The following is a 451,376-nucleotide window of genomic DNA, read 5'->3' on the forward strand; positions in this document are numbered from 1 at the left end:
GCCGTGAGACGGTCGGATTACGTGCCTTGCTCCAGACGAAGTTCGGCTTTGGCGTTCCTAGGATGCATGCGAAATTGAGCCTGGCTACTTCGGGACTGTAAAGTCGGCGAGCACTGCACCTGTTTTCTCCTTCAGCACAGCCGGCACGATCTCGAAGATGTGGTGCGGGGTGCCGGCGGCGGCCCAGACCGTCGGGTATGTCAGGATGTCGGGGTCGAGAAAGGTGCGCGGCGGTGTGAGGTGGCCGAGGGGGCTGACACCGCCGATGGCGAAGCCGGTGACGCGACGGATGCTGGCTGCATCTGCCTTTTCGAGAGCATGACCGGCGGTTTGCGCGGCTTTGTTCAAGTCCACCATGTTGTTGCCCGCGGTCAGGAACAGGATGTGCTCATCGCTATTCGGGTTGCGGAGAATGATGGATTTGACGATCTGGCCGGGCGTGGTGCCGGCGGCGGCCGCGGCGGCATCTGCCGTCAGCGTACCCTCGTCCAGACGCAGCGGCTCGAGGGAGAGGCCCTTCGCCTCGGCGTCAGCAAGGACACGTTTGAGGGATTTGCTCATGGGAAAGTGTGCCGGGTGTGGAGAGTGGTGGGTTGAACCCCACCGTGCGGGGCCGCACGTAAAAGTGCGCGGCCCCGGGGTTTGCGATCAGCGATCCTCGACGTTGATGTAATCGCGATGAGCGGCGCCGGTGTAGAGCTGGCGTGGGCGGCCGATGCGCGATGTCGGATCCGCGATCATTTCCTTCCACTGGGAGATCCAGCCTGCCGTCCGCGCCAGCGCGAAGATCGGCGTGAACATCGAGGTAGGGAAGCCCATGGCGTCAAGGATGATGCCGGAATAGAAATCGACGTTCGGATAGAGTTTCTTGGAGACGAAATAGTCGTCCTTGAGGGCAATCGCCTCCAGCTCCTTGGCGACCTGCAGCGTCGGGTTGTTCTCGATCCCGAGCAGACCCAGCACCTCGTCGGCGCTTTCCTTCATCACCTTGGCACGCGGGTCGAAGTTCTTGTAGACGCGGTGACCAAAGCCCATCAGGCGGAAGGGGTCGTCCTTGTCCTTCGCGCGGGCGATGTATTCGGGGATGCGGTCCACGCTGCCGATTTCCCGCAGCATTTCGAGGCAGGCCTGGTTGGCACCACCGTGGGCGGGGCCCCAGAGGCAGGCAACGCCGGCGGCGATGCACGCAAACGGATTGGCCTGCGAGGAGCCAGCGAGACGTACGGTGGAGGTGGAGGCATTCTGCTCATGATCCGCGTGGAGCGTGAAGATACGGTCCATCGCGCGGGTGAGGATCGGGTCGACCTCATACTCCTCCGACGGGACGGCAAAGCACATGTGCAGGAAGTTCGACGAATAATCGAGATCGTTGCGCGGATAGATGAAGGGCTGGCCGATGGCGTATTTGTAGGCCCAGGCGACGATCGTCGGCATCTTGGCGATCAGGCGGATGGTAGCGACTTCGCGCTGCCACGGATCGTAGATATCGGTGCTGTCGTGGTAGAAGGCCGACATCGCGCCGACGACGCCGCAAACAACGGCCATCGGGTGCGCATCGCGGCGGAATCCGCGGAAAAAGTTGACCATCTGCTCGTGCAGCATGGTGTGACGGGTGACGCGGCCCTCGAAATCCTCAAGCTGCTCCGCGCTGGGAAGTTCGCCGTAGATCAACAGGTAGCAAACTTCGAGGAAGTGGGATTTTTCGGCCAGCTGGTCGATGGGGTAGCCGCGGTAAAGCAGCTCGCCCTTGTCGCCGTCAATGTAGGTGATGGCGCTCTCGCAGGAGGCGGTGGAGGTGAAACCCGGGTCGTAGGTGAAGATGTCGCTGGTGGCGTAAAGCTTGCCGATGTCGATGACGTCCGGCCCCAGTGTCGGGCTTTTCATCGGGAACTCGTATGAATTGCCGTCGAAACTGATTGTGCCGGTGCGTTCCACGTCTTTTGCCATGTTGGGCCCTCTCTGCGGCGGCCGGAAAGGCCGCGAATTGGGAAGGCCGCCGGGGCCTTCGGAATGTTGGGCCCGTTTGCCGGGCCTTTTCGTCAGTGCGGGACTGCTTCGCCGGTGGCGGCATCCTCCAGCCGTGCGAGGCTCTCTTCCTGTCCGAGTATCTCCATCATATCGAATACGGAGGGAGATATGGTGCGGCCGGTCAGCGCGGCGCGCATTGGTTGAGCGACCTTGCCGAGCTTGAGTTCCTCCTCGTCCGCGAAGTGCTTAACCGCCTCCTGGATATTCTCTGCTGTCCAATCTACATTTTGCAAGCGCGAAGTCAATTGTTTCAGCATACCACGGGATACCGTATCGAGTTGCCTGGCGGCTTTCTCATCCGGTTCGAACGGGCGTGATCCTAGAATAAAGTGCGCCATTTCAAGCAATTCCGGGATAGTCTTCGCCCTATCGCGCAGCCCGGGCGCTGCTGCACGCAGTGCCATAACCTGCGACGTTGTAAAGCCCGGACCGTTTTGCGCCGCAACAAATTTGCTCAGTTCAGACAGGATTTCCTCCGCTTCCATACTGCGGATGTGTTGCCCGGAAATGCTTTCCAGTTTCTTAAAGTCAAATCTTGCCGGAGATTTGCCAATCGTGTCGAGCGTGAACCAGTCGATCGCCTGCTCCGTCGTAAAAAATTCATCGTCGCCGTGGCTCCAGCCGAGACGTGCAAGGTAGTTGCGCATCGCCGCCGCCGGGTAACCCATGTCGCGGTAGGCCTCGACACCAAGGGCGCCATGGCGTTTCGACAGCTTGGCGCCATCCGGACCATGGATCAGCGGAATGTGGGCGAAGACAGGCAGATCCCAGCCGTTGGCTTTGTAGATCAGCGACTGGCGGGCCGCATTCGTCAGGTGATCATCGCCGCGGATCACGTGGGTTACGCCCATATCATGATCATCGACGACAACGGCTAGCATGTAGGTGGGTGAGCCGTCAGACCGCAGCAGGATAAGATCATCGAGCGTTTCGTTCTTCCAGGTGACGCTGCCCTGCACCGCATCTTCAACCGCCGTCTCTCCGGTTTGCGGGGCCTTGAGCCTGACGACGTAGGGCAGGTCGGTTTCCTCGACGCTGTTGCGCCACGGTGAACGGAACAGCGGCGGCCTGCCGGCGGCTTTCGCGGCCTCGCGATAGGTGTCGATCTCTTCCTTGGTGGCGTAGCATTTATAAGCTGTGCCGTTGGCCAACATCTGATGGGCGACTTCCGTGTGGCGTGGCGCCCGTTCAGCCTGGCTGACAGGTTCATCGTCCCAGTCAAGGCCGAGCCAGCGCAGGCCGGCATAGATCGCCTCGGTCGCCTCGGGCGTGGAACGGGCCTTGTCGGTATCTTCGATCCGCAGCAGGAACTTGCCCTGGTGATGGCGGGCAAAGAGCCAGTTGAAGAGGGCCGTGCGGGCGCCGCCGATATGCAGGTAGCCTGTGGGCGAGGGGGCGAAGCGGGTGACGACGGGGGTGGCGCTCATGCGGGGAGACCTCTCGTTTGCCCTGCGGGGGCGTTAACTTGTTGGCAACCATGATGCCGGTAGCCTTTGGCGCGAGTTTTAGGCGAAGTGGCATGGGAAGAACAAGGGCGCGGCTGGCTGCGGCGCTGCGCGATCTCGCCGAAGCGCAGCGGGGCACTGGATTTTTGTGGTCGCCGGTGGCGCTGGGAACGGGCATCGTCGTGTATTTCTCGCTGCTGGAGGAACCGGGAGCGGGTGTGCTGGCCTGTCTTTGCGGGATATCGGCAGCCTGCTGCTGGCTGGCGCGGCGGTGGCATTTCACGCCCATCATGCTGATGGGGCTGGTGGCGGCAGGCGTTGTACTGGCGGCCTTGCAGACGGAGCGCGTGCGGGCGCCGGTGCTGGCGGGCGATTATCGCGGACCGGTAACGGGGCGGTTGATCGGGCTTGACCGCTCTGCCGCCAACCATGTGCGGGTGACGCTGGACCGTGTGGTGCTGCCCGGCCGGACGGAGGTGCCGGAGCGGGTGCGCGTCTCGCTGGCGGGCTTCATTGCGCCGGGAGCGCTGGAACCGGGGGCGACAATCATGATGCAGGCATGGATCGCGCCGCCGAATGCGCCGGTTGAGCCGGGCGGATTCGATTTTCGCCGCCATGCGTGGTTTCAGAAGATCGGCGCGGTCGGCTATACCCGCGATCCGGTGATGGTGGCCGAACCGCCGGGGCGCCAGGGACCGGCATTGAAGATATTCGCGCTGCGGATGACGATGGCGGACTGGTTGCGGCTGCGGATGGACGCGGAAGCGGGGCCGTTCGCCGCTGCGATTCTGACCGGCGACCGCTCCGCCATCGACCCGTCGCAGATGCAGGACCTGCGGGTTTCCAACCTGGCGCATTTGCTGGCGATCTCGGGGCTGCATATGGGTTTGCTGACCGGGTTCGTCTTTGCTGTCGTACGGCTGGCGCTGGCGTTGCCGCCTGGATTGGCGCTGTGGCTGCCGGCGAAGAAACTGGCTGCGGCCGCGGCGCTGGCCTTCGGATTGTTCTACTTGGCGCTGTCGGGCGCGAGTGTGGCGACCCAGCGGGCGTTTGTCATGGCGGCGGTGGCGCTGTTGGCGGTGCTTCTGGACCGGCCGGTGCTGACCCTGCGGGCAGTGGCGATTGCGGCGCTGATCGTGCTGTTGCTCGACCCGGTGAGCATTACGGGACCGGGATTTCAGATGTCGTTCGCGGCGACGACGGCGCTGGTGGCCGCTTTCGCGGCGCTGCGGCCGACGCGTGCGTGGCAGGCGCTTGGGCGCGGGCGGTTGCGGTATCTGAAGTGGTTCGTGGTGCTGGCGATCACGTCTTTCGTTGCCGGAGCGGCGACGGCGCCCTTTTCCGCGTATCATTTCAACGCACTGGGGAAATACGGCTATTTAGCCAACCTTACGGCCGTGCCGGCCATGGGCCTGCTGGTGGTTCCATCGGCAATGGCGGCGCTGCTGCTGGCGCCGATCGGGCTGGCGGAGGTGCCGTTGGCGGTGATGAGTGCGGGCATCCACCACATCCTGCGGGTCGCCCATTGGGCGGCAACGCGGGAAGATGCGCTGTTGCACATTGCCACCGGGCCGTCATCCGTTTTGCCCCTGATTACGCTGGGCGCGCTGATGCTGTTTCTGTTGCGGGGACGGATGCGGCTGGCCGGACTGGGGCCGGCGGTGCTGGCGCTGTTGGTGTGGCAAAGCCCGGAACGGCCACTGCTGCTGGTGGCGGAAAACGGGCGGATGATGGGGCTGCTGATGCGGGAGGGGCGGGTGCTGAGCGCGGGACGCGGCAACGGGTTCGCCGCCGGGATCTGGCTGGAAAACGACGGCAGCGGCGCCGATCCGGCGGCGGCGTTCGCGCGTGAAGGTTTGCGGCGGGATGACGACGGCAACATCCTGGGCGATTTGCCGGGAGTGGGAGCTGTGCTCTGGACCGGCCGCGAAACCGTGGCGGGATGCGGGAAGGCGATGGTGATCGTGGGGCCGAAACTCTCGGGTTCGGACGCTGGGGGATGCTTGCTGGTCGGAAAGGAGGCGCTGGCGGCAGGCGGCGCGCATGCGTTGGTGATGCGCGGCGGCGAGCTGAAACTGGAGACGGTCGCCGACCGCAGCGGCGTGCGCCCGTGGACTGTCGGAAGGATCGGCGGCGGCCGCAAGCCGTGAGCGGAGTTTCTGCCCCGTAAATTTTGAACGGCGGGCGAAGCTGTCGCGAAGTGCGGGAAGCGCCCACCGTACCGTGATTATCAGCACCGGTGTGGCAAGGCGGCTACCTCCGGACACCGGCGGGTGCCTCTCCGGGCATATGGCCGCGAAGCCGAGAGTGGCGGACGCCAGGGAGCGCCGGCTTGCACAGTGACCGGGGTTTTGCGGGTCGGGTCCGCTGCCGCACTCAGTAGGAGCGGATCAGGCCGACGAGTTTGCCTTGCACATCCACCTGATCGGCGCCGTAGAGGCGGGTCTCGTAGGCCGGGTTGGCAGCCTCCAGCGCGATGGCGCTGCCACGGCGGCGCAGGCGCTTGAGTGTCGCCTCCTGCCCGTCGACGAGAGCGACAACGATATCACCGTTGTTGGCGGTGTTCTGTTCGCGGATGACGACGATGTCGCCGTTGTTGATGCCCGCGTTGATCATCGAGTCGCCCTTCACTTCCAGAGCGAAGTGACGGGCCTGGCCGGAAACCATGTCCGACGGGATCGAGACATGGCGGGCGACCTGCTCTATGGCGGCAATCGGTGTGCCGGCGGCGATCTGGCCCATGACCGCGAGGGTCACGACCTCTCCACCCATCGGGAAATCGGGTTCCGCGTCAGTGTTGCGGGCCGGCTTCCGGTGAAGCTGCGTGACATTGCCGCCGTCAATCGCATCTGGCAGTTTCACGATTTCGAGGGCGCGGGCCCGGTGCGGCAGGCGGCGGATGAATCCGCGTTCCTCCAGTGCCGTGATCAGCCTGTGGATCCCGGACTTGGAGCGCAGGTCCAGCGCCTCCTTCATCTCGTCGAACGATGGCGGCACACCGTCACGCTGCACCCGTTTGTGGATGAATTCCAGAAGATCCATCTGTTTTTTCGTCAACATGTCCGGCCCCGTTCCTTGTCTGCTCGAAAGACGTATCGTCAGGCTTTTGGTTTCAGTCGTCGTGCCAATGCGGCCCTTTGCGCGGACCTTTCAGCAACAATTCTCGTTTCGTTCTTTTCGGTTCTAGAAGTGTTCCTGTTTTGTGTCAAGAAATTCCGTGTCTTGGCCGCGATCAGAGCGCGAGGCACCGGATGTCCTGGCCAGCGGGGGCCGCCTTCGCGTGAGGAGGGCGGATGGCGAGGGTATCTGACGCGTGGAGGACGGAGAGAAGCGAACTGTCCTGGCAATCGAACACCGTGACGGAGCCGTCAGGTTCGCGGCGGGCGCGCATATAGTGCTCTCGCGGGCCGTTGGCGGGCAATGCATGGGCAAGCGGCGCGGTGAAGGCGCGGTCGGGCGCCGGCAGGCCGAGGAAGGCGTGAATTGCCGGTTCGATGAACAATGTGCCGCAGACCATCGCCGACACCGGATTGCCTGGCAGACCAAGCATCGGGGTGCCGCCGAGGCGGCCGGCCATCAGCGGTTTGCCGGGACGCATGGCGATCTTGTAGAAGCTGAGATCGAGGCCTTCATCGGCGGCGGTGGATTGCACGAGGTCGTGGTCGCCGACCGATGCACCGCCGAGGGTGATGATCAGGTCAGCGTCGCGCGCAGAGGCGAAGGCCGCGCGGAGGCTGTCGGGAGTGTCGCGGGCTATCGGTAGCAGGCGCGGCTGGCCACCGGCGCGGGCGATTAGGGCCGCGAGGCCGAAATTGTTGGAACTGACAATCTGATCCGGGCCGGGGACTTCTCCCGGCATAACAAGTTCGTCGCCGGTGGGGATCAGGGCGATGACCGGGCGACGGCGCACCGTGAGCTTCGGGCAGTTCATGGCGGCAGCGAGCGCGATGTCGCGCGGTGAGAGGCGGCGGGGCGAGGGAATCTCGGCGCCGGTGAAGAAGTCGCCGCCGGCCGGGCGGATATGGGCACCGGGGCGGGCGGCCTCACGCACCGTGATCCTGTCGCCGCTGCGGTCGGCATCTTCCTGGATGAGGATCGTGTCGGCACTGTCGGGCACCGGTGCGCCGGTGAAGATGCGGACGGCCTCGCCCATTCCGACCTTGCCGGTAAAGGCGCGGCCGGCGGCAGCCTCACCGATTACCCGCAGGTTGGCTCCGGCCGGCGCCTCGTCGGCGCGGAGGGCGTAGCCATCCATGGCTGAGGCGGCAAAGGGTGGTTGGGTGCGGGTGGCGACAATCGGGGCGGCGAGGGCGCGGGTGTCGGCTGCGTCCAGCGGTACGTCTTCGGTGCCGGTCGGCGAAATCAGGGCGAGCACCTGCGCCAGAGCCTCGGCAACGGGGATCATCACCCGGCCTCGTAGCGGCCGGATTTGCCGCCATCCTTGAAGGTGAGACGGATATCCCCGATGCACATTGCGCGATCTACGGCCTTGAGCATGTCATAGACAGTCAGCGCGGCGGTGGAGACGGCGGTCAGCGCCTCCATTTCCACGCCGGTCTGGCCGGTGGTGCGGACCGTGGCGGTGATCTCGACGCGGGGCGGTTCTGACTCCGTTGTGAGATCCAGCGTCACCTTCGACAGCGCCAACGGATGACACAATGGGATGAGATCGGCGGTTTTCTTGGCGCCCATGATGCCGGCTAGTCGGGCTACAGCGAGGACGTCGCCCTTGCGGGCGCGACCATCCTGCACCATCGCCAGCGTTTCCGGCTCCATCGATACGGTGCCGCGCGCGGTGGCGGTGCGCGTTGTCACGGCCTTGTCGGAGACATCGACCATGTGGGCCGCGCCGGCTTCGTCAAAATGGGTGAGGCGACGTTCGCTCATGGTGCCGGCGGCCGGTAGGGGTTGGCCAGTAGGGCGCGGGTGGCCTCGGTGACATTGTCCTGCCGCATCAGCGACTCGCCGATGAGGAAGCTGCGGACGCCATACTGGGCGAGTTCGGAAAGATCGTCCGGCGTGGAAAGACCGGACTCGGAGACGATGATCTTCCCCTCCGGAACATCGCGGATCAGTTGCTTGGTCGTTTCGATACTGGTTTCGAACGTGCGCAGATTGCGGTTGTTGATGCCGAACAGCCGGGCCTTCAGCTTGCAGGCGCGTTCAAGTTCGGGCAGGTCGTGCACCTCGACCAGCACATCCATGTCCCAGTCGGCGGCGGCGGCCTCCAGCTCCGTCGCCTGTTCGTCGGTGACCGTGGCCATGATGATCAGGATGCAATCGGCCCCAAGGGCCCGCGCCTCTGCGACCTGGTAGGGATCGTAGAGGAAATCCTTGCGCAGCACCGGCAGATCGACGGCGGCGCGGGCCTCGGTCAGGTATTCATCCTTTCCCTGAAAGCTGGGGCCGTCTGTGAGGACGGACAGACAGGCTGCGCCGGCCTCGGCATAGGCTTCGGCGAGGGCAGGTGGGTCGAACGCCTCGCGGATCAACCCCTTGGACGGGCTGGCCTTCTTGATTTCCGCAATGAGGCCGTAGCCCTCGACGCTGGCCGAGAGCAGGCGGTCGGCGAAATCACGGGTGGCGGGCGCATCCTTTGCGTCGGCCTCGACTTCCGCGAGGGGGCGTTCGGCCTTGCGGGCGGCAATTTCTTCGAGCTTGTAGGCTTTGATCTTCTCAAGAATGTCGGTCATGTGTCCTTCGGACCCAATCTCTGGGTCAGTTCGGCGAGGGCTTTCACCTTCGCGGCGGCCTTGCCGCTGTCGATGCTCTCGCGAGCCTGTTCGACGGCGGAAGGCAGGTTGGCCGCCGAACCGGCAATGACAAGTGCGGCGGCGGCGTTGTAGACCACGGCATCGCGGTAGGGCGAGGCCTGGCCTTCGAGAAGGGCGCGGAGGGCGATGGCGTTCTCGGCCGGTGTACCGCCGAGCAAAGCCTCGAACGGATAGGTGGGCAGGCCCGCTTCCTCCGGATGGATTTCGCGTTCGGTGACCCTGCCGTCATCGAGTTCGGCGATGTGCGAGATGCCACAGATAGAGAGTTCGTCGGTGCCGTCGCCGCCATGGACGAGCCAGGCGCGATCCGACCCGAGGGCGGCGAGCGTCTCGGCCATCGGGCGCAGGAGATCGCGGGAATAAGCGCCGGTAAGCTGGCAGCGGACGCCGGCGGGATTGGTAAGCGGTCCCAGAATGTTGAACAGGGTGCGGGTGCCGAGCTCAGAACGGGCGGGCATGATGTGGCGCATTGCCGGGTGGTGCATCGGTGCCATCATGAAGGCGATGCCGACCTGTTCCAGCCCGGCTTCGACCACATCGGGACCAACCATGACGTTGAGCCCCAGTTCCGTCAGGGCATCGGCGGCGCCGGATTTCGACGAAAGGTTGCGGTTGCCATGCTTGGCCACGGTTACCCCGGCACCGGCAACGACGAAGGCCGTGGCGGTGGAGATGTTCAGCGTGCCCTTGCCGTCGCCGCCCGTGCCGACGATGTCCATCGCACCGGCCGGGGCCCTGACCCTACGGCACTTGGCGCGCATGACGGCGGCTGCGGCGGCGATCTCGTCGACCGTCTCACCGCGCACGCGCAGGGCCATGAGGAAGCCGCCCATCTGCGCCGGGGTCGCATTGCCCTCCATCAGGATGTCGAAGGCGGTTTCCGCCTCGGACCGGGAAAGCGGGCGATCGGCGGCGGCGGCGATGAGGGTCTTGAAATCGGGCGTGCTCATGCCGGCACTTTGGCGAGGTCGAGAAAGTTCTGCAACATGGCGTGGCCATGTTCGGATCGGATGCTTTCCGGGTGGAACTGGATACCGTGTATTGGCAGGGTGCTGTGGCTGAGGCCCATGATGGTGCCGTCCTCGAGTTCGGCGGTGACGGTCAACGCATCCGGCAGCGTTTCCCGCTCCACGACAAGGCTGTGGTAACGGGTTGCAGAGAGCGGTGAGGGCAGGCCGCGGAACAGGGTTTCGCCCTTGTGGTGCATGGTACCGGCCTTGCCGTGAACGATCTCCGAGTGGCGTTTGACGGTGCCACCGAAGACCTGCCCGATCGTCTGGTGGCCGAGGCAGACGCCGAGAAGCGGAATGCGGGTTTCGGCGGCAGCCTCGGTGAGGGCGAGGCAGATCCCTGCCTCGTTCGGGGTGCAGGGACCGGGGGACAGGACGATGGCCGAAGGGTTGAGGCCCATGGCGTCCTGAACGGTCAGGGCATCATTGCGATGCACGTCCACTTCTGCCCCCAAATCGCCCAAATAATGCACAAGGTTGTAGGTGAAGCTGTCGTAATTGTCGATCAGGAGCAGCATGGGAAGCCTTCCGCATTGTTACCGATGGGGACGCCTTTCGGACTGGCGAAGCCCGGCGGATCGACGCTATACATGCGGCGTGTCGCTTGGAAGGGTCAAGCGAAACCGGCAAAAAAACGCGGTGCTTCCGGTGTGAAGTACCTAATTGTTGAGGAGTAACCGGAGCAATGGGCGGATTCATTCGAGGGCTGATCCTGGGGCTTGTGGTCAGCGCCGTGGCCTTTGTCGTGACGGCGATCATGGTGCCACTGGAGCCACGTGAGGCAACGCCGGAGGCTGGCCCAGTGGTGGCGCTGCCGCCGCCGACGGAACAGGCGGCTGTGCCTGCGCCCGCGCCGGAAGCCGTGGAACCGCCGGTGGAGGAAATCACGATCATCGAGACGGAGCCTGAGCCGCAACCGGAGCCTGCGCCCGAGCCGGTGGTGGCCGAGCCCGAACCTGCGCCGCAGCCGGAACCGGAACCCGTGGCGGAGCCGGCACCCGAACCGGCCCCGGCGCCGCAGGGTGCTGATGTGGCCATGACAGCCCCGACACCGCAGGCCGACCCGCTGGCGATGCCTTCTCCGGGGGCGCCGGGCGGCGACGGCATTGACGGGCTGTCCGGTTTCGGTGGCGCGGCGCTGGACGCCCCGGCAGCGGAGAGCGCCAATATCGGCCTGAGTTCTGGCAGCGACAGCGCGCCGACGCGGTCCACCGGGGGCCCGCAGTTCGCGACCGCCGAGCCAATCAGCAGCCAGCCGAGTGTCGATACCGCCTCGCTGGAAGCGCCGGACGTGGCGGATGGCAGCGACGAGGAGGTCGGCGCGGCTGACAACACGGATGCCGAGATCATCGAACTTGCCTCCGAGCCGCTGAGCGCGGGCACGGCACTATCCGACAACGCCGTGTCGTTCTCCGACACCGGAGATCGGCCGCTGATGGCGATCATCCTTCAGGATGACGGTTCGGCCGAGGCTCTGCGGCAGGGGTTGCTCGCACTATCGGCACCGATCACCTTTGGCGTGACGGCCAACCTTTCCGGGGCGACCCGCATTGCCGAAGACTACAACAGCAAAGGCTATGAGGTCGTGGCCGTGATGCCTAACCAGGGGCAAGTGGTGGAACGTGGCAGCGATCCGTCTGCTTTCCGGGAGCTGATCGGCGGCGTGTTGAACGCCGTGCCGCCTTCGACCGGTTTGATGGACCGGATCGATGGACCACTGCCGCGGGACCGTGCGCTGGTGCAGGCGGCACTCGATTCGCTGACCGTGACCGGCCACGGGTTGCTGACGCATCGCGGCACTGGCCTCAACCAGGTGAACCAGCAGGCTGATGCCGCAGGTGTGGCCAGTGCGGTTGTCTATCGTGTGATCGATGAGGACAAGGACCCGCAGGCGATTGCACAGTCTCTCGACCGGGCGGTGCTGGAGGCCAGCAAGACCGGCAGCGTGATCGTGGTGGGCCGTGTGCAGCCTGAGACGGTGACGACACTCTATTCGTGGCTGTTCGGGCCCGGTGCCAAGAGCGTAACGATCGCCCCGGTTTCGGCGATCCTGCAAAACCGAGACTGAATCAGACAGGATATTCGCGGAGGGGTAGGCGGCGACCATGCGTGTCGCCGTCACGCTGACTGTCGCAAGAGGACAGGGCGCCCCGAAAGCGAAGAGTTGTCTGTGTCAGTTGCCGGAACGGTCCGAAGCGAAGCGGGCGGCCTCTATGGCGGCCTGTCTGAGTGCTTTTGACTTGTTTACCGTTTCTTCATATTCGGCCTCTGGGTCGCTGTCATAGACCACACCGCCACCGGCCTGGACGTAGAGGGTGCCGTCCTTGACAAGACCGGTGCGCAGGGCGATGCAGATATCCATATCGCCGCTGGCTGAAAAATAGCCGACACCGCCACCGTAGACGCCACGTTTCTCGGTCTCAAGTTCGTCGATGATTTCCATCGCGCGGACCTTGGGGGCGCCGGAAACCGTACCGGCGGGCAGGCCGGCGAGCAGGGCGGAGAGGGCGTCCTGATCATCGCGCAATTCACCGATGACATTGGAAACGATGTGCATGACGTGGCTGTAGCGCTCCACCACGAACTGTTCGTTGGGATCGACGGTGCCGATCTTGGCGACACGGCCGACATCGTTGCGGCCGAGATCGAGCAGCATCAGATGCTCGGCGCATTCCTTCGGATCGGCCAGCAAGTCCTTCTCCATGTCCAGATCCTCGGCCGGCGTGCTGCCGCGCGGACGGGTGCCGGCTATGGGGCGTATGGTGACCTTGCGACCCTCCACCTGCACAAGGATCTCCGGGCTGGCACCGATGACCTGATAGCCGCCGAAGTTGAAGAAGAACATGTAGGGCGACGGGTTGGTGCGCCGCAGGGCGCGGTAGAGCGCAAACGGTGGCAGCGGGAACGGAACTGACCAGCGTTGGGATGGCACAACCTGAAAGATGTCGCCTGCGCGAATGTACTCCTTGGCCCGCTCCACGATTTCCAAATAGCGCTCGCGGGTGGTGTTCGACACGGGTTCCGGCTGCTCGGTCTCCTCGGCCAACTGGGAATCGCCGGCGGCCATGCGTTCGAGGTCGCGGACAGCATCCATAACCCGTTCTGCCGCCTGGGCATAGGCGGCACGGGGCGAGAGGCCGGAGGAGGCCCAGACCGGGCTGGCGATCATGACTTCGCCTTTCACGCCATCCATCACGGCAACGATGGTCGGGCGCATCATCAGGGCATCCGGCAGGCCGAGGGGATCGGGGTTGACGTTTGGCAGATGCTCCACCAACCGGATCATGTCGTAGCCGAGAAAGCCGTAGAGACCGGCTGAGATCGGCGGCAGTTCGGGCGGCAGTTCGATACGGCTCTCAGCAATCAGGGACCGCAGGGAGGAAAGAGGGTCTGCCGTTTCGGGCACGAAGGCATCCGGGTCAAAGCGGGCAGAGCGATTGACCTCCGCCTTTTCGCCGCGACAGCGCCAGATGAGATCGGGCTTCATGCCGATGGCGGAGTAACGCCCACGGATTTCACCGCCGGTGACGCTTTCCAGCATGAAGCTGTCCTTGCGAGCCTGCGCGAGCTTGAGCATCAGCGAAACGGGCGTGTCGAGATCGGCGACGAGCTTCGTCCAGATGATCTGGTTCTCGCCGCGCGCGAAGCCGGCCTCGAAGGCGTCGAAGGCAGGGAGGAGTGCCATCAGGGCAGCTGGGACAGTGTCTGGTCGAGGAGCGTCTCATTGACGCTGGCACCGGTTTCGTCCTGTGTTGCCTGGGCGAAGCCGCCGAACAGATCGAAGGCGATGGCGTTGGAGATCTGAGCCTTGACCGCGTCCGCCTCGCCGCTGGCGGTCTCATCCTCCGGATCGAAGGGCACGACCTGATCGACGCGGAAGAGATAGGTGCCGGAAAGCTCCTCGAAGATGTCGCTGGCGCCTTCCTCCAGCGCGAAAGCGGGTTCGAGAATGGCGGGCGGCAGGCCTTCCGGTGCATCGTTGCGGCGTAGCGGCTCCGATGTCGTGACACCGAGACCGGCATCCTGTGCGACGGAATCGAAGGTTTCGCCTTCGCCGATCCGGGCCAAGAGGCTGGTGGCGTAATCGTGCAGCGCTGTCTGCTGCGCGACCACACGCCAGTCGGCCGGGATGCCAGCGGCGACGTCTTCGTAGGGTCGCAGCGTCGGCGGCACGATCTCCTCGACCCGCAGGGCGGCAATGCCGCCGCCGGCGATGTCGATCAGGTCACGTTCCCCGCCCGGATCCGCCGCCATTGCCTCGGCCCGGAAGTCCGGATCGGCGGCCAGACCTTCGCCCAGCCGTTCATTTATGCGGGCTGTGCCCTGTGTCAGCGGAGTCTCGGCGGCGATCTCCTCGAAGCTTGCACCGCCGGCCAGCAGATCCTGCACATCGTTTATCCAGTCACCAATAGCCGCTGAAGCCTCGGCCTCAGCCAGTTCGCGGCGCAGTGCCGGTGCGGCTTCCTCGAACGGGGTACTGCGGGCGGCAACGATGGCGTTGATGCGGAAGAGCGCAGGGCCGAGGTCGGTGGTGACGGGGCCGACAATGCTGGGGCCTTCCGCGGCAAAGATCGCGTCTGCCTCCGCGCGTGTGAGACTGGAGGCGGTGCGACCGCCCAGTTCGATATCCGTGGGTGCGAGACCGCGCTCTTCCGCCAGGCCGGCGAAGTCGATCTCGCCGGCATCGAGGCGCGTACGGGCCTCTTCGGCCTGTTCGGATGTGCCGAAGACGATCCGGTCGATCAGGCGGCGTTCTTCGGAATTGAAGCGGGCGGTCTGATTGTCGAAGGCCTCGCGGACAGCTTCATCAGGGATTTCCATTGTTGCGGCCATGTCTTCCGGCGTCAGCGCGACATAGGACACGACGCGGGTTTCGGGCACGGTATAGGCCTCGGGGTTCTCATCGTAGAAGGTACGCAATTGCTCTTCCGTCGGATCGCCGACTGGTTCCGGGAGGCTGTTGGCGGAGAGAATGGCGTAGGACAGCACGCGCTGTTCGCCCTGATAGGCCAGAAGCGTGTCGGCCAGAATGTCGGGTGCCAGTACGCCGCCGCTGATGCCGGCCTCAAGGATCGAGCGGGCGAGATCGCGGCGGACCTTCTCCTCGTACTCTGGCGCGGAGAGCCCGGTCCGCTGAAGGACGAAGCTGTAGGTTTCCGGCTCAAATCTACCGGCGGGGCCGGTGAATTCCGGCTTAGCGAGAATTTCCTCGCGCACGGCATCGTCGCCGGCGGAGATGCCGAGATCTGCCGCCTCGCCTTCGAGCGCGGCCTGGGTGATCAACTGTGCCAGAACCTGCCGATCAATGCCGAAGGCGCGGGCTTGCTGGTTGTTGATGGGGATATTGAGCTGGCGTTGCAGGTTGTTGATCGCCGCCTGATAGGCGGTGAGGTAGTCCTGCCGGGAGATCTTCTGATCACCGACGCTGGCGACGTTAGTGGTGGCGAGTCCGGAAGCGGCGCCGACGAGACTGTAGCCGGCGAGGCCGAAGGCGAGCAATGCCATGACGACCCAGAGCAGGACCTGCGATGTCTTGCCTTTTCCAGAAGTGCGGAAGCTGCCCAGCATGTCTGTTATCCCTGTCTGCGCCCCTTGGTGAAATGGGCCGTTCATCGCCCGTCCGGAGCTTTGCAGCGTTCTATTGCGCGCGCCGGGCGGGTGCAAGAGCGGGGTGAGGTGAATTCGCCCATCATGCTTGACCTTCCCGTGCCGCGCGGCGATAGGTGCGGCATGGCACAGCCCCCCATTCTGACCCTTTCCGACATTGGCCTGACATTCGGCGGCAATCCGTTGTTCGATGGCTTGTCCCTCGCCATTCATCCGGGCGACCGCATCGCGCTGGTCGGGCGCAACGGCTCTGGCAAATCGACGCTGATGAAGATCATGGCCGGACTGGTGGAGCCGGACAGCGGGGCACGGTTCCTACGGCCGGGCGAAAGCGTGGCCTACATGGAGCAGGACCCTGATTTCAGCGGCTATGCCACACTCGGCGATTATGCTTCGGCCAGCATCGACCCCGCGGAAGCCTACAAGGTGGAGATCGCGCTGGAAGGTGTGGGTCTGGACGGCGCGCTGTCGCCCGAGGCGGCCAGTGGTGGAGAGCGGCGACGGGCGGCATTGGCTAAACTGCTGGCCGAAGACCCGGACCTGATGCTGATCGACGAACCGACGAACCACCTCGATATCCGGCTGATCGACTGGCTGGAGAAACATCTGGCGGAGCGGCGCAAGGCCTTCGTGCTGATCAGCCATGACCGCGCTTTCCTCCGCTCTCTGACCCGGCAGACCCTGTGGGTTGACCGGGGCGAGGTTCGGCGGCTGGATCGCGGCTTCGAGGCCTTTGAGGAGTGGCGTGACAAGATTTATGATGAAGAAGATCAGGAACGGCACAAGCTGAACAGGCTGATCAAGGCTGAGGCCCGCTGGGCCGTCGAGGGTATCTCGGCGCGGCGGAAGCGAAACATGGGGCGGGTCCGACGGCTGGGCGACTTGCGGCAACAGCGCTCCGACCAGATATCGCGGGCCGGACCGGCGAAGATGGAATTGTCCTCCGGTCAGAAGAGCGGCAAGCTGGTGGCGGAAGCTATTGGCATCACCAAAGGCTACGGTACGCGGGAGGTGCTGAAACCCTTCGATTTGCGGGTGCAACGGGGTGAACGGGTGGCATTGATCGGGCCAAACGGCGCAGGCAAAACGACTTTGTTGAAGCTGCTGACCGGGCAGATCGAGCCGGACGAGGGGCGAGTGCGCCTTGGCACCGGGCTGGAGATCGCGGTCTTCGACCAAAATCGTGAGATGGCGGACGAGAACACCAGTCTTTGGGATGCTTTGACGCTGGATCCGGGGCTTGGTGTATCCGGCCGCTCCGACCAGGTGATGGTGCGTGGCGCACCGCGGCACGTGATGGGGTACTTGAAAGACTTCCTGTTCACCGAAGCGCAGGCCCGTGGCCCCGTCTCGGCGCTGTCTGGTGGGGAACGGGCACGGCTGCTGCTGGCGCGGATCATGGCGCGGGAAAGCAACCTTCTGGTGCTCGATGAGCCGACCAACGACCTCGACGTGGAAACGCTCGACCTGTTGCAGGAGTTGCTGGATGATTACGACGGCACGGTGCTGCTGGTGAGCCACGACCGAGACTTCATCGACCGCGTGGCAACCACGACCATCGCGATGGAGGGCGACGGGAGGGCGACTGTCTATGCCGGCGGATACAGCGATTACCGGGTGCAGCGGGGCGACAGCGCAGACGTTACCGAGACCGAGGTTAAGCGCAAGCCCGCAGCGCAGCCTGGGGAACGCAGGAAGCCGGCGACGACCGGACTGAGCTTCACCCAGAGCCATCGGCTGGAGGAATTACCAAGCGTGATCGAGAAGCTGGAGGTGGAGATCGGCAAGCTGGAGGGTCTGCTGGCCGACCCGGAGCTGTTCACGCGGGAACCGGGCAAGTTCGCCAAGGCAAGCGATGCACTGGTAGCCCGGCAAACCGCGCTGGCGGCTGCGGAAGAGGAATGGCTGGAACTGGAGGCGCTGCGCGAGGCGTCGGGTTGAGGGGAATGATATGGCACTGGCAAAACCGGAGATGCGGCACCCGCTGATCCTGCCGGACGGCACGGCGCACAAGGGCAACGTGTTCCTGCGGCAGGTGATCGACCATCCCAATATCGAAATTGGCGATTATACCTATGCCCACGACGACCGGCAGCCGGAAGACTGGGCAACGACCCTGGCGCCGTACCTCTTTCCCGGAGCGCCAGAGCGGTTGAAGATTGGCCGGTTCTGCCAGCTTGCACAGGGCGTGCAGATCGTTACGTCGAGCGCCAACCACGACATGCGCGGGCTGTCGACCTATCCGTTCCCCATCTTTGATCCGGAGAGGTTCTTGAGCTATATCAGCAGCCTGCCGGAGGGTCGTGATACGGTTATCGGCAACGATTGCTGGCTAGGGCGGGAGGCGATGATCCTGCCGGGCGCGCGCCTGGGCAACGGCGTGATCGTCGGAGCGCGGGCGGTGGTATCCGGCGAAGTGCCCGATTACGCCATCGTTGCAGGCAACCCCGGCAAGGTTGTGCGTATGCGGCTGTCGGATGCGGACATTGCCCGGATGCTGGAACTGGCATGGTGGGACTGGCCGATCGAGGCAATCGAGGCTGCGATCCCCGCGTTGGAAAAGGGCGATCTCGCTGCGCTGGAGGCGCTCTCGCCAAATTGACGGGGAAGTGAGTTTGCTCGACCGTTCGCCGTGGCTAGGCTGCGACGGACAGTTGAAAGGCCCCCCGAATGCGAATGATTGCTCTTGTGTTGTTGCTGGCGACGGCATTGCCCGCCACCGGAGATGAGCGCTGCGTCGGTGAGATTCCGTGCCCGCTTGGTGAGCGTTCCTACCACGTGAAGGAGCCGGACGGCTGGGATGGCGTCACGCCGCTGCCGGTGCTGATGCATTTCCACGGCTGGCAGCGGCAGGGGACGCTGATCGTCAAACATGGGCGGATATCGGGAGCGACGCGTCGGGCAGGGGTGTTGTTGCTGGCACCGAATGGGCGCGGCAGGACATGGACGTTCCGCGATGCCGGCAGCGAAGATATCGCGTTCGGCAGGGCCGTGCTGGCGGATGCGGCGAAGCGCTATCCCATCGACCGGGACCGCATTTATGTCTCGGGGTATTCCTACGGTTCCGCAATGGCCTGGCGGTTTGCCTGCGCGGCCGGAGCGGACGTGACGGCATTGCTGGCGATTTCCGGCACACTGCGGCAGAACGAAGAGTGCCCGGCGCCGGTGGATGTGCGCCACGTCCACGGGTTGAGCGATACCGTTATGGATTTTCCGATGGGGCCGGGCGGTGATGAACTGTTTCCGGTGGCGCTGTGGCGGCGGGTCAACGGCTGCGCCGGTGCACCGGTGGGGCCACGACACTGGGCGGTTACGCAGCACGATGCCTTTCGCCGTTTCGTCTGGAGCGATTGCGCGAGCGGCAAGCCTGTGAGGCTGGATCTGCATGACCGGGGACACTTCATTCCGCGGGGTTGGATCGCGCAGCAACTGGAGGAACTGCTGGCGCAGGGTAGCTTATTTTTGCCGCAATCGCGTATCGCGTGAAACCTGCAGCCGCTTTCGTGCGTTGGGTGCGTGAAACGGAGTTCACCGATGCTGAAGCGATACCTGCCTGTCCTGCTGCTGCCCCTGCTTGCTGCCTGCTACGATTCCGAGCCTGCACCAGCGGATGGCACGACGACGCGACCGATGGACGAAGTGCCGGATCAGGAATTACTTGAGAATGGCCAGCGACAATTCGGTTTCGACAACGGGTGCGAGATTGTGCTGGAAGCTGAACGCGCAGTCGTCGTCCGCGAAAAAGAGGTTTGCGAGCTGTATCAGCGAGATATCGCGCTGCTTTACGCAGCCGGTGATTGAGGTCCCTGCGAGTGTCCGTCGGAGTACGCGTGCCTGACCGTACCTCCTGCCTCCGGACGCTTGTAGAACTGGGGTGAGGCGCGACACGCCTCACCCCCTTTTTTTGTCAGAAGATCTCGATATTGCCGAACATATCGCTGGCATCGAGGCCGTTGAGCTGGATTCTCTGGCCGGCGTCGAATTCGAAGACATAGTTGCCATTCACGACGGAGCCGTAGTCGCGCATCACCTGCCAAGCCTGCAGATCCTCGCCGCCCCAGAGCGCGTCGTCGAGGCGCAGGAGGTCTTCGCCGCTGCCGAAGTCGAAGATCACGTCGCGGCCGAAGCTGCCGCGGAAGACAAAGCTGTCGTCTCCGGAACCGCCCGACATCCTGTCGTTGCCGCCCTGACCCTCGAGGATGTCGTCCTCCGTGTTGCCGAACATCCGGTCATCGCCGGCACCGCCCTGCAACCAGTCGTTGCCCTGATTGCCACGCAGGATGTCGGCACCGTTTTCGCCGCGCATGACATCGTTGCCGAACTGACCGTTGAGCCTGTCGTTGCCACTGCCGCCCCAGAGGAAATCCTGTCCGGCGCGACCGAAGATGGTGTCGTTGCCGTCATCACCCTCGATCTGTTCGCCGCGCATGCCGCCGGTGAGATGGTCGTTGCCGCCTTCGCCGTCCAGCCGCGTGCCGTTGTCATCGCCGACCATGGTGTCGTCGAAATTCGTGCCGCGCACTCGGTCGAGGCCGGAAACCGTGTCGGTATCGCCGAAACCGTCGATGATGGTGCCGGCCAAGAGGTCTACGGTGATCCCGGAATCGCCGCCCCATTCTGTATCTCTGCGGTGGTCGACCACGTCGTAGCCGTCGGCGGAGCCGTTGATCGTGTCGTTGCCGGCGTAACCCCGGTAGACGATATACTCGATGCTGTCCGACCCGGTGAAGACATCATCTTCCGAGGTGCCATAGACACGCTCCACGCTCTCGAAGTTGTCCCATGCGCCAAAAGTATCGCGGGCGACGCCGGTATCGAAGTTGACAGTGATGCCGCGCTCGGTACCGTGGATATTCTGTTCCCAGGCGTAGTCGAGGATGTCGTCCCCGCTGGCACCGCCGTTGAAATAGTCGCGGCCGCGACCGCCGACGAAGGAATCTTCGCCCGATCCGCCGTAGAGCATGTCGTTGCCGTTGCCGCCTTCGAGCGCATCGTGGCCGGCATCGCCATAGAGCGTGTCGTGCCCGTTCTGTCCGACGAGCAGGTCGTTGCCCGCGCCGCCATGGTACGTGTCGTTGCCGTCGTCACCTGCGGCGACATCATTGCCGCTGCCGAAGTTGAACGTGTCGGCACCGGGCGTCCCGAGCGCGTAGTCGTCCTCGGACGTCGTGCCGGGGAACGCCGAAACGGGGATGTTCACGTTCGGACGGAACGGACCGCTGTTGATCGGGCCGAGTGAGGTGATCGAGGACTCGAAGTTCTCGAAGTCCTGGATGGAGTTGAACTGGGGCAGGGCGTCGCCGCCGAGGTAGCCCACGTATTCAAAAGGCGTTTCGAGGAACGAGACCACGACAACATCGGTGACGTTGCCGTTGCCCCACTGAACCCGCAGCATGCTGACTTCACTGGGATGGTGCGCGCCCGGGAAGTCGTTGCTTTCGAGCGCCACGAAAATCGGTTGCGGCTGAGTGAACTCGGAAATCGGCTCTCCGTCATCGAAGGCGACGTTGGTATAACGCAGATTGTTTGCATTCTGGGAGAACGCTATGACCAATTCGCCCCGGCCGATGCCGAGAATGTCTCCGTTGCCCTCGGGAAATTGAATCCCGTAGCCTTCCATCGTGATAGTCGTCATGAAGTCGTCCCCTTGTAATGCATTACCAACGGCAGAAGCCATTGCAGGGCCTTAAAAAAGGGTGAACGTGGCGAGATTTGGGACGATTGTAGGTGAAAGTTGACGAAAACCGTTGGCAGGGTCAGTCGCTCAGTCTGTCAGGCTCAGTCCCGTCTCCGCGTGGAGCCATTCCAGAGCTTCCGCGCCCTCCAAAGCCGCTATAGCAGCCGATCGGCCCGGGCTGCGGCTCTCCTCGTCGCGGCGGCTGGCGTGTTGCGCATAGTAGGCGAAGACATGGCCGGGAAGTTGGTTTTCCCGGCAGCCGGCAAGGATCAGCGCGAGATACCAGTCAAAGGGCACGAGACCTTGCTGCGGTTCAGGTGCCTCGTAGGTGAAGGCGGCAAGGATGCGGCCTTCCGTGGTGTGTACCGGCACGGTTTCGCGCTTGTCGTAGCCGCGGCCCAGGCCCTCGGCGGCATCGAGAGCCGCGACTTGCGCCGGGGGTATGTCGAACAGAACGCCCGTTGTCTCGGCCGTGGGGTCGGGAAAGATCGTGGCCTTGCCACTGCCGTCCATCCCGAGCTTTGCGAAGGCACAGCGGTGCCCGGTGACCTTGGCCAGTCCCCGCGGCACGGCCCCCGGGCACCGCGCTTGCAAGCGCGGTGTCAGCATGTTGGAACCGTAGGCGAAGTAGAGCATCAGAAGGGGGCGGGATACTTCTTGTGCAACGCCGCGATGCCGTCCAGGACCTCGTCGCTCAGATCCGTCTCGTGGGCGCTGATGGCGATCTTCAACTGTTCTATCGAGGTGGCGCCGATGATCGCCGATGTCATGAATGGACGGGTGAGGCAGAAGGCGATGGCCATCGCGCAGGGATCAAGGCCGTGGTTGCGGGCGAGGGCGGCGTACTCATCCGCTGCCTGCGTCGATGTCTCGTTGCGACGGCCCATCGGCTCCCGGTCGCCGCGCGAACCCTTGGGGATGGCGCCGTTGGAGTACTTCGCGGACAGGATGCCGGAGGCCAGCGGGGAGTAGGCGAGGAGACCCACATCCTCGTGATGGGCCAGTTCCGCGAGATCGAGATCGAAGGTGCGATAGAGCAGCGAGTATTCGTTCTGGATGCTGGCCACGCGGGGTAGACCCTGCTCCTCCGCGATCTTCAGGAACTGGGCGGTGCCCCAGGCGCTGTCATTGGAGAGGCCGATGGCGCGGATCTTTCCGGCCTCCACCTGCCTGCCGAGTTCGCCGAGGATGTCTGCCGTATCCTGTGCCACGTCCCGCGCCTGTTGCGATGGGTCGAAGGACCACTGGCGACGGAAGTGATAGTGGCCGCGGTTTGGCCAGTGCAATTGGTAGAGGTCGATGTAATCGGTCTGGAGGCGTTTCAGCGAGCCTTCGATAGATTTCGCGATCTTGGTAGAGGAAATAGCCGCGCCGTCCTGAATCCAGCCCACGCCGATGCCTGCGACCTTGCTGGCAAGGATGACATCGTCGCGCCGACCACGGCTTTTGAACCAGCTGCCGATGTATTCCTCGGTTGCGCCCTGTGTCTCCGCGCTGATGGGGACTGCCGGGTAGACTTCCGCCGTATCCCAGAAGGAAACCCCTTCGCCGAGCGCGTAGTCCATCTGTTCATGCGCCTCTGCCTCGGTATTCTGGTTGCCCCATGTCATGGTACCAAGACAGATTTCGGACACAGTAATGCCTGTGCGGCCAAGCGGATTCATTTTCATGTGGGAAAAGCCTTTCGGAGCGCGTCTTTTGCTGAGCGCCGGATTGTAACGTCTGAGGCGGGAATGGCCAGCCCGATCAGAGCCTTGCGCGCAGAAGTTCGGCGATGCGCTCTGGTCCGAGTATCGGTGGCAGGGCGGACTGCACCTTGCCCGAACTATCGGTGATGTAGACAAAACTGCCGTGTGCATAGACCGGTTCGCCGTAGGGAGTTTCGAACAGTTTCTCCCGTTCCACCTGGAACTGCGCGCGGACGGCAGCAAGGCTTTCCTCGGACCCTGTCAGGCCAATGAAATCGGGGTGATAGTCGGGCAATGCCTTTGCCATCTGCTCCGGCGTATCATTGGCCGGATCGATGGTGACGAGGATCGGGCTAAGCCGCGTGGCATCCGGCCCCAGCAGGTCGAGTGCCTCTGCGATCGAGGGCAGCGCGACGGAGCAGATGCTTTCACACTTGGTGTAGCCGAAGAAGATCAGCATTGGTTTGCCGGCGAAATCCTCATCCGACCGGATCTGCCCGCGCTGGTCCGTCAGTTCGAAATCCGGCGTGATGTCGAGAAAGAACGGCTCCGCCGCCGCAGGGGATGTGAGAGCCAGCAACAGGGCGGCGGTGCGTATCATTCGAACCAGTCCGCGATGAACGCGTCATCAACCGCCTGGCCGAGCCCGAGGTAGCCATGCTCGGCAATGAGGGCATTGACCTGCGGGTCGTTGCGGAACCAGGGACCATCGGCTTTGGCCGCATCCGGATTGGCGGCGGCCCATTCCTTTGTCCAGTTGTTGGCAGCGGTCCAATCCCCGTTGCCCAAGGCGCGGATTCGCTGGATCTGGTAGAACTTGGAGGTGCCAAGCCCTTCCGGATCACCCACGAGATTGCCATCGACCTCCACCATCTGGCCGCAGAAAGGGTAGAGTTCGCGGGCGGCCCCGGTGAAAAGCGGCTGGCTGTTCTTGGCGGCGAGGATCAGCTGGCCGTCGGCCTCACGCAGGATGCCTAGCTGGCGTCCGCCGTTGCCGCAGTTTTCCGGACAGTCACCCGTCAGGTCGCAGATGATGTCGACGACCTCGCCGGTGAAGCGGGCCGGTTCTTCGCCGATGACATGCCAGGGCTTCGCCTCGGAACCTTCCGAAAACTCGCCTTCTGCCAACGCCGGTGCGGCAAGGAGCAGAAGCGCGGGAAGGGTGCGGAGGGCGATCATTGTGCCGGCTCCGGCAGTGCGAAGCCCGGTATCACGCCCCATTCGTCATGCGTGTTGGTGATCTCGCCCTTCTCAGTGACCTCGGCGACCAACAGGTACTTGATGCCGTCGCGCTCATGCATCTCGCCATTGACCGTCATCGTGTAGGATTGTGTGTCGAGGATGGCGCGTGACCCTGTTGCCGTATCCTCGCCCTCCCATTTCAGGACCATGTAGACTGTTCCGTCCTCGGCTCGCAGCCCGACGGGAATGCCGCCTGCGGCGCACCACATGGCGCAGGTGTGGTGTGCGGAGCCCACGACCGCCTCCGGCGGGCCCATGACGGACGAGAAGTAGCACCATGTATCGATCACCTCGCCGGTCACACTCACATTCTCGGCGGCGAGGGCAGGGATCGGCAGGGCGAGGAGGCTGGCGAGGATGGCTGAGCGCATGGTGATCTCCCTTGTGATGGCCTCACGCTAGCATGGCTTGCACGCTGACACGCTCAGAAATTCGTGAGGCAGGCGTGTAGGCAAGCGGGTGGCTGGCACTACCGGAACGTATTGCGGAACGTTTCTGCGAGTTCGACCTTGCCGTAGCGCTCCGTCTCCACGAGGTTCAGGCGGGTAACCTGTGGCGGGCCTTCGATCACGTTCCAGCGGGCCTCGAAGACGCTTACTCCGAAGAGGCAGGGTTCGCCCGTCGTCACTTCCTGTGCACAATCCCAGTTGGCCTGCTGGGTCAGCGTGAATTCGGCTATTTCTTCGCCGCCGATGGTGATCGACGCCGTAGGTTCCGCCGAAGCACGCTCGCCGACGCGGATCTGGAAGCTTTCGCCGAACAGACCGCCCGAGACGACCACGTAGAGGTAGCGGCGATCAGCATTGGCGTTGATGGCGGTGTCCAGATGCCAGTCCTGGCGCTTCTCCTCCGGCGTCTTGTCCAGTTGCCGGTACAGGTCTTCCAATTTGCCCTCGACATCGGTCTGGCGGGAGAGTGTGACGGCGGTTGAGGTGATATCGACGTCCGCCGAGTTGAAGCTGGCGGAGACGCTCGCCGTGCCTTTGGGCAGCCTGGCCGACAGCGAGGCGCCTTCCAGCCGCGATGTGCGCCGGTTGCCGACTGGTGTCACTTGTGGTGGCGAGCCGGCGAAGGCGGACCGCTCAACAATTTCCAGCTGCCGCTCTGACCGGTCCCACAAATAGAGGCTGCCGGTGGGCAGGGTGGTGTTGAGGAAGGCATTGAAATCCGAGGCGTAGCTGTAGTTGAGTTTGGCAGTGACGGTGCCGTCCTTGTCCGGACAGGCGGCGAGGAGGACCGGGCAACAGGCGATCAGGCTATTGCGCAGAAAGGTTGCGAGGGTGGTGCGCGATTGGCCGGAGGCACGTTCGGGCGTCGCATGCCAGTTGGCGGCCCCGTTCTGGTCGGAAAATGCGTTCGAGAGCTTCATGGCGGAACCTCATGACATTTGGACCACCACCGCGCGGGGCGGTGATGGGGAAGGGTTGGCGCCGGATGGCGGTTCACATCAGGTGGGCGAGATCCGGTGTCGCAGTCGGCACGCCGGCCATCAACGGGGTTGTGCCGAAGTGGCCGGCAACGCCGGTGACGTAGGCCTTGGCGAGAGCTTCGATGCCGGTGTCCATCGCCAACCTTGCTTCGGCCGCGTTGTCGCCGAAAAACGGCTCGACGAGAACGGCGGGCGCACGGCCGGATATGAGCGAAAGCCCTCCGCGCATTCCGGGCCTGTAGGGCTTGAGGCCGCGGTCTTCGGAAACGGTTCTGTCATAGAGGTCCAGAAGTTCCATATGGATGGACGTTGCCGCCTGCAGCGACGCCTGCGAGGGGCCGCACAGCGTTTCAGTGCCGCGCACGGTGCCGTTGAAGGCGTTGAAGTGCAATTCGACGGAAAGATCGGCGCCCCAGTCATCGGAGCGGCCATAGACTTCCTCGATCTCCGCCCGCGTCGATGTGCGGTTGCGGCGGCGGAAGATCTTGGCGTCGATCCCGTAGAGCGTCGCCTCCGCGTCCATTATTTCGGCGACTTCAGAGTTGAAATTGAATTCGGACTGGGAGATCGGCGCGGTGCCGTTGGCACCCTGACGGACACTGTTATGGCCAATGATAATTGCGAGTTTCATGAAAATTCCCCACTGTTTAAACCAGAATTCAGTCAATTAAAGTGGGTGGATACTATCACGAATCGCGATATCTATTAAGTGAGCCGTGTCACACGTCGATCAATTCAACAAATTTCGCATTCTCCTGGATGTAATCGAAACGCGCTTCCGGCTTCTTGCCCATCAGACGCTCAACGAGATCGGCGGTTTCGCCCGGCTGGAACTCATCGACATCGACGCGGATCAGCTTGCGCGTCTTCGGGTCCATCGTCGTCTCCTTCAGATCCTTGGCGTTCATCTCGCCAAGGCCCTTGAAGCGGCTGGTCTCGATCTTGCCGCGCGCGCCAAGGCCAGTTTCCAGCAGGCGGTCACGCTCCGCGTCGTCCATTGCATAGGCGGACTTCGCGCCCTGCGTCAGGCGAAACAGCGGTGGGCAGGCGAGGTAGAGATGGCCGTTGTCGATCAAAGGGCGCATCTGGGTAAAAAAGAAGGTCATCAGCAGGGCGGCGATATGGGCACCGTCGACGTCCGCATCGGTCATGATGATGATCTTGTCGTAGCGCAGATCTTCCACGTTGAAGCGCGTGCCCATACCAGTGCCGAGTGCTTGGCAGAGGTCGTTGAGTTCGGTGTTCTGGCTGAGCTTTGACGAGGCCGCGCCGAGCACGTTGAGGATTTTGCCGCGCAAGGGCAGAAGCGCCTGTGTGTTGCGGTCCCGCGCCATTTTGGCGGAGCCGCCGGCGCTGTCGCCCTCCACAAGAAACAACTCGGTGCCGCCGCGCGCGGCGGTGGAGCAATCCACCAGCTTTCCGGGCAGGCGCAGTTTCTTTGTGGCGGTCTTGCGGGCGGTTTCTTTCTCCTGACGGCGGCGCAGGCGTTCTTCGGCCCGGAGGATCAGGTAATCGAGAATGGCACCGGCAGATTTGGTGTCGGCGGCAAGCCATGTGTCGAAGCGATCGCGGACGGAATTCTCCACCAGGCGCGCGGCCTCCTGCGTGCTGAGGCGGTCCTTTGTCTGGCCGACGAATGCGGGATCCGCGATGAAGACGGAGATCAATGCGGAGCCGCCATACTGCACGTCTTCGCGGGTGATCTGCTGGGCCTTCTTCAAGCCTGTCAGTTCACCGTAAGCCTTGATACCCTTGAGGATCGCGGCCCAGAACCCTGTTTCGTGGGTGCCACCCTCGGGCGTTGGGATCGTGTTGCAGTAGCTGGAGACGAAGGCGTCGCGCATCGGTGTCCAGTTGACGGCCCATTCGACGTAGCCCTTGGTGCCAGGATACTTGTCGGCGAAGGTCACCTTGCCTGCGAAAGGCTTCTCGGCGTAGGTGGCCGCGCCCTCCAGCCGTTCGGTCAGGTATTCCGAGAGGCCGCCGGGGAAGTGGAAAACCGCCTCCGAGGGCGTTTCATCCTTGATCGCTTCCGGCGCGGCCTTCCAGCGAATCTCGACACCGGAATAGAGGTAGGCCTTGGAGCGGGCCATCTGGATCAGCTTCGCCGCTTTCAAATGGGCGCCCGCGCCGAAGATCTGCGGGTCTGGATGGAAGGTGACGGTGGTGCCCCGCCTGTTCGGGGCTGCGCCGATTTCGGCCAGCTTGGCCAGCGGCTTCCCGCGGGAGAATTCCTGGGCGTAGAGCTTGCGGTCGCGGGCGACTTCGACGCGAACGCTGTCCGACAGGGCGTTGACGACGGAGATGCCAACCCCGTGCAGGCCGCCGGATGTCTCATAGGCCTTGCCGGAAAACTTGCCGCCGGCATGGAGTTCGCAAAGGATCACTTCCAGCGTCGAACGATCCGGAAATTTCGGAAAGGGATCGACGGGAATGCCACGGCCGTTATCGCGGACCGTGACGGAATTATCGGCGTGCAGTTCGAGTTCGATGCGGCTGGCGTGGCCGGCGACGGCTTCGTCCATCGCATTGTCGAACACTTCCGCTACGAGGTGATGGAGCGCCCGCTCATCGGTGCCGCCGATATACATTCCGGGGCGCAGACGGACGGCCTCCAGTCCCTCGAGATGCTCGATGGAACTGGCATCATAGACGTCTTCACGTGCCGCATCGTCGCCTGCGAACATATCATCGGCCATTCTATGGGCCTCCATTATTGAGGACTGCTCTTTTCCCATCCTTATGGCACAGTTCGGGATCATGGAACAAGATATTGTGGCCGCGACGCTTTCCGGACAGCGGTTTGCTTTTTTATATTTATGAGTTTTCAACGCCGGATGCTAAGCTGGCCAGGCGGTAGAGCCGCGAAACAAAAAACAGAATGTGGGGGACAAGTTATGGAAACGATAATTCCGCTGATTGTTCAGGCAATTTCCGGCGCTGTAGGTGGCGGGGTCGTCGGCAACCTCGTGAAACAGATTTCGATGAACATGCTGCCGAAGCTGCTTTCCGGTGCTATTGGCGGCGTGGCTGGCGGCACGGCTCTGGCAGGGATGATGGGCGGAGGAGATGCCACGGCCGGGCTCGACATCGGCAGCCTGATTGCCCAGATCGGCGGCGGGGCCGTCGGCGGTGGCGCACTGACGGGCATCGTCGGCATGGTGATGAAAAATATGAACAAAGGCTGAAAGTTTCGCGCCGCGAAGGGTTCTCCTACGCGGCGTGAAACGCTAGAGCGGAGGTATCTGCAACCGGGAACCCCGCTCATGAAGATCAGGACTGCCGTCGCGACGATTTGCGCGACACTAGGAGCCGCTCCGGCATTGGCTGGACCGCTCTACGACACCACATTCCAGTATTACGCCAGAGACAACGTCGGTGGGACCGACAACGACATCATCCGCAACACGACAGGCCTGACCTTTGGCGACGACGGCTACGGCTCCCGCTTTGCGCTGTCACTCGGAGTGCGCAACAGCTTTTTCGATGGAGATTTTCCTGTTGAGGCGCAGTTCGAGGCGCTGCGCTTCCGGCAGTGGCGATCCTCTACTGTCGGATTTGGCGGGCGTATCGGCGGCTACGACGGGGGCGACATGACAGCCGAAGGCATGGTTTATGGTCTGCGCGAATGGGGCAAGGTGTCTGCGCGCGGGCTGGTAGGCCTCCAGGCGGTTTCGGGTGAGGGCGGCTTTGCCGACAACCGCGATGTCGGGGCTTTCGCGCTGGCCGAATTTTCCTACTACCCCGTGGATGAACTGGCTTTCCGGTTCGGTCTCGCAGCAGATGACATCGATGTTCTGGGGTCGGTAGGGATGGAGTTCGCAGCCAATGAATTGCCCTTAAGTTTTTTTGCCGAATGGACGCTGGCGCTGAACCGTTACCGGACAGACGAATACTATAATGACTTTACGTTCGGCTTTCGGATATCGAGCCCCTTCTCCACACTGCAGGAACGGGATCGGAAAAGCCAGCGACGGGCGCTTTACAGGCCCGTCGATCCGCAATAGCGGCGGTAGGTAGCTTATATCACGCCAGCCGGGTTGCGGCTGGCGTGATTAGGGCAGTAATTACTGCACGACGTCTTCGGAAGGTACTTCACCATCCGTACCGATCACCGAACGGTCAAATTCAGGTGCGGCTTCGAGCTGTTCACGTGTCACGGAAGCAACAAGCTGACGCTCTTGGTTTTCGTTCACGCGCCATTCCAGTTTGTCCATGGACACGGCGACATCTTTTTCACCGATACCGAGGAAACCACCGACACCGACGATCACGGCTGCAACGCGGCCATCCTGAGTAAGAACGATATCGTTCACGTCACCGATGCTGGACGCGTTGTCATCAGCGGACGGGTAGATCATCGCATTGATGAAGTTGTTGGCCGTCAGCATCGAGTTGTCAGCTTCATAGAAGCCTGTTTCAGGCGTTTCGACACCCATTGCATCGTCGCGCGCGAAGATACCGGTATCGTCTGCCATCGTATCGGTCGGCTCGGTCACGTCACCTTCGGCAACGGTCGGATCTTCGATATCAGCGGCGGGTGCGTCGCTTTCGGCAACCGCCGGGTCATTCATATCCGCGGCGGGTGCGTCACCTTCGGCAACAGCCGGGTCTTCGACATCAGCGTCGGGGGTTTCGGTTTCCACCACTGTGGAGCCTTCAGCTTCGATTTCCGCCGGAGCTTCGGATTCCATGGTTGTGGATGCCTCAGCTTCGATTTCGGTCGAGTCCATGTCGGTGGACTGCGCCATGGCGCCGGAGGCCAGGCCGAGGCTGGCGATCGCGGTGGTAGCATAGATGAGCGTTTTCATTGTAGGCTCCTCCTGTGGATGTTTCATTCACACGCCCGTCCCGATGAAGTCTGCAAACGTTTCGGGACGGGCACCCTCAAAACGCGGCATCCGCGAGAAGGTTCCTTGGCGCCTCAAGAAAAGGTGAGGGGGCTCAGGCTGGGGCCAGGCTCGTACGGATCGCGACCTCGCCCTCAAGAGTGCGATGCACAGGACATTTGTTGGCGATTTCCAGTAGGCGGGCGCGTTGGTCGTCACTTAGCGGGCCCGAAAGGGTTATGCGACGCTCGAACGCGTCGATCATGCCGTCCGTGCTCTGACAATGTTCACAATCGCTGGCGTGAATGCTGTTGTGGACAACATCGACCTGAATGTCCTCCAACGGCCAGTTCTTTCGGCGGGCATACATCCGGATCGTCATAGAGGTGCAGGCGCCGAGACCCGCGGACAGGAACTGGTAGGGGGACATCCCTGCATCATTGCCTCCGAACGCCTTTGGCTCATCCGCACGGGTGAAATGGCGCGGGCCGGCAGAGATGTTCTGCTGGAAAGCGTTGGGAGAGACCTCCGACACCCGCACCACGCCCTCCGGCGCGCCGATCGGTGCTGCCGGTGGCGTGATTCGCAAATAGCGGCGAACCCAGGCGGAAATCACCTCGGCCGCGTAATCGGCGTCACGGGGGCTGGTGAGCAGGTGGTCGGCGTTATCGAGGGTAACGAAACTCTTGGGATGCCGCGCCGCCATGAAGATTTCCGATGCGTTCTCGATGCCAACCGTATCATCCACCGGCGAATGGAGGACGAGCAGCGCCTTGCGCAAATCCCGGATCGCGGGGGTGAGTTCCGAGCGGGCGATATCGTCGAGAAAGCTCTTCCGGATGGTAAAGGGCCGGCCGGCAAGCGCGACTTCAGCTTCGCCGGCCTCGACAATATCTGGCAGGGCATCGCCGAAATTGTGCGTGACATGGGAGGGATCGGCCGGAGCGCCGATGGTGACGACGGCCTTGACCGAAGGCAGGTTCGCCGCCGCCTTCAGAACGGCCGCACCGCCAAGGGAATGGCCGATGAGTATCGCAGGCGCCTGGCCACGGTCCTTCAGGGCAGCGGCCGCCTGCAGAAGATCCTCGACATTGGACGAGAAGTGGGTATTGGCGAACTCTCCGCCGGAATGGCCGAGACCGGTGAAGTCGAAGCGCAACACCGCGACGCCCATTGCGGCCAGGCGCTTGGCGATCCGGCGCGATGCAGGGATGTCCTTGGAACAGGTGAAGCAATGGGCAAAGATCGCCGTAGCTACCGGCGTGCCTTCCGGCAGGTCGAGCCTCGCGGCGAGATCGTGGCCTGAATGGCCGGCAAAGGTGAAGCTTTCAGTGGCCATGGGGGAGCCTTCCGGTTTCTGTGCCGCTTTCATATGGAGGCGGAGGGTCCGGCGCTGCAATGGGTCAGACCCGTTCGTCGCAGAGTCGTGAGACTCATGTCACCGCTCAGGCCGCGAACTCGACCGTCATGCCAACGACCTCGCGCACAGCGCCGAGGCCGCGCAATTCGGCGGGCGGGCCGATGCATGTCGTTTCCGGAGCCTCGGTCGCGATGACCCGCAGAGCCTCTTCCAGTTCGATGCGGGCGAGCGCCTCGCCGAGGCATCGGTGAGGGCCGGCTCCGAAAATCGGGTGAAGGCGCGGATGGTCTCTGCGAGTGATGTCCATCGTATCGGGGTCGGCATAGATCTCCGGATCGCGTAGTGCCGTCAGGCTGAGCGGACCGACGATCGTACCCGCTGGCAGATGGTAGCCCTCCAATTCCAGTTGCCGGGTGGTGACACGGGCGTAGGAACCGATAACTGGCTCCAGCCTCAACCCCTCGGCGACAGCGCCCTGCAGGTGCCTGTCCGGATCATCCTTCAGCAGGCTCCACTGATCTGGCGTATGAAGCAACCGCGACAGAATGGCCGTCAGGGCCGCACGGGTCGTATCCGATCCGGCGAGGATCAGCGTGACGATCTGGGCACGAACTTCGGCTTCACTGAGCGGGCTTTCGGCGGTGCGGGCGACATACTGGGAAAGAAAGTCGTCTTGCGGCGTCCGGCGTCTGTCCGCCAGCAGTTCGGCAACATAGGCCAGAAGGTGGCGGGTATCCTCGGTTGTCGCGGCGATGTTTTCGGACCGCTGGATGGAGAGCCCACGGATGGCGCTGTAGACGCGGCGGGTGAAGGCCGGAATGTCCGCGTCCGGCAGGCCGAGTATCCCGGCGACGATGCGGGCCGGGAACGGTCCGGCGACGGCTTCCAGAAATGGCGTTGGTCCCTTTCCTATCAACGGTCGGATAAGGGCCTGCGCCTCCTGCCGGACCGCGGGCCGGAGAGCGTCCATCAGTGGGAAAGCGAAAGCGCGGGCGAGCGGCGTGCGTCGGCGCCTGTGGACCTCACCGTTGGAAAAGAGCAGGGAATGGTCGATGAACTCGTGCAGCGGGCCGGCGGTGATCTCCTGCATCTGCAGGATATCGAGTTCAAGTTGCCGGGTGGCATCATCGGTCAGGAAATACTGCAAATGCGCGTGACTGAAGGCGAAGACGAGGCCGAAACTGTTGGCGACAAAGGGATGGCCCAAGGCCTGAAGCTGGCGCACGAAGGTCAAATCGTCCGTGCCGCTGGCTCGGCGCGGGGCCGTGGGTATGGCCTTGCCCGGCATGGTTGACACTCCCTGCGGAACGGTGGCCGGAGTATAACCCGATTTTCCGCGCCGCACCACCGCCGGCGCGGTCGGACTTGCCTTGCCCGCCGCGCTCTGCTTGATGGAAGCCGTGGTTGCCCACCGGAACAGGGACGCGGAACCATGAGGCAGGGGGCAGGGGCAGGGATGATCACCGGGTTGAGGCGTTTGGCGTTGTTGCTCGCCATTGGCGGGACGTGCGCCGTGCTGGCCGGTATGGGCGGATGGTTGCATCCGGCCGGAGATTCGCTTGCCGCTTTCCGGGTGCAATTGTTGATGGGCCTTGTTGCCTTGTCGGGGATCGGGGTGCTCCTGCGGGCCCGTGCGGCGGTGGCGGTGGCCATGGCGGCCGCGCTGGTCGCCGTTGCCGCAAGCTGGGTCACCTGGTGGCCGATGGAAGTGCCGCAATCCGTCGACCTGCGTCTCTACAGCCAGAACCTTCGCTTTACCAACGCCGAGGCTGCGGCGGTGGTCGGTGGCGTGCGGGCCTTCGATGCCGATGTCGTAATCCTGCAGGAGGTGTCGGAAACGACACTGCCGGTTTTTGAAATGCTGTCGTCCGGTTATGACGTTGCCGAACTCTGCGCTTTCGGAACGGTCGGGGGTGTCGCGGTCCTTTCCCGGCTGCCACTGGCGGGGCCAGCCTTGTGCGAGCGGGGGCAGGGGTTCCTGTTGGTGCCGCTGCAAACTTCGGCCGGCCCATTCAGTTTTGGCAGTGCGCATCTGCCTTGGCCCTGGCCGCACCAGCAGGCACGACAGGCGGCGAAGGTCGCTGGTGTTGTGGCCGGGCAAGAGGGCCGGATGATCATCGCTGGCGATTTCAACATGGTACCGTGGGGCGCAAGCGTGCAGAGGATCGCCCGTGCCAGCCGGACGCGGGTGGTACCGGGGCTGCGGCTGAGTTTTCGCCGGCCTGACCTCTGGCCTGGCTTGCCGCTGGATCACGTGCTGGTGCCCGAGGGTGTCCGGGCGCGTTCGCAGCTGCTGGGTGCGTTTGGCTCGGATCATCTGGCGGTGGGAACCGAGTTGGAATTGCGATGATGACGTGCCTGTGCTTCGGTACCGTTGGTCTGTCAGCACGGAGAATGGGTCAATGACCGAGGCCGCCATCGAACCGCCGGGCAAGGCGCTGGCACTCGTTTCCTATGCGCGGGCAATGTCTCTGGGCGAGGACGTGGACACGGCGTCGCTACGGGCGCTGGTGAATGAAGTCTGCACGTCGCGCCGGGAACGGCAGATCCTGCTGTCACGTATCGCCGAGGCGAACACGCGGGAGATCGGTTACGCGGTGGCGGACCTGCTGGCCGAGAGAGTGGCGCGTTTGCGAGAGGCGGAGGGGCTGGAGCGGGATATCGACGATATCTATGGCAAATGGGGGCAGCGGGTTTCCGGCGGAGCGCTGCTTGCAGGCGCCGGCGCCGCGATCGGTGGCGTCGTTACGGGCGGCGGTGTCATCCTGGCCATCGCGCTACCGTTGGCGATGGGTGCGGTCGTGACGGCCGGGCGGCTGAAGGGCAGCAAACGCTACCGGCGCTTCGCGCGTGAACGGGAGGATACCGAGAGCTTGCTGGAGTTGACTAAGACAGCCACCGCCGATTTACGGATTTGAAAGACTTCGGCTGGAAAGATGGCGGCGGATGCCCTATATTAAGGATCAGAAGAGGAGCCGAACATGATTGAAGCCTTCAGCGGATCTCAGGGTACCATTCTGCTGGTGATTGCTGCGACAAGCGCCTTCGCCGGTTTCGGCGGCTTGTTGATGCTGCGCGGACCCAGACGACAGGAAGTACGGGTGGATGTGGACGCATTCGTCCGGAAGGCACCCTACCACCGGCTGCACAATGTTGTGCCGATGAAGAAGAAACTCTGACGAGAGATGCCTGGCGAGGTGTCTCGCCAATACAAATCTCCCAACATCTCTGTAGCCTGGCCAGTGCGCCGGGCTTTTTCATGCCGGCTAGGCGCATGTGAGTTGGCAGTTTCGCGAGCAAGAGAGATAATTTTTTCGGTTTAATCTCAATAGGTTAAAATCTCAAGTTTGAGTGAAGGTCGCATTGATCGGTTCGCGCATGAAAAAAGGCCGCCATCGCTGGCGGCCTCCGGTTCTTCGGCCCTTTCGGACCTGTCAACGCTGATTCAGCAGCTGTAGTACATCTGGAACTCGATGGGGTGCGGCGTGTGCTCGTAGGCATACACCTCTTCCCATTTCAGTTCCATGTAACCCTCGATCTGGTCTTTGGAGAAGACATCGCCGGCGAGCAGGAACTCGTGATCGGCTTCCAGTTCCGTCAAGGCTTCGCGCAGCGACGCGCAAACGGTCGGGATTTCGGCCAGTTCTTCCGGCGGGAGATCGTAGAGATCCTTGTCGTTGGCCGGACCTGGGTCGATCTTGTTCTTGATGCCATCGAGACCAGCCATCAGCAGGGCTGCGAAGCAGAGATAGGGGTTGGAGGACGGGTCCGGGAAGCGGGCTTCCACGCGCTTCGCCTTCGGAGACTCGGCCCACGGGATACGCACGCAGCCGGAGCGGTTGCGGGCGGAATACGCGCGCAGAACCGGGGCTTCAAAGCCCGGGATCAGGCGTTTGTAGGAGTTCGTGGACGGGTTGGTGAAGGCGTTCAGTGCTTTCGCGTGCTTCAGGATACCGCCGATGAACCAAAGGGCCTCGTCAGAAAGGTCGGCATATTTGTCGCCGGCAAACAGCGGCTTGCCGTCTTTCCAGATCGACATGTTCACGTGCATGCCCGTGCCGTTATCGCCTGCGATCGGTTTCGGCATGAAGGTCGCGGACTTGCCGTAGGCATGCGCGACGTTGTGGATGACGTACTTGTATTTCTGAAGTTCGTCCGCCTGTTTGGTCAGCGATCCGAAGATCAGGCCGAGTTCGTGCTGGCAGGAGGCCACTTCGTGGTGGTGCTTGTCGACCTTCATGCCCATGCGTTTCATAGTCGAAAGCATTTCGGAGCGGAGATCGACGGCGGCATCCGTCGGGTTCACGGGGAAGTAGCCACCCTTGACACCAGGGCGGTGACCCATGTTGCCCATCTCGTAGTCGGTGCCGGTGTTCCAGGATGCATCGGCGGCGTCAACTTCGTATCCCACCTTGTTGATGGAATTGGAGAATTTGACGTCATCGAACAGGAAGAATTCCGCTTCCGGGCCGAAATATGAAGTATCACCAATGCCGGAGGAGATAAGGTAGGCTTCCGCGCGCTCGGCGGTCGAGCGGGGATCGCGACCGTAGTCTTCGCCCGTGTCCGGCTCGACAATGGAGCAATGCAGGCAGAGCGTTTTCTCCGCGTAGAAAGGATCGAGATAGGCGCTGTCAGCATCCGGCATCAGTTTCATGTCGGATTCGTTGATCGCTTTCCAGCCGGCGATGGACGAACCATCGAACATGAAGCCTTCTTCGAGGAAGTCCTCATCGACCTCGTCTGCAATCACTGTGACGTGCTGCAGCTTGCCACGGGGATCGGTGAAGCGGATATCGACGTACTCGATCTCCTCATCCTTGATCATGGCTACAACGGATTTGTTATCGCTCATATGTCTGTCCCTATTGTTGTGGTTGGGGTTCTTGGCGGGGCAGGGCGCGCACCACACCGCGCCGTGACCCGATTGCTGGAATGGCGTCAGAGCGCGTCGGCGCCGTCTTCCCCTGTGCGGATGCGGATCGCCTGCGAGATGTCTGAAACGAAGATCTTGCCGTCACCGATCTTGCCGGTCTTGGCGGCGTCAACGATGGCGGAAATGGCGGAGTCCACGAGTTCGTCGGAAATCACGACCTCGATCTTCACCTTGGGCAGGAAGTCGACGACATATTCGGCGCCGCGGTAAAGTTCGGTATGGCCCTTCTGGCGGCCGAAACCCTTCGCTTCGATGACGGAGAGGCCCTGCACGCCGATTTCCTGCAGCGCTTCTTTGACCTCATCCAGTTTGAAGGGTTTGATGATGGCTTCGATCTTCTTCATTCTTCGCTTCCCCCAGGGTGATGCCTTTGTGGCCTGCGCCAAAACTGATGTTTTCGCGAGAAAACACCTCGTGCGAGGTGAGTCCAATGGCTAGTCTAGCCAGAAGTTGGGGGTGAAGGGAAATTTCGGATATGTGCCTAATTTTTGTGCATTGTGACCGGGAACTGGGCGGGGTGAGAAGCGACGCATGACGGAACTTCTGACGGCGGCGCAGATGCGCGGCATCGAGCGGGCAGCGATCGAGAGCGGTGCCGTGACGGGGCTGGAGCTGATGGAGCGGGCCGGGCGCGGCGTGGTGGAGGCGGTGCTGGAATGGCGGCCGGAGCTTACCACGGCGCCGCACCGCGCCGTGGTGCTGTGCGGTCCGGGCAACAACGGCGGCGACGGGTTCGTGGTGGCGCGGCTGCTGAAGGAGCGCGGCTGGGACGTGGATGTGTTTCTTTACGGCGATGAGCCAAAGCTGCCGCCGGATGCCGCGACCAATTGCCGGCGGTGGCGGGAGATGGGGGAGATTTCTCCAATCCAAGACGAGTTTCTGGAGGATTATGTAAAGCGAAATCCTGATACAAAAATCGTGGTGGATGCTCTGTTCGGCTCCGGCCTCGCAAGGCCATTTACGACCCTTGGCGGTACCCAGAACGAACTCAACTTCTTTCAAGCTGCGTCCCGTCGAGACAGTTCCGTGGCTCCCTCGATCATCAGCATCGACGTGCCGAGCGGGATGCATTCTGACACCGGGATGTATCCCGGTTACGAGCAGGAAAATCCGCTGGACAGCTGCATACAGGCGAATCTGACCGTGACCTTCCATGTGCCATTCGTTGGCCATTTGTGTGGGGTTGGTCCACGCGCCTGTGGTCATCTCTTCACCAAGAGCATTGGCCTTGAAGGGCGTCCGGCAGAGAGCCGGACCGTCCATCTGGTGTCTGCAAGCTCAGTCAAGGACAATCATGTTCCTGCCCTGTTGCGGAGCGCGTGGAAGCAAGATTCATCGCACAAGTATGCGTTCGGTCACGCTCTGGTGTTTTCCGGACCATCGGGCCAAGGCGGTGCGGCCCGTCTTGCTGCGCGCGGGGCGGTGCGGATCGGGGCGGGACTGGTAACTGTTTGTGTTCGTCCGGATGCAGTTCAGGAGCACGCGGCACAGCTCAATGCCATCATGATACGCGAGATCGTAAATGCGGCGGCGCTGACGAAGGTGCTGGAGGACAAGCGGATAAACGCGCTCTGTCTCGGGCCCGGTATGGGCGTGAATTGCGATACGCGCGATCTTGTCCATGCAGCGTTAGCGGCGGGGCGGAATACTGTGCTGGATGCGGATGCGCTCACCGTATTATCGCAGGAGGAAGACCCGTTCGCGGTAATGCATGAGAAGTGTGTGCTGACACCACATGGCGGCGAGTTTGCGCGGCTCTTTCCCGATATCGCGGAGAAACTCGGGATGCCTGCCACCGACGGACCGGCCTATTCCAAGGTGGATGCCTGCAGGCAGGCCGCGGCGCGGGCGGGATGCGTGGTGCTATTTAAGGGGGCGGACACAGTAATCGCGTCGCCGGATGGGCGCTGTGCCCTGAACTCGGCGCATTACGAGCGGGCGGCACCGTGGTTGGCGACTGCCGGCTCCGGTGACGTGCTGGCCGGATTCATCACCGGTCTGTTGGCACGTGGCTTCGACCCGCAGGAGGCCGCGGAGGCCGCCGCATGGCTGCATGTTGAATGCGCCCTTCATTTCGGGCCGGGCCTCATCGCCGAAGACCTGCCGGAGCAGCTGCCGGCGGTGTTGCGGTGCCTCGGGAGGTGAGGTTCGCCGATAGCGATGTGGATAAGCCAGGCTTTCAAGGATGAGGTTACCATCGGGCGCGGGCGTCGGCCCAGCGCCCGATCATTCAGGCCGTGCGCTTGTCGGTTGCGACACCCTGTTGGACCAACGCGCCCTCCGCACTGATCATCGCGGCATTGCCCATGTAGGGGCGCAGCACGTCGGGGATCAGGATTGAGCCGTCTTCCTGCTGATAGTTCTCCACCACCGCGATCAGGCAACGGCCAACGGCCAGGCCCGAGCCGTTCAGCGTATGGACGAACTCCGGCTTTGCATCTGGTGTCGGCCGGTAGCGTGCGTTCATCCGCCGCGCCTGAAAATCACCGCAGACGGAGCAGGAAGAAATCTCGCGATACGTGTTCTGGCCGGGCAACCATGCCTCGATGTCATGGGTGCGCCGGGCGCCGAATCCCATGTCGCCGGTGCACAGCACGATGGTGCGGTAGGGGATTTCGAGCGCCTCCAGTATGCCCTCCGCGCATTTCGTCATCCGGTCGAGTTCCACGCGGCTGTCCTCGGGTTTCGTGATGGAAACCATTTCCACCTTTTCGAACTGGTGCTGGCGCAGCATTCCGGCGGTGTCCTTGCCTGCGCTTCCAGCCTCGGAACGGAAGCATTGACTGTGGGCTGTCATCCGCAGTGGCAACTGGCTGGCGGCGAGAATTTCACCGGCAACCGTGTTTGTCAGCGTCACCTCCGATGTCGGGATCAGCCACCAGCCGTTGGTGGTGCGATAGCTGTCTTCCTCGAATTTCGGCAACTGACCGGTTCCGAGCATGGCCTCGTCACGCACGAGCACAGGCGTCCATGTTTCCGTCAGGCCGTTGCGGTCAACGTGGGTGTCGAGCATGAACTGGGCCAGCGCCCGGTGCAGGCGCACCATGGCACCGCGCAGCACCACGAAGCGGGAGCCGGAGAGCTTCGCCGCAGTTTCGAAGTCGAGTCCGCTGACCGCGCCAGGTACTTCGTAATGTTCCCTCGGCGTGAAGGAGAAACTGCGCGGGTTTCCCCAGCGGTGCAGCTCCACATTGTCATTTTCGTCTGCGCCATCAGGTACATCGTCCATCGGCAGATTAGGCAGAGTCATCAGGATCTGCTCCATCTGCGCTTCTTCGATCCGGGCTTTCTCCTCCCGCTCCGCCTTTTCCTGCTTCTTCTCTGCCACGAAGGCGCGCAGGCGCTCGAACTCCGCATCGTCGCCGCGACCCTTGGCCGCGCCAGCTTCCTTGGATGCCTTGTTTGCTTCGGCCTGCGCTTCCTCGGCGATCTGGATCGCCTCCCTCCGATGTCGGTCGATCATCAGCAGGTCGTCGGCCCAGCCTTCCTCTCCCCGGCGCGCCAGCGCTGCGTCGAAGGCCTTTGGGTTCTCTCGTATGGATTTGATGTCGTGCATGGCGCGTGTCTCTGAGATTCGGATTAAGAGGTGGTGTAGGCCACCCGCTTTGTCGGGGCAGGGTATACCGATAAACGCATCCGGTTAACAGTGTCGACTGACCTGCCCCTTTTCGTCCGACTAAATCGTGCCTAGGTGAGCGAAGAACACGGACCGAAAACCTGCCTTGCGGGGGGGCATTGGCTCAAGTAGGGTCCGCCAAACTTCGGGCCGGGTAAGACTCGCGGCCCGGCACGCAGGCTGTTTGAAGAGGACGTAAAGATGTTTGCAAGCCCCGCCTACGCACAGGCCGCCGGAGGTTCCGCCGCTGGTGGCATCGCCGGGTTCATACCCATCATCCTGATCTTTGCGATCATGTATTTCCTGATGATCCGACCTCAGCAGAAGAAGATGAAGGAACATACGGCCATGGTGAAAGCGCTGCGGCGCGGCGACCAGGTCGTCACCCAGGGCGGTGTGATCGGCAAGGTCACCAAGGTGAAGGATGACAGCGAGGTCGAGGTCGAGATCGCTCCCGAGGTCAAGGTGCGCATCGTCCGCTCCACCATCGTTCAGGTTATGAACAAGACAGAACCTGCCGAGGCCGTGAAGAAATAATGGCCGAGATCGCCACCTGGAAGAAGATCCTGATCGGGCTTGTCTGTCTCGGAGGGATAGTGCTGGCCGCGCCGAACGTCTTCTATGCGACAGTGGAAAAGGCCAACGACGCCCGGACGGATGCGGCCAACGGCGCGGTGCTGACACCTGAAGAAGAACAGGCACTTGCCGGTTGGCCATCCTGGGCGCCCAGCCAGGTTGTCAACCTGGGGCTGGATTTGCGCGGAGGTGCTCATCTGCTGGTGGAGGTGGCTGTCGAAGACGTCTATGCCGACAGGCTGGAGGGATTCTGGCCTGAAATCCGCGACGGACTGCGCGACGTCCGCGATGACGTCGGCACCGTTCGCCGGGTAAGCCTCGAAAATGGCGAGCTGCGGGTACGGATTGGTGAGGAAGCCGGGATGCCGGTCGCACTTGAAAAGGTGCGCAGCCTGACCCAGCCGGTCATCTCGCTGACGGGCGCTGGAGCGCGCGATTTCGCGGTGACGGTCGATGGGGACCAGCTTGTGGTCACGTTGTCGGAGGCCGAGAAGATCGCGACCGACAACCGGACGATGGAGCAGAGCCTCGAAATCATCCGCCGCCGTGTCGATGAAAGCGGCACGCGCGAACCGACGATCCAGCGGCAGGGTGAAGACCGGATCCTGATTCAGGTTCCGGGCATCGGAAGTGCCGAGGAATTGCTGGCGCTTCTGGGTACAACCGCGAAGCTGGACTTTCATCACGTCGTCGGCCGGGCTGCCGATGGTGGTGCGAATCCGGGCACGGGCAATGTCGTTTATCCCAGCGTCGACGAACCGGGTGTGTTCTACATCGTTGAACGCCGCGCCGTGGTGTCCGGGGAAGATCTGGTAGATGCGCAGCCCGCGTTCGACCAGAACGGCCGGCCTGCCGTCAGCTTCCGCTTCAATCCTTCCGGCGGGCGTGCGTTTGGCAACTACACCGCCGAAAACATCGGCAACCCGTTCGCCATCGTGCTGGATGAGGAAGTCATTTCCGCACCGGTGATCCAGAGCCATATCCCCGGCGGCACCGGAATCATCACAGGCAATTTCGATGTCGAGGAGTCGACGCGCTTGGCGATCCTCCTCCGGGCCGGTGCACTTCCGGCGGAATTGTCGGTACTGGAGCAGCGAACTGTCGGGCCCGAACTGGGGCAGGACAGTATCGATGCCGGACGCATCGCCTGCATGGTCGCCTTCGCCGCCGTTCTGATCTTCATGGTGTTGAGTTATGGCCTGTTCGGCCTGTTTGCCAACATTGCCCTCATCATCAACATAACGCTGATTCTCGCCTTGCTGTCCGTCATCGGTGCCACTCTGACACTGCCCGGCATCGCTGGTATTGTTCTGACGATCGGCATGGCGGTCGACGCCAACGTCTTGGTGTTTGAGCGGATACGCGAGGAATTGCGCTCCGCCAAGCGGCCGGGCAGGGCGATTGAACTGGGCTACGAGAAGGCGTTGTCGGCTATCATCGATGCCAACATCACGACCCTGATAGCGGCCGTGATCCTGTTCAGCCTCGGCTCCGGGCCGGTGCGCGGCTTTTCCGTGACGTTGGGGCTAGGTATCATCACGTCGGTGTTCACCGCAATTTACGTGACGCGGGTGCTGATCGTGCTGTGGCTCGATACGCGCAAACCGAAAACGGTGGAGATCTGACATGCGCTTGCGACTTGTCCCGGAAGAGACGCATTTCGACTTCATGAAGTTCGGCCCGATTGGCGTTGCCATTTCCGGCTTTTTCATCGTCGCCTCCATCGTCGTGTTCTTCATGATGGGGCTGAATTTCGGCATCGATTTCCGCGGTGGTTCCATGATCACCGCGGCAACAGAGGAGCCTGCGGATCTCTCTACCTATCGCTCGACGCTGGAGGCGCTCGATATCGGCGACTTCACTGTGACGGAGATATCTGATCCCGCCGGGGAACTGACCGGTGCGGTGCCCAACCAGGTGACCATGCGGATCGAGCAGGCGGACGGTGACGAGACCATCCAGCAGGACGTGATTGCCCAGGTAAAAGGCGCGCTGACCGAGACATTTCCGGGGATCGTCTATCTCCAGACCGATAGCGTTGGTGCCAAGGTCTCCGGCGAACTCGTTCAGGCCGGCGTGCTGGCTGTGCTGCTCGCCATCGGCGCGGTACTTGTCTACATCTGGCTAAGGTTCGAATGGCAGTTCTCCGTCGGCGCCGTGGCCGCGCTGGTCCATGACGTGATCCTGACAATCGGGGTGTTCTCGCTGACGCAAATCGAATTCAACCTGTCGATCATCGCCGCGATTCTGACGATCGTCGGCTATTCGCTGAACGACACCGTCGTCGTATTCGACCGCGTGAGGGAGAATCTTCGCCGCTTCAAGCAAACCCCGCTGGCTGAGGTGCTCAACCTTTCCATCAACGAAACGCTGAGCCGGACCCTTATGACATCACTGACAACCCTGATCGCTCTCGTGGCACTTTACGTCCTCGGTGGCGAGGTGATCCGAGGGTTCTCGTTCGCCATGATCTGGGGCATCGTTGTCGGCACCTACTCGTCGATCTTCATCGCTTCGCCGATCCTGTTGAAGCTGGATGTGAAGCGCGACTGGAGCAAGCCTGAAGATGGTGGCGGCGCTGGCACCCAGTTCGCCAACATCGACGCCTGACAGCCGGGCCGCACAAGGGGGCGGAACATGTACCAGAGCCGGTTCGACAAGTTCATCGGCATGCTGGAACGCTCCGCCCATGCGCTGCGCATGGGGCTGGTGCTGGCGGGGGTCACTGTCGGCAGTGCGGCGCTGTTTCTGGCGTTCAACGGCCCGAAGCCGGAGCGGGCGCAGGCCATGGCCACGCGGATGGCCGAAGAGGGCCGCATCGCGGTGAAGGCGTTTGCCCCCGAAGGCTGGAGCGTTGTCTGCCTGGGAGATCCGGGGCAGGACGTGCGGGAGCTGATCAGGGCTGAGACGGGGCAGCGGGCCAATGCCTGCAGCGGTTTCAATCAGAGCTTTTTCTTTTATGATGGTTTCGCGGCCATAGGTTTTGCCGACCCGTTGGGTTGCGACATCATCCCTGTGCCGGTGGAGCTGTTCTCGCCGTCGGGCGGGAAACCACGATGCGTGGAAAACGATGGGCTGATGATGATGTCGCTGAAGGACCGGGCGGCGGACTCACCGGTGCTGGTCGTGGAACGGAGGTAGACCATGCGGATGAACGAGGTCGTGTTCGAGACCGGGCAGCCGGTAGACGGCTACGGTGCCGGCTTTTTCCGCCTTGGCGGAGAAGAACGGCATGGCCCACTGGCGGTGATGCCGGGCGGCCCGCTGTCTTGGCGGGGCTGGCCGGATGTGCAACCCTTTCTCGACCGTGCGGATGATATCGATGTACTGTTGGTTGGAATGGGCTCCGACATCGCACCGCTCGATACCGCGATCCATCAGGCACTGGAAGCCGCGGGCATAGGTGTTGAATTGATGTCCAGCCCATCTGCCTGCCGGACATACAATATCCTGCTTTCTGAGGGGCGCAGGATTGGACTGGCGGCACTTCCGGTGTAGCAGGGGGCGGGAGAGATATGTCAAAAGACAATTGGCGCTTTTCCTCCCAGATCCGGAACCTATACTCCGACCAAGCGTTCCGCTCTGAGAATCTCGCCTCAACAGGAGACTGACAATGGCTTTCGAACTTCCCGATCTTCCCTATGCCCACGACGCGCTTGCTTCGGCCGGTATGTCAAAGGAGACGCTGGAATATCACCATGACATTCACCACAAGGCCTATGTCGACAACGGCAACAAGCTGCTCGACGGTTCCGGCCATGAAGGCAAGTCTCTGGAAGAGATCGTTAAAGCCACATATCAACCGGATGCGGTCGCCCAGTCTGGCCTTTTCAACAACATCAGCCAACTCTGGAATCACAACCAGTTCTGGGAAATGATGGGGCCTGACGGCAACGCCATGCCGTCGGAACTGGAGAGCCGCATCACCGATGCCTTCGGCTCCGTCGCCGACTTCAAAAAAGAGTTTGCCGCAGCCGGCGCAGGCCAGTTCGGGTCCGGCTGGGCCTGGCTGGTGGTCGACACGGACGGCACACTGAAGGTGACGAAAACCGAGAACGGCGTAAACCCGCTGTGCTTCAACCAGACGGCGCTTCTGGGCTGCGATGTGTGGGAGCATTCCTACTACATCGACTTCCGCAACAAGCGCCCGGCCTACCTCGACAATTTCCTCGAGAAACTGGTGAACTGGGAAAATGTGGCGGAGCGTCTGGCCAGCGCCTGATCAGAGGTTTCCGACCGATGCGAAAGGGCGCCTGTGGGCGCCCTTTTTATATTCGGGCGCAGAAATCCACGCCGAACCTTTTCTGAAGGAAATCCCTTTGGGGAGCGGCAAACTCCTCTATCAGGGAAATGGTTTCGGGGGCGACCTCCACCTTGCCGGTGTGGCTGTTGCGCTTGCGATCGAGGTCCGCGTATCCGTCGAAGGCTTCAAGGCCGATGAAGTCTTCGATCCGGCGGATGGTTTCGCGCGGGTTCGAACCGATGTCGCCGAAGGGAATGTAGAGGACGTTGTCGCCGAACACATCATCCCAAATCGGCACGTTGCTCAGGTAGTCGCCCCTGCTTTGGAAGAGATCGGCCTTCACACGGTGCTTCTGCGAAAGATCCGGCTTCATTCCGATACCCATCGACAGGGCGGATACCATCCGCGCAACCGGCTCGCGCACGAAGATGATCACCTTCGCCGCGGGTGCCAAGCGTTTGATTTCCTTCACCACTTCCTCACCGAGGAAGAAATAGTCCGGTGTGAATTCGCCGATCCTGCGATCCTTTGGCAGCACGTCGAAGACTTGCCGATACCAGTTCGTGTCAGGCGTGGCAGCACCCTTCGCGATGGCACGATAGGCCAGTGCGGAACGGAAATTGAGTTTGCGCAACTGCCGGTATGCCCGCCTGTTCGCCTTCAATGCGTTCTTGCGGATGGCGTTCGGATACGTGATGCCCCGGTAGATGTTGTTGAAGAAATTGACTTCCTTGGTCATCGGCATCGCGGTTCCCGGGTGCTGTTTCAGCATCGCGTGCAGCCATGTCGTCCCCGCCTTGTGGACGCCGGGGCACAGGTAATCGAACAACTCGTTCGTTGGGCGAAGGGGGGGCGTCGATGCCATAAGGTCTCTACCGATTGCTCTCTTTCTGCGCGTAGGCAATGGGCTAATGAATGCGCTTCTGCAAGGCTGCCATCAAATCCGGCACGCTGCCTACTACCTGCAGGAGATCGCGGAACGACGGGTCGGCAAAGCCATTGTCCGTGATGTTGTCCAGCAGTGCCAGTAGCGGATCCCAGTATCCACGGGTGTTAAGCAAATAGACCGGCTTCGTGTGCAGGCTGAGTTGTGCCCATGTCAGTACCTCGAACAACTCGTCCAGCGATCCGGGGCCGCCGGGCAGGGTAACGATGGCATCGGCGTTCATGAACATCACCTTCTTGCGCTCATGCATCGTTTCCGTGACGACGAAGCTGGTAAGGTCGCGCTTGCCGACTTCCGCCCGCATCAGGTGAACCGGAATGACACCGAAGGTCTCGGCTCCGGCAAGCTGTGCCGCCCGCGCGACCGCGCCCATCAAGCCGACATCGCCAGCGCCATAGACGAGCCGCAGGCTGTTCTGCGCGAGGCTCTGGCCGAGTTCGGTCGCCGCCTCCATGAAGGCCGGGTCGTTTCCGGGTCGCGAGCCGCAGAATACGCAGACGGAAAATTGCGTTGCTTGAGGCACTGCCTGTATCCTCTTGTCTTGTAAAGGTTTCGTATTTCGCGCATTTTGGCTGGCAATTGCCGGGAACGCGAGTGGTTTCCGCATGCCTGGACAGAAAGGCACCGGAATGGGAGTTCGGGAGTAGGGATGACTGGGGCCGAAAGTGACAGCGCCACCTCGGGCGTGAAACGGGCCGGGACCGGCAAGATCATTGCCGTGGTCCTGCTGTTGTTTGGCGTCATCGGCTATGTGGCCGACCCGCTTGGCTGGCGCACGATGCCCGACGATGCCTCCCCTGAAACCGCTCAAGGTACAGAAACACCTGTTCAGGCCGCCACGGTGGCGTCCGATGGGGCAGCGGCTGATGGGACGGCCGCAGCGACGGGTTCGGAGAGTGACGCGCCCGCAATTGCCGGATCGGAAGACGCGGCAGAAACTGTGTCGGCCGAAGAGACCACGACGGCCCGACCTTCTACAACGGATGAAACCGGAGAACAGCCCACGGCTGTGCCCGCAGTCGAGGATATAGTGGGGGAAACGCCATCACCTGACGCGGCACAATCGCCAGGCGAAGGTGAGGAGGTTGCTGTGGCAACCACCGAGCCGGGATCGGATGCGAATGCTTCCGCTGAAGACGAGGCAGCAGAGGCCACGGCGCCAGTGGCGACAAGCGATATCGGTGAGGAGATCGCCGCCACCACACCGGCGGACAGCAATGACGTTGTCATCGAGCCGGGGGACGACCCGGAGGTCGACGAGAGCGAGCCGTCAGCGGCGGCCCGCCCCCTCACACCGGACAATGAAGCGCCGGGCCTGCCCGAATTCGATCTCGTGCGTGTCGACGAGCGCGGCGGCGGTGTCGTTGCCGGTCGTGCGGAACCCGGCACCGTTGTCCGCGTGATGGCCGGCGGATCCGAAATCGCCACGGCCGAGGCGGATTCCCGCGGAGAATTCGTCGCCTTTATCCAGACACCTGCCTCCAACGAAGGCCTGATCCTGTCATTGCTGGCAGAAAATCAGGCCGGTGAACTGGCGGAAGGCGTCAAGACCGTGTTGCTGCTGCCCGTAAGTGCCGAGGACGGCACCGAGGCGGCGCCGGCCGTATTGCGCAAGGACGGCCCCGGCGAGGTGGTTCGGGTTACGGCCCCTGGCGGGCTTGGAAAAGTCTCAAGCGTGACGCTGGATGCGATCACCTATGATAGCGCCGGTGCGGTGGTTCTCTCGGGCCGCAGCCCGCGGGAACAGACCATCCGCATCTATGTCGACGGTGCGGCCGTGAAGGATGTTGCCAGTCGTGCGGACGGCACTTGGGATGCAAAACTAGATGAGGTCGAGGAAGGCCGCTACATACTGCGCGTCGATGCGCTTGCGGCGGATGGCAGTGTCGATAGCCGGGTCGAGAGCCCGTTCCAGCGGGTTTTTCCGGAACTGGCGGCACAGGCATCGCTGTCGGAGATCACCGTGCAACCGGGAAACACGCTCTGGGTGATGGCAGAGGAACGCTATGGTAACGGTTTCAGCTATACCCAGATTTTCGCCGCCAACCGCAACCTTATCCGTGATCCCGACCTGATCTATCCCGGCCAGATTTTCAGCCTGCCGGATGCGCCGCAGGAGTAGGACAGCGTCGGTGGACAATTTCCGGGGTACTGCCTAAATACAACGGGCACTGCCGGAAAGAGCCATATGACAGACACATCCGAAGCCACGGCTGCCCCCGACGCGGCCGAAGCGAGACCGAATGCGACCACCGAAGGCAGGAGCGCCATGCGCACTGTCCGCAAGGTCGGCCCCTATCTCTGGCCGGAAGGTCGGACGGACGTAAAGATCCGGGTTGTGCTGGCAATGATCGCGCTGGTGCTGGGCAAGGTGGTGACTGTGGCGATCCCGGCCTTTTTCGGCGCGGCGGTGGATTCGCTGGCGCCGGAGAACGGTGACACGGCCTTTCTGCTGATCTCCTCCAGTGTCGGTTTGGTGCTGGCCTACGGTGCCATGCGGCTGGCCTCCGTCGGTTTCAATCAGTTGCGCGATGCGGTCTTTGCCCGTGTCGGGCAGGGGGCACTGCGCCAACTGGCGCTGGAAACCTTCCGGCATATCCACGCGCTGAGTCTGCGCTATCACATCACCCGCAAGACAGGCGGACTTTCGCGGATCATCGAGCGCGGAGTGAAGGGCGTAGAGTTCCTGCTGCGCTTCCTGCTGTTCTCAATGGGCCCTCTGGCGCTGGAATTGCTGTTTGTCTGCGGCATCTTCTTCTTCGCATTCGGTGTCAGCTATCTTCTCGTCGTCGCGCTGACCATCGCACTCTATGTCTGGTTTACGTTTGCGGTCACGGAATGGCGGGTGAAGATCCGCAAGGAGATGAACGACCAGGACACCAATGCCAATCAGAAGGCCATCGACAGCCTGCTGAACTTCGAGACCGTCAAATATTTCGGGGCCGAGGGCCGCGAGGCGGAACGCTATGACCAGTCGATGGCCGGTTACGAAACCGCGGCAGTCAAGACTCTAAAATCGCTTGCTTTTCTCAACTTCGGCCAATCGGTTCTGATCACAGGCGGGCTGGTTGCGGTTATGCTGATGGGCGCACTCGCCGTGGGCCGGGGGGATCTCACTGTCGGCCAGTTCGTCATGATCAATGCCTACATGGTGCAGATCACGATGCCGTTGAATTTTCTCGGTACCGTCTACCGCGAGATCAGGCAGGCGCTGGTCGATATGGGTGACATGTTCGACCTTCTGGAACAGCCGGCCGAGATATCCGACAAGCCGGGCGCACCGGCGCTGGCGGTTTCCGGAGGGCGCATTACCTTCGACGGCGTGCGCTTCGGCTACAACGGCAATCGCACGATCCTGCACAAGCTGGACCTGGACGTGCAACCGGGCCAGACTGTTGCGGTCGTCGGTCCCTCCGGTTCCGGCAAATCGACCATCGGACGGCTTCTGTTCCGCTTCTACGATGTCGAGGCCGGGGCTCTGCGCATCGATGGCCAGGATGTGCGCGATGTAACACAGGAAAGCCTGCGCTCTCAGATCGGCGTTGTGCCTCAGGATACGGTGCTGTTCAACGACACCATCGGCTACAACATCGCCTACGGCCGCCCGGAGGCGGGACAGGATGCCGTGGAGGCCGCGGCCCGTTCCGCACAAATTCACGACTTCATCATGAGCCTGCCGGAAGGTTACGATACTACGGTTGGCGAACGGGGTCTGAAACTGTCAGGCGGCGAGAAGCAGCGCGTGGGGATCGCGCGGACGCTGCTGAAGAACCCGCCCATCCTGTTGCTGGACGAGGCGACCTCCGCCCTCGATACGGAAACCGAGCGGGATATTCAGGACAGCCTTCGCGCCATGGGTGAGGGCCGCAGTGTCATCACCATCGCCCATCGCCTTTCCACCGTCGTTCATGCCGACAAGATCGTGGTGCTTGAACAGGGGCATGTGGTCGAGGAAGGCACGCACGAGAGCCTGCTGGCCCGTGGGGGTCGCTATGCCCGCATGTGGGCAACCCAGCAGTCCGAGGAAAGCGACGCCGCCTGACGAGGCCGCAGAGAGCCGCAGGCCAGCCGGACTGATTTGGAATGGGGCGGCCTTCGCCCGCTGCCCGGCCGGAAGGCTTCCAGCGGGCAGCCGTTGTTATTCAGCGGCGCGTGGCTTGCCCATGAAGATCGGACGTTCCAGACGGATCACCGGTTCTTCCTCGACCCAGTCGATTGCCTGGCCGCGTGTCTTGCGACTGTCGCGGTTCAACCGTCTGTCACGCGAGATACGGGCATCGCGGCCACGCAGTGTGGCAAGCGCCAGCATCATCGCCCCGTAGGCACCTTTCGAGGCCCATACGCGCACAGCCAGCAGGGCCGGGGTGACGATCAGCGTCAGAATCGTGGCGAGGCCGAGGCCGAAGACGACCGCCGTCGCCAACTGTTTCCACCAGAGCGAGGTCGGTGCATCGATATCATAGCCACCGTTGACGAAATCCACTGACAGGCCGATGACCATCGGCGTCAGTCCGGCTATGGTGGTAATCGTGGTCAGCAGCACCGGACGGATACGAGCCTCTGCGGTGCGGGTGATCGCCTCCAGTCGCGGCATGTACTGGCTGAATTCCTGATAGGTGTCGATCAACACGATATTGTTGTTCACCACGATGCCGGCCAGCGCGACGATGCCGGTGCCTGTCATGATCACCGAGAAGGGTTGGCCCATGACCAGCATGCCGATCAGGCAGCCGGTGACCGACATCACCACGGCGAGCAGTACGAGCACGGAGTTGTAGACCGAGTTGAACTGCGTCAGCAGGATCACGAACATCAGCCCTAGCGCACCTGTGAAGGCGGACCCAAGGAACTCCTGGCTTTCCTTCTCGTCCTCCTGATCCCCTGTCCACTCGTAGGTGACGGCAGCAGGCAATGTACCAGCGCTGAGCCAATCGGTGATCAGCTCGATGCGGTCACCGGGCGTCACGGGCCTGATGGCGATCTCTTCGCCGCCATCGAGAACGGCCTGCAGGTCGGCCGCGCTGGCCCCATTCTCCGCCGAGATGATGTTGAAATAGGCCTTGTCGGTCAGAAACGGAAACAGCGCATACATGGGCCCCTGTTTCGTCTGAACGAGATCATAACCGTCGGCCGGGTCTTCAACAGTGCTCAGCAGCCCGAGGCTCTCGGAAGTGGTGGTGACGGTGCCGTCCTCCGCTTCCTCGCTGTGCAGGCGGACAAGGGCGGAATAACCCGCCTCGACATCGGCCTTCACGTCGAAATAGCGGCTGCCGTCAATGCGGTCGATCTTGCCAAGTTTCTCTACCGGCTCGCGGGAAATGAAGTTGGACAGCGGCACCAGCCCATCAGCCGTGCGCACGCGCAACGTATCGAGCGTTGATAGACGGCGATCGGCCTCCGGCAATCTGACCCGGATGTCGATCTCCTCGTCGGAACTGTCGACCCGCATGGTGTCGAGCGTCAGTCCTCGGGTGACGAGTTGGACCATGGCGCCAACGGTGGCGACATCCGCGCCGAAGCGCCCGGCCTTTTCCACGTCGACATTGATCTGCCAGTCGATGCCGGGCAGGGGGCGGGTATCCTCGATGTCCCGAAGGCCGGGAACCGTTTGGAAATGTTCCCGTGCCGCGGCCGTCGCAGCCTGCAACTCTTCCCAGTCATTGGATTTCAGGCGCAGGTGGACCGGCTTGCCAGAGGCCGGGCCCATGGCCGCGTCCTTGATCTCGGCGGCAATGCCCGGGATCTGCGACAAGCGGTCGTTAATCTCCGACAAAATAGCATGGCCGCGCAACTCCGGCCCGCCGGCATAGCGTTCCTGCCACGGATCGAGTTCGATCTGGACCTGGCCAACGGCGTCGATGGGGGCCTGCTCGCCGCCGGTGTTCTGGTTCAGACCGCCGGAGCCGGCGAAGGCAAACATAGATTTGACGCCGGGAACATCGGCGATATGGCCCTCGACTTCCCGGACAAACGCGTCCTTTTCCTCCAGGCTCAGGTTGCCGCGTGCACGCACATAGGCGATTGCCCGTTCCGGCTCGCTCTCCACGAAAAATTCGACACCGTTGTTGTTCTCGCCGAAGTAGCTGAATACGCCGATGATGAAGATCGCCACGGCGGCGATGGACACGAAAGGCATGACCGGATTGCCGGCGATGAAATGGATGAAATGGCCAAACGCCGTGCGCCGGTAACCTGCCTTCTCCACCTTGTCTCTCTGCGCCGGCATCAGCGACCCGCCGATGGTGGAAAGAGCCATCCAGGCGAGTGCGAAGAGGACAAGACCGGGCACAAGCTGACCGCCCAGCATCATCGTGAAGGCAACATACAGCACGGCAATCGGCACAAAGGTCAGCAAGGCGCGCACGAGCCAAGGCAAGCTGCGGCGCAGGGAGTTGGCGCCACGGTTGATGGAGCGAGAAAGCCGTCCGGCAATACCGCCGACCACCGGCAGATAGACCAGTGCCACGATCAGCGAGGCTGACAGCACGAAGATCAGAGTGACAGGCAGATTGCCCATGAACTCTCCCGCCACACCGGGCCAGAACAGCATCGGCAGGAACGCGCAGAGCGTCGTGGCGGTAGATGAGATGATCGGCCAGAACATGCGTTTTGCGGCGGCGGCATAAGCCCGCATTGGCCCCATGCCCTTCTGGATCTCCTTATCCGCGTATTCGACAACGACGATGGCTCCGTCGACCAGCATTCCGACAGCCAGAATCAGACCGAACATGACAATGTTGGAAATCGAGATGCCGAAGACGTTCAACAACGCGAAGCACAGCATGAACGACGTCGGGATCGCGAATCCGACCAGCAGGGCCGAGCGGACGCCGAGCGCGCCCAGCACCACGATCATCACCAGTGCTATGGCTGTCAGCACCGAAGCTTCAAGCTGGCTGACCATACTGGCCACTTCCTTGGAGGTATCCATGGAAAACTCGACGCGGATCGCTTCGCGCAATTCCTCTGGCCATTCGGCGACTGAGGCGGACACCGTTTCCCGCACCGTGCTGGCCGTTTCGATGACATTGAAGCCCTTGCGCTTGACGATCTGCAGCGCGACCGTCTTTTCACCGTTGTAGCGGGCGGTGCCCTCGGCATCCTCGAAGGTCAGGCGGATGTCGGCCAGATCGCCAAGGGTGATCACACGGTCGCCGTTGACCTTCACTGGCAGGCCATAGACGTCCGAGACATCATCGAAGGCAGACGGAATCTTGACGGAGAAAGCACCGGATGCGCTTTCCACTTCACCGGCGGCGATCAACTGGTTGTTGTTGACGACGACGTTCAGCAGTTCACCGGCCGTCACGTTATAGGCTTCGAGTTTCAGCGGGTCGATCAGAACCTCGACCATCTCGTCCCGGTGGCCGGCCAGCCCCGCCTCCAGCACCGATGGCAGGCTCTCGACATCATCCTGAAGGTCTTTCAGAACACGCAGCAATGTCCGCTCCGGCACCGCCCCGGAAAGCGAGACGACGAGGATCGGGAATTCCGAGAAGTTGATCTCGTTGATGGAGTACTGCTCCGCCCCGTCGGGAAAATCGGCTTCGGCGTTGCTGACCTTGTCGCGCACATCTGCCAATGTCGCGGACTTGTCCCAGCCGAACTCGAACTCCAGCGCCACGCCGGCATAACCTTCGGACGCAGTGGCCGTGATGTTCTTCAGCCCGTCGAGATCTCGCAGGTTCGTTTCAAGAGGCTTCACCAGCAGCTTTTCCGAATCCTCGGCGGAGATGCCGGGGAAGGGCACGGAGACGAAAAGGACCGGCACCTCGATATCCGGCTCGCCTTCTTTCGGCAGGCCAATATAGGAGTAGATGCCGGCCGTGATCGACAAGATCACGAAGGCTATGATCATACGGGCTCGGCCGCTGGCCCAATCGACGATACCGGTCATTGCGTCGGCTCCTCGGCGCTGCGGTAGCTTGGCGTGATCGCCCGGCCGTCAACAACGAAATCCTGGCCAACGACGATGACTTCGGCCCGGTCCGGCAGCCCCGCCAGCCACATCCCTTCGGCCGAGTCGCGGAGGATCGTCACCGGCGCGAAACGGGCGACCCCATTGTCGTTAAGACGCACACCCAGGGCACCGTCGTCATTGAGCGTCAGGGCGGATTGCGGCAACAGGTGGCCTTGGCCTGCCTCCAAGCCGATCAGGATATCGACGCTGATGCCATCGCGGATGCTGCCATCCGAGTTCGGCACATCGACCTCCACCTGAAATGTCCGCGTCAGCGGATCGGCGGAGCGGGAGACAAAGCTGACGGTTCCCGTCACATCCCGACCGGTCGAGAGACGGCCACCGGCTTGCGCGCCGAGCTTGAGTTTCTCGACTTCCGTTTCCGGAACGTAGCCAACCAGCTTGATCGGGTCGAGCGCGATCAGTGTCCCGCAGGAAGCGCCCGGTTGAAGAAGTGCGCCAAGCTCCGCCGTGTCGCTTTCGAGTATTCCGTTGAAGGGCGCGCGGATCTCCAGCCGCTCGATTTCCTTCTCGGCCTGGCTGACCATGGCCATGGCACTTTCAAGACCGGCCTTTGCGGCGATGGCGGATGTTTCGGATTGGAAACCGCGTTCCGACAGTTTCGTGGCAGTCTCGAAATTCGTCTCCGCCTCGATCTGGCGTGCCCGTGCCTCTGCCAGCGAAGCTTCCCGCGTTCCGGCATCCAGTTTGCACATAAGCTCGCCGGCCTGAACGGTCGCACCCTTTTGCAGCGGTTCCGACACAACGAGACCAGCCGTCTCCGCTTTCACCTCGACCTTGCGGGCCGCCTCCGTCCGGCCGGCGAGTACGAGGCCGCTCTGCACCGGTTCTGCCTCCGACACCTGCACGACCACGCGCACAGGACCACCGGCGACGGCACCCGTCACCTGATCGGCGCTTGCCTCTCCGCTGGTGTCTGCCTGCGCCAGCTCCACCTCATCAGTGTTACCGGCAAGAGCGCGCAGGGCGTCGCGCTCCATGATCACGGCATAGAGAAACAATGCCACAAGGCACGCAGTGAGAAATGACAATATCCGCATCAAACGATCTTTCAGTCTAAATGCCGGTCCGGCGCACCTCAGGACCAATCGGAAACCAGTCGTTACGACAGACCTTTTTACGTAAGTATCCCCCGATCGGATCGCACGTCATGTCCGAAACCGTTCTCGCGCTATGTAAGCGGTTCTTACTTGGCGATCAAGCGTGCCGCAGAGGATTGCGCGATGATGGTGAAAAAACGCACAGTCTTCTGCGGATATGCGCAGCCGTTTCCGGGTTGGCATCGCCTCGGGCGACGGTTTATGGTCCGCCAACGCAAGTGGAGGAGATTTTACGTGTCCGAGACCGATTCCTTTCTCGAAGAAGTGACCGAAGAGGTCCGCCGGGACAAGATGATCAAGACGATGCGGCGAAACGCGCCTTTTCTCATCGGCGCGGTGGTTCTGCTCATCGGCGGGATAGGCGTGAACGAGTATCTCAAGGCATCTGCCCGCGCCGAGGCGGAAGCCACGGGCGATGCGATGATGGCGGCTCTCACCGCCGAAGACGCCGCGGACCGTGCCGCAGGGCTGCAGGCGCTGGTGGCGGAAGGTGGCGACGCCGAGGTTCTTGCCCGGATGCAACTGGCCGCAGTCCAGGCGCGCGAAGGCGACCGTGAGGCCGCGATCGACACATTGCGGGCAGTGCAGGGCGGCAGTGGCGTCGATACCCGCTATGCCGATATCGCCGCGATGAAGATCGCCATGCTGCTGCAAGGACAGGACACGGTGGCGGAGCGCCGGGCGCTGTTGGAAAACCTGTCGCTGGCCGGGCATCCCCTTCAGGATCTGGCACTGGAGCAGATGGCGGCTCTGGCGCTGGAACAAGGTGATACCGAAGCTGCCCTCGCCGATCTGACACGAATTGTCGAGTCGCCGACGGCCTCGTCCTCCGGCCGCAGTCGCGCCACGCAACTGATCATCGCTCTCGGCGGCGAATTGCCGGAGCAGGAAACCGGCGCGGACCTGCTGCCAACGGACGGATAAGCCAGCATGCACTTCACGATCATGACCCCGGGCCGCCTGTTGGCCTTGCTGTTGCCCCTTCTGGCCGCCTGTTCGGAACCGGAGGTGATCCTGCCGGGAGAGCGCGAGTCGATCCGCCCCGGCGTAAGCGAAATTCTGGATCTGGCAGAGGAAGCCGGGCCCGCACAGCCGGTGCCGCTCTCGATTCCGGCAGCCCGCGCCAATGCCGACTGGACGCATGTGCGGGGTAACTCCGTGCACATTCCCGGACATCTCGCCCTCTCGGCTACGCCACAGCGCATCTGGTCCACTTCCGTGGGTGCCGGAGACGGCCGCCGCGTCCGCATACTGGCCAGCCCGATGGTGGCCGAAGGGCGCATCTACACGCTTGATTCCAACGCGCGGGCAACCGCGGTCAGCACTGCCGGCCGTATCTTGTGGCAGACGGCTCTGACACCCGAGGGTGAGCGTGCCGGCGAAGGTTTCGGCGGCGGTTTCGCCTATGAAGGCGGTGCATTGGTGGTGACTACCGGGTTCGGTGAGGTGCTGCGCCTCGACCCGTCAACAGGGGACATCCTCTGGCGCCGCCTTCTCGACGGTGCCATCCGCGCCGCACCGGCCGTTTCCGGCGACCGCGTGGTCGCGATTTCACGCCATGACGTTGCTTACGGCATCGATCTTGCGACCGGCGAACTCGAATGGCAGCTTTCCGGCGCCAGCCAGGGCGCAGGCCTGCTCGGCGGCGCCAGCCCGGCAATCCGGGGGCCGGTGGCGATCCTGCCGTTCCAGTCCGGCGAGGTCACGGCAGCGCTGGTCGACACGGGCCGTGGCGTCTGGTCCGCGGCGGTGTCTGGTGGGCGGCGAGAATTCGTACGGAGCCGGATCGGTGATATTTCCGGTGATCCGGTGATCGACATCGACATTGTCTATGCCGCCAGCCAGGCAGGACGTCTCGTCGCGCTGGATCGCCGCTCGGGCGAACGGTTGTGGACGATGCAGGACGGTGCATATGGCCCCGTGCTACCAGTCGGCGGCGACATCTTCATGGTCTCTGACATCGGTGAGCTTTTGCGGCTGCGGGCCGACACCGGCAAGTTGGTGTGGAAATCGCCTTTGCCGGAGTGGAAACGCCCGGAGATACGCAAGAACGCCGTGCCGCACTTCGGCCCACTGCTCGCAGGCGGCAGACTGATTGTGGCATCCGGCGACGGCCTGCTGCGCAGCTACAATCCCCTGTCCGGGGCCTATCTCGGATCGGTCGAAATTCCCGCCGGTGCGGGGGCTGCTCCCGCAATTGCCGGCGGTGTGCTCTATGTCGTCACGACGGATGGCGTTCTCGTCGCCTACCAGTAACGGGCTTTCCAAAGCCCGCAAAACCGGATAGTTGGCGGGCTCGGCGGGTGTGACCTGCCAGAGCCCGCAGGAATGTCATGACCTTCAAACTCGCCATAGTCGGCCGCCCCAACGTGGGAAAATCCACGCTTTTCAATCGGTTGGTTGGAAAGCGCCTGGCGCTGGTTGATGATCAGCCGGGCGTTACGCGTGACTTGCGTGAGGGCGCGGCGCGACTGGGAGACCTTCGTTTCACCGTTATCGACACTGCCGGTCTGGAAGAAGCGACGGATGAGAGCCTTCAGGGCCGCATGCGACGCCTGACGGAGCGCGCGGTCGACGAGGCCGATATCTGCCTGTTCATCATCGATGCAAGGGAAGGTATCGTCGGCGGTGACCAGTTCTTCGCCGAAATCCTGCGCAAACGTGCCCGTCACGTGATCCTCGCTGCCAACAAGGCCGAAGGCAGGGCCGGGGAGGGCGGCTTCTACGATGCCTACTCACTCGGACTGGGAGAGCCGGTTCAGCTTTCCGCCGAGCATGGCGAAGGCATGGAAGACCTCTATCGTCGCCTGCAGGAACTGCGCCCGGAAGTTGAGCGTGCGGATGAAGAGGCGGGCATGCTGCCCCGGATTGACGACAGTGTCGACGAGGACGGCAATGCTGCTCCGATCCCGGAGGGCCGCCCCATTCAGATTGCCGTCGTCGGCCGCCCCAACGCGGGCAAATCGACGCTGATCAACCGGATCATCGGCGAGGACAGATTGCTGACCGGCCCCGAAGCCGGCATCACCCGCGATGCGATCTCCGTGAATACCATCTGGGACGGACAGCCCTATCGTATTTTCGATACGGCCGGGATGCGCAAACGCGCCAAGGTGCAGGAAAAGCTCGAAAAACTCTCCGTATCCGATGGACTTAGGGCCGTAAAGTTCGCCGAGGTCGTGGTTATCCTTCTGGATGTACAGATACCGTTCGAGCAACAGGACCTGCGCATTGCCGATCTAGCGGAGCGTGAGGGCCGGGCAGTGGTGATTGCGATCAACAAGTGGGATCTGGAGGACGAAAAGTCCGAGAAGGCGAAGGCCCTGCGCGAGGCGGCGACACGGCTGCTGCCGCAGCTCAAGGGGGCACCTGTCGTCTGGGTTTCAGCAGCCACCGGTCGGGGCCTCGACAAACTCCAACAGGCGATCCGCGACGCTCACGCCACGTGGAACAGCCGCATTTCAACCGCACGTCTGAACCGCTGGCTTGCCGACGAGATTTCCGCGCATCCGCCCCCTGCACCCGGCGGACGACGCATACGCCTGCGCTACATGACGCAGATAAAGACCCGGCCGCCCACCTTCGTGCTGTTCTGCTCGGTGCCGGACGCGTTGCCCGACAGCTACAAACGTTTTCTTGTCAATGGCTTACGACGAGACTTTGATATGCCGGGCACGCCGATCCGGCTGTTCCTGCGGGCGGGTGAGAACCCTTACAAGGACAAGAAGAAGCGCCAGCCGAACACGCTCGACAAGCACAGGTAGTTATTCGGCAGCGGTCAGGACGATCACCGGTTCCATTTCCGCGAAGATCTCATCGGACAAGTGGCATTTCACCTGGTGGCCGCTGGCAAGCTGGCGCATCGGCGGCACTTCGTCTTCGCACAGCGTGCCCGGCACAAGCTGCTTGCGCGGACATCGTGTCTGGAACGGGCAGCCCGAGGGTGGGTCCATTGCGGAGGGGATATCACCTTCGAGGACGACGTGCTTCTTCCTGACGCTCGTGTCCGCGATCGGCACGGCCGAAAGCAATGCCTCGGTGTAGGGATGATAGGGTGGCGCGAAAACCTGTTCGGTGGTGCCCATCTCCACCACATGACCGAGATACATCACCATCACACGGTCGGCGAGGTAGCGCACGATGGACAGATCGTGGCTGATGAACAGCATGGTGGTCCGGCTCTCACGCTGAATTTCCATCAGAAGATCCGTCACGGCGGCCTGCACGGAGACATCCAGGGCCGAGACGGGTTCGTCCGCCACCACGACCTTCGGGCCGCCGGCAAAGGCGCGGGCAATGCCGATGCGCTGTTTCTGGCCGCCGGAAAGCTGCCGCGGCTTGCGGGTGGCGAACTCGCGGGGAAGTTTCACAAGATCAAGTAGTTGCAGCATTTTCTCCTGCCGCTCGGCGACGGAATTGCCGACTTTGAACTTTTCGAGCACTCGAACGATCTGGCTGCCTACGCTGTGGGAAGGGTTGAGCGTGTCGAACGGGTTCTGGAACACCATCTGCACGTCGGCGACGGTTCGTGTGTCGCGCTTCTCGATCTCGGTGTCACCGATCTCCCTGTTTTCAAGGAGAACCTTGCCATCCGTTGCCGTCTCCAGTCCGAGCAGGACCTTGGCGAGGGTGGATTTGCCGCAACCGGATTCACCGACGATGGCCAGGGTCTCGGCCTCACGGGCCTCGAAGCTGAGCGTTTCGTTGGCCTTGACGACCCTCTTCTCGCCACCGGAAAATAGCGCGGAAGCAGCGACTTCATAGTATTTCTTCAACTCGTCGACACGCAGGACGACATCTCCGGCGGCGGTGGTTTCCCCGCCGATCGAAACATCGGGCTTGGCCGCCCAGTCGATATTCTGAAACCGGACGCAGCGGGATTCGTGGCGATCATCACCTGGCACGTCGAACATCCGGATTTCGCGCTTATCGCATTGGCCGGCAACGAAATAATTGCACCGCGGCCCAAAATTGCAGCCCCTTGGGCGTTCGTGCGGCAAGGGGAAGTTGCCGGGAATGGCAATGAGGGGGCGGCTGTTCTTGTCGGCGCCGGGCAGGGGGATCGAGCGGAAGAGGCCCTGCGTGTACGGGTGGCGCATCTTGTCGAACACGTCGCCGATGGAGCCGGTTTCAACCGCCTCTCCGGAATACATCACACAGAGCCTGTCGCAGGTCTCCAGCACGAGGCCGAGATTGTGCGATATGAAGAGCATCGAGGTGCCGAACTTCTTGCCCAAGTCCTTGACAAGATCGACAATTCCGGCTTCCACCGTCACGTCGAGCGCGGTGGTCGGCTCATCCAGAATGAGCAGTGACGGCTTGGACATCAGGGCCATCGCGATGACGATGCGCTGCTGCTGACCGCCGGAAAGCTGGTGTGGAAAACTGTTCAGCATTCGCGCGGGGTCAGGCAGGCGGACAGCCTCCACGACCTCCAGTGCCAGCTTGTAAGCGTCTGATTTTCCCATGTTTTCATGGATCATCGGCACTTCCATAAGCTGCTTGCCGATCTTCATCGCCGGATTGAGGCTGGCCATTGGTTCCTGATAGATCATCGCAATTTCGGAGCCGCGCAGATCGCGCAGTTGCGCCTGGCTCATCTCGTTGAGGTTGCGCCCCTTGAACTTGATTGAGCCGCCGACGATTTTCCCATTCTTGCCAAGGTCTTGCATCACGCCCAGCGCGACCGTGCTCTTGCCGCACCCGCTTTCGCCGACCAGCCCCATCGCCTCGCCGGGTTGCACGGTGCAGGAGAAATCCATCACCGCGGGGATCTCTCCGGCACGGGTGAAGAAGGAAATCGAGAGATTTTCGATTTCGAGGATCGGGCCGTCATAGTCCCATTTGGTCATGCCGCTACCCCTCTGGCGAAAGCTGGATTCAGTATGGTTTCGGTATGGATTTGGTATGGCAAACCATCGGCACTCACAGACAGGAAATCTGGAGACGCACACCGCGCTGTAAAGAGAGCAGGGTGCGTGCCTGCAGCCCCGTGGCATAGATCGAATAGCCGCGTGGGCTGCAGATGTCGGCGGCGCGGTACTGGCAGCCCTCGGTGGTCTGCATGCAGGAAATTTCCCATCCCCGCTGCCCGTTGCCTAGCGTGATCTGCTGCGCGCGGGTCACCTCCACCCCGTGTGGGGTTTCGTAGGCGATCGGTCCTTCCGCCTTCGGGTCGGCGCAGGCGGCAAGGGAGAGGAGGACGGCGAGTGCCGTGGCAGGGACTATGCGGATCTTCATGACTCAATCTTTCAAGCTCTGTTCACGCAGGCCGTCGGCCAGCAGGTTTAGGCCGAGCACCAGCGACATCAGCGCCAGCGCGGGCGGCAGGGCGGGATGCGGGAAAATGGAGAGGAGCTTGCGGCCCTCGTTGATGGTCATTCCCCAGTCGGAACTTTCAGGGTCAACGCCCAGGCCGAAGAAGCCGAGCGTGCCGAGAAGGATCGTAGTGTAGCCGATCCGGAGGCAGAAATCCACGATCAGCGGCCCGCGCGCATTGGGCAGGATCTCCCACAGCATGATGTACCACGGGCTTTCGCCGCGCGTCTGGGCGGCCGCGACATAGTCGCGTGTCTTGATGTCCATCGTCAGCCCGCGCACGATACGGAAGACGGTGGGCGAGTTCACGAACACAACCGAGACGAAGATGTTCAGAAGGTTCGGATCCATCGAGAAAACGCCGAGCGGATCGCGGTTGAAGGCGAGGCCGGAGTAGGCCCAGAAGCCGATGACGAGCGTGACGGCGAGGTAGATCCAGAGCACGTCCGGCCGTGTCGAGAACCGCGTCTGGAACAGGATCACGAAAAACAGGATCGGGATGAGGAAGAGCACCGCCGCCAGGTAAGTCGGGATGCCGGTCTCGCGGATCTCGGGCGTGACGAGCAGGAAGAACAGCAGGATCACCGGGAAGGCCAGCACGAGGTTGGCGAGGAATGTGAGGATCGTGTCCACCCTGCCGGAGAAGTAGCCGGCAGGCAGGCCGAGGGTGATGCCGACGATGAAGGCGAGCAGAGTGGCCGGCGGTGCGATCTGCAGCACGGTGCGCGAGCCATAGACCATGCGGGAAAAGACGTCGCGGGCGAGATTGTCACCGCCGAAGATGTACCAGGCTTCCTCGACCCCCGGCACGGGCGTACCGGGCACCTTGTTCTTCAGGCCGGAGATCTGGGCACGTGGATCGTACATCGCGATCATGTCGGCAAAGATCGCGGTGAAAACCCAGAAGAGGACAATGGCGAGGCCGATCATGCCGATCCAGCTATCGAAGAGCCGCCCATACAGCGACAGCTTCTCCTTGAACACAATCGACAATCCGAACACGGCGACGAGGGCGATCCAGACCGGCAGAAACTGCCAGAGGGCGATGGCGATGATCTGACCCCAGCTTAACAAATCCATATGCTTACCTTACGCGGATGCGGGGGTTGAGATAGACGTAACCGATATCGGAGATCAGCTGCGTCACCAGCACGACGAAGACGGCGACGACGGAGCAGGCGAGCAGCAACTCGATGTCATTCGTCTGCGCGGCCTCGACCATCATCCAGCCAAAGCCCTTGAAGTTGAACAGCGTCTCCACGATCACCACGCCTGTCAGCAGCCACGGGAACTGCAGCATGATCACGGTGAACGGCGCAATCAGCGCATTGCGCAGCGCGTGCTTGATGACGATGTTGCGAAAAGAAACGCCCTTGAGCCGGGCGGTGCGGATATATTGCGCAGTCATCACTTCGGCCATGCTCGCCCGTGTCATCCGGGCAATGTAGCCCATGCCATAAATCGCCATGGTCATCACCGGCAGGGCGAAGTTTTCGAAAGTTATGTTCTCGGTTGCCGTCGTGGCGCTGGCCTTCATCCATTTCAGCCCGACGGCGGAGGAGGCGAATATGATCGCGAAGATCACACCTGATACGTATTCCGGCGTCGCCGTGGTGGCGATGGAGGCGGTGGAAAGCGTTCGGTCCGTCACCGAACCTTCGCGCATCCCGGCGAGCACCCCGATCAGCAATGCCCCCGGAACCATGGTGATCATCACCCAGAACATCAGTTTGCCGGTGTGGCCCAGTCGCTCGGCGACCATCGGGGCAACGGGTTGGTCGAACCTTGTCGAACGGCCTAGGTCGCCGGTGGCGACACCGGCCAGCCACTCGCCGTAGCGCACCAGCAGCGGTCGGCGGTAGCCGTTCCGCTCCAGCCAGGTTTCCACCTGCTCGTCCGTCATCCGGTTGTTGGCCTGTTCCTTGGCCAGTTTCTCCAGGTTGGGTTCAAGGTTGGTGAGATAGAAAACGATGAACGTCAGGCAGAGTGCTGTCAGCAGCATCACACCGGTACGTTGCAGAATGAATGAAAGCATGGCTGGCCCCCGTTGACGGCTGGCTCAGGAAGGGGAGGGGGCAAGGCCGCCCCCTCCGGCCCCGATCAGGCCGAGATTGACCAGAGATCGTGGTGATGCTCGTAGGTTGGGTGCTGTTCGGCACCCTGTACCTTGTCGGTCGTATGGCGGAAGAGCGAACGCCAGTAGGGCTGGATGATGACGCCCGAATCCTGAAGGATCTGCTCGATGTCGGTCATGATCTCGCGGCGCTTGTCCGCGTCGGCGATGGCCAGCGCCTCGGTCAGCTTGGCGTCGAACTCTGGGTTCGAGTAGGCTGCCTCGTTCCACGCCTCGCCGGAGCGGTAGGCGAGCGCCAGGATCTGCACGCCGAGCGGGCGCATGTTCCAGTTGGTGGTGGAGAAGGGATACTTCGTCCAGTCGTTCCAGAACGTGGCGCCGGGCAGGATCGTCCGTTTCACGTTGATGCCCGCGTCGCGCATCTGCGCGGCGATGGCGTCGGTGGTGGCGCGGCGGTAATCATCATCGATGGAGATGAGATCGTGCTCGTAGTCGGCCATCCCGGCTTCTTCGAGCAATTCCAAGGCTCTGGCGGGATCACGCTCGGGCATGCCAATGTCGGCGTACTCCGGGTGCATCGGGCCGACATGGTGGTTTTCGGCCGTCTGGCCGAGACCGTTGATGCCGAGCTCCAGCACGACCGAGTTGTCCACCGCAAGCTGGATGGCGTTGCGCACCCGCTGGTCGGCATAGGGTTTCACGCCGTCGACCTCTGCCTCGACGTTCATGCGGCAGACGACGGTGGTGGCCGTGACGGCTTCGGATTTGACGAGGCCGAGGCTGTCGAGAATGTCGACATATTCACCGTTGGATTCGTAGTTGGCGTCGATCTCCTCCGCCTCGAAGGCAGCGATGAAGGCCGAGGGATCGGTGCCGTAGTCGATGTATTCGATCCGGTCGAGTGCGACGTCGCCGCCCCACCATTCGCCGCGCTTGGCAAGCGTTGCCTTCACGCCGACCTCCATCTCCTCCAGCAGGTAGGGTCCGGTGCCGATAGGGTTGGCGCCAAGGTCCGCGCCTGTCTCGTCGAACGTCGGGTGGACCAGCAGGCCCGGGTAGTCGGCGAAGCCCGCGATCAGTGTGATGTCCGCGGCCAGCAGGTTCAGCTTGATGGTGAAATCATCGACCTTCTCGATCACGCCATCGGCAACCGTGCCCGCTTCCTCGTCGATCAGGGAAGTCATGCGGCTGGCCATGGAGTTGCCCTCCGCCGCCTTGTCGCACCAGCGGGTGAGGTTGTAGATCACGTCGTCGGCAGTGAACGCATCGCCGTTGTTCCACGTGACGCCCTGACGGACATTCAGCGTATAGGTCATGGCATCGTCGGAGACTTCCCAGCCCTCCAGCAGCCATGGCTCGAAGGTGAAATCCTTGGTGTAGCGAACGAGGTTTTCACAGACACCGCGGCCGACGTTGCCCATCTCGGACCAGTCGAAGATACGCGGGTCCTGCACGCGCTTGATCAGCATCTGCATCCGCAATGTGCCACCGGCGTCCTGCGCGCGCGCCGGTGCCGGCGCGGCGAGGCCGAGCAGCCCGTAGGCGGCGGCGGTCGTCACGCCGAGGGAACTGACAGTGGCGAGGAACTCGCGCCGGTCCATGCGGCCCGCGATCGCGTCTTCGGTATACATTTTCACCGCCGGATGCAGCGGCTTGCCATTGATTGTATCTTGGGTCATCGAAAACTCCCTGTCAGACCTGTTGCCCACTGGCGCGCGGGGACGCGCCGGGAATATGTTGAGGCGGTGCTTTGTGGCGGCACCTTGGGCGCCATTGCACGCCATGCAGCCGGGAAGGTCAACCGGGCAGCGACCGTTTTGGGAACCATTCGCGACCTTTCGGCGCCGGAAACAGACATCCCGCCCGCCGCGGAAGCTGCGTGTCATCCGGGCGGGCGGCGGATCGACGGGAGGAGTTGCGCGGCGATTTCCTGAATGCCGTCGGCGTTTTCAACGTCTGCACCGGCCCGCGCGGCGGCGGCGATAGCCCTTTGCCAGTGTACGGTTGCCGCCGACATGCCACTGGGAAGCCCGAGATCCGCGAGGGTCTTTGCCACCTCCTCCATTTCGGCGGCCCGACGCTCGCCGTGGGCCATCGATCGCTCGAAGTTATAGGCGGCGGCTGCAGCCACATCCATGTGCGGATGCCCGTGCAGCAGCGAGGGTAGAACCTCATCCTCCACCCCTGCGGCGACGGCTGCCAGCACGCACTCGGCCGTCAGAGCCTCCAGCCCCTTGACCATGACAGAGCGGATCATCTTGATCGCCGAGGCCCGCCCGACAGCACCGGTGACGACGCGGGGAGCCATTGGCAGAGAGGTGAGAACAGGGCACGCAGCCGCGGCGTGCGGGCCGGAGATCAGCAGCGGCACCATGTTGCGCTTCGGCCAGACAGGCGCCATCACCGCGACATCCACGTAGCGCGCGCCAACACCGGCGATGATCGCCTCCGCCCGCCGTTTCGAGGACGGTGCGCAGGAGTTGAGGTCGCAAAAGAAAGCGTCCCGTGGCAGGTGCGCCGCCGCCTGCGTCGCTGCCACGACGGCCTGATCGGCGGTGACGGTGGAGAAGACAAGCTCCGCCCCGGCCAGTGCCTCCGCCAGAGTGGCACAACAGATCACGCCATGCTCGGCACATCGCGCCCGGATGTCGACGACTGTCGCCTGCGCCTCTGTCTTGATGTCATAGGCGGCAACCGAATGTCTGTCCGGTTCCCAGCCGGAAGCGATGGCCGATCCGGCCTCGCCGAAGCCGATGAACGCGATCTGCAATGCCCTGATTCCCGTAGTCGTTTGCGCGACCATAGAAGGGCCAGGCAGTGGCGGCAAAGCCCCCAATGCTTACGGCTGCGTCTCACCTGATGGTCTCGGCCGCCGCGCCGATGGTTCGGATCAGGTCAAGCAGACGTGCCTGTGCCGGTGTTGGTCGCCACGCCCGCCGGCAGGTGATGCCGATGGGCCGGGCAGCATCCGCCAGGGCGACGGGCAGCACCTTGACCACGTCACGTTCGATTTCCGGCCGTGCCTGCAGCCGCGAAATGCAGGCGAGGTGGCGACCGTCCTGCACCATCTCCCGCATCAGGTTGACGGATCCGGTTTCGACCAAGGTTTCGGGCAGGCAGAGCGCGGCGCCATGGAAGACGGCCTCGAACTGCTCGCGGGTCGGCGTTCCGAGCTGCGGCACCAGCCATGGATAATCCGTCATTTCCGCCAGCGTCACCGCTGCCGCCGACAGCAGGGGATGGCCATTGCCGCAAAAAATGACAAGCCGGTCGTCGAACAGCCGTTCCTGCACGATGTCGTCGATCGGCACAGGGCTACGCAGGGCGCCGACCAGAAAGTCGATCTCGCCCGTGCGGACGCCGCCTAACAATTGCTCATAGCTGCCGTCCAGTACCGTGATCGGCAGCCTGCGCCCCTCATTGCGGAAGGCGGACAGGGCGCGTGGCAGAACGTGGGATCGCGACAGCGGCGTTGCGGCAACCGTAATGCGGCCCACTTCCCGCCCGGTCATGTCTCCGATTTCGGCATCGGCCTGCGCCAGTTCGGCAAAGGCCAGTTGCGCCGCCTGCGCCAGCGCGAGTGCGGCCCGTCCGGGCAGGATGCCGGATGCGCTGCGCCGGAACAACGCTCGCCCCGCTGCCCGTTCCAACTGGCTGACGGCGCGGTGGACCGTCGGTTGCGCCCGGCCGAGGTGACGGGCCGCGAGGGTGAAGTTGCCCGCCGCACAGGCAGCGATGAGTGTTTCAAGTTGCGTGCGCGTGGTGGTCGCTGGCAGGCGGGGTGCGATGTCGATCAGGGCTTTGTCCAGCAGCGCCAGCGCCCGCACCACCCGCGCGCGCAGCACGTTGCCCGCGGGGGTCAGGTACAGGCCATGGGCACGACGTTCGAACAGGGATGCCGTTGCCAGCCGTTCCAGCTTGGCGATGGATTGGCTGACAGCGGGCTGGGTCACGAGGTTGCGGGCCGCCGCCTCGCTGACGGAACCGGTGTCTGCCACCACCAGAAACACGCGAAGATGGCGGAGGTTGCCGCCGATCATCGGGGCCGCATCAACGTGTAGTAGGGCAGGGGAGAAGCACAAGTCATGGACAAGCTATAGCATGAATTTATACCCCAGGAACCGCAACTGAATTGCATCGCACCGCCGATTGGCCGTTCACTTGGAACAATCGGAGCGGGAGGACAGGTTGGCGGACGTCAGAACAGCACTGATCATCAGCGCCCATGCGGCGGATTTCGTCTGGCGCTGTGGCGGCGCCATCGCGCTTCATGCCGAAATGGGGTGCGAGGTGACGGTCGCCTGCCTGTCCTTCGGTGAGCGCGGCGAGAGCGCCCGGCTCTGGAAGGATGGCAAAAGCCTGCAGGAGGTGAAGGACATTCGTCGCGGAGAGGCCGAGGCGGCGGCGACAGTGCTTGGCGCGCATCGGCTGGAATGCTTCGATCTGGGCGATTACCCGCTGCATCTGGAAAAAGAGGACAAGTTCCGGCTGGTCGACCTGATCCGCGCGGTGCAGCCCAGCTTCATGATGAGTCACAGCCAATATGACCCGTACAACACGGACCACATGTACATGACTCAAATCGCGCTGGAGGCCCGGATGATCGCGCAGGCCTGGGGGCATAACCCCGGCGAAAATGTGCTGGGTGCGCCGCAACTCTACCTGTTCGAGCCGCATCAGACGGAGCAGATGGGTTGGAAGCCGGATGTGTTTCTCGACATCACGCCGGTGTGGGACAAGAAGCGGAAGGCGATGGAATGCATGAACGGTCAGGTGCATCTGTGGGAATATTATACCCGCGTCGCCCAGCAGCGGGCCAACCATTTCAAGCGAAACTCCGGCGGCATGTCCGGAGGGCGCGATTGCAAGTTTGCCGAAGGCTTCCAGTCGGTCTTCCCGCGAACGGTGGATATGTTGTGAGCGTCGGCGAAACCGGCCAGACATGGGGTTCTGCGAATGGTCACCGGATAACGGGGCAGGGGGAGGACATATGACCGGCGATATCGCCCATCTTGGCCATGTGGAGATGCTGACGGACCGTTTCGACGACAGCCTCGACTTTTTCACGCGAATCTACGGGCTGAAACTCTCGTCGCAGGATGAGGACAGTGCCTATCTGCGGGCGTGGGACGATTATGAGACCTGCACGCTGAAACTTACACGGGCGGCGACGACGGGGGTTGGCCATATCGGTTACCGCGCCGCTTCGCCCGATGCACTGGCCGGGCGGGTCGCGGCCATCAAGGCCAGTGGGCACAAGGTGCTGGGCTGGAACGAAGGTGACGCCAGCCACGGACCGGCCTTCGCCTTCGAAGACCCGTTCGGGCACGTGTTCGAAATCTACTACGAGACGAACTGGTACGCGCCGCACGACGAGACAGAGATTGCCGCGCTCAAGAATACCGCCTCCGCCTTCACGGGGGCCGCGCCACGCCGGATCGACCACGTCAACCTGCTCAGCAGCGATGTCGGCGCATTCCGCGACTTCATGGAAATCTGCCTCGGCTCCCGCGTGACCGAGTACATCCAACTCGACAACGGCCGTGTCGGCGGCTGCTGGTTTACCGTCAACAACAAGACCTATGATCTGGCGTGCACCGAGGAACATGGCGGCGGTGATGGCCGTCTCCACCACGTCACCTATGCCACCGACCAGCGCGAGGATATCCTGCGGGCCGCCGATATCTTTCTGCAGAACGGCGTCCATATCGAAACGGGGCCGCACAAGCACGCCATTCAGGGCACGTTCTTCCTCTATGTCTGGGAACCGGCGGGCAACCGGGTGGAACTGGCCAACGCCGGTGCCCGGCTGATCCTTGCCCCGGATTGGCAGCCCGTTTGCTGGACGGAGGCTGACAGGAAGAAAGGGCAGGCCTGGGGGCTGAAGACCATCGAGAGTTTTCACACCCGCGGCACGCCGCCGACGAAGACATAAGGGGGAAGCACATGGGTGTGGTCGTTCAGAACATCGAGAGGGCCGGGCAGGACATTGTCGATGCGCTCGGACGGGCCGGGGTGCCGAACGTGCACGAGGCACAGGGACGCAGCGGTTGCATGCATTCCTACCTTCGGCCCGTATGGCGCGGTGCCCGCATTGCCGGGTCCGCCGTCACCATTTCCGCGCCACCGGGCGACAACTGGATGCTGCACGTCGCCATCGAACAGGTGAAGGAAGGCGACATCCTCGTTTTCGCGCCGACCTCGCCCTGCGACAACGGCTATTTCGGCGATCTTCTGGCCACCTCCGCCAAGGCCCGCGGTTGTCGGGGCCTGATCATCGACGCCGGCTGCCGAGATATTGCCGAACTGGAGGAGATGGGCTTTCCCGTCTGGTCGAAGGCCGTCAGTGCCCAGGGCACGGTGAAAGAAACGATTGGCTCGGTCAATGTCCCGGTTTCCTGTGCCGGGCAGATCGTGCAGCCCGGTGACATCATCTGCGCCGACGATGACGGTGTCTGTGTTGTCCGCCGCGCCGAGGCCGCGGCAGTGCTGACCAAAGCCGAGGCGCGGATCGCCGCCGAGATCGGCAAGCGCGAACGTCTCGCCGCCGGCGGACTGGGATTGGATATCTACGACATGCGCGGGCGACTGGCCGAGAAAGGCCTGAAATACGTATGAGGACACGGGTATGAGCGGCACAGCGGGGCAGGGCATCCCGTGCCTGTGGATGCGCGGCGGAACCTCCAAGGGGGCCTATTTTTTGGCTCGGGACTTGCCGCAGGACGCGGCCGAGCGCGACGCGCTGCTGCTGCGGATCATGGGCTCGCCCGATACCCACCAGATCGACGGTATTGGCGGGGCCGACCCGCTGACTTCCAAGGTCGCGATCCTGTCACCGGCGAGCCGGGAGGATGCCGACGTCGACTATCTGTTCCTGCAAGTTTCGGTCGACCAGCCGCAGGTGTCGGCTGCGCAGGGCTGCGGCAACATTCTCGCCGGCGTCGGTCCGGCTGCCATAGAGCGCGGCCTTGTCCCGGCGTCAGAGGGGCGCACGCTGGTGCGTATCCACATGTGTAACACCGGCGAAATCGCAACTGCGGAGATCAGGACCCCCGGGGGCGTCGTATCCTACACCGGCGATACCGTGATCGACGGCGTGCCCGGCCGCCACGCGGCCGTGCCGTTGTACTTCGAGAAAACCGCTGGTTCCATCTGTGGCAGCCTGCTGCCCACCGGCAACCCGATGGACCGGGTGCTGGAGACGGATTTGACCTGCATCGACAACGGCATGCCCGTCGTGCTGCTGCGCGCCGCGGATTTCGGGCTGACGGGGCAGGAGGGGCGAACTGCACTCGACGCGGACACGGCCCTGAAGCAACGGCTGGAGGCGCTCCGTCTCACGGCCGGCCCCTTGATGAACCTCGGCGATGTCCGCGACAAGACCGTCCCGAAGATGATCCTCATATCGCCACCGGTGGCAGGCGGCGTGATCGCCACCCGCAGCTTCATCCCGCATCGCTGCCATGCGAGCATCGGCGTCTTTGCGGCCGTATCCGTTGCTACCGCCTGCGCTGTGCCCGGCACGGTGGCTGAAACGCTGGCCCGCTTGCCCACCGACAACCGTTATCGCGTGGAGCATCCGACCGGAGCGGCGGAGGTTCTGCTGGAGGGCGATGTTGCCGGCGGAACGGCGCAGGCGGGCATAATGCGCACGGCAAGAAAGCTGTTCGACGGTTTGGTGTTCGCGGATTGAGGCGGGGCGTTCAAATACCGGGATAATCCGGATAAACATTAATCCGATAATCAATATTATGTAACTTAAATGGATGGTCGTCAGTCGAGATAATACAACGTATGTAGTAGCTTACGGATATCTGCTAAACATCAATATCCACCAGCGCACCGCGCTTGCGGATCACCTGACCCGCCAAGGCACATCCAGCCAATGCTGCCGCCATGGGGTCGGCTCCGGCCAGATGCGCCGCCAGGAATCCGGCGTTGAAGCTGTCTCCCGCCGCCGTCGTGTCCACAGCATCACTGACGGTGTTCGGTGCATAACTCTGCGTTGTTTCGCCGGTTTGGATCAGCCCGCCGTCGGCGCCGTTCTTGACGACGACCATGCCGGCGCCGGCCTCGGCATAGCGCTGTGCCGTCGTCGCGATGTCGGCGTCACCGAAATGGCTGGCCTCGTCATCGAAAGACGGCAGCACGATGTCTGAATGACGTGCCGCTGCCATCACCGCTGCGCACATCTCTTCGCCGCTGGTCCAGAGCCGTGGGCGCAGGTTGGAGTCGAACGCGATCGTCGCGCCGCCAGCGCGGGCCTCGGCAACGGCTGCCAGCAGCGTTTCTCGCGCTGTTGCCGACAGTATCGCCAGCGTGATGCCTGAAAAGTAAACCAGCCCGGCATCGGCCAGCGCCGCGGTCAGCCTGCGCGGATCGTCGGCCAGCGTCCGCGCCGCGCTCCGGTCCCGCCAATAGGAAAAATGCCTTTCGGCGCCTTCCAGCTCGATCAGGTAAAGCCCGGCGTTGCGTTCCGGATGCCGCCAAACGTGGGTGGTGTCTATGCCGGAGGCCTGCATGAATGACTGCATCCTGTCGGAGGCAGTATCGCTGCCGATTGCAGTGACATAGGCCACCGTATCGCTTTGCGGCAGCGCCTTGCGCATGTACCAGGCGGTGTTGAAAGTGTCGCCGGCGAACTTGAGGCTGTAGGCCCCCTCCTCCGCTCTCGGTGCGATTTCGAGCATGCATTCGCCGATGGCGACAGTTCTTGTCATTAGTCTTCCTCGGCGAACCAGCTGTGATTTTCCTCGCGCAGATGCGCAATGATGGATTCGATACGGCCCAGATGCTCGCGCACGGCAGCCTCGGCCTTCATCTCGTCCTTTGCACAGATAGCATCGAAGATCGCGTGATGGTCATCAAGAGCTGTTTGCGAGGCAAAGGCGAGTGAGAGGAAGCGGACACGGTCGGTATGGGCCTTCTTCTCGCGGATCACGTCCCAGCAGAACCCGAAGCCCAGTTGCTCGCAGATCAGTTGGTGGAACTCATCGTCCAGCGCGTGAAACCGGCTGCGATCGCCGGCATCCACGGCCTGCTTCTGTTTCTCAAGAAGTACCTGCAACGCGTTGAGATCGCTTTGGGAAAGGTCACGACAGGCGCGCCTTGCCGTCTCCACTTCCAGCGCCGTACGGACGAAGCGGGCGCGGAAGATGTCGCGGGCGGAAATCAGGCTGACCGTGGTCGCCTTCTGCGGCCGGATCACCAGAAAACCCAGTTGCGAGAGCCGGAAGAATGCATCGCGCACCGGCTGCCGCGAAACACCCAGATGACGGGCGATTTCGGCTTCGGAGATCTTGGTGCCCGGCGGCATCTCCACCGACAGAACCTGTTCATAGATGGTATCGAACACCTGGTCCGCCACGGAAGGCCGGACAATGGGATCGAGCGATTTGAATTGGAGACTGTCCGCCACGCCTTCGCCTTTCTTCTTTGCCTTATGTGTCGATTGACAGGGCCGGTATGCTAACATATTAGTTGGCTAGTTACCGGATGTCATCCACTTTGTGATTTCCGTAAAAATAAAAACAAAACAACACGGTAGGGAGACGTATTGTATGCCTCGACTCGATGACGATCGCCTTTTTCCGCTGGAGTCGCGCAGCCGCGATCTGGCCCGGGCGCTCTATTCCGAGGTGCGTGACCTGCCGATCATCAGTCCCCATGGCCATACGGATCCGCGCTGGTATGCGGAGAACAAGGCTTTTGCCGACCCGGCGCAACTGTTCGTGACGCCAGACCATTACGTCTTCCGTATGATGTTCTCGCAGGGCGTTTCGCTCGACAGTCTCGGCGTGCCGCGCGCTGACGGCACGGCGGCGGAAACCGATGGCCGCAAGATCTGGCGGGTGTTTGCGGAGAATTATCACCTGCTGCGAGCCACGCCGTCGCGCATGTGGATCGACCATGCATTTCAGGATGTCTTTGGCATCGAGGAGGATCTGGGTCCCGATACGGCAGATGCGATCTATGACCATATCGATGACTGCCTTGCGCGGGAAGAATTCCGCCCCCGCGCCCTGTTCGAGCGGTTCAACATCGAGGCGATCTCGACCACAGAAAGCGCGCTCGATCCCCTGCCGTGGCACCGGATGATGCGGGATTCTGGCTGGACCGGCAAGGTCGTCACAGCCTATCGCCCCGATGCGGTGGTGGACCCCGATTTCGAGGGCTTCGCGGCCAATGTCGCGCAACTGGGAGAGATCACCGGCGAGGATACCGCGACATGGGCCGGTTACCTGGCCGCGCATCGCAACCGCCGCGAATACTTCAAGACTTTCGGCGCCACCTCGTCCGATCATGGCCACCCGACGGCGCGGACGGAAAACCTTTCCGACGCCGAGACCGAAGCGCTGTTCGGCAAGGTGATGGCGGGTTCGGCCAGCGCGGATGAGCGTGATGCCTTCCGCGGCCAGATGCTGACCGAGATGGCGAAGATGAGCCGCGATGACGGGCTGGTATTGCAGATCCATCCGGGCGCCTTCCGCAACCATTCGCCGACAATGATGGCGCAATATGGTCGTGACAAGGGGTTCGACATCCCCTCGCCCACCGAATTCGTCCGCAACCTCCGGCCGCTGCTCGATGCCGCCGGCACGGACCCGAACCTGACGATCATCGTCTTCATGCTCGACGAGACGACATTGTCGCGTGAACTGGCGCCGCTGGCCGGTGTCTATCCGGCGCTGAAGCTCGGCCCGCCATGGTGGTTCTTTGACAGTCCCGAAGGCATGATGCGCTTCCGCCAGCTGACCACCGAGACGGCAGGCTTCTACAACACCGTCGGCTTCAACGACGATACCCGCGCGTTCTGTTCCATTCCCGCCCGGCACGATGTCGCGCGGCGGGTGGATTGTTCGTATCTCGCAAATCTCGTCGCAACAGGGCGACTGGCGGAGCGGGATGCATTCGAGGTCGCCCACGACCTCGCGTACCGGCTTGCAAAGCAAGCTTACCGGCTCTGAGAGCCATTCCAGGGAGGAAAAAAACATGAAACTTCTGAAAACCACCTTCGCGGCGCTGATGGTCACATCCGCGGCCGTCACGGCGGCGGCGGCGTGTGAAACCACGCTGCGCTCTTCCGATACCCATCCCGATGGCTACCCGACGGTCGAGGCCGTGAAGTACATCGGCGAGCAGCTGAAAGAGCAGACGGGCGACCGGCTGTGCATCGAGGTGTTCCACTCCGCCCAGCTCGGCGAGGAAAAGGATACGATCGAACAGACGCAGTTCGGCGTGATCGACATGAACCGCGTCTCGCTTGGCCCGTTCAACAACATCATCGAAGAGACGCAGATCCCGTCCCTGCCCTACATCTTCCGCTCGGTCGAGCACATGCACACGGTGATGGACGGCGAAATCGGCCAGCAGATCCTCGACGCCTTCTCCGACCATGATCTTGTCGGCCTGGCCTTCTACGATGGCGGCTCGCGCAGCTTCTACAACTCCGAGAAGCCGATCAAATCCATGGACGATCTCGCAGGCATGAAGTTCCGCGTCATGCAGTCCGACATGTTCGTGGACATGGTCTCTGCCCTCGGTGCCAACGCAACGCCAATGCCTTACGGTGAGGTCTATTCCTCGATCCAGACCGGCGTGATCGACGGTGCGGAAAACAACTGGCCGTCCTACGACAGCTCGGGCCATTTCGAGGTTGCCAAGTACTACACGCTCGATCAGCACCTGATCGTGCCGGAAGTTCTGGTGATGGCGAAATCCTCCTTCGAGAAACTCTCGGCGGAAGATCAGGAACTGATCAAGCAGATCGCCAAGGACTCCGTGCCCGTGATGCGTGAGCTCTGGGAAGCGCGTGAGAAGGAATCCGAAGCGCGCGTGCGCGAGGCGGGTGTCGAGATCGTGACCGACATCGACAAGACACCGTTTATCGAGGCGATGGCCCCGGTTTACGAGAAGTACGTCACATCCGACAAGCTGAAGGCCATGGTGGAAGCTATTCAGGCGACGGAATAATCCACCATCGCGGCCCGCGTGTCTCCTCTCGCGGGCCGCACTTTTTCCAAGGGAGCACGTAAGTGCAGAACACCATGAAATCCATCGCGGTAGGCATGTCGCTGACCGCGCGCATTGCGCTTTGGGCCGCGGGCACCGGGCTTGTGCTGATGACGGCGCTGATCGCGGCGCAGGTCTTCTGGCGCTACGTTCTGAATGACAGCATATCGTGGACGGAGCCGGCCTCCGTCATGGTCATGGGCTGGTTCATCTTTCTGGGCGCTGCCGTCGGCATCCGCGAAGGCTATCATCTGTCATTCGACGTTTTGCTCTACGTGCTGCCGCACAAGGCCAAGATGGTACTCTACACGATCTCGGATGGTGTGGTGACCGCGTTTGGCTGCGGCATGATCTGGTTCGGCTGGCAACTGGCAGAGAAGACCTCCTCCAACGTTCTCCCATCACTTGGCATCTCCGGCGCGTTCGACTTCATCCCGCTCGTCGCCGGTGGATTTCTCATTGTAATCTTCTCGCTCGAACGTATCGCCCGCCGGCTTGCCGGCCTGCCGACTGCCCGTTTTGGCGACGATCCGGTCGAGGATTGAAATGGAACTCTACGTCCTCTTCGGAACCTTTGTCTTCCTGCTGCTGATCGGAACGCCGGTGGCCTTCTGCCTCGGCGTCTCCAGCTTCGCCACCATCCTCTACCTCGGCCTGCCGCCGGTGGTGGTGTTCCAGCGCCTGAACTCCGGCGTGTCGGTGTTCGCGCTGATGGCGATCCCTTTCTTCATCTACGCCGGTGACCTGATGGTCAGGGGCGATATCGCCCGCAGACTCGTGGCCCTCGCCGGGGCGATGGTCGGGCACATGCGCGGCGGCCTCGGGCAGGTCAACATCCTTGCATCCGTCATGTTCGGCGGCGTCTCCGGATCCGCTGCCGCCGATGCCTCCGCCGTCGGCGGCCTGATGGTGCCGCAGATGAAAGAGCGCGGCTACGGTGTGGACTACGCCGTCAACATCACTGTCGTCTCGTCGATCATCGCGCTGATGCTGCCACCCTCCCATAACATGATCATCTACTCGATCTCCGCGGGCGGGCGCATCTCCATCGCCGATCTGTTCACCGCCGGCATCATCCCCGGTTTCCTGCTCGCCGTCTCACTGATGGTCGCCGCGTGGTTCGTGGCCAAGAAGCGTGGTTACCCGACCGAGAAGTTCCCCGGCCTTCAGGCCATGGGCGCCCTGTTCGTCAGCGCGGTGCCGGGCATCATCCTTGTCGCCATCATCTTCGGCGGCGTCCGCTCCGGCATCTTCACCGCCTCGGAATCGTCCAACATCGCTGTCGTCTACGCGCTGCTCGTCACCTTCCTCGTCTATCGCTCGCTTTCATGGCACGATTTCGTGGAGGCGACTTTTGCGGCCGTGCGCACCACGGCGATGGTGCTGATGGTCATCGGCTGCGCTGCCGCCTTCGGCTGGCTTCTGGCCTACACCAAGGTTCCGGCCTCGATGGTGGCGCTCTTGCAGGGTGTGTCGGATAACCCGATTGTCATCCTCCTGCTGCTGAATGTCGTGCTGCTGATCCTCGGCACCTTCATGGACATGTCGCCGCTGATCGTCATCACCACGCCGATCTTCCTGCCGGTGGCGCAGGCCTTCGGCGTCGATCCGGTTCATTTCGGCGTCATCCTGATCCTCAACCTCGGCATCGGTCTCTGCACGCCGCCGGTGGGCGCCGTGCTGTTCGTCGGCTGTGCCGTCGGCCGCATTCCCATATGGGAAGCGGTGCGCTCGATCTGGCCGTTCTACGGCGCCGCCTTCGCCACCCTGATGCTCGTCACCTATGTCCCGGCCCTTTCACTCTGGCTGCCATCCCTGTTTCGCTGAGGTAACACCATGACAACATTCCCCGCCGTACCCGCCGACCCCGGCGTCACCCGCCAGGTGCTGGCCGACAGCCCCGAACTGATGGTCGTGGCCTTCACCTTCGAGGCCGGCGCCGAGGGCAAGCTGCACAACCACGTCCACGTGCAGTCCACATACGTGGAGGCCGGGCGCTTCGTCTTCACCGTCGCCGGCGAGGAGCGCGAGGTCGGGCCGGGTGACAGTTTCGTCATCCCGTCCGATGCCATCCACGGCTGCCGCTGCCTGGAGCCGGGCAAACTGATCGACTGCTTCACGCCGCGCCGTGACGACTTTCTCTGAGAGGACCTGACATGTTGAAATCCGAAACCCGTTACGCCATCGACCCGGCCACCGCCAAGACGCTGGGCACTGACGATCTGCGCAAGCATTTCCATGTCGGCGATCTGTTTGCCGAGGGCGAGATCCGGCTGGTCTACAGCCATTACGACCGCCTGATCCTCGGCTCCGCCGTCCCCGGCAATGGCACCCTGACACTGAGCGAAATGCCAGAGACCGGCACGAAGACCTTTCTCGAGCGCCGCGAAATGGCGATCCTGAACATCGGCGAGACCGGCACGGCCAAGGTGGACGGCACGTCTTATGAGCTTGCCAAGGGCGAGGTGCTCTACATCGGCATGGGCGGCGGTGCGGTCGAATTCTCCGGCCCGGGCCGCTTCTACCTCCTCTCCGCTCCGGCCCACCAGACCTATCCCACCACGCATATCCGCGAAGCGGACGCGCGCCGCGTCGAACTTGGTTCGCGCGATCAGGCGAACGAGCGGGTGATCATTCAGGTGTTGCACCCGGAAGTCTGCAAAAGCTGCCAGTTGCTGATGGGCTATACCCAGTTCCAGCCGGGTTCGCTGTGGAACACGATGCCCGCGCACCTGCACGACCGCCGGATGGAGGCCTACCTCTATTTCGACGTCGATGAAGGCCAGCGCGTCTTCCACTTCATGGGCGAGCCGTCCGAGACGCGGCACATCGTCATGGGCAACGAAGAGGCCGTGATTTCGCCGCCCTGGTCGATCCATTGCGGGGCGGGCACCGGCTCCTACACGTTCTGCTGGGCCATGGCCGGCGACAACGTCGATTTCACCGATATGGACATGGTGGCGATGGAGGATTTGCGGTGAACCCCTTCTCGCTCGCAGGTCAGACGGCGTTGGTGACCGGCGCGAATACCGGCATCGGACAGGCGATCGCGCTCGCCATGGGGCGTGCAGGGGCGGAGGTAATCTGCGCCGGGCGGTCTTCCTGTGCCGAGACTGTGGCCGGGTTGGAAAACGGGCGCGAACTGACGCTCGATTTCTCCGATCCGATGGCGGCGAAAGACGTTTTCGCCGCCGAAAAAGTCGATATTCTGGTCAATAACGCCGGCATCATCCGCCGCGAGGACAGCGTCGATTTTTCCGAAGCCGATTGGGACGCGGTGATGGACGTGAACCTCAAGGCGGTGTTCTTCACCTGCCAGGCCTTCGCCAAGGCCGCGCTGCCGCGCGGCACCGGCAAGATCGTCAATATCGCGTCGCTGCTGTCGTTCCAGGGCGGCATTCGCGTGCCGTCCTACACCGCATCGAAACACGGCGTTGCCGGTCTGACGAAGATTTTCGCCAATGAATGGGCGGCACAGGGCATCAACGTCAACGCCATCGCCCCCGGCTACATTGCCACCAACAACACCGAGGCGCTGCGCAACGACCCCGACCGCAACAAGGCCATCCTCGAACGCATTCCGGCGGGTCGCTGGGGCAAGGCCGACGACATCGCCGAGACGGCAGTGTTCCTGTCCTCACCTGCTGCCAATTACATTCACGGCGCCGTCCTCAACGTTGATGGAGGCTGGCTTGCCCGCTGAACTCCCCCGCCTGTCCCGCACCGCACCCCGCGCGGCGACGGGCATTGTCCATCTCGGCCTCGGCGCGTTCTTCCGCGCCCACGGTGCCGTCTATCTCGACGAGATCATGGCGGCACAGGGCGGAGACTGGGGCATCGTCGGCGTCAGTCTGAAAAGCCCGGGAACACGGGACAGGCTGGCGCCGCAGAATTGCGCCTACACCGCGCTTGAACTCGGGCCGGAGGGCCGCACCCCCCGTGTGATCGATTCCGTGGTCGAAGTGCTGGTCGCCCCCGAGGATCCCCAAGCGGTGCTGGACGTGATGGCCGCCGAGGGCACTCGGATCGTCACCCTGACGGTCACGGAAAAGGGCTATTGCCACAACCCGAGTTCCGGTTCGCTCAACCTCGAGCATCCCGATATCCGCCACGACCTGTCTGCCGCCCTGCCCGTTTCTGCGCCCGGCTACATCGTCCGAGCGCTGGAACTTCGTCGCGCCGCCGGCCTGCGCCCGTTCACGGTGATGACCTGCGACAACCTGCCGAACAACGGTCGCGTCCTGCGTGGTGTCGTGCTCGAACTTGCACGGCAGATTGACCCGGCACTGGGTGACTGGATTGCCGCCGAAGCCCGTTTCCCCTCCACCATGGTCGACAGGATCGTGCCCGCCACCAAGCCCGAGGATATCGCGGCGCTGGCGGAACTCACCGGTACGAACGATCAGGCTCCGGTGATGCATGAGCCGTTCCGCCAGTGGGTGGTCGAGGATGAATTCGTCGATGACAATCGCCCCGATCTCGCGGCCGTCGGCGTGCAGATGGTCGCGGATGTCACGGCCTTTGAGCATATGAAACTGCGGATGCTGAACGGCACCCATTCATCCCTTGCCTACCTCGGTTACCTCGCCGGCCACGAGACGATCGCCGACACCGCCGCCGATCCGGTGTTTGCCGATTTCGTCAAGCATCTCTGGGCCGCGGAAATCATCCCGGTCCTCACCCCACCGCCGGGCGAGGACCTGAATGCCTATGCCGACGCGCTGTTTCAGCGCTATGCCAACCCGGCGATCCGCCACCTGACATGGCAGATCGCGATGGACGGCAGCCAGAAACTGCCGCAGCGCATCCTCGGCACGCTCGCTGAAGCCCATGCCGCCGGCCGCGAAGCTCCGGGCCTGACGCTCGCCGTCGCCGGCTGGATGCGCTATGTCGGCGGCACCGATGAGAAGGGTGGAACCATCGACGTCCGTGATCCGCTCGCAGACCGCCTGCACAGCCTGTCCAGTGCCGCTGCCACCCCGGCAGAGAAGGTCGCGGCGCTGCTGTCAGTACGCGAAATCTTCAGCGCCGAAATGGCCGAAGCGTTGCAACCGTCGCTTACACGGTCCTATGAAACCCTGGTGCAGAAGGGCGCCCGCGCAGCCGCCGCCGAGGTGACACCGTGATCGAGAGTTGGCGCTGGTACGGCGCATTCGACAAGATTTCCCTGCCCGAGATAGCCCAGACAGGTGCCAGCGGCATCGTCACCGCCCTCCACGAAATCCCTTATGGTGAAATCTGGAGCAGGCAGGCAATCGCTGCTCACAACTCTGCAATCCACACGGCCGGTTTCACCTGGAACGTGGTCGAAAGTCTGCCGATCCACGAAGACATCAAACGCGGCAGCGGCAACCTGGCAACGCTGTTCGCCAACTATCGCCAGTCGATGGCCAATCTCGCCGCCGAAGGTGTTCACACCATCTGCTACAATTTCATGCCGCTGCTGGACTGGACACGCACCGACCTGCAAAGCCCGGTCAAGGGCGGCGGCACCTGCCTGCGGTTTTCCGCGCCGCGCATGGCGGCATTCGAACTGTTCATGCTTGGCCGTGAAGCGGCCGAGGCCGATTACCCGGCAGAAGTGCGTCAGGCGGCCGCGATCTGGTTCCAGCAATCGAGCGAAGCGGACCGCGATGGTCTGCTGACATCAATCATGGCCGGCCTGCCGGGCGCCTATGCCCGCTACACCGTCGAAGGCCTGAAGACGGCGCTTGCAGGCTACGAAGGTCTGGGTCGTTCGGACTTGCGCGCCAGCTACCGGCAATTTTTGCAGGAGGTCGTGCCGGCGGCTGAAGATCTGAATATCCGCCTCTGCGTCCACCCCGACGATCCGCCCCGCGATATTCTCGGCCTGCCGCGCATCGTCTCCGATGCGGACGACATTGGCTGGATACTCGATGCCGTCGACAGCCCCGCCAACGGCCTGACGCTTTGCTCGGGATCGCTCGGTGCCAACCCCGCCAACGATGTGGCGGCCATCGCCCGCCGCTTCGCCGATCGCATCCACTTTGCCCATCTGCGCAACGTGGCCAAGGATGCCGATGGCTCCTTCGAGGAAGCGGCACATCTCGATGGCGATACCGACATGGTCGATCTCGTCGCCGCCTTGCTGGACGAAGAAGCCCGCCGCCGGGCCGAAGGCCGTGCGGACCACGCAATTCCGTTCCGCCCGGACCACGGCCACGAGCTGCTGTCTGACGCTACCAGGGATACCCACCCCGGCTATCCGCTGATCGGGCGTCTGCGCGGGCTGGCGGAACTGCGGGGCGTCATCCGTGCGCTGTCCCGGCCTGTCGCCGCGCAGTAGTCGCCTCAGTATGGCAGGCCGACGTAGTTTTCGGCCATTGCCCGCTGCGCGGCCTCGCTGGACGCCAGAAATTCGAGTTCGGCCATCTGCATCCGATGGTCGAACGCGGACTGGTCCGCGGTTCGATGCATCAGTGACGAGAACCACCAGCTGAACCGCTCCACCTTCCAGACCCGCGCCAGCGCCTTCGCCGAATAACCATCTATGCCGCGCTCGTCGCCACTGGCATAGAAATCCTTCAGCGCGTGATACAGGTAATGCACGTCAGAGGCCGCCGAGTTCAGGCCCTTGGCCCCTGTCGGCGGAACGATATGCGCGGCATCGCCGCACAGGAACAACCGTCCCCAACGCATCGGTTCGGTAACGAAGGAGCGCAGCGGTGCGATGCTCTTCTCGATCGACGGCCCGGTGACGAGCTTGTCGGCGAACTGCTGCGGGATCCGTCGCTTCAACTCCTCCCAGAACGCGGCGTCCGACCAGTCCTCGACCTTCTCGTCCAGCGAGCATTGCAGGTAATAGCGCGACAGGTTCTCGTTGCGCATCGAACACAGGGCGAAGCCGCGCTCCGAGTTGGAATACAGCAACTCGTGGTCGACCGGCGGTGTTTCGCTCAAGACGCCCAGCCAGCCGTAGGGATAGACCTTCTCATATTCCCGCCGCACGTCTTCCGGAATGGATTTGCGGCTGACCCCGTGAAAACCGTCGCAACCGGCGAGGAAATCACAATCCAGCCGCCGCTCCTGCCCATGCACGGCATAGGTCACACAGGGCGCATCGCCGTCAGCATCGTGGATGGTGACGTTCTCGACCTCGTATTCGATCTTGCCATCCATCTGTTCCCGCGCCGCATAAAGGTCGCGCGTCACCTCCGTCTGGCCGTAGACCATCACCGGCGTGCCCGTGAGCGCCGCGAAATCGACCCGGAAGGCCGTCTCCCCAAAGGCAATCTGCGTGCCCTCGTGCGGAAATCCGTCGCGCTCCATCCGGTCCGCGCAGCCAGCCTCCTTCATCAGCGAAACGAACCCCTGCTCCAGCACCCCTGCCCGGATGCGGCCCAGCACATAGTCCTTGGTCTTGCGTTCCAGCACCACGGTATCGACCCCGGCCCGGTGCAGCAGTTGGGAAAGCAGCAGTCCTGATGGCCCGCCGCCGATGATCGCGACCTGTGTTTTCATGAACTACTCCCCTGTCCCGCGCGGTGTTCACTGGTTATACGGACGCAGTGCCGGAGTGGAACACAAAAGAATGCAGAAACAATGCGTGTCGCCACTTTGCCGACAGCCGCGCAGTTGCTAAACGCCGAGGGATGACATCCGCCCTGCCCCGTCCGATCCTGATCGCCGGCCCCACGGCCTCCGGTAAATCCGCGCTGGCCCTGCGCATGGCCGAGGCGTTGAATGGCATCATCGTCAACACCGACGCACTTCAGGTCTATGATTGCTGGCAGGTGCTGACGGCCCGCCCCCCGGCGGAAGATCTGGCGCGGGCGCCTCACCGTCTCTACGGTCACGTCGGCTACGCGCAGCCCTATTCCGTCGGCAATTGGCTGCGGGAGGTGGAAAGATTGCTTGCCTCCGACCGTCCCCTGATATTCGTCGGTGGCACCGGCCTCTATTTTCAGGCTCTCACTCAGGGACTGGCCGAGATACCAGCGACACCCGCACCGGTGCGGGCCGAAGGCGATGCGTTGCTGGCCGCCGAAGGTCTGGATGTTTTTCGCCACTACCTCGCGCAGCACGACCCTGACCTATTTGCCCGCATGGACACGCAGAACCCGGCCCGCTTGCAACGCGCATGGGAAGTTCACCGCGCCACGGGCCGGGCGCTGTCGGCATGGCAGGCCGAAACCGGTCCGCCACTGGTGGCCGAGGACGCGGCGTTGACCCTTTCGCTTGTCTCCGATCCAGATTGGCTCGGCCAGCGCATCGACAGGCGTCTGGGTATGATGCTGGAGGAAGGCGCACTGGAAGAATGCCGCGCGATCCTGCCCCGCTGGCAACCGTCTCTTCCGGCCAGCCGTGCCCTTGGTGCGGCGGAATTCACTGCCGCCTTGCGCGGCGAGCTGACGCTGGATGACGCGCTGGCCCGCGCAAGAACCGCGACGCGGCAATACGCCAAGCGCCAGCGCACCTGGTTCCGCTCCAAGATGCGGTCGTGGCATCAGGTGGAAAGTGAAAGTCTTACCCGAAAAGGGCGAATTGAGGACATTATATCAATGGCTTGAGCGTATCTGTTCAAACCGTGCACGATCCTTCGCAGTCCAGCTCACCTGCAGGTGATAGCCGTCCTCGTCCTGTTGCTCATCCGTCACCAGGTTGTGAGAGAACAGCCACGCCCGGTCGCGGCCCTCTTCGAAACCGAGATCGAGCGTCAGGTTCTCCACCGGCTCGCTGGTGCGGGCCTCGATCACCTCGAACAGCGTTTCCATGCCCTGCCCCGTCAGCGCCGACAGCGCAATCCGGCGCGGGTCGCGCTCGGCGTTGCGTTCCAGCGCGTCCGCCCGTTCAGGCGACAACAGGTCAACCTTGTTGAGCACTTCGACCATGTTTTCCTGTTGCGCCTCGTCGATCCCGAGACTTTCGAGGATCTCGGCCACGTCTGCCGCTTGCTCCGCAGTCTCCGGATGTGAGATATCGCGCACGTGCAGGATCAGATCGGCGTCGAGTACTTCCTCCAGCGTCGCGCGAAACGCGGCGACAAGCTGCGTTGGCAGGTCGGATATGAAGCCCACCGTGTCCGACAGGATCACCTGCTTGCCCGTGGGCAGGGTGATCGCCCGCATCGTCGGATCGAGCGTGGCGAACAGCATGTCCTTGGCCATCACCGAGGCACCAGTCATCCGGTTGAAAATACTGGATTTTCCGGCGTTGGTGTAGCCCACCAGCGCCACGATCGGATAGGGTATCTTCTTGCGTGCCTCTCGGTGCAGCTTGCGCGTCTTCACCACTTTCGCAAGCTGGCGGCGAATGCGGGTGATCTGCTCGGACAGCATCCGCCTGTCCGCCTCGATCTGCGTCTCGCCAGGGCCGCCAACGAACGACAGCCCGCCGCGTTGCCGCTCCAGGTGGGTCCAGCTGCGGACGAGGCGCGTTTTCTGATAGCTCAGATGCGCCAGGTCCACCTGCAGCACACCTTCTCGCGTCTGCGCCCGTTCGCCGAAAATTTCGAGAATCAGGCCCGTGCGGTCTAGCAGCTTTATGTCCCATGCCCGTTCGAGGTTACGCTGCTGCACCGGCGAAACCGGCCCGTCGACGACGACGAGATCGATCTCCTCCGCCTCGCAAATCGCCTTGATCTCATCGACCTTGCCGGTGCCGAACAATGTCCCGGCCCGCGCCTTGGGCACGGGTACCACCATCTGCCGGATCACTTCGAGATCGGCCAGGGCCTCCGTCAGGCCCACGGCCTCTTCCAGCGCAAGCTCGGGAGACCTCCGCGTATCGCTTCGGTTCAGGTCCGGATGCAGTACGAGAGTTCGCAATTAAGCGCTGTCCTCGCCGTCATACAGGTTCACGGGCTGCGACGGCATGATCGTCGAAATCGCGTGTTTGTAGACAAGCTGGGATTGACCGTCGCGGCGCAGGAGCACACAAAAGTTGTCAAACCACGTGATAACGCCCTGCAATTTCACACCGTTGACGAGGAAGATCGTCACCGGAATTTTTGCCTTGCGGACATTGTTGAGGAAAGCATCCTGGAGGTTTTGTTTATCGGCAGCCATTCTATCAGCCTTAAGTTTTATGTGCGGGCAGAGCCTGCGTTATCTTTCTTATGATAGTGTTATGGGGCCATCGTGACGCAATTTCCAGATGGCGCCATCATTTTTTGTGTGCATGTGCGAAAAAGAAGCTGATCAGGCCCGCCAGAAGTTGGGATTGAACAGCGCAATCACCACCAGCGCCTCCAGCCGTCCGAAAATCATTGCCGCCGAGAGGATCGCATAGGTGACATCGCTCATCTGTGCGAAAATGACAGTATCTGTCAGCACGAAGGAGGCGGGGCCGGTGTTGGTCAGCATCGCGATCGACAGAGCCATCGCCGCCTCGAAGTCCTGCCCGGCTGCCGTCAGCGCCAACAGCGTGAAAGCAATGCCGATCAGGAACAGCATCAGGAACAGCCATGCAATCGCCGCGCCCTCGCGCCTGATACGACGCGCCGTTATGCCGGAGCCGCCCACCGAATTTGGGTGGATCAGCCGCCCCATCTCACGCGCACCATGTTTGTAAAGCGCATAGACCCGCAACAGTTTCACCCCGCCAGCCGTGGTGGCGATGCCCCCGCCCATCACACACAGACCCAGCAAAACGAATCCGGGCGTGCTGAGGCCAGACCAGTTGCGGGCCGCCTCCCAATCCTGGCTCTCGTAGCCGGTGGTCGTCAGGAACGAGAGCACGCCGAAGCCCGTTCCCCAGATCGCCCGCATCGCGCTCTGCCAGTTCTGCTGGTCCTCGACATCCACGGCTCCAAGGAAATGGCGCAGGAACAACAGCCCGGTAACCAGGGAAATGCAAACGAGCGCCAGTTTCACCTCCGGATCCAGCCCGCCTACCGCCAGAATGTCGCGGCGGAACAGTCGCGTCATGCTCTTCTGGGTGACGGCCGCGAAGAAGAAGATGAACACCAGCACCTCGCCGGGATGGCCACTGCCGGCATGTGCGTAACTCTGAAGCGGCGTGATCCCGGATGTGGCCAGCGTGCCCATTGCATGCATGACCGCCACGAGGCTGCGGTCGCCCGCCAGCACCAGCCCCAGCGTCAACGCCGCCGTCAGCACCGCATATGGCACGATCACCAGTTGTGCATAGCGCAGGATCCGCTCGTTGGATTGCAATGAACCGGACCGCACCTTGCGGTTCGGCGCCGCCGACGCCCCGATGGTGGCCTGCAACTCGAACCCCCCCAGCTTCAGCGGCTCAAGGATGGCAAGCGCGGCAACGAGGAACATGAACCCGCCCAGCCAGCCGACGATCCCCCGCCACAGGTGCAGCGGTTCCGCCAGATCCCACGCCGGGTCGAAAACCGTCGCCCCGGTCGTCGTCAGGCTCGACAACATCTCGAAATAGCCCTGCACCCAGGTGATAGAGGGCACCACATGCGTGAATGGCAGCGCCAGCACCGCCGGCAGGATCAGATAGGCCAGCAGCAGCGAAACCAACTGGTTCTCGCGCAGCGATTTCGGCACCGTGCCGTCCCCGCTGCTACCGCTTCCCGGTCGCTCCGCGCGTTGGGTGCCGATGCTTGCCCTGCCCTCAAGGCCGATGGCCAGCATCACGGCAAGGATGACGACGAACATGCCGTGATAGAGAAACGTCCGCGCGATCAGCCAGTCGCCAAGCCGCGCCGCATGCATCGCCGGCGCCATCATCAGCAGCGCCGAAGCCAGCATCAGCAGGATGAAGGGAGGTTGGTGGCGGATGAAGCGGAGCATCGCGCGGCTCAGAAGAAGTTGATGGAGACCTGAAAGAGATCCTCCACCGCCGCCACGTCCTGTCGCAGGGAAAAGACGGTGACGACATCGCCTTCCTCGATCTTGGTGTCGCCGCGCGGCAGCACGATCTGTCCGCGCTTGCGGATCACGCCGACAAGCGCGCCCTCCGGCCATTCGATATCGCGCAGCCGCTTGCCCGCCACCGCCGATGTCCCCAGTACCTGCGCCTCCAGCACCTCCGCCTCGGCATCACCGATGGAATACACCGCCTGTATGCGGCCGTGGCGGATATGGCGCAGGATCGAGGAGACGGTCGTTGCCCGCGGGTTGATAAAGGCGTCGATCCCCAACGGTTCCATCAGCGAAGACAGGGCGGGGTCGTTGACCAGCGCAATCACCAGCGGCGCCCCTTCGGACTTCGCGCGTGCGCAGGTCAGCAGGTTGGTCTTGTCGTCATCGGTCAGTGCCAGAACCGCATCGGCCTTGGAGAGGTTGGCCTCTTCCAGCAGGTTGCGGTCCAGCCCGTCGCCATGAAGCACGATCGTCCGTTCAAGGTTGTCGGCCGCGTGTTCCGCCACCGCGCGGTTCAATTCGATCAGCTTCACCCGCGTCTTGTCCTTGCGGGCTTCAAGTTGCTGCGCGACGGAAAGTCCGACATTGCCGCCGCCGATGATGATCACCCGCGCCGACTTGCGGTTGACCTTGCCGAAAATCTCCATTGTCCGGTGCACATCCGGGGTAGCGGCGAAGACATACACCTGGTCGCCGGGATAGATCTGGTCACCCGGTTCCGGCGCGAACAGCCGGCTCTCCCGCCGGATGCCGACCACCACAGCCTTCAGGGTCGAAAACAACTCCGTCAGCTGCCTCAGCGGCGTGTTGATCACGGCGCAGTCCTCGTCGATGGCGAGGCCCACCAGTTGCGCATCGCCGTCGAGAAAATTTTCGGTGTCGAACGCCGCCGGCGCCGCCAGCCGTTGCAGCGCCGCATCCGCCACTTCCTTCTCCGGCGAGATCACCACGTCGATCGGCAGGTGATCACGGCGGTAGAGGTCCGAGTAGATGGCGTCGAGGTAGGACCGGGCCCGCAACCGCGCCACCTTGCGCGGAATGTTGAACACCGAGTGCGCCACCTGGCAGGTGACCATGTTCACCTCATCGGACTGGGTGGCGGCGATGATCATGTCGGCATCACGCGCCCCTGCCCTGTCCAGCACATCGGGATGGGAGGCAAAGCCGGTGATCCCGCTCACGTCAAGTGAATCGGTGATGCGGCGGATCAGCTCACCGTTCTGATCCAGCACCGTTACGTCGTTGCCTTCGGACGAAAGATGCCGGGCGAGCTGGCCGCCCACCTGACCCGCGCCGCAAATGATGACCTTCATGCGCTCTCGTCAAGCTCCGTGGGTTCCGCCACCCGCGCACCACCGCGCGCCGTGGTGATGACGTTCAGGGATTTCAGCTTCCGGTGCAAGGCCGAACGTTCCATGCCCACGAAAGTCGCCGTCCTGGAAATGTTGCCGCCGAACCGGTTGATCTGGGCGATCAGATACTCGCGCTCGAACATCTCCCGCGCCTCGCGCAGCGGCATCCCGGCATAGGTGGCGGAGATCAGTGAAACCACCGTTTCCGGTGTCGGCGCCATGATCTCGGAGGGGAACTCGGACGCTTCGACCTGGCCACTGTCCGGGCCGAGGATCAGGCACCGTTCCAGCGTGTTCTTGAGCTGACGGATATTGCCTGGCCAGTTCATCGTCTGCAGATGCGCCTCCGCATCCCTGCTCAGCATCCGCAGCGGCAGGCCCTGCACGCCATTGAGATCCTTTATGAAATGTTCGGCCAACTCCGGAATGTCCTCGCGCCGCGAATCCAGCGGCGGCACGGCTATCGGCACCACGTTCAGCCGGTGATACAATTCCTCGCGGAAGGTGCCGGCGTCGATTTCGGTCTTCAGGTCGCGGTTGGTGGCCGACAGGACGCGCACATCCACCCGCACGGTGTCGGAGCCGCCGGCCCGCTGGAAGCTCTGCTCCACCAGCACCCGCAGGATTTTCGACTGGGTGCCCAGTGGCATATCCGCCACCTCATCGAAGAACAGGATGCCGCCATGCGCCTGCTCGAACAGCCCCGGTTCCTGCCCGCGCTCCGCCGAGTAACGGCCGAACAGCACCTCCTCCATCCGGTCCGGCTCTATCGACGCGGCCGAGACGGTGACGAACGGGCCGCTGGCACGGTCGCTCTCGCTGTGCAGGTAGCGTGCAGCCACTTCCTTGCCGCTGCCCGCCGGCCCCGTCAGCATCACCCGGCCGTTGCCGCGCGCCACCTTTTCCAGTTGCGATTTCATCGCCTTGAACGCGGCGGAAGAGCCGATCATCTCGTGGTTGGTCACCTCCCGCACCCGCAGGCTGGCGTTTTCCCGCCGCAACCGCGAGGTTTCCAGCGCGCGCGTGATCACCACCATAAGCTGGTCGATATTGAACGGCTTTTCGATGAAGTCGTAGGCACCCTGCTTCACCGCAGCCACCGCGATCTCGATATTGCCGTGGCCGGAGATGATGACCACCGGGATAGCTGGGTTGTTGCGCTTCACCAGTTTCAGGATGTCGATGCCGTCGAGCTTGCTGTCCTTCAGCCAGATATCGAGGATGATCAGGTCCGGCGCCTCGCCGTTGATCTCGGCCATCGCGGTGTCGCTGTCGCCCGCCAGCCGCACGGCATGGCCCTCGTCGCGCAGAATGTCACCCACCAGTTCGCGGATGTCCCTCTCATCGTCCACTATCAGAATGTCGCCCATATCTACCCTCTTTTTTTTATGCCGTAGCTCGGTTTTCTTCGGGTTCCGTCAGGTACCCCGTTTCACTGACCGGCAGCAGGATGCGGGCTTCGGCGCCCTGATGCCCGCCGTCCTCGAACGGCGGTGCATCCATCAGTTCCAGCTTTCCGGCGTGTTCCTCGATGATCTTCTTGACGATGGACAGTCCCAGCCCTGTGCCCTTCTCGCGATTGGTCACGTAGGGTTCGAACAGCCGCTGGCGGCTTTCCTGCGGCAGGCCAATGCCGTTGTCCTGTATCTGGATCAGCAACGCCCCTTCGACATGGCTGACGATCACCCGGATTTCGCCCTGATAGCCATCGCGGTCCTTGGTTTCGTCGGTGGCCTCGGCGGCGTTCTTCATCAGGTTGGTAAGTGCCTGCCCTATCATTGTCTCGTCGATCATCGCCAGCACCGTCGTCTCCGGCAGGTCCAGCGAATAGCGAATGTCCGGGCGGCCACTCTCCTGCAGGTGAACCGTGTCGCGGATCAGGCGCAGGATGTCCGATGCCCTTCTCTCCGGCGCCGGCATCCGCGCGAACTTGGAAAATTCGTCGACGATCCGCCGCAGGTCACCCGTCTGCCGGATGATCACGTCGGAATATTGCGCCAGCGCGGCCGCATCCTCTTCACCGACCAGCGGCGTGAACTTCCGCCGCAGCCGCTCCGCCGAAAGCTGGATTGGCGTGAGCGGGTTCTTGATCTCGTGCGCGATCCTTCGGGCCACGTCACCCCACGCCGCCGTGCGCTGCGCCTGCACGAGGTCCGAAACGTCGTCGAAGGTCACAACGTAGCCCTCCAGCGCACCAGAGGCCCCGGCCCGTTGCGCCATTCGCACCAGCAGCGTTTCCTCACGGCCGCTGCGGATGATCCGCACCTCGCCCTGACTGACGCCCTGTATGCTGCTCTCCAGCCGCGAAAACAGCGCCCCGAACTCCGGCACCGCCTGCTCGATGTGAACTTCGCTCGGCAACAGGTTGTCGAGGCTCAGCAAATCGGCACCGGCCCGGTTCATCATCTCGATCCGTCCTTCGGCATCGAGGCCGATCACCCCGGCGGTAACGCTCGACAGGATGGAATCGAACAGACGCCGCCGCCGCTCGGTTTCCTCATGCGCCTCTATCAGCGCATCACGTTGCGATTTAACTTCGCGCGTCATCGTATTGAATCCGCGTGATAAAGTCGCAAACTCATCATCGCCCGGCGCCTCGGCCACCTTGAAGTCGAGATCGCCCTTCGCCACCCGTTCCGCTGCTCCGACAAGCTGTGCCAGCGGCCGGGACAACCGCTCCGCGAACCACAAACCGAACCAGATTGCCGCCAGTATGACGATCAGCGCAAAGCCGAGGTAGACCAGCGCGAACTCGAACAACAGCCGCCCACGCTCCCGCTCCAACTGCTCGTACAGCCCCACCGTCTCCTTGGTCTGGTCCAGCAGGCTCAGGATTTCGCCATCGACATCGCGTGTCACGTAAAGAAAACGGTCCGCGAAATTGCGTAACTGGATCAGTGCCCGGAACTCGTTGTTGTCCCAGTCCTCGATGATCACCGCCCGCCCGGCCCGCGCCTCGCCGATCTCCTCGACACTTGGTGCCTCATAGTCGAAAAGGTAGCTGCGTTCGCCCCGCGCCCGCAGCTTGGCCTCGCCATCGATGATATAGGCTTCCGGCAGTTCCCGCTGCATCTGCACCTGTCCCCGGTTCAACAGGTCGCGCAGCTGCCCGGCGGAGATCAGTGGAAAGCGGTCCTTCTGTGCGTCGAGGAATTCGGCGAGGATGCGGGCATCCGACGTCAGGTTGAACCGGTGCTCCGCTTCATAGGCCTGCGCCGCCTCCAGGCTGTTGCCGACCACGTTGCGCACCCGGTCGGAAAACCAGCCCTCCAGCCCGAAATTCACCGTCAAGGTGGCAAAGACCGCCACAAGGACGGTCGGGATAAGGGCGATGATTGCGAACATGCCGGTTAGCCGCAGATGCATTTGCGATCCGGCGGATTGTCTTCGGCGCGCGATGATTTGCGCCGAGATCGAGCGCAGGATCAGCCCCGCGATAACGGCGACATAGACGAAATCCGCCAGCAGTACGACCCGCAGCGATGCATTGCTTGCACCCTCGCGCGAATTGACTTCGAAGGCCGTCCAGATCGCCAGAACCGGACCAAGAGCCACGAAGACAAGCGCGAGTGCGGACTGCACCCGTTTTTCTCTCAGTCCCCGCCCAACGGAGGACCAGAGCTGAACCGCCGATTGTTGCACGCTCGAAACACGCCTGTTATTTTTATCACTGTGGCGAGTTTACATCATTTTTTTGCCACGTGTTACAGAAATGTCGAGCTCCTGGATCTTTTTTCGCAACGTATTCCGGTTGATCCCGAGCAGGTCGGCGGTTTTCACCTGATTGCCCCGCGTCGCCGACAGCGACAGCGCGATCAGCGGCAGTTCCACCTCCTTCAGGATTCGCTCGTACAGGCCCGATGGCGGCAGGCTGTCGCCATGCAGGTCGAAGTAGCGTTTCAGATGCACCTCGATCGCCTGCCCCAGTCGCTGCCCCTGATCGGGCTGAGGCGCACCGGACGAACTGGGCCGCGCCTTGATCTCCTGCTCCACCACCGTGGCGGAGATGATCTCGTCCGGGCACAACACCGCCAGCCTCCGCATCAGGTTTTCAAGTTCCCGCACGTTGCCGGGCCATTGTTCCTTGCGCAGGATTTCCAGCGCCTCCTTGGAGATCAGGTGCCGCGGCAGCCCTTCCGCCTCCGCCTGGCGCAGGAAATGCCGGGCGAGATCGGGAATGTCGTCGAGCCGGTCGCGCAGCGGCGGCAAACGCACGGGCACGATGTTCAGCCGGTAGAACAGGTCTTCCCGAAACTTGCCCTCGTTCACCAGCGCCCGCAGGTCCTGATGCGTCGCCGCGATGATCCGGGCATCCGCCGTCAGCGTTTCCCGGCCCCCGACGCGCGTGAACTTGCCGTCCTGCAGCACCCGCAACAGCCGCGTCTGTGCATCCAGCGGCATGTCGCCGACCTCGTCGAGAAACAGCGTGCCGCCCCCCGCCTGCTCGAACTTGCCCGCCCCGTCCGGCCCCGGCGTCGCGGCCGTGCCGAACAGTTCCGTCTCGATCATGTCCGGCGGGATCGACGCCATGTTGATCGCCACGAACTGCCCGCCCTTGCGCTGGCCGAAATTGTGCAGGGCCCGCGCCACCAGTTCCTTGCCGGTGCCGCTTTCGCCCGCGATCATCACCCCCAGGTCGGTGATCATCAGCCGCGCCATGATGCGGTAGACTTCCTGCATCGCCGGGCTGCGCCCGATCAGCGGCAGTTTCTGGCTGTCCTCCGCCCGTGCGGCGGCGGCGGCCTCCTCTTCCTGCGGCTGGTACAGGCGGCGCTGGCGGTTCAGGGCCTTGTTCACCTGGCTCAGCACTTCCCGCAGGTCGAACGGTTTCGGCACATATTCGTAGGCGCCGACTTCCGTGGCACGAATGGCCGTCATCACCGTGTTCTGCGCGCTCATCACGATCACCGGCAGGTCCGGCCGCTTGCGCTTGATCGCCGGCAAAATATCCAGCGCATCGCCGTCGGGCATCATCACGTCGGTGACGACGCAGTCGCCTTCGCCTTCCTCGATCCATCGCCACAGCGTTGAAACCGTGCCGGTGGAGCGCACCCGCGCTCCCGCCCGCGTCAGTGCCTGGCTCAAAACCGTCCGGATCGTGCGGTCATCATCCGCAACAATTACTGTACCTTCCATCAGGCGCTCCGCTGCTCAAGTATTTCTTTTGATTTGTTTTCCGACGATGCCGACTGAATCGGCAGCCGCACCCGGAACTCCGTCCGCCCCGGAACGCTCTCGCATTCAATGACGCCGCCGTGGTCCGTCAGAACCTTGGAAACAAGGGACAGGCCCAGCCCCGACCCGTGCGACTTGGAGCTGACAAACGGGTCGAACACGTCACGGATCAGGTTCTCGGGGATGCCGGTGCCGTTGTCGATGACGCTGACGACCAGCGGCAGTTTCTCACTGCGGCCATTGGGAAGCGACAGTTTCACCCCCGGCTGGTAGCCAGTGCGCAGCGTGATCAGCCCACCGACCTCCGGCACCGCCTCGGCGGCGTTCTTCAGAAGGTTCTGGAACACCTGCATCAACTGGTCGGAATCACCGATCGTCGGCGGCAAGGATGGGTCGTATTGCTCACGAAACCGGACATGCCGGGCGAAACCGGCCTGCGCCGCCCGCTTGGCCCTGTCCAGCACATCATGGATGTTCACCTCTTCCCGGTTCAGGGGCCGCAACTCTCCGAACTGCTCCACCCGCTCCACCAATGTCGAGATTCGGGCAGTTTCCTGCTGGATCAAATCCGTCAGTTCCTGATCGTCTTCGCCCACGGACATGGAAAGCAACTGCGCCGCCCCCGATATGCCCGCCAGCGGATTCTTGATCTCATGCGCCAACATCGCCGCCATGCCTGTAACGGACCGGGCCGCCGATCGGTTCGAAAGCGAGCGGTCCATCTGGTCCGCCATGCCCCGCGGGTGCAGCAACAGCAGCAGGCGCCCGAACTCGTCCTGCAACTGGCTCACCCGCAGAGTGAAGGTCTGCACAGGCCGATCACCCCAGCCGATCTCCAGATTGTAGAGCACCACCGAGACGGATCCGCGCCGCGCCTGCGACAACCCCTCCATCACCGGGCTTTCATCGCCCACATATTTACCCAGGGGCTTGCCGAGGATCTGGCGATGCGACATCGCGCAGAACGCCTCCGCCTCCGAATTGCAGGCGATCACCGTATCGTCCCCGTCGACCACGAAGGCCGGGTACGGTATCGCCCCCCATATTTGTTCCAGCGTCAACGCACTCATGCCGCACTCCTCACACACATCAGCGGCACCTTCTGCAGGGCCGCAATTGTTTCCCGCGGGCCCGGCGCGGTCAGAACGACGGTGCGCAGGGCCTTCGGGCAGTCCAGTTCGTCGAGATACCAGCCCAGATGCTTGCGCGCGTTCCTGCACCCAAGTTCCGTGCCGTAGAAAGTCAGCATCGCCTCGTAATGGCCGAGGATCATGTCCAGCAGGTCCCCACCCTGCGGGCGCACCGCTGCCCGGCCGCCGCCCAGCCCCGCAAGGATCTCCGCCAGTGCCCACGGACGCCCCTGCGCCCCGCGCCCGACCATTACGCCATCGGCACCGGAAAGCCGCAGCGCCTCGCGCGCCGTCTCCGTGTCGGTGATGTCGCCATTGGCCACCACCGGTATGCGTACCGCTTCCTTGACGGCACCGATCGCCGCCCAGTCCGCCCGGCCTTTGTAGAACTGGCACCGGGTGCGACCATGGATCGTGATCATCGCGATCCCGGCCGCCTCGGCCCGTGCCGCGATCTCAGGCGCGTTCAGGCAATCGTCGTCCCAGCCCAGCCGGGTTTTCAGCGTCACCGGCACATCCACAGCCGCGACCACCGCCTCGATCAGCCGCAGCGCGTGATCCGGCTGGCGCATAAGCGCCGAACCGGAGTAGCCGTTCGTGACCTTCTTCGCCGGGCAACCCATGTTGATGTCGATGATGGCGGCCCCCTGCCCGGCGCACAGCTTGGCGCATTCCGCCATCCAGTAGGCTTCGCGCCCGGCGATCTGCACCGAAGTACGTCCCTCACCGAAGGCCAGCTCTGCCCGCGCACGCGTCGAGGGCTTGGCCTGAACCATTTCCTGGCTGGCAACCATCTCCGAGACCACAAGGCTGGCGCCGAACCCCTGCACGAGAGTGCGGAATGGCAAATCGGTGATACCTGCCAGCGGGGCAAGCATCACCGGGGGCGTGCGGAATAAATCAACAGGGCTCATGGATTACATGCTTAATATCTGGGCAGGTATCCCAGCAATACCCAAAACGAGGCACAGGGGCAAATTTCTTTAAATTCCGGTTAATTCCTGCCATAGACGTCGCGAAGCAGACACAGGCCCCGCATGACCATCGCCGCCCTCATCGTCGCCGCCGGGCGTGGAACCCGCGCTGGTGGTGAAATTCCCAAACAATACATGGACATCGGCGGCAAACCGGTGCTGGCCCGCACGCTGGAGGCCGTGCTCGCCATTCCGGGTATAGACAGGGTTCAGGTGGTTATCCACCCTGACGACCAGCCCCGTTACGACAAAGCGACGCAGGCGCTGGCCGACCGGCGTATCGCCCCTGCCGTTCCCGGCGGCAAGGACCGGCAGGCTTCCGTTTGCGCCGGGCTGGAGGCTCTGGCTCACCCGTCCGCGCCGACGCAAGTGCTGATTCACGATGCCGCCCGTCCGTTCCTGTCGCCCGATCTGGCTGCCCGCGTGCTGGTGGCTCTGGCCGATGCCCCGGCGGTGCTGCCGGCCCTGCCCATCGTCGATGCCCTCTGGCGGTCCGAGGGTGACATGGCGGCAGTGGCGGTCGACCGGCAGGATCTGTGGCGGGCACAGACGCCGCAGGGTTTCGACTTCGCCACCATTCTCGATCTGCACCGCAATGCCGCGCCCGGCGCCCCGGACGATGTTACCCTCGCCCGCGCCGCCGGCCTGCCGGTTGCCATCGCCCTTGGCGACGGCAATAACTTCAAGATCACCCTGCCGGAGGATTTCGCCCGCGCCGAAACCCTGCTGGCGGCCAAAAGGAGCACGCGCATGGATGTTCGCACCGGCATCGGCTATGACGTTCACGCCTTCGGGCCGGGCGACGCCGTCACCCTCAACGGCGTCACCGTTCCCCATGGCCGTGGCCTCAAGGGCCATTCCGATGCCGACGTGGCGATGCACGCGATCACCGATGCCATCTTCGGGGCGCTCGCCGAAGGCGACATCGGCCAGTGGTTCCCACCATCTGACCCGCAGTGGAAAGGTGCCGCCTCCGACATCTTCCTCGCCAAGGCCGCCGAACGCACAGCCGCCCGTGGCTTCCGCATCAGCCATATCGATTGCACGATCATCTGCGAGCAGCCGAAGATCGGCCCGCACGCCACCGCCATGCGCCGGCGGCTGGCCGAAATTCTGGCCCTTGAGGAGGGGCGCATCTCGGTCAAGGCCACAACCTCCGAACGCCTCGGCTTTACCGGCCGCGAGGAAGGCATCGCCGCCACCGCCACCGCCACGCTGGTGCAGCCATGATGCGCGCCATCGCCACCTTCGCCTATGTCGGCCTCATCCCGGTCGCGCCCGGAACCTTCGGGTCGCTCGCTGCCATCCCTGTTGCCTGGGGACTGCACTGGCTCGGCGGCTTCCCCCTTGTCGTCGCCGCCACTCTGGCGGTTTTCTGGGTAGGCCTCGTCGCCACCCGCGCCGTCACCGCCGGCGCGGCGGAGCATGATCCGGGTTCCATCGTCATCGACGAGGTTGCGGGCCAGTTCATCGCCCTCTGGCCCCTTTCCGCCGGTCTCTGGTTCGCGTCCGTCGCCCCGCATGTCTTTCCCTGGCCGGGCTGGGTGGGCGCCTTCCTGCTCTTCCGCCTGTTCGACATCTGGAAGCCCTGGCCGGTCAGTTGGGCCGACGGCATGCACACGCCGCTCGGCGTCATGCTCGACGACGTCATCGCCGGCCTGATGGCCGCTGTCTGCGTCGCCATCGCTGCCGGTATTTCCCACGGGCTGATGGGCACGTGAGCGCGGAGGCCGTTCTCGCTGCAGCGCGTACGCGCGGCTGGCGGATCGTCGCCGCCGAAAGCTGCACCGGAGGTGGCCTGATGGCCGCCCTCACCGACATTCCCGGCTCGTCCGATGTGGTTGACCGCGGTTTTGTCACCTATTCGAACGCTGCGAAAATGCAAATGCTGGGCGTCCGCGAAGACACGCTCTCGTCGCACGGCGCAGTGTCGGAGGAAACGGCCCGCGAAATGGCCAGCGGCGCCCTCGCCCGTTCCGAAGCGGAGATCGCGGTTTCGATCACCGGCATCGCCGGCCCCGGCGGCTCTGACCACAAGCCGGAAGGCATGGTCTGCTTCGGCCTGGCAACCGCCCAGCAGGTCGTGGCAGAGACATGCCAATTCGGCGCCATCGGTCGGGCGGCGGTGCGCCGGGCGTCGGTGGACCATGCCCTGACCATGCTGCTCGCCCGGCTTTAAGGCAGGGACGCCGGCGCCGAACGGTTTGGCACGGCCTCCAGGCCCGTCACCCCGCGCCGTTCCCGAAGTCAGGCACGCGGATGCAGCCCCGGTCTTTGCCTTTTGCGGATATCAGTCGAACAACTCGTGGCAAAGTTCCAGCGCCTCGACCAGCACATCGACTTCCGCGCGCGTGTTGTAGAGCCCGAAACTGGCGCGACAGGTCGCGGTGACACCGAGATGTTCCATCAGTGGCTGCGCGCAGTGATGGCCGGCCCGGACAGCCACGCCCTTGCGGTCGACGACCGTGGAGATGTCGTGGGCATGGGCCGCGCCCTGCATGGTAAACGAGAAGATCGCCCCCTTGTCCTGCGTCTTGCCCTGCACGTTCAGCCAGTTGAGGCTGCCAAGCCGTGCGACGGCATAGTCGCGCAGGTCGGCTTCGTGGGCGGCAATCGCCTGCATCCCCAGCCCCTGCATGTACTCCAGCGCCGCCCCCAGCCCGATCTGCTGGACGATGCCCGGCGTGCCGGCCTCGAACTTGTGCGGCGGGTCGTTGTAGCTGACGGCGTCGCGGCCCACCTCCCGGATCATGTCGCCGCCCCCCATGAAGGGTCGCATCTCCGCCATCCGCTCACGCCGGATGTAGACCGCGCCGGAGGCAGAGGGGCCATAAAGCTTGTGGCCGGTGATCGCGTAGAAATCGCAACCGAGATCCTGAAGATCGACAGGCATGTGAACCGCCGCCTGGCTGCCATCGACCGCCACCGGAATGCCCCGCTCTGCCGCCTCGGCGCAAATCGTTTTGATGTCGACTACGGTGCCCAGCACGTTGGACATGTGCGTCAGCGTGATCAATTTCGTTCTCGGCGTTATCGCGTCGATCACCGCCTGCGGGTCAAGCGAGCCATCAGCGGCGGTCTCAACCCATTTCAGCACCACGCCCTGCCGTTCCCGCAGAAAGTGCCATGGCACGATGTTCGCGTGATGCTCCATGACCGACAGGATGATCTCGTCTCCCGCCTCCAGCCGCGGCGCCGCCCAGCCGTAGGAGATCAGGTTGAACGCCTCGGTGGTCCCGGTGGTGAAGAGAATTTCATCGGTCGACGGCGCATTGAGAAAACCGCGAATGATTTCCCGTACCGCCTCGTATTTCTCGGTCGCGAGGTTGGAAAGGAAGTGCAAGCCCCTGTGAACATTGGCATATTCTTCGGAATAGGCACGGGTTACCGCGTCGATTACCGCCTGCGGTTTCTGCGCCGAAGCGCCATTGTCCAGATAGACCAGCGGCCGTCCGTGCACCTCGCGCGACAGGATCGGAAAGTCCCTTCGCACCTCTTCGACATCATACATCAGTTCACAGTCCCCGCTGGTGGCAGTCCCGCCATCACAAACACCAAATTGAGCAGGAAAGACAAGGCAAAGAGCCCCGCAAATATCCCGCCAAACACCCGCCAGCCGTTCACGAAGCCGTGCAGTTCGGCGGTGAAGGCCGTCAGCGCCCAAAAGAACCAGATGATCAGGAAAATTCCCACCAGCATCGCCAGCGGTGGCAGCAGGATCGAAGTGACGGAGAAGAACAACTGGATTGCGATCGAGACGATGTTGAACCAGGCGACCAGCGCGATTGCACCCCGAAAATCGCCCCGCCCCCCGAACATCCGTCCGCCGGCCGTCATCAGCACCGCCAGAAGCACCGCGCCGCCAAACTGCAAAAGCGCCAGCAGCAACGGCTGGCCCAGCAGCACGGTGATGATCGTGCGCGGCAGATCATCCGCCGGCTGAAAGGTCAGTGTCGAGACGATGGTGGACACCGCCGCCGTCAGCGCGGCTAGTTGCATGTAGGTGCCGGTTGCAAACGGCCAGCCAAGCACCGCCCGTCCGGCCTCGCGCGGCTTCAAAAGGCTGTCCTTCAACAGCCCCTTCCAATCAATCATCGTCCTCGTACGCCCCCGTGGGGCCGCGCCTGCGGCCGGTTACGCCATTAGGAACGCGGCCGTCAGGCCCGCGATCCCAAGAATGGTGAGGACGATAAAGGAAATGACATTGGACTTGAAGCGCTGCGCTTCCGCCAGGCCCTGGCTGACGATCCACATGAACGGGATCACCCCGATCCAGTACGGCAGCATCGTCACCCATTGGTTGCCAAACACAGGGAAGGAAGGCTTCAGCCACTCCATGCCCACCGTCAGCAGTGCCATCAGGAAGCCGACAGGCGCGGCAACCAGCGCTCCCCAGAAGACGCCGATGCGGGTGTCGCGCCACGTGCCCTGCCCGCCGAAAGCCTTGCTGGCAATGTTCAGGAAGAACGAGAAGACATACATGCAGGTCGTTCGCAACAGCAGTGCCCCGATCAGAACCAGCCCGATGCCCAGCGGAATTTCCTCTTTCATCGCTTCCGGCGGTGCCACCACCGTCTGCATGGCACTGGCGAGGAAGAAGATGATGTCGGACAGCAGCACGAAGAACAGCAGGCGTTGCTCGCTCGGCTGTTCCTCGATCAGGCGGCGCGTCGCCGCCCGCATGTCGCGGAAGCTGGACCAGATGCGCGGCCCGAGGCCAATCCGGTTCTCGGCCTGTTCCGCCAGTTCAAGCTCAAGTTCCTCCAGCGCGGTCAGGCGGCGCTCACCCCCATCCATCACCAAATCGGACATCCCAGTCGCTCCTTCGCTCGGCCTGTGGCGTCGGCCGAATGCTGCTCGCCGCGTCCACGCCTCAACTTCGTTTATTACTCTTTTACTGATTATTGCCCACGCAAACTGCCCGCAAGAATGGGTCGCAATTGTGGCCAAAGAATTAAATTGCTGTGATATCCCCCGAAGTTCAGGATAACACGGCCAGCGCCAGAAAGAAGAGAGAAGGCACAAGAAACGCGAAGATTACTTTCGCGCGATGCCTGAAGTTCTCGGCAACCAGAACGGTTCCGGACAGCAGCCACAGGAAGCCGAGGTAGAGTATTCCGTTCAGCAGCCACAGGTGCACACCAGCCAGCCACGGCCCGGCCAGCGCTCCGAGAATGCCGAGTGGCAGCGCCAGCAGTACCCCCCAGAAAACCGCGTGCCGGGTGCCCGGGCCGGTGCCCGTACCGCCGAACATCCGGGAAATCACCCGAACAAGTGCCGCCAACCCGTAGAGAAACAACGGGAAAATGAAAACAGCGCCAAAAAACGCGGCAATCAGGTAGGCCGAAACCTCGCCCTCACCCGTCTCCGCAATACCGGCACGCGCCTCCGCCAGTGTTCCGGGCAAACCGGAGACAAATCCGGCCAGTCCCGCAACGAAGGCATAGACCAGCAACCGCGGTTCGCCCGGCGGATGCGCGCTGCGCCGGGCGAAATCACCCGGCACATCGCGATAGGCCTCGACGATGGTCTGCACTCAAGCGGTCCGGTGGCGCTCGATCCAGTCGGCAAGCCGTTTGCGGATCATGTTGCCGAGTGCCTCATCCTCAATCTCCTGAATCGACTCGTCGAGGAAGGCCAGCACCAGCATGCCTTCCGCCGCTTCCCGCGGCACACCGCGCGACGTCAGGTAAAACAGCGCATCCTCATCGACAGACCCGACGGTGGAGCCGTGCGAACAGGCGACATCATCGGCATAGATCTCCAGTTCCGGCTTGGCCAGGAACTGGCTGTCGTCGTCCAGCATCAGCCCTTGGCTGATCTGGTAGCCATCGGTCTTCTGGGCATCCGCCTTCACCAGGATCTTGCCCTGAAATACGCCCACGGCCCCGTTGCGGAGCACTTTCTTGAACACCTGCCGGCTCTCGCAGTTCACGGCGTCGTGCGTGACGAACACCGTGTCATCATGGTGGAACGCGCCATCGCCGGCCGCGGCCCCGGCAACATGCGCGGCCGCGTCATCGCCGGTGAATTCCACCACGGCCTCGTTCCGCGTCATCACGCCGTTGACCGACAGGGTGAAGGATTTCAGCGTGCTTTGCGTGCCCAGCCGCGCAAACAGATGCGTCACAACCTTGCGCTCGTGGTCCCGCCCCTGCGAACGCACATGGTGGAAAGCCGCGCCATCGGCAACCTCGGCCTCGATGCAGCCGTTGAACCGCGCCGCACCGGCTCCGGATTCCAGCAGCGTGAACGCTGCCCCCTGCTCCACCTTGATCGCGTGATGAACAACGGCATCGGAATGCGGGTTGGCGTGAACATAACGAATGGAGACCGGGCGCGTCGCCTGACCGGACACCCGGATCGCCACACCCGCTGCCGCCACGGCAGTGTTCAGCGCCGCCAGCGGACGTGGCACAGGGGTCTGGCCACGGGTCTCCAGCACGCCGAACACCTCCTTCGCCCAGTGAATATCCGTCGCCAGCGCCTCGCCCAGCGGCTCGATCTCGACACCGTCCAGCGCCATCACATCGGATTGTTCAGGGTCGAAGACACCATCGACGAACGTGAGCCGCAGGGCATCGACATCCTCGAACACCGGCGACTCCTGCGTGTCGAGCACAGGTGTCTCGGGCTTGTTGGCATCGGTCAGCAGCACCGGGTTGGTGAACTTCCAGTACTCATCGCGGCGCACCGGTGCGCCCATGTTGCGCAGCCGCGCCGCCGCGGCGCTGCGCGCCTCGTCAGCCCATTTCGCCCCGGCCAGCGGGGCCGCGTGACGAGCCAGCAGGTCTTCGGCCCCATCGGTTTTTGCTTGCGGCAAAGCCATCAGGCCACCTCCGCCAGGATGTCCGTGTAACCGTTCTGCTCGACTTCCAGCGCCAGTTCCGGCCCGCCGGATTTGACGATCCGGCCATCGGCCATGATATGCACGACATCGGGTTTAATATGGTCCAGCAGCCGCTGGTAGTGGGTGATCACCAGGAAACCGCGCCCGGCGTCACGCAGCGCATTCACGCCATCGGCCACCAGTTTCATCGCATCCACGTCCAGGCCGCTGTCCGTTTCGTCCATGATGCACATCTTGGGCTGCAGCATCGCCATCTGCAGAATCTCGTTGCGCTTCTTCTCGCCGCCGGAGAAGCCGACGTTCACCGGCCGCTTCAGCATGTCGTCGCTGATCTTCAGGCTCTTGGCCGTCTCGCGCACCAGTTTCAGGAACTCGGCCGCGTTCAGTTCCGCCTCGCCGCGGGCCTTGCGCTGGCCGTTCAGCGCCGTGCGCAGGAAGGTCATGTTGCCGACACCGGGGATCTCCACCGGGTACTGGAACGCGAGGAACAGGCCGAGCGCCGCGCGTTCCTCCGGTTCCAGTTCCAGCAGATCCTCACCGCCCAGCGTCGCCGTGCCATCCGTCACCTCGTAGCCGCCCTTGCCCGACAGCACGTAGGAAAGCGTCGATTTACCAGAGCCGTTGGGGCCCATGATCGCATGCACCTTGCCGGCCTCGACCGTCAGGTCGACACCCTTGAGGATCACCTTGTCCTCTTCTTCCAGCTTCACGTGCAGGTTCTTGATTTCCAACATCTTATTCCGTTCCTTCATTCGTGATCTGCGGCATGCGTGCCGCCATGTTCTCGTCCGTACCCAAGCCCGCCGTGCCGGTTGCCGCCACATCCGCGGGCGCGGCTATACCTTCAGGCAGGGGCAGCAGCGCAAGCCCCATGTCGCGCAACTGTCGTAATTCGTCCCGCTCCCCTACCAGCCTTGCTAGGTTGGGTTCAAGGTCAGGGAAACTCTCCCGCAATTCAGGGGCCTGCGCCAGCATCTGCTGCCCGAAAGGCACCCATGCCAGCGCCCCCAGAACGATGCCGATCAGTGCCGTGCTCCGCAGCAGGATGTAGACGGAGGCGAAGACCAGCAACAACAGAAGCAACCCCGAAACCATGCGCGGAAAGGCATACTGGCCGTGGCGCAACCGCTGGAACTCCTCGCTGATTGCCTGCCATCCGGCGGCAGCCACCTCCGGCCGGTCCAGCAGTACCGCTCCGGCGAAAACGCCGACAACCACGCCCAGCATCAGCATGAACAGCTTGCCGATCAAACCGGGAATGCCACTGCCCCTGCGCTCGATCCGCTCCAAGGGTCAGACCTCCTCACCGCGCGGCGCGGCGGGCATCGCGGTTTCGCGCGCCTGGTCCAGCGCCGGCGTCTTGTCGAACCGGTGTTTGGCCTCCGGGTTGTCCAGTCTGTACCAGCCGAACAGCTTCGCAACCCAATTGTGCAGGTAGTGAAACAGGGTGGAGAAGACGGCCGTCTTGATCAGCGCCTCCAGCAACGCGCCAAAAGTTGTCTGGTTCGGCCCGTCCAGCAGCAGGCTGGACAGGAAGTTGAGGATGAAGAACAGCAGTCCAGCAATGATTGAAGCACCCAGAAACGGCATCACAGACCCTCCACGGCCACGGCGGTTCCCGAGGCGGAAACCATCATCATAGTGTTGATCACGTCGTAGTCGAAATCGACCCCGACAATCGCGTTGGCAGTCTTGGAAACAGCGCGTGTCTCCATCTCATCCAGCGCGATCTGGCGGGCTTTACGAACCTCCCGCTCATAGGCGCGCGAACGACCGCCAAAGAGAAATCTGATCAGGGCAAACAGATCGCGCAAGACGTTCGCGCCGACGATCGCCTCGCCCGCCACTATCCCGTGATAGGCCGAAATCCGGTGCCCCTCCACCGATGGTGTCGTCGTCACGATCATGTTGCGTCTCCCGTCATTCGCCGCCCCGTCCCCGACCGAAACCCGAGAACCGGCCATCGGCCTTTGCCTCTTCCATCTGGCGGGCTCGTTCCCGCGCCTCGATCTCGCGCATCTCCGCCGCCCGCATCGCCTCGCGCCGCTCCAGCCGCGCCTGCAACCGCCGTGTCATCCATGCCGCCAGGGTGCACACCAGCACCAGCCACAACACGACGAGCCAAAGCGGGTTGACACCGGGCAGTGCCGCCAGCAGCAGCCAGCAGAGGATGCTTGCCACCACCAACCCGAACATCACGCCGAAACGTGCCGGATCGAAATGGCTGGGGTTGCCAAGCTGCATCAGCAGCCCTTCCTCGGAGGCGTTACCGCTCATCGCCGCCCTCCCCGTCCGCCGGCCCGAAGCGCCGCCTTACCAGCCACGGCAACAGCAAAAACAGCACCACGCCGGGCAGCATCAGGCCAATCTGCACCAGCATCGAGGACAGCAGCACAGGGTTCATGTACCCGATCAGAACGAAGCCGAGCACATACAGCACGACCCCAAGCCACAATGCCTCCCGTCGCCCCGTCCACGCGCTCCGCTGTGGCGCAAGACGAGTCATTTCGGTCTCGGTCAGATTGCTGTTGCGCTCCACGAAAACGTTAGTCCCTCCAAAGACAACCAGAACAGCATTCTGGCGCTCCTGTCATTTGAGCCTCACATACTTGGCGAGCTTCATGCCTGCCCGAATTTGCGGTCCGAGTTGACGGTCGAGCGCCAACTCGGAAATCTTGTTGATCGACAGGCCGTCCAGACGGTCCGCAAACTCGATCCCGAATAGATGAATGGCGAGCATCTTGTCCCGTTCCGGCGCAGCGTCGTACCGCTCGCGCAGGACCTCAGCGGCCTGATGCTCGGCCCAATCAGTCACCCCACACTACCTTCCAGCGAGATCGCAACCAGCTTCTGTGCTTCCATCGCAAACTCCATCGGCAACGCCTGCAGCACTTCCTTGCAGAACCCGTTGACCACCAGCGCCACGGCCTCCTCCTCATCCATGCCGCGCTGGCGGCAATAGAAGAGCTGGTCGTCATCCACCTTCGATGTCGTCGCCTCATGCTCAACGCGACTCGAATTGTTGCGGCACTCGATATAGGGCACCGTGTGCGCCCCGCATTTGTCGCCGATCAGCAGGCTGTCACACTGCGTGTAGTTCCGGCTCTCCTTGGCCTTGGGGTGCATCGACACCAGCCCGCGATAGGTGTTCTGCGCGCGGCCCGCGGAAATCCCCTTGGAGACGATCCGGCTTTTCGTGCGCTTGCCCAGATGCACCATCTTCGTGCCCGTATCGGCCTGCTGCATGTTGTTGGCGATGGCGATGGAGTAGAACTCGCCCTGGCTGTCATCGCCCCGCAGGATGCAGGAGGGGTATTTCCACGTCACGGCGGAGCCGGTTTCCACCTGCGTCCACATCACCTTCGCGCGGTCCTCGCGGCAATCGGCCCGCTTGGTGACAAAGTTGTAGATCCCGCCCTTGCCGTTCTCGTCGCCCGGATACCAGTTCTGCACGGTGGAATACTTCACCTCCGCATCTTCCAGAATCACGATCTCCACCACCGCGGCATGAAGCTGGTTCTCGTCGCGCATCGGCGCCGTGCAGCCTTCAAGGTAGGACACATAAGAGCCCTTGTCGGCGATGATCAGCGTCCGCTCGAACTGGCCGGTGTTTTCCGCGTTGATGCGGAAATAGGTCGAAAGCTCCATCGGGCAGCGCACGCCCGGCGGCACGTAGACGAAGGAGCCGTCCGAGAACACGGCCGAGTTCAGCGTCGCGTAGAAATTGTCGCTCTGCGGCACGACGGAGCCGAGGTATTTCTTCACCAGTTCAGGGTGTTCCTGAATGGCCTCGGAAATCGAGCAGAAGATCACCCCCGCCCTGGCAAGCTCGTCCTTGAAGGTCGTGCCCACTGAAACACTGTCGAACACGGCATCGACGGCAACCTTGCGGCCCTCGGCAGGCGCTTCATCCGCGCCTTCCACACCCGCAAGGATCATCTGCTCCTTGAGGGGAATGCCGAGCTTCGCGTAGGTCGCCAGAAGCTCCGGGTCCACCTCGTCGAGGCTTTTCGGCTTTTCGCGCATGCTCACCGGCTTGGCGTAATAGTACTGATCCTGAAAGTCGATCTTGGGGTAGTGCACCATCGCCCATGTCGGCTCTTCCATCTGCAACCAGCGCTGATAGGCCTGCAGCCGCCACTCCGTCATCCACTCCGGTTCGCCGTTCTTGTCCGAGATCAGCCGGACGATATCCTCGTTCAGCCCTTTCGGGGCGTAATCCATCTCGATGTCGGAGGACCAGCCATACTTGTAGCGCTCGCCAACGGATTTGACGGCATCCACCGTTTCCTGGTCGACACCCTCTTTCACCTGTACATTCGTCTGCGCGTCCAAAGCCGCCATGTCAGTCTCCTCTCGGGCATTTTCGCCCCGTTGTTCTCTTGCGGGCCGGGCCCGCGATCGGTTCGCTCAGGTCAGGCCGCCCGCGCCTTGAAGCGGCGGTAGGCGGTCGTCCATGCCTGCACGAACCCGAGTATTTCTTCTTTCGTCGTCGCGGGCCCCAGCGAGACGCGAATGGCCGAAGACGCCACCTCGCCGTCGAACCCCATCGCCCGCAAGACCCGGCTTTCCTTCACCTTGCCGCTGGAACAGGCCGAGCCCGCCGAGACGGCATAACCCGCCAGGTCCATCTGCATCACCTGCGTCTCGCCCTTCCATCCCGGGATCGCGAAACACGATGTGTTGGCCAGGCGCGGCACGCCCCTGCCAAAGATAATAAGGTCTTCCGCCGCGGCTTCCAGAGCCTCTTCCAGAATATTCCTGAGCGCCGCCACCCGCTCCCAGACGCCATCCGCCAGATCGCGCCGCGCCGCCTCCGCCGCCGCCCCGAAGCCCGCGATGCCGATCACGTTCTCGGTGCCCGAGCGGCGGCCCATCTCCTGCCCGCCGCCACGAAGCCTCTGGCCGATCTCGCGCCCCGCGCCAACGACCAGCGCACCAACCCCCTTTGCCGCGCCGAACTTGTGCCCCGACACCAGCGCGAACTCCGGCAACAATGCCGGATAGCGGCTCGGCATCTTGCCCAGTTCCTGCACGATATCCATCAGCACCGTCGTGCCCCGCTTGGTTTCCCGAATGGCCGCAATCACGGGCACCAGATCGTGGACGACCCCCGTCTCGCTGTTTGCCGACTGCACGGCGACCATGTCGTCCCACATGCCATCGGCGAAGCTCTGCGAAGGCTTGCCGGGGCTGGAGATCGTGGGACGGATGGCGCCATCCGGCCCGACATCGATTACACACGCCCCGCCGAGGGAGTTGTTCCAGACGAAAACGCAGTCATGCTCCACGGCCGAGGTCGATACCGTCGCGAGATCCGGCTGCGCCATCGCCGCCGCCTCCGTCGCCCCGCTGGTGAACACGATCTCGGAAGCCTCACAGCCCACCAGATCCGCCACCTGCCCGCGGGCCGTCTCGATCAACCCCTTGGCCGCACGCCCCTCGGCATGCACACTCGAAGGATTGCCGAGAACATCCATCGCCGCGATCATCGCCGCCCGCGCCTCTGGCCGCAGCGGCGCCGTCGCGTTCCAGTCGAGATAGACCCGGCTCAACCCTGCCCCCCTTCGCGCGTCACGCCAGACGGGCGTCCGCCATCCCTGGCCGGACCCCGTCCCTCATCTTTCCCCAAATATCCCCGCCGGAGGCATCCGGCGTCCAACACATGCACCGCCGCCGGTCTATTCATCGACCAGCTCCACAAAGGCCGGCACCGCCGGGCACGGCGCCATCGCGTCGCCGACGATATCGGCCAGCCGGGTCTGGTGCAGGAACACGTAGACATGCGCCGAAAGCTGCTCCCACAGCTTGTCGGTCAGCACCGTCGCTTCGGTGGCGTTGATGGCGCCCGAGGCGCCCGCGCCCCGGCTCAGCGCGTCCATCGTCTCGTCGACCGCGCCCAGCACCTCGGAGATGCGGATCTTTTCGGGCGCGCGTGCAAGCCGGTAGCCGCCGCCGGGCCCGCGCACGCTCTCCACGATCTCGGCGCGGCGAAGCTTGACGAACAACTGTTCGAGATAGGCCAGCGAAATGTCCTGCCGCTCGGAGATCTCCGACAGGGCCACCAGCCTGCCGCTGCCTTCCCTGGCCAGATCGGTCAGCGCGATCATGGCGTAACGGCCCTTTGTGCTCAGTTTCATGTCCGCCCCGCCACCCTTATCCAGTTGACGCATCGCGCCACACGTCTTACCTAACCCGGACGTTCAGGGGTGATACGTCCCGGAAATTAGAATGGTTCTAGGTTACCCGAGCGATTCCGTCAAGGAAGCCCCGGCGTGCCGCAGCGAGAGGCCAAAGATGCCCGAAGTGATTTTCCCCGGCCCCGAAGGCCGACTGGAAGGCCGATACCACCCGCAGAAGAACAAGGATGCCCCCGTCGCAATCATCCTGCATCCGCATCCGCAGTTCGGCGGCACGATGAACAACAAGGTCGTCTACAACCTTCACTACGCCTTTCATGAAATGGGCTTTACCGTCCTGCGCTTCAACTTCCGCGGCGTCGGCCGCAGCCAGGGCGAGTATGATCAGGGTGTCGGCGAACTGTCCGATGCCGCCTCAGCGCTCGATTACCTGCAGGCCCTGAACCCCAATGCCAAGGGCTGCTGGGTCGCCGGCTTCTCCTTCGGCGCATGGATCGGCATGCAGCTCCTGATGCGGCGGCCGGAAATCCAGGGCTTCATCTCCGTCGCCCCGCCGGCCAACATGTACGACTTTTCCTTCCTCGCCCCCTGCCCCTCCTCCGGCCTGATCATCAACGGCTCGGGTGACCGGGTGGTCCCGCCAGCGGATATCGTCTCCCTGTCGGACAAGCTGAAGCAGCAGAAGGGCATCACCATCACCCACGAGGTGATCGAGGGCGCCGGCCACTTCTTCGACCCCGGCATGGAGGAAATGATCGGCCACGTCGACGCTTACGTCCGCCGCCGGATGACCGAAACCAGCCGCTGAAGCGCAAGTGGCCGCCGTCTCGCACGGCGGTCCGCGCCGGTGTCCCGCATCGCGTCCATCCTTCCCCGTTCCCACTGGCGCAGCCCGGGTCGTGGCGTCCTGTTGAACAGACCTTCCGGTTTCGCCGCCGCGCCCGCTGCTTGATTGCACGCGCCCCGGTTGCCATTCTCTCCGCCCACCCGCATAAATCCGGAAAAGCAAGAGCAGCCCATGGCCCGTGCCACCCTCACGATTGATCTCGATGCCATCGCCGCCAACTGGCGCGCGCTCGATGCGCTCTCGGCAGCGTCCGTCGAAACCGGCGCGGTCGTCAAGGCGGATGCCTACGGCCTCGGCATCGCCCGTGTCGCCCCCGCGCTGGCAGCCGCAGGTGCCCGCAGCTTCTTCGTGGCGCTGGCGGAGGAAGGTGCCGAACTGCGGCGGATCCTCGGCGCGGGCCCGTCCATCCATATCTTTTCCGGCCACATGCCGGGCGATGCTCCGCTGCTCGCGGCCCACGACCTCATCCCGCTGCTCAACTCCGTCCGACAGGTGAAGCGGCATCGCCAGGCCCTTCCCGGCCGTGCCTACGGGCTGCAACTCAACTCCGGCATGAACCGTCTCGGCATCGAGCCCGGTGCCGTGCCGCCAGGCCTCGCACCCGTGCTCACCATCTCTCACCTCGCCTGTGCCGACACGCCCCATCACCCCGAAAACGCCCGCCAGCGCGCCGCCTTCGCGCCGGAGGGCCGCGCCTCTCTCGCCGCCACTGGCGGCACCCTGCTCGGCGCGGAGTTTCATTGCGATCTCACCCGCCCCGGCATCGGCCTCTATGGCGGATATCCGTTCACCGCGGCGCGACCGGTCGTTGCCCTCGATCTGCCGGTCATCCAGACACGCACCATCGCGGCAGGAGAGACGGTCGGCTATGGTGCCACCTGGCGCGCCACCCGCCCCAGCCGCATCGCAACCGTCTCAGCCGGCTACGCAGACGGCCTGATCCGCGCCATGGGCAACCGTGCCTGCCTCTTCCACGGCACCACCGCCTGCCCGCTTGTCGGCCGCGTGTCGATGGATGTCATCACCGTCGATATTACCGATACGGCGGACCGGCCCGAGAGCCTTTCGATCCTTGGCCCGCAGCAGCGCATCGACACCCTCGCCGAGGCCGCCGGCACGATCGGCTATGAAATCCTGACAAGTCTTGGAACCCGCTACAATCGCGTCTACAAGGGCGGTTGAACAAGGAACTCCCATGCCGATCGCAAACGTATTTCAAGACTTTCTGGCCTCCATCGGGCGGTCCGTACTGGCACTCTGCACTGCCATCGGCCGGCTGGTGCTCTTCGTGGCCGAAACGCTGTCCCACCTCGTCCGCCCGCCGTTCTATCCGCTGGAACTCGGCCAGCAGATCATGCGCATCGGTTACTTCTCGCTGCCCGTGGTCGGCCTCACCGCGCTGTTCACCGGCGCCGCCCTTGCCCTGCAGATCTATGAGGGCGGCTCGCGCTTCAACGCCGTTTCGGTCGTGCCCTCGATCGTCGCCATCGGCATGGTCCGCGAACTCGGCCCCGTGCTCGGCGGGCTGATGGTCGCCGCCCGCGTCTCGTCCTCCGTGGCCGCCGAACTCGGCACCATGAGGGTGACGGAACAAATCGACGCGCTGACGACCCTCTCCACCAACCCGATGAAATACCTCGTCGTTCCCCGCGTCCTCGCCGCCACGCTCACCCTGCCGGTGCTGGTACTGGTCGGCGACATCATTGGCATCATGGGCGGCTTTCTCGTCGGCACCTCGCGGCTGAACCTCAACGCCGCCGCCTACATCCAGAACACGTGGGAGTTTCTGGAGACGGGTGACATCGTCTCCGGCCTCGTCAAGGCTGCCTTCTTCGGCTTCATCGTTGCGATGATGGGCTGCTATCACGGTTACAATTCCGGCCGTGGCGCCCAGGGCGTCGGCCAGGCGACGACCAACGCCGTCGTCTCCGCCGCTATCCTGATCTTCGCCTCCAACTATCTGCTTACGGAGATCTTCTTCGCCTCATGACGACTCCCAAGATCGAACTGAAGAACGTCCACAAGGCCTTCGGGCCGAAAAAGGTGCTGCAAGGCGTCGATCTCGCCGTCGACAAGGGCGAGAGCATGGTCATCATCGGCGGGTCGGGCACCGGCAAATCGGTGACGATCAAATCCGTGCTCGGCATCATCACGCCCGACAGCGGCGAGATCCTGATCGACGGCAAACCGCAGGGTCGCGACCGCGACGCGTTCCTTGCCCAGTTCGGCATGCTGTTTCAGGGCGGTGCGCTGTTTGACAGCCTTACAGTCTGGCAGAACGTCGCCTTCCGGTTGCTGCGCGGTTCACTGAAAAAGCCGAAGGCGGAGGCACGGGAGATCGCCATCGAGAAACTGCGCCGCGTCGGCCTGAAACCCGATGTCGCCGATCTCTTTCCTGCGGAGCTTTCGGGCGGCATGCAAAAGCGCGTCGGCCTCGCCCGCGCCATCGCCGCCGAACCCGACATCATCTTTTTCGACGAACCGACAACGGGGCTCGACCCGATCATGTCTGGCGTCATCAACGAGCTTATCCGCGAAATCGTGGTGGAGATGGGCGCCACGGCCATGACCATCACCCACGATATGAGCTCCGTCCGCGCCATCGCCGACAAGGTCGCGATGATTCACGAAGGTGTCGTGCAGTGGTCCGGCCCGATCAGCCAGCTTGAAACCTCCGGCGATCCCTACCTCGACCAGTTCCTTCACGGCCGCGCCGAAGGCCCGATCGAAGCGGTGCGCTGACTGGCGCGATGCACTGCCGTCGTGCGATGTTCAATCACCGGCTCAGACAGGCTGCGAGTGTCCGCGCAGAAGCGGTCTCCGGACTTCGTATTGAACTTGTCCTCCCGTGCTGAAATCCTGCGCAACGAATGAAGGGGGACAAGTCTTGCATTTCATCAGATCATTCGGGCCCGCTGTCCCCCGCGTTTCGCTGAGCGAAGCATTCCGGGCTGGCGTTGGCGCTCTCACTGGGCTGGGCGTCAGCGGCGTCTTCCTGCTGTCGCCCGAAATCGACGTCAACACCGGCCTGTATCTCGTCGCCCCTTTCGGTGCCAGCGCGGTCCTGTTGTTTGCCGTGCCCAACAGCCCTCTTGCACAACCGTGGTCTGCAATCGTCGGCAATACCGTGGCGGCGGTAATCGGCATTGCCCTGTCCATTGTCATCGCCGATCCCGTTCTGCGGATCCCGCTGGCCGTGGGCCTCTCCATCATGGCGATGATACTCTGCCGTGCCGTCCATCCCCCTGCGGGCGCCGTTGCCATGACCGCTGCCATGAGCCCCGAAGCCGTCGACCATCTGGGTTTCTGGTTCGCGCTGACGCCGGTTGCGACGGGCACCGCAATGCTCGTCGCGCTGGCGATGGTCTACGCAAGGCTGACGCAACGCACTTACCCTTTTCGCCAGTTCGAAGCGGCCGGACAATCGGGGCGCGAGGATCGCAAACCCGTTGAACGCCTTGGTCTGTCCGAAGGCGAATTGACCGAATTGCTGGAACGCTACCGGCAAGCGTTCAACCTTGGCGTCGAGGATCTCGCCCGGTTGATCGGCGCGGCCGAATTGCAGGCGGCCTCTCACGGCATGGGGCCAATGGTCGCCGAGGATTTCATGTCCCGCGATCTGATCACGGTCCGCCCCGACACCCGCTTGGCCGAGGTCGCAGACCTGTTCAGAAACCACAGGTTCAAATCGCTGCCCGTTGTCGGGCCCGATGCAAAGTTCCTCGGCGTCATTTTCCAGATCCACCTGATCAGCGAGGCGAGAAACGACGCCCTGCGGCTGGAACGCGGATTCCTGTCAGCCTTCAAGCGCCTGCTGGACCGCCATCGTGAAAAACCGATCCGCGCAGGCGACATCATGAGTGTCGCCGGGCCAAGAGCGACAACCCAAACGCCGATCGCCGCCTTCATTTCCCTGATGGCGGATGGCACCGTCGACGCCATCCCCGTCCTGAAATCCGGTCAGGTCGTAGGGATCGTCACACAAACGGATATCGTCGCGGCCATGGCGCGGCAAATCGTGCGAACGGAATAACGCCCGCGTGGCCCAGCCGGTCACGCAAACCGGCTGGGCAACGGCCGTTGAAAGGTCAGATCTGTTCCGGCTCGCCCTGTGCCAGCACGTCGCCTGTAGGCAGCCCGGTCGGGGAACCGCCCGGCGGCTCGTCGGAGATGGCGAAGTGGAAGCCCTCGTCGCGCACGTTCAGTGTCGACGGCAGGTCAAAGACAAAGGCCTCGCCCTCCGGCAACACGCCGACGGAGACGGGCGCACCCTGCCCCTCGGCGGCCCACAACTGCAAAGCCCTGCCCGGCACCGGCTCGCCTTCACGCAGGCGCACCGTGATATTGCCCGAGGCGGCGTCATACGTCACCAGCACCCGCAACTCCCCGTCGGCAGAGGCGATCTCGCTCAGGTATCTCGGCGTTTCCGCTGGTTGCAGCAGCAGCAACCCGGCCACAACAGCAGCCAGTCCCGCGGTTGCACCCTGCCAGAGCCAGAGCCGGCTCAGGAACCCGCCACTTGACGCAGGCGCGCCGAACAGGCGCTCTTCCAGCCGGCGCTTGACGGATGCCGCCACCGCTTCCGGCGCGACCTCCTCGGCCAGCACCGCCAGGCGTTCCTGCCATTCGGCCACGTCGGCGCGAAAGCCGGGCATGGCGCGATAGCGCCGCTCCGCCTCGATCAGCTCGTCGCCGTCGAGCAAGCCAAGCGCATACTCCGCCGCCAGTGCCTCGTCGCCTTCGATTTCGTCCTCGATACTCACCTACTCATGCACTCCCGCAAACTGATCAGGCCGCGCCGCAGCCACGTCCGCACCGTGTTGACCGGCATGTCGAACGAACTCGCAAGTTCGGCATAGCTCCAGCCATTCAGGTAGACGGCCTTCACCGCCTCCGCCCGCTGCTCCTCCAGCTCGCCAAGACAGCCGTTCAGGCGCTTGGCATCGGATGCGGCAATCGCCGCGCCTTCCGGCGTCACGCCCGGCGCCGGAAGCACCTCGGCATAATCCGACAGGTCGGCATCCGGTTTCGTCCGCCGCAACCGGTCGATTGCGGTATTGCGCGCGATCGTGATCAGCCACGTCATCGGCGACAGGCCGTTGACCTGGTAGCGGTCGGCGTTCTTCCAGACTTTGACGAATGTATCCTGCATCGCATCCTCGGCGAGTGAGCGTTCCTTCAAGATACGGAGGCACACACCGAATAGTTTCGCAGATGTCGCATCATAAAGCTCGGAAAACGCCGCTCTGTCATGCAGGGCGATCCGCGCGATCAGTTCAGAGATCCTGTCAGGGTTGTTCACGATAGTAGATCCGTCCGTTCTCCGCGGGGTCAGGCCCTTGCGCCGCAGTGGTCGCGGCCTTCCCGACCGTTTGGCAAACGCCCCCACTCGATCGCATCTATTGAATACTTCACCTCGCACAGGCGTGAAACCCCTTAAAATCAAAGGTTAAAAAAATTAACTATTTTTTGGCATCGGGTGAAACTTCCCGCACAGCCGCTGCGTGTATGGTCCATGGGCGGCAGTTGCCGTGCCCCTGAAGACACCGGAGCCAGCATGAAGATCCCCCTTCTGACGATCGCCGTTTCCCTGCTTGCAGGCGTATCTCCCGCGATTACTGCTGACACCGCTGCGCTTCATCCGTCGGGCACACGACTTCAGTCGCCCGGATTTGTTCAGGTCACGAAGATGTCCCGGGGGGGAATGAATCTTCGTGCGTCGGCTCACGCCGGCGGGACGGGAAGTTCCGGCTCTTATACACGGCCGAATCCCGACAGCCTGGGCGAATCCAATCAGGTGGGTATCCCGGGCGAAGTGTGACCCCAAGTAACAGGTTCGCGTTTAACGGGAAACCACCAGGCCCCGCTCGCTCCATCGGGCGGGGCCACATTCCACTCTCTGCATTCAAATTAAGCAAAAGAGCCTGAAAATTAACAATTTTCTGTAAATGCGGTTGAACTTTTGCCGCAATTGCGGGATACGAATCCCGAAATGTAAGCCTAACCAGTGCACCGTAGTGCCTTTACCGAGTGAGAGCGTAGCGAATGCCCAACAGATATATGACGATTGATGGTTCTGGTTCGCAGGACTATTTCACGACGTTCATCGACAACACCTCCGATGACATCTTCCTCACCATCACCGAAGGCGCAGCAGCGCTCGAGCCGGCAGAGCCCGAGAATTACTCCATCGTGGGTGATTTCTTCGATGGCGGCGCCGTAGACACGTTCAACGTCTCCCTGCCCGAGGGCTGGTCGATGGTGAACACCTACACCAACATGATCAGCGAAGGCATCGGCAACTACTATTTCGATGTTCTCGATCAGTATGGCTCCACACTCTTCACGATGAAGATCAGCGGTTCCATGGGCAGCGTCACCAACGTCTGCTTCACCCGCGGTGCGATGGTCGCGACGCCGAAAGGCCCCGTCGCCATCGAGGCACTCGAAGCCGGTGACATGGTCCTCACACGCGACAACGGCGCCCAGCCCATCCGCTGGATCGGGTCGTCCCGCGTCAGCAAGGAAACGCTTGCCCAGTTCCCGGATCTGCGTCCCGTCCGCATCGCCGCCGGTGCGCTTGGCGACAATGCCGAAACCCGCGTTTCGCCGCAGCACCGGATGCTCGTATCCGGCTGGCGCGCTGAAGCCCTGTTCGGAGAGCCCGAAATGCTGGCCACCGCCCGCAGCCTGATCAACGACAGCTCCATCATGGTCGATGGCGAGATCGCGGAAGTCGAGTACTTCCACATCCTCTTCGACAAACATGAGATCATCTCCGCCGATGGCGCATGGTCCGAGAGCTTCCACCCCGCGGCCCTTGGTCTCGGCACTGCTTCCGAAGCGACGCGCGATGAAGTTCTCGTGCTCTTCCCGGAACTGGAAAACGCCGAATCGCATCCCAAGGCTGCACGTCCGACACTGACGGACAACGACGTCGCCGTTCTGGCCGGCTGAAGCCTGTTGATAGCGTCACGCGCCGTTACTGGCGCGTGACGCCCTACTCTTTCGCGATATCCTTGCGCAGTTCCGCCAGATCTACGCCGAACAGCCTTTCCGCGATCAACCCCATCATCGCCCCAAGCGCCACCTCCGTCGCCGCCAGCGTCATCCGCAGGCTTGCCAGATCCTCGGCCACGCCGAACGGATAGGCCAGCAACGTGTAGATGATGAAGCCGACGAAACAGGCGGGCACCAGCAGTACAATCGCCGCGAAGGCACCATTGCTCTTCGCCCGGCTTTTCCGCCGGCTCTCCGAATCCAGTACATGGCGCAGCGCCGCCAGTGCGAACAGCCCGGTCAGTGGCGACAGGATCAGTGCCAGTTCCAGCTTCTCCGCCGCTGTTCCCAGATAGGCGTGCATCCGGGTGAAGATCAGCCCCATCGCGATCAGGTGCCCGAAGATCAGGATCATCGCCACCGCATCGCGTACCACCTGCTTGCGCATCATTCCGCTCCCGCTGCCTGTGCGATCCGGGTGGCCAGCAACCGTTGCCAGTCCAGCATCCGGCTGCCGTCCTCGGTCAGTGCCGGCCCGAATGGCCCGCTGTTGATCAGATCCCGCGATGCGTCGCCCCAACTGATTGCCGTCGCACCGTCCTCGTACATCCGCATCACACTGCCGGAACGGATCAACCCTTCAGGTATCTCGTCCATGCTCTCCGGCCCCCTGATTTCCACCACGTCATTCAGCGTGATCGTGATCGTTTCGAACAGGTTGGCGTTGAATCCCATTTGCAGCCCGATGCTCAGGGTAATGTCAGCCTGATACCAGAAGCCCTTGCCCAGCGTGATGCCCATGTCCGGACCGTACCCCAGCACCGACAGCGCAAAGATATGCCCCGGCCCCTCAATCCGCAGCCCGCTCATCCGCACTGTGTCGGCGAACACCTGCTGCCGCAGCATCCTGTCCAGCCGCTGCGCCAGGGCGCGCGAGTCCGGATTTGCCGGGTCAAGGAACGTACCCAACGGAAACTCGCCCACCAACATCGGCCCCGTCCCGGCGCCGACGGCATCCCAGCCGGCACATATACTGCCGCCAAGCGCATTGATCTCCTGCACTGCTGCCAACTCCATTCCCGGCCCGACATCCAGCAGCGCGCCGCAATCCGAGTTACAGTTCAGCAGGCCTTCGGGGCCCTCCACATAGTCTCCCCAGCCATTCTGCCAGCGCCTTTCGGTCACCAGCCCCACCAGCCGGGTGGCATCCTTTTTGTCGTAGCGGACGTAAACGCCCCCACTCACCATCGTGCTTTCGCCGTTGCCGAACCTGCACTGCGGATAACGCGCATCGTAGAACATCGTGCCGTCGAACGTCCCCTCCGCCACCACGCGGTCTCCCTCCAGCAGATCCACCTCCGCTTGCGTCAGGCGCAAATGCCCGATCTTCATCAGATCCAGCCGCACCTGCCAGCTACGTCCGCCGTCGCTCGGAAAGGAAAATTCGAACGGCGCATCGCCGGAAAAACCCGCCTTGCCCGCTTCCGTCCGCAAGGTCTTCGTCTTGCAGTTGATGTCCATGCTGAAAACCCGGTCCGGATCACCCTCACCAAGACCGGGCAGGAACCCGTAGATCGTGTCATATTCATCGTCGTGCGGACAGAAACTCTCGGCCCAACCGCTGCCCGGCAGCAGCAGTCCCAGCGTCACGGTCATTGCGGCCCAAACCGCCCCGGTCATGTGCATCGGCCATCCCCCTCTGGCTTCGCTCACTCACGGGAAGTCTGGCCCGGCTCCGGCAATCGGGCAACCCCGCGGTTCTGGCCGCCCGTGCGCATCGTCACGCCACCGGCCAACAAATTTTGATCAGATGATCAAAAAGGTCGGGCAACATTCCGATCCACCTCTGAAATGCGGTTTTCCGTTGCAACCACCCATACCAAACCCATACCAAACCCATACCAAATCCATATTCGCAGAGAGCCCATGCAGCTCACCCTCAAGCTCGCCAACCTCGCCCTTCTGATCGCCTTTCCGGTCAGCTGGTTTCTGCCGCTCACCAAGGCCGGTTTGCTGCCCTATTTCGACCTCGACTCCATCTCCATCGTCACGGGCATCCAAGTCCTGTGGGAGGAAGACAAGGCGCTGGCCCTCTTGACAGCCCTGTTCGCAATGGTTGCCCCGATCATGAAAACGGCAATGTTATCAATGGTTCAGTTTAACCTCTTGAAGCGACGCGCCATGCCACTGATCGAGGTTACCGGCAAACTGGCAATGGCCGATGTCTTCCTCATCGCCCTCTATATCGTCATCGTCAAAGGCGTTGGCGTCGGCCGGGTAGAAACCGCTTGGGGTCTCTATGTCTTCACCGCATTGGTCCTGTTGTCCATGCTGATAGCTTATCTCAGTAAACCAAGATGAACCCGTTCCTCCTCCTTGCCGGCATCGTGGTAGGCGCAGGCGTTTTCGCCGCAACCCTTTGGTCTGCAACACAAATCTATCGGGAAACCGGTGCGTTGCGTCAGGCTCACGCCGCCTGTTTCCTCCTCACGCTCCTCGCGATGGCCGCTCTCCAGTTCCTCTGGCAAACCCCCTCCCGCATCCTTGGCGGCCTGCTGATCGCTGCCGCTCTCTGGGCCTTCTGGAGTGAAGCAGGTTGGAACCGATTGCTGCCTGTGTTCCACATCCTCTTCGGTGCCGCCCTCGTTGCATCGCTACCGTTCAGCGGCTAAAGGACTGAAATGGCAAAGAATTCCCAATTCGTCTGTAATGCCTGCGGTGCCGTGCATTCCAAATGGTCGGGCCGCTGCGACGCCTGCGGGGCATGGAACACCATCACCGAGGAAACGGTGTCCACTGGCCCGAAGGGCAAGAGCCTCGGGCCGGCCAAGGGGCGTTCCATCCCCCTGTCGAACCTCTCCACGCAGGACGCCCCCCTCCAACGCACCCACTCAGGCCTCGAAGAACTGGATCGCGTCCTCGGTGGCGGCCTCGTCCCTTCCTCCGCCATTCTTGTCGGCGGCGATCCCGGGATCGGCAAGTCCACTTTGCTGTTACAGGCCGCCGCCGCCTTTGCCCGCAGGGGCGCTAAGGCGCTCTACGTCACTGGAGAGGAAGCGGCGGCACAGGTGCGAATGCGCGGCCAAAGACTTGGCCTTGCCGACGCTCCACTGCTTCTGGCGGCCGAGACCAACCTGCGCAACATACTGACAACACTGGACAATGAGCGGCCGACCGTCGCGATTATCGATTCCATTCAAACCATGTGGTCCGATCACGTGGAAAGTGCACCCGGCTCCGTCAGCCAAGTCCGCGCCTGTGCGCACGAACTCACCAGCTTCGCCAAGCGCAAGGGCATTTCAGTGGTGCTCGTCGGCCACGTCACCAAGGAGGGTCAGATCGCCGGCCCCCGCGTTGTCGAGCATATGGTCGACACCGTGCTCTATTTTGAAGGTGAGCGTGGCCACCATTTCCGCATACTCCGCGCGGTCAAGAATCGCTTTGGCCCGGCCGACGAGATCGGTGTCTTCGAGATGACCGGCAGCGGCCTGAAGGAAGTTGCCAATCCCTCAGCCCTCTTCCTGTCCGAACGGGATCATCCGGCCCCCGGTTCGGTGGTTTTCGCTGGCATCGAAGGGACGCGCCCATTACTGATGGAAATTCAAGCGCTTGTCGCACCTTCTTCCCTCGCCTCCCCCCGCCGCACGGTCGTCGGCTGGGACAGCGCCCGCCTGTCAATGATCCTCGCAGTGCTGGAGGCCCGCGCCGGCCTCGGGTTTGGCGCAATGGATGTCTACCTGAACATCGCCGGTGGCCTGCGCATTTCGGAACCTGCCGCGGATCTGGCCGTTGCTGCCGCCATCCTGTCTTCCCGCCAGGATCATGCCATCGCCCCCGATACCGTGGTTTTCGGCGAGATCAGCCTCTCCGGCGCCCTCCGTCCCGTCACACAGGCAGATGCACGCCTGCGTGAGGCGGCAAAGCTTGGCTTTTCTGCGGCTTTCGGGCCACAGGGCTTGAAAACCTTGGAGCAGAATTCTCTGCAACTGCATACGTTTATGGACTTAAATGCCTTTATTCAGTCCGTATTTGGTGCCATAGAGACGTGAAAAGTGACTTGGAGCGAGGTCGATGGAAGGTTTTACGGTAATTGATGGCGGCGCCCTGTTCGTGCTCGTGGTGTCGGCGTTGCTGGCCTATTCTCGCGGATTCGTGCGCGAGGTCCTGTCGATCATCGGGTGGGTAGCGGCGGCCGTCGTTGCCTTTATTTTCGCTCCCGACGTCGTACCCCTTGTCTACGAGATCCCGTATCTCGACCAGATCATCGAGACGTCCTGCGTTCTCGCGACAATGGCGGCATTCGGTATCGTTTTTGTCGGCGCCTTGATCGTCGTATCGATCTTTACGCCCTTGATTTCCGGTGCAATTCAAAATTCGGCCATCGGCCCACTCGATCAGGGGCTCGGCTTCTTGTTTGGCCTTGCACGCGGCGCCCTTCTCATCATCCTGGTTCTTATTCTCTATGATCAGTTCATTGCCGGCAGCGGCGAAGTGCCAATGATTGAAAACAGCAAGACACGCGAAATTCTTGCCGATGCGCAGGCTAATATTGCCAACCAGCTACCGGAGGATGCTCGCGGCTGGATCAATGATCGCTATGCCCAGCTCACTGGCGATTGCGAACCGCCGCAGCAGCCTGTCGAAGCGGAAACTCCTGCTGAAATTCCCGCCGATGGTGAAGACACGACCGGCAATTGATCGGTGACAAGCGCGTGACACTGCCCGCTCACTTCCTTATATGGGGGGTGAGCCCTCCTCCCCATTCGCGCCCTGATCAGGATTCTAAGCCATGACCGAAACACCCAGGTTTCTGAGTGATCCCTTCGACGATGACAAGTTGAAGGAGGAATGCGGAATCTTCGGGATCACCGGTGTCGCGGAAGCCGCCAACTTTGTTGCGCTCGGTCTTCACGCGCTCCAGCATCGCGGTCAGGAGGCTGGCGGCATAGTTTCATATGACCCGGAGGCAGGTTTCCAGTCCGCCCGCCGCTTCGGCTATGTTCGGGACAATTTCACCAAAGCTAGCCTGATGGAAACCCTGCCCGGTGCGCTCTCTATTGGGCACGTTCGCTACTCGACGTCCGGAAGCAAGGGCAATACCGCCATCCGCGATGTTCAGCCGCTCTTCGCCGAGTTTGCCATGGGTGGGTGCGCGATTGCCCATAATGGCAACCTGACCAATGCGGAGCAGTTGAAGGCGGAACTGATCGAGCGTGGATCCATCTTCCAGTCGTCTTCCGACACCGAATGCATCATCCACCTCATGGCAAGGTCGATCCAGAGCAACATTCCGGAGCGGATCAAGGACGCCCTCCGCCGGGTTGAAGGCGCTTTCTCACTTGTTGCCATGACCCGTTCCAAGCTGATCGGCGTTCGCGATCCACGCGGCGTGCGCCCGTTGATGCTGGCGAAGATCGGCGATGGCTATGCCCTGGCGTCCGAAACGTGCGCCTTCGACATTATCGGGGCCGAATTCATGCGTGAGATCGAACCGGGAGAGATGGTTATCATCACGCCTGACGGGATCGAGAGTTTTTATCCGTTCGAAAAGACCCAGTCCCGCTTCTGTATCTTCGAACATGTCTATTTCTCACGACCCGACAGCGTTATATCGGGCCGTTCAGTGTACGAGACGCGTCGACAGATCGGTATGGAATTGGCGCGCGAAGCCCCGGTGGATGCGGATCTCGTGTGTCCGGTCCCAGACAGTGGAACACCCGCGGCAATCGGCTTCAGCCAGGAGTCGGGCATCCCCTATGCAATGGGCATCATTCGCAACTCCTACATGGGCCGCACATTCATCGAACCGACGGAGCACATCCGCAACATGGGCGTGCGCCTGAAGCTCAACGTCAATCGCGCGATCATCAAGGACAAACGTGTGATCCTAGTCGATGACAGCGTCGTCAGGGGCACCACAAGCCGGAAAATCAAGGAGATGATCCTCGACGCAGGTGCGAAGGAAGTTCACTTCCGGATAGCATCACCGCCGACAATGTGGCCCTGTTTTTATGGCGTCGACACGCCGGCACGAGAGCAGTTGTTGGCTTCGACGATGAGCGAAGAAGAAATGCGGGTTCATCTCGGAGTAGCAAGTCTGAAATTTGTATCTCTGGACGGTCTCTACCGGGCGTGTGGTGAGGATAACGGGCGTAACGTTCTCGACCCGCAATATTGCGATGCTTGCTTTTCTGGTGAATACCCCGTCCGGCCGTCCGATATGATCGAACGCGGCTTCCAGATGCGGAAATCGGCCTGAACCATGACTGAACTGCAAGGCAGAATCGCGCTTGTCACGGGCGCGTCACGAGGGCTTGGTTACGCCACCGCGATGGAACTGGCTCGAGGTGGCGCTCATATCATCGCCGTTGCCCGCACTGTCGGCGGGTTGGAGGATCTGGCCGACTCGGTCGATTCCGCAGGTGGTTCTTCCACTTTGGTTCCGCTGGACATTACTGACGATGGAGGTGTGCAAAGAATGTGCCTGGCCATTCACGAGCGCTGGGGCGGCTGCGACTTTTGGGTTCACACTGCAATACAGGACAGCCCGCTTTCATCGGCGGCCTCAATTGCACCCAAGGATCTGGACAAGGCAGTTGCAGCCAATGTTACCGCTGCATCGCGACTGATCCGAATGGTCACCCCACTGCTGGTCGCAAAAGGTGGGACGGCGGTCTACTGCCGCGACGATAATGCCGTGGGCAAATTTTCGGGCTCCTACGGGGCAACGAAAGCCGCGCAGACATCGCTGTTCGAGAGTTGGTCCGCTGAAACAAGCCAGACCGGACCACGTGTTGTCAGCTTCAGTCCGAACCCGATGCCAACTGCGCTGAGAGCCCGATTTTATCCAGGAGAGAACCCCGCATTACTGTCACCGGCATCCGACGAAGCAAAAAGGCTCCTCGCGACCGTTATGGTCTGAGAGGAGCCCTTCGCAGTTCAGGCAGTCACCGTCGAGACGAGGACCGTCAGCGTTCAGGTGCGGGCAGAACCGACAAGCTTCCACACCATCGGGAAGATCAGTGCGGCGATGCCGAGCTTGATCGCATCACCGATCAGATAAGGTGTCACACCCCAAGCCATCGTCTGCGCCCAATGGGAAGAATAGGCTGTCTGATCGAACAGACCTTCAGTGGCGATAAATCCGTGAAGCCACGGCACTCCGATCAGGTAGACGATAACGTTGCCAATCAGCATCGCTCCAGCCATGCGAAGCACCGAACGATCCCAGCCGGCGCGTGCCGCAAGGCCAAGCGCGAGCGTGGCAACAGCGTAGCCGATAAGGTAGCCGCCAGAACCGGCCATTATGTACTCCAGGCCGTTGAATTCCGCTGTAGAACTGGCGAAGACGTTGAAACCAAGGGCACCGATGGCAAGATAGCTCAGGATCGTTGCCAAGCCGAGGCGCGGGCCATAGGCAGCGCCTAGGCTGAGAACCGATAGTGTCGCCAGAGAGATAGGTACCGGCGAGGGATACACTGGCACGGTGATCTTGGCTGTGGTGGCGAGAATGATGACACCAGCCACGAGCAGCGTTACTCGTTTGACCCAGAGCATCGCGCCCTCGGAAGGTCCGAAGGCTTCTTGTAGAACCATGTCCTTGGCGTATGTCATTTCTGCTTCCCCGAAAAATTCTGTTACCAATTTTCTGACACGAAACGCAGTGCCCTTCAAGGTCGACAATACTCACTCGATATCGTGTAGCTCTTTCGTGGGCCACAGACGCAATATCCGACGCTCCAGCGCGGCCAGTCGCTGAAACGATAGGCAACGTGGTAGCGGTCGGGAGAACAGTCATGGCGTGCGATGGGTGCCACCCAAGAGAACTCATGGAAGGGCCGACCATCGTCGAAACTGACCGCTACGCCGTTCGGACGAGCGTCGAAGAGGTATTGCCGGCTTGCCTGGAACTGTCCGCCCGAATGGCTGAGAGTGCCCGTTTCCCGGTAGAGCCAGTTGGCGCCAGCTCTAGTAAACGTGGCGCTACCTTCGAAAGTCGCGTGTTGACCAGCGAATGCGTCGCGAACGCGTCGGCGCAACCGCCATGACCCGTGGAGGTCCGTGATGCTTGTAACCTTCATGTCGCTCGCTTATCAGACCGGGGCAAACCTGTTCCAGCCCGAAGGATGCCGCATGATCCCCCGTTATTCACGCCCCGAGATGGTTTCGATTTGGTCGCCCGAGACGAAATTCCGCATCTGGTATGAAATCGAGGCGCATGCCTGCGACGCCCAGGCGGAACTGGGCGTGATCCCGAAAGAAAGCGCGGAGGCTGTCTGGAAGGCGAAGGATGCCACGTTCGACGTGGCGCGGATCGACGAAATCGAGGCTGTGACCAAGCATGATGTCATCGCCTTTCTCACGCATCTGGGAGAAATCATTGGGCCGGAGGAAGCCCGTTTCGTCCATCAGGGCATGACATCTTCGGACGTGCTGGACACATGCTTCAATGTCCAGTTGGTACGGGCCGCTGATCTGTTGCTTGCCGACATGGACGCTTTGCTGGAGGCGTTGAAGACACGTGCATTCGAGCACAAGGAAACCGTCTGCATCGGCCGCAGCCACGGCATCCACGCCGAGCCAGTGACCTTCGGGCTGAAGATGGCGCAGGCCTACGCAGAGATGGATCGCAACCGCAATCGATTGCTGGCGGCTCGAGAGGAGATCGCTACCTGTGCGATCTCCGGTGCCGTTGGCACTTTTGCCAACATTGACCCCGCCGTTGAAGTGCATGTCGCCGCCAAACTTGGGCTGAAACCGGAACCCGTATCCACACAAGTGATTCCGCGTGACCGGCACGCGATGTTTTTCGCCGTTCTGGGCGTCATTGCCTCTTCGATAGAGCGTATCGCAGTTGAGATACGACACCTTCAGCGAACGGAAGTTCTGGAGGTCGAGGAATACTTCTCACCTGGCCAGAAAGGCTCTTCGGCCATGCCGCACAAACGCAATCCCGTGCTGACGGAAAACCTGACAGGGCTGGCAAGACTGGTGCGCATGGCTGTCGTTCCGGCAATGGAGAATGTGGCGCTGTGGCATGAGCGGGACATTTCCCACTCATCCGTGGAACGCAATATTGGTCCGGATGCCACTGTGACATTGGATTTCGCTTTGGCACGATTGACCTCGGTCATCGCAAAGCTTGTTGTCTATCCCGACAACATGATGCGCAATCTCGATCAGTTTAAAGGGCTGGTGCACTCCCAGCGAGTGTTGCTGGCGTTGACCCAGAAAGGCGTAAGTCGAGAGGATGCCTACCGGTTGGTCCAGCGGAACGCTATGAAGGTTTGGGAACATGGGGCCGACTTCATGGAAGAACTGAAGACCGACACGGAGGTGATGGCCGTGATGACTGAAGCGGAAATCGACGAAAAATTTGACCTCGGCTACCACACGAAGAATGTCGACGCGATTTTTCAGCGTGTGTTTGGCAAATCGTAAGCGGGATCGTTCACCAATCGGTATATCTCCAAAGCGGCGGTTACCGGCACGCCGGAATGTGGAACGGCCAAGTGCAGCGGTTCCCATTCGGGGCGGAACATTTCTTTGAATCGCCACAGCCCCTTGAGGCCGTTGCGATCAGAAAGTTGTCGCCAGCAGATAGCAATGATACGTTCGGCTAAGGAGTTGGGTGGTTGGTTGTTTGCGAATTGAACGGAACACAGCGAAAACCGGTATGCCCCATGTTCCTTCGCGTGATTGATCGCAAACACGATCATCTGCTGCATTGTGCCGCTTGGGGCCCCCCGCCCCGTCTGCATCAGATCAATCGACCACTCCTTGCCGTCGCCGGACTGCCACAGGGATAAAAAGCCTATGACGCGTCCCTCGTCTCGTGCGATGACCAACGGGAAATTTTCGATATAGTCAGGTGCAAAGCGGCCCAGAGAAAAACCCTTCACTGGTGCTTGCTTGGCTGCCTGCCACATAGCATTGATGTGCGATAGTTCATCAAAGGGGGCTCCACCGGCAGGGCAGAACTCCACTGTCACACCGGCCTTCTCTGCCTGACGAACCTTGCGGCGTAATTCGCGCATTCGTGAACCATCAAGCGAAAATGTGCCGGGATCGACAACGGCTTCCTGGCCTGTGACATGTATGCGGCAGCCTGCCCGGCGAAACTTCTGTGCGGCCCCCGCAGATAGCTTGTAGGCCGCGGGCATGCGCATTTCGCTTCGGGCACCATGCAGGAACTCCTGAATCACTCTCGGCCATGCTGCGGCCTCGCCAAAAGGATCGGACAGGGCTACGCGGGCATTGCCGCTATCGCGATAGAGAATTGCAGCAGTGCCACACGTGGAACGGAATACCTGTTTATCGCCCTGATGATAAAGGTTGGCATCGGCACGGACGCTCTCTGCCAACAAATCGATAACAGTCATTTGACGGGTTGCCCGCAGACGATCCGGCCGCACGCTCACGCTTGTCTCGTGATCGGCAAGAAAAGCCAAACCGAAAACGAAGGGAATTCCGTAGAAGATAACGCGATACAGGATCAATGCGGCGATAATATTTTCTGCGGGGACATCCGGCCACGCGACAAGGCAGGCAAACTCCAGCACGCCCAGCCCACCCGGAGTGTTGGAGATCAGGGCAAGGGCCAGAGCGACGGCGTATATCGGTAGAAGATGCCAGAAATCAGGAGACACATCTGCCGGAAGCAGAATCCAGAGCGCCGCGGCCGCCGGAATGACGTCTAGCAGTGCGAGGACAGTGAGACGAACCAGCGGTTGGAAACGCGGCAATGCTACCCGACGTCCCGCGATACGGAGTGTCGGTTGAAGATAGCTGAGTGCAAAAACCAGCAACCCAACAGAGAACACTCCCGCGCAGAGAAACTTTATATTGGTGTCCGTCAACCCGGTCATTTCGGTGAAGTCGGTACCGCCGAACAGTAAGCTCGCGGAGGTGACCATCAGCAACGTGAAGAAAAATGCGGCCGAAACGACGGCGGTGATCATTCCTGCTGTGGCAGCAGAATAACCTTCGTGGCGATAGAAGCGCCAGCGAACGGCGCTGCCAATGATGACACCAAAGCCCATCGTCTGGCCCAAAGATGTGGCAACAAATCCTGCACGCCACGTGGTGGGTTCAGGAATCTTAAGGGCGAGGGTCCGCACGGCGACGACGTCATATCTTGCCATGGCCAGATAGCTCATCGCTGTGAGAGCCAAGGCCGCAAGCACGTAGGAGGACGGAACGGCTTCCACGGCAAGGCGGACAGCGTTCCAATCTAGTTCGCGAAGGTCTTCTGCAAGCGCGGTATAGATGAACGCGGCGATAGCGGCGAGCAGCAGACCACGCGGTAGAAAACGCACAAAATTTGGCAAGCGTCTGGCGGTCAAAGACCACTGCGCATTAGTCAACCAGCGTCCAATCGAAACTTCACTCACAGCACTTACCCATCTTGTGTCACCCGGGGATCGGGTTAGGGGGCAATGCTTCTCAAATGGTAAATTCGAACTGCTAGCTTTTGGTGCTTTGGATTGATTTATGCATATTTCACACGTGAAAACAGTCTGTTCGAGACTATCTAATTTTAACTCTGGTTAACTCAACACCAACAAAAAACCCGCCGCAAGCGGCGGGCCTTGTGGTCATGATCAATCGGCGGTGAATTCAGGATTCAGATACGAGCTGTGCCTTGGCTTCAGCGAGTAGCGAAACCATCATGGTACGGATTTCCTTTTCCGATGCCTTGTCGCCAAGATCGCCGCTCAGCTTGCGATACACGTCCTCGTCGCCTGCTTCCTGAAAGTCCGATTTGATGACCTCTCGAGCATAGTCATCTGCATCCGCCCCTGTCTTGCCAAGCAGTTCGGCAGCCCAAAGTCCCAGAAGCTTGTTGCGGCGCGCCTCGGCTTTGAATTGCATCTCTGCATCATGTGCATACTTGCTTTCGAAAGCTCTTTCCCGATCGTCGAAGCCTGACATGTTATCTCCCGTTCGTTGGTTGTTCCAATCGGATATAATCACTTGGCAGTTGCCCGGCTAGGCCGGTTGTTGCGGCATTTCGGGAGTTGCGTCGAAATTTCCGCTTTTTCTACGCTCAGGTCGCCAATCCAGCTTTTGTAGCGAGAGGCGGAGGCGTACCATCCGCCCTTGCTCCCGTACCTGCCTTTCCTTATAGGACAAGGCCTGAACAGCGTGATCGGAGGATCGCATGGCACGTCGCCGCATGATTTACGAAGGTAAGGCAAAAATCCTTTATGAAGGACCGGAGCCAGATACGCTTATCCAATATTTCAAGGACGATGCGACCGCCTTCAACGCTCAGAAACATGCGGTCATTGAGGGTAAGGGCGTTCTGAACAACCGCCTGTCGGAACATTTCATGTCCGGTTTGAACGCGATCGGCGTGCCGACGCACTTCATCCGCCGTCTGAACATGCGTGAACAGTTGGTTCGGATGGTGGAGATCATTCCGCTGGAGGTGGTTGTACGCAACTTTGCTGCCGGCTCCATGGCCAAACGGCTTGGAATTGACGAGGGCACCGCCCTGCCCCGACCGATCATCGAATTCTACCTCAAAGATGACGCGCTCGGTGATCCGCTTGTGACCGAAGAGCATGTGATTGCATTTGGCTGGGCCAGTCAGCAGGATGTCGATGACATGGTGGCGCTGGCTTTACGGGTCAACGATTTCGTGTCGGGCGTAATGTATGGTGTCGGTATCCGGCTGGTGGATTTCAAGATCGAGATTGGCCGAGTTTTCGAGGGCGATTTCCAGCGACTGATCGTGGCCGACGAGATCAGCCCCGACAGTTGCCGTTTATGGGACATCGAGACGAACCAGAAACTGGACAAGGATGTTTTCCGCCACGACATCGGAAGCCTGACCGACGCCTATACCGAAGTGGCCACCCGTCTGGGTGTGATGCCGCGTAACGGTAACAAGGTTTCAGGACCGAAGCTGGTTCAATAAGAGGGAAGCGCGGAGATGAAGGCACGTGTAACGGTCACCTTGCGCCAGGGTGTTCTTGATCCGCAGGGTCAGGCAATCAAGCACGCGTTGGGAACACTGGGATTTGATGGTGTTAACGGAGTTCGGCAAGGAAAGCTGATAGAACTTGACCTTGATGATACATCGGAGTCCGAGGCCGAACAGAAGGTCACGGCGATGTGCGAACAGTTGCTCGCCAACACTGTCATTGAAAGCTACTCCATCGAGATGGTCGCCTGATGCGGTCGGCCGTCATCGTCTTTCCAGGGTCAAATTGCGATCGGGACATGGCGGTCGCCCTGAGCAATGCCGGCGGTCGCCCGGCGCAGATGGTCTGGCACAAGGAAACCAAATTGCCGGACAATCTTGATGTAGTGGCAATTCCCGGCGGATTTTCCTTTGGGGATTTTCTTCGCTGTGGTGCCATTGCGGCTCGTGCGCCGATTATGCAGGCCGTCGCCGATTTCGCGCTTCGCGGTGGTTACGTGCTGGGGGTCTGCAACGGCTTCCAAGTGATGATCGAAGCGAAGATTCTGCCGGGAGCGTTGATGCGTAACCGTTCCCTGAAGTTCATTTGCAAACCGGTGCCTCTGTTGGTCGAAACCACGCAGAGTTTCTTCACTCAAGGTTATTCACGTGGCCAGGAAATCATGCTGCCTGTGGCCCACCATGACGGTAACTACATTGCGCCCGACGACACGTTGGCTCTCCTTGCAAAAGAAGACAGGATAGCTTTCCGTTATGCGGAGAATCCCAACGGGTCGCTCAATGACATCGCTGGAATTCTCTCTGAAAATCGCCGGTGTCTTGGTATGATGCCGCATCCGGAACGGGCAGTGGAGCCGGTTCACGGACTGACAGGCGGGAAGAAGCTCTTTGAGGGCCTCCTTCATGGTATGGCAACGGCGGTTTGACGCCGATGCCAATCCCGAAGGCTTGAGCGTCTCCGGTCAAAAGCCTAGCGTGTCGCGATGCAGAATGACGGTCGCAAACAACGTCTGATCAAGAAGAAAGCCGCCGGGTCGCCCTGGCGAGTGCGTCTGCTTGTCATCGTTCTTTTCATTGCCGGCGCTGCGACCATCATCTTCAGCAATTCGTTCCTGACGCAACGCTTCACCGATACGTTGAGCAAACAGAGCCAGCTCACGGCAGCGCTGTATTCCGGGAACATGATCAGTATGCTGGAGCGGCAGGCGCTGTTGCCTCTCGTACTTGCCCGGGACCCGGTGTTCATATCGGCGCTCCGCTCACAGGATTACACGAATACATCACGGCGCCTTATTGAATTTACAGCGGAAATTTCCGCGTCTTCGATCGACCTACTTGATCTTGACGGTCGAGTGGTGGCATCGAGCGACAGGCGGCAGATCGGAAAATCCCTAGCTGACCAACCCTACTATGTGACATCGCTGCGAGAGGCTGGTACCGGCTTTACTGTCACGCAAAGTGCCGACAACGATCGACTGCTAAATTTTCAATATTCGCGACGAATCCAGGACCAGCAAGCGCCGCTCGGCATAATTGTCGTCCGGGTTGATCTGAGCCAGTTGGAGGAAAGCTGGAAGCGGCGCGGTGACACCGTCGTCGTGACGGATAGTGAAGACAATATCGTACTTGCGTCTTACCCGTTCTGGCGGAGCAACACGCTCAGCAGCGTGCTGGCAGCAGCGCCAACTGGCAACACCGTATTTACCGCCTTTCATACCCCCCGGAACTCTGCGGAAGAAAATCCTTACATCTTTCTGAATGACAACTTGCTACTTCGCAGCGAGATCAAGACAGGGTTTCGTGGCTGGCGTCTGACGTACTTTGCCCGAATCGACTCCGTTCGCTCGCGCGTGAATGGCATTCTCGCACTCGAGATTATGGCACTTGCCCTCCTGATGGCGGCTGGCCTCTATCTCGGGAATACTCGCCTCAAACGACAATCCCGAAAGATCGCCGCGGAATCGGAGCAGTTGCGCCGTTTGAATGCACGTTTGTCTGAGGAGATCGAAGAAAGGCAGCGTGTCGAGCGCAATCTCGAAGTGGCGGAGCAGAGCCTGGAACAGGCGTCGAAACTGGCGGCTCTTGGCCAGATGTCAGCTGCAGTCAGCCATGAACTTAACCAGCCACTCGCCGCAATGAAGACGTACCTTGCCGGTGCTCGGCTGCTTCTGAAACAGGACCGGGCCGATGAAACCATCTCCAGCTTTCACCGGATCGACGATTTGATCGAGCGCATGGGTGCGATTACCCGGCAATTGAAGTCCTTCGCTCGCAAAGGATCCGACGAGCCCATCGAGGTAGACTTGCGAGATGCCGTCGATGGAAGCCTTGCAATGATGTCACCGCAGTTGCGCGGCTCTCGGGTCGAGATTAAGAAAATACTCCCCCCGCATCCGGTGATGGTTAGTGCCGATCCGGTGCGGTTGGACCAAATCATCGTCAACCTGTTGCGGAATGCAATTGAGGCGGTGGATGGCGAGCCGGAACCCTGGATCGAAATCCTCGTAACAAAGGGGCATATGACCCGTTTGACAGTCCGGGACAACGGAACCGGTCTGGAGGACCCAGACGCGCTTTTTGAGCCGTTCTACACCACCAAACGCCCCGGTGAGGGGGTCGGCCTCGGCCTTGCGATTTCTGCCGGCATCGCCAGTGAACTCGGAGGCCGCCTGACCGCCCGCAACGCCGAACCCAAAGGGGCAATCTTCGAACTGCAGATGCCCAGTAGATCCAGTATAGCGACCAAAGCCGCGGAGTAGAGCTGATGTCCGAGAAAACACTTGTATCAATTGTTGATGATGAAGCCGATATGCGGAACTCGATCGCACAGTGGCTCAGCTTGTCGGGTTGCCAGACGGAAACGTATGGCTCGGCCGAAGATTTGCTGAAGGTGGTCAGGGCCGACTATCCCGGTGTGATCATCAGCGATATCCGGATGCCTGGCATGGATGGGATGGCCCTTTTGCGCAGGCTCCAGAGCCTCGATCCCGCGCTTCCCGTAATAATGATTACCGGCCACGGCGATGTGGCCCTGGCTGTGGAGGCGATGCGGATCGGTGCCTACGACTTCATCGAAAAGCCGTTTGATCCGGAAAGACTTTCCGATTTGGTAAAGCGCGCGGCATCTACGCGCAGGCTAGCAATCGACAACCGGAACCTGCGGCGTGAAATGAGCGACGGAACGATGCTGCTGCGCAAACTCGCCGGCAGTTCACAGGTCATCGAGCGGCTGCGAGAAAACATTCTCGATATTGCGCAAGCGGACGGTCACGTTCTCATTTCTGGCGAAACAGGTACCGGCAAGAGTCTGATTGCACATGCTCTGCACGCCTGCGGTCCGCGAAAAGGCAAGGCTTTCATCTATGTCAACTGCTCTGCCCATAACGAGGAGGATCTTGAGAAGCTCCTGTTCGGACCGTCCGACCGGGTGGGTGAACTTCCGGCAATCGAGCGTAGCAACGAAGGCACGTTGTGTCTTGAAAACTTCGAGGTGATCAATCCGGCGCTGCAGGCACGCCTGGCCTCCGAACTCGAACGGGCCAACGGTGCCGATACCACGGTGGCCCCCCGCAACCTGCGTCTCATTTCTGTCTCGACACAGGTGAACTCAACTGCAGATGTCCCAGAGGGCATGCGTGAGGATCTGTTCTTCCGGTTGACAGCCTTGCAAATTACCACGCCGCCCTTGCGCGAGCGCGGGGAGGACATCCTGATGCTGTTCAACCGCTTTTGCTCACGTTTTGCCGAGGATTATGGTTGCGAGGCACCGGAACTCTCGGCGGAAGAGGCTGCCCAACTGATTCACTCTCGTTGGCCCGGCAACATTCGACAGTTGATGAATGTGGCCGAGCGGGCTGTCCTGCAGAAGCGCCGAGGTGAGGAAGGTATCAGCAACCTGCTTCAGGATGATGACGCCCCTGCGATCCTGCCGGAAATTACAGTTGAGAAGCCCCTAAGGGAACATGTCGAAGCGTTTGAAAAAATGCTGATCGATAACGCTCTGCGGCGCAACCGCGGGGCGGTCTCGTCGGTGATGTCGGAACTCGCACTCCCGCGACGTACGTTGAACGAGAAAATGGCCAAGTATGGTTTGGTGCGTGCCGAATACCTTTAGGCAATGGCAGCAAGGGCACGCGCAAGATCGCCGTAACCGGTGAAGCGCCGCTCGTAGGCAAGTCCAAGCCGCCGCGCTGCGACCTCTGCCTTGGCATCTAGTTCGGGGTCGTCGGTCTGCGCGAGGTAGATAAGGGTCGTGTAGTTACCAAAAAGCATGTCCCGAAGTTCCGGATGCCTGTCGAGACCCATTGGTCGCCATACAAAGGCATCGAACTGCCTTACAAGGAAATCCGTGAGGAAGAACGCCGTAAACTCGCTTTCTTGGGCGTTAGCGAAAGCCTCGTTTCCGTCGAAAAAACTGTAACAATGCGGACCGGCAATCATTTCCACGCCGAGTTTCCGACATCTGGCTTCCAGCAATCCACCGGTGCCGCAATCGGCGTAGACCACCAAAATTGTCGCGAACTCAGCCCGCTTCGAATTTACAGCGGCTTCGACCGCATCCGGTATCTTTTCCGGGGTCAGATGCAACTGCGCAGGCAGACAGTGCAGGACCATATGCTGCCAGCCATTCGCGCGGATCAGCGCCTGAATTTCCCGGGCCAACGCACCGCATGCAAGCAGAAGAACTTTGTCCTCAGAGGCTTTTTCGACATGAACACTCATTTGCTGCAAGCACTCCAAGTTGGCTTTAACAAAGGCAAAAACTCGGCTAGAGCTTTGGCCAAAAGGGATGTGAGGTGAGCATGGACATTCAACAGAAAGTCCGCAAGGCCATCAAGTGGGGGCCATGGGGCTACCGTTTCTGGCGGGAAGCTATTCGTATGCCCTATGAAGCGGCCTTCAAGACGCCAGCGGTCGTTGACGTGGCGGAGCATTTCCCCGCAGCAAAGGTTCTCACTGATCGATACCCCGAATTTCGGCGTGAAGCGCTGGCCATAACTACCGGCCGCGAATTGCCGGCCAACCATGAGATTATGCCGCATCAAAAGACCTTTTTTGAACATGACCACATCCCTTGGAAAATGGTCACTTTGCGGGCTTACGGCTACGACTATCCTGAAAACCAGAAACAAATGCCGCTGATGGAAGATTTCCTGAAGCAGCACCCCGATGTGGTTTCAGCGACGATCAGCGTTTTCCCACCGGGCAAACACCTCCGCCCTCACCGCGGGCCGTTCAAAGGGGTGTGGCGTTATCATCTGGCATATCTCGTGGAAGAACTGGAAAACGGCGTTACTGCCGCGGAACTGGTGATCGACGGCGAAACCTATCACCTGAAGGAGGGCGATGACCTGCTTTGGGACGACACCTTTATGCATGAAGCGATCAACCGTTCCGAAAACCCGCGAATTGTTTTGTTGCTGGATGTCTTTCGTGGCGATCATCCATGGTGGCTCGGCTGGTTGTCCCGTTACATCCTCTTTCTCGCCAGCATGGGCCAGCGTTTCAAGGGAATGCGGAAGCGGGCGACTGTCGGAGGCTAATCAGCCTGCGGCGGCCTGGTTGTGTTTGCGTGCGACCAGTTCCTTCGCAGTTTCCACAGCAACCGCTGCATCACGGCAATAGGCATCCGCTCCGATTGCTTTGCCGAACTCCTCGTTCAATGGCGCTCCTCCGACTAGAACGATGTAATCATCGCGCATGCCTTTCTCGATCATAGTGTCTATGACGACCTTCATGTAAGGCATCGTGGTGGTCAGCAATGCCGACATGCCGAGGATGTCGGGCTTTTCTTCCTCAATGGCATCCAGGTAGCTCTCGACCGGATTGTTTATGCCAAGGTCCCGGACCTCGAAACCTGCACCTTCCATCATCATCGAAACGAGATTTTTGCCGATATCGTGGATATCACCCTTTACAGTACCGATCACCATCTTGCCGAGACGCGGCGCGCCGGTCTCCACCAACAAAGGTTTCAGAATGGCCATTCCGCCCTTCATGGCATTCGCGGCCAGTAGGACTTCAGGAACGAACAGGATACCATCACGGAAATCGATGCCCACGATCCGCATGCCTTCGACAAGTGCCTTAGTAAGAATGTCGTAAGGCGTCCATTCACGCTTCAGCAGGATATTGACGGCTTCCTCGATTTCTTCGCGTAGGCCGTCATAAAGATCGTCGTGCATCTGGAGGACAAGCTCATCATCCGGAAGGTCGTCGAGGATCAGATCGTCATCATTGGCCATTTCTGATAATCCCGCATTAGATAAGAGTTTCGGTCAAAGTGAATCCTAGCCACCAAACCGTCTGATATGCCAGCGACCTGCAACGCGACGTTACCGACCTAGCCTCTGCGCCGACGGCGTTGCCGTACTGGAACCGGAGCGTCGCCGGAGCCGTCGTCTCCGGATGAAAACGGCCCAAGTTTTGCCTCTATGGTTGCCAGTTCCGGTACAACACCCGGCACATGTGAAAGCAGCCGACGTTTCATTTCAGCAAGGTGCACACCACGGGTGCCACAGCAACCGCCAATAATACTGACGCCGCAATCTCGCGCGAGCGTCGCATAATCCCCCATCAGTTCCGGGGTGCCGTCGTAATGCACATGTCCATCGACAAACTTTGGAATGCCGGCGTTGCCCTTCGCGATGATGGGAATCTCTGCCCCGGCCTTCGTAAAGCCAAGAACAGTGCGCAACAGGTCCGATGCCCCGGTTCCACAGTTGGCACCAAAGGCCAGCGGTCGGTTGGGCATTGCCTCTACCAGCGCCACCATGTCGGCCGCGGTGACGCCCATCATCGTGCGACCAGCAGTGTCAAAGCTCATCGTACCGCACCACGGCGCATTGTGACGGGCTGCCGCGGCTGCAGCGGCGCGGTATTCTTCGGCGGATGAAATTGTCTCCAGCCAGATCACGTCGACGCCGCCGGAAAGCAATCCTTCAATCTGATCGGCAAAGAGTTCTGTTGCCTCCTCTTCGGTCAGAGTTCCGACAGGAAACAAGAGTTCACCCGTCGGTCCAACAGAGCCGGCAACGATCACGGGCCTGTCAGCGGCATCTGCCGCTTGACGCGCAATCTTCGCTGCCTTCTCATTCAGTTCCTTCACCCGATCCTGCGCATCGTGCAACTTCAGGCGCGCACTCGTACCCCCGAAACTGTTGGTAAGGACGATGTCCGAGCCGGCAGCAATTGCTGCCTCGTTCACGGCCCGAACTTTTTCCGGTGCGGTCACGTTCCACAGTTCCGGCGCTTCCCCCGCTTCCAGTCCCATATCAAAAAGGTTGGTGCCCGTAGCACCATCCGCCATCAACCAATCCCTGGCTTCCAGTAGTTCGGCGAAAATATTCATGCCGTCTGTCCTTCCACTGCCGTGGCAATACTGCGGATCCGCTTGATCATCGCGTGTAGGCCATTGGACCTTTGCGCCGAGAGATGGCCAGTCAGGCCCAAGCGTTCAAACGCTTCCAACGGTCTTTCCGCGAGGATCGCCTTGGCGCTTTTGTCGTCGAAGATCGTCAAGAGAATTGCAATGAGTCCCTTTACGATCATTGCATCACTGTCACCTGAAAATCGAAGGATTGCGTCACGGCCCTGCCCCTCAATCTCTGGCACGATCCAGACCTGACTGGCACATCCGTTCACCTTCGTGCCCTCCACCTTCCGATCTTCCGGCATGGGAGGCAAGGATTTGCCCAGCTCGATGACATAACGGTATCGGTCCTCCCACTCATCGAGGAATTCGAAATCGGAAGCTATGTCCTCAAAACTTGTGTCGGCCATTTTCTCCATGCCTTTCAGCGTCTGCTTGACATATGCGCTTCTCTCAGGAAGGTCCAGATGGGGTTTTGTTTGTCGACTGTCTTCTTTATCAAAGTCTTACAGGTTGTCAGGGAGTTGAATGATGCGTGCGGTCATTACTGGTAGTATCTTGCTGGCGCTTGCCGCATGTGGCAACGGATCGGGTTCAAATCCCTTGGGCTCCTTAGGCTCCAACCCGTTCAGTCGTGGCGGAAATCCTGATCCCGTCGTGGTGTCTGCGGAAGGTCGCACGATCGTGCCGGAAGGCTCTATACTGGTACCCGCGCCCGTTGAAGTACGACCGGAAGCGGCTTTGCGTGGCATGATACTGCGGGCAACCGCTACGGCGCCTACCCAAGGCTATTATGGCGCAGTTCTGATACCGGAACGGCGCGGCGCGCCCGATGAAGACGGGATCGTTACATACCAGTTTCGGGTGTTTCCGCCTGTTGAAGACAGTCCGACAGGGCCGGTGCGAACGCGTCAACTTACAGCGGCAGCCTTTGTGCCGGACAAGGCAATCGCCGGAGTTAGCGGTTTTCGGATAGTCAGTCAGACAGGCGGTGTCAGCATCGGGCGCTGACGCTCACAGTTCGACGATGGTCACGCTCGCACCGTTGGATGAAAGGGCAATTTCGCCTTGGCACAGGCGCAGTGCATCAGCACCGAAAACCGTCCTGCGCCACCCCTTGAATGCGGGGACATTTGCATCGACAGATGCCGCTATTTCTTCAAGATCCGCGGCTGAGGCGATCAGCTTTTGCGCAACGCCGGTTTCTTCCGCCCGCGCTTTCAGCAACACACGCAGCAAATCGGCCAGCCCCTCGCCTCCCGGCTTTCGCTTTCGAGGTTCGGGTGCCTTGGGCAGCTCTTCTGCAGGCATTTCAGCGGCCTGTCTGATAGCGGAGAGGATGGCGTCCGCAGTGTCCCCTTTTCGACTGTCGCGGTTGAGAAGGCGGCTTTTACCAAGATCGTCGAGGCTTTTCGGTCGGGTTGCCGCTAGTTCGACGATCACATCATCCTTGAAAATTCGCCCGCGTGGTACATTGCGCCGAATAGCCTCTCGTTCTCGGTACTCAGCCAATTTTTGCACTGCACCAAGAAATCGCGGTGCGTTTGAACGCGTCTTGATACGCCGCCAAGCCTCACTGGGTTCGGTGACATAGGTCTCTGGCGACATGAGGACGTCAACTTCCTCCGACACCCAGGCATGCCGCTCTGTTTCTGCCAGCTTTGCAGAAAGAAAACGATAGATGTCGCGGAGATGCGTGACATCCGCGACAGCATACTCCATCTGCTTCGTGGAAAGCGGCCGCCTGCTCCAGTCGGTGAAACGAGAGGACTTGTCCAAGCCTGTTTTGCAAATAGTGCGTACGAGCGTTTCATAGCCTACCTGCTCGCCAAAACCGCAGACCATCGCTGCAATCTGCGTGTCGAACAATGGTGCCGGGATGACGCCGCCATCAACGTAAAAAATTTCGAGATCCTGCCTTGCGGCATGGAAGACTTTCACCACCCTGGGGTCGGTAAAAAGATCATAGAGTGGCTGCAGATCCAGTCCATCGGCAAGAACATCGACAAGCGCTGAATCATCGGCACCATCTCCATCGAATGCCAGTTGAACAAGGCACAACTGCGCAAAATAGGTGCGCTCTCGCAAGAACTCAGTATCGACAGTGACGAACGGTTTTTCTTTGGCACGATCACAAAATTCGGCCAACTCAGTTGTTTTAGCTATCGTTTTCATAGTTTGAGATGTGCACCGTGGATTTACTCGTGAACGGCCGGGGAAACTCTATTTCCGGTCTGGGAATCACACCTAAGCAATACGTTTAGGAAAGGTAAAGGTACTATACCCCCGATGTTGGTGGCGACTGTCCATTTCTGGGTAGAAAGACGGTAATCATTGTGCCTCTGCCCGCCATTGCGCGGCCGGCCAAGACTTTCCCGCCTAGTTTCTCCACAGCCCGCAGCACGAAATTGAGGCCAAGACCGGACCCTTCAACCTCATCACGTGGTTGAAGGGTTTGAAAAGGAGTAAATGCTGACGAAAGCAGGTCATCAGGTATGCCGGGGCCGTTGTCAGACACGGCTATCGATACGTCGCTCTTCAAGAAAGTGATGCAAATCCTGATGAATCCGTCAAATCTGTCATGATGCTTGACGGCGTTCGAGATGAGTTCGAAAAACACCTCATCGAACAGGATGGCATCGGTTTGGAGGACTTCACAGTTCCCGATGATCTCGAAGTGCCATGGTCCCTCCGGAAGGATCAGATCAGCCAATTCACCTAACCTCCTGGCTGGCTGCACTTCGGAAAAAAAATGCTTGTGAAATTCCAACCTCTGATAACGGACCCAACCTTCGATCAGGCTCTCCAACCTTCGACTTTGGCATCGTATCGAAACGAGATGTTCGAGAACCGTGCCGGGCAATTCGGTGCCGCACTCGCTACTATCATCTTCAATCCAGTCGGGAAGATGCTTCAATGCCCTTACCGGGGCCATCAAATCATGATGGGCGCGCGAGATCTCTTGAAGTTTACACTCGGAATCTGAAGGTTGCGTGATTTCCAGGCCGGTAGCCTGCCTACCCTCCCAATCTTCCAAATTTCTGACCGCATGTTCGCTCACGCGCCACTTCTCTTCAGAAACAGCGCGCATGTATCGTTCATCGCTGCCAGCGTTTCCTCCAGGAGATCGATCTGCGCCAGTGTCGCCAAGCTGTTGCCGGACTGCACATCAACCCTCAGGCCCCTGATCTGCCGCATGAGTTTCTTCTGATGGGGATGAAGGTTGGATATCAGGTCGGAGCAACTTGCTGCAGGTGGAGTTTTCGGCCCGTAGGCTCTCCTTACGGCGCTGACAGAAATGCGATAGCCGTTTGCAAAATCAGAGAACGACCGGGATACAGTTCGCTTTAAGGTATCTTCGGAGAGATCCCATTTGCTCATATAGCCCATGCAACCGGCGTCGAATGCATCGGCAACCGTTTTCTCGCAACCATGGCCGGTCATAAGGATAAGCGGTACGCCAATGCCGAGTTTGCCGCTGAGAATTTCTCTAGCAAACTCAAGGCCCGTACCATCCGGCAGGTTTTGGTCTGCAATGACGAGATCAATTGGTTCAGTCTGAATCAATGCACGGGCGGATTGCAGATTGCTAAGCTCAAGGAACTTGAGTCCCAGTCCAGCAGAACGTGCCAGCCGCTTTATGATCTGCCTGTCATAGCGGGAATCATCAATGAGCAGACAGGTTTGCAATGGCAGAGGTTCCGCATTGTTAGCGTCGGAGTCCGCATACACCATCGATTCTTGACCAAGCACTTCACACCTCGACAATGACTTGGTGAGAATTTGCTCGGCAATTCTTAAGGTTACGTTATCGTACGCTCGCCCTCATTTTGGTTTTTGCCAAAACTAAGCGGAAGAACAGACTCATGATATTTGCAGACAGGGAGGCTAAGCGCATCCCGCATTTCCGAGGTGCATTTAGTGATGTGGCTCCGGCGGTAGGATTCGAACCTACGACCTGCGGATTAACAGTCCGATGCTCTACCGCTGAGCTACGCCGGAATGGAGCCTGTGGCACTGGCGGATGCTATATCAATGGCGGATTCCGACGTCCAGCAGAAAGCGCAGAATTTTCTTCAGATTTCAGGCAGAAATAAAAGCTCGTCAATTTTCTGGCCACCCGCAAAGCGAACCTTGCCGCAGTCTACCAGATTAAGCAGATGAGCCAGAACATTTCTGGCGGCCGCACCGTGAAGATGTGCTGGAACGTCGGCATAGACCGTCTTGGTCAATGCCTTCAACGGCTGAGGAGAAAGCACCAACGCGCGCAGAATAGCCGCTTCGCGCGTACGCCGATGTGACGCCAGTTCGTCGATCCGGGCGTGACCATTCGAAATCGCGTTGCCATGACCGGGCAGGAAATACTCTTCAGAGAACTTCGAGAGCTTTTCAAGCGAACGCATATAGTCGCCCATATCACCGTCCGGCGGCGATATGATCGAGGTTGACCACGCCATGACGTGGTCTCCGGTAAAGGCTATGCCCGCTTCCGGCCAGCGAAGGCAGATATGATCATGCAGATGGCCTGGCGTATGAACCACTTGCAGTTGTCGTCCTTCCACGTTCAAAACCTGACAATCGGTCAGTGATCCATCGGGCCTGAATTGCCCATCCACACCTTCGCCACCGCCGACGGTGCGAATATCAAATCCTTCAAAACCACGCACTGGCTGTCGTTCGCCTGTCCAAGCATGAACCGGCGCGCCGGTCTTGTCCGACAGGCGTCTGGCCAGACTGGTGTGATCAACATGTGAATGCGTGACAATGATCTTTTCGACGGTGCCATCTGATGGCAAAATATTCAGTATTCGTCGAAGATGGGTCTCGTTGTTGGGGCCGGGATCGATGATGATCACATCCTTGCTACCGACAATGTAGGTATTGGTGCCGTCACCAGTCATCGGTCCCGGATTTGGCGCCGTGATGCAGGCGAGGTCGGGGCGCACCCATCTTACTGGTTCCTTTTGCGTCAATTCCTGACTTGCCTCCTACCTTCTGCCTGCGTAACGCTTTGGCATCATGGCGATCATTGACCCTAAACGCTACATGCCGCGCTCTCTTTTCAGCCGTGCGGCACTGATCGTCATCCTTCCGCTGATTATTCTCCAGGTTCTGGTTTCCATTGTTTTTGTGCAGCGGCATTTCGAAGGCGTGACTCGCCAGATGTCACGCTCGATTGCCCGGGAAATGGCGGTGGCCCAACAGGTAATAAATACGTCGCCGACGGCCGAGATTGCTCAACTTCGCCTGATCAATCTCGCACGACCGCTGGCGATGCCGATGGATTTGGCAGAGACCGTTTCAGATGTCGGGCAAAGTCGGCGAAGGTGGTTCGACCTTTCTGGACGCGCCCTGGTAGAGGAATTGCGCTCACTGCTCGGGGGAGAAGTTTCCGTCGACCTGGTGGACGACCCACGAATGGTTTCCGTGCGTCTGGCAACGGAGAAAGGTGTTCTAAGCGCCCTGATTCCGCGAGTGCGGGTTACCGCTACCAACCCACACCAATTGCTGGTGGTGATGGCCTTGGCATCCGTCATCCTGATCGTTATCGCAACGCTTTTTCTGCGCAACCAGATCCGCCCTATTCTGGACCTTGCCAATGTTTCCGAAGCTTTTGGCAAGGGTCGTTCCCTGCCCTACCGACCATCGGGCGCAGAGGAGATTCGACGCGCGGGGTCAACATTCCTTTCGATGCGCAGTCGTCTGGAACGACAGATTGAGCAGCGCACCCAGATGCTGACAGGCGTAAGCCACGATCTGCGCACGCCGCTGACACGCATGAAACTTTCCTTAGAACTCATGGAAGACGAACCCGAGGCCAAGGCAATGATGCGGGACGTGAATGACATGGAAGCCATGCTCGATGCGTTCCTGGATTTCGCCAAGGGCGATCATGGCGAGGAGCCCATTTTTGCAGACACGGTTGCACTTGCCCGTGACGTTGCGGACAGGTCACGACGCGGCGGTGCGGAAATCGATCTGAGACTGCCAGATCACCGGCCTGCCGACGCATCGGTCATGCTTCGTTACAACGCAACTTGCCGCGCCCTTCAGAACTTGGTTGGCAACTCACTGAATTATGGAAGCGAGGTAAGATTGTCTCTGCGATTGCTACCGAAGACCTGCGAATTCATCGTCGAGGACGACGGCCCCGGAATTCCCGAAGACAAACGAGACGAAGTGAAAAAGCCGTTCTTGCGGCTGGACAACTCCCGAAATCTCAACAAGGGCGGCGGCGTCGGGCTCGGTCTTTCTATCGCGCAAGACGTAGCGCACGCACACGGTGGCACCCTGGAACTGGGCGACAGCAGTGATTTGGGCGGGCTGAAAGCGACACTCAGACTGCCGCGTTGAGCCTTTCTAGCGCTGTACGGGCAAAAAGTGGCACGTACGTGCCCAAACGCAGGGCTTTTTCGCGATTTGAGGCGTTGCCATCCAATGCCCGTTTTTTCACGCCCTGAAGAATTGCGGCCATTCGAAAGAAGCTGAAAGCCACAGGAAAATCGAGGTCGGGGGTGTCGCTTAGTCCGGCATTGCGGGCGTAAAGTTCGACATACTCATCATCAGTGTGGATGCCCAGTTGTGCTCGGTCCACACCAGCCAAACCACGACCATCTTCACCGGTCGGCATCGCCCACTGCATCAATTGCGATGCAAGGTCAGCCAATGGGTGCCCAAGCGTCGACAGTTCCCAGTCGACTACGGCGTTCACCGTGCCCTTTCGTGCATCGATCAGCAGATTGTCCAGCCGCCAATCACCGTGGACGAGCGTTTCACGCTCGGTTTCCGGTGGCGTCGCTGCCGCTAACCAAGCGCGAAGTTCCTCCATCTCGGCGATTACTTCAGTTTCTGTGGCCCGATATTGCTGTGTCCAGCGTGAGAATTGCCGCGCAAAATAGTTGCCTGCACGTCCGAAATCTCCGAGTCCGACGGCATCCACATCGATCGAGTGCAATGACGCAAGCATGGCATTCATGTTGGCATAGATCGTACGAGTGAGTTCGGGGCTCTGTTCCGTGCACCGCGGATCGTTCAATGTCAGCCCATCAACCCACTCCATGATCAGAAAGGATGTGCCGATGATCGTCTCGTCCTCACAGAAATGAATCATTTGCGGAACGTTTACTGATGTGTCCGCAAGTGCGTGCATAACTCGATATTCGCGCTCGATCGCATGGGCTGCTGGCAGAAGGGGACCATCAGGCTTTTTTCGGAGCACATATTTCCCGGCGGAGCTTTGAAGAATGAAGGTTGGGTTGCTCTGGCCCGAGTTTGTCTTTGACAATGAAATTGGTTTTCCAATTTCGGAGACGTGGCGCGAAAGATAGCGATCAAGACGCGCTACCTGATCAGATGAAAGTCCGTGCATGAGTCCGCTCTCTGGCTGCCAAGTGCGGGCAGGCATTGAATTCTGCAAGTCTCAGTGAGGAGCATTCATATCTGAGACGGTGGATGCTGGAATTGTGAATGTTGAGAATTAGTTCCGCACATTTGCGCACCGTCAGCCCCAGAAGCTCTCTCAACGCCACTCCAATCACGCCGCCGGAAGTGACGATCAGTGTGGTCTGATCCGGCACCAATGCCGCCCTCATTGCATTCTCGACCCGTTCGGCAAAAACATTGAATGTTTCGTGCTCGAAATCCACTTGCCGCTCTGCCCAGTGTTCAAAAATCAATGGGAAATGATGGAGAAACTCCTCGCGGTTCCGCGGGGCCGCATGACCCTCCGCAACAAGGTAGGCGTCTTGTATCAGATCATAGTTCAACTCATTGAACCTCGCATCCACTCTGGGTTCCGGTAGGGGACAGCGAGAGGCGATGCCCTCAAAAGTCTCCCGATGTCGGAGGAGATCGCCACGGAAAACGGTATCGAAACGCATATCATGGTCAGCAAAATAGCTGCCCAGCCATTCTGACTGTTCGTGCCCCAGCGGTGACAGCTTGTCATAATCCGCTGCACCGAAGGATGCTTGGCCGTGCCGAACGAGGATGATCTCTCCCATACTTACATTTTTTCGTTCGTGTAGCGGCGCAGTTCCGCCCTTGCGACCTGACGACGATGGACAGCGTCCGGCCCGTCTGCCAAACGCAGGGTTCGCAGATGCGTCCATGAAGCAGCCAGTGGTGTGTCTTGGCTTATGCCCTGCGCTCCGAACATCTGTGCTGCCTCATCGACCACCTTCAATGCTACACGCGGTGCGACCACTTTGATCTGACTGATCCAAGGGGCGGCGGCTCTTGCGTCGCCCTGGTCCATCATCCAGGCGGCCTTCAGGCACAGCAATCGGGCCTGCTCAATTTCCATCCGACATTCCGCAATAATGTCGAAATTCGCACCCAGTTGTGCAATTGGTTTGCCGAACGCCTCCCGAGCGAGGGACCGTTTGCACATGAGGGAGAGAGCAGCCTCGGCGTGGCCGATGGCTCGCATGCAGTGGTGGATTCGCCCTGGTCCGAGCCGCCCCTGTGCGATCTCGAACCCCCTGCCTTCGCCAAGCAGCAAGTTTGCCGCCGGCACGCGCACTTCGGAAAAGCAGATATGCATATGTCCGTGCGGCGCGTCGTCGTGACCGTAGACCTGCATCGGACGTATCTTTTCTAGTCCAGGGGTGTCAGCATCCACAAGGAACATTGAGTGGCGCTTATGTTTCGGTTCCTCATCCGAACCTGTGCGCCCCATTACGATGTAGAGCTTGCAGCGCGGGTCGCCTGCCCCGGTTGCCCACCATTTCTCGCCGTTGAGGACATAGTCGCCACCGTCCTTCCTGCATTCCAGCTTGATATTGGTCGCGTCGGATGAGGCCACATCTGGCTCCGTCATTAGGTAGGCGGACCGTAATTTGCCTTCGAGAAGAGGGCCCAGCCACCGCTCCTTGTGGTCTGCGGAGCCATAGCGCTCGAGCACTTCCATGTTGCCAGTATCGGGGGCATTACAATTGAAAACTTCGGCACCGAGTCTGGTTTTACCCATCTCCTCCGCCAGATAAGCGTACTCTACCGTAGTCAGGCCATAGCCTTTCGTACTGTCTGTAAGCCAGAAATTCCAAAGACCTCGTTCCTTCGCACGGGCTTTGAGGCCTTCAAGTATTTCTGTCATTCTTTCTGTGTAGACGAACCTGTCCCCGGCCTTGCCCACCTCCGCGTGAAATTCTTCATCGAGCGGCTTGATCTCATGCTCAACCATGTTCCGCACGGCTTCCAATAGTGGCCGTACCTTGTCCGTCATGCCGAGATCCATTCTCACCTCCTGTTGCCGCGCCGTTCTCCCGGGCGCTTCCAGCGTTTTGCTAACATGGTCAACAGGAGTGGCGCCAGTCGCATGATTGGACGATGGCACGGTCACAAGTTTGAATAGCGGCCATAAAAAAAGGGCACGCAACCTTTGCATGCCCTTTCGCGATTTTCGGAGAATACAGGTTCAGCGCTTCGAGAACTGGAAGCTCCGACGAGCTTTCCGTTTACCGTATTTCTTCCGCTCGACCACACGGCTGTCGCGTGTCAGGAAGCCAGCGGCCTTCAAGGCTGGGCGCAACGACGGCTCATAAAGTGTGAGGGCCTTGGAAATACCGTGCTTCACGGCACCAGCCTGACCGGAGAGACCTCCGCCCTTGACGGTTGCCATGACATCGAACTCGCCTGCCACGCCAGCGACCGAAAATGCCTGGCCGATAACCATCTGCAAAACGGGCCGCGCAAAATAGTCGTTCATCGGCTTGCCGTTGACCGTAACCTTGCCAGAGCCCGGCTTGATCCAGACACGGGCAACGGCATCTTTCCGTTTTCCGGTTGCGTAGGAGCGGCCGAGCTCATCGCGAACCGGCTCACGGTTGACGGCTTCGGAAACGACCGCTGCAACGTCTGCATCTTCGGAAACTGCGTCTTTCAGACCATCGAGTGTCTTGATGTCTTCGCTCATCTTCATGCGCTCCGTGTATTTTTGGCGTTCATGGATTTTACATCCAGAACTTCAGGCGACTGGGCCTCGTGATTGTGCTCGGTTCCGGCATAAACGCGGAGGTTGGACATCTGCTTGCGGCTCAGCGGCCCTCCGGGGAGCATACGCTCCACGGCTTTCTGGATCACGCGCTCGGGAAAACGACCTTCCAAAAGTTGTCCGGCCGTGCGGGATTTGATCCCACCCGGATGGCCAGTGTGCCAATAGTAGTTCTTGTCGGCCCGCTTGTTGCCGGTCAATTGAACCTTGTCAGCATTGACGACGATCACGTTGTCGCCCATGTCCATGTGAGGCGTGAAGGACGCCTTGTGCTTGCCGCGCAATCGCATGGCGATGATGGAGGCAAGGCGGCCGAGAACGACGCCCTCGGCGTCGATCAGGATCCATTTCTTTTCGATGTCTGCCGGTTTGGCGGTGTAGGTTTTCATTTTGTCGTCCTGAATGTTGAAGGCGCAATTGCGCCGTCCGGATCGGATGCCGGACTTCTAAAGAGTTTCACGGTAACTTCAAGGGCAAATTACACTGAAAAACACATCAAAAACAGGCGTTTATAAATATGGTATTAATATACCTCAACTCCTCGCGCGGGGGATGGAGTAAGTTAGGTTCGCGTGGGCCACTGGTCTGTCGTCCTCCGCTCCGAATATCATGACATCACCGACGGCGAGCGTTCGCCCCAACTTCAGTAGCCGTCCCTCTGCTCTCAGATCATCAGCAGGTGGCTTTCGGAAAAAGTCGATGGAGCAGGAAGTAGTTACTGTCAGCGCTTCCGGACCGATGTGTGCGAGGATAGCCATATAGAAGGTGCAGTCCGCCAAGGTGAACATGGCAGGTCCGGAAACCGTCCCGCCTGGGCGCAAGTTTTCCTCGTCGATCAACATCACCGTGTGGATGCCGCCCGAAAAGAGCTTTGTCGCCCGTATACGACTTCCAATTTGGGGAAACACGTCCAGCAAAAACCGGTGCAACTCTTCGCTCGTCATCTTGATGTCCATTTGTCCCCCTGTACCCACTCCCGTTTTTCTGAGAGGGTTTACTTGTCAGTTCTTGCTTAAGGTTCGCGTTATGGAAAAGCCATTGGTTGTTTGTGACTACGCACCTCCCATTGCCAAACTTACATTGAATTCTCCCGACAATTTCAATGCCTTATCGGAGGCAATGGTTGACAGCCTTACAAAAGTCCTCGGTGAGATAGGTGATCGTAGAGATATCAAAGCAGTGCTCTTGACCGGTGCAGGAAAGGGATTTTGCGCCGGTCACGATCTTCGGGAACTGGACGCCGCGCGTCGGGATCATGAGGACGGTGGACGTGAGTTCTTCGTTCAACTGTTCAACAAGAGCGCCGAAATGATGATTCGTATCATGAAATTGCCGCAACCGGTGATCGCCCTGCCCCACGGCGTTGCTGCGGCTGCTGGATGTCAACTCGTCGCTACCTGCGACCTGGCCGTTGCGGCGTCAGACACGCAGTTCGGCGTAAACGGTGTCAATATAGGACTTTTTTGCTCGACCCCTATGGTGGCGATGAGCAGAACAATGCAACGCAAACCCCTTATGGAGATGCTGCTTACCGGCGAATTTATCGACGGGGAACGCGCCCGCGAAGTCGGCTTGATCAATCGAGTGGTTCCTGCCGACAGGTTGTCGGCCGAGGGGCTTGAACTCGCCACACTGATTGCAAGCAAATCCGATAGTGTCATCTCTGTCGGCAAAGAGGCGTTTTATGCACAAGCCGAGTTACCCTTGGCGGCCGCTTATGAATACACGGCGGAGATCATGGCTGAGAATATGATGCTCCAGGAAACCTCGGCTTCCATTCATGCATTTGCGGCGAAGCCGAAAAACTGAAAGGTCTATGATCTCGCGATCTTCTGGTCCGGCGGGTAGGAGGCCACGAAACGGGCTCGAATGATCGTGACAAACACAGCGACGCCGACGAGTTGATGCAAAAGGCCGAGATACCATGGCGCCGCCATCAATACAGTTGCGATTCCAAACAGAACCTGAAATGCGAGGCCATGCAGGATTGCTCCGTAAGCCTTCCGGATCGCTGTCTGGCCTGACCGGCGCGAAACACGCCAGACCAGAACCGCGAGGACGAGGAAAAGGTAACCCCACATGCGGTGCATGAACTGGACCAAACCGGAATTCTCAAACAAATTCCGCCAGATGGGCTCAAGGTCCCATGCGGTTGCAGGGAAAAACCTGCCGCCCATCAGCGGCCAATCGGTGAAACTGCGGCCTGCGTCTATGCCTGCGACCAGTGCCCCGAGGAGGATCTGGACAAAGCAGACGGCAAGCAGCAGCAGCCCAGAATTCGACAATCGCCTGTCCGAGCGTCGTCTAGCTTGCAGCAGTTCAGCCTCCGTCCGTCTGAGGCGGAGGATGTACCAGGAAATCAGGCCGAGGATTATGAAGGCGAGGCCGAGATGGGTGGCAAGCCGATACGAGGCCACGTCGGTGCGGGCGCCGACCAGACCGGAGGCGACCATCCACCATCCGACGGCACCCTGAAGGCCGCCGAGGCCGCCGAGCAGCAGCAGTCGGCCTGTCCATCCTCTGGGAATCCTGCGGGTAAGCAGGAAGAATAGGAACCCCGCGGCCCACACGAGGCCAATTACCCTGCCCAACTGCCGATGCCCCCACTCCCACCAGTAAATGCGTTTGAAATCTGACAGTTGCATGCCCTGGTTCTGGATCTGGTACTCAGGACTGGCCTGATATTTCTCGAATTCGGATGTCCAGTCGGCTTCGCTTGTCGGAGGGAATGCACCGGTGACTGGGCGCCATTCGGTAATTGACAGGCCACTGTCGGTGAGGCGAGTCAGGCCGCCGACTGCCACCATAAGGACGACGAGGGCGAAAAGAATGAACAGCCATTTGACAACGGCCCCGCGATTGTTTCGCGGATCCTGTTTCGGGCCCTTGGGCGACGCGAATGCGTGGTTTTCACTGACGTCTTCAAAAATGCTTCGGCCGGAGGTCATCTGATCACCTGTGCTTTTGAGCAGGAGCTAGGGCCTTCCCTTTGGCTCGACAAGATGTCATTTTCTCGCAGGGCTTCCGTCGGCCAAGCTGTTGAAAATGCCGTGTAAAGTGCGCACGTCGGCATCCGTCAATTCCAGACGGGATATCAGGTTGCGCAGGTTCTCCCGTTTACTCGCGACTTTTTGATCCGGCCAGAAGTAGCCGGCGGCTTCCAGCCGTGTGTCCAGCTTTTGCAACAGCATCGCGACTTCGTGGGCCTTTGCCGGGGGGGCTTTGCTGTCGGGGTGCGGCAGTGCCGCCTGCGAACTGCGGGACCATTCATAGGCCATCAGTAGAACGCATTGAGCGAGATTAAGGCTGGCAAATGAAGGGTTTACGGGAACGGAGATCAAGGCGCTGGCGGGGACGACGTCTGCATTTTCGAGCCCTGCCCGTTCTGGACCGAACAGAACTCCCACGCGTTCTCCGCGGGCGATCCGGGCGTGGGCATCGGCCATCGCATCCTGCGGCGTAAATACCTTCTTCGTCAGATCACGACTGCGCGCAGTGGTGGCGTAGATGTAGTTGAGATCCGCAATCGCTTCGTCGGTGGTCTCATAAACATTTACGTTATCAATGACTTGCGCAGCGCCCGAAGACATTGCCACGGCGCGCGGGTTGGGCCAGCCATCGCGCGGGTTGGTCAGACGCAGACGGTCGAGACCGAAGTTCCACATGCCGCGGGCTGCCGCACCGATGTTTTCACCCATTTGTGGGCGAACGAGGACGAAGACGGGCCCGGGGCCCTGCCAGCCATCGGCGGCGTTGTGATTGGTTCCGGACATTGTGAGGCGCTTTTCGAAGTATGGATTTGGTATGGTTTCGGTATGGATTTGGTATGGCTTCCTGTTTGCAGAAAATAGCGAGGATTGCAAAGGGCGCGATCATGCGCCGGCATACTATTGAGTACAAACATTCCGGTATTTGCAAGTTGCCCGCAAAAGGCCATGTTGGTAGCAAATAGGTATCGCAATGTGCTCATACGGCGAGTGCAGTACTTCGTTTGGCGCGCGTACTCGTCGCCTCATTTCTGGTAATCACTGCTGAAAAATGGAACAAGAATAATGTCTGGGAAGAAAATCACCCGCCGATCCTTCGTTAGCAAATCTTCCGGCACGTTTGTTGCTGCCACCGGTATTTTTGCGCCGAACATCCTGAGGGCTCAACCGAGGGTGCTTTCAATGTCTTCGTGGCTGCCGCCGACAAGCATCATGGTGCCATTCCTCTTCCAGACCTGGGCCGACGAGGTGCAGCGCGTGACCGAAGGCCGTGTTGAAGTCCAGTTGCTCGACAAGCCGCTTGGCCCTCCGCCGGCACACTTCGATCTGGTAAAATCAGGCAAAGCTGACATCGGCTATGCACTGCACGGCTATTCGGGCGACGACGCATTCGTGCGGGCGCAGATCGGACAGTTGTCTTTCCTCGGTGACGCCTACACGGCCTCACATTCGTTTTCCAAGGTTTACCGCGGTTTCCTCGGTGCGGAGGAAGAGCATGAAGGCGTCAAGCTTCTCGGGGTCTACCAGCACGGTCCGGGTATGTTGATGCTGCGGAACAAGGAAGTGCGCGCGCCGGAGGATTTCGAGGGCCTGCGCATCCGGACTTCGGGCGGCTATATTTCCCAGCTCATGTCTTCTGTCGGCGCGGAAAACGTACCGATGTCACCTCTGCAGGTGAAGGAAGCACTTCTGAATGGCACCATCGACGGGGTGATGTTCCCCTACGAGGGCGGGGACGCCTTCCAGATTACTGAACAGATCACCTCCATTACCGAAGTGCCGGGCGGATTCTACAACGCTTCTTGGTTCCTTGCCATGAGTGAGAACGTGTGGGAAAGCCTGCCGGAGCGGGACCAGGTGCTGATCGACGATCTGTCGCGCGAGATCTGCCACGTGCTGGCGGCCAAAGCCTTCTACATCGCCGATGACGTCGGCATAAAGAAATTCAAGGCGCTGGGAACGGTCGTCAACGAGGCTGACGAGGAACTTCTGGGCTATTTGCGAGGCAAGGCGGATCTGTTCGACGCAGCCTGGGTACAGCGGGTCTCTGAAATGGGCTACGACGGCAAGGAAGCACTGCGGGTCATGCGCGACGCCGTCTGACATCAGGCGGCGTTTACGGTTCGAAAACCAAGCTGGTAGATGAAATAATAGGCCAAATGGCCGGCACGGAGGCGATTTCCCGGCATACATTCGTATGCCGTCTTCTCTCCGTCACCTCTATTGCTTATACCGGGCCTGAAACACGCAACCGAGAGGACAGTGTTCATGACGAAGATCAAGGTGGACAACCCCGTCGTCGATATCGACGGGGATGAAATGACCCGGATCATCTGGCAGATCATCAAGGACAAGCTGATCCTTCCATACCTGGACATTGATCTTGAGTACTACGACCTCGGGATGGAGGAACGAGACCGGACGGACGACCAGATCACGATTGATGCCGCCGAAGCGATCCGCAAACACGGTGTCGGCGTCAAATGTGCCACGATCACGCCGGATGAGGCGCGGGTGGAAGAATTTGGCCTGAAGAAGATGTGGCGCAGCCCGAATGGCACGATCCGCAACATCCTTGGAGGCGTGATCTTCCGTGCGCCGATCGTGTGCCGCAACGTGCCGCGGCTGGTGCCCGGATGGACTGATCCGATCGTTGTCGGCCGCCATGCCTTCGGCGACCAGTATCGCGCCACCGATTTCCTGTTTCCCGAGGAAGGTACGCTGACTTTGAAGTTCGTCGGCAAGTCTGGCGAGGTGATCGAACGCGAGGTCTTCCAGGCGCCCTCCGCCGGTGTGGCGATGGGTATGTATAACCTCGACGACTCGATCTACGATTTCGCGCGTGCATCGCTGAATTACGGGCTGAATATCGGCTGGCCGGTATATCTCTCGACCAAGAACACCATCCTGAAAGCCTATGATGGCCGATTCAAGGACATCTTCCAGAAGGTCTATGAGGAAGAGTTCGAGGAACAGTTCAAGAAACTGGGCATCTGGTATGAACACAGGCTGATCGACGATATGGTGGCCGCCTGCATGAAGTGGAGTGGCAAGTTCGTGTGGGCCTGCAAGAACTACGATGGCGACGTGCAATCCGACACGGTTGCGCAAGGTTTCGGATCACTTGGCCTGATGACCAGCCAGTTGATGACGCCGGACGGCAAGATCGTGGAGGCCGAGGCCGCACACGGGACGGTGACGCGCCACTACCGCCAGCACCAGAAAGGCGAGGCGACCTCCACCAATTCCATTGCATCGATCTATGCATGGACGGGCGGGTTGAAACACCGCGCCAAGCTGGACGGAAACGCGAAACTGAAGGAATTCGCCGAGACGCTTGAACGTGTGGTTGTCGATACCGTTGAGAGCGGCTTCATGACCAAAGACCTGGCGCTGCTGGTCGGACCGGAGCAGAAATGGCTGACGACTGAGGGATTCCTCGACAAGATCGACAGCAACCTGAACAAGGCGCTTGCCGGCTGACAGCCGGACGGTGGTTGTCGGTTTGTTAAAGCTTGATAGCGATAAGTTGCCTGGCAGCGAAAAGCGGGCATCGGATGGTATCGAGCGACGGCAGTCAGGCGAGGCTGAGACAGAAGCATAGCGGCAGGGCGCCGTTTCTGAACGATTACTACGCTTTGCTGGTGGCCAGCCAGACGGCGGACGGAATGGTCGTGTGCGACCGTGACGAAAGGATTGTCTGGAATAATCCATCTTTCGCGCGCCTGATGCAGGCGGATGTGGACGGCGTTGTCGCCAGCCAGATCGGCAGCCTTCTGGGCCGGGAACGACTTGGCGAGGATATGCTCTCCGGTGAGCCGGTAGCTGTGCCTTTGGGTGGTGCATTCCTGGAAATGCGGTGGATGGCGCTGAAGACCACCGCGGATGACACGCCCCTGCACCTCGGCACGTTTCGCCCGTGCCCTCCGCCGGCGAGCGACACGAAGGCCACCGACCGTGAGCAGATTTCGCGGGAAGAAAGGAAATTGCTCAGCCAGACAAGCGGATGGTTCTATGCCGCGAAATCACTGGACGAGTTACTGAAGATTGTCAGCAAATGCATGAAAACGCTGTTTCCGGAAGCCTACGGGCAACTGTACATCTATGCCGATTCCCGCGACGTGCTGGAATTGGCTGGCCACTGGGGGGTTGGGTTCCTCACCGATCATATCGAGCCCGATGATTGCTGGTCGCTCCGACGAGGGCGGGCCTATGCCTATGGCAATAACGACATAGACTTTGCCTGCGTTCACAAAGATGGGGACGACTGCCCTTCCTTCTGCCTGCCGGTGGTGGCGCATGGCGATACGATCGGCATGCTTCATCTGGCATTTCCGGACATCCGCTTGCATAATATAACTCGGGCGGAACTGGCACGCCTGATGGACCCGCGCTGGGACCTCGCCCTGATTTGCGCGGAACAGATCAGCCTCGCGGTCGCGAACGTGCGGCTGCGGCAGGAATTGCAGAACCAATCGGTTCGCGACCAGTTGACCGGGCTGTGGAACCGGCGCTGGTTTCTCGAAACAGCGCAAAAGGAGCTCAACCGGACGATGGCGCGGCGTGGCTCACTTTCGCTTGTCGCGCTCGATGTCGATCACTTCAAGAAATACAATGACAGCCACGGGCATGACGCCGGGGACGCGGTGCTGAAAAGCTTGGGCGCGCTGATGCGCGAACATTTCACCGGTGACGCCTTTGCCTGCCGGGTGGGCGGCGAGGAGTTTTCGATCATCGCGCCGAGCACGGACGCGGAAGCTGCCTTCGACATGGCGGACAGGTTCCGGCGCGAAGTGGCGCGGATGAAGATCCGCAGTGCCGGACGGGAAATGCCCGATGTCACCGTATCCTGCGGTGTCGCCACCGTGCCGGATTGCGGGGATGACCTGGAGACGCTGATGAAAACGGCTGACCTCGCGCTCTACCGGGCCAAGGAGGCGGGGCGCAACTGCGTCGTCAGCCATTCGCAGAGCGAACAGAAGGCATGAGAGTGATTCCTCAGAGGCCTTCAACGATTGTATATTCCCGCTCCGAGGCCGGGAGGCCTAGAGCGAGGGCGGCAGCGTAATCGGAAGAGGCGTAGAACTCTTCCGCCGTTGCCATGTCCGGCCACTGGATGATGACGTTGCGCGAACGCCCCTGCCCTTCTTTCTGCACAGACTTGCCGCCACGGGCGAGGAACACGCCTCCGAACCGAGCTACGGCCGGGCCGGCCAATTCTGCGTATTTCGCGTAGGCGTCGGCGTCATGAACGTCGGCGTGGACGATGGAATAGGCAGCCATTCAAGCCTCCAGTAGTTTTTCGACGGCCCGCACGGCCGCCTCTGCATTTTCGGCGCTTTCGCCGCCGGCCTGGGCCATATCCGGCCGTCCGCCGCCGCCCTTGCCGCCGAGTTCGGCGGCAGCGGTCTTGACGATGTCGACGGCGGAGATCCGACCGGTAAGGTCATCAGTCACGCCGGCGGCAACCGCCGCCTTGCCGCCGGTGTCGGCGATCAGAAGGATGGCACCGGAGCCGAGGCGGCTCTTGTGTTCGTCTATGAGGCCACGAAGGTCCTTGCCGGAAACGCCGGAAAGCGATTGAGCCAGAAACGGCACGCCCCCTACCGTCTTCGCCTCGGCGGCGGGCTTGTCACCACCGCCGGACATCGCAAGTTGACGTCGCAGGTCGCCGAGTTCGTTCTGAAGCGCCTTGCGCTCCTCCAGCAGTGACGAGACGCGGGTGAGAACGTCATCACCCCGAGCCTTCAACGTCTCCTCAATAGACGCCAGTGTCAGATCGCGGCGACGCAGATCGGCGAGCGCGGCCTGACCCGTCATCGCCTCGATCCTGCGGACGCCGGCAGACGAGGCACTTTCCGATGTCAGGGCGAAGAGGCCAATATCGCCGGTGCGGGCGACATGAGTGCCGCCGCAGAGCTCCAGCGAGTAGGTCTGCTTGTCCAAACCCTTTTCGGATCCAGCCATTTTCCCCATGGAAACCACACGGACTTCGTCTCCGTACTTCTCTCCGAACAGGGCCTGCGCACCGATTGCGCGGGCGTCGTCGGGTGTCATGATGCGGGTTGAAACGGCGTCGTTCTGGCGGATGAAGTCGTTGACCTCCTGCTCCACCTGCGCGATCTGGGCCGGTGTCAACGCCTTTGTGTGGCTGAAATCGAAACGCAGACGATCCGGCGCATTGAGGCTGCCGCGCTGAGCCACGTGATCGCCGAGAGCGCGGCGCAGCGCCTCGTGCAAAAGATGTGTGGCCGAGTGGTTCGCTCGAATGGCGCTGCGGCGTTCGTGTTCGACAGTGAGTTGGGCGGCGTCGCCGGTATGAATTTCGCCTTCGACGACTTTGCCGACATGCACGAACAGACCTGCCTTCTTGCGGCAATCACTGACTTCAACCTTGCCTGTGTCCGTGACCAACGTGCCTGTGTCGCCGACCTGACCACCGCTTTCTGCATAGAATGGTGTCTGGTTGAGGGTGATCTCGACCTCTGCGCCGGCAACGACCTTTTTGACCTCCGCGCCACCGGTGACAATACCGGTGATCTGGCCTTCGGCGGTCTCGGTGTCATAACCGAGGAATTCCGTAGGCTCGGTGCGTTCTGCAATGGCGAACCAGATGGCATCGTCGGCGGCGTCTCCGGAGCCGGACCATGCGGCCCGGGCCTTGGCCTTCTGCTCGGCCATGGCGGCATCAAAACCCTCGGTATCGACCTCACGTCCCCTTTCCCGCAAGGCATCCTGCGTGAGGTCTAGGGGAAAGCCGTAGGTGTCATAGAGACGGAAGGCGGTTTCGCCGGGCAACGGCTGGCCCTCGCCCAGTTCCTCCAGTTCAGCGTCGAGCAGCGACAGCCCGCGATCCAGCGTTGCCTTGAAGCGCGTTTCTTCCGAGAGCAGCGTCTCTTCCACCAATGCCTGGGCGTGGCCGAGTTCGGGATAAGCCTGACCCATCTGGCGGACGAGGGTCGGCACGAGGCGGTACATCACCGGATCCTTTGCGCCGAGCAGATGGGCATGACGCATGGCTCGGCGCATGATCCGGCGCAGCACATAGCCGCGACCATCGTTCGAGGGCATCACGCCGTCAGCGATAAGGAAGGAGGTCGAGCGCAAGTGATCGGCGATGACGCGGTGATGCACATTCTGATCGCCGAAAGGATCTACGCCCGTGGCCTGTGCCGAAGCTTCGATCAGGTCGCGCATGACATCGGTATCGTAATTGTCATGGCTGCCCATGAGGGTGGCACCGATACGTTCCAGCCCCATGCCGGTGTCGATCGACGGTTTCGGCAGTGGCTGACGGCTGCCGTCCTCGAACTGCTCGTACTGCATGAAGACGAGGTTCCAGATCTCGATGAACCGGTCTCCGTCTTCCTCCGGGCTGCCGGGAGGACCGCCCCAGATGTGCTCGCCGTGATCGTAGAAGATTTCGGATGAGGGGCCGCAGGGGCCGGTGGGGCCCATCATCCAGAAATTGTCATCGGTGGCGATGCGGATGATACGGCTCTCCGGCACGCCGATCTTCTTCCAGATGGCAGCAGCTTCATCATCGGTATGGTAGACGGTGACGTAGAGTTTGTCCGACGGGATGGCGAGATCCCTGGTAATCAACTCCCACGCCAGCGGGATGGCCGTTTCCTTGAAATAATCGCCAAAGGAAAAGTTGCCGAGCATCTCAAAGAACGTGTGATGACGGGCAGTATAGCCGACGTTGTCGAGATCATTGTGTTTGCCGCCGGCACGCACGCACTTCTGGTTGGATGTGGCGCGGGTGTAGGGGCGGGATTCAAGGCCGGTGAAAACATTCTTGAACGGCACCATACCGGAGTTGACGAACATCAGCGTCGGATCGTTTCGAGGTACGAGCGGCGCGCTTTCGACGATCTCGTGGCCGTTGCGGGCAAAGAAATCGCGGAACGTCGTGCGGATATCGTTCAGGCTCGTCATGCTGTCCTCGGAAACTGCGGCAGGCTACAGGAAAAAGGTGTTATCCCAGCGTTTGGGGCGTGTCCACCAAACAAAAAACCCCGGCGCGGAGGCCGGGGTTCTGCAGTGCTTCGGGCGGAAGATCAGTCGTCTGCGATGACGTCGTCGTCGCCAGACATCGCGAAATCCAAACCATGGGCGGCGCGGATCTTGTCCTCGATCGTCAGGGCGATATCGGGGTTGTCTTTCAGGAAGGTCTTGGCATTCTCACGCCCCTGCCCGATCCGTTCATCGCCGAAAGAATACCAGGAGCCGGATTTTTCAACCACGCCCGCCTTGACGCCAAGGTCAATAAGTTCGCCGCGTTTGGAGATGCCCTCGCCATACATGATGTCGAATTCGACCTGCTTGAACGGCGGCGCGACCTTGTTCTTGACAACCTTGACGCGCGTGGAGTTGCCCACAACTTCTTCCCGATCCTTCAGAGAGCCGATGCGACGGATATCAAGGCGCACGGAAGCATAGAACTTCAGGGCGTTGCCGCCGGATGTCGTCTCCGGTGAGCCGAACATGACACCAATCTTCATGCGGATCTGGTTGATGAAGATGACCATGCAGTTGGAGCGGGAGATGGCACCGGTAAGCTTGCGCATCGCCTGAGACATCAGCCGGGCCTGTGCGCCCACCTGGTGGTCGCCCATGTCGCCCTCAAGTTCGGATTTTGGCGTGAGCGCCGCAACGGAATCCACCACGACCACCGAAACGGCGCCGGAGCGCACAAGCGTTTCGGTGATTTCCAGCGCCTGCTCGCCGGCATCGGGTTGCGAAATCAAGAGATCGTCGAGATTGACGCCCAGTTTCTTGGCATAACTGGGGTCGAGCGCGTGTTCGGCATCAACGAAGGCGCAAACGCCGCCCTTCTTCTGCTCCTCGGCAATCACGTGGAGGGCCAGGGTCGTCTTGCCGGAACTCTCCGGGCCGTAGATTTCGATTATCCGGCCCTTGGGCAGGCCACCGATGCCAAGCGCGATGTCCAACGAGATGGACCCGGTGGAGGTGGCCTCGATATCCATGACCGGGTTGTCCTGGCCAAGACGCATGATCGAGCCCTTGCCGAAGCTGCGTTCGATCTGACTGAGCGCAGATTCGAGCGCCTTTTCCTTATCCATGCCGCGTCTTTCGTTCAAATCCAGGAGGGGAGTGGCCATTTTCGTTCCTCTTATTCCACAAGTTCTTGTGCTCGGCAATCACTGCTCTGTTCGCCTTTTATTCCGCATGAACATGGGATCAAAGCGCGAACATTGCAACTAAAATTTTATTGGTTCACATTCTTCATCGCCGTCCCTTAAGAAGACGTAAATGCCTTTGAGGGAAGGTTCCGGCGCTTCCCGTGCCTGATCTGCGAGGACCGATGATCGTCAATTTTGATGCCCGGCTGGCTTTTATCGCCCAGACGAAATGTGGTTCGACCTCCATTGAGAACGCACTGCGCTGGCATTCGCACATCGCGATGACCGGGCATCCCAAAGTGACACATATGCATATGTTCCAGTATCGACGGTTCATTACCCCGTATCTGGAATTTATTGGCGAAAAGAATGTGGAGACGACCTGCCTGTTTCGGTATCCGACGGATTGGCTGCGGAGTTGGTGGAAATACTTCAGCCAGACGCGGATTACAGGTGAAGGTGCGGATACCGGTCATCTGTCCTTCGAGCAGTTCATCACGGAATATCTCGACGGAGCAGAAAAGCCTTACCTGAATTTCGGCAAGCAGAGCGGGATGTTGCCAGGATATGTCAAGCCGATCGCCATCGATCACCTGTTCCGATATGAGGACATGGGCCGGTTTGTCAGCCTCTGGGAGGAACGGTTGGGCGTTCAGCTGGAGTTGCAACGGCACAACGTTTCACCGGACAGGGACGGACAGGATCTTTCCGCCGCGACCCGTGCACGGCTGGAAGAGGCTCTGGCCGGGGAGTTCGACATCTGGGAAAACCGGACGGTGGGGCACTTGGCCGGCTAGCGCCGTGTGCCGCTGCGTCAGTGCAATCGATTCTGGCCGTAACGGTCCATGTGTTCGCGGACCCGGCCTGTAAGATCATTGAGCGAAAAGGGTTTTGCCAGAAAACTGGAACGGGGAATTTCCTCGTGCCCGTCCTTGAATGCATCTTCGGCGTATCCGGAGACGAAAATGGTGCTGACATCCGGGCGCAGTTGCAATGCCTGGCGCACCCAACTGGGGCCGTCGATGCCCGGCATCACGACGTCGGAGACGAATAGATCGACATGGGTGTCATTCTCCTCCACCAAAGCCAACGCTGCTTCGCCGCAATCGGCCTCCAGCACTTCGTAGCCGCGCATTCGCAGCGCCCGCGCGGCGAATGAGCGGACCGGGGCCTCGTCCTCAACCAGCAGGACGACGCCGCGACCGGTAAGGTCCGGTACGCTCTCTTCCTCGGACGGAGCAAGGAGGTTGGCGCCTGCCTCCGCAACGGCCGGTCCGTCATAGACGGGCAGATATATGGTGAAACACGTGCCCTGCCCCAGAGCACTGTCGACGAAGATGAAACCGCCGGACTGCTTGATGATGCCGTAGGCTGTGGACAGGCCAAGGCCGGTGCCCTCTCCCACGCGCTTGGTGGTGTAGAACGGTTCGAAGATCTTGTTCAGCAAGTTGGGCGGGATGCCCTCGCCGGTGTCATGCACCTCGATGACGCTATAGCGACCGGCCGGTACATTGGCCCTGTCACGGCGGAGAGCTTCGTCCAATTCAAGGTTTCGAGTGCGCAATGTCACGACGCCGCCTTCGCCCATGGCGTCGCGGGCGTTGACCACGAGGTTGACGATGACCTGTTCCAGTTGGCGCTCATCCACGCGGACCGCCCAGATATCCTCCAGATTTTCAAGGTTGAGTTGCACCTTCTCACCAAGAAGACGGTTCAACAGGTGAGCGAGTTCCGCCATCGTGTCGTAAAGATGGAGGACGTTCAGCCTCAACGTCTGTTTGCGGGAGAATGCCAGCAACTGGCGGACGAGGGCCGCGGCGCGGTTGGCGTTCTGCCGTATCTGGATGAGATCGCCATGTTCCGGATCGCCGTGATCATGCCGCAACAGCAACAGGTCGCAGTGACCATGAATGGCCGTCAACAGGTTGTTGAAGTCATGTGCGATGCCGCCTGCAAGCTGGCCCACGGCCTGCATCTTCTGGCTTTGCACAAACTGGGCTTCCAGTGTCTTGAGTTCGGTCGCGTCGCTGACAACTGCGAGGACCAACGGATCGTCGTCCTCGACAACGCGGATCATATTGACCTGCAAAAAGACCTCACTGCCGTCACGATGACATCGGGCCACCTCGGATCGACTTTGGGCGCGACCGGCAAACGCGTCTTCCAGACGTTCGGGGATCGAGCGCCCAAGCCCCTCGACATGGTCGGCAAAGCGTTTGCCAGGCACCGCTTCCTCGTCCAGAAGGTTTTGGGCGGCAGCGTTCAGATAGGTCATCCGGCCTTCGAGATTGATGCGAACAAGGCCGACGGGTAACTTTTGAAACAGATCGTCTTCCTGACGGGGCACGTCGGCCTTCGCGCTGCCGTCACCGACATCCCTTGCTGGCATGTTGGCACTGGACGTGTTCATTTCGGAGATCGACCATATCTGGGCGCCGTTGCCGAGCTGGCGGACGAGGATGCTGGCAGGACTGCTTTTCCAGAGAATCATTCGGGTCGACTGACCTTTCACCGCAGCCTCCCGCCCCAGCGAGTAGATAAGCGTTTCACTTTCTGCCGTTCCGGTTGCGAGGTAGTTCGCGAGAAGACCCCTGATGTTGCCGGCCTTGCTGTTGGTTCGAAGTATCGAACCGCGACGGCTTACGAGAAATACGACGCTGTCAGAACTGTCGAAATATTGGTTGAACGCCCGGCTCTCTGTGGTGTCCTGAAGCTTGCCGATGGTAAAATAGACGATGACCGCGACGATCAGACCAGACAGCGGGCCCAAGGGAATATCGCCGACACGGACATCGGCATACATCCAGACTCCAGCGACGACCAATCCTGACAAAAGCCCAAGGAACGCAGGCCCGCGACTGCGCAAGTGAAGGCTTCTCAACTCATTCACGCGCCAATCCTTCCTTCGTCGCAGTGGCGTAGTTGCCGGCAGCCTCCCCAAAAATTGTTAACGGGTTATAAATCTCGCGGCCGGCAACGGTTGGAAAAAACCGGATTACGTCATATCAATTCTTGACGAAGTGCGCAAAGCAAAAGCCGTCACACTGCGCAGTCACGGAGAGCAATTCTTCATTCAGGCAAGTAAAATTGGGATAACGATCAAGGAACGTCTTCACCACTTCTGTGTTCTCAGACGGCAGGAGAGAGCAGGTTGCGTATGTGAGCCGGCCGTTGGGCCGAAGATGACGCGCGGCCTTGGAGAGAATATCCAGTTGCAAATTCGGGTAGGCAGCCAATCGATCCGGCGTAAGCAACCATTTGCCCTCCGGGGCACGGCGCCAGGTCCCGGACCCGCTGCATGGGGCATCGACGAAGACGCAATCGAAACTGCCGGAAATGGCATCACCGCTGACGCATTCAACGGATATTCCAGCACGGTCTGCGCGAGCCGGTAGGTCTCGCATTCGCGCGTTATCTACATCGTGAGCAACAAATCTGCCCGTACCTCCAGCAGCGGCGGCAAGAGCGAGGATCTTGCCACCCCCACCAGCGCAATAATCGAGTATGGCATCGCCTGGACTGACACCAGCAGCAAGTGTCGCGATCTGGCCTGAGGCATCCTGCAACTCGACCAGACCCTTTGAATAGGCCTGTGAGCGGGCGATACGGCGAGGGTTTTCAACGACTTCTAGGCCGGTCGAAACGTTGCCAAGTTGTCGGGTAACGATACCCTCATCGGCCAACATCGACATTGCCTCATCGCGGCTGGCGCGAAGGGTATTCACTCTCAGGTGCACGGCCGCGCGGGATCTCAATTCCTTTGCCGTTCGCAGCCAATCGTCGCCAAGCGCGTCGCGAAAGGCCGACACGAGTAAGTCCGGGAGGTCGGCGTGGATAATTTCGGGTGCTGTTGCCAAATCCCGCAATGCGCCTGTCTCTGTGGATGTCAGCGGTACAGGGCCGTACCTTGAACCGTCGAAAGCCGTGAGCCCTTCCGGCTGCTGGCAGAGCAGTCCTGTCATCAGCGCACGACCGCTTTCCTCGACCTGACCGGAACACCAGAGAGCAGACCGACGTTGGCGAAGCACGTCGAACACCAAATCGCGCAGGGCCGCGCGATCCTTGGAGCCGGCATAGCGACTGTTGCGGGCCCAGCGTGTGAGTGCCTGTTCCGCCGGACTGCCTGCGATGACGGCATCCAGAACCTCGATCGCGGCGGCGACACGGGCGGCAGGTGTCACAGCATGATACCGACAGCGAGGGAAAGCCAGAGCACCGCCAGAGCGATCAGCGACAACAGGAAGGACTTGAAGCGGGTCGGCAAGTGGTTGGTGGTGACGTGCACGCGGCGGTGGAGAAGTCGCAGGGCTGCGTAGGCGATAGCGCCTATGGCCACGCCCCAGTTGACCTCCCCCAGCGCGGCGGCGAGGGCTACACCGGCGTAGAGAAGGATCGGCGTCTCGAACTGGTTATGAGCGTTCGCCTGCATAAGGCGGACCTCGCGCGGATAACTGGTCGTGTCGATTTCGATGTCACCGTAGGCTATTCCGTGCGTGCGGATGGCCTGCAGGCGGGCACGACCCATGGCGACAATGGCCCAGAACGTCAGGCCGACCTGAACGAAAACGGCAAGCAATGACAGTGCGAGTGGCATTTCCAGCTCCTTCAGTTGAATGCGCGCCTGTCAGCGGCCGATGCGGTAGTTGGGGCTTTCGCGGGTGATCTGCACATCATGGACGTGGCTTTCCTGAAGTCCCGCATTCGAAATGCGAACGAACTCACAACCTGTCCGCATCTCTTCAATCGTCGCGCAGCCGGTATAACCCATGGCGGCGCGGAGGCCGCCAACCAGCTGATGGATGACGGCTCCGGCGGCGCCCTTGTAGGGCACCTGCCCTTCGATGCCCTCGGGAACCAGTTTTTCGCTGGAAACTTCCTTTTGGAAATAGCGGTCGGCGGAGCCGCGGGCCATGGCGCCGACGCTGCCCATGCCGCGATATGATTTGAAGCTGCGGCCCTGATAGAGGATTACCTCGCCCGGCGCTTCGTCCGTCCCGGCGAGCATTGATCCGATCATCGCACAATCGGCCCCGGCGGCGACGGCTTTGGCAAAATCTCCGGAGAACTTGATGCCGCCATCGGCGATTACCGGCTCTCCGGTCTTCATCGCTTCCTGCGCGCAGTCAAAAATCGCGGTGAGTTGCGGCACGCCGACACCGGCGACGATGCGGGTGGTGCAAATGGAGCCGGGACCGATGCCAACCTTGACCGCATCCGCGCCGGCGTCAATCAGGGCGCGGGTGGCTTGTGCCGTCGCGACGTTGCCGGCGACGACCTGGACGTCATTCGAGAGTTTCTTGATCCGGGTAACTGCCTCGGCGACGGACGCTGAATGGCCATGGGCGGTGTCGATCATGATCACGTCGACACCTGCGTCGATCAGCTCCTCGGACCGGGAGAAGCCGCTGTCACCGACAGTGGTTGCGGCAGCAACCCGGAGGCGACCGAGACGATCCTTGCAGGCCATCGGGTTCAGGACCGCCTGCTCGATATCCTTGATCGTCAGGAGTCCGGTCAGTTCATCCCTGTCGTTGACTACCAGCAGTTTCTCGATCCTGCGGCTCTGCATCAGGCTTTTGGCCTCGGACAGGTCCGCGGGTTCGCGCAGCATGGCAAGATTGTCGGAGGTCATCATCACATGTACCGGCGTCGCATCGTCGGAAGCGAAACGCATGTCCCGGTTTGTAACGATACCGACAACCCGGCCGTCGCGAACCACCGGGAAGCCGGTGATCTTGTAGCGTTCCTGAAGGGCCTTGGCGTCGGCCAGAGTCTGATCCGGTGTCAAAGTGATGGGATTGTAGACGACACCCGACTCGAAGCGCTTCACTCGACGGACTTGGCGGGCCTGCTCCTCGATATCCAGATTGCGATGCAGTACGCCCAGACCACCGGCCTGAGCCATGGCGATGGCCATCTTGTCTTCCGTCACTGTGTCCATTGCCGAACTGATCAGCGGAACATTCAATTGTACGGATTTGGTAACACGTGTGCGCGTGTCTGCGGTGGCGGGCAGCACCGTGGATGCGCCGGGAACCAGAAGTACATCGTCAAAAGTAAGTGCCTCACGAATCTGCATCGCTCTCTCCCACGGGGTATTCGCTTTGGCGCTTCTCTATTTCATGAGGCGACAGAAAAGGAAAGCCACGGATTGCGCCGCGTTACTCCTTCAGGAATTCCAGCTTTCGGGAAGAGCGGCGCCAAACTTTGCCTGCATCGCCTCATAGACCGGAGCGAGCTTCTCGGCCGCCAGCTTGCGGAAATCCGGGTCGATGACTTCCGGCTTGGAACCGAAGACCCGTTTGTTCACATCCGCTTCCATTTGCGGCAGGCCCATGAACTCCGTCAGTTCATGGATGGTCTCTTCCTGAAAGAAGGTCTCGTAAAAACCGTAGTAGATCCGCTCCGCCGGGACGGCCTTTTCCAGCTCGGCAATTGTCAGGTCGTAACGGGAACGAGAAATGAACTCGTTGGTAAACCTGTGATCTGGCCGGGCCAAGACACGTTTGACGATCTCCGCTGGCTCCGTGTTGTTGACCCGGGAACTGAAGCGAACCTGCGACCAGGCACGCTCTATCGGGTCACGCATCAGGAAAATGAAGCGCACATCCTCCGCCAGTCCTGCCAGTTCGGCATAGGTTGCGGCATCGAAGAGGCTATATTCCGGCGACATGTCGGCAATGACTTCGGTGCCGGGAGCTGCTGTCGCCGATACGATATCGACAAACGAGCGATCTTCCTTGAGGTATTCGACGATTTCCCTGTCGACCTCGATCCGAGCAGGTAGCCACTTGCGGCCGGGATTGGCTTTCAGCCGAGTTTCGGCCTGGGTGATGCGAGTCCGCACTCGCACGAGGTTGGCTTCCGGGGTCGTTTCTTTTGCCGGATCGTTCCGGGTCGGCCGGATGTTGGTGAAAAACTGCAGCTCCTTTACGCGGTGAAAATGAACCTGCGGATACTGATCAAGATGCTTATAGAGCCATGTCGTTCCCGCCTTCTGAGCGCCGATGCAAAACAGGAGGCGTGGCGATTTGGTCTCTGCAGGCATTGGGCAGTCCTCTCGTGGCAGAACGGTGTTAATCTGCCAGTAGGCCAAGCCGGATCATATCGCAAGTTCGGATCGTTTATTGCGGCAATCTGTAGGTGCGCTTGCGAAAGAACGAATAATCCTTCCAGCAATCGACAACATAGAGTTCGCGGAACCTCCGATCCTTGTAGAGACCATCGAGTATGTTGTCGGCGAATGCGTTGTCGGTCCAGCTTTTATCCGCGCAGTCGCGGCGTTCGGGCGATACGATGTCGGGCAGCGTTTCGAAGAAGACCGTCTTGGAGAAGCCGCCGTGATTGGTGTAGCGGCCAGCGTGGTTCCTGTCTGCGTGAGCCATCTTGACCCAGTTGAGGCCCAGTAAATCGTAGATGGGGCCATCGTAGCTCATCGATATACCGCCAGCGATGTAGATGCCGATGCTGGGCGCGGGCTGTAGAGCGTTGAAATCCCGCCCCATCTTCCGAGACATGGAAGCGATACCGAATTCGACTGCATATCCGCCCTTGGCCTGTGAGAACCGCCACCATTGCAAACCGGTCAGGGCGACCGCAAGGATCAGGACGATCGGAAGCAATTTCCTCAAGCGATGCTCCCTGCCGGCAACAAGGCAGGCAATGCCGAGGGTTGCAACCGGGATCAGCAAGGGCAAAAAAACCTGATAGAAGCGATGCGAACCGAAATGGTCACCGCCGAGGCCTACATAGACCATCGCGCCAGCGGCGAAGAACATGGTTAGAAAGGCTGAAATCCGGATGATGGTTTCTGCATGCGGGGCTTTGCGCGTCCGCAGGACGTGGATGAGTGCGCATGCGGCCAGGGCGAACAGCAGAAGGTGCACAGGTTCAGTCAGGTAGGATTTGAGATAGCGCAGTCCGTCATAGAGTTGAGGCCCGGTTTGGGTGGAGATCTTGGCATAATAGGTATTGGGATGGATCTGTCCGAAATAGGCGTAGCGCAGACCAACCATGATACCATAGGCGGCGCCCGTTGCGACCAGAGCAAGGAGGGCAGCGCTACGTTGACGGCTTCGCGCCTGCGGCATGCCGACTGCCAGCAGAAAGAGCAGGATGGCGCATCCCGCGCCGACCACCACACCTTCAGGCCGACACCAGGTGACAAGGGCCGACAGGAGCATCAACGCCGGAACATTGGTCTTGCCGGCGAACGAACGCAGGCAAGATTGCACGAGCAGAGCCACGAGCAAAATCCACAGCCCGGTGTCCATCAGGCTCCACGTCGTCCAGCCGACGAATGTCGGCACAAGGAGGAACAGGAAGGCGGCGGCCGGTGTGTAGCGCATTCGCAAATCCGCCGCGGCAAACAGGATGCGGGTAATCTTGAGGCTCGTCAGAACAATGGCGAACGTGATGATGAGACCCGATAGGCCGATCAGGGGTTCCGGACGGTCGATGAGGGCGAAGGCCATGACGTTCCAGGCCGTCCATAGCGGAGATGTCGAGCCCTCCACCCGCTCACCGCCGACGAAATAGACGTAGCCGTGGCCTCCGGCGATGTTCTCGGCGTAGTTCTGGGTGATGTTGGCGTCGTCGAAACCAACGCCGGGATCAAGCACAAGCCAGGTGAACGCGGCAAGGAGGAGCGTGACGATCAATGCCAACGGCACGTCACCTATCAGGTAATCCGCCCGCGAACGAACGACAGGACTGTCGAAACTCAGTCGATCACTCACCACGATACAATCCACCCCGGTCGGGTGCCCCCACCCAGACGCAGCGCCAAGGCTGCCAGTTAACCATATCATGAATGCCACAGGGCGTTGGTTGCTAATGTGACAAACCCACCAGTTTCGCGCATTTCCGATGGAACAGGCGTGGCGTTCCTGCTGACTGACCGAAATTGTGGCACGCTCCGCCAGCCCAAGCGCCCGTAAAAATCAAATTTGCATCACAGTTTGGCAGCAATTGCCGTGAATTTCTTAATCACGATTAATCAATTGCCATCGGAGAACGTTAATGAAAAAGCTGATCATTCTGGGATGCCTGCTCGTCGCAGCCTGCGCGAAAGCACCCGAAGAAATTTCCGCGGCCAATATCGGGCCGAACCCCTACACCCACGCGTCATGCGGTGACCTTCGCTCCGAAGAGGTGCGTCTGAGCCAACACCTGACCAATCTCAGCGCGGCGCAGCGGGATGCCCAAAGTGGCGATGCCCTCGGCGTTTTCCTGCTTGGTCTGCCGATCTCCAGCATGGCGGGCAACGACAAGGAAGCCGAAATTTCCGTCACCAAAGGGCGGATCCAGGCGGTCGAACAAGTGCGCATCGGCAAGCGCTGCGCCTGATGAGAGCAGGCGACGTGCAGACGAAACCCGGCTGGAACGCGGAATGAAGGCCCTGCTGATTTGCGCGTCGCTGACGGCCGTTGATGGTGACACCGTCAAATGTGACGGTGTCAACCTGCGCCCGATGGGGGATGGCGCACCATATGTATCCGGCTTCGACGCGCCAGAAATCCGTGGAGAGAAGTGCCCGCAAGAGGAACGTCTCGGGCTGGCGGCCAAGGCGCGTATGACCGGCTACCTGCGTGCCGGGGTGCAGATTGAGGACAGTGGTGTCGAGGACAGGTACGGTCGGCCACTGGTAGTGCTGCGGCTCTCGGACGGCTCGACCGTGGGGCGCAGAATGATCGAAGACGGGCTGGCGAAGACATGGGAACCGGGAGCGCGGATCGATTGGTGCTCCTGATTGACTACCCGAAAGCCTTGGCGATTTTCCTTTTGCGAAGCTGAAGCTGTGGTAGAAAATACCAAAGCCTGCCACTCGCGAGCGGCAGATCAATGTCTTGAGTTGCCCTGCCCCTGCCCTCCAGCCGGCGCCCGCTGGTTCGCCTCAAACCTCTCCCACACATGCAATCTGCCCTTCTGACGCGCATCGGCCAACCAGAGCTTGCGACGGGCGTTCGGAACTTCCAGTGCCCCGTAGCGGCCACCCGAAAACTTTGGCCAGTCTATCGCCAAACCGAGTTTCACCATCTCTGCCGAAAGGTCACGACCGTCCGGAAGGAAGCACTTGGCCACGGTACGTCCGTAGTCATCCTGCGCAACTATTTCGGCGGCCACCAGATGACCCTTGCATAGCGATACGAGCGCCCATTTGGCCTTGATTCCGTACGGGCGATTTAGCTCGGGTGCGTCGATTCCGAAGAGACGGATTTGCGGTCTACGGATGGTAATTGTGTCGCCATCAACAACATAGACACGGCCGCGCAGGAGCATTTTCCGACTTTGCGGCTTCGAAGTCCTCGCAGCGAAGGGTCGGTGCCGCGCCTCGGACTCGGTGCGGGGTTTGATTTTGTCAGCATTGCCCGAATTGTCGGCATTTCGGGAGTTGCCGAGGATAGCGGCGATGCTGAACGCTAAAAGAACGAAGAATATGACAAATTCCAAAAATGACGTCCCGGATGTATATCAATAGAAACTTGTCGCAAAATTGGAGCACAAATTTTGGAATAAGTCTCTGCCGGCACATTTCGTGAGCCTATCGATTTCTTTTCTACAGAAGGATCAGCTGTTATTGATTTTTTTGGTACGATGAACTGCGGTCTTTGTCTTTTGGAAAAAACCAACATCAGGTAGTACAGGGCCACTGGCGGGAAGCAGGTCCAGCAGCACCCAATTCCACGAGGCTTCGGGGAACCTCTCTGCGTCCTGGTATCTAGAGGAAACGCCAAATTCCGATCGCGGTCGCGGCGGAGTTTTGGCCACCACGCTTGAGGTGGCGGAGAAGGTGTCCGCCGAACTTACTTCCAAAACGGTCTTCAATGTCCTTTTTTTAAAAGACATCTCTAGCGTCTACGTCTTGCACGTTCCGAACGCATCCCCCATATTCCAGTTTGAAATGGGGGACGGAATGGAGCCGTAGATATGACCGAGCAGAGAACCAAACCCGCCAAGCACCCGGAAAAGGCGCTCTCAGCGCAGTTCGTTAAATCGGTAGTCGAACCCGGCAAATATACTGACGGGCACGGGCTCATTCTCAAGGTGGACAAGTCCGGGGCGAAGCGCTGGATTCAGCGGATTGTCATTCGCGGTAAGCGGTCAGAAATCGGGTTGGGCTCCACATCCCTTGTAAGCCTCTCAGAAGCGCGTGAAGTGGCGCTGGAGAACCGCAAGATGGCGAGAGCGGGGGGAGACCCGCTTGCCGCCAGACGGGAAGCTGAGGCGGTTCTGACGTTCGCCGAGGCATCGAAGAAGGTTCACGCCCTTCACCTTCCCTCATGGCGGAATGAAAAGCACGGCGCTCAGTTCCTTTCGACACTGGAGACCTATGCCTTTCCGCATTTTGGAAAGAGCCGCATTTCTGAGGTAACAACGGCGGACGTGCTTTCTGCGCTCCAGCCAATTTGGCTTGAGAAGCCGGAAACGGCGCGGCGGGTACGCCAACGCATTGGCACGGTCATGAAATGGGCGATTGCGCAGGGGTGGCGTCAGGACAACCCGGCTGAGGCAATCTCCAAGGCGCTCCCCAAGCAGCCTAAGACGCGAGCCCATCGCAAGGCTCTGCCGTATGGCGAGGTGGCGGGCTTTCTGGAAACCCTTAAGGCATCCAATGCCGGACCCTCTACTAAGCTGGCACTGGAGATGCTGGTGCTGACGGCATCGCGGTCTGGTGAGGTGCGTCTGGCGGAGTGGTCAGAGGTAGACTTCCAGAATGCCGTCTGGACGCGCCCAGCGTCGCGCATGAAGGCCGCTAGAGAGCATCGGGTGCCTCTCTCGCCCCGTGCGCTGGAGGTGCTGCAAGAGGCGCGGAATTTGAGCGATGGGCAGGGGCTTATCTTTCCCGGCACTAAGCCCGGCAAACCCCTCTCAGATATGACCCTTTCCAAGCTAGTGAAGGCGCTGGGCTTCGATGTGGACGTTCACGGGTTCCGAACAAGCTTCAAGACTTGGGCTCAGGAGCGCACCAATACGGCTGGTGATGTTTCTGAGGCTGCGTTGGCCCATGTCATAAAGGACAAAGCTGAGGCTGCTTATGCGCGGTCAGACTACTTTGAGAAGCGCGAGAGGCTAATGGCACGCTGGTGTGAATTCACCATGAGGAAAGATACAAAGATAATCTCTATTGCTTAACCCGACCCTTCTTCAACGCAAACGAGGCTAACTGGGAGAGGGAGGCCCACCAGATTTTGTTGGTCATTCAGGCGTCAACAACAAAATATGACGAATGCGTGAAAATACTCGTTGACCCCCTCAGGCTCTTCTCGATGATAGGCGGCATGCATAAGAAGCGAAAAAATGTATGACCGCCACCATGGTTGCACCCACAGCAGCGGTCGAAGTTGAGAAGGTATTTCGACTCATCTCAACTTCTCTTTCGCACAACAAGAGAAGGACTGACAACCAATGTCTCTCCCCCAAGACACATTCTCACATGCATATTCCGTCATACGGCGACCTGAGGTAGAGGCCAGAACTGGGCTTTCCCGTTCTAGTATCTACGCAAAACTTGACCCGAAGAGCCGGTACCACGACCCAGACTTCCCTAGGCCCGTCCGAATAGGAGTCAGATCCGTGGCTTGGTCTGAGCGGGAAATCGCCGAGTGGCTTGTCAGCCGAACCATCGCGAACCGCGACGCGCGATAAAAAAACACCCGCCTAGTCAATCGACTGAGTGCGGGCGAAGGGCCTTGAACAATCTCCTTCTAGCACCGCACCAGTCCCCCATCAAGGGAGACGAACGTGAAGATTCACGTAACATACCTTTGCGGCCTAGAGGTCCGCACAATCCAACTGAAGGCCCGTCAGGGGTGGACACTCTATCAACTTACTAAAGCTGGTCGGAGGGGCATTACCAGTCTAGAGCGCCCAGCGCTGCGCTTGGCGGCCTATGTCCACAATCTGCGCAAGCGCGGCTTTACCATTGAAACGGAAATGGAGCAGCACGGCGGAGCATACAAGGGCCGACACGCTCGTTATCGACTCTTGACCCAGATCCTTGCGGTTCAAATCCTGAGCGAAGGAGGCACGAAATGAGCGGCAAGCCTCCGAAGAAGCCAGACCCACAGCAGAGACGTGTCCACTATCGACACGGCGTCACCAACCCCTCAACAGCAGCGACAATCGCGTTGCTCGCATTCGGGGGGACGGTCGATGACTAAGATGCGCAACAAAGGGATGGAGGGGCAATACGCCCCTCTCTCCTACGCCCTTCTGAAATCGCCAGCGTGGCGCTCTCTTTCCGGCAACGCAGTGCGCCTCTTTCTGGAGTTGCATACCCGCTACCACGGCACCAACAACGGCTCTGTCCGCCTTTCATTCGAGGAGGCAAGCAAGGCGCTGGGCATCGGTAAGGCGACGGTTCAGCGGGCGTTCAAGGAACTCCAGGCCAAAGGCTTCCTCGTTCTGGTGAATGAAGGGAACTGGTACAATAGACGCGCTCATGAGTGGCGCATCACCTACAAGCCGGGGAACGAAGGCGGCAGACGTCAGACGCCTACCAACGACTGGAGGCGTTGGCAGCCATCGAAAAAAACATATCGCGGTTCCAGATCGGAACGTGACGCCCCTTCTGTGGTTCCGCCTCAGAACTGAATGCCCTTGCTTGGTTCCGTATTGAAACCCGTCAGGGGCGATTTTCGGATGCCGTTCGGTCCCAGATCGGAACACTAGTAATAAGCCACTCCCCTCTATACCCGGAGGGGGGAGGTAGACTAAAGGGACGTCAACCTGCCTATCAGGGAGGACGCGCAATCAATCAAAGGTCAAAAAAGTTTCGTTAGTCTGGAGCGTCCGCTGAATGAAAACTGAGGGGTGAGGCTTTTTGCACTGGTTTGCGGCGAACGCTAGCAGCACCCTCACTCCGTTCTGGAAGTGCCCATGGGTTAGGTACACTCCGTTTTTCTCTGCTTCTGGCCTCAAGGCTTTCGTGCTCAGTGTCTTTAGCGACGGACGTGGTCAGCCTTCAACTCGGTCACCCTTATGTGTGGTTTGCGACGCCAATGGTCGCCTGTTGTGTCGTCCCTGACCTGCTCCTGAATCCCTTGCTAAGACAGGCGCACTTCGCGTCACCTAACGATTCCCTGTCCTCTCGACATTAGGGGAATCCTCAGTGCCAGTTCCGGTTGCATCACACGCCCTTCTCATTCAGGAACTTATATCAAGCGTCCTATGGAAATGCTCCTTTCTCGTGCTTGCAATCGATTGCAACGTGGGCATCGGAGGGCTCATTTTCAAGCTTTCCAGCACAGTCTCCGCCGAAGTGGGCAAGCAAGTCGCGCGTTAGTTTGCTTGGCACCGGCTGCGCATTGCGGTATTATAGAACCCCAATTACGTAGGTGCGTGGGACTACCATGACTGCCAGAGACATTGAGAAAAAGGCTGTTAGCCTTCCCGCATTCGAGAAGAATGCCGAAGGCGCTCTTAGCGTTAACCTGCCGTGCGAGAAAGGAATGTTCGCACTCTACGGCATCGAGACACCGGAGGCGCTGGAGGGACTACTGCATTCTGGCGTCAATGCGCTGGGCGAAGGTAAGCCCGAACGGTATGCATTCATACCTTCCCTCATGGCCGAATTGAAGCCGCGCGACGTTGCAGAGGCGATGCTGATAACCCAGATGGGCGCGACGCATCTTGTGTTGGCGGACCTGAGCCGCCGCATCTGGAGCGCCGGAAATGCCCAGATGCGCGAGGCACTGGAGCGTTCGATGACCCGTCTGAGTCGAACCTACATGAGCCAGATGGAAGCTCTCAAAAAGTACCGCGCGAAGGCTCAACAGATCGTCAGGGTGGAGCGTGTGACTGTCGAGAATGGCGGTCGGGCCATTGTAGGCGCTGTAAGCGCCAAGGGGGAGGGTTAGAGGTGAAAACCGACGCTAACCCCATGCACCCCGCCCAGCGCCTCCAGAAAGCGCCCAGATGCACGGCGCATTCCAAGCGAACGGGGAAGCCCTGCCGGTCTCCAGCGGTCAGAGGGTGGCGCGTCTGCCGTATGCACGGGGCAGGAGGCGGAGCGCCATGTGGCGTGAATCATCCAGCGTTTACACACGGCAAATACGCGCGTGAGTTTTTAGAGTTTCTCAGGCTGGCACGGACAATTGAAAAGTGGAGACCTTAGGAGCTATGTGTCAGGTCTTCTTCAAATCGAAGAACATGACGGGTTCATTGCGCTGGATGTTTGCAGGTGTATCTATGAGCCGAAATCCGCACTTCTCGTAGAACTCCACAGACGGTTTTTTTGCGTCAACGACAACAAATCGACAGCCAGCGGCTTTGGCAATGTGCCGTGCGCGACCTACTGAAAAATCGACTAAATTTCTGCCTAATCCGCAGCCGCGATACCGTCTGTCTATGGCCAGACGCGCCAATTTTAAGGCAGGATACTGTTTGTGAGTGAACTGTGCGCCGTCTAATTCGTTCTCATCTAGCTCATGAACAATTTCGCCGCAGACCAAGGTTACGTAGGCAATGACAACATCTTGATTGTCTTTTCTAATCACATATGTCTTGGCGAGATACTGTTCTTGATACTTCTTTGCATGGTTTTTTAGGAATGTCTTGAGGGGAATGTATATCTCGCACCCCATAGAAATAGACCCGACTTTGTCGCCGGGTCTAAGCTCTCTTAGTTCATATTCTGTGTCGTCGTCAGCTGGCAACTAACTTCTTCGCCCGCCGACGCAGTTTGAAGGTCACTTTGCCCTCTGACTGAAATTCTTCGTTCATTGCCGAACCACGCTCAACAGTAGTCTTTGCTACATCCTTTGCGCGGCCATAGGTTACCTGCCGAGCAAATTTTGCTGCATCGTCCTTTGTAAGCGTAACACGGCCAAACGCATGCGACTTAATGGCCATGATTCACCCTCCTTGGTTTTCTCCAATATGGTTCAATAGCTACGTGGCCACAAGATGGCCGTACTCAAAAATCGTTTAGGTGACATTAATCAAACGCACTACGCTGATAAAAATGTTCCGCAAAAAAACCGGAAAATTCGCCGCTTCGCCAGCGGATTGATGGTCAAAATGGGGGGCGGAAAGCTGACGGAAATCAAATTTCCCTTAACTATCAAAGCTTTATTGGGTGATTTTGGCGGAGAAGGTGGGATTCGAACCCACGGAAGGCTTGCACCTTCAACGGTTTTCAAGACCGCCGCATTCGACCACTCTGCCACTTCTCCGTCCGACTGTCTTTGCCAAGCCGGAGCGCGAATGTCCATAATGCATTTCGCAACCGCGTGGGCTTTCCTTTCATATGCAAAACGACTAAACTCGGTATAGGAAAGCGGTGACAAGACCGTATATAGGCGGAGCAGCATTCGTGACCGGATTGACCCAAGGCATTGAGACGGGTCGGCGCGGATACAATCAGGGGGCATTCATGGATATCATGGTTGGTGGTTCGGTATTGGCCCGGTGCGGGTTCGTCCTCGTGTGTGGGCTTGCCCTTTCGGGATGTGACGAACTGGGGGGCGGCAAAGGTGATGCTGCCGCTTCGGCAACCGTGAATACCTCACGCGGCCAGCTGCGGATCGAGGAACGCGATGTCGAGGCGCCGGACGTTTTTTCGCTGCGCTCGACCGGGCTCTGGGATGGTCGGCCCACGTTCGGCGGTGTCTGGGTCGCCGTGCCTCAGAACGTGGAACCGGACCGCGTGAAGATCACCAATCTCGACACCGGCAAGTCCATCGAAGGCGGGCTGTTCCGCAAGGAAGTGGACAATCCCGGTCCGAGCATCCTCGTTTCTTCCGATGCCGCGACCGCGATCGGCATGCAGGCCGGAACGCCCGTCGATATGGAACTTGTCGTTCTGCGCCGCGAGACGGTGGAGATAACCCCGCCTCCGCCTGTTGTGCCGCTTGAAGATGCTGCGCCAGAAGACGACGAAACGGCAGTCGCTGCGGCCGATATCCCGGCTGAAGGCATATCAACCGAAGCGCTGGAGACTTCTGTTCTAGAGGCAGTGGATGCATCCGTTGCGGCGGTAGAGACCGCCGCAACGGCGGCGGCAACACCTGCGCCAACACCAGTGGAAGCCCCTGCAACAGCCACGCCGGAACCTGTCGCGCCAGCGCAGGCAGAACTGCTGCCGCCGGCCTCCGAAATTGAACGGCCCTATGTTCAGGTAGCGACAGTCAGCAACCCGGCCGGCGCCAATGATATCATCAAAAGGTTGCAGGGTGCGGGGCTGAGTGGGGAGTTGCGTGTCGGCCAGAACGCTGGCAAGACGATCTTCAGTGTTGTGATCGGTCCGGCGCAGACAACCAAAGAACGCTCCGAAATCCTGGGCAAGGTACGCAAGCTGGGCTTCACCGACGCCTACCCCGTCTGACGGCGGGCAATCGAGGAGGAACGGAAGATGCGCTTGGGTTTCCCTACCCGTTTTGCGGCTATTGCGGCCCTGTTCTTGGCGCCATTTCAGGCTGCTGCATTGGACACAACCGCCCGCGCGGCACTGGTCGTCGACCACAATACGCAAACCGTGCTGCTATCCAAGAACGCCGATATGTCGTTGCCACCGGCTTCGATGTCCAAGCTGATGACGCTGTCTATGGTGTTCGAAGCCCTTCAAAGTGGCAGACTTTCGCTCACCGACGAATTTCGCGTTTCTGAAAAAGCGTGGCAGATGGGCGGCTCGAAGATGTTCCTGCGTGCAGGCAACGAGGTGAGCGTTCAGGATCTGATCCGAGGTGTCATCGTTCAATCCGGCAATGATGCATGCGTGGTGCTGGCCGAGGGGCTGGCGGGTTCCGAGGCCGCTTTTGCCGACCGGATGACGCGCCGGGCGCGCGAAATCGGAATGAACAATTCCACCTTTGCCAATTCCACCGGCTGGCCGCACCCCGACCATCGAATGTCGGCCGAGGATCTGGTGACGCTGGCAACACATCTCATCGACCAGTATCCCGAGTACTACGGCTATTTCGCGGAACGCAGTTTTACATGGGACGGCATTGACCAGGACAACCGCAATCCGCTGTTGGGCCTGGATGTCGGAGCGGATGGCCTGAAGACCGGGCATACCGAAGAAGCCGGTTACGGTCTTGTCGGTTCGGCGGAGCGGGACGGCCGCAGGATAACGTTCATGCTGACAGGCCTCGCCAGCGCGCAGGCACGGCTGGTTGAATCTGAGCGGATCGTCAACTGGGCTTTCCGGGAATTCTATACGCGCACCCTCTTTGAAAAGGACAGTGCAATTTCCTCCGCGGACGTCTGGATCGGCTCAGCCCCTACTGTCACGCTGGCCGCGGCGGAAGACATTCGTGTCGTCGTGCCTTTCGAGGAGCGTGAAAACGTTGAAACCAAGGTCATCTACAACGGACCGATTGCGGCGCCAATCGCAAAGGGCGACAAACTTGCCGAGTTGGTGGTCAACGTGCCCACTGTCGGTGAACAGCGCATACCGCTTGTCGCCGGCGAATCCGTCGAGGATGGTGGCTTTCTGACAAGATTCACGGCTTCGGCGCGTATCCTGAGTGGACGGTTGCTCGACACGGCGAACGAGATGATCAACTGACATGGGCTCTCAGGGGCGGTTCATCAGCTTTGAGGGTATGGATGGCTGCGGTAAATCCACTCAGGCCCGGTTGCTGGCGGAGCGTCTGAAAGCCGATGGCCATGACGTCGTGCTGACACGCGAGCCCGGTGGCTCCGCCGGTGCGGAGGATATTCGCCGTTTGCTGGTGGAAGGCAATCCGGGACGATGGTCACCGGAGACGGAGATACTGCTGTTCACCGCCGCCCGTCGTGACCACATGGAACGGTTGATCGCCCCGGCGCTTGAACGCGGTGCCATTGTCATCACGGACCGATTTGCCGATAGTACCCGTGTGTATCAGGGGGCGGCTCGGGCGGATTTGCGGGATGTTGTCGATGCCCTCCACCAGATGATGATCGGGCAGGAGCCGGACATGACCATTGTACTGGACATGGAGGCCGGCGATGCCCTGCAACGCGGACTTGCCCGCCGCTCCGGCGAAGACAGATTTGAGGACATGGGACTGCCGTTTCAGGAACGGTTAAGGCGCGGTTTTCAGGAACTGGTCCGCGACAATCCGAAACGATGCCGCCTGATTTCCGCAAATGGCTCGGAGACCGAGATCGCCGGCCGTATTGATGAAACCGTCGGCAGCGTGTTTGCATGAGTGAAGAGCCGCTTCCCGAGGCGGACAAACTGGATGCGGCCGCGCACCCGCGCCATACCAGCGAATTGTTCGGACAGAACGAGGCCGAGGCGACGTTTCTGGAAGCATATAATTCCGAGCGGCTGCACCACGGATGGTTGCTGACCGGGCCGCGCGGTGTTGGAAAGGCGACGCTCGCGTGGCGGATTGCACGGTTTGTGTTGCGGGGCGACGAGGGCGGACTGTTCGGTCCACCTGCGGATCTGGCGATTGATCCGGAAACGCCAGCGTTCCGACGCACGGCGGCGCTTTCGGAGCCGGGGCTGATGTTGTGCCGCCGCGCTTATGATGAAAAGGCCAAACGCCTGAAAATCCAGCTAACCGTTGAAGAGGTGCGCAAACTCAAACACTTTTTCGAGGTTTCGGCCACCGATGGCGGTTGGCGGGTCGCCATTGTCGATGCTGCCGACGAAATGAATACAGCGGCGGCCAATGCTCTTCTGAAGATCCTCGAGGAACCACCAGCGAAAGCGCTGCTTCTGCTCGTGTGCCATCGCCCTGCCCGGCTGCTGCCGACGATCCGATCCCGCTGCCGGACGCTGAAGCTGCGGCCGCTTGGGAATGACGATCTCGTCGCGGCTCTGGCGTCACTGGGCCATGACGCGTCGCTCGGTCCGGTGGAAACAATGTTGGCGGCGGGATCAGTCGGTGAGGCCTTGCGCGTTCTGGAGGGCGACGGCGCGTCACTCTATCTGGATATTCTCGCGCTGCTCGGCAGTGCCCGGCAACTCGATACGGCACGCGTTCTGGCTCTCGCGGACAAGGCAGCTGGGCGAGGTTCCGAGGCAGCATATGATCTGATCCTGCGGTTGACGGGCCTGGCACTGGCGCGGATGGCGCGGGCTGGCGCCGGTGGAGAAGCGCTCCTGCCGCAGGAACAGGAAGTGGCTGAGATGCTTTGTCCCGGTCTGCAGCCAGCGCAGGCTTGGGCCGAGGCACTGCAGGATATAGAGGCACGCGCCGCCCATGCGCGCGCCGTAAACATCGACCCGGCACAAGTCATCCTGGACAGTTGGATCGCGATCTCGCGCGCCGCACGCTCCATTGCGGCATGAGCCTGCCTTGACGCTCCTCCGGGGTTCCTAGATACCTCGAGGGAGTGAATGACACGATCCGGAAGGCCCTCCCTTGCTTGATCTCGTAGACAGCCATTGCCACCTCGATTTCCCGGATTTCGAGGGCCAGTCGGCGGAAATCGTGGCGCGCGCTCGGGCGGCGGGCGTGCGGCGGATGGTGACGATCTGCACCCGTCTGCGAAGCGAACCGGAGGTGAGGGCGTTGGCGGAAGCGCATGACGGTGTTTTCTACGCCGCCGGCACTCACCCGATGAACGCCGCAGACGAACCTCTGGCGACCGTCGATGAATTGCTGGCGCTGACGAAACATCCGAAATTCGTGGGAATTGGCGAGACGGGGCTCGACTATCATTATACTTCCGAGAGCAAGGATGTGCAGAAGGAAAGCCTGCGCATCCACATTGCAGCCGCGCGGAAAAGCGGCTTGCCGCTGATTATCCACGCGCGGGCTGCTGATGAGGACATGGCCGAAATTCTGTCTGAGGAATTTAGAAACGGCGCCTATTCCTGCGTGATGCACTGCTTCTCCTCTGGCCCGGAGTTGGCGCGTGCCGCACTCGATCTGGGTTTCTATCTGTCGATGTCCGGGATCGCGACTTTCAAGAAATCGCAGGCTCTGCGCGACATCTTTGCAGCAGCACCGCTGGATCGCGTGTTGGTGGAAACCGACAGCCCCTATCTCGCGCCGGTTCCGCATCGAGGTAAACGAAACGAGCCGGCCTTCGTGGCCCACACGGCGGCAACCGGCGCCGATATCTTCGGCCTCTCGCCGGAAGAATTCGCGGATGCGACAACGGCCAACTTCGAACGCCTCTTCTCCAAGGTGGTCGATGGCTGAACTGGCGATCACGATCCTGGGCTGCGGTTCGTCCGGCGGAGTCCCGCGATTGGGTGGCCACTGGGGCGCCTGCGATCCAGAGAATCCGAAGAACCATCGTCGACGATGCTCGATCCTTGTCGAGAAGACCGATGGCAGCGGGACAACCCGGGTGCTGGTCGACAGTTCACCGGACCTGAGAATGCAACTTCTGGACGCCGGCGTCGGCCATCTTGACGCGGTTGTCTATACGCATGAGCACGCCGACCACGTGCACGGTCTCGACGACCTGCGGATGATCGTCTTCAATCGCCGCAGTCGCCTGCCCGTATGGGCAGATACCAAAACCACAGCCTCTCTGACGGCCCGTTTTGGATATGCTTTCATTCAACCCGAGGGCAGCAGCTACCCGCCGATCCTCGAACTGAACGCCATCGACGGAGCCTTCAAGATTTCCGGGGAAGGTGGCGATGTGCCGTTTCTTCCGTTTCGCGTCCAGCACGGGGGTATCACCTCGCTGGGTTTCAGAATCCATGATATCGCCTACCTGCCAGATGTAAGTGACATGCCGGCGGACGTCTGGCCTCTGCTGGAGGGGTTGCAAATGTGGATCCTGGATTCACTGCGCTATACGCCGCATCCCACCCATATCAATTTCGAGACGGCGTTGGCTTGGATCGACCGCGTTTCTCCGAAAGCCGCTATCCTGACCAACCTGCATATCGATATGGATCACGACACAGTTGCGGCCGAGACACCCTCCCATATCCGCCCGGCCCATGACGGGCTCCGACTGAGTTTCGAGGTCTGAATGCTGGTACTGCTCGACGTCGTCATCCCCGTATTTCTGGTGATCGGGGCCGGTTATCTTGCCGTAAAAGCCAAATTTTTTGCTGATCCGCATCTCGATGCGCTCATGAACTTCACTCAGCACATTGCCATTCCTGTCCTGCTGTTCCGGGCGGCACTGATGCTGGAGTTGGGCGAGGTGTTTGACCCGCGTCTGCTGCTGTCTTTCTACACTGGCAACACGGTGGCATTCTTTCTAGGCATTCTTGCCGCACGGTTGATTTTCAAGCGCCGTCCAGGTGAGGCCGTGGCTATCGGGTTCGGGGCGTTGTTTTCGAATTCCGTTATACTTGGCGTGCCGATCATCGAGCGTGCCTACGGCGGCGAGGTAATGGATGCCGCCTTCGCAATTATCGCCATCCATGCGCCGTTCTGCTACGTCCTCGGGATTACGGTGATGGAGATCAGCCGCGCCGATGGACGCAGTGCAGCCGATACTGGCAAGGCAGTACTGCACGCGGTTGTCCGTAACGCCCTAATGATCGGACTGGGATTGGGATTTCTGGGTAATTTCAGCGGCTTGGTTCTTCCGGATACCGTGATGGCGGCCGTTGACATGATCGTGCGAGCGGCCCTGCCGACGGCGCTGTTTGCTTTGGGCGGAGTGTTGACGCGATACCGGATGCGAGCTTCACTTGGGGAGGCCGGCATGGTCGCCTTGCTGTCATTGGTGCTGCATCCAGCAATAGCCTATGTGATCAGCCACCATTTCTTTGATCTCGAGCTAAGCTTTGTTCGCGCAGCGGTGTTGACGGCCAGCATGGCGCCAGGGGTGAACACCTATGTCTTCGCCACGTTGTATCACCGGGCGGAGGATGTAGCGGCATCCACCGTGCTGCTGGCCACGGGCGTATCCGTGTTAAGCGTCTCGGTATGGCTGACAATCCTGAACAATCTCGGGTAGCCCCAGATCAAGTGCGCATCCGCTGTGAACGCGGATCGTAGAATGGTTGCAGCGACGGCGTTGCAACGTGTTTTTCGCCTGCGATTTCAATGTGGTATTTCGATTGTAATAAGTCCTCACCTGTCTCGCCACGTGCCGGCACGTATCCCATACCCAAGCTCGAACCGACGGTATGGCCATAGGCGCCGGATGTAATCAGACCGACGATTTCGCCGTCGCGCCAGATCGGCTCATTGTGGTGCAGCATCAACTCCGGCTCATCCATCCGGAATTGTAGCAGGCGCGATTTCAAACCATTATCCTTTCGGCGCAGCACAGCATCTCTGCCGATGAAGTCCGGTTTCTTGGTGCAGACGGCAAAACCCAGACCGGCCTCAAGCACGTGATCGTCGCTGGAGATGTCATGGCCGAAATGGCGGAAGCCCTTCTCCATGCGCAAGCTGTCCATGGCGTGGAGACCGCAGAGCTTCAGATCATGCGGCTCGCCTGCCTGCCACAAGGCCTCGAACACATGCGCTGCCTGATCGGCAGAGACGTACAGTTCCCAGCCAAGTTCGCCGACGTACGACACCCGATGCGCCCGAGCGAGCGCCATACCTATCTCAATTTCCTGCATGGTTCCAAAGGGTTGAACGCCATTGCCGATATCTTGCGGTACGATCTCGGGAAGAATGTCGCGCGATCGGGGCCCCATCAGGCAGAGCACCGCTTCGGCGGCGGTGACATCGGTGATTACCGCAAAATTGTCGCTGACGTGACGATGGAGCCAAGCCATGTCCCTGATTACCGTTGCGGCCGGCGTCACCATCAGGAAGGCGGTTTCCGAAAGTCGGGTGACGGTCACGTCCGCCTCGATCCCCCCGGATCGGTTAAGCATCTGAGTGTATACGATCTTTCCGATTGGAACGTCGATTTCGTTGGCGCAGACACGATTCAGAAAGCGCGCGGCATCGCGGCCCTCAATCCGCAGTTTTCCAAAGGAAGACATGTCGTAGAGGCCAGCGCCCTCACGGATAGACAGATGTTCAACCCGTTGATTTTCATGCCAGTTCTGACGATGCCAACTGTAGCGATAGTCTGTTTCCTGACCCGGTCGGGCGAACCAGTTCGCCCGCTCCCACCCTGCGGTCTCTCCGAAGACTGCGTCGCGCGACTTGAGTGCCTCGTGGATAGGTGAGCGGCGAATGTCGCGGGCGGTTTCAAACTGGCGGTGGGGATAGTGATCGGCGTAGAGAAGGCCCAGAGTTTCGCTAACACGTGCGGCCAAGTACTTACGACTCCTCTGGAAACCAAAGGCGCGGCGAATGTCGCAATCCCACAGATCAAAGGGCGGTTCACCATGCTCTATCCAGTGGGCAAGTGCCATGCCGGCCCCACCCGAACTGGCGATGCCGATGGAATTGTAGCCAGCAGCAACCCAGTAGCCGCGCAGATTGGGAGCTTCACCGAGGTAGTATCGATCGTCAGGCGTAAAACTTTCGGGTCCGTTGAAGAACGTGTGAATACCGGTGTTTGCCAGCATCGGCATGCGGGATACGGCCTGTTCCAAGATCGGCTCGAAGTGATCAAAATCCTCAGGAAGTTGATCAAATTCAAAGTCTTCCGGAATTCCGCTCATACCCCACGGTTTGGCTTTGGGCTCAAACGCGCCCAACAAGATCTTGCCCGCGTCTTCCTTGTAATAGGCGCATTCGTCGGGGACGCGGAGGACTGGCAGGCGTGGAAGGTCTGGAATGGATTCGGTGACGATGTAGAAATGCTCGCAGGCGTGAAGCGGGAGGGTGACGCCGCTTTTGGCGGCAAGGTCTCGCCCCCACATACCGCCGCAGTTGATGACGATTTCAGCGTCGATGCTGCCTATATCGCCGCGAGATTGCCATTTGATTCCAGTGACTTGTCCTCGTTCTTGCAGAACATCCAGCACCTTGACCCCTTCCTCGATCCGAACCCCGCGCTGACGGGCGCCCTTGGCGAGGGCGAGGGCGATGTTGGCCGGGTCGGCCTGACCGTCACCGGGAAGATGGACAGCGGCGCGAAAGCCGTCCGTATTAAGGTGGGGATAAAGGTCTAGCAGCGTTTCCTGAGTGATTTCATGGGCTTCCACGCCAAGAGCACGAGCGAGACTTGCTTGACGCAGGATTTCCTCGCGCCGGTCATCTGTCAGAGCGAGAGTGATGGATCCGGTCTGGCGCATGCCTGTGGCAATCCCGGTTTCCGATTCGAGTTTTGTATATAAATCAGCACTGTAGCGGGCGAGCTTCGTCTGGTTTTCGGTGGCGCGAAGTTGTGCGATCAACCCGGCAGCGTGCCAGGTGGTGCCGGAAGTCAATGACTTGCGTTCCAGCAGCAGGATGTCTTGCCAGCCGAGTTTGGCAAGGTGATAGGCAACGGAACAGCCGGATATACCGCCGCCGATGATGACGACGCGGGCCGAGGTGGGCAGGGTCATGTGGCGCCTCTGCGAAAGCTGGGTTTGGTATGGGTTTGGTATGGATTTGGTATTGCGACTGTTTCACTCGGGATTTGCGTCGATTTTTTGTAGAAACTCCCCACCGGGCGCACCGTTTGCGCATGGGTAAGCCGACGCCCGGGGCCGCTCGCCATACTGGAGGAGTATCGCGACCGCTTCACCGGTCGTCCATTGGCACGTAGACCCGGTCTGCCGCGCCGGTATAGAGCGTGAGGGGGCGGATCAGGATGTTGCCGCGCAACTGCTCGATGCACTGGATCGTCCAGCCCGGCACGCGGCCGATGGCGAAGATCGGCACGTAGAGATCCATCGGGATGCCGTGAAGCTGGTAGACCGCCCCGGCGTAGAAATCGACGTTCACGTTGAGGCCGTGGCGGGCGTAGGGTTGCATCGCCTCGACCACCGCCTGGAGAATTTGGAACCAGCGCGGATCGCCCATCTCCTCCCCGAGCTTGCGCACGCCTTCGCGCATGTGTCGGGCGCGCGGGTCTTCGGCGCGGTAGACGCGGTGGCCGAAGCCGGTGACGGGCTCGCGGTTGGCGCGTTTGGCCTTCACGTAGGCAGCGGCGTTCTCGGGGCTGCCGATCTCCTCCACCATCTTCATCACGTCCTCGGCCGCACCACCGTGGGCGGGCCCTGAGAGGGTGGCGAGGGCGGTGGTGACGGCGGCGTGCAGGTTCGCCTCCGTGCCCACCGTCACGCGGGCGGTGAAGCTGGAGGCATTCGAGCCGTGTTCGGCGTGGAGGATGAAATCGACATCCGCCAGCCGTGCGGCATCGTCGCTCGGACGCTCGCCCTTCAGCATCCACAGCCAGTTGGCAGCGTGGCCGAGATCCATGTCCGCAGCCACGGGGTCGCGGCCGTTGCGGATCTGCTGGTGCGCCGCGACGATCATCGGGATCTGGGAGGTGAGGCGCAGGCCGTTGGCGATGAACCCCGCTTCAGAGGTGTCGCGGCTGTCGGGCTCCAGTGCGGCGAGGGCTGAAACGGCGGTGCGCAGCACATCCATCGGGTGGCCGTCCTTCGTGGCGGCGATGATGTCGTAGATCGCCTGCGGCAGCGTGCGGGCCGATTTTAGCGCGGCCTCGAAGGCGGTGAGTTCTGGGGCGGTCGGCAACTGGCCGTGGATCAGCAGGTAGGCGACCTCCTCGAAGGTCGAGTGTTCGGCGAGATCGTGGATCGAGTAGCCGCGATAGGAGAGTTCGCCGGCGGCACCGTCGATGTCGCTGATCTCGGACCGCTCGAAATAGATGCCCTTGAGGCCGCGGTTGATGCGGATGTCTGTACTCATCTCGATCTCTCCCTTAGACCCTTCGTGGAAGGGGAATTCTGCATGGTTGAATCCGGTTCGTCGCTGAAAGCGATCGTGATGCCCGAGGGCGAGGATGCCCGGATCGTCGAGGCCGCCGGGCTGATCGCGGCGCGCGGGATCGCGCGGCCGCTGGTGCTGGGGGCGGAAGCGGTGCCGGAGGGCGTGGTGGCTTTGGGGGCGCTGAAGGACCCTGCCCCGCTGGTCGCTGCGATGCTGGCGCGGCGGCCGGGCAAGGCTTCGCTGGCCGAGCGGATGCTGACGCGCCCGCTGTTCCGGGCCGGTGCAATGGTGGCCGCCGGGCAAGCGGCGGCGATGCTGGCAGGCGTGGCGCATCCGACGCGGCGGGTGATCGAGGCGGCGGGGCTGACGGTGGGCATGGCAGAGGGCGTGGCCACACCTTCGAGCTTCTTCCTGATGCGGGTGCCGGGGCGCGCGCCGCTGGCGTTCGCGGACTGTGCCTTAAACGTGGCGCCGGATGCAGCGGCACTGGCGGATATCGCGGTGGCGACGGCGCGGAGCGCCGGGGCGCTGCTGGAGGAACCGGTGCGGCTGGCGTTTCTGTCGTTTTCCACGCACGGGTCCGGCGCTGGCGCGAGCGTCGATCTGGTGCGCGAAGCGGTGGCGCTGGCAGGGCCGAGGCTCGACTGCGCCTTCGATGGGCCGTTGCAGGCGGATGCGGCGCTTTCGGCGGCGATTGCCGCGAAGAAGGGGGCGGACTGGGCTGGGGGTGCGAACGTGCTGATCTTCCCGACGCTGGATGCGGGGAATATCGGGTACAAGCTGGTGCAGGAGCTTGTGGGGGCGCAGGCCGTGGGGCCGTTTTTGCAGGGGTTCGCGCAGCCGGTGTGCGACCTGTCGCGGGGGGCGAGCGTGGCGGATATCGTTGACGCGGCGGAGGTTGTGTTGCGGCTGGCGTGAGGGCGCGCGGGCGCTCGCCAAAATGTGTGATGTACGGGTAGCCGTGCCAGCGCCGACCCGTCGGGGTGGCGTCTTACCTTGAGGATCCGCGCTTGATGCCAGCCAAATGTCTGTAACATCGCCGCCCCGCCCGACGCCAGCCAAGCGCCGCCCCGGTGGGGCGGGACGGCGCTGGCACGGCGCGCCCTGAAGGGCACTTGATTCCGTGCCATTTGATCAGGCCTGCTGCCGCATATCCGCCTTGCTGATGCCTGCCACGGCCACGGGCTTCTTCATCGCGTCGCGGCGGAAGGGCTCGCCGAGTTCCTGGTTGATCATCGCCTCGATGAGGGTGGTTTTGCCGTGCTGCATCTGGTCCGTGATCGCGGCATTGAGCGCGGCTGTCAGCTCGTCCATCGTGCGGGTCTGCACGCCCTGCAGGCCGCAGGCCTTGGCGATGCCGGCGTAGGAGACGCCTTCGTCGAGCTCGGTGCCGACGAAATTGTCGTCGAACCAGAGCGTCGAGTTCCGCTTTTCCGCGCCCCACTGGTAGTTGCGGAAGACGATCATGGTGATCGCGGGCCATTCGGGGCGGCCGATGGCGGTGAGTTCGGTCACGGCGATGCCGAAGGCACCGTCGCCCGCGAAGCCCACCACGGGCACGTCGGGGCAGCCGATCTTGGCGCCGATGATCGACGGCAGGCCGTAGCCGCAGGGGCCGAAGAGGCCGGGGGCGAGGTATTTGCGGCCCTCGTCGAACGAGGGGTACGCATTGCCGATGGCGCAGTTGTTGCCGATGTCGGACGAGATGATCGCGTCGCGCGGCAGGGCCGACTGGATGGCGCGCCACGCCATGCGCGGACTCATCCAGTCAGGCTTGGCGGCGCGGGCGCGTTCGTTCCACGTGGTGCCGGGGTCGTCCTCCTCATGATCCATCGAGGAGAGCTGCTGCGCCCAGCGGGATTTCTGATCGGCGATGGCGGCCTTGCGCTCGGCGCGGCCTGTATCGCCAGCGGTGTCGGAGAGTTTTTCCAGCAGGCTGGTCGCGACCTTCCTGGCATCGCCGACGATGCCGACGGTGACCTTCTTGGTGAGGCCGATGCGGTCGGGATTGAGATCGACCTGGATCACCTTCGCGTCTGCCGGCCAGTATTCCATGCCGTAGCCCGGCAGCGTGGAGAAGGGGTTGAGGCGGGTGCCGAGGGCCAGGACGACATCGGCCTGTTTGATGAGTTCCATCGCTGCCTTGGAGCCGTTGTAGCCGAGCGGCCCGGCGAAGAGCGGGTGGCCGCCGGGGAAGGCATCGTTGTGCTGGTAGCCGACGCAGACGGGCGCATCGAGCCGTTCGGCAAGGGCGGCGGAGGCGGGGATGGCGCCGGCCAGCACCACGCCCGCGCCATTGAGGATGACGGGGAAGCTGGCCTCTGACAAGAGCTTCGCCGCCGCGTCCAGCGCCGCCGCGCCGCCGGAGGGGCGCTCGAATTCGACGATGGCGGGGAGGTCGATGTCGATGACTTGGGTCCAGTAATCGCGGGGCACGTTGATCTGGGCGGGGGCGGAAGCGCGTTTGGCTTGCAGGATCACGCGGTTGAGCACCTCGGCGATGCGCGAGGGATCGCGGACCTCTTCCTGATAGGCGACCATGTCCTCGAACAGCTTCATCTGCTCGACTTCCTGAAACCCGCCCTGCCCGATCGTCTTGTTGGCGGCCTGCGGGGTGACGAGCAGCAGCGGCGTGTGGTTCCAGTAGGCGGTTTTGACGGCGGTAACGAAATTGGTGATGCCGGGGCCATTCTGCGCGATCATCATCGACATGCGGCCCGTGGCGCGGGTGTAGCCGTCGGCCATCATCCCGCCCGAGCCTTCGTGCGCGCAGTCCCAGAAGGTGATGCCTGCCTCGCCGAACAGATCGGAGATCGGCATCATGGCCGAGCCGATGATGCCGAAGGCGTGGGCAATGCCGTGCATCTGGAGGGTTTTGACGAAGGCTTCCTCGGTGGTCATTTTCATGTCGCGTGTCCCTCTGCTCTCATGCTGTGCGCCGGTTCGGCCCGTCGATTGGCGCAGGTTAACAGGTCGCACAACAAGGCGGAAGGATTAGGGCCAGACGGCCCCAAGCATGAGACCAGTGCGGGCGCGTTCAGGCTGACGTAGGCGGCTGGGCGGCGCCAAAGTGAGAGCGGACCGGGTGCGACAGTGCTCAGGCTGGTTGCCCACCCTGCCTGACAGAGGGCGCAGCAGTTGACGGCCGGTCAGCCTGCCACGGAGAACGGAAGGGCGAATTCGGCCGACTCCTCGGAGGCGAGATCATGCACCCGGATCACCACCTGATACTCGCCAGACTGGAAGCCGGTGAGGTTGAGCGTGATGTTTAGAAACATTTCACGCACTTCCGTCTGGCTGTTGAGGCGTATGGTCTGGAACTCCTCCTGCGAGAGCAGCGACGTGCCCTCCGATGTCAGTACCTCGACATCGAGGATGACGCCGAATTCCTTGCCGTTTTCGCCATCGAGATAGCCGTAGGCCTTGGGCTCGGCATAGATCAGCAGGGGTTCGCCGGCAGCAAATTCGCTCGTCTCCCGCAACTCGAAATCACCGACGATTTCCGCCGGGCGGGTCACGAAGGCCGCGTTCTCGATGATCAGCGGCGAAACGTCCCACGCGGCGGTGTAGGCATCGCGGGCTGCATCGAGAAATGCGCTGGACTGTGCTAAGGCGGGGGAAGCCGATACCAAGAGGGCGGCAGCCAGTGCTTTGTACATAAAAGAAAACTCAACCTTATTCGCATGTTGTGCAACGCCGGAGCGGTGCCTAGCTTGCCTTATGGTTAGCTTCTGCCTTTCCATGGAACAAGCCAGTTCTCGATCTGGCGCATCAATATGTCAATTGTGTAGCCAATAACCCCGATGACGATAATGCCCATTATCACAATATCGGTCAGTTGGAACTTCGATGCGACCATGATCATCATGCCGGACCCCTTCTCGGCCGCCACCAGTTCGGCGGCAACGACGGTGCCCCAGCAGACCCCCATGGCGACGCGGGCTCCGGTGAAGATTTCCGGCAAGGCGTTGGGAAAGATCACCTTGGTCAGCAATTGCCATTTGGAGGCACCGAGAGAATAGGCGGCGTGGACCTTGGCGATGTTCACGCCGGAGACCCCTGCCCGCGCGGCGATGGCCATGATCCAGAGCGCGGCGAGGAACAGCAGGATGATCTTCGCCACTTCGCCGATACCGGCCCAGATGATGACGAGCGGGATGAGGGCCAGCGGCGGGACGGGGCGCATGAATTCGACGATCGGATCGAACGCGCCGCGGACCCAGGAGTTCAGACCCATGGCCATGCCGAGCGGGATGCCGACGAGGGAGCCCGCGATAAAGCCGGAAAAGACGCGGAAAAGCGACCAGCCGACATGACCCGCAAGCGTGGTGTCACGGTAGCCGGAGTTCCAGATTTCGACAAAGCGGGCGAGGACGTTTTCCGGTGGCGGCAGATAGATCGGGTCGGTCTGAAGGCCGAGAGCGGGCTTGAAGAAAAAGGTGTTGCGTGGCGTGAGCAGAACGGACCCGCCGGGAACCCGGACCTCGTCACCCGGCTCGACCGTCTGGCCATTGATGGCGGTGATTGTCAGGCCCTCACCCTTTTCAGCATCGTTGCGAAGAACCGGGATGGTGCTGCCGATGCGGGTGGTCGTGTATTTGTAGTCACCGGTCACGGCGCCGCTGGTCACGGGTTCAGGTTCGGGCGGTGGCGGTGCGCCTTTGGGGATCACATCGATGGTCACATTGCCTGTCGAGGCGGCGCCGGATGCATCGGTGACGGTGTAGGAAAATTGTGACTGGCCCTCGAAGGGTGCGGGTACGTGGACGGGCGACCATGCGGACCCGGTGAATGCCCCCCAGAGCAGGAAGATTGACAATACCGAAAGGATGGAGGCGAGACGATTGGCCGTGACCGCGCTCTCATCGCCGAAGGTAACGGTCTTGCGGGCGACGAAATCATTGCGGCGGAGCCCGAGGGTCTTGAGAATGTCCATCAGCCTGCCTCCGCCCGGCCCATGATCTCTTCTTCCATGTCCCAGATCATGGTGAGGATCTCCTCGCGGCGCGGCCCGAATTCGGGGTGTTTCTTGACCTCGCGCAGGTCAGCATTGACCCCGAGTTCGGCAAAGGGAAGGTTGTATTCCTTGTGAATGCGGCCGGGGCGCGGGGCCATAACGAGCAGGCGTTCGCCGAGCAGCAGCGCTTCTTCCACCGAGTGGGTGATGAGGATGATCGTCTTGCCCGTTTCCTTCCAGAGCTTGAGCACGAGGCCCTGCATCTTTTCGCGCGTCAGGGCATCGAGTGCGCCCAGGGGTTCGTCCATCAGGATCACGTCGGGGTCGTTGGCGAGGCAACGGGCGAGCGCCACACGCTGTTGCATGCCGCCGGAAAGCTCGTAGACCATTTTCGAGCCAAAATCCTGAAGGCCGACGGTGGCAAGCAGATCCTTGACGATCTGGCGGGTTTCCGATTTCGGCAGCTTCTTCATGTTGGGGCCGAAGGCGATGTTCTCGCTGACGCTCATCCATTCGAAGAGCGCACCCTGCTGAAACACCATGCCGCGCTGCGGGCTGGGGCCGAGGACCTCCTTCCCTCCGAGGCGAACATGGCCTTCTGTCTGCGCAAGGAAGCCCGCGAGGATATTGAGAAGCGTGGTCTTGCCGCAGCCCGAGGGGCCGAGGACGGAGAGTAGCTCGCCCTCCTTCAGGTCGAGGTGAATGTTCTTGAGCGCCTGGACGGAGCCGCCGTTGGGCAGCTGAAATGTCATCGAGACGTTGTCTATCACGAGGTCCGACATGGGCACTCCTGCGTTCTGAACAGTGCCGCGCCGGCCCGGATGGCGGGCCGGCGCGGCAAAGGGCTTACATTTCGCTGGCGGATTGCAGGAACGAGATGTCGGCCGCGCTCTCATAGCTGTCACGCGCCGCGGGGATGTTGCCGGTTTCCACGAAGAAGTCGCCGACCTCCTTCAGGAAGGTCTGAACGCCACCGCCCATCCATTTCTCGGAAAGCTGCTCCTCGAGGGTCGGGAAGACGAAACCGTCGAGCGTGGCCTTGGTGGCATCCTCGTCCATGCCGGCGGCCTTGGCGATCACCGGCAGCATCTCCTCCGCCCCGCCATCGGCATATTTGGCGTTCATTTCGGCGGTGACTTTCAGGAAAGTCGCGACGATCTCGGGGTTTTCGGCGCCGAAGGCCGTGGGGATCACGGTGGCATCGAAGACCTTGATGCCGAGTTCTTCCTTCTCCGCCCCGGTCAGCAGCACGTTGCCGTGCTCTTTCATCCGGCGCAACGCGCCGCCCCAGCCGCAGACCATATCGAGGTTGCCGCCCGCGAAGGCAGCGGCACCGTCGGGCGGGGCCATGTCGACGATGTTCATAGTGGAGGTGTCGACGTCGAAATGTGCCATCTGCTTGAGGAAGCCGTAGTGCGCGGCCGTGCCGATCGGCACGGCGACGCGCAGGCCCTCAAGATCCTTGGCGTTGTCCTTGGTAATGCCGAGTTCATCCTTCACGACGCAGTTGTCGTTGTCGGAGTAAGAGACGGCGACATCGACCACCTGCAGATCCTGGCCGGCAGAGGTGGCGACGACGAAGGGCGGGATGCCCTGCGAGAAGGAAATCTGAACGTCGCCCGAGGCCATTGCCGCCGACATCGCGGTGCCGGTGTCGAAGGAAACCCAGTTGATCTTCATTCCCAGCGCTTCCTCATAGGCGCCGGTGGCCTGGGCGTACTGGTTGGGCGTTGGCCATTCGAGGAAATAGGCGACGGTGATCTCGTCAATGTGGCCATCGGCCGTGGCCGCGACGGGCGCGAGCAAGGCCAGCGCGGCGGCGGAGGCTGCGAGAATGTTGGAGCGTTTCATGTGTCGTGATCCCTGTTCTGGACTGTTGGCTGCCTGCCCGGTTGGCCCGGAACTGGCGCGATTGTCTTGGGGCGGGGTGAACCCGTCTGCCGCAAAAAGCAGCAGAAAACCCGTGCGATCTTTACAGCGAACCCGGTTTTTGCTGCGGGTGCAAGCAAATCCGGGGTTTCTGCCGTGGAACAGGCTGGCTGGGCAGCGCACCAATCCTATAGCGCCACAATCGGGGAAGGATAGTGCCAGCTCCCGGAGCGCGCCGCGACGCTGGAAGCACTTCGCCGTTGCGCCTGCACTCACAGCCGGCGAGCCAGCCGGGCGATCCCTTCGGGAATTTTTTTGTGCGATATCGAGGAATAGGCCATGCGGAAGAAGTGCGTCGGAGGATGTGCGCCTGCGAAGAAGGTAGTGCCGGGTTCGATGAGCACGCCATCCTCGCGCAGGTCGCGGGCGAACTCGATGCTGTCGAGCCCCGGCGGGCCCGCGATCCAGAAACCGGCGCCGCCGAAACCCGAGGCTGCGGCAACACGCAGGCCGTGGGTTTGCAGCGCATCGGTCATGACCGCGCGGCGTTTGCGGAAGGCTTCGCGGAGGCGGCGGACATGGGCGTTGTAGTGGCCCAGGGCAAGGAAATGCGCGGTGGTTCGCTGTGGCGTGCCGGGCGGGTGGCGCATGATCAGGGCGCGGAGGCTGCGGGCTTCCTCGATGAAACGTGCGTCGGCATGGAGGTAGCCGAGGCGCAGCCCGGGAAACAGCGACTTGGAGAAAGACCCGACATGGATCACCCTGCCCCTTCGGTCGAAGGACTTGAGGGCGGGATTGGCGGGTTTGAGGAAGCTCATCTCGAAATCGTAGTCGTCCTCCAGGATGAGAAAATTCCTTTCTTCGGCCAATGCCATCAGTTCCTTGCGGCGGGCCATTGGCATGGTGACACCGGTAGGCGCCTGATGGCTGGGTGAGACGCAGACGAGATCGACACCTTCAGGTATCGCCTGCGGCGGCAGCCCGTCGGCATCGACGGCCACCGGTACAATTTCGCAGCCCGAAAGGCGGAGCGCTTCACGCAGTTCGGGATAGCCAGGATCCTCGATGACTACCCGCAGTCGCGGGCGGTTGGCGGAAAGAAGCTGGATGACAAGCCAGAGCGCATTCTGGGCACCGAGGGTGACAAGAACTTCCTCCGCCGCGGCGGTGACGCCGCGGGCTGGCAAGCCGTGCGAGAGGATGTGAGCGACCAGTTTGGGATCGTCGGAATGGATGGCGTCGGCTGCGACCTGCGCGAAATCACGTTTGCCGAGGGCGCGACGGGCGCAATCGCGCCAATCATCGTGGGGAAAGAGATCCGGGTCGATCTGGCCGTAAATGAACGGATAGGGATAAGCCCGCCAGTCCAGAGGTTTTTCTACGCGCAGCAGGCGGCGATAACGGCCCGTGAGCCAGCCATCCCAATCCAGCCGTTCCTCTGCCGGGACTTTCGGCCGGGTGTTGGCAGGCAGAAGGTCAGGCGCATCGTCGGCGACGAAGAAACCGCTGCGCGGCGCTGCCTCCAGATATCCGTCGGCGACGAGATCCTGATAGACGATCGAGACCGTGATGCGGGCGATGCCGAGATGATCGGCCAGCTTGCGGCTGGAAGGCAGGCGCTGGCCGGGCGTGAAGCGGCGGGCGAGGATGGCGGCGGCGATACGCTCGCGCAATTGCACCTGAAGGCCGATGCCGGCCTCCCTGTCGAGGAAGAACTGGGTTTCTGATATGCGCATTGATCAACGGTATCTGGGATTATGGGCGCGAACAACTGGCCTTAATCTTGAACGCAACTGGGGTTAATGCAACGCCTGCAAAGTTCCAATGTGCTATCATGGAAGCGAGCCGTATCGGAGGGCACATCATGCATTATCAGGGGAATTCGCTGGAACAGCACTGGATGCCGTTCACTGCCAACCGTGCATTCAAGGCCGAACCGCGCCTGATCCGCCGGGCCGAGGGCACGTATCTGTTCAACCAGAACGGGGACCGGATCATCGACGGATCGTCCGGGCTGTTCTGCTCGCCCGCCGGGCATTGCCACCCGAAAATCATCGAGGCGGTGCATGAACAGATGAAGGTGAATACCTACACGGCCCCGTTCGGTCTGGGGCACGATGGCTCCTTCGCGCTGGCCGCCGAAGTGGCGAAGCTGACGCCCGAGGCGATCAACCACGTGTTTTTCGTCAACTCCGGCTCCGAGGCGGTGGATACAGCGTTGAAGATCGCGATGGCCTACAACAACGCCCGTGGGCAGGCCTATCGCAACCGGTTCGTCAGCCGGGAGCGGGCATATCACGGAGTGAACATCGGCGGCGTCTCACTCTCCGGCATGGTCAAGAATCGCGAGACCTTCCCGCTGGTGATGCCCAACGTGGTTCTGATGCGCCATACATGGACGGGTGAAGACCTGTTTTGTGCCGGCCAGCCAGATAACGGCGGCGAACTGGCAGAGGATTTGCAGCGGATTTGCGACACCTACGGCGGTGGACAAATCGCCGCAGTAATCGTCGAACCGGTGGCGGGTTCAACCGGCGTGCTTGTGCCGCCGAAGGGCTATCTGGAGCGCATCCGCGAGATTTGCGACGCTCAGGGCATCGTGTTGATCTTCGACGAGGTGATCACCGGTTTCGGGCGGATGGGCGAGAATTTCGCCGCCCAGACATTCGGGGTGACGCCGGACATCATGACGATGGCCAAGGCGCTGACAAACGGCTCCATCCCGATGGGCGCGGTGGCTGTGAAGGACGAGATCTACGACGCCGTGATCGACAGTAGCCCGGATGGGGCAATCGAGTTCTTCCACGGCTATACATATTCCGGCCACCCGGCCGCCTGTGCGGCTGGGAACGCGATGATGGGACTCATCGCCGAGGAAGGCCTGTTTGAACGCTCAAAGGCGCTGGCACCTTATTTTCATGAAGCCGTGATGAGCCTGAAGGATCATCCGCTTGTCCGCGACATCCGCGCCATTGGGTTGATCGCGGGTGTGGAAGTGCACCCTTACCCTGCCCCGGGCGCTCGCGGAACCGCGATGCAGCGCGACATGTTCTGGGGTGGACTGCATGTGAAGTTCACAGGAGATGTCGGGATTCTTGCGCCGCAATTCATTGCCGAACCCGAGCATGTGGACGAGATGATCGGCAAGTTCCGGACCGTTCTGGATGCTCATGACAAGGCGGTTCCGCGAGCTGCCGAATGATGGAAACGGGCGAGGCACGCGTCAGGCACCCTCCTCGCTTGACCGCCTCAGGGGAAGGGAGTAATCACCGCGTTCAGGCGGGTGTAGCTCAGTGGTAGAGCGTTTGCTTCCCAAGCAAAATGTCGTGAGTTCGATCCTCATCACCCGCTCCAATCCCAAATTGTACAAATTACGCAGCGGAGCACTGGCTTGCCCGCGCGTGTTAAGATAAATACATCGTGTGTATAATAGACCAAAGCATCACTCCCCCCTGATGCTGGCCAAACGAAAGTAAATGTTATGAATGAAGAAACTCTTGTTTATGGAGAAACGGGAGCTAAACCAGCGGCTGAAGTACTGAAAGCACTAGGCCATACCGGAAGATTTACCATCATGTGCCAGCTAGTTCATGGTGAAAAGTCTGTGAATACCTTGGAAGGTATTCTTGGTATACGTCAGGCTGCTGTTTCTCAACAATTGGCGAGACTTCGACAGGATGGCCTTGTCAAACATCGCCGAGAAGGCAAATCCATCTATTACAGTGTCGCAAATCCGCGCATTGAAGAGATGGTGCGCTTTCTATGCGGTCACTTCAAAATGCCCCACTAAAAATATCGGGTATACTGGTAAAGTCGAGCGTAATACAGAAGTTATCCACATCCTGAGCCATCGCCAAGGATGTGGTTACTTGCCGTTTACGTAAGGCGCAAAACAGAGACCAGCAAGCGAATCTCGATAGTGTGGTAGGCCCGGAGGGACTTGAACCCCCAACCAAAGCGTTATGAGCGCTCTGCTCTGACCAATTGAGCTACAGGCCCGCCTGAGGCTGACCCATACTTGTGCCCCCTCGCATGGTCAAGGCGTGTTTCCTTTGTGTGCCAAGTGCGCTAATCGCTTGCCAGATCAGACGGGAGGGCGTGAATGAGCCGGATCACCTATGCCGATGCAGGCGTCGATATTGCAGCGGGCAACAGCCTGGTGGAGCGGATCAAACCGGCCGCGAAACGGACGGCCCGGCCCGGCACCCTCTCCGGCCTCGGCGGATTTGGTGCATTGTTCGACCTGAAAGCGGCGGGCTTCAGTGACCCAGTGCTGGTGGCTGCAACCGATGGCGTTGGCACAAAGCTGAAACTGGCGATCGAACAGGATATGTTGAAGACAGTGGGCATCGACCTGGTGGCAATGTGTGTCAACGATCTTGTCTGTCAGGGCGCTGAACCGCTTTTCTTTCTCGATTATTTCGCGACCGGAAAACTGGATGTCGATCGCGCGGCAGACGTGATCGAAGGCATAGCAAAGGGCTGTGCGCAGGCCGGGGCGGCGCTCATCGGCGGCGAGACTGCGGAGATGCCGGGAATGTATGCCGCCGGTGATTTCGATCTGGCCGGATTTGCCGTGGGCGCGATGGAACGCGGTAAAGCCTTGCCCGAGGGGGTGAAGGCCGGTGACGTGCTGCTGGGCCTTGCGTCAGACGGGGTTCATTCCAACGGATATTCACTGGTGCGCAAGACGGTCGAACGCTCCGGCCTGACATGGGCCTCCCCTGCCCCGTTCGCGCAGGAAAGCCTTGGGGTGGCGCTGCTGAAACCGACGCGTGTGTATGTGAAGAGTTGCCTTGGTGCCTTGGCAGCGGGCGGCGTGAAGGGCTTTGCCCATATCACCGGCGGCGGGCTGACGGAAAATGTGCCGCGGGTGCTGCCTGAGGGACTGGGCGTGGCCATCAACCTCGACGCGTGGGCGTTGCCGCCGGTGTTCGGCTGGTTGTTGGGCGAGGCGCAATTGGATCAGGCGGAAGCGCTGAAGACGTATAATTGCGGAATCGGCATGGTGGTCGTTGTGGCGGCAGACGCCGCCGAGGCCGTGACGGACGCGCTGTCATCCAGCGGCGAGACGGTTTGCCGGCTCGGCGAAGTGATTCCCGAGGCGGAGGTGCATTATTCCGGCCGGTTGGCATGAAACGCAAGCGCGTTGCCATCCTGATCTCCGGCAGCGGGTCCAACATGGTGAAGCTGGTCGAGAGCATGGCCGATTCCGGACACCCGGGCGAGGCGGTGCTGGTGCTGGCCAACAAGGCTGAAGCCGGCGGGCTGACCAAGGCCGAAGCGCTGGGTGTTCCGGTGGCGGTGGTTGCCCACAAGGGCAAAACCAGGGAAGAGTTCGAAGCAGAAGTTTCGGCGGTGCTGGAAGCGGCGGAGGTGGATATAGTCTGTCTCGCCGGGTTCATGCGGGTGCTGAGCGCCGCGTTCGTCCGCGAGTGGCAGGGCCGTATTCTCAATATCCACCCATCATTACTGCCGTTGTTCAAGGGCCTCGACACCCATCAGAGGGCACTTGATGCCGGGATGGCAGTCCACGGGGCGACGGTGCATCAGGTAACCGCCGATCTCGACGCCGGGCCGATCCTCGGACAAGCGGTCATGCCGGTCCACGAGGATGATACTGCGGAAACACTGGCCGCACGCTTGCTGCCATTGGAGCATCGGCTCTACCCAGAGGTACTGGCGCGGTTCGCGGCGGGTTCTCGCGGGCGGGTGGCGCTGTTTGCATGAGCCGCGTATCCGATATCCGCAATATCGGGCCAAAATCCGAAGCCGGTTTCCGTCGCGCGGGTTTTCTGACGGCAGAACAGGTGCGTGAGGCCGGGGCAGATGATGCCTACCGCCGACTGATGGCGGCGGGCACACGGCCGCATTTCATCGGCTATTACGCGTTGGTTCTGGGTTTGCAGGGGCGGCACTGGAATGACATCACCCCTGATGAAAAGGCCGAATTGCGATCCCGGTTCGATGCGCTGGTTGGTAGCACACCCGATAGCGCGATGACCGAACTGGGAGTGGAGTTGAACCGGCTGGGTATCCGGATCTGAGCAACCAGCGTCGCAGTTGCTTGCTTCTGTCGGAAGCGCCATACGGGTGGGCAAAAGAATAACGACAGGGAGTGATAGGCAATGGCCAGAATCGAACACATAGCTGCCCGACTGTTCCGGGTGCCGTTGAAGGAAGTCCTGGTGGACGCCAAGCATGGCGACCATACCCATTTCGAACTGATCACGGCGACGGTTCGGGACAGCAACGGCGTTGAGGGCACCGGCTACACCTATACTGGTGGACGCGGAGGCAAGGCGATCCTGGCGATGATCGAGGAAGACCTTGCGCCAATGCTCATCGGCCGCGATGGGGATGAAATCGAGGCGCTCAACGACGCGATGTTCTGGCATATCCACTATGTCGGACGCGGTGGCATATCTTCATTCGCGATCTCGGCGCTGGACATCGCGCTTTGGGATATTCGGGGCAAGGCGAGCGGCAAGCCGCTTTCCGTAATGGCGGGCGGCGCGGGTACGAGTTGCAAAGCCTATGGCGGCGGCATCGACCTGAACTTTCCGCTGCCGAAACTGATCGCCCAGACCGAGGGCTATCTTGCGCGCGGCCTCAACGGCATAAAGATCAAGGTTGGCCAGCCGCAACTGGCAGAGGATTTCGCGCGGGCCGCGGCAATCCGGTCAACGATCGGTGACGACCGTGCGCTGATGGTCGATGCCAACTATTCACTGAGCGTACCGCAGGCAATCGAGGCGGCCAGAGGATTCCTTGACCAGGGTATCCTTTGGTTTGAAGAGCCGACAAACCCGGATGATTACAAGGGATATGCAAAGATAGCAGCGGAAACCGGGGTGCCGCTGGCGATGGGCGAGAACCTGCATACGATCTACGAGTTCGACATGGCTTTCGCCGATGCCGGCCTCAGCTTCATCCAGCCCGATGCCTCCAACTGCGGCGGCGTCACCGGTTGGCTGAGGGTCGCGGAAAAGGCGCTGGAGCACGGCATTCCGGTTTGCAGCCATGGGATGCAGGAATTGCATGTCAGCCTGATGTCCGGCCGCCCGGATGGCGGCTGGCTTGAGGTGCACAGTTTTCCGATCGACGAATACACGACCCGGCCGCTGGTGCTGGAGAACGCGCGGGCGGTGGCGCCGGAAGTGCCGGGGACCGGGGTGACATTCGATTGGGAGAAGTTGGAAGCGGCGGACGACGGCTGAGCCTTTGGAGGCTGGGGGGATCCGGTCGACGGTAGCGATGGCCGGCAGATTGCCCGGCGCTCTGTGTCGGGGCAGACCGGTGCCCGCCCCGACACTTGATTGTCAGCCGACCAGTTCGAGGCCGGAGAAGAAGAAAGCGATTTCTTCGGCTGCGGTTTCCGGTGCGTCGGAGCCGTGGACGGAGTTTTCACCGATGGACAGCGCGAATTCCTTGCGGATCGTGCCTTCGGCGGCGTCTGCAGGGTTGGTCGCGCCCATGACTTCGCGGTTCTTGGCGATGGCGTCTTCGCCTTCCAGCACCTGGGCGACGATCGGCTCGGAGCACATGAATTCGACGAGTTCACCGAAGAACGGGCGTTCCTTGTGGACGGCGTAGAACTGGCCGGCCTGAGCCGGTGTCAGCTGGATCCGCTTCTGGGCGATGATGCGCAGACCCGCTTCTTCGAATTTGGCGTTGATCTTGCCTGTGAGGTTCCGCTTGGTCGCGTCCGGCTTAATGATGGAAAATGTGCGCTGAGTGGCCATTGTTGCTTCCTCTGGTAAACGTTCGCGCGGGGCGTAGCACGGGTTTCGCGAAGGCGAAAGGGATAAGTTGACAAGCCCCGCGCCGGGGACGAAAAGGCCCGGATGTTGACCCTCAAGAATATCGCGTTCTCGATGATGGGACGCCCTCTGATCGACGACGCGAGCGTCATGATCCCCGCTGGCCACAAGGTGGGCCTCGTCGGTCGCAACGGCACCGGCAAGACGACGCTGTTCAAGCTCATCCGCGGCGAACTGGCACTGGATGGCGGCGAGATCGAATTGCCCAACCGCGCCCGCATCGGCGGGGTGAGCCAGGAGGTACCCGCTGGACCTGTGAGCTTGCTGGACACCGTCCTGGCTGCGGACACGGAACGGGCGAGCCTGCTGGCCGAGGCTGACACGGCCTCGGACCCGCACCGGATTGCCGAGATTCAGATGCGACTGGCCGACATCGAGGCGCATTCGGCCGAGGCGCGGGCGGCGTCCATCCTCTCCGGTCTGGGGTTCGATACCGAGGCGCAGGCACGGGCCTGTGCCGACTTCTCCGGCGGCTGGCGGATGCGGGTTGCGCTGGCCGCAGTGCTGTTCTCGGAGCCGGACCTGTTGCTCCTCGACGAACCGACCAACTACCTCGATCTCGAAGGCACGATCTGGCTGGAATCCTATCTGGCGAAATATCCTCACACGGTGATTGTCATCAGCCATGACCGGCAGTTGCTCAACCGTTCTGTCGGGGCGATCCTGCACCTGCACGACCGCAAGCTGACGCTCTATCAGGGCAACTACGACACGTTCGACCGGACGCGGCGTATGAAACTGATGCAGCAGGCGGCGGCGGCGAAGAAACAGGAAGCTGCGCGTGAGCACATGCAGAGTTTTGTCGACCGGTTCCGGGCCAAGGCGAGCAAGGCCCGGCAGGCGCAAAGCCGGCTGAAGGCTCTGGAAAAAATGCAGCCGATTGCGGGTGTGGTGGAAACCAGTGTCGCAAGTTTCAATTTCCCGTCGCCCGAACCGCTTTCGCCGCCGATCCTGCGGCTGGAAGGTGTGGATGTCGGTTATGATGACAATGCCGTCTTGCGAAAGCTGGACCTGCGGATCGACCAGGATGACCGCATTGCCCTCCTTGGTGCCAACGGTCAGGGCAAGTCCACCCTGTCAAAGCTTCTGTCCGAGCGACTGAAGCCGATGGCCGGGGTGCGCCATGCATCGTCCAAGTTGCGGATCGGGTATTTTGCCCAGCATCAGGTGGACGAATTGCATCTCGACGAAACTCCGATTGCCCATATTCAGCGGTTACGGCCGACGGAAGCACCGGCGAAGATCCGGGCGCGGCTGGCGGCCGGCGGCATTCACGCGGAGATTGCCGATACGGTTGTCGGGCGGCTTTCCGGCGGACAGAAGGCGCGGTTGTCGCTGCTGATCGCCACGATCGATGCGCCGCATATGTTCATCCTCGACGAACCGACAAACCACCTTGATATCGAGAGCCGCGAGGCGCTGGTGCATGCGCTCAACGAATATGAGGGGGCGGTGATCCTCGTCAGCCACGATCCGCATCTGATCGAATGCGTCGCCGAGCGGCTGTGGCTGGTCAAGGACGGGGCGGTGAAGCCCTACGAGGACGATCTCGACGCCTATCAACGTATGCTGCTGGGCCAGAAGCCGGCGAACGACAAGAACAAACCGGAAAAGCCGAAGGCGAAGGCCTCGCGCTCGGCTTTGCAGGGGCTGAAGGCGGACGTGACCAAATGCGAAACGCGGGTCGCGAAGCTGGAGGAAATGCAGAGCAACATCGATGCACGGCTGGCCAACCCGCATCTGTATGAGCGTGGTGACACCGAGGAAATCGAGAAGTGGCAGAAGAAGCGGGCCGAGGTTGTCGCCGGTCTGGAGCGGGCGGAGGCGCTGTGGATGACGGCGCTTGAGAAGCTTGAGAAAGCCGGAGGGGATGCATGATCGAAACTGCGCTGACGGCGTTCGTCACCCTGTTCGTGATTATCGATCCGGTTGGGCTGGCCCCGATTTTCGTGGCGCTGACGCAGGGGATTCCGGAAACAGAGCGGCGCAAGATCGCCATCCGCGCCTGTTTCGTCGGGTTCTTCGTGCTGGCCCTGTTCGGATTGGCCGGTGAGCGGTTGCTGGAACTGGTAGGCATCGGCATGCCGGCGTTTCGCATTGGTGGCGGACTGCTGCTGTTTCTGACGGCGGTGGACATGCTGTTCGAGCGACGGACGGAGCGGCGTGAAAAGAATGTCGATGCTGCCAATGACGATAGCACCCACGTCGATCCTTCCGTGTTTCCGCTGGCGACACCGCTGATCGCCGGGCCCGGGGCACTTGCCACGATGATCCTGCTGGTCAATCAGCAGCCGGACATCGCCGGGAAGGCCATGATCTTCGCGGTGATGACATCAGTCGTGGGCACGGCGATGCTGTTCTTCCTTTTGGCCGGACTAATGGAGCGCGTGATCGGCCCGATCGGCATCAACGTCATCACCCGTCTATTGGGCATGCTGCTGGCCGCCCTTTCCGTACAATTCGTCATAGATGGCTTGCGCGGCGTGGGATTTCTGGCAGGGTAGTCCGCATGGACGCCGATCAGAACATGCAACTCGTCTACCTTGTCCTGCTGGGCGTGTTCGTCGGCAGCTATTTCTTTTTCGACGCCGGGGCGCGGTTGGGGCAGAACGTCAAGATGGCGTTCGTCTGGTTCGGTATCTTCGGCATCGTCATCATCGGCTTCAAGCTGTTCGAGGATGCATCCATCCGCGAGGCGACGTTGAGGGAAACGCCGCGCGTCTCCAGTTTTGTCGACAGGGAGATAGAACTCGACCGAGCGCGAGACGGGCATTTCTACGTGACACTGGACATCAACGGCGCCCCCGTGCGGTTCGTGGTCGATACCGGTGCATCGCTGGTGGTTCTGAACGAGGACGATGCCCGCAAGACAGGGCTGGAACCGGAAACGCTGCGCTATACCGGCCGCGCACGCACGGCCAACGGACAGGTGAGCATCGCTCCCATCACTTTGAAGGAGGTGACCCTCGGCGGCGTCACCGACACACGGGTGCGGGCTGCGGTCAATGGCGGCCGGCTGGACACATCGCTGCTGGGAATGAGCTATCTCAACCTGTTCTCCAAGATCGAGATCGCCGGCAACCGGATGACGTTGGTACGCTGAGCTGCCCTGAGTTGAGAAGCGCGAAGGGCGGACAACTTTTGCCCGCACCATGCGTTACACACGGATTTACGCTCAGAGTGCTGCGAAGATGGACCCGGAACAGCGCTTTCGGGGATTTTCAGGTCTTCGCCTTTTCCACCCAGCGCCCGTTCTCCTGCGCCCAGTATTTCCCGGCGAGACCACCCGATTTGACGGCCATCCAGTCCGCGCGGGCCGATTGCAGCATCGTCTCGTCCGCGCCGTCGAAGAACAGGCAGACCCGCTCAAACTTCCGGCCCTCGTCGATGTCGATGCGCGCCCCGTCGACCAGCAGCAGCACGTCGGCGCTGTTGGGCACCTCGTGCCCTGCCGTCAGATATACGGGCGTATCGGCGGAGACTTCGCCGCCGGCAACATCATGCGGCAGGAAACTGCCGGGATCGAAGCTCCAGAGCAGCGCATCCAGCGACGGCAGACGTGCTGGCGTGGCTGTGCGCACCACCGCCCGCCAGCCACGCTGTAGCGTGCGCGAGAGGATCTCCGGCAATGTCCGTTCCAGCGGAGTGCTGGATAGGTGATAGAACAGGACCTCGCCCAATGATCAGCTTTCGTACTTGTCGCGGATCAAGCGGTCGAGGGCGCGGACGCCCCAGCCCGTGGCGCCCTTCGGAGCGAAGGTTGTCGCGGACTTGGTGAAGGCAACCCCGGCGATATCGAGGTGTATCCACGGCATGTCGTCCTTGACGAAACGCTTCAGGAACTGGGCCGCGGTGATCGAGCCGGCTGCGCGGCCGCCGACATTGGCGACATCGGCAACGCGGCTCTTCAACAGCTTGTCATAGGCCTCACCCATCGGCATGCGCCATGCGCCCTCGTCTTCCGCCCGCGCTGCCGCGAGGAAAGCGTCAGCCAGATCGTCATTGTTGGAAAACACACCGGCATTCTCGTTACCGAGTGCCACGATCATCGCGCCGGTGAGGGTTGCGAGGTCGATGATGCCGGAAGGATTGAACCGCTCCTGCGTGTACCAGAGCACATCGGCCAGGACGAGGCGCCCCTCGGCGTCGGTGTTGATCACCTCCACCGTGTCGCCCTTCATCGAGCGGATGACATCGCCGGGACGGGTTGCCTCGCCGCTCGGCATGTTCTCCACCAGACCGACGAGGCCGACGACATTGGCCTTCGCCTTGCGGGCGGCAAGAGCCTTCATGACGCCGGAGACGACACCGGCACCGCCCATGTCCATGACCATGTCTTCCATGCCGGATGCGGGCTTCAGCGAAATGCCACCGGTGTCGAACACAACGCCCTTGCCGACGAAGGCGAATGGCTGTTCGTCACCGCCGCCATTCCAGCGCATCACGGCCACTTTGGTCGGGCTGGCAGACCCCTGCCCCACCGCCAGCAACGTCCGCATACCGAGTTCGTGGAGTTCCGGCTCCTCGAGGATTTCCACCTCGACACCCAGTGTCTCCAGCCCCTTCAACCGCTCGGCAAACTCGATGGTCGTCAGGATGTTGGAAGGTTCATTGGTAAGGTCGCGGGTGAAAAACACGCCTTCGGCGAGGGCTGCCATCGGGACGAGGGCAGCTTGCACATCCTCCGGCTTCGTCACCATCAGTGTTGCGTCGGCGGGTTGCTTGCCCTTGCCCTCACCTGTCAGATGCGCCTCGAACGCATAGGATCGCAGGATCAGGCCGTAGCCGATGTCCGCCGCACGCCGGTGCGAACCGGCGCAGACCAGCAGGGCGTCATTTCCCTTGGCGCCGGCCAGAGCGGCACCGGCAGCGCGCGCCGTGGTTACATCGACTGACTTTTCCAGCTTCAGCACCAGCACGGCCTCGGCCTTCAGCCCCGCGGGCGCGACAAGGGCGTGGACTTTGCCAGCGCCAAGATCTGCGAAGGTATCACTGTCGGCAAAGCGTTGCAGGGCGCCCTTGGTGAGCCGATTGACCCGGCGGGCCAGCGGATCCATGCCGCCCTCTGCCGTCATGAGCACAGCGACCTTACCTTCCGTGTCGGCGATGGCTTCCAGATCGGTCTCGACGGTTTGGATGGCGATAGGCGTGGTCATGGAGTAATTCCTCGTTTGCATACAGCTGTTCGCACCTTCTTATGCCGATTGCCACGGCATTGCCAGATTGGGGTGACGCCCCCCGCGCCGGGCGCTAAGGTGCGGCGCAAATAGGGCCCGCGGGGCCGAAAGCGAGAGCCGATTAAGATGCGCCATCTCGATGGCTATGTCCTGAAACACCTTCTGCTGGCGTTTGCCTTTTTCACGGTAATCCTGACCGGGGTGATCTGGCTTGGCCAGTCTGTGCCACTGATCGACACCGTGATCGCCTCGGGACAATCCATGGTAATTTTTCTTCGCTTTTCGCTCTACGTTTTGCCGTTCGTGCTGATGATCGTACTGCCGCTGGCGGCCTTTGCCGGGGCGCTCTACGCGATCAACAAGCTGTACGGGGATTCGGAGTTGGTCGTCATGATGGCGGCGGGCCAGAGCCCGATGCGGCTCGCGCGCCCGGTGCTTCTCTACGGAGCTATGACAGCGACGCTGACGCTGATTGCCACGGTATGGCTGGTGCCGATGGGCGAGGTAAGATTATCGGCAGGTCGGGCGGCCATTCAGTCGGAACTGGCGGGAGCGTTGATCCGCGAAGGTCAATTTCTGCACCCCGACAGCGGGCTGACGATCTTCCTGCGGGAAGTATCCGATACCGGCCGGATCGCCGGCCTGTTCCTGCATGACAACCGCGATCCCGACAACCCGACGACCTATTCGGCCTCCTCCGCCCGGTTTCTGCGCGAGGGCGATCAGGCGCGGCTGATCATGCGGGATGGTGTGGCGCTTGCCTATTCGGAAGAACGGCGGTTGCTGGCGCGGGTGCAGTTCGACGAGTTCACCTATGATCTTTCCGAATTGCTGGCGGCAGCGCCGGAGATCCGCATCCGGCCGGAATCCTACGCGCTGGGCGACCTTCTCGACCCGACGCCGGAAATGCTGTCCAGTCAGCGCTATGAACTTGCGGATTACCTGGCCGTGGGGCACGAGAAGATCGTGCTGGGGCTCAATGCGCTGCTGATGCCGTTGATCGCGCTTGCCGTCATGCTGACGGGCAATTACCAGCGGCGGGGGTTTGCCAAGCGTATGGGAGCGGCAATCGTGCTGGGAGTGTTGCTGGCCGCTGCGGGCGTGGCGTGCAAATCAGTGGTGATCAGCAATGCAGGCAACTGGCCCTTGTTCTACCTTGCCCCATTACTGGCCGTGATGTTCAGCGGTTTTCTGCTGTTCCGGGCCTCCCAACCCGTGGCCAGACCACGGAGAATTGCGGCATGACGCTTTCCCGTTATCTTCTGCGCGTATTCCTGTCTCGGACGATCCTTGTCCTCGTTGTCCTGTTCTTCATCGTCGCGCTGATGATGTTCATCGAAAGCCTGCGCCGCGCCGGGCGGGCAGATGCCGGGTTCGACTTCGCCCTGAAGCTGACAGTGCTGGAAGTAGCGCCGGTGATGGCACAGGTGTTTCCGTTGGTGTTGATGCTGGGTGCACTGGCGACGTTTCAGGCGCTGTCCCGCTCCAGCGAACTGGTGATCATCCGGGCTGCCGGGGTGTCGGCCCTGCGCTTCCTGACCGTGCCGGTACTGGCAGCGGTGGTGATCGGCGTTCTGGCGGTATTATTCTTCAGCCCGATCGTGGCGCTGAGCAAGGCGGGCGCTACGGCGATGCGGGAGGAAGCGTCCCGCTCCGGTCGCAACGTGCTGTCGCTGAACGAGGATGCGCTGTGGCTGCGGCAGGGCACGTTGGAGGGGCAATCCGTTATCCAGGCAAACAGGGCAAGCGCTGACGGGCGGGTCTTGTTCAGCGTGCGCCTGCACCAGTTCGATCCTGACAACCGGCTGACGGCACGGATTGAGGCCAATTCAGCGACGCTGACACCGGATTCGTGGATTTTGCGTGGTGTCCGCCGGTGGGAACTGGCGGCAACGGCGGACGGATCGCTGGGTGAGGCGGAGCAGATCGTTGAACTGCGGGTACCGACCAACCTTTCGACGGAGCAGATCCTAGACAACTTCGCGCCACCGGAATCGGTGTCATTCTGGGCCCTGCCCGGCTTTATTCGCCAACTGGAGCGGGCAGGCTTTTCCGGGCGCAGGCACCGGCTGTATTTTCAGTCCGAACTGGCTCGCCCTGCCCTTTTTGCCGCCATGGTGCTGATTGGCGCCGGCTTTTCCCTTCGGCATGCGCGTTTCGGGCAGACGGGCGTGATGATCCTGTTGTCGATCTTCGCGGGATTCCTGCTGTATTTTTTCAAGGACCTGTCGGAGTCGCTCGGCAACAGTGGTGACATTCCGATCATCCTCGCGGCCTGGGCGCCGCCGGCGGTAGCGATCCTGCTGGCGCTTGGCTTGTTGCTGCACCTGGAAGACGGATAATGCGGACGATTCTTGCGGTAATGATCTGGCTGGCCGCCACACTTCCATCGTGGGCGCAGGGCGAGGAAGTGACCTTGCTGGCAGACCGGGTCGATATCTCGGGCAATGGTGATGTGATTACAGCCAGCGGCGCGGTGACCGTACGCTATCAAGGGCAGGTTCTGGAGGCGCGGCGCATCATCTACGATCGCGGCGCAGACCGGCTGAGGGCCGAAGGGCCGATCCGCTTGCTCACGGGCGACAACGTGATCGTGCTGGCCGATCTGGCTGAACTCGATGCCGACATGGAGAACGGGCTGGTCATGGGGGCACGTCTGATCCTCGACGAACAATTGCAGATTGCAGCGGAGAGCGGAGAGCGGATCGGCGGGCGTTATAACGGGCTGGACCGGGTGGTGGCCAGCAGTTGCGTTGTCTGCGCGGAGCGCCCGACGCCACTGTGGCGCATCCGGGCCCGGCGAGTGGTGCATGACGAGGTCGCGGAGAGGATCTATTTCCGCGATGCGTGGTTCGACCTCGCCGGTTATCCCATACTTTATCTGCCGGCGTTGCGAATTCCCGCACCGGGGGTGGAGCGTGCGACCGGCGCCCTGATGCCGACTTTTTCCGGTTCGGACATCTATGGCTACGGCGTGAAGCTGCCCTACTATGTCGTGCTGGGCGATCATGCCGACGTTACGCTGACACCCTTCATCACCAGCGAGAGAACGATCCTGCTGGAGAGCGAATATCGGCAGAATTTCCGCAGCGGGAACATTGAACTGTCCGGCGCCTTCAGCCTGACGGACGGGCTGGAGCCCGGTGAAATCCGCGGGTTCGTCGCCAACCGTGGCCATTTCGATCTGGCCTACGGGTACGACCTCGATTTTGAACTGAACCTCGTAACCGACGACGCGTTCCTACAGGAATTCAACTATTCCGACGATGACAGGCTGACGAGCTTTCTCGATGTCACTCGCTATCGCGCAAGCGATTACACGGAATTCCGGATTGCCGGCTACCAATCCCTTCGGGACGGCGAGGATGCGGGTGAAATTCCGCTGGTGCTGCCCAGTTTCGAGACACGCAAGGTTTGGGATGCCGGGCCGCTCGATGGCCGCCTGGGGGCCGGACTTGATGTGATGAACCTGGTACGGACCGACGGCCGCGACGTCCTTCGGCTGGGCGGTGGCGGGGATTGGCGCGGGAGCCATACCTTTGACACCGGCATCCAGTTCGCTGCCGTCGGCGACCTGCGTTTCGACGCCTATCATATTAGCGACGATGCCGGTTTCGACGAGGAATTCGTGACCCGCACGCTGCCGACAGTCGGCGTTACCCTGCGCTGGCCTTGGGCCCTGAACACCGGCGCGGCCACCCATGTGATCGAGCCGATTGCACAACTGGTCTATTCCGACAGCTTCCAATCCGGCGACATTCCCAATGAAGACAGCCTGTTGCCGGAGCTGGACGAAACCTCGCTCTTTTCCCTCAACCGCTTTCCGGGACAGGATGCACAGGAAACGGGCTCTCGCGCCAACATCGGCATCAACTACACAAGATACGATCCGAATGGCTGGGAAGCGTCACTTACGGCGGGACAGGTTTTTCGCGAGGAGGCCGGTGACCGGTTTTCAGTCGGGTCCGGCCTGACGGGGCTGACCTCCGATTTCATTATTGCAGCCTCTGTCGATCTGCCGCCGGGATTGGAGATGAATGCGAGCGCGTTGTTTGCGCCGGACTCGCTGACTTTCAGGCAGGGCTCGTTCGCGATCGCCTACGAGAGCGTGAAGTTCGACGTCGAGACAGGCTATGTCTTTCTTGCCGCTGACCCGCAGGATCAGACAATGAGCCTGCTGCCCGAGCGACAGGAATACCGGCTGAGTACCCGCTACCGTTTTGCGCCGCACTGGGAGTTCACTGGCGAATTCCGCTACGATCTGGCGGAGACCCGCTCTATCCTGCGCAAGGCCGGGCTGACCTATGGCAACGAGTGTGCCGAGATCGCGTTTTCCGTCTCGCGGCGGCTGGCGACTTCCGGTAACGTTCCGACATCGACCAATTTCGGGTTGAGCCTGAACCTGACGGGGCTTGGCAGTCGCTCCAACCCCGAGTGGCCTACGCGCAGTTGCGCTGTGAGATAGAGCCGGATACACCGGCCCAATGATGATGAGAGTTGCCGTGAAGAGACTTCTTGTAGCCAGCCTGCTGATCGCCCTCACCCCTTTCGCACAACCGGCGAGAGCGCAGGAATCCGGGACGCCCTATGCGCCGGTTGTCGTCGTGAACGAGAGCGTGATTACCGGATACGAACTGGAACAGCGGGCGCGGATGCTGGAAGTTTTCGGTGCGGGCGGCGATGTGCTGGCGCTGGCGGAAGAGCAGTTGATCAGTGACCGGCTGCAACTACAGGCGGCTGAAACACTGGGCCTGGAAATCGACGACGAAACCGTTGAGAGCGCGGCCGAGGAATTTGCCGGCCGACGGGAACTGACGGCGGAGGTCCTGCGCAATGCCCTCCAAGCCCGTGGCGTGGCGCCGGAAACATTCAACGCCTTCATCCGGGCGGGCATCACATGGCGCTCGGTGGTCCAGAGCCGGTTCCGCCGGCAGGCGACGCCGACAGAAAACGATCTTGATGCTGCGCTTGCGCTGGCCGACAGAGGCCTGCAGAAGAGCGTGCTGTTGCAGGAAATCGGGATGCCCTTCGCCGAAAACGGCGAGGAGGAAACGATGGACACGGCATGGCGACTTTCTCGAGAGTTGAACCGTGGCGGCAATTTTACCGGCGCGGTCCGGCGTTATTCCAAGACACCGTCGCGGGCGCGGGATGGTAAGCTTGGTTGGCTGCCGGAGACGGCGCTGCCGCCACAGGTCGCGGCACAGATCCTGGCCCTGCAGGTCGGAGAAGTGACCGCGCCGATCCCGATTACGCGCGGCGTTTCCATCCTGAAACTACTGGACGTGCGTGAAGAAGCCCGCGAATCCACAAGCGACGGGCCACTGACCGTCACCTACAGTGAATTGATCATCCCACTTTCACAGAATGCCGCCGACGGGGCCGTGAATGCGGCCCGGAACCAGGCGGAGCGCATCCGCTCGGACACGGAGTTGTGCCGAGACCTCGACCAGAGGGCAGACGAATTCGGCATTGGCAGCGGTCGCAGTGAACCGACGCCGGTTGGGGCCGTACCACAAAGCATCAGCCTGCTCCTTTCGCAGATGGACCCGGGTGATATCGAGATTCAGGAGGATAGCCGGGGTGTCGTGCTGGTGATGCTTTGCGCCCGGTCTAACGAAACCTCGCCGGAGGAGCGCGAGGCCCTGCGGCAACGGCTATTCAATCAACGTATGAACACGCTCGGACAGGGCTATCTGCAGGACCTGCGAGGGGACGCCGTGATCGAGCGGCGTTCCTGAATCCGTCATGCCAGCCCCGATCGCGTTGACGATGGGTGATCCGGCCGGAGTGGGGCCGGAACTGAGCCTAGCCGCCCACGCCCGGCTGAAAAATGGCGCACCGTTCTACCTTGTTGGCGATGTCCGCCACATGCGGGCATTGGCCGCCGGCAGCGGGCAGACGGTGGCGGCAATTACCGCGCCAGACGATGCTGCGGCAGTGTTTGCGGACGCCCTGCCCGTGCTCGACCTGCCGCTGGCCAACCCAGTAACCGCCGGAACGCCGGATCTTGGCAACGCTGCCGCCGTGATTGGCAGTATCGAGGCCGCGGTTGCACAGGTGCATTCCGGCGTGGCATCGGCTGTGGTGACAAACCCGATTTCCAAGCTGGTGCTGAGAGAGGGCGCTGGGTTCGCCTTTCCGGGGCACACGGAGTTTCTGGCCCATCTGGCAGGTGTCTCCCGCTCGGTCATGTTACTGGCAGCACCGGCGCTGAGGGTGATCCCGGTGACGATCCATATTCCTGTAAGCGACGTGCCGGCGGCGCTGACGCCGGAAGTGCTGGAACAGACGTTACGGATCGCTCATCACGCGATGATCTCCGATTTCGGCCTGCCCGAACCACGGATTGCCGTTGCGGGTCTGAACCCGCATGCCGGCGAAGGCGGGACCATGGGGCACGAGGATGCCAGTGTCATCGCGCCGGTGCTGGAGCGGTTGCGCGGTGAGGGGATGGATCTGCGCGGCCCCCTGCCCGGCGACACGATGTTTCATCCGGCGGCGCGGGCGGGTTATGATCTCGCGGTCTGCATGTACCACGATCAGGCGCTCATCCCGATCAAGACGCTGGATTTCGAACATGGCGTGAACGCGACGCTCGGGCTGCCGTTCATTCGTACGTCGCCGGACCATGGCACTGCGTTCGACATTGCAGGACGCGGTATCGCCTCCGCCGAAAGCCTGATCGCGGCGATCGAGATGGCCGCGAGCATGACCGGAATGCGTGCACGATGAGTGATGGACTGCCGCCGCTGCGGGAGGTGATCGCCGAACACGGGTTGTCGGCACGCAAGTCGCTTGGCCAGAACTTTCTGCTGGACCTCAACCTCACCCGCAAGATCGCACGGCGGGTGGGCGATCTGTCGGGTTGTGATGTGCTTGAAATCGGCCCTGGACCGGGAGGTCTGACGCGAGCGCTGCTGATGGAGGGGGCACGACACGTCGTGGCAATCGAACGCGACGCCCGCTGTATCCCGGCGCTGCAACAGATTGCAGCCGCCTATCCGGGCCGATTGACAGTGTTGGAAGGGGATGCGCTGGAGATCGACCCCCTGCCGCATTTGAACGGCCCGGTCCGTATCGCCGCCAACCTACCCTACAACATCGGTACAGAACTTCTGATCCGCTGGTTGACGCCCGAGGCATGGCCGCCGTTCTGGCAATCGCTGACGTTGATGTTCCAACGCGAGGTGGCCGACCGGATCGTGGCTCAGGCTGGCAGCAAGGCATACGGACGTTTGTCGCTGCTGGCGCATTGGCGAACGGAGCCGAGGCTGGCGTTTGAGTTGCCACCACAGGCGTTTACGCCACCGCCAAAAGTAACCTCCGCCGTCGTGCATCTGGAAGCGCTGTCAGCACCGCGTTACCCGGCGGACCGAGCAGCGCTGGAATCGGTGGTGGCCAAGGCGTTTGGACAACGGCGGAAGATGCTGCGGGCTGCGCTGAAGGGCCATTTCGCAGATCCCGAAGCGGCCCTGATAAGCGCGGAAATTGCCCCGACCGCGCGGGCCGAGGAGATCGGTCTGGAGGCTTTCTGTCGTCTCAGCGCTGTGCCGCGGAGCTAGCGGCGAGAATCGGCGGACAATGCCTGGCCGCCAGAAACCTCACTCCGACGCGGAAGCCGTCTGTTCCGGCGCAGTGGTGTCAGGTTTCGCATCTTCCTTCGGCTTGGCCGGGCGTCGCGTACGCGTGCGCGGCTTCTTGACGGGCGCGGCTTCGGCGACGCTCTCCGGCGTGTCGACAAGGCCCGACTCGGCTGTTGAGTCTTCGCCCTCGACCGACAGAGCGGAATCGGAAGAGGTGTCTCTCTTGTCGTCGGAGTTGTGCGGCTGCTGATTGTTGGAGCGCTGACCGCCATCCGGCTGATCGTTGCCCGGGTTGCCGTTGTTACCACCACCGGAATTGGCCTGCTGGCCACCATTCTGGTTTTGATTGCCGGAGTTGCGTTGCCGCTCCTCCTGCTCTTGCTGGCGCTCCGCCTGCTCGCGCATCGCCTCGCCAAGAAGGCGGGTGTAATGCTCCGAGTGCTGGAGGAAGTTTTCCGCGGCGACACGGTCGTTGGACAACTGGGCATCGCGTGCCAGTGCCTGGTACTTCTCGATAATCTGTTGCGGCGTTCCGCGCACCTTGCCTTCCGGCCCTGCGCTGTCGAAGACGCGGTTGACTACGTTGCCGACACTGCGATTTCGATTGTTGTTCTTGTTGCGTGAACGCGACTTGTTCGAAGATCTCATGAGGTTTTGATTTCTTTTTTCCGGAGCAGCCGCGCAACGCGCGGCAATCTCGTGCTCTGTTGCCCCTTTAAGGCGACAAAATGCCTGATTTTGGGTTAAGGCGCACGGACGCGGAAGAGCACATCCAGCGTCAGCACAAATACTAATAACGGTCGTATCCAGAAAAACAACAGGAAAGTTCACCGGACGTTGCGACAAAGCATCAATAGACTGCGCAGACCACGCGATCCCGGCCATCAAGGTCTTGCAATACCGACAGATCGGCCGGCCTGGTTGCCGCTACGAGGTCCGAAACGGCGTTGGCTTGCGACGGGCCGATCTCCAGCATCAGGCGCCCGCCGGGGGCGATGTGGGACGTGACGCCGCCGGCAATGGCGCGATATGCGTCCAGCCCGTCACCGCCGGGCGTGAGGGCGACATGCGGCTCCCAATCCACCACGTCGGCGCTGAGCGTCCGCATCTCTGCCGCGGAAATATAGGGGGGATTGGAGACGATCAGGTCGAACTGGCCCTCAATCGCCGTGTACCAATCGGACGCGACACACTCGCAGCGTCCGCTCACCTCAAGTGCGTCTGCGTTACGCTGCGCAACCGCAAGTGCCGCGGTGCTGACGTCGGCCAGAACAGCGGTTGCCGTTGGCCATTCCGCAAGCAAACTCAAGGCGATACAGCCCGTACCTGAACCGAGGTCAAGAATTCGGCGTGCGGGTTCCTGCAGGGCATGCGCGACAAGAGTTTCGGTTTCCGGCCGCGGATCCAGCACATCAGGGGTGACGATGAATGCCCTGCCCCAGAACATTCTCTTGCCGATGATCTGAGCGACAGGCTGATGGGCTGCGCGCGCCGTGATGAACGTAGTGAACCGCTCTTCTTCCGCCTCCGTTGTCGGCTCGGCCAGATGAAGCGAAAGGCGATCCGACGGGCAGCCGATGGCAGCAGCCAGCAGGCGGCGCGCGTCCTGCGCGGCCCCGTCGATGCCAGCGGCGACCAGGTGCGAGATGCCACTGGCTAGAAGCTGCTGCCGGTTCATGGGTCGAGTTCGGCCAGCCGGTCAGCCTGGTCTGCCGACATCAGTGCGGAAATCAGCTCATCCAGATCGCCCTCCATCACCTGATCGAGACGGTAGAGAGTAAGGTTGATGCGGTGATCGGTCACCCGGCCTTGCGGAAAGTTGTAGGTGCGAATCCGTTCCGATCGGTCACCGGATCCGACCTGGCCTTTCCGCTCCGCCGCACGGGCATCAGCCTGCTTCTGACGTTCGAGGTCGAACAGACGGGTGCGCAGCACCTGCATGGCCTGCGCGCGGTTCTGGTGCTGGGATTTTTCCGAACTCGTGACGACCATGCCAGTTGGAAGATGGGTGATACGCACGGCGCTATCGGTGGTGTTGACGTGCTGCCCCCCGGCGCCGGAGGCACGCATGGTGTCGATGCGAATGTCGGCAGCGGGGATGTCGATGTCCACATCCTCTGCCTCTGGCAGAACGGCGACGGTTGCGGCGGAGGTGTGAATACGCCCACCGGACTCGGTGGTCGGCACCCGTTGCACGCGGTGGACGCCACTTTCGAACTTAAGTTGCGCGAACACGCCTTCCCCACGGATGATGGCGACGAGTTCACGAATGCCACCAAGTTCCGTCTGTGCCTCGGAAATGATCTCGAACTTCCAGCCGCGATTCTCCGCCAGCTTGTGGTACATGCGCTGGAGATCTGCTGCGAACAGCGCGGCCTCATCACCGCCTGTGCCTGCGCGAATTTCAATGATTGCCGGACGGGCATCGGCGGCATCTCTGGGCAGGAGCGCGAGGTGCAGGGCGTGTTCCAGTTGCGGCAGGCGGCCCTCCAACGCAGGTAGTTCTTCTTCCGCAAGGGCCTTCATGTCCGGGTCGGAGAGCATTTCCCGTGCCTCCGCGATGTCTCTCACGACGGCGCGATATGCGCGGATTTCCGCTACGACGGGCCGCAACTCGGCGTATTCGCGGGATAGGTCGGCCAGCTTCGCCGGATCGAGAGGCGTGGCAAGTTGCGCCTCGACGAATGCGAAGCGGTCTTCGATCTGGGAAAGTTTCTCGGCGGCAATCATGGCGGACAGCCATGGCCCCTGCCGCAGGAATGGTCAAGCCATTGGCGTGTCGGATGAATGCAAATTGCGGGTCCGCACGGCGGCCGCACAGCAAACCCGTAGGAAGATGCGACCAATTTTGCTATTCTCGTCACATGATTTTCAGAGTGATCCTCTGTGCGGCACTGGCCGCCATGACGCAGTCAGCCTCTGCGGAAGAGGCGAAGGAAGTTTTGCCGGACGCGACCGTCCGAATTCAGGCCGAAGCCCCGCCTCTGCGCAAGATCGACTGCTATTGTACGGACCGCACAGGCGGGCGGAGGGAAATGGGCGAACTTGTCTGCCTGGATGTTGGCGGAAGGCGCTTCCTCGCACGGTGCGAGATGTCGCTCAACAATCCGATGTGGCGTGAAGTTTCCGACACTTGCGTCAGTGCCTCACTCGGTTCCCTCGAAACTCTCGATCGAGGCTAGCCAGGCTTCGACACGCGCCTTGTTCACACCCATGTCGGAATGGCCGAAACGCGAACGGGAATAGATCGCAAGTGTCGATGTCTGTGTGTCGGCCAGATCGTAGAATTGCACGGTGATATAATCCGGGAACGCCAGTGTTTCCGAACGTTGTACATAGGTGATCCAGCCCGCTTCCACAGACCCGGCGACACGTTCGACGCGCGGCTGTTCCATCACGAATGTATCGAAAGCTTCGGCAAGGCTGGCCGCAGGAACAGCGTATGTCGGCAGTTCCATGTCGATCGGCTGATCGGTAATGACACTCGGCGCGGCGCGGAAGGAATTTGGCGTCGGCGATTGCGGAACCGTGCGCGGGTCGACATGCCAGACAGCCGGATCATGTGGGACCGTGCGGATGAAGTAAACGCCATAGCCGGTGATCGCGAGAATTCCGACAAGGATGACGATAAGCATTATGCGCATGTTATTCGGCTGCCTCTGGTGATCTTGCCGCGGCTGCTTCGATTGCGGCCGCCCTTTCCTCTACCAATTCAACTATGTGATCGACCAGTTGGTTGTTGTCGAGTTTATGGTCCTGTTGTCCTGCGAGATACACCATGCCATGTCCGGCACCGCCCCCCGTAAAGCCCACATCAGTCATCAGCGCCTCTCCCGGTCCATTCACCACGCAGCCGATGATGGAGAGCGACATGGGCGTTTTTATGTGCTCCAGCCGTTCTTCGAGGACCTCGACCGTCTTGATGACATCGAAACCCTGGCGGGCGCAGGATGGGCAGGAGATGATGTTGACGCCGCGATGTCGAAGGCCAAGGGACTTCAGAATTTCAAAGCCGGCCTTCACTTCCTCCACCGGGTCTGCCGAGAGGGAAACACGCAGCGTATCGCCGATTCCCATCCACAAGAGGTTACCGAGGCCAATAGCCGACTTGATTGTGCCTGATTTCAAGCCGCCAGCCTCTGTGATTCCCAGATGGATCGGCTTGTCCGTCGCATCTGCAAGCCCCTGATAAGCGGCAACGGCCATGAAGACGTCCGACGCCTTGCAGGATATCTTGAACTCGTGGAAATCGTTGTCTTCCAGCAGGCGGATGTGGTCTAGCCCACTCTCGATCATCGCCTCCGGTGTGGGCTCCCCGTATTTTTCGAGCAAATGCCGCTCCAGACTGCCGGCATTTACGCCGATTCGCATGGAACAGTTATTATTACGCGCCGCCTTGATGACTTCCCGCACCCGTTCGGGGCTGCCGATGTTGCCGGGATTGATCCGCAGGCAGGCGGCACCGGCTTCGGCTGCTTCGATGCCGCGCTTGTAGTGGAAATGGATGTCAGCGACGATGGGAACCGGGCTTTCGCGGCAGATTTCCTTCATCGCCGCTGTCGAAGCCTCATCCGGGCACGAGACACGGACGATGTCGGCGCCGGCGTCGGCGGCAGCGATGATCTGATCCAGCGTTGCCCGTACATCATGTGTCGAAGTGTTGGTCATGGTCTGCACGGAGATCGGGGCACCACCGCCGACGGGCACCGAACCCACGTGGATTTGACGGCTTTCGCGACGATAGATGTTGCGCCACGGACGTATGGAATTGAGCGACATCGAAAAGCGTCTCCCGACGGGTACAAGAATTGAGCCCGTGATAGCGTTGCCGGCCGGGATTGTCACCCGGATAGCAAGCCTATTCGGCTGCAGCCGCTGCTGCCAGACTGGCCTGCATCACGTCCGGAATTTCAGTGAGTTCCTTGAAAGCGTCGGCCACGTCGCCGGGCAGCATCGAGACATTCTTGGCCACGCCGGTGCCGGAGCCTATCGGTCCGTAAAGCTTCTGATTGACGGCAAGATACACCGAACCGGCATTACCCGCGCGTATCAGGGGACCATCTGTGTCGGCCGGCAGCGTGTACATCTCGCCGGTTTCCAGAATCTTTTCGAACAGGATTGTACCATCCTGCTGATAGACCCGGACCCACGCGGGACGCTGCGCGATAACGGCGATCACTGGCGTTTCCGGTTCCACCCGAACCTGCGGCGTCTCGACTTCCTGTGCCGCTGCACGGGTTTCCGCGAGCTGCGATCCGGCGGCTATACCATCAAGTGGCCGGCTGCTGCGGTTCGCAACGGAGACGATCGAATTGGGATCGATTTCCACGATCGGCCCGTCGCGCGGAGTGAATACCGGGGTCGCAAGCTCCTCGGGCTCATACATCCGTTGCAAGCTCTGATCGCGGCGCGTGTTGCCGAGCATCGCATGGTCATCCGGCAGGACATTCACCGTGCCTTGCCCGGGCGCCACGATCTCGGTGACGTCGGATATGGCCTCCGGGCGCTGATCTATCGGGCGGATGTCAACGCGCTGGATATCACGCAGAACGGCCATGCCGCCGTAACCAAGACCACCGATCAGTGCAAAAAGAACCAGAAGAGAACCGAGCGCTGAAAAAGAAAAGTCACTGAACCGGCTCGCCTGAGCCGTCACGCTGGACATGACGGGACTGAAGAGGGGATCCTGCCGGTCGACGCGCACCGGTCCCGAAAGAACCTGCTGTCCGCCCGCCCGCCGCTTTTGCGGTGTCAGCTCCGCGTTGACCCCGGAGAAGCCGCTTTCGACAGAGAAGCGTTGAAAGACCGCTTCCGGATCGAGGCCAAGATAGCGCGCGTAGGAGCGGACGTAGCCCGCGACGAAACCCTTGTTGGGGAAGACGTCAGTGTCGCAGTTCTCGATTGCAGCGATATAGGAAGCCTTGATGCGGAGATCGCGCTGAACGTCGAGCAGCGACTTGCCGAGAGTTGCGCGTTCACCGCGCAATTCATCTCCGAGCCTGACCTCAAACGAGTCAAACCCACGAATTTCGGCTATGGACGACACACTGTCCATGGATCCTGAAAGACCCTTTCTGCTCTCACTGCCTGCTTGGGCACCCTGCCCAGCCTTCCCACCGTGACCGCGAATCGACTGGCCCCGGATAATTATTAGTTTCTAACAACGTAACATGGAATGCTGGATGTGTTGAGCCAAGTTTCGTGCCGAATGGTGGCGCTATTTGCGCCATAGACGTAATTTTCCCACGTTTTTTTGGCTGCGCGGTCTTTCGCCGCCCTGCATCGAAGCAGGTCATGATGTGCGGGATTTCGATAAGGAGGGATCATATTGAGCCAAAAACGGTCCGTATGCCCGGTCGACATTCAAGCAAAGTCAATGAAATCGGAGCGTGATCATGGGAGAGCGGAAGCAGTCTCGTCTCGCCGCATGGCCAGTTGCATGCACTGATCTGAGACTGATCGTGGCACCACAGGCGTAGCTACACCGTGAGTCCGGCCATCATGCGCCTCGCATCGGGTCAATAGATGTAGCGAATCTGATCAGTCCAGTAACGTTCCAAACGCCGGAGCGACTCGTTGATAACAGTCAGCCTCACATCGCCCAGTACATTGCGTTCATCGATCCCCACTGCGTGCCGGGCAAAGAGTTCTGACACTATGCGGCAGACTTCCCTGCCCTTTTCCGTCAGCCGCACCCGGACGGCACGCCGATCGACGCTGCATTTCTGGTGATGCATGTATCCGGCATCAACGAGTTTCTTCAGGTTGTAGGACACGTTTGAGCCCTGATAATAGCCGCGTGTCTTGAGTTCACCGGCCGTAACCTCATTGTCACTGACATTGAAGAGCAGCAGTGCCTGGACCGCATTGATATCGAGAAGGCCCAACCTCTCGAATTCATCCTTGATCACATCCAGCAGAAGCCTGTGGAGACGCTCCACCATTGCCAGGGTTTCAAGATAGCCGTTCAGAAACTCGTCATTACCGTCGGAAGAAGAAGCCGACGGCGTCAGTGCGCCTTGCTCAACAGGCCTGTTCATCTCATCTCTCCGTCTCGTTTCCGAGAGGGTTTAGACGCCAATTCAAAACAACAGGTTAAAGCAAGGCAATTAGCCGGATTTCATGGCAAATTATGAAAATGCCTTATCATCTCCAGCGCCTGCACGTGCTCTGGCGGCGCGGGCTCCCGGCGGCTGAACCAAGCATAGAGCGACTGGTCTTCCTCCGCGATCAGCCGCTCATAAGAGGCCAGCGCCTCCGGATCGAGTTGGTGCAACTCGACATCGGCAAACCGTCCGAGGATCAGGTCCATCTCTTTCGTTCCACGGCGCCAGCTTCGCAGCCGCAGGCGCTTCAGCCGATTTTCCGGCGTTTCCTCCAGAGTCACGCCAATTCCTCGGACCGCCTGCGCAGGCGCTTCTCCAACCGGGCGAGCCGATTGCTCAGTGCCGTTTGCGCCACGCGAATTTCACGCATTTCGTCCAGAACCCGACCGATTTCCTCATCTTCCTCGTCCGGAGAAAGCTGGCCCGGCCCCTCGCCTACGCCGCTCATCACCCAGATGATGGAGACATTCAGGATACCCGCCAGCATCTGGAGCTTGTTCGCGCGTGGTTCGGCCCGGTCCTCTTCCCATTTGACGAGGGTCTCGGTTTTGATGCCAAGCCGGCGGGCAAGTTGCGAGGGCGTCATCCCCAGCGCTTCGCGGGCGGCGGTTATCCTGTCACCGAACGTCGATGTGTCGTCACTGAAATCGGCATGGCCATCTTGTTCAGGTACATCGAAGGGGTCTGGCATTGGAAAACGATCCTTTCTTTCCGCACGAAATGCGTCAATTCGGTTTTTCTGCCCGTGGGTTATATCCGAGGTCGGCGCTAATTGACAGTATGACCGGCACAGCGCCTGAGGCCCGAGGCGCCACGCCAAAGCAGATTTTGGCGACCGGCAAGCTGTCGCGACCGGCTTACAAATCGGAGAAAATCGTAGGAAATGGCGCGGTTGACGGGGCTCGAACCCGCGACCTCCGGCGTGACAGGCCGGCACTCTAACCAACTGAGCTACAACCGCAGCGGTGCGGTGAGCGCCAGAGCCCGAGGGCTCGACAGCAGCAGTGGCGCGGTTGACGGGGCTCGAACCCGCGACCTCCGGCGTGACAGGCCGGCACTCTAACCAACTGAGCTACAACCGCAGCTGCTGCGCTTTCGCGTGGGCCGTTTCTAGGGATGGCGCACGGGGCCGTCAAGCGGCTTTCGGCACTGGCCGGGAAAAAGTACTCATAGTCTTCACGGTCGCTGACCAGTGAAAAGGAAAGCGCCCGAAAGGTGCGTGCAATTCTTGGTAAATGGGCATCGCAAGGGGGCGGTGGTGGGTGATGAGAGACTCGAACTCCCGACATCTTCGGTGTAAACGAAGCGCTCTACCAACTGAGCTAATCACCCGGACCGTGCCCGGCCCGGCTCGCGCCGGGTATGTGGTGGGTGATGGAGGATTTGAACCTCCGACATCTACGATGTGAACGTAGCGCTCTACCCCTGAGCTAATCACCCTTTCGGAGCCTGCCTGATACTGGCTGAAGGGAGTGAGTGCAAGAGTGTTGTTGGCGGTTTTTGTCGGACGCCCGACTTCCGTTCCGGACCGGTCGTACCGACCCTTTGGTCAGAGTTCGCGCTGAACTGCTATAGCCGATGTGGATAGTTAAACGAAGGGTCAGCCTTTCGAGTTCTCAGGTAAGATTATGCCGAAGGAAACAACGCAGAGAGCTATCGGCTCTGACTGAAACATATGGGACGCGGATTAAAAACCTTTTCCTGCTAGCGATCACGGAACAGGAAATATGAAAAGCCGTCCCCGTAAACGGGAATGGCTTTCCGACCGGAGAATGGGCGAGCCAGACTGACCCGCCCTATCCTGCATCAATGAGCCGCGTGGCCGCCGAGCCCCGTGTCCGACTTGGCTGCCGCCGCCGCCGCTGCCTCCGCAGCCTCGTCCCATTCGATGGGTTCCGGCTTCTTCGTCAGTGCCTTGGCCAACACCTCTGTCACGTCGCCGACCGGTATGATTTCCAACCCGTTCTTCACGTTATCGGGGATGTCCCGCAGATCCTTCACATTGTCCTTCGGGATCAGCACCGTGGTGATGCCGCCCCGCAGAGCCGCGAGCAATTTCTCTTTCAGCCCGCCGATGGGCAGCACGTTGCCGCGCAAGGTTACCTCGCCCGTCATCGCCACGTCCCGTTTTACCGGAATGCCGGTCAGCACGGATACGATGGATGTGACCATCGCGATGCCGGCAGACGGGCCGTCCTTGGGCGTAGCCCCCTCCGGAACGTGAACATGGATGTCCACCGTCTCGAACATCGGCGGCTTCAGCCCGAGATCCGGAGATTTCGACCGCACGTAGGACGATGCCGCCTCGATACTCTCCTTCATCACGTCGCCGAGCTTGCCCGTCGTCTTCATGCGGCCCTTGCCGGGCAGCTTGAGAGCCTCGATCGACAGAAGATCACCGCCGACTTCCGTCCAGGCCAAACCGGTGGTGACGCCTATCACATCCGCTTCTTCGGCCAGACCGTATTTGAAACGCCTGACGCCGAGGAAGTCCTCGAGATTGTCAGAAGTCACGACGACCTTCTCCGCGGTACCCTTCACGATCTTCGTCACGGCCTTACGAGCCAGTTTCGCAAGTTCGCGTTCGAGGTTCCGCACCCCGGCCTCGCGGGTATAGTAGCGGATGATGTCCGTCAGCGCTTCGTCGGCGAGTTCGAACTCCCCGCTCTTCAGACCGTGGCCCTTGAGCTGTTTGGACAGGAGGTGCTGTTTTGCGATTTCTGCCTTTTCGTCCTCGGTGTAACCCGACAGAGAGATGATCTCCATCCTGTCCAGAAGCGGACGCGGCATGTTGTAGCTATTGGCCGTCGTCAGGAACATCACGTTGGAAAGATCATACTCGACCTCGAGGTAGTGATCCATGAACGTGTTGTTCTGCTCCGGGTCCAGCACCTCAAGCATCGCCGACGCCGGATCTCCCCGGAAGTCCTGCCCCATCTTGTCGATTTCGTCGAGCAGGATCAGCGGGTTGATCGTCTTGGCCTTCTTCATCGACTGGATGATCTTGCCAGGCATGGAGCCGATATACGTCCGACGGTGGCCACGAATTTCGGATTCGTCGCGGACACCACCAAGCGAAATGCGGATGAATTCCCGGTTCGTTGCCTTCGCCACGGATTTGCCGAGGGAGGTCTTGCCGACGCCCGGAGGGCCGACGAGGCAGAGGATCGGGCCACGCAGCTTGGAACTGCGCTGCTGAACGGCGAGATATTCGACGATCCGTTCCTTGACCTTCTCCAACCCATAGTGATCCCGGTCGAGGATCATCTCCGCATTGCCGAGATCCTTCTTCACGCGGGAACGCTTGCCCCACGGGATCGAAAGCATCCAGTCGAGGTAGTTGCGTACCACGGTGGCTTCAGCGCTCATCGGGCTCATGTTGCGCAGCTTCTTCAACTCCGCCTCAGCCTTCTCTTGCGCTTCCTTGGACAGCTTGGTCGAGGCGATCTTCTCCTCGTATTCGGAGGCATCGTCCGATCCCCCCTCGCCGTCGCCCAGCTCGCGCTGGATCGCCTTCATCTGTTCGTTGAGGTAGTACTCGCGCTGCGTCCGCTCCATCTGCGTCTTGACGCGGCTCTTGATCTTCTTCTCGACCTTGAGCACAGACATCTCGCCCTGCATCAGGCCGTAGATCTTCTCCAGCCTTTCGGCAACGTCGGTGGTTTCGAGCAGTGCCTGTTTCTCTTCCAGCCGCACGCCGAGATGGCCGGCGACCGTGTCAGCCAGCTTTGCCGAACCTTCTGAGTCCGCCACCGCCGCCACGGCCTCTTCGGGGACGTTGCGGTTGAGCTTGGCGTAGCGTTCAAATTCCTCGCTGATCGAGCGGGACAGCGCCTCTACGGTTTCCGGATCGCCCTCGGTTTCCTCGATCAACTCGGCATGCGCTTCGAAAAATGAGTCATTGTCGAGAAACTCGGTTATCCGGGCACGCTGGCGGCCTTCGACCAGCACTTTCACGGTGCCATCCGGCAGTTTCAACAATTGCAGGACATTGGCGAGCACGCCGGTCTCGTAAATGTTCTCCGGCGAGGGATCCTCCTCGCTCGCGTCCTTCTGGCTCGACAGCAGTATCTGCTTGTCATCGCGCATCACCTCTTCGAGAGCACGGACCGATTTATCGCGCCCGACGAAGAGGGGCACGATCATGTGCGGGAAGACCACGATATCGCGGAGCGGCAGGACTGGGTGGGTAACACTGCTCAATTCGGTCATTTCTCTATCCTTTTCTGCAAGGTGCCACTGTCCCGCACGCGGCAACATGGGGGCACCCCCTTATCCGGTTCTACCAAATGTACCCTGATTGCCTGCAATTCAAGGCATGGAAGCGCTTCGGACAAGACTAAGCCCGCGTGGCAACGGGGTGCAAGGCACGTTTGCAGGGAATGCAAATGCGTCTGTCGAAAATCTTCAGGATTGCTGGTGTATCCACTCGGCGACATGAACAGCGATGCCGGCGTCGATTGGCAGTTTCATCTGCTCCGCATATCCGGCGAAACCGTCATCGGGGCCCGCAGTGCGCAGAATATGCGAAAGGCCTCGCAGCTGTATATGGTTCGCGGTCGCACCGATCATACCCGCGATCCGCTCTCCGTCTTCCGGCGGACACTGGATGTCGTGTTCGGCGGACAGGACCAGGGTCGGCCTGGTAACCGCACCGAAGAGTTTCGCGTGATCTATGGCGAGATGGTCGCGCAGGTTCCGCTTCGAAAGGCCACCGATGGAGGCGTTGGCTCGTAGCGGGCGCTGGCTTTTAAGTTCGGCGATCAGCCTGTCCTGCCGTGCTTCGACCGTGCCGAAGATTCTGAGCATCAGCCGTGTCAGCTTCCCGCGTAGACCCGGCATGGTGGCGATGGACTCAGCCATGGCTCTCCCCTGATTGCGGAGGACCGTCTCCATCGGCGTGGCGAACGGGCAGAGAAGGATCAGGCCAGAAACCTCGGCCGCCGGGATTTGAGGAACGACCACGGTGCCTTCGCTGTGACCAAGGACGAATGCATCCGCAAAACGGCCCTGTTTCACAAGCCATGCCAGACAAGCGCGGGCGTCTGCTACGAGGTCGGACAGGCCATGGCCCCGGTAACTGCCGGTGCTGCCAAAGCACCCCCGCTTGTCGTAGCGCAGGCTGGCGATACCGGCGTCTGCCAGTTGTCGGGCGAGCGTATTGAAAATATCAAGATTGTGCTTCGGCGGTACGTTCTCATTTCGATCAAGCGGACCGGAGCCATGGACCATCAGCACGACCGGCCACTGATCCTCACCCTCCGGCAAGGCCAGTGTTGCGGCAAGCGCTACATCGCCTGCCGCAATGACGTGTTCTTCCTCACGCATCTGTCGCCTCCATGTTCACTGGATCGTGGTGAAGGATCAGATGCAGGTGAGACTATCGTCAGGCAAGATATTTCGCGAAATGGGCTAGTGTCCGCTCCCATGCGAGGGTTGCCGCATCTTCATCGTAGCGTGGCGTGGTGTCGTTGTGGAAACCATGGTTTGCCCCGGCATAGATATGGGCCTCGTAGGTCTTGCCGTGTTCCTGCAGCGCCGCCTCGTAGGCCGGCCAGCCGGCGTTGATGCGTTCATCAAGTTCACCATAATGGATCAACAGCGGCGCCTCGATCGCGGGAACGTCGGCTGCATCGGGTTGACGTCCGTAGAATGGCACCGATGCGCCCATTTCGGGATAGGCGACAGCCAGCGCGTTGCAGACACCACCGCCATAGCAGAAGCCGACGGCTCCGACCTTGCCGGTACTTCCCTCGTGGCCCAGAAGAAATTCGAAGCCGGCAAAGAAATCCTGCATCAGCTTGGTACTATCCAGTTGCCGCTGCAGTTCACGGCCTTCGTCATCAGTTCCAGGATAGCCTCCGAGAGGCGAAAGCCCGTCCGGACCAAGGGCCAGGTATCCGGCCTTGGCTGCGCGGCGCACGACATCCTCTATGTAAGGATTCAGACCTCGGTTCTCGTGGATGACCAGCACCGCAGGCAGGGGGCCGGTCGCACCGGCGGGTTTGGCCATCAGTCCGCTGATGGTCCCGTGGCCCTCCGGGCTATCATACTCGACCGTCATCGTTTCGATGTCGGGATCATCCGGCGGCACCTGCTGGGCGAGAGCGTAGTTCGGCTGGAGGCTTTCGAGCACGGCTGCCGCAGTGACGCCAGCGGCAACATACTTGCCGGCGCTGCTGAGAAAATCACGCTTGGTTATCTTCCCGTGGACGTATCCGTCGTAGAGTTCGAGCAGGCGCGGATGGAAGTCACTCGCCTTCTTGCGTGGCGCAGACATGTCGTCACTCCTTGGTTGATTGTTTCCCCGCCACAACCCTAAACCACTCCCCACCCCGCACAAAAGAAAACCGGCGAAAAGCTGGATTGCTTCACGCCGGTCTTCCTGGGGGGGGATTTGATGGAGAAATCAGAGGAAAGCGGCTGCCTCCAGCGCCGTCAGGGTTCTGCGCGCGCTCGGCCCATAGCTGGAAAGGTCGCCCGCAAGTTCCGGAAACAGCGAGAGAATTTCGTCCCGTGTCTCATCGGAAATTGCATCTTCCGCGGCCCCAGGATGGAAGCTTTCGCTGGGAATGCCTTCGGCAAAGATGACTTCATGGCTGTCGAACAGCAGATGCATGTAGGTCACTTTCGCGTGAGGCACGACGCGGATTGAACTGTCGTTGACGAGATGGCGCGCAGCAACGAGCGCATCAGGTGAACTGAACAGGGCTTCCAGGTGGCTGCCCGTCAGCATCATCCGGTGGTTCTGAGAAACCAGAAGGTCACGCGTGTTGCCCAGTGCGCCCTTGCGGAACAGTACCGGTGCGTGGGCACCCTGCCCTGCCACGGTCGTCTGACCAATCCAGCGCAGGGGCTGGTAGCCATTGTCTGCAGTCTTGATGAGATCACCGGGTTCAAGATCCTCGACCATGCAGGGGCCCTGAGCGGTTTCGATCATCGTGCCGGCGGTGAAACACGTCAGAAGATCGCCGTATTCGGGCGGCGTCGCCCCGTCGAACGTGATCTGGAGGAGCGGGTCGATCGGATCGACAGCGACAAATCCGATATCCTGAGATGAGAAGCTGACCGGGCCACCGGCAACCAGCGGCGTGCCGGAATTGCCTACGGCATAGCCCACGAGCGTGCTGGTGCCACCGAGGATGGCGGACTTGGCCTCGATGGCGTAGATCGTCTGCGTGACGCCGTTGTTCTCGAAGGTATAGGCCGTCTCGATGTAGGTATATTCGCCGCTCACTTGCTGCGTGATATCTTCGACAGTATCGCCGCCTCCGAAGACGCCGTCAGCGTCTCCATCGAAGTAATCATCATTGTCATCGATATTCAGAACGGAGGTGGTCGTATCTGTTATGGTAATGTTGCCGCCGCTGATGGTTACGGACGACGGATCAAGGATAAGGACAGAAGGCATGGGGGGGCACTCCATAAAGTCTTGGTTACAATGAGAGACCACGCTCTCATCTGGGGATAAACCGGTAACTACGAACTCGTTAAGGGTGATTCACATGTCTTTCTCACAATGCAATTCTACCTGAGAGATTGCGACCCTAAAAAGGCAGAAATGGATATTAATATATTTTTGATCATTCTTTAGGCAGGTTAATTCTTTCACTTCTCCCGCAGTAAGTAAAACCTATTTACAAACTCTCTTAACTGCCCTCTCGCAATGGCCGCCCGCAATCCCGCCATCAACTCCTGGTAGTAGTGGAGGTTGTGCCAGGTCAGCAGCATGGAGCTTATGATCTCGCCCGACTTGAACACATGGTGCAGATACGCCCGTGAATAGTTCGAACATGCGGGGCATGTGCATTCCTCGTCCAGCGGGTTCGGATCGTCGGCGTGGCGGGCATTCTTGATGTTGATGGCCCCCGTTCGCGTCAGCGCCTGACCGGTTCGGCCGGAGCGCGATGGCAGGACGCAGTCGAACATGTCCACGCCTCGCAGCACGGCGCCAACGATATCGTCGGGTTTGCCGACGCCCATAAGATAGCGGGGCTTGTCCGCGGGCAACTGGCCCGGCGCATAGTCCAGTACGCCAAACATCGCCTCCTGCCCCTCCCCGACTGCGAGGCCGCCGATTGCGTAGCCCTCGAAACCGATGTCCGACAAAGCGGCGGCGCTCTCGGCGCGCAAGTCTTCCTCCAGCCCACCCTGCTGGATGCCGAACAGCGCGTATCCGGGCCGGTCGCCGAAGGCCGCGCGCGACCGTGCCGCCCATCTCATTGACAGGCGCATGCTCTCGGCGATGCGCTGACGGTCTGCGGGTAGCGCCGGACACTCGTCGAAACACATCACGATATTAGACCCGAGCAGACGCTGAATTTCCATCGAACGCTCTGGCGTCAGGTGAAATTCGCTGCCGTCGATATGGCTCTTGAAGCGCACGCCGTCTTCTGTGAGTTTACGCAAGGAAGCCAGGCTCATGACCTGAAACCCGCCGGAATCGGTGAGGATCGGTTTGTTCCAGTTCATGAACTTGTGCAGCCCGCCGAGGGAGGCGACACGTTCGGCCCCCGGGCGCAGCATCAGGTGATAGGTGTTACCAAGCAAGATATCGGCGCCGGTGGCGGCAACGCTTTCCGGCATCATTGCCTTCACCGTTGCGGCAGTTCCCACTGGCATGAAGGCGGGCGTGCGTATATCGCCCTTCGGAGTGCGGAGCACCCCGGTGCGGGCCTTGCCGTCCGTGGCTTCAATCTGGAACCCGAATGCTGTCTCTGTCACGTCAAACTCCCTGTCTAAGACTCTCTTTTGCAGAACCTCGAGGCGAATTCCATGGATGATACGCAATTCGACAAACCGCTGACCTTGGGCTGGGAGGAATGGGTATCCCTGCCGGACCTTGGCCTGCCCGCCCTCAAGGTGAAGATCGACACCGGCGCCCGGACGTCCGCGCTGCATGCTTTCGATATCGAACCTTTCGGGCCCGCGGCCAAGCCCCGCGTACGTTTCACGGTTCATCCGGTTGCCGGCCGCGACGATATTGAAGTGTCGTCATCCGCCCCGCTGCTGGAAACCCGCGACGTGACCAGTTCCAACGGCGAAACGGAGCATCGCTACGTGATCGAGACTGTCATTGAGGTCGGGGGAAAAAGCTGGCCGATCGAGGTAACTCTGACCGACCGCAGCAGCATGGCCTCCCGCATGCTGTTGGGACGTCAGGCGCTACGGCCGGAAATTCTGGTACAGCCGAGTGAAAGGTTCTTTCAGCCCGAGCTGGATTACGACGTCTATCTCAAGAATCGCCAACCCGCGCCGAAACGCGCCCTGCGCATTGCGGTTCTCTCGCGCGAGAACAATTATTCTACAAGACGGCTGGTGGAGGAAGGCACGAAACGCGACCACGTGATCGAGGTGATTGATACCACCCGCTGTTACATGGCGATCAATCAGAGTGCACCCGAAGTGCACTACGACGGCAAACGGTTGCCACGTTATGACGCCGTAATTCCCCGGATCGGCTCATCCATCACCGCCTACGGCACGGCAGTTGTCCGCCAGTTCGAAACCATCGGTACCTATTGCGTCAATTCCAGCCACGGCATCGGTACCTCGCGCGACAAGCTGGCGGCCCATCAGGTACTGGCGCGCAACGGGATCGGCATGCCGGCAACCGCCTTCGCCTCCTCGCCAAAGGACAACGGGAACCTGATCAATCTGGTCGGCAAGGCGCCCCTGATCGTGAAATTGCTGGAAAGCACGCAGGGCAAGGGCGTCGTGCTGGCCGAGACACAAAAGGCGGCGGATAGTGTGATCTCCGCGTTCCGGAATCTCAAAGCCAATTTTCTCGTTCAGCACTTCGTCAAGGAGGCAAACGGCGAGGATATCCGGTGTCTCGTCATTGGCGGCAAGGTCGTGGGGTCGATGAAGCGCGTGGCGGCCGCGGGGGAATTCCGCTCCAACCTCCATCAGGGCGGCGCTGGCGAAAAAGTACGCATTTCCAAGGCCGAACGCGAAACGGCTGTTCGCGCGGCCAAGGCCCTCGGACTGAACTTTGTCGGTGTCGATTTGCTGCGCGGGGAAGACGGGCCGAAGGTGCTGGAGGTAAATTCCTCTCCCGGTCTCGAAGGCATTGAGGGGGTTACAGCGCGTAACGTCGCGGCGGAGTTGTTCGCCGAGATTGAAAAGCGCGTACAGTTGCGCGCACCGAGACGCAAGCCGCGCCGCTGATCCGGCACCTCTGGACGTATGGGCGCAAATTCCCTATATGTTTGGTCAGGTATAGCCGCGAGGAGCACCCATGAACGCGACCCCCGATGCGCCGATGGAAGGCACGCCGCTGATCAAGCCATCCACCACCGATCATCCGTTGTTCGACAGTGTGGTGGAAGCATGCCGGACGGTCTATGACCCGGAAATTCCGGTCAACATTTACGATCTCGGCCTGATCTACACGATCCAGATCGCCGAAGATGGCGCTGTCGATATCTTGATGTCGCTGACGGCGCCGGGCTGCCCGGTGGCCGGCGAGATGCCCGGCTGGGTGGCAGAAGCGATCGAGCCCCTGCCGGGTGTGCAAACCGTCAACGTACAACTTGTGTGGGAACCGCAGTGGGGCATGGACATGATGTCCGACGAGGCGCGGCTCGAACTGGGCTTCATGTAGGCCCGACAGGCCGCGCCACCGGCGGACAATTGTGCGCCGGGTGGAAAACGCGGTGAAGCTTTCGGATTATTATCTTGATCATTGCACGGCGCCGGCGGCGTATGCGCTGCCGTCTTCGCATCTCGGCCTGCCTTTGCAATTCTGCAAAGTAGGCACGCTCAGTCTCCACCTCAGATTTCGGCGCAGCCGCTATCAGACGGCCATCGATAAGCATCATCATTTTAAATTTCCTTTTCCCTGACATGCCCATCATTCGTTGACAGAGCGCCGTTGACTACGAGCAGGAACGCGGGCACGTTTTCAAAAATGCAAAGCAACCCGAACTGGAATGATCTTGCCCTCTTCGCGGCCGTGGCCCGCGCCGGTGGCCTGACAGGAGCCGTTGCCGCAACTGGGGCAAGTGCCGCCACACTGTCGCGGCGGATGAAGGCGCTGGAGTCATCACTTTCCCGCCGCCTGTTTGTCCACGGTCGGCAGGGCTACGTGCTGACCAGTGATGGACGCGCCCTTCTGGAAAAAGCCGAAAAGGTGGAGGCCGCGTTCGTCGATGTGCAGGCGTGGCAGGCACAGCAGGCAGGGCCGCCACGGGTGCGCATTTCCGCCGGAAACTGGACCGCACTGCTTCTGTCGGAGAACATCCTCTCCTTCTGGTCGCCATCGGCCCAGTGGGTGCCGGAGTTCGTTGCCAATGTGCTGCCGCTGGACATCGCCCGCCGCGAGATTGACGTCGGCATTCGCAGCCGCAGGCCGGAACAGCCTTGGCTGGCGGGACAGAAGACCGCGGAGGTTGATTTTGCGACCTATGGGAAATCGCCCGATGTTACGGGCTGGATCGGGACCAGCGACACCGCCGCTGTCGGCTCCACCCGCTGGGTGGAACTCAACCACGGGGCCGATATCGTCACCCGTGTCAACGATCCGTATCTGGCGTTCAGCCTTGCCCGCAGTGGTGTCGGGCGGATTGTTTTGCCGGTTTTCGCCGGTAATTTCAGTGGATTGCAACAGCTTTCCGAACCCATACCGGAATTGCACCGGGAGGAATGGATGGTAACACACCACGAAGGCCGCTATGAACCGGCAGTTCGTGCTGCCTTGCGCAGCCTAGCCTTGTTTCTGAAGCGCCCCGAGCGGCGGATCTGGCCGAAGGAAAGTTCCGGCAAGAAACCGCAGGCGAAAGACGGGAAGATGACCTGACTCGGCGTCGGAGACTTGCATTTGCTGCCGCTAAACACGCCTTAACCGTTTCTGCGCTGAACCACCGCTTGATGCGTTGCCCCGCTGATCTTATGTAGAGGTGAGAGAACGCGAGGAATGCCCATGTTTTCAGTACCCGGAACACCGCCTGTCACGATGACGGATGCAGCAGCCACAGAAATCGCCCGGCTCATGGCTGAGGGCGATACCGAGGGGCTGCGCATCGGTATCAAGAAGGGTGGTTGCGCGGGCATGGAATACACGATGGAATATGTCGCTGAGGCTGACCCACATGACGAAGTTGTGGAGATGAACGGCGCGCGTGTATTGATCGCCCCGATGGCCCAGATGTTTCTGTTCGGCACCGAGATTGACTATGAGGTATCGCTGCTCGAATCCGGGTTCAAATTCAACAATCCCAACGTCTCCGAGGCCTGCGGCTGCGGCGAATCGATCAAGTTCGCCGACATGTAACGGGCTTGGCCCGCGTTGCGGCCTCTGCTAACCCCTTTGACAACTGCAAGGGGAGAACGGAATGCCACGCAAGATTGCCGCCGGAAACTGGAAGATGAACGGGTCTTTGGCCTCCACAGCCATGGTTGAAGCGTTGGCAAAGGCGTTCCCTGCTCCCGAATGCGAGGTAATTGTCTGTCCTCCGTTTCCGCTGATTCCCGCACTGGTCAATCTGAACTCTCCCTTCACGATTGGCGCGCAGGATTGTCATTTCTCCGAGAGCGGTGCCCATACCGGAGACGTCTCGCCGCAGCTTCTGAAGGAAATCGGCTGTGGCGCTGTAATTCTCGGCCATTCGGAAAGACGTGCCGACCATGGCGAAACATCAGCATTGGTTGCCCGCAAGGTGACAGCGACGCAAAATGCCGGCCTTACCGCCATTGTTTGCGTCGGCGAGACGGAGGCCGATCGTGACGGCGGGCGGACACTGAAGGTCGTCGAGGGGCAATTGGCCGGGTCACTGCCTGACGGCACCGACCCTGATGCGCTGGTTATCGCCTATGAACCGGTCTGGGCCATCGGTACCGGACGGACACCTGTGAACGATGAGATCGCCGAGGTCCATGCCGCGATCCGGGACACGCTGGAAGCGCGGTTCGGCGGTCAGGGCAAGGAGATTCGCATCCTGTACGGTGGATCGGTCAAACCCGGCAACGCTTCCGAGATCTTTGCCATTGCCAATGTTGATGGCGGTCTTGTCGGCGGTGCGTCTCTCACGGCGGAAGATTTCGGACCGATAGTCGCCGCTGCAGAAAGTTGAGGCGCCGCGCCTCCCCCCCGGGTGCGCAGCGCCTCTCCCTCACCCGAGCTCGCGGGAATGATAGGTCTTGGGCTTGATGTCGTAGTGCACGGCCAAACGCTGCAACGCGATCTTCAAAACGACCTTGCCGGAGCGGGCAGACCAGCCAAGGCGCTTCTCGGCGGTTTCCAGACCTTCCAGAAAACAGCAGACGCGCATTGCCACGTCCGAAAGACCCGAACCGAGCGCGTGCATTGCCTCTCCGAAGCGGTCACGGGCCGCGGCCGGTCCCTCGCAAGGTCCCCTGGAGGCTGCCCCGCCCTTGGGCCGGCTTTCTGCCGTCAGAAAATGCTCCCAGTTCTGGGCAACACGGGGCCCCATTTGCGCAAGTTCGAAGTCTTCGCGAAATCTCTCTCCTGCCTCGATCAATTCCGGTGACAGATACGGCGCTCCGGTCCTGTCCTTCTTGCGCCCCAATACAAGCAACGGGCTTTCAGCCAAATTGAAGCGCACGACCCGCGCTTCGGAATTGTGGCTGGCGGGAACGTGTCGTTCGCCGAATTCCTGATGCTGAGCCTGAAAGGGCGTCTGCTGTTCCGCCATCCCGGGCACCGAATGGACCTGCCGCGCCCTGTCTTCTTCCAGCAGACGCTTCAGGCTCGCACGACCAGCGTCAGTTATGACGTATCGCAGAACACGTCCCTTGGTCTTGCACTCGACCCAGTCGCACAGCGCAAACTGATGTGCGACATCGCGATCCATCACCGCTATGCGGGTGTGACGGCCGGGTACGGTCTCCCGGAGGATTACCGCCTTCTCCATTTCCGGAGACACGACCAGAAAAGCATTCTTCTCACAAAGGCGTCGGAGAATTCGCTTCGCCTCCTTGGACACAACATCCGACTTTTCTTCAACGCAACGCGCAGCATTCGCAACCATGACCGAAATCTCCTTGGGGGTTATGGCACCTATGTCGGAAATGGTGAGTGCGGCACCCACTTGCTCGAGAGCCAGATCGAACAAAGGATCTTCGCGTCTCGATTCCACTCGCCGGATCTGCCGCAATAGCGTAGACGCGTGCTGACCCTGAGCACATGCCAGTCTGCGGATAGGCACCCTTCCAACGATATGCGCCAGATAAGTAATCAACCGTCCAGAATCGGCACAGGGCGAGTGCTTGGCCGAACCAGATGTAATCTTTACTGTCTCACGAAAGCTCTGGGGTTTCGTGGGTACCACCGGATCGCCTTTTAATTACAATTTGACGAAACTCTACCTAAAGTTGAATAGTAAAAGAGACGTTAATCCTCGCAGTTTCTGGGGAGTTCTGATTTGCGAGTTGACGGACAGGACGGTCCAGCGCCGAAAACAGCAACGGGTTGGATTGGCGATCATAGTCGGACGTGTCAGAACCGAGGAGGCTCAGTCCATGTCCGAAGTCATTCAATCGCTCAACGAACTGCGCAGACCGCGTCTGCTCGTCCGTGCGGCCCGTCTTGGCGCGTCACTCTACCGGCGAGATCGGGATCTGGCCGCTGCACTGGGCGGTGAACCATCACACCGTCAAACCCTCTCGTCCTTGCTTTCATTGGAAGAAAGCATCGAGAGTATTCGCCGGCGTGGAAACGGCGCTTACTCGCCAGAAAAACACATCCGGGTGCTGACGGCCCTGATTGCGGAGGCACAGATTTTCAACAGATTGCAGCCTGGTTGACCGGCATCATCAGCCGAAAGCGTCCGGCTCCCTTGCCTTTGCTCTTGCCACGAAGTCCGAAATGGCCTCGGCCTTGGCCGGATCAATGGCAGGAGCCTGGTACTCACTCAGCATCCGTCGCATTTTCAGGTTCGCCAGCGTAAAAGAATCGCGGCTACCTTCGTCGGACCAAGTTTCGAACGGCTTGTAATCAAGAACGTTCGTGCGCCAGAACGCTTCCTTGAAGTTTGCCTGAGTGTGCGCACAGCCAAGATAATGGCCACCGGGCCCAACCTCACGGATAGCATCCATAGCCTGGCCGTTCTCCGATACATCCACGCCTGCGGCCACGGAGTGCAGAATGCCGAGTTGATCTGCGTCCAGCACGAATTTCTCGAAGGAGGATACCAGCCCGCCTTCCAGCCAACCGGCGGCATGCAGCATGAAATTCACGCCGCCGAGCAAAGCCGCGTTCAGCGTATTCGCCGTCTCGTATGCGGACTGGGCGTCAGGCAGTTTGGAACCGCAGAGCGCGCCGCCCGAGCGGAACGGCAGGTTTAGTCTTCGGGCAAGCTGACCGGCACCATACAGGATCTTGGATGCCTCTGGCGTACCGAAGGTCGGGGCGCCGGAATTCATGTCTATGGAGGTGACAAAAGCGCCGAAAATCACCGGCGCTCCCGGCCGCACCAGTTGCGAATAGGCAATGCCGGCCATCGCCTCTGCCAGTACCTGCGTCAGCGTACCGGCCACGGAAACCGGGGCCATCGCGCCACCGACAATGAAGGGAGATATGATGCAGGCCTGGTTGGCTGCAGCATAGACCTCCAGCGCGCCCATCATCACCGAATCGAATGTCAGTGGAGAGTTGATGTTGATCAGCGAGGTCATCACCGTGTTCTGGTCAACGAACGCCTCACCAAACAGGATCTTGCACATTTCGACGCTGTCGACAGCTCGTGCGGGATCAGTGACCGAGCCCATGAAAGGCTTGTCCGAAAGGGTCATATGCGCCTCGATCATGTCGAGGTGACGCTTGTTCACGGCAATATCGGTCGGCTCACATACTGTACCGCCGGAATGGTGCAGCCATTTCGACATGAAGCCTAGGCGAACGAAGTTGCGGAAGTCTTCCATGGTAGCATAGCGCCGGCCGCCTTCGAGATCGCGCACGAACGGCGGGCCATAGACGGGCGCCAGGACCAGTGACTTGCCGCCAATCTCGACATTTCGATCCGGATTGCGGGCGTGCTGCGTGAATCGGGCAGGTGCGGTGGAACAAAGTTTCCTCGCCATCCCCGGCGGTATGTGTACCCGCTCGCCGCGGACATCGGCCCCGGCCTCGCGCCAACGCTCCAGCGCCGCCGGATTGTCTACAAAAGCCACACCAACCTCTTCCAGCACCGTCTCGGCGTTGGCTTCGATGATCGAAATCGCCTCTTCGTCCAGAATCTCGAAATTGGGAATCCGACGCTCTATGTACCGGGCGGCTTCAATTTTCGGGGCCGTGCGTTCCGCCCTGCGCGCGGCACCGCCGCCGCCACGACCACGCCGTTGACCGCTCACCGCTGCCTCGCTCATACCCTGTGCCTCCGGTACTTCAGATTTCACCCTTCATACCGCCATTCTGCCCCGTTCATGATCTGAATCCGCAGTTTCTATGCCAGTCCGCGACATGGCCTTCGGCTTGTCTTGCGCTCTCGCCGGAGGTTGCCTAAAGCATTCGCCATGACAGACATATCGCACGACCGCCTTCTCATCATAGATTTCGGCAGCCAGGTGACGCAGTTGATCGCGCGTCGTCTGCGAGAGGCGCGAATCTACTGCGAAATCCATCCATTCCAGAACGTGGACGATGACTTCATTGACGCGTTCGATCCCAAGGCCATCATCCTTTCCGGCGGCCCGGCCAGCCCGGTCGCGGACGGAGCGCCGAGAGCGGCGGAGAGCGTTTTCACGCGCAATGTTCCAATCCTCGGCATTTGTTATGGCCAGATGCTTCTGAATCTCCAGCTTGGCGGCAAGGTCGAGAGCGGCCACCATCGCGAATTCGGCCGCGCGTTCGTGGAGCCTACCGGCACCGGCGAAGGCGACCCGCTTTTCCTCGGACTGTTCGCCACGGGGCGGGAGGAAGTCTGGATGAGCCATGGCGACAGAATCACCGAAGTAGCCCCCGGCTTTGAAATCATCGGCACCTCCCCGAATGCACCTTGTGCGCTGATCGGTGACAGGACGCGGCGATTCTACGGCGCCATGTTCCACCCGGAAGTCCACCACACGGTCAATGGCGCCCGTCTGCTGAAGAACTTCACCGATCTGGCGGGCTTTACCGGTGACTGGACGATGGGCGCCTACAAGGAGGAGGCCATCCGCCTGATCCGCGAGCAGGTTGGCGATGGCAAGGTCATTTGCGGTCTCTCGGGCGGTGTCGACTCCTCCGTGGCCGCCGTACTGATTCATGAGGCCATCGGCGATCAGTTGACCTGCGTCTTCGTCGATACCGGCTTGATGCGCATGGGTGAAGCCGAAGAAGTTGTCGGCATGTTCCGCGACAATTACAACATCCCGCTGATCCACGCGGACGAAAGCGACCTGTTTCTTGATGCGCTCGAAGGTGTGTCGGACCCGGAAGTGAAGCGCAAGACCATCGGCAAGCTCTTCATCGATGTTTTTGAGAAACACGCCACATCCGCCGGCGGCGCAAAGTTCCTCGCCCAGGGCACTCTCTACCCTGACGTGATCGAGAGTGTCAGTTTCTCCGGTGGGCCAAGTGTAACGATCAAGAGCCACCACAATGTCGGCGGCCTGCCGGAGCGGATGGATATGGCCTTGGTCGAGCCGCTAAGAGAACTGTTCAAGGATGAAGTCCGCGCATTGGGCCGGGAGCTAGGCCTGCCCGAAAGTTTCGTGGGCCGCCATCCCTTCCCCGGCCCCGGCCTAGCCATCCGCTGCCCGGGAGAGATCACCGCCGAGAAGCTGGAGATTCTGCGCAAGGCTGACGCCGTCTACCTCGACCAGATCCGAAAACACGGTTTGTATGACGAAATCTGGCAGGCCTTCGTAGCCATCCTTCCGGTGCGCACAGTTGGCGTAATGGGTGACGGGCGAACTTATGATTTTGCCTGTGCCCTTCGCGCCGTTACATCCGTGGATGGAATGACGGCCGACTATTACCCGTTCAGCCATGAGTTTCTGGGCGAAACGGCGACACGCATCATCAACGAGGTGAACGGCATCAACCGCGTCACCTACGATATCACCTCTAAGCCACCGGGCACCATCGAGTGGGAATGAGGCTCACCGGCGCAGTGCCTGCGCCTTTCTGAGGTCGGAAGCGCTATAGGTGCGCCCGGCACAGTCCGCCTCGTAGCGGCGTGACACTTCTCGCCTTGCCTTCAATGCCGCCCTGATTCTGTCACGCAACTCGTGCAGAGCATTTTCGGCTGCTCTGATCTCCGCTTGTACCGACTGCAAAGCGGTTGCCACGGTCGCGTCGATTTGCGCAGTCTGGAACAAGGTCCGTTCCCGCAACCCCAGTTCGCGCAAGTCTGCATCGACCCGACTCGCCCGTTCCGTATGCTCCAGCACACGGATATCGATTGCGTCGAGTTGATCGGAGAGGTCCAGACACGCCGCAAGTTCCGGAGCCGTGATCAACGACGGCACATCCGCTGTCGCAGCCGAGGTGACGGCGAGAAGACACATGGCGAAAGACAGTTTCATGTCGCCAGTCTGACGGGGGTGCCTGAAGGCCGCGTTAAGGCCGCAATGCCCGCAAGATCAGGTCAGAGCTGAATTCGCCTGCAGCACAGACCGCGAAATCCCCCGCATCCCTGCCCTTGCGGAACCAGCTTTCGCGTTCCGCTGTGCCGACGGACACCCGCGGACCGTTGGCCACAGGGCTTGCGCCCCAATGGCTGGTGGTAAAGGCTTCCCCCCCCGCCACCGCTGCCGGACCCTGGGCCCGCTTGCCGATAGCCTCCCGCAGGATCACACCGGCGATGCATTCGACCTGCTGCGTCACCATTGTGCGCAGTTCCCACTCGCGGGCACGGTTGGCGCGTATGGTTGCCAAGGCCCTATCCGCAATCCCGTGACGGACCTGTACGGCGTGACCATACATGTGTGCCAGCCGATAGGCCATTTCGTCCTCGCCCATCTCCGTCAAGTCCAGCCGGGCAACATAGATGCGATTGAGATCGGTGCAGTAGAGCATGTGGGGGTCACTATCCCCGTCTCCGCCGCACACGTCCCGCAGCGCGGATGTCAGACTGACACCGGGCAGACGCGTAAAAAAGCCCTCAGCGGCCCGAACGACGGGCAGCAAAGCCTGCGCTGTTCGCGGCGAAAGTTCTGACATCGCAACATCCTGTGCCATGGATGGCAAAGGGGTGAGCAGAGCAAGGAAAAGAAAAAGAGCTCTCATCCGCAGAGTGATATTGCAAAGCGGACCCTCTGGCCAGCACCTCCCTCGATCACCGACACTTTCACTCTTGCCCTCCTCTGAAACCGGGTGCAGGGTCCGCGCCATGGAAAACCGTACCCGCCCGCTGCTGGCCGCCCTGTGGATGATGGGGGCCATGATGTCCTTCACGCTGATGGCGGTTGCGGGACGCGAACTTGGCGGGCGCCATGATACCTTCGAGATCATGTTCTACCGGTCGTTGCTGGGCATCCTTATCGTCGTCGGCGTCGGCACAGTCACGGGCCAGTTACACCGCATCCGCCGGACCCGTCTGAAGCATCATCTTGTTCGCAACATATTTCACTTCAGCGGCCAGAACCTGTGGTTCTATGCCGTCACGGTGATCCCGCTGTCTCAGGTATTTGCACTGGAATTCACCACTCCCCTTTGGGTGGCGCTGCTGTCGCCACTCTTTCTCGGCGAACGGATGACGGGTATTCGCCTTGCGGCCGCTGGCCTGGGCTTCGTTGGCATTCTCATCGTCGCCCGGCCTGATGCCATGGCCCTGAACTCCGGCATCTTTGCCGCAGCCGCCTGTGCCATCTGCTTCGCGGCGACGACAATCGCCACGAAGGGCCTTTCGCGGCACGAGGCTGTGATCTCTATCCTCTTCTGGCTCACTGTGATGCAGGCCGTGTTCGGCTTGATCATGGCCGGTTATGACGGGGCCATACGGCTTCCCTCGGCCGAAACGCTGCCGCTCCTCGCAGTTGTCGGATGCTGCGGTCTGTTCAGCCATTTCTGCATTACCAATGCCCTATCACTCGCACCCGCAACGGTGGTCAGTCCGCTGGAATTTCTCCGACTGCCCCTTGTCGCCATCGTCGGCCTGATGCTGTACGACGAGCCGATCCTTGCCACCGTCTTCATTGGTGCGGCACTGGTTCTGGCCGCCAATCTGATCAACATTCTTTCGGAACAGCGACGGCAAGGCGTTACAGCCTGAGAGGCCTTTCCCGGCGCTGGCATTCATGCTACCCGGCCCGCGACCGCGATCAAAATGCAAGGAGCATGCGATGAACATCGACAAAATCCCCGCCGGCAAGAACCCGCCCGAAGACATCAATGTGGTGATCGAAATCACTGGCGGCGCCGGTGGTGGCGCCCCCGTGAAATACGAAATCGACAAGGATAGCGGCGCCGTATTTGTGGACCGGATCGTCAACACACCGATGTTCTATCCGTGCAACTACGGCTTCGTGCCCAATACGCTGCATGCCGATGGCGACCCGACTGATGTGCTGGTGCTCTGCGACTTCGACCTCGCCCCCGGCGTGGTGATCAAGTGCCGCCCCGTGGGCGTGCTGAAGATGGAAGACGACGGCGGCATGGACGACAAGCTGATCGCCGTACCGATGGAAAAGGTCGATCCGTTCCAGGCCGGTATCCAGGAACTGACCGACATCCCCCAGAAGACCCGTGACCGCATCAAGCACTTCTTCGAGCATTACAAGGACCTCGAGGAAGGCAAGTGGGTCAAGGTCATTGGCTGGGGCGACAAGGCAGAAGCCAAATCCATTCTTCAGTCTTCTCTGGACGCAATGAACAAGTAATAGCCGGCAGTCAGTAAGCATTGCTTACAAGATCTGTTGCCTTTCGGCTGAAAACGCTGCGTCACAAAAACGTGACGCAGCGTAATTTATTGACCGCCTTCCTCCCCCCTGCGTAACAATGTCGCAAAAGCTATAAACTTCGTCTCGGGAGGACGACATGACCTTGAAAGCATCTGCGGTTGCCATTGCACTCAGCTCCGTCTCAACCAGCGCCGTTCTCGCTGGCGGTCTCGATCGAACCGGACAACCTATTGGCGTGCTGTTTGAGGAAGGCCGCTACGTTGAGTTGTCTTTCGGTGGCGTTTTTCCCGATGTCAGCGGCACGGATGTCGCGCTCCAGCCCACGGGCAATGTCGGCAACGCCTATTTCGTCGGCGGGGCAGCCTACAAGGCCGATCTGACGGACAGCATATCCTACGCTCTGATTGTCGATCAGCCCTACGGAGCCAGCGTCGAGTATGGAGCGACAACACCCGTTTTCGCCGGCACCTCGGCCGAAGCTTCTACCGTCGCGGTTACGGCGATCGGTCAGTACAATTTCAATGAGAATTTCAGCGTCTACGGCGGTGTCCGTGCCCAGCAGATCAAGGCCGAAGTCGGTCTCAGCGGTGCAGCCTACGGTCCTCTCTCCGGCTACGAGTTCGAGGGCGAGTCGGATTGGGGCGTCGGCTATGTTGTCGGCGCCGCCTACGAACGCAAGGACATCGCCCTGCGCGTGGCCCTGACCTACAGTTCCGAAATCGACCATTCCTTGCCAACGACGGAAACTCTTGCCGGAGGAGGTGCCGTGCCCGGATCGGGCGCCGATACCGAAGTCACGTCGCCGCAGTCCGTGAATCTCGATTTCCAGACAGGTATCATGGCCGACACGTTGCTCTTCGGCTCCATCCGTTGGGTGAACTGGGACGGGTTCTCGGTGGCACCGGTTGGCTTGGGCACCGTGTCGCCTGGGTCGACACTCGTTACCTACGAAGACAACACATTCACCTATAACCTTGGCATTGGCCGCCGCTTCACCGAAAACTTCTCCGCTGCAGTCCAGGTCGGCTACGAAGAAAACCTCGGCGGAACGGTATCAGCGCTCGGTCCGACCAACGGCTTCCTGTCCTTTGGCGTCGGCGGCACCTACACGATGAACAATGGTCTCGAGCTGACGGGCGGCCTTCGCTACATCATGCCGGGCGATGCGACGGTGGCCTCCGGTGGTGGCACAGCGGAGTTCGAAGACAACAACGCAATCGCTGCTGGTCTGAAGATCGCCTACCGCTTCTGATCCTATTCGGGTTTGGAAAGAACCGGCACCACTCCGACGGTGCCGGTTTTTACGTTTCTGAAAACGGACTTTCATAGGAAAAATGAGCAATCCACCACTGCTCACGGATGATCAAACCACAGGTAATGGCGGCGATTCCGCCGAATGAAAAACAACGCCTGACCCCAATCCTACGCTGTAAGACTAACACTCCGTGTTTTGCGCATGGAATCTGCGGTGGCACGCGCCGTCTCCGCAGACGATCTAGTGAGCACCAAAAGAACTTCCGACTTTCGTGTCGCTCCGCAGTGCGCGACTGCAGAACATTTGCATCCGCGCATAAAAAGACGGTGGACCGGAGTGCGCGGCCTCGCTATCGGATGGTGGATGTCCACAATGAGCCGGAAAATGCTGTATCCCGACCAAAATTCGTGGCGCGAAGCCACCAACCGCCGCGTGGCGCTCTTCGGCATGTCCGGTCTTGGAAAAACGCACCTTTCCAATCTGTTGCGAGACAGCGGAGAGTGGTTTCACTACTCCGTGGATTTTCGCATCGGCACTCGATACATGGGCGAACACATCGTCGACAACTTCAAGCGCGAGGCGATGCGAAACCCGTTTCTACGCGAACTGCTGATGTCCGACAGCATCTACATCGCCTCAAACATTACCTTCGAGAACCTTTCCCCCCTCTCCACCTACCTTGGCAAACCCGGTGCGCCGGATCGAGGTGGCATCGGCATCGAGGAATACCAGCACCGGCAGAGCCTGCATCGTATTGCCGAAGTGTCTGCCACCGAAGATGTCGCCGTGTTCGCTGCCAAGGCACAGGATATCTACGGCTATCCGCATTTCGTCGCTGACTGCTCCGGTTCGCTCTGCGAGGTGGTCGATGCCGACAACCCTGCCGATCCGGTAATGTCCACCCTTGCCGCGACCACCCTGCCCGTCTGGATCGAGGGGACCGAGGCCCATGTGGAAGAACTCGTGCGCCGCTTCGACAAGGCTCCGAAACCGATGTACTACAGTCCGGCGTTTCTCGGTCGTATCTGGCGCACGTATCTTGAAAAGACTGGCACATCGCCGGAGAGTGTCGATCCCGATGATTTCATCCGCTGGGGTTTCCGCCAACTGGTGGAACATCGCCTGCCGATCTATCGCAAGATGGCCGAAGTCTGGGGCATAACCGTAGCCGCTGACGAAGTTGCCGCCGTGAAAAATGCTCACGATTTTGTGGAGTTGGTGGCGGACCGGCTGCCAAAGGCGTAGATAAGCTGCTCAGCATCACGAAAGCGTCCCGAAAATGCCCATAAAGATCCCTTCCACCCTGCCCGCCCACGACGTGCTGCGCGCCGAGGGAGTGATGGTGATGGCGGAGGAACAAGCGGCACGGCAGGACATACGGCCACTGCAGATCGCGCTGTTGAATCTGATGCCAAAGAAGGCCGAGACGGAGACACAATTCGCCCGCGTCATCGGCGCCACCCCACTCCAGATCGAACTTACCTTGCTGCGCATGTCCGATCATGAAAGCCGCAACACCTCCGCCACACACCTGGAAGCCTTCTACCAGCGCTTTCAGGAGGCCAAGCACCAGAAGTTCGATGGATTGATCATCACCGGCGCCCCGATCGAGCACCTCGAATTTGACGAAGTGTCCTACTACGCGGAATTGCGGGAGATCTTCGACTGGACGCAGAGCAACGTTCATCACACCATGGCTGTCTGCTGGGGCGGCATGGCGATGATGAACCACTTTCACGGCGTCCGGAAAGACATCTTGCCGGCCAAGGCGTTCGGCTGTTACCGCCACCGCAACCTCGCACCTGCCTCACCCTACCTGCGCGGGTTCTCCGATGACTTTGTCGTGCCGGTCAGTCGCTGGACGGAGATGCGGCACGAGGATATCGAGAAGGCCGAAGGCTTGACGATGCTGATGCGGTCGCCCGAAGTCGGAGCCTGTCTTGTCGAAGACGAGACGCACCGGGCTCTCTATATGCTGAACCATCTCGAGTATGACAGCGACACGATAAAAGCGGAGTATGACCGTGATGTCGCCAGCGGCGGAGAGATCATTCTGCCGGTCAATTACTTTCCCGATGACGATCCGGCCCGCGCACCGGAGAACCGATGGCGCAGCCATGGTCATCTGCTATATGGCAACTGGATCAACCAGATCTACCAGACGACACCTTTCGAACTGGAGCGGATCGGTGCATCACCGGCGTGATCGGCGAGCGTTGCTTGTCGGGGGGGCATCGCTCATGCTCACCTCCTGCGCCGGCGTCTCGGGTACTGTGACCACCGGCGCGCCATCTCCGACCGGCCAATTCGTCTCCGTCGGCACCAACCGTCTCCATTATCAGCTGATGGGCGACAGCGGTCCGAAGGTCATCGCGATTCACGGCGCCTCGGGCAACCTGAGGGACTGGGCACTCGGCCCGGCACAGGCACTAGCGACGGATCATCAGGTTCTACTCTTCGACCGGCCCGGTTTCGGCTTCTCCGACCGTGCCAGACAGAACGGGTCCAACCTGTTCGTGCAGGCCGAGCTGATGCATGACGCGGCGCGGCAGCTCGGGTTCGAAGGAGCTACTCTTATAGGCCATTCATTCGGCGGCTCAGTGGCGCTTGCGTGGGCGCTCAGCCGTCCGGAAAGTATCGGCGGGCTGATGCTGCTTGCCGCTCCGAGCCAGGTTTGGCAGGGCGGGCTCGGGCTGCTGACCACCTTGACGGGCACGCCTGTCGTCGGACCGCTTCTTTCACGCATCCTGCCCGCCATCGCCTCTGACGACCTGGTGGCAGGCACAGTTACCCGTATCTTCAGGCCGCAAACGCCGCCGCCAGGCTACGTCGAGGCTGTCGGTGCCGATCTGGCGCTGCGCCCGGAACAGATTCGAAACAATTCGCAAGATCTGAAAGGGCTGAAGGATCAGGTCCGCAAGATGGTGCCACGCTATCCCGGAATCGAGATGCCCGTGGAACTGCTGCACGGCGACGCAGACACGACCGTGCCGCTCAAGGTTCATTCTGTTCCGCTCTCCGGCCAGTTGCCCAATGCGAAGCTGACAGTGCTGGAAGGCATCGGCCACATGCCCCACCATGCTGCAACAGCAGAGATGCGTGCCGCACTTCTTCGGCTGGAGGTGCGGCGCTGACAGCGGCTTGCATTCGACAGATCGATACTACACCTTCTCGGGCGAAAGGATCCCATATGGCCAAAACCCGCTTTCCCAAACCGTTCGATGGCGCAATCAGCCGATTTTTCGAAGATGAGGCGCCAAAAGACGTGCGCAAGGCCATCGAGAACGCGAGCAAGAATGACATTCTGGCCGAGGGCTATCCCTACGACGAACGCATGGACAGAGAGGAGTACGAGGATACTCTCGCCGAACTGCAGATCGCCCTTGTGGCCATGCAGGCGCACATAATGAAGACTGGCGAGCGCATCGCGATCGTCTTTGAGGGCCGGGATGCCGCCGGAAAAGGCGGCTCCATCAAGCGCTTTCGCGAGAACCTTAACCCCCGCAGCGCCCGCGTCGTCGCACTGCCGAAACCTTCGGATACGGAGGCAAGCCAATGGTATTTTCAGCGCTACATCAGCCATCTTCCCGCCGCTGGACAGGTCGTGATGTTCGATCGATCCTGGTACAATCGTGGTGTGGTGGAGCATGTGTTCGGGTTCTGCGACCAGGAAGAGCGTGAACTCTTCTTTCGGCAAGTGACGCCGTTCGAGACGATGCTTGTGAACGAAGGCATCAAGGTCTTCAAGATCTGGCTGAACGTCGGTCGGGCGGAGCAGCTTCGCCGGTTCCTGGATCGTGAAAAGGATCCGCTAAAGCATTGGAAACTATCCGGCATCGACGTCAAGGGCCTGTCCAAGTGGGACGCCTATACTGAGGCTATTTCCGAAACCCTTCGCAAGACCGATCACGCCGCCTGCCCCTGGATGGTGATCCGGGCCGATGACAAACGCCGTGCGCGTATCGCCGTCATCCGGACAGTGCTGAGTTCACTGGCCATTCCGGAGTTTGATATCCCCGCACCAGATCCAAAGATAGCGGGCACCCCGGCTGACATGGGGCTCGCGTGAACCGCCAGCGCCCCCGCAAGAACGGCGGATAGTGACAGAATGGCCGACACTCCGCGCAAAGCCTATCATCACGGCAACCTCCGGCAGGCCCTTGTCGAGGCTACTTTGGAACTGGTCGTCGAGAAAGGTCCGCTGGGGTTCACGCTGGCCGAAGCGGCGCGCCGCGCGGGTGTCAGCGCCGCCGCGCCCTACCGGCATTTCAAGGGGCGTGAGGAACTGATCGAGGAAGCGGCGCTGCAAGGGTTCGAGATGTTCGCCGACCTTATGGAACACGCCTACAAGGACGGCCAGCCGTCGGCCCTTTCGGCCTTCAGCGCCACCGGCCGTGCTTACCTCGCCTTCGCCCGCAAGAACCCCGGCCACTACATCACGATGTTTGAGAGCGGCGTCTCGATTGCCGGGAACTCGGCGCTGAAAGCGGCTTCGGACAGGGCATTCGGCGTTCTTACCCGCGCCGCCGATGCACTGTCCCAACATATGCCGCCTGACCGAAGGCCGCCCCCATCGATGGTAAGCCATCATATCTGGGCTCTCAGTCACGGCGTAGTGGAGTTGTTCGCCCGTGGCGATCCCGGCACCAAAAGTCCTTATTCCGCCGAAGACCTGCTCGAATCCGGCACCGGAATTTATCTGCGCGGCCTCGGCCTCATTCCACCCGACACCGACTAGGAGACCCTTATGAACATCGATCTGCTCAAACGCCTCTGTGAAACACCAGGCGCACCCGGCCACGAGCATGAGGTCCGCGCATTGATCGAAAGTGAAATCGAGGGCCTGTTCGACGAAGTGGTCACCGACCCGATGGGCTCCCTCCTGTGCAAGCGCAACGGGCAAGGTGAGACACCCGAGAAGATCATGCTCCTGTGCCACATGGATGAAATCGCCTTTCTGGTTGCCCATGTCAGCGACAAGGGCTTCGTTTATCTTCAGCCAGTCGGAGGTTTCGATCCGCGCAACCTGTTCTCGCGGCGTGTGATGGCGGTGACGGAACGTGGCAAGTTCAAGGGCGTGATGAACCCGGGCGGCCGCCCCATCCACATTTCCAAACCCGAAGACCGAAAGAAAATCCCCGAACTGTCCGAATTCTTTGTAGATTTCGGTCTGGGAGACAAAACCGCCGAGCACATCTCGGTTGGCGACAGCGTGGTGATGGATGAACCGCTGATCGAAATGGGCGACAAGATAGTCTCCAAGGCGCTGGACAACCGCATTGCCTGCTGGCTGGGCGTCGAGTCGATCCGCGCATTGGTAGAGAGCGGAGCCGGGCACAACTGCGAAATTCACGTGGCCTTCACGGTGCAGGAAGAGGTCGGCCTGCGCGGCGCCCGTACCGCTGCCTATGCGATTCAGCCGGACATCGGCCTCGGGATAGACACAACTCTGGCCTGCGACACGCCCGGCGTTCCCGATCAGGAAAGCACCACCGTTCAGGGCAAGGGCTTCGGTCTCCATGTCAAGGACTCGAGCTTCATCGCCGACCGCGCCCTCGTGGCAGAAGTCGCCGCGCTCGCCGACGAAAAGGGCATTCCCTTCCAGCGGACCATGCTTATGGCCGGCGGACAGGACGGTGCGGCCGCTCAGCAGGCCGCCGCCGGTGCCCGCGCTGTCGGCATTGTCGTCGGCACCCGCTACATCCACACCGTGACAGAGATGATCGACCGCAACGACCTACAGGCTGCCAAGGAGATACTGACGGCGTATCTCGCTTCCCATTAGCGCCGAGACCGTAATCGCTGCTGCGCGCTTGCAGTTTTAGCGAACGCCTGATTTCCGGCACATTAACCTGCCTCGCACCATCCTGCGCCATTCAACGGCACATTGCGAGGCAGACATGACCAACCAAGCCACGCCTACCCCCGCACACTACGATCTCTGCATCATCGGTGCCGGGCTTTCCGGAATGAACGCCCTCTTTGCCGCTGCCGAAGTCTTGCCGCGGGATGCGACGGTCGTACTGATCGACAGGAATGAACGCTGCGGAGGCATGTGGATCGCGGCCTATGACTACGTGCGCCTGCACCAGCCACACCCGATGTTCACGGCCGGCAATATTCCCTGGGCATGGACCAAAGCCCGAGAACACCTCGCCAGCCGGGACGAAGTGATTTCCCACTTCGGACATTGCCTTGCCACCCTGCGCGCCAAGGTGAGCGTGACGGAGCGGTTCGGCCTAGAATGCGTTTCTATCAATGAGACAAAGCAATCTGTCATGGTCCAGTGTCGGAATAGCGCAAATGATGATGAAACGATCCATGCGACGCGGGTAATACACGCCTCCGGCTATCAGATTACGCCGCCAGCGCCTTTGTCGTTCACATGCAAACGCATTCTGTCCACCACCCCGGAGCACCTGTTCGAGAAACTGGGCGAAGCATCGTCTCCGGATGTCTATGTCATTGGTGGCGGCAAAACCGGTATGGATACCGCGCTCGCACTTTTCGACAAGGCCCCTGATAAACGTATCCATCTCGTCAACGGCACCGGCACTATCTTCGGCAACCGCAACCTCTATGCGCCAAAGGGTGTCAAACGATGGTGGCATGGCAAGCTGTCCCTCAGCACCTTCGCAGACCTCGCGTTGCGCTTCGATGGCAGGAATGCCCGCGACGTATTCACCTATTTCAGGCAACATTTCACAGTCGGGCCTGACAGCAATGCACAGCAGTTCTTTTTCGGCCTCCTGTCGGAAGAGGAGAACGCGAGACTCTCAGCCGGGCTTACGAGCATGATCGGCGATTATCTGGAAGATGTCGTGGAGTGCGGCGGCACCCCGCACCTCCTTCTCCGCTCCGGCCGTCGCGTCGCAATCGCGCCCGGCAGCACCATCGTCAATTGCACGGGCCACATCCTGCGCAAAGATCTGCAATATCGGCCCTATATTTCAGCCGAAGGAAAAGTCCTCACGATCTCGCCTCGCTCAATGGTACATTTCCTGTCCAGTGTCTCGGCCTACTTTCTTACCCACCTGTTCCTGCGGAACAGGCTTCCCGATAGGCACCTCTATGCGCTGGACATGCAATCCTTGCTGCGCAGCTCCCGACAAGACTGGCAAATGACGGGCATCACGCTTTCCCTTCTGAACACACTCGTCTTTGCCGAAAGGCTTCCAATTGGTGTGCTCGCCAAATGCGGACTGGACCAGGATTTCTGGTTTCCGTTCCCACGCCGTCTGGCCGCCATGGTCAGGCTGGGCTTCCGGCGCACGCAACTGAAGGCCCATTGTCGTCAGGTTCTCGATGCTGTCCAGCGCCGGCACGGCATCCGCTGCGCACCCTTGGCCGGCTGACGTGCCCTGCGAAATATTTTGAAAGCGTTCTCTTGACGCGCGGAACTGCGCCTCCCATCTATGTTAATGTTAATTACATTCACATCCGGAAGGAGCCCAAATGTCCTCAATCTCTCACTGGTTACGACAGGCCGAAGCGTGGTTAGACGCCCGTGGCAGAGGTGCCTGGATCGCTGCCATGATCCTCGGCTTCATCTTCGTCTGGCCCGTCGGCCTCGCCCTTCTCTTCTATATGCTCTGGAGCAATCGCATGTCCTGTTCACACGCCCGCAAACGCAATTTCGCCAACGGCTTCCGGTTCAACGGATCAAGCGGCAACACCGCCTTTGACAGCTACCGCGACGCCACATTGAAACGGCTGGAAGAAGAGCAGTCCGCGTTTCAGGGTTTCCTCGACCGTTTGCGTCAGGCGAAGGACCAGGCGGAGTTCGACCAGTTCATGAATGACCGCCGCCGCAAGGCCGACCGGGATGAGGATACGGATGGAAACTTCGGCAACGAAGTGCCTGCCTGAATGTATAGCGCCCGGCCCCGTTGATCGGGGCCCGGCGCCGCCCTACCTCTCAGCATAGGAACCCACAGGATGACGATGACCCTTCCACACCCGGAGTACGACGCGCAGTTTTACGAGTCAGTACCGCTCAAGCGTCTGATAGCGTTTTTTGTCGATATCGTCCTTATCGGCCTCATCTCGGCCGTGGCTGTCTTGGCGCTCACCCTGTTCACCTTGGGTCTCGGCATTTTCCTGACCCCGATGCTGGTTCTGCTGATCAGTTTTCTCTACCGCTGGCGAACGATTGCCGTGAATTCCGCGACGCCGGGGATGGCCTTTATGGGGATAGAACTTCGCAACCGCGCGGGGCACCGCCTTTCGTCTCAGGATGCCTTCATTCATACCGGCATCTTCGTGGCCCTCACGCTCACCCTCATTGGCTGGATCGCAACCGTCATTTCCATAATGGCAACGGATCGCCACCAAGGCCTGCCGGACCTGCTCCTCGGCTCGGTCGCCCTTAACAGACCTGCAGATTAGCATTTGCCCCTTTAGTCGAGCGCTGTTAGCCTGAATTCCCGAGAGGAAGCACTGCCAACCCGGAGCTACATGCACCACAATCCGCCGAAGACACCGCAGTTCTACGTTACAGCTCCCCAACCTTGTCCCTATCTGGATGGCAAGGTTGAAAGAAAGCTGTTCACCGCCCTGCATCCGCAGAGCGCGGACCGGCTGAACAATGCACTCTCGCACCAGGGGTTCCGACGCTCCCAGAACGTTGTCTACAGGCCGTCATGTTCCGAATGCAACGCGTGCCTGTCGGCCCGGATCGTTGTCAAGGAATTCAGGCCCAGCAAGTCGCAGCGACGTACCCTGAAGCGCAATGCCCACCTTGAGCGTGAAGCCACGGCGCCATGGGCCAGCGAGGCGCAATACGAACTCTTCAAACGCTATCTGGCGTCCCGTCATTCCGATGGCGGCATGGCAGACATGGATGTCTACGAATATGCGGCAATGGTCGAGGAAACCGCCGTAAGAAGCCGCTTGGTCGAGTATTACGCCGCCACACCCGACGGCCGCGAACTCGTCGCCGTCTGCCTGACGGATCTGCTCAGCGACGGTCTTTCGATGGTGTATTCGTTCTACGATCCCGATCTCTACTCGGATTCTCTGGGGACTTACATCATCCTCGATCACGTCCGCATCGCACAGGAGGCGGGGCTGGACTACGTCTATCTGGGATACTGGGTGCAGGGGTCACGCAAAATGGCCTACAAGGCCCGGTTTTCGCCGCTTGAGGTGTACTCTCGTGGTTCCTGGACGCTGCTGGACCGGGCAGCGGTCGATGCCAATGCATCGCATCCGCTCGATAACGATCCAATTGCGGAACAGGTGGCAGCGATCCACCTGCCGGACGGCAAGATCTGAGTTCCGGAGATCAACCACTGTCAACCTGACATCGCACGGCCATGCGCATGACCAACACACAATTGATATGTGCATCCCTGCTCAGCGCAGGCGCCTTGGTCTGCGGTCCGCTCTTCGCGGAGGAACAGGGAACAGTGCAAATCGCAATCGCTGGCGAGCTGGTAACTTACGAGCTATTGGCAAGCCAGAGCGACAACGAGATGTCTCGCTACGCCAACAACTATGCGCTCCCCGCCGACAGGAACGGCACAAGTTATGGCACGCTAAGTCTAAGCTTCGCGCTGGGGAACGACGAAACGCGGGAACGCGAGTTAAGCGTCGCCGAGACCGTCGGAGACACCCGCGTAAACCTCCTCTCCCGTAGCCAACCGGACAGAGGTGGGCTTGCAATCACTGTCAACAAGTCCCAATTCGACAGCGAATTTTTCACGATCTCGGGTGAGTTTTCCGGCCAGCTTGGCCCCAGCCCGAACTAGGGTCGCAACATCGACCTCAGCGATCCCCGGTTCATCACCGGCAGTTTTAACGTCACGCTCGGTGTGATCGAGTAAGCACGCAGTCGTTCTGATACGGCGGCGGCGTGCCGCCGCCGCCTTCGGTCAATGCCCGATCAGATCAGGCACAATAGTCACGAGACTTGGCACCATCCAAAGCAGTGCCAGACCGAATACCTGGATCAGCACAAACGGCACAACTCCGCGATAGATATGCCAGGTGGTTACACTGGCAGGGGCAACCCCACGCAGGTAGAACAGCGCGAAGCCGAACGGCGGGGTCAGGAAGCTGGTCTGCAAATTGACCGCGATCATGATCGTCACCCACTTAGGATCCATCGTTCCGCCGTAGATAACCGGCCCCACGATTGGAATGACGATGTAGATGATCTCCAGGAAATCGAGCACGAAGCCAAGCACGAACAGCACCAGCATCACGATAAGGAAAACCACCCACTCCCGTTCGAAAGACCGCAGAAATTCCTGAATGTAGTGCTCGCCACCGAAGGAGATGACCACCAGGTTCAGCATCTGGCTGCCGATGAGGATGGCGAAGACCATTGAAGTGACTTTTGCAGTTTCCCGCACCACCGGGCTGAGCACCCTCTTCTCGAACAGCACCCAGCACGCCCAGAGCAGACCGATCATTGCGACGGAATAGGCAATGATAGTTATACCGTATGCGACCCAGTTCTGGAAACTCACGTTCTCGATGTTCACCCGCAGGTCGAAATTCACTCCGAACAGCAGCATGATCACCATTGCAAAGGTGGCAATCAGGATGCCCTGCCCGCTCCGCCCGTCCTCCTGCAATTTGCGATAGGCTGCCAGCATGATCGCGCCACCGGCGCCGAGTGCCGCCGCAGGCGTCGGATTGGTGATGCCGCCAAGAATGGACCCGAGCACCGCCACAATCAGGACCAGTGGTGGAAAGACGACGCGCAGCAGTTCATTCTGGCCCAACCTGCCGGCAGCAATCCGCAGCCCCCAAAGGGCGACGACGAAGGGCACGGCCAGCAGGAGGAACCGATAACCCGGCGAGTTGAGCGGGCCGATGAACGCTGCATCCACCGCCAGCGCCGCAAGCAAACCGGCGCCGCCGATGATCAGTGGTCTCGGAGACAGAGTTGGTGCCACACCCCGCGCGAACGCCAGTACGATGCCGAAGATCGTCACGATCACCAGAAGGCCGGTGCCAACTGGCGGCGCATTGGCGATAGCTTCTGACCGCGCCTCGGCGATCTGCTCGATGGACAGTGTCCGCTCCGCCTGCGTCCGCGTACCGCCGGCTTCATTGATCTCCGCTTGCGTCGCCACCGCACGGTCCCATTTGTCCTGACCATGCAGTTCGATCATCGCTTCCTGACACTGCGGCGAGACATTCGTGCGCAACTCCGCCTGTTTTCCGATGTCTGCCACCGAACTGACGGCCACGGATTGGGAGCCGGCCAAACCGCCAAAAACCATCATCATGACAACCACGAGGATGCCCAACGGCACGGCCAGATACCATGTCAGGGCATTGCGCAGGCCTGCCCCGGTGCCGGCGGCGTTCTCGTCATGAATCGGCGGCGCCTTTTCCGGGCGGAACATGGCAAAGCCAAACGCATAGGCGGCGTAAAGGCCGGCCAGCATCACGCCAGGCAGAATTGCTGCCTGAAATAGCGTGCCGACGGAAAGCACCGCCGGAGAGCCCAGATAGGTCAGCGCGTCCGAACAGCCTACGAGGGCCGCCCGCTCTTCCTGCGCCGTCGAGTACAGATCACCCGCCAGCGTTCCCAGAAGAACGATCACGATCGAAGGCGGAATGATCTGCCCCAGTGTGCCCGACGCCGCTATCACACCTGTTGCCAGTTCCGGCGAGTAGTTGTTGCGCAACATCGTCGGCAACGCCAGCAACCCCATCGTCACCACGGTCGCACCGACAATACCGGTAGACGCGGCAAGGAACGCACCCACGACAACAATGGAAACTGCCAGGCCTCCCGGTAGCGGCCCGAACACCCGCGCCATGGTTGTCAGCAGGTCGTTGGCGATCTTGGAGCGTTCGAGGGTAATTCCCATCAGCACGAACATCAGCACTGCCAGAAGTGTCTCGATACTCTGCCCTGCCAGCACCTTTTCGTTCATACGATTGACGATGAACGAAAGGTTGCGGTTCAGCGCCTGCTCCCAGCCACCACTCAGCAACTCGGTCGTCATCATTGGCAGATCGGGATTTCGGAAATGGCTGACCGTATCCCGCGCAACTCCACTGTTGACCAGCGCATGATACTCTTCACTGGAAGTATCAATGACGTTGGCAACCAGAATGCCGCCGGAATCCAGCGCCGCGATGATCCCGAAGGAAACCATCGCCGCACCACCGATTGCGAAGGCCACGGGGAAACCCGTCATGATGCCGCCAAACAGGCAGGCAAACACGATGATGAGGCTGATCTCTACGCCGTCCAAACCCAGAAACATCGCATCCGCCCCTTAATGAATTTCTGCGGCGCGATCCGCCGTCTCGTCTTCCAGACTGTCCTTGTCCAGATATTTCTCGGCACTCTCCGGCCCTTCGACCCACTCGAGATAGGATCGGAAAAAGAACGCCCAGGCCTGCAGGAACATCATGCCCGCGAATGCCACCAACAGGATTTTAAAAAGGAAATAGGCATCAAACCCGTTTGGCGAAAACCCCGTCGTCTCGATGTTCCATTTCAGAAGCGCAGACTTGCGCTCCACCATCTGGAACTGCTCCGTGGCATTAATCTTCGGCGTCACCAGATGGCGCCACAGGAAGTACCAGCCATAGAGCCAGATCATCACCATGGTCGGCAACATGAAGAAGATGGAGCCCAGCATGTCGACAACCCGGCGGCTGTGGTGCTTCATGCCGGAGTAGAAGAGGTCGACTCGCACATGACCGCCCTGCGTGAAGGTATAGGCACAGCACAGCGCCACGATCAGCGCGTTATAGAGCTTCAATTCCTCGGACCACCAGCTCAGATCCTTGGTGAAGTCGATGCCGAACGGCCCCACGGAAATCTCGGATACACGAAAGATGCGCTGCAGAAACACGATCATGATCTGCTGCAAGACCATTATCAGCCCGGCCCACGCGAAGATCCTGCCCACACCGTTGGCAAAACCTTCCAAAATTCGCACGACCCCCCAGAGGAAGGGGCGGCGAAACAGGCCAACAATAAAGAGCAAAAGAAAAATATCCAGTACGGCAAAGAAGAACTCGACCGAGCCGCCATAATATATCCACCGTGCAACGGCTGCCTTGTCGGACCAGTCGAGCCAGGCGACAGGATGCGTTATCGCCCAGAATATATTGTAGAAGCCAAGGCCGATATTGGTGATGAGCCAAAGAATGCCGCTGAGCATGACGCCCCCTCTAGAGCATCGGCGGTTGTGGACCCGCCGTTAAAAATCCACGGCACAAACCAGTGCCGTGGACGATTTCAATCCGACTGTGTCAGCCCAGAACGCGGTCGCGCTGGTTGCGATACGCACCTTCGGAACGCGTCAGCCAGCCAGACGAGGATTTCATGGATTTCTGCATGCTCTCGAAGACATTCTTGAAGATGTCGTCGTCCATGTTCTCGTCATAGACCTTCTGCGAAGCTTCACCGAAGGCATCCCACACGCTGTCGGGGAATTCCTTGATGGTCACGCCGCCTGCCGTCAGGCGCTGCAACGCGGCACCGTTGTTGGCGAGGAACTGGCTGAGGTTCCACTGGTGGCCTTCGCCCGCCGCGATTTCGACGATCTTCTGCTGAGCCGGCGTCAGGCTCTCGAAGACTTCACGGTTCATGGCGACGGAAAGGCCCGCGCCCGGCTCGTGGAAGCCGGCAGTGTAGTAGATCTTGGTGATCTCTTGGAAGCCGGCCTTCTCGTCGGCCCAGGGTCCGATCCATTCGGTGCCGTCGATCGCGCCAGAGGCAAGCGCCTGGTACACTTCCGCACCCGGAAGGTTCTGCACGGAAGCGCCGAGATAGCCGAGCGCCTTGCCGCCGAGGCCGGGCATGCGGAATTTCAGGCCGTTGAAATCTTCCGGTCCCGTGATCTCGTTGCGGAACCAACCGCCGGATTGGGCACCGGTATTGCCGCCGAGGAAGGATTTCAAGCCGAAGACTTGACCCAACTCGTCATGCAGCTCCATTCCGCCGTCCTGGTAGTACCAGTTGGCAAGCTCCTGCGCCGTCATGCCGAACGGCACGGCGGTGAAGAACGCATAGGCCGGGTGCTGGTTGGTGAAGTAGTAGTCCGCGCCGTGGTACATGTCGGCCTGGCCGGATGTCACCGCGTCAAACACCTCGAACGCGCCGACAAGCTCGTTGGCCGCTTTCAGGTCCACCGTCAGCTGACCGTCGGTCATCTCGGTAATGCTGTCAGCAACGCGCTGCGCACTGTCATGCACACCGGCAAGGCCACGGCCCCAGGTGGTGACCATGGTCAGCGTCCGGTTGCCCTGCGCAATAGCCGGCGCGGCCAGCGTCGTGGCTGCGGCACCGCCAAGCGCGGAATTTCTCAAAAATGAGCGACGATCCATTCTTTTCCTCCCAAAATGGTATAGCCCGACCACTGACGGGCCGTTTGTAGGTGCGCGGACATTATGCAAAGGTATGCCGAAGATAAATACCTAGGAATACGGAGGCCGCGTTTTATTGTCGGCCGCCGCCGGCATTGACCTTTCGGGCCAATCGGGACACTGCTGGAAAGCCCCGATCCGGCGGAGACACATTGGCAGACGCAAGCAGACCGCATCGCAAGCGCCCCGCGCTTTCCTACGGCCAGAAGGTCTTTCTGGTGGCGACGGTGCCGCTCGTTCTCGCCGCTTCGGCCATCGCCCTGCTGGTTATGTTTCAGGCCCGCTCTCTGTCCGAGCGTGAGATCCGCTTCATGGAATTGCGCCTATTGGAGGCAAAACAGGCCGAGCTGGTAAATTACATGTCCCTCGCCCGCACAGCCATCCAGCACATTTACGGAAACGCCGCCCCCGACGACGCAACCGCCAAACGGGAAGTCGCCCAGATCCTTGCGGCCATGACCTATGGCGATGACGGCTTCTTCTTTGTCTATGATTATGCCGGGAACAACATCGTCTCCCCGAAACAGACATATCTCATCAACAAGAACTGGTACGACGCCGAGGACCGTAACGGCGGCAAGGTCGTGCAGGAGCTGATTTCCCGTGCCCGCTCCGGTGGCGGCTACCACCGCTACCCATGGCCCCAGCCGTCAACCGGCGAAACGGCACAGATGTATTCTTACGTCATCGGCTTTCAGGACTGGCAATGGGCCCTCGGCACCGGTATCTGGATCGACGATGTCCTCGCCGAGGTTGCGCAGGTCCGCGCCGGTACCGAAGCGCGCATTCAGCGCACGTTTGTCTTTATCATCCTCATCACACTGGCAGCCCTCTTCCTCGTCTTCGTGTCCGGCCTGATGCTAAACCTGCGCGAACGCCGTCTCGCCGACGCCAAGCTGAAGGAACTGACTCAGCGCATCTTCGACACGCAGGAGGAGGAGCGCGGCCGCGTCGCCCGTGAATTGCACGATGGCATCAGCCAGATCCTCGTCGGCATCCGCTATACGCTCGAACTAGCCGCCCGAAGGTTGAAAACTGGCAAATCCGGCGTTGCCGACGGCATCGCCTCGTCCTCCACCGGTCTCAACGATGCCATTCACGAAGTTCGCCGCATCAGCCGCGACTTGCGCCCCGGTGTGCTCGACGACCTCGGCCTGGGTCCGGCACTGAAAACGCTGGTCGAAGAATTTTCCAAGCGCACCGAGATCGAGGCCGTGTTCGAGACCGTCGTGTTCCGCAACCGCCTTGCCGACGACGCAAAGACTGCCCTCTACCGCGTCGCACAGGAAGCGCTGACCAACATTGAACGCCATGCCCAGGCCACGCATGTCCGGATGAAACTCTATGGCTCGCGCCGCGGCGCCAACCTGACGATCGAAGACAACGGCATCGGCCTCAAAGGCACCAACCAGGCCATCAGCCCCGGTCTCGGTCTCCGCAACATGGCCGAACGCATAGAGCATCTCGACGGCACACTCACCATAACATCCTCCGCCCGCGGCACCCGGGTGGAGGCCCGCCTGCCCCTCAAGCACATGCTCCCACCACTGGAAAGCACTGAAGAACGGAAGACCGCATGACCATTCGTGTCCTACTCGCCGACGATCACCCGCTGGTGGTAGACGGCATCAGGGGGTTTCTGGAAACCTACGATCACATAGAGGTGGTCGCCACCGCCACCAACGGCGAAGAGGCGCTGGCCGCCTTCGCCGCCCACAACCCGGACGTTGTGTTGATGGACCTCAACATGCCGGTTCTGTCCGGTCTCGCCGCTACCGAGATCATGCGGGAGCGCAAGCCTGACGCCCGCATCCTGATCTTGTCGATGCATGACAGTCCCGAATACATCTCGACCGCGCTCCGCCACGGCGCCAGTGGCTATGTGCTGAAGGAGGTTCCGACCGAAGAGATCGTCGACGCCATCGAGAAGGTTCATGCCGGAGAGCGTTATCTCTGCACCGGCACCGAACAGATGATCGCCCCGGAGCGCGGGCGCGAACCCCTCACCAGCAGGGAGCAGACGGTCCTGCTCGAACTCGCAAGCGGGATGTCGAACAAGGAAGTCGCCCGCAGCCTCGACATTTCCGTTCGCACCGTCGAGACGCATCGAAAGAATATCAAGCGCAAGCTCGGCATTTCGTCTACCGCCGGACTCACCCGCTACGCACTGGAACACGGCGTTCTCCGTGAGTGATTGCGCAGTTTTCCAGATTTTTGAAATTTAAATACAAAAAACCGGTCCTCGGAGACATAAAAAACGGAATTAAGCGGTTGACCCCCCGTTTTTTGCGGCATAAGACAAATGTCATGAGACACGAAGTAGTCCTTATTCGAAAGCGTGGGCCCCGGCGGAAGTAACACTTCCAGATCGGACCGCTCACGCACAGCCCCTCTACGGGGCTTTTTTTATGCCTCCCGGCAGCGGGAGCACGGAAGCGGAGAAGAAAGATGTCGGCAGAAATGACCGGTGCTAGAATTGTCGTTCAGGCCTTGAAAGATCAGGGCGTGGAAGTGGTTTTCGGCTATCCCGGTGGCGCCGTACTACCCATCTATGACGAAATCTTTCTCCAGAACGAGATCCGCCACGTCCTCGTCCGCCACGAACAGGGTGCGGTTCACGCCGCCGAAGGTTATGCCCGCTCCACCGGCAAGCCCGGCGTCGTTCTCGTCACGTCCGGCCCCGGTGCCACCAATGCCGTCACCGGCCTGACCGATGCGTTGATGGACAGCATCCCGCTGATTGTCCTCACCGGCCAGGTGCCCACGTTCATGATCGGCAATGATGCCTTTCAGGAAGCGGATACTGTCGGCATCACCCGACCATGCACCAAGCATAACTGGCTCGTTAAGGATACCGATGTACTCGGCGACACCATTCACCAGGCATTCCACGTCGCCACTCATGGCCGCCCCGGCCCGGTTCTGGTCGACATCCCCAAGGACGTGCAGTTCGCCGAAGGCAGCTACACTAAGAAGGAACGCGCGCGGACGAAACATTATGCGCCGCAGACAGAAGGCGATATCGATCTGATCACGCTGGCAGTCGAAGGGCTGGAGAAGGCAGAGCGCCCGATCCTCTATTCCGGCGGCGGCGTCGTCAATGCCGGCCCCGGAGCCAGCCAGTCGCTGCGCGAACTGACTGCCGCCACCGGCTTCCCCATCACCTCCACACTGATGGGCCTCGGCTGCTATCCGGCGTCAGGCGATAACTGGCTGGGCATGTTGGGCATGCACGGCACCTACGAGGCCAACATGACGATGCACGGCTGTGACTTCATGCTTTGCATCGGCGCCCGCTTCGATGACCGCATCACCGGCCGCGTCGACGCCTTCAGCCCCGACAGTTTCAAGGTGCATATCGACATCGACCCCTCGTCGATCAACAAGAATATCCACGTTGATGTTCCCATCGTCGGCGATGTCGGCCGCGTGCTCGAGCAGATGCTGCAGATCTGGAAAGATCGCGGGTCCAGAACCAACTCCGAAGCTGTTGCCCGCTGGTGGAAGCAGATCGAAGCGTGGAAGAGCATCAAATCGCTCGCCTACAAGAATTCCGATACAACCATCAAGCCGCAGTTCGCGCTGGAACGTCTGGAAGCGCTGACCAAAGGTCGCGACCGTTACATCACCACCGAGGTCGGCCAGCACCAGATGTGGGCCGCACAATATCTCGGTTTTGAGGATCCCAATCGCTGGATGACGTCCGGCGGCCTCGGCACAATGGGGTACGGCCTGCCCGCGTCCGTCGGTGTGCAGATCGCCCACCCCGAGGCGCTGGTGATCAACGTCGCCGGTGAAGCCTCTTGGCTGATGAATATGCAGGAAATGGGCACGGCCATGCAGTATCGCGCCCCCGTCAAGCAGTTCATTCTCAACAATGAGCGGTTGGGCATGGTCCGCCAGTGGCAGGAATTGCTGCACGGAGAGCGCTATTCGTCGAGTTGGTCCGAGAGCCTGCCCGATTTCGTGAAACTGGCCGAAGCTTTCGGCTGCAAGGGCGCGGTCGTGGACAACCCCGCCGATCTGGACGAGGCAATCAGGGAGATGCTGGCCTACGACGGCCCCTATATCCTCGATTGTCTGGTAGAGAAGCACGAGAACTGCTTCCCGATGATCCCGAGCGGCAAGGCCCACAACGAAATGCTTCTCGGCGACGCCAGTACCAAGGATGCAATCGAGGCTGGTGGTGCCGTTCTGGTCTAGAAAACGCGCGGATACGGCTGAAAATTATGCATTTTTCAGCTATGGAATGACAAAGTGCGGCAGCACGTTGGCCTTCCAGATCACGCATACCGCACTGATGGAGGCGGGCTGTCCACAGCCCGCCATACCCTTTCCCGGCGAATCCGGCCGCCGCGTCAACTTCATTCCCCAAATGAGCGAAGGCCGCGAAAGCGCAATCCGCGCCGCGCTGTCCGAAACAGGCAACCCGATCGTCATCAAGACCCATGGCCGTCCGACGCCGCGCATGGTCAACTGGATCGAAAGCGGTGAAGGACGAGGACACGCCATCTTTCGCGATCCACGCGATATGGCACTTTCCATGTTGGATCATGGTCGAACCGCCCGCGAACGCAACCGGCCTGCCTTCGCTGAAATCCACACTCTAGAAGACGCCTGCAAGGGTATCGCCAATCAGTTGGACAGCCTCACAGCATGGCTGCAATTGCCTGGCATCGCCGCCCTCCAGTACGACACGCTCGCTTTCCAGACGGAGACGGCCGCGCAGCACATTCTCGAACAGCTTGGATTGGGGGGAAATCCCCGCCGGATTGCTCGCCGCGTACTGCGTTCGGGCAAGACGCTGATGAACAAGGGCATCGCGTCGCGCTACAAAACGGAGATGTCACCGGAAATCAGCGCGGCCTTCCTTTCCCGCTTCCGACCCTTCTACGACATCCTGCTCGACAAGCCGGATGTCGCGCTCCCCCTCCGCCCCAACACAATTCTCTACGATCCGGAGGCGCTGGCAAAACCGCTGCCGGCGGCGGCCTGAGCAATGCTCTTACAGATAGCCCCCGTGCGTCCAGTTTCCCGCCTCATCAAGATGGCCGAGCGCCCGAGCCTCACCGTCGCGTTCACCGACAACCAGCACCGCTCCGCCGCCGATTTCCTCCAGAACATCGGCCGCCGTGTATATTTCCTTACAGTGAAACTGGTTGCACGTTTCACCGCGCCACTGCCGCGGCAGCACGCACCCCTGTCCACCGTGAAAAACGCACGAACCGTCTACGGAAACTTCCGGCAACGAAGCCTCATAGCGCTCCATCACCTTCTCCGCCGTCAGCTCCGGTTCCCGGCTACGCTGTTCGCTGATCGTATGGGCATACAAAAATGCATTTCTTGCAGCGCCCTGCCGGCAGCAAAAACCCTGGCAGGTTGCACATGCGGCCCGGTCCAGCGCCTGCTCGGTCTGTACTTCACCCTCGACCATTTCATCAGGCACCGCCGCCCCGAACGCCTCGGCCACAATCTGTCGCAGATGCGTCAGAAATTCGGCCCGTCGTGTCTTGGGCAACGGCACCAGCGCCTCGTTCTGAAACGGCACCAGCACCGCCCGCTCCGCGCCGAATTGCACGGCATACTCCGCCGCCCGGGTACGATAGCCTTCCTGCCACATCACTTCCTTACGATGCTGGAGCAACCGCACATGCGCCTGCTGGCACTCCGCCCCTCCACAATGGCCCGGCCTTACCACGGCCTGCGGCGGAAGTTCGGCCTCACAGAACGGGCAAAGTTTCAACCACCCGGCACCGGCCGGGCTCCCGGGCTGCACCGTGCGTCCCGATACGATCATGGCGGTATCCGAAACCATCACACCCGCGATCTCGACATTCAGCATCTGCACATCTCCCGCGTCTTCGATCAGTCAGACCGGAACAATCCACTCGCATACCCGGCCGAACCCGGGCATATCATCTCCCGAAAGGTACATTCCTTGTGTGCCGAAAAGAACAAGAGGAAGCCATGTCGCCACTGAATATCAAGAAGGGCACAAATCGTCAGAGCGCCTATAATCTGCGCAATCCACTCGGCGATGAGCAGGAAACCCATACGCTGACGATCCTGGTGGACAACGAGGCCGGTGTCCTCGCCCGCGTGATCGGCCTCTTTTCAGGCCGCGGCTACAACATCGACAGTCTGACAGTGGCGGAAGTGGACCACACCGGCCACCGTTCCCGCATCACCGTGGTCACCACAGGCACGCCGGCAGTGATCGAGCAGATCAAGGCGCAACTGGGCCGCATGGTGCCCGTTCACACGGTCAACGACCTCACAGTCGAAGGCCCCTCAGTGGAACGCGAACTCGCCTTGGTGAAGGTTGCGGGCAAGGGTGACAAGCGGGTCGAGGCAATGCGCACGTCCGAAGTGTTCCGCGCAAGCGTTGTTGACAGCACACTTGAAAGCTTCGTCTTTGAGATCACCGGCAGTCCCGAAAAGATCGACGCCTTCGTATCGCTGATGGTGCCCCTCGGGCTCGAAGAAGTGGCCCGCACCGGTGTCGCAGCCATCGCCCGTGGTGCCGGCGAGGCAGCAGTTCTCTGAATCAAAATAGCGGAGCCCGGTCCGGGCCCCGCCAATGGTAATGGTTTCGCTCGCTGTCAGTTATCGGGCTGCGAGTCACCATCCAGATCATTGTCACCGCCGAAGTTCTCGTTCGGCGGATCGCTCGGCACACCGTTATAGTCATCACAGGCTCCAAGCAGCGTCAGCAGAGCAAAAAGAGGCATCGTTTTCAAAAGTGTGGACATCGGACAATCCTTTCTTGATGACGCGGATCATCCACGCCTTGGACTATCAACGCCCTCTCCCGCCGAAAGGTTTCAAGTTTTAAGTTTTAAGTTGCCAGCCGTCCGCGACCGCTCAAATTACCTCTGCGAAAGAAAAAAGGGGGATGGCAAACCATCCCCCAAGTCTCGCAATTTCAGGCTCTTCTAGTTTACCGCTCGGTTTATTGCCTGCGGCCTGAACGCTTCACACCGGGCGAGAGCAACTTCGCCCGATGTATTCCTCAGCTGCACCCGGAAGTGCCGCCGCATGTGTTGCATTTCATGCAGGTGCCGTTACGCACCAGCGTGAAATTTCCGCACTCGCCGCAGGGATCGCCCTCGTAACCCTGCATCTTGGCCTTGGCGCGTTCGTCGAGAACGGTGGCGGAGATCGCCTCCACCGTTGTCACGCTACTCGTCGCTTCGACCGACAGCCCCGTGTCCAACGCCGCCGTCGCCGCGCCGCCCTGCAGAACCATCAGTTCCTGTGGCAGGCGCTTGCGCAGGTATCCCGTCGAACTGACCTGCTTGATCATCTCGATGGACGCCTGGCTTACCTCCGGATCGACGGGTCGGACATTGGAGACGCCCTCTTCCTCACCGCGGCCGATGTCGTCAAACCCCTGCCCTTCGGGCTTCACATGGGCCAAATCGGTCCGGTCGAGGTAGCTGACCGCCAATTCCCGGAAGATGTAATCAAGGATCGAGGTCGCATTCTTGATGCTGTCGTTGCCCGTCACCATCCCAGCCGGCTCGAACCGAGTGAAAGTGAAAGCTTCCACAAACTCTTCCAGCGGCACGCCGTACTGAAGCCCGACCGACACGGCGATGGCGAAGTTGTTCATCATCGCCCGGAATGCCGCACCCTCCTTGTGCATGTCGATGAAGATTTCGCCCAGCTTGCCGTCCTCGTACTCGCCGGTCCGCAGATACACCTTGTGGTTGCCGACAATGGCCTTCTGCGTGTAGCCCTTCCGCCGCTCCGGCAGCTTGGCACGCCCGCGCGCGACTTCCTTCACAATCACCTTCTCGATGATCTTCTCAGCCAGGATCTGCGCCCGCTCACCAGCAGGAGCCTCGAACAAGGTTTCTTCCAGATCCTCGTCATCGTCCTCGATCAGTGCCGACGAAAGCGGCTGGCTCAGTTTCGAGCCGTCACGATAGAGCGCGTTAGCCTTGACGCCGAGCGACCAGCTCAACTCGTAGGCCGCCTTGCAATCCTCGATACCCGCATCATTGGGCATGTTGATCGTCTTGGAGATCGCGCCGGAGATGAAGCTCTGCGCCGCCGCCATCATGTGGATGTGGCTTTCCACGGAAAGGAACCGCTCGCCGATCTTGCCACAGGCGTTGGCGCAATCGAAGACGCTGTAATGCTCCTCTTTCAGATGCGGCGCACCTTCCAGCGTCATGGTTCCGCACACGTGATTGTTGGCAGCCTCGATCTGGCCGCGCGTGTAGCCGAGGTGACGCAGTAGATCGAACCCGGCATCGCTCAGCTTCTCCGGTGGGATGCCGAGCACGTCGGAGCAGAACTCCGCGCCCAGCGTCCACTGGTTGAAGACGAAGCGAATGTCGAACGCCGTCGGCAACGCCGTTTCCACCTTTGCGATCTCGTCCGGGCCGAAACCGTGGCCGATCAGTGATGTCGCGTTGATGTCCGGTGCGTTGCCAAGCGTTCCGTGACCGACAGCGTAGGAGACAATCTCGCCAATCTCAGCCTGAGAATAGCCGAGCTTCTCCAACGCTGCGGGCACAGACTGGTTAATGATCTTGAAGTACCCGCCCCCCGCGAGCTTCTTGAACTTAACCAGGGCAAAGTCGGGTTCGATGCCGGTCGTATCGCAATCCATCACCAGGCCGATTGTTCCGGTCGGGGCAATCACCGTCGACTGGGCGTTGCGATAACCATGAGCTTCACCCAGCGTCAGCGCTTCGTCCCAGACGGCGCGGGCCAGATCCACCAGTTCCCGGTCGGGGCATTTGGCAGCATCCAGCGGTACCGGGTTCACGGCCAGCTTCTCGTAGCCGGAAGTTTCCGAATAGGCCGCACGGCGATGGTTGCGGATTACACGCAGCATGTGGTCCGCGTTTGGTCCGTAGCCCGGGAAAGCACCCAGTTCTTCCGCCATTTCTGCCGACGTCGCGTAACAGACACCCGTCATGATCGCAGTCAGCGCGCCGCAGAGTGCCCGGCCCTCGTCACTGTCGTAGCCCAGCCCCATGTTCATCAGCAGGCCGCCGATGTTGGCATATCCAAGCCCGGTGGTGCGGAACTTGTAGGAAAGTTCTGCAATCTCGGGGCTCGGGAACTGCGCCATCAGCACAGAGATTTCCAGTGTTACCATCCACAGCCGCGTGGCATGAACATAGGCTTCCGCGTCGAACTTGCCGTCCTTCAGGAACGTCAGCAGGTTCATCGAGGCGAGGTTACACGCCGTGTCGTCGAGGAACATGTATTCCGAACACGGGTTGGAACCGCGGATCGCACCATCCTCCGGGCAGGTGTGCCAGGAATTCACCGTGTCATGGAACTGGATGCCCGGGTCAGCACAGGCCCATGCCGCGTGCCCCACCTGATCCCAGAGGTCCCGTGCCTTGACAGTCTTGGCCACCTTGCCATCCGTGCGCCGGATCAATGCCCAGTCGGCATCGTCCTTGACGGCCTGCAGAAACGCATCGGTCACACGAACCGAGTTGTTGGAGTTCTGCCCGGAAACCGTCAGATAGGCATCGGAATCCCAGTCCGTGTCATACGTCGGGAACTCGATCGAGGAATATCCCTGCTCCGCATACTGGAGAATACGTTTGACATAAGTCTCTGGAATCATCGCCTTCTTGGCGCTGCGGATCGCGGTCTTCAACCCGGAATTCCGCTTGGGATCGAAGGCATCCGCTTCCGCTCCGTCCCATGTCCGGATCGCTTCGAAAATGCCGTTCAGCTTCTCCTCATGCGCCTTGGAGCCAGCCACCAGAGAAGCGACCTTCTGTTCTTCCACGACCTTCCAGTTGATGAAGTCCTCGATATCAGGGTGATCCATGTCGCAGATCACCATCTTGGCCGCCCGCCGTGTGGTGCCACCGGATTTGATCGCACCCGCCGCCCGGTCGCCAATCTTCAGGAACGACATCAGGCCCGAAGACTTGCCACCGCCGCCAAGCGGCTCGTTGGCCCCGCGCAGAGAGGAGAAGTTGGTGCCGGTGCCGGAACCGTACTTGAACAGCCGCGCCTCGCGCGTCCACAGGTCCATGATACCGCCCTCGTTCACCAGGTCGTCCGAGACACTCTGGATGAAGCAGGCATGCGGCTGCGGGTGTTCATAGGCGCTGGTCGATTTGGTCAGCTTGCCCGTTTTGTAATCCACGTAGAAATGGCCCTGGCTCGGTCCGTCAATACCGTAGGCCCAATGGAGACCGGTGTTGAACCACTGCGGGCTGTTGGGTGCAGCCATCTGGGATGCAAGCATGTAACGCATCTCATCGTAATAGGCGCCGGCATCCTCTTCGGAACTGAAATAACCGCCTTTCCAGCCCCAGTAACACCACGCACCCGCCAAGCGGTCGAACACCTGCGCAGCACTCGTCTCGCCTCCGAACCGTTCATCCTCCGGCAGTTTCTTCAGTGCTGCCTCATCGGGCACGGAGCGCCACAGGAAACTTGGCACACCCTTTTCCTTCACCGGCTTCAGTGCCGCCGGTACGCCTGCCTTGCGGAAGTATTTCTGCGCCAGCACATCCGCGGCCACTTGGCTCCAGCTGTCAGGTACATCGAATTCCGTCAGCGAAAAGACGACGGAGCCGTCCGGGTTGCGGATCTCCGAGGCAGTCTTGCGAAAGCCGATGCCCCCGTAGGCCCCTGTCTTTTTCGTCGTGAATTTGCGGTCAATTTTCATTCTCTGCCCCTGAGATATTCTTTAGACATGTGCATTTCTCGGCGCCGGTCGTTGCCCGCACCAAGCCCCTGCGGATACCCGCAAAAGCGATATTCGAGATTTTGCAGACTTGCCTGAAACCGCTAGATATGGTGTCCGGTCTTCGCTGCCCCCACAACCTGTCCGATGGCGTCGCCTCGGTCAACGCAATTTTTCACGCATTCGTCACATTTTGTTATTGACGCGAAAAAGCCTACTAATTCTGGGGGCCTGCCCAAGACTCCCTCGTGATCAAGGCTCGTTGGCAGTCCTGGGGCAAACACAGGTCCCGCCGGCGAACACCGCATATTTCCGTTGATATACCGGCGTTTGCACGGACGCTCTCACGTAAATCACCTAATACGCATACTCTCAGCCCACACCATATGTGGTGCCCCGCCCCTGCGTCACGCTGCCTGCGATTCCGGAATCACCTGTTGCCAGCATGCGACGTTCAATGTCGCTTTGGGAAAAGCGTAGCCGCTGTGCTCGTCCAGACTTGCCCGATCAGGAGGCACAAGATGTACGATCAGGCACAACTGATACAGGAACTTGCGTCTGTGACGCGCCCGGTCGGCGAGGCCCGTGGCCTTCCAAGTCATTTCTACACCAGCCCGGCCGCATTTGATTTCGAGCGGGAGCGAATCTTTCGCGACGGTTGGGCCGCAATCGGATTCGGCGCGGATGTTCCCGAACCGGGCGATGCCCGTCCTGTCGAATTTCTCGGCATGCCCCTTCTGCTTCTGCGCGATCGAACCGGCACCTTGCGGGTGTTTGAGAATGTCTGCCGCCACCGGGGCATGATTCTCGTCCAAGCGCCGGGAAATTTCGGCGGCGTCATCCGTTGTCCGTACCACAGCTGGTGCTACAGTCAGGATGGCCGCCTGCGCGCCACCCCACATGTCGGCGGCCCAGGTATCAACACGCATCCCAGCATCGATCCCGCACAAACCGGTCTCATCCCGGTGCGCATGGGTGTGTTCTTGGATACGATTTTCGTCAACATCTCAGGTGTTGCGGAACCATTTGAGGAGTTTATCGCCCCGCTGGCCAGCCGCTGGACAGACTTTGCCGATCGCCCACTGTTCGCCGGCCGGGACAGCACCTTCACGCTGGATGTCGCCTGCAACTGGAAGCTGGCGGTAGAAAATTATTGCGAAAGCTACCATCTGCCATGGGTCCACCCCGGCCTGAACAGCTATTCGAAGCTGGAGGACCACTACAACATCGAGCAGCCCGGCCATTTTTCCGGTCAGGGCACCCGCGTCTACAATCCTCGCCTGTCACCCACGGAAGCGTTCCCCGACTTTGCCGATCTCCCGGAATACTGGGACAGCGCCGCCGAATATGTCGCCCTTTACCCCAACATCCTGCTCGGCGTTCACCGTGACCATGTGTTCGCCATCCGCCTCGATCCAAAAGCACCGGGTCATACCCTGGAGAACGTAGCCCTCTACTATACGTCCCGCGCGGCAGCTGAGAGCGATGAGTTCGCCGATCTGCGGGCCAGCAATGCCCGATTGTGGAAAGACGTGTTTGTCGAAGACATTTTCGTTGTCGAAGGCATGCAAAAGGGTCGCGGCGCCCCGGGTTTCGACGGCGGCCGCTTTTCGGCCGTGATGGACAGCCCCACCCACATGTTCCACTCATGGGCGGCAAGCCGCCTTGGATAGGGTCGCCCGCATCGATGCGGCCCTGAAGGCCGATCCACAGGGCACCAATCCTGGTGCCTTGTCGCAGCGCCACTGCGAGGCCGCGAGTCTGCAGACCTCGCCAGAGGCCCGTCGGTTCCATCTCACCCATGCCTGGATTTTTGCACTCGTCGCGGGCGACGAAGTCGCAACGGCCAGCCTCGAATCCGCCTTGCGCGAGGCCGGCGGCCTCTAACTACGGCTTTGGCGTTTCAGCCTTTTTGGGCACCCAAATGTTGGGGCGGCCATCCCATCGGCCTGTGCGTGGAGGAAGAGAGTGACGCGCGCACCGGGAAAACCGAAAAGTGGGATTGTCATCCGACAACCGCTTCAGACAGGTGCGATCCGCATTCCCAGCCGTTGAAAATACGGCTTCTCCGGCGTCGCCACGACATCGGGAAACTCCGGCCGGTTGACAGCATCCGGAAATCCCTGCGGTTCGAGACAGACGCCGCCGAACGCGCCGTAGCTTGCCCCATCGTGGCCCGGCACCGGGATCTCCATCGTCGGTGCGTTGAACAGTTGCAGACCCGGCTGGTCACTGAACAGTTGCAATTCCAGCCCGGTATCCTCGGACCAGAGTGAGGCAACCGGTTCGTCTAGCTTACGTGCGTCGCCACTGGCCAACACCAGATTATGGTCGATCCCCTGCCGCTGAAGGTCGCGCTCTCCGATCAACACCGGTGTCCGGAAATCGAGGTGCGTCCCCCCCACGGGCAACAATTCTCCTGTCGGAATCAGAGCTTCATCGACGGGCGTATAAAGGTCGGCAGCGATTTCCAGCACATGCCCCAGCACATCGCCTCCGCCATTGAGGTTATAATAATTGTGCTGCGCCAGATTAATCGGCGTCGGCCGGTCCGGTACGCCGCGCATTTCGCAGACAAGTTCCAGCCCGAGCAAACGGAACACGACTTCGAATTCTACACGGCCAGGGAACCCCATCTCCCCGTCGGGGCTGACATAACGCAGGATGACCGTGTTCGGACCGGACATTTCCATGTCCCACACCACGCTGCCCAACCCCTTCGGCCCACCGTGCAGGATGTTCGCCCCTTCGTTGGCTTTCAGGTCGTACCTCTGGCCGCCTAACTCGAACGACGCGCCGCCGATCCGGTTGGCAACACGCCCGGCGATGATCCCGAAGGACTTCGAATGAACCGGATAGGGGGCAAACTCCGAAAACCCCAAGACGCACGGCACCGCCCTGCCGAAGGCTTCCACCCGCCAGTCGCGGATGACACAGCCGTAATTGAGGATCGAAACCCGCGCCTCAGCACTCTCCAGCACTGCCTCACGCACATCCTGCCCATCGAATTGTCCGATCACCGCTGGCATCACCGCCCTCCCTCCCCGATCTTCCGGATCTGGTCCAGCAATGCGGTTTTCACCTGCAAGCCGTCGGCTGCCGCCCGTTCCCGTGCGGCGAGGCGGCGGCTTCCGGGCAGCCGTGCCCCGTCGAGATCGTCATATATCGCGGCGAGTTTCGCAATCCTGTCCTCGAACGCGCCGCCGGACAGCGCCTCGGGGTCAAGGGAAAGGATCACCTGTCCCAGGTTCGGCGGCTCCCCCTCGGTGTCGAACAGGCTGCTTGCTTCCGTCCCAAGCGCCGCTCCGGCGAGGCAGGCCGACATCACCTCGACCATCAGCGCCAGTGCCGCCCCCTTGGCCCCGCCCATCGGCGCCACAGTGCCCTGCAACGCCAGCGCCGCGTCCGTGGTCGGCGTTCCGTCGGGGGCGAAGGCCCAACCTTCCGGAATCGGCTCACCGATCTCCCGCGCCGCCAGGATCTTTCCCCGCGCCACCGTTGTTGTCGCCATATCGATCACCAACGGCGCCTCATGCATCGGCGCGGCGAAGGCGATCGGATTGGTCCCGAGCACAGGTGTCTTAGCCCCCCAGGGCGCCATCGCCTTCGGCGCGTTGCCATAGACGAAAGCCACCAGTCCTTCCTCCGCCAACCGCTCACAGTGATGCCCCGCTACCCCGAAATGGTGGGAGCGATGAACGGCCGCGGACGCCACCCCGAGGATGCGCGTCCGCGCCACCAGTTCCGGCAGCGCCAGATCGAAGGCCGGAAAGGCAAACCCGTGTGCTGCATCCACGCGGAAGGCCCCCGGCCGAACCGAAGTGATCTCCGGAACCGCATGGCCCTTTACCTTGCCGGCGCGGCTTTGCGCGGTGTAACTCGGAATGCGCGACAGCCCGTGCCCGCCCTGCCCGTCGATCTCGGCGAGGATCAGCGCCCGCGCAGTACTCGCCGCATTGTCAGCGCTCACGTCGGAGGCTTCCAGCGCCGCCCGCGCCAGCCTTCCCGCTTCGGCGAGGCTCAGCCGTTCGGTTCCGCTCATCGATCCTCCAATACGGCCCCCCGACCCTTGCCATAAGGCTAGGAACAGATAGTTCTGCAAAACAGCAGCGGCCGGACGTTTCCTCCGCTCAGCCGGAAACATCCGGCCGCACGCCAGTCTAAAGCGAAATCATTGAAAACTTAACCAAAAATTCGACCGTCAGGCGGATCGGTACAGCTTCGTCATCACGAACTCCCGGTGTCCGAGAGCTTCCGCCGCCGTGACGCGCCCGTTGGCCGTGCGCCGGATCATCTCGATCAGCGCATCGCCCGCCTGGTCGATCGTCATCTCGCGCGTCAGCACGCCGGTCACGTCCACGTCAATGTGCTCGGCCATCGTGCGCAGCGTGCGCGGGTTGCCGGAAATCTTGATCACCGGCACGATCGGGTTGCCCACCACGTTGCCCTGCCCAGTGGGGAACGTGTGCACCACGTAGCCCGCCGCGGCCATCAGCGTCACGCATTCCGCCGCCGCGGAACTGGTGTCCATGAAATAGAGCCCCGCGCCCTTCGCCGGAGCCTCTGCCGGCTCCAACGCATCGATATAGGTCGAGGTCCGCCCGATCTTCTCGAGGTTGCCTAAAGCTTTCTCCTCGATGGTCGTCAGCCCGCCGAGGATGTTGCCCTTGGTCGGCTGGCTGTCGGAAAGGTCCGAGGTCTTGAACGGCTCGATCACCTCGTCCTGATAAGCCTGAAATATCTTCATGAACTTTTCCGCCGCCTCGGGCGTTGCGGCGCGCTTGGCGCAGATATGCTCCGCCCCGGTGATTTCGGACGTCTCGCCGAAACAGCCGTACAGCCCGTGCGGCAGCAGCTTGTCGTACATGTTGCCCACCGTCGGGCAGCTTGAAAGCCCCGTCGTCGTGTCGCTCTCGCCGCACTTGGTGGAAACCCACAGCTCGGTCAGCCCGCAATCCTCCTTGGGCAGCTCCGTCGCCCAGTGCACGAACTCCTTGGCCTTCCAGCTCGCCTGCCGGATCGTCTCGAAATCGCCCTTCTGCTCGATCGAGAACCCTTCCACCGGCTTGCCCGTCTTGGCGATGCCGTCCACGATCACCTGCGTCCATTCCGGCTCGATCCCGATCACGATCACCGCGGCCACGTTGGGGTTCGCGCCCGTGCCGATCATCGTGCGGAAATGCAGGTCCAGATCCTCGCCGAACTGCAAGCGCCCGTAGGCATGCGGCAGCGCCATCGTGCCCTTCACGTTGTTGGCCACCGCCTCGCAGGCGGCGTTCGAGATATCGTCCACCGGCAGGATGATCACGTGGTTGCGCACGCCCACCCGGCCGTTTTCGCGCCGCCAGGCCTGCACCGTCGTCTCCGTCGCATCGAACATCGCGTCTCTCCCCTACCAGCGCTTGGTTTTCATGTTGTGCACGTGCACGTGCCCGCCCTTGGCGGCATCGCCCACCATCCTGCCGATATCCTCGCCGTACTTGATCACCGTGTCCCCGGCCTTCAGGTCGGTCAGCGCGACCTTGTGGCCGATGGGAATGTCGGCCCCCGCCGTCAGCCGGAAATCGCTGTTGTCGTGGGTGATCACGCCCAGCATTTCCGTGCCTGCGGTCAGGCCCTCCACGACCACGACACCCACGTTGTCTCGTGCATCATGCACAAGCAGTTGCGGCACACCCATATCTTCCTCCCTTGCAAACCGACTCGCGTCCAGTCTTATATAAGACATCATAGTCTAATTTGGCGGAGCAGTCAGTCAGGAATGAAAGCCGAAGCCCGCCCGCTCTACGCGCAAGTTCGCGCAACCCTTACCCATCGCATCGCGGAAGGCGCCTGGACTGCAGGGGAAGCGCTGCCATCGGAATTCGCACTGGCCGCCGAACTCGGTGTCAGTCAGGGAACTGTGCGCAAGGCCCTGAATGAAATGGCCGCTGATCACGAAGTGGAGCGTCGGCAGGGTCTTGGCACCTTTGTCCCCGTGCACACTCCGGAAAGAGCCCTGTTTCACTTTTTCCGCATCACCGATCCGACCGGTGCACCTCTGATGCCGGGGCCAATTTCCACGCAGGTACGAAAGGTTCCATGCCCCGAAGAGCTTTCCGCTGAGTTTCCGAAATCCCGCACTGTCTGGCAGATCCGACGGCTGCGTGCCTTCTCCGGCGCACCTGCGCTGGTGGAGGATATTCATCTAGATCCCGCGGTCATCAACGATCCCGGTCCAGCCGCCAACCTGCCCAATGCCCTTTATCCTCATTATCAGGCGACTGCGGGCGTGTCGGTCGCGCGGGCGGAAGACTTCATTCAGGCCACGTCAGCATCGCAAGAGATCGCAAGTGAATTGGCTGTTAGTCCCGGCACACCATTGTTAACGATCGAGCGTCGGGCCTTTGATCTCAAGAACCGACTAATTGAACACCGGCGCACTTCGCTGCTGCCGACCAATGCGGGCTATCGCGTCCATCTTCGTTAGGCTTTCCGAAGGATCTAGCGTGGACCGCGCAACTTGTCGAGTCAGTCGCAACCCCATGCCGCCGCAGTGCCGATAGCCGGATGGCGCATCTCGGCGCCGGGGCGGATGCCAAGTTCCTCCGCCACGCCGCCATTGATCTCCAGCACATACTGAATGGCATCGCCGCCCGGAATTCCGGTAAGATCCCCCGGCACGGCGTTGGCATGGACCTTCTGAACGACACCCGCCGCATCCATGAATATCATATCCAGCGGGATAAGGGTGTTCTTCATCCAGAAACTGACCTGTTGCGGTCGGTCGTAGACGAACAGCATTCCTTCAAACATACCCATTTGTTCGACGAACATCAGTCCGCGGGCACGGCTTTCAACCGTGTCGACGACATCCACGCGGAACTGTGCCTGTAGAGCGTCATCGCGAAATTCAGCGACGCCGGGCGCACAGTCCGCAACGGCTGTCCCGCCAACGAACAAAAGGAACAGAAAAGACAAGACAAGCCGCAAAGGCTTCACCCTTCGCGCACGCCCGCTGCCTTGGCGGCCGGCTTGGCCTCATCCTTCAAGGCCGTGTTGGCGAAATCCCAGGAACGGATCTCGGCGGCGGTTTTGCCGCGCGGGCCGCGCTTGCAGCGCACACAAACCGCCTCACCCGGCAAGAGATCGGACAATCCGAAATGTCGCAGCACCTCCATGTGCACGAAAACATCTTCGGGATCACCGAAAGCATTGACGAACCCGAAGCCCTTGACCTTGTCGAACCACTTCACCCGTGCGGGCTGCAGCGGAGCATCAACCTTTTCAATGACAAATGCGGATTCTTCCTTCGCGCCTTCGTTTTCTTCACCGGCAACGACTTCGATCTCGAGGATCTCCACCGCCTGCCGGCCGCGCTCGGTGCCCTGCACCTCCATCGTGATCCGGGCACCTTCTGCCACAGAACTCCGCCCGAAATTTCGGAGCACGTTTGCATGGAGCAAAACGTCGCCATCGTCGTCATCGACGATTACGAATCCGTAACCCTTGGTTGAGTCGAACCACTTAACGTGACCTTTCATCATCTACGATCTCGTCCTGCACAATTCCAAATCGGCATCTGCAAAATATGCCACAACGTTTTTACGGATTGAGTACTCAAAGCCCGTAAAACCCCATACGCGCCGTGCCATACCCGAAGCACGCACCCCCCCAATGGTGTTGTCTAACCTTCTACGAAAAGCGTTATCCTTACAACACGTATTCGACCAAACAGAATGCACCAGCGGCAGTTTTTCCAAAGAAATCCCGCTATCTACCTGCAAACATGGCAAAAACGCCATCTTTGCAACCGCTTTGGCTGCCGCCTAGGGGTTGAGGCGCTGAACCTTCCACGCTTGGCCCGGTGCCGTCCGAGACCAACGAAATCTATCATGCAGCCGGAATGCGCCATCGGCCCAGAACTCGATCTCCACGGGCCGCAGCCGAAACCCGCCCCAATGCGGCGGACGTGGCGGATTTTCGCCGAACCGTTCCCGCATGGCCTCCGCCCGTGCTTCGAGCTCCGCCCGGCTGCCCAACGGCCGCGACTGTTCGCTGGCCCACGCACCCAAGCGGCTGCCCAGCGAGCGCGAGGCGTAATAAGCGTCAGCCTGCGCCCCGTCTTCCCGCTCCACCGCCCCGCGGACCCTCACCTGACGCCGCAACGTTTTCCAGTGCAAAACAAAAGCAGCCTTGCCCGCGCCGAACAGTTCTTCTGCCTTCACGCTTTCATAATTGGTGTAGAAAACGAACGCGTCTGCCTCGATGTCTTTCAGCAACAGCATTCGCACGTTGGGCAGGCCGTCAGCGTCAACACTCGCCAGGGCCATGGCGTTGGCATCGTTGGGCTCAGTCTCCATGGCCGCATCCAGCCATTCTCCGACCAGTGCCACCGGATCGTTTCCGGCAAACGGCGGCTCGCGCAGTTCACTCATTGTTTCACCCTGTTTCGAAATCGGAGCCGACGCTCCCTTCGTCTTGATGCCTGCCCTGCTTTGGCATAGACCCACGTGACCACACAAGACGCCATGGCCGATCGGCCGAGCAAGAGGGCAGCATGTCACAGGGACTGATGAGCGGAAAGAAGGGCCTTATCATGGGGCTCGCAAACGATAAATCCATCGCCTGGGGCATTGCGCAGGCCTGCCACGCGCAGGGCGCGGAACTGGCCTTTACCTATCAGGGCGACGCACTGGGCAAACGCGTCTTCCCTCTGGCCGAACAACTTGGCTCGAAAATCGTGCTGCCTTGCGACGTGCAGGATGCCGGCTCCATGGATGCAGTGTTCGAAAATCTGAAAGAGCAGTGGGGCAAGCTCGATTTCCTCGTCCACGCCATCGGCTTTTCCGACAAGAATGAACTCCGCGGCCGCTACGTCGACACATCGCCCGCCAATTTCCAGCTGACGATGAACGTCTCCGTCTACTCATTCACCGCCGTCGCCCAGCGGGCGGAGAAGATGATGCCCGACGGGGGCGCCATGCTCACGCTCACCTACTTCGGCGCCGAGCGCGTGATGCCACACTACAACGTCATGGGTGTTGCCAAGGCGGGTCTGGAGGCCTCCGTGCGCTACATGGCGATGGATCTCGGCCCCAAGAACATCCGCGTCAACGCGCTGTCGGCCGGCCCGATCAAGACGCTTGCGGCTTCGGGCATTGGCGATTTCCGCTACATCATGAAGTGGAACGAACTGAACGCGCCCCTGCGCCGCAATGTTGATCAGGCAGAAGTCGGCAAATCTGCGATGTACCTTCTCTCCGATCTCTCCTCTGGCGTCACCGGTGAAGTGCACCACGTCGACAGTGGCTATCATGTCGTGGGCATGAAGGCCGAGGACGCGCCAGATATCGACGTGGCCACCGGCCGCAAACCCGTCTGACACCAACCGACATACCCGAGGCCCCCATGTCCGATCGTCTCCCCCACGAAAAAGGTTTCCATATTTCCTGGGACCAGATTCACCGCGACAGCAGGGCGCTGGCATGGCGTTTGGAAAACGAGGGCAAGGGCAGCGAGGCCGGCGAAGGCTGGCGCGCCGTGGTCGCCATCACCCGCGGCGGCATGGCGCCGGCGATGATCGTGGCGCGCGAGCTTGATATCCGTACGGTGGATACGATCAGTGTCAAATCTTACGACCACCAGAGCCAGTCCGAAGCGGTGGTACTCAAGGCCCCGGACGCAGAGATCATGGGTGATGGCACCGGCATCCTGATTATCGACGATCTGGTGGACAGCGGACGAACTCTCGAACTGGTACGCGCCCGCTACCCCAAGGCTCATTTCGCCACGGTTTATGCCAAGCCCAAGGGTCGCCCGATGGTCGATACCTTCATCACCGAAGTCAGCCAGGACACCTGGATATTCTTCCCGTGGGACATGGCGCTGCAATACGTCGAACCCTACCGCGGCACCTGAACCGAACGGCTTGCATCTGCCGTACCGACTCCGAGGGAATGGGTCCGGCGCCCCGCATTCGGCGTTGAAGCACGGACATCTAACCGGAAATCCGCAAATGCGAGAGCCACTCGGGATGTTCGCTCAACGCAAGAAGCATCATATCGCTTCGCCAAGCTCAAAGCTCCGTCACAGGCCCTTGGCGCAGTTGGCAAATTTCTGAGATTAGTGGATTCTTCCGATCAGGCAGAAACGGATTTGAACTCGGCACCTGGATGATACAACTCTCTGGGACTTGAACATTTCCAGGAGAAATTCGCTATGCCAGTGTTCAACAGGGAAACAGTCAAAGCCGATAGTGGTGACGGTGATGGAAACCCTTGTGGCCCTTATAGTGCACTCTTGTTCAGCGACAGCGGAGGCTTGACGCAGTTTGGTGCTTTTGAAGAAATCCTGCCACCGGGGTCATCTTCGTCGGTCAAACACTGGCATGCGGGTGAAGACGAGATGGTTTACGTCTTGCAGGGCGAAATTACTCTTCACGAAGGAGACAACAGCGTCGTTATGCGTCCGGGCGACGCCGCAACCTTTAGAGCTGGCGATCCCGTTGGTCATTGCTTCCAAAACCGCAGTGAGTCTGAGGCCCGGATCCTTGTGATCGGAACAAGGTCTTCGGGCGACGTGATAACCTATCCCGATCATGACCGCATTTTGCATTTCGATCGCGAAACAGAGAGCCGCCGCTGGACGGATCTTTCTGGCTCTCCTGCTGATAGCCCCTACAGAATTGATTGAAGGCTTTGAACGCGACAGCAGATTATATTCGACAGCAGCCATAAGGTGCCATTTCAGCGGTCCGCGCGGAGCGAAGCACTTGTAGAATTGGCCTCAGTTCCGACCTCCTCGGGAAGTCGTTCTAACCAATAACGCACAAGATAAGGGAAAAGTCCGGTCGGGGGCGCTGAGAGCAACCCCCTCCCGGTTCTCAATCCATTTCGATCAATTGGCGTTGAAACTTTGCGCCAGCATGATCCGGTCGCGGCCGATATCGTCCGCGAACTGTTCCCAGACAGGCTGGAAAGCCTCGCGCCACTCGCCCAGTTCCTCCGGCGTCAGCGAGATGATGTTCTTGGTTTCATCCCAGACATCCCGCGCCCGCTGCTCGTTGATCTCGTAGGCGAAGCGGTTGTATTCGTGCGTCGTCAGCTCGAACAGCAGCAGGAATTCGTTCCGCACATCTTCTGGCAGGGATTCCATGAACTCCTGATTGGTCACCACCAGATAGCCAAGATAGGCGTGGTTGGATTCAGTCACACCGTCCTGAACCGTGTAGAACTTCTTGGTATGGATGTTGGACCAGGTATTTTCCTGCCCCTGCACCTCGCCGCTGGCCAGCGCGTCATAGACCTTCGAGAAAGCCAGTCGCTTGGTTTCGGCACCAAGCGCACCGAACTGCGCTTCGATCACGTCCGAAGGCTGGATGCGGAAGGTCAGGCCTTCGGCATCTTTCGGCAGCCGCAGCGGCCGGGTTGCCGAAAGCTGTTTCATGCCGTTCATCCAGAATCCGAGGCCCTTCAGCCCCGACGGATCGAGCGCCCCGAGAAGTTCCTGCCCGGCAACCGAGTTCTGATAGTCAAGCACCGCAATCGCACCATCAAAAAGGAATGGCAGGTCGAAAATGCGGAACGCGCTGGTGTAGGGCTCGAACTTGGAAAGCGACGGCGCCAGAAGCTGCACCTCGTTGTCGAGCAGCGCCTGCATCTCGTCGGCATCGGTAAACAGTTCCGAATTGCCGTACACTTCCATGCACATCTTGCCGTCAAGCTTGCTGTTCACACGCTCCGCCAGTGCCAGCGCGGTTTCACCCTTGGGGTGGCCCTGCAGCGCTGTCACGACGCTCATCTTCGCAACGATTTCACCGGGATCACATTGCGCCATTGTCACGGTAGGCACGGCCATTGCCAAGGCCATGCCAGCCAGTATCGAAAGGGTCTTCATATCGTTTCGGTCCTTATCAAAGCCTGCGCCCCCAGGTAATCAGGCACCTACTACTTCACAAACTCCACCCTAGACCCTTTTTGTGGATCGTTTGTTATCTGACGATGATCTCCGGCCCCATGATCTGGGTAGGAAGGAACGTCGATATCCACGGCACGTACGTAACGATGATCAGGAATACGAACAAGATCAAAAGCCACGGCAGTGCCGCCCGCACGACACTCAGCATCGGCATTCCCGCCACGCCGGACGTGACGAACAAGTTCAGTCCGACCGGCGGCGTGATCATCCCGATCTCCATGTTCACCACCATGATGATGCCGAGGTGTATCGGGTCGATGCCAAGTTCGATGGCAATCGGAAAGATCAGCGGCGCGACGATCAGGATCAGGCCCGACGGTTCCATGAACTGGCCACCGATCAGCAGGATGACATTGACGATGACAAGGAACATTACCGGTCCCAGTCCGGCCTCCAGCATGGTTCCGGCAATCGCCTGCGGTATCTGCTCGTCCGTCAGCACGTGCTTCAGGATCAGCGCATTGGCGATGATGAACATCAGCGTGATCGTCAGCTTGCCCGCATCGTACAGCGTCTCGATGGTGTCGGCATGGAACCATGCCGTAACCAGCGCATAGGGCTTGCGGTGCAGCGGCAGCGGCGTGTGAGTCGGGTCATCCTCCTCCGCCTTCAACGGCCCCATATCGCGATAGACGAAAGATGCGACGAGGAAGGCATAGACAGCCGCAACAGCCGCAGCCTCGGTTGGCGTGAACACGCCCCCGTAGATCCCGCCCAGAATGATGACAATCAGGAACAGGCCCCACCCGGCCCTCGAACCGGTGTCGAGGATCTCGCCCCAACCCTTCCACTCCTCACGTGGCAGCTTGGCGATCACAGCGTAGGCGAAGATCGCAACCATCAGCATGCCGCCCGCCAGCAAACCGGGGATAACCCCTGCAAGGAACATCCGACCGACGGAGACATCCGTCGCCGCCGAGTAGACCACCATCACGATCGACGGCGGAATCAGGATGCCAAGCGTACCCGCGTTGCAGATAACCCCGGCCGCAAAGGCCTTGGTATAGCCAACGCGCTGCATCCCCGCGATCACGATGGAGCCCACGGCCACCACCGTCGCCGGCGAGGAGCCGGAGAGCGCCGCGAACAGCATACATGCGAACACGCCCGCAATCGCCAGCCCGCCCGGGAAATGCCCTACACAGGCGATGGAAAAGTCGATGATGCGCCGCGCCACACCGCCGGTGGACATGAACGCCGAGGCGAGGATGAAGAACGGAATCGCCAGCAATGTGGGATGCCCGAACATTGCCTGGAAAAGCGATTGGGCAATCGCCGCCAGTGACGTGTCGGACAGCACCAGATGAAAGAGAATCGATGCCAGCCCCAGCGCAACGGCAATAGGCACGCCGATCAGCAGAAACGCGATCACCATCAGGAACAACGCCGTCACCTTGATACCGGGGCTCGCCGCCAGCGATTCCGCACCGAAGAAGATGAACCAGAACACCAGCGCCAGCGTCGCCAGCGTGAAGACCAATGCCGTTTTCATGTCAGCGCTCCGCGTTCAGGGCCACGGCCGCAACATCGTCCTCGGCCTCATGGCTGACGATCAGGCGGTCTTCCCGGTTTTTCCAGATCCGTATCGCGGCCCGGATGAACGCGCCCAGCAGCAGGAAAGACCCGATCGGCAGCATAACGTAGCCCACGGCCCGCGGCAGCTTGTCATATTCCTCGCCGAACACCCCTTCCATCCAAAGCAGCCAGGAGGGCATGTCGATCTCGTCGAAAGTGTAGAAGGCCTGCCGGTTGCGGAACGTCATTTCGGACAGGCCGGTCGGAAACCAGTGTCCCGTCGTCGCCGGCAGGTTAACGAAGCTGGAAAAATAGTCCCAACTGCCCTTGGCCACCAGAAACGCATAGGCGATGCAAAGGAAGACAGACACCAGCCCCAGCAGCTTGCGTCCGGGCCGGTTGCACAGGTTCAGGATCACGTCGACACCGAGATGCGAACGTTTGCGAACCGCGTAGCCCATGCCGAACAGCACCAGCCACGAAAATAGGATCAAAGTCGTCTGGTAGCCCCAGTCGATGTTGTCAGGCCAGATGAAGCCCAGCTTCGCTTCCAGCCAGTTCACGGGCGCCCAGTCGAATGTCTTGCGAAAGAAGACGTTGATGCAGGTTATCAGCGTCATGATCCCGAGCATTGCGGCAATCGCCGTGCGCTCGAAAGCGTTGCTCGTTCGGGCCCACCAGCCCTCATGCTCTTCGTCATGTGACGACATAGCGGTGCCCTCCCTTTTTTGTTCAGCGCCCGCCCCGTCTCAGGACGGAGCGGGCGACCTTTTTGTTATTGGATCAGTAGCTTGCGTTCAGTTCCTGTGCCGCGGCAATGTTTTCCTCGCCCACGTCACCCTCGAACTGTTCCCAGACCGGCAGCATGGCGTCCACCCACTCCTGGCGCTGTTCCGGCGTCAGTTCGACAATCGTCGAACCAGCGTCGAGGATCGCCTGACGGGCCTCCATGTCGACCTGGCCGACAGCCGCGTTACGCTCTGTCGTCACCTCGTCCATGATGGTCGTGAGCTGGTCGCGGACATCCGCATCAAGCCCTTCCCACCATTCCACGCCAACAACGACCATGTAGTCGAGCACGCCGTGGTTCGTCTCGGTGATACCGTCCTGAACCTCGAAGAACTTCTGGCCGTAGATGTTGGACCACGTGTTCTCCTGCCCGTCCACAACGCCCGTCTGAAGCGCGCCGTAAACTTCGGAAAAGGCCATCGGCTGCGGGGAAACGCCGATCGCTTCCATCTGTGCCTTCAGCACGTCGGACGGCTGCACGCGGAACTTCAGGCCCTGCGCGTCAGAAGGCGAGATCAACGGTTTGTTGGCAGACATCTGTTTCATGCCATTGTGCCAGAAGCCAAGGCCCAGCAGACCACGGCGCGCCATGGATTCCTTCATCGCCTGGCCAGTCTCGGAAGCCTGGAACGCATCTACGGCGTCAATGTTCTTGAACATGAACGGCAGATCGAAAATGCGGAACACCTTCGTGAAGGCTTCGAACTTGGAAAGACTCGGCGCCGCCATCTGGACGTCACCGTTCAGCATCGCTTCGAGAACCTGGTCATCGTTGTAGAGTGTGGAGTTCGGGTAGACCTCGACACAGGCCTTGCCGTTCATCTCTTCGTTGACACGGCTCTGGAACAGCGACGCCGCGATCCCCTTGGGGTGCTTGTCAGTGTTGGTCACGTGACTGAACTTGATGACGACCTCGCCCTCTTCGCAGGAGGCAAAAGCCGAAGTGCCGCCGAGTGCCAGAAGCGCAGCGGTCGCTGTTGTAATCAGAAATTTCATGGAAGACCTCCCAGTCTTGCTCAGGTTTCTTCTTCGGTGCGGTCCGGGAGAATGCATTTCCATGCACTCAACTCACACAACCCGGAAACACTGTGGCGAAAGGTACAGCGCCGAAGACACGCATCCAGTACTTTCGCCACTTTACACAAAGCCTCCGCATTTTTATTGCAAATCAATGGCTTGTCTGGCTGATTGCAACTATTGGCGCGGCTCCGAAGGTGGATTATGTGCGGGAATCCGCACAAAGGCAACCGAACGCCCTCGCGAATCAATCGCTGCGAAAGTCTGCGGGGTCGATGCCATGGCGCTTGAGCTTGTCATAGGCGGTCTTCCGCGGCAGACCCAGCGCATCAGCCGCCGCCGCCACCCGGCCGCCGTGATCGGCAAGCGCACCTTCGATCAGTAGCTTTTCAACGTAATCCATCTGCGCCGCCAGCCCCGCACCGGCCCGCTCGCCGCGCGCTTCGGAAACGGCAAGTTGCTCCGCCCTGCGCCGGCGCTCTTCCAGCACGGCCGCCCGCTTCGCCCATGCCCGGTCGATCGCTTCCAGCAGGCGTTTCGGCGGGCAAGGCTTTTCGAGGAAGTCATGCGCGCCCGCATTCATCGCCCGAACAGTCATAGGAATATCGCCCTCGCCCGTCAGCATGATCACCGGCAGTTCCGGGTCAATCTTCGCCGCCCGCTCCAGCAGCGCGAATCCATCCTTGCCCGGCATCCGGATGTCCGTCACCACTACCCCTGCGAAGCCCGGCGTCAGGTGATCCGTGGCCTCTATAAAAGCCCGGCACAACGTCACATCGTGTCCCGCAAGTTCCAAGCTCTGGCCGATGGCGGCCCGCACGTCGGCATCGTCATCGACGAACATCACCCGGCAGGTCATTCTGCGGCCACCTCGCCTGCACCGCCTGCAGCAAGCTCCACGGTGAACACCGCACCGCGCTCGCCGTTGCGGCCACTGATCTTGCCCCCGAAGCTCTGCACGATCCCGTAGGAAATCGACAGGCCGAGCCCAAGGCCCTTACCGACAGGTTTCGTCGTATAAAATGGGTCAAAAACGTCACCGGACGCCGTCAGGCCCGGTCCGCAATCCGCCACTTCCAGCAGCACGCGCCTGCCCTCGTGCCGGATCGCAATGCGTATTCGCCGCTCATTCTGGCCTTCCATGGCATCCATCGCGTTCGACAGCAGATTCAGCACCACCTGCCCCAGCCGCACCCGTCCGCCCTGGACCATCACCTGGCCATGCGGCACGAATTTGACCTGCGTTTCCGTCGCCCGCAGCCGGTTGTCCGCCAGAGACAGCGCATCCTGAACCGTGGCGACAAGATCGACCTCGTCCATCGCCTCGCCCTCCTTCCTGGCAAAGGCCCGAAGGTTGCGAATGATCCGACCCATCCGCCCTGCGATCTGGCCGATCCGGCCCAATGTCTCCTTCGCCTCGGATTCCCGCCCGCGATCCAGTAGCACCTCGGCATTGTCGGCCAGCGACTGGATTGCCATCAGCGGCTGATTCAATTCGTGGCTGATCCCCGCCGACATTTCTCCCAGGGCTTTGAGCTTGCCCGCCTGCACCAGTTCGGCCTGCACCTCCTTCAGCGCCGCCTCCGCCGCCAGCCGTTCGGCGATCTCGCCGCGCAACGAAGTGTTCACTTCCGAAAGTTCCGCCGTCCGACGGGCCACTTCGCCTTCCAGCCGCGCGTTCGCCGCGGCCTCGACGTCCAGCCTGTCGGTCAGCGCCTGCCGCCGCAACATCATCACCGCCGCGATCAACCCGCCGATTCCGGCGATGGCCGCGCCGAGCAGGCCCCATTCCATCCCCTGCCGCCGCGCCGGGGCGGTGTCGATCAGCACATGCGCGGAAAAGCCCGGCTCGCCGGTCGGCCCCATCAACCAGATGGCCCGCTCCGGCAACCCTTCTAGCCCGCCGCCGTCCCTCAGCGTCAGCCCCGCTTCCTGCCGTTCTCGCCCCTCCGGCAAGGGCGCAAGGCTTCGCTCTGCGTATTGCCGCGGGTCACTCAAATCCGGCATCCCGCCCAGCAGCCGCAACACCAGCGCCGGTCGGTTCGCCAGGAACACAACCCCGTTGCTGTCGGAGAAGAACACTACCTCCCGCTCCTCCTGCCACCCCTTCTCCAGCACCTCGACATTGACCTTCACCACCACCACATGGCCGGAGCCCGCCAACGCCGAGAAATAGAATCCCCGCTGGTCCGACTGCGTGCCGACAGCATGGTAGAACCCGCTTCCCTCCGACACAGCATTCTGGAAATACGGTCTCCAGAAATAGTTCTGGCCCATGAAACTTCGCGGCAGGTTGTAGTTCGACGCAGCCACCACGGTCGCCGTCTCGTCCAGCACATAGATGTCCAGGGCCCCGGTCTTGTCGACCATATCCGCCAGAAACGCATTCGCCCCCGGCCCCTCCGCCACGATCGGATGCGCCGCCAGCACCCGCGGCAGGTCGCGATACCGGTCCAGCACGCCGCCCAGCCTGTCCGAAGCCAGCGCCAGATCCGCACGCCCGCCCTCGGCCAGCCGCAGCAACGGCTCCCGCGTGCCCAGCCGCCAGCCGGCCGTGCCCAGCACAGCCATCGCCACTGCCACCATCACCGCCAGTCGCCAGATCCGCATGGGCTCCCACAAGCCCCGCGCCGCCCCCCTTGTCAAGCACGCGCCGCCGCCGCACTGTCCCTTCGATCATTGAGAGGACACCGGATGAAGCTCCACCCAGCCACCCGCGCCGCCCAGGCACTGCACCACATCGACAACAAAACCGGCGGCGTCTCCCCGGCGCTGGAGCTGTCCTCCACCTTCGCCCGCGACGGCGATTACCAGCCGCGCCAATCCTACATTTACGGCCGTGACGGCGGATCCACCGTCAAGCTGCTCGAAGCCCTCGTCGCCGATTTGGATGAGGCCCCCGCCGCCCTCGCCTTCTCCTCCGGCATGGCCGCCATCACCACGCTGTTCGAGATCCTGAAGGCCGGCGATCACCTCCTGCTCTCCCGCGTCATGTATCACGGCACGCTGAATTGGGCCCGCCACCTCGCCGAGAACCGCGGCGTCACCCTCGACCTCTTCGATCCCGCCCGCCCGGAGACCCTGGCCGAGGCCCTCACGCCCCAGACCCGCCTCGTCTGGCTCGAGACACCCGTGAACCCGACATGGGACGTGCTGGACATCGCCACCGCGGCCGCCGCCTGCCGCAATGTCGGCGCACGGCTGGCGGTGGACAGCACCGCCGCGCCCCCCTGCACCACCCAGCCCCTGACCCTCGGCGCCGATATCGTCTTTCACTCCGCCACCAAATACATGGGCGGCCACTCGGATCTTGTCGCCGGCACCCTCGCCTTCCGCGAGCCGGCACTGGCCGAGCGCCTTACCGGCCTCCGCTCCCTCCGCGGCACCATCATCGCCCCGTTTGACGCATGGCTCCTGATCCGGGGCCTGCGCACCCTGTTCCTCCGTTTTGAGCGCGCCAGCACCAACGCCCTCACCATCGCGAAACACTTCGATGGCCACCCGAAGGTCGCCAAGGTCCTCTACCCCGGCCTCCCCGCCCATCCCGGACATGAAGTTGCCAAGGCCCAGATGACCGGCGGCTTCGGCGGCATGCTCAGTCTCTTGATGGACAGCGAGGAGACCGCCGCGAGAGTTGTCCGCACCACCCGCCTCTGGCTCCCTGCCACCAGCCTCGGCGGCGTCGAGTCCCTCATCGAACACCGCAAACCCATCGAGGGCCCGCAAAGCGAGGTCGCCCCGGAATTGCTGAGGCTTTCAACGGGGATTGAGGATGTAGGTGATCTGATGGAGGATCTGGCTCAGGCGATTGGTTGAGAGATTTGGATTCGATTATGGAATGGGATTTCAGCAGGGAGGGCGAAAGGGAACGGCTTGAGGAGTGGCTAACAGATCGGGACTGGGAGATAGGAACCACCCTCGCCGCCCGCTCCGCTTTACGCGTTCTTCCCAACCTCAACGGCTTATGGCGCGCCGGCCTTGGCGAGAAACAGCCAAGCGACATTCTCTTGCCGATCTTTCGTGCTACGCTCACAAGCGCCGTTGCGAGCATATGGCCAACGGCGCTTGTGAATGACGCTGAACTTCGCTTGGCCGCCCTCGCCGCCGCCCTCTCCACCGACTCCGCCCTCTCCGCCCTCTCCGCCGCCCTCTCCGCCCGCGACTCCGCCCTCGCCGCCACCCTCTCCGCCCGCTCCGCCGCCCTCTCCGCCGACTCCACCCTCTCCGCCCGCTCCGCCGCCCTCTCCACCGACTCCGCCCTCTCCGCCCTCTCCGCCGCCCTCTCTGCCCTCTCCGCCGACTCCACCCTCTCTGCCCTCTCCGCCGCCCTCTCCGCCGACTCCGCCGCTGGCGACGCAGCATTCAAACCTGCTGAGGTTATGAACAGACCACTCTGGCCAGACGGCGAGAACCACGCCGAACTTGCAGAGAACTGGCAAAGGCTCCGCAAAAACCTCACTTCAGGCGACGAGAACTGGTCCTTCTGGATCGACTGGTACGAGCGCCACCTGCACGGCAAACCTCCTCAAGACTGGCCACTCCTTGGGAAGATCGCCCTGATCCCGGAAGAGGATTGGGAGAAAGGTGCGGGGCATGTGAACTTGATCATCGCGAGGCTCAGCAGCCCTTCTCGTGTCAAAACCCTCGCCAACAGTTTGCCCAATGCCGAAACGATCCAAAGAAATCCCGACACAGGACTATTTGAAGCCATTCCGGCGGAAATTGAGCAAAAAACGAGGTTTCGGAATGCCATAAACAAGGTTCGTGAAAGCCTTGATGATCTCGATGACTATCGCACGATCAACGAACCTCTGCCGCTGGATTTCTACACCAAGAAGCTTCGCAAGAAGATGGATCGTTATGCTGGGGAGGCACTCCCACTACACGATGCCTTCGAGGCAGCTTACCACGGCCTTTGTCAAACCTGTCCATCTTCCGAAACGCCATTCGGGCAAGCCGTTGCGGAACTGATTAACGATCTCCAAACAGGATTCAAGGACTTGCGCGACGACCCAGAGGTCGACAAAACCGTGCGAAGCAGAGTCCGTAGGAAGCCGCACCTTTCGTCCGTCGAGGCGGCTGACTCTCTTGCACCAGTGATTGAGAGCGTGGCTCAGGATAGTGATGCAAAGCTAAAGGAAACCTTAGGCGCCAACTTCGAACTTATCCGCCAACCATTAAGCGCAGAAGAAATCTCAGACGAACGTGTCTCCGAGGAACGCGCAAACGCGCTCTACGACACGATAAGCAAATCCGCCAAAGTTCAGGACATCAGACATCGCGAAGAAACATCCCGATATCAAACGATCGTTGATGCCGCAGATGATGCGCGAAAATTAGGTCAAGGAGGAGACGTCCTGGCTAAGACATCGAACGCAATCTTGGACTTTGTGTCGACCTATTGGCCATTAGGATGATCCCCACCTTCCACCAATCCCCCCGCGACCCGGCCTTCGTCCAGAACCCCTACCCCACCTATGCCCGGATGCGTAGCCTCGCCCCTCTCTTCCACTGGGCGGATTACGGCATGCCCGCCACCGCCGCTTTCGACCTCATGGAAACCATTCTGAAGGATCGTCGCTTCGGCCGCGAGGTGCCCGAGGCGGAGCGTCGCGCACGGCCGCCGCATCTCGCCCCGTTCTACCGCATTGACGACAACTCCATGCTGGAGCGGGAGCCGCCTGCGCACACCCGCCTCCGCGGTCTCGTCCTGCGCGCCTTCACATCCCGCCGCATCGCCGGGCTGGCCCCGGAAATCCGCACTCTCGCCCATCACCTGATCGACAGGTTCGAAGGTCCGCACATCGACCTGCTGCCGACCTATGCCGAGCAACTGCCCGTCATCGTCATCGCCCGCCTGCTCGGCGTGCCGGAGACTTCGGCACCCGATCTGCTCAACTGGTCCCACGCCATGGTCGCCATGTACCAGTCCCGCCGCGACGCGCAGGTGGAGCGTGAGGCCCTGTCGGCAACCGCCGAGTTTTCCGCCTTCCTCGCCGATCACATCGCCGCCCGCCGCCGCGCCCCTCGCGACGATCTGATCTCGCATCTCATCGCCGCCCGCGACGCCGGCGACAGTCTCACCGAGGAGGAACTGGTTGCCACCTGCATCCTGTTGCTCAACGCCGGTCACGAGGCCACCGTCCACACCATCGGCAACGGTGCCCACTTTCTGCTGCGCACCGGCCGCCGCCCCGAAGACCCGGTTGCGATGACGGAAGAGGTGCTGGCCGCCGACCCGCCGCTTCATGTCTTCCAGCGCATCGCGATGGAGACGGTGGAGATCGCCGGCCACCGCTTCGAACCGGGCGACCGCGTTGCCCTCGTTCTCGGCGCATCAGGCGGCCACGCGGGCGAATTCCTGAGCGATCCTGTCGCAATACCGAAACCATACCAAACCCATACCGAATCCATACACCTGGCATTCGGGCTCGGTCGCCATTTCTGCCTCGGTGCGCCGCTGGCCCGGATGGAGGTCGCGATTGCCCTTCCGGTCCTGTTCGAACGCCACCCGAACCTCGCTCTGGCGAGCCACCCAACCTATGCCGACCGCTACCATTTTCGCGCGCTAAAAGATCTGAGGGTAGCTCTCTAAGCTCTTGAGGTAAAATCTTTTTTATTGGGAAGCCCGAGGCAGCGCTTCCTCCGCAAGCCGGGCGTAAAGCGAAGCCCCATAAGGCGACGCCTCGTCGTTGAAATCATATTCCGGATGGTGCAGCCCGGCGGTGTCGCCCTGGCCAAGAAACAGATAGGCGCCCGGAACCGCTTGTAACATATAGGAAAAATCCTCCGCCCCCATCTGAGGAGGCCGGGCCGTATCGACATTCCCCTCACCCACCAACCGCTCCGCCACCGCCGCCGCAAAGGCCGCCTCGGCCGGGTCATTGTCCGTCACCGGATAGCCGAACCGATAATCCACCTCCGCCTCCCCGCCGTGGGCGGCGGCGATACCTTCGGCCAATTCCTTGATCTTCTTAGATATTTCCTGCCGGGTCGACTCTTTCAATGTCCGCACCGTACCGGAAAGCGTCGCCTCTTCGGCAATGACATTGTGCGCAGTGCCGCCAATGAACTTGGTTATGGAAACCACCGCAGTATCCAGTGGCCCGACATTGCGCGACACGATGCTCTGCATTGCCTGCCCGACGCTCATGCCGATGACAATCGGATCAACCGACTTCTCCGGATAGGCAGCATGGGCTCCGAACCCTTTGATCTTTATATCGAATTGGTCAGCAGCCGCCATAGTCGGCCCCGGCGTCACCTCGATCCTGCCCACGTCCAGTCCGGGCCAGTTGTGCATCCCAAAAACCCGAGTGATGCCGAACCGTTGCATCAAACCGTCCTCGACCATCTCCCTGCCACCGCCGCCGCCTTCTTCCGCTGGCTGGAAGATCAGTGCAACCGTTCCAGAAAAGTTCCTTGTTTCAGCAAGATAGCGCGCCGCGCCCAACAGCATCGTCGTGTGGCCATCATGGCCGCACGCGTGCATCCGTCCATCGTGCTTGGATTTCCATGGCAAATCCCGCACTTCCTGAATCGGCAAGGCATCCATGTCGGCCCGCAGCCCGACGACCGGCCCATCACCCTGCCCGCGGATCAGCCCGACAACACCTGTACGACCCAATCCGGTCACAACCTCATCGACACCGAATTCCCCAAGCTTCTCAACAACAAAAGCTGACGTTTCATGTGTCTCGAACAGGATTTCAGGATTGGCATGAAGATGCCGGCGCCACGCCTTCATGTCATCGGAAAACTCGGCGATACGGTTGATTACGGGCATGGGCTTCACTCCTGTCTTACCCGCTTACAACACAGCATGGCTACACTCACTGCAATATCAAATTGCAACGCGAACCGCCGACGCTATGGTCACGGGCATGAACAGCGAGAATTCCGATAGACTTGTCCACTCACCCGGCGGCGGCTTGCCACGCCTTTTGGAGATAATGCGACGACTGCGCGATCCTGAAACGGGCTGCCCATGGGATGTGGAGCAGACCTACGCGAGCATTGCACCATATACCATCGAAGAAGCGTACGAAGTCGCCGATGCCATAGAACGCGGCGACATGTCGGAACTGCGCGATGAACTCGGCGACCTCTTGCTCCAGGTTGTCTACTACGCACAAATGGCCGACGAGGAGAGCAGGTTCGATTTCCATGATATTGCCGAAGGAATTGCCGAGAAGATGCTCAACCGTCATCCTCATGTTTTCGGCGACGAGGGTAACGGCAAGTCATCGGAACAGCAGACCCGTGATTGGGAGAGGATCAAGGCGGCGGAGCGGCTTGAGAAGAACGTGAAAGGAACACTGGCCGGAGTCGCTATTGGCCTGCCGGCCCTGACCCGCGCCGTCAAACTGCAAAAACGCGCAGCAAGGGTCGGCTTCGACTGGCCAACGACAGACCAAGTGCTGGACAAAATCACCGAGGAATGCCGCGAGGTTGTCGAGGCTCGGGAAGCTCTTGGACCGGATGAACTCGAGGAAGAAATCGGCGATCTTCTCTTCGTGATGGCCAATTTTGCACGTCATTTGCGCGTAGACCCAGAGAAGGCTCTTCGGCGCGCAAATGCCAAGTTCACAGGCCGCTTCGAAGCGATAGAGAAGAAATTGGCGCACTACGGCAGAAAGCCCGCACAATCCAGCCTTGAGGAAATGGATGCGCTCTGGAACATCATCAAGGCAGAGGAAAAGGCGGCTCAAAGGTAGCTGGCGACCCATCTGCTGCAGATGAACGCAGGGGCTGGCAAGGCGCTTCCAAACTCAGGCCGACAGGGTTAATACTCGCATCCAAGGCCCCGAACTCACAAGCCGAGGAATACCCATGAGCGCCATCATCGACATCACCGCCCGCGAAATACTCGACAGCCGCGGCAACCCGACAGTGGAGGTGGATGTTCTTCTCGACGACGGAAGCTTCGGGCGCGCGGCCGTGCCATCCGGCGCCTCAACCGGTGCCCATGAAGCCGTGGAACTGCGAGACGGTGACAAGTCCCGCTATCTCGGCAAAGGTGTGACCAAGGCTGTGGAGGCTGCCAATAGCGAGATTGCCGATGCTATTATAGGGATGGATGCGACGGAACAGGTGGCCGTCGATGCCGCGATGATCGCTCTCGACGGCACTCACAACAAGGCGCGACTGGGCGCGAATGCGATACTTGGTGTCAGCCTCGCCGTTGCCCGTGCCGCGGCGGACAGCCTTTCGATGCCTCTTTATCGCTATATCGGCGGCACATCCGCCCGGGTGCTGCCCGTGCCAATGATGAACATCATCAATGGTGGCGAGCACGCCGACAACCCGATCGACATTCAGGAATTCATGATCATGCCGGTCGCCGCGACTTCCATCGCCGAGGCTGTCCGCATGGGCTCCGAAATCTTCCATACATTGAAGAAAGAGCTCTCAGCCGCAGGCCACAACACCGGTATCGGCGACGAAGGAGGGTTCGCGCCCAATCTTAGCTCCACCACAGAAGCACTTGATTTCATAATGCAATCCATCACCAAGGCCGGTTACAAGCCAGGTGATGAGGTCTATCTAGCCCTCGATTGCGCGGCTACCGAGTATTACCGAGACGGCACCTATGACATGAAAGGTGAAGGCAAGAAGCTTTCGTCTCAGGAGAACGCGGACTATCTGGCAAATCTGGTTGCAAACTACCCGATCATATCCATCGAAGACGGAATGTCTGAGGACGATTGGGACGGATGGAAAATTCTTACCGATCTGATTGGTGAAAAATGCCAACTCGTCGGCGACGATCTCTTCGTCACAAATTCCAAGCGGCTTGCCGATGGTATCGCCAAAGGCTCAGCAAATTCGATGCTGGTAAAGGTCAACCAGATCGGCTCTCTGACGGAAACCCTCGAGGCCGTCGATATGGCTCACCGGGCCCGGTTCACCTGCGTTATGTCACACCGTTCCGGTGAGACGGAAGATGCAACGATCGCTGACCTTTCCGTGGCGACGAATTGTGGTCAGATCAAGACCGGGTCGCTCTCCCGCTCCGACCGTCTGGCAAAATACAACCAGTTGATCCGCATCGAGGAAGAACTGGGAGATTCCGCAATCTTCGCCGGACGGTCGATCCTTAAGGGCTGATCGGTGCCGCTCACTGCTGACGAGATCATCTCTGGATCTGATGTTCAGCACGCCCCGAAGGAGTTGGTTTCGACAAACATGGATTGCGGTTTCGGAAGACGGCGGACGCCCCTCTGAAACCGCGATCTACTTTCTAATTGGCGGGCGAGTGATCCCGCTGACAAGCTGCAGAGCCTGTTGCCGTGGCGAGTGCCCCAGACTACACGCTCGTCGGCTGCACCCCTTCTTCTGTCCTTCAATTGCCGGGGTGTCAAATGGCCGTGCCGGGTTGGCAACCGGATACAGTGATTAAAGGTGCTGTTGCCCGCCCACGGTTCCGCGTATCATCAAGATTGAGGCTATGCGGTTGACCAACTGTGCGGAGTTGTACAGGCTTACCGCAGGCAGACGAGGTAGCATGAACGCACTCAATTCAATTCGTTCCATTGTCTTTGCCGGATTGATTGCGATGGCAAGCGTCATCGCCGCGGGCCCGGCCATGGCAACCGACTCCCAAGACGGGCTCGTGGACATACCGCCCGAAGAATGGTTCGACATGGTGCGCGGAAGAACGGTCGTGTATCGCATTGGCTTGTCCGTCTGGGCTTTCGAGACTTACCCCAACACCGGCAATTACGTCACCATCCGGCTAGCGGACGGCGAGTGCATGGAGGGTCGTTGGGAGCATATCAACGATACATTCTGCTTCGCTTGGGAGAACCGGGAATATTCCTGTTTTCGCCACGCTCGCAACGGCGACAAAATCCTTATTATTCCCACGGTCGATGGTGAACCATCCGGAACCGTACAAACCGTGAGCGCCATTACCGATGCTCCTGTGCCCTGCGGACCAGAGTTGACGAGCTGAGGATGAACCAGCCGCCAGGGATGGAGCGTTCGTCTGCCGAACAGGGTGCGCTGGAAGCTGCTTTCGATGCGATGCCTGATGGCTATCAACCTCGCACCCACCTGTGGATGAACGACCGACCAGCCTACATCAACCGGCTGATCCACGAGGGTTCGCCCTACTTGCTGCAGCACGCACACAACCCTGTTGACTGGTGGCCGTGGGGAGAAGCGGCCATGCAGGAGGCCCAGGCAAAGGACAAGCCGATCTTCTTGTCTGCCGGTTATGCGACTTGCCACTGGTGTCACGTCATGGAGGAAGAAAGCTTCGACAATCCGCAGGTGGCCGCGGCGTTGAACCGCGACTTCATCCCTGTGAAACTGGACAGGGAGCAACGACCAGACATTGATCAGGTCTATATTCTCGCGACGACTCTACAACATCGGCATGCCGGTTGGCCGAACTCGGTCTGGCTCTTTCCCGACGGTCGCCCCTTTCATACGGGTACCTACTTTCAGCGCCCCCGTTTTCTCCAGCTTCTTGAGGCCATTTCTCAGGCTTGGCAGGGTGACGGTAGAGCAGAACTCGACAAGTTCGCAACTAATCTGGCTGATGGAATTCAACGGCTCAGTGCCAGAGCTGAACCACCCAAGGAACTGAGTTTGGCACCGGAAGCCGCCAATCTGCACCTGTCAGACATGTTCAATGAACAGAACGGCGGCTTTGGCAATGCAACTCAGTTCCCGCACGAAGGGTACCTCCTTTTCCTGATGGATCACTGGCGGCGAAGCGGCGATGACCATGCACTGGATATGGCGCTTAAATCGCTCGACGAGATGCAGGCCGGCGGGTTGCATGATCAAGTCGGCGGCGGATTTCACCGTTACACGGTGGACGTAAACTGGCGTACACCTCATTTCGAAAAGATGCTCTACAATCAGGCGCTGATGTTGCAGTGTCTGACCGAAGCTTGGCACATCACCGGGGAAAAGACCTACGCCCGCAGTGCCGAACGCCTGGTTGCCTACCTGCTGAGAGACATGGTGGACACTGACGGTGCCTTCTTCACCGCAGAGGATGCCGACAGCCTGGACGAGGCAGGTAAACTCGAGGAAGGCGCATTCTATTGTTGGACACCCGAAGGTGTCAGATCCGTTCTAGGTAACGAAGCCGATTTCGCCATATCTACTCTAGGCATTGATGCGCCGCCAACACTCGAGGCTGGAGCCGTTCCGCACCTGCAGCCCGGCATGCCCACAGATTTCGACCGGCTGGACCCATTGCTGGAGCGCCTGCGTGCTGCCCGGGAAACACGACCGCGACCGTTAAGGGATGACAAGATCATCGCCGGATGGAACGGCCTGATGATCCGCGCTCTTGCCGATGCCGCGAATGTCTTTGGCCGCGACGATTGGCTCGACACTGCTGGCAGAGCTATGGAAGCGGTTTTGCATCGCCTCTTCGATGGACGGACACTGGCACGTCTTCATGCACGAGGGCTTGCGCGTGAAGATGGGAACCTTTCCGACTACGCATGGCTGACGCAAGGTGCGCTAGCTTTGGTACTGGCGGGGCGTGACAGTTTTCTCTCCACTGCGCAACAACTGGCCGAGATTGCAACCGAAAGGTTTTCAGTCGGAGGCGGCCGCCTTGCGCTGACCGCCAGTGGGCCTCTGGGCCCGGTTTTCGAGAGCGAGGATGGAGCGACACCGTCTGCAGAGAGTTCCATGCTGGATGCATTGGCAATGCTCGATACAATTGTGCCCTCACCGGAACGCCGCGCACGGGGGCAAGCTCTGCGAAGCAGTCTTTCCGGTAGTATCGCAGCAATGCCCATCGTGCGTTTGGCGGGCTTGCAGGCGTCTCGCAACCTTGATGACGGCTACACCTCTCCAGTCCGGCACGTGGCTGACGGAAAGGCACGTGTCGCCCTGGTTCGGCAGGAAGCTTGTCTGAGATTCAGGATCGAATGCCAGCCCGGCTGGCATCTGGGCGGCCCACATCTTGCCGGCGATCCTCCGATCGTCATAACGGGTTCAACCAGCGACATCCCCGAGCTGTCCGAACCGGTACAGGCGTTGACAGTGCCGCTCCCCGCTCCGCAACAACAAATCAGCCTGTCTCTGCGGATCTGTTCTGACAGCGTCTGTACTGCTCCGGAGATCATTCACTTTCGGATCGAGACATGAAGCGCCGCTATCTTACAATGATCCTCGTTCTTCCCGGCCACGCCCTGGCAGAAAAACAGCTGTCGCCGGGCGAGTTTGAAGAGCTTGTCAGCGGCAAGACCCTCTACTTCGAACAGAATGGCAGCCCTTACGGCGCGGAGAGATATCGCTACGGCAGACAGAGCACGTGGCAATACACCGATGGCTCATGCGTCGAGGGTCAGTGGTATGCGATCGAGGATACCATCTGCTTCATTTACGAAAACTCGCCATTCTCGCCACAGTGCTGGATTTTCACCAATCGTGATGGTGACTATTTCGCCCGTACGGTGGGGACGCAGGAAGGCGCCGCCAGCGAACTCATCGTATCGCGCGAAGACAATGAACCTCTTGATTGCCCCGGGCCCGACCTCGGAGTCTGACTCTCAGAAAAGACTTCCCTGCCCGACCGGACCCGAGGCCGATTTTGACGACTTTTTTACAGGCGCGTCCGCTTGCACCGCCGGAACCCGCCCGTCGGCAAACTCTATCTCCAGACGCGCAACCGACCTCGCCTGTTCGGCCAGGGACAGCGCCCGGCCCTCCGCATCCCGAACTACGGCGAAGCCACGCTTCAACGTCTCCTTGTAGCCAACTGTCGTCCTGACACGGTCAAGTGCTGCCAACCTTTGCCGCAAATTTCTGAACTCGCTCGCACTGGCACGCTGCATTCTCGCCCTGATGCGCTCAAGCCCTTCAACTTGCGTGCTTACGGCAGTCTTCAGACCCCGTGGATTCAACTGTATACGCCCTAGCCTATCCGAGGCCCTCTCCACACGGCGAACGAGAGAAGAGGAAAGTGCGGCGTCCCTTTGGCGTAGTCCGTCACGCTGCCTAGAAAGTGTTCCCGAAAGGAGTGACGGGGCGAAACGGCCACCGGGGCCAGAGACGAGGGCAATTCGCTTTTGCTGGGCATAGGATCTGAGAGCGAGATCCAATCGCGGTGCCACTCCATCATAGCGCTGATTGCGTTCCCCGATTATTGCATCCGGACGGGGCAATGCTCGTGACAGATCACGCAACCGTTGCCTCCGATCGTCGAGCAACCGGGAGAAAGCCTTCCGCCGCCGTGCCTCCAGTGTAGCGACATGGGCGATCAGGTCCGCCCGCACAGGCACCGCCATTTCCGCCGCGGCGGTCGGTGTCGGCGCCCGCCTGTCGGAGGCAAAGTCGATCAACGTGGTGTCTGTCTCGTGCCCAACAGCGGAAATCAACGGTATCTCGCTGTCCGCGGCCGCTCGCACCACGATCTCCTCGTTGAAGCTCCAGAGATCCTCGACAGAGCCCCCGCCTCGCGCGACAATCAGCACGTCCGGACGGGGAACCGCGCCTCCAGATGTCAGGCTGTTGAAGCCCTCTATCGCGGCAGCAATTTCCTCAGCCGATCCCTGCCCTTGTACTCGCACGCCCCACACAAGCACCTTGCGAGGAAACCTGTCACGCAAGCGATGCAGAATGTCGCGTATCACGGCACCCGACGGTGATGTAACCACGCCGACAACCTCGGGCAGGTAGGGAATCGGCTGCTTGCGCTCCGCCGCGAACAAGCCCTGTGCTTCCAGTTCAGCCTTCCGCTTCTCCAGCATCGCCATCAGCGCACCGGCTCCGGCGGGGGCAATGTTCTCGATGATCATCTGATAGCGACTTTGACCGGGGAAGGTCGTCAACCTACCGGTCGCGATCACCTCCATACCCTCCTCCGGTCGCGTCGCCAGACGTTGTGCCGTACCCTTCCAGATCACCCCCGAAAGTACCGCCCTGTCATCCTTCAGATCAAGGTACAGGTGCCCCGACGCGGGCCGGGAGACACGCCCCAGTTCACCGCGCACGCGAACGCGCTGAAACGCTCCTTCTACGGTACGTTTTATTGCGCCAGAAATTTCCGCGACCGTGAATTCCGGTGCATTCTCACCACTTTCCGGCTCTTCGAACAGATCGGACATGATGCTCTTTCTCTGTCAGTAGGCCGCCGAGCTTGCTCTCGGCTTCGCATGCCTCTAATTGACGGCACGGTAACAAAGCGGAGGCGGAGTGTGAACATCCTCATTCTTGGTAGCGGCGGCCGTGAACACAGCCTCGCATGGGCAATCGCGCAGAACCCGAAATGCGATCGCCTGTTCGTTGCTCCGGGCAATGCCGGAATTGCCGAAATGGCGAGCTGCCTACCGTGTGACATAGAGGACGGCGCCGCTGTGGTCGCTCTCGCGGCGGAACACAACATCGACTTCGTCGTAATCGGGCCGGAAGCGCCCTTGGCAGCCGGCGTGGCCGATGATCTGAGAGAGGCGGGCTATCTGACGTTCGGCCCGGGGAGAGCGGCGGCGCAGCTGGAGGCATCGAAATCCTTCACAAAGGAAATCTGCACGGCGTGCAATGCCCCGACCGCAGCTTATCGACGTTTTGACGACCACAACTCTGCAGTCGAATACATGCGCCAACAGGACTTGCCGATCGTCATCAAGGCAGACGGGCTTGCCGCAGGTAAAGGTGTCACCGTTGTCGAGACGATGGCGGCCGCTGAAACCGCACTCGCGGAAATCTTCGGGGGCGCATTCGGCGCAGCGGGCGCCGAGGTAGTGATTGAGGCTTTCCTTACCGGCGAAGAAGCCTCGTTCTTTGTCCTTTCCGACGGTGAAACTGCTGTTCCGATCGGAACCGCCCAGGATCACAAGCGTGCACTTGAGGGCGACAAGGGACCCAACACTGGCGGAATGGGTGCTTATTCACCTGCGCCGATAATGACGGATGTTGTCATCGACCGGACGATGGAGAAGATCATCCGTCCAACTCTGACAGAAATGGCCAGACGCGGAACGCCCTTCAGTGGCGTGCTGTTCGCAGGTCTGATGATCGACGACGGCAATCCAAGCCTTGTTGAATATAACACCCGATTTGGCGACCCGGAGTGTCAGACGCTGATGTTGCGTTTAGGGGCGCAGGTTCTGGACCTTCTGCTTGCCACAGCCGAAGGTCGTCTCGCAGAAGCCCGGCCACAGTGGGCAGACGACCATGCGTTGACGGTCGTCCTTGCTACCAACGGCTATCCGGGCAGTTATTCCAAGGGCTCGCTCATTAGCGGCTTGTCAGACATCATCGAGACACCAAATACGCAGGTTTTTCACGCCGGGACCTCGCGGGATGAGAATGGCCAACTTATAGCCTCCGGAGGGCGGGTGCTGGCGATAACCGCGCGGGCAGAAACTTTGAGCGATGCTCAAGACCGAGCGTACGAGGCGGTCGCCAAGGTTGATTGGCCTGAAGGTTTCTTCCGGCGTGATATCGGATGGAGGGCTTTGAGCAAGTGATCGGTCAGCAACCGAGGTGACGTGCCAAGTCATCCGGAGCAGTTATTGCTCCCAGATTTTCCTGCACAGCACCGCGTTCGAGCAGGGTTACCTTAATAGCTTGCTGCCAATTACCGCTCGCCAATATTAGTCCCACCTGTCCGCCACAATCATACAGGCCACCGTGGATCATCCTGTCACCAATACGGTGGTTCGAGACACCCCGAAGATTGGCGATCTCCACCAATTCTTTTCCATCGAGGGTAACGATGCGCAGGATCTTCGCCAGGTGGGGCCTGTCGACGTAGGCAATATCCGGCATACCGTCGTTATTGAAGTCAGCAATCCCGGCGGGGGCGAGCCAGCGATATCGGCGACCAATGGGTCGGGTCGCTGCGACGAGTGCGCCTCGACGATCATAGATGGAGAGACGAGCGCCTGTATCCTCGCTCGATTCGACCACTACAATTTCCGGCATTCCGTCGCCTGTGAGATCGGAGAGCCGTGGCGTGACATCTTCGAAATAGGTGCCTTTGGGCAAAATCACTTCGGCCGGACAGGTAATCCGGTCATCGCCGGGCTGCCGCAAATGGATCGTCAGTTGCCGTGCTTCTTTGATACCGCCGAGGACGTCGTGGCCATAGTCGGACGTAAGATCCCGAAAGCCGGCATGCATGATCAGCCGGGTTGCCGCGGACGCCCAGCCCTCATGTTGCGTACCGTCAGGCTTTGCATTGCTGATCTCAATTTCCGCCGAACGTCCCTCAAGGCCCCATCCGTTCGTCATCGCCTCACAAGCCATTGCCGCGGGCGCAAAGGCAACGAGCAAGAGGCCCGCGAGGCGACGAAACATCAGATCTGTTTTTCCGGCATCTGGACGATCAGGCCATCAAGTTCGTCCGTCACTTTCAACTGGCATGTCAGGCGAGAACGTTCCGTATCCGGCTCCCAAGCAAAATCGAGCATGTCTTCTTCCATGGCTTCTTTTTCGGGCAGTTTGCCGACCCAGTCGGGATGTACATAGACATGACAGGTGGAGCAGGCACATGCGCCACCGCAATCTGCCTCAATCCCGGGTATGTTGTTGTCACGCGCGCCCTCCATCACCGAGAGGCCGTTGTTCACTTCCACCACATGTTCTTTTCCGTTGTGCTCGATATATGTGATCTTCGCCATCTTGAGCTTACTCCATCTGATTTTGCTTCGTCCTAAACCGCATGGCCCGATAAATAAAGGACTGGCGGACGTTTTCATCCTGTTCTCTCGCAACTGTGCAGCACGATGCTGCCGGCTTGCATCACGCGCCTTTTGTTTTTATTTTGTTCTCATGCCTGCTTGCCAATTGCCAAGTCCACCAGCAGCCCTGCCCGCCGGGATGCTGCATCGCCCCGCCACCGGTGCAATCGTGACAGTAGCGGGGCTGGTATTAGTGCGCCAAAGACCGGGCACCGCAAAGGGAGTAATATTCATAACGTTGGAGGATGAGACAGGCGTCGCCAACGTCGTCGTCTGGGCGAAAGTTTACGAAGCTTTTCGCAGGGCTGTCGTCGGTGCACGACTGTTGCGCATCACAGGACCGGTTCAGCGTGATGGACAAGTTGTCCATGTCATCGCAAAGCAGATAGAGGATCTTTCACCGATGCTGGACCGTTTGGCCGATGGACGTATTGCGGCTACGGAAACCGGAATCGGCCTGCCGGTGAATACCTATGATGCGGGCGGGCGCAGTTTTCCTCGCAAGCGCCGCTAATGTGCTGTGACTGTATTAACCCATTGATAAATTAACCAAACATTACCAGATGCTTTGAATTTTAGACAAAGCTGTGAGATCTCCTTTTGCGCGGGCACGACAATGCTCCGGTTAAAATAAAGAGGGCTCGCACATGCCGACACTCACAGCCACATCCGCCGGATTCCACATCTTCTCGGGAATAGGTGCTGCCTTGTCACCATATGCGTTCCTGCGCAGCGCCACCAATCATGACGGAGCAGTCGTCCACCTCGCCGGCACTGGCGAATGGCTGACAGTGGAGAGTCTGCGCTATCCGAGCCTTGCCATCAATGTTCAGGCGGAGTTCACAGGAACTGGGCCGACAGAGCGAGACTTTCGAGCTGATGTAATGGTGACTGCCATCACCTTCAGCCGAATTGACGGAAACGGACAAATCTCCATAGGAATACTTGATCTTGGGACAGGTGTCTCTGTGACTGCGGAAAATCAGCAGATGCAATCTTCCATTGATTGGCACTTCGATCTCGCCGACAGCCTCGCCTCGATGATCCGTGAGGAAGGTTTCACTTTCGAGGGCGGACGTAGAGACGACCATCTGACGATGGACAGTAGCATCGTTCCTATCCGCGGCCCCGTTGAACTCAATGGCCATGGTGGCGATGACACGCTGGTCGGGAGCCTTGCCGATGACACTATACGCGGCGGATCAGGCGACGACAGCCTCAGCGACAGCAGTGGGATGAACAGGCTGTTCGGCGGTGCCGGCCATGACGAGATCGAACTCGGCGCCTCGTCTCGGGACAGTCTGGCTTGGGGTGGCAGCGGCCACGACAGTCTGATCTCGTCAAATGGCAGCGACAGTATGTTCGGAGGCCGCGGACAGGATCGCCTTTCGGGTGGACGCGGCAATGACCGATTGTTCGGGAACCAGAGCAACGACGTGATCTACGGCGGCGAGGGCAATGACGTTATTACCGGCGGCCACGGCAGCGACGTCCTCTCCGGCGGTTGGGGCGCCGACACATTTGTCTTCTCAACCAGAACTCGCGGATGGGACAGGATCGAAGACTTCAATCCTTCGGAGGACCACCTGCGCATCAACGGATTGACGAATGCCACCGACAACATCGTCATGCGCCAATCCGGCAGGGATGTCAGCATTCAATGGGACGTTCCCGGATCAGGCCTGATCATCGAGAACACAACCCTCGCGAACCTGACAGAAGACATATTCCTGTTCTGAATGAGAAAGGGCGAGCTCGCGCCCGCCCCTGCAATCACAAACGCATCGATTTACTGCGGCGACAGCGCCACGAAACGGGGCCTGCCGTCCTTGCGGACCAACAAGAGAACAGACTTTCGGCCACCATCCGCCGCTGCCTTGAAGCCCTTCTCCACATCCTGAGGCGTAGAGACCGAACTCTGACCGATTTCCGTGATCAAATCGCCGGGACGGACTCCCTTCTCGAAAGCCTCGCTGGTTTCGTCTACGGCGATGACAACGACGCCACTTTCGGAGCCATCGATTCCGAACTCTGTCCGGGCTTCATCATTGAGCGTTGCAAGGGTCATTCCCAACACCTCGACTTCCGGCGGGATATCGGACTCGACGTCTCCGCTTTCCAAAGTGCCCTCAGCGCTTTCCCTGCGTCCCAGCGTAACTCGCAGCGTCTGCGTACCGCCCTCGCGAAATACCAGCACGCGAACGGTCTTGCCGACTTCGGTTTCACCTACCATCCGCACCAACTCGCGCGTATCCTTCACGTCCTGTCCGTCGAAGCTGAGAATGACATCGCCGGACAGCACACCTCCTTCCTTGGCAGGACCTTCAGGCACATCCGTGACCAATGCGCCCTCCTCGTCTTCGAGGCCGAGCGCTTCAGAGACGTCCGGTGTCAGGTTCTGGATACTCACGCCCAGCCAGCCGCGCCGCGTCTCACCGAATTCCCGCAATTGATCAACGACCCGAGTCACGACTGCGGAAGACATCGAAAAACCAATACCGATGGAACCACCGTTGGGGCTCAGGATGGCGGTATTCACGCCGATGACTTTGCCGTCCATGTTGAACAATGGACCGCCAGAATTACCACGATTGATAGCCGCATCAGTCTGTATGAAATCGTCGTATGCGCCCTGAAGCGAACGGTTTCGCGCCGATATAATTCCGGCACTGACAGAAAAACCCTGCCCCAGCGGATTGCCAATGGCCAGAACCCAGTCCCCGACCCGCGCGACGTCACTGTCTCCAAATGACACAAACGGAAGCGGGTTCTCCGGCTCCACCTTCAGCAATGCGATGTCGGTACGGGGATCAGTGCCGATAACTTCGGCAGGTAGTTCACCTGCGCCATTAAAGAATTCGATAGTGATTTCGTCGGCACGTTCGATCACATGATTGTTGGTTACGATGTAGCCGTCCGCGGAAATGACGAAGCCTGACCCCAGAGCGGATCCACGGCGTTCCCGCTCCTGTGGACCATTTCTGTCCATGAAGTCGTTGAAAAAATCCTCGAGCGGTGAGCCTTCCGGGATCATCGGACGGGGCCCTGCAGAAGCCGTTACACTCGTTGTCGTCGTAATATTGACGACGGATGGAGAAAGTTCTTCGGCGAGATCCGCAAAACTTTCTGGCGCTGCCTTCGACATAATTGGAATAGCGAAAGCAAGAGCAATTGCCAGTATCAGAACTTGAAAGGCTGCCACGGCGTGCTCTGGAGACGGCAAGCTTCGTGCGGTTGCTGATGGTCTGGTCAAAGTTGGTCCTCCTGCATCGCCGGTTGTGGTTGCCGGCTCGTTTTCCATCATGGCCCAAAATACGCTCAAGGCAAGCACCGCAGCCTTGGTCTGCCGTTCACCATACCGTCACACGAAGGCTGATGTTGTCAGCTCCGCAAGTCAGCCGCGCAGGAACCAGACGATCGACACGCCGACGGCGGCTACCCCGAGTCCTATCAACCTCCGCGTATCAAGCGGAATTTCGTCAAGCTTTCGCAAAATGTCACCAATTCGGAAAGGGGCCAGTGCAAGCACCAGCCCCTCCACGATCGCCACGAAGGCGACTCCGAAAATTACATCCTCAATTGTCACGCGATGAGGGCTGAGCACGGTCGGACTTCAGATAATCAAAGAATTCGCTGTTCGGCGAAATGACCATCGTGGAATTCTGTCCTTTGAGAGACCGTTCGTAAGCTGTCAATGAACGATAGAAAGCAAAGAATTCCGGATCCCGCCCAAACGCTTCCGCGAAGATCGCGTTACGCTGAGCGTCCGCTTCACCGCGAATAACCTCGCTGTCCCGCTGCGCTTCGGAAACGAGTTCAACCGCTGTCCTGTTCGCCTGCGCCTCGACGCGTTGCGCCGCTTCGCGACCGCGTGCTCTCTCGTCGGCTGCTTCACGCGCACGTTCAGCGGTCATCCTCTGGAAAGTCGCCTCAAGGTTCTGTTCAGGCAACTCTGTCCGCTTGATACGAACGTCGATCACCTCGACCCCAAGAGAGCGCGCACGGACGATGGCGGCATCTCGGATCCGATTCATCAAGGCAACACGGTCGGCCGACAGGATGGTGTTAGAACTCACCGACCCCAGTACCTCACGTATCTGCGACGTGAGAATTGTGGATAGGCGGCTCTCGGCAATACCCATGTCGCCACCACCGACCGCCTGACGAAACTGGACGACGTCCGCAATACGCCACCGGGCAAAAGCATCAACCTTCAGACGTCGGTCATCCAGTGGCGTGACCTCCTGCTCAGGCGTGTCGAGCGACTGTATCCTATCATCATAGCGGACGACCGACTGAATGAACGGAACTTTGAAAGCCAAACCCGGGTCCTGTTTCACGTCTCGGATCTGACCGAACTGCAGCACCAATACCTTTTCCCGTTCGTCGACGATGAAGACGGAAGAAAGTACCGTAACCAGCGCTGCGAAGACAACGATGATCAAAATCGTTACACGGCTCATTGGTCATTTCCTCCGCTGGCGGGCGCCGGTCTGCGCAGTTCGTTGAGTGGGAGATAAGGCACTACCCCCTGCCCTGCACCGGTCGCACCCTCATCAATGATAATTTTGTCGACGCTGCCGAGAACCCGTTCCATCGTTTCCAGGTAAAGTCGTTTGCGAGTTACATCCTCGGCCTTCGAATATTCGTTGAAAACAGCGATGAATCTGCTCGCCTCACCCTGAGCTTCATTGATGACTTGCGCACGGTAAGCCTCTGCTTCCTGCAGAAGTTGCGCCGACTCGCCGCGTGCTTCAGCAAGCGCACGGTTGGCGTTCGCGTCGGCTTCGTTCTTCAGCCGGTCCCGTTCCTGCTCTGCCGCCTGAACATCTCGGAAAGCATCAATCACTTCGCGCGGTGGATCGGCCCCATCGAAGTTTAGGCGGATGACCTGCACACCGGAGTCGTAGCTGTCGAGAGTCGACTGAACGAGGGTCTGCACCTCTTCGGCGATAATGCCTCGGTCTCGGTTTAGCACCGGAGCGAGTTCGGAGCGCGAGATCACCTCCCGCATCGCGGCTTCGGCCACAGCGTCAATCGTCTCTTGTGGCTCTGCAAGGTTGAAAAGATACCCGGACGGATCGCTGATGTTCCACACAACCTCGAAGTCGATATCGACAATGTTTTCGTCGCCAGTCAGCATCAAACCGTCGCCGTTATTTCCCCCCGAACCGATCTGAACAGACCGTTCGCGGGTCACCTCGAGAATTTCCTTGGTCACCAACGGCCACGGCGCGAAATTCAAACCGGGATCACCGATGGCGCTGAATTCTCCGAGAAACAGTTCCACCGAGCGTTGCTCCGGTCGCACCGTGTAGAAACTTAGAAAGGCCCAGGCCCCCAGAAGCGCGAGAATGATAAGGAAAACGGCGCCGCGTCCCATTCCGTCAAAACCGCCACCGCCTGCGCCACCTGAACCGCCGCGCCCGCCCATCAGTACACGAAGCTGTTCCTGGCCACGACGCATGATCTCGTCGATGTCCGGCCCCTGCCCTCCACCTCCGGGTCCTTTCCCGCCGCCACCACCGCGGCCACGGTCATCTCCGCCGCCCCAAGGGCCACGGCCGCCGTCGTCACCGCCGTTGTTGCCGCCGCCCTTCTTGCCGCCGCCGCCCCATGGGCCGCCCGAATTGTTCGAGTATGGCATCCGCCTATCGCTTCCTCTTTGTTGTAATGCTTTTCAACCGATCCTGTGTCCCGCTCCATTACCTGTTGATCCGGAGCAATATTTCAAGATGCGGCGGTGTGTTAGCCTGGAACCGGTTCCCGCATAGTTACCAATTCTTCCGCTGCCGTAGGATGAACCGCCATTGTATTGTCAAAGTCCTGTTTCGTGGCCCCCATTTTCACAGCAATACCAACCATCTGAATCATTTCGCCCGCTGCTGGCCCAACGATGTGCGCACCAAGAATCTTCTGCGTCGGTTTGTCCACGATCAACTTCATCAACATCCGCTGATCACGATCAGCGAATGCATGAAACATCGGTCGAAACGTAGAGCGGTAAATCTCGATGTCGTGGCTCTCCCGGGCTTCCTCCTGCGTCAGCCCAATGGTTCCTATCTCCGGCTGGGTGAAAACAGCGGTTGGGATGAGTTCGTGATCGGCGGGTGTCGGATTGTCCCTGAAGACCGTTTCGGCGAAAGCCATACCTTCCCTGATAGCGACGGGTGTCAGATTAACACGATCCGTCACATCACCGACAGCATATATCGAAGGTACCGCCGTCTGGCTGAACTTGTCGACCTCAACGGCTCCGTTCCGATCGAGCTTCACGCCAACGTCTTCCAAGCCAAGACCCGAGGTATTGGGCTTTCGTCCCGTCGCATAGAGAATTTGGTCGTATTCGGAAAAAGTTCCGTCCGTGCATTTGACAACCAGACCGGCTTCCTTCTTTTCGATACTTACGACATCACGTCCGACGTGCAGATTGATGCCCTTCTTGCGCATTTCCTCAGCTATGTGCCCTCGCACCTCATCGTCGAAACCGCGCAGTATCTGAGCGCCCCGATAAAACTGTGTCACCTCGGTCCCAAGGCCGTTCATAATTCCGGCGAACTCGCAGGCGATATACCCGCCACCAACAATCAGCATCCGCTTCGGCTGTTCGTCGAGATGGAATATCTCATTGGACGTGATGACATGCTCAATGCCAGGAACGTCCGGAGCGAAGGCATATCCGCCCGTAGCAATAAGAATGTGGCCCGCCGATACTGTTTCGCCGCTTGCCAGTTCGACGCTGTTAGGCCCTTTCACCACGCCGCGTTCCCTGAATATCGAGACGCCGGATGACTCCAGATTGCGGGAATAGACTGCTTCCAGGCGATCAATCTCCCTGTCTTTCTTGTCGATGAAAGCTTTCCAGTCAAAGTTGCGCGCACTCATCGTCCAGCCGAAGCCCTCTGCGTCTTCCGCCGCTTCGGAGAATGAAGACGCAAAGACCATCAATTTTTTCGGCACGCACCCCCGAATGACGCAGGTTCCACCATAGCGAAATTCCTCACAAAGTCCGACCTTGGCGCCTGCCATCGCGGCCCAACGCGCAGCGCGAACGCCACCGGAACCACCGCCGATTACGAAAAGGTCATAGTCGAAGCTCACTGCAATTCTCCCGTCTCGGCCAAGTGTGCCATCAGGGCGTCGAAATGATCAGTGTCGGAAATGTCGACAAGCATTTCCGGATCGTCGGAAAAGATCAGCCTTGCCTCGCCGGAGGCGACACCCATCACGACCGTATCCGCGATGTCGAGGAACAAACCTGTTTCGACAACGCCGGGAATTTCCAGCAAGCCGCTTGCTATCGTATCGACATCTCTGATTTCACCGAGATTGAGATCAAGGATGTAGTGCCCCTCGTCTGTAATCAGACGTTTACCGGCCTTTTCTCGCCAATGGGTACGACGGGTTGCGACATCAAAGCCGGCCAACTTGTCCTCAATCAGCCCTTTCGTGACTTCTGATCCGAAGCGCACGATTTCGACAGGCAAAGGGAATGCTCCCAACCTGTCAACTTCCTTGCTTGGATCCGCGATAACCACCATCCTGTCCGACGCGGTTGCGACAATCTTTTCCTGCAAAAGCGCCCCACCGCCTCCCTTGATCAGCGAAAGCAGCGGATCAAACTCGTCGGTACCGTCGATTACAAGATCGAGCCACCCGGCCTGATCAAGGGAAATCATCCGCAAGCCCACCCTCTCGGCGAGTTCCTGCGTCTGGGTGGATGTCGCGACGCACTGGATTTCCAGCCCGAACACATGCTTCTCGGCTCCCAGCAACTTAACCAGCCAAGCTGCCGTCGATCCGGTGCCGAGTCCCAATCGCATTTCATCCTCGACGAACTGCATCGCATGGTAGGCTGACATCAGCTTGGCGCGATCCGGTGGTGAAAGGCGATCAATCATGAAGGTCTCCGAAGGCATAGTCTCGAGCCTCTATATGCGGAATCGAGCCGGACGGTAAGGGGAAGTTTGCCAGTTACAGCCTACCGAAAATGACCGTTTAGTCATCTCGCCTGCCGTTTTCGATCATCAGTTCTGCAGACTACATGCTGTATATCGTTCAGAGGCAGCAGCAGGCGATACCAACTATGTTTCTCAGCGTTTTTGACATCTTCAAGATCGGCATCGGCCCGTCTTCCAGTCACACCATGGGCCCCATGATTGCGGCGGCACGGTTTCTGGACCTTCTGCGATCCGGCGCAGCCCTTGTTCCGGGTGCTGGCACGGCGAGCCAAATCACCTGCACGCTCCACGGTTCACTCGCGTTCACCGGCAAGGGGCACGCTACCGACAAAGCCGTTTTTTACGGTCTGCTCGGATTTGTCCCGGAAACCTTCGATCTCGATTTGGCGACGAGAGCGGAGTCAGCCGCTGCACAAAGAAAACAGTTGGAGGTCGAGGGTATTGGAACACTAGATTTCGATCCCGATGTCAGCATCACTTTCGACTACGGTCCGTCACTGCCACAGCACACAAATGGTCTCGTTTTCAGGGCGTTCGATGATGGCGGTAACCTGCACGCGGAGGAAACCTACTTTTCAATTGGAGGCGGCTTCGTCGTCACCGCAAAGGAACTTGAAAACCCGCCACCGCAAACCACTGCGGCCGATGTTCCTTATCCTTTCCATTCCGCCGAAGAAATGCTCGCCATGGCAAAAGGTTCGGGCCTGACCATCGCCGGAATGAAACGCTCCAATGAGATTGCGCAGGGTCATGGCCAGAAGCTGGACAAGGGCGTTCTGCAGATCTGGAAAGTCATGGCCGGTTCGATTGACGCCGGCTTGCAAGCCGACGGTGTCCTGCCAGGCGGGCTCCAACTGCGTCGACGTGCAAAAGCTCTGCAGGAAAGCTTGCGGATCGACCATGGAATGAACCTTGCGGCACCGCATACCATCAACGACTGGATTGCATCATATGCCATTGCAGTAAACGAGGTAAACGCAGCCGGCGGTCAGATTGTAACGGCGCCGACCAACGGAGCATCCGGCGTTGTTCCGGCAACGCTGCGCTACTACCTCGACCATGTGCCGAATGCTTCGCAGGACCGGATTGTCGATTTTCTGCTCACTGCCGCGGCCATAGGTGGGCTTCTGAAAGCCAACGCCTCGATCTCGGGTGCGGAAGTTGGTTGCCAAGGCGAAGTCGGCTCTGCCGCTGCCATGGCCGCGGCCGGTCTTTGCGCGGTACTCGGCGGATCACCGGAGCAAGTCGAGAATGCCGCGGAAATCGCCCTTGAGCATCACCTCGGAATGACTTGCGACCCGATAAAGGGGTTGGTTCAGGCGCCCTGCATCGAGCGGAACGGCCTCGGCGCTATCAAGGCCGTCTCGGCCGCATCGCTGGCGCTCCGCGGCGATGGCACCCACCTCGTTAGTCTCGACGCCTGCATCGAAACGATGCGGCAGACCGGCCGCGATATGAACGAAAAGTACAAGGAAACCTCGCTGGGCGGCCTCGCGGTCAACGTTCCGAATTGTTGAAACCGAGCGCCTTTATCGCCTGATCTAGGCAGGATACTGGTAGGATCACCAGCATACCCGGACGGTCGAAACTGGCACGGACCCTTGCGGAAACGGCTTCATTGGAAGTGCCTATCTGGGCACCCGGCTCCAACGTCAGCCCATCCGTCGGCCATCGTAAACCCGCACTCATCAGTCCCCGAATTTTCACGAGCGGAAAGAACGAAATTCGTGTACCGACCTCAAGTTCGAGAGACAGAACATCCGGGCACATGAAGATCACATCTTCCCTGCCCAGCACCAAGATGCGTTGCGACCGATGGGAAAAAAGAACGCTCATCACAGCGAGAGCATGGTCGAAGCGGCCTTCGAGAAACCCGACTGCGACTATAAGCGGCGCATCAATACAAGAGATGCACTTCTCAAAATCTGTGCTCGACTGTTCCTCAAATTTGTAAATTGCAATGCCTGATTTCCGCCACCATTTATGATTAATTAGCGAGTCAAGATCACCAATTATGGTGGACGGAAGGCTGCCTAGCGCCTTTGCATGCTCCGCGCCGCCATCGGCAGCAACCAGCAGCGGTGCACGCTCTAGCGCCAGCGACAGGCTTTCAGGTGCAACAGGACCACCTCCGATGAGGGTAACGGCGTGTTCGGAGTGGACAACTGGCGGGGGCATCGGCTTTGGTGGACTCCGGTGAATCGTAGTGTATTCAGGAAGCTGTAGCAGTGTTCGCCCGGCGATCCCACGTTGAACTAGGACACCACATGCAGCTTCAGATACGAAACAGAGACGGCGAGAGCGAGACTAGAATGGATGACGTCAAAACGCTGAAAATCTCTTACGGAGATTTCAATTGCCAACTTGAGGGCTTCGACAACCCGTTCCCGATCATGCGGAAGGTTGTGAATTTCTTCGAGGCCAGGAAAGGCGACCCTGATTTCGCGCAAGGTGATCTGTCCGATGCGGTCAACGAACTGGTCAACGTAATTGCCCGAGTTTCGGGCGCCAACGAAGTAGATGCCGCACGGATTACGACGGGCCTGGCTCTTCGTAATCTTGATGTGCTTCCTCCAATTGCTCCCGGTGAATTCGACATCGATAATGTCGAGGCCTCCTCCGCTGAAGTGACTGAAGAGACAGATCGTCATTCTCCGCCAGGGTTGGACTCCGGTGATGAAGAAGTCGAGCAACTCGCAGCCGATGATCAGGCGCTCCCACCCGCAGCCGACACTGACGAAGCACTGGCAGAGGCACTTGAAGAACCGGCATTCGATACGTCCTCCAGTGATGTCTTTGATAGCATCGAGGAATCGGAATCTGTATCGGAAGAGTTGATCGATACCGTCGAAGACGAGGATCCAACTGCGTCCAGTTTCGCCAGCGCCGTGGCGGATGACGAAGACGAGGACGACGACATTGATCTTTCCGGCTACGACTTTAGTGCCGACGACGACGAAGCTTCGGCAACCTCCATCGAGGCAGAGCTTGACGCCCAGGCGGAAGAAGTCACAGAAGAAGAAAAAGTCGCCGCTGTGCATGCCCATTCGGAAGACCAGGATGAGTCAATCGAGACTGAGCCGGCTCTCGACACATTCGATACCGACGAATTCATCCTTTCTCGTTCGGATCAGGTCGAAGATCCGGAAGTAGAGAAAGAGGACGAAGAGCCTCTCGTACTCGGCAACGCCCTTGCAAATGAGGAAGCTGACTCGCCGCTGCTCCTTGACGGCGCCATGACTTCACGTTTGCCTCCCAATGCCGACCCGGACCTTCTGCCTGATCCGGAAGAAGCAGAGGCTGAGGCTTCTGAGGAAGAGGCTATGCCGCTCACGCTCTCAGCCGCCGAAAAGGTGCCGTCGGACGCGAGTCAAGCATCCGGAGATGGTAACTTCATGAACCGGACACTGGGCTCATTGAGGGGATCACGTGCAAAAGGTGAATCATCGCCTTCCGACGAACCCGCCGATGCACCCGAGAGTGCGAAGCCGAGATCCGGACTGGCGGGCCTCAAGATGCCGAAACTTGGTCGCAAGGCGGAAGAACCCAAAGGGGCACCGCAACCGCTCTCCGTCGTGTCGACGGACGAAGCTCCTAAAGAGCCGATCGAACAGTCCGTTGCTGCACGTCAGGAAGAGAACGCTCTGCGCCGGCTTCGGATCATTCGCAATCCGGAAGATGCCGCTGCAGATACACCGCCTCAGGAACAGGCAGACGAGCCGGCAACCAAACCCGCGCCTGCCCAGTTGGAACCTGCACCCGAGCCAGCCGCCAAAAAACCAGCGGCAGCGAGAGCCGCAGCAGACAATGAAATTGCCAACAAGTTGCACGCCAGCTTCACCGCAGCCGCATCCGGCAGCACCAAAGTCGCTATCGAGTTTGACGCGGATGAATTTGATGACGATGGAGAGGACATGTCACCGCGGCGCTATGCCCATTTGATGGGCGCATCGGCTCTGCCAGACCTGATGGAGACTGCGGCCGCCTACCTGATGCTGATCGAAGGAGAGTCCGCATTCTCCCGTAATCAAATCATGCAGATCGTGGACAAGATCGGCGATGACACAAAGTTCTCCGCCGAGGCAAAGATCAAATCTTTCGGCAAGCTTATGCGCGGCAGCCGCCTGACCAGAGCTGATGACGGTCGTTTCGTACTGTCAGCTCAGGCCATGCAAAGCTTTATTGAAAAGATGGATGCCTATGACGAAGCCGAGGAGAACGCCTGATCAGGCGTCTCCCGTTGGCCGTCTACTGCTCCACCCAGGGCCTCACAACGACAGCGGACACTGAATTTTTTGGCGACCCGTCAATCAGTTTGTCGGAATAGCTCAGGTAAACGAGGGTGTTGCGGGTCTCATCAAAGAACCGCACAACCTGCAAACGTTTGAAGAGGATGGAACTTCGACGTCCAAAAACCTCTTCGCCGTCCTCAACCTCATCCGGCAAGGTGATCGGTCCGGTTTGACGACATGCGATCGAGGCATCGGATGTGTTTTCCGCCAATCCCAAAGAACCGGAAATTCCGCCAGTCTTGGCGCGAGACACGAAACAGCTAACTCCCGGAACCTCAGGATCGTCAAAGGCTTCGATGACGATCTTATGGTTGGCGCCCAGCAACTTGAAGGCTGTATCGACGCTTCCGACTTCCTCTGCCACCGTAGGAAGCGCCAGACCGGACACGGCAATCGCCATTAAGAGGTTTCGCATATTCACTTCTCCTGATTGTCAGGATGCATATGGTGCTCCGAATGGTCGTTGTCACCCTCATCCGGTGCCGCCCGGCCGACACCCAAAAAAATTTGCCGCAAAGGAAGCGCCCACAGAACACCAAGAACCACGTAGACCAATAGCTCCACCAGGATGTTCGGTCGGTCCAGCAACTCCACCAGATTTACAACTACAACAATGTAAAGCGGTAGCCAGACCAACAATGCGATGAGAGACCAGCGTCTTCGGGCCCTGTAGGAGAGTGCCATCATGTGACTCCAGAATTGCCGCGCATTGAGGTACCAGCACGATCTCTCAATCGGAGAACGGGTCGCGCACAAGGATTGTGTCGTCTCGCTCCGGGGAGGTCGACAGCAATGCTACAGGACAGTCGATCAACTCTTCGATTCTGCGAACGTACTTGATGGCTGCAGCAGGCAGATCGGCCCAGCTTCGGGCGCCCGCTGTCGTCTCAGTCCAACCTTCCATTGTCTCCCAAATGGGCTCCGCACGCGCCTGCTGGGCAGCGGCGATCGGCAGATGGTCAATTACCTTGCCGTCAAGATTGTATCCGACACAGATCTTCAATTCATCGAACCCATCGAGAACATCGAGCTTCGTCAGGGCGATGCCGTTGACCCCAGATGTGGTGCAGGTTTGGCGCACGAGAACTGCGTCAAACCAGCCGCAACGACGCTTGCGCCCTGTGACCGTTCCAAATTCGTGGCCGCGCTCGCCAAGCCGCTGACCGTCGGCATCATTCAACTCCGCCGGAAAGGGACCCTCACCCACCCGAGTTGTGTATGCCTTAACAATACCCAAGGTGAAATCCACGGCCCCCGGTCCCATCCCGGTACCAGTGGAGGCCATACCCGCCATCGTGTTGGAAGACGTCACGAATGGATAGGTGCCGAAGTCAATGTCGAGTAGTGCGCCTTGTGCGCCCTCGAAAAGGATGCGCTGACCGGCTTTGCGTCGCTCCGCCAGAACTTTCCAGACCGGTGCGGCAAACTCCAGAACTTTTGGTGCCACTTCCATCAGTGCAGCCTTCAATCCGACGCGGTCCACTTCATCCAGGCCTAGCCCGCGGCGCAGAGCGTCGTGGTGTAGCAGCAACCGATCCAATCTTGTTTCGAGTGTTTGTTCGTCAGCCAAGTCGGCAACGCGGATCACCCGACGCCCAACCTTGTCTTCATATGCCGGGCCAATTCCCCGTCCGGTCGTTCCGATCTTGGCCACAGAGTTTACACTCTCCCGAGCCCGATCGAGTTCTCCGTGTACCGGCAAGATCAAAGGTGTGTTCTCTGCCACCATCAAAGACTGCGGTGTAATTTCCACGCCCTGTGCGCGAAGTTTCTGCACTTCGTCAACAAAGGCCCATGGATCCAAAACGACGCCATTGCCAATGACGGAGAGCTTGCCCGGACGCACTATACCGGATGGTAGCAACGAAAGTTTGAAGACCTCGCCGTCGATGACAAGGGTGTGACCCGCGTTGTGGCCACCCTGAAAGCGGGCAATTACGTCTGCCCGCTCGCTGAGCCAATCAACAATCTTGCCTTTGCCCTCATCGCCCCATTGAGCACCGATAACAACCACGTTGGCCATAGAGATCTCCCGTTGAACCGTGCCCGGTCTACGCGATTGGCCGCGACCCTGAAAGCGCAAAAGTCAAATGGTCGTGCCGGGGGCGACACTTCACCGCCCCCGACCGAAATGACGAGTCAGAAAGTAAGTTTCTTCGCCTGGCGAACCTGTGGAAGTGCAGAGATTTCTGCGAGCATCTCTTCCGTCACATCCTCATCGATCCCTAGTAACGCAATCGCCTCCGCTCCCTTCGAGGAGCGTCCGAGTGCGAATGTCGCGATATTGATACCAAGACGCCCCATCACCATTCCGAGCTCGCCGATATAGCCCGGCTCATCGTTGTTGGTGGTATAAAGCATACGTTCAGTCGGTTCAGCCTCCAGATTGATACCCTTGATCTGGATGAAACGCGGTCGGCCATCACTGTATAGTGTTCCGGCGACCGAACGGGTTTGGGTTTCGGTAGTCACGATCAGACGGACATAGGAGCCGAACGCCCCCTGCGCATCCTTTCGTGTTTCCGATATCTTCATTCCCCGCTCACGGGCGACGATCGGTGCGGAAACCATGTTGACGCCCCCCTCGCCCACGAGCGGCAGCAACAGTGCAGCTGTGAGAGCGGAAGTAAGCGGCTTCAGGTTCAATTCGCCAACCTTGCCAACGTACTCGATCTCTATTTCCTTGATCGGGTTTTCGGTCACCTGTCCGGCGAAGCTACCCAGTTTTTCGCACAGTCCTATCCACGGTTTCAGCACTGGCGCTTCCTCCGCAGTAACTGATGGGGCGTTGAGAGCATTTGAAATTGCTCCCTTCAGCAAGTATTCAGACATCTGTTCGGCAACCTGCAGCGCCACATTCTCCTGTGCCTCACTGGTCGAAGCGCCAAGGTGCGGGGTGCAAACCACGTTCGGCAGTCCGAACAGAGGGTTATCAATGGCAGGCTCAACATCGTAAACGTCAAAGGCGGCACCAGCCAGTTGCCCTGATTTGAGTGCCTCAGCTACGGCAGCCTCATCGACAAGTCCGCCGCGTGCACAATTGATAAGCCGCGCGCCTTTCTTAATCTTCGCGATACGATCAGCAGAAAGAATGTTGGCAGTCTTCTCGGTTTTCGGCAGGTGTAGAGTGATGAAATCCGCTCGGCCTAGAAGGTCGTCGACGTCCTCTACCTTCTCGATGCCCAGGCTTTGGGCCTTCTCCGTGCCAAGGAATGGATCGAACGCGATGACTTTCATCTTCAGGCCGATGGCCCGCGAAGCAACGACGGAACCAATATTGCCGGCCCCGATAAGACCCAATGTCTTGCCCGTGATCTCCGATCCCATGAACCGCGACTTTTCCCACTTGCCGGCCTGGGTCGAGGCATCGGCAGCCGGAATCTGACGAGCGACGGCGAACATCATCGCGATCGCGTGCTCCGCAGTTGTAATAGAGTTGCCGAAAGGTGTGTTCATCACCACGATACCCTTGGCGCTGGCAGCCGGAATATCCACATTGTCGACCCCAATACCTGCGCGACCGATGACCTTCAGTTTGTCAGCCCTGGCAATCAGGTCCGCCGTCGCCTTGGTGGCCGAGCGGATGGCAAGACCATCGTAGTCACCAATGATATCTGCCAGTTTGTCGGGGCTCTTTCCAAGGTCTGGCTGGAAATCGACCTCAACACCGGCGTCGCGAAATATCTGTACAGCGGCCTCCGAAAGCTTGTCGGAAATAAGAACTTTGGGCATTTTAGTCTCCTTTGCACCATTCGGTGCGCGTCAGTTCAAATACGAAACAGTCGTCGTCACCAAACAGGCGCTGTTCGCGAAATTGGAAGCCCAGTCGGCGGTAGAAGCGATGGGCCGATGTGTTGGAAGCCAGCGGGTCGATGAGGACGGCGCTGACAGTTTTTTCTGAGAAGCATCGGGCAAGGGCCAGACGCATCATATCTGTTCCGAAGCCTCGGCCGGTATCGCGGACATCGCCAATCCAGATGTCGATGGCCCGAAGGCCCGATCCGCAGTCGCCCCAATAATGAGCATCCTCCAACTCCGGATCGATGATCTGAATAAAGCCAATAGCCCTGCTCTCCGTTTCAGCAATGAGCAGTTCACGCCATGAAGGGCTGACTGACAGCATCTCTTCCCATTCCCATGCTTCGACGCCGGCAGCGACCACATGAGGTTGGTCGTCCCAGTGTCTCAGCATCGGAATGTCAGCCGGAGTTGCCTGGCGTAGACGCATGATGTCGCCTTCAGGTCGTCGCCAATTCATTCTTTGCAGCAGCAAAGGCCCAATCAAGCCAAGGTGTCAGCGCCTCTATGTCGGCGGTCTCCACTGTCGCGCCGCACCAGATCCGCAGACCCGGAGGGGCGTCCCTATAACCGCCAATATCATAGGCCGCGGTTTCGGCGGCGAGCATTCCGACCATGCGTTTGCTGAAGGCTGCTTGTGCCTCATCGGTCATCGAGGCGATCGCTGGATCGACAATCTTGAGGCAGACTGAGGTGTTGGACCGTGCGTCATCATGCGCGACCAGATTTTCAACCCACGGCGTTGCATCCACCCAAGCCTGCAAGGCCCGGAAATTGGCATCGGCCCGTCGCATCGTCGCCGAAACACCGCCGATACGATCGACCCAATCCAATGCATCCTCGCAATCGGCCACGGCCAGCATCGACGGTGTATTGATCGTCTCACCGCGGAAAATGCCCTCGATCAACTTTCCGCCTTTCGTTAGGCGGAAAATTTTGGGCAGAGGACGTGTCGGCGCAAAGGTTTCCAATCGTTCGACAGCCCGTGGGCTCAACACCAGGACGCCGTGCGCCCCCTCTCCTCCAAGAACCTTCTGCCAAGAAAAGGTCAGCACATCGACCTTCGACCAATCTACCGGTTGAGCAAAGACCGCAGAGGTCGCATCGACCAGCGTCAGCCCTTCACGCTCATTGGCAATCCAGTCGAAGTTCGGAACCCGAGCACCGGAGGTGGTCCCGTTCTGCGTGAAGCAGATATCGGCGTCGATACGCACTTCGCACAAGTCCGGCAGCAAGCCGTAGTCCGCCTTCAGTACCCGACAATCCTGCAATTCGAGCTGCTTCGTCGCGTCTGTTGCCCAGCCGGCACCAAAACTCTCCCATACCAGCATATCTACCGGGCGAGGACCGAGCAGAGACCACATCGCCATTTCAAACGCGCCCGTATCCGACGCGGGAACGATGCCAAGACGGTAGTCTTCCGGCACACCTAGAAGAGACTTGGTCCGGTCAATGACGCGCTTCAATTGCGCCTTCGGATCAGCTGCGCGATGCGAGCGGCCAAGGAATGCCTTGGACGCTACAACTTCAGCGGACCATTCGGGATGTTTCGGGCAAGGCCCGGAAGAGAATTCGGCGCGCGCAGGTTTTACCTGCGGCCGTTCAGGGAAGCTCATGGACGGCTCCATCGTCAGGGCGAAATTCCTGAGCCTGCCACCGCTCGCCCATAACCCGGTGACCTGCCCACCCGCTTCCTACGCCGGTTCCCGGGTGCCGTTCAACTGAAAACTGGTGGGGCGGCAAGAGGAGGCAAAAACGTGATTGGAATTTCAGGCGGAGTGTTCTCGAAGGAAGTCGCCAATCCTGCTGAGCGCGGTGACAATGTTCGCCTCCGAGTTGGCATAGCTCAGGCGGATGTATCCCTCGCCGAGAACACCAAAATCAGGTCCGCCGATTACGGCCACACCTGCGTCCTCCAACAGAGCCGATGCAAGCGCCTTGGCCTTGAAACCGGTCTCCTTGATATTGGGAAAGGCATAGAAGGCGCCCTGCGGCTCAATGCAGCTCACCCCCGGCAGATCATTCAGCCCGGCGACGACGACCTTGCGCCGCCGATCAAAGGCAGAGACCATCTCTGCCACACAGTCTTGCGGCCCGGTCAGCGCGGCCAGAGCCGCCCACTGAGCCGGGGCGTTTACACAGGACCACGAATTCACCGCCATTTTTCTTGCCTTGTCAAAAAGCAGCTCGGGCCAGACAGAGTAGCCCATCCGCCAGCCGGTCATGGCGTAGGTCTTCGACCAACCATCGAGATAGATCAGTCGATCGGCAATTTCCGGGTAGCCGAGCAGTGAGACGTGCTCGGTCTCCCCGTAAGTCATTTGCCCATATATCTCATCCGACATCACTGCTAGGTCGGGCCATTCAGTCAAACCGGCAACCAAGCGGTCGATCTCTTTCCTCGGCGTCACGCCGCCACACGGGTTGGCCGGAGAATTGACAATGATCAGTCGGGTCCTGCCGTTGATAAGTGACAGGGTCTCCTCTGCTGAAAAGGCAAAATTGTTTTCTTCGCGAATGGGAATGGGCACCGGTGTGGCGCCGGTGAACTCGATCATCGAACGGTAGATCGGAAAACCCGGATCAGGATAAAGAATTTCAGCACCCGGTTCGCCAAACATCATAATTGCCAGGAACATCGTCACCTTCCCGCCAGGCACGATCAGCACCCGCTCCGGTGAAACATCCACAGAAAGCCGATGCTGAAGATCGGCGCAAACCGCCGCGCGCAACTGCGGTATTCCCGTGGCAGCGGTGTAGCCGTGCTGACCATCCCGCAACGCCTTCACAGCGGCTTCGACAATATGTTCCGGTGTTGGGAAATCTGGCTGGCCAATTCCGAGGTTGATGATGTCCTTGCCTTCCGAAGCAAGGGCATTGGCCCGTGCGAGAACAGCAAAGGCGTTTTCTTCTCCAATGCGGTCGAAACCGGAAATCGTATGCAAAGCCATTGAATTCACTCCTGTTTCCCGCATCACTGGCAAGTGTCAGCAATACCGCTCACAGGCAACCTGTCAATACAGCCCTTCCGGCCACCCTTTCAATCCGCGACGCCGCCCCTGAAACCAGTTGCCACGAGGAACTTTTCGGAACTGTCTGCGCGACTGGCCGGTGGTTTTACATGGATCGTCTTGTCGAAATGGCGTTTCAGGACCTGCATCACGTCACTCTCGGCGCCGCCGGCCAGAACCTTTGCAACAAATGTTCCACCGGGCTCCAGCACGTCGAAGGCAAAGTACGCTGCAGCCTCCACCAATGCCATGATCCGAAGGTGATCTGTCTGCTTGTGACCGGACGAGGCGGCGGCCATGTCAGACATCACCACGTCCGCCCCACCACCAAGCCATGCCTTAACCTTGTCGTCGGCGCCATCCTCCAGGAAATCCAACACATGAAATTCAGCGCCGTCCATGGGATCAATTTCCTGAATATCGACGCCGATCAATCTGCCAACAGGTTTGCCCTTGCGCGCGTTGTTGGAATTGATTTTCGGAACCGCTACCTGCGCCCAGCCTCCAGGTGCCGCACCGAGGTCGACGACGCGAGCGCCGGGCACAAGAAAGCGAAACCTTTCATCCAGTTCCAAAATTTTGAAGGCTGCACGGCCGCGAAAGCCTTCTCGCCGCGCTTTTTGAACGTAGGGGTCGTTCAGTTGCCGTTCGAGCCACCGTGTGGAACTGATCTTGCGGCCCTTGGCTGTTTTCACACGCACCCGCAAATCACGTTGCCCTCTGCCGGACGTGTTGCGGGTGGGTTTGTTATCCTTGGTCATTTTGGCCTTTCGTCGGAAACGCACCATTCGCTTCCATCATCGAGTATAGCATGCCCTCGCGCAGCCCCCTGTCAGCCACGCCAAGCCGATCTGTGGGCCAGATGCGTAAGAGGGTCTGTAGAATCGACGCGCCAGACATGATCAACTCGGCTCGATCCCGACCGATGGAGGGATCGTTTCGGCGCCCCTCCCTGCCCTGAGCCATCATGCGGGCGATCACCGTGTCGATCTGCGCTTCGGTCAATGTAATGCCATCCACCTTGCGTCGGTCATAGCGTTTCAGGCCAAGATGGGAAGCGGCAACCGTTGTGACGGTTCCCGACGTGCCTATCATCTGGAAGCCTTGTACGCCCTCCAGCATGTCCAGATCTTCATAAGGTCGGAACTTCGCAAGCTGCTCCTCGAAATACCATGACATCAGTGCGAAACGCGCGCTTTCGTCCTCTACGTCGTTGAAACGTTCGTGCAGCGTGGCAACACCAAGCGGCACCGAAATGAAGTCGACCAGTTTCGCACCATTGACCTCAGCGATATCACGATCCATCTGCAGCCGCATGACGGCGGCAGAGCGTTCTTCCGGTGGAACGTTGGTGATGTCGATCCAAACGAGTTCGGTGGAGCCGCCTCCGATATCGAAGACCATGACATGATCGGCGGTCTGGGTAACGAGGGGAGCGCAGGAAATGACTGCCAGCCGCGCCTCTTCCTCCGGCGGAATAAGCTCAAGCGCGAGGCCCGTTCGTTTCTGGACCTGGTCCAGAAAATTGCCGCCATTGCTTGCCCGTCTGCACGCTTCCGTGGCCACCAGCCGCATGTGTCGCACATCAAGCTTGCGCAGCTTTGTGGCACAAACCTGCAAGGCTCTTATCGTTCGCTCTACCGAAGGCCTTGACAACGCGCCCGTTCGCTCCAGATCAGCGCCGAGGCGAACGGACTTGGCAAAAGCGTCCACGATGCGGAACCGCCCGTCTTCAGGGCGCGCAATCAGCATGCGGCACGAATTCGTGCCCAGGTCCAGCGCCGCATAGAGCGCGCCAGGAGCCTGCGCAGGGTTCCGACCCCCGCGCTTACGGGGGCGAATAATACTGTCCTGCGCAGAAAAAGACGAATCCTGCGCCATTTGGGTAACCAATCTTATGCCATTCCCCGACGGAACGGCCTTTGCCCAAGGCTACATCACGCCAGTATCCGAGCGCAAGCGAAGCCGCATCTGACATACGGCATGGACTGACAAATATCTGATTTTGTGCGAAACGTGCTCAAGCGACCTGTCAGGCGGCACCCTGCCCGCTAGCCATCATCAAGTCCGCGGTCGCGAAACCGAGGGCGCGGCATATATCGTAGGTCAGATCGGGTTTGTTGAGCGTGTAGAAATGCAGATGGTCACAGCCTTCGCGCATCAGGATATCGCAATGATCAGTGGCGATGGCCGTTGCAAGTAGCGTTGCGGATGCCTCGTTTTCTGCACGACCAAACGCATCGTCCATCCATGTCGGAACGCTCGTACCACATGCGCCGGCAAAGCGTTTCATGCGAGTGAAGTCCTCGACAGGCAGGATGCCAGGATGGATCGGCACATCAATTCCCGCCGCGACGCACCGATCGCGGAAACGCAGGAAAAGCTCCGTGTCGAAAAAGAACTGGGTGATCGCCGACGTCGCACCGGCATCCACTTTTGCTTTCAGTTGGTTGATATCGTCATCCGCTGTCCGGGCTTCGGGGTGTGGCTCTGGATATGCTCCGACGGCGACGTCGTAACCGCGTTCAACCAAGGCACCGACCAGTTCCACTGAACCGGAAAAGCCATCCGGATGCGGTGTGAAGTTGTCGACGCCCTTGGGAGGATCGCCGCGCAGAGCAACAATTCGGTTCACGCCGATGGCGGAGTATTCGGAAGCCACTTCCAGCGTTTCCTCGCGTGTCGCACCAACGCAGGTGAGATGGCCGGCCACATTCAGATGCGCACGGTCCCTAATGGTCCGGATCGCGGCTTTCGTCCGATCCCGTGTGGTGCCGCCCGCGCCGTATGTCACGGATACGAACTGTGGCTGCAACGGTGCCAGGCGCTCGACGGACCGCCAGAGGCGCAGCGTTGCCTCCGTCGTTTGCGGCGGAAAGAACTCGAAAGAAAGAGACCGACGCGACGTGTCCGGCTGTTCAAAAGTAGTCATTTGGTTCAGTCCTGCCATCTGTGGATCTGGTCGGTGTGTTATACGCTCATTTTCCGACCGTTCAACGGCGTATTGCGACCTATTTCCTGTTGACTTGCATGTTTTTCAGCGAGAGGTCTTGCACCAAAGTAGACCGTTGCGAAAGTTCGGCATCCAACGGCGGAGGCGGGAAAGACATGGCAGATGTTACCATAGTTTACTGGCGGGATATCCCTGCGCAGGTAATAGTCGGCAAGGGGCGGCGTGGCTCCAAAGTGCAATTGTCGGAGAGGTTCGAGCAGGCCATAGACAGGTGTGCGATGAAGATTGGTGCATCGGATACGGACGCATATCTGGCTGAGTGGCGCCGTGCGAAGCCCTATGAAGTCGAAGGTGAAGCGCCAGATGTCGCAAAGGCCGAAGCGGAGCGTCTGGAAGCGACATATGACACGGAAATGATCAAGGCGTTGATCGGTAACGACGGTTGGGCCAAGGGCCCTGAATGACGTGGAGTGAGCGCATGGCTTCCATTCTGAGTTTCGGCCGCAAGGCCACTGCTGCCCCCCGCCCCCAGTCGGGCGAACTCAGTGCATTCCTGGATGGGTATTCCATCGAGGTCATGCCGCGTACCGCAGAAAAGATTGACGATTTTCGCGCGATTCTTCCCGCGGGTACACGGGTTTACATTGCCCATATCGACGGCACCCCAATCGACGAGATGGTGGCGACCGCTGCGCGCCTGACAGAAGAGGGTTTCATCGTAATGCCGCATTTCCCGGCGCGGATTATCGCGGGCAAGGACGTGCTGGAGCATTGGATCAAAGCATACAAGGATGTCGGTGTGGAGCAGGCGCTCTTGCTCGCCGGCGGCGTTAACCAGCCTGTGGGCGACTTTTCCGACAGCATGCAGATGCTGGAAACCGGGCTGTTCGACAAGCACGGCTTCAAGCGGTTGCACGTAGCCGGCCATCCGGAAGGAAACCGGGATATCGACCCGGATGGAGGTATCGCGCGGGTGTCCGAAGCGCTGCGCTGGAAGAACGACTTCCAGAGCCGGACGGATGCCGAAATGGCTATCGCGACCCAGTTCTGCTTCGAGGCTGCGCCTGTCATTGAATGGGCAAACCTGTTGAAAGAAGAAGGAATTACACTACCGATCCACATCGGTGTCGCGGGCCCCGCGAAGCTTCAGACGCTGATCAAGTTCGCTATGGTCTGCGGGGTCGGGCCATCGCTGCGGGTGTTGCAGCGTCGGGCGGCAGATCTTTCGAAACTGATGCTGCCTTTTACGCCAGAGGCGTTTCTGCGCGAATTGGCAGAGCACAAGGCGCGGACGCCGGATTTCAATATTGAATCCGTGCATGTCTTTCCGCTGGGCGGTATCACCAAGGCGGCGGAATTCATGGATGAATACGGCCTATCCGCTGGCCGTGTAGCCGTATAGGGCTGAACAGAAAGAGAAAAATGACACGAACGATTGTCGAATCCAAATCGAAGACCGCTATCATCGGCTTCGATCAGCCCTTCTGCGTGATCGGTGAGCGGATCAACCCGACAGGGCGGAAGAAACTGGCGGCGGAACTGGAGGCCGGGGACTTCTCGACTGTTGAGAAGGATGCGCTGGAGCAGGTGGCCTGCGGGGCGACAATGCTGGATGTGAATGCCGGAGTCGTCTACAACTCGAACCCCAATCCGAACGAGACAGAGCCGCCGCTGATGCGGAAGGTTATTGAGCTTGTCCAAGGGCTTGTGGATGTTCCGCTGTGCATCGACAGCTCGGTTCCCGGAGCGCTGGAAGCGGGACTGGAAGTGGCGCAGGGTCGGCCGTTGCTGAACTCCGTTACCGGTGAGGAGGAACGGCTGGAGGCGATTCTGCCGCTGGTGAAGAAATACAACGTGCCAGTGGTGGCGATTTCCAACGATGATACCGGGATCTCCGAAGACCCGGAGGTGCGGTTTGCCGTGGCCAAGAAGATCGTCGAACGTGCGGCGGATTTCGGAATTCCGGCGCATGATATTGTGGTCGATCCGCTGGTGATGCCGGTCGGCGCGATGGCGACGGCGGGGCTACAAGTGTTTGAACTGGTTCGAAAATTGCGCATGGAACTGGGTGTGAATACGACCTGTGGCGCATCCAACATCTCGTTCGGGCTGCCGAACCGGCACGGGATCAACGCATCGTTCCTGCCGATGGCGATTGCCTCGGGGATGACTTCGGCGATCATGAACCCGGTGCGGCCGCAGGAGATGGAGGCGATCCGTGCCGCCAACTTCCTGATGAACAATGACCCGCACGGAGCGCAATGGATTCGCTCCAACAAGGCGCCTGTTGCCGAAGGCGAGGTCGAGCCGGGCGCGCGGGGGACGCGTGAGGGACGCAGGCGGCGCCGGGGGTAAGTTCAGTTCAGGTTTCCTTGTCTGAGGACCTGTAGCTGAAATGTCGAAGCCCTTTATCGCACAACAGGGTTAAGTCGGATTGAATACGGGGGCCGTTCGGCCCCCGTTTTCGTTTCAGCCGCCGTTGGTGACGGCCTTGTCGAGCAGGGTCCAGCCAACCATGCTTTCGGGATAGAGCTTGACGTTGTCGATGCCGGCAAGTTCAGACGCCACGAACCAGTTGGTGGCCGCCCAGTGCCCGGTGTTGCAGAAACTGACGAGGGGCTTGTCGCCTTCGGCAGCGGCGATATCCCTGATCTCCGTGAGCTTCGTCTCGGACGGTTCGATGACTGGTGAATCGCCGGGGAACCACGCCGAATGAACAAAGTTGAGAGCACCGGACAGCGTGCCAGCCTTCTCGGCGGCGTCGTGCTTCTGCCGGCCCTCGAAGAAATCGAGCGGACGGGCATCGAGGAGTACCGCCTCGGACGTGCCAGCGACGACGTCCTCGACGCCCTGTGTCGTCATCATCCAGTCGTCGGAGAAGGTGAGATCAATGTCGGACACCTCGGGTGTGACGGCGCCGGTCTCAGGCGCGGCTCCGGTTTCGGCCCAGGCGGTGTAGCCGCCATTGAGCACCGAGAGATCAGAGAAGCCCACGGACTTCAGCGTCCAGTACACGCGGGCGGCGGCGCCGAAATCGGTGGCATTCTTGCCTTCGTGGACAACAATGACCGATTTATCCGTTTCCGCGCCGATGCTTTCAAGCGTTTCTTCAAGTGAGGCGGCATCTGGCACGCGGCCAGGATTCTCGGCCGGGCCACGGAACTTGCCGTAAGGGGCGTTGACCGCGCCGGGGATGTGGCCGGCAGCAAAATCTTCCGGCGCGCGGATGTCGATGATCAACGCGTCCTGCGGCAGCGCCTCGTTGGCAGAGGTAAGGGGCGACAGAGCGAAGGCACCGGTCGGCAGGGCCAACAATCCGGCGATGACGGTGGTGAACAGGCGAGGCATGGCTTTCTCCCATTGTTTGATTGCCCTTGGATATAGGCCCCGCCCCGCCGGTTGCCAAATCAATTGTCGGCACCCTGCCCTGCTGCCAACCACCGGGCTGGCACGGCGAAGGCGGCCAGAAAGACCAGGTTGGCGGCGACATTGAGGGGTGCGCCGGCGGCGAGGGAGGCAAGGCTGTCGAGCGCGAACCACGGCAGAATGCCGGTGAGGATCAGCCGGGCCGTCAGGCGGGGACGGGTATCGGCGAGGTGGCGCACGAGGGCGAGGATCATCAACCCCCAACCGAACATGACACCGCCGGCGATGGCGGCGAACAAGCGGGTTTCGCGGCCTGCAAGCTCCGGCTCGGCCCACAGGATAAGGCCCACCAGCGGCTGCATCAGAGAACTGGTGGCCGGGTGGGCAGCAAGAGCGATCAGCAGGCCGAACGCGGTTGTGACCAAGGCGGCGACAGACAAGTAAAACTTAACTGAAGCCAAATATGGGTTTGGTATGGTTTCGGTATGGGTTTGGTATGGCATGACATCTTCCTTTCAGTGCCTGAGCTACAACGAGGAAGAGATCGCGCGAAAAAGGTAATCGAAACAATTACCTGTCAGGTAATGACAACTGCTACCCGCGACAGAAGCAAAACCATTACCTGCGAGGTAATTGAAAATCTGACGTGCAAGGTAGTGGTACTGATTACCTGAGGCGAAACAAGTTTACGGAGGGCCACATGGAGGCATTCGGAGACGTGCTGCGGCAGGGCCGCAAGGCCCAGCGGATGAGCCAGATGGCATTGGCGCTGGAGGTCGGTGTTTCGGCGCGGCACCTGTCGTTCATAGAGAGCGGCCGGTCGCGGCCGAGCCGGGGGCTGGTATTGCGGCTGGCGGATGTGTTGCGACTGGCGCCGGCGGCGCGCAACCGGGCACTGGAGGCGGTGGGGTTCGCGCCGGTGCATCGCGCCCGCAGCCTGACGGAGCCGGAGCTTGCGCCGGTGCTGACGGCGATGCAGCGGATGCTGCGCCGGCATGACCCTTACCCCGGCGTGGCGCTGGACGCCGAGTGGCGGCTGCTGGCGATGAACGGCGCGGCGCGGCGCGTGTTCGCCGGGCTGGAGGTGGGTGCATCGGTGCTGGATGTGCTGGTGACGCAGGGAGCCGGGGCGGCGTTGTTCGAGAACTGGGAGGAGATGGCGGGACATCTGGCGGCGCGGCTGCGGACGGAAAGCGCGGCCGCAGGCGGGCTGGAGACGCTGGAGGTGGCGGCGCGGCTACTCGATACACAGGCAGCGCCGCGACGTGGCCCCCTGCCCCCGTTCCTGCATTCGGTGATGCAACTGGGCGACGCGCGGCTGACGCTGCTGTCGACCATCGCGCAGTTTGGCGGCGCCGAGGACCTGACTGTGGCGGATCTGCGGATCGAGCTTTTCCACCCGGCGGACGAGGCCAGCGCGGTGGTTCTGGAGTGGATGGCGGCCAATCCGGCGTAAACGGGCGGCGGAGAGGCGGATCAGCGCTTTTCAATCCGGTGGCGGCCTATATGTTCGCTGCAAAGCAAAGGCGACAGGCATGAAAGATCCACTGGTCATCTTCACCCCATCCGGCAAGCGCGGCAATTTCCCCGTGGGCACGCCGATATTGACGGCAGCACGGCAACTGGGTGTCGACCTCGACAGCGTGTGCGGCGGGCGGGGCATCTGCTCGAAATGCCAGATCACGCCCGCTTATGGCGAGTTCTCCAAGCATGGGGTGACGGTGCGTGACGGCGCGTTGTCGGAGTGGAATTCCGTCGAGGAGCGCTACAAGTCTAAACGCGGGCTGACCGAAGGGCGCAGGCTGGGCTGTCAGGCGACGGTGCAGGGTGACGTGGTGATCGACGTGCCGCCGGAAAGCCAGGTGCACAAGCAGGTGGTGAGAAAGCGCGCGGAGGCGCGGGAGATCGTCATGGATCCGGCGACGCGACTTTATTACGTCGAGGTCGAGGAACCGGACATGCACGCGCCATCGGGCGACCTGGAGCGGCTGGTGAAGGCGCTGTCCGAACAGTGGGGGCTGGTGCATGTGGAGGGCGACCTGCGCACCCTGCAGATGCTGCAACCGGCTTTGCGCAAGGGCGCGTGGAAGGTGACCTGCGCTGTCTATCACGGCGACGGGCTGGGGCCTGCACGGATCGTGCAGGTTTGGCCGGGGTATTACGAGGGGACGATCTACGGACTGGCGGTCGACCTTGGCTCGACCACCATTGCCGGCCATCTGTGCGACCTGCAGACGGGGGCGGTGCTGGCGTCCTCCGGTCTGATGAACCCGCAGATCCGGTTCGGCGAGGACCTGATGAGCCGGGTGAGCTATTCGATGATGAACCCCGGCGGCCACAAGGAGATGACGCGGGTGGTGCGGGATGCGCTGAACGCGTTGGTGAGCCAGATCGCAGCGGAGGCGCGGATCGAACCCGCGCTGATTCTGGAGGCGGTGTTCGTGGCCAACCCGGTGATGCATCATCTGCTGCTGGGGATCGATGCCGTGGAGCTTGGACAGGCGCCGTTCGCGCTGGCTACATCCGGGGCGCTGACGTTGTGGGCACGGGAGCTGGACCTGGACATGCACCCGGACGCACGGATCTACATTCTCCCCTGCATTGCCGGCCATGTGGGGGCGGATGCGGCGGCGGTGGCGCTGTCGGAGGCGCCGAACCTGTCGGACGACCTGGTGCTGATCGTCGACGTGGGAACGAATGCGGAGATTCTGCTGGGCAACCGCGACAAGGTGTTGGCCTGTTCCTCGCCCACCGGGCCGGCGTTCGAGGGGGCGCAGATCTCCTCCGGCCAGCGGGCGGCGCCGGGGGCAATCGAGCGCGTCGAGATCGACCCGGAGAGCAAGGAGCCGCGGTTCCGGGTGATCGGCTGCGAAATCTGGTCCGACGAACCGGGCTTCACCGAGGCGATCGGGGCGCAGGGGATTACCGGCATCTGCGGGTCCGGCATCATCGAGGCAATCGCCGAGATGCGGATGGCGGGACTGGTTGATGGTGGCGGGCTGATCGGCTCCGCCGCACAGACGGGCACGACGCGGATGGTGGAGGATGGACGCACGCATTCCTACCTGCTGCATGACGGTAGCGCGAAGGGCGGGCCGCGTATCCTGGTGACACAGGGCGACGTGCGGGCAATCCAGTTGGCGAAATCGGCGCTCTATGCGGGGGCGCGACTGCTGATGGACCAGCTGGGCGTCGACGCCGTTGACCGGGTGGTGCTGGCGGGTGCCTTCGGGGCGCATATCAGCCCCAAGCACGCGATGGTGCTGGGGATGATTCCGGACTGTCCCGTCGAGAAGGTGACGAGTGCCGGCAATGCGGCAGGGACGGGTGCGCGGATCGCGCTGCTGAACTCGGCGGCGCGGCGGGAGATCGAGGGCACGGTCGGGCGGATCCAGAAGGTGGAGACGGCGGTCGAGCCGCGGTTCCAGGAGCATTTCGTAGCCGCCAACCACATTCCCCACAAGACGGCGCCGTTCGACCTGCTGCGGGCGGCGGTGCCGCTTCCGGAGCCGAGCTTCAACACCGGCGGCGAGGATGGCGGGCGGCGGCGACGGCGGCGGGGCTGACCCGTGCGCTGGGTTTTGGGCATTCTGGTGACACTCGGGGCACTGATGCTGGCGCTGGTGATTGCCGTGGCGCTGTTCCTGTTCAGCCTCGACCGGGAGAAGACGGCGCGCAGCCAGCCGGACGGCGTGCCGGTGCCGGTGCATTGGGTGGATGCGCAGACGGTGCTGACCGTCTCTGCCACCGGGCTGTCACTGCGGGACACAGGTGGCGGCGAGCGGGAAATCTATCAGATGGCGGAGGGCTGGGTCTTCGATCCGGGCGGCGGTTGCTACAACGGAGACACCTGGATTTTCAGTGTCGCGCGGCGGAGCGGCACGACGACGCAATGGAGCGGCGAGGAACTGTCGGGACGCTGGCAGGCGGACCGGTTTGTGGCCGATGGCGAACCACAGACCGGACCACGCCGCAACCCGGTCGATTGCCGCGCTCTGGGAGACCGGCCGGAGCTGACGCCCGGCAGCCCGGCGCGGCCGGATGATGCGCTGCTGGCGGGCAGCGATGCCGAAGACGTGGCTTATGAGGAACGCGACGGAGCCCTGCACCTGCTGCTGGGAACGGGTTCGGAAGCGCGGGAGGTGGTGCTGGAACCGGTGGCCGCCACAGCGGAATGGCAGGACGGCTACGGGCCGGACGCGCGGCGGAACCCGGCGGATGGGAGTTACCTGCTCTGGCAGCGCGGTCTGCGGGCGCATTGGGACGACACGTGGCCACGCAGCTTCTGGGTGCTGCAACCCGGAGCCGAAACGGCGGAAGCCCTGGCCGTGCCGGGCGGGCCGTTCATTGGCAATCATGGCGAGAGCCTGATCTGTTTTTCCTGCGGTTGCGGCTGCTACCAGTATATCGACGTTCAACCGGCGGGTGCCGGCATTCTGGCCCATTCCTACGGTTACGGCTTTCCGGTGGCGGCGCAGGGGCTGCATCTTTTCACACCTGAGGCGGGGTGGCGCACGGTCCGTCACGGGGTCGTCACGCCACCCGTAGTGGCGCCGGACGGATGCCGGGTGGCGTTTCACGGTGACGGGTTCGAGACGCTGAACCTGTGCGAGGCCGGTTGACGACAGGTCCGCCCGGCTTGGCATGGACTTTCGGCGTGATGTCAGGCCTTCGGATCTTTGCCGGGTCTTCTGGTCGCATACGGTCCGGAGATGAAGAATACCCAGGCGCAATAAATACCGGTGACGAGGAAGACGAAGCCCCAGAAGGAACTGGCCGCCGCCAGTTCGAGCACGCCCCAGCCGATACAGACGGCAACAATGACGACCCGCCGCCAGAGCGGTGCAAAGAACGGTTCGGACAGGTCGAAGATGCGCATGAGTCCCCCAACTCGGAATTTGCGCAACAATGCCCGCGGGATGGGCAGCGCGCAAGTCCCGGGCCGGAATGACCGGATTGGACTTTACCTGCGGGCCCCCTGCCCCCAGACTCGGCGCGAGGATCTATGGAGTATGTGCATGAGTAACTGGATCGAGGCGGGCAAGCTGGAGGAATTCTACCTCGGGACCGTCAGACGGCTAGACCATGACGGCAAGACCTATGCCGTCTATTGTGATGACGAGGCCCGTTTCTACTGCACCGACGGGTTGTGCAGCCATGAGTACGTGCATCTGGCTGACGGGGTGATGACCGAGAATTTCATTCAATGCCCGATGCACAGTGGCCGGTTCGATTACCGGACAGGCGAGGCCAAGCGGATGCCGGCCTGCGATGCGCTGGCGACCTATGAAACCAAGGTCGAGGGCGATGCGGTGTTCGTGGCCGTTGGCTGACGCCTATTCCAGACGCGGCTGTTTCGAGAGGAGATCATCCTCTGTCGTCTCGCGTTCCTCCTCCACCAGTTTTTCGATGGTATCGTCCTTTTCCGTCTGCACCGCTGCGGCAGGCGCAGGTGCCGGCCGGGGCTGCGGCGCCGGCGTGGATTGCCTGTCGGTCTCGGTGGCGGTGAGCAACGCGCGGGCATCATCGAAACGCAGGCGGTAGATCGGTTCCGGCAGGCCGAAGCCCGCGGTTTCCAGTGCGGATTTGGCGGTGCGGATCGCCTCTCCCCTCGCGCGGGCGAAATCCGTTTCGCGCTGGTCGATCCAGCCGGCGAGGAACAGCAGGACATTGGAATCGCCGACATCCTGCACCCATGTGGCCGGAGCGGGGGCGGAAAGGACGAACGGCAGGCTCTCCAGTGCCGCCTGCGCGGTATCGCGCGCGGCGGCGATGTCGGCGTCGGCGTCGATGCCGAGGGTGAAGTCGAAGCGGCGTTCGGCGTTGCGGGTGTAGTTGACGATCCGGCTCTTGAACACCAGCGAATTGGGAATGCGGATGTGATTGCCATCGGGCGATAGCAGTACGGTTGCGCGAGAGGTGAGGCGGATGACGTTGCCGATGTCGCCCTCGATCTCGACGACATCATTGGGTTCGAACGGCTGCCGGATGGACAGCATGATCGAGGCGATAAAGTTCTCCACCGTGTCCTTGACGGCGAAGCCGATGGCGAGGCCGATGATCCCGGCGGCGCCGAGGATGGTGCCGAGGAGCGCGGTTGCATCGAGAATGTCGAGTGCGATCACCAGCCCGGCGATGGCGAAGGCGATCCGCAGGATCTGGCGATAGATGTCGGCGATGAAGGCGTTCGGAGCGATGCGGTTGAATGGAAAGCTGCGGGCCGCCAGGAAGAAGCCGAGGATGGTAATGGCGAGAAAGGCGAGGAAGGCAACGGCCAGCAGCGGCAGGAAGGCAATGGTGGTGTCGACCCGGTTCTGGAACCGATCAACCACCGGTGTCAGCCGTTCCGACAGGTCGGTGGTTTCGGCCACCTGATTGCGAATGGCGGCCACGCCCTCGACGCGGGTGACGAGCGCCTCCAATTCCTCCAGTTCGGCGCTGGAGCGAACGTTGCCGGAGAGGGTGACGACGCCGGAGGAGACGGAGACGCGCACCTGCCCGAAGCCGTCGATCTGGGTGAGGATGCCGCGGATCTTGGTGGCGATGGCGCTGTCAGTGCCGGCGTCGGCCTCTACCGCAATGGGGCCGGAGGGGGCCGTTTCCTCGCCGGTCTGGGCCGCGAGCGGCGTGGCGGAGAGCAGGAGCAGGATGGCAAACAGGCGGAACATCGGAACTCCCTTCAGCCGCGGGCCGGGGTTTCGGGGTTGCGGGCGCGGGCGGCACGGATCGCCTCCGCCAGCGTGCTGCGGTCGTGCCGGCCGGTGACGTGGCGCTTGCCGTCCTCGGTGATGTGGCGGAGGTGGGCGGTGAGCACGGCGTCGTGGCGGTCGTGGGCGATGCGGCGGAGCTTGCCGATGACATGGACGAGGCGGAGCGTCACCAGCATGTTGCCCTGCGAGGCGCGGCGGAGCGGGTGGAGGGCGGTGCCGACGATGTCGGCGATTTCCATGATCGGCATCCAGACGCGGGGGGTATCGTCCTTGTCGCGGTGCAGCGGCGAGGGGATGCCGCGCTGGAGCAGCATGGCGAGGGAGCCGGACATCTGATCGAGTGCGCTGATGGCGGTGTAGCTGTCGTTGATGCCCGGCGAGAGGGCTCGGATGGCGATCTCGACGGCGAGGTGGATGTTGAACTTGATGTCGCCGTCGGGGGCGCGGGCGTCGGCAAGCAGGATGGCGCGGCACGCGTCCTCCTCCGTGCAATCCTCGCCGCAATCGACGAGTTCGCCCATCGTCTCGTCCTTGACGACATAGTCGCCGAGTTGCGCAGTCATGGTGATGAAGCCGTCGCCGAGACGGGCGAGGCGGCAGAGTTCCTCGGTGTCGACGGCGGTGATGTAGCCGGGCCTCGGCGCGCGGATGGGGCGGCCGTGGCCATCGGGGATGTGGCGGGCGTCGTCCTCGTCCTCGGCCGGTTCCTTTGTCAGCAGGCGGTTGATCTCCCGGCGGAGGACCTTCTGGGTGCGGGCGATCTCGCTGTCGACCTTCACGGAGCGGGCGGCGTCATGAACGAAGTAGATCAAGGTGAAGAGCGAGATGGTAACGAGCACGATGGCGGCGGCGACGGAGAGTTTCGGCACCTCCTCCTCACCGACGATGTAGAGGACGATTAGTGCATAGAGGAAGGTGGCGGACAACAGGCCGATGGTGACCTGGTTGACGCGGTTGTTGGTGAAGTTCTCCAGCAGGCGGGGGCCGATGTTGGCGGCTGCGAGGGTGAAGACGACGAGCGTGAGGGAGTAGACCAGGGAGATGACAGTCATCGTCGCGCCGGCGATGGTGTCGAGCACGGTGCGGGCGCCGGTGGCGTTGATGTTGAGAAAGCCGAGCCAGTCCGGGAAGGAGCCGGGGAAGAAGCGGCGGTCCACCCAGACGATGAGAAAGGCCATCAGCACGCCGGACAGGGCGATCAGCGACGGCAGGAAGAGGAAGCCGGAAATCATCCGTTGCAGGCCCACGAACAGCGGGCCGGGTATGATCTTGCGCAGCATGTCCCTACCCTATTCGGATTCGACCTCGGCTTGCACCTGCCCCCAGGCCATCATTGTGAAGATTGCGGTGCCTCCGATCACATTGCCCGCGAGAACCGGCAGGAAGAAACCGAAAACTGCCGCGACGATGCCGATTTCGCCGAGAAGCAGCAGATAGGCCATCTCCACGGAGCCGGCGATGATATGCGTGAGATCGGCGGCGGCGATGATCCAGGTGAAAGTGAGGATGACAAAGAAACTGGCCTCGCGGGCCTGCGGCAGCATCCAGACGATGGATGCAACGAGCACACCGGCGGGAATGGCGCGGAAGAAGGCCTGCCAGAACGGCATGTCGAGGGCGTGATGTGACAATTCCAGAATGGCCGCCTGAACCTCCGGCGTCACTGCGGTGGTGCAGGCGTAGAGAGCCGCCGCGAAAAAGGCGCCGATGACATTTGCCAAGAGGACAATGCCCCAGAGCCGCAGCACGCTGAAACCGACGGAGAAGCGCGGCTTGGACACAAACGGCAGGACCGTGGTGATCGTGTTCTCGGTAAATAGCTGCATCCGCCCAAGGATGACGACGAGAAAGCCGAAACTGTAGCCGATGTTCTCAATTAGGTGTCGCCACGGCGCGTCGGGCAAATTGGCGCGGAAGATGGCTTCGCCGAGGACCGAGAGGCTGATCATGACACCGGCGGCGACGCCGGACCACATGAGCGAGGATGTTGGGCGCGTCAGTTCCTCGTCCCCGTCGCGGCGGATGACCTCGTAGATCAGCTTCGAGGGCAAATTGGAGGCCCGTTCAACGTGTTCGGCTTCTTCCTCGTTGGACACTGCCTGTTTGTCGTTCGCCATCTCGATCACGTCTCCGGATATGTCATCCGACAATGAACGCGCCGGGACGCCTAAGGGTTCCCGCCGCCGGTGCAAGAGCATTGGGGAACCATCCCGGCCCGCAGCAGTTTCCCGGTAAAGAAAACGAAAACAGGAGGAAGCGACATGGCCGACAAACATGGCCCTACGATCAAGGACGACGACACATATGAAGCCCTGCTGGAGCAGGGTGCGAGCAAGGGCAAGGCGGCGCGGATCGCCAATGCACAAGCGAACGACGGCATGAAGCCGTCGAAGAAGGGCGGGAAAGCCCCGCCGTATGAAGAGTGGACCGTGGGTGACTTATACGGTCGGGCCAAGGAATTGGACATCGAGGGACGCTCCGGCATGAACAAGGACGAACTGATCGAGGCGCTGCGGAGCAGTTGATGAGGAACAGAAAAGGGTGTTCGCGCGTTGTTCCGTCAGGAGGTACACAATGCTTGTTTCACTGATGGACCTGACGAAATTCAAGGCGAAGGCGGATGACATTTCGCCTTCGATTTCGGAAATCTTTGTAGACCGCAAGACATGGCGGGTGCAGTTTCTGGCGCTGGACATCGGCGGCTGGTTCTCGCGCCGGTCGGCAGTGGTTTCCGCTGATCGCATTACCGAGATGTCCGCGAGTGATCGAAGTTTAAAGATCGACCTCACGAAACAGATGGCAGAGGACGCGCCCGACCTGCATGAGTTTGCTGGCAGTAGCGGCAATTCCTGGGATGAAAGCTATGTGTTCCCGAGCCTGTTCACGGCCTCGGCAGCCGGAGCCATCTCTCCGATGCTGCTGGATATGTCGGTGCGGCCTGGCGATGTGACGGATGACCCTGATCCGGCGCAGGCCGAGCGGCTGGAGCGGATGTTCCCACTGACGGAAGCCACGCGTTCGGAAGCGTTCAACAGCGAAGGGCCAGTGGGCCGGGTAATCGACTTCCTTGCCAATCCGGAGACACTGACGGTGACGCATGTTGTGGTCGATACCGGCGAGTCCATCGCCGAAAGCCAACGGGTAATCCCGGTATCCGCCGTGTCACGAGTGGCCAAGGGCGAAAATCACACCGTTCTGGATATCAGCAAGGACAAGATCGAACACGGCCCGCGACTGGAGCATTTCGACCGGGTAGACCGTAACTGGCTGGACACGACAGCAGCATATTACGGCGTTTCGGCGTAGAGGGGAGTTTGGGGGCGTGACGGTATTTTTGGTTCTGATCGGGTCGTGTGCGCTGTTGGCAGCGCTTATCGCGTTGTCGACATATCACCAGCGACGGATCGAGCGCTGGCTGGCCAAGGAAGGTAATCTTGTGCTGGCAGCGGAATAGGCAGGATCGTTGACACAGAGAACCGGCCCCGGATGGGCAGGTTTTTTTTGCCTTTCAGGCGTCAGGCGAGAACGGCGTCCACCGCTTCCACCTGGCGGCGCCGGTCCCTTCGGGCGGCGGCGGCGGTGACGAGGGCGTGGAAGAGGCGTCGCTGACGGTGCGCATAGAACAGGTGTTCAGGGTGCCACTGAACGCCGATGGCGAAAGGATCGCGTGTGCGCTCGATCGCCTGGATCATGCTGCCGGTGTCATGGGCGACGGCACGGAAATTGCGGCCCAGATCCTGCACCGCCTGGCTGTGGAGGGCGTTGACGCGCATTTCCCGCGGACCGGCAATGGCGGCGAGGCGGCTGTCGGGATCGAGTCGCACGGTCTTTTTCGGCAGGATCGTCCAGACCTTGCGGCTCTGGGTGAACTGGCCATAGGCGTCCTGCCAGAGAGTACCACCAGCAGCGATATTGAGCATCTGGGAGCCGCGACAGATGCCGAGAACCGGTTTGTCCTGCTCGAACGCTTCGGAAACGAGGCGGTGTTCGAGGGCGTCACGCTCCGGATCGACGCGGGACTTGGCGACGAGTTCCCCGCCGTAAAGATCGGCGGAGATATCGTCGCCACCGCCGACGATGAGACCATCGACGGAGGAGATGTCGGCCTCGCGCCGGGAGGTCCATTTGACGGCGCGCCCGCCACCCAGCCAGACGTTGAAGGCGACGAGGGGGAAGATGCGCCAGCCGGAGCGGGTGGAGACGGTGACGCCGATTGTCGGGCGGCTCATCCCCTGCCCTCCCAATGCCAGAATTCGCGGGTGCGCAGATAGTCGTTCGTCCAGGCGCGCCAATCGCCGCGCATCGTCGTCCAGCGATCATGGTAGCGTTGCCAACCGGCGGCGAGATCGGCGAGGACCTCCGGCTCCGCCGCCACGGCTTCGATCACACCCCAGCGGTTGAAATCGTAGGCGATGGACCATTGCGGCTGATCCAGCCGGCAATCCGGCAGGCGGTAGTGGAAGGCAGGACGCGGGCCGATTTTCTCGTCACCCATGATTTCGCGCACGCGGGGCTCGTCAATCTCGGCGAGGATCGGCAAGAGATCGAGGCCGCGATTACGGGTGCGATTGTGCTGCAGGTAGAGGCTTGCGAGCGCATCGAAATCCATCACCTCGGTCTCGGCGACTGCGCCGAGGAAGCTGCGGGGATAGGGATCGACGAATGGCAGGATGCGACGGCTGAGGTCGATAGGGTCGGAACCGCGCAGCCAGTCTTCCAGCAGCGCGTAGGCGCGGATGGTCGGGTAGATGTCATCCATGTCGGTCGAGCGGGTGGCGATGTTGAGATGCATCCCGAAACCCAGAAGAAGGCCGCCATCGGTGCCGGTGACACCGGCGTGGCGCAAATCTACGGCCACCTGCTGCAGCTTCGGCAGATCGGCTGTGGCGAGCGGCGGAGCGACGAGTTCCAGCGGGACAATGGCGCGACCAAGCTCCCTGCCGCGGGCGGTGAGGCTGCCATCGGGCGCATCCTTGCCGATGGCGCTATCCAGATAGATTTCGAAGGTGCCGCAGTCGGCCTCCACGAAATGTGTCCGGGCGTCGCGGCTGGCGGTGCCACCGAAATGCGATTGGACGATCTCAACGACAGTGGATTCGGCGAGGCCGCCGAATTCAAGCTCCACCCCGGTCCTGCGCGGCTGACCGCTGCGGGTTTCCGGATGCGGAAGCGGTACGAAACGCGTGTCGGCGGCGGAGCGTGGGCTCCGCCGCCGTGTGGGCAGGGTGACATTGGTGGTGTTCGCGCCCACGGAGGGAAACCTCAGGCTGCCGTCGAGAATTCGAGATGCGCGCGGGTGCCGACGTCGGGCGTGCCGCCCATGATGTTGGCGCGTGCGATCTGGATCGCGAATTCGAGACCGCTTTCATCCGATGCCCAGACGAGTGCGTCCGACAGCGGCATTTCCAATAGAACGATATTGGGGTCGTCACGGCCGCCTTCGAACCAGGATGCGGCGACCATGCTCCAGATCTCGTCCAGTTTCTTGCTGTCAGAGGACTGGACGATCGGACCGCGCATGCAGGCGTAAAATCCCTTGTCGTCATCGGTGACGGTAAAGTGCGCTGTGGCGCCGACACCGATGGCCGAAACGAGATCCGTGTCACGGGAGGTGATGAACCACAGGGTCTTCAGCTCCTCGTCCACATAGGGGTGCATCGGCTGCATGTGCATGTCGCGATCATGCAGACCGAGCATACCGGCGGCGTGGTCGGAAAGGCGCTTCCAGAGGCGCCTTTCCAGTTCCTGTTTGTCGTGGTGGTCACTCATGGTGTCCTCCTCACATGCGGGCGAGCCATTCGTCGACTTCGCGCTCCGCATCTTCCTTGGCTTTGCCGTATTTCTCCTGCACGAGCCCGGCGAGCTTTTCACGTTCGCCAGCGGCTTCCTGCAGTTCGTCGTCAGTGAGTTTGCCCCACTGTTCCTGAGCCGAGCCCTTGAGCTGGCTCCATTTACCTTCGATCTGATCCCAGTTCATTTGTGCTTCCTTTCAAGGAATGGATGGTTGAGGGAGTGGCGGCCCTAGCGGGCCGTCCTCAGGTCAGAGCGCGGCCCGAACGGGGACCGGCGACGAGCCAGGCGATGAAGCCAAGGATCGGCAGGATGAGAACAACAAGAACCCAGAGAACCTTGCTGCCCGTACTGGCGCCGGAGCCGATGATCGAGATGATCGCCCAGACGTCGAGGATGAGGATGATGAGGCCACCGAGGCCGCTGAAAAGTTCCATGACAATCTCCGTTGTTGATGCAGTAACAACGCGAAACATTTGGAGAATGTTCCCGGTAATATTTTCGCCAGTGGCGGGAACCTTTGGCCGTGCGGCTGGTTACGAACGGGGGAGAACATTATGAAAATTACAGACGACGTCTACCGGTACTCGATGGCGATCCTTGCTACCTTCGCCATTTTCGCCGGTCTCAGCCTTGCGCAGAACGTGTTCGCGCCCACCCTTCTTGCCATCGTAATCGGCGTCGTCTTCAGCCCGCTTGCCAACCTGGCGGAGCGGATGAAGCTGCCGCGCGTTGCGGTGGCGATCTTCATTCTGGTGGTCGGCGCGAGTTTCCTGGCATTTACCGTCCTGCTGCTGGAACCGCCGGTTTCACGCCTGATTGACCGTGGCCCGATCATCTGGGCGCAGATCCAGCGCGAGATCACGGAATTCCGAGCGGTGCTGACCGGATTGCAGGAGATGACCGAGGAAATTTCCGACGCCGTCAGCGGCGATGAAGGCGGCGCAGTGGTCGATGCCGAGCAGAAGACAAGCATGATGTCGGCCCTGTCCTTCGCGCCGACGCTGATGGCGCAGATCGTCATCTTTATCGGGGCGCTGTTCTTCTTCGTTCTGACGCGCCGGGAAATCTATGATGCACTGACGCGACTGGGCAGCACGCCGGAGATGCGGCAGAGTATCGCCCATCGGTTGGTGGCGGCGGAACACTATGTCTCGCGCTATTTTGCGGCCATTACCCTGATCAACGCCATTCTCGGGCTGGCAACCTATTTGGTGATGAAGGCTACCGGTATGCCCTCGCCCATCCTCTGGGCGGTGCTGGCGGCGTTGCTGAACTTCATGCCGTACCTCGGCCCCTCGCTGGTTATTGCCGCATTGGGGGTGACGGGCGTGGTGGTGTTCGACGGATTCTACTCCTTCGTCCCTGCCCTTTGCTTCTTTGCTCTCAATATCCTCGAAGGCCAGTTCGTGACCCCGAGTTTCGTCGGCCAGCAACTGAAGGTGAATGCGCTGCTTGTCTTCGTCTCTCTGGTGTTCTGGCTGTGGCTCTGGGGGCCGGTGGGCGGTTTCGTCGCCATTCCCGTCCTGTTGGCGCTGATCGCGATTTTCCAGAAGAAGGAACCCGACGACGTGCCCATGGATACGCCGGTACAGGAAGCGCTGGAAGAAATGGAAGAGGATATGTCTGCGGAGGAAACCCAGCAGGCCGTTGGCTGATTCAGAGCGAGTCTTCGGGAATGCCGGGCGCCGGGCTGCCGAATTCTTCGGCGGCGCGGACCGAATAGGGCGCGAGAAAACCCTGCCGATCCTCCGGCGCCTTGGCGATGTTGGCGGTGGCAAGGCTGCGCCAGTTGGTGACTGCGGACCGCAGGCCGAAGTATTCCGGGGCGGGATTTTCCGGCAGCCAATGGGCGAAGGCGCGGCTGCGCAACTCGCGCACATGGGCGGGATCTTCGAGACGCAGGCCCGCCTCCGTATCCCAGCGCATGCTTCTGCCGTTGAGATTGGCCGAACTGAGTATCGCACCCGTCTCATCGGCGATGGTCAGCTTGCTGTGGATATAAATGATCGGGCTGCCGTGGGCGGCATCGCGACCGTCAGAGGTGCTGCGCACCGGTTGCAGCGGCATGCCGATGAAGGCGCGGTTGCCGAAGGCGCGACGGACACGGCGCACGGCGCGGGCCTGTAGGTATTCGCCATAGCGGGCATCGAGACCGGTCTTGCCCTCGAAAGCCACATCCTCTGGCGCGGCCGGGATTATGAGGATCAGCCCCAGTTCCGGATTGGCGTGGGCCGCATCGGCGAGGACGCGGGAAATCACGCGCGAGCGAAAGAACTGCGTTTCAAGGTAGATCAGCTGCCGGGCGGAGGCGATCAGCTCGCAGGTCGCCTCTTCCATCTGGTTGCACACCATCTGTGGCGCCAACCCGAGCAGGCGCTTGCGGTGCGGTTCCGACTGCGTCTTGAGAAAGGCCGAGCCGGGCGGCGGCGGATGGGCGGCGTCCACAAAGGTGGCGAGGTGATCGGCGGCATCGGCAGCAACCGGGCCGGTGACGAGCGCGCTGATGTCCTGCCAGGTTTCTTCGGCCGGGCGCTCATGCTCCGGCGTGTCGTAGCGGCGTTCATCGACGTCGATGCCGCCGATGATCAGCTTCTCACCGTCGGCGACGGCAAGTTTCTGGTGGTGGGTCGCGGGGGAGACCGTGGGGAAGAACGGGCGCCGGCGCTGGCGTAGTGTGCCATCCTCGTCCTCGTGAACGAGGCGATTCAATCCCGGACGGACGGCCAGTTCGCCCTTGCGTTCCTCCGCCGGCATGGCGTTCAGCTCGGCAATCTGGCGGGCGAGGCGGCGACGGACAAGGGGGCTGAAGGCGATGCGGGGGAGGATGCCGCTCTTGGCCGGATGCAGGGCGGTGTTGAAGTACAGCGTACCGTTGAAGTCACGCGTTTCCTCGGCGAGAGAGTAGAATTGTGCCGCTGATGTCCAGGTGCCACGGTGTAGATCCGGGCCGGCGATGGCATCGAAATCCGAGAGGGTGAAATGGATGTCGACGCCGCGTTCCAGCGTATTGAACATCAGATCGTACCATGTGCGCCCTATGGCGCGGGCCCGCTCGGAGCGCAGGCGGGTGTCGAGGTCGAAGATGCGGAAACCCGCCCGGATTTCCGAGCGGGCTTCGAGAAAGAGCCCCTCCAGCGCGGGAAAGGCTTCCGCAGCCGTGAACAGCGTCTTGAAAGTTTCAACCGACACGGTGATAGGCCCCTGAATAGATGCCCTCCGAACAGGGGCGCAGCGATTGACGGTTTTACAGATCTTCCTGAACGTCGGTTGCGGCACCGGAGAGAGCGTCGCCACCGGCGGAGATGTCCTGGCCGGCACCGTCTACGGTATTGCAGGCAGCGAGGGATGCAAGCAGAAGAAAAGCGGCGATGGTTTTCATGAGAGTATCCTTTTGTTTCGTACCGATGAAACGCGAGGTTCAGAAATTGGTTCCATTGCCATTTTCAGGCGGTCCTTCGAGCCGGAAACGGACGCGGAGGGTGTAGATGCCATTCTCCTCGCCGCGTTCGAGTTCGCCGTCCAACTGGCGGGCGAAAGCTTCGATGAGGCGCGTGCCAAGGCCGCCGCTGCCCTGTGCTTCCGGGGTATCGTCGGTGCGGGTGTTGCGGACGGTGATGACGACCATGTTGTCATCCTCGCGCTTCAGCGAGAAGGAAACCTCAGTGCGGGCGTCCTGCTCCCCCGAATGCTTGAGCGCATTGGTGCCAGCCTCGGTGATGAGGAGCGCCACGGGTACGGCCTGATCGGGGTAGAGGGTGACCTGGTCGAAATCCATCGTCATCTTCAGGCCCTGGGGCCGCTGGGCACCGGCATCGACAAGCTGGCGGACGACTTCCGTCAGCAGATTGTCGGCGCGGACGGAGGCGAGCGAGGTGGCCTGATAGAGGTTCTTGTGGACGATTGAGAGGCCCATCACCCGTTCCTGAAGCTGTTGGAGCAGGCGCTTCTCCCTTGGGGTGGCGGCGTTGCGGATCTGCATGTTCATGATCGACACGATCAGTTGCAGGTTGTTCTTCACGCGGTGATAGACTTCGCGCAGGAGCACGTTCTTGTCGCGCAGCGCCTGCTCGCGTTCCTCCTCGTCCTCGGCGACGGTTTCGGCAAGCGACAGGAAGCCCTTGGCAAGCTCCTGCATCTCACCCGGTGCGTTGGCGCGGAGTTTCGGGCTGAACCGGCGGCGGCCGAGTTCGAACTCCGCCATGGCGGTTCGCATGGCAGAGATCGGGCGGATGATCATGCGATCAACAGAGATGTAGGCGACGATCAGGCAGACGATGCACATCAGCATCGGGAAGATCAGCGGCACGAGAATCCCGCGCTGCCCATCATAGGGGACCATGTTCGGATCCCAGCTGGAAATGGCGAAAATGTCCTCGGCCAGAAGGGGCACGACGGCATAGTGGCGCAAACGCCCGGCAGAGGAACGGGCGGGAAAGGTGAAGGAGCGAGAGGCGGTGAGGGAGGCCAGTTGCATGTCGGCGGGGAGCAGGTTCTCCGGTTTCTCGTCGCCGGTTTCGGTGGCGATGATCATGCCGCGACGGTCGAACAGGACCAGGGAGAAGCCTTCCTGCAGGGCCTCGTCTTCTTCGGGTGTGTCGGACAGGATGCCGCGAGGGACGGAGATGTACATGTAGCCCATCAGTTTGCCTTCGCGATAGATGGGCGAGGTGGCGACGATCACCGGGCGCTGGCTGATCGCCCCGGCTTCGCGGATGGTGATGATCTGGCGCGGCTCCTCCGAAAGGCGCAGGAAGATCGAATTGTCGGACAGGTCGAGCCCCAGCCCCTGCGAGGCGCAAATCATCCGACCCGTGGTGGACTGGAAGGTTGCGAGCACCTTGTCGGGCGAGCGGCGCACGTAATTGGCCAGCATCCGCGAGCAGGCATCAGGATCGTCGAGAAGATCGAGAACTATAAGACCGAGCGATTGCGAGGCTTCCAGGGCCTCGAGCATCTGCGAACGCTCCTGCGAGGCGGCGCGTTCGGTCGCGGCCAGGAGTGCGGTGCGGGACAATTCCCGCGCACCCATGCCGAAATTATACGTCTGGACAACCGAAATAACGCCAAGAGGCAGCAGTGCCACGCCGAGCACAGCTGCCATCTTGAGGCGGAGAGAAGGGTTGCGCAATGAGCGGAATGGATTGCGCCACATGGCACGCCTCATATGGAAGGTTCGGTGAGCGCTGCGAGCGTTCCCTTGTCGGTCAGGCTGAGGTCTTCGTCATCGTCGAGTCCCAGAAGTTCCGTAAGACGTTTGCGGCCACGGTTCACCCTGCTCTTGATCGTGCCGATGGCGCAGTCGCACATCAGCGCAGCCTCTTCGTAGGAGAAGCCGGAGGCACCAACGAGGATGAGGGCTTCACGCTGATCGTCGGGCAGGCGGACGAATGCGTGCTTGAACTCCTCCATGGCGAGGCGGCCGTCGTGTTCGGGTTTGACGGACATCTGGCCTGCCATCTCGTCGTCCACGTCCTCGACTTCCCACTTTTTCTTGCGGATATTGGAGTAGAAGGTGTTGCGGAGAATGGTGAACAGCCAAGCCTTTAGGTTGGTGCCGGGCTTGAACTTGTCGAGATTGGACCACGCCTTGACGATGGTATCCTGCACGAGATCGTCGGCGGCGGAGGCATCGCGCGCCAGACTTCGGGCAAAGGCCCTCATTGCCGGCAGATGCTCCACCAGCTCGCTCTTCACATCAGGAACGCTCATTTGCAGCGATCCTCCTGTTCCAGCTTGGCCAGAAGTTGAAGGAACTGAGGCGGGAGATCCTCGTTTAGAGTTTCGTCATAGAGTTTGCGGAGGTTTTCCTGGATCTGATCCTGAACCTTTTCCCGCCCTCTTTCATCGTCACGCTTGTTATTGGTCATCACATCTATCAAAAAGTTGCCTGCACTGCGGAACATAACGCACCTTGCTGCGTTTTGTTCCCAGAATTTTGGCAGGAGGTACAAATTGAGTGAAAAAAGTGAAGGGGTGAACGTCAGTGCGCTGATCGCAGGGGAACTTCCCTACCTTCGGCGATACGCACGGGCGCTTACCGGAGACCAGACCCGCGGAGATACTTACGCGGCGACGACTCTCGAAGCCATCCTGGCCGATCCTTCGGCTTTCGACACCGATCTGCGCCCGAAAGTGGCGCTTTTTCGCGTTTTCCACAGCATCTGGGCAAGTTCCGGCCGGTCGATCGCACCTGCGGGCGACCTCAGCGAAGGCATGGAAGCGCAGGCGCAGCGCCGGTTGCAGGCGCTGACGCCCAACACGCGCGAAGCCGTGCTGCTGAGCACCATGGAAGGGCTGGTGCCGGAGGAGATTGCAGAGGTGATGAACGTGGATACGGACGAGGCTACCAAATTCCTTGATGTGGGCCTTTCCGAAATGGCCACGGAACTCAAGGGCCGGGTAATGATCATTGAGGATGAGCCGATCATTGCCATGGATATTCAGGCGATCGTGTCGGACGGCGACCACAGTGTCGTCGGTATAGCACGGACACGGACGGAAGCGGTGGCGATGGCGGACGAGCATAGGCCGGACCTGTTGCTGTGCGATGTCCAGCTTGCCGACGGTTCTTCCGGCATCGATGCAGCGAATGACATCCTGAAGATGATGCCCAACATTCCGATCGTCTTCATTACCGCCTATCCGGAGCGGTTGCTGACTGGTGAGCGGCCGGAACCGGCGTTCCTGATCACCAAGCCGTTCACGGAGGAACAGGTGCGCCTGGCGGTCAGCCAATCGCTGTTCTTCGCATCCTCGGAAGTGTTGGCCTAAGCCGGCATCGCAACAGAGAAACAAGAAAAGCCCCGCCGGTCGGCGGGGCTTTTTGCTATCTGCGACTATGCGCACCCTGCCCTTCACTCGGCAACGAGGGCGCGCAGCATCCAAGCGGCCTTTTCGTGGAAGGCTGAACGCTGGGTGGCGAGGTCGGCTGTCACCTCGTCCTTGCGGGCGGCGGCGAGTTCGATCAGCGCATGCAGGCGATGGGCGATACGCTCATGGTCGGCCGCAAGATCGGACACCATTTCGCCGGCGCTGGGCGTTTCGGCCGGATCCTTGACGAAGGACTTCTGGTCAAGGTCGAGGAATTTCATCGGGGCGAGGTGACCGAGGGCGCGAATGCGCTCTGCCAGTTCATCGGAGGCCGCGAAGAGATTCTCGTATTGCTCCTCCGTCAGGTTGTGGACGGAATAGAACAGCGGGCCGGACACGTTCCAGTGGTAGGCATGGGTCTTGAACGTCAGGCGGTAGGTATCCGCCAGGACGTCGGCAAGGCCTTCGGCGATACCCTTGCGGTTCTGAACTCCGGTTTCGACTTCTTCCACCGATGGGACGACATTCAATGCTTCGGACATGATTTTCTCCTCTTTTCGAGTTGCAAGACGGGAACGCCTGCTCGCCTTGATTGTTCCGCCGCGGAACGGCTTCCGTGACAAGAAAAAGGGTGACCCGAGGGCCACCCTTTTTGGTTTTTCACTGTCGCTGCGCGTCAGGGAGCGCGGCCACGGACGGCCCGAGCTATGAGTGCCACGACGAACAGAACGATGAAGATGAAGAACAGGATCTGCGCGATACCTGCGGAAGCTGAAGCTATACCGCCAAAGCCAAATACGCCAGCGACGAGTGCAACAATCAGAAAGATGAGTGCCCAATACAACATTTAATTTCTCCTTTAGCGTGGTGCTGATATCGGATAAACGCAGCGAATTTTGAATGGGTTCCAAATATTTTTTCTTTCGCACCACTTTCCTTCAGAGCAGGACGCTGACGGTGCCCGCGAGGATCACCAGTGCCGCGATCTGGGTGACGAGGAGGATCAGGCCATCGCGCGTGGTCATGCCGAGACCGATGAAGGCCAGCGCGACCGAGGCCGGCAAGACGCCGCCGGGTATAAGGATGACCGGCAGCATGGAGAGCGCCAGCAGAATGGCGACCAGAGCGGCGACGCGCGGCATAGGCGGATCGAGCATCCACGAAAGCCGTTCACTGGTGAGGACCGAAATCCAGTTGAAGAAGGTCTGTATATAGTCAGCGGTTTTCGACAGCTTGTCGGAAGACATCTCTTGCCGGCACAGCCTGTCTGGCACCCAGATGTGCGAACAGCCAACGAGGATCTGCCCCGCGACAATCAGGGTGAGGGCGACGATGATCGGCGTGGCGAGGGGAATTGCGCCGATCGGGGACGCCGAGGCGAGGCCCAAGGCCATGAGCAGCGGCCCGAAGGAGCGCGAGCCGATGGCGTCGAGGATTTCGCCGATGCTGGTCTTCTCCCCATCGGCGGCGGAATTCAGATCATTGATGAAAGTATCCAGGCTGGAGTTGCCCATGGTTGCTGCCGCCTTTCTGCATACCTGCCCGCTCAACGCCGCGCTGGAGGGAATTGTTTCCCTAAGCCGGAACTTTCTCGCCGCTCGTCCGTTGAGCGGATATCTGGAATGAAAGGAATATGATCATGGCTACGCAAGCCGCCAAGAATAGTGCCGGGCAGACAGTGACGCTCGATGAGCTCGCAGCCCAGTTGTCCACCCTGAAGGAAGAGATCGGCACCCTGACCCGGAACGCCGGTGCGTATTCTCGCCAGCAGAGCCAACGGGCCGTTGACGAGGCACGGAGCAATGCACGTGACGCCGTCGCCAAGGGTGAGGAACATCTTCACGCAGCCCAGAACGCCGTTGCCAAGCTGCCCGATGATGCGGCCCTGATGGTGCGGGAACGCCCGCTGGCCGCACTGGGCGTCGCCGCTGGCGTGGGCCTGCTGGTCGGTCTTCTGTCGGGCCGTAAATGATATGTTGCGCCTGATACTCTGCGCCCTGTCAGAGCCAAAGGCAGCCGAAACCGCCGGAACCGTGGTCTTCACGGTTCTGGCGGCGGTCTTTGGTGTGATCGGCCTGTATTTCGTGACCGATGCCGCATGGCTGTACCTTGCAGGTGCCTATAACCCGGTGGTCGCGTCCGCTGTCGTGGCCGGTGCATTCTTGCTGCTGGCGCTGACGCTTGTCGTGCTTTCCAAGGCCAAGAGCCGGGCGCGCCGGCAGGCGCAGGCCGCACGGGCCAAGGCGCAGGCAGATCGGGTAGATCCGTTCGTTGCCGTGGCGCAGGCCTTTGCTATGGGTCAGGCCGCCGGTCAGGCGTTCCGAAAGTCGCCCCCGCGTTGACAAGCATCTGGAACAGCCTCGCGATACTGCCATCGGTAAACGGCTTCGACAGGCTGAACCAGTGATCGGGCAACCCGCGTTCTCCGACGGCTAGTGCGCCATCGACGAGAACAACAGGGAAATCCATTGCCTCCAATTCTTCGAGCGAACGCGTCATGTGCGGCGCTTCGGCCCGATAGCAGACGAACACGAGACACGGCGGTCTGGGCGCGTCCTTGATCGCCACAACCATTTCACCAATATCATCAAATAAAACGGCATCTGTCTGCGAATAGCCGGCAACCATTTCCAGCAGATCCTCTCCGACGAGAGAATCATCTTCATAAATCATTATCACGGGCTAACCCCTTCCCCGGCGCACCGCCACGCCCCCAAAACAAATTCAGAATTGCCCGCCCGCAGGCCGAGGCCGCGGGATCGAGAGATACAGGCATCCTTGATTATGCCGATCATGGAACGATTCTCGTCTTGATGCATTAAACCAAGACATAGTCGGCGGGAGAATTCGATGTCCATAAATTGCAGGAATTGTCCTTTACGTACACTGCAAGTCTTCCGATCCATGTCCGCCGACGAAGTAAAATTCATGCAGGAATTCAAACGTGGGGAGTTGTCGGTTGACGCAGGGTCAACGATCCTCATGGAGGGCTCGAACTCTCCGCAATTATTCACGGCTCTGAAGGGCGTTGGTCTGCGCTACAAGAACATGCCTGACGGACAACGACAGGTCGTGAACTTCGTGCTGCCGGGCGATTTTGTTGGCTTGCAAGCCGGATTGATGGGCGAGATGCAGCACTCCGTCGAGGCGACGACACAGATGACGCTCTGCGTCTTTTCCCGAAACGAATTGTGGGACATTTTCCGGCACCAGCCCGAGCGGGCCTTCGATCTGACCTGGCTGGCGGCGCTGGAGGAACACTTCCTTGGCGAAACGCTGGCTGTTGTTGGCCGCAAGAACGGTGAGCAGCGTATAGCCTGGGGGCTTCTGAAATACTATTGCCGCATGGATGCGCTGGGGCTGGCCAACAATGGTCAGGTCCAGTTTCCCTATCGCCAGCAGGATTTGGCGGACGCGTTGGGGCTTTCGCTGGTGCATACCAACAAGACGCTGAAACGGTTGCGGGAACGGCAAGTGGTGCGCTGGGACAGCGGCATATTGCGCGTGTCGAATCTGAGGCTATTGGCGGAGTGCGCCGATGTTGATGATTACTCCGTAATGGAGAGGCCGTTGATCTGACGGCGGAAAGGCCTTTGAGCTTATGGAAGACGAGATTATCCCCACCCTGACCGAGCAGATGCAAAGCTACTGGGAAGCGCTGATCCGCGCCCTGCCCTCGATCGGCGCCGCGCTGCTGGTGCTTTTGCTGACCTGGGGCGCTGTGGCCCTTGGGCGGATGATCATCTATCGCGCAGGCAAACGCGCACGGGTGCGCCGAAGTCTGCTGGACGTTCTGACGATGTTGTTCTCGGTGGCCATTTGGCTGGCCGGGGTGCTGGTGGCACTGACGGTGGTGTTTCCGACGATCACGCCGGCAAAGGCACTGACGACGCTGGGGCTTGGCTCCATCGCCATCGGCTTCGCGTTCAAGGATACGTTCGAGAATTTCCTTGCTGGCATCCTGATCCTGCTGCGGGAGCCGTTCACGCTGGGTGACCACATCGCCTGTGAGGCATCGAGGGACAGATCGAGGATATTACCATCCGCGACACGCGGGTGCGGCAGACCAATGGACAATTGATCGTCGTGCCGAATTCCAAGTTGTTTCATGAACCGGTCGTCGTGCGGACGGACAAGGAATTCCGCCGTGCCGGGATTATCTGCGGTGTTGCGTATGACGAGGATGTGGACGAGGCCCGCGAGGTGATCCGCAAAGCGGTGGTGGCAGTGGACAGCGTGCGCGACGACGTGCGCGATGTGCAGGTGTTCGCCAAGGAATTTGGTGCGTCGTCGATCGACTTCGAGATCACGTGGTGGACGGGGTCGCGCCCCGTGGATATCCGCGCTTCCCGCGATCAGGTGGTGGCGGCGGTGAAACGGGCGCTGGACGATGCGGACATCGAGATCCCCTTCCCGTACCGGACCCTGACTTTCAAGGGCGCGGGGCCGGAGATGCCTGATCTGGCCGCCGCGAAGGGATGAGATAGTTGTGCGTTGCGCGGGGCATCGTGGATGGCCCGCGCCTGCCGGTTGGCTCAGCCGACGATAAGCTGTTTGATCTGCAAAGCCTCTAGCTCTAGCTGGTTCAGGCGGAAATGAACCACATCGCCGATGGTGATGATGCCGGTCAGCGCATCGCCATCCACCACGGGCATGTGGCGGAACCGGCCATCCGTCATCCGCCTGAGCACGGTGACGAGCGGCTCGTCGACTGTCGTCGTCTCGACATTGCGGGTCATCACCTCCTCGACCTTGTGGGGCAGCGTGTGGCCGGGCGTGTCCGCCAGTTTGCGAACGATATCCCGCTCCGACAGGATTCCCAGCAGGGCACCGGTTGCATCAGCCACCGGCAGCGCGCCGATGCGATTGTCGCGCAGGATCTCCACCGCCTCGTGCAGGGTCTGCTGCGGACGGATGGTGACGACCTGCCCCTTCTTCTGATCCAGTATGTCCTGGACCTTTGCGTGGCCGACAGAGGTATTGGTGGTGACCGACTGGCTCGCGGTGCGGTCCTTGTCGTCGTCCTTGCGCAGGTGCGGTCTGTAGGATTCTGGCATGCCGGTGTCTCCTTGCTTGTATTGCCAGCGCCGGTCGTGTGACACGGGTGCTGTTCACAACCTTAACGCCGACGGAACGATATGGGACCAGATTTTTTTTCAGGAAGTTTTCTGACACCGCCGGTGGCGACGGCGATCTTCGTTCTGGCGTGCCTTGCGGGCTATCGCTACCGGCACGTCTGGAAGGCGGAGGGACCGCGCTGGCAACTGTGGCTGTTCGGGGCGGCGGCGGCGGTGGCGCTGCTGGTGCTGGCCTTCGTGCCGTTGCAGACCGGCGGCTGACGCGGAAGTCGCAGACTCAGCTGCGGGCCTCCGCCGCCTCCAGCATGCGGCGGGCCCGAGGGCAGGCCAGCCGTTCGCGCAGGGGGCTGTCGGGGTCGATTTCCTTGTTGCAGACAAGGCACTGGTCGGCATCGCCGATGGCGTTCAACCCGCCGCAACTGCCCTTGATACGGCGGCCCGTGAAGATCACGCCGACGGCCATGCCGAGCATGATGAGGGTGAGGATGCCGAAGGTCAGCAAGAGGGTTTCCATGGCGTGCCTTTCGGTGCGTCAGGCCTGCAGGGCGGCGAAGCGGCTGCTCTCCGTCGTGGTGAAGGTATCTCCCGTGCGGTCGATGAAGGCGACGGCGAGGCCTTCCGTCTCGGCGATTTCCAGCCCGCGGGCGCGGCCGAGCACCAGCATTGCCGTGGCCCAGGCATCGGCGAGCATGGCGCTGTCTGTCAGGACGGTTGCCGAAACGGTGTCATGCAGGATTGGCCGGCCGGTGGCCGGGTCAATGATGTGGGAATAGCGCGTCCCATCCGATTCGAAATAATTGCGGTAGTCACCGGAGGTGGCCATGCCGAGATCGGAGACTTCGGCCACGCGGTAGACGGAACGGTTGCCGGCGACGGGGTTCTCGATGCCGATCTGCCATGCCGTGCCGTCTGCATTACGGCCGGAGGTATAGAGATCGCCACCAATCTCGACCATGAAATCGGTGATACCGAACCCGCGAACCGCCTCGGCGACGCGATCGACGCCGTGGCCCTTGCCGATGGCGGAGAGATAGATGCCGGCCTCGGGACCGGATTTGCGCAGGGTGGCACCTTGTATGTCGAGGACGCGGGACTGGCCGGTGCGTGCCATCGCTGCCGTGATCTCCGCATCTGCGGGAACATGCGGCTGCGTGGTGCCGGCGCCGAATCCCCACAGGTCGATCAGCGGGCCGACGGTGACGTCGAACCGGCCATCGCTGGCGCGGTGGACAGAATCGGCACCTTCGAGGACATGGGCGAGCGCGGGCGAAAGCTGGATGGTTTCGCTGCCGGCGGCATTGATTCGCGAAATTTCCGACGCCGGATCCCAGTTGGACATCTGGGCGTTGACCTCGGCCAGCGCGGTCTCGATCGCGGCGACGACGGCCGGTTTCTGCACCTGACGGTTCGGCGCGATGGCGATGACATTGTACTGCGTGCCCATCGTCATCCCGGTGATTTTCAGCACCTCGTCCTTCTCCCGGCAGGCAGCAAGGGCCGCCGCGGACATGATGAGGAACGATCGCCGGGAAATTGTCGTGATACCTGCCACTGCGCATAACTCCGTAGGTTGGCCGCGCCACAGGCGCACTCCGTGCATATAATCTTGTCAGGATGGCCGCAACCGCGGGCCGCCTACAAAATAACTCCTAAATCCGTGATTGAAACGGTTTTATTCGCCGGCGCGGCGTTGCATAAGGGGAAAAACTATCTGTTGGCGACCCAAGTGCAAAACTTCAATTTTCGAAAAGGCCTCGATCTCCCCATCGCGGGTGCCGCGTCGGGAGAACCGGTGGAAGATACAACCGTTCGCACGGTTGCGCTGCTGGGAGGTGACTACATCGGCCTGAAACCGCGGCTGTCCGTCGAGGAAGGCGATGTCGTCGGCGCAGGCGCGCCGATCTTTGCCCACAAGGATACGCCGGAGGCGGTGATCACCGCGCCGGTTTCCGGACGGATCAAGGCAATCAACCGTGGTGCGCGTCGCAAGTTGATCAGCGTCGAGATCGAGATCGACGCCGATGCCGCTCCGGCGGTGGATTTCTCTGAGGTCGGCGACGTGAGCACGCCGGAGGGCCTGGCCGAGCGGCTGGGTGCTGCCGGGCTGTGGACGTCGTTCCGCACCCGTCCCTATTCCAAGGTTCCGGCAACGACGGATCGCCCCGCGGCGATCTTCGTCACGGCAATGGATACCGAGCCGCTGGCCGCCGACCCGGCGCCGATCATCGCCGAGGCGGCGGAGGCGTTCGTGCGCGGTCTGGAAGCGGTGGCGATGCTGACGGATGGCGATACCTGGCTGTGCCATGCGGCGGGCGCCGACGTGCCCGTCGGCGATGTGGCTGGCGTGCAGGTGGCGACCTTTGCGGGGCCGCATCCGGCCGGACTGGCCGGAACGCACATGCATTTCCTGAAACCGCCAACGACCGGGCAGTTTGTCTGGACCATCGGCTATCAGGACGTGATCGCCATCGGACGGCTGCTGCTGACAGGCACGCTGGACAGCCGCCGGGTGATCGCAATTACCGGGCCGCTGGCCGACAAGCCGCGACTGGTGCGGACGGTGGCCGGCGCTTCGATGAGGGAGCTGTGCGCCGGTGACAACCCCGACAATCTGCCGGCGCGCATGATTTCCGGCTCCGTGCTTTCCGGCCGCGCCGGGGTGGGCGCGGATGCATATCTTGGCCGCTATGCCCGCCAGATCACGCTGATTGAAGAGGACGACAAGCAGATCCCGATGGGCTGGATTCGGCCGATGCCGTCGAAATATGCCTATCAGCCGGTGCTGGGCTCTGCCTTTGCCAGCAAGATCTACAACCTGACGACCAACCTCAACGGTGGCCGCCGGGCGATGGTGCCGATCGGGACGTTCGAGGAACTGATGCCGCAGGATTTCCTGCCGACACAGTTGTTGCGGTCGTTGCTGGTGATGGACACCGATCAGGCGCAGGCGCTGGGTGCGCTGGAACTGGACGAGGAAGACCTCGGCCTCGTCGGGTTCGCCTGCCCGGCCAAGTATGAATACGGGCTCGCCCTGCGCGACTGCCTTGCCAAGATCGAAAGGGAGGGCTGAGCCATGGGGCTGCGCAGCTTCTTCGACAGGATCGAGCCGAACTTCGTCAGGGGCGGCAAGTACGAGAAGTACTTCCCCATGTACGAAATGGTCGAAAGTTTCCTGTTCACACCCAAGACGGTAACGACGGCCGCGCCGCACGCACGGTCCTACATCGACATGAAGCGGATCATGACCTACGTCGTGATCGCGACGATCCCCTGCATCCTGTTCGGACTCTACAACACCGGATTGCAGACGAATATGGCGATCCAGGAGTTCGGGCCGTCCGGCTGGCGGGCGGCGATCATCGACGCGGTGGGTATCGGCTTCAACCCCGGCAACCCGCTTGCGAACATGGCGCACGGGCTGCTGTATTTCCTGCCCATCTACATCGTCACCCTTGCGGCGGGTGGCGCCTGGGAAGTGTTGTTCGCCACGGTGCGCAGGCACGAGGTGAACGAAGGTTTCCTCGTTACCTCAATGCTTTACACGCTGATCCTGCCAGCATCGACGCCACTGTGGCAGGTGGCGCTGGGCATTTCCTTTGGCGTCGTCATTGGCAAGGAAGTGTTCGGGGGCACCGGCAAGAACTTCCTCAACCCCGCACTGGTCGGCCGTGCGTTTCTTTATTTCGCGTATCCGGCCTACATGTCGGGCGATACGATCTGGACACCGGTGGACGGGTTTTCCGGCGCGACGGCACTGGCCGTGACCGCAGCCGAGGGACCGGCCGCCCTGCCCTCCTACGGCATTACGTGGTGGGATGCGTTCTTCGGGACGATACAGGGCTGCATCGGCGAAACCTCGACGCTGGCCTGTCTGATCGGCCTGGCTTTCCTGCTGGCGACGCGGATCGCCAACTACCGGATGGTCGTCGGCTGTCTTGGCGGGATGATCGGTTTCTCTGTGCTGCTGAACCTCATCGGCTCCGACACCAACCCGGCCTTCGCGACGCCGTGGTACTGGCATCTGGTGATCGGCGGCTATGCCTTCGGACTGGTGTTCATGGTCACCGAACCGGTTTCAGGTTCGCATACCAACCTCGGCCGTTACATCTACGGCGCGTTGATCGGTTTCATGGTGGTGATGATCCGGGTGGTCAATCCGGCCTTTCCGGAGGGCATGATGCTGGCCATCCTGTTCGGCAACGTCTTCGCCCCATTGATCGACTATTTCGTCGTGCAGGCCAATATCCGCAGGAGGGCCCGCCGCAATGCCTGACAAGGATACCGACAACACCGTGAACGACAAGGACACGCAGGATTTCACGCCGGAGATGAACCCGCCAGACCGGGACCTGCCGGCACCGGAGGGAGAGCTTGTAGGCTCAACAGGTTTCCTGCGCCGGTTCCTCGACACACCGGCGGACAACACCGCCAAGACCGTGATCGTGGCGCTGGGGCTTTGTCTCGTTGCCTCCATGGTCGTCTCCGCCGCCGCCGTATCGTTGCGGCCGTTGCAGGAGCGGAACGCGGCGCTGGACAAGCAGGTGAACATCGTGGAGGTCGCCGGGCTGTATGAGGACGGTGTCGATGTGGCCGAGGCCTTCGAGGCGTTCGAGCCGCATGTACTGGAACTGGCCTCGGGCGAGTTTACCGACGAGTTCGACCCATACGAGTTCGATGACCGGGCGGCCGCGGCGGACCTGACCCTCTCTGCCCCGCTGGAGGACGACCCGGCAAGTATCCGGCGGCAGGCCAACTACGTGACAATCTACCTGCTGCGCAACGAGGACGGTTCGCTCGACAAGGTGATTCTCCCGGTCTACGGCTACGGTCTTTGGTCGACGCTATATGGTTTCATAGCTGTCGAGGAGGACGGCAATACCATCTACGGATTGCAGTTCTACGAGCACGCGGAGACCCCCGGCCTCGGCGCCGAGGTGGACAACCCGCGCTGGAAGTCGTTGTGGCGGGACAAGCTGCTGCGCACCGAGGATGGCGAGGGCGAACTGGCGATCACCGTTGCCAAGACGCCGCCGCCCGAGGGGCGGGAGTATCATGTTGATGCCCTTTCCGGCGCGACGCTGACCTCTCGCGGGGTCGACAACCTCGTCCGGTTCTGGATGAGCGAGCGGGGCTTCGAGCCTTTCCTTGAACGAGTAAGAGCGGGAGAGATCTGATGGCACAGACCTACCGGACCATGCTTGTCGACCCGATGGTCGACAACAACCCGATCACGCTGCAGGTGCTGGGCATCTGTTCCGCGCTGGCTGTCACCTCGTCATTGCAGGTGGCGACGGTCATGGCCATTGCGGTGACGCTGGTGACGGGCTTCTCGTCGATGTTCATTTCCGTCCTGCGCAGCCAGATCCCGAGTTCGATCCGAATTATCGTGCAGATGATCATCATCGCCTCGCTGGTGATCGTGGTCGACCAGGTGCTGAAGGCCTATGCCTACGAGATTTCCAAGACACTGTCGGTGTTCGTGGGGCTGATCATCACCAACTGCATCGTCATGGGCCGGGCCGAGGCCTTCGCCATGAAGAACCCGCCGGTCGCGAGTTTTGTCGACGGGGTCGGCAATGGCCTGGGCTACGGGCTGATTCTGATGCTGGTTGGTTTCATCCGCGAACTCTTCGGTTCAGGCTCGCTGTTCGGGATCACCATTCTGGAGACCGTGAACAACGGTGGCTGGTACGTGCCCAACGGCCTGTTGCTGCTGCCGCCCTCTGCCTTCTTCGTCATCGGGCTGCTGATCTGGGCGTTCCGCTCCTGGAAGCCGGAACAGGTCGAAGAACGTGAATACCGCATCCAGGTCGTGGAGGCACACTGATGGAAGCGCTTCTTTCCCTTGCCGTGAAGGCGATCTTCGTCGAGAACATGGCGCTGGCCTTCTTCCTCGGCATGTGCACGTTTCTCGCGGTGTCGAAGAAAATCGCCACGGCCATCGGCCTCGGCATTTCCGTGACGCTGGTGCAGACGATCACGGTGCCGGCCAACAACCTGATCCTGACTTACCTGCTGGCGCCCGGTGCGCTGGCCTGGGCCGGGTTCCCGGATGTCGATCTGACCTTCCTCGGCCTCATCTCCTATATCGGGGTCATCGCGGCGATGGTTCAGATCCTGGAAATGGTCCTCGATAAGTACTTTCCGCCGCTCTACAACGCGCTTGGCGTCTTCCTGCCGCTGATCACTGTGAACTGTGCCATCCTCGGCGGGTCGCTTTTCATGGTGGAGCGGGACTACAACCTGGCGGAATCAACCGTTTATGGCATCTCCTCCGGTCTTGGCTGGGCGCTGGCGATCACGGCGATGGCGGGCGTGCGCGAGAAGCTGAAGTATTCCGACATTCCCGACGGGTTGCAGGGGCTCGGGATCACCTTCATCAGCGCCGGATTGATGGCCATGGCTTTCATGTCCTTCTCCGGCGTCAAACTCTGAGGAGCGGCAGATGCAGACTTTCTCTCTCGGCGTCCTGCTCTTCTCGCTGATCGTCATCGCGCTGGTGACGATTATCCTCATGGCGCGTTCACGGCTGGTGTCCACCGGCAACGTCAACATCACGATCAATGGCGAGAAGACGATCTCCGTGCCGGCGGGCGGCAAGCTGTTGCAGACGCTGGCCGCTGAAAAGCTTTTTGTGCCCTCCGCCTGTGGCGGGGGCGGCACATGCGCCCAGTGCCGGGTTCGCATCCACGAGGGCGGCGGGTCCATCCTGCCGACGGAGGAGAGCCACATCACGAAGCGCGAGGCCGCCTGCGGCGACCGGCTTTCCTGCCAGGTGGCGGTGAAGCAGGACATGCAGGTTGAGGTGCCCGAAGAGGTGTTCGGCGTGAAGAAGTGGGAATGCACCGTGCGTTCCAACGAGAACGTCGCCACCTTCATCAAGGCGCTAGTGCTGGAATTGCCCGAGGGCGAGGACGTCAACTTCCGTGCCGGCGGCTATATCCAGATCGAGGCCCCTGCCCACCAGGTGAAATACTCCGACTTCGACGTGGAGGAGGAGTATCGGGAGGATTGGGACAAGTTCAACTTCTGGCAGTATGAATCGAAGCTGGAAGAGCCGATCGAACGTGCCTATTCGATGGCGAACTACCCCGATGAAAAAGGGATCATCATGCTGAACGTGCGCGTGGCCACGCCGCCGCCGCGGACGGAGGGTATACCGCCCGGCAAGATGTCTTCCTACATCTTCAACCTGAAGCCCGGCGACAAGGTGACGATCTCCGGCCCGTTCGGCGAGTTCTTCGCGCGGGAGACGGAGAAGGAGATGATATTCATCGGTGGCGGTGCCGGCATGGCGCCGATGCGCAGCCACATCTTCGACCAGCTCAAACGCCTGAAGAACAAGGATCGCAAGATCACGTTCTGGTACGGGGCACGGTCGAAGCGGGAAATGTTCTTCGTCGAGGATTTCGACGAACTGGCGGCGGAGTTCCCGAACTTCGAATGGCATGTGGCCCTCTCCGATGCCCTGCCCGAGGACGACTGGAAGGGCTACACCGGCTTCATCCACAACGTCCTGTACGAGGAATACCTCAAGGATCATCCAAACCCTGAAGACTGCGAATACTACATGTGTGGTCCGCCGATCATGAACCAGTCGGTGATCAACATGCTCCTCGAACTGGGGGTCGATCGCGAAGACATCATGCTGGATGATTTCGGCGGTTAGGAATTGAAGGGCGGCGCTGCGGTGCCGCCCTTTCCTTATTGCGGCGAGCCGATGCGCATGGGGCGCAAGCAATCTAGTCCATGAGCAAGTATCAGACTGGTCCTGTGGACCGCTGACTAAAGACTGTCGCGAGCAGGTCCGATGCCATCGCGGACACGCGATGCATCAGGCGCATGCGCCTGAACTCATTTTTAACTGATACTGGGAATTCAGGATTTCGCAGGTGGTTATCCGGTTTCGGATTGTCACCTGAAAAATGGTGCGGTCGAGAAGACTCGAACTTCCACGGGAGTTACCCCACAGCGACCTCAACGCTGCGCGTCTACCAATTCCGCCACGACCGCATGAAATGGTGTGGCGGTGTTTAGCGAAGGCATTCGGGGAGGGAAAGGGGAAATTGGCGACGCGGGAAGATTTTTTGCGCCGGGTGGGGGGTTATCTCGTGGCACAGTGTTTTTTGCGGTCGTGTTTCGCAGCGAACAGTCACGCAGCGCAACCTGTGGTGGAAAGGTGTCATGAACCAAGGTGGAGGCTGACATGAACATGATTACCTTTGTTTTCCTGCTGCTCGTTGCCGCAATGGCGTGGGTCGATCTCAGCACCAACACCCGCGTCGGCGGTATGGCCGAACGGTTGCTGGAGCGGGCGCAGGCGCTCTGACCGGCAACGGCTTGTAGCCGCTGCTGCCGAGGGCATATAATCGGGTTGCAACGGAGATTGACGCCCGATGAACGCCCCCCTTCTGAAACATACGCTTGACTGGACGATCAGCGCCGCGCCCGTGGAATATGCCGAGGCACTGGCGGCGATGGAGGCGCGGGTGGAGGGAATGCTCGCGGGTACGGCGGCAGAGCAGGTATGGCTGCTTGAACACCCTGCCCTTTACACCGCCGGTACCAGCGCACTGCCCGAGGATCTGCTGGAACCGGGACGGCTGCCCGTGTTTCAGGCGCGGCGGGGCGGAGAATACACCTATCACGGACCGGGGCAGCGGGTGGCCTACGCCATGTTGGACCTGAACCGGCGCGGACGCGACGTGCGGGCCTATGTCTGGCGACTGGAGGAATGGATCATCCGCACGCTGGAGGAATTCGGTGTGACGGGCGAGCGGCGGCCGGGCCGCGTGGGTGTCTGGGTTGTACGGCCCGAGAAGCCGCCAGCACCGGACGGCAGCCCGGCGGAGGACAAGATCGCGGCCATCGGGGTGCGGGTGCGCCGCTGGGTGGCTTTTCATGGAATCGCCCTGAACGTGGAGCCGGACCTGCGCGACTACGAGGGGATCGTGCCCTGCGGCATCAGCGGCCACGGCGTCACCTCATTGCTCGACCTGGGCCTGCCGGTGACGATGGCGGATGTGGACGTGGCCCTGAAGCGCAGCTTCGACATGGTATTCGGCCAGACCGGCTGACGGCGTGCCCGTCACGCCTCGGGAAATCCGGCCTGGCGAAGCGTGCCGATGTAGTTGTCACGGTCGAGTGAAGCGAGGGGTGGCAGGCAGGCCTGAAGATAGGCAAGCGTGACATGCGGCAAACGGGTCCGCAGGCGGGTGACGGCATCGCGCGCCTCCTCCAGCCGGCCCTGGCGCGCGTAGGCGACGGCCAGCATCCGCAGCGGCCAGTGGACGCCTGGATAGAGGCGCAAGCCCTCCTCGATCATCCTGATGCCCTTTTCCGTCTGGTCGCCCCAGCGGTAGAGCGTGGCGGCGCGGCCAAAGTGGATCTGATGCAGGAACGGGTCCAGCGGGCTGAGTTCCTCCGCCCTGTCGAAGGCGGCGAGCGCCTCCGGCGTCTCGGCCCGGTACTGGTGCAGCCAGCCCCTGCGCAACCATGCCCAGGCGCTGTTGGGATCGAGGCGCAGGGCGGTGTCGATGTGGTGACGGGCAAGGGCCATGTCCACACCCGCCTGGGCGCAGGTGGCACCGATGGCGACGAGCGTCGGCACGTGGTCTCCGGCGTGGCGGGCGGCACGGACAGCGAGGTCCATCGCCTCGGCCCGGTCTTCGCGCGGGTTGCGTGACCACATGTAGGTGACCTGGTGCGCCATCAGCCATGCCTTGAGACCGAGGGCTGGCGCGAATTCGGGGTCGCGCTCGATTGCCTCTGACACCAGCCGCAGTGCGTCCCTGCTGTCCGCCTGCTCCAGCGTCCAGAACTTCGGGTAGGCGAGCAGCGTCAGATCATAGGCGGTGCGGTCGGTCGGCGGGCGAGAGCGGGCGCGCTCGATCTCGGCGTTGCGCAGATTGGGAGATATCTGGCCGGCAACCTGCGCCGCGATCCTGTCCTGAAGATCGAACAGATCGTCGAGCCGGTCGTCGAATCGTTCGGACCACAGGGTGCGGCCGTCGGCGGCGGCAATCAGGTGGACGGCGATGCGCACCCTTTCGCCGGCGCGGCGCACGGAGCCCTCGACGATGTAATCGACATCCAGCCGTTCGGCGGCCGTGCTCTGGCCGGCCTGCCGACCGAGGGCCAGCGCCGTCTGGCGGGCGATGACGTGGAAATCGTGGACACGGCTGAGCGCTCCGGTGATTTCCTCGACGATGCCGTCGGCGAACATGTCGTCCTCGGCCGAGCCGATTTCCTCGAACGGCAGGACGACGAGGCCCGGACGCGGGCGGGTGACCGGCCGGGCGCGGGCGGGTGAGGCTTCCGTGGCGCCCGCCGGACGGTTGCGGATCGTCCGCAGCCAATCCTCGAATCCCTCGGAAGGCAGGTCAAAGCCCTGCATGAACACCCCCTGCCCCGTGCTGTCGACCTCACACCGGGTTTCGTCCAGCGCGATGGACTGGCGGTTGGCCGTCAGCAGGCCGTCCGGCAGGGCGCGGCGGAGGACCGAGAGTTCCTGGCGGAGGGAGGCGCGGGCCTGCTCCTCCGGCCGGTCGCTCCACAACAGGTCGGCGATCTCCGCCCGTTCTGCGCGCATCTGGGGTTGCTGCGAGAGGAAGGCCAGCATTGCCTGAGCACGCCGCGACAGCGCCGGCAGCGGGCAACTGGCGGACAGTCGGAAAGGACCGTGGACGGTTATGCGAAGATCGGCGCTCATGCGTCACTCTCTTCCACGGTTTTTGTGGGTCTGCATCCCTTTTTGCGGAATTTTTACGATGCGGATGCGAATTTGCGGGCGCCACTGATGGTGGAATTGCGGGCGGGTGCGAGTGTGGGACCGTCAACAGTGACAGGAGACAGGAGACAGTCCGATGACCATCGCAACCAGAACCACGAAATTCCACACCACCCTGCCGGCCGGATTCGGTGCGGAGGCGGGAAAACCGGCATGGCTCCGGGTGCTGGACTGGCTGGCGGCGGTGGATGGCAAGTATCGCGATGCCCGCGCACTGGCCGAGATGCCGGACTACATGCTGGACGATATCGGCCTGACCCGCGGCGAGGTGACCGGCCACCGCCGCTGACCGGCAGGGCGCCGCACCATGCGGTGTCTTCAGAACAGGATTTCCAGCAACGCACGGCGGCAGGGTCTCTGCCGCCGTCTTTCGTAGCAGTGCAGCGTGCCCTCAGAGCTTGGGACAGATCCGCCCGGAGCAGGTGACGACACCAGAGTCGATGCGCAGTTCACCAACCGGGGTCAGCAGCACGTAGACTTCGCCGTCGAAAGTTTTCAGCTGGCCGGAAACGATGGTGCCATCCTGTTTCGAACGAAGATCAACGAAACGGTCTGACGAGGCGGAGGCGGCAGTGGCGCAGAGGGTCAGGGTAGCGGCGGCCAAGGCAGCGGTGTGGGCAAGACGGGTCAAACGGTTACAAAACATGGTCATTCCTCACTCATTACAACTTCGAGCGACGACCGCGACGCGGCCGCGCCCTGTTTCAGGAACGGAGCCGCGGCGCCGCTGACACCTGAAACATATTCAGAGTATGATTGAAGGACGTAACTCACACCAGCATTTATTCAACTTTTAGGTTAGTTGCCGACAATCCGGGGCCCAAAGTGCCGCAGGTGGGGCGGCGTGCGCGACAATTGAACGCTGGAAATGGATGCCATTGGTGTTGAGCCTTTCCCCACTTGGCGCTAAACCAAGTGTCAACGCGACCGGTACAAGGTCGGCGTCGAAAAGTTGTCCAGGAGAGAAACACATGGCTGATGCTACAGCGCATGCCGGAGCGGAGCACGACACGCGGGGCTTCTTCACCCGCTGGTTCATGTCCACCAACCACAAGGACATCGGGATCCTCTATCTGATCGTCTCGTCGATCCTCGGACTGATCTCCGTTGCTTTCACGATGTACATGCGGCTGGAACTTATGGAGCCGGGCGTACAGTACATGCTGCTCGACGGTGAGCCAAACGGCCACCTATGGAACGTGATGATCACGGGCCACGGCATCCTGATGATGTTCTTCGTCGTCATCCCGGCCCTGTTCGGCGGTTTCGGCAACTTCTTCATGCCGCTGATGATCGGTGCGCCAGACATGGCGTTCCCGCGCATGAACAACCTGTCCTTCTGGCTGTTCTGCGCAGGTTCATCTCTGGCCGTCCTCTCGGTGATTGCACCCGGCGGCAACGGCCAGCTCGGTTCCGGGATCGGCTGGGTGCTCTACGCGCCGCTTTCGACGACGGAACAGGGGATTTCGACCGACCTCGCCATCTTCGCCGTGCACCTTTCGGGGGCATCGTCTATCCTCGGCGCGATCAACATCATCACCACATTCCTGAACATGCGCGCACCGGGCATGACCCTGTTCAAGGTGCCGCTGTTCGCATGGTCGATCCTCGTGACCGCGTTCCTGATCCTGCTGGCACTGCCGGTTCTGGCCGGGGCCATCACCATGCTGCTGACGGACCGGAACTTCGGCACGACGTTCTTCGACCCGTCGGGCGGTGGCGATCCGATCCTTTACCAGCACCTTCTGTGGTTCTTTGGCCACCCGGAAGTGTATATCGTGATCGTGCCAGGCTTCGGCATCGTCAGCCACGTCATCTCCACCTTCTCGCGCAAGCCGATCTTCGGTTACCTGCCGATGGTATGGGCGATGATCGCGATCGGGGCACTGGGCTTCGTCGTCTGGGCGCATCACATGTACACGGTTGGCATGAGCACGACGCAGCAGAGCTATTTCATGCTGGCGACGATGGTGATCGCGGTGCCGACCGGCATCAAGATCTTCTCGTGGATCGCCACGATGTGGGGCGGCTCCATCGAGTTCAAGACGCCGATGCTGTTCGCTGTCGGGTTCATCTTCCTGTTCACCGTCGGCGGTGTGACGGGGGTTGTTCTCTCGCAGGCCGCGGTGGACCGGGCCTATCATGACACCTACTACGTGGTGGCGCACTTCCACTACGTGATGAGCCTCGGGGCCGTCTTCGCGATCTTCGCGGGCGTGTACTACTGGATCGGCAAGATGTCCGGACGCCAGTACCCGGAACTGCTGGGCAAGATCCACTTCTGGATGTTCTTCATCGGCGCGAACGTGACGTTCTTTCCGCAGCACTTCCTCGGCCGTCAGGGCATGCCGCGCCGCTACATCGACTACCCCGTGGAATTCGCGACGTGGAACTACGTGTCCTCGCTCGGGGCGTTCCTTTCCGGCCTGTCGTTCCTGCTGTTCTTCGGCATCGTGATCTACACGGTCCGTGCCGGCAAGCGGGTGGAAGAGCCGGCCTACTGGGGTGAGCACGCGGACACGCTGGAGTGGACGCTGCCCAACCCGCCGCCGGAACACACGTTCGAGATCCTGCCGACGCGGGATATGTGGGACAAGCCGCATCACTGATGGCTCCTCACCGGGACAGACATGACGAAGGGGCCGAAACGGAAGTTTCGGCCCCTTTTGCTTTGGTGGACGCCAATGGCGCCGACCCGTTTGCGCGGACGGATGAGCCCGGTTACAGCATCACGCTGTGGCCCCACCGTTCCCTCAGCCCGGAGGGTCTGAAGGTGGTGTTGTGCATCGTTGGGTTCGGGCTGCTGATACCGCTGATCCCCTTCATCGGCACGCCCGTGGCCTGGGGCCTTATCCCCTTTCTGGTGATGGCGATGCTGGCCGTGTACGCCGCCTTCCGGCGCAGCTATCGCGATGGACGGCTGCACGAGGTGCTGCGGCTGTGGCCGGACCTAGTGACGGTGGAACGAGTGGACCCAAAGGGTGGGCGCAAGCGCTGGCATGCCAACCCGTTCTGGGTGGAGGTGGCGATCCAGAAGGATGCCAAGCTGGAGAACTACCTGACGCTGCGAGGCAACGGCCGCACGATCGAGTTGGGTGCGTTCCTAAGCCCGGAAGAGCGGGAGGAACTGTATCAGGAGCTGCAGGCGATGCTGAAGGCACCGCCGACGCGGATCTGAGGCAGGCGGCGGCGCGCCCCCTGCCCCTGTGCGTTCAGCCGAGAGCGGCCTTTACCTGCGGACCGACCCTGGCGAAATCCATCTGGCCCGCATATTTCGATTTGAGAACACCCATGACCTTGCCCATATCACGAATGGACGTGGCGCCGGATGCGGCGATCGCATCGGCGATGGCCTTCGCCTGTTCCTCTTCCGAAAGCTGTTTCGGCAGAAAGCTCTGGATCACGGAGATTTCCGCCCGTTCGCCTTCCGCAAGTTCGACCCGGCCAGCCTCGTCATAGGCGGCCGCGCTATCCTGACGCTGCTTGATCATTTTCGCGAGGATGCCGAGGATGTCGGCATCGGACACACCTTCAGTGTTGTCTTCCGACCGCGCGGCGATGTCCCTGTCCTTGATCGCGGCGTTGATCAGGCGCAGCGTGGAGAGACGCGTCGTCTCCCGGGCCTTCATCGCCTCCTTCAGTTCGTCGGACAGGCGTTTGCGGATCATGGTATCCTCGTAGATGGCGACGCCCCCAAGGCGGGCGACAAGGGGGCGTTATAGCGAATGCGGCCGGGAAGAACAACGGCGGCGCAACTTTGTAAGTCTTTGTTTTTCCGCAGTTTTACAAATTGGCACCCATGCTTGACGACGCAGTGGCGGGAGAGTAGGTTCGCACGGATTCAGACACAGGAACAGACCCATGACCGATACCGATCCCGCCGGGCTCGCCCCGGGAGCGCGCGCCGAAAGCGCAGACATCCCAACGGCTTGCATCGTACTGGCGGATGGGCAGGTCTTCCACGGCAAGGGGTTCGGGGCCACCGGTGTGGCCGTGGCCGAACTGTGTTTCAACACCGCGATGACCGGCTATCAGGAGATCATGACCGACCCGTCCTATGCCGGGCAGGTCGTGACCTTCACTTTCCCCCATATCGGCAACACCGGCGTAACGCCCGAGGATGACGAGACGGCGGAACCGGTGGCGGCCGGCATGGTAGTGAAATGGGACCCGACCGAACCTTCGAACTGGCGGGCGGAAGAGACGCTGGCGGCCTGGCTGGCACGGCGCGGACGCATCGGCATCGGAAGCGTCGATACGCGGCGGCTGACGCGGGCGATCCGCCATCAGGGCGCGCCCCATGCCGCCATTGCCCATGATCCGGAGGGCAATTTCAACATCGAGGAATTGCACCGGCTGGCCATGGGCTTTGCTGGGCTGGAAGGCGCGGATCTGGCGAAGGAGGTCAGTTGCACCCAGTCCTACCGTTGGGACGAGATGCGCTGGGCCTGGCCGGACGGGTTCCCTAAGCGGGAAACGCCGGGCCACAAGGTCGTGGCCATCGACTACGGTGCCAAGCGCAACATCCTGCGCTGCCTTGCCTCTGCCGGTTGCGACGTGACGGTGATGCCCGCGACGACGACAGCCGAGGAAGTGCTGGCGCAGAATCCGGACGGCCTGTTCCTCTCCAACGGTCCGGGCGACCCGGCGGCGACGGGTGAATACGCCGTACCGATGATCCGCGAGATCATGGAGAAATCGGAGATGCCTATTTTCGGTATCTGCCTCGGACACCAGATGCTGGCGCTGGCGCTTGGCGGGCGGACGCTGAAGATGAACCACGGACATCACGGCGCCAACCATCCGGTGAAGGACCATACCACCGGCAAGGTGGAGATCACCTCCATGAACCACGGGTTCGCGGTGGACAGCCAAAGCCTGCCGGACAACGTCGAGGAGACGCATGTTTCGCTGTTCGACGGCTCGAATTGTGGAATCGCGGTGAAGAACCGGCCGATCTTTTCGGTCCAGCATCATCCGGAGGCCAGCCCCGGCCCGCAGGACAGCTTCTATCTGTTCGAACGGTTTGTATCCTTCATGGAACCTCAGACGCAGCCAGCTTAAGGTTTTCTTAACCACACCGGCCCAGAGTCGATCCGTCGGATTGCCTTCAGGGTCGGAGTCGTTGTTGCGTGGCTGTGCTTCTCAAACCAGATGTGCCCAATTGGCGGGCCAGACCGGTGTTCGCGCACGGTCGACTGCGGCTGGACGAAACGCTCGCGGCGATTGCCGAACGCCGGAGCGACAACATTAGTGGCGCGCTGCATCTGCAAGGCGACCGACGTGCGCTGGCCGCACCCTCTCGCAAGGGGTTGCCGGAAGAGTTGCTGGCACGCTTCTCGGCCCGGTCTTGTCTCACACTCGGCTACATGCCCTGGGCGCGCATCGGCAAGACAATCATCATCGCCCTGGCCCGGCCCGGAGATATCGGTGCCATTCGCCGGGAGCTTCCGGACTGGGATGGTAAATACGCCTTTGCCACGGCACCACCGGACGAGATACGCACCGCCGTGGCGCAGGCCTTCAGCGACAGGCTGGCGCAGGCAGCCGAAACGCGCTGCCCGGCGTTCCTCTCCTGCCGCAACTGGCGGGTGAGCCGCCGTTCCGTGCTGGCACTGGCCCTCGTTCTGATTTCCACGCTGGCGCTGGCGCCGTTTGCGCTGCTTGCGGCGCTGCTGGTCTGGATCACGGCGATGAACTTCCTGACGATGGCACTGCGGGCTGTCGGATTACGGGAAAGCTTTCGCAGGATACCTGAGGAGGTAAGCCCCGGCGCCAACGTGACGACGCTGTTTCAGCATCGCACATTGCCGCGCGTGTCGCTGCTGGTGCCGCTGCTGGGCGAGGATGTGGTGCTGCGCAACCTCGTTTCCGCACTTGAGAAGACCAGCTACCCCCATGAGAGGCTGGACGTGAAACTGGTGATAGAGGCCGACGACCGGGCCACGATACTGGCGCTTGCGCAGATCGACCTTCCGGACTGGATGACGGTGCTGCCGGTGCCGCCTTCGGCACTGCGCACCAAGCCGCGGGCGATGAACTATGCTCTGGATTTCTGCGACGGAGAAATCGTCGGCGTCTATGATGCCGAGGACCGGCCGGAACCGGACCAGTTGCTGAAGGTCGTCGAGGCGCTGCATTCAGGCCCACCGGACCTTGCCTGCGTGCAGGGTTACCTCGACTTTTACAACACCCATACAAACTGGCTCTCTCGCTGCTTCGCCATCGAGTATGCCGTCTGGTTCCGGGTGCTGCTGGGCGGTGTGCAGAGATTGGGGCTGCCAATTCCGCTGGGCGGCACAACGGTGTTCTTTCGCCGCGCCCTCCTGCAGGAAGTCGGTGGTTGGGACGCTCACAACGTCACCGAGGATGCCGACCTCGGAATGCGGCTGGCCCGCTTTGGCTATCGCACGGAAATGGTGCCGACGGTGACGATGGAGGAAGCGAACTGCCACCCGATGGCATGGATCAGGCAACGGTCGCGGTGGCTGAAGGGCTATGCCATCACCTGGGCAACGCATATGCGCGAGCCCGGCGTCCTGTTGCGGGACCTTGGCGTAAGTGGCTTTCTCGGCCTTCAGGTGTTGTTCCTCGGCGGGTTGACCTCCTACCTTGCCACACCGTTGTTCTGGCTGCTGTGGACGGCCACGTTCGGGCTCGACCTCGCCCTCTGGCAGGCACTGCCGGCGCCACTGTGGATCGCATTCTTTAGTTCGATGATCATCGGTCAGATGCTGATGCTGGCAGTGGCCTTCCGCGCGACGAGTGCGCCGGAGCGGCGGCATCTGTGGCCGGTGGTACTGACGCTGACGCTCTACTGGCCATTGGGGGCCGTCGCTGCCTATCGTGCCGTGCTGGAATTGTTCACGAGACCGTTTTACTGGGCCAAGACACGGCACGGATTGTAGCCTGACGGTACGCGAAGCAAATGCGATGCGAATCCTGCGGGCGCCATGTAACGGCCTTTGGTTTAGTACGTTCGCGTCCCGTCGAGGTCACGATGCGGCGAAGTCAGTGTCTGGTGCGGACCGGGTCGCGGCGCTGTCGGAAATGTGGAGCCGTGAGGGGGCGGAACTGTCACTGTCCGATCGGGCCGGAGTGCGGCGCTATGAGTGTTGCCACGCGATTGATGGCTCGCCACGGTCCGGGGCTGGGTAGTTTAGTGGCCTGGGCCAGTGATGGACACAGCATCAAAAGAGTGCGGCACTGCCGGTTTGCGGGGCAGGCCTTGGGGAGTGGCACCGGAAGCCTGCAATAGTATCCAAACCGCGGCCTCGGCGGTCTTCTGGCAAAATTCAAATCAGGGACGGGAAGCGTGGTTGGTCCGGCGTCGTGTTGCGGAAGGCACCGCGGCGCTGACGGCGTTTTTGACATCGCGCGGGGTGCGGCTTTGTCAACGAGTTGGATTGATCATTGGCGTCGCATTGATGGGGTTGTGGCGCAGGCCCCGTCAGGGTTTGGGCGCGGAAGACGTGCTGTTGGCCCTTCCGTGCAGCCCGGTCGAGGGCAGTGGGTGCGCCTTGGCCGATGCTTCGATTTGCAGGCCCGGGTACTCGCGCCCGGTCTCAATCCATTGCGAAGAGCGGTCCGAGTTCGGGCCGGAAACGGTTCTTGGCGAGGTAGTTGCTGCGCTGGAACGTATCCAGCAGTTGGTCGCGTTCCTCCTGCGACAGGTCCGGCTTCTGCGGCACACCGCCGTTGGCGACAAGCTGGTCGAGCAGGACCGTGTCCGTGACGCTTTCCTTCACCCTTGCCGTGTGAAACGGCAGCGACAGTAATGCCCGCGGCAGGTCGGCCGCCTTCAGGAAGGACGGCAGCAGCGGCAACTCGTGCGGGTAGCGCAGGACGCGGATGTTCTCCTCGCCGACGGCGCGCATCCATGCCGTCAGCAGACCGTCGTAATCCATCTGGGCCTGGATCTCCGGTGCCTCGACCCAATCCCGGAACGGCCGGGATTCGGCGATGTCGGGGCGCATCACGTGCTCCCTGTAGGTCGAAAGGGCCCATTCGTCCTGACGGCGCAGAAAGACGACGACGCGGATGTCGAACCTTTGCTGCAAACCCTCGAAGAGCTGGGCTCCGGGATAGCGGTGAACGGCGAGGCCCTCGGCGCTGAGCAAGGTCGTGCGGCGGCGTTCGGCCCGAGACAGGTAGCGTTCAAGGACATCCCGGGCTGGGCCGAGCCTGGGATGGGGAGATCCGGTGGCAACCTCCGACTGCAGGGCTTCAACGATATCGGCGTGTTTCTCCAGTGGTCGGCCATCAGCGGCGGTGGCCTTGGGATAATGCAGACCGAAGGCGGGCAGAACGGCGCGGTTGCGGGCGAAAAAACGCTGCAGCGCTGAACTGCCCGTCTTCATGATGCCGATATGCAGGATCAGTCGGGGCATCAGCCGAAGCGCATTGTCACCGGCTCGAAGCCCGTGACCGTAAATTCGAGACTGCTGCCCGGCTCGACGGGGAGCGGCGCTAGATGTGCCCCGCAGAGCACCAGATCTCCGGCCTTCAGCCCCCTGCCCCGGCTGCCGAAATGATTGGCGAGAAAGGCGACGGCGGCGGCTGGTGGCTCCGGCGCGGCATCGGTCTCGTCAAGCAGGCGGGTGCCGTTCAGCGTCATGCGTGAATGACGCGGAATTTCCATCAGATCGGTCGGGGTGATCGCGGTGTCGCCGAGCACGAGGCCGGCGTTGAATACGTTGGTGGCGATGATGGAATGCGGGTCCGCCCCTGCTGCTACGGCACGCCGCTCCATGAGTTCGAAGCCAATATGTACGGACTCGATCGCGGCGGCAGCCGCATCGATACTGGCGCCGGCACCAAGATCACTACCCATGCGGGCGATGTATTCCGGCTCGATGGCGAGATGGCTGAAGGCATCAGCGGGGAGGCAGGCGCCATTTGCCCGCAGGTCATCCCGGAACACCCGCCCGAAGCCGGCGTGCGGCAGGCCGAACGCCCGCTGTTGCGCCGCGGTGTTCCAGGCGATCTTGTAGCCGGCGCAGCCGCCACGCGCGGCGGCGAGGATGTCCGTAACCCGGTCCTGAAGCGCAGCGGCGGTGGCGATGTCGGGCACCGCCGCGCTTATTTCCCGGAACGGGGCGCGGGCCGAAATCTCCTGCGCCAGAGCGTCTGCCAGTTCAGGCATTTGCCGCCCCGAGTTTCAGGCGCGTCTCGAAGGCGATGGAGATGTGCCCGCGAATGGAGCGATCGGCAAGTTCGCCGTCGCGGGCCTCGATGGCCTTGACGATCTCCACGTGTTCGTCGAGTGCCTTCTCGCCCCTGCCGGGCTGGGCGAAGGAGGTGGTGGTCATCAGGGCCATGGAGCGGTGGACCATTTCGAGCTGCTGGACGAGGTAGCGGTTGTGGGATGCGAGGTGCAATTGGCGGTGGAAGCGCTTGTTGGCACGAGAGAGGGCATCGGGATCGCCGGTGAGGGCGCGATCATCCTCGATCATCAGATAGAGGACGCGGATCTCTTCCGGTGCCGCATGCTGGGCGGCGAGGCGGGCGGCCAGCCCCTCCAGTTCCATGCGCACGACATAGAGTTCGCCCATCTGGTTGTGCGACAGGGTGGCGACGATCAGCGAGCGGCCATCGCGGGAAAGCACGCCCTGCGTTTCCAGCCGCTGAAACGCCTCCCGGATCGGCGTGCGGGAGACACCGAACCTGTCGGCGAGATCGGCCTCCACCAGCTTGTCTCCGGGCCGGTATTCGCCTGCGTCGATGGCGGCGAGCAGCAGATCGTAGGCGTCCTTCGTGGGAAGATCGGGCATTATTTTCTGTTCCTCTGTAAACTTCCTGATGTTTTGCTAGCCGGGGCGGGTGCCGTTGTCGAGAGTTTGGGCCGTGGCGAATGGCCACTGGCCGGCGGCAGGCCCTTGCCGTGCGGCGGTTTTGGGCGTAGGCGGCTGGTATGGTGAAAGCGGCTTTCGATCACGTTCAGGACTGGGTCTTCGACCTCGACAACACATTGTACGACCCCGGTGCCGATCTGTTCCTGCAGATCGAGAGCCGGATGTCGGGCTACATCATGGATGCGCTGGCGATTTCCGAGGCGGAGGCAGCGGTGCTGCGCGACAGGTACTGGCGCGACCATGGCACAACGCTGGCGGGATTGATGGAGGAACATGGGCTGGAACCGGACCCGTTCCTCGAAAAAGTCCATGACATCGACCTGTCGGGCCTGTTGCCGAGCCCGGAATTGAGGGCCGCGATAGCGGCGCTACCGGGACGCAAGATCGTCTATACCAACGGGTCGCGCCGCCATGCGGAGCGCGTGCTGGAGGCACGCGGGCTGGGTGGCGTGATGGACGCCTATTTCGGCGTCGAGGATGCGGGCTATCACCCCAAGCCGCACGGGTTGGCCTTCGAGCGCGTATTTGCGCTGGCGCAGTTGCGCTGCTCGGCGGCGGCGATGTTCGAGGACGATCCCCGCAATCTGGCCGTGCCGCACGGTTTGGGCATGAAAACAGTGCTGGTTGGACCGCATCAGGAGCATCCGCACGTGCATCACTCCACCGAGGATCTGGTGGACTTTCTGTCGCGGCTGGTTTGATGGCCGCGCACCGGGTTTCGCCCTAGGTTTGCGGCATGGATTTCGACACTGATATCGTGGTTTCCGGCGGTGGCGTTGCCGGACTGGTGGCAACGGCGGCCTTTGTCGCTGCCGGTTTCGACGTGACCTGTGTGGAGCCTTCACCACTCGTGGTGGCGGAAGGAGACACTGGCGCGGACCTGCGCAGCACCGCATTTCTGGAGCCTTCGATCGAGGTGTTGCGGGCCGCCGGCCTTTGGGCACGGCTGGAAGGCTTCGCGACAGATCTGCGCGTCATGCGACTGGCGGATGCCGGCGGTGCGGAAAATTCCATTCGGCAGGTTCAGGATTTCCGGGCGGAGGAGATCGGACAGGAGCGATTTGGCGCCAATCTTCCGAACTGGCTGCTGCGGCGCGAGATGGTCGCGCATCTGGAGCACTTGGCGGGGGCGCGGCTGGAGCGCGGGGTTTCCGTCGTGCGCCACACCGGGCGGACGGCGGGCGCGATTGTTGGCCTCAACGACGGGCGGCAGGTGCGTGCCCGGCTGGTTGTGGCGGCGGACGGACGCAACAGCCAGTTGCGCGAGGCAGCCGGTATCGGTGTGCGGCGGGTAAGCTATGGCCAGAAGGCGCTGGTGTTCGCAGTGTCGCACCCCCTGCCACATGAGTTCGTCTCCACCGAGATCCACCGCAGCGGCGGGCCGTTCACGCTGGTACCATTGCCGGACAGGGAGGGTGTGCCGCACTCGTCCGTTGTCTGGATGGAGATGAATGCGCGGGCGGCAGAACTGATGGCGCTGGACAGCGATGCTTTCGAGGATGCGCTGAATGCGCGAGCCTGCGGGGTGCTGGGGCATCTGCGGGTGGCGACGGGCGTTGGGGCGTGGCCAATAATATCTCAGAAGGCGGAGCGGTTGTTCGGGCCACGGCTGGCGCTGATCGCCGAAGCTGCGCATGTGATTCCGCCGATCGGAGCGCAGGGGCTGAACATGAGCCTGAAAGACATCGCCGTGTTGCGTGACCTGATGGTCGGTGCAGGCGATATCGGCGACCGGGCACTGCTGGAGCGTTACGCGCGAGCGCGGGCTGGCGATATTGCCACGCGCATCGCGGGCGTCGATGCGCTGAACCGGGCGGCGATGGCGGAGGCGCAGGGTTTGCGGGACCTGCGGAACCTCGGATTGCGGGCGATGGCGGAGGGGCCGTTGAAGGCGGCGGTGATGAAGGCCGGGCTGGGGTGAGCCAGCGCCGTATCAGATCGGCAGTGGCCGGGTTTCGCTGCTGAGCAGGACGTTCGATTCCACATCGCCAACGCCCGGCAGGGTCATGATGCGGCGGCGCAGGATGCGTTCGAAATCGGCAATATCGCGCGCCACGACCTTCAGGCGATAATCATAGAGCCCGAGGACGTGCTGGACGAGCTGCACTTCCGGAATGGCGGTGACGGCGCGTTCGAAATCGGCGAGCGAGGCGCGGCCACGGCCGGCGAGCTTTATGCCGAGAAAGACGGAAACACCGTATCCGAGGGCATCGGCGTTCACCGTGATATGGCGGCCGGTGATCACGCCCGCCTCTTCCAACCGCCGGATGCGGCGCCAGGCGGCGGGCTGGGAGAGGCCGGTTGCCTCGCCGACGGCCTTGGCGGAAAGGCCGCCGTCAGCCAGCAGGGCGCGGAGGATGGCGCGGTCTGTGTCATCAAGATCGATCATATCGGCACCGCGCCGGTGTTCTTGAGTTCCGAGACGAGCATCAGCGCCTCGATGTCGGCGATGTGCGGCAGGGCCAGTATTTGCTCCTTGTAGATCTGCTGGTAATGGGCGAGATCGCGGGCGACGATTTCCAGCCGGATGTCGACGCGGCCGAGCAATGTCTGGATTTCCTGCACGAAGGCGATTTTCCGGGCTTCAGCGGTAAAGATGTCGAAGGCGTTCGAGACTGTCTTGTCGAGTGTGATGCGGAGCGAAACCTGAACCTCAAAGCCAAGGGCCTTGGGGTCAATCGAGATCGTGCGACCGGTGATGACGCCCGCAGCCTCCAGTTTTTCGACCCGTCGCCATGCGGCACCGGCGGACAAGCCGGCGGCATCGGCAAGCTCCGAATTGGCGAGCGTGGCGTCGGCCTGGAGGAGGCGGAGAATGCGTCTGTCGGTATCGTCGAGTGCTTGCATGTTTTACGCGAAATTTGTTGAGATGGCGAATGATCTTTCGCTCATTTTGTCCATTTATGCAATCTGAGAAGAAAGTATCGGCGCACATAGCCTATTCTGCAGCCGAAGACTGAACCCGGAGGAACGGATATGCGCGTCTACTACGATCGCGATTGCGACATCAACCTGATCAAAGACAAGAAGGTCGGCATCATCGGCTATGGTTCCCAGGGCCATGCCCATGCGCTGAACCTGCGCGACAGCGGCGCCAAGAACGTGGCCATCGGCCTGCGCGACGGCTCCGCTTCCAAGGCCAAGGCCGAGGGCGAGGGCCTGCAGGTTATGGGGCTGGCCGAAGTGGCCGCCTGGGCCGATGTGCTGATGATGACGATGCCCGATGAACTGCAGGGCGAGACCTACAAGAAATACGTGCATGACAACCTGCGCGAAGGTGCGGCGATTGCCTTTGCCCACGGCCTCAACGTGCATTTCGGCCTGATCGAGCCGAAGCCGGGTGTCGACGTGATCATGATGGCACCGAAGGGCCCCGGCCACACGGTGCGCGGTGAGTTCGTGAAGGGCGGCGGCGTGCCCTGCCTCGTGGCGGTTCACAACGACGCCTCCGGCAACGCGCTGGAAATCGGCAAATCCTACTGCTCGGCCATCGGCGGCGGCCGGTCCGGCATCATCGAAACCGACTTCAAGGAAGAGTGCGAAACCGACCTCTTTGGCGAGCAGGCGGTGCTGTGCGGTGGCCTCGTGGAATTGATCCGCATGGGCTTCGAGACGCTGGTGGAAGCCGGCTACGAGCCGGAAATGGCCTACTTCGAGTGCCTGCACGAAGTGAAGCTGATCGTGGACCTGATCTACGAGGGCGGCATCGCCAACATGAACTACTCGATCTCGAACACCGCCGAATACGGCGAATACGTCTCCGGCCCGCGTGTTCTGCCCTACGACGAGACGAAGGCGCGGATGAAGGCGATCCTGTCCGACATCCAGACCGGCAAGTTCGTGCGCGACTTCATGAGTGAGAATTCGGTCGGCCAGCCGTTCTTCAAGGGCACGCGCCGCAAGAATGACGCGCACCAGATCGAGGAGGTCGGCGAGAAGCTGCGGGCGATGATGCCGTGGATCTCCGAGGGCAAGATGGTGGACAAGAGCCGGAACTGAGGCCTGCGGGCAATTTGCTGCGGAGGGCGTCCGAACGGGCGCCCTTTTGCTTTGCCGCTTTGGCTGGCGGATCGGGAGCAGCCCCGCTAAAAGAGGGCAAACGTTTCAGGAGTTTCCATGCTTGTTTCCCTGCTTCTGCGCTGGCTGGCAGCCTTCGTGCTGGTCGTCATCACCTACAATCCGACCGAACTGAATTACGTCCGCTGGGCGCTGGGGGACGGCGCGGCCAGCCTGCCGCTGGTGATCCTGTTCGGGGTCATCCTGCTGGTGGGTTACGTCATCTTCCTGCGGGCCACCTTCCGCTCCATCGGCGGGCTGGGTATTCTGCTGGTGGTGGCGCTGGTCGGTGCGTTTCTGTGGGTGCTGTATGATTTCAACATCATCAGTCTGGAAAACCCCGGTGCGCTGACGTGGATCGGGCTGGTGGCGGTTTCCTTCATCATGGGTGTGGGGCTGAGTTGGTCGATCATCCGCCGTGGGCTGTCGGGCCAACTTGACGTTGACGATGTCGAGGAGTGACGGCGGCGACCGGCACGTCATCACGGTTCTTTCAGCGGGAAACTTCATAATCGGCATGGGCGCCTTCGTGGTGATCGGCATTCTCGTGCCGCTCTCCGACGACTTCGCGATCAGCCACGCGGCGGCGGGCTGGATGATGACTGTCTACGCCATGGCCTATGCGGTGCTTTCGCCGGTGCTGATCGCGCTGACCGGTGAGTTGGGGCGGCGGCGGTTGCTGATGTTCGCCTTGGCGCTGTTCGCCTTTGGCACGCTGTTGTCGGCGCTGGCGCCGACAGTAACGCTCTTGTTCGCCTCGCGTATTCTCGTGGCTGCCGGCGCTGGCCTGTTCACCCCGGCCTCAGCCGCGGTGGCGGCCCTTGTCAGCGCGCCGGAGCAGCGTGGGCGGGCGTTGGCGCAGGTGGTGTTCGGGCTGACGCTGGCACAGGTATTGGGCGTGCCGGTGGGCAGTTTCATCGCCTATGCCCTGGGCTGGCGGGCGAGTTTCCTGCTGGTAGTGGTTCTGGCCCTGCCCTGCATCTGGCTGATCGCAAGGATCGTGCCGCGCGGCCTGCAATTCCAGCCGACGCGTCTGGGAACACTGGGCCGGGCGCTGCTGGACTGGCGGATGATGCTGGCGGTGTCGTTCACGGCAAGTTTCATCGGCTCCATCAACGTGTTCTATACTTACTTTGCGGCGTTTCTTGCCAAAATTCAGGGCTATGAGCGCAACGGGGTTACGCTGATGCTACTGATCTTCGGTGTCGGCGCGGTGCTCGGCAACCTCGCCGGTGGATGGATGGCCGATCGGCTGGGGCCTGTACGGACGCTGGCGATGCTGACACTTTCGCAGGTCGTGCTGATGCCTCTCTATTCCTATCCCATGGTCGTCGGGGGCGGCATATCCTTTGCGCTGCTGGCGACGCTGACATTCATCTGGTCGGTTTTCGGGTGGTCGTTCATGGCGGCGCAGCAGTTGCGCCTGCTGGCGCGCGCACCGGAGGCACAGACGGTTGTGCTGGCGCTGAACGCTGCGGCGATCTACGTGGGATTCGCCATGGGTGCGGCCTATGGCGGCGCGGTGATCGAAGCTTATGGGCTGGGGCCGTTGGGCATTTCGGCCGGGCTGTTCGCGGCGCTGGCGCTGGTGCATCTGTTTGCGGGGGAATCGGCCGCGAAAGAGCGTTGATTTGGCATCGACAATCCATAAGTGAGCCGGTAGACAGCAGCCCAGCCAAGGGAAACACCGTTCTATGGAAAATATCGTTCTTACACTGCATCTGCTTCTGGCACTGGCGCTGATCCTATCCGTTCTGTTGCAGCGGAGCGAGGGTGGTGGTCTTGGCATAGGTGGCGGCGGCGGTGTCGGTTCTTCCCGGCCTCCCACATCTCCGGTGGCGAAACTGACATGGATGCTGGCCATCGGCTTCATCATCACCAGCCTGGCGCTGACGTGGATTTCGGCCAGCAACAACGGCGGGCGTTCGGTGATCGACGGGCTGACGATCGAGCAGGGCGAGGACGGTACCGATCTGTTGCCGCCGGCGCTCGGCGAGGATTTGCTGCCGCCAAGCGCGGAAGACGCGCCGACGCCGCCGCCTTCCGATGATGCACCTACGACCCCGCCGCCGGCGGAGTAAGGCACCTTTCGTTGGGGCAACTGCTTGTTGCCCCTTCCCTACAGTCTACAGGATATTGCGGTTCGAGCCTTGCCCGAACCTTCCGAATCCGCTATCTCTTAAATCCCGTGGGCATGCATTTGTTCAGCCCCTGTGATTGCAAATTCCGCCGCGGGAGTACTTCATGGCCAGGTTCGTTTTCATCACCGGAGGCGTCGTCTCGTCGCTGGGCAAGGGATTGGCATCGGCCGCTCTTGGCGCATTGCTGCAGGCACGTGGCTATTCAGTACGACTGCGCAAGCTTGACCCCTACCTGAACGTCGACCCCGGCACGATGAGCCCGTTCGAACATGGCGAAGTGTTCGTGACGGATGACGGCGCCGAAACCGATCTCGACCTCGGCCACTACGAGCGCTTTACGGGCGTAGCCGCCCGCAAGACCGACAGCGTGAGTTCGGGGCGGATCTATTCCAATGTGCTGGAGAAGGAGCGCCGCGGCGACTATCTGGGCAAGACGATCCAGGTGATCCCGCACGTGACCGACGAGATCAAGGATTTCATCGCCATTGGCGAGGACGAGGTCGACTTCATGCTGTGCGAGATCGGCGGCACGGTGGGTGACATCGAGGGGCTGCCGTTCTTCGAGGCGATCCGTCAGTTCGCGCAGGACAAGCCGCGCGGGCAGTGCATCTTCATGCATCTGACACTGCTTCCCTATATCGCCGCCAGCGGTGAGTTGAAAACCAAGCCGACGCAACATTCGGTGAAGGAACTGCGCTCCATCGGGCTGGCGCCGGATGTGCTGGTCTGCCGGTCCGAAGGGCCGATTCCGCCGAAGGAGCGGGAGAAGCTGGCACTGTTCTGCAACGTGCGGCCCGACAGCGTGATCGCGGCGCAGGATCTGAAGAGTATCTACGAGGCGCCGCTGGCCTACCACCGGGAAGGGCTGGACCAGGCCGTGCTGGATGCCTTCGGCATCTCCCCTGCCCCGCAGCCGAACCTCGCCAAGTGGGAGGATGTGGCCGATCGGGTGTATAACCCGGACGGCGAGGTGCGGGTGGCCATCGTCGGCAAGTACACGCAACTCGAGGATGCCTACAAGTCGATCGCGGAAGCACTGACGCATGGTGGGATGCACAACCGGGTGCGGGTGCGGGCCGAGTGGATCGACGCGGAGATTTTCGACCGTGAGGACGACGTGGCGCCGCTGCTGGAAGGTTACCATGCGATCCTTGTGCCCGGTGGCTTCGGCGAGCGGGGCACGGAAGGCAAGATCAAGGCCGCGCAGTTCGCACGGGAGCGGAGGATTCCCTATCTCGGCATTTGTCTCGGCATGCAGATGGCGGTGATCGAAGCCTCGCGCAACCTATTGGGAATGGAGACCGCGGGTTCTGAGGAATTTGACCAGGAAGCCGGCGTGAAGCGGTTCGAGCCGGTGGTCTACCACCTGAAGGAATGGGTCGAAGGCAACCGTACCATCCAGCGCGACAAGGATGACGACAAGGGCGGGACGATGCGGTTGGGTGCCTATGACGCAGTGCTTAAGGACGGCAGTCGCGTGGCCAAAATCTATGGCGGAACGGGCATTTCCGAGCGACATCGCCATCGGTACGAGGTGGACATCAAGTACCGCGACAAGCTCGAGGCTGCGGGGCTGCGGTTTTCCGGCATGTCACCGGACGGCCGGTTGCCGGAGATCGTGGAGGTCGATGGCCATCCCTGGTTCATCGGCGTTCAGTTCCACCCGGAACTGAAATCGAAACCCTTCGCGCCGCATCCGCTGTTTGCCGATTTTGTGAAGGCTGCAGTCGATCAATCGCGCTTGGTCTGAGCGCCAGGTGAATTATATAGAAACTCATGTTTGCTGAACTCTTCAACCGGCTGATGGGCCCCGAACCTGCGGAAGACCGGCAGGAAGACTATCGCCACGCATTGGCGGCGCTGCTGGTGCGTTGCGCCCGCGCCGACGAGCATCTGGCGCCGGTGGAACTGGACCAGATCGACAGGATACTCGGACAACGCTATCAGAGCGGCCCGGAGGAGGCGAAGACGCTGCGCGGCGCCGGAATGGCGCTGGAGGAAGAGGCCGGCGATACGGTGCATCTGACGCGCGTGATCAAGGAAGCCGTTCCCTACGAGGAGCGTATCGGCATCGTCGAAGCGCTGTGGAGTGTGGTGCTGGCTGATGATGACCGTGATCAGGAGGAAAACGCCTTCCTCCGCCTGACCGTCAAGCTGCTGGGGGTCAACGACCGCGACAGCGGCCTGGCCCGGCAGCGTGTGCAGGGTCTCTGACCTTTACCTTCAATCCACCGGCAATCCGCTGGGTACGGTCTCGGGCCGGCCCAGACGGCCCTTGGTACCCTCTCCGCCCGTGAGGCTGTGCAGGAAGGCGATGATATCGTCGACCTGTGCATCGCTCAGACGGACCGGGGCGATGTCGATGCGGGCGGCGAGGCGGGCCATCTCCCGCTCATCCTGCTGGCCGATGTAGTCGACGGCCGTGAGCCAAGGGATTTCGGGCATGATTGCCTGCGCCGGCGTCCAGTTGGCGAGTGCGGTGGCCGGATCGAGATGGTGGCGGACGATACCTTCCAGCGTGCGGTAGGCGCCGTTGTGGCCATAGGGACCGGTGAGCGCGACATTGCGCAACATCGGCGTGCGGAAGCGGTATGCGTCTTCTATGCGATTGGTCTCGTTGAGACGGCCGCGGTCGCGAACGTTGGCATCGAAGGTACGTGTGCGGCCCGGACCCATCGGCGGCAGGGCGAGGGCGTGAAACTCCTGATCGGAAAGCAAACGGCCGCTGTGGCAGGTACTGCAACCGGCCTCGCCGAAGAAGAGATCGAGGCCGCGTTTCTGCTGGGCGGTGAGGCTGTCCTCGCCGCGCAGGAACCTGTCATACGCGCTGTCGAAGCTGCGCCATTCCGAATTGATGAAATCACCCAAGGCACTGGCAACGTGGCGAATTTCGATATCAGCTTCCTCCTCCAGTTCTGGATAGGCGGCCATGAGCATCTGCGCGTATTGCGGAATCGAGCGAACGCGCCGTGCCAACAGATCCCACGCTTCCGTCGGGCGGCGAGCAGCGGCGCGGGCGATTTCGTTGTCCTCGAGGTCACCGGCCATTTCCGTCCGCGAAGTCATCGGGAAGAGTGCCTGCGCGGCCATGATGTCGGGGATGTCGTCGGGCAGTGCCTTGTCGGCGGGACTGTCGAAATCATTGCCGAAGACATTGTTCTTCGAGAGACGGCCATCATGGAAGAACACGCGGATTTCGCTGGCGCCGAGGTTGAACAGCGGAGGCGCGTTGCGGGGGATGCGTTCATGGATCTTTGCCCTGCCCTCGCCGCTGACCCGATCCTCACCAATACCGACGCCGCCCTCGCCAATACCGAGCGACAGACCGTCACCGGTGGCCAGATCGTGGTGGTGACAGGTGCCGCAGGAGATGTTGCGGTTGCCCGACAGGATATTGTCGTAGAACAGCAACTGGCCTGCTTCGGCCGCCAGTTCGTTGAACGGCAGGAAGTGGGATTCGTTGAGATCCGGAGCCTGCGCGGCGCTTGAGATCGGCAAGACCGTGAGGCAGAGTGCCGCCAGACCGAGGAGAGAACGATGTTGAAGCTGGTTGCCATCGCCTGCCTTTTCGCCACCCCGGCGCTGGCCGACCTGGCCCGTGGCCGCGACCTGATGGAAGCGGGGCGGTTCGAGGAGGCGCGCGAGGAATTCCTTGAGCCGGCCCGCGCCGGCAACGCCGATGCGGAGCAGTTGCTGGGTGTGCTCTATGCGCTGGGGCTGGGCGTCGAACAGGATCATGCAAGGGCCTTCGAGTGGTATCTGCGGGCCTCGATGAAGGGACATCCGGGTGCGCAGGCCGGGGTTGGCTGGTATTACGAGACCGGGCGCGGCCTGCCGGCACCGGACCGGGTGCGGGCCTACATGTGGTACGTGCTGGGGGCGATCGGCGGTGACGCGGATGCTTCGCTGAACCAGGAGGAGATTCAGCGGAAGATGACGCCGGAAGAGATTGAAAAGGCTCATGTTCTGATCGACGACTACAAGGGGTGGCTTTACCCGTTCGAGTGAGGTGCGGCCTGTCGACCGCACCAGTTGTGGTTCAGTTCAGGTCGGCCGCGCGAGCCGCAGACACTTCGTTCTCCGCCGCTTCGATAGCGGACAGCAGCACATCGAGGATTTCGGCCCCGCCCTCGACGGATTCGCGGAAGCGTACATGGACCGGCTGCGCCGATGCTGCGAAACGCCGCCGTTCCGCAGGTGTGGGGGCGTAGAGATCGCCACCGCGATCCACGAAATCCTCGAACGCCTGGATGGATTTGCGCTTCGATGCGGCGAATGTCGCCTGTTGCAGGGCGCGAAAACCGTCAATGACAACCTCTTGCAAATCCTTGGGAAGGCTGACGAAACTGTCATTGTTCATCCACCAGAGCGCCGAGAGATAGGCATGACCGTCGAGGGTGACGTACTGGAGTCCGGCGGCGGGAAGGCCGGTGGACATCAGGTCGGTGATGGTGCCGGTGGTCGCCTCCAGACTGCCGGTCTGGAGGCTGTGGAAGAGTTCTGGGCGGGCAATGGCTGCCGGCTCCGCCCCGAAGGCTGCGGCGAGTTGGCCGCTGAATTCGGTGGTGGTGCGGAGTTTCAGGCCGGACAGATCCTCGGGCCCGGTGACGCGGCGGCGGGTGTTGGCGAAATGGCGCCAGCCGCCGCTGTTGCCGATCGTCATCAGGCGGAGGCTGTCACCGGATGCCGTCTGTACCCGTTCGCGCAGCAGGCGGGGGAAATTACCCTGCATGACCGTCTCCGCCACCCTATCGCTCTGAAAGAGGTATGGCAGGTCAAGCGCTTGCAACAACGGGATTTTTGCCGCCGCCTTCCCGGCGGTGGTGACGGTGATGTCGATGTCGCCCGTGGCCACCGCCTCCAGGCAGTCGGCAGCCTGTGTGCAGAGCCCGGAACCGATGTGGAGATCAACCTCGATGGTGCCGTTGGAGGCAGCCTCGACATGCTGTTTGAAGATGAACAGGCCGTCGGCATCCTCATCGTTTTCGCTGACACTGGCGGCGGCACGCAGGGTGAAATCGGCGGCCGTGCCGGGCGCAGGAACGGCCAGCAGTGCCGTCAGGACCAACGGCAGAAAGACGGCGCGGTAGGCGGGTTCTGGGGGCTGGCGGCGCATGTGGATTCGGTATGGTTCCGGTATGGTTTTGGTATTGCGACGTATTCACTCGGGATTATGCGCCTTTCCGGCGGACGAATGAAGCCCCATGGTGGATGAATTCGCGGGATCTGCCGGAAGCGAAGCTTGCCGGGGGCATGGTGCCGTGAAACGCTGGGTGCTGATCACAGGAGGAGCGAATGGCAGGTCACGGGTACGAGAGCGGACGGCTGGACCTGCCGTTCGTCGGCATCGCCACTTTCGGCAAGCGGGCGGTCTGCACTGACTGGTCGGCACTGGCGGCGGATGTCGCGGTGCTGGGCGCCCCTTTCGATGCCGGCACACAGTATCGCAGCGGCGCCCGGTTCGGGCCGCGGGCGGTTCGGGAGGCCTCGACCCTGTTTTCCTTCGGTCATGCCGGTGCCTATGACCATGAGGATGATGCGGTCTATCTGGGTGGCGACGTGCGCATCGTCGACATGGGCGACGCCGATATCGTGCACACGGATACGGAAGCGAGCCACGCCAATATCGAGACGGGCGTGCGAGCGGCGTTGGCGGCGGGGGCGCTGCCGGTGGTGATCGGCGGCGATCACTCGGTCAACATTCCCTGTATCCGCGCGTTCGAGGGACAGGAACCGTTTCACCTCGTGCAGATCGATGCGCATCTCGATTTCGTGGACGAGCGCCACGGGGTGCGGCATGGGCATGGCAACCCGATGCGGAGGGCGGCGGAGCGGCCGTGGGTGACGGGGCTGACGCAACTGGGCATTCGCAACGTGAGTTCGACGGCGAAGGAGGGTTACGAGGACGCGCGGGCGCGAGGCTCCGACATCCTGAGCGTTCGGCAGGTGCGGAAGCTGGGAGTGGAGGGGGTGCTGGCGCGGATTCCGGCGGGGCGGGTCTACGTGACCATCGACATCGACGCCTTCTGCCCCTCGATCGCGCCGGGCACCGGCACGCCGAGCCATGGGGGTTTTCTGTATTACGAGGTGCTTGAGATACTTCAGGGGATCGCCGGGCGTTGTGACGTCGTGGGTGTGGATCTCGTCGAGGTGGCACCGGATTACGACCCTTCGGGCGCGACGCAGATACTGGCGGCGCAGGTGTTGCTGAATTTTCTGGGGTTCGTCTTTCACGCACGCTCCAGGTAGGCGGAGGCGCTGCGCGCCAGGTCATCGACCTCCGGTTTCGCCTGCGGCGAACACCGGAGCCGTGGCACGTGTTCCGAGGTTTTGCCCGGACCGGAGGACGCTGCGACAGTTCTATCATTTTGCGCTTTTGCTGGGGAGAACCGGCAGGGCCGGTTGTGCCCGAGCGTTGGCGAGTCGCCCGGACGCGTCAAGGCCATGCCGCCTGCGGCGGTGCTGCGCAGCCTTGACCCGGCCAGCCGACTCGCGGCTTCAGCGGATGGTGGTGCCGGCGGCCCAGTTTTCCGACCTGAGGTGGCGGAGGATGGCGACGAGGTTGCGGTCTCTCTGGGCTTCAAGCTCAGCGATGGAGAAGTGACCGGATTGGGCGTCCGACTGTGTGGCGATGGTGGCGATGAGGTCGTCGTTCAGTTCCGGCACCTCGGTGAGTTTGGTCCACGGCTCCTGAAGGCAAGGGCCGAACTGGGCGAGGAAATGGGCCATGCCGGCCTCGCCGCCGGCGATGCGGTAGGTCTCGAACAGGCCCATCTGCGCCCAGCGCAGGCCGAAGCCGTGGGTGATGACGCGGTCGATCTCCTCCGTCGTGGCGATGCCGTCCCTGACCAGCCACAGCGCCTCTCGCCAGAGCGCCTCCAGCAGGCGGTCGCCGATATGGGCGGGAATTTCCCGACGCAGGGTCAGCGGCGACATGCCGATGCCGGTGAGGACTTCGGCCATGCGGTCGCGGGCCGGTTGCGGTATGGTTTCGGGAAACACGAGTTCGACCACCGGTAACAGGTAGACCGGATTGTAGGGATGGGCGACGAAGGCCCCTGCCCCGAGTTCCGACGGCATGAACCCGGAGGTCGAAGAGGCGACGGGGAGGTCGGTGTGTTCGGCGATCTCGGCGTAGATGCCGTGCTTGAGGGAGAGGCGTTCGGGGAGGCTTTCCTGTATCCACGCGGCATCGGTGACGGCTTCGGCGAGGCTTGTATGGGTGAGAGTGCCCCGTTCCGGCAGTGGGGCATCGTAGAGGGCGACGTACGCGGTGGCGGCGCGGGCGATGGTTGCTTTCACCGCCGCCAGCGCGTTCGGGGCGGGATCGGCGAGGGCGACATCCCAGCCGTTCAGCAGGAAGCGGGCGGCCCAGCCGCCGCCGATGACGCCGCCGCCGATGATCGCGGCCTTGCGGGCGCTCATACCGGGAACCTTTTGATGAGCTTCAGTTTCTCGCGGACTTCCACGGGTGTGAGGATGCGGGCGCCCATCGCCTCGGCCAGCCTGCGGGCGCGGGTAACGAGGGCTTCGTTGGTGGCCAGCTCGCCCTTTGCGAGCCAGAGATTGTCTTCCAGCCCGACGCGGATGTTGCCGCCGGCAAGGATGGCGGCGGCAGCGAAAGGCATCTGCGCGCGGCCGATGGAGAAGGCGGAATAGTGCCAGCCGGCGGGGATGTTGGCGACGAGGGCGGTGAATGTGGCGAGATCGTTGGGTGCGCCCCAAGGGATGCCCATGCAGAGTTGCAGCAGCACCGGGTCGTCGATCAGGCCTTCGAACACGAGTTGGCGGGCGAGCCAGAGATGGCCGGTGTCGAAGATCTCGATTTCCGGGCGGACGCCCAGCGCCTGGATGCGGGCCGCCATGGCGCGGAGCATGCCGGGTGTATTGGTCATGACGTAATCGGCCTCGGCGAAGTTCATGGTGCCGCAGTCGAGGGTGCAGATTTCGGGGCGGCAGTCGGCGATATGGGCGAGCCGCTCCTCCGCGCCGGCCATGTCGGTGCCGGGGGCGAGCGGCAGCGGCCGGTCAGGCGGGCCGAAGACCATGTCGCCGCCCATGCCGGCGGTGAGATTGAGGATCACATCGGTGTCGCTGGCGCGGATGAGTTCCGTGACCTCCCGGTAGAGGGCAAGGTCACGGGACGGCGCGCCGGTGTTTGGATCGCGGACATGGATGTGGACGATGGCGGCCCCGGCGCGGGCGGCGGCGACCGCGGATGCGGCGATCTGCGCCGGGCTGCGGGGCACGTGGGGCGAGCGGTCCTGCGTGGCGCCGGAACCGGTGAGGGCGGCGGTAATGAATACCTCCGTCGATGGGGTCAGGGGCACGGTGGTCTCCTCTCTGGCCGTCGGCTGCGGCCAGAGTGGCAGGGAATAGCGCGGGCCGCCAGACGGATGCGACGGTGTGGCGGCAGTGCGCGGCTTCAGCCGGCCTGTTTCCAGGCCTCGCCGCTGGTGAAGGCGACCAGCGCCTCGGCCGGCATCGGTCGGGCGAAATGGTAGCCCTGAAGGATATCACAGCGGCTGTCGGCGAGGAGGCGGACATGTTCCGCCGTTTCGACACCTTCGGCCACGACCCGGACGCCGAGGGAATGGCCGATCTCGATCATCGAGCGGACGAGGGTGAGGTTTTCCGGCGAGGCGGTGATCGGCTGAACGAACTGACGGTCAATCTTGAAACCGTCGGGCCGAAGGCGGATGAGGCCGACTATGGAAGCGTGACCGGTGCCGAAATCATCCAGTTCGACGCCGACACCCATTTCGCGCAACTGGTCGATTGTCCATTGCACGGCGGTGTCGGCGTCATCGAGGAAGATCGATTCCAGGAGTTCCATGGTCAGCGCCCCGGGCGGCAGGCCGGCGTCGCGGATATCGGTGACGAGGTCGTGGTCGCGCAGACGGTGGCTGGAGATATTGACGGAGACGCGGGGCGGCGTCAGGCCCGCCGCCTGCCATTGCTGGCGATCGGCGAAGACACGTTGCAGGACGGTGCGGTCAATGCGGCGGAGGACGCCGATATCGCCGGCGACGCCGAGGAACTGATCGGGGTAGACGAGGCCACGGTCTGGGTGCTGCCAGCGGACGAGGGCCTCGACGCTGACGAGTTCCAGAGTGCGGGCGTCGAATTGCGGCTGATAATGAGCAATGAATTCGCCGCGATCGAGACCCTTCAGGATCTCGCCGGCAAGCTGCGTACGCTCCACCATGCGGGCGTGCATTTCGGAGCTGAAATGTGCGCAGCGATTGCGGCCGAGTTCCTTGGCGTTGTACAGCGCCATATCGGCATTGACGAGCAGCGAACGGGTGTCTTCGGGGGTGCTGCCGGCGCGGGCGATGCCGATGGAAGCGCCGTAGCGCACCTCCTTGCCGTCGATCATCACCGGTTCATTCATCCGCGCGATCAGCCTTTCCGCGAAGGTGGTCAGTTGCTCTGGCGTCTGGCTGCCGACGGTGAGAACGACAAACTCGTCGCCGCCGACGCGGGCGGCAAAATCCTGTTTGCGGATCGAGCCGCGCAGGATTGCGGAAACATGGCGGAGGACGGCATCGCCGGCGGCGTGACCCATGGTGTCGTTGATCTGCTTGAAGCGGTCGAGGTCGATGTGCAGTGCCGAAATCTGCCGGCCCGCGCGGGACGGCTGGCCAAGTTCCCCTTCCAGAAAACGGTCGAGGTAGCGGCGATTGGGAAGTTCGGTCAGCGCGTCGTGAAGCGAGGCGTGTTCGATCCGGCTCTTGGCCTGTTCCAGATCGCGGTTGCGTTGCTCGGCCAGGTCGCGGGACTTTCGCAGATCCTCGGCGATGGCCTCCAGTTGCAACTGCTGCTGATGTTCGGTGGTGACGTCGAAGCGAAGGACGACGGTATCGCCGGTCTTGGCCTTGCGTTCCAGCAGACGGACGTGTTGGCCGTTGGCGAGGCGAACAAGCTTCGGGCCGGTTGGATTGCGGAACTCCTGCAGGCGATACTGGAAATACTCTTCCTCCCGTCCGATGGCATCGAGAAACAGGCCCTTCCGCAGGCCTTCGCGGAGCATCGACTGGAAAGTGACACCGACCTCGATCTTGTGGTCGAGCAGGCCGGTGAGCTGTTCAGAGGCTGCGTTCATGATTACCAGCCGGTCCTCGGTATCGTAGACCATGAAACTGTCTCCCATCGCCTCCACCGCGGCCTCCAGCCGGGCCTGCGCCTGCTCCGCCCGGCTTTGGGCGATCTTGAGGTCGGCCTCGGAGCGCTTGATGTCGGAGATGTCGATGCGCATGGCGACGGTTTCGCCGTTGTGCAGGGCTACATCCTTGAGCAGCACCCAGCGACCGGCCCCGGCCTCGACGACCCTTTCCCGACCGAGTTCCGACTGGCGGCGTTCGACGGCCGCGTCGATCCAGCCTTCCCTGTCCGGGCCATCGGCGTGCCAGACGCCATGATCGAGACCGTGGGCGAGGATTTCGGCGTAGCTGACGCCCGGCTTGATGAAGGGTGCGAGCGGCCCGTGGAGATCGCGATAGGCCGAGTTGCAGATGACAATGCGACCATCCCTGCCGTAGAAGGCAAAACCGTCGGTCATCGACTCGATGGCGCCGAGCAGGCGGGACTCGGCGGCCAGGGCTTCTTCCTGCTTCAGACGCAGGTCCTGCTCTGTCCGCTTCAGCCCGGTGACATCGTTGGCGACGCAGCAGAGCAGATGACTCTGCAATCGCGGATCGAACAGCCGAAAGGCATGGACGAGGTGTGTCTGGCGTTCCCCGGACGGCAGGGTGAGCGTGCATTCGCCGTTGAACGGTTCGCCGGTGGTGAGCACCCGTTCCTCGTCAAACTCAAAGAGGCGAAAGCCGGTTTCCTCCAGCAATTCCTGTTCGTTTCGTCCCGTGAACCAGTCCTCCGGCCTGCCGAAGCTGCGGGCAATCTCGGCGTTGACGAGGACAAAACGGCCACCGTCCTTGACGTAGCTCATCAGGCCCGACTCGTTGATCAGGCTGGAATAGCGCAGTTCGAGCGAGCGTTTCTCCGTCACGTCGCGGTGCAGCGAGACATAGCGTTTCAGAAAGCCGAGGTCATCGAGGATCGGCTGGTATTCGAATTCGCCGAGATAGACACTGCCGGATTTCGTGCGACAGAGAATTTCGCCGAACACCGCTTCGCGCCGGTCGAGCCCGGCCTTGAGACCGGCAAGCACCTCTTGATCCGCCGCCGGGGCGAAGAGGATCGAGGGGAGGTGCCTGCCCGCTATCTCGGAAAGTGCGAAGCCGGTGTGGGCCTCAAATGAGGAATTCACCCATGTGATCCGGCGGTTCTGATCCATGACGATGGCCATGTCTTTCGTTGTGGCCGCGATCAGCGAGAGGTCGTGAACGCGGTCATCTTCCTCATGCCGGCTGGTGATGTCGCGGAGCGTGGTAATCCAGAACTGGCAACGGCCGTCTTTATCGGCAACGGGATTGCAGGAGAGATGCGCCCAGAACCAAGAGCCGTCACGACGGCCGACGGCAACCTCGCTGTCAACCTGTTGCCAGCGGTCGAGCCTGTCGATGATGCGGGCGTGTTCGACCGGATCGGTTTCGGCACAGGCGAGAAGATTCAGGGTCTCACCCTCTATGTCGGCCGGTCCGTAGCCGGTGAGTTGTTCAAACGCGGGGTTGGCCCATGCGAGACGCAACATGGCACCGTCCGCCGGATCGGCGTGCGCGATCACGATGGCCTCGTGCGTGTAGGTGCCGATGTCGGCAATGAGTTCCTGCAGATCCATTTTCTTCCGGCGGTCTGGAGCCATTGGACTGGCATGGGAACGGTAAAGATCGTCTTATGGGGCCAGTGTTTCGGCAACAAATGTTCGGGGCAACGCCGGGCAATTGCCGCTTGGCAAAGGGGGGGTGGCCGCGTTAACTCCGCCAAAACCCGAGGGAGGACCAGCGGATGATCGTGTTTGGCGGCGAGAACCTGATTGATTTCATTCAGGAAGAGGGGGCGGAGGGATATCCGTTGTACCGGGCCATACCCGGAGGCTCACCGTACAATACCGCCAAGGCCACTGTCCGGCAGGAAGTTCCGGTAGGCTACATGACGCCCTTCTCCTCCGACAGTCTTGGCGTGCTGCTTGTCCGGGAGCTGGAAGCAGAGGGCGTGAAGCTGCTGGGAGCAACGTCAGAGAAGCCGACCTCGCTGGCCGTTGTCTCGCTGAACAACGGCCATGCCACCTATCAGTTCTACCGGGAAAATACGGCGGAACGGGATATTACGCAGGCGGCTTTGCAAGCGACGTTGCCAAAGGGGACGGAGGTGTTCCACGTCGGATCGCTGGCGCTGACCAACGGCGCAGATGCGGAGGCGTGGACCGCGTTTTTCGAGGAGGTTGCGCGCGCGGGAACGTTCACATCGCTCGATCCGAACGTGCGGGCGGCCTTCATCAACGACCGCGACGCCTATCTCGCGCGGCTGGAGCGCCTGTACAGCAGCGCCTCGCTGATCAAACTGAGTGACGAGGACCTTGGCTGGATCGCGCCCGGTGAGGACATGGAGGCGGCAACGCGGGCGATTTTCGCACGGTCCTCCGCTGCGCTGGTGGTGCTGACCAAGGGCGCCGAGGGAGCTTACGGGGTGACGAAGGACGAAACCTTCGACATTGCGCCGGTGGCCGTTCCGGACCTGAAGGATACGGTAGGCGCTGGCGATACGTTCATGGGGACACTGCTGGCGCAAAGCTCCCGGGCCGGGCTGACAGCGCCCGGGGCGCTGGCGGCGGCACCGGCCGGGGAAATCCGGCGGATCCTGGAGACGGCGGCGCGTGCCGCGGCAATCAATTGCGCAAGATCGGGCTGCAACCCGCCGCGTCTGGACGAGTTGGACGGCTGACACCACCCTGCCCCGGCCCCAATTCGTTCCATTCGTGACTCCGCGCACTGCCGGGCTGGTGATAGACTGCGACCATCCGGCAGAGAAAGCGTGGGGGCGCGAGGGATGTCACGGCAGAATTTCACACCCAAGCAACGGGACGAGATCTTCAAGTGGAATGCGGCGGACCTGATCCACTCCGTCTCGGGCATCATGATTGACGAGCGTTATATCCGACACAAGGAACAGGGGTTGGTGTATTTCTGCGAGAACTGCAAGTTCTGCCAGATCGACCGGATGTATTTCGACATCGACCACCTTGTGCCGGATGTGCAGTTACGCGGAACGGGCCATCGGTCCAACATCCCGCTGAACGCGATCGTGCTGTGCAAGAGCTATGAGACGGGCGCGCGCGGCTGCAACCAGACGAAGGGCGGCAAGCTGTGGCCACCGCCGAATGCGGGATTGGCGCGGACGCGGCCGGACCTCGATCTGAACTACATGGACATACATCTGCGTGACGCCAACACGCTGTGGCCCTGAAGGCGGGCCGGACCCGGCCGCGATTTCAGGATGGTACGGGCGGCCGGAATCGAACCGGCACTCTGTCACCAGAACTGGATTTTGAATCCAGCGCGTCTACCAATTCCGCCACGCCCGCAAGATTGGTGGAGCGCTGCTAGCATGATTCACCGGCGGCGAAAAGAGGGGCTGCGGTTCCATGATGCAATCTGTCATCCGGGGCGGCGCGAACGGGTTTGTTTGCCACCTCAGAGCGCATCCTCGGCGAAGGTGTCGCACATCCGCATGCTGGCGGACTGGTAGCCGCGGAGGAACCACGTCTGACGTTGCTCCGACGTGCCGTGGGTGAAGGTGTGCGGCATCGGCCGGCGGCCGGCGTTGCGCTGAAGCGTGTCGTCGCCGATCTGCCGGGCGGCGTTCATCGCCTCTTCGATGTCGCCCGGCTCCAGCGCACCGATGCGCTGCTGGGCGTGGCGGGCCCAGACACCGGAGAGACAATCGGCCTGCAACTCGATGCGGACGGAAATGCCGTTGGCCTGTGCCTCGCTAACGCGGGCGCGGACGCGATTTGCCTCTCCCAGCACGCCCATTTCATTCTGGACGTGATGAGCAACCTCATGGGCGACGACGTAGGCAGCCGCGAAGTCCCCACCGGCACCGAGGCGACGCTCCAGCGTTACGAAAAATGACGTGTCGAGATAGGCCTTGCGATCCGCCGGACAGTAGAACGGGCCGGTGGCACCATTGGCGCCGCCGCAGGGCGATTGCGTCTGGTCGCGGAAGAGGACGAGGACGGGTGGATCATATTCCTTGCCGAGTTCCTTTGGAAAGAGATCGGCCCAGACCTCCTCTGTATCGGCCAGAACGACAGAAACGAACTGCGCCGCCTGATCCTGCGCCGCATCCTCCTGGGCGGGTGTCGTTTCCTGCAAGGTTCCGCCGTTGAGAAACGGGGTGACATCAACGCCAAGAAAATAGGCGACGACAACGACGATCAGCAGCCCTGCCCCGCCCGCGCCCTTGGCGCCGGTGGACATGCGCGCGCCGCGTCGGTCCTCGATGTTTCGGCTGCCGCGCCGACCTCTCCATTTCATGCGGTGTCTCCCTTGTGCGCACTTCCCTGCGACGATGCATCAGCCGTGGCCGCCCGTAAAGAGCTTGACCGTATGGCAGGCGCATGATGCATGTGGCCAGTGGGCAAGAAGAGGCCGGGAGCGGGATGCGCGGACTGTACAATTGGACACTGATGCTGGCCGGGCACCGTCATGCGGTTCTGGCCCTGGCCTTGGTGAGCTTCATCGAAAGTTCCGTCTTTCCGATCCCGCCGCATATCATGCTGATCCCGATGGTGCTGGCACGTCCGGAGCGGGCGTGGTTTCTGGCCACCGTCTGTGCCGCCGCTTCCGTGCTCGGCGGGGCGCTTGGCTACTGGATCGGGGCGGAACTGTTCGACAGCGTCGGCCGGCCAGTGCTCGAATTCTATGGAAAGATGGACAAGTTCGACGCCTTCAGTGCGCGCTTCAATGCCGTGGGTGCCTGGGCGGTACTGTTCGCCGGTGTCACACCCTTCCCGTACAAGGTGATTACCATAACCTCCGGGGCGACGGGGCTGAATTTCACTGTCTTCATGATCGCGTCGATGATAGCGCGCAGTTTCATCTTTTTCGTCATCGCCGGTCTGTTGTGGAAGTTCGGCCCGCCGATACGGGGCTTCATCGAAAAACGGTTCGGGCTGGTGGTCACGATCTTTTTTATTGCCCTGGTGGGCGGTTTCGCGGCTATCAGGTTCCTATGACGTCCCGACACCTTGCCCTCCTCGCCACTGGCGGCTCTCTGGCCCTGTTGCTTGGCGCCCTCGCATTCCAGCATGTGGGCGGGCTGGCACCGTGCAAGATGTGCATCTGGCAGCGCTGGCCGCATGCCGCGGCGGTGCTGCTGGGTGCAGTGTTCCTGCTGGCGGGCTGGCGGCCAGCGTTGTTGATGGCCGCGCTGGCGGCATTGGTGACGGCGGGGATCGGCGCGTTTCATGCCGGCGTTGAACAGGGCTGGTGGGAAGGACCGACCACCTGCACCTCCGGCCCGGTGGGCAACCTGTCCGCCGAAGAATTGATGGACCAGATCCTGACGGCGCCTTTGGTGCGCTGCGACGAGATCGCGTGGTCCCTTGCCGGGATCTCGATGGCAGGGTGGAACGCGATCCTCTCCATGGTGCTGGTCATCGTGTGGCTCATGGCGGCACGGCGCGGCTGAGACGCGCATCCGGTTTTCTCTTAACTCATCCGCAAGGGCTTGCCGCTAACACGGCCATGAAGGCTGCCTGCCCGTTCCGACGGGCGTGCGGCTCGGACCGTAATGGATTGCAAGGAGGACGGAGAGACGATGTCTCGTTTGTCGATTTCCGGAAAACTGCGGCTCTTGCAGGTGGCGGTGCTGGTGTGCGTAGGGTTGATGACGGCTTCGATGCTGTGGGTCCGGGTGGCCAACACGCAGGCCGCAACTGCTGCCGCGCAGAGCGAGGCGCTGAGCGCGGCTGTGGAAGAGATGCAGCGCCTGCTGGGCAGCATCGAAACCAATACGGCACTGGGAATGGTGTGGACGGTCGACACGACCGGCAAGCGCAAGGCGGAAGCGCTGGCGCAACGGGAAACCGACAAGGCGGCACTGGCCGACCTGATCCGCGGAACCATCGCGGGCGCTGGCATCCTGCCGGATGAGACGCTCGCCGAGCTGGAAACCGCGATGATCACGGCCGCGACGGCGGCGGATGCCGCGCTGGACGCCTATGAGACAAACACGTTCATGGCCGGCATGCATCTGACAACCTATGCCACCCAGAAAGCGATGGCTCAGGAGATCCTCGACCCGGTGCGTGCACGGGTTCAGACCGATTCCCGGCAGGCACTGATGGCGCAGAAAGCGACGTACCAGAGGGGCTTCAACGTCCTCCTTTTGCTGGGCGGGGCGACAATCGCCATCTGCGGGGCGTTGCTGGAGGCGACGCGGCGCAACATAGGGGCCAGCCTCACCAGCGTGAACGGAGTTTTACGGCGGATCGCGCAGGACGATGTAGAGGCGGAGGTGCCGAGTGCCCTGCCCGGAACCGAGGTCGGCATGCTGGTAGAAGCCGCCAGCATCTTCCGTGACAAGGCCAAGCAACGTTTGCGGCTGGAGGCGGAGCGGCAGGCCGAGCAGAAGGCAACGCAGGCGCGGAGCCAGGCGGCGGAACACCTTCAGGCGGAACTGCGCCGGGTGATCGGGCGGGCCGTGGCCGGTGACTTCTCCGACCGGATCGCCGCGCAGCCGGACGATGACGCCGGTGGTGAAATCGGGCGCCAGATCAACGCGCTGTTCGACACGCTTGACGGATCGCTGGCGCAAGTGCGCGATGTGATGAAGCGACTGGCCCAGAAGGATCTTCGGCATCTGTTAAACGGCAGTTTCGACGGTGTGTTCGCCGATCTGCAGAGCGACGTGAACGCCACGGTCACGCAGTTGCAGGATCTGGTGAACGGTTTGCAGGATGCGTCGGCCGGGGTGCGCACCTCCTCCGACGAAATCGACCGGCAGGCACGCAGCCTTGCCGAGAAGGTCGTGGGCCAGGCGGCGGCGCTGGAGGAGACGGCGGCGACCACCGAGGAAATGGCTTCCAGCGTGCGGACCAATACCGAGATGCTGAAAGAGACGGCGACGATGGCGAGCGGCGTGACCGCCGATGCCGATCAGGGCCGCGAGACTGTGAAAACTGCAAAGGCGGCCATGAGCCGGATCGAGGAAAGTTCGGGCCGGATCAACGACATCCTGACGGTGATCGAATCAATCTCATTCCAGACCAATCTTCTGGCTCTCAACGCCGCCGTCGAAGCTGCCCGGGCGGGCGAGGCCGGCAAGGGCTTCGCCGTGGTGGCCTCGGAAGTGCGGACACTGGCGCAGCGCTCCGCCGACGCGGCCCACGACATCGCAGCGGTGATCAAGGAGAGCGGCGAGACCGTCGCCGATGGCGTGGCGCTGGTGGAGAAGACCGGTCAGGCGCTGGACAAGATCGCCGAGTCCGCGGTCGGGATGGCAGAAAGCATCCGGCAGGTCTCGGAAGCCGGTATCGAGCAGGCCAACGGGGTGTCGGAGATCAACCAGTCGATTGCCAGCCTGGATAGCGCAACGCAGCACAATTCCGTCATTGCCGACCAGACGGCAAGCGTGGCGCAGAAACTGGTGAGCGATGCCAACTGCCTGGACGAGATGTTGACCTCGTTCCTGATGGCCGAACGGGACACCCGGGTGAAGGCGGCGTGACATTGACACCGGAAGGGAGCGGGCTGACCGAAGCGGTGCCGGGTGGAAAATTCGGGACTGCGAGACGCTCTTCGGAGCGGTACAGAAAACGGGATTCTTCTCGTGTTTTCAAATAACTGACGTGGCGCACTGAAGTGTCAGGCCTCCAGTTCCGCGTCCCAGTACAGATAGTCCATCCAACTTTCGTGCAGGTGGTTGGGCGGGAATTTGCGGCCGATGTTCTGCAATTGCATCGGGTCCGGGCGCACGGGCGGTTTTCGCAGGTGCATGTTTGCCTGCCGCAAGGTCTTCGACCCTTTCCTGAGATTGCACGGGCCGCAGGCCGCGACCACGTTTTCCCAGGATGTCTTGCCGCCACGGGCGCGCGGCATCACGTGATCGAAGGTCATGTCGCCCTTGGAGCCGCAATACTGGCAGGTGAATTCATCCCTCAGAAACAGATTGAAGCGCGTGAAGGCAGTGGACTTCGCCGGACGCACATAATCGCGCAGGACGACAACGGAAGGTATTTGCATCTCCAGCGAGGGCGAACGGACGACATCGTCATAGACGGACACCACAGTCACTCTGTCGAGGAAGGCAGCCTTCACGGCCTCCTGCCACGGCCAGAGTGAAAGCGGCAGATAGGAAAGCGGCCGGTAATCGGCATTCAGTACCAGCGCCGGGTGATCCCGCGTTCCCGCAGGATTACGTATGAAACTGGGTTGCGTCGCGGTTTGCATTGGAGACTCGTTCCTTTGTCCTGCTCGGCCCTTTTTTTGGCGGCGGACGGGACGAGCCCGTCCCTGTTAACAAGTTCAACTATATCTCGGGTTTGCAGCCGCGCAACCCTCTAGATGCTGAGCTCGTATGGCTTATGCCGGGAGGTTATCCACAGCGTTCAACCGTTTTATGACACGGTGCATTCTAGCCCGTTGCAAAGCGAAGCCCATTGCAATCAGCCGATTACCCACGTTGCGCACGCCGGTGACCGGCATTTGCCCCTTATTTCAGCGCTGACAGCGCGTGAAATGTCAGGCGAGCCAGGCCAGGGTGGCCTGAAGTGCCAGCGACAGGCCGTCGGGAGCAATGCCGTGCCCGGTGCCGCGGGACACATGCGTCTCCACTTCGAGGCCGGCGACAATGAGGCCGGATTCGGCTTCGGCCATGCTCTCGAACGGCACGACCTCATCCATGTCGCCATGAATCAGGAGAACCGGCGGCTTGCTGCGGACCTCGGACGCCAGTGCCTTCGGTTGCAACAGGCGACCGGAGAAGCCGACGATCCCCGCGAAGGCCGCGGCGCGGCGCGGACCGACGTGCAGGCTCATCATCGTACCCTGCGAAAAACCGACAAGAACCGTGCGATCGGGGCCGATCCCCTCCTCCGCCGCCACCGCGTCGAGATAGGCGTCGAACTGCTGCGCGGCATCGGCCATGGCGATGCCTGCCTCGACCTCGGATGAGCCGTCCAGCCAGGGAATTGGGAACCACTGAAAACCCATGGGATTGTTGGTGCAGCGTGTCGGGGCATTGGGGGCAAGGAAGACGGTATCGGGCAGATGCGGCGCCAGCGGTTCGGCGAGACCGATGAGATCGCGGCCGTCAGCGCCATAGCCATGAACCAGGATCATCATAGAGCGTGCCGTACCCGATGCCGCAGCCTTGCGTTCCTGTGTCAGTGTCATACCCGTACCCCTTCGCGCGCCTTCTGCACGCCGTAGTATTTCCAGAACAGTGTCGCGGCGACGGAGCGCCACGGCGACCAGGCCAGGGATTGCGTCCGCAGCGCCTTTTCCGTCGGCCGTTCGTCCATGTCATAGATCATGCGGGCCGCTTCCTGCAAAGCGAGATCGCCCGCGGCAAAGATATCGGCGCGGCCCAGCGAGAATTTTGCATAAATTTCCGCCGTCCAGACACCGATGCCGGTGACAGAGGTGAGAGTGGCGATGATTTCCTCATCCGGTGCCTGCGCCAGCGCATCGAATGCGATGCCGCTTTCGGCGAGGGCACGAGCGTAGCGGCGCTTCTGGCGCGAGAGACCGCAAGCGGTGAGCGCCTCTTCCGACGCAGCGGCGACCGCTTGCATGTCCGTCAATCCGGCGGCTTCCAGCCGCGACCAGATGGCGGAGGCGGAGGCGACAGACACCTGCTGCGAGACAATTGCCGACAGAAGGGCCGGAAAACCACCCTCGCGGCGCCGGAGGTCCACCGGCCCCGCCACCGCGATGGCGCGGGCAAGAGCCGGATCGGCAGCGGCGAGCCAGGCGAGGCCTTCCTCGACATCGTCCTGGCAGGTGAGTATGCGGCCGACCATGGCATCGTTCCTTTGCCTGTACCCGGAAAAAGGAACCACGCGGGCGCGAGGCCTGCAAGCCAGTTCGCCATTGGCCTCCCAGAATTCCGGGTGTAGAAGCCGCGATATGGAAGAGACTGCGCCCACCGAAACCCGTGCCCGCCGCAACGTCGCCGTCCTCGTGGCGGCGCAGGCGTTTCTGGGCTCCCAAATGCCGATTTCCTTCGTTCTGGGCGGGCTTTCAGGCCAGTATCTCTCTCCCGAACCGTGCCTTGCGACGCTGCCGATTTCGCTGATCGTGTTCGGTTCGATGCTGACGGCGCCGGTCATGGGCAATTTCATGCAGGCCTACGGACGGCGGGCCGGTTTTCTGCTGGGCACCACCGGCGGCGCGCTGGGAGGGCTGCTGTCGGTGATCGGGCTGTTGCAGGGCTCGTTCGGGTTGTTTCTGCTAGGCTCGCTCTGCACCGGGATCTACATGTCGGCGCAGGGGTTCTATCGGTTCGCAGCCACGGATACCGCCAGCGATGCCTACAGGCCGAAGGCGATTTCCTACGTGATGGCAGGGGGGCTGATGTCGGCGATCATCGGGCCGCAACTGGTGAAACTCACGGGCGGGATCACCGACCCTATTCCCTTCGCCGGGGGATACATGGCGGTCATCGCCCTGAACGTCGCCGGCGCGTTCATCTTCGCCTTCCTCGACATTCCCAAGCCGGAAAAACCGAACCGGGATGCGCCGCGCGGACGGACGCGGCTGGAGCTGCTGCGCACCCCGCGCATTCTGGTGGCGATGATTTGCGCTATGGTTTCCTACGCGCTGATGAACCTTGTGATGACCTCGACACCGCTGGCCGTCGTGGGGTGTGGATACACGACCGACAATGCCGCCGACGTGGTGATGGCGCATGTGCTGGCGATGTTCGTGCCGTCATTTTTTACCGGCCATCTGATCGCCCGTTTCGGAGCGGAGCGGATCATCGCCACCGGCCTGACTATTCTGGCGGCCGCGGGACTGGTGGCGCTCAATGGCATCGATCTCGGCCATTTCTACGTGACGCTGGTGCTGCTGGGGCTGGGCTGGAACTTCGGGTTCATCGGCGGCACGGCCATGCTGGCCTCCGCCCACTCACCGGAGGAGCGGGGCCGGGTTCAGGGAATGAATGACTTTGCCGTGTTCGGAATGGTGACGCTGGCTTCGCTGTCTTCGGGCCTGTTGATGAACTGCTCCGGTGGCACGCCACAGGAAGGCTGGACGGCTGTCAATCTCGCCATGATCCCGTTCCTCGCGCTGGCCGGGGCCACACTCATCTGGTTCGCGCTGCAAGGCCGGCGCCTGCGAGTGTGAGGCGGCGGTGTTCTGGCGACGCTCCCTCGTGTCCGAAGAGATCGCGGACTGGGTGACGGACCGTTTCGGCTGGCTGGTGACGACGCTGGGGCCGGCAACATTCTTCGAACACACGAAACTGGTGCTGCCGACACGCAGTTTCTTTGCTACCGGCAGCGGCAGCGACGAGGCGACGGCCAGCGCGATCTTCGACGAGGTGCGCACGCATATGGGCGTCAACCATTGGCCGGTGCGGCTGGTGCCGCTGGGCACGGTTGGCGAGGATTTCGGAGCCGCGACTTATGAGACCAGCCAGATTGCGGGGACATTTTACACGCCGGAAGACGGACCGGCGGTGATCACATACCGGCCGGGGCTGATGCGGACACCAAAGGCGTTTATCGGCACCCTTGCACATGAGTTGGCGCATTACATTCTGGCACCGCATGTTCATCATGCCCCCGGTGGCGAGGAAGAGCACGAATTGCTGACGGACCTGACCGTGATCTATGCCGGGATGGGCGTGATCGACATTCAGGGGGCGCGCGACGTTGGCTGGCAGGGCTATCTGCGCAGCGATACCCGTGCCTACGCTCTGGCAACATTCCTGAGGCTGAAGGACGTAGATCCGGATGTGGCGATGCCATTTCTCGACACATATCTGCAGCGACGGCTGAAGCGGGCGCTGGCGCAGCGGGACGAGCGGGCGGATGAACTGGTGCTGCTGAAGGGGATGCGCAACCGCGGGTGAGCTATCTGGGCCTTCAGGCCCGCCAGCGAGATGCGGCGGACTTTCCTACCAGCGACCGGTGCTGCCGCGCCAGAGACGGGTGGCGCGCGACAGGATTTCCGGCGGCTCCAACCCACCAGACAGCGCCAGTTGCGGCCGGGCGCGGGCCGAGGACAACAGGTGCTGCGCCCGCCAGCCCGTGAGCAGGGCCGGCAGGGCCGCCTTCGGCACGCTCGGCCGCAGGGAACGCGCTTCGTCGATGCGCCGGAGGCCGGTTTTCGCTATCTGCGTGATCGTGGCGGCCGCGTCGCCGTTCGGCAAGGGTGCGCGGCCGGTCTCTTTCAGGACCGGCAGCGCCGCGAGATAGTTGGCGGCACCGCTCCCCTGCCCCATCAGCCGCGCCGCCTCCGGTTCCTCGTCCGTCAGGATCCGGGTCGCGAGCGTCATCAGGCCACCAGCGGTTTCGCTGAAATAGAGATCAAGCTCCGCGATGTCGGCGGGAGGCTCCAATTGGCTGTCGCGGCGGCGAGCGTCGATCAGGGCGAGCATCGTCGCGTGTGGCAGGGCGTGATCCCGCGCGACCTGCGCCAGCGGCGTGGCGACCTCGTGGCGTCGCACCGGGCCACCGCCCGCGATTTCGTCCAGCACGTCGCGCCACCATTGCAGCCGCATCTCGGCGATCATCGGCTCCGCCGTCACCCAAGGCGCGCGGGCGACTTCGAGGTTGAAGGCGTAGAGCACCATCAGCGCGCCGCGCCGGGGCATCGGCGCCAGCATGGCACAGGCGAAACGGTCCGGATCGTTGGCGGCGACAGCGGCGGCGCAGGCGTCGATGCTCATGCGGCCAGACGGGTGACGAAATAGGCGTAACCGTAGGTGTCGCCATGACGCTCGAACAGCTTGGCCTCTTCCTCGGCGCCGTCGATAACCCTGCGCATGACATCGTCGGCGCCGGGTCGCAGGGACTCCGCACGGGTGCCGAGCGGGCCGAGATAGGCCTGCCAGTCTTCCGGCGGCATGAGGAAGTCGGCGACCAGTTCGAAACCTGCTTCGGCGATACGGGTCTCGACACCCGGCATTGTCGTCATTGCCGGGTATTCCATCCAGAACAACCGCGCCTCCTCCGGCGGGCGATTGGCGAGCCAGACCGCCTCCGAGAAGATCACGTGGCCGCCGGGGCGCAGCAGCGGCGCCCATTGACGCAGGCCTTCGGTTACGCCGAGAAAGTAGAGCGCGCCCTCACAGATGATAAGGTCGAGCGAGGCCGGTGGCAGGCCGGGTGCGGCCATGTTCGCCTGTCGGGTTTCGAGGCGAGCGGCCAGCCCGGCGGCATGGGCGCGGGCCTCCAACGTATCGAGGTAGGGCTGATGGTGGTCAATGGCGACAACCTCCGCCTCCGGGAAGGCCTGGAGAGACAGGAGAGCGGCGGCGCCGGGGCCGCAGCCCATGTCGGCGATGGTGATCTGGCCCGACAGGCCGGTGGCTGTCATGGCCTTGAGGGTACTGCGATCAGAGCCGGGGGCTTCGCGCAGCAGGCCCTTGTGCAGGGTCATGAACGCATTGCTCTCGCTCATGCCGGCTGTGCCCCATCGCGAAGCAGCTTCCAGTTGAAGGCGTCGAGCAGCGCCTGGAAACTGGCGTCGACAATATTTGCCGAGACGCCAACCGTCGACCAGAGATTGCCGTCACGATCCTGGCTGTCGATCAGCACGCGCGTCACCGCTTCGGTGCCGCCGTTGGTGATGCGAACCTTGAAGTCGACGAGGTCGATGTCTTCGATGAAGCTCTGGTACGGGCCGAGATCCTTGGCAAGGGCGCGGGAGAGTGCGTTGACCGGGCCCTGATCGTTGCCTTCCGTATCCATGCTTTCGGAGACGGACATGAAGGTTTCGGTGCCGATCTTCACCTTCACCATCGCCTCTGACACGGTGATCATCTCGCCGCGAGCGTTCTGGCGGCGCTCTACCGTCACCTTGTAGCGTTCGACGTCGAAGAGCCGGGGAAGCTGGCCGAGCAGGCGGCGGGCGACAAGCTCGAAACTGGCGGAGGCGCTGTCATAGGCGTAGCCGCGATCTTCCAGCGTCTTGATCTCATCGAGAATCCGGCCAAGCCGTGGATCACCCTTCTCCACCTTCAACCCGGCATCGGCGAGGCGTTCGCGCAGGTTGGATTGGCCAGCCTGATTGGACATCGGCACGAACCGTTTGTTGCCGACGGCATCGGGGGCAATGTGCTCGTAGGTGGCCGGATCCTTGAGGATGGCGGAGGCGTGCAGCCCGGCCTTGTGGGTGAAGGCGGAGGCGCCGACATAGGGGGCGGCGGCATTGGGCACCCGGTTGAGGATGTCGTCAAGCATCCGCGAAGTCTGGGTGAGATGGCGAAGTGCCTCCTCGTCCACGCCGATTTCGAACTGGCTGGCGAAGGGCTCCTTCAGCATCAGCGTCGGGATCAGGCTGACGAGATTGGCGTTGCCGCAGCGCTCTCCAAGGCCGTTCAGCGTACCCTGGATCTGGCGCGCCCCTGCGGCAACGGCGACCAGCGAATTGGCGACGGCGTTGCCGGTGTCGTCATGCGTGTGGATGGCGAGATGGTCGCCGGGGATGCCGGCCTCGATCGCCGCCTTCACACCGGCCCGGACATCATGTGGCAGGGCGCCGCCATTGGTATCACAGAGCACGACCCAGCGGGCACCGGCATCATACGCTGCCTTCGCGGCCTGAAGGGCATAGGCGCGGTTGGCCCGCAAACCGTCGAAGAAATGCTCGCAATCAAACAGTGCCTCGCGCCCCTGTGCCCGGACATGGGCGATGGAGGCGGTGATGTTCTCGAGATTCTCCTCCAGCGTGATGCCGAGCGCCTTGGTCACGTGGTAGTCATGTGTCTTGCCGACAAGGCAGACGGCGGGTGTGCCGGCGTTGACGACTTCGGCCAGCACCTCATCGTTTGCAGCGGAGCGCCCGGCGCGTTTGGTCATCCCGAAGGCGGTGAAAGTTGCACGTGTCTTCGGGGCGGCGCGGAAGAAATCGCTGTCGGTCGGGTTGGCACCGGGCCAGCCGCCCTCGATGTAGTCAACGCCCAGAGCGTCGAGCGCAGCGGCAATGCGCTGCTTGTCGGCGAGGCTGAAATCAACGCCCTGGGTCTGCTGGCCATCGCGCAGGGTTGTGTCGAACAGGTAAAGGCGTTCGCGGGTCATCCTGGCCTCCCGGTGGTCGGCGCGGGGCGGCGTCGGGATTGGATATTTGGGGAAAGATGATGGGAGGCGGTCATTGGAGAGCATCCAATTTTGACTGGTCGAAGTCGGGACCTTCGATAAGCTCTATATTGCTTTTGCTCATTCGGACTTCGACACCTGCAGCTATGAGACCGGCCTTCAACGCATCAACTTTTGAAAAGTCTTTGGTTTCCATAGCTAGACGGCGCTCATAAGCCAAACTCAGTTCAAAACGCTCGAGAGTCGCATCGGGCTTCTTTTCACGTTTTTTGCGTGCAAGCTCTGGCAGATCAAAACCGAGGAGTTGGGCCGTCGCGATGAACTTTCGGTCCGCTGCATTTTGAGCGGCTTCGTCAAGTTGTGAGTAATCAGTGCTGTTGTCGATGTAGCGAGCTTGAGCTCTCAACCTCGTCAGCGCCAAGGATGTGTTGAGGTCGTCCGAAAGGGCGGTGACCACATCGGCTTCGACGGCATCAAACGGACCTTCAAGTGCATCAAGTCGCATCGAAAGAGTGCGAACCCAATTCTCAATTTCCGATGCGGCTTCGCGCGCCTTCGCTTCCGTCCAGTCCATCGGCTTCGAATAATGCGTCATCAGGAAGACGAAGCGGATCACTTCGCCAGGGACGCCCTTTTCCAGCAGATCGCGGACGGTGAAGAAGTTGCCGAGGGATTTCGACATTTTCCTGCCCTCGACCTGCAGCATCTCGTTGTGCATCCAGATTTTGGCAAAGCTGTCCTCGCCGCAGAGGCACTTGCTCTGCGCAATCTCGTTCTCGTGGTGCGGGAACTGGAGGTCGATGCCGCCGCCATGGATGTCGAATGTCTCGCCGAGCAGCGCTTTCGACATGGCGGAGCATTCGATGTGCCAGCCGGGGCGGCCGCGGCCCCAGGGGCTGGGCCAGCCCGGGGTCTCACTGTCCGATGGTTTCCAGAGGACGAAATCCATCGGATTTTTCTTGTACGGGGCCACCTCGACGCGGGCACCGGCGATCATGTCGTCCGTCGATCGTCCCGAAAGCTGGCCGTAATGCGGGTAGGCGTCGACATTGAAGAGGACATGGCCTTCGGCTGCGTAGGCTGCGCCCTTTGCAATCAGCGCCTCAATCATCGCCACCATGTCGCCGATATGGGCGGTGGCGCGCGGCTCATGCGTCGGGCGCAGGGCGCCGAGGGCATCCATGTCGGCGTGATACCAGCCGATGGTTTCTTCGGTGCGCTCCTTCACCAGATCTTCGAGGGATCGCGGATCGCCAGCGGCCTTTCGTGCCTGCGCCGTGGCGTTGATCTTGTCGTCCACATCTGTAAAATTTCGAACGTAAGTGACGGATTTTTCGCCATAAACATGGTTTAGAAGGCGGAAGAGAACGTCGAACATGATCACGGGTCGGGCGTTGCCGAGGTGGGCGCGATCATAGACCGTCGGGCCGCAGAGATACATCGATACCCGGCCCGGCACGATCGGCCGGAGCTGTTCCTTGCGGCGCGAGGCGGTGTTGTGGAGCTGGATCTCGGTCATGGCGTGTTCCATCGGGTGCAGGGGTCCCGCGGGTGGCCTATCATTTCGATCTGGGATTGGAAACAGGAAGCGGCCCGCGGACGATATGTCAGCAGATAATGCAAATCTCGCAGATGCGGGCGGTTCGTTTCATGCAGACTTTATGATGGCTGGCATCACAAAAAGCAAGTTGTCTCTGCCCCCTCGGGCGGGCAAGCTTCGGCGCATGAGCCCGGAGGAGATCGAAGCGCACTGCATGGCCCTGCCCGGCACCACCCGCGTGGTGCAGTGGGGCGGTTCGCATGTCTACAAGGTCGGCGGCAAGGTCTTCGCGATCTATGCCGGGCGGCGCGACGGGGTGACGGTGAAATGTGCCGACGCGGAGACGGCGGAGTTCCTGATCGAGATCGGTGCCGCGGTTCGGGCACCGCACCTGCCGCGCGGCGGCTGGATCTCCGTTACGGCGGATGCGGAGGCGCTGGATGAGCGGCTGCAGGTTTCCTACGAGACCGTGCGCGCGGGCTTGCCGAAGGCGGCAAGAGAGGCGCTGGAATGAGAGCGTCCCGGCGGATCGCGACCCTGAACGCCGGGGGGTCGGATGGCTGGGGCATATTCCTGCGGGCGCGGGAGATGGAACGGCAAGGGCGAGCGGTGCTGGACCTGACAATCGGGGATCATGACAGGGTGACGCCGCGTGTGCTGCTGGACGAAATGCACCGCAGCGCCGTGGACGGACATACCGGATACGCGAGCGTGCCGGGGACGCCGGCCTTGCGGTCGGCGATTGCCGCGCGGGTCGCGGCGCGCACAGGTGTGGCCACCGGCAGCGATAACGTGCTGGTGACGGCTGGCGGTCAGGCGGCGCTGTTCGCATCGTTCATGGGGGTGCTGGACCCAGGTGATACGGCACTGTTCATCGATCCGTATTATGCGACCTATCCCGGTACCATCCGGGCGGCCTCCGGTGTGCCGCATGCTGTGGCCGCCCGTCCCTCCGCCGGGTTCCAGCCGCAGGTGCGCGACCTGGAGACTGCGCCGGACGCGCGGGCGCTGCTGATCAACACACCCAACAATCCAACCGGTGTCGTTTACGCGGAAGCGACGATGCGCGGACTGGCGGAATTTGCCGAAGGGCGGGACATGTGGCTGATCGCCGACGAGGTCTATGACGGGCAGGTCTGGACGGGGGCGCATCTGTCGATGCGGTCAGTGGCCCCGGAGCGGACGTTGCTGATCGGCTCCCTCTCCAAGAGCCACGTGATGACGGGCAGTCGCCTTGGCTGGGTCGCCGGACCGGCGGAGATGATCGGCTATCTCGCCGATCTCGCGGTGAACACAACCTACGGTGTGCCGGGCTTCATTCAGGACGCGGCCCAGCTGGCTGTGACCGGCGGCGCGGAGATTGAGGCCGAGCTCGTGCAGACATATCGCCGACGCCGCGAGGCCTGCCTGCGCACGCTGGCCGGGCATGGCAGCATCGGCGTGGTGCCGTCCGCCGGGGCGATGTACCTGATGCTGGATGTCCGTGCCACGGGCCTCTCCGGCGAGGCGTTCGCGCTGCGTCTGCTGGACGAACGCGGGATTGCGGTGATGCCGGGAGAAAGTTTCGGGCAGGCGGCTGCCGGGCATCTGCGGGTGGCGCTGACGAGGCCCGAGGCCGCGTTGAACGCCGCAATGGCACAAATTGCCGAATTTGCAGAGGAGTTGAGAGATGCCGCATGATCCGGGGCCCGCATTCCGGGCACTTCACAGGCCGGGCGATCCCTTCATCCTCGCCAATGCATGGGACATTGGCTCGGCGCGAATGCTGGCTGCATTGGGGGCGGAAGCGCTGGCGACATCCTCTGCGGCGCATGCGTTCACGGTCGGGCGGCCGGACATGGGCATCGTGACCCGCGACGAAGCGCTGGCCCATGCGCAGGAAATGGTGGTGGCAACGCCTCTGCCCGTCTCCGGCGATTTCGAGAACGGGTTTGGCGATGCACCCGACACGGTGGCGGAAACCGTGCGGCTGGCGAGTGAGGCAGGGCTTGCGGGGTGTTCGATCGAGGACACGGCGCTGCCCGGCATCGACGTCTATGACACCGATTTCGCCATCGAGCGCATCCGGGCGGCGGCTGCGGCGGCGCGGGCGCTGCCGCGCGATTTCGTGCTGGTGGCGCGGGCCGATGGCGTGATGAACGGGCAATACGATGTCGAAGAAGCGCTGCGCCGGGTAACCGGGTATGCCAAAGCCGGGGCAGATTGCATTTATGTGCCGATCCCGCCCGGCATGGCCGACATCGCCCGGATTTGCAAAGCAGTCCCCTGTCCGGTCAATGCGCTGGCGGCGGGGTCGTTTACGAAGGTATCGCGGGCAAAGTTCGCAGCCGCAGGTGTGGCACGGATATCGCTGGGTTCCGCGTTGGCTCGGGCAACGCATGCGCTGATCCGTGACCTGGGCCGGGAGATGTTCGAGAACGGGGATTTCAGCGGGCTGGGTGGCGCCTCCGGCAGCGAGATCGATGCGCTGTTGCTGAAAGGGGCGCAGCCGGAATAGCTGCGCCCCCTTTTTGTTTGCGGTTGGCCCCTTCCGGGACCGGAACCGCGCGATCAGAACTTGTACGCGACCTTGGCACCGACCGTGTGGGCCGTTGCGTCGATACCGGAATCATCGATGTCGTTGAAGTCGTGGTAGAGATACTCGACACCGGCCACGATGTTGTCGGAGACGAGGTAATCCACACCGGCACCCACGACGTAACCGTAGTCGGACAGGTCACCGCCCGCGGCATTGACATTGGCATAGGCGCCACCGGCTGTACCGTAGAGAAGCGCGCGACCAACTTCGACACCACCTTTGAGTTTCAGGCGTGCAAGCTGGTCGATTTCGCCGCCGCCATCGATCGAGAGATCGGCGATGTTCAGATCGAGTTCAGACCCGACAACGAAACGACCGAAGTCGTAGTTGTATCCGGCGAGGACACCACCGAAGGCGCCATCGAAGTCCGCGTCGGCGCCGTCATCGGCCGTACCGAAGCCGTAGCCGGCCTGCGCACCAGCATAGAAGCCTGTCCAGTCCACGCCGACCGGGGCGACAGCCACGGGTGCAGGAGCAACAACGGGGTCTGCCGGTGCTTCGTAGACCGGGTTACCGGCCAGCAGCGGCGTTGCCAGCATAGTTGTCGTCAGGGTCGTTACGATCAGTTTATTCATGACTATAGTCCTTTCCTGCCTGTGCCTCATAAGCACAATTGTGGCGCAGCCCGCCCCCTTCTGTTCGGGGTCTTAGCGTGCCTGCCATGTGGGTAAGACGTGTCAGCGGCGGTTCCGTTCCCTCACGAGACGGTGATCAGGGCCGGTTTTGGCAAATTGTGATTGCACTGAAATTTTGCTTCGAATGCGTGATCATTCACGTCTTGATCTCCGCCGTTCGCGTCGTTATGTGGGGGGACGCTTGGGGAATAGGTTAACGGTAGACCCGCAGACTCTGACTCTGTTAGTCCTGGTTCGAATCCAGGTTCCCCAGCCAAACCTCTCCCAAGTGTATTTTTGACGGCAGCTCAGTGCAGTTGCTGCCCGGTCACGGCAGCGAGCCCGTGTCTTTAGCCGCTGGCACTTCCGGCTGTGTCGGCAGGCAGATCACAGAATTGTGGTCGAACCGGCGGCCGACGGCAGCCGGTTTTCTTGGGCTTCGATCCCAGATGAACTAGAGTGCTGCACAATCAGCGAATGTTCCACAGACCAGCGGGAGCTGGTGCGACAGATGGGAGAAGACCTCATGAAGACTGTCCTGTTCAATCGCCGAAACATGCTGGTGGCGGGCGGTGCCCTGCTGGGGGCCGGGCTTTCCGGCGGGATGCGGGGCGCGGCGGCGCAGAGTGTGACACCGACGCAATCCATGCGTGGCGGTGCCAACAATTACCTGCCCGGAGCACCGGTCGTCGAGCGGATCGGCGGTGGAGGTTTCTGGATGACGGGAACGGTTCGCCGCGCAGGCGATGGCGCGCCGTTGGCCGGCCAGCGCATCCAGATCTGGGCGCATACCACAGAAGGGCATGAGCGTGACCCCCACAGCCATGGTGCGACGCTGACGGATGCCAACGGTGTGTTCAGGCTGGAAATGCCGCAAATTGTGCCGGCTTTCGGTCAGCCACATGGGCACCTGGCCTATGATAGTGGCGAGTTCGCGACCGTGTTTCTTCGGCCCGTGATGGGCAGTGCGCGTGACACCAGCCTGGAAGCGCATTTCGTGCTGCAACCGGCCTGACCAGGTTGCTGTCGCAAGTGTTCGCAAGGACGCGGCCTTTCCTGATCTGGGCGGCGCTGCTGCTTGCCGTTGTCGTGCCGATACTGCTGGCTGCGTCGAGCCCGTTGCTCGCGTGGCGGCAGCCCGTCTACGTGACCGGCGGATTTGCGGGCGTTGCGGCATTGGTGCTGTTGCTTGTCCAGCCGCTGTTGGCTGCAGGCGTCCTGCCGGGACTGCCGCCTTTGCGGGGCCGGGTTTTGCATCGCAGGATCGGCGCCGTTCTGGTTCTGGCCGTGGTGGTTCATGTGGGCGGCCTGTGGATCACCAGCCCGCCGGACGTTGTCGATGCGCTGACATTCACGTCGCCGACGCCGTTCTCCGCTTGGGGCGTTGTTGCGATGTGGGCAGTCTTTGCGACGGCAGGCCTGGCGATGGTCCGCAGGCGGCTGCGGCCGGCTTTGTGGCGCCTTCTTCACATGGCGCTGGCAACCGCGATCGTCGTGGGCAGCATTGTCCACGCCCTGCTGATTCAGGGGACGATGGAAATATATTCGAAGGTGGGACTGTGCCTGCTGCTGGCAGTGGTGACGATCAGGATCGTGGGCGGGGTCTGGCGGCGAAACCTGCGTTCAGGACCCAGAAACGCGCCGTCCGGAAATTGACACAGACCCATTCTCCGCAGCCGGAGTTGCACTGGCATCCTGATCGTCCTGCTTCGGTAGCCGCCCGATGTCTAGCGCATGCAAGACCGGACAGTTGCGCTGGTGCCGAACCTCAGCGGATCGTGTACCCCCCATCGACCACAAGGTTTTCGCCGGTTACAATACCGGCTTCCGCCGACGACAGGTAAAGAGCGGCTGCCGCAATCTCCGACGGTCTGGCGAAGCGGCCGACCGGAATTTCGCGCTTTGCCCGTTCGCCCTTCTCGCCGGACCAGCCGACAAGCGCCATCGGCGTTTCCACCACGGTTGGCGAGATGGCATTGACGGTGATGCCGTGCTTTGCCCATTCCAGCGCGAGCACCTTCGTCAGGCCGATCAGTCCGGCCTTGCTGGCGCCGTAGGCTGCGTGTTCCGCAATTGCCACGATACCTGCTTGTGAGGCGATGTTGACAATACGACCTGTCGCGCTGCGTTTCAGCCACGGCAGCGCGGCGCAGGCGACAAGCCATGGGGCGCGGAGGTTTATGGCCTGAGTCATGTCCCAACCTTCGACCGATTGTTCCTCCGCGGGCGCGACGATGCCAACTCCGGCGTTATTTATCAGAACGTCGATGCCCACCGCCGCACCGATCGCCTCGACCGTTGCCGATATTGCCGCCGGGTCGGCGAGATCGAGCGGCCAGTAGCGGTGTTCGCCCGGCAAAGTCGAGGCAAGCTTGGTACAATCCTCACGATCGGCCAGCGCCAAGGTCGCGCCTGAACTGGCGTAAGCTTCCGCCAACGCGGTGCCGATGCCGCCCGCCGCGCCGGTGATAAGGACTGTCTTGCCGGTGAAGTCGGTCATCTGCCAGCCCTCAGATGTCGAAATTGGTGGGCAAGACGATCATGTCGCGGATCGTCACATTGCGACCGCGCGACAATGCGAAGATCAGCGCCTCCGCCACCTCCGATGGTTCGATCAGTGAGCCGTTTTCCTTGGCCTTGCGCAGGTTCTCTTCCGGCCAGTCGGCAAGCAGGGCAGAGATAACCGGACCGGGAGATACCTGCCCCACACGAATGCCATGCTCCCGCAACTGGCGGCGCATGGTCTGCACGAAGCAGGTAATGGCCCATTTCGAGCCGGAGTACACCGGCTCCCACGGGATGGCGGCGTGACCGGCAACGGAACAGGTGACCCAGATGTCACCCGTCTCACGATGCTTCATGTGTGGAATGATAGCGTGAACATTCTTCATCACGGCATTGATGTTGAGATTCAGCATGCGGTCGATGGTGGCCGGATCCGTCTCGTCCAGATCACCGCCGATATAGGTGCCGGCATTGCAGTAGAGGATATCGACATGGCTGACCTTGGAGAGGATCTCCGGCACCATGGCATCACAGCTTGGCGCATCGAGCAGGTCGGTGACCTGGGCGATGGCCCTGCCGCCCAGCCGCGACGTCAAGTCCTCCAGCGCGTTCGCATCACGATCCACCATGACGACGGTCGCGCCTTCGGCAAGCAGCGCCTCGGTGGCGGCGAGGCCTATGCCGGAGGCCGCGCCGGTGATAGCGGCGATTTTTCCGTTGAGAGATTCAGCCATTGCGGGCTCCTTTTCCTTTCAGGTTCAGACAGCGAGGAAGCCGCCGTCAACGGGCAGCACTGCGCCCGTGATCATCGGGGCGTCATCGCCGAGCAGCATTATGATGGAACGGGCGACATCATCGACTTCGGCGAAACGGCCGATGGGGTGACGGACCATCATCGGGTCCTTCTTTGCCGGTTCGGACCATGCGGCAGCGGCAAGTTCCGTCATCGTCACCGTCGGCGCGACGGCATTGACACGGATACCGTGCGGTCCGAGTTCGCGGGCCATGACACGGGTGGCCCCCTCCAGCCCGGCCTTGGAGGCGGCATAGCACATATGCTCCTCAAAGCCGCGATGTCCGGCGATGGAGGTCACATTGAGGATCGCGCCGCCGCCGCCTGCCGCAATGCGGGCACGCGCGAATTCCTGCGCACAGATCAGGGCGGCGCGCAGATTGATGCCGACGACGGCCTCATAGCCCGCGTCGGTCATGTCCACCACCCTTTCCAGCACGTTGGTGCCGGCGCAGTTCACCAGAAAGTCACAGGTTCCGGCTGCCTGCATCGCGGAGCGGGCAGCGCTGGTGTCGAGCAGGTCCACCGCAATGGAGGTACTGCCTGTTTCGGCGGAAAGGCTGTCGAGATCTGACTGCGTTCGTGCCATGGCGATGACCCGGGCACCCCGCCGTGCAAGTTCGGCGGCACAGGCGCGGCCGATGCCCTTGCCCGCGCCGGTGATGATGACGGATTTGCCGGTGAACTGTCCCTGCATGGTTGCCTCCCTAGTGCGTGGTATAGCCGCCGTCGGCGGTCAGCGTTGTTCCCGTGACGTAGGATGCTGCGTCAGAGGCGAGAAAGAGGACGCAATTCGCCATTTCCTCGGGCTGTCCGAAGCGGCCCATTGGGGTATTCGCCGCCCAGACGCTGCTCCAGTCTTCGCGGGCGAGGCCGCCCTTCGTCATGTCTGATACGACGTAGCCCGGGGCCAGAGCGTTCACCCGTATGCCACGCGCGGCATATTCGAACGCCATCGTGGTGGTCATCTGGTGGATTGCGGCCTTCGATGAGTTGTAGGCCACCTGTAACTGCGGCTTGTTGGCGACAAACCCGGATATGGAACCGATATTGACGATGGCGCCCCCGCCCTGTGCGAGCATCGGCACAACCGCCTCGCGGGCGAGGCGGAACGGGGCATTGAAGTTGGTGTCCATGATCGCGGCGAGGCGCTCGTCGCTGAAATTATGGAAATCGTCGTTATCGGCGATGCCAGCGTTGTTGACGAGGATGTCGAGGCTGCCGAACCGATCCAACGATGCGGCCACCAGCGTGGCAGGAGCGTCCGGGGTCGTGACGTCGGCCGCCAGCCAGTGGGCGGTTTCGGAATGATCCGAGAGCAAATCCAAAAGTTCCGGCGTCTCCGAGCGGCTGGTCAGGAGGCAGCGGGCCCCGGCCTCCAGAAACAGCCGGGCGATAGCGAGGCCGATGCCACGGTTGCTGCCGGTGATCAACGCGGTTTTGCCGTCGAGACGAAACTGGGAAAGGGACATATGACTTCCTCCTTAAACCGCACAGGCGGTGTGGTAACTGCGAAGCGTGTCGGTGATCCGGTCGACGAGCAGGTCTTCCGGTTCCAGCGGATGAGCTGCGAACGCCTCCGCCTGCGGCAGGTGCTGTCGGATCAGCGGTAACGGGACCAACTGCCCACGCAGGGCATGTATGAGCCGTGCCACTGCCTGCATGGCTTCCTTGCGTGTCCAGTAGTAGCGAATACGATCCGATAGCGAATAGTGGCGCAGCATCCGCTCATCCCCGGCAGTGCCTTGGTAATGGCTCCGCCAGTGATCGGGGGAGGCCAGCATCAGCCTCTCCATCTCGGAATAGAGCGGGCGGGTTCCGTACCCCGGCAGAAGATCCGACGCGATGAGATCCAGCGCATAGAGTGCCTCGCGCAGGACAAATGTGAGTTCCGGGCCGACTTTGAGAATGGCGAAACCGTCCTGCACGAGACGGGAAAGCGGTTCGGTGCCCTGGTAGTCGGTCGAGTGGGCTTCGAAGATGATGCCAGGTTCTTCTGCAAGTGCAGCGACAAGGCCTCGGGCCGGCGCCGGATCATATGCGATGACGTTGCGGTTGCCGAATTCCACCCCCGGCTGAACGACAAGGCCGATAACGCGGCTGAAGGCATCATCCAGACCGTTGTCCGCGAAGGCTTGCCGGTGAACGGCAAGCGTATGGCGTGCGGCGTCGGGATCGGTGGGTCTGATCTCGGCGAGAGCGTGGTCGGCACCGCCGGGTGGCGGCACTTCAGTACCGATGATGTAGAGGGGCGGCGGCACACCGGCGTCACGCGCCGTCCGCTCCGCCACCGCTGCCAGCCGGGCGGCGCGATTGGCGGTGGCGACATCGTCGAGCGCCACAGGTTCCCCGGCGCAGCCCATGGAAGCGTCCAGATGGATCTTTGCAAATCCGGCTGCGACAAACGCCGCGACCATCCGCTCCGCCTGCAGCATCGCCGCGTCCGCCCGTTGATCACGCCAGGGGTTGGGGCCGAGATGGTCACCGCCGAGAATGACCAGTTCCGGCGGGCAGGCTTCTTCGGCCGCGATGGAATGAACAAGGGTCGCGAAGTCCTGCGGGGTCATGCCCGTGTAGCCGCCGAGATGGTTGACCTGGTTGCAGGTTGCCTCGATCAGCACCGTCGCGCCGGTTTCGCGTCCGTGGCGCAGTGCGGCCCGCAGTACGAGCGGATGCGCCGAGCAGACCGAGGTGATCCCCTTCGGCTTGCCCCCGTGATAGAGCGATGCGAGGTCGGTAAGCGTGACCCGGCTCATGCCACCCTGCCCTTCCCGGCGATGAATGCATCAAGTTCCGCCCGCGTGCCTGCGCCCTCCATCGGGCCGCGGAAAGTGACATTGCGGGCTCCCGCGGCATTTCCATAAGTCAATGCCTGCGCCATATCGAAACCGAGACGGCGGGCCGCGACATATGCGCCGCCGAAACAGTCGCCGGCGCCGGTCGGGTCCAGTTCCGTCACCGCGAAGGCGGGTGCGTCGATGCGGGTGCCCTCAGCGGTGAAACAGGTCGAGCCTGCCGCGCCGCGCTTCAGCACGATTTCACGCGCGCCTCCGGCGAACAAGCTGGCCAGAGCAGCGTTCTCGCCTGCCGAAGCGTCTGTGCCGGCGGCCACGAAGAGTTCCGGACCGGACGGCAGCAGGAGATCTGCCATCGACACCACGGCGGCGAAACGGCTGGCCGTGTCGGCATCGGCACCGAGTTCCTTGCGCAGATTGGGGTCGAGCGACACACTGCCGCCGCGGGACTTGATGATGCCGGCTGCCCGCTCGATGACTTGCCAGATACGCTGTTGAACCAGCAACGTACCCATGATGTGCAGGTGACCGGCGCGGGCCACGACGGCCTCAACCTCCGCTGTCCAGTCCAGAGCGCCCGCGGCGGATGTCCACATGTTGTAGACGAAATCACGATCTCCGTCGTCGCGATAGCGGACGAAAGCCGTGCCGGTCGGCAGGGCCGGATCGACATGGATGGCGGATGTATCGACGCCGTCACGCTGCAATCTGTCGGTGTTCACACGTCCGAAATCATCCTTGCCGACGGAGCCGATCATGGCCGCGGAGCCACCGAACCGACCGCATTGGTCGATGAAGATCGCCGGAGCGCCGCTGGGATACGGCCCGGTCAGGGGCTGCGGTTCCAGAAAGCCGCTGCCGGCGGTATTGGCGACGATTTCCACCAGGATCTCACCGATGCAGAGCGTCGGGCCGAAATCGTCGGGAGACAGTGGATTGGGGGTGGGCATGGCCGTGGCCCTCAGGTGCGCGCGTTGGTGGCGCGGCGGCGCTGAGCCTCCGCCCATTTCAGTTCGATGAACTGCTTGGCGTGAGCCGCGAGCGGATCGTTCTCCGTCCATGTGTCACGCCAGATGGCGCAGGCGAGCGACAGGCTCTCGTCGACAATTGCGGCGGAAAAGCTTTCGAAGACGATGTCACGATCATATCCGATATCGACGAGGGCGTCGAAGACAGGCTCCCACTGAATGGTGCCGTCACCCAGGTAGCCACGATTGGACTCGCCGATGTGAAAATAGCCGATCCGGTCACCCGCCAAACGGATGGCGGCGGCGGGATCGGCCTCCTCGATCTGCATGTGGAAAGTATCGAGATGCAGGCGGACATGCGCGCTGCCCGTATCGTCGATAAATTTCAGGCCCTGCGCGGTGGTGTTCAGGAGATTGCTTTCAAAGCGGTTGACCAGTTCCAGCACCAGATCAACGCCCGCCGCCTCTGCGAGGTCTGCCGTTTCGGCAATGGCCTCGACCGAGTTCTTCCAGCCGTCCACCGTCGGCTGACGGCTATATTTCGTATGCGCTGAATAGAGAATGCCGCCAAGTTTGTCGCCGCCCACATCACGGACGGCACGGACGGCATCCGCCAGCATCGCCTTGCCGGCCGCAACCCGCTCCGGTTCCTCCGCCGAGACATCCTTCTCCGGCGGCAGGCCCATGGTCACGCCGATCTGTACGTCGAGTTCCTGACTCTTGCGGGCCAGCCGGTCGAGATCGAAGAGTTCCGGGCGCAGATACGCAAACTCGATGCAGCGGTATCCGTGCTCCGCCGATTTCTCCAACGCCATTTCCAGGCCTTCCTGGGTCTGGCCACCAGTCCAGACGAATGAGTGAATTCCGAGCCGCTTCATGTTATGCCTCTTGTCCCTGATCTTTGGTTACGTTCGCCTGCGCCGCAAGCAACAGCTCGGCCGTCACATCATCGGTGACCAGCGTGTCCACCAGACCGCGGGCGCAGGCGGCGCGGATGATGTCGACCTTGTGCGCGCCAGCTGCCGCCATGATTTTCTCGGGCACGTTATGTACCAGTTCGAGCGGCATACCGATGGTGCGATCGTCAACGTCGGGCGACACGGAATTGCCGTCACGGTCGAGGAACTGGCCGAGCACATCGCCGATCGCCCCTGCGTTCATCAGGTTTGCCGGTGTCAGTTCACGCGGCAGGCCATGCGAAACGAGGAAGGACTTTTCCGAGACGTTGGAGCAGGTGAGGATGACGGCATCGAGCGAGTCGAACTTCGCGAAATGTTCCTTCAGCGCATACTGGGAAAGGAAGAGATCCCGGTCGATCCCATCCGAAAGATAGATAGGTGCCGTCAGGATGGAATAATGTGCACCAAGCGCATCGGCGAAGCCGGACGCAATGCCAAACGAGTTGAAGGTGGAGCCTTGCGCGGTGCCGCCGAGAATGGACACGACTTCCATCCCTGGATGGGACTGCTTCTGAAGCTTGCGAATGGCGGAATCGAGGGTCAGGCCCCATGAGACGCCGAACGACTTCCATTGCGCCACCCGCAATCTTTCCGAGAGATGCGCTGCGAGGGCCGCACCGACCGGGCGATGGTAGTCATGTTCGTCCCGGTTGGCGGGCGCAACAACGGCACGGCTGAGACCCAGCGCATCCTTCAGATCATGCTGCAGTTCCACGCGGGCAACGAATGGCGAGTCGATCTGGACCTTCACGAGGCCCAGCGCCTTCGCCCGCTGAATTGCCTGATTCACGCGCAGGCGCGTGACATCGAGCATCTTCGCAATTTCCGCCTGGGTCATCTCGTTGACGTAGTAGTGCCAGCAGACCTCCGCGATGAAAGCCTCGGTGTCTTCGTTAGGCTCGCGCGCCACTGTCATTCCTCCCCGCACGACACGAATTGTTCGTTGATCAAGCGAGAGGATGGCACGAAATTCATTTGTATGGCAAGCGATACATCTGAAAATTTTCACTTGCATGGGCTTCCTTACAATTGCATCCTTGCGGTGGGAGGAGACGCGAATCGTCGGGCTACACGGGCTCTGGCGCCGCGGATCACTCCCTAATGTTTAGGGAGGAAAGCACATGAGCTTTGCATACAAACTCGCCGGTTCCGCGCTTGCGATCACCGTCGCGGCAGGCGCGGCCTTTGCTGACGGCCACGAAGACTGGTGGAAACAGGCGGCCGAACCGTACCAAGGTGTGACGCTGCGCGGTGTAACGGAATCGTCGCCGCCATCACTCTATATCCGCGAGGTGCTGGCACCACAGTTCGAGGAACTGACCGGCATTCGCGTCGATGTCGAAACCACGTCCTGGGACCAGATGTTCGACAAGGCGATCAAGGACATGGAGGCCGGAACAGGCATCTATGACATGGTCTACATCGAGCAGGACATCATCTACTCCTACCTCGCCCGAGACTTCCTGACGGATCTGACAACCCTTCTGGGCGACAATCCCGACCTGCAGGCGCCGACCTACAGCGAAGACAATTTCACGACCTTCGCGGACTACTTCAAGGATGACGAGGGCCATCTCTACGGCGTGCCGATGGAAGCCTTCATCAAGGTCTATCTCTATCGGAAAGACCTGTTTGAGGACGCCGACATTCAGGCCGCCTTCAAGGAAAAGACCGGCCGTGACCTCGCACCGGCCACGACCCATGACGAATACGCAGAGATCGCCCAGTTCTTCACTGATTGGGGCAAGGAAAATGACATGGATCTCTGGGGCACCACGGCGCAGGCCCACACCGGCCACGTGGCGTCCTGGTACGAATACTTCGAGTCCATCGCTCCGACCTTCGGTGTCTATAACTGGGGCATCGACGCCGACAACAACTACGCAGCCTCGGTCGAGAACGGCGGCGAAATGAACAGCGATACCGCCAAGGAAGCGCTGACATGGTGGTTGTCGATGCGGGATATCGCGCCACCCGAATCCGTGCAGTCCACGTGGACGGAAGTGGGCACGACCTTCGGCGCCGGCCGCGCTGCACAGGGGCTCGTTTACGGTGAGAATGCAGGCTGGATTGCCGCGGACGACACCAAGTCTCTGGTCGTCGGCAAAGTCGGCGTGGCGATGCCGCCGCTGGCAGACGGAATTCTCGACGAAGTCGAGGGCGGTGAAGGCTACGTCGGTTACTATGACGGCGGTGCATTCGGGTTGCCCACAACCTCCAAGCAGAAGGAAGCGGCAGCACTGTTCCTGCAGTACATCGGCCAGAACGAAGTTCAGCCTGACTGGGCCGTCGCCGCACCGCGAGTGACCAACACCGCGACGTACGACGACCCGAAAGTTCAGGAAATGAATGCTGAACTCGGTGGCTACTACGACATGCTGAAAGACAAGGGCTACCTGTTCGCAGGCGCTCCGGCCTACCCTTTCCATGCACAGGTGCGTGAAGCCACGGCGCCGACCTTCTACAAGATCCTGACCGGCGACCTCGGCGTTTCCGAAGGGCTTGACCAGATGGCCGCCGAAGCCGAAGCGGAGCTGACCAACCTCGGCTATCGCAACTGAATCGACCCTCCCTGTCGATCCCGGGGCTGCCGCCATTCGTGGCGGCGCCCCACCCTGCCCGACCGCGACACATTGACGGGACGGCGCAATCCGATCTCAATACAAACAAAAAACGCGGGAGGTAGACGATGCGATCCAATGCACTTGGCTGGATCTTACTGGCACCGACGCTGGTGATCCTGTTCTTCTTCGGGGTCCTGCCCTTCATCTACGTGGTGTTCGTCTCGTTTCATTCCTGGAACCCGTTCGCGGCCAATCCGGAAATGGTGTTCAACGGTGCCGACAACTTCCGCCGGATCGTCTTCGATGCCGAGTTTCTCAATTCCGTCGGCGTGACGGTTATGTTCGTCTTCTTCGCCGTCGTCTCCGAACTGATCGTCGGCTATCTTCTTGCCCAGGCCTTCATGAAGGATTTTCCGGGCAAGGCTATCTTTCGCACCATCCACACCCTGCCGCTGATCATGGCCCCGATCATCGTCGGCTCCGTCTGGAAACTGATGACGACGCCATCCATCGGCATCATCCCGCATTACCTCGATGAATGGTTCGGCATCACCATGAACATCGGCACTTCCGCCACAGCCGCCTTCACGACCATCGTGATCATGGATGTCTGGCACTGGACACCGCTGGTGACCCTGACGCTGATCGCCGCGCTTGTCTCGCTGCCGCCCGATCCGTTCGAACAGGCGCAGATCGACGGTGCCAACAAGCGCCAGATCTTCTGGCACATCACATTGCCTATGATTGCGCCCGCTGTCGTCGCTACCGTCTTCATCCGGCTGATGGATGCCCTTCGCACGGTGGACGAGGTTTGGATGCTGACAGGCGGCGGCCCCGGCTCCGCCACCCGGTTCGTCGGCGTTCACATCTTCAAGGAAGTCTTTCCCAAGACGAACTACGGCTATGGCTCCACCATCTCCGTGATCGTGCTGTACCTGACCATCGTCGCCTGCTGGCTGCTCTACGTGACCATGCTTGCGCCCCGCAACACGAAGAAGGGTTGAGACCATGAGAAAGCAAAGCCCGATCATCGGTATCATCTTCTGGGTCATTGTCAGTTTCCTGACACTCTTCCCGATCTACTGGCTGTTCGTCATTTCGGTGAAACCGGCGGTGCAACTGTTCAGCACGCCCGATGTCATCCTCTCCGATCCGTACTGGGGCAACTACGCGAAGGTCTGGGGCGATCGGCTGCTGCGCAGCTACATGCTCAACTCGGTGATCATTTCCACCGGCAACGCGGTACTCTGCACCATCCTCGGCTTCTTCGCCTGTTATGCACTCTCCCGGTTCAACATGGCCGGCAAGGAGTCGATGTTCTTCTGGACGATCACCAACCGTATGGCGCCGCCCGCCGTGTTCCTGCTGCCGCTGTTCCTGCTGATGACGCAGGTTTACGCCGTCGGCGACTGGCGGCTGCTGGACACGCGGATCGGCATGATCCTTGTATATTGCACCTTCAACCTGCCGTTTGCGATCTGGACGCTGCGGCCAACGGTGGAAGGCATACCGAAGGAACTGGACGAGGCCGCCTACGTGGACGGCGCATCGCCCTGGAAGGTCATCACAGAGGTCGTCTTCCCGCTCTGCCGTCCCGGCCTCGCAGTGACACTTATCCTGACATGGGTCTTTGCCTGGAACGAGTACCTGCTGGCAGCGACGCTGACGAATTTCAACGCCCGCACGTTGACGACAGGCTTGTCCGAATATGTGACAACCACAGGCACGGAGTGGGGCATCATGGCCACGATATCGGTGTTCACGCTGATCCCGGCGCTGATCGTCTTTGGGCTGGTGCAGAAACACATCGTCGCCGGACTCACATTCGGCGCAGTGAAAGGATAGGCCCATGGGCGACAATCACGAAACGCCGCTGGCGACAGCCCATCACGAGGATGATGCACCCGTTGCCGTCACTGGCAAGAATGGCTTCCTGCCGATCGAGACCAACTGGTTCGACCGTCTGTTTATCTCCGTGGTCATCTGGGTCGCGATGTCACTCTTCTGGTTCCGCTTCATGGAGCCGATGGGCCTGTCGATCTGGATTTCCAACGTCATCGCACTTGCGCTGGCGGCACTCATAGTTACGAAAGGCTAAGCCCGATGAAATCGCTTGTCCTTGAACGGAAAGACGAACTCTCCCTGCGCGATTTTCCCGCGATCGACCGCGAGGAGGAGAAGCTGGGCCCGCGCGACGTGCGGATCAAGCTGCACACGGTCGGCATCTGCGGTTCCGACGTTCACTATTACACGCATGGCCGTATCGGACATTTCGTGGTGAACGAGCCGATGATCCTCGGGCATGAAGCCTCTGGCACCGTCATCGAAACCGGCGCGGATGTGACCACCCTGAAGGAAGGGGACCGGGTTTGCATGGAACCGGGCATCCCCGACCCCAATAGCAAGGCAACGCAGCTTGGCATGTACAATGTCGATCCGGCCGTGCGGTTCTGGGCGACGCCGCCGATCCACGGCATCCTGCGGCCAACCTGCGTGCACCCCGAAGCGTTCACCTTCAAGCTGCCGGACAACGTCAGTTTCGCCGAGGCGGCAATGGTCGAACCCTTGGCCGTGGGCGTTCATGCCGCGACCAAGGCGCGGGTGAAGCCGGGCGACAATGCCGTTGTGCTCGGCGCAGGCCCGATCGGCCTGGTAACGGCGCTGTCGGCGCTGGCCGCCGGCTGTGCCCGTGTTTACGTGACCGATCTTGCCGACAAGAAACTGGAAATCGCGCAGGGCCTGAGCCCGGCGATCACGCCGGTCAATGTTGGCAGCGAGAACCTGGTGGAAATCGTCAAACGCGATACCGGTGGCTGGGGCGCGGACATCGTTTTCGAGGCGACGGGCTCTCCCCACGCCGCCAAGACGGTGTTCGAACCGTTGGCGCCGGGTGGCTGCGTGGTGATGATCGGCGGCCAGCCGGACCCGATCCAGTACGACGCCGGTGCGGCGATGGTGCGCGAAGCACGGGTGGAGAACATCTTCCGTTACGCCCATGTCTTCCCGCGTTGCGTCGGCATGCTGTCCAGCGGTGCCATCGACGTCAAACCGCTGATCACAAGAACTTTCGGCTTCGAAGACAGCGTGAGCGCCTTCGAAATCGCAGCCTCCGCACCGCCTGCGGATGTCAAAATGCAGATCGAACTGCCGCAGTAAGGGGAGAGAACCATGGCCAGCGTGACGATAGACAAGGTGATGAAGCGCTATGGCTCCGTCCAGGTGATGCACGGTGTCAGTGTCGATATCGAGGATGGCGAGTTCGTCGTCCTCGTCGGCCCCTCGGGCTGTGGCAAATCCACGCTGCTGCGGATGCTCGCCGGGCTCGAGGAGATCAGCGATGGCACCATTTCCATCGGCGGGCGTGTAGTGAACAACGTCCTGCCGAAGGAGCGGGACATCGCGATGGTGTTTCAGAGCTACGCCCTCTACCCGCACAAGACCGTATTCGACAACATCGGCTTTCCACTCAAGATGGCAAAGCGCCCGGCGGCGGAAGTGCGGGAGAAGGTCGAGCGGGCGGCGGATATCCTTGACCTCACCAAGTACCTCAAACGCTATCCCAAGGAGCTTTCGGGCGGCCAACGCCAGCGAGTAGCGATGGGCCGTGCCATCGTGCGCGACCCGCAGGTGTTCCTGTTCGACGAACCGCTTTCCAACCTGGACGCCAAGCTGCGCGTGACAATGCGTGTCGAGATCAAGGAATTGCATCAGCGATTGGGAACCACCATCGTCTACGTCACCCACGATCAGATCGAAGCCATGACCATGGCCGACAAGATCGTCGTGATGCGCGACGGGCGGGTGGAACAGATCGGATCGCCCCTCGATCTATACGACAATCCCGGAAATGTATTCGTCGCGGGATTCATCGGCTCCCCTTCCATGAACTTTCTGCATGGACGGATCGGCGCAAGTGGCGGCGGCAAGGTATTCATCTCGGACGCCGGGCTGGAACTGCCCGTACCGGAGAGCGCACCCGGCGAGGGCCATGCCGTCACCTACGGTATTCGGCCGGAGCATATCCGCATCGGTGACGGCGGCGTGCCGATGAATGTCGTGGTCGTGGAGCCGACGGGATCGGAGACGCAGGTCTTTGCCAAATCCGGCAACGATCTGATCGACGCCCTCGTCAAGGAACGGATTTCCGCGCGTTCCGGCTCCCAACTCGGTTTCCTGATCAATCCCGAGGATGTACACCTGTTTGACCGCGAGTCCCAGCAGCGCCTGTGAGCGCCGGGCAAGGGGACGGACAAGCAATTACACCGGCGCCCAAAGGTGCCAGAAGGACCGGTTTTCTTGGCTGAGACGATCAAAGCGGTGATTTTTGACCTTGATGGCTGCCTTGTCGACAGCGAGACGCTGGCCATCGGCGCGATCACGGACGAAATGCGCGAGATGGGCATTAACGATGTGACGTTCGAGGAAATCCGATCCCGGTTTCTCGGCGTTTCAATGCGGATCATCTGCGAGGAAGTCGGCAAGCGCACCGGCCGCGGGATCGGCAGTGAATTCGTCGAGCGGGTGGAGGCGCGGCTGTTCGCGCGATATGCACGCGAGTTGCGGCAGATCGCAGGGGCGGAAGCAATGCTTGATTCCTTTCGCAAGCGTGGCATCGCCATGGCCATCGCCACCGGCGGTTCCATCCGGCGAATGGGTGAGACGGTGCGGATGGGCGGTCTGACCCCATGGTTCGACGGCGCGGCCTTCAGTGCCGATCAGGTGGCAAACGGCAAGCCGGCACCGGATCTGTTTCTGTTCGCGGCCGAACAGCTCGGCGTCGCCCCCGCAGATTGCGTGGTGCTGGAGGACTCGCCACACGGCGTCCGTGGCGCCGTGGCGGCCGGAATGTCCGCCGTGGGGTTCGTCGGCGGCTCGCATCTGAACGGCATGGAGGACGACCATGCCGCGATCCTGCAAGAAGCCGGGGCGGCGCGGGTCTTCAAACGACTGGAAGACGTGAACGGATATGTTCTGGCCAAGGCCATCTGAGGGGTAAAAAATGGATCTCGAACTGAAGGGTAAACTCGCCGTCGTTACCGGTGGCTCCAAGGGCATCGGTCTTGGAATCGCCCGGGCCTTTGCGCGCGAAGGCGCAAACGTGGTGATCACGGCGAGAACACACGAGGCCGTGGAGGAAGCCGCCCGCGGTATTGCCGAAGACTACGGCGTTACCGCCGTGCCTGTCGCGTCGGACGTGGCGACGGCTTCCGGTTGCCAGGCCGTGATCGACGCGGCCGCGGCCGCGGGCGGTGCCGATATCTTCGTCTCCAACGCCGGTACCGGCTCCAACGAGACCGTAGCCGATGCGCCGGACGAAAAATGGACCGACTACTGGGATCTTCACGTGATGGCGGCGGTACGCCTTTCGCGCGGACTTGCCGATCAGATGGACACGAAGGGCGGCGGGGCGATGCTGATGAACGCCTCGATCTGCGCGGTGCAGCCGCTATGGTATGAACCGATCTACAACACCACCAAGGCGGCCCTGCTGATGTTCGGTAAATGTCTCTCTTCGGAAATGATAAAGCGCAACATCCGCGTCAATACCGTCAATCCGGGCCTGATCCGCACCCCGGACTGGGAGAGGACGGCACGTGAATTGCGCGGCGACGGCTGGGAAGATTATCTTCAGGAAGTCGCCGACGAACACGCCGACATCAAGCGGTTCGGCAGCGTCGAGGAATTGGCGGACTTCTGCGTCTTCCTTTGCTCCCCCCGCGCCGCCTACTCCGTCGGCTCCGCCTACCATGTTGATGGCGGTATGCTGAAGACAGTCTGAATGCGATGTGAATGCTTGCCGGTAACGGCGATGAAGGGAAATGCGCGATGGCGTATCTGGGGATAGACCTTGGCACCTCCGGCTTGCGGGTGCTGTTGATCGACGGCAATGGTAGCCCCATCGCCGCAACGGAAAGACATTATCCGGTGCTGAACCCGCATCCGGGTTGGTCGGAGCAGGACCCCGCGGACTGGATCCGCGCGCTGGAGGAGGCAGTAGCCGAGTTGCGGCAAAGCTGTCCGGACTTCGCCGGTATCGACGGTATCGGTGTCGCGGGTCAGATGCATGGCGCCACCCTGCTCGACGCGGAAGGCACAGTGCTGCGGCCCTGCATCCTGTGGAACGACTCCCGGTCCCACCAGCAGGCGGCGCGGCTGGATGGGACGCCGGGCGTGCAAGCCCTGTCCGGCAACATCGTCTTTCCCGGTTTTACCGCCCCGAAACTCGCATGGGTGCAGGAGAATGAGCCAGATATTTTTGCGCGTGTGGCGAAGGTGCTGCTGCCCGCCGCCTTCCTGAACCATTACCTGACAGGCGATTTCGTCGCCGACATGTCCGACAGTGCGGGAACATCCTGGCTGGATGTCGGTGAGCGCGCGTGGTCACCGGAACTGTTGGCCCATGGCGGCATGCGCGAAGGCCAGATGCCGAGACTCGTCGAGGGTACCGAAGCGGCCGGCATTCTGCGGCCTGAACTGGCCGCGCGCTGGGGCCTGTCGGGGACCGTCACCGTCGCCGGCGGCGCTGGAGACAACGCGGCTGCGGCCTGCGGAATGGGGGCCTTGACCGAGGGGCAGAACTTCATCTCGCTCGGCACATCCGGCGTGCTGCTGGCCGCGCGAGACGGCTACCGCCCTGCCCCGGAAACCGCCGTTCACACCTTCTGCCACGCCATTCCCGGCCGCTGGTACCAGATGGGGGTGATGCTGTCGGCGGCTGACAGCCTGAACTGGTTCTCGCGCATTTCCGGTCAATCTCCCACCGATCTGACCGTGGAACTTGGCGAGACGCTGCAGGCCCCCGGAACCGTCCGGTTCCTGCCCTACCTGTCGGGCGAACGGACACCGCACAACGATGCCGAGATCCGGGGCAGTTTTACCGGGCTGGCAACAGCCACCGACCGGAAGGCCCTGACCCGCGCGGTTCTGGAAGGCGTCGCCTTCGGACTGCGTGACAGTTTCGAGGCCCTGAAGGCAACCGATGCGCAGCTGGACAGCCTGATCGCCATCGGTGGTGGCACCCGCTCCCGCTACTGGCTGGAGGTGATCGCCACAGCTCTCGGCGTACCGCTGCAACTGCCCGGACGCGGCGAATACGGCGCGGCCCTCGGTGCTGCACGCCTCGGTATGGCGGCCGCAACAGGCGCCGACCCGGCGACGATCATGACGGCACCACAGATCAGTGCCACGGTGGAACCGGTTGCCGGACTGCAATCCGCTTTCGATGATGCGTATGGCCGCTTCCGCGAGGCCTACCCTGCAGTTCGCGCCTGCCAGTAGCGGTTCGCTGGCGGCCCCAAGGTCAAAACACGCCAGACCGCCCTGGTGAGCCGTTAACTTCGGAGTTTGCCCAATCTGGCCGGCGTGTCCCCCGGCCGGGAACAACTCAGACGTCCTGAACCGCCACTTCCGTTCGCGTCTCGCCCGATACCGTTATTGCGTCGATCAGCGCCTGTACCCGAAGCGCTTCCCGTCCGGAGACGATCGGCATACCTCCACCGGCAACGGCGATGGCGAAGTCCTCGATGAGATCGCGATGCCAGTCACACGCGAAGGCCATCGGATCGGCACCGCCGCCTGTGGTGGCTGCCTGCCCAAATTTCTCGCTGCGGCCATCGCGCCAGTCTATCCGGAGGGTATTGCCTTCCAAAACCGCAGATGCCTCCGAACAGTCGAGGATAATCCTCTCTGTCGTACCCGGCCATGTTGCCGTCGTGGCCATGATCGAGCCGACGGCACCGCCGGAGAACCGCACGCCGGCGCTGGCGAAGTCCTCCGCCTCCATTCGGTGCAATCGTGTTGTCGCCGTCAGGGCCTGCACACTGGCCGCAGGCCCGGTCAGGCTCAGCAACAGGTCGAGAACGTGGATAGCCTGCGTTAGCAATACGCCACCACCGTCGCGGGCCAGCGTGCCCCGCCCCGGTTCGTCATAATAGGCCTGATCGCGCCACCAGGGAATTTCCGCCCGCGCCAGCGCCAACTCGCCGAGTGCGCCTTCATCCATGATCTGCCGCAGACGTCGCGCGGCCGTCCGCATTCGGTGTTGGAAGACGACGCCCGTCTTCACGCCCCGGTCTTCGCACAGTGCCACCAGCCGAGCCGCGTCGGTCAGCGTCCGCTCCACCGGTTTCTCCATCAGGATGTGCTTGCCCGCATCGGCCATCAGGCAGACAATCTCTTGCCGCGCATCTGGTGGCGTGGCAATCAGCACGCAATCGGTGCCGGGATCTGCAGCAACCGACTGCAGGCTGTCGAAAACATTAAAACCATATCTTTCGCGCACTACCTTGGCGCGGTCCGGTGTGCGGTTGTAGATGCCGGAAACATCCACCCGGCCTCGCAACTGATGCAGCGCCTCAAGGTGCGGTTTCGTCGCCATGCCGAGACCGATCACCGCAATCCGGGCCAGCGGCTTTCCCGGGCCCTCGATTCCGTCACTCATCCTCCGATCACCCCTTTGGTCAGGATGATGTTGCCGTAGAGCCGGAATTCCCCGGTCTGGACGACTGCGAATGCCTGCCTTGCCGCCTCGTAGAAAGCGAAGCGCTCACAGGAACCGAGTTTGGCTGGTGCATCCGCAGTGGCATTCACAATTTGCTGAAACTCGGCCACAATCTCCGGCACGGCCTGCGGATCGCCGACGACCTGCATCGTGAAGGCAGGTTCCTCGACAAAGGTATCGAGCGGCAGCAGCTTGAGCACCGCGCGCAATGCATCGGTTGCCGAAACACCATCCAGACGGTGACACCGGGGGCCTAGACCCTCTGCCGGAAAATTGGCATCGGCGATTACGACGGTGTCGCCATGCCCCATTGCAGCCAAAGACCACAGCAGGTCAGGAGAAAGGATCGGGGGGATATCACGCAGCATGGTCATCTCCTGGTAGAGGTACATCGGCCCGGATCAGGCCCTCGGCCCGTAGGTCGTGCCAAAGCGCCGGTGGAACTTTCGTGGCATACAGGCGGGCGTTCGCTGCCACCTCTTCCGGTGCCGCAGCACCGGGAATAACGGCGCGGACAACGGGATGCGCCAGCACAAAATGCAGGGCCGCAGCGATCAGCGTTACGTCATGCGCCTTGCAGACACGCTCGATGTCGGCGACCCGCGCAAGAATTTCCGGCGGTGCCGGCTCGTAATCGTAACGCGCACCTGAAACCGGCCCGGTGGCAAGTATGCCGGAGTTGTAGGGACCGCCGATGATGATGCCGACATCCCGGGCCGCGCAGAGTGGCAGGAACGTCGCCTGCGCCTCCTGCTCCAGCAGTGTGTACCGCCCGGCCAGCAGGAAACAGTCAAAATCGCCCTCGCCCAGCAAGCGCTCACATATTTCCCATGCGTTGACGCCGGCACCGATGGCACGGATGCTGCCACTGGTGCGCAGCTCCTCCAGTGCACGGTACCCGCCGCCCCTCAGCAGTGAATTCATATGCGCGTCGCTCACCTCCTGCCCGTGCGTTCCCGGATCGATATCGTGGATCAGCAGAATTTCCGGAGTTCGCCCCAACCGCGAGACACTGGACTCGAAACTGCGCATGACACCATCGTAGCTGTAGTCGAAGACCACCTTGCGCGACGGCACGTCCACGAACATTTCGGGGGTCGCCTCTTCGGGACTGCAGTCTTCCAGCAGCCTTCCGACCTTGGTGGATACCGTCACATCGTCTGGCAATATGCGCCCCAGACGGTCCTCCGCGAGACCAAGGCCATAGAAAGGCGCGGTATCGACATAGGTTATGCCGGCATCGAGAGCTGCCCGAACGGTTGCTGCAGCGCTGTCCTCGCTGAGCGGCGCGTAAAGGTTGCCCAATGGCGCGGTACCAAAGCCCAGAGGCGAGAGCTTCAGACCGGAGCGGAGCGATAGCGCTACCGTCGCAACTTCGTTCATGGGCGATTCCTTACAAGCTCTGACCGCGCCGGAAGTAATCCGGGTGTCGTTTTTCCAGTGGTTCGATCCGGGAAATCAATTGCCCGAGGTGGAAACGCATCGCTTGCGCGGCTGCGTCGGGATCGCGGTCACGGATCGCAGCGAGAATTGCATCATGCTCCTCCACCGTTTCGGCCGGCCGATTTGCCTCGGGCAGCAGCAGCAGCCGCGCACGACGAATGTTGAGGCTCATCTGGCTCAGTGCGGATGCAAGCTTCCGATAGCCGGTGAATCCCAGGATCAGTGTATGGAAGGCTTCGTCGGCCTCGAAAAAACCACGGAAATCGCCGTCTTCCACCAGCAGGCATTGCAGCCGGAAATTCCGCGACAGTTGTTCCAGCGCCGCTTCCTCCCGCTCTTCCGCGACCTTACGCACGGCTGCGGTTTCGATCGCTTCCCGCAGGAAACTTTCCTCCCTCAGATCGACGAGCGAGAGGCGACGGACGCGGGTGGCGGATTGCGGAATGACATCGAGCAACCCTTCTGTTGCCAGCCGGGTTATCGCATCGGAGACAGGTGAGCGCGACACGCCGAGACGATCGCACAAGGTTCCCTTCCGCAATACCCTGCCGGGCGGAAATGTCAGATCAAGGATCGCTGAGCGCAACAGCAGATAGACCCGCTGCGAAAGCGGGCCTGACATCTCATCAAGAGCTGGAAGTCCTTCCAACTCGTCGTGTTCATCGGCAATGATCTCTGTCATTTTTTCCGCCCCAGACTGGTTGCCGAGACTACCGTGCGATAGGCTATTGTCAACTAACATGTTAGTTGACAGGTACACCCAAAGCTTTCTACGGTTCTTCAAAACAGGTGCTCGAATCGACACCGGCGGAGGAAAGAAATGACAAAGGTCGCGGACGCGATCCGGCTGCACCCAGCGGACAACATCATCGTGGCACTTGCCGATCTGGAAGCGGGCGCAAGCGTACCCGGACTCGAGGTGCCGTTGGTCCAGTCGATCGTGCGCGGCCACAAGATCGCTTCCACGGATATCGCAAAAGGCGAGAACGTCCGGCGCTACGGCCAGATCATTGGCCAGGCGACGAAGAATATTGCCGCCGGTGAACATGTGCATGTGCAGAATCTCGGCATGGGCGCGCACGAGCAGGATTACGCATTCGGAGCAGAAGCACGGGCGCTGCCGGTAGCCGATGCTACGCTTACCTTTGATGGCTACCATCGTGCCGACGGTCGCGTCGGCACCCGCAACTATATCGGCATCCTCACTTCGGTGAACTGTTCCGGTTCCGTCGCCAAGTTCATTGCGGAAGCTGCAACGAAGAACGGCCTGCTCGACGCTTTTCCCAACGTCGACGGTATCGTGCCGATCACCCACGGAACGGGCTGCGGCATGTCCGGCAAGGACGAAGGCTACGCAACGCTGTTTCGCACATTGGCGGGCTATGCCGGGCATCCGAACTTCGGCGGCATTCTCCTGATCGGCCTTGGCTGCGAAGTGATGCAGATTTCCGCCCTCGTTGACGGCCGCCCGATCCGGGCAGACGGCGCACTGCGTTACATGACCATCCAGACGGAAGGCGGCACCCGCGCCACAATCGCCAAGGGGCTGGAGGAATTGCGTGGCATCGCCGAGATCGCCAATCAGGTGGAACGCACCCCTGCCCCGATCTCGCACATTACCGTCGGTATGCAGTGCGGCGGCTCCGATGGCTATTCGGGCATCACAGCCAACCCCGCCCTCGGCGCGGCCTCGGATCTTTTGGTGCGCCACGGCGGCACGACGATCCTGTCCGAAACCTCTGAGATATATGGGGCCGAACATCTGCTGACACGTCGCGCCGTTTCGGCCGAAGTCGGGCAGAAGCTGATCGACCGCGTCCACTGGTGGGAAGATTACACGGCCCGCAACGGCGGGGAAATGGACAACAACCCCTCCCCCGGCAACAAGCGCGGCGGGCTGACGACCATACTTGAAAAATCGCTGGGCGCCGTCGCCAAATCCGGTGCCGCACCGCTGACGGAGGTGTACCTGTTCGGCGAGAAGATCGACAAGCAGGGTTTCGTGTTCATGGACAGCCCGGGCTTCGATCCATGCTCCGTCACCGGCCAGATCGCCAGCGGGGCCAACCTGATAGCCTTCACCACCGGGCGAGGCTCCGTTTCAGGCTACATGCCGACGCCAGGTATCAAGATCGCCACCAATTCGGAGATGTATGCGCGGCTTGAAGACGACATGGATCTGAACTGCGGCGACATCATCACCGAAGGCATCAGTATCGAAGAAAAGGGGCGACAACTCTTCGACCTCTTCATACGCGTCGCCAGCGGCGAAAAGACCAAGAGCGAACAGCTCGGCTTCGGCGGCGTCGAGTTTGTTCCCTGGCAAATCGGGGCGGTGATGTAGGATCGCCTCGGGTTTGGGAGGGCCCGCACCAATGACGACACTGGTTGAAATGAGCGGAATCGAGAAGCGGTTCCCAGGTGTGCATGCCCTGAAGAATGTGCGCTTCGACCTAAAGGCCGGCGAAGTGCATGCGCTTATGGGCGAGAACGGAGCCGGCAAGTCGACGCTGATGAAGATTCTGTCTGGCGTCTATTCGCGCGATGCCGGTGAGGTGAAGATCGCCGGCGCAAGCCATCCGCCCACGTCTCCGCGCGAAGCGCAGGATTGCGGCATCGGCATCATCCATCAGGAACTGAGCCTGATGAATGATCTGACGGCAGCCCAGAACGTCTTCATCGGGCGGGAGCCGCGCCGCAGTTTCGGAAGGCTGGACGAACCGGAACTGAATAAACGCACGGCGGAAATCTTCGCCGGCATGAACCTGAAGATCGACCCGCGCGCCCATGTCGGCAGCCAAACGATTGCGCGCCAACAATTGATCGAGATTGCCAAGGCGTTGAGCTACCAGCCACGCGTGCTGATCATGGATGAGCCGACAGCGGCCCTGAACGATGCCGAGATTGCCGAATTGTTCGAGGTGATCGCCAAACTCAAGGCTGATGGCGTCGGCGTGATCTACATCAGCCACAAGATGGACGAAATAAAGCGCATTGCCGACCGGGTGACCGTCATGCGCGATGGTGCGTGGATCGACACGCTGGATGCCGCCGACACGCCGCTGTCGCACATAATCGCCCTGATGGTTGGCCGCGAAGTCAGCGAGACACGGCTGGAGGTGCCCGACACTTCCACCGCCGAAGTAGCGCTAAAGGTCGAGGGCCTGAGCCGTGGCCGTGACATCCACGATGTCAGTTTCGATCTGCGTCAGGGGGAAATTCTGGGTTTTGCAGGACTGATGGGCGCCGGTCGCACCGAGGTTGCCCGCATCATCTTTGGCGCTGACCCGCGCGATGCCGGTTCCATCACCGTGCATGGCCGCGAGCTTGACATCCGTGCGCCACATGATGCGGTGGAGGCCGGCATCGGTTACCTGTCGGAAGATCGCAAGCATTTCGGTCTGGCCCTCAACATGAGCGTCCGCGCCAACATCGCCATGGCCAGCATGCAGCGCTATTCCTCACGGGCCGGCGTGCTGGACGAGAAGGCAATGAAGGTCACTGCCGACCGCCACATCCGCCAGCTGGGCATCCGCACGCCCTCCGACACCCAGCCGGTCGGCCTGCTGTCCGGCGGCAACCAGCAGAAGGTTGTGATTGCCAAATGGCTGGAGCGGAACTGCGATATCCTGATCTTCGATGAGCCGACACGTGGCATCGACGTCGGAGCCAAGTCGGAAATCTATCGCCTGCTGGAGCAACTGGCGGCAGAGGGCAAGGCAATTATCGTCATTTCGTCGGAATTGCCGGAAGTCATGCGTCTGAGTCACCGCATTGCCGTGATGTGCGAGGGCCGCCTCACCGGCATCCTGCCCGGCGGCAGCGACACGACGCAAGAACAGATAATGGAACTCGCGACACGGCGGGAACCGGTCATGCAGCCGGAGGGAGGACCACAATGACATCGACATCTACCGAGGCGCCACCGCAGGGAATGTTTCGGCGTCTGGCCGGCGGCGCGCCGCAGCGGTTGCTGGCCTTCGCCTCGTTGATCGTACTGCTGATCGGTTTCTCGCTGGCCTCGCCGAACTTCATGCAGATGACCAACATGATCGCCATTCTGCAGGCGGCCAGTGTCAACGGTGTGCTGGCGGTGGCGGTGACGCTGGTGATCATAACCGGCGGCATCGACCTGTCGGTCGGCACGATGATGACCTTCTGCGCTGTCATCTCGGGCGTCGTCCTAACCTATGCCGGAATGCCCCTGCCACTCGGCATCGTCGCCGCAATCGGTGCCGGAGCGCTTTGCGGCCTCTGTTCGGGCACCTTCGTCGCCAAGATGAAAATTCCACCTTTCATCGCCACCTTAGGCATGATGCTGATCCTCAAGGGACTCAGCCTCGTAATTTCCGGAACACGCCCGATCTATTTCAATGATACACCCGGCTACACACTGATCTCCCGCGGGTCGCTGATCGGCGAGATATTTCCCTTTGCTCCCATCCCGAACGGCGTGCTGATCCTGTTCGTCGTCGCCGCCTTCGTGTCCTACATCCTCAACCGCACGGTTCTCGGCCGGTACACTTTCGCTCTGGGCTCGAACGAGGAGGCAGTACGTCTTTCCGGTGTCAATACCGATCGCTGGAAGATGGCGATCTATGCACTGGCCGGCGGCATCGTCGGCATCGCCGGATTGCTGATCTCGTCACGTCTCAATTCAGCACAACCAGCGCTTGGCCTCGGCTACGAGCTGGAGGCCATCGCCGCCGTTGTCATCGGCGGCACCTCGCTCTCCGGCGGCCGCGGCACCATTCTCGGTTCGCTCATCGGTGCACTGATCATGGCGGTGCTCATCAACGGCCTGCGTGTCATGTCCGTGGCGCAGGAATGGCAGACAGTCGTGACCGGTGCGATCATCATTCTCGCCGTCTACTTCGACATGCTGCGCAAACGGAAGGCCGCCTGAGGCCCGCCGCAAACGATTGCCGGGACAATGAAGCCCGTCATGAATAACAACAGAGGAGGAAATCACATGTTGTCACGTCGTAACCTGTTCGTCGCCCTTGCGGCCACCAGCCTGCTTGCCGGGCCGCTTCCGGCCTTCGCACAGGATGAAATCTACATCCCGCTTGTCTCCAAGGGCTTCCAGCACCAGTTCTGGCAGGCCGTGCAGGCCGGCGCCGAGAAAGCCGCCGACGAGGAAGGCGTGCGCATAACCTTCGAAGGGCCAGACAACGAGACAATGGTTGACCGGCAAATCGACATGCTGTCTGCAGCACTGGCCAACAACCCGAAAGCCATCGGCTTCGCGGCGCTCGACAGCCAGGCCGCGATTCCGTTTTTGCGCCAGGCACAGGAAGCCGGCATCCCGGTCGTCGCCTTTGACTCCGGCGTCGACAGCGACATTCCCGTGACCACCGCGACCACAGACAACCTGGCCGCGGCTGCACTGGCCGCCGACAAGATGGCGGAACTGATCGGTGGCGCGGGCAAGGTGGCAGTCGTAGCCCATGACCAGACATCTCGTACCGGCATTGATCGCCGGGACGGCTTCCTCAAACGGATCGAAAGCGAGTATCCCGACATCGAGGTCGTGTCCGTCCAGTACGGCCAGGGTGACCACCTGCAATCCACAGAGGTCGCCAAGGCTATCCTCGTCGCCAACCCGGACCTCAAGGGCATGTTCGGCACAAACGAGGGTTCCGCCATCGGTGTCGTCAACGCCGTGCAGGAACTTGGCACCGAAGGTCTGGTCGTCATCGGTTACGACAGCGGCAAGGCCCAGAAGGACGCGATCATGAATGGTGTCATGGCCGGCGCCATCACCCAGAACCCGGTGGGCATCGGTTATGAAACCGTCAAGGCAGCGATCAAGGCGATCAATGGCGAGGATCTGCCGGACGTAATCGACACCGGCTTCTACTGGTACGACAAATCCAACATCGACGCGCCGGAGATCCAGGCCGTCCTCTACGATTGATACTGCTCGGGCGGGAGGCATTGTCTCCCGCCCGTTCCCTTCACTTATTCCGGCAGGCCCCCACACCATGCGGATCGACGCCCATCAGCATTTCTGGCAACCGGCGCGCGGCGACTATGGCTGGCTGACGCCCGAGCTGGCGCCACTTTATCGCGATTTCGGCCCCGAGGACCTTGCGCCCCTGATGGCTGGGTCCGGGATCGACGGCACCATTCTTGTTCAAGCCGCGCCAACAACCGCCGAGACGGAATACATGCTGGACCTCGCCCGCCAGACACCCTTCGTCAAAGGCGTGGTTGGCTGGGTGAATTTCGAAGCGGCAGATGTCGCGGAAACCATTGCCCGGCTCGCCGCCGATCCGCTGATCGTCGGGTTGCGGCCGATGATCCAGGACATCGCCGACGATGACTGGATGCTGCGCCCCGACCTCACCCCCGCCTATCGGGCGATGATCGACCACGATCTGACCTTCGATGCCCTCGTGCTGCCCCGGCACCTGACCCGGCTGTCGCGGTTGCTGGCCCGTCACCCCGACCTACGCACCGTCATCGACCACGGTGCAAAGCCGGAGATCGCCACCGGTGAGATCGTCGACTGGGCCGCTGATATGGCCGCGTTGGCTGCCAAAACATCAGCCTTCTGCAAGCTTTCCGGCCTCGCGACCGAGGCTGGTGATGGCTGGCAACCACAAGCGTTGCGTCCCTACGTCGAAACCCTGCTGGATCTGTTCGGCCCCGACCGCCTGATCTGGGGCAGTGATTGGCCGGTGGCGACACTCGCAGTGGGCTATGGCGCCTGGCATGACCTCGCCGAGGAGATGATTGGCGGCACACCGGAACAGGCGGCGGCGATCTTCGGGGGCAATGCCATCCGGGCCTATCGCCTTTAGAAAGCTGTGACGGACCGATTGGCCATCGCCGCTCGGTCCGCTCAAGTGATCAAGACATTTCAGAAACGCGACGTCAGCGACAGGCTGAATTCCCGTCCCGAGCCGTAGGAACAGACGAATTCCGTTTCGCAGCCGGTCACGTAGCGCTCATCTGCCACGTTAGTCACTGAAAGGTTGCCCTCCCAGCCGTTGGCGAACTCGTAACTCGCGAACATGTCGACGATGGTCGAACTGTCCACTTTCAGCGTATTGCTTGCCGTGGCGAAGCTTTCTCCGAGATGGCGCACCCCCGCCCCCAGCGTCAGGCCGTCGAGGCGGCCGCCGAAGTCATACGCGGCATAAAGTGAAAGGTCGGTCTCCGGTATCAGTGTCGGAGTAGTGCCAATCAGGGTGGGGTCACTGTCCTCGGTCACCTCTGCGTCGAGGAAGGTCGCCGCAGCCCCGACCTGCAAACCGTTTCCGAAAGCGTACTTGCCTTCGATCTCCACCCCGCGCGATCGCACCTCGCCCAACTGGTCATAGGACGGGAACACGCCGGTGACGACATTTTCGCGATGGATTTCGAACGCCGCCGCCGCCAGGCTGAAGTTGCCGCCCTCGGGCGCCCATTTGAAACCTACCTCGATCTGATCGCCCTGCTCCGGCTCCGTCACACCGTTGGCGGGGGAGGCGATGATCGGATCAAAGAAGCTGGAGTATGCGACATAGGGTGTGAAACCATTGGCCAGTTCATAGGCCAGCGCCACACGATAAGATGTCTCGCTGTCATGACGCGAGAAGCCGGCGGCCCCATCCTGCTCTGTATCCACGAAATCATGCCGCAGATTGAACGTCCCGAGCCAACCGCCGTAGCGCATCTGATTCTGGAAGTAGAGGCCCACTTGCTGCTGCGTCGTCACCGCGTCCTGATAGGGCGCGCCCAGCACCGGTGTTCCCGGAGGTGTGGGATCGACGACGGAGTTCGAGCCAAAGCCTACTGCCTGTGTCTCGTCGAGCCAGTAGTAGCGGGCGTCGAGACCGAAGAGCAGGTCGTGGCTGACGGGTCCGGTCTCCACCGTTCCATAATAGCGGATATCGGTCTGGGCCGTGCGCGCCAGCGTATCATGTTCGAACGCCAGCATCGCCAGCGTGCCGTCGGCATCGGTCGGCGTCGGGGAATACCCGGCATAGCCGAACGGATACCAGTAGCTTTCCTCGACACTGGCGATCCCGACCCGGCCAATGCCTGTCAGGGTGAAACCGTTCTCGAAACCATGCTCGACAATGGCCGTGAATGACGCCTGTTCCCGAGCGTAGCTATCCCAGTCAGGATCGGAGAAGTTGGCATCGGGATCGATGAAACCAAACTCCTCGGTCGGCACCACCGTGCCCTCGTAAGGCAGAAATGTGCTGCCGTTGTGCTGTTCGTCGGCGACATGGATGTTGGCAAGCAGAGTGATTTCGGTGCCGCCATCCGTCTCCAGCCGGAAAGATGGTGCGAGCGTGCCGCGCAAGCCGCTGTTGAAATCGTCATACTTGTCGCCACCCTCGATACGCCCCACCACTCGGTAAGAGCGTCCGCCCGCAAGATCGTCACCTACGTCAAACTCCGCCCATCCACCGATGGCGTCGCTTACCCCGAGCGTGAACTCACGGATTCGGCCGCCGGGGCGCTTGGACACATAGTTGACGATACCGCCGGGATTGGAGCCGCCATAGAGCGCCGAAGACGGGCCGCGCAACACTTCGATCCGCTCCAGCGTGAACGGGTCGATGTAGAAGGAACCGAAGGCGAATGCGAGGTTCTGGGCATTGTCGAGATACACACCCGTCTGGTCGGCCTGAAATCCGCGTACGCGCAGCCAGTCATAATCGTTGTCATCACCGTAGACATCGGCGGTGACACCGGCGGTGTAGCGCAGCGCCTCGCTGACACGGTTGGCATCGAAACGGTCAATGTCCTCCCGTCCGAGAACGGAGACGGATTGCGGGATCTCGCTGATCTGCAAGGGGATCTTGGAGCCGGTTACGGTCGGTGGATTGTTGTCATCCCCCACCGGGCCGGTCGCGTCCTCCTGATTTCGCAGGACAAACGTTCCGAGGTCCACGAACTGATCCCCCTCTTGGGCCAGCGCTGCCGTGGAAGCCGAAAGCAGCAGAAGCGGGCCAACGGAAAAGTTCAGAATTGCCCGGCGGGCAGGACTTACGCGCATCATGGGTCTCCAGATCGATGAGGCCGGAGCAGCGAGCCCGGCTAACAGGTACAAGGTGCGACACCGGGGGAGGCGCCGAACCGAAACTGAAAATCCGATTAATTTAATCGGCTTTATCTGTCTTGAAGAATCGGCCCGCTTGGCATCCGCCGCGGGCCCTTTGTCCAAACCCCCGGCGGCACACCGGCGGCGGCCTTGAAGGCCCTTGTGAAATGCGCCTGATCGGCGAAACCGGTATTGGCTGCAACCGTCGCGAAGGAATGACCCTCGGCCATCAGGGCCTTTGAGCGCTCGATCCTCAGCTGCAAAACCCACTGATAGGGTGACTGGCCGGTTTCCTCACGGAATGTGCGATTGAAAACGGTGCGCGAGAGACCAGCGCGCGCCGCCAGTGTCTCCACGCTGATCCGTTGTTCAAGGTTGGCCAGAACGAAAGCCCGCAGGGAATCCATTGGCAGGCTCGCCCCGGCTTGCCGTGGAGCGTCCCGCTGCGCCCTGTGAAAGACCTCCAGCAGCAGTGCGTCCGCCAATGCCTCGACATGCGCGGCGGAACGTTGCGGATCCTCGCACTCCTGAGCCAGAACTTCGGCAATCGCATCAAAACCGCTGAGGTCCGGCAGGAAAACGGGCAAGTCCAACGGCACACACCGGGGGACGATCCGGCGCAGACGCTCCAGCGACAGATGCAGATCAAGATGCCGTAGCTGTCCCGCCGCCGTGACGTTCCCCTGAAGGTCCAGACCGGCGGGAATGTAGCAGGCGGCACAGGGGCCATCCGCCACCTCCCCGCGCCTGTGCAGCAACATGTTGCGGCCCGCGAACAGAAAGACGAAACGCGGGTGCATCGACACATAGCGCCCGCCCGCCCCCGGCGCGCCGCGTACGTTCCATACATCCAGCAGCATTTCCGGCAGAGCCAGGCTGCGCACGCCGCTGAGTGGCTCTAAACCGTGAATGCAGGCGAACATCTTTGGGTGGAAGGACATGGGACTCTCCGGTTCTGTCGTGGCTCGGAGTCGTCCTGGCTCAGTTCCCTTCTATGCCGCCCGGCCCGGCTGTCAAGCCAGCAACGGGCGACCAACGGCATCAAAAAAGGGCGGATCGCCGGGATCCGCCCTTCTCTGCCGGGGATGCTGATCGGGCTATTCGGCGCGGCGGCCGACTTCGTTGAGTTCGGCGTCCAACTCGATGTCGAACTGGTTGCCGCCTTCGCAGATCACGTCGTCGAGTTCGTAACCCTCGTCCTCGACCTCGATGTCATCGGGATCCATCTGGCATTTCATTTCTTCCAGCATGGCCATGATCTTGCCGACCGTTTCGTCGTCGATGTCCTCATGCGCATCGGCAAAAGCCGGCGCGGCAAAGGCCATCATCACGACCGCGGCTACTGTGAATTTCATCCTGTTTCCTCCTACTGGATATTGAAGGTGACCTTCTGCGCGTCACCTGTCGAACCGGGAATGCGTAGCACGTGACTACCCGGCTTGATCGCCACGAATGAGAGTTCTGCGGTGCCGGCCGCATCGAATTCCAGACTGTCGATTGCCATCGGCCGGATTTCGATCTGGTTGATGACGATTTCATTCATCCAGATCGCACGGAAGAAATCGGGACCATTTAGCGCCAGTTCGGCGGAGCCGTCGGCTGTGATGAACAGCTTGTAGTAGGCCCCTGACTGCAGCATGTAGGTGCCCTCTTCCGAGAGCGCCTGACCGGAGGCAAGTGTCAGTTCGATCGGCTCACCCCGGTTGCAGGAGGCCAGCAGCCCGGCGAAGCCGAGATCATCGCACAACGGCGCCGCAATCACTGGACCGGCAAACAGAGCCGCGCACGCTGCGGCAAAAACACGCTTCATTTCCAATTCCTTCCCTGTCTTTCTTCATTCAGGTGCGACGACCACACCCCACGGTTGCTGGCCGACCTGTATGGATCTCACGGCCTCCAGAGTCTCCACGTCGATGACGGTAATGTCGTTGGAGTTGCCGTTCGTGGTGATAAGGTATTTCTCATCGGGCGTGAAGTCGAGTTGCCAGACGCGCTGGCCGACGAGAATGTACTCCTTAATCTCGAACGTCTCGACATCCACGGCCGCCACGCGGTTGGCCGGGCCCAGCGCCACGAACAGGGTCTTGCCATCGGAAGTCACCTTTGCGCCCACCGGCTGCAACCATTCCGGCTGCAAACCCGCCACCTCGAACCCGATCTTGTGCACCAGTTCCGGCGCTTCCCCGGTCATGTCGATCACCGACACGGTGCCCCCGATCTCCGACGTCACAAACAGCTTGCTGCCGTCGGCGGTGAACTGCGCGTAACGCGGCCGCTGATCGACGAGGATGTTGTGCTTGATGGCGTAGTCCGATGTGTCGATGAAATGCGCCATGTTCGTGGTCTCGGAGGTGTTGACCACCCATCTGGTGTCCGGGCTTATTCCCATACCCTCCGGCTCCACCCCGACGGGCACCTCGGCAAGCACGGTATGGCTCTCGGTGTCGACGACCGTGACGAGGTTATCATCCTCGTTGGCAATGTAGAGAGGGTTGCCCGACGGATGAAGCACGAACAATTCCGGGTCAGGGCCGGAAGGTAATGTGTAAAGCTCTTCAAAGGTCTCTGTGTCAAACACCCTCACCAGATCATCATCGGAGGCGCAGACATAGAGCAGCTTGCCATCCGGGCTCATGGTGATACCTCGCGGCCGGTTTCCGGCCGGAAACTCGGTGATCGGCTCCCATGTGTCACTGTCGACCACGGTCACCGTGTTCCCGCGCTCGTTGGAAACGAATATCTTGTTTGCCTGTGCCGGCATGGCCAGCGCCGTAAGACAAAGGGCAAGTGCGGTGAACTTCATGGGTAACCTCATTGACTGAAAGCGGTACATGCGGACTCCGGGCGGTCGAGGCCCAGCGTATCGAGCACTGACGACTGGTGCAGGAACCCCTCCTGCGGCGAGACGCTCACCGTCATTCGACCGTTCGAGAGCAGAATTGGCTGGCGCAACTGGCCATTCCAGTCGCGGAACGTCAGCGGTACGCCCTTGAAGGCGGCGATTTCGAAATCGGGACCAAGCAGGTAATCCCGCAGGGCGGACGGTTCGGCCGTACCAATCCGCGTCACCGCCTCGCCCACCACCCGCAGCGCCAGCCACACCTGATAGTCCTCGTCGCGCATCGGCCGGGACGCGAGAGCCTCGAACCGGCGCTGGATCTGTGTCGCTCCCCAGCTTTCATGCGTGGCGGACCACGTCACGGGCCGCAGCCCGGCGGAGCCTGCTACCGGCGCGGCATCCCACAGGTGATAGGGCAGATACTCGGCGAACACGTCGCTGGCATCGGCGGCCACAACGACATCGTGATCAGAAGCACCTTGGGTAAAGGTCGGCATCTGCCGCTGCACCAGGACATGACCCGAGTCCGAAACACGGGATCCGCCTGTATCCTCGAAAATTCGTTCCTCGACCAGCCGCGCCCCGAACTTGTCGGCGGCCGCGGCATAGGCCTGCGCAAGTGCCAGATCATCCGGGTTGGAACCACCGATCAGGAACCAGTCCGTCCATTTTTTCCAGACGAGAAACTGGGCGACAGCATCGGCCCTCATGCCGGCGCTCGGTGCAACATGCAGAACGTTTGCGCGGCACGCCTCGGACCGCAGGTTGCTGTCCTCCGCAAGTGCATTCAGTATCAGCGCGTCGTCGGGTGCTGCATCCGCGAGCGCCAGCAGATCGTCGCTCTCGGCCATCACCACGAACAGACGCACCCCATCGGCCAACAGTGCCTCGAAGCGGTCGACCATAGCATCGGGCGAAACAGGGACCATCTCCGTCACATAGAGATGGCCCATGAACTGTCCGGTGGTGGAGTTGTCTTCCGTCGCCAGAGACGCGCCGGCAAAGCCAAGATCGTCGGTAGGCAGATCGAGGCGGGAAAGGGGAAGGAGCGAGGGGTAGTCGACCCGGAGGACGGCTGCCTTGATTTCCAACGCGTTGGCGGGGAGATGCACAAGAAAGCTTGTGAGGATCGACAGCAATAGTGCCCTTGCTGCAAACAGGCAGCTCTTGCCAGTAACGATCCGAAGCCTTTTCGGCACGTTGAAATCCCCCTCATGCGTCCTTCCCGTAAAGAGCTAGCACGCAGATGGCTGGGCGTGCCTCCCAAAAGGGACCGGGAAGATACGGCAGGACGATTGCCAATTGTTCCCAAATCTGTGCGAAGCAATCGACGGCGGGCGAACGTGGGGTTACGATCGCGCGACAAGGGAAAGGCGCGACAGTGTTCAGGCGGATCACACTCAAATGGCAGGTCGTTCTGTGCATCGGCCTTGTGCAACTCGCGGCTCTCGCGGTCTGTGCCACCATCTTGGTGTCGAACGCTCGCGACGCCGTGCGGGTGGAGGTCGCAGCCGGGGAACGCAGCGCCCGCGCGCTGATCCTCGCCACTCTCGGCTCCGCCCTGCAGGACGCACCGCCGGGCGAGGTCATGGTCCGGCTCGCCGACATCCTCGTACAACCGCGCCACGTGCAACTGGCACTCGTCAGCGCCCGCGACGGTGTACTCAGCGTTCGCGAGATCGGTGATGACGTCAACGATACGATGGTGCCGGAGTGGTTTCGCAACCTCGTGATGCCCGCCCTCCGTGAAACCCGCATCCCGGTACGTGCCGACGGCACCGAGTACGGATATGTGGCGATGACAACTTCGCCGGAAGACGAAATTGCCGAAGTCTGGCAGGATGTAGCCAGCCTGTTCTGGATCTTTGCACTCGCTGCCCTCATCTCCGCCGTCCTGCTCGCCCTGCTCGTCGCTCATGCCCTCAGCCCGCTGCAACGGTTGCGTACGGCTATGGATCAGTTGCGGCAGGGTGATTTTTCGGCCCGGATCAGCGGCCGTGAAGGCGCGGACCTCCTGCCGATCTTCGACGGTTTCGACGGACTCTCGCGAAGTCTACAGGCGGCAGAGCAGGAGCGTGCCACCCTTAGCCGCCGCATCGTCGAACTCGGGGACGCCGAGAGGCGCAACATTGCCATGGAACTGCATGATGAATTCGGCCCTTGCCTCTTCGGCCTGAAGGTCAAGTCTTCCTCCATCGCTCGCGCCGCCCGCACCCGCGGCGACGCCGGCCTGACGGAGGACGCTGATGCGATAATGTCCATCGTCAGCCAGATCCAGGCCTCCAACACCCGCCTGCTGACGACCCTGCGCCCCATGGCCATCGGCCAGTTGCCGTTGGCCGACGCGCTGCGCGACCTGTTCGACGCCTTCCGTACCACGCATCCCCGGGTCGACTGGCGGGTCCACCTGCCAGAGGATCTGCCCGAAACGCAGGAAATTTTCGATCTGACCGTCTACCGGTTCTTTCAGGAAGCCGCTACCAACGCCTTGCGCCACGGCAACCCGCAACGGGTCGAGGCAAAGGTCGAACACGTCGCAACGGGAACCACCGCGATGTTGCGGCTGAGCATGGAGGATGACGGCATCGGCATTGAGCATACAAGCAGCGAAGGCCGGGGCCTGACAGCGATGCGCGACAGGATCGGTGCGATCGGCGGCCAGTTGAGCATCGGCAGCACTGATATCGGCGGCACGCGCCTCGTCGTGGCCTTACCGATCGGCACCGTTGCAATCGCATCGCCACCGATGAGAGCAGTGACATGAAATCCGCCCTTGTGGTCGACGACCATCCCGTAACCCATATCGGCTGCGGCCAGCTGCTGCGCGAGGCGGGCTACGATCCGGTGCTGAAGGCGCTGACTGACAAGGAGGCGCTGACGGCGGCCGAGGCCCATGATCCGGACCTCATCGTCCTTGATCTCGGCATGCCCGGGCTCGGCGGCCTCAACCTGCTGGAACCACTGCTGCGCCGCGCACCAAACGCCCGTATCCTGATTTTCTCAATGAACGAACAGACTGCTTTCGTTTCCAAGGCACTCGCCGGTGGCGCTGCCGGCTACCTGACGAAGAACTCCGGCCCCGATGATTTCCTCGCCGCCGTCAGCGCACTGGAACAGGGCGAGATCTATCTTTCCCATGCCACTGCCCTTGCCGTCGCCACCACCCAGACCGGTGGCAGGGCGGACCCTCTCTCCTCGCTGACCTCGCGCGAACATCAGGTGCTGGTGCTTATCGGCAAGGGCAAAGATCTGCAGGGCATCGCCGACGACTTGCGCATCAGCTACAAAACAGCGGCCAATGCCTCATCCAGCCTCAAAAAGAAACTGGGTGTCCGCACGACGCCGGAGCTTATCCGTTACGCCATCAGTGTGGGCGCCTGAACGTATTGCCACCGGGCACGCGGCGTGACACGTCGCAACTGCCTAGCAATATGGCAATTTTTGCTTTCGTTTCCCCTCGAGTCAGGTTCCTCACGACCAGGGTTTTCAATCGGCCTTTAACTGACTAATAGACTCGGGAATAGATTCGAAGTCAGCCACTCCCCATTTTCCACGATCGGTGGAACCGGGTGCCAGCCAGCCGCGACAATCGTCCCAAAGATGGAATGCTGGTATGAATCCTGTCCTGTTGCGTGCAAACACCTGTGCCCCCGCCCCGCTCAATCCACGTCGTTTGCTGCTGACGCTGCTGGCGTGCACCGCGCTGGTTGCCCCAACCTCAGGCGTCGCCCAGGAAAATGACTATGATCTCGGAACGCTGCGGGTCGAAGGCGCGGATGATGATGCCAACTCCATCCTCGCAGGCTCCGTCACGTCCAGCAGCAAGACAAGCACCGATGTGCTCGACACTCCGGCGTCCGTATCGGTAGTGACGGAAAAGGAAATCGAGACACGCAAGGCCAGCAACCTTCAGGAAATTCTCGCCTACACCGCCGGTGTCCATGTCGACGAATTCGGCGCCGACGACCGATATGACTATTTCCGCATTCGCGGCTTCGACCAGCTTTCCATGGGCACATACCGCGACGGTCTTCCCGTCCGCGGCTTCGGCTGGACGTTCTCTCGTCGCGAACCCTATGGTTTCGAGCGTGTGGAGGTTCTGAAGGGGTCGAATTCGTCCCTCTTCGGCCTCAACGCGCCCGGCGGTCTCGTCAACGGAGTTTCAAAAACGCCAAAGTCCCTCAGCTTCGGTGAGGTCTACACCTCCGTTGGCGAGGACCATGCCGAAATCGGCACGGATTTCGGCGGCCCCATCGGTGACAGCAGCAATCTCAGCTACCGACTGACGGCGAAGGTGCAGGACAGTGCGTATTCCTACGACAGTTCCGATGACGATCGCGTCTTCGTCGCCGGCGGTCTTTCCTGGCGGCCCAGCGACGCGACCGAACTCACTATTCTCGCCGACTACAACAAACGCGATGGCGTACCGGGCACCGGCTTCCCTACCGGCGTGGACGTGGACATCGACAGCTTCTTTGGCGAACCGGATTTCAATGCGTTCGACACGGAAGAATACAGTCTCGGCTACAAGTTCAGCCATAGCTTCGCCAATGGCCTGACCTTCCGCTCTACCGCCCGATACAGCGATCTTGACCTGACCTACGAGCAGGTCTACGGCGCATCCACCGATCCGACTGCACCGCGTTCGGCCTTTGCGGTCTACAGCGATGCCCGCCAGTTCGCCATCGACAACCAGCTGCAGTACGACACCAGTTTCGGAATGTTCGACAGCCGCACGCTGATCGGCGCGGAGTACACCTGGATCAAGGTAGAGGAAGAGGCACTCTTCGGCAGCGCTCCCGGAATCGACATTACCGATCCGACCTATTGCGGACGGGCCTGCGTCACCCTCGGTCCATACGTCGACTGGGTGCCGGAACAATCCACGCAATCCGTCTATCTTCAGGAAGAATTGACCATTGCCGACCGGTTCATAGCCACCGTTGGCGGCCGTTACGACTACGTGGACGTGACGGTCGGCTACCCGGCGACGGGAACGGAGGAGACGCGGGATTACACATCGTTCACGGTCCGCGCCGGCCTCACCTACAAGGTAACACCCGGCCTGTCCGTCTACGCCAATTACTCGGAGTCGTTCGAACCGAACATCTGGGCACTGGCGGAGGATCCGAAGGAGGGCACCCAGTACGAGATCGGTGTAAAGTACCGCCCTGAAAGCATGAATGCCCTTTTCAGCGCCGCGCTGTTCGACCTGACCCAGACCAACGTCAATACGTACGTCACGCCGGTGGTCCAGCGCCAGATCGGCAAGGTCGGTGTCCGCGGGCTGGAACTGGAAGGCAAGTTCGCGCTGTCCAGCAACCTGAACGTCACCGCCGCCTATTCCTACTGGGACGCCGAAATCCTCGAGGACGGCATCGTCGGCAACGAGGGCAACCGTCCTTCCCGCGTGCCTCAGCACATCGGTTCCATCTGGGCCGATTACACGCTGCCGGGCGACAACCGCCGTGGCGACATGACCTTCGGCGCCGGGGTCCGGTATGTCGGCGCTACCTACGGCGACGATGCCAACACTGTGGAAGTTGACGGCTACACGCTGGTCGATGCCGCATTCAACTATCAGATGACGGAAAGCGTGGGCCTGGGTCTCAACGTCACCAACCTGTTCGACACCGAGTACCGCACCTCCTCCTATTTCGGCACCGACTATTATGGCGACGGTCGCAAGCTGACGGCGACGCTGCGCTACGACTGGTGAGCACCGTCGCTTTCGAGCCACCCGTGAAGAAGGGAAGCAAATGACGTCCGAGTTTTCCAGATCAGGCGCCACGGCCAGCAGGCGGCAGTTTATCGCCGGCGCAGCCGCCACGCTGGCAGCGCCGGCAGTGTTCGCTGCGGGAACCGAGCTTCGCTTCACCCACGCTTACGGTGAATCAGTGCTGGCCAAACCGGCGGAGCGTGTCGCCTCCATCGGTTACAACACCCACGATACCGTGCTGGCTCTCGGCACCGTGCCAGTGGGTCTGCGCTACTGGTACGGCGACTATCCGCACGGGGTCTGGCCGTGGGCACAGGATGCACTCGGCGACGGTGAACCCGTGCTGATGCGCGGCGAGGTTTCCATGGAAATTATCGCCGGCCTCGCACCCGATGTGATCGTCGCCGCCGGTTCCGGCATTTCGGAAGCCGAGTACGCCCTGCTCTCGCAGATCGCCCCGGTCCTGATGCAGGAGCCCCAATACACCACCTTTGGCAGTCCATGGCAGGCCGAAACCCGGATGATCGGGCGCGCGCTCGGGCGGCCGGACCGCGCCGAACAGCTGATACAGGGTCTGGAAGCAGCGTTCAGCGACATCAAGGCTCGCCACCCCGACTGGTCCGGAAAGACCGCCGCCGCCGCATGGCACGCCAGCGGCCAGACGGGCGCGTTTGCAGCCGAGGACACCCGCGCCCGGTTCCTCGCCGAACTCGGATTCGTGCCGACCCGGAAACTGCTGGAACTGCCCACCATCGACGGTTTCTACACCACACTCTCTCCCGAGGATCTCTCGCCTATCGACGCCGACCTTCTCGTCTGGATCTCATCCCTTGAGACCGCACCGGACATCGCCGCGCTCGCCATGCGGCGCACCCTCGACGCGCATGTCGAGGGCCGCGAGGTCTTTGCCGACCAACTCATATCCGGCGCCCTCTCGTTCGGTACCATCCTGTCGCTGCCCTTTGCGCTGGCGGAATTGGAGGAACCGATCGCGCTGGCTCTCGACGGTGATCCGGCAACAATCGTGCCATCCTCGCAGAAGGCCGGACTGCTACCGTGAGCCGTCTGCTCTGGATAGCCTGCGCCTGTCTCGCGATGATGATAATTTCGCTCACGGTGGGGTTTCGCCAGATTGCGCCCGCTGTCTACTTCGATGTCCTAAATACCTACGATCCCACCGATCCTGCCCATGTCACCCTTGCCAGCATCCGCCTGCCCCGTCTTGCCGCCGGGCTCATTGCCGGGGCGGCGCTCGGTGTCGCGGGTACGGTCATGCAGGCAATCACCCGCAACCCGTTGGCCGATCCCGGCATCCTCGGTGTCAATGCCGGGGCGGCGTTCTTCCTTCTCCTGGGCACCACAATCCTCGGGCGCGCGGACGAGGCGATCGTTGCCACCCTGGCCTTCCCCGGTGCCGCCCTCGCCTCCGCGGCCGTCTTCGCGCTTGGCGGTGGCCTGCGCGGTGATGTGGGGCCGGTGCGGCTGACACTGGCAGGCGCGGCGCTGAACGCCCTTCTGCTCTCGCTCGTCACCGGCATCGTTCTGGTCCGGCAGGACTCGCTCGATGTCTTCCGCTTCTGGGTTGCCGGCTCTCTGACGCAGGCCACCACCCGCCCGCTGCTGGAAATGGCAATGGTCGCCTGCGCCGGCGGGCTGCTGGCACTGGCCGTTGCCCCGCAGATCGAGGCCCTTTCCCACGGCAAGGAAATGTCGCGCGGCCTCGGCACCCGTCCGGGCCGGGTACAGGCCGCCGCCCTGCTGATCGTCACCATGACAACCGGCGCCGCCGTTGCCGTCGCAGGCCCACTCGCTTTTCTCGGGCTGATGGTGCCACCGCTTGCCCGCCTGCTCGTCGGCCACAGGATGCGGGCCGAACTTGTCGCCGCCGCGCTGCTTGGCGCCACCATTCTGCTCGGAGCCGACACGCTCGGGCGGCTACTACTCGCGCCGTCTGAGATCCGCGCGGGTGTCATGACGGCGCTGCTCGGAGGCCCGGTCTTCCTCTGGCTCGCCCGTCGCATCCGTCCCGGTGCCACGACATGAGAGCCGCGCTCCTCTTACCACTGCTTTTGCTCGTCGCCACCGTTACCGCGCTGATGTCCGGGCAGGCCTCGATTGGGCTGCCGCTCCTCTGGGAAGGGCTGGTGACAGGCGAAGGCCCGGGCGCACTGATGCTCGACACCATCCGCGGCCCGCGCGTCGCCACCGCGATCGGCGCGGGGGGCGTCCTCGGCCTCTCCGGCTTCATCTTTCAGACGTTGTTTCGCAACCCGCTCGCATCACCAGACATTCTCGGCTTTACGCCCGGTGCCGGCCTCGCAATCGTCGCCGCCATCACTTTCCATCTGAATGTGCCGATGCCACTTGTCTCCGCGGCGGGCGGCATCGCCGCCGCCCTGCTGGTCGCGCTGCTCGCCATCCGCCGCGGCCACGAGACCCCGCCGCTGACGCTCATCCTCGTGGGGCTCGGCGTCGGCTTTTTCAGTTCCGCCTTTTCCACCTTCGTCATGACGGTCCTTCCCCACAGCGAAGCCGCCGAGGCACAGCGCTGGCTCACCGGTTCGCTTGCCGCGCGCGACTGGGGCCATGTCGCCCAGGTCTGGTGGCCCGGCCTCCTGCTGGTGCTGCTGGCCATTGCCCAGGCTCGCAACCTCGCCGGGCTGGAACTCGGCAACGATCTCGCCTCCGGCCTCGGCCTGCGCACCGAAACCGTACTCTGGCTGCTCGCCGTCACCGGCGTCCTGCTCGCAGCCACCGGTGTCGCGGTCGCCGGACCGGTTCCATTTGTTGCACTCATGGCCGGCCCGCTCGGCATCCGGATTACCGGTGCCCGCACGCATACCAGCCGCATGCTCGCCGCGGCGGGCACCGGCGCGCTGGTGCTGACCCTCGCCGATCTCGCGGCACGGACCGCCCTGCCCGGCATCGTCCTGCCCGCCGGCGTCATGACCGGCATCCTCGGCGCACCGTATCTTCTGTGGCGCCTGTCGCGGGAAATGGAGAAAGGAACACTATGAGCCTGACAGCGGAAGCTCTCTCGCTGGGATACGGCAGCCGCCAGGTCATCAATGGTCTCGACCTCGCGTTGCCGGAAGGCCGGATGACGGCGATCCTAGGGCCCAACGGCTGCGGAAAATCCACCCTGCTGCGGGCGCTGGCACGACTGATCCGCCCGCAGGCCGGTCGCATCCTTCTCGACGAAAACGATATCCACCGCTCCAACACCCGCCTCCTGGCACGCCGCATGGCCATCCTGCCGCAATCGCCGCTGGCGCCCGAAGGCATCACGGTTGGCGATCTCGTTCGCAGAGGCCGGATCCCATGGCGCGGTTTTCTCAGCCCGTGGAGCAGGACAGACGCGGAGGCCTGCGCCGATGCGCTCGCCGCCGTCGGCATGACCGAACTTGCAGATCGTGATCTCGGGGAACTCTCGGGCGGCCAGCGGCAGCGCACATGGCTGGCCCTCGTCCTTGCGCAGACAACGCCGATGCTGCTGCTCGATGAGCCGACGACCTTCCTCGACCTCGTCCACCAGATCGATGTCCTCACCCTCCTGCGCAAGCGCAACGTGGAAACGGGCACCACGGTGATCAGCGTGCTTCATGATCTCAACCTTGCTGCCCGGTTCAACGATAAGCTCGTCCTGCTCGGCCCGGCCGGACTGGTAGCCAGCGGACCCCCAGCGGAGGTTCTGACAAAGGCCAATCTGCACACCGCCTTCGGCCTCCGGGCCGAGGTGCTGCCAGACCCGGTCACCGCCAACCCAATGGTTTTCCCGCTATGACCCTTCAGCCAGCCGGCAAGGAGACGATCATGCCTGCGTCCGTCATCTCTCAGGCCAGTTACCAAGGGCCGTTGCCCGACGGCCTTCTGGCCCACCTCGAAGAACATATCGTCGAGTTCGGCGTCCCGGTGCAGCAGGTTGCGGGCGGTCTGCATGTCACCTTCGGCACTACCTCGGTGGATCTGCGCCTCGGCGACAGCGCCATCGACGTAAAAATTTCAGCCGCGGATGAGATCGGGCTCTACCAGATGCGCGAAAGCGTTTGCCATTTGCTGGACCACGTTTTCCCGGAGAGCACTGGCCAGATGGCATGGCAGGGGGCGGAGCTTACGTCCCGCCGGCCGCCGAACTTTCAGCTTGCGCAGGTCAGATCCGTCGCGCCGCATGGCGCCAGCTTCCTGCGGGTGGAACTGCAATGCGAGAACCTTGTCGCCCTTGCCAGCGGACCGATGCACTTCTCGCTGCTTCTGCCACCCGCCGAACGAGCGGCCCACTGGCCGGAGATCAATGACAAGGGACGCACCATTTGGCCCGAGGGGCGAGATGCAATCCATCGCGCCGCCTACACCTTCGTCAGTCTCGATGCTGCCAGCAATTGTTTTACCTTCGATGTCTTCGTGCACGAGGGCGGACGTACCACCACATGGGCCCGCTCTGCCACCTGCGGAGAGACCGTGGGCATCATGGGCCCCGGCGGCGGCGATTTCCCCCCCGGCGACACGCTGATCATGGCCGGCGACGAAACCGCCCTGCCCGCGATCCGCCGCATCCTCGAAAATTCGGACGCGTCCCGCCGTGGCACCGTCTATATCGAGATCGGCAATCCGTGCGACGCCTGCCCGCTCAAAGCCCCGGCAGGCATTGATATCCACTGGTGCATTCGCGGCGAGGATAGCCTGCAAGAGCGCTTGTTCTCTCACCCGGTTTCCACCTCTTCGGAAGGCGTCTTCGTATGGGTCGCCGCAGAACAGAGCCTGATCCGCGAAGCCAAGGCGCATTTCCGCGACAAGCTGAAACTCGACCGGGCGCAATGCTATCTGGCCAGCTACTGGAGCGCATGAAATAATGCCCGGGTCAGAAGGGAGTGACACAGATGCCGACCGCAAAGCTCCGCGAACTCGGAACCTTTCCGACGGCCAATGCCGGCAAGTATATTCAGCAACTGTGCAAACACTTCGCGCACAAGGTCGAAGTCACCTGGGATGAGACAAGCGGCACCGCCGCCCTGCCGTCAGGGCCAGCTACGCTGACAGCGACCGAAACCGAACTGATGGTGGAAATAACAGCGGCGGACGCCGAGGGCCTGCAACGCGCCCGCTATGTCATCGACAGCCACATGGAACGCTTTGCCTTCCGCGAGGCCTTCAAGACGATGGATTGGCGAAAAGGCTGATAAGATTTGATCGACGCAACCGGGGCGCAACCAGCAGTCGCGCCCCGAAGTCCTTTCAGAACCGCATGTTCGCCGTCAGCGACAGCGTCCGTCCCGGTTCCGGCAACGGGACGACCCTCGGACTGTCGATACCGTCAGCAAAACGGCTGGCATAGGTCTCATGGAACACGTTGCGTACATCGAAACGCACTTCCATGTTCGGCAGGAACGAAGGCGTGTATGCGGCATAAAGATTCAACACCTCGTATCCCGGCAGATCAACCAACCCCTCGTTGTTGTCGAAGGCGATCTCCGCTGTCCCACCGATGCGCACCTGTTCGTTAAGGCTGTGCCCGGCCTCGAGCGCCACGATATGCCCGGCCGGGCGCCCGACGTAGTAGGCCGTCGAGGAAATCAACTCGTCTTCCACCTCGACATCGGCGTAGGTGTAATTCACGCGGGCAAAACCATTGCCCCAGTCGTATCCGAGCGAGGCATCGACCCCTTTGGAAACAAGGTCGAACTGGAAACCACGATCGCCAGCCTCCGGCAACACGGCGTTCAAGCCATTGATTTCAGTGTAAAATAGCGCCGTGCTGACATCCCAGCCCCCTGTCTCATAACGCAAACCCACGCGCGCAGCATTGGCGCGGGATGTCGTCAGCCCGTCGTACGTCCAGGGGGCGCCGAAATTCACCAGCGCCGCCTCCCCGAGTTCGTAGCCACCCCAGGTGGAAGCGACGCCGACATTGAAACTCAGGCCTTCGGTCAGCTTGTAGTCCAGCGCCGCATTGCCACTGATGCCGGCACTCTCGAAGGTCGAGCCATC

Annotated in this window: 451 protein-coding genes, 11 tRNA genes and 2 pseudogenes (2 of these 464 cut by a window edge); 222 read left to right on the forward strand and 242 right to left on the reverse strand. The window is 61.3% G+C overall.

Annotation, left to right across the window (positions count from 1 at the left end):
• Positions 1-7 carry the 3' end of a lipid-A-disaccharide synthase gene (gene lpxB, locus GO499_RS05700; protein WP_161861290.1) on the forward strand. 1,277 nt of this gene lie to the left of the window's left edge, so 7 of the gene's 1,284 nt are visible here — the last part of the coding sequence; the start codon falls outside the window, past its left edge; its stop codon occupies positions 5-7.
• Positions 8-84: 77 nt separating this feature from the next.
• Here the strand turns inward: lpxB and GO499_RS05705 are convergent, their stop codons facing one another.
• From GO499_RS05705 to gltX, 3 genes are all read right to left on the reverse strand, one after another.
• Positions 85-561, reverse strand: a complete 477-nt coding sequence (locus GO499_RS05705) for a YbaK/EbsC family protein (RefSeq protein ID WP_161861291.1) — start codon at positions 559-561, stop codon at positions 85-87.
• 87 nt (positions 562-648) lie between these two features.
• Positions 649-1,947: a citrate synthase gene (locus GO499_RS05710; protein ID WP_161861292.1), complete on the reverse strand. Its 1,299-nt coding sequence runs from the start codon at positions 1,945-1,947 to the stop codon at positions 649-651.
• A gap of 92 nt (positions 1,948-2,039) precedes the next feature.
• Positions 2,040-3,455 carry a glutamate--tRNA ligase gene (gltX, locus tag GO499_RS05715; protein ID WP_161861293.1) on the reverse strand — a complete coding sequence of 472 codons (1,416 nt, stop codon included), beginning with the start codon at positions 3,453-3,455 and terminating at the stop codon, positions 2,040-2,042.
• A gap of 92 nt (positions 3,456-3,547) precedes the next feature.
• On the opposite strand from gltX, the gene GO499_RS05720 reads away from it, so the two are divergent.
• Entirely contained in the window at positions 3,548-5,623 is a 2,076-nt protein-coding gene (locus GO499_RS05720) for a ComEC/Rec2 family competence protein (protein ID WP_161861294.1), read from the forward strand.
• Positions 5,624-5,849: 226 nt separating this feature from the next.
• Here the strand turns inward: GO499_RS05720 and lexA are convergent, their stop codons facing one another.
• The 6 genes from lexA to GO499_RS05750 all read right to left on the reverse strand — a co-directional run bounded on the left by lexA (position 5,850) and on the right by GO499_RS05750 (position 10,775).
• Positions 5,850-6,533 carry a transcriptional repressor LexA gene (gene lexA, locus GO499_RS05725; RefSeq protein WP_161861295.1) on the reverse strand — a complete coding sequence of 228 codons (684 nt, stop codon included), beginning with the start codon at positions 6,531-6,533 and terminating at the stop codon, positions 5,850-5,852.
• 172 nt (positions 6,534-6,705) lie between these two features.
• Positions 6,706-7,878, reverse strand: a complete 1,173-nt coding sequence (locus GO499_RS05730) for a molybdopterin molybdotransferase MoeA (protein WP_161861296.1) — start codon at positions 7,876-7,878, stop codon at positions 6,706-6,708.
• A complete protein-coding gene (gene moaC, locus GO499_RS05735; RefSeq protein ID WP_161861297.1) occupies positions 7,878-8,360 on the reverse strand; it encodes a cyclic pyranopterin monophosphate synthase MoaC in 483 nt (160 codons plus the stop codon). The genes GO499_RS05730 and moaC overlap by 1 nt, the downstream gene beginning before the upstream one ends.
• Complete coding sequence (trpC, locus tag GO499_RS05740) at positions 8,357-9,166, reverse strand: indole-3-glycerol phosphate synthase TrpC (protein ID WP_161861298.1); 810 nt, start codon at positions 9,164-9,166, stop codon at positions 8,357-8,359. The genes moaC and trpC overlap by 4 nt, the downstream gene beginning before the upstream one ends.
• On the reverse strand, positions 9,163-10,197 hold the full coding sequence (trpD, locus tag GO499_RS05745) for an anthranilate phosphoribosyltransferase (protein WP_161861299.1): 1,035 nt from the start codon (positions 10,195-10,197) through the stop codon (positions 9,163-9,165). The genes trpC and trpD overlap by 4 nt, the downstream gene beginning before the upstream one ends.
• Entirely contained in the window at positions 10,194-10,775 is a 582-nt protein-coding gene (locus tag GO499_RS05750; RefSeq protein ID WP_161861300.1) for an anthranilate synthase component II, read from the reverse strand. Before GO499_RS05750 ends, trpD begins: the two co-directional genes overlap by 4 nt.
• A gap of 167 nt (positions 10,776-10,942) precedes the next feature.
• Here GO499_RS05750 and GO499_RS05755 point away from each other — a divergent pair, with 167 nt between their 5' ends.
• Positions 10,943-12,325: a divergent polysaccharide deacetylase family protein gene (locus GO499_RS05755; RefSeq protein WP_161861301.1), complete on the forward strand. Its 1,383-nt coding sequence runs from the start codon at positions 10,943-10,945 to the stop codon at positions 12,323-12,325.
• Between the two features lie 105 nt (positions 12,326-12,430).
• Here the strand turns inward: GO499_RS05755 and trpE are convergent, their stop codons facing one another.
• Entirely contained in the window at positions 12,431-13,942 is a 1,512-nt protein-coding gene (gene trpE, locus GO499_RS05760) for an anthranilate synthase component I (RefSeq protein ID WP_161861302.1), read from the reverse strand.
• Positions 13,942-15,825 (reverse strand): peptidylprolyl isomerase, encoded by a 1,884-nt coding sequence (locus tag GO499_RS05765; protein WP_161861303.1) that lies wholly within the window; start codon positions 15,823-15,825, stop codon positions 13,942-13,944. The genes trpE and GO499_RS05765 overlap by 1 nt, the downstream gene beginning before the upstream one ends.
• Positions 15,826-15,987: 162 nt before the next feature.
• Between GO499_RS05765 and GO499_RS05770 the strand changes: the two genes are divergently transcribed.
• The 4 genes from GO499_RS05770 (at position 15,988) to GO499_RS19655 (ending at position 19,665) form a co-directional block, all read left to right on the forward strand.
• Complete coding sequence (locus GO499_RS05770; protein WP_161861304.1) at positions 15,988-17,805, forward strand: ABC-F family ATP-binding cassette domain-containing protein; 1,818 nt, start codon at positions 15,988-15,990, stop codon at positions 17,803-17,805.
• Positions 17,806-17,815: 10 nt separating this feature from the next.
• Positions 17,816-18,466, forward strand: a complete 651-nt coding sequence (locus GO499_RS05775) for a CatB-related O-acetyltransferase (RefSeq protein WP_161861305.1) — start codon at positions 17,816-17,818, stop codon at positions 18,464-18,466.
• A gap of 68 nt (positions 18,467-18,534) precedes the next feature.
• Positions 18,535-19,350 carry a CE1 family esterase gene (locus GO499_RS05780; RefSeq protein ID WP_284154905.1) on the forward strand — a complete coding sequence of 272 codons (816 nt, stop codon included), beginning with the start codon at positions 18,535-18,537 and terminating at the stop codon, positions 19,348-19,350.
• Between the two features lie 48 nt (positions 19,351-19,398).
• A complete protein-coding gene (locus tag GO499_RS19655; protein WP_284154906.1) occupies positions 19,399-19,665 on the forward strand; it encodes a hypothetical protein in 267 nt (88 codons plus the stop codon).
• A gap of 106 nt (positions 19,666-19,771) precedes the next feature.
• On the opposite strand, the gene GO499_RS05785 is transcribed toward GO499_RS19655, so the two are convergent.
• From GO499_RS05785 to parE, 9 genes are all read right to left on the reverse strand, one after another.
• Positions 19,772-21,499 (reverse strand): calcium-binding protein, encoded by a 1,728-nt coding sequence (locus GO499_RS05785; protein WP_161861306.1) that lies wholly within the window; start codon positions 21,497-21,499, stop codon positions 19,772-19,774.
• A gap of 129 nt (positions 21,500-21,628) precedes the next feature.
• A complete protein-coding gene (locus tag GO499_RS05790; RefSeq protein ID WP_161861307.1) occupies positions 21,629-22,177 on the reverse strand; it encodes a gamma-glutamylcyclotransferase family protein in 549 nt (182 codons plus the stop codon).
• Positions 22,177-23,211: an aldo/keto reductase gene (locus GO499_RS05795; protein WP_161861308.1), complete on the reverse strand. Its 1,035-nt coding sequence runs from the start codon at positions 23,209-23,211 to the stop codon at positions 22,177-22,179. Before GO499_RS05795 ends, GO499_RS05790 begins: the two co-directional genes overlap by 1 nt.
• Before the next feature lie 76 nt (positions 23,212-23,287).
• The gene (locus GO499_RS05800; protein ID WP_161861309.1) at positions 23,288-23,830 is read right to left on the reverse strand and encodes an SCO family protein; all 543 of its coding nucleotides are present in this window, start codon (positions 23,828-23,830) and stop codon (positions 23,288-23,290) included.
• Positions 23,827-24,408, reverse strand: a complete 582-nt coding sequence (locus GO499_RS05805; RefSeq protein ID WP_161861310.1) for a hypothetical protein — start codon at positions 24,406-24,408, stop codon at positions 23,827-23,829. Before GO499_RS05805 ends, GO499_RS05800 begins: the two co-directional genes overlap by 4 nt.
• A complete protein-coding gene (locus GO499_RS05810) occupies positions 24,405-24,842 on the reverse strand; it encodes a hypothetical protein (RefSeq protein WP_161861311.1) in 438 nt (145 codons plus the stop codon). The genes GO499_RS05805 and GO499_RS05810 overlap by 4 nt, the downstream gene beginning before the upstream one ends.
• 98 nt (positions 24,843-24,940) lie before the next feature.
• The gene (locus tag GO499_RS05815) at positions 24,941-25,840 is read right to left on the reverse strand and encodes a hypothetical protein (protein ID WP_161861312.1); all 900 of its coding nucleotides are present in this window, start codon (positions 25,838-25,840) and stop codon (positions 24,941-24,943) included.
• A 73-nt stretch (positions 25,841-25,913) separates the two neighbouring features.
• Positions 25,914-26,531 carry an N-acetylmuramoyl-L-alanine amidase gene (locus GO499_RS05820; RefSeq protein WP_161861313.1) on the reverse strand — a complete coding sequence of 206 codons (618 nt, stop codon included), beginning with the start codon at positions 26,529-26,531 and terminating at the stop codon, positions 25,914-25,916.
• 88 nt (positions 26,532-26,619) lie between these two features.
• The gene (gene parE / locus GO499_RS05825) at positions 26,620-28,599 is read right to left on the reverse strand and encodes a DNA topoisomerase IV subunit B (RefSeq protein WP_161861314.1); all 1,980 of its coding nucleotides are present in this window, start codon (positions 28,597-28,599) and stop codon (positions 26,620-26,622) included.
• Between the two features lie 198 nt (positions 28,600-28,797).
• Between parE and GO499_RS05830 the strand changes: the two genes are divergently transcribed.
• The gene (locus GO499_RS05830; protein WP_161861315.1) at positions 28,798-29,088 is read left to right on the forward strand and encodes a hypothetical protein; all 291 of its coding nucleotides are present in this window, start codon (positions 28,798-28,800) and stop codon (positions 29,086-29,088) included.
• A 78-nt stretch (positions 29,089-29,166) separates the two neighbouring features.
• Entirely contained in the window at positions 29,167-29,907 is a 741-nt protein-coding gene (locus tag GO499_RS05835; RefSeq protein WP_161861316.1) for a hypothetical protein, read from the forward strand.
• A 60-nt stretch (positions 29,908-29,967) separates the two neighbouring features.
• Here GO499_RS05835 and GO499_RS19660 read toward each other — a convergent pair whose 3' ends face one another.
• The 3 genes from GO499_RS19660 to GO499_RS05850 form a co-directional block, all read right to left on the reverse strand.
• Positions 29,968-30,711: a PRC-barrel domain-containing protein gene (locus tag GO499_RS19660; RefSeq protein WP_284154907.1), complete on the reverse strand. Its 744-nt coding sequence runs from the start codon at positions 30,709-30,711 to the stop codon at positions 29,968-29,970.
• Positions 30,712-30,844: 133 nt separating this feature from the next.
• Entirely contained in the window at positions 30,845-32,068 is a 1,224-nt protein-coding gene (locus tag GO499_RS05845; protein WP_161861317.1) for a bifunctional alpha/beta hydrolase/OsmC family protein, read from the reverse strand.
• 106 nt (positions 32,069-32,174) lie between these two features.
• The gene (locus GO499_RS05850) at positions 32,175-33,377 is read right to left on the reverse strand and encodes a cytochrome P450 (RefSeq protein WP_161861318.1); all 1,203 of its coding nucleotides are present in this window, start codon (positions 33,375-33,377) and stop codon (positions 32,175-32,177) included.
• 144 nt (positions 33,378-33,521) lie between these two features.
• Here GO499_RS05850 and GO499_RS05855 point away from each other — a divergent pair, with 144 nt between their 5' ends.
• From GO499_RS05855 to GO499_RS05865, 3 genes are all read left to right on the forward strand, one after another.
• Positions 33,522-34,439, forward strand: coding sequence for an endonuclease/exonuclease/phosphatase family protein (locus GO499_RS05855; protein ID WP_161861319.1), 918 nt, complete (start codon positions 33,522-33,524; stop codon positions 34,437-34,439).
• 52 nt (positions 34,440-34,491) lie between these two features.
• Complete coding sequence (locus tag GO499_RS05860; protein ID WP_161861320.1) at positions 34,492-35,007, forward strand: hypothetical protein; 516 nt, start codon at positions 34,492-34,494, stop codon at positions 35,005-35,007.
• Between the two features lie 63 nt (positions 35,008-35,070).
• Complete coding sequence (locus tag GO499_RS05865; protein WP_161861321.1) at positions 35,071-35,268, forward strand: hypothetical protein; 198 nt, start codon at positions 35,071-35,073, stop codon at positions 35,266-35,268.
• Between the two features lie 266 nt (positions 35,269-35,534).
• Here GO499_RS05865 and glnA read toward each other — a convergent pair whose 3' ends face one another.
• Both glnA and GO499_RS05875 read right to left on the reverse strand, forming a co-directional pair.
• On the reverse strand, positions 35,535-36,944 hold the full coding sequence (gene glnA / locus GO499_RS05870) for a type I glutamate--ammonia ligase (protein WP_161861322.1): 1,410 nt from the start codon (positions 36,942-36,944) through the stop codon (positions 35,535-35,537).
• A gap of 86 nt (positions 36,945-37,030) precedes the next feature.
• Positions 37,031-37,369 (reverse strand): P-II family nitrogen regulator, encoded by a 339-nt coding sequence (locus GO499_RS05875; RefSeq protein WP_161861323.1) that lies wholly within the window; start codon positions 37,367-37,369, stop codon positions 37,031-37,033.
• 187 nt (positions 37,370-37,556) lie between these two features.
• Here GO499_RS05875 and GO499_RS05880 point away from each other — a divergent pair, with 187 nt between their 5' ends.
• Positions 37,557-39,170, forward strand: a complete 1,614-nt coding sequence (locus GO499_RS05880; RefSeq protein ID WP_161861324.1) for an NAD(P)H-hydrate dehydratase — start codon at positions 37,557-37,559, stop codon at positions 39,168-39,170.
• Positions 39,171-39,255: 85 nt separating this feature from the next.
• Here GO499_RS05880 and serS read toward each other — a convergent pair whose 3' ends face one another.
• The gene (gene serS, locus GO499_RS05885; protein WP_161861325.1) at positions 39,256-40,581 is read right to left on the reverse strand and encodes a serine--tRNA ligase; all 1,326 of its coding nucleotides are present in this window, start codon (positions 40,579-40,581) and stop codon (positions 39,256-39,258) included.
• A gap of 261 nt (positions 40,582-40,842) precedes the next feature.
• On the opposite strand from serS, the gene yajC reads away from it, so the two are divergent.
• The 6 genes from yajC (at position 40,843) to GO499_RS05915 (ending at position 45,439) form a co-directional block, all read left to right on the forward strand.
• Complete coding sequence (gene yajC / locus GO499_RS05890) at positions 40,843-41,178, forward strand: preprotein translocase subunit YajC (protein WP_161861326.1); 336 nt, start codon at positions 40,843-40,845, stop codon at positions 41,176-41,178.
• The gene (gene secD, locus GO499_RS05895; protein WP_161861327.1) at positions 41,178-42,842 is read left to right on the forward strand and encodes a protein translocase subunit SecD; all 1,665 of its coding nucleotides are present in this window, start codon (positions 41,178-41,180) and stop codon (positions 42,840-42,842) included. Before yajC ends, secD begins: the two co-directional genes overlap by 1 nt.
• Before the next feature lies 1 nt (position 42,843).
• Positions 42,844-43,827, forward strand: a complete 984-nt coding sequence (gene secF, locus GO499_RS05900) for a protein translocase subunit SecF (protein WP_161861328.1) — start codon at positions 42,844-42,846, stop codon at positions 43,825-43,827.
• 27 nt (positions 43,828-43,854) lie between these two features.
• The gene (locus GO499_RS05905) at positions 43,855-44,358 is read left to right on the forward strand and encodes a hypothetical protein (RefSeq protein WP_161861329.1); all 504 of its coding nucleotides are present in this window, start codon (positions 43,855-43,857) and stop codon (positions 44,356-44,358) included.
• A gap of 3 nt (positions 44,359-44,361) precedes the next feature.
• Positions 44,362-44,715 (forward strand): Mth938-like domain-containing protein, encoded by a 354-nt coding sequence (locus GO499_RS05910; protein WP_161861330.1) that lies wholly within the window; start codon positions 44,362-44,364, stop codon positions 44,713-44,715.
• Between the two features lie 115 nt (positions 44,716-44,830).
• Positions 44,831-45,439, forward strand: a complete 609-nt coding sequence (locus GO499_RS05915; protein WP_161861331.1) for a superoxide dismutase — start codon at positions 44,831-44,833, stop codon at positions 45,437-45,439.
• A 46-nt stretch (positions 45,440-45,485) separates the two neighbouring features.
• Here GO499_RS05915 and GO499_RS05920 read toward each other — a convergent pair whose 3' ends face one another.
• Both GO499_RS05920 and GO499_RS05925 read right to left on the reverse strand, forming a co-directional pair.
• Positions 45,486-46,325 (reverse strand): sulfotransferase family protein, encoded by an 840-nt coding sequence (locus GO499_RS05920; RefSeq protein ID WP_161861332.1) that lies wholly within the window; start codon positions 46,323-46,325, stop codon positions 45,486-45,488.
• A 43-nt stretch (positions 46,326-46,368) separates the two neighbouring features.
• A complete protein-coding gene (locus GO499_RS05925) occupies positions 46,369-46,860 on the reverse strand; it encodes an LOG family protein (protein WP_284154978.1) in 492 nt (163 codons plus the stop codon).
• Positions 46,861-47,055: 195 nt separating this feature from the next.
• On the opposite strand from GO499_RS05925, the gene GO499_RS05930 reads away from it, so the two are divergent.
• Both GO499_RS05930 and GO499_RS05935 read left to right on the forward strand, forming a co-directional pair.
• On the forward strand, positions 47,056-48,528 hold the full coding sequence (locus GO499_RS05930; RefSeq protein WP_161861334.1) for a LysM peptidoglycan-binding domain-containing protein: 1,473 nt from the start codon (positions 47,056-47,058) through the stop codon (positions 48,526-48,528).
• A 66-nt stretch (positions 48,529-48,594) separates the two neighbouring features.
• Positions 48,595-50,448 (forward strand): ABCB family ABC transporter ATP-binding protein/permease, encoded by a 1,854-nt coding sequence (locus GO499_RS05935; protein ID WP_161861335.1) that lies wholly within the window; start codon positions 48,595-48,597, stop codon positions 50,446-50,448.
• Between the two features lie 96 nt (positions 50,449-50,544).
• Here the strand turns inward: GO499_RS05935 and GO499_RS05940 are convergent, their stop codons facing one another.
• Positions 50,545-54,303 carry an efflux RND transporter permease subunit gene (locus GO499_RS05940; RefSeq protein WP_161861336.1) on the reverse strand — a complete coding sequence of 1,253 codons (3,759 nt, stop codon included), beginning with the start codon at positions 54,301-54,303 and terminating at the stop codon, positions 50,545-50,547.
• Positions 54,300-55,427, reverse strand: coding sequence for an efflux RND transporter periplasmic adaptor subunit (locus GO499_RS05945; RefSeq protein WP_161861337.1), 1,128 nt, complete (start codon positions 55,425-55,427; stop codon positions 54,300-54,302). Before GO499_RS05945 ends, GO499_RS05940 begins: the two co-directional genes overlap by 4 nt.
• 294 nt (positions 55,428-55,721) lie before the next feature.
• Here GO499_RS05945 and GO499_RS05950 point away from each other — a divergent pair, with 294 nt between their 5' ends.
• From GO499_RS05950 to der, 3 genes are all read left to right on the forward strand, one after another.
• Positions 55,722-56,411, forward strand: a complete 690-nt coding sequence (locus GO499_RS05950) for a tetratricopeptide repeat protein (protein ID WP_161861338.1) — start codon at positions 55,722-55,724, stop codon at positions 56,409-56,411.
• A 6-nt stretch (positions 56,412-56,417) separates the two neighbouring features.
• Positions 56,418-57,743, forward strand: a complete 1,326-nt coding sequence (locus tag GO499_RS05955; protein WP_161861339.1) for a PQQ-binding-like beta-propeller repeat protein — start codon at positions 56,418-56,420, stop codon at positions 57,741-57,743.
• Between the two features lie 77 nt (positions 57,744-57,820).
• Positions 57,821-59,251, forward strand: a complete 1,431-nt coding sequence (gene der / locus GO499_RS05960; protein WP_161861340.1) for a ribosome biogenesis GTPase Der — start codon at positions 57,821-57,823, stop codon at positions 59,249-59,251.
• On the opposite strand, the gene GO499_RS05965 is transcribed toward der, so the two are convergent.
• The 7 genes from GO499_RS05965 to GO499_RS05995 form a co-directional block, all read right to left on the reverse strand.
• Positions 59,252-61,339, reverse strand: coding sequence for a dipeptide ABC transporter ATP-binding protein (locus tag GO499_RS05965; protein WP_161861341.1), 2,088 nt, complete (start codon positions 61,337-61,339; stop codon positions 59,252-59,254). It abuts the gene before it with no gap.
• A gap of 73 nt (positions 61,340-61,412) precedes the next feature.
• The gene (locus GO499_RS05970; protein WP_161861342.1) at positions 61,413-61,727 is read right to left on the reverse strand and encodes a hypothetical protein; all 315 of its coding nucleotides are present in this window, start codon (positions 61,725-61,727) and stop codon (positions 61,413-61,415) included.
• A gap of 3 nt (positions 61,728-61,730) precedes the next feature.
• Entirely contained in the window at positions 61,731-62,885 is a 1,155-nt protein-coding gene (locus tag GO499_RS05975) for an ABC transporter permease (protein ID WP_161861343.1), read from the reverse strand.
• Between the two features lie 4 nt (positions 62,886-62,889).
• Positions 62,890-63,840, reverse strand: coding sequence for an ABC transporter permease (locus GO499_RS05980; protein ID WP_161861344.1), 951 nt, complete (start codon positions 63,838-63,840; stop codon positions 62,890-62,892).
• Between the two features lie 65 nt (positions 63,841-63,905).
• On the reverse strand, positions 63,906-65,558 hold the full coding sequence (locus GO499_RS05985) for an ABC transporter substrate-binding protein (protein WP_161861345.1): 1,653 nt from the start codon (positions 65,556-65,558) through the stop codon (positions 63,906-63,908).
• Between the two features lie 203 nt (positions 65,559-65,761).
• The gene (locus GO499_RS05990) at positions 65,762-66,649 is read right to left on the reverse strand and encodes an NAD(P)-dependent oxidoreductase (RefSeq protein ID WP_161861346.1); all 888 of its coding nucleotides are present in this window, start codon (positions 66,647-66,649) and stop codon (positions 65,762-65,764) included.
• An 82-nt stretch (positions 66,650-66,731) separates the two neighbouring features.
• Positions 66,732-67,919: a LysR family transcriptional regulator gene (locus tag GO499_RS05995; RefSeq protein ID WP_161861347.1), complete on the reverse strand. Its 1,188-nt coding sequence runs from the start codon at positions 67,917-67,919 to the stop codon at positions 66,732-66,734.
• Positions 67,920-68,067: 148 nt separating this feature from the next.
• On the opposite strand from GO499_RS05995, the gene GO499_RS06000 reads away from it, so the two are divergent.
• From GO499_RS06000 to GO499_RS06015, 4 genes are all read left to right on the forward strand, one after another.
• On the forward strand, positions 68,068-68,799 hold the full coding sequence (locus tag GO499_RS06000) for a PIG-L deacetylase family protein (protein WP_161861348.1): 732 nt from the start codon (positions 68,068-68,070) through the stop codon (positions 68,797-68,799).
• Between the two features lie 70 nt (positions 68,800-68,869).
• Entirely contained in the window at positions 68,870-69,814 is a 945-nt protein-coding gene (locus tag GO499_RS06005; protein WP_161861349.1) for a VOC family protein, read from the forward strand.
• Between the two features lie 11 nt (positions 69,815-69,825).
• Complete coding sequence (locus tag GO499_RS06010; RefSeq protein WP_161861350.1) at positions 69,826-70,497, forward strand: 4-carboxy-4-hydroxy-2-oxoadipate aldolase/oxaloacetate decarboxylase; 672 nt, start codon at positions 69,826-69,828, stop codon at positions 70,495-70,497.
• 10 nt (positions 70,498-70,507) lie between these two features.
• Positions 70,508-71,572 carry a 4-oxalomesaconate tautomerase gene (locus GO499_RS06015; RefSeq protein ID WP_161861351.1) on the forward strand — a complete coding sequence of 355 codons (1,065 nt, stop codon included), beginning with the start codon at positions 70,508-70,510 and terminating at the stop codon, positions 71,570-71,572.
• Between the two features lie 124 nt (positions 71,573-71,696).
• On the opposite strand, the gene GO499_RS06020 is transcribed toward GO499_RS06015, so the two are convergent.
• Both GO499_RS06020 and GO499_RS06025 read right to left on the reverse strand, forming a co-directional pair.
• On the reverse strand, positions 71,697-72,599 hold the full coding sequence (locus GO499_RS06020) for a sugar kinase (protein WP_161861352.1): 903 nt from the start codon (positions 72,597-72,599) through the stop codon (positions 71,697-71,699).
• The gene (locus GO499_RS06025; protein ID WP_161861353.1) at positions 72,599-73,297 is read right to left on the reverse strand and encodes a GntR family transcriptional regulator; all 699 of its coding nucleotides are present in this window, start codon (positions 73,295-73,297) and stop codon (positions 72,599-72,601) included. Before GO499_RS06025 ends, GO499_RS06020 begins: the two co-directional genes overlap by 1 nt.
• Before the next feature lie 142 nt (positions 73,298-73,439).
• Here GO499_RS06025 and uxaC point away from each other — a divergent pair, with 142 nt between their 5' ends.
• From uxaC to uxuA, 9 genes are all read left to right on the forward strand, one after another.
• Positions 73,440-74,846, forward strand: coding sequence for a glucuronate isomerase (gene uxaC / locus GO499_RS06030; RefSeq protein ID WP_161861354.1), 1,407 nt, complete (start codon positions 73,440-73,442; stop codon positions 74,844-74,846).
• A 25-nt stretch (positions 74,847-74,871) separates the two neighbouring features.
• A complete protein-coding gene (locus tag GO499_RS06035; protein WP_161861355.1) occupies positions 74,872-75,852 on the forward strand; it encodes a TRAP transporter substrate-binding protein in 981 nt (326 codons plus the stop codon).
• A 74-nt stretch (positions 75,853-75,926) separates the two neighbouring features.
• A complete protein-coding gene (locus tag GO499_RS06040; protein WP_284154908.1) occupies positions 75,927-76,436 on the forward strand; it encodes a TRAP transporter small permease in 510 nt (169 codons plus the stop codon).
• A gap of 1 nt (position 76,437) precedes the next feature.
• Positions 76,438-77,718, forward strand: coding sequence for a TRAP transporter large permease (locus GO499_RS06045; RefSeq protein ID WP_161861356.1), 1,281 nt, complete (start codon positions 76,438-76,440; stop codon positions 77,716-77,718).
• Positions 77,719-77,727: 9 nt separating this feature from the next.
• Positions 77,728-78,036, forward strand: a complete 309-nt coding sequence (locus GO499_RS06050) for a cupin domain-containing protein (RefSeq protein ID WP_161861357.1) — start codon at positions 77,728-77,730, stop codon at positions 78,034-78,036.
• Positions 78,037-78,047: 11 nt separating this feature from the next.
• Positions 78,048-78,872, forward strand: coding sequence for a 5-dehydro-4-deoxy-D-glucuronate isomerase (gene kduI / locus GO499_RS06055; RefSeq protein WP_161861358.1), 825 nt, complete (start codon positions 78,048-78,050; stop codon positions 78,870-78,872).
• Entirely contained in the window at positions 78,869-79,594 is a 726-nt protein-coding gene (gene kduD / locus GO499_RS06060) for a 2-dehydro-3-deoxy-D-gluconate 5-dehydrogenase KduD (protein WP_161861359.1), read from the forward strand. The genes kduI and kduD overlap by 4 nt, the downstream gene beginning before the upstream one ends.
• Entirely contained in the window at positions 79,572-81,017 is a 1,446-nt protein-coding gene (locus GO499_RS06065) for a mannitol dehydrogenase family protein (RefSeq protein WP_161861360.1), read from the forward strand. The genes kduD and GO499_RS06065 overlap by 23 nt, the downstream gene beginning before the upstream one ends.
• On the forward strand, positions 81,014-82,198 hold the full coding sequence (gene uxuA / locus GO499_RS06070) for a mannonate dehydratase (RefSeq protein ID WP_161861361.1): 1,185 nt from the start codon (positions 81,014-81,016) through the stop codon (positions 82,196-82,198). The genes GO499_RS06065 and uxuA overlap by 4 nt, the downstream gene beginning before the upstream one ends.
• 5 nt (positions 82,199-82,203) lie before the next feature.
• Here the strand turns inward: uxuA and pobA are convergent, their stop codons facing one another.
• A complete protein-coding gene (gene pobA / locus GO499_RS06075; protein ID WP_161861362.1) occupies positions 82,204-83,373 on the reverse strand; it encodes a 4-hydroxybenzoate 3-monooxygenase in 1,170 nt (389 codons plus the stop codon).
• A gap of 131 nt (positions 83,374-83,504) precedes the next feature.
• Here pobA and miaA point away from each other — a divergent pair, with 131 nt between their 5' ends.
• Positions 83,505-84,422 (forward strand): tRNA (adenosine(37)-N6)-dimethylallyltransferase MiaA, encoded by a 918-nt coding sequence (gene miaA, locus GO499_RS06080; protein WP_161861363.1) that lies wholly within the window; start codon positions 83,505-83,507, stop codon positions 84,420-84,422.
• On the opposite strand, the gene hflX is transcribed toward miaA, so the two are convergent.
• The 9 genes from hflX to dusB form a co-directional block, all read right to left on the reverse strand.
• A complete protein-coding gene (gene hflX / locus GO499_RS06085; RefSeq protein WP_161861364.1) occupies positions 84,411-85,679 on the reverse strand; it encodes a GTPase HflX in 1,269 nt (422 codons plus the stop codon). The genes miaA and hflX overlap by 12 nt on opposite strands.
• Positions 85,680-85,919 carry an RNA chaperone Hfq gene (hfq, locus tag GO499_RS06090; RefSeq protein WP_161861365.1) on the reverse strand — a complete coding sequence of 80 codons (240 nt, stop codon included), beginning with the start codon at positions 85,917-85,919 and terminating at the stop codon, positions 85,680-85,682.
• A gap of 132 nt (positions 85,920-86,051) precedes the next feature.
• Complete coding sequence (locus GO499_RS06095; protein WP_161861366.1) at positions 86,052-87,626, reverse strand: TrkH family potassium uptake protein; 1,575 nt, start codon at positions 87,624-87,626, stop codon at positions 86,052-86,054.
• Between the two features lie 8 nt (positions 87,627-87,634).
• Complete coding sequence (trkA, locus tag GO499_RS06100) at positions 87,635-89,011, reverse strand: Trk system potassium transporter TrkA (protein ID WP_161861367.1); 1,377 nt, start codon at positions 89,009-89,011, stop codon at positions 87,635-87,637.
• Entirely contained in the window at positions 89,008-90,420 is a 1,413-nt protein-coding gene (gene ntrX / locus GO499_RS06105) for a nitrogen assimilation response regulator NtrX (RefSeq protein WP_161861368.1), read from the reverse strand. Before ntrX ends, trkA begins: the two co-directional genes overlap by 4 nt.
• Positions 90,421-90,436: 16 nt before the next feature.
• The gene (locus GO499_RS06110; RefSeq protein ID WP_161861369.1) at positions 90,437-92,632 is read right to left on the reverse strand and encodes a sensor histidine kinase NtrY-like; all 2,196 of its coding nucleotides are present in this window, start codon (positions 92,630-92,632) and stop codon (positions 90,437-90,439) included.
• A 99-nt stretch (positions 92,633-92,731) separates the two neighbouring features.
• Positions 92,732-94,186, reverse strand: a complete 1,455-nt coding sequence (gene ntrC, locus GO499_RS06115; RefSeq protein WP_284154909.1) for a nitrogen regulation protein NR(I) — start codon at positions 94,184-94,186, stop codon at positions 92,732-92,734.
• A complete protein-coding gene (locus tag GO499_RS06120; protein WP_161861370.1) occupies positions 94,186-95,295 on the reverse strand; it encodes a two-component system sensor histidine kinase NtrB in 1,110 nt (369 codons plus the stop codon). The genes ntrC and GO499_RS06120 overlap by 1 nt, the downstream gene beginning before the upstream one ends.
• Positions 95,292-96,269, reverse strand: a complete 978-nt coding sequence (dusB, locus tag GO499_RS06125; RefSeq protein WP_161861371.1) for a tRNA dihydrouridine synthase DusB — start codon at positions 96,267-96,269, stop codon at positions 95,292-95,294. Before dusB ends, GO499_RS06120 begins: the two co-directional genes overlap by 4 nt.
• Positions 96,270-96,392: 123 nt before the next feature.
• Between dusB and GO499_RS06130 the strand changes: the two genes are divergently transcribed.
• From GO499_RS06130 to GO499_RS06140, 3 genes are read left to right on the forward strand one after another with little or no spacing between them, the layout of a single operon-like run.
• Positions 96,393-97,559 carry a bifunctional 2-C-methyl-D-erythritol 4-phosphate cytidylyltransferase/2-C-methyl-D-erythritol 2,4-cyclodiphosphate synthase gene (locus GO499_RS06130; protein ID WP_161861372.1) on the forward strand — a complete coding sequence of 389 codons (1,167 nt, stop codon included), beginning with the start codon at positions 96,393-96,395 and terminating at the stop codon, positions 97,557-97,559.
• Positions 97,556-98,050: a phosphatidylglycerophosphatase A family protein gene (locus GO499_RS06135; protein WP_161861373.1), complete on the forward strand. Its 495-nt coding sequence runs from the start codon at positions 97,556-97,558 to the stop codon at positions 98,048-98,050. The genes GO499_RS06130 and GO499_RS06135 overlap by 4 nt, the downstream gene beginning before the upstream one ends.
• A complete protein-coding gene (locus GO499_RS06140; RefSeq protein WP_161861374.1) occupies positions 98,047-98,508 on the forward strand; it encodes a CinA family protein in 462 nt (153 codons plus the stop codon). The genes GO499_RS06135 and GO499_RS06140 overlap by 4 nt, the downstream gene beginning before the upstream one ends.
• A gap of 111 nt (positions 98,509-98,619) precedes the next feature.
• Here GO499_RS06140 and GO499_RS06145 read toward each other — a convergent pair whose 3' ends face one another.
• The 15 genes from GO499_RS06145 to GO499_RS06215 form a co-directional block, all read right to left on the reverse strand.
• Complete coding sequence (locus GO499_RS06145) at positions 98,620-99,840, reverse strand: cysteine desulfurase (protein ID WP_161861375.1); 1,221 nt, start codon at positions 99,838-99,840, stop codon at positions 98,620-98,622.
• Positions 99,840-100,424 carry a Yip1 family protein gene (locus GO499_RS06150; RefSeq protein ID WP_161861376.1) on the reverse strand — a complete coding sequence of 195 codons (585 nt, stop codon included), beginning with the start codon at positions 100,422-100,424 and terminating at the stop codon, positions 99,840-99,842. Before GO499_RS06150 ends, GO499_RS06145 begins: the two co-directional genes overlap by 1 nt.
• Before the next feature lie 39 nt (positions 100,425-100,463).
• Positions 100,464-101,141 carry a YIP1 family protein gene (locus GO499_RS06155; protein WP_161861377.1) on the reverse strand — a complete coding sequence of 226 codons (678 nt, stop codon included), beginning with the start codon at positions 101,139-101,141 and terminating at the stop codon, positions 100,464-100,466.
• A 169-nt stretch (positions 101,142-101,310) separates the two neighbouring features.
• Complete coding sequence (locus GO499_RS06160; RefSeq protein WP_161861378.1) at positions 101,311-101,865, reverse strand: hypothetical protein; 555 nt, start codon at positions 101,863-101,865, stop codon at positions 101,311-101,313.
• Positions 101,866-103,158, reverse strand: coding sequence for a SufB/SufD family protein (locus tag GO499_RS06165; RefSeq protein ID WP_161861379.1), 1,293 nt, complete (start codon positions 103,156-103,158; stop codon positions 101,866-101,868).
• On the reverse strand, positions 103,158-103,913 hold the full coding sequence (gene sufC / locus GO499_RS06170; RefSeq protein WP_161863853.1) for a Fe-S cluster assembly ATPase SufC: 756 nt from the start codon (positions 103,911-103,913) through the stop codon (positions 103,158-103,160). Before sufC ends, GO499_RS06165 begins: the two co-directional genes overlap by 1 nt.
• A gap of 1 nt (position 103,914) precedes the next feature.
• Positions 103,915-104,469: a hypothetical protein gene (locus GO499_RS06175; RefSeq protein ID WP_161861380.1), complete on the reverse strand. Its 555-nt coding sequence runs from the start codon at positions 104,467-104,469 to the stop codon at positions 103,915-103,917.
• A gap of 3 nt (positions 104,470-104,472) precedes the next feature.
• Positions 104,473-104,769, reverse strand: a complete 297-nt coding sequence (locus tag GO499_RS06180; RefSeq protein WP_161861381.1) for a hypothetical protein — start codon at positions 104,767-104,769, stop codon at positions 104,473-104,475.
• Positions 104,769-105,086, reverse strand: coding sequence for a heavy metal-binding domain-containing protein (locus GO499_RS06185; RefSeq protein ID WP_161861382.1), 318 nt, complete (start codon positions 105,084-105,086; stop codon positions 104,769-104,771). The genes GO499_RS06180 and GO499_RS06185 overlap by 1 nt, the downstream gene beginning before the upstream one ends.
• 13 nt (positions 105,087-105,099) lie before the next feature.
• Positions 105,100-105,456 (reverse strand): hypothetical protein, encoded by a 357-nt coding sequence (locus GO499_RS06190; RefSeq protein ID WP_161861383.1) that lies wholly within the window; start codon positions 105,454-105,456, stop codon positions 105,100-105,102.
• Positions 105,446-105,685, reverse strand: coding sequence for a hypothetical protein (locus tag GO499_RS06195; protein WP_161861384.1), 240 nt, complete (start codon positions 105,683-105,685; stop codon positions 105,446-105,448). Before GO499_RS06195 ends, GO499_RS06190 begins: the two co-directional genes overlap by 11 nt.
• A gap of 84 nt (positions 105,686-105,769) precedes the next feature.
• On the reverse strand, positions 105,770-105,994 hold the full coding sequence (locus tag GO499_RS06200; protein WP_161861385.1) for an HTH-like domain-containing protein: 225 nt from the start codon (positions 105,992-105,994) through the stop codon (positions 105,770-105,772).
• On the reverse strand, positions 105,991-107,523 hold the full coding sequence (sufB, locus tag GO499_RS06205) for a Fe-S cluster assembly protein SufB (RefSeq protein ID WP_161861386.1): 1,533 nt from the start codon (positions 107,521-107,523) through the stop codon (positions 105,991-105,993). Before sufB ends, GO499_RS06200 begins: the two co-directional genes overlap by 4 nt.
• Positions 107,524-107,594: 71 nt before the next feature.
• A complete protein-coding gene (locus tag GO499_RS06210) occupies positions 107,595-108,734 on the reverse strand; it encodes a cysteine desulfurase family protein (RefSeq protein WP_161861387.1) in 1,140 nt (379 codons plus the stop codon).
• 126 nt (positions 108,735-108,860) lie between these two features.
• Complete coding sequence (locus GO499_RS06215) at positions 108,861-109,319, reverse strand: Rrf2 family transcriptional regulator (RefSeq protein ID WP_161861388.1); 459 nt, start codon at positions 109,317-109,319, stop codon at positions 108,861-108,863.
• A gap of 157 nt (positions 109,320-109,476) precedes the next feature.
• Here GO499_RS06215 and GO499_RS06220 point away from each other — a divergent pair, with 157 nt between their 5' ends.
• The 5 genes from GO499_RS06220 (at position 109,477) to GO499_RS06240 (ending at position 114,199) form a co-directional block, all read left to right on the forward strand.
• Complete coding sequence (locus GO499_RS06220; RefSeq protein WP_161861389.1) at positions 109,477-110,127, forward strand: alpha/beta hydrolase; 651 nt, start codon at positions 109,477-109,479, stop codon at positions 110,125-110,127.
• A gap of 210 nt (positions 110,128-110,337) precedes the next feature.
• Positions 110,338-111,348 (forward strand): alanine racemase, encoded by a 1,011-nt coding sequence (alr, locus tag GO499_RS06225; RefSeq protein WP_161861390.1) that lies wholly within the window; start codon positions 110,338-110,340, stop codon positions 111,346-111,348.
• Between the two features lie 13 nt (positions 111,349-111,361).
• Positions 111,362-112,156, forward strand: coding sequence for an MlaE family ABC transporter permease (locus tag GO499_RS06230; protein WP_161861391.1), 795 nt, complete (start codon positions 111,362-111,364; stop codon positions 112,154-112,156).
• Positions 112,153-112,908: an ABC transporter ATP-binding protein gene (locus tag GO499_RS06235; protein WP_161861392.1), complete on the forward strand. Its 756-nt coding sequence runs from the start codon at positions 112,153-112,155 to the stop codon at positions 112,906-112,908. Before GO499_RS06230 ends, GO499_RS06235 begins: the two co-directional genes overlap by 4 nt.
• Positions 112,909-113,053: 145 nt before the next feature.
• Positions 113,054-114,199 carry an HPP family protein gene (locus GO499_RS06240; protein ID WP_161861393.1) on the forward strand — a complete coding sequence of 382 codons (1,146 nt, stop codon included), beginning with the start codon at positions 113,054-113,056 and terminating at the stop codon, positions 114,197-114,199.
• Between the two features lie 55 nt (positions 114,200-114,254).
• Here GO499_RS06240 and GO499_RS06245 read toward each other — a convergent pair whose 3' ends face one another.
• Both GO499_RS06245 and GO499_RS06250 read right to left on the reverse strand, forming a co-directional pair.
• Positions 114,255-114,929 carry an anti-sigma factor gene (locus tag GO499_RS06245; protein ID WP_161861394.1) on the reverse strand — a complete coding sequence of 225 codons (675 nt, stop codon included), beginning with the start codon at positions 114,927-114,929 and terminating at the stop codon, positions 114,255-114,257.
• Positions 114,926-115,468: a sigma-70 family RNA polymerase sigma factor gene (locus GO499_RS06250; protein WP_284154910.1), complete on the reverse strand. Its 543-nt coding sequence runs from the start codon at positions 115,466-115,468 to the stop codon at positions 114,926-114,928. Before GO499_RS06250 ends, GO499_RS06245 begins: the two co-directional genes overlap by 4 nt.
• 255 nt (positions 115,469-115,723) lie before the next feature.
• Between GO499_RS06250 and GO499_RS06255 the strand changes: the two genes are divergently transcribed.
• Together GO499_RS06255 and GO499_RS06260 are read left to right on the forward strand one after the other, a co-directional pair.
• Positions 115,724-115,987 carry a hypothetical protein gene (locus GO499_RS06255; protein ID WP_161861395.1) on the forward strand — a complete coding sequence of 88 codons (264 nt, stop codon included), beginning with the start codon at positions 115,724-115,726 and terminating at the stop codon, positions 115,985-115,987.
• Between the two features lie 224 nt (positions 115,988-116,211).
• The gene (locus GO499_RS06260) at positions 116,212-117,123 is read left to right on the forward strand and encodes a Hint domain-containing protein (protein WP_161861396.1); all 912 of its coding nucleotides are present in this window, start codon (positions 116,212-116,214) and stop codon (positions 117,121-117,123) included.
• 43 nt (positions 117,124-117,166) lie between these two features.
• Here GO499_RS06260 and GO499_RS06265 read toward each other — a convergent pair whose 3' ends face one another.
• Positions 117,167-117,613 (reverse strand): hypothetical protein, encoded by a 447-nt coding sequence (locus tag GO499_RS06265; RefSeq protein ID WP_161861397.1) that lies wholly within the window; start codon positions 117,611-117,613, stop codon positions 117,167-117,169.
• Complete coding sequence (locus GO499_RS06270; RefSeq protein WP_161861398.1) at positions 117,613-118,845, reverse strand: hypothetical protein; 1,233 nt, start codon at positions 118,843-118,845, stop codon at positions 117,613-117,615. Before GO499_RS06270 ends, GO499_RS06265 begins: the two co-directional genes overlap by 1 nt.
• 246 nt (positions 118,846-119,091) lie before the next feature.
• Between GO499_RS06270 and GO499_RS06275 the strand changes: the two genes are divergently transcribed.
• The 6 genes from GO499_RS06275 (at position 119,092) to GO499_RS06300 (ending at position 124,087) form a co-directional block, all read left to right on the forward strand.
• Positions 119,092-119,526 (forward strand): paraquat-inducible protein A, encoded by a 435-nt coding sequence (locus GO499_RS06275; RefSeq protein WP_161861399.1) that lies wholly within the window; start codon positions 119,092-119,094, stop codon positions 119,524-119,526.
• Entirely contained in the window at positions 119,523-119,837 is a 315-nt protein-coding gene (locus GO499_RS06280) for a hypothetical protein (RefSeq protein WP_161861400.1), read from the forward strand. Before GO499_RS06275 ends, GO499_RS06280 begins: the two co-directional genes overlap by 4 nt.
• A gap of 9 nt (positions 119,838-119,846) precedes the next feature.
• Positions 119,847-121,214, forward strand: a complete 1,368-nt coding sequence (radA, locus tag GO499_RS06285; RefSeq protein ID WP_161861401.1) for a DNA repair protein RadA — start codon at positions 119,847-119,849, stop codon at positions 121,212-121,214.
• 22 nt (positions 121,215-121,236) lie between these two features.
• Complete coding sequence (locus tag GO499_RS06290) at positions 121,237-121,863, forward strand: CvpA family protein (RefSeq protein ID WP_161861402.1); 627 nt, start codon at positions 121,237-121,239, stop codon at positions 121,861-121,863.
• Positions 121,864-121,954: 91 nt separating this feature from the next.
• Positions 121,955-123,424, forward strand: a complete 1,470-nt coding sequence (gene purF / locus GO499_RS06295; protein WP_161861403.1) for an amidophosphoribosyltransferase — start codon at positions 121,955-121,957, stop codon at positions 123,422-123,424.
• Positions 123,425-123,427: 3 nt separating this feature from the next.
• Complete coding sequence (locus GO499_RS06300; RefSeq protein WP_161861404.1) at positions 123,428-124,087, forward strand: SDR family NAD(P)-dependent oxidoreductase; 660 nt, start codon at positions 123,428-123,430, stop codon at positions 124,085-124,087.
• 53 nt (positions 124,088-124,140) lie between these two features.
• Here GO499_RS06300 and GO499_RS06305 read toward each other — a convergent pair whose 3' ends face one another.
• Both GO499_RS06305 and GO499_RS19665 read right to left on the reverse strand, forming a co-directional pair.
• The gene (locus GO499_RS06305) at positions 124,141-124,779 is read right to left on the reverse strand and encodes a biotin transporter BioY (RefSeq protein WP_161861405.1); all 639 of its coding nucleotides are present in this window, start codon (positions 124,777-124,779) and stop codon (positions 124,141-124,143) included.
• A gap of 56 nt (positions 124,780-124,835) precedes the next feature.
• Positions 124,836-125,246, reverse strand: coding sequence for a DUF6314 family protein (locus tag GO499_RS19665; protein ID WP_284154911.1), 411 nt, complete (start codon positions 125,244-125,246; stop codon positions 124,836-124,838).
• Between the two features lie 52 nt (positions 125,247-125,298).
• Here GO499_RS19665 and purB point away from each other — a divergent pair, with 52 nt between their 5' ends.
• A complete protein-coding gene (purB, locus tag GO499_RS06310) occupies positions 125,299-126,606 on the forward strand; it encodes an adenylosuccinate lyase (protein ID WP_161863855.1) in 1,308 nt (435 codons plus the stop codon).
• On the opposite strand, the gene GO499_RS06315 is transcribed toward purB, so the two are convergent.
• Complete coding sequence (locus tag GO499_RS06315; protein WP_161861406.1) at positions 126,582-128,558, reverse strand: bifunctional lysylphosphatidylglycerol flippase/synthetase MprF; 1,977 nt, start codon at positions 128,556-128,558, stop codon at positions 126,582-126,584. The genes purB and GO499_RS06315 overlap by 25 nt on opposite strands.
• A 226-nt stretch (positions 128,559-128,784) precedes the next feature.
• Positions 128,785-129,099, reverse strand: a complete 315-nt coding sequence (locus GO499_RS06320) for a DUF1476 domain-containing protein (RefSeq protein ID WP_161861407.1) — start codon at positions 129,097-129,099, stop codon at positions 128,785-128,787.
• Positions 129,100-129,328: 229 nt separating this feature from the next.
• On the opposite strand from GO499_RS06320, the gene purC reads away from it, so the two are divergent.
• The 5 genes from purC to GO499_RS06345 are packed head-to-tail and all read left to right on the forward strand — an operon-like array spanning position 129,329 to position 134,210.
• Positions 129,329-130,090, forward strand: coding sequence for a phosphoribosylaminoimidazolesuccinocarboxamide synthase (gene purC / locus GO499_RS06325; protein WP_161861408.1), 762 nt, complete (start codon positions 129,329-129,331; stop codon positions 130,088-130,090).
• A 15-nt stretch (positions 130,091-130,105) separates the two neighbouring features.
• Positions 130,106-130,348 carry a phosphoribosylformylglycinamidine synthase subunit PurS gene (gene purS, locus GO499_RS06330; RefSeq protein ID WP_161861409.1) on the forward strand — a complete coding sequence of 81 codons (243 nt, stop codon included), beginning with the start codon at positions 130,106-130,108 and terminating at the stop codon, positions 130,346-130,348.
• Complete coding sequence (purQ, locus tag GO499_RS06335) at positions 130,348-131,022, forward strand: phosphoribosylformylglycinamidine synthase subunit PurQ (protein WP_161861410.1); 675 nt, start codon at positions 130,348-130,350, stop codon at positions 131,020-131,022. The genes purS and purQ overlap by 1 nt, the downstream gene beginning before the upstream one ends.
• 57 nt (positions 131,023-131,079) lie before the next feature.
• On the forward strand, positions 131,080-132,855 hold the full coding sequence (locus GO499_RS06340; RefSeq protein ID WP_161861411.1) for a sensor histidine kinase: 1,776 nt from the start codon (positions 131,080-131,082) through the stop codon (positions 132,853-132,855).
• 5 nt (positions 132,856-132,860) lie between these two features.
• Positions 132,861-134,210, forward strand: coding sequence for a sigma-54-dependent transcriptional regulator (locus tag GO499_RS06345; RefSeq protein ID WP_161861412.1), 1,350 nt, complete (start codon positions 132,861-132,863; stop codon positions 134,208-134,210).
• Here the strand turns inward: GO499_RS06345 and GO499_RS06350 are convergent.
• Entirely contained in the window at positions 134,207-134,818 is a 612-nt protein-coding gene (locus GO499_RS06350; protein ID WP_161861413.1) for a DUF1638 domain-containing protein, read from the reverse strand. The two genes, GO499_RS06345 and GO499_RS06350, sit on opposite strands and share 4 nt — an antisense overlap.
• A gap of 80 nt (positions 134,819-134,898) precedes the next feature.
• On the opposite strand from GO499_RS06350, the gene GO499_RS06355 reads away from it, so the two are divergent.
• Positions 134,899-135,639 (forward strand): aspartyl/asparaginyl beta-hydroxylase domain-containing protein, encoded by a 741-nt coding sequence (locus GO499_RS06355; protein ID WP_161861414.1) that lies wholly within the window; start codon positions 134,899-134,901, stop codon positions 135,637-135,639.
• On the opposite strand, the gene GO499_RS06360 is transcribed toward GO499_RS06355, so the two are convergent.
• From GO499_RS06360 to GO499_RS06370, 3 genes are all read right to left on the reverse strand, one after another.
• Positions 135,640-136,341, reverse strand: a complete 702-nt coding sequence (locus GO499_RS06360; RefSeq protein WP_161861415.1) for a corrinoid protein — start codon at positions 136,339-136,341, stop codon at positions 135,640-135,642.
• 98 nt (positions 136,342-136,439) lie between these two features.
• Positions 136,440-137,447, reverse strand: coding sequence for a betaine--homocysteine S-methyltransferase (gene bmt / locus GO499_RS06365; protein WP_161861416.1), 1,008 nt, complete (start codon positions 137,445-137,447; stop codon positions 136,440-136,442).
• Positions 137,444-137,878: a SufE family protein gene (locus GO499_RS06370; RefSeq protein ID WP_161861417.1), complete on the reverse strand. Its 435-nt coding sequence runs from the start codon at positions 137,876-137,878 to the stop codon at positions 137,444-137,446. The genes bmt and GO499_RS06370 overlap by 4 nt, the downstream gene beginning before the upstream one ends.
• Positions 137,879-137,996: 118 nt before the next feature.
• On the opposite strand from GO499_RS06370, the gene GO499_RS06375 reads away from it, so the two are divergent.
• Positions 137,997-138,479, forward strand: coding sequence for a hypothetical protein (locus GO499_RS06375; protein ID WP_161861418.1), 483 nt, complete (start codon positions 137,997-137,999; stop codon positions 138,477-138,479).
• A 3-nt stretch (positions 138,480-138,482) separates the two neighbouring features.
• Here the strand turns inward: GO499_RS06375 and rnd are convergent, their stop codons facing one another.
• The 5 genes from rnd to GO499_RS06400 all read right to left on the reverse strand — a co-directional run bounded on the left by rnd (position 138,483) and on the right by GO499_RS06400 (position 142,414).
• A complete protein-coding gene (gene rnd, locus GO499_RS06380) occupies positions 138,483-139,643 on the reverse strand; it encodes a ribonuclease D (protein WP_161861419.1) in 1,161 nt (386 codons plus the stop codon).
• 103 nt (positions 139,644-139,746) lie between these two features.
• The gene (locus GO499_RS06385; protein ID WP_161861420.1) at positions 139,747-140,559 is read right to left on the reverse strand and encodes a sensor histidine kinase; all 813 of its coding nucleotides are present in this window, start codon (positions 140,557-140,559) and stop codon (positions 139,747-139,749) included.
• Positions 140,526-141,221 (reverse strand): response regulator, encoded by a 696-nt coding sequence (locus tag GO499_RS06390; RefSeq protein WP_161861421.1) that lies wholly within the window; start codon positions 141,219-141,221, stop codon positions 140,526-140,528. The genes GO499_RS06385 and GO499_RS06390 overlap by 34 nt, the downstream gene beginning before the upstream one ends.
• Positions 141,222-141,395: 174 nt before the next feature.
• Positions 141,396-141,470: transfer RNA gene (locus tag GO499_RS06395), tRNA-Asn, on the reverse strand.
• Between the two features lie 74 nt (positions 141,471-141,544).
• On the reverse strand, positions 141,545-142,414 hold the full coding sequence (locus GO499_RS06400; RefSeq protein ID WP_161861422.1) for an MBL fold metallo-hydrolase: 870 nt from the start codon (positions 142,412-142,414) through the stop codon (positions 141,545-141,547).
• Positions 142,415-142,487: 73 nt separating this feature from the next.
• Here GO499_RS06400 and GO499_RS06405 point away from each other — a divergent pair, with 73 nt between their 5' ends.
• Positions 142,488-143,822, forward strand: coding sequence for an ATP-binding protein (locus tag GO499_RS06405; RefSeq protein ID WP_161861423.1), 1,335 nt, complete (start codon positions 142,488-142,490; stop codon positions 143,820-143,822).
• Here GO499_RS06405 and GO499_RS06410 read toward each other — a convergent pair.
• The 6 genes from GO499_RS06410 to GO499_RS06435 form a co-directional block, all read right to left on the reverse strand.
• Positions 143,806-144,837, reverse strand: a complete 1,032-nt coding sequence (locus GO499_RS06410) for a phosphotransferase family protein (protein ID WP_161861424.1) — start codon at positions 144,835-144,837, stop codon at positions 143,806-143,808. The two genes, GO499_RS06405 and GO499_RS06410, sit on opposite strands and share 17 nt — an antisense overlap.
• The gene (locus GO499_RS06415) at positions 144,818-145,471 is read right to left on the reverse strand and encodes a histidine phosphatase family protein (RefSeq protein WP_161861425.1); all 654 of its coding nucleotides are present in this window, start codon (positions 145,469-145,471) and stop codon (positions 144,818-144,820) included. Before GO499_RS06415 ends, GO499_RS06410 begins: the two co-directional genes overlap by 20 nt.
• A 2-nt stretch (positions 145,472-145,473) precedes the next feature.
• Positions 145,474-146,706, reverse strand: a complete 1,233-nt coding sequence (locus GO499_RS06420) for an acyl-CoA dehydrogenase family protein (RefSeq protein ID WP_161861426.1) — start codon at positions 146,704-146,706, stop codon at positions 145,474-145,476.
• Between the two features lie 180 nt (positions 146,707-146,886).
• The gene (rpsI, locus tag GO499_RS06425; protein WP_161861427.1) at positions 146,887-147,384 is read right to left on the reverse strand and encodes a 30S ribosomal protein S9; all 498 of its coding nucleotides are present in this window, start codon (positions 147,382-147,384) and stop codon (positions 146,887-146,889) included.
• A gap of 2 nt (positions 147,385-147,386) precedes the next feature.
• Positions 147,387-147,851: a 50S ribosomal protein L13 gene (rplM, locus tag GO499_RS06430; protein ID WP_161861428.1), complete on the reverse strand. Its 465-nt coding sequence runs from the start codon at positions 147,849-147,851 to the stop codon at positions 147,387-147,389.
• A 144-nt stretch (positions 147,852-147,995) separates the two neighbouring features.
• Positions 147,996-148,418: a PaaI family thioesterase gene (locus GO499_RS06435; RefSeq protein WP_161861429.1), complete on the reverse strand. Its 423-nt coding sequence runs from the start codon at positions 148,416-148,418 to the stop codon at positions 147,996-147,998.
• Between the two features lie 70 nt (positions 148,419-148,488).
• Here GO499_RS06435 and GO499_RS06440 point away from each other — a divergent pair, with 70 nt between their 5' ends.
• Positions 148,489-149,271, forward strand: coding sequence for an enoyl-CoA hydratase (locus GO499_RS06440; RefSeq protein WP_161861430.1), 783 nt, complete (start codon positions 148,489-148,491; stop codon positions 149,269-149,271).
• Between the two features lie 5 nt (positions 149,272-149,276).
• On the opposite strand, the gene ctaA is transcribed toward GO499_RS06440, so the two are convergent.
• Together ctaA and GO499_RS06450 are read right to left on the reverse strand one after the other, a co-directional pair.
• Positions 149,277-150,410, reverse strand: coding sequence for a heme A synthase (ctaA, locus tag GO499_RS06445; RefSeq protein ID WP_161861431.1), 1,134 nt, complete (start codon positions 150,408-150,410; stop codon positions 149,277-149,279).
• A 57-nt stretch (positions 150,411-150,467) separates the two neighbouring features.
• Positions 150,468-151,235, reverse strand: coding sequence for an RNA methyltransferase (locus GO499_RS06450; protein WP_161861432.1), 768 nt, complete (start codon positions 151,233-151,235; stop codon positions 150,468-150,470).
• 279 nt (positions 151,236-151,514) lie between these two features.
• Here GO499_RS06450 and GO499_RS06455 point away from each other — a divergent pair, with 279 nt between their 5' ends.
• From GO499_RS06455 to GO499_RS06465, 3 genes are all read left to right on the forward strand, one after another.
• Positions 151,515-152,552 carry a TRAP transporter substrate-binding protein gene (locus tag GO499_RS06455; RefSeq protein WP_161861433.1) on the forward strand — a complete coding sequence of 346 codons (1,038 nt, stop codon included), beginning with the start codon at positions 151,515-151,517 and terminating at the stop codon, positions 152,550-152,552.
• Between the two features lie 165 nt (positions 152,553-152,717).
• Complete coding sequence (locus GO499_RS06460; RefSeq protein WP_161861434.1) at positions 152,718-153,932, forward strand: NADP-dependent isocitrate dehydrogenase; 1,215 nt, start codon at positions 152,718-152,720, stop codon at positions 153,930-153,932.
• Positions 153,933-154,006: 74 nt separating this feature from the next.
• Positions 154,007-155,437, forward strand: a complete 1,431-nt coding sequence (locus tag GO499_RS06465) for a bifunctional diguanylate cyclase/phosphodiesterase (RefSeq protein WP_161861435.1) — start codon at positions 154,007-154,009, stop codon at positions 155,435-155,437.
• Between the two features lie 10 nt (positions 155,438-155,447).
• On the opposite strand, the gene GO499_RS06470 is transcribed toward GO499_RS06465, so the two are convergent.
• From GO499_RS06470 to recA, 3 genes are all read right to left on the reverse strand, one after another.
• Positions 155,448-155,732 (reverse strand): DUF1330 domain-containing protein, encoded by a 285-nt coding sequence (locus GO499_RS06470; protein WP_161861436.1) that lies wholly within the window; start codon positions 155,730-155,732, stop codon positions 155,448-155,450.
• Entirely contained in the window at positions 155,733-158,390 is a 2,658-nt protein-coding gene (alaS, locus tag GO499_RS06475; RefSeq protein ID WP_161861437.1) for an alanine--tRNA ligase, read from the reverse strand. It abuts the gene before it with no gap.
• Between the two features lie 122 nt (positions 158,391-158,512).
• Positions 158,513-159,577, reverse strand: a complete 1,065-nt coding sequence (recA, locus tag GO499_RS06480; protein ID WP_161861438.1) for a recombinase RecA — start codon at positions 159,575-159,577, stop codon at positions 158,513-158,515.
• Positions 159,578-159,759: 182 nt separating this feature from the next.
• Here recA and GO499_RS06485 point away from each other — a divergent pair, with 182 nt between their 5' ends.
• Positions 159,760-160,395, forward strand: coding sequence for a hypothetical protein (locus GO499_RS06485; RefSeq protein WP_161861439.1), 636 nt, complete (start codon positions 159,760-159,762; stop codon positions 160,393-160,395).
• A 17-nt stretch (positions 160,396-160,412) separates the two neighbouring features.
• Here the strand turns inward: GO499_RS06485 and GO499_RS06490 are convergent, their stop codons facing one another.
• The 6 genes from GO499_RS06490 to GO499_RS06515 all read right to left on the reverse strand — a co-directional run bounded on the left by GO499_RS06490 (position 160,413) and on the right by GO499_RS06515 (position 168,336).
• Positions 160,413-162,401: an ATP-binding protein gene (locus tag GO499_RS06490; protein ID WP_161861440.1), complete on the reverse strand. Its 1,989-nt coding sequence runs from the start codon at positions 162,399-162,401 to the stop codon at positions 160,413-160,415.
• Between the two features lie 202 nt (positions 162,402-162,603).
• Positions 162,604-163,779, reverse strand: a complete 1,176-nt coding sequence (locus GO499_RS06495) for an RsmB/NOP family class I SAM-dependent RNA methyltransferase (protein ID WP_161861441.1) — start codon at positions 163,777-163,779, stop codon at positions 162,604-162,606.
• A complete protein-coding gene (locus tag GO499_RS06500) occupies positions 163,776-164,192 on the reverse strand; it encodes an MAPEG family protein (protein ID WP_161861442.1) in 417 nt (138 codons plus the stop codon). The genes GO499_RS06495 and GO499_RS06500 overlap by 4 nt, the downstream gene beginning before the upstream one ends.
• A gap of 30 nt (positions 164,193-164,222) precedes the next feature.
• Positions 164,223-165,677: an IMP dehydrogenase gene (guaB, locus tag GO499_RS06505; RefSeq protein WP_161861443.1), complete on the reverse strand. Its 1,455-nt coding sequence runs from the start codon at positions 165,675-165,677 to the stop codon at positions 164,223-164,225.
• A gap of 90 nt (positions 165,678-165,767) precedes the next feature.
• Positions 165,768-166,646 carry a sulfotransferase gene (locus tag GO499_RS06510; protein WP_161861444.1) on the reverse strand — a complete coding sequence of 293 codons (879 nt, stop codon included), beginning with the start codon at positions 166,644-166,646 and terminating at the stop codon, positions 165,768-165,770.
• Between the two features lie 76 nt (positions 166,647-166,722).
• Positions 166,723-168,336 (reverse strand): hypothetical protein, encoded by a 1,614-nt coding sequence (locus tag GO499_RS06515; RefSeq protein WP_161861445.1) that lies wholly within the window; start codon positions 168,334-168,336, stop codon positions 166,723-166,725.
• 283 nt (positions 168,337-168,619) lie between these two features.
• Between GO499_RS06515 and GO499_RS06520 the strand changes: the two genes are divergently transcribed.
• Together GO499_RS06520 and GO499_RS06525 are read left to right on the forward strand one after the other, a co-directional pair.
• Complete coding sequence (locus GO499_RS06520; protein ID WP_161861446.1) at positions 168,620-168,946, forward strand: hypothetical protein; 327 nt, start codon at positions 168,620-168,622, stop codon at positions 168,944-168,946.
• A gap of 43 nt (positions 168,947-168,989) precedes the next feature.
• Entirely contained in the window at positions 168,990-169,349 is a 360-nt protein-coding gene (locus GO499_RS06525) for a thermonuclease family protein (protein WP_161861447.1), read from the forward strand.
• Positions 169,350-169,438: 89 nt separating this feature from the next.
• Here GO499_RS06525 and GO499_RS06530 read toward each other — a convergent pair whose 3' ends face one another.
• Positions 169,439-169,879, reverse strand: a complete 441-nt coding sequence (locus GO499_RS06530) for a thermonuclease family protein (protein WP_161861448.1) — start codon at positions 169,877-169,879, stop codon at positions 169,439-169,441.
• A 648-nt stretch (positions 169,880-170,527) separates the two neighbouring features.
• Between GO499_RS06530 and GO499_RS06535 the strand changes: the two genes are divergently transcribed.
• The 5 genes from GO499_RS06535 (at position 170,528) to GO499_RS06555 (ending at position 174,459) form a co-directional block, all read left to right on the forward strand.
• The gene (locus tag GO499_RS06535) at positions 170,528-171,733 is read left to right on the forward strand and encodes a tyrosine-type recombinase/integrase (protein ID WP_161861449.1); all 1,206 of its coding nucleotides are present in this window, start codon (positions 170,528-170,530) and stop codon (positions 171,731-171,733) included.
• A gap of 273 nt (positions 171,734-172,006) precedes the next feature.
• Positions 172,007-172,246 (forward strand): helix-turn-helix transcriptional regulator, encoded by a 240-nt coding sequence (locus GO499_RS06540; RefSeq protein ID WP_161861450.1) that lies wholly within the window; start codon positions 172,007-172,009, stop codon positions 172,244-172,246.
• A 96-nt stretch (positions 172,247-172,342) separates the two neighbouring features.
• On the forward strand, positions 172,343-172,636 hold the full coding sequence (locus GO499_RS19885) for a winged helix domain-containing protein (protein WP_431309886.1): 294 nt from the start codon (positions 172,343-172,345) through the stop codon (positions 172,634-172,636).
• A 117-nt stretch (positions 172,637-172,753) separates the two neighbouring features.
• On the forward strand, positions 172,754-173,194 hold the full coding sequence (locus GO499_RS06550; protein ID WP_161861451.1) for a helix-turn-helix domain-containing protein: 441 nt from the start codon (positions 172,754-172,756) through the stop codon (positions 173,192-173,194).
• A gap of 758 nt (positions 173,195-173,952) precedes the next feature.
• Positions 173,953-174,459, forward strand: coding sequence for a hypothetical protein (locus GO499_RS06555; protein WP_161861452.1), 507 nt, complete (start codon positions 173,953-173,955; stop codon positions 174,457-174,459).
• A 267-nt stretch (positions 174,460-174,726) separates the two neighbouring features.
• Here GO499_RS06555 and GO499_RS06560 read toward each other — a convergent pair whose 3' ends face one another.
• From GO499_RS06560 to GO499_RS06570, 3 genes are all read right to left on the reverse strand, one after another.
• Positions 174,727-175,257 carry a GNAT family N-acetyltransferase gene (locus GO499_RS06560; RefSeq protein WP_161861453.1) on the reverse strand — a complete coding sequence of 177 codons (531 nt, stop codon included), beginning with the start codon at positions 175,255-175,257 and terminating at the stop codon, positions 174,727-174,729.
• Positions 175,247-175,453: a hypothetical protein gene (locus GO499_RS06565; protein ID WP_161861454.1), complete on the reverse strand. Its 207-nt coding sequence runs from the start codon at positions 175,451-175,453 to the stop codon at positions 175,247-175,249. The genes GO499_RS06560 and GO499_RS06565 overlap by 11 nt, the downstream gene beginning before the upstream one ends.
• A gap of 233 nt (positions 175,454-175,686) precedes the next feature.
• A tRNA-Ser gene (locus GO499_RS06570) sits at positions 175,687-175,776 on the reverse strand.
• Positions 175,777-175,976: 200 nt separating this feature from the next.
• On the opposite strand from GO499_RS06570, the gene GO499_RS06575 reads away from it, so the two are divergent.
• The 7 genes from GO499_RS06575 to GO499_RS06605 all read left to right on the forward strand — a co-directional run bounded on the left by GO499_RS06575 (position 175,977) and on the right by GO499_RS06605 (position 182,425).
• Complete coding sequence (locus tag GO499_RS06575) at positions 175,977-176,927, forward strand: SPOR domain-containing protein (protein ID WP_161861455.1); 951 nt, start codon at positions 175,977-175,979, stop codon at positions 176,925-176,927.
• 27 nt (positions 176,928-176,954) lie between these two features.
• A complete protein-coding gene (locus tag GO499_RS06580; protein ID WP_161861456.1) occupies positions 176,955-178,112 on the forward strand; it encodes a D-alanyl-D-alanine carboxypeptidase family protein in 1,158 nt (385 codons plus the stop codon).
• 1 nt (position 178,113) lies between these two features.
• Positions 178,114-178,740 carry a dTMP kinase gene (gene tmk, locus GO499_RS06585; protein ID WP_161861457.1) on the forward strand — a complete coding sequence of 209 codons (627 nt, stop codon included), beginning with the start codon at positions 178,114-178,116 and terminating at the stop codon, positions 178,738-178,740.
• Positions 178,737-179,834 (forward strand): DNA polymerase III subunit delta', encoded by a 1,098-nt coding sequence (locus GO499_RS06590; protein ID WP_161861458.1) that lies wholly within the window; start codon positions 178,737-178,739, stop codon positions 179,832-179,834. Before tmk ends, GO499_RS06590 begins: the two co-directional genes overlap by 4 nt.
• A gap of 73 nt (positions 179,835-179,907) precedes the next feature.
• A complete protein-coding gene (locus tag GO499_RS06595) occupies positions 179,908-180,693 on the forward strand; it encodes a TatD family hydrolase (RefSeq protein ID WP_161861459.1) in 786 nt (261 codons plus the stop codon).
• Positions 180,686-181,483 (forward strand): MBL fold metallo-hydrolase, encoded by a 798-nt coding sequence (locus GO499_RS06600; RefSeq protein ID WP_161861460.1) that lies wholly within the window; start codon positions 180,686-180,688, stop codon positions 181,481-181,483. The genes GO499_RS06595 and GO499_RS06600 overlap by 8 nt, the downstream gene beginning before the upstream one ends.
• Complete coding sequence (locus GO499_RS06605) at positions 181,484-182,425, forward strand: AEC family transporter (RefSeq protein WP_161861461.1); 942 nt, start codon at positions 181,484-181,486, stop codon at positions 182,423-182,425.
• A gap of 7 nt (positions 182,426-182,432) precedes the next feature.
• Here GO499_RS06605 and GO499_RS06610 read toward each other — a convergent pair whose 3' ends face one another.
• Both GO499_RS06610 and GO499_RS06615 read right to left on the reverse strand, forming a co-directional pair.
• Positions 182,433-184,874, reverse strand: a complete 2,442-nt coding sequence (locus tag GO499_RS06610; protein ID WP_161861462.1) for a GcvT family protein — start codon at positions 184,872-184,874, stop codon at positions 182,433-182,435.
• Between the two features lie 178 nt (positions 184,875-185,052).
• Positions 185,053-186,186: a citrate/2-methylcitrate synthase gene (locus tag GO499_RS06615; protein ID WP_161861463.1), complete on the reverse strand. Its 1,134-nt coding sequence runs from the start codon at positions 186,184-186,186 to the stop codon at positions 185,053-185,055.
• A gap of 42 nt (positions 186,187-186,228) precedes the next feature.
• On the opposite strand from GO499_RS06615, the gene GO499_RS06620 reads away from it, so the two are divergent.
• Positions 186,229-187,125, forward strand: a complete 897-nt coding sequence (locus GO499_RS06620; protein WP_161861464.1) for a phosphate acyltransferase — start codon at positions 186,229-186,231, stop codon at positions 187,123-187,125.
• A gap of 216 nt (positions 187,126-187,341) precedes the next feature.
• On the opposite strand, the gene xsc is transcribed toward GO499_RS06620, so the two are convergent.
• From xsc to pdxR, 6 genes are all read right to left on the reverse strand, one after another.
• Complete coding sequence (gene xsc, locus GO499_RS06625) at positions 187,342-189,114, reverse strand: sulfoacetaldehyde acetyltransferase (RefSeq protein ID WP_161861465.1); 1,773 nt, start codon at positions 189,112-189,114, stop codon at positions 187,342-187,344.
• 242 nt (positions 189,115-189,356) lie between these two features.
• Positions 189,357-189,866 carry a hypothetical protein gene (locus GO499_RS06630; protein WP_161861466.1) on the reverse strand — a complete coding sequence of 170 codons (510 nt, stop codon included), beginning with the start codon at positions 189,864-189,866 and terminating at the stop codon, positions 189,357-189,359.
• A 65-nt stretch (positions 189,867-189,931) separates the two neighbouring features.
• Entirely contained in the window at positions 189,932-191,143 is a 1,212-nt protein-coding gene (locus tag GO499_RS06635) for an ABC transporter permease subunit (protein ID WP_161861467.1), read from the reverse strand.
• The gene (locus tag GO499_RS06640) at positions 191,143-191,946 is read right to left on the reverse strand and encodes an ABC transporter ATP-binding protein (protein WP_161861468.1); all 804 of its coding nucleotides are present in this window, start codon (positions 191,944-191,946) and stop codon (positions 191,143-191,145) included. Before GO499_RS06640 ends, GO499_RS06635 begins: the two co-directional genes overlap by 1 nt.
• A gap of 64 nt (positions 191,947-192,010) precedes the next feature.
• Positions 192,011-193,015 carry a taurine ABC transporter substrate-binding protein gene (locus GO499_RS06645; RefSeq protein ID WP_161861469.1) on the reverse strand — a complete coding sequence of 335 codons (1,005 nt, stop codon included), beginning with the start codon at positions 193,013-193,015 and terminating at the stop codon, positions 192,011-192,013.
• A 290-nt stretch (positions 193,016-193,305) separates the two neighbouring features.
• The gene (gene pdxR / locus GO499_RS06650) at positions 193,306-194,769 is read right to left on the reverse strand and encodes a MocR-like pyridoxine biosynthesis transcription factor PdxR (protein ID WP_161861470.1); all 1,464 of its coding nucleotides are present in this window, start codon (positions 194,767-194,769) and stop codon (positions 193,306-193,308) included.
• Between the two features lie 128 nt (positions 194,770-194,897).
• Here pdxR and aptA point away from each other — a divergent pair, with 128 nt between their 5' ends.
• The 3 genes from aptA to GO499_RS06665 all read left to right on the forward strand — a co-directional run bounded on the left by aptA (position 194,898) and on the right by GO499_RS06665 (position 196,823).
• On the forward strand, positions 194,898-196,235 hold the full coding sequence (gene aptA, locus GO499_RS06655; RefSeq protein WP_161861471.1) for an omega-aminotransferase AptA: 1,338 nt from the start codon (positions 194,898-194,900) through the stop codon (positions 196,233-196,235).
• A gap of 77 nt (positions 196,236-196,312) precedes the next feature.
• Positions 196,313-196,387: transfer RNA gene (locus tag GO499_RS06660), tRNA-Gly, on the forward strand.
• 127 nt (positions 196,388-196,514) lie between these two features.
• Entirely contained in the window at positions 196,515-196,823 is a 309-nt protein-coding gene (locus GO499_RS06665) for an ArsR/SmtB family transcription factor (RefSeq protein WP_161861472.1), read from the forward strand.
• 132 nt (positions 196,824-196,955) lie between these two features.
• Here the strand turns inward: GO499_RS06665 and GO499_RS06670 are convergent.
• Positions 196,956-197,032: transfer RNA gene (locus tag GO499_RS06670), tRNA-Ile, on the reverse strand.
• 103 nt (positions 197,033-197,135) lie between these two features.
• Between GO499_RS06670 and purM the strand changes: the two genes are divergently transcribed.
• From purM to GO499_RS06690, 4 genes are all read left to right on the forward strand, one after another.
• Positions 197,136-198,170 carry a phosphoribosylformylglycinamidine cyclo-ligase gene (purM, locus tag GO499_RS06675; protein ID WP_161861473.1) on the forward strand — a complete coding sequence of 345 codons (1,035 nt, stop codon included), beginning with the start codon at positions 197,136-197,138 and terminating at the stop codon, positions 198,168-198,170.
• A complete protein-coding gene (gene purN / locus GO499_RS06680) occupies positions 198,167-198,763 on the forward strand; it encodes a phosphoribosylglycinamide formyltransferase (RefSeq protein ID WP_161861474.1) in 597 nt (198 codons plus the stop codon). Before purM ends, purN begins: the two co-directional genes overlap by 4 nt.
• Positions 198,760-199,080, forward strand: a complete 321-nt coding sequence (locus GO499_RS06685; RefSeq protein WP_161861475.1) for a TfoX/Sxy family protein — start codon at positions 198,760-198,762, stop codon at positions 199,078-199,080. Before purN ends, GO499_RS06685 begins: the two co-directional genes overlap by 4 nt.
• A gap of 81 nt (positions 199,081-199,161) precedes the next feature.
• A complete protein-coding gene (locus tag GO499_RS06690; RefSeq protein ID WP_161861476.1) occupies positions 199,162-200,253 on the forward strand; it encodes a mandelate racemase/muconate lactonizing enzyme family protein in 1,092 nt (363 codons plus the stop codon).
• Positions 200,254-200,355: 102 nt separating this feature from the next.
• On the opposite strand, the gene ndk is transcribed toward GO499_RS06690, so the two are convergent.
• Positions 200,356-200,778, reverse strand: a complete 423-nt coding sequence (gene ndk / locus GO499_RS06695) for a nucleoside-diphosphate kinase (protein WP_161861477.1) — start codon at positions 200,776-200,778, stop codon at positions 200,356-200,358.
• A 102-nt stretch (positions 200,779-200,880) separates the two neighbouring features.
• On the opposite strand from ndk, the gene GO499_RS06700 reads away from it, so the two are divergent.
• Genes GO499_RS06700 through GO499_RS06710 form a run of 3 tightly spaced genes read left to right on the forward strand, consistent with a single transcriptional unit; the run spans position 200,881 to position 203,959 of the window.
• Positions 200,881-202,734: an ABC-F family ATP-binding cassette domain-containing protein gene (locus tag GO499_RS06700; RefSeq protein ID WP_161861478.1), complete on the forward strand. Its 1,854-nt coding sequence runs from the start codon at positions 200,881-200,883 to the stop codon at positions 202,732-202,734.
• Positions 202,731-203,360, forward strand: coding sequence for a MarC family protein (locus GO499_RS06705; RefSeq protein ID WP_161861479.1), 630 nt, complete (start codon positions 202,731-202,733; stop codon positions 203,358-203,360). Before GO499_RS06700 ends, GO499_RS06705 begins: the two co-directional genes overlap by 4 nt.
• A 5-nt stretch (positions 203,361-203,365) precedes the next feature.
• Positions 203,366-203,959, forward strand: coding sequence for a retropepsin-like aspartic protease family protein (locus tag GO499_RS06710; protein ID WP_161861480.1), 594 nt, complete (start codon positions 203,366-203,368; stop codon positions 203,957-203,959).
• Positions 203,960-204,077: 118 nt separating this feature from the next.
• Here GO499_RS06710 and GO499_RS06715 read toward each other — a convergent pair whose 3' ends face one another.
• The gene (locus GO499_RS06715) at positions 204,078-204,536 is read right to left on the reverse strand and encodes a DNA polymerase III subunit chi (protein ID WP_161861481.1); all 459 of its coding nucleotides are present in this window, start codon (positions 204,534-204,536) and stop codon (positions 204,078-204,080) included.
• A gap of 3 nt (positions 204,537-204,539) precedes the next feature.
• The gene (locus tag GO499_RS06720; RefSeq protein ID WP_161861482.1) at positions 204,540-206,012 is read right to left on the reverse strand and encodes a leucyl aminopeptidase; all 1,473 of its coding nucleotides are present in this window, start codon (positions 206,010-206,012) and stop codon (positions 204,540-204,542) included.
• 147 nt (positions 206,013-206,159) lie between these two features.
• Between GO499_RS06720 and GO499_RS06725 the strand changes: the two genes are divergently transcribed.
• The 6 genes from GO499_RS06725 to rsmA are packed head-to-tail and all read left to right on the forward strand — an operon-like array spanning position 206,160 to position 213,598.
• On the forward strand, positions 206,160-207,278 hold the full coding sequence (locus GO499_RS06725) for an LptF/LptG family permease (protein ID WP_161861483.1): 1,119 nt from the start codon (positions 206,160-206,162) through the stop codon (positions 207,276-207,278).
• A complete protein-coding gene (gene lptG, locus GO499_RS06730) occupies positions 207,275-208,375 on the forward strand; it encodes an LPS export ABC transporter permease LptG (protein WP_161861484.1) in 1,101 nt (366 codons plus the stop codon). Before GO499_RS06725 ends, lptG begins: the two co-directional genes overlap by 4 nt.
• The gene (locus tag GO499_RS06735; protein ID WP_161861485.1) at positions 208,375-210,498 is read left to right on the forward strand and encodes an LPS-assembly protein LptD; all 2,124 of its coding nucleotides are present in this window, start codon (positions 208,375-208,377) and stop codon (positions 210,496-210,498) included. Before lptG ends, GO499_RS06735 begins: the two co-directional genes overlap by 1 nt.
• A 37-nt stretch (positions 210,499-210,535) precedes the next feature.
• A complete protein-coding gene (locus GO499_RS06740; RefSeq protein WP_161861486.1) occupies positions 210,536-211,774 on the forward strand; it encodes a peptidylprolyl isomerase in 1,239 nt (412 codons plus the stop codon).
• Between the two features lie 7 nt (positions 211,775-211,781).
• The gene (gene pdxA / locus GO499_RS06745; protein ID WP_161861487.1) at positions 211,782-212,768 is read left to right on the forward strand and encodes a 4-hydroxythreonine-4-phosphate dehydrogenase PdxA; all 987 of its coding nucleotides are present in this window, start codon (positions 211,782-211,784) and stop codon (positions 212,766-212,768) included.
• Positions 212,765-213,598: a 16S rRNA (adenine(1518)-N(6)/adenine(1519)-N(6))-dimethyltransferase RsmA gene (gene rsmA, locus GO499_RS06750; RefSeq protein WP_161861488.1), complete on the forward strand. Its 834-nt coding sequence runs from the start codon at positions 212,765-212,767 to the stop codon at positions 213,596-213,598. Before pdxA ends, rsmA begins: the two co-directional genes overlap by 4 nt.
• 39 nt (positions 213,599-213,637) lie before the next feature.
• On the opposite strand, the gene GO499_RS06755 is transcribed toward rsmA, so the two are convergent.
• The 3 genes from GO499_RS06755 to prfA are packed head-to-tail and all read right to left on the reverse strand — an operon-like array spanning position 213,638 to position 216,349.
• Positions 213,638-214,504, reverse strand: coding sequence for a DUF4167 domain-containing protein (locus GO499_RS06755; RefSeq protein WP_284154913.1), 867 nt, complete (start codon positions 214,502-214,504; stop codon positions 213,638-213,640).
• Complete coding sequence (gene prmC / locus GO499_RS06760) at positions 214,470-215,297, reverse strand: peptide chain release factor N(5)-glutamine methyltransferase (RefSeq protein ID WP_161861489.1); 828 nt, start codon at positions 215,295-215,297, stop codon at positions 214,470-214,472. Before prmC ends, GO499_RS06755 begins: the two co-directional genes overlap by 35 nt.
• Positions 215,294-216,349, reverse strand: coding sequence for a peptide chain release factor 1 (gene prfA / locus GO499_RS06765; protein WP_161861490.1), 1,056 nt, complete (start codon positions 216,347-216,349; stop codon positions 215,294-215,296). The genes prmC and prfA overlap by 4 nt, the downstream gene beginning before the upstream one ends.
• A 146-nt stretch (positions 216,350-216,495) precedes the next feature.
• Here prfA and GO499_RS06770 point away from each other — a divergent pair, with 146 nt between their 5' ends.
• Positions 216,496-216,801 carry a hypothetical protein gene (locus GO499_RS06770; protein ID WP_284154914.1) on the forward strand — a complete coding sequence of 102 codons (306 nt, stop codon included), beginning with the start codon at positions 216,496-216,498 and terminating at the stop codon, positions 216,799-216,801.
• Here the strand turns inward: GO499_RS06770 and GO499_RS06775 are convergent.
• From GO499_RS06775 to tgt, 15 genes are all read right to left on the reverse strand, one after another.
• Positions 216,766-217,263 (reverse strand): DUF1499 domain-containing protein, encoded by a 498-nt coding sequence (locus GO499_RS06775; RefSeq protein ID WP_161861491.1) that lies wholly within the window; start codon positions 217,261-217,263, stop codon positions 216,766-216,768. The two genes, GO499_RS06770 and GO499_RS06775, sit on opposite strands and share 36 nt — an antisense overlap.
• 1 nt (position 217,264) lies before the next feature.
• On the reverse strand, positions 217,265-218,398 hold the full coding sequence (ispG, locus tag GO499_RS06780) for a flavodoxin-dependent (E)-4-hydroxy-3-methylbut-2-enyl-diphosphate synthase (RefSeq protein ID WP_161861492.1): 1,134 nt from the start codon (positions 218,396-218,398) through the stop codon (positions 217,265-217,267).
• A 79-nt stretch (positions 218,399-218,477) separates the two neighbouring features.
• Positions 218,478-219,605: a helix-turn-helix domain-containing protein gene (locus tag GO499_RS06785; protein ID WP_161861493.1), complete on the reverse strand. Its 1,128-nt coding sequence runs from the start codon at positions 219,603-219,605 to the stop codon at positions 218,478-218,480.
• 532 nt (positions 219,606-220,137) lie between these two features.
• On the reverse strand, positions 220,138-220,659 hold the full coding sequence (locus GO499_RS06790) for a MarR family winged helix-turn-helix transcriptional regulator (RefSeq protein WP_161861494.1): 522 nt from the start codon (positions 220,657-220,659) through the stop codon (positions 220,138-220,140).
• 80 nt (positions 220,660-220,739) lie between these two features.
• Complete coding sequence (locus GO499_RS06795; RefSeq protein ID WP_431309887.1) at positions 220,740-221,006, reverse strand: succinate dehydrogenase assembly factor 2; 267 nt, start codon at positions 221,004-221,006, stop codon at positions 220,740-220,742.
• Positions 221,003-221,416: a helix-turn-helix domain-containing protein gene (locus GO499_RS06800; RefSeq protein ID WP_161861495.1), complete on the reverse strand. Its 414-nt coding sequence runs from the start codon at positions 221,414-221,416 to the stop codon at positions 221,003-221,005. The genes GO499_RS06795 and GO499_RS06800 overlap by 4 nt, the downstream gene beginning before the upstream one ends.
• Positions 221,417-221,609: 193 nt before the next feature.
• Positions 221,610-221,686: transfer RNA gene (locus tag GO499_RS06805), tRNA-Asp, on the reverse strand.
• A gap of 44 nt (positions 221,687-221,730) precedes the next feature.
• Positions 221,731-221,807: transfer RNA gene (locus GO499_RS06810), tRNA-Asp, on the reverse strand.
• Positions 221,808-221,981: 174 nt separating this feature from the next.
• Positions 221,982-222,057, reverse strand: a tRNA-Val gene (locus GO499_RS06815).
• Positions 222,058-222,090: 33 nt separating this feature from the next.
• Positions 222,091-222,165 (reverse strand) — tRNA-Val (locus GO499_RS06820).
• 366 nt (positions 222,166-222,531) lie between these two features.
• Complete coding sequence (gene lon, locus GO499_RS06825) at positions 222,532-224,937, reverse strand: endopeptidase La (RefSeq protein WP_161861496.1); 2,406 nt, start codon at positions 224,935-224,937, stop codon at positions 222,532-222,534.
• Positions 224,938-225,132: 195 nt separating this feature from the next.
• The gene (locus GO499_RS06830) at positions 225,133-226,053 is read right to left on the reverse strand and encodes an alpha/beta hydrolase family protein (protein ID WP_161861497.1); all 921 of its coding nucleotides are present in this window, start codon (positions 226,051-226,053) and stop codon (positions 225,133-225,135) included.
• A gap of 58 nt (positions 226,054-226,111) precedes the next feature.
• Positions 226,112-227,005 (reverse strand): YghX family hydrolase, encoded by an 894-nt coding sequence (gene yghX, locus GO499_RS06835; protein WP_161861498.1) that lies wholly within the window; start codon positions 227,003-227,005, stop codon positions 226,112-226,114.
• A gap of 129 nt (positions 227,006-227,134) precedes the next feature.
• Positions 227,135-228,136, reverse strand: coding sequence for a Hint domain-containing protein (locus GO499_RS06840; protein WP_161861499.1), 1,002 nt, complete (start codon positions 228,134-228,136; stop codon positions 227,135-227,137).
• A gap of 197 nt (positions 228,137-228,333) precedes the next feature.
• Positions 228,334-229,449, reverse strand: coding sequence for a tRNA guanosine(34) transglycosylase Tgt (gene tgt / locus GO499_RS06845; protein ID WP_161861500.1), 1,116 nt, complete (start codon positions 229,447-229,449; stop codon positions 228,334-228,336).
• 51 nt (positions 229,450-229,500) lie between these two features.
• On the opposite strand from tgt, the gene rimK reads away from it, so the two are divergent.
• The 5 genes from rimK to tpiA all read left to right on the forward strand — a co-directional run bounded on the left by rimK (position 229,501) and on the right by tpiA (position 233,798).
• Entirely contained in the window at positions 229,501-230,895 is a 1,395-nt protein-coding gene (gene rimK / locus GO499_RS06850; protein ID WP_161861501.1) for a 30S ribosomal protein S6--L-glutamate ligase, read from the forward strand.
• A 70-nt stretch (positions 230,896-230,965) separates the two neighbouring features.
• Positions 230,966-231,331 carry an SUF system Fe-S cluster assembly protein gene (locus GO499_RS06855; RefSeq protein ID WP_161861502.1) on the forward strand — a complete coding sequence of 122 codons (366 nt, stop codon included), beginning with the start codon at positions 230,966-230,968 and terminating at the stop codon, positions 231,329-231,331.
• 306 nt (positions 231,332-231,637) lie between these two features.
• A complete protein-coding gene (locus tag GO499_RS06860) occupies positions 231,638-232,525 on the forward strand; it encodes a LysR family transcriptional regulator (protein WP_161861503.1) in 888 nt (295 codons plus the stop codon).
• Between the two features lie 123 nt (positions 232,526-232,648).
• Positions 232,649-232,999 (forward strand): HesB/IscA family protein, encoded by a 351-nt coding sequence (locus GO499_RS06865; protein WP_161863860.1) that lies wholly within the window; start codon positions 232,649-232,651, stop codon positions 232,997-232,999.
• Positions 233,000-233,060: 61 nt separating this feature from the next.
• On the forward strand, positions 233,061-233,798 hold the full coding sequence (gene tpiA / locus GO499_RS06870) for a triose-phosphate isomerase (protein WP_161861504.1): 738 nt from the start codon (positions 233,061-233,063) through the stop codon (positions 233,796-233,798).
• Between the two features lie 39 nt (positions 233,799-233,837).
• Here the strand turns inward: tpiA and GO499_RS06875 are convergent, their stop codons facing one another.
• Positions 233,838-234,824 carry a DUF6456 domain-containing protein gene (locus GO499_RS06875; RefSeq protein WP_284154915.1) on the reverse strand — a complete coding sequence of 329 codons (987 nt, stop codon included), beginning with the start codon at positions 234,822-234,824 and terminating at the stop codon, positions 233,838-233,840.
• Positions 234,825-235,206: 382 nt separating this feature from the next.
• Between GO499_RS06875 and GO499_RS06880 the strand changes: the two genes are divergently transcribed.
• Positions 235,207-235,491: a DUF6477 family protein gene (locus tag GO499_RS06880; protein WP_161861505.1), complete on the forward strand. Its 285-nt coding sequence runs from the start codon at positions 235,207-235,209 to the stop codon at positions 235,489-235,491.
• A 9-nt stretch (positions 235,492-235,500) separates the two neighbouring features.
• Here GO499_RS06880 and GO499_RS06885 read toward each other — a convergent pair whose 3' ends face one another.
• Complete coding sequence (locus GO499_RS06885) at positions 235,501-237,051, reverse strand: trimethylamine methyltransferase family protein (protein ID WP_161861506.1); 1,551 nt, start codon at positions 237,049-237,051, stop codon at positions 235,501-235,503.
• A gap of 147 nt (positions 237,052-237,198) precedes the next feature.
• On the opposite strand from GO499_RS06885, the gene guaA reads away from it, so the two are divergent.
• A complete protein-coding gene (gene guaA, locus GO499_RS06890; protein ID WP_161861507.1) occupies positions 237,199-238,764 on the forward strand; it encodes a glutamine-hydrolyzing GMP synthase in 1,566 nt (521 codons plus the stop codon).
• Between the two features lie 3 nt (positions 238,765-238,767).
• Here the strand turns inward: guaA and GO499_RS06895 are convergent, their stop codons facing one another.
• Together GO499_RS06895 and GO499_RS06900 are read right to left on the reverse strand one after the other, a co-directional pair.
• Positions 238,768-239,193 (reverse strand): hypothetical protein, encoded by a 426-nt coding sequence (locus GO499_RS06895; RefSeq protein WP_161861508.1) that lies wholly within the window; start codon positions 239,191-239,193, stop codon positions 238,768-238,770.
• 34 nt (positions 239,194-239,227) lie between these two features.
• Positions 239,228-239,830, reverse strand: coding sequence for a neutral zinc metallopeptidase (locus GO499_RS06900; RefSeq protein WP_161861509.1), 603 nt, complete (start codon positions 239,828-239,830; stop codon positions 239,228-239,230).
• 169 nt (positions 239,831-239,999) lie between these two features.
• Here GO499_RS06900 and GO499_RS06905 point away from each other — a divergent pair, with 169 nt between their 5' ends.
• The 14 genes from GO499_RS06905 to GO499_RS06970 all read left to right on the forward strand — a co-directional run bounded on the left by GO499_RS06905 (position 240,000) and on the right by GO499_RS06970 (position 252,516).
• Entirely contained in the window at positions 240,000-240,881 is an 882-nt protein-coding gene (locus tag GO499_RS06905; RefSeq protein WP_161861510.1) for a DMT family transporter, read from the forward strand.
• A gap of 70 nt (positions 240,882-240,951) precedes the next feature.
• A complete protein-coding gene (gene ppa / locus GO499_RS06910) occupies positions 240,952-241,488 on the forward strand; it encodes an inorganic diphosphatase (RefSeq protein WP_161861511.1) in 537 nt (178 codons plus the stop codon).
• A 157-nt stretch (positions 241,489-241,645) separates the two neighbouring features.
• Positions 241,646-242,761, forward strand: coding sequence for an OmpP1/FadL family transporter (locus GO499_RS06915; RefSeq protein ID WP_161861512.1), 1,116 nt, complete (start codon positions 241,646-241,648; stop codon positions 242,759-242,761).
• A 387-nt stretch (positions 242,762-243,148) separates the two neighbouring features.
• Complete coding sequence (locus GO499_RS06920; protein ID WP_161863862.1) at positions 243,149-244,009, forward strand: ATPase; 861 nt, start codon at positions 243,149-243,151, stop codon at positions 244,007-244,009.
• 34 nt (positions 244,010-244,043) lie between these two features.
• Positions 244,044-244,970, forward strand: a complete 927-nt coding sequence (locus GO499_RS06925) for a homoserine O-succinyltransferase (protein WP_161861513.1) — start codon at positions 244,044-244,046, stop codon at positions 244,968-244,970.
• 34 nt (positions 244,971-245,004) lie between these two features.
• Positions 245,005-245,898 (forward strand): alpha/beta fold hydrolase, encoded by an 894-nt coding sequence (locus GO499_RS06930; RefSeq protein ID WP_161861514.1) that lies wholly within the window; start codon positions 245,005-245,007, stop codon positions 245,896-245,898.
• Between the two features lie 56 nt (positions 245,899-245,954).
• Positions 245,955-246,833, forward strand: a complete 879-nt coding sequence (gene ppk2 / locus GO499_RS06935; RefSeq protein WP_161861515.1) for a polyphosphate kinase 2 — start codon at positions 245,955-245,957, stop codon at positions 246,831-246,833.
• Positions 246,834-246,872: 39 nt separating this feature from the next.
• Complete coding sequence (locus GO499_RS06940) at positions 246,873-247,502, forward strand: TetR/AcrR family transcriptional regulator (protein ID WP_161861516.1); 630 nt, start codon at positions 246,873-246,875, stop codon at positions 247,500-247,502.
• 9 nt (positions 247,503-247,511) lie between these two features.
• Complete coding sequence (locus GO499_RS06945) at positions 247,512-248,549, forward strand: M42 family metallopeptidase (protein WP_161861517.1); 1,038 nt, start codon at positions 247,512-247,514, stop codon at positions 248,547-248,549.
• 115 nt (positions 248,550-248,664) lie between these two features.
• Positions 248,665-250,119: an FAD-dependent oxidoreductase gene (locus tag GO499_RS06950; RefSeq protein ID WP_161861518.1), complete on the forward strand. Its 1,455-nt coding sequence runs from the start codon at positions 248,665-248,667 to the stop codon at positions 250,117-250,119.
• 100 nt (positions 250,120-250,219) lie between these two features.
• Positions 250,220-250,633: a DUF2852 domain-containing protein gene (locus tag GO499_RS06955; RefSeq protein ID WP_161861519.1), complete on the forward strand. Its 414-nt coding sequence runs from the start codon at positions 250,220-250,222 to the stop codon at positions 250,631-250,633.
• A 69-nt stretch (positions 250,634-250,702) separates the two neighbouring features.
• Complete coding sequence (locus GO499_RS06960; protein WP_161861520.1) at positions 250,703-251,152, forward strand: RDD family protein; 450 nt, start codon at positions 250,703-250,705, stop codon at positions 251,150-251,152.
• Between the two features lie 69 nt (positions 251,153-251,221).
• On the forward strand, positions 251,222-252,040 hold the full coding sequence (locus tag GO499_RS06965) for an arginyltransferase (protein ID WP_161861521.1): 819 nt from the start codon (positions 251,222-251,224) through the stop codon (positions 252,038-252,040).
• Positions 252,041-252,174: 134 nt separating this feature from the next.
• Complete coding sequence (locus tag GO499_RS06970) at positions 252,175-252,516, forward strand: hypothetical protein (protein ID WP_161861522.1); 342 nt, start codon at positions 252,175-252,177, stop codon at positions 252,514-252,516.
• Between the two features lie 123 nt (positions 252,517-252,639).
• On the opposite strand, the gene GO499_RS06975 is transcribed toward GO499_RS06970, so the two are convergent.
• The 3 genes from GO499_RS06975 to GO499_RS06985 all read right to left on the reverse strand — a co-directional run bounded on the left by GO499_RS06975 (position 252,640) and on the right by GO499_RS06985 (position 257,077).
• A complete protein-coding gene (locus GO499_RS06975; RefSeq protein WP_161861523.1) occupies positions 252,640-255,000 on the reverse strand; it encodes a TRAP transporter large permease in 2,361 nt (786 codons plus the stop codon).
• 12 nt (positions 255,001-255,012) lie between these two features.
• Positions 255,013-255,909: a TRAP transporter small permease subunit gene (locus GO499_RS06980; RefSeq protein ID WP_161861524.1), complete on the reverse strand. Its 897-nt coding sequence runs from the start codon at positions 255,907-255,909 to the stop codon at positions 255,013-255,015.
• Positions 255,910-256,000: 91 nt separating this feature from the next.
• Complete coding sequence (locus GO499_RS06985; RefSeq protein WP_161861525.1) at positions 256,001-257,077, reverse strand: TRAP transporter substrate-binding protein; 1,077 nt, start codon at positions 257,075-257,077, stop codon at positions 256,001-256,003.
• Positions 257,078-257,268: 191 nt separating this feature from the next.
• On the opposite strand from GO499_RS06985, the gene GO499_RS06990 reads away from it, so the two are divergent.
• The 4 genes from GO499_RS06990 (at position 257,269) to GO499_RS07005 (ending at position 262,112) form a co-directional block, all read left to right on the forward strand.
• Positions 257,269-258,696: a cache domain-containing protein gene (locus GO499_RS06990; RefSeq protein ID WP_284154917.1), complete on the forward strand. Its 1,428-nt coding sequence runs from the start codon at positions 257,269-257,271 to the stop codon at positions 258,694-258,696.
• Entirely contained in the window at positions 258,693-259,310 is a 618-nt protein-coding gene (locus GO499_RS06995) for a response regulator transcription factor (RefSeq protein ID WP_161861526.1), read from the forward strand. The genes GO499_RS06990 and GO499_RS06995 overlap by 4 nt, the downstream gene beginning before the upstream one ends.
• Before the next feature lie 254 nt (positions 259,311-259,564).
• Positions 259,565-261,319, forward strand: coding sequence for an acetolactate synthase 3 large subunit (locus GO499_RS07000; RefSeq protein ID WP_161861527.1), 1,755 nt, complete (start codon positions 259,565-259,567; stop codon positions 261,317-261,319).
• 46 nt (positions 261,320-261,365) lie between these two features.
• Complete coding sequence (locus tag GO499_RS07005) at positions 261,366-262,112, forward strand: hypothetical protein (RefSeq protein ID WP_161861528.1); 747 nt, start codon at positions 261,366-261,368, stop codon at positions 262,110-262,112.
• 9 nt (positions 262,113-262,121) lie between these two features.
• Here the strand turns inward: GO499_RS07005 and GO499_RS07010 are convergent, their stop codons facing one another.
• The gene (locus tag GO499_RS07010; RefSeq protein WP_161861529.1) at positions 262,122-262,958 is read right to left on the reverse strand and encodes a hypothetical protein; all 837 of its coding nucleotides are present in this window, start codon (positions 262,956-262,958) and stop codon (positions 262,122-262,124) included.
• Between the two features lie 125 nt (positions 262,959-263,083).
• On the opposite strand from GO499_RS07010, the gene ilvN reads away from it, so the two are divergent.
• Positions 263,084-263,662: an acetolactate synthase small subunit gene (gene ilvN / locus GO499_RS07015; protein ID WP_161861530.1), complete on the forward strand. Its 579-nt coding sequence runs from the start codon at positions 263,084-263,086 to the stop codon at positions 263,660-263,662.
• A gap of 56 nt (positions 263,663-263,718) precedes the next feature.
• On the opposite strand, the gene GO499_RS07020 is transcribed toward ilvN, so the two are convergent.
• Together GO499_RS07020 and GO499_RS07025 are read right to left on the reverse strand one after the other, a co-directional pair.
• Complete coding sequence (locus tag GO499_RS07020) at positions 263,719-263,868, reverse strand: hypothetical protein (RefSeq protein WP_161861531.1); 150 nt, start codon at positions 263,866-263,868, stop codon at positions 263,719-263,721.
• Between the two features lie 260 nt (positions 263,869-264,128).
• Positions 264,129-267,779, reverse strand: a complete 3,651-nt coding sequence (locus GO499_RS07025) for a vitamin B12-dependent ribonucleotide reductase (protein ID WP_161861532.1) — start codon at positions 267,777-267,779, stop codon at positions 264,129-264,131.
• Between the two features lie 539 nt (positions 267,780-268,318).
• On the opposite strand from GO499_RS07025, the gene GO499_RS07030 reads away from it, so the two are divergent.
• Together GO499_RS07030 and GO499_RS07035 are read left to right on the forward strand one after the other, a co-directional pair.
• The gene (locus tag GO499_RS07030; protein WP_161861533.1) at positions 268,319-269,470 is read left to right on the forward strand and encodes an aromatic ring-hydroxylating oxygenase subunit alpha; all 1,152 of its coding nucleotides are present in this window, start codon (positions 268,319-268,321) and stop codon (positions 269,468-269,470) included.
• Positions 269,463-269,684 (forward strand): hypothetical protein, encoded by a 222-nt coding sequence (locus GO499_RS07035; RefSeq protein ID WP_161861534.1) that lies wholly within the window; start codon positions 269,463-269,465, stop codon positions 269,682-269,684. Before GO499_RS07030 ends, GO499_RS07035 begins: the two co-directional genes overlap by 8 nt.
• A gap of 134 nt (positions 269,685-269,818) precedes the next feature.
• On the opposite strand, the gene GO499_RS07040 is transcribed toward GO499_RS07035, so the two are convergent.
• The 4 genes from GO499_RS07040 to GO499_RS07055 form a co-directional block, all read right to left on the reverse strand.
• Positions 269,819-270,826, reverse strand: coding sequence for an aldose epimerase family protein (locus GO499_RS07040; protein ID WP_161861535.1), 1,008 nt, complete (start codon positions 270,824-270,826; stop codon positions 269,819-269,821).
• Entirely contained in the window at positions 270,826-271,839 is a 1,014-nt protein-coding gene (locus tag GO499_RS07045; protein ID WP_161861536.1) for an Ldh family oxidoreductase, read from the reverse strand. The genes GO499_RS07040 and GO499_RS07045 overlap by 1 nt, the downstream gene beginning before the upstream one ends.
• 159 nt (positions 271,840-271,998) lie before the next feature.
• A complete protein-coding gene (locus tag GO499_RS07050; RefSeq protein WP_161861537.1) occupies positions 271,999-273,177 on the reverse strand; it encodes a UxaA family hydrolase in 1,179 nt (392 codons plus the stop codon).
• 12 nt (positions 273,178-273,189) lie between these two features.
• The gene (locus GO499_RS07055) at positions 273,190-273,477 is read right to left on the reverse strand and encodes a UxaA family hydrolase (RefSeq protein WP_161861538.1); all 288 of its coding nucleotides are present in this window, start codon (positions 273,475-273,477) and stop codon (positions 273,190-273,192) included.
• An 81-nt stretch (positions 273,478-273,558) separates the two neighbouring features.
• Here GO499_RS07055 and GO499_RS07060 point away from each other — a divergent pair, with 81 nt between their 5' ends.
• Positions 273,559-274,266: a GntR family transcriptional regulator gene (locus tag GO499_RS07060; protein WP_161861539.1), complete on the forward strand. Its 708-nt coding sequence runs from the start codon at positions 273,559-273,561 to the stop codon at positions 274,264-274,266.
• Positions 274,267-274,307: 41 nt separating this feature from the next.
• Here GO499_RS07060 and GO499_RS07065 read toward each other — a convergent pair whose 3' ends face one another.
• The 3 genes from GO499_RS07065 to pdxH all read right to left on the reverse strand — a co-directional run bounded on the left by GO499_RS07065 (position 274,308) and on the right by pdxH (position 276,214).
• Positions 274,308-274,757, reverse strand: coding sequence for a DUF192 domain-containing protein (locus GO499_RS07065; protein WP_161861540.1), 450 nt, complete (start codon positions 274,755-274,757; stop codon positions 274,308-274,310).
• Positions 274,758-274,774: 17 nt separating this feature from the next.
• Positions 274,775-275,323, reverse strand: coding sequence for a cold-shock protein (locus GO499_RS07070; protein ID WP_284154918.1), 549 nt, complete (start codon positions 275,321-275,323; stop codon positions 274,775-274,777).
• A 282-nt stretch (positions 275,324-275,605) separates the two neighbouring features.
• A complete protein-coding gene (gene pdxH, locus GO499_RS07075) occupies positions 275,606-276,214 on the reverse strand; it encodes a pyridoxamine 5'-phosphate oxidase (protein ID WP_161861541.1) in 609 nt (202 codons plus the stop codon).
• A 122-nt stretch (positions 276,215-276,336) separates the two neighbouring features.
• Between pdxH and fabI the strand changes: the two genes are divergently transcribed.
• From fabI to GO499_RS07090, 3 genes are all read left to right on the forward strand, one after another.
• The gene (fabI, locus tag GO499_RS07080; protein ID WP_161861542.1) at positions 276,337-277,161 is read left to right on the forward strand and encodes an enoyl-ACP reductase FabI; all 825 of its coding nucleotides are present in this window, start codon (positions 276,337-276,339) and stop codon (positions 277,159-277,161) included.
• A 26-nt stretch (positions 277,162-277,187) separates the two neighbouring features.
• Positions 277,188-277,697 (forward strand): xanthine phosphoribosyltransferase, encoded by a 510-nt coding sequence (gene gpt / locus GO499_RS07085; protein ID WP_161861543.1) that lies wholly within the window; start codon positions 277,188-277,190, stop codon positions 277,695-277,697.
• 300 nt (positions 277,698-277,997) lie between these two features.
• Positions 277,998-278,471 (forward strand): cupin domain-containing protein, encoded by a 474-nt coding sequence (locus GO499_RS07090; protein ID WP_161861544.1) that lies wholly within the window; start codon positions 277,998-278,000, stop codon positions 278,469-278,471.
• Positions 278,472-278,675: 204 nt separating this feature from the next.
• On the opposite strand, the gene GO499_RS07095 is transcribed toward GO499_RS07090, so the two are convergent.
• The 6 genes from GO499_RS07095 to GO499_RS07120 form a co-directional block, all read right to left on the reverse strand.
• A complete protein-coding gene (locus GO499_RS07095; RefSeq protein ID WP_161861545.1) occupies positions 278,676-279,674 on the reverse strand; it encodes a DctP family TRAP transporter solute-binding subunit in 999 nt (332 codons plus the stop codon).
• 94 nt (positions 279,675-279,768) lie between these two features.
• The gene (locus GO499_RS07100; RefSeq protein WP_161863865.1) at positions 279,769-281,154 is read right to left on the reverse strand and encodes a TRAP transporter large permease; all 1,386 of its coding nucleotides are present in this window, start codon (positions 281,152-281,154) and stop codon (positions 279,769-279,771) included.
• 94 nt (positions 281,155-281,248) lie between these two features.
• A complete protein-coding gene (locus GO499_RS07105) occupies positions 281,249-281,980 on the reverse strand; it encodes a TRAP transporter small permease (RefSeq protein WP_161861546.1) in 732 nt (243 codons plus the stop codon).
• Between the two features lie 73 nt (positions 281,981-282,053).
• Entirely contained in the window at positions 282,054-283,055 is a 1,002-nt protein-coding gene (locus tag GO499_RS07110) for a TRAP transporter substrate-binding protein (RefSeq protein ID WP_161861547.1), read from the reverse strand.
• Positions 283,056-283,323: 268 nt separating this feature from the next.
• On the reverse strand, positions 283,324-283,935 hold the full coding sequence (locus GO499_RS19840) for a response regulator (RefSeq protein WP_161861548.1): 612 nt from the start codon (positions 283,933-283,935) through the stop codon (positions 283,324-283,326).
• Positions 283,932-285,686, reverse strand: a complete 1,755-nt coding sequence (locus tag GO499_RS07120) for a sensor histidine kinase (RefSeq protein ID WP_161861549.1) — start codon at positions 285,684-285,686, stop codon at positions 283,932-283,934. Before GO499_RS07120 ends, GO499_RS19840 begins: the two co-directional genes overlap by 4 nt.
• A gap of 84 nt (positions 285,687-285,770) precedes the next feature.
• On the opposite strand from GO499_RS07120, the gene GO499_RS07125 reads away from it, so the two are divergent.
• Genes GO499_RS07125 through GO499_RS07135 form a run of 3 tightly spaced genes read left to right on the forward strand, consistent with a single transcriptional unit; the run spans position 285,771 to position 289,671 of the window.
• Entirely contained in the window at positions 285,771-286,892 is a 1,122-nt protein-coding gene (locus GO499_RS07125) for a trans-sulfuration enzyme family protein (protein WP_161861550.1), read from the forward strand.
• A gap of 17 nt (positions 286,893-286,909) precedes the next feature.
• On the forward strand, positions 286,910-288,493 hold the full coding sequence (locus GO499_RS07130) for a hypothetical protein (protein WP_161861551.1): 1,584 nt from the start codon (positions 286,910-286,912) through the stop codon (positions 288,491-288,493).
• Positions 288,490-289,671: a cytochrome P450 gene (locus tag GO499_RS07135; protein WP_161861552.1), complete on the forward strand. Its 1,182-nt coding sequence runs from the start codon at positions 288,490-288,492 to the stop codon at positions 289,669-289,671. The genes GO499_RS07130 and GO499_RS07135 overlap by 4 nt, the downstream gene beginning before the upstream one ends.
• A 21-nt stretch (positions 289,672-289,692) precedes the next feature.
• On the opposite strand, the gene GO499_RS07140 is transcribed toward GO499_RS07135, so the two are convergent.
• A complete protein-coding gene (locus GO499_RS07140) occupies positions 289,693-290,862 on the reverse strand; it encodes a M20 aminoacylase family protein (protein ID WP_161861553.1) in 1,170 nt (389 codons plus the stop codon).
• A 97-nt stretch (positions 290,863-290,959) separates the two neighbouring features.
• Between GO499_RS07140 and mazG the strand changes: the two genes are divergently transcribed.
• The 5 genes from mazG to GO499_RS07165 all read left to right on the forward strand — a co-directional run bounded on the left by mazG (position 290,960) and on the right by GO499_RS07165 (position 296,602).
• On the forward strand, positions 290,960-291,793 hold the full coding sequence (gene mazG / locus GO499_RS07145; protein WP_161861554.1) for a nucleoside triphosphate pyrophosphohydrolase: 834 nt from the start codon (positions 290,960-290,962) through the stop codon (positions 291,791-291,793).
• A gap of 115 nt (positions 291,794-291,908) precedes the next feature.
• Positions 291,909-293,186, forward strand: coding sequence for a phosphopyruvate hydratase (eno, locus tag GO499_RS07150; protein WP_161861555.1), 1,278 nt, complete (start codon positions 291,909-291,911; stop codon positions 293,184-293,186).
• A 397-nt stretch (positions 293,187-293,583) separates the two neighbouring features.
• On the forward strand, positions 293,584-294,033 hold the full coding sequence (locus GO499_RS07155) for a hypothetical protein (RefSeq protein ID WP_161861556.1): 450 nt from the start codon (positions 293,584-293,586) through the stop codon (positions 294,031-294,033).
• Positions 294,034-294,035: 2 nt separating this feature from the next.
• A complete protein-coding gene (locus tag GO499_RS07160) occupies positions 294,036-296,201 on the forward strand; it encodes a thioredoxin domain-containing protein (protein WP_161861557.1) in 2,166 nt (721 codons plus the stop codon).
• Complete coding sequence (locus GO499_RS07165; RefSeq protein ID WP_161861558.1) at positions 296,198-296,602, forward strand: hypothetical protein; 405 nt, start codon at positions 296,198-296,200, stop codon at positions 296,600-296,602. Before GO499_RS07160 ends, GO499_RS07165 begins: the two co-directional genes overlap by 4 nt.
• Before the next feature lie 3 nt (positions 296,603-296,605).
• On the opposite strand, the gene xseA is transcribed toward GO499_RS07165, so the two are convergent.
• Positions 296,606-298,162: an exodeoxyribonuclease VII large subunit gene (xseA, locus tag GO499_RS07170; RefSeq protein WP_161861559.1), complete on the reverse strand. Its 1,557-nt coding sequence runs from the start codon at positions 298,160-298,162 to the stop codon at positions 296,606-296,608.
• 90 nt (positions 298,163-298,252) lie between these two features.
• Between xseA and purD the strand changes: the two genes are divergently transcribed.
• Positions 298,253-299,524 carry a phosphoribosylamine--glycine ligase gene (gene purD, locus GO499_RS07175; protein ID WP_161861560.1) on the forward strand — a complete coding sequence of 424 codons (1,272 nt, stop codon included), beginning with the start codon at positions 298,253-298,255 and terminating at the stop codon, positions 299,522-299,524.
• 4 nt (positions 299,525-299,528) lie between these two features.
• Here the strand turns inward: purD and GO499_RS07180 are convergent, their stop codons facing one another.
• Entirely contained in the window at positions 299,529-300,356 is an 828-nt protein-coding gene (locus GO499_RS07180) for an FG-GAP repeat domain-containing protein (RefSeq protein ID WP_161861561.1), read from the reverse strand.
• Positions 300,356-300,679 carry a 2Fe-2S iron-sulfur cluster-binding protein gene (locus tag GO499_RS07185; protein ID WP_161861562.1) on the reverse strand — a complete coding sequence of 108 codons (324 nt, stop codon included), beginning with the start codon at positions 300,677-300,679 and terminating at the stop codon, positions 300,356-300,358. The genes GO499_RS07180 and GO499_RS07185 overlap by 1 nt, the downstream gene beginning before the upstream one ends.
• 151 nt (positions 300,680-300,830) lie before the next feature.
• Between GO499_RS07185 and GO499_RS07190 the strand changes: the two genes are divergently transcribed.
• Both GO499_RS07190 and GO499_RS07195 read left to right on the forward strand, forming a co-directional pair.
• Positions 300,831-301,253, forward strand: coding sequence for an OB-fold nucleic acid binding domain-containing protein (locus tag GO499_RS07190; protein ID WP_161863866.1), 423 nt, complete (start codon positions 300,831-300,833; stop codon positions 301,251-301,253).
• A 133-nt stretch (positions 301,254-301,386) separates the two neighbouring features.
• Positions 301,387-302,478, forward strand: a complete 1,092-nt coding sequence (locus GO499_RS07195; RefSeq protein WP_161861563.1) for a calcium-binding protein — start codon at positions 301,387-301,389, stop codon at positions 302,476-302,478.
• 50 nt (positions 302,479-302,528) lie between these two features.
• On the opposite strand, the gene GO499_RS07200 is transcribed toward GO499_RS07195, so the two are convergent.
• The 6 genes from GO499_RS07200 to rpiA all read right to left on the reverse strand — a co-directional run bounded on the left by GO499_RS07200 (position 302,529) and on the right by rpiA (position 308,640).
• Positions 302,529-304,040 carry a Do family serine endopeptidase gene (locus tag GO499_RS07200; protein ID WP_431309895.1) on the reverse strand — a complete coding sequence of 504 codons (1,512 nt, stop codon included), beginning with the start codon at positions 304,038-304,040 and terminating at the stop codon, positions 302,529-302,531.
• A gap of 93 nt (positions 304,041-304,133) precedes the next feature.
• Positions 304,134-304,343 (reverse strand): DUF2065 domain-containing protein, encoded by a 210-nt coding sequence (locus GO499_RS07205; protein ID WP_284154919.1) that lies wholly within the window; start codon positions 304,341-304,343, stop codon positions 304,134-304,136.
• Complete coding sequence (gene hflC, locus GO499_RS07210) at positions 304,315-305,202, reverse strand: protease modulator HflC (protein ID WP_161861564.1); 888 nt, start codon at positions 305,200-305,202, stop codon at positions 304,315-304,317. The genes GO499_RS07205 and hflC overlap by 29 nt, the downstream gene beginning before the upstream one ends.
• Complete coding sequence (gene hflK, locus GO499_RS07215) at positions 305,199-306,386, reverse strand: FtsH protease activity modulator HflK (RefSeq protein WP_161861565.1); 1,188 nt, start codon at positions 306,384-306,386, stop codon at positions 305,199-305,201. Before hflK ends, hflC begins: the two co-directional genes overlap by 4 nt.
• A gap of 101 nt (positions 306,387-306,487) precedes the next feature.
• Entirely contained in the window at positions 306,488-307,840 is a 1,353-nt protein-coding gene (gene gor, locus GO499_RS07220; RefSeq protein WP_161861566.1) for a glutathione-disulfide reductase, read from the reverse strand.
• Entirely contained in the window at positions 307,837-308,640 is an 804-nt protein-coding gene (gene rpiA / locus GO499_RS07225) for a ribose-5-phosphate isomerase RpiA (protein WP_161861567.1), read from the reverse strand. The genes gor and rpiA overlap by 4 nt, the downstream gene beginning before the upstream one ends.
• A gap of 185 nt (positions 308,641-308,825) precedes the next feature.
• Here rpiA and GO499_RS07230 point away from each other — a divergent pair, with 185 nt between their 5' ends.
• Positions 308,826-310,217, forward strand: a complete 1,392-nt coding sequence (locus GO499_RS07230; RefSeq protein ID WP_161863869.1) for an L-serine ammonia-lyase — start codon at positions 308,826-308,828, stop codon at positions 310,215-310,217.
• Here the strand turns inward: GO499_RS07230 and GO499_RS07235 are convergent.
• A complete protein-coding gene (locus tag GO499_RS07235; protein ID WP_161861568.1) occupies positions 310,198-310,878 on the reverse strand; it encodes a thiamine diphosphokinase in 681 nt (226 codons plus the stop codon). The genes GO499_RS07230 and GO499_RS07235 overlap by 20 nt on opposite strands.
• 134 nt (positions 310,879-311,012) lie before the next feature.
• Here GO499_RS07235 and GO499_RS07240 point away from each other — a divergent pair, with 134 nt between their 5' ends.
• Positions 311,013-312,926 carry a hypothetical protein gene (locus GO499_RS07240; protein WP_161861569.1) on the forward strand — a complete coding sequence of 638 codons (1,914 nt, stop codon included), beginning with the start codon at positions 311,013-311,015 and terminating at the stop codon, positions 312,924-312,926.
• A 22-nt stretch (positions 312,927-312,948) separates the two neighbouring features.
• Here GO499_RS07240 and GO499_RS07245 read toward each other — a convergent pair whose 3' ends face one another.
• From GO499_RS07245 to metF, 10 genes are all read right to left on the reverse strand, one after another.
• Positions 312,949-313,407 carry a CreA family protein gene (locus GO499_RS07245; RefSeq protein WP_161861570.1) on the reverse strand — a complete coding sequence of 153 codons (459 nt, stop codon included), beginning with the start codon at positions 313,405-313,407 and terminating at the stop codon, positions 312,949-312,951.
• A 2-nt stretch (positions 313,408-313,409) separates the two neighbouring features.
• Positions 313,410-313,676 (reverse strand): DUF2842 domain-containing protein, encoded by a 267-nt coding sequence (locus GO499_RS07250; protein ID WP_161861571.1) that lies wholly within the window; start codon positions 313,674-313,676, stop codon positions 313,410-313,412.
• Positions 313,677-313,722: 46 nt separating this feature from the next.
• Positions 313,723-315,015, reverse strand: a complete 1,293-nt coding sequence (locus GO499_RS07255) for an adenylosuccinate synthase (RefSeq protein WP_161861572.1) — start codon at positions 315,013-315,015, stop codon at positions 313,723-313,725.
• A 116-nt stretch (positions 315,016-315,131) separates the two neighbouring features.
• On the reverse strand, positions 315,132-316,724 hold the full coding sequence (gene serA, locus GO499_RS07260) for a phosphoglycerate dehydrogenase (protein WP_161861573.1): 1,593 nt from the start codon (positions 316,722-316,724) through the stop codon (positions 315,132-315,134).
• 1 nt (position 316,725) lies between these two features.
• On the reverse strand, positions 316,726-317,265 hold the full coding sequence (locus GO499_RS07265; protein WP_284154920.1) for a GNAT family N-acetyltransferase: 540 nt from the start codon (positions 317,263-317,265) through the stop codon (positions 316,726-316,728).
• The gene (locus GO499_RS07270) at positions 317,231-318,406 is read right to left on the reverse strand and encodes a phosphoserine transaminase (protein ID WP_161861574.1); all 1,176 of its coding nucleotides are present in this window, start codon (positions 318,404-318,406) and stop codon (positions 317,231-317,233) included. Before GO499_RS07270 ends, GO499_RS07265 begins: the two co-directional genes overlap by 35 nt.
• A 153-nt stretch (positions 318,407-318,559) precedes the next feature.
• Positions 318,560-319,741: a pyridoxal phosphate-dependent aminotransferase gene (locus GO499_RS07275; protein ID WP_161861575.1), complete on the reverse strand. Its 1,182-nt coding sequence runs from the start codon at positions 319,739-319,741 to the stop codon at positions 318,560-318,562.
• 89 nt (positions 319,742-319,830) lie between these two features.
• Positions 319,831-320,562, reverse strand: coding sequence for an RlmE family RNA methyltransferase (locus tag GO499_RS07280; protein WP_161861576.1), 732 nt, complete (start codon positions 320,560-320,562; stop codon positions 319,831-319,833).
• A complete protein-coding gene (locus GO499_RS07285) occupies positions 320,549-321,682 on the reverse strand; it encodes a Ppx/GppA phosphatase family protein (protein ID WP_161861577.1) in 1,134 nt (377 codons plus the stop codon). Before GO499_RS07285 ends, GO499_RS07280 begins: the two co-directional genes overlap by 14 nt.
• A 151-nt stretch (positions 321,683-321,833) precedes the next feature.
• Positions 321,834-322,733, reverse strand: coding sequence for a methylenetetrahydrofolate reductase [NAD(P)H] (gene metF / locus GO499_RS07290; RefSeq protein ID WP_161861578.1), 900 nt, complete (start codon positions 322,731-322,733; stop codon positions 321,834-321,836).
• A 176-nt stretch (positions 322,734-322,909) separates the two neighbouring features.
• Between metF and GO499_RS07295 the strand changes: the two genes are divergently transcribed.
• Genes GO499_RS07295 through GO499_RS07305 form a run of 3 tightly spaced genes read left to right on the forward strand, consistent with a single transcriptional unit; the run spans position 322,910 to position 325,109 of the window.
• Entirely contained in the window at positions 322,910-323,218 is a 309-nt protein-coding gene (locus tag GO499_RS07295; RefSeq protein WP_161861579.1) for a virulence factor, read from the forward strand.
• 14 nt (positions 323,219-323,232) lie between these two features.
• Complete coding sequence (locus GO499_RS07300; RefSeq protein ID WP_284154921.1) at positions 323,233-324,156, forward strand: methylenetetrahydrofolate reductase; 924 nt, start codon at positions 323,233-323,235, stop codon at positions 324,154-324,156.
• Positions 324,157-324,176: 20 nt separating this feature from the next.
• Positions 324,177-325,109 (forward strand): methyltetrahydrofolate cobalamin methyltransferase, encoded by a 933-nt coding sequence (locus GO499_RS07305; RefSeq protein WP_161861581.1) that lies wholly within the window; start codon positions 324,177-324,179, stop codon positions 325,107-325,109.
• 114 nt (positions 325,110-325,223) lie between these two features.
• Here GO499_RS07305 and GO499_RS07310 read toward each other — a convergent pair whose 3' ends face one another.
• A complete protein-coding gene (locus GO499_RS07310) occupies positions 325,224-326,102 on the reverse strand; it encodes a sulfurtransferase (RefSeq protein ID WP_161861582.1) in 879 nt (292 codons plus the stop codon).
• 59 nt (positions 326,103-326,161) lie between these two features.
• Complete coding sequence (locus tag GO499_RS07315; RefSeq protein WP_161861583.1) at positions 326,162-326,560, reverse strand: hypothetical protein; 399 nt, start codon at positions 326,558-326,560, stop codon at positions 326,162-326,164.
• Positions 326,561-326,820: 260 nt separating this feature from the next.
• Between GO499_RS07315 and GO499_RS07320 the strand changes: the two genes are divergently transcribed.
• From GO499_RS07320 to GO499_RS07330, 3 genes are all read left to right on the forward strand, one after another.
• Positions 326,821-327,576: a helix-turn-helix domain-containing protein gene (locus GO499_RS07320; protein ID WP_161861584.1), complete on the forward strand. Its 756-nt coding sequence runs from the start codon at positions 326,821-326,823 to the stop codon at positions 327,574-327,576.
• Between the two features lie 79 nt (positions 327,577-327,655).
• The gene (locus GO499_RS07325) at positions 327,656-329,686 is read left to right on the forward strand and encodes an ASKHA domain-containing protein (RefSeq protein WP_161861585.1); all 2,031 of its coding nucleotides are present in this window, start codon (positions 327,656-327,658) and stop codon (positions 329,684-329,686) included.
• 3 nt (positions 329,687-329,689) lie between these two features.
• Positions 329,690-330,742, forward strand: a complete 1,053-nt coding sequence (locus GO499_RS07330; RefSeq protein ID WP_161861586.1) for a hypothetical protein — start codon at positions 329,690-329,692, stop codon at positions 330,740-330,742.
• A 41-nt stretch (positions 330,743-330,783) separates the two neighbouring features.
• Here GO499_RS07330 and GO499_RS07335 read toward each other — a convergent pair whose 3' ends face one another.
• A complete protein-coding gene (locus GO499_RS07335) occupies positions 330,784-330,999 on the reverse strand; it encodes a DUF3329 domain-containing protein (protein WP_161861587.1) in 216 nt (71 codons plus the stop codon).
• A 139-nt stretch (positions 331,000-331,138) separates the two neighbouring features.
• Here GO499_RS07335 and GO499_RS07340 point away from each other — a divergent pair, with 139 nt between their 5' ends.
• Positions 331,139-331,453 carry a non-heme iron oxygenase ferredoxin subunit gene (locus GO499_RS07340; protein WP_161861588.1) on the forward strand — a complete coding sequence of 105 codons (315 nt, stop codon included), beginning with the start codon at positions 331,139-331,141 and terminating at the stop codon, positions 331,451-331,453.
• Positions 331,454-331,456: 3 nt separating this feature from the next.
• On the opposite strand, the gene GO499_RS07345 is transcribed toward GO499_RS07340, so the two are convergent.
• The 3 genes from GO499_RS07345 to GO499_RS07355 are packed head-to-tail and all read right to left on the reverse strand — an operon-like array spanning position 331,457 to position 334,947.
• Complete coding sequence (locus GO499_RS07345; RefSeq protein ID WP_161861589.1) at positions 331,457-332,788, reverse strand: mechanosensitive ion channel family protein; 1,332 nt, start codon at positions 332,786-332,788, stop codon at positions 331,457-331,459.
• Positions 332,789-332,799: 11 nt separating this feature from the next.
• A complete protein-coding gene (locus tag GO499_RS07350; protein ID WP_161861590.1) occupies positions 332,800-334,110 on the reverse strand; it encodes a DUF2254 domain-containing protein in 1,311 nt (436 codons plus the stop codon).
• Positions 334,111-334,119: 9 nt separating this feature from the next.
• Complete coding sequence (locus GO499_RS07355) at positions 334,120-334,947, reverse strand: formate/nitrite transporter family protein (protein WP_161863871.1); 828 nt, start codon at positions 334,945-334,947, stop codon at positions 334,120-334,122.
• Between the two features lie 144 nt (positions 334,948-335,091).
• Between GO499_RS07355 and GO499_RS07360 the strand changes: the two genes are divergently transcribed.
• Genes GO499_RS07360 through GO499_RS19675 form a run of 3 tightly spaced genes read left to right on the forward strand, consistent with a single transcriptional unit; the run spans position 335,092 to position 336,284 of the window.
• Entirely contained in the window at positions 335,092-335,355 is a 264-nt protein-coding gene (locus tag GO499_RS07360; protein ID WP_161861591.1) for a DUF7218 family protein, read from the forward strand.
• A gap of 49 nt (positions 335,356-335,404) precedes the next feature.
• Positions 335,405-336,136, forward strand: a complete 732-nt coding sequence (locus GO499_RS07365) for a hypothetical protein (protein ID WP_161861592.1) — start codon at positions 335,405-335,407, stop codon at positions 336,134-336,136.
• Positions 336,137-336,152: 16 nt separating this feature from the next.
• Positions 336,153-336,284 carry a hypothetical protein gene (locus GO499_RS19675; RefSeq protein WP_284154922.1) on the forward strand — a complete coding sequence of 44 codons (132 nt, stop codon included), beginning with the start codon at positions 336,153-336,155 and terminating at the stop codon, positions 336,282-336,284.
• 61 nt (positions 336,285-336,345) lie between these two features.
• Here GO499_RS19675 and GO499_RS07370 read toward each other — a convergent pair whose 3' ends face one another.
• The 5 genes from GO499_RS07370 to GO499_RS07390 are packed head-to-tail and all read right to left on the reverse strand — an operon-like array spanning position 336,346 to position 339,057.
• Positions 336,346-337,059 carry a gamma-glutamyl-gamma-aminobutyrate hydrolase family protein gene (locus GO499_RS07370; protein WP_161861593.1) on the reverse strand — a complete coding sequence of 238 codons (714 nt, stop codon included), beginning with the start codon at positions 337,057-337,059 and terminating at the stop codon, positions 336,346-336,348.
• Positions 337,056-338,081: an amidoligase family protein gene (locus GO499_RS07375; protein WP_161861594.1), complete on the reverse strand. Its 1,026-nt coding sequence runs from the start codon at positions 338,079-338,081 to the stop codon at positions 337,056-337,058. Before GO499_RS07375 ends, GO499_RS07370 begins: the two co-directional genes overlap by 4 nt.
• Before the next feature lie 11 nt (positions 338,082-338,092).
• Complete coding sequence (locus GO499_RS07380; protein WP_161861595.1) at positions 338,093-338,599, reverse strand: pyridoxamine 5'-phosphate oxidase family protein; 507 nt, start codon at positions 338,597-338,599, stop codon at positions 338,093-338,095.
• A gap of 10 nt (positions 338,600-338,609) precedes the next feature.
• Positions 338,610-338,807, reverse strand: a complete 198-nt coding sequence (locus GO499_RS07385) for a CsbD family protein (RefSeq protein WP_161861596.1) — start codon at positions 338,805-338,807, stop codon at positions 338,610-338,612.
• A gap of 58 nt (positions 338,808-338,865) precedes the next feature.
• Positions 338,866-339,057, reverse strand: coding sequence for a PLDc N-terminal domain-containing protein (locus GO499_RS07390; protein WP_161861597.1), 192 nt, complete (start codon positions 339,055-339,057; stop codon positions 338,866-338,868).
• A 120-nt stretch (positions 339,058-339,177) separates the two neighbouring features.
• Here GO499_RS07390 and GO499_RS07395 point away from each other — a divergent pair, with 120 nt between their 5' ends.
• Positions 339,178-340,278, forward strand: coding sequence for an AI-2E family transporter (locus GO499_RS07395; protein ID WP_161861598.1), 1,101 nt, complete (start codon positions 339,178-339,180; stop codon positions 340,276-340,278).
• Position 340,279: 1 nt separating this feature from the next.
• On the opposite strand, the gene GO499_RS07400 is transcribed toward GO499_RS07395, so the two are convergent.
• The 5 genes from GO499_RS07400 to GO499_RS07420 are packed head-to-tail and all read right to left on the reverse strand — an operon-like array spanning position 340,280 to position 344,490.
• A complete protein-coding gene (locus GO499_RS07400) occupies positions 340,280-341,812 on the reverse strand; it encodes a phospholipase D family protein (protein WP_161861599.1) in 1,533 nt (510 codons plus the stop codon).
• Positions 341,813-341,867: 55 nt separating this feature from the next.
• Entirely contained in the window at positions 341,868-342,002 is a 135-nt protein-coding gene (locus GO499_RS07405) for an entericidin A/B family lipoprotein (RefSeq protein WP_161861600.1), read from the reverse strand.
• Positions 342,003-342,041: 39 nt separating this feature from the next.
• The gene (locus GO499_RS07410) at positions 342,042-343,775 is read right to left on the reverse strand and encodes a sensor histidine kinase (protein WP_161861601.1); all 1,734 of its coding nucleotides are present in this window, start codon (positions 343,773-343,775) and stop codon (positions 342,042-342,044) included.
• A gap of 8 nt (positions 343,776-343,783) precedes the next feature.
• On the reverse strand, positions 343,784-344,332 hold the full coding sequence (locus GO499_RS07415) for an RNA polymerase sigma factor (protein WP_161861602.1): 549 nt from the start codon (positions 344,330-344,332) through the stop codon (positions 343,784-343,786).
• The gene (locus GO499_RS07420) at positions 344,329-344,490 is read right to left on the reverse strand and encodes a NepR family anti-sigma factor (RefSeq protein ID WP_161861603.1); all 162 of its coding nucleotides are present in this window, start codon (positions 344,488-344,490) and stop codon (positions 344,329-344,331) included. Before GO499_RS07420 ends, GO499_RS07415 begins: the two co-directional genes overlap by 4 nt.
• An 85-nt stretch (positions 344,491-344,575) precedes the next feature.
• Here GO499_RS07420 and GO499_RS07425 point away from each other — a divergent pair, with 85 nt between their 5' ends.
• On the forward strand, positions 344,576-345,394 hold the full coding sequence (locus GO499_RS07425; RefSeq protein WP_284154923.1) for a response regulator: 819 nt from the start codon (positions 344,576-344,578) through the stop codon (positions 345,392-345,394).
• Positions 345,395-345,477: 83 nt separating this feature from the next.
• On the opposite strand, the gene GO499_RS07430 is transcribed toward GO499_RS07425, so the two are convergent.
• The 3 genes from GO499_RS07430 to GO499_RS07440 all read right to left on the reverse strand — a co-directional run bounded on the left by GO499_RS07430 (position 345,478) and on the right by GO499_RS07440 (position 346,947).
• On the reverse strand, positions 345,478-345,975 hold the full coding sequence (locus tag GO499_RS07430; RefSeq protein WP_161861604.1) for a Dps family protein: 498 nt from the start codon (positions 345,973-345,975) through the stop codon (positions 345,478-345,480).
• Positions 345,976-346,109: 134 nt separating this feature from the next.
• Positions 346,110-346,280, reverse strand: coding sequence for a DUF1328 domain-containing protein (locus GO499_RS07435; protein WP_161861605.1), 171 nt, complete (start codon positions 346,278-346,280; stop codon positions 346,110-346,112).
• Positions 346,281-346,371: 91 nt separating this feature from the next.
• Entirely contained in the window at positions 346,372-346,947 is a 576-nt protein-coding gene (locus GO499_RS07440; protein ID WP_161861606.1) for an exopolysaccharide biosynthesis protein, read from the reverse strand.
• A 125-nt stretch (positions 346,948-347,072) separates the two neighbouring features.
• Here GO499_RS07440 and GO499_RS07445 point away from each other — a divergent pair, with 125 nt between their 5' ends.
• Entirely contained in the window at positions 347,073-347,405 is a 333-nt protein-coding gene (locus GO499_RS07445; RefSeq protein ID WP_161861607.1) for an ElaB/YgaM/YqjD family protein, read from the forward strand.
• Position 347,406: 1 nt separating this feature from the next.
• Entirely contained in the window at positions 347,407-347,775 is a 369-nt protein-coding gene (locus GO499_RS07450) for a hypothetical protein (protein WP_161861608.1), read from the forward strand.
• Here the strand turns inward: GO499_RS07450 and GO499_RS07455 are convergent.
• The gene (locus tag GO499_RS07455; protein WP_161861609.1) at positions 347,726-348,112 is read right to left on the reverse strand and encodes a hypothetical protein; all 387 of its coding nucleotides are present in this window, start codon (positions 348,110-348,112) and stop codon (positions 347,726-347,728) included. The two genes, GO499_RS07450 and GO499_RS07455, sit on opposite strands and share 50 nt — an antisense overlap.
• A 171-nt stretch (positions 348,113-348,283) precedes the next feature.
• On the opposite strand from GO499_RS07455, the gene GO499_RS07460 reads away from it, so the two are divergent.
• From GO499_RS07460 to GO499_RS19850, 3 genes and pseudogenes are all read left to right on the forward strand, one after another.
• On the forward strand, positions 348,284-349,012 hold the full coding sequence (locus GO499_RS07460) for a Crp/Fnr family transcriptional regulator (protein WP_161861610.1): 729 nt from the start codon (positions 348,284-348,286) through the stop codon (positions 349,010-349,012).
• 220 nt (positions 349,013-349,232) lie between these two features.
• Positions 349,233-349,492: pseudogene (locus GO499_RS19845) on the forward strand (mechanosensitive ion channel domain-containing protein); the annotation flags it as partial.
• A gap of 144 nt (positions 349,493-349,636) precedes the next feature.
• The gene (locus GO499_RS19850) at positions 349,637-349,915 is read left to right on the forward strand and encodes a mechanosensitive ion channel family protein (RefSeq protein WP_348520808.1); all 279 of its coding nucleotides are present in this window, start codon (positions 349,637-349,639) and stop codon (positions 349,913-349,915) included.
• 53 nt (positions 349,916-349,968) lie between these two features.
• Here the strand turns inward: GO499_RS19850 and GO499_RS07470 are convergent, their stop codons facing one another.
• Complete coding sequence (locus GO499_RS07470; RefSeq protein ID WP_161861611.1) at positions 349,969-350,490, reverse strand: CBS domain-containing protein; 522 nt, start codon at positions 350,488-350,490, stop codon at positions 349,969-349,971.
• Positions 350,491-350,571: 81 nt separating this feature from the next.
• On the opposite strand from GO499_RS07470, the gene GO499_RS07475 reads away from it, so the two are divergent.
• Positions 350,572-350,772, forward strand: coding sequence for a hypothetical protein (locus GO499_RS07475; protein WP_161861612.1), 201 nt, complete (start codon positions 350,572-350,574; stop codon positions 350,770-350,772).
• 16 nt (positions 350,773-350,788) lie between these two features.
• On the opposite strand, the gene nqrM is transcribed toward GO499_RS07475, so the two are convergent.
• Both nqrM and GO499_RS07485 read right to left on the reverse strand, forming a co-directional pair.
• The gene (gene nqrM / locus GO499_RS07480; RefSeq protein ID WP_161861613.1) at positions 350,789-351,025 is read right to left on the reverse strand and encodes a (Na+)-NQR maturation NqrM; all 237 of its coding nucleotides are present in this window, start codon (positions 351,023-351,025) and stop codon (positions 350,789-350,791) included.
• An 18-nt stretch (positions 351,026-351,043) separates the two neighbouring features.
• A complete protein-coding gene (locus GO499_RS07485; protein WP_284154924.1) occupies positions 351,044-352,063 on the reverse strand; it encodes an FAD:protein FMN transferase in 1,020 nt (339 codons plus the stop codon).
• A 174-nt stretch (positions 352,064-352,237) separates the two neighbouring features.
• Between GO499_RS07485 and GO499_RS07490 the strand changes: the two genes are divergently transcribed.
• Genes GO499_RS07490 through nqrF form a run of 6 tightly spaced genes read left to right on the forward strand, consistent with a single transcriptional unit; the run spans position 352,238 to position 358,180 of the window.
• Positions 352,238-353,581, forward strand: coding sequence for a Na(+)-translocating NADH-quinone reductase subunit A (locus tag GO499_RS07490; protein ID WP_161861615.1), 1,344 nt, complete (start codon positions 352,238-352,240; stop codon positions 353,579-353,581).
• A 3-nt stretch (positions 353,582-353,584) separates the two neighbouring features.
• Positions 353,585-354,784 carry an NADH:ubiquinone reductase (Na(+)-transporting) subunit B gene (locus GO499_RS07495; RefSeq protein ID WP_161861616.1) on the forward strand — a complete coding sequence of 400 codons (1,200 nt, stop codon included), beginning with the start codon at positions 353,585-353,587 and terminating at the stop codon, positions 354,782-354,784.
• A 55-nt stretch (positions 354,785-354,839) separates the two neighbouring features.
• Positions 354,840-355,685, forward strand: a complete 846-nt coding sequence (locus GO499_RS07500) for a Na(+)-translocating NADH-quinone reductase subunit C (RefSeq protein WP_431309896.1) — start codon at positions 354,840-354,842, stop codon at positions 355,683-355,685.
• Positions 355,685-356,338, forward strand: coding sequence for an NADH:ubiquinone reductase (Na(+)-transporting) subunit D (locus GO499_RS07505; RefSeq protein ID WP_161861618.1), 654 nt, complete (start codon positions 355,685-355,687; stop codon positions 356,336-356,338). The genes GO499_RS07500 and GO499_RS07505 overlap by 1 nt, the downstream gene beginning before the upstream one ends.
• Positions 356,338-356,946: an NADH:ubiquinone reductase (Na(+)-transporting) subunit E gene (nqrE, locus tag GO499_RS07510; protein WP_161861619.1), complete on the forward strand. Its 609-nt coding sequence runs from the start codon at positions 356,338-356,340 to the stop codon at positions 356,944-356,946. Before GO499_RS07505 ends, nqrE begins: the two co-directional genes overlap by 1 nt.
• A gap of 10 nt (positions 356,947-356,956) precedes the next feature.
• The gene (nqrF, locus tag GO499_RS07515; RefSeq protein ID WP_161861620.1) at positions 356,957-358,180 is read left to right on the forward strand and encodes an NADH:ubiquinone reductase (Na(+)-transporting) subunit F; all 1,224 of its coding nucleotides are present in this window, start codon (positions 356,957-356,959) and stop codon (positions 358,178-358,180) included.
• A gap of 257 nt (positions 358,181-358,437) precedes the next feature.
• Here the strand turns inward: nqrF and GO499_RS07520 are convergent.
• Positions 358,438-358,524, reverse strand: a tRNA-Leu gene (locus GO499_RS07520).
• Between the two features lie 193 nt (positions 358,525-358,717).
• On the opposite strand from GO499_RS07520, the gene GO499_RS19680 reads away from it, so the two are divergent.
• Both GO499_RS19680 and lipB read left to right on the forward strand, forming a co-directional pair.
• On the forward strand, positions 358,718-358,840 hold the full coding sequence (locus GO499_RS19680) for a hypothetical protein (RefSeq protein WP_284154925.1): 123 nt from the start codon (positions 358,718-358,720) through the stop codon (positions 358,838-358,840).
• 67 nt (positions 358,841-358,907) lie between these two features.
• On the forward strand, positions 358,908-359,588 hold the full coding sequence (gene lipB, locus GO499_RS07525) for a lipoyl(octanoyl) transferase LipB (RefSeq protein ID WP_161861621.1): 681 nt from the start codon (positions 358,908-358,910) through the stop codon (positions 359,586-359,588).
• An 11-nt stretch (positions 359,589-359,599) separates the two neighbouring features.
• Here lipB and GO499_RS07530 read toward each other — a convergent pair whose 3' ends face one another.
• Positions 359,600-361,222, reverse strand: a complete 1,623-nt coding sequence (locus GO499_RS07530) for a tetratricopeptide repeat protein (protein ID WP_161861622.1) — start codon at positions 361,220-361,222, stop codon at positions 359,600-359,602.
• A gap of 154 nt (positions 361,223-361,376) precedes the next feature.
• Between GO499_RS07530 and GO499_RS07535 the strand changes: the two genes are divergently transcribed.
• Positions 361,377-361,589 carry a DUF1127 domain-containing protein gene (locus GO499_RS07535; protein WP_161861623.1) on the forward strand — a complete coding sequence of 71 codons (213 nt, stop codon included), beginning with the start codon at positions 361,377-361,379 and terminating at the stop codon, positions 361,587-361,589.
• Between the two features lie 102 nt (positions 361,590-361,691).
• Here the strand turns inward: GO499_RS07535 and GO499_RS07540 are convergent, their stop codons facing one another.
• On the reverse strand, positions 361,692-361,952 hold the full coding sequence (locus GO499_RS07540; protein ID WP_161861624.1) for a hypothetical protein: 261 nt from the start codon (positions 361,950-361,952) through the stop codon (positions 361,692-361,694).
• Between the two features lie 319 nt (positions 361,953-362,271).
• On the opposite strand from GO499_RS07540, the gene ctaD reads away from it, so the two are divergent.
• Together ctaD and GO499_RS07550 are read left to right on the forward strand one after the other, a co-directional pair.
• A complete protein-coding gene (gene ctaD / locus GO499_RS07545; protein ID WP_161861625.1) occupies positions 362,272-363,909 on the forward strand; it encodes a cytochrome c oxidase subunit I in 1,638 nt (545 codons plus the stop codon).
• Positions 363,909-364,478 (forward strand): DUF2244 domain-containing protein, encoded by a 570-nt coding sequence (locus tag GO499_RS07550; RefSeq protein ID WP_161861626.1) that lies wholly within the window; start codon positions 363,909-363,911, stop codon positions 364,476-364,478. The genes ctaD and GO499_RS07550 overlap by 1 nt, the downstream gene beginning before the upstream one ends.
• Positions 364,479-364,512: 34 nt before the next feature.
• Here GO499_RS07550 and GO499_RS07555 read toward each other — a convergent pair whose 3' ends face one another.
• Positions 364,513-364,968 (reverse strand): GatB/YqeY domain-containing protein, encoded by a 456-nt coding sequence (locus GO499_RS07555; RefSeq protein WP_161861627.1) that lies wholly within the window; start codon positions 364,966-364,968, stop codon positions 364,513-364,515.
• A 193-nt stretch (positions 364,969-365,161) separates the two neighbouring features.
• Between GO499_RS07555 and carA the strand changes: the two genes are divergently transcribed.
• A complete protein-coding gene (carA, locus tag GO499_RS07560; protein ID WP_161861628.1) occupies positions 365,162-366,364 on the forward strand; it encodes a glutamine-hydrolyzing carbamoyl-phosphate synthase small subunit in 1,203 nt (400 codons plus the stop codon).
• Positions 366,365-366,432: 68 nt separating this feature from the next.
• Complete coding sequence (locus GO499_RS07565; protein ID WP_161861629.1) at positions 366,433-368,208, forward strand: glycosyltransferase family 2 protein; 1,776 nt, start codon at positions 366,433-366,435, stop codon at positions 368,206-368,208.
• A gap of 657 nt (positions 368,209-368,865) precedes the next feature.
• Here the strand turns inward: GO499_RS07565 and GO499_RS07570 are convergent.
• The 3 genes from GO499_RS07570 to GO499_RS07580 are packed head-to-tail and all read right to left on the reverse strand — an operon-like array spanning position 368,866 to position 371,073.
• Positions 368,866-369,690 (reverse strand): hypothetical protein, encoded by an 825-nt coding sequence (locus GO499_RS07570; RefSeq protein WP_161861630.1) that lies wholly within the window; start codon positions 369,688-369,690, stop codon positions 368,866-368,868.
• The gene (locus GO499_RS07575) at positions 369,690-370,445 is read right to left on the reverse strand and encodes a fumarylacetoacetate hydrolase family protein (RefSeq protein WP_161861631.1); all 756 of its coding nucleotides are present in this window, start codon (positions 370,443-370,445) and stop codon (positions 369,690-369,692) included. The genes GO499_RS07570 and GO499_RS07575 overlap by 1 nt, the downstream gene beginning before the upstream one ends.
• Positions 370,438-371,073, reverse strand: coding sequence for a GntR family transcriptional regulator (locus tag GO499_RS07580; protein WP_161861632.1), 636 nt, complete (start codon positions 371,071-371,073; stop codon positions 370,438-370,440). Before GO499_RS07580 ends, GO499_RS07575 begins: the two co-directional genes overlap by 8 nt.
• Positions 371,074-371,213: 140 nt before the next feature.
• Here GO499_RS07580 and GO499_RS07585 point away from each other — a divergent pair, with 140 nt between their 5' ends.
• Together GO499_RS07585 and GO499_RS07590 are read left to right on the forward strand one after the other, a co-directional pair.
• Positions 371,214-371,855: a pyrimidine 5'-nucleotidase gene (locus tag GO499_RS07585; RefSeq protein WP_161861633.1), complete on the forward strand. Its 642-nt coding sequence runs from the start codon at positions 371,214-371,216 to the stop codon at positions 371,853-371,855.
• Positions 371,856-371,890: 35 nt separating this feature from the next.
• Positions 371,891-373,075 (forward strand): FAD-dependent monooxygenase, encoded by a 1,185-nt coding sequence (locus tag GO499_RS07590; protein WP_161861634.1) that lies wholly within the window; start codon positions 371,891-371,893, stop codon positions 373,073-373,075.
• 12 nt (positions 373,076-373,087) lie between these two features.
• Here GO499_RS07590 and GO499_RS07595 read toward each other — a convergent pair whose 3' ends face one another.
• Entirely contained in the window at positions 373,088-373,543 is a 456-nt protein-coding gene (locus GO499_RS07595) for an Lrp/AsnC family transcriptional regulator (protein WP_161861635.1), read from the reverse strand.
• Positions 373,540-374,001 carry an Lrp/AsnC family transcriptional regulator gene (locus GO499_RS07600; protein WP_161861636.1) on the reverse strand — a complete coding sequence of 154 codons (462 nt, stop codon included), beginning with the start codon at positions 373,999-374,001 and terminating at the stop codon, positions 373,540-373,542. Before GO499_RS07600 ends, GO499_RS07595 begins: the two co-directional genes overlap by 4 nt.
• Positions 374,002-374,130: 129 nt before the next feature.
• On the opposite strand from GO499_RS07600, the gene ilvC reads away from it, so the two are divergent.
• From ilvC to GO499_RS07630, 6 genes are all read left to right on the forward strand, one after another.
• Positions 374,131-375,153 (forward strand): ketol-acid reductoisomerase, encoded by a 1,023-nt coding sequence (gene ilvC / locus GO499_RS07605; RefSeq protein WP_161861637.1) that lies wholly within the window; start codon positions 374,131-374,133, stop codon positions 375,151-375,153.
• A 117-nt stretch (positions 375,154-375,270) separates the two neighbouring features.
• On the forward strand, positions 375,271-375,672 hold the full coding sequence (locus GO499_RS07610; RefSeq protein ID WP_161861638.1) for a DUF6524 family protein: 402 nt from the start codon (positions 375,271-375,273) through the stop codon (positions 375,670-375,672).
• Positions 375,659-376,840: an MFS transporter gene (locus GO499_RS07615; protein WP_161861639.1), complete on the forward strand. Its 1,182-nt coding sequence runs from the start codon at positions 375,659-375,661 to the stop codon at positions 376,838-376,840. The genes GO499_RS07610 and GO499_RS07615 overlap by 14 nt, the downstream gene beginning before the upstream one ends.
• A gap of 64 nt (positions 376,841-376,904) precedes the next feature.
• Positions 376,905-377,291 carry a preprotein translocase subunit SecG gene (gene secG / locus GO499_RS07620; protein ID WP_161861640.1) on the forward strand — a complete coding sequence of 129 codons (387 nt, stop codon included), beginning with the start codon at positions 376,905-376,907 and terminating at the stop codon, positions 377,289-377,291.
• A 163-nt stretch (positions 377,292-377,454) separates the two neighbouring features.
• Positions 377,455-379,101: a CTP synthase gene (gene pyrG, locus GO499_RS07625; RefSeq protein WP_161861641.1), complete on the forward strand. Its 1,647-nt coding sequence runs from the start codon at positions 377,455-377,457 to the stop codon at positions 379,099-379,101.
• 26 nt (positions 379,102-379,127) lie between these two features.
• Entirely contained in the window at positions 379,128-379,565 is a 438-nt protein-coding gene (locus GO499_RS07630) for a tellurite resistance TerB family protein (RefSeq protein ID WP_161861642.1), read from the forward strand.
• A gap of 9 nt (positions 379,566-379,574) precedes the next feature.
• Here GO499_RS07630 and GO499_RS07635 read toward each other — a convergent pair whose 3' ends face one another.
• Positions 379,575-380,849 carry a cytochrome-c peroxidase gene (locus tag GO499_RS07635; RefSeq protein ID WP_284154926.1) on the reverse strand — a complete coding sequence of 425 codons (1,275 nt, stop codon included), beginning with the start codon at positions 380,847-380,849 and terminating at the stop codon, positions 379,575-379,577.
• Between the two features lie 39 nt (positions 380,850-380,888).
• On the opposite strand from GO499_RS07635, the gene GO499_RS07640 reads away from it, so the two are divergent.
• On the forward strand, positions 380,889-381,359 hold the full coding sequence (locus GO499_RS07640; protein WP_161861643.1) for a tetratricopeptide repeat protein: 471 nt from the start codon (positions 380,889-380,891) through the stop codon (positions 381,357-381,359).
• A 31-nt stretch (positions 381,360-381,390) separates the two neighbouring features.
• Here the strand turns inward: GO499_RS07640 and dctP are convergent, their stop codons facing one another.
• A complete protein-coding gene (dctP, locus tag GO499_RS07645) occupies positions 381,391-382,467 on the reverse strand; it encodes a TRAP transporter substrate-binding protein DctP (RefSeq protein WP_161861644.1) in 1,077 nt (358 codons plus the stop codon).
• Between the two features lie 179 nt (positions 382,468-382,646).
• Here dctP and speB point away from each other — a divergent pair, with 179 nt between their 5' ends.
• Entirely contained in the window at positions 382,647-383,600 is a 954-nt protein-coding gene (gene speB, locus GO499_RS07650; RefSeq protein WP_161861645.1) for an agmatinase, read from the forward strand.
• 255 nt (positions 383,601-383,855) lie between these two features.
• Here the strand turns inward: speB and GO499_RS07655 are convergent.
• The 3 genes and pseudogenes from GO499_RS07655 to GO499_RS07665 all read right to left on the reverse strand — a co-directional run.
• Positions 383,856-384,776: pseudogene (locus GO499_RS07655) on the reverse strand (3-hydroxyacyl-CoA dehydrogenase NAD-binding domain-containing protein); the annotation flags it as partial.
• Complete coding sequence (locus GO499_RS07660) at positions 384,773-385,681, reverse strand: beta-keto acid cleavage family enzyme (protein ID WP_161861647.1); 909 nt, start codon at positions 385,679-385,681, stop codon at positions 384,773-384,775. The pseudogene GO499_RS07655 and the gene GO499_RS07660, both read right to left, overlap by 4 nt.
• A 95-nt stretch (positions 385,682-385,776) precedes the next feature.
• Entirely contained in the window at positions 385,777-389,091 is a 3,315-nt protein-coding gene (locus GO499_RS07665; protein WP_161861648.1) for a sensor domain-containing protein, read from the reverse strand.
• A gap of 167 nt (positions 389,092-389,258) precedes the next feature.
• Between GO499_RS07665 and GO499_RS07670 the strand changes: the two genes are divergently transcribed.
• Positions 389,259-390,194: a carbohydrate kinase family protein gene (locus GO499_RS07670; protein ID WP_161861649.1), complete on the forward strand. Its 936-nt coding sequence runs from the start codon at positions 389,259-389,261 to the stop codon at positions 390,192-390,194.
• 105 nt (positions 390,195-390,299) lie between these two features.
• On the forward strand, positions 390,300-390,716 hold the full coding sequence (locus tag GO499_RS07675; protein ID WP_161861650.1) for a hypothetical protein: 417 nt from the start codon (positions 390,300-390,302) through the stop codon (positions 390,714-390,716).
• 31 nt (positions 390,717-390,747) lie between these two features.
• On the opposite strand, the gene GO499_RS07680 is transcribed toward GO499_RS07675, so the two are convergent.
• Positions 390,748-390,834: transfer RNA gene (locus GO499_RS07680), tRNA-Leu, on the reverse strand.
• 109 nt (positions 390,835-390,943) lie between these two features.
• Complete coding sequence (gene ypfJ / locus GO499_RS07685; RefSeq protein ID WP_161861651.1) at positions 390,944-391,789, reverse strand: KPN_02809 family neutral zinc metallopeptidase; 846 nt, start codon at positions 391,787-391,789, stop codon at positions 390,944-390,946.
• A gap of 125 nt (positions 391,790-391,914) precedes the next feature.
• Between ypfJ and GO499_RS07690 the strand changes: the two genes are divergently transcribed.
• The 3 genes from GO499_RS07690 to GO499_RS07700 all read left to right on the forward strand — a co-directional run bounded on the left by GO499_RS07690 (position 391,915) and on the right by GO499_RS07700 (position 394,985).
• Positions 391,915-392,490, forward strand: coding sequence for a YqaA family protein (locus tag GO499_RS07690; RefSeq protein ID WP_161861652.1), 576 nt, complete (start codon positions 391,915-391,917; stop codon positions 392,488-392,490).
• A complete protein-coding gene (locus GO499_RS07695; protein WP_161861653.1) occupies positions 392,487-392,945 on the forward strand; it encodes a disulfide bond formation protein B in 459 nt (152 codons plus the stop codon). Before GO499_RS07690 ends, GO499_RS07695 begins: the two co-directional genes overlap by 4 nt.
• Before the next feature lie 129 nt (positions 392,946-393,074).
• Positions 393,075-394,985 carry a methyl-accepting chemotaxis protein gene (locus GO499_RS07700; protein WP_161861654.1) on the forward strand — a complete coding sequence of 637 codons (1,911 nt, stop codon included), beginning with the start codon at positions 393,075-393,077 and terminating at the stop codon, positions 394,983-394,985.
• A gap of 137 nt (positions 394,986-395,122) precedes the next feature.
• On the opposite strand, the gene GO499_RS07705 is transcribed toward GO499_RS07700, so the two are convergent.
• The 3 genes from GO499_RS07705 to GO499_RS07715 all read right to left on the reverse strand — a co-directional run bounded on the left by GO499_RS07705 (position 395,123) and on the right by GO499_RS07715 (position 397,281).
• Entirely contained in the window at positions 395,123-395,707 is a 585-nt protein-coding gene (locus GO499_RS07705; protein ID WP_161861655.1) for an HNH endonuclease, read from the reverse strand.
• Positions 395,708-395,998: 291 nt separating this feature from the next.
• The gene (locus tag GO499_RS07710; protein ID WP_161861656.1) at positions 395,999-396,652 is read right to left on the reverse strand and encodes an alpha/beta hydrolase; all 654 of its coding nucleotides are present in this window, start codon (positions 396,650-396,652) and stop codon (positions 395,999-396,001) included.
• Entirely contained in the window at positions 396,649-397,281 is a 633-nt protein-coding gene (locus GO499_RS07715; RefSeq protein WP_161861657.1) for a DNA-3-methyladenine glycosylase family protein, read from the reverse strand. Before GO499_RS07715 ends, GO499_RS07710 begins: the two co-directional genes overlap by 4 nt.
• Positions 397,282-397,387: 106 nt before the next feature.
• Between GO499_RS07715 and GO499_RS07720 the strand changes: the two genes are divergently transcribed.
• Both GO499_RS07720 and GO499_RS07725 read left to right on the forward strand, forming a co-directional pair.
• Positions 397,388-398,608, forward strand: coding sequence for an MFS transporter (locus tag GO499_RS07720; protein WP_161861658.1), 1,221 nt, complete (start codon positions 397,388-397,390; stop codon positions 398,606-398,608).
• A gap of 7 nt (positions 398,609-398,615) precedes the next feature.
• Positions 398,616-399,338, forward strand: coding sequence for a hypothetical protein (locus tag GO499_RS07725; RefSeq protein ID WP_161861659.1), 723 nt, complete (start codon positions 398,616-398,618; stop codon positions 399,336-399,338).
• A gap of 45 nt (positions 399,339-399,383) precedes the next feature.
• On the opposite strand, the gene GO499_RS07730 is transcribed toward GO499_RS07725, so the two are convergent.
• The 4 genes from GO499_RS07730 to cysS all read right to left on the reverse strand — a co-directional run bounded on the left by GO499_RS07730 (position 399,384) and on the right by cysS (position 404,047).
• Positions 399,384-400,157, reverse strand: a complete 774-nt coding sequence (locus GO499_RS07730) for a squalene/phytoene synthase family protein (RefSeq protein ID WP_161861660.1) — start codon at positions 400,155-400,157, stop codon at positions 399,384-399,386.
• Entirely contained in the window at positions 400,154-400,891 is a 738-nt protein-coding gene (locus tag GO499_RS07735) for a class I SAM-dependent methyltransferase (protein ID WP_161861661.1), read from the reverse strand. The genes GO499_RS07730 and GO499_RS07735 overlap by 4 nt, the downstream gene beginning before the upstream one ends.
• Positions 400,888-402,510: a citramalate synthase gene (gene cimA / locus GO499_RS07740; RefSeq protein ID WP_161861662.1), complete on the reverse strand. Its 1,623-nt coding sequence runs from the start codon at positions 402,508-402,510 to the stop codon at positions 400,888-400,890. The genes GO499_RS07735 and cimA overlap by 4 nt, the downstream gene beginning before the upstream one ends.
• 70 nt (positions 402,511-402,580) lie before the next feature.
• Positions 402,581-404,047 carry a cysteine--tRNA ligase gene (cysS, locus tag GO499_RS07745; protein ID WP_161861663.1) on the reverse strand — a complete coding sequence of 489 codons (1,467 nt, stop codon included), beginning with the start codon at positions 404,045-404,047 and terminating at the stop codon, positions 402,581-402,583.
• A gap of 169 nt (positions 404,048-404,216) precedes the next feature.
• Between cysS and GO499_RS07750 the strand changes: the two genes are divergently transcribed.
• Genes GO499_RS07750 through GO499_RS07760 form a run of 3 tightly spaced genes read left to right on the forward strand, consistent with a single transcriptional unit; the run spans position 404,217 to position 406,565 of the window.
• Entirely contained in the window at positions 404,217-404,582 is a 366-nt protein-coding gene (locus GO499_RS07750) for an MmcQ/YjbR family DNA-binding protein (RefSeq protein WP_284154927.1), read from the forward strand.
• Positions 404,579-405,748, forward strand: coding sequence for a pyridoxal phosphate-dependent aminotransferase (locus GO499_RS07755; protein WP_161861665.1), 1,170 nt, complete (start codon positions 404,579-404,581; stop codon positions 405,746-405,748). Before GO499_RS07750 ends, GO499_RS07755 begins: the two co-directional genes overlap by 4 nt.
• Complete coding sequence (locus tag GO499_RS07760) at positions 405,738-406,565, forward strand: isocitrate lyase/PEP mutase family protein (protein ID WP_161861666.1); 828 nt, start codon at positions 405,738-405,740, stop codon at positions 406,563-406,565. Before GO499_RS07755 ends, GO499_RS07760 begins: the two co-directional genes overlap by 11 nt.
• 53 nt (positions 406,566-406,618) lie before the next feature.
• Here GO499_RS07760 and GO499_RS07765 read toward each other — a convergent pair whose 3' ends face one another.
• Positions 406,619-407,221, reverse strand: a complete 603-nt coding sequence (locus GO499_RS07765; protein WP_284154928.1) for an outer membrane protein — start codon at positions 407,219-407,221, stop codon at positions 406,619-406,621.
• A 242-nt stretch (positions 407,222-407,463) separates the two neighbouring features.
• Between GO499_RS07765 and GO499_RS07770 the strand changes: the two genes are divergently transcribed.
• From GO499_RS07770 to GO499_RS07780, 3 genes are all read left to right on the forward strand, one after another.
• Positions 407,464-407,537, forward strand: a tRNA-Gln gene (locus GO499_RS07770).
• A 249-nt stretch (positions 407,538-407,786) separates the two neighbouring features.
• Positions 407,787-408,275, forward strand: a complete 489-nt coding sequence (locus tag GO499_RS07775) for a peptidase associated/transthyretin-like domain-containing protein (RefSeq protein ID WP_161861667.1) — start codon at positions 407,787-407,789, stop codon at positions 408,273-408,275.
• 17 nt (positions 408,276-408,292) lie between these two features.
• Positions 408,293-408,916 carry a ferric reductase-like transmembrane domain-containing protein gene (locus tag GO499_RS07780; protein ID WP_161861668.1) on the forward strand — a complete coding sequence of 208 codons (624 nt, stop codon included), beginning with the start codon at positions 408,293-408,295 and terminating at the stop codon, positions 408,914-408,916.
• Positions 408,917-409,028: 112 nt separating this feature from the next.
• Here GO499_RS07780 and GO499_RS07785 read toward each other — a convergent pair whose 3' ends face one another.
• Genes GO499_RS07785 through GO499_RS07820 form a run of 8 tightly spaced genes read right to left on the reverse strand, consistent with a single transcriptional unit; the run spans position 409,029 to position 416,190 of the window.
• Entirely contained in the window at positions 409,029-409,760 is a 732-nt protein-coding gene (locus GO499_RS07785; protein ID WP_161861669.1) for a GolD/DthD family dehydrogenase, read from the reverse strand.
• Positions 409,761-409,770: 10 nt separating this feature from the next.
• Positions 409,771-410,499 carry an SDR family oxidoreductase gene (locus tag GO499_RS07790; protein WP_161861670.1) on the reverse strand — a complete coding sequence of 243 codons (729 nt, stop codon included), beginning with the start codon at positions 410,497-410,499 and terminating at the stop codon, positions 409,771-409,773.
• A 24-nt stretch (positions 410,500-410,523) separates the two neighbouring features.
• Entirely contained in the window at positions 410,524-411,255 is a 732-nt protein-coding gene (locus GO499_RS07795) for an SDR family oxidoreductase (protein WP_161861671.1), read from the reverse strand.
• Between the two features lie 10 nt (positions 411,256-411,265).
• Positions 411,266-412,030 (reverse strand): SDR family NAD(P)-dependent oxidoreductase, encoded by a 765-nt coding sequence (locus GO499_RS07800; RefSeq protein WP_161861672.1) that lies wholly within the window; start codon positions 412,028-412,030, stop codon positions 411,266-411,268.
• Positions 412,031-412,042: 12 nt separating this feature from the next.
• Positions 412,043-413,314: a D-tagatose-bisphosphate aldolase, class II, non-catalytic subunit gene (locus tag GO499_RS07805; protein WP_161861673.1), complete on the reverse strand. Its 1,272-nt coding sequence runs from the start codon at positions 413,312-413,314 to the stop codon at positions 412,043-412,045.
• Positions 413,311-414,303, reverse strand: a complete 993-nt coding sequence (locus tag GO499_RS07810; RefSeq protein WP_284154929.1) for a tagatose kinase — start codon at positions 414,301-414,303, stop codon at positions 413,311-413,313. The genes GO499_RS07805 and GO499_RS07810 overlap by 4 nt, the downstream gene beginning before the upstream one ends.
• Before the next feature lie 11 nt (positions 414,304-414,314).
• Positions 414,315-415,199 carry a sugar phosphate isomerase/epimerase family protein gene (locus tag GO499_RS07815; RefSeq protein WP_161861675.1) on the reverse strand — a complete coding sequence of 295 codons (885 nt, stop codon included), beginning with the start codon at positions 415,197-415,199 and terminating at the stop codon, positions 414,315-414,317.
• Position 415,200: 1 nt separating this feature from the next.
• The gene (locus GO499_RS07820; protein ID WP_284154930.1) at positions 415,201-416,190 is read right to left on the reverse strand and encodes a sugar-binding transcriptional regulator; all 990 of its coding nucleotides are present in this window, start codon (positions 416,188-416,190) and stop codon (positions 415,201-415,203) included.
• A 211-nt stretch (positions 416,191-416,401) separates the two neighbouring features.
• On the opposite strand from GO499_RS07820, the gene GO499_RS07825 reads away from it, so the two are divergent.
• The 9 genes from GO499_RS07825 to xylB all read left to right on the forward strand — a co-directional run bounded on the left by GO499_RS07825 (position 416,402) and on the right by xylB (position 425,122).
• Positions 416,402-417,841 carry an extracellular solute-binding protein gene (locus tag GO499_RS07825; protein ID WP_161861677.1) on the forward strand — a complete coding sequence of 480 codons (1,440 nt, stop codon included), beginning with the start codon at positions 416,402-416,404 and terminating at the stop codon, positions 417,839-417,841.
• A 128-nt stretch (positions 417,842-417,969) separates the two neighbouring features.
• Positions 417,970-418,848: a carbohydrate ABC transporter permease gene (locus tag GO499_RS07830; protein WP_161861678.1), complete on the forward strand. Its 879-nt coding sequence runs from the start codon at positions 417,970-417,972 to the stop codon at positions 418,846-418,848.
• A gap of 4 nt (positions 418,849-418,852) precedes the next feature.
• Entirely contained in the window at positions 418,853-419,689 is an 837-nt protein-coding gene (locus GO499_RS07835) for a carbohydrate ABC transporter permease (protein WP_161861679.1), read from the forward strand.
• A gap of 4 nt (positions 419,690-419,693) precedes the next feature.
• Positions 419,694-419,942, forward strand: coding sequence for a DUF2160 family membrane protein (locus tag GO499_RS07840; protein ID WP_161861680.1), 249 nt, complete (start codon positions 419,694-419,696; stop codon positions 419,940-419,942).
• Positions 419,943-419,947: 5 nt separating this feature from the next.
• On the forward strand, positions 419,948-421,000 hold the full coding sequence (locus GO499_RS07845) for an NAD(P)-dependent alcohol dehydrogenase (protein ID WP_161861681.1): 1,053 nt from the start codon (positions 419,948-419,950) through the stop codon (positions 420,998-421,000).
• A 12-nt stretch (positions 421,001-421,012) separates the two neighbouring features.
• Positions 421,013-422,074 (forward strand): ABC transporter ATP-binding protein, encoded by a 1,062-nt coding sequence (locus GO499_RS07850; RefSeq protein WP_161861682.1) that lies wholly within the window; start codon positions 421,013-421,015, stop codon positions 422,072-422,074.
• Between the two features lie 66 nt (positions 422,075-422,140).
• Positions 422,141-422,833 carry an HAD family hydrolase gene (locus tag GO499_RS07855; protein WP_284154931.1) on the forward strand — a complete coding sequence of 231 codons (693 nt, stop codon included), beginning with the start codon at positions 422,141-422,143 and terminating at the stop codon, positions 422,831-422,833.
• A 10-nt stretch (positions 422,834-422,843) separates the two neighbouring features.
• Positions 422,844-423,623, forward strand: a complete 780-nt coding sequence (locus GO499_RS07860; RefSeq protein ID WP_161861683.1) for an SDR family NAD(P)-dependent oxidoreductase — start codon at positions 422,844-422,846, stop codon at positions 423,621-423,623.
• 47 nt (positions 423,624-423,670) lie between these two features.
• Positions 423,671-425,122 (forward strand): xylulokinase, encoded by a 1,452-nt coding sequence (gene xylB, locus GO499_RS07865; RefSeq protein WP_161861684.1) that lies wholly within the window; start codon positions 423,671-423,673, stop codon positions 425,120-425,122.
• Positions 425,123-425,228: 106 nt separating this feature from the next.
• Here xylB and GO499_RS07870 read toward each other — a convergent pair whose 3' ends face one another.
• The 4 genes from GO499_RS07870 to GO499_RS07885 are packed head-to-tail and all read right to left on the reverse strand — an operon-like array spanning position 425,229 to position 428,469.
• Entirely contained in the window at positions 425,229-426,284 is a 1,056-nt protein-coding gene (locus GO499_RS07870; protein WP_161861685.1) for a Gfo/Idh/MocA family protein, read from the reverse strand.
• Positions 426,281-426,712: an RbsD/FucU family protein gene (locus GO499_RS07875; RefSeq protein ID WP_161861686.1), complete on the reverse strand. Its 432-nt coding sequence runs from the start codon at positions 426,710-426,712 to the stop codon at positions 426,281-426,283. The genes GO499_RS07870 and GO499_RS07875 overlap by 4 nt, the downstream gene beginning before the upstream one ends.
• Entirely contained in the window at positions 426,702-427,727 is a 1,026-nt protein-coding gene (locus GO499_RS07880) for an aldo/keto reductase (protein ID WP_161861687.1), read from the reverse strand. The genes GO499_RS07875 and GO499_RS07880 overlap by 11 nt, the downstream gene beginning before the upstream one ends.
• Positions 427,728-427,737: 10 nt before the next feature.
• Positions 427,738-428,469, reverse strand: a complete 732-nt coding sequence (locus GO499_RS07885) for a GntR family transcriptional regulator (RefSeq protein ID WP_161861688.1) — start codon at positions 428,467-428,469, stop codon at positions 427,738-427,740.
• Between the two features lie 138 nt (positions 428,470-428,607).
• On the opposite strand from GO499_RS07885, the gene GO499_RS07890 reads away from it, so the two are divergent.
• The 5 genes from GO499_RS07890 to GO499_RS07910 all read left to right on the forward strand — a co-directional run bounded on the left by GO499_RS07890 (position 428,608) and on the right by GO499_RS07910 (position 434,596).
• On the forward strand, positions 428,608-430,131 hold the full coding sequence (locus GO499_RS07890; protein WP_161861689.1) for a UxaA family hydrolase: 1,524 nt from the start codon (positions 428,608-428,610) through the stop codon (positions 430,129-430,131).
• A gap of 31 nt (positions 430,132-430,162) precedes the next feature.
• Positions 430,163-431,689: a sugar ABC transporter ATP-binding protein gene (locus tag GO499_RS07895; RefSeq protein ID WP_161861690.1), complete on the forward strand. Its 1,527-nt coding sequence runs from the start codon at positions 430,163-430,165 to the stop codon at positions 431,687-431,689.
• Complete coding sequence (locus GO499_RS07900; protein ID WP_161861691.1) at positions 431,686-432,693, forward strand: ABC transporter permease; 1,008 nt, start codon at positions 431,686-431,688, stop codon at positions 432,691-432,693. Before GO499_RS07895 ends, GO499_RS07900 begins: the two co-directional genes overlap by 4 nt.
• Positions 432,694-432,759: 66 nt before the next feature.
• Entirely contained in the window at positions 432,760-433,707 is a 948-nt protein-coding gene (locus GO499_RS07905; protein ID WP_161861692.1) for an ABC transporter substrate-binding protein, read from the forward strand.
• Positions 433,708-433,774: 67 nt separating this feature from the next.
• Positions 433,775-434,596, forward strand: a complete 822-nt coding sequence (locus tag GO499_RS07910) for an amidohydrolase family protein (RefSeq protein WP_161861693.1) — start codon at positions 433,775-433,777, stop codon at positions 434,594-434,596.
• Positions 434,597-434,655: 59 nt separating this feature from the next.
• Here the strand turns inward: GO499_RS07910 and GO499_RS07915 are convergent, their stop codons facing one another.
• The 6 genes from GO499_RS07915 to GO499_RS07940 form a co-directional block, all read right to left on the reverse strand.
• Positions 434,656-436,791 (reverse strand): TonB-dependent siderophore receptor, encoded by a 2,136-nt coding sequence (locus GO499_RS07915; RefSeq protein ID WP_161861694.1) that lies wholly within the window; start codon positions 436,789-436,791, stop codon positions 434,656-434,658.
• Between the two features lie 110 nt (positions 436,792-436,901).
• Positions 436,902-437,774 (reverse strand): helix-turn-helix domain-containing protein, encoded by an 873-nt coding sequence (locus tag GO499_RS07920; protein WP_161861695.1) that lies wholly within the window; start codon positions 437,772-437,774, stop codon positions 436,902-436,904.
• A gap of 156 nt (positions 437,775-437,930) precedes the next feature.
• Positions 437,931-438,188 carry a PepSY domain-containing protein gene (locus GO499_RS07925; RefSeq protein WP_161861696.1) on the reverse strand — a complete coding sequence of 86 codons (258 nt, stop codon included), beginning with the start codon at positions 438,186-438,188 and terminating at the stop codon, positions 437,931-437,933.
• Positions 438,189-438,199: 11 nt separating this feature from the next.
• Entirely contained in the window at positions 438,200-438,643 is a 444-nt protein-coding gene (locus GO499_RS07930; protein WP_161861697.1) for a cupredoxin domain-containing protein, read from the reverse strand.
• A gap of 24 nt (positions 438,644-438,667) precedes the next feature.
• Positions 438,668-439,636 carry a YVTN family beta-propeller repeat protein gene (locus GO499_RS07935; protein ID WP_161861698.1) on the reverse strand — a complete coding sequence of 323 codons (969 nt, stop codon included), beginning with the start codon at positions 439,634-439,636 and terminating at the stop codon, positions 438,668-438,670.
• 8 nt (positions 439,637-439,644) lie between these two features.
• On the reverse strand, positions 439,645-440,871 hold the full coding sequence (locus GO499_RS07940) for an ABC transporter substrate-binding protein (protein ID WP_431309888.1): 1,227 nt from the start codon (positions 440,869-440,871) through the stop codon (positions 439,645-439,647).
• Positions 440,872-441,053: 182 nt separating this feature from the next.
• Here GO499_RS07940 and GO499_RS07945 point away from each other — a divergent pair, with 182 nt between their 5' ends.
• From GO499_RS07945 to GO499_RS07985, 9 genes are all read left to right on the forward strand, one after another.
• Positions 441,054-442,436 (forward strand): histidine kinase, encoded by a 1,383-nt coding sequence (locus GO499_RS07945; protein ID WP_161861699.1) that lies wholly within the window; start codon positions 441,054-441,056, stop codon positions 442,434-442,436.
• On the forward strand, positions 442,433-443,053 hold the full coding sequence (locus GO499_RS07950) for a response regulator (RefSeq protein ID WP_161861700.1): 621 nt from the start codon (positions 442,433-442,435) through the stop codon (positions 443,051-443,053). Before GO499_RS07945 ends, GO499_RS07950 begins: the two co-directional genes overlap by 4 nt.
• A 232-nt stretch (positions 443,054-443,285) precedes the next feature.
• On the forward strand, positions 443,286-445,391 hold the full coding sequence (locus GO499_RS07955) for a TonB-dependent siderophore receptor (RefSeq protein ID WP_161861701.1): 2,106 nt from the start codon (positions 443,286-443,288) through the stop codon (positions 445,389-445,391).
• 40 nt (positions 445,392-445,431) lie between these two features.
• Positions 445,432-446,451, forward strand: coding sequence for an ABC transporter substrate-binding protein (locus GO499_RS07960; RefSeq protein WP_161861702.1), 1,020 nt, complete (start codon positions 445,432-445,434; stop codon positions 446,449-446,451).
• Positions 446,448-447,434: a FecCD family ABC transporter permease gene (locus GO499_RS07965; RefSeq protein WP_161861703.1), complete on the forward strand. Its 987-nt coding sequence runs from the start codon at positions 446,448-446,450 to the stop codon at positions 447,432-447,434. The genes GO499_RS07960 and GO499_RS07965 overlap by 4 nt, the downstream gene beginning before the upstream one ends.
• Positions 447,431-448,408: a FecCD family ABC transporter permease gene (locus tag GO499_RS07970; RefSeq protein WP_161861704.1), complete on the forward strand. Its 978-nt coding sequence runs from the start codon at positions 447,431-447,433 to the stop codon at positions 448,406-448,408. Before GO499_RS07965 ends, GO499_RS07970 begins: the two co-directional genes overlap by 4 nt.
• Entirely contained in the window at positions 448,405-449,175 is a 771-nt protein-coding gene (locus GO499_RS07975; protein ID WP_161861705.1) for an ABC transporter ATP-binding protein, read from the forward strand. The genes GO499_RS07970 and GO499_RS07975 overlap by 4 nt, the downstream gene beginning before the upstream one ends.
• A 29-nt stretch (positions 449,176-449,204) precedes the next feature.
• The gene (locus GO499_RS07980) at positions 449,205-450,236 is read left to right on the forward strand and encodes a siderophore-interacting protein (RefSeq protein WP_161861706.1); all 1,032 of its coding nucleotides are present in this window, start codon (positions 449,205-449,207) and stop codon (positions 450,234-450,236) included.
• A 32-nt stretch (positions 450,237-450,268) separates the two neighbouring features.
• Positions 450,269-450,568, forward strand: a complete 300-nt coding sequence (locus GO499_RS07985; RefSeq protein ID WP_161861707.1) for a DUF2218 domain-containing protein — start codon at positions 450,269-450,271, stop codon at positions 450,566-450,568.
• A gap of 55 nt (positions 450,569-450,623) precedes the next feature.
• Here GO499_RS07985 and GO499_RS07990 read toward each other — a convergent pair whose 3' ends face one another.
• Positions 450,624-451,376, reverse strand: the final stretch of a protein-coding gene (locus GO499_RS07990; protein WP_161861708.1) for a TonB-dependent receptor domain-containing protein. Its footprint extends 1,203 nt past the window's final position; the window shows 753 of its 1,956 coding nt (coding positions 1,204-1,956); the start codon falls outside the window, past its right edge — the gene reads right to left on this strand; it ends in the stop codon at positions 450,624-450,626.

This window comes from Algicella marina, from assembly GCF_009931615.1.
Taxonomy (GTDB): domain Bacteria; phylum Pseudomonadota; class Alphaproteobacteria; order Rhodobacterales; family Rhodobacteraceae; genus Algicella; species Algicella marina.

Coding starts and splice junctions, on each gene's coding strand:
- GO499_RS05705 (WP_161861291.1), bottom strand. CDS start 561: ATGAGCAAATCCCTCAAACGTGTCCTTGCTGACGCCGAGGCGAAGGGC.
- GO499_RS05710 (WP_161861292.1), bottom strand. CDS start 1,947: ATGGCAAAAGACGTGGAACGCACCGGCACAATCAGTTTCGACGGCAAT.
- gltX (WP_161861293.1), bottom strand. CDS start 3,455: ATGAGCGCCACCCCCGTCGTCACCCGCTTCGCCCCCTCGCCCACAGGC.
- GO499_RS05720 (WP_161861294.1), top strand. CDS start 3,548: ATGGGAAGAACAAGGGCGCGGCTGGCTGCGGCGCTGCGCGATCTCGCC.
- lexA (WP_161861295.1), bottom strand. CDS start 6,533: ATGTTGACGAAAAAACAGATGGATCTTCTGGAATTCATCCACAAACGG.
- GO499_RS05730 (WP_161861296.1), bottom strand. CDS start 7,878: ATGATCCCCGTTGCCGAGGCTCTGGCGCAGGTGCTCGCCCTGATTTCG.
- moaC (WP_161861297.1), bottom strand. CDS start 8,360: ATGAGCGAACGTCGCCTCACCCATTTTGACGAAGCCGGCGCGGCCCAC.
- trpC (WP_161861298.1), bottom strand. CDS start 9,166: ATGACCGACATTCTTGAGAAGATCAAAGCCTACAAGCTCGAAGAAATT.
- trpD (WP_161861299.1), bottom strand. CDS start 10,197: ATGAGCACGCCCGATTTCAAGACCCTCATCGCCGCCGCCGCCGATCGC.
- GO499_RS05750 (WP_161861300.1), bottom strand. CDS start 10,775: ATGCTGCTCCTGATCGACAATTACGACAGCTTCACCTACAACCTTGTG.
- GO499_RS05755 (WP_161861301.1), top strand. CDS start 10,943: ATGGGCGGATTCATTCGAGGGCTGATCCTGGGGCTTGTGGTCAGCGCC.
- trpE (WP_161861302.1), bottom strand. CDS start 13,942: ATGGCACTCCTCCCTGCCTTCGACGCCTTCGAGGCCGGCTTCGCGCGC.
- GO499_RS05765 (WP_161861303.1), bottom strand. CDS start 15,825: ATGCTGGGCAGCTTCCGCACTTCTGGAAAAGGCAAGACATCGCAGGTC.
- GO499_RS05770 (WP_161861304.1), top strand. CDS start 15,988: ATGGCACAGCCCCCCATTCTGACCCTTTCCGACATTGGCCTGACATTC.
- GO499_RS05775 (WP_161861305.1), top strand. CDS start 17,816: ATGGCACTGGCAAAACCGGAGATGCGGCACCCGCTGATCCTGCCGGAC.
- GO499_RS05780 (WP_284154905.1), top strand. CDS start 18,535: ATGCGAATGATTGCTCTTGTGTTGTTGCTGGCGACGGCATTGCCCGCC.
- GO499_RS19655 (WP_284154906.1), top strand. CDS start 19,399: ATGCTGAAGCGATACCTGCCTGTCCTGCTGCTGCCCCTGCTTGCTGCC.
- GO499_RS05785 (WP_161861306.1), bottom strand. CDS start 21,499: ATGACGACTATCACGATGGAAGGCTACGGGATTCAATTTCCCGAGGGC.
- GO499_RS05790 (WP_161861307.1), bottom strand. CDS start 22,177: ATGCTCTACTTCGCCTACGGTTCCAACATGCTGACACCGCGCTTGCAA.
- GO499_RS05795 (WP_161861308.1), bottom strand. CDS start 23,211: ATGAAAATGAATCCGCTTGGCCGCACAGGCATTACTGTGTCCGAAATC.
- GO499_RS05800 (WP_161861309.1), bottom strand. CDS start 23,830: ATGATACGCACCGCCGCCCTGTTGCTGGCTCTCACATCCCCTGCGGCG.
- GO499_RS05805 (WP_161861310.1), bottom strand. CDS start 24,408: ATGATCGCCCTCCGCACCCTTCCCGCGCTTCTGCTCCTTGCCGCACCG.
- GO499_RS05810 (WP_161861311.1), bottom strand. CDS start 24,842: ATGCGCTCAGCCATCCTCGCCAGCCTCCTCGCCCTGCCGATCCCTGCC.
- GO499_RS05815 (WP_161861312.1), bottom strand. CDS start 25,840: ATGAAGCTCTCGAACGCATTTTCCGACCAGAACGGGGCCGCCAACTGG.
- GO499_RS05820 (WP_161861313.1), bottom strand. CDS start 26,531: ATGAAACTCGCAATTATCATTGGCCATAACAGTGTCCGTCAGGGTGCC.
- parE (WP_161861314.1), bottom strand. CDS start 28,599: ATGGCCGATGATATGTTCGCAGGCGACGATGCGGCACGTGAAGACGTC.
- GO499_RS05830 (WP_161861315.1), top strand. CDS start 28,798: ATGGAAACGATAATTCCGCTGATTGTTCAGGCAATTTCCGGCGCTGTA.
- GO499_RS05835 (WP_161861316.1), top strand. CDS start 29,167: ATGAAGATCAGGACTGCCGTCGCGACGATTTGCGCGACACTAGGAGCC.
- GO499_RS19660 (WP_284154907.1), bottom strand. CDS start 30,711: ATGAAAACGCTCATCTATGCTACCACCGCGATCGCCAGCCTCGGCCTG.
- GO499_RS05845 (WP_161861317.1), bottom strand. CDS start 32,068: ATGGCCACTGAAAGCTTCACCTTTGCCGGCCATTCAGGCCACGATCTC.
- GO499_RS05850 (WP_161861318.1), bottom strand. CDS start 33,377: ATGCCGGGCAAGGCCATACCCACGGCCCCGCGCCGAGCCAGCGGCACG.
- GO499_RS05855 (WP_161861319.1), top strand. CDS start 33,522: ATGAGGCAGGGGGCAGGGGCAGGGATGATCACCGGGTTGAGGCGTTTG.
- GO499_RS05860 (WP_161861320.1), top strand. CDS start 34,492: ATGACCGAGGCCGCCATCGAACCGCCGGGCAAGGCGCTGGCACTCGTT.
- GO499_RS05865 (WP_161861321.1), top strand. CDS start 35,071: ATGATTGAAGCCTTCAGCGGATCTCAGGGTACCATTCTGCTGGTGATT.
- glnA (WP_161861322.1), bottom strand. CDS start 36,944: ATGAGCGATAACAAATCCGTTGTAGCCATGATCAAGGATGAGGAGATC.
- GO499_RS05875 (WP_161861323.1), bottom strand. CDS start 37,369: ATGAAGAAGATCGAAGCCATCATCAAACCCTTCAAACTGGATGAGGTC.
- GO499_RS05880 (WP_161861324.1), top strand. CDS start 37,557: ATGACGGAACTTCTGACGGCGGCGCAGATGCGCGGCATCGAGCGGGCA.
- serS (WP_161861325.1), bottom strand. CDS start 40,581: ATGCACGACATCAAATCCATACGAGAGAACCCAAAGGCCTTCGACGCA.
- yajC (WP_161861326.1), top strand. CDS start 40,843: ATGTTTGCAAGCCCCGCCTACGCACAGGCCGCCGGAGGTTCCGCCGCT.
- secD (WP_161861327.1), top strand. CDS start 41,178: ATGGCCGAGATCGCCACCTGGAAGAAGATCCTGATCGGGCTTGTCTGT.
- secF (WP_161861328.1), top strand. CDS start 42,844: ATGCGCTTGCGACTTGTCCCGGAAGAGACGCATTTCGACTTCATGAAG.
- GO499_RS05905 (WP_161861329.1), top strand. CDS start 43,855: ATGTACCAGAGCCGGTTCGACAAGTTCATCGGCATGCTGGAACGCTCC.
- GO499_RS05910 (WP_161861330.1), top strand. CDS start 44,362: ATGCGGATGAACGAGGTCGTGTTCGAGACCGGGCAGCCGGTAGACGGC.
- GO499_RS05915 (WP_161861331.1), top strand. CDS start 44,831: ATGGCTTTCGAACTTCCCGATCTTCCCTATGCCCACGACGCGCTTGCT.
- GO499_RS05920 (WP_161861332.1), bottom strand. CDS start 46,325: ATGGCATCGACGCCCCCCCTTCGCCCAACGAACGAGTTGTTCGATTAC.
- GO499_RS05925 (WP_284154978.1), bottom strand. CDS start 46,860: ATGGAGGCGGCGACCGAACTCGGCCAGAGCCTCGCGCAGAACAGCCTG.
- GO499_RS05930 (WP_161861334.1), top strand. CDS start 47,056: ATGACTGGGGCCGAAAGTGACAGCGCCACCTCGGGCGTGAAACGGGCC.
- GO499_RS05935 (WP_161861335.1), top strand. CDS start 48,595: ATGACAGACACATCCGAAGCCACGGCTGCCCCCGACGCGGCCGAAGCG.
- GO499_RS05940 (WP_161861336.1), bottom strand. CDS start 54,303: ATGACCGGTATCGTCGATTGGGCCAGCGGCCGAGCCCGTATGATCATA.
- GO499_RS05945 (WP_161861337.1), bottom strand. CDS start 55,427: ATGCGGATATTGTCATTTCTCACTGCGTGCCTTGTGGCATTGTTTCTC.
- GO499_RS05955 (WP_161861339.1), top strand. CDS start 56,418: ATGCACTTCACGATCATGACCCCGGGCCGCCTGTTGGCCTTGCTGTTG.
- der (WP_161861340.1), top strand. CDS start 57,821: ATGACCTTCAAACTCGCCATAGTCGGCCGCCCCAACGTGGGAAAATCC.
- GO499_RS05965 (WP_161861341.1), bottom strand. CDS start 61,339: ATGACCAAATGGGACTATGACGGCCCGATCCTCGAAATCGAAAATCTC.
- GO499_RS05970 (WP_161861342.1), bottom strand. CDS start 61,727: ATGAAGATCCGCATAGTCCCTGCCACGGCACTCGCCGTCCTCCTCTCC.
- GO499_RS05975 (WP_161861343.1), bottom strand. CDS start 62,885: ATGGATTTGTTAAGCTGGGGTCAGATCATCGCCATCGCCCTCTGGCAG.
- GO499_RS05980 (WP_161861344.1), bottom strand. CDS start 63,840: ATGCTTTCATTCATTCTGCAACGTACCGGTGTGATGCTGCTGACAGCA.
- GO499_RS05985 (WP_161861345.1), bottom strand. CDS start 65,558: ATGACCCAAGATACAATCAATGGCAAGCCGCTGCATCCGGCGGTGAAA.
- GO499_RS05995 (WP_161861347.1), bottom strand. CDS start 67,919: ATGATCGGCGGCAACCTCCGCCATCTTCGCGTGTTTCTGGTGGTGGCA.
- GO499_RS06005 (WP_161861349.1), top strand. CDS start 68,870: ATGACCGGCGATATCGCCCATCTTGGCCATGTGGAGATGCTGACGGAC.
- GO499_RS06010 (WP_161861350.1), top strand. CDS start 69,826: ATGGGTGTGGTCGTTCAGAACATCGAGAGGGCCGGGCAGGACATTGTC.
- GO499_RS06015 (WP_161861351.1), top strand. CDS start 70,508: ATGAGCGGCACAGCGGGGCAGGGCATCCCGTGCCTGTGGATGCGCGGC.
- GO499_RS06020 (WP_161861352.1), bottom strand. CDS start 72,599: ATGACAAGAACTGTCGCCATCGGCGAATGCATGCTCGAAATCGCACCG.
- uxaC (WP_161861354.1), top strand. CDS start 73,440: ATGCCTCGACTCGATGACGATCGCCTTTTTCCGCTGGAGTCGCGCAGC.
- GO499_RS06035 (WP_161861355.1), top strand. CDS start 74,872: ATGAAACTTCTGAAAACCACCTTCGCGGCGCTGATGGTCACATCCGCG.
- GO499_RS06040 (WP_284154908.1), top strand. CDS start 75,927: ATGAAATCCATCGCGGTAGGCATGTCGCTGACCGCGCGCATTGCGCTT.
- GO499_RS06045 (WP_161861356.1), top strand. CDS start 76,438: ATGGAACTCTACGTCCTCTTCGGAACCTTTGTCTTCCTGCTGCTGATC.
- GO499_RS06050 (WP_161861357.1), top strand. CDS start 77,728: ATGACAACATTCCCCGCCGTACCCGCCGACCCCGGCGTCACCCGCCAG.
- kduI (WP_161861358.1), top strand. CDS start 78,048: ATGTTGAAATCCGAAACCCGTTACGCCATCGACCCGGCCACCGCCAAG.
- GO499_RS06065 (WP_161861360.1), top strand. CDS start 79,572: ATGGAGGCTGGCTTGCCCGCTGAACTCCCCCGCCTGTCCCGCACCGCA.
- pobA (WP_161861362.1), bottom strand. CDS start 83,373: ATGAAAACACAGGTCGCGATCATCGGCGGCGGGCCATCAGGACTGCTG.
- miaA (WP_161861363.1), top strand. CDS start 83,505: ATGACATCCGCCCTGCCCCGTCCGATCCTGATCGCCGGCCCCACGGCC.
- hfq (WP_161861365.1), bottom strand. CDS start 85,919: ATGGCTGCCGATAAACAAAACCTCCAGGATGCTTTCCTCAACAATGTC.
- GO499_RS06095 (WP_161861366.1), bottom strand. CDS start 87,626: ATGCTCCGCTTCATCCGCCACCAACCTCCCTTCATCCTGCTGATGCTG.
- trkA (WP_161861367.1), bottom strand. CDS start 89,011: ATGAAGGTCATCATTTGCGGCGCGGGTCAGGTGGGCGGCCAGCTCGCC.
- ntrX (WP_161861368.1), bottom strand. CDS start 90,420: ATGGGCGACATTCTGATAGTGGACGATGAGAGGGACATCCGCGAACTG.
- ntrC (WP_284154909.1), bottom strand. CDS start 94,186: ATGGAAGGTACAGTAATTGTTGCGGATGATGACCGCACGATCCGGACG.
- GO499_RS06120 (WP_161861370.1), bottom strand. CDS start 95,295: ATGAGTGCGTTGACGCTGGAACAAATATGGGGGGCGATACCGTACCCG.
- dusB (WP_161861371.1), bottom strand. CDS start 96,269: ATGAGCCCTGTTGATTTATTCCGCACGCCCCCGGTGATGCTTGCCCCG.
- GO499_RS06130 (WP_161861372.1), top strand. CDS start 96,393: ATGACCATCGCCGCCCTCATCGTCGCCGCCGGGCGTGGAACCCGCGCT.
- GO499_RS06135 (WP_161861373.1), top strand. CDS start 97,556: ATGATGCGCGCCATCGCCACCTTCGCCTATGTCGGCCTCATCCCGGTC.
- GO499_RS06145 (WP_161861375.1), bottom strand. CDS start 99,840: ATGTATGATGTCGAAGAGGTGCGAAGGGACTTTCCGATCCTGTCGCGC.
- GO499_RS06150 (WP_161861376.1), bottom strand. CDS start 100,424: ATGATTGATTGGAAGGGGCTGTTGAAGGACAGCCTTTTGAAGCCGCGC.
- GO499_RS06155 (WP_161861377.1), bottom strand. CDS start 101,141: ATGTCCGATTTGGTGATGGATGGGGGTGAGCGCCGCCTGACCGCGCTG.
- GO499_RS06165 (WP_161861379.1), bottom strand. CDS start 103,158: ATGGCTTTGCCGCAAGCAAAAACCGATGGGGCCGAAGACCTGCTGGCT.
- sufC (WP_161863853.1), bottom strand. CDS start 103,913: ATGTTGGAAATCAAGAACCTGCACGTGAAGCTGGAAGAAGAGGACAAG.
- GO499_RS06180 (WP_161861381.1), bottom strand. CDS start 104,769: ATGCCGTTTCTGGGTGCTTCAATCATTGCTGGACTGCTGTTCTTCATC.
- GO499_RS06185 (WP_161861382.1), bottom strand. CDS start 105,086: ATGATCGTGACGACGACACCATCGGTGGAGGGGCACCGGATTTCGGCC.
- GO499_RS06190 (WP_161861383.1), bottom strand. CDS start 105,456: ATGAGCGGTAACGCCTCCGAGGAAGGGCTGCTGATGCAGCTTGGCAAC.
- GO499_RS06195 (WP_161861384.1), bottom strand. CDS start 105,685: ATGACTCGTCTTGCGCCACAGCGGAGCGCGTGGACGGGGCGACGGGAG.
- sufB (WP_161861386.1), bottom strand. CDS start 107,523: ATGGCGGCTTTGGACGCGCAGACGAATGTACAGGTGAAAGAGGGTGTC.
- GO499_RS06215 (WP_161861388.1), bottom strand. CDS start 109,319: ATGAAACTGAGCACAAAGGGCCGTTACGCCATGATCGCGCTGACCGAT.
- GO499_RS06220 (WP_161861389.1), top strand. CDS start 109,477: ATGCCCGAAGTGATTTTCCCCGGCCCCGAAGGCCGACTGGAAGGCCGA.
- alr (WP_161861390.1), top strand. CDS start 110,338: ATGGCCCGTGCCACCCTCACGATTGATCTCGATGCCATCGCCGCCAAC.
- GO499_RS06230 (WP_161861391.1), top strand. CDS start 111,362: ATGCCGATCGCAAACGTATTTCAAGACTTTCTGGCCTCCATCGGGCGG.
- GO499_RS06235 (WP_161861392.1), top strand. CDS start 112,153: ATGACGACTCCCAAGATCGAACTGAAGAACGTCCACAAGGCCTTCGGG.
- GO499_RS06255 (WP_161861395.1), top strand. CDS start 115,724: ATGAAGATCCCCCTTCTGACGATCGCCGTTTCCCTGCTTGCAGGCGTA.
- GO499_RS06260 (WP_161861396.1), top strand. CDS start 116,212: ATGCCCAACAGATATATGACGATTGATGGTTCTGGTTCGCAGGACTAT.
- GO499_RS06265 (WP_161861397.1), bottom strand. CDS start 117,613: ATGCGCAAGCAGGTGGTACGCGATGCGGTGGCGATGATCCTGATCTTC.
- GO499_RS06270 (WP_161861398.1), bottom strand. CDS start 118,845: ATGACCGGGGCGGTTTGGGCCGCAATGACCGTGACGCTGGGACTGCTG.
- GO499_RS06275 (WP_161861399.1), top strand. CDS start 119,092: ATGCAGCTCACCCTCAAGCTCGCCAACCTCGCCCTTCTGATCGCCTTT.
- GO499_RS06280 (WP_161861400.1), top strand. CDS start 119,523: ATGAACCCGTTCCTCCTCCTTGCCGGCATCGTGGTAGGCGCAGGCGTT.
- radA (WP_161861401.1), top strand. CDS start 119,847: ATGGCAAAGAATTCCCAATTCGTCTGTAATGCCTGCGGTGCCGTGCAT.
- GO499_RS06290 (WP_161861402.1), top strand. CDS start 121,237: ATGGAAGGTTTTACGGTAATTGATGGCGGCGCCCTGTTCGTGCTCGTG.
- purF (WP_161861403.1), top strand. CDS start 121,955: ATGACCGAAACACCCAGGTTTCTGAGTGATCCCTTCGACGATGACAAG.
- GO499_RS06300 (WP_161861404.1), top strand. CDS start 123,428: ATGACTGAACTGCAAGGCAGAATCGCGCTTGTCACGGGCGCGTCACGA.
- GO499_RS06305 (WP_161861405.1), bottom strand. CDS start 124,779: ATGACATACGCCAAGGACATGGTTCTACAAGAAGCCTTCGGACCTTCC.
- GO499_RS19665 (WP_284154911.1), bottom strand. CDS start 125,246: ATGAAGGTTACAAGCATCACGGACCTCCACGGGTCATGGCGGTTGCGC.
- purB (WP_161863855.1), top strand. CDS start 125,299: ATGATCCCCCGTTATTCACGCCCCGAGATGGTTTCGATTTGGTCGCCC.
- GO499_RS06320 (WP_161861407.1), bottom strand. CDS start 129,099: ATGTCAGGCTTCGACGATCGGGAAAGAGCTTTCGAAAGCAAGTATGCA.
- purC (WP_161861408.1), top strand. CDS start 129,329: ATGGCACGTCGCCGCATGATTTACGAAGGTAAGGCAAAAATCCTTTAT.
- purS (WP_161861409.1), top strand. CDS start 130,106: ATGAAGGCACGTGTAACGGTCACCTTGCGCCAGGGTGTTCTTGATCCG.
- purQ (WP_161861410.1), top strand. CDS start 130,348: ATGCGGTCGGCCGTCATCGTCTTTCCAGGGTCAAATTGCGATCGGGAC.
- GO499_RS06340 (WP_161861411.1), top strand. CDS start 131,080: ATGCAGAATGACGGTCGCAAACAACGTCTGATCAAGAAGAAAGCCGCC.
- GO499_RS06345 (WP_161861412.1), top strand. CDS start 132,861: ATGTCCGAGAAAACACTTGTATCAATTGTTGATGATGAAGCCGATATG.
- GO499_RS06350 (WP_161861413.1), bottom strand. CDS start 134,818: ATGAGTGTTCATGTCGAAAAAGCCTCTGAGGACAAAGTTCTTCTGCTT.
- GO499_RS06355 (WP_161861414.1), top strand. CDS start 134,899: ATGGACATTCAACAGAAAGTCCGCAAGGCCATCAAGTGGGGGCCATGG.
- GO499_RS06360 (WP_161861415.1), bottom strand. CDS start 136,341: ATGGCCAATGATGACGATCTGATCCTCGACGACCTTCCGGATGATGAG.
- bmt (WP_161861416.1), bottom strand. CDS start 137,447: ATGAATATTTTCGCCGAACTACTGGAAGCCAGGGATTGGTTGATGGCG.
- GO499_RS06370 (WP_161861417.1), bottom strand. CDS start 137,878: ATGGCCGACACAAGTTTTGAGGACATAGCTTCCGATTTCGAATTCCTC.
- GO499_RS06375 (WP_161861418.1), top strand. CDS start 137,997: ATGATGCGTGCGGTCATTACTGGTAGTATCTTGCTGGCGCTTGCCGCA.
- rnd (WP_161861419.1), bottom strand. CDS start 139,643: ATGAAAACGATAGCTAAAACAACTGAGTTGGCCGAATTTTGTGATCGT.
- GO499_RS06385 (WP_161861420.1), bottom strand. CDS start 140,559: ATGCGCGCTGTTTCTGAAGAGAAGTGGCGCGTGAGCGAACATGCGGTC.
- GO499_RS06405 (WP_161861423.1), top strand. CDS start 142,488: ATGGCGATCATTGACCCTAAACGCTACATGCCGCGCTCTCTTTTCAGC.
- GO499_RS06410 (WP_161861424.1), bottom strand. CDS start 144,837: ATGCACGGACTTTCATCTGATCAGGTAGCGCGTCTTGATCGCTATCTT.
- GO499_RS06415 (WP_161861425.1), bottom strand. CDS start 145,471: ATGGGAGAGATCATCCTCGTTCGGCACGGCCAAGCATCCTTCGGTGCA.
- GO499_RS06420 (WP_161861426.1), bottom strand. CDS start 146,706: ATGGATCTCGGCATGACGGACAAGGTACGGCCACTATTGGAAGCCGTG.
- rpsI (WP_161861427.1), bottom strand. CDS start 147,384: ATGAGCGAAGACATCAAGACACTCGATGGTCTGAAAGACGCAGTTTCC.
- rplM (WP_161861428.1), bottom strand. CDS start 147,851: ATGAAAACCTACACCGCCAAACCGGCAGACATCGAAAAGAAATGGATC.
- GO499_RS06435 (WP_161861429.1), bottom strand. CDS start 148,418: ATGGACATCAAGATGACGAGCGAAGAGTTGCACCGGTTTTTGCTGGAC.
- GO499_RS06440 (WP_161861430.1), top strand. CDS start 148,489: ATGGAAAAGCCATTGGTTGTTTGTGACTACGCACCTCCCATTGCCAAA.
- ctaA (WP_161861431.1), bottom strand. CDS start 150,410: ATGACCTCCGGCCGAAGCATTTTTGAAGACGTCAGTGAAAACCACGCA.
- GO499_RS06450 (WP_161861432.1), bottom strand. CDS start 151,235: ATGTCCGGAACCAATCACAACGCCGCCGATGGCTGGCAGGGCCCCGGG.
- GO499_RS06455 (WP_161861433.1), top strand. CDS start 151,515: ATGTCTGGGAAGAAAATCACCCGCCGATCCTTCGTTAGCAAATCTTCC.
- GO499_RS06460 (WP_161861434.1), top strand. CDS start 152,718: ATGACGAAGATCAAGGTGGACAACCCCGTCGTCGATATCGACGGGGAT.
- GO499_RS06465 (WP_161861435.1), top strand. CDS start 154,007: ATGGTATCGAGCGACGGCAGTCAGGCGAGGCTGAGACAGAAGCATAGC.
- GO499_RS06470 (WP_161861436.1), bottom strand. CDS start 155,732: ATGGCTGCCTATTCCATCGTCCACGCCGACGTTCATGACGCCGACGCC.
- alaS (WP_161861437.1), bottom strand. CDS start 158,390: ATGACGAGCCTGAACGATATCCGCACGACGTTCCGCGATTTCTTTGCC.
- recA (WP_161861438.1), bottom strand. CDS start 159,577: ATGGCCACTCCCCTCCTGGATTTGAACGAAAGACGCGGCATGGATAAG.
- GO499_RS06490 (WP_161861440.1), bottom strand. CDS start 162,401: ATGTATGCCGATGTCCGTGTCGGCGATATTCCCTTGGGCCCGCTGTCT.
- GO499_RS06500 (WP_161861442.1), bottom strand. CDS start 164,192: ATGCCACTCGCACTGTCATTGCTTGCCGTTTTCGTTCAGGTCGGCCTG.
- guaB (WP_161861443.1), bottom strand. CDS start 165,677: ATGCAGATTCGTGAGGCACTTACTTTTGACGATGTACTTCTGGTTCCC.
- GO499_RS06510 (WP_161861444.1), bottom strand. CDS start 166,646: ATGCCTGCAGAGACCAAATCGCCACGCCTCCTGTTTTGCATCGGCGCT.
- GO499_RS06520 (WP_161861446.1), top strand. CDS start 168,620: ATGAAAAAGCTGATCATTCTGGGATGCCTGCTCGTCGCAGCCTGCGCG.
- GO499_RS06525 (WP_161861447.1), top strand. CDS start 168,990: ATGAAGGCCCTGCTGATTTGCGCGTCGCTGACGGCCGTTGATGGTGAC.
- GO499_RS06530 (WP_161861448.1), bottom strand. CDS start 169,879: ATGCTCCTGCGCGGCCGTGTCTATGTTGTTGATGGCGACACAATTACC.
- GO499_RS06535 (WP_161861449.1), top strand. CDS start 170,528: ATGACCGAGCAGAGAACCAAACCCGCCAAGCACCCGGAAAAGGCGCTC.
- GO499_RS06540 (WP_161861450.1), top strand. CDS start 172,007: ATGTCTCTCCCCCAAGACACATTCTCACATGCATATTCCGTCATACGG.
- GO499_RS06550 (WP_161861451.1), top strand. CDS start 172,754: ATGACTAAGATGCGCAACAAAGGGATGGAGGGGCAATACGCCCCTCTC.
- GO499_RS06555 (WP_161861452.1), top strand. CDS start 173,953: ATGACTGCCAGAGACATTGAGAAAAAGGCTGTTAGCCTTCCCGCATTC.
- GO499_RS06565 (WP_161861454.1), bottom strand. CDS start 175,453: ATGGCCATTAAGTCGCATGCGTTTGGCCGTGTTACGCTTACAAAGGAC.
- GO499_RS06575 (WP_161861455.1), top strand. CDS start 175,977: ATGGATATCATGGTTGGTGGTTCGGTATTGGCCCGGTGCGGGTTCGTC.
- GO499_RS06580 (WP_161861456.1), top strand. CDS start 176,955: ATGCGCTTGGGTTTCCCTACCCGTTTTGCGGCTATTGCGGCCCTGTTC.
- tmk (WP_161861457.1), top strand. CDS start 178,114: ATGGGCTCTCAGGGGCGGTTCATCAGCTTTGAGGGTATGGATGGCTGC.
- GO499_RS06590 (WP_161861458.1), top strand. CDS start 178,737: ATGAGTGAAGAGCCGCTTCCCGAGGCGGACAAACTGGATGCGGCCGCG.
- GO499_RS06600 (WP_161861460.1), top strand. CDS start 180,686: ATGGCTGAACTGGCGATCACGATCCTGGGCTGCGGTTCGTCCGGCGGA.
- GO499_RS06605 (WP_161861461.1), top strand. CDS start 181,484: ATGCTGGTACTGCTCGACGTCGTCATCCCCGTATTTCTGGTGATCGGG.
- GO499_RS06610 (WP_161861462.1), bottom strand. CDS start 184,874: ATGACCCTGCCCACCTCGGCCCGCGTCGTCATCATCGGCGGCGGTATA.
- GO499_RS06615 (WP_161861463.1), bottom strand. CDS start 186,186: ATGAGTACAGACATCCGCATCAACCGCGGCCTCAAGGGCATCTATTTC.
- GO499_RS06620 (WP_161861464.1), top strand. CDS start 186,229: ATGGTTGAATCCGGTTCGTCGCTGAAAGCGATCGTGATGCCCGAGGGC.
- xsc (WP_161861465.1), bottom strand. CDS start 189,114: ATGAAAATGACCACCGAGGAAGCCTTCGTCAAAACCCTCCAGATGCAC.
- GO499_RS06630 (WP_161861466.1), bottom strand. CDS start 189,866: ATGTACAAAGCACTGGCTGCCGCCCTCTTGGTATCGGCTTCCCCCGCC.
- GO499_RS06635 (WP_161861467.1), bottom strand. CDS start 191,143: ATGGACATTCTCAAGACCCTCGGGCTCCGCCGCAATGATTTCGTCGCC.
- GO499_RS06640 (WP_161861468.1), bottom strand. CDS start 191,946: ATGTCGGACCTCGTGATAGACAACGTCTCGATGACATTTCAGCTGCCC.
- GO499_RS06645 (WP_161861469.1), bottom strand. CDS start 193,015: ATGAAACGCTCCAACATTCTCGCAGCCTCCGCCGCCGCGCTGGCCTTG.
- pdxR (WP_161861470.1), bottom strand. CDS start 194,769: ATGCGCATATCAGAAACCCAGTTCTTCCTCGACAGGGAGGCCGGCATC.
- aptA (WP_161861471.1), top strand. CDS start 194,898: ATGCATTATCAGGGGAATTCGCTGGAACAGCACTGGATGCCGTTCACT.
- GO499_RS06665 (WP_161861472.1), top strand. CDS start 196,515: ATGAATGAAGAAACTCTTGTTTATGGAGAAACGGGAGCTAAACCAGCG.
- purM (WP_161861473.1), top strand. CDS start 197,136: ATGAGCCGGATCACCTATGCCGATGCAGGCGTCGATATTGCAGCGGGC.
- purN (WP_161861474.1), top strand. CDS start 198,167: ATGAAACGCAAGCGCGTTGCCATCCTGATCTCCGGCAGCGGGTCCAAC.
- GO499_RS06685 (WP_161861475.1), top strand. CDS start 198,760: ATGAGCCGCGTATCCGATATCCGCAATATCGGGCCAAAATCCGAAGCC.
- GO499_RS06690 (WP_161861476.1), top strand. CDS start 199,162: ATGGCCAGAATCGAACACATAGCTGCCCGACTGTTCCGGGTGCCGTTG.
- ndk (WP_161861477.1), bottom strand. CDS start 200,778: ATGGCCACTCAGCGCACATTTTCCATCATTAAGCCGGACGCGACCAAG.
- GO499_RS06700 (WP_161861478.1), top strand. CDS start 200,881: ATGTTGACCCTCAAGAATATCGCGTTCTCGATGATGGGACGCCCTCTG.
- GO499_RS06705 (WP_161861479.1), top strand. CDS start 202,731: ATGATCGAAACTGCGCTGACGGCGTTCGTCACCCTGTTCGTGATTATC.
- GO499_RS06710 (WP_161861480.1), top strand. CDS start 203,366: ATGGACGCCGATCAGAACATGCAACTCGTCTACCTTGTCCTGCTGGGC.
- GO499_RS06720 (WP_161861482.1), bottom strand. CDS start 206,012: ATGACCACGCCTATCGCCATCCAAACCGTCGAGACCGATCTGGAAGCC.
- GO499_RS06725 (WP_161861483.1), top strand. CDS start 206,160: ATGCGCCATCTCGATGGCTATGTCCTGAAACACCTTCTGCTGGCGTTT.
- lptG (WP_161861484.1), top strand. CDS start 207,275: ATGACGCTTTCCCGTTATCTTCTGCGCGTATTCCTGTCTCGGACGATC.
- GO499_RS06735 (WP_161861485.1), top strand. CDS start 208,375: ATGCGGACGATTCTTGCGGTAATGATCTGGCTGGCCGCCACACTTCCA.
- pdxA (WP_161861487.1), top strand. CDS start 211,782: ATGCCAGCCCCGATCGCGTTGACGATGGGTGATCCGGCCGGAGTGGGG.
- rsmA (WP_161861488.1), top strand. CDS start 212,765: ATGAGTGATGGACTGCCGCCGCTGCGGGAGGTGATCGCCGAACACGGG.
- GO499_RS06755 (WP_284154913.1), bottom strand. CDS start 214,504: ATGGCCGGGATCGCGTGGTCTGCGCAGTCTATTGATGCTTTGTCGCAA.
- prmC (WP_161861489.1), bottom strand. CDS start 215,297: ATGAACCGGCAGCAGCTTCTAGCCAGTGGCATCTCGCACCTGGTCGCC.
- prfA (WP_161861490.1), bottom strand. CDS start 216,349: ATGATTGCCGCCGAGAAACTTTCCCAGATCGAAGACCGCTTCGCATTC.
- GO499_RS06775 (WP_161861491.1), bottom strand. CDS start 217,263: ATGCGCATAATGCTTATCGTCATCCTTGTCGGAATTCTCGCGATCACC.
- ispG (WP_161861492.1), bottom strand. CDS start 218,398: ATGTCGCTCAATTCCATACGTCCGTGGCGCAACATCTATCGTCGCGAA.
- GO499_RS06790 (WP_161861494.1), bottom strand. CDS start 220,659: ATGAACAGGCCTGTTGAGCAAGGCGCACTGACGCCGTCGGCTTCTTCT.
- GO499_RS06800 (WP_161861495.1), bottom strand. CDS start 221,416: ATGCCAGACCCCTTCGATGTACCTGAACAAGATGGCCATGCCGATTTC.
- lon (WP_161861496.1), bottom strand. CDS start 224,937: ATGACCGAATTGAGCAGTGTTACCCACCCAGTCCTGCCGCTCCGCGAT.
- GO499_RS06830 (WP_161861497.1), bottom strand. CDS start 226,053: ATGCGTGAGGAAGAACACGTCATTGCGGCAGGCGATGTAGCGCTTGCC.
- yghX (WP_161861498.1), bottom strand. CDS start 227,005: ATGTCTGCGCCACGCAAGAAGGCGAGTGACTTCCATCCGCGCCTGCTC.
- GO499_RS06840 (WP_161861499.1), bottom strand. CDS start 228,136: ATGCCTTCTGTCCTTATCCTTGATCCGTCGTCCGTAACCATCAGCGGC.
- rimK (WP_161861501.1), top strand. CDS start 229,501: ATGGATGATACGCAATTCGACAAACCGCTGACCTTGGGCTGGGAGGAA.
- GO499_RS06855 (WP_161861502.1), top strand. CDS start 230,966: ATGAACGCGACCCCCGATGCGCCGATGGAAGGCACGCCGCTGATCAAG.
- GO499_RS06860 (WP_161861503.1), top strand. CDS start 231,638: ATGCAAAGCAACCCGAACTGGAATGATCTTGCCCTCTTCGCGGCCGTG.
- GO499_RS06865 (WP_161863860.1), top strand. CDS start 232,649: ATGTTTTCAGTACCCGGAACACCGCCTGTCACGATGACGGATGCAGCA.
- tpiA (WP_161861504.1), top strand. CDS start 233,061: ATGCCACGCAAGATTGCCGCCGGAAACTGGAAGATGAACGGGTCTTTG.
- GO499_RS06880 (WP_161861505.1), top strand. CDS start 235,207: ATGTCCGAAGTCATTCAATCGCTCAACGAACTGCGCAGACCGCGTCTG.
- GO499_RS06885 (WP_161861506.1), bottom strand. CDS start 237,051: ATGAGCGAGGCAGCGGTGAGCGGTCAACGGCGTGGTCGTGGCGGCGGC.
- guaA (WP_161861507.1), top strand. CDS start 237,199: ATGACAGACATATCGCACGACCGCCTTCTCATCATAGATTTCGGCAGC.
- GO499_RS06895 (WP_161861508.1), bottom strand. CDS start 239,193: ATGAAACTGTCTTTCGCCATGTGTCTTCTCGCCGTCACCTCGGCTGCG.
- GO499_RS06900 (WP_161861509.1), bottom strand. CDS start 239,830: ATGTCAGAACTTTCGCCGCGAACAGCGCAGGCTTTGCTGCCCGTCGTT.
- GO499_RS06905 (WP_161861510.1), top strand. CDS start 240,000: ATGGAAAACCGTACCCGCCCGCTGCTGGCCGCCCTGTGGATGATGGGG.
- ppa (WP_161861511.1), top strand. CDS start 240,952: ATGAACATCGACAAAATCCCCGCCGGCAAGAACCCGCCCGAAGACATC.
- GO499_RS06915 (WP_161861512.1), top strand. CDS start 241,646: ATGACCTTGAAAGCATCTGCGGTTGCCATTGCACTCAGCTCCGTCTCA.
- GO499_RS06920 (WP_161863862.1), top strand. CDS start 243,149: ATGCTGTATCCCGACCAAAATTCGTGGCGCGAAGCCACCAACCGCCGC.
- GO499_RS06925 (WP_161861513.1), top strand. CDS start 244,044: ATGCCCATAAAGATCCCTTCCACCCTGCCCGCCCACGACGTGCTGCGC.
- GO499_RS06930 (WP_161861514.1), top strand. CDS start 245,005: ATGCTCACCTCCTGCGCCGGCGTCTCGGGTACTGTGACCACCGGCGCG.
- ppk2 (WP_161861515.1), top strand. CDS start 245,955: ATGGCCAAAACCCGCTTTCCCAAACCGTTCGATGGCGCAATCAGCCGA.
- GO499_RS06940 (WP_161861516.1), top strand. CDS start 246,873: ATGGCCGACACTCCGCGCAAAGCCTATCATCACGGCAACCTCCGGCAG.
- GO499_RS06945 (WP_161861517.1), top strand. CDS start 247,512: ATGAACATCGATCTGCTCAAACGCCTCTGTGAAACACCAGGCGCACCC.
- GO499_RS06950 (WP_161861518.1), top strand. CDS start 248,665: ATGACCAACCAAGCCACGCCTACCCCCGCACACTACGATCTCTGCATC.
- GO499_RS06955 (WP_161861519.1), top strand. CDS start 250,220: ATGTCCTCAATCTCTCACTGGTTACGACAGGCCGAAGCGTGGTTAGAC.
- GO499_RS06960 (WP_161861520.1), top strand. CDS start 250,703: ATGACGATGACCCTTCCACACCCGGAGTACGACGCGCAGTTTTACGAG.
- GO499_RS06965 (WP_161861521.1), top strand. CDS start 251,222: ATGCACCACAATCCGCCGAAGACACCGCAGTTCTACGTTACAGCTCCC.
- GO499_RS06975 (WP_161861523.1), bottom strand. CDS start 255,000: ATGTTTCTGGGTTTGGACGGCGTAGAGATCAGCCTCATCATCGTGTTT.
- GO499_RS06980 (WP_161861524.1), bottom strand. CDS start 255,909: ATGCTCAGCGGCATTCTTTGGCTCATCACCAATATCGGCCTTGGCTTC.
- GO499_RS06985 (WP_161861525.1), bottom strand. CDS start 257,077: ATGGATCGTCGCTCATTTTTGAGAAATTCCGCGCTTGGCGGTGCCGCA.
- GO499_RS06995 (WP_161861526.1), top strand. CDS start 258,693: ATGACCATTCGTGTCCTACTCGCCGACGATCACCCGCTGGTGGTAGAC.
- GO499_RS07000 (WP_161861527.1), top strand. CDS start 259,565: ATGTCGGCAGAAATGACCGGTGCTAGAATTGTCGTTCAGGCCTTGAAA.
- GO499_RS07005 (WP_161861528.1), top strand. CDS start 261,366: ATGACAAAGTGCGGCAGCACGTTGGCCTTCCAGATCACGCATACCGCA.
- GO499_RS07010 (WP_161861529.1), bottom strand. CDS start 262,958: ATGCTGAATGTCGAGATCGCGGGTGTGATGGTTTCGGATACCGCCATG.
- ilvN (WP_161861530.1), top strand. CDS start 263,084: ATGTCGCCACTGAATATCAAGAAGGGCACAAATCGTCAGAGCGCCTAT.
- GO499_RS07020 (WP_161861531.1), bottom strand. CDS start 263,868: ATGTCCACACTTTTGAAAACGATGCCTCTTTTTGCTCTGCTGACGCTG.
- GO499_RS07025 (WP_161861532.1), bottom strand. CDS start 267,779: ATGAAAATTGACCGCAAATTCACGACGAAAAAGACAGGGGCCTACGGG.
- GO499_RS07030 (WP_161861533.1), top strand. CDS start 268,319: ATGTACGATCAGGCACAACTGATACAGGAACTTGCGTCTGTGACGCGC.
- GO499_RS07040 (WP_161861535.1), bottom strand. CDS start 270,826: ATGCCAGCGGTGATCGGACAATTCGATGGGCAGGATGTGCGTGAGGCA.
- GO499_RS07045 (WP_161861536.1), bottom strand. CDS start 271,839: ATGAGCGGAACCGAACGGCTGAGCCTCGCCGAAGCGGGAAGGCTGGCG.
- GO499_RS07050 (WP_161861537.1), bottom strand. CDS start 273,177: ATGTTCGATGCGACGGAGACGACGGTGCAGGCCTGGCGGCGCGAAAAC.
- GO499_RS07055 (WP_161861538.1), bottom strand. CDS start 273,477: ATGGGTGTGCCGCAACTGCTTGTGCATGATGCACGAGACAACGTGGGT.
- GO499_RS07060 (WP_161861539.1), top strand. CDS start 273,559: ATGAAAGCCGAAGCCCGCCCGCTCTACGCGCAAGTTCGCGCAACCCTT.
- GO499_RS07070 (WP_284154918.1), bottom strand. CDS start 275,323: ATGATGAAAGGTCACGTTAAGTGGTTCGACTCAACCAAGGGTTACGGA.
- pdxH (WP_161861541.1), bottom strand. CDS start 276,214: ATGAGTGAACTGCGCGAGCCGCCGTTTGCCGGAAACGATCCGGTGGCA.
- fabI (WP_161861542.1), top strand. CDS start 276,337: ATGTCACAGGGACTGATGAGCGGAAAGAAGGGCCTTATCATGGGGCTC.
- gpt (WP_161861543.1), top strand. CDS start 277,188: ATGTCCGATCGTCTCCCCCACGAAAAAGGTTTCCATATTTCCTGGGAC.
- GO499_RS07090 (WP_161861544.1), top strand. CDS start 277,998: ATGCCAGTGTTCAACAGGGAAACAGTCAAAGCCGATAGTGGTGACGGT.
- GO499_RS07095 (WP_161861545.1), bottom strand. CDS start 279,674: ATGAAGACCCTTTCGATACTGGCTGGCATGGCCTTGGCAATGGCCGTG.
- GO499_RS07105 (WP_161861546.1), bottom strand. CDS start 281,980: ATGTCGTCACATGACGAAGAGCATGAGGGCTGGTGGGCCCGAACGAGC.
- GO499_RS07110 (WP_161861547.1), bottom strand. CDS start 283,055: ATGAAATTTCTGATTACAACAGCGACCGCTGCGCTTCTGGCACTCGGC.
- GO499_RS19840 (WP_161861548.1), bottom strand. CDS start 283,935: ATGACCTGCCGGGTGATGTTCGTCGATGACGATGCCGACGTGCGGGCC.
- GO499_RS07120 (WP_161861549.1), bottom strand. CDS start 285,686: ATGCGGATCTGGCGACTGGCGGTGATGGTGGCAGTGGCGATGGCTGTG.
- GO499_RS07125 (WP_161861550.1), top strand. CDS start 285,771: ATGAAGCTCCACCCAGCCACCCGCGCCGCCCAGGCACTGCACCACATC.
- GO499_RS07130 (WP_161861551.1), top strand. CDS start 286,910: ATGGAATGGGATTTCAGCAGGGAGGGCGAAAGGGAACGGCTTGAGGAG.
- GO499_RS07135 (WP_161861552.1), top strand. CDS start 288,490: ATGATCCCCACCTTCCACCAATCCCCCCGCGACCCGGCCTTCGTCCAG.
- GO499_RS07140 (WP_161861553.1), bottom strand. CDS start 290,862: ATGCCCGTAATCAACCGTATCGCCGAGTTTTCCGATGACATGAAGGCG.
- mazG (WP_161861554.1), top strand. CDS start 290,960: ATGAACAGCGAGAATTCCGATAGACTTGTCCACTCACCCGGCGGCGGC.
- eno (WP_161861555.1), top strand. CDS start 291,909: ATGAGCGCCATCATCGACATCACCGCCCGCGAAATACTCGACAGCCGC.
- GO499_RS07155 (WP_161861556.1), top strand. CDS start 293,584: ATGAACGCACTCAATTCAATTCGTTCCATTGTCTTTGCCGGATTGATT.
- GO499_RS07160 (WP_161861557.1), top strand. CDS start 294,036: ATGAACCAGCCGCCAGGGATGGAGCGTTCGTCTGCCGAACAGGGTGCG.
- GO499_RS07165 (WP_161861558.1), top strand. CDS start 296,198: ATGAAGCGCCGCTATCTTACAATGATCCTCGTTCTTCCCGGCCACGCC.
- xseA (WP_161861559.1), bottom strand. CDS start 298,162: ATGTCCGATCTGTTCGAAGAGCCGGAAAGTGGTGAGAATGCACCGGAA.
- GO499_RS07180 (WP_161861561.1), bottom strand. CDS start 300,356: ATGTTTCGTCGCCTCGCGGGCCTCTTGCTCGTTGCCTTTGCGCCCGCG.
- GO499_RS07185 (WP_161861562.1), bottom strand. CDS start 300,679: ATGGCGAAGATCACATATATCGAGCACAACGGAAAAGAACATGTGGTG.
- GO499_RS07190 (WP_161863866.1), top strand. CDS start 300,831: ATGCCTGCTTGCCAATTGCCAAGTCCACCAGCAGCCCTGCCCGCCGGG.
- GO499_RS07195 (WP_161861563.1), top strand. CDS start 301,387: ATGCCGACACTCACAGCCACATCCGCCGGATTCCACATCTTCTCGGGA.
- GO499_RS07200 (WP_431309895.1), bottom strand. CDS start 304,040: ATGGAAAACGAGCCGGCAACCACAACCGGCGATGCAGGAGGACCAACT.
- hflC (WP_161861564.1), bottom strand. CDS start 305,202: ATGAGCCGTGTAACGATTTTGATCATCGTTGTCTTCGCAGCGCTGGTT.
- hflK (WP_161861565.1), bottom strand. CDS start 306,386: ATGCCATACTCGAACAATTCGGGCGGCCCATGGGGCGGCGGCGGCAAG.
- rpiA (WP_161861567.1), bottom strand. CDS start 308,640: ATGATTGATCGCCTTTCACCACCGGATCGCGCCAAGCTGATGTCAGCC.
- GO499_RS07230 (WP_161863869.1), top strand. CDS start 308,826: ATGTTTCTCAGCGTTTTTGACATCTTCAAGATCGGCATCGGCCCGTCT.
- GO499_RS07235 (WP_161861568.1), bottom strand. CDS start 310,878: ATGCCCCCGCCAGTTGTCCACTCCGAACACGCCGTTACCCTCATCGGA.
- GO499_RS07240 (WP_161861569.1), top strand. CDS start 311,013: ATGGATGACGTCAAAACGCTGAAAATCTCTTACGGAGATTTCAATTGC.
- GO499_RS07245 (WP_161861570.1), bottom strand. CDS start 313,407: ATGCGAAACCTCTTAATGGCGATTGCCGTGTCCGGTCTGGCGCTTCCT.
- GO499_RS07250 (WP_161861571.1), bottom strand. CDS start 313,676: ATGGCACTCTCCTACAGGGCCCGAAGACGCTGGTCTCTCATCGCATTG.
- GO499_RS07255 (WP_161861572.1), bottom strand. CDS start 315,015: ATGGCCAACGTGGTTGTTATCGGTGCTCAATGGGGCGATGAGGGCAAA.
- serA (WP_161861573.1), bottom strand. CDS start 316,724: ATGCCCAAAGTTCTTATTTCCGACAAGCTTTCGGAGGCCGCTGTACAG.
- GO499_RS07270 (WP_161861574.1), bottom strand. CDS start 318,406: ATGAGCTTCCCTGAACGGCCGCAGGTAAAACCTGCGCGCGCCGAATTC.
- GO499_RS07275 (WP_161861575.1), bottom strand. CDS start 319,741: ATGGCTTTGCATACGATTTCCGGTTTCGACCGCATTGGAGAAGAAAAC.
- GO499_RS07280 (WP_161861576.1), bottom strand. CDS start 320,562: ATGACCAAGGATAACAAACCCACCCGCAACACGTCCGGCAGAGGGCAA.
- GO499_RS07285 (WP_161861577.1), bottom strand. CDS start 321,682: ATGGCGCAGGATTCGTCTTTTTCTGCGCAGGACAGTATTATTCGCCCC.
- metF (WP_161861578.1), bottom strand. CDS start 322,733: ATGACTACTTTTGAACAGCCGGACACGTCGCGTCGGTCTCTTTCTTTC.
- GO499_RS07295 (WP_161861579.1), top strand. CDS start 322,910: ATGGCAGATGTTACCATAGTTTACTGGCGGGATATCCCTGCGCAGGTA.
- GO499_RS07300 (WP_284154921.1), top strand. CDS start 323,233: ATGGCTTCCATTCTGAGTTTCGGCCGCAAGGCCACTGCTGCCCCCCGC.
- GO499_RS07305 (WP_161861581.1), top strand. CDS start 324,177: ATGACACGAACGATTGTCGAATCCAAATCGAAGACCGCTATCATCGGC.
- GO499_RS07310 (WP_161861582.1), bottom strand. CDS start 326,102: ATGCCTCGCCTGTTCACCACCGTCATCGCCGGATTGTTGGCCCTGCCG.
- GO499_RS07320 (WP_161861584.1), top strand. CDS start 326,821: ATGGAGGCATTCGGAGACGTGCTGCGGCAGGGCCGCAAGGCCCAGCGG.
- GO499_RS07325 (WP_161861585.1), top strand. CDS start 327,656: ATGAAAGATCCACTGGTCATCTTCACCCCATCCGGCAAGCGCGGCAAT.
- GO499_RS07335 (WP_161861587.1), bottom strand. CDS start 330,999: ATGCGCATCTTCGACCTGTCCGAACCGTTCTTTGCACCGCTCTGGCGG.
- GO499_RS07340 (WP_161861588.1), top strand. CDS start 331,139: ATGAGTAACTGGATCGAGGCGGGCAAGCTGGAGGAATTCTACCTCGGG.
- GO499_RS07345 (WP_161861589.1), bottom strand. CDS start 332,788: ATGTTCCGCCTGTTTGCCATCCTGCTCCTGCTCTCCGCCACGCCGCTC.
- GO499_RS07350 (WP_161861590.1), bottom strand. CDS start 334,110: ATGCTGCGCAAGATCATACCCGGCCCGCTGTTCGTGGGCCTGCAACGG.
- GO499_RS07355 (WP_161863871.1), bottom strand. CDS start 334,947: ATGGCGAACGACAAACAGGCAGTGTCCAACGAGGAAGAAGCCGAACAC.
- GO499_RS07360 (WP_161861591.1), top strand. CDS start 335,092: ATGGCCGACAAACATGGCCCTACGATCAAGGACGACGACACATATGAA.
- GO499_RS07365 (WP_161861592.1), top strand. CDS start 335,405: ATGCTTGTTTCACTGATGGACCTGACGAAATTCAAGGCGAAGGCGGAT.
- GO499_RS07370 (WP_161861593.1), bottom strand. CDS start 337,059: ATGAGCCGCCCGACAATCGGCGTCACCGTCTCCACCCGCTCCGGCTGG.
- GO499_RS07380 (WP_161861595.1), bottom strand. CDS start 338,599: ATGAGTGACCACCACGACAAACAGGAACTGGAAAGGCGCCTCTGGAAG.
- GO499_RS07385 (WP_161861596.1), bottom strand. CDS start 338,807: ATGAACTGGGATCAGATCGAAGGTAAATGGAGCCAGCTCAAGGGCTCG.
- GO499_RS07390 (WP_161861597.1), bottom strand. CDS start 339,057: ATGGAACTTTTCAGCGGCCTCGGTGGCCTCATCATCCTCATCCTCGAC.
- GO499_RS07395 (WP_161861598.1), top strand. CDS start 339,178: ATGAAAATTACAGACGACGTCTACCGGTACTCGATGGCGATCCTTGCT.
- GO499_RS07405 (WP_161861600.1), bottom strand. CDS start 342,002: ATGAAAACCATCGCCGCTTTTCTTCTGCTTGCATCCCTCGCTGCCTGC.
- GO499_RS07410 (WP_161861601.1), bottom strand. CDS start 343,775: ATGTGGCGCAATCCATTCCGCTCATTGCGCAACCCTTCTCTCCGCCTC.
- GO499_RS07415 (WP_161861602.1), bottom strand. CDS start 344,332: ATGAGCGTTCCTGATGTGAAGAGCGAGCTGGTGGAGCATCTGCCGGCA.
- GO499_RS07420 (WP_161861603.1), bottom strand. CDS start 344,490: ATGACCAATAACAAGCGTGACGATGAAAGAGGGCGGGAAAAGGTTCAG.
- GO499_RS07430 (WP_161861604.1), bottom strand. CDS start 345,975: ATGTCCGAAGCATTGAATGTCGTCCCATCGGTGGAAGAAGTCGAAACC.
- GO499_RS07435 (WP_161861605.1), bottom strand. CDS start 346,280: ATGTTGTATTGGGCACTCATCTTTCTGATTGTTGCACTCGTCGCTGGC.
- GO499_RS07440 (WP_161861606.1), bottom strand. CDS start 346,947: ATGGGCAACTCCAGCCTGGATACTTTCATCAATGATCTGAATTCCGCC.
- GO499_RS07445 (WP_161861607.1), top strand. CDS start 347,073: ATGGCTACGCAAGCCGCCAAGAATAGTGCCGGGCAGACAGTGACGCTC.
- GO499_RS07450 (WP_161861608.1), top strand. CDS start 347,407: ATGTTGCGCCTGATACTCTGCGCCCTGTCAGAGCCAAAGGCAGCCGAA.
- GO499_RS07460 (WP_161861610.1), top strand. CDS start 348,284: ATGTCCATAAATTGCAGGAATTGTCCTTTACGTACACTGCAAGTCTTC.
- GO499_RS07470 (WP_161861611.1), bottom strand. CDS start 350,490: ATGCCAGAATCCTACAGACCGCACCTGCGCAAGGACGACGACAAGGAC.
- GO499_RS07475 (WP_161861612.1), top strand. CDS start 350,572: ATGGGACCAGATTTTTTTTCAGGAAGTTTTCTGACACCGCCGGTGGCG.
- nqrM (WP_161861613.1), bottom strand. CDS start 351,025: ATGGAAACCCTCTTGCTGACCTTCGGCATCCTCACCCTCATCATGCTC.
- GO499_RS07495 (WP_161861616.1), top strand. CDS start 353,585: ATGGGGCTGCGCAGCTTCTTCGACAGGATCGAGCCGAACTTCGTCAGG.
- GO499_RS07500 (WP_431309896.1), top strand. CDS start 354,840: ATGAACCCGCCAGACCGGGACCTGCCGGCACCGGAGGGAGAGCTTGTA.
- GO499_RS07505 (WP_161861618.1), top strand. CDS start 355,685: ATGGCACAGACCTACCGGACCATGCTTGTCGACCCGATGGTCGACAAC.
- nqrE (WP_161861619.1), top strand. CDS start 356,338: ATGGAAGCGCTTCTTTCCCTTGCCGTGAAGGCGATCTTCGTCGAGAAC.
- nqrF (WP_161861620.1), top strand. CDS start 356,957: ATGCAGACTTTCTCTCTCGGCGTCCTGCTCTTCTCGCTGATCGTCATC.
- GO499_RS19680 (WP_284154925.1), top strand. CDS start 358,718: ATGAACATGATTACCTTTGTTTTCCTGCTGCTCGTTGCCGCAATGGCG.
- lipB (WP_161861621.1), top strand. CDS start 358,908: ATGAACGCCCCCCTTCTGAAACATACGCTTGACTGGACGATCAGCGCC.
- GO499_RS07530 (WP_161861622.1), bottom strand. CDS start 361,222: ATGAGCGCCGATCTTCGCATAACCGTCCACGGTCCTTTCCGACTGTCC.
- GO499_RS07535 (WP_161861623.1), top strand. CDS start 361,377: ATGACCATCGCAACCAGAACCACGAAATTCCACACCACCCTGCCGGCC.
- GO499_RS07540 (WP_161861624.1), bottom strand. CDS start 361,952: ATGACCATGTTTTGTAACCGTTTGACCCGTCTTGCCCACACCGCTGCC.
- ctaD (WP_161861625.1), top strand. CDS start 362,272: ATGGCTGATGCTACAGCGCATGCCGGAGCGGAGCACGACACGCGGGGC.
- GO499_RS07550 (WP_161861626.1), top strand. CDS start 363,909: ATGGCTCCTCACCGGGACAGACATGACGAAGGGGCCGAAACGGAAGTT.
- GO499_RS07555 (WP_161861627.1), bottom strand. CDS start 364,968: ATGATCCGCAAACGCCTGTCCGACGAACTGAAGGAGGCGATGAAGGCC.
- carA (WP_161861628.1), top strand. CDS start 365,162: ATGACCGATACCGATCCCGCCGGGCTCGCCCCGGGAGCGCGCGCCGAA.
- GO499_RS07570 (WP_161861630.1), bottom strand. CDS start 369,690: ATGCCCCGACTGATCCTGCATATCGGCATCATGAAGACGGGCAGTTCA.
- GO499_RS07575 (WP_161861631.1), bottom strand. CDS start 370,445: ATGCCTGAACTGGCAGACGCTCTGGCGCAGGAGATTTCGGCCCGCGCC.
- GO499_RS07580 (WP_161861632.1), bottom strand. CDS start 371,073: ATGCCCGATCTTCCCACGAAGGACGCCTACGATCTGCTGCTCGCCGCC.
- GO499_RS07585 (WP_161861633.1), top strand. CDS start 371,214: ATGGTGAAAGCGGCTTTCGATCACGTTCAGGACTGGGTCTTCGACCTC.
- GO499_RS07590 (WP_161861634.1), top strand. CDS start 371,891: ATGGATTTCGACACTGATATCGTGGTTTCCGGCGGTGGCGTTGCCGGA.
- GO499_RS07595 (WP_161861635.1), bottom strand. CDS start 373,543: ATGATCGATCTTGATGACACAGACCGCGCCATCCTCCGCGCCCTGCTG.
- GO499_RS07600 (WP_161861636.1), bottom strand. CDS start 374,001: ATGCAAGCACTCGACGATACCGACAGACGCATTCTCCGCCTCCTCCAG.
- ilvC (WP_161861637.1), top strand. CDS start 374,131: ATGCGCGTCTACTACGATCGCGATTGCGACATCAACCTGATCAAAGAC.
- GO499_RS07610 (WP_161861638.1), top strand. CDS start 375,271: ATGCTTGTTTCCCTGCTTCTGCGCTGGCTGGCAGCCTTCGTGCTGGTC.
- GO499_RS07615 (WP_161861639.1), top strand. CDS start 375,659: ATGTCGAGGAGTGACGGCGGCGACCGGCACGTCATCACGGTTCTTTCA.
- secG (WP_161861640.1), top strand. CDS start 376,905: ATGGAAAATATCGTTCTTACACTGCATCTGCTTCTGGCACTGGCGCTG.
- pyrG (WP_161861641.1), top strand. CDS start 377,455: ATGGCCAGGTTCGTTTTCATCACCGGAGGCGTCGTCTCGTCGCTGGGC.
- GO499_RS07630 (WP_161861642.1), top strand. CDS start 379,128: ATGTTTGCTGAACTCTTCAACCGGCTGATGGGCCCCGAACCTGCGGAA.
- GO499_RS07640 (WP_161861643.1), top strand. CDS start 380,889: ATGTTGAAGCTGGTTGCCATCGCCTGCCTTTTCGCCACCCCGGCGCTG.
- dctP (WP_161861644.1), bottom strand. CDS start 382,467: ATGCGCCGCCAGCCCCCAGAACCCGCCTACCGCGCCGTCTTTCTGCCG.
- speB (WP_161861645.1), top strand. CDS start 382,647: ATGGCAGGTCACGGGTACGAGAGCGGACGGCTGGACCTGCCGTTCGTC.
- GO499_RS07665 (WP_161861648.1), bottom strand. CDS start 389,091: ATGGATCTGCAGGAACTCATTGCCGACATCGGCACCTACACGCACGAG.
- GO499_RS07670 (WP_161861649.1), top strand. CDS start 389,259: ATGATCGTGTTTGGCGGCGAGAACCTGATTGATTTCATTCAGGAAGAG.
- GO499_RS07675 (WP_161861650.1), top strand. CDS start 390,300: ATGTCACGGCAGAATTTCACACCCAAGCAACGGGACGAGATCTTCAAG.
- ypfJ (WP_161861651.1), bottom strand. CDS start 391,789: ATGAAATGGAGAGGTCGGCGCGGCAGCCGAAACATCGAGGACCGACGC.
- GO499_RS07690 (WP_161861652.1), top strand. CDS start 391,915: ATGCGCGGACTGTACAATTGGACACTGATGCTGGCCGGGCACCGTCAT.
- GO499_RS07695 (WP_161861653.1), top strand. CDS start 392,487: ATGACGTCCCGACACCTTGCCCTCCTCGCCACTGGCGGCTCTCTGGCC.
- GO499_RS07700 (WP_161861654.1), top strand. CDS start 393,075: ATGTCTCGTTTGTCGATTTCCGGAAAACTGCGGCTCTTGCAGGTGGCG.
- GO499_RS07705 (WP_161861655.1), bottom strand. CDS start 395,707: ATGCAAACCGCGACGCAACCCAGTTTCATACGTAATCCTGCGGGAACG.
- GO499_RS07710 (WP_161861656.1), bottom strand. CDS start 396,652: ATGACACTGACACAGGAACGCAAGGCTGCGGCATCGGGTACGGCACGC.
- GO499_RS07715 (WP_161861657.1), bottom strand. CDS start 397,281: ATGGTCGGCCGCATACTCACCTGCCAGGACGATGTCGAGGAAGGCCTC.
- GO499_RS07720 (WP_161861658.1), top strand. CDS start 397,388: ATGGAAGAGACTGCGCCCACCGAAACCCGTGCCCGCCGCAACGTCGCC.
- GO499_RS07730 (WP_161861660.1), bottom strand. CDS start 400,157: ATGAGCATCGACGCCTGCGCCGCCGCTGTCGCCGCCAACGATCCGGAC.
- GO499_RS07735 (WP_161861661.1), bottom strand. CDS start 400,891: ATGAGCGAGAGCAATGCGTTCATGACCCTGCACAAGGGCCTGCTGCGC.
- cimA (WP_161861662.1), bottom strand. CDS start 402,510: ATGACCCGCGAACGCCTTTACCTGTTCGACACAACCCTGCGCGATGGC.
- cysS (WP_161861663.1), bottom strand. CDS start 404,047: ATGACCGAGATCCAGCTCCACAACACCGCCTCGCGCCGCAAGGAACAG.
- GO499_RS07755 (WP_161861665.1), top strand. CDS start 404,579: ATGAGAGCGTCCCGGCGGATCGCGACCCTGAACGCCGGGGGGTCGGAT.
- GO499_RS07760 (WP_161861666.1), top strand. CDS start 405,738: ATGCCGCATGATCCGGGGCCCGCATTCCGGGCACTTCACAGGCCGGGC.
- GO499_RS07765 (WP_284154928.1), bottom strand. CDS start 407,221: ATGAATAAACTGATCGTAACGACCCTGACGACAACTATGCTGGCAACG.
- GO499_RS07775 (WP_161861667.1), top strand. CDS start 407,787: ATGAAGACTGTCCTGTTCAATCGCCGAAACATGCTGGTGGCGGGCGGT.
- GO499_RS07785 (WP_161861669.1), bottom strand. CDS start 409,760: ATGACCGACTTCACCGGCAAGACAGTCCTTATCACCGGCGCGGCGGGC.
- GO499_RS07790 (WP_161861670.1), bottom strand. CDS start 410,499: ATGGCTGAATCTCTCAACGGAAAAATCGCCGCTATCACCGGCGCGGCC.
- GO499_RS07795 (WP_161861671.1), bottom strand. CDS start 411,255: ATGCAGGGACAGTTCACCGGCAAATCCGTCATCATCACCGGCGCGGGC.
- GO499_RS07800 (WP_161861672.1), bottom strand. CDS start 412,030: ATGTCCCTTTCCCAGTTTCGTCTCGACGGCAAAACCGCGTTGATCACC.
- GO499_RS07805 (WP_161861673.1), bottom strand. CDS start 413,314: ATGAGCCGGGTCACGCTTACCGACCTCGCATCGCTCTATCACGGGGGC.
- GO499_RS07810 (WP_284154929.1), bottom strand. CDS start 414,303: ATGCCCACCCCCAATCCACTGTCTCCCGACGATTTCGGCCCGACGCTC.
- GO499_RS07815 (WP_161861675.1), bottom strand. CDS start 415,199: ATGAAGCGGCTCGGAATTCACTCATTCGTCTGGACTGGTGGCCAGACC.
- GO499_RS07825 (WP_161861677.1), top strand. CDS start 416,402: ATGAGCTTTGCATACAAACTCGCCGGTTCCGCGCTTGCGATCACCGTC.
- GO499_RS07830 (WP_161861678.1), top strand. CDS start 417,970: ATGCGATCCAATGCACTTGGCTGGATCTTACTGGCACCGACGCTGGTG.
- GO499_RS07835 (WP_161861679.1), top strand. CDS start 418,853: ATGAGAAAGCAAAGCCCGATCATCGGTATCATCTTCTGGGTCATTGTC.
- GO499_RS07840 (WP_161861680.1), top strand. CDS start 419,694: ATGGGCGACAATCACGAAACGCCGCTGGCGACAGCCCATCACGAGGAT.
- GO499_RS07845 (WP_161861681.1), top strand. CDS start 419,948: ATGAAATCGCTTGTCCTTGAACGGAAAGACGAACTCTCCCTGCGCGAT.
- GO499_RS07850 (WP_161861682.1), top strand. CDS start 421,013: ATGGCCAGCGTGACGATAGACAAGGTGATGAAGCGCTATGGCTCCGTC.
- GO499_RS07860 (WP_161861683.1), top strand. CDS start 422,844: ATGGATCTCGAACTGAAGGGTAAACTCGCCGTCGTTACCGGTGGCTCC.
- xylB (WP_161861684.1), top strand. CDS start 423,671: ATGGCGTATCTGGGGATAGACCTTGGCACCTCCGGCTTGCGGGTGCTG.
- GO499_RS07870 (WP_161861685.1), bottom strand. CDS start 426,284: ATGAGTGACGGAATCGAGGGCCCGGGAAAGCCGCTGGCCCGGATTGCG.
- GO499_RS07875 (WP_161861686.1), bottom strand. CDS start 426,712: ATGCTGCGTGATATCCCCCCGATCCTTTCTCCTGACCTGCTGTGGTCT.
- GO499_RS07880 (WP_161861687.1), bottom strand. CDS start 427,727: ATGAACGAAGTTGCGACGGTAGCGCTATCGCTCCGCTCCGGTCTGAAG.
- GO499_RS07885 (WP_161861688.1), bottom strand. CDS start 428,469: ATGACAGAGATCATTGCCGATGAACACGACGAGTTGGAAGGACTTCCA.
- GO499_RS07890 (WP_161861689.1), top strand. CDS start 428,608: ATGACAAAGGTCGCGGACGCGATCCGGCTGCACCCAGCGGACAACATC.
- GO499_RS07895 (WP_161861690.1), top strand. CDS start 430,163: ATGACGACACTGGTTGAAATGAGCGGAATCGAGAAGCGGTTCCCAGGT.
- GO499_RS07900 (WP_161861691.1), top strand. CDS start 431,686: ATGACATCGACATCTACCGAGGCGCCACCGCAGGGAATGTTTCGGCGT.
- GO499_RS07905 (WP_161861692.1), top strand. CDS start 432,760: ATGTTGTCACGTCGTAACCTGTTCGTCGCCCTTGCGGCCACCAGCCTG.
- GO499_RS07910 (WP_161861693.1), top strand. CDS start 433,775: ATGCGGATCGACGCCCATCAGCATTTCTGGCAACCGGCGCGCGGCGAC.
- GO499_RS07915 (WP_161861694.1), bottom strand. CDS start 436,791: ATGATGCGCGTAAGTCCTGCCCGCCGGGCAATTCTGAACTTTTCCGTT.
- GO499_RS07920 (WP_161861695.1), bottom strand. CDS start 437,774: ATGTCCTTCCACCCAAAGATGTTCGCCTGCATTCACGGTTTAGAGCCA.
- GO499_RS07925 (WP_161861696.1), bottom strand. CDS start 438,188: ATGAAATTCACAGTAGCCGCGGTCGTGATGATGGCCTTTGCCGCGCCG.
- GO499_RS07930 (WP_161861697.1), bottom strand. CDS start 438,643: ATGAAGCGTGTTTTTGCCGCAGCGTGCGCGGCTCTGTTTGCCGGTCCA.
- GO499_RS07935 (WP_161861698.1), bottom strand. CDS start 439,636: ATGAAGTTCACCGCACTTGCCCTTTGTCTTACGGCGCTGGCCATGCCG.
- GO499_RS07950 (WP_161861700.1), top strand. CDS start 442,433: ATGAAATCCGCCCTTGTGGTCGACGACCATCCCGTAACCCATATCGGC.
- GO499_RS07955 (WP_161861701.1), top strand. CDS start 443,286: ATGAATCCTGTCCTGTTGCGTGCAAACACCTGTGCCCCCGCCCCGCTC.
- GO499_RS07960 (WP_161861702.1), top strand. CDS start 445,432: ATGACGTCCGAGTTTTCCAGATCAGGCGCCACGGCCAGCAGGCGGCAG.
- GO499_RS07970 (WP_161861704.1), top strand. CDS start 447,431: ATGAGAGCCGCGCTCCTCTTACCACTGCTTTTGCTCGTCGCCACCGTT.
- GO499_RS07975 (WP_161861705.1), top strand. CDS start 448,405: ATGAGCCTGACAGCGGAAGCTCTCTCGCTGGGATACGGCAGCCGCCAG.
- GO499_RS07980 (WP_161861706.1), top strand. CDS start 449,205: ATGCCTGCGTCCGTCATCTCTCAGGCCAGTTACCAAGGGCCGTTGCCC.
- GO499_RS07985 (WP_161861707.1), top strand. CDS start 450,269: ATGCCGACCGCAAAGCTCCGCGAACTCGGAACCTTTCCGACGGCCAAT.